The organism is Sorangium sp. So ce375 (assembly GCF_051473855.1).
Taxonomy (GTDB): domain Bacteria; phylum Myxococcota_A; class Polyangia; order Polyangiales; family Polyangiaceae; genus Sorangium.
In genome coordinates this window covers 3532501-3993873 of the sequence record NZ_CP150335.1, presented here as the reverse complement: position 1 = coordinate 3993873, position 461373 = coordinate 3532501, and the positions used below count along the sequence as shown (strand labels likewise).

At 71.7% G+C, this 461373-nt stretch carries 315 protein-coding genes, 3 tRNA genes and 2 rRNA genes (1 of these 320 only partly in view); 136 read left to right on the top strand and 184 right to left on the bottom strand.

All coding sequences use genetic code 11. From position 1 onward, the window contains the following. The first annotated feature begins 16 nt into the window (after positions 1–16). The 3 genes from WME90_RS14990 to WME90_RS14980 all read left to right on the top strand — a co-directional run bounded on the left by WME90_RS14990 (position 17) and on the right by WME90_RS14980 (position 3893). Positions 17–1471: a serpin family protein gene (locus WME90_RS14990; RefSeq protein ID WP_437281789.1), complete on the top strand. Its 1455-nt coding sequence runs from the start codon at positions 17–19 to the stop codon at positions 1469–1471. A 151-nt stretch (positions 1472–1622) separates the two neighbouring features. Then, positions 1623–2810: an acyl-CoA dehydrogenase family protein gene (locus WME90_RS14985; protein WP_437281788.1), complete on the top strand. Its 1188-nt coding sequence runs from the start codon at positions 1623–1625 to the stop codon at positions 2808–2810. An 18-nt stretch (positions 2811–2828) separates the two neighbouring features. Next, positions 2829–3893 carry an LNS2 domain-containing protein gene (locus WME90_RS14980; RefSeq protein ID WP_437281787.1) on the top strand — a complete coding sequence of 355 codons (1065 nt, stop codon included), beginning with the start codon at positions 2829–2831 and terminating at the stop codon, positions 3891–3893. Positions 3894–3970: 77 nt separating this feature from the next. Here the strand turns inward: WME90_RS14980 and WME90_RS14975 are convergent, their stop codons facing one another. Further along, complete coding sequence (locus tag WME90_RS14975) at positions 3971–5170, bottom strand: vWA domain-containing protein (protein ID WP_437281786.1); 1200 nt, start codon at positions 5168–5170, stop codon at positions 3971–3973. A gap of 449 nt (positions 5171–5619) precedes the next feature. Between WME90_RS14975 and WME90_RS14970 the strand changes: the two genes are divergently transcribed. Further along, positions 5620–6228 (top strand): HAD-IA family hydrolase, encoded by a 609-nt coding sequence (locus WME90_RS14970; RefSeq protein WP_437281785.1) that lies wholly within the window; start codon positions 5620–5622, stop codon positions 6226–6228. Positions 6229–6255: 27 nt separating this feature from the next. Here the strand turns inward: WME90_RS14970 and WME90_RS14965 are convergent, their stop codons facing one another. Continuing rightward, positions 6256–6924 carry a DUF2293 domain-containing protein gene (locus WME90_RS14965; protein WP_437281784.1) on the bottom strand — a complete coding sequence of 223 codons (669 nt, stop codon included), beginning with the start codon at positions 6922–6924 and terminating at the stop codon, positions 6256–6258. A gap of 201 nt (positions 6925–7125) precedes the next feature. Between WME90_RS14965 and WME90_RS14960 the strand changes: the two genes are divergently transcribed. After that, positions 7126–7710 carry a class I SAM-dependent methyltransferase gene (locus tag WME90_RS14960; protein ID WP_437281783.1) on the top strand — a complete coding sequence of 195 codons (585 nt, stop codon included), beginning with the start codon at positions 7126–7128 and terminating at the stop codon, positions 7708–7710. Between the two features lie 159 nt (positions 7711–7869). Next, entirely contained in the window at positions 7870–8676 is an 807-nt protein-coding gene (locus WME90_RS14955; protein WP_437281782.1) for a fumarylacetoacetate hydrolase family protein, read from the top strand. Here the strand turns inward: WME90_RS14955 and WME90_RS14950 are convergent. Next, positions 8665–9681 (bottom strand): glycoside hydrolase family 11 protein, encoded by a 1017-nt coding sequence (locus WME90_RS14950; protein ID WP_437283614.1) that lies wholly within the window; start codon positions 9679–9681, stop codon positions 8665–8667. The genes WME90_RS14955 and WME90_RS14950 overlap by 12 nt on opposite strands. Positions 9682–10057: 376 nt before the next feature. On the opposite strand from WME90_RS14950, the gene WME90_RS14945 reads away from it, so the two are divergent. The 3 genes from WME90_RS14945 to WME90_RS14935 are packed head-to-tail and all read left to right on the top strand — an operon-like array spanning position 10058 to position 14560. Continuing rightward, on the top strand, positions 10058–11359 hold the full coding sequence (locus tag WME90_RS14945) for a PEGA domain-containing protein (RefSeq protein ID WP_437281781.1): 1302 nt from the start codon (positions 10058–10060) through the stop codon (positions 11357–11359). A 20-nt stretch (positions 11360–11379) separates the two neighbouring features. After that, complete coding sequence (locus WME90_RS14940; protein WP_437281780.1) at positions 11380–12996, top strand: hypothetical protein; 1617 nt, start codon at positions 11380–11382, stop codon at positions 12994–12996. A 37-nt stretch (positions 12997–13033) separates the two neighbouring features. Further along, positions 13034–14560 carry a hypothetical protein gene (locus WME90_RS14935; protein WP_437281779.1) on the top strand — a complete coding sequence of 509 codons (1527 nt, stop codon included), beginning with the start codon at positions 13034–13036 and terminating at the stop codon, positions 14558–14560. Between the two features lie 180 nt (positions 14561–14740). Here the strand turns inward: WME90_RS14935 and WME90_RS14930 are convergent, their stop codons facing one another. The 8 genes from WME90_RS14930 to WME90_RS14895 form a co-directional block, all read right to left on the bottom strand. Beyond that, positions 14741–15019 (bottom strand): hypothetical protein, encoded by a 279-nt coding sequence (locus WME90_RS14930; protein ID WP_437281778.1) that lies wholly within the window; start codon positions 15017–15019, stop codon positions 14741–14743. Positions 15020–15400: 381 nt separating this feature from the next. Continuing rightward, the gene (locus WME90_RS14925) at positions 15401–15682 is read right to left on the bottom strand and encodes a DUF6968 family protein (protein WP_437283613.1); all 282 of its coding nucleotides are present in this window, start codon (positions 15680–15682) and stop codon (positions 15401–15403) included. A gap of 323 nt (positions 15683–16005) precedes the next feature. Next, positions 16006–16293 carry a hypothetical protein gene (locus tag WME90_RS14920; RefSeq protein ID WP_437281777.1) on the bottom strand — a complete coding sequence of 96 codons (288 nt, stop codon included), beginning with the start codon at positions 16291–16293 and terminating at the stop codon, positions 16006–16008. 566 nt (positions 16294–16859) lie between these two features. Next, positions 16860–17393: a hypothetical protein gene (locus WME90_RS14915; RefSeq protein WP_437281776.1), complete on the bottom strand. Its 534-nt coding sequence runs from the start codon at positions 17391–17393 to the stop codon at positions 16860–16862. Between the two features lie 1481 nt (positions 17394–18874). Further along, entirely contained in the window at positions 18875–20335 is a 1461-nt protein-coding gene (locus tag WME90_RS14910; RefSeq protein WP_437281775.1) for a serine/threonine-protein kinase, read from the bottom strand. Between the two features lie 79 nt (positions 20336–20414). Further along, a complete protein-coding gene (locus WME90_RS14905) occupies positions 20415–22586 on the bottom strand; it encodes a DUF2169 domain-containing protein (RefSeq protein ID WP_437281774.1) in 2172 nt (723 codons plus the stop codon). Between the two features lie 197 nt (positions 22587–22783). Continuing rightward, positions 22784–23647 (bottom strand): hypothetical protein, encoded by an 864-nt coding sequence (locus WME90_RS14900; RefSeq protein ID WP_437281773.1) that lies wholly within the window; start codon positions 23645–23647, stop codon positions 22784–22786. Positions 23648–23656: 9 nt separating this feature from the next. Continuing rightward, complete coding sequence (locus tag WME90_RS14895; protein ID WP_437281772.1) at positions 23657–25273, bottom strand: hypothetical protein; 1617 nt, start codon at positions 25271–25273, stop codon at positions 23657–23659. Positions 25274–25398: 125 nt separating this feature from the next. Here WME90_RS14895 and argJ point away from each other — a divergent pair, with 125 nt between their 5' ends. The 6 genes from argJ (at position 25399) to WME90_RS14865 (ending at position 30802) form a co-directional block, all read left to right on the top strand. Then, positions 25399–26574 (top strand): bifunctional glutamate N-acetyltransferase/amino-acid acetyltransferase ArgJ, encoded by a 1176-nt coding sequence (gene argJ, locus WME90_RS14890; RefSeq protein ID WP_437281771.1) that lies wholly within the window; start codon positions 25399–25401, stop codon positions 26572–26574. A gap of 307 nt (positions 26575–26881) precedes the next feature. Further along, a complete protein-coding gene (locus tag WME90_RS14885; RefSeq protein ID WP_437281770.1) occupies positions 26882–27745 on the top strand; it encodes a hypothetical protein in 864 nt (287 codons plus the stop codon). A gap of 191 nt (positions 27746–27936) precedes the next feature. Further along, positions 27937–28533 (top strand): OmpH family outer membrane protein, encoded by a 597-nt coding sequence (locus WME90_RS14880; protein ID WP_437281769.1) that lies wholly within the window; start codon positions 27937–27939, stop codon positions 28531–28533. A gap of 41 nt (positions 28534–28574) precedes the next feature. Then, complete coding sequence (gene fabZ / locus WME90_RS14875; RefSeq protein ID WP_437281768.1) at positions 28575–29042, top strand: 3-hydroxyacyl-ACP dehydratase FabZ; 468 nt, start codon at positions 28575–28577, stop codon at positions 29040–29042. Positions 29043–29061: 19 nt separating this feature from the next. Continuing rightward, a complete protein-coding gene (locus tag WME90_RS14870) occupies positions 29062–29673 on the top strand; it encodes a TlpA family protein disulfide reductase (RefSeq protein WP_437281767.1) in 612 nt (203 codons plus the stop codon). A 25-nt stretch (positions 29674–29698) separates the two neighbouring features. Continuing rightward, a complete protein-coding gene (locus tag WME90_RS14865; protein ID WP_437281766.1) occupies positions 29699–30802 on the top strand; it encodes a dipeptide epimerase in 1104 nt (367 codons plus the stop codon). Here the strand turns inward: WME90_RS14865 and WME90_RS14860 are convergent. Continuing rightward, positions 30768–31487, bottom strand: coding sequence for a pseudouridine synthase (locus WME90_RS14860; RefSeq protein ID WP_437281765.1), 720 nt, complete (start codon positions 31485–31487; stop codon positions 30768–30770). The genes WME90_RS14865 and WME90_RS14860 overlap by 35 nt on opposite strands. Before the next feature lie 10 nt (positions 31488–31497). Continuing rightward, positions 31498–32754 (bottom strand): protein phosphatase 2C domain-containing protein, encoded by a 1257-nt coding sequence (locus WME90_RS14855; protein WP_437281764.1) that lies wholly within the window; start codon positions 32752–32754, stop codon positions 31498–31500. A gap of 244 nt (positions 32755–32998) precedes the next feature. Here WME90_RS14855 and WME90_RS14850 point away from each other — a divergent pair, with 244 nt between their 5' ends. Then, positions 32999–33148: a hypothetical protein gene (locus WME90_RS14850; protein ID WP_020735437.1), complete on the top strand. Its 150-nt coding sequence runs from the start codon at positions 32999–33001 to the stop codon at positions 33146–33148. Between the two features lie 259 nt (positions 33149–33407). After that, entirely contained in the window at positions 33408–34373 is a 966-nt protein-coding gene (locus tag WME90_RS14845; protein WP_437281763.1) for an FHA domain-containing protein, read from the top strand. A 48-nt stretch (positions 34374–34421) separates the two neighbouring features. On the opposite strand, the gene WME90_RS14840 is transcribed toward WME90_RS14845, so the two are convergent. The 7 genes from WME90_RS14840 to WME90_RS14810 form a co-directional block, all read right to left on the bottom strand. Beyond that, positions 34422–35561, bottom strand: coding sequence for an acyl-CoA dehydrogenase family protein (locus WME90_RS14840; RefSeq protein ID WP_437281762.1), 1140 nt, complete (start codon positions 35559–35561; stop codon positions 34422–34424). Positions 35562–35640: 79 nt separating this feature from the next. Further along, positions 35641–35784, bottom strand: a complete 144-nt coding sequence (locus WME90_RS14835; RefSeq protein WP_012235483.1) for a hypothetical protein — start codon at positions 35782–35784, stop codon at positions 35641–35643. Continuing rightward, positions 35784–36062, bottom strand: a complete 279-nt coding sequence (locus tag WME90_RS14830) for a CcmD family protein (protein WP_437281761.1) — start codon at positions 36060–36062, stop codon at positions 35784–35786. Before WME90_RS14830 ends, WME90_RS14835 begins: the two co-directional genes overlap by 1 nt. A 4-nt stretch (positions 36063–36066) precedes the next feature. Then, complete coding sequence (locus WME90_RS14825) at positions 36067–36861, bottom strand: cytochrome c biogenesis protein (RefSeq protein WP_437281760.1); 795 nt, start codon at positions 36859–36861, stop codon at positions 36067–36069. A 111-nt stretch (positions 36862–36972) separates the two neighbouring features. After that, positions 36973–38361 carry a TolC family protein gene (locus tag WME90_RS14820; protein WP_437281759.1) on the bottom strand — a complete coding sequence of 463 codons (1389 nt, stop codon included), beginning with the start codon at positions 38359–38361 and terminating at the stop codon, positions 36973–36975. Positions 38362–38429: 68 nt separating this feature from the next. Next, positions 38430–39893, bottom strand: a complete 1464-nt coding sequence (locus WME90_RS14815; protein WP_437281758.1) for a sigma-54-dependent transcriptional regulator — start codon at positions 39891–39893, stop codon at positions 38430–38432. Positions 39894–39915: 22 nt separating this feature from the next. After that, on the bottom strand, positions 39916–41073 hold the full coding sequence (locus WME90_RS14810; protein WP_437281757.1) for a diguanylate cyclase: 1158 nt from the start codon (positions 41071–41073) through the stop codon (positions 39916–39918). A 181-nt stretch (positions 41074–41254) separates the two neighbouring features. On the opposite strand from WME90_RS14810, the gene WME90_RS14805 reads away from it, so the two are divergent. Continuing rightward, the gene (locus WME90_RS14805) at positions 41255–42226 is read left to right on the top strand and encodes a COX15/CtaA family protein (RefSeq protein WP_437281756.1); all 972 of its coding nucleotides are present in this window, start codon (positions 41255–41257) and stop codon (positions 42224–42226) included. Positions 42227–42381: 155 nt separating this feature from the next. Here WME90_RS14805 and WME90_RS14800 read toward each other — a convergent pair whose 3' ends face one another. Then, positions 42382–43059, bottom strand: coding sequence for an AMIN domain-containing protein (locus WME90_RS14800; RefSeq protein ID WP_437281755.1), 678 nt, complete (start codon positions 43057–43059; stop codon positions 42382–42384). Between the two features lie 61 nt (positions 43060–43120). Between WME90_RS14800 and WME90_RS14795 the strand changes: the two genes are divergently transcribed. Next, a complete protein-coding gene (locus WME90_RS14795) occupies positions 43121–43696 on the top strand; it encodes a DUF99 family protein (protein ID WP_437281754.1) in 576 nt (191 codons plus the stop codon). Between the two features lie 33 nt (positions 43697–43729). Here the strand turns inward: WME90_RS14795 and WME90_RS14790 are convergent, their stop codons facing one another. Next, positions 43730–45157 (bottom strand): hypothetical protein, encoded by a 1428-nt coding sequence (locus WME90_RS14790; RefSeq protein ID WP_437281753.1) that lies wholly within the window; start codon positions 45155–45157, stop codon positions 43730–43732. Between the two features lie 242 nt (positions 45158–45399). Here WME90_RS14790 and WME90_RS14785 point away from each other — a divergent pair, with 242 nt between their 5' ends. The 4 genes from WME90_RS14785 to WME90_RS14770 all read left to right on the top strand — a co-directional run bounded on the left by WME90_RS14785 (position 45400) and on the right by WME90_RS14770 (position 54703). Further along, entirely contained in the window at positions 45400–45993 is a 594-nt protein-coding gene (locus WME90_RS14785; protein ID WP_437281752.1) for a bactofilin family protein, read from the top strand. 171 nt (positions 45994–46164) lie between these two features. Continuing rightward, the gene (locus tag WME90_RS14780) at positions 46165–46995 is read left to right on the top strand and encodes a hypothetical protein (protein WP_437281751.1); all 831 of its coding nucleotides are present in this window, start codon (positions 46165–46167) and stop codon (positions 46993–46995) included. 512 nt (positions 46996–47507) lie between these two features. Further along, positions 47508–50654 carry a PD-(D/E)XK nuclease family protein gene (locus WME90_RS14775; RefSeq protein ID WP_437281750.1) on the top strand — a complete coding sequence of 1049 codons (3147 nt, stop codon included), beginning with the start codon at positions 47508–47510 and terminating at the stop codon, positions 50652–50654. After that, positions 50651–54703 carry a UvrD-helicase domain-containing protein gene (locus WME90_RS14770; RefSeq protein ID WP_437281749.1) on the top strand — a complete coding sequence of 1351 codons (4053 nt, stop codon included), beginning with the start codon at positions 50651–50653 and terminating at the stop codon, positions 54701–54703. The genes WME90_RS14775 and WME90_RS14770 overlap by 4 nt, the downstream gene beginning before the upstream one ends. Before the next feature lie 139 nt (positions 54704–54842). Here WME90_RS14770 and lon read toward each other — a convergent pair whose 3' ends face one another. From lon to WME90_RS14750, 4 genes are all read right to left on the bottom strand, one after another. Then, entirely contained in the window at positions 54843–57257 is a 2415-nt protein-coding gene (lon, locus tag WME90_RS14765) for an endopeptidase La (protein ID WP_437281748.1), read from the bottom strand. A 52-nt stretch (positions 57258–57309) separates the two neighbouring features. Then, on the bottom strand, positions 57310–58158 hold the full coding sequence (locus WME90_RS14760; protein ID WP_437281747.1) for a hypothetical protein: 849 nt from the start codon (positions 58156–58158) through the stop codon (positions 57310–57312). Positions 58159–58234: 76 nt separating this feature from the next. Next, on the bottom strand, positions 58235–60193 hold the full coding sequence (locus WME90_RS14755) for a hypothetical protein (RefSeq protein ID WP_437281746.1): 1959 nt from the start codon (positions 60191–60193) through the stop codon (positions 58235–58237). A 5-nt stretch (positions 60194–60198) separates the two neighbouring features. Further along, entirely contained in the window at positions 60199–61263 is a 1065-nt protein-coding gene (locus WME90_RS14750) for a PEGA domain-containing protein (protein WP_437281745.1), read from the bottom strand. 184 nt (positions 61264–61447) lie between these two features. Between WME90_RS14750 and WME90_RS14745 the strand changes: the two genes are divergently transcribed. The 4 genes from WME90_RS14745 (at position 61448) to WME90_RS14730 (ending at position 66012) form a co-directional block, all read left to right on the top strand. Continuing rightward, entirely contained in the window at positions 61448–62887 is a 1440-nt protein-coding gene (locus WME90_RS14745; protein WP_437281744.1) for a thrombospondin type 3 repeat-containing protein, read from the top strand. 55 nt (positions 62888–62942) lie between these two features. Then, on the top strand, positions 62943–65054 hold the full coding sequence (locus tag WME90_RS14740) for a thrombospondin type 3 repeat-containing protein (RefSeq protein WP_437281743.1): 2112 nt from the start codon (positions 62943–62945) through the stop codon (positions 65052–65054). Between the two features lie 135 nt (positions 65055–65189). Further along, the gene (locus WME90_RS14735; protein WP_437281742.1) at positions 65190–65456 is read left to right on the top strand and encodes a hypothetical protein; all 267 of its coding nucleotides are present in this window, start codon (positions 65190–65192) and stop codon (positions 65454–65456) included. A 13-nt stretch (positions 65457–65469) separates the two neighbouring features. Next, complete coding sequence (locus tag WME90_RS14730) at positions 65470–66012, top strand: nucleotidyltransferase (protein WP_437281741.1); 543 nt, start codon at positions 65470–65472, stop codon at positions 66010–66012. A gap of 97 nt (positions 66013–66109) precedes the next feature. Here the strand turns inward: WME90_RS14730 and WME90_RS14725 are convergent, their stop codons facing one another. Next, positions 66110–66958, bottom strand: coding sequence for a hypothetical protein (locus tag WME90_RS14725; RefSeq protein ID WP_437281740.1), 849 nt, complete (start codon positions 66956–66958; stop codon positions 66110–66112). A gap of 531 nt (positions 66959–67489) precedes the next feature. Here WME90_RS14725 and WME90_RS14720 point away from each other — a divergent pair. From WME90_RS14720 to WME90_RS14710, 3 genes are all read left to right on the top strand, one after another. Further along, the gene (locus tag WME90_RS14720) at positions 67490–67825 is read left to right on the top strand and encodes a transcriptional regulator (protein WP_437276428.1); all 336 of its coding nucleotides are present in this window, start codon (positions 67490–67492) and stop codon (positions 67823–67825) included. Continuing rightward, positions 67822–68382: an RNA polymerase sigma factor gene (locus WME90_RS14715; RefSeq protein ID WP_437276427.1), complete on the top strand. Its 561-nt coding sequence runs from the start codon at positions 67822–67824 to the stop codon at positions 68380–68382. The genes WME90_RS14720 and WME90_RS14715 overlap by 4 nt, the downstream gene beginning before the upstream one ends. A gap of 382 nt (positions 68383–68764) precedes the next feature. Then, positions 68765–69571, top strand: coding sequence for a phage antirepressor N-terminal domain-containing protein (locus WME90_RS14710; protein ID WP_437276426.1), 807 nt, complete (start codon positions 68765–68767; stop codon positions 69569–69571). Between the two features lie 69 nt (positions 69572–69640). Here WME90_RS14710 and WME90_RS14705 read toward each other — a convergent pair whose 3' ends face one another. Continuing rightward, positions 69641–70711: an IS1 family transposase gene (locus tag WME90_RS14705; RefSeq protein ID WP_437283612.1), complete on the bottom strand. Its 1071-nt coding sequence runs from the start codon at positions 70709–70711 to the stop codon at positions 69641–69643. Positions 70712–71342: 631 nt separating this feature from the next. On the opposite strand from WME90_RS14705, the gene WME90_RS14700 reads away from it, so the two are divergent. Both WME90_RS14700 and WME90_RS14695 read left to right on the top strand, forming a co-directional pair. Continuing rightward, entirely contained in the window at positions 71343–71675 is a 333-nt protein-coding gene (locus tag WME90_RS14700; protein ID WP_437281739.1) for a transcriptional regulator, read from the top strand. 62 nt (positions 71676–71737) lie between these two features. After that, positions 71738–72232, top strand: coding sequence for an RNA polymerase sigma factor (locus tag WME90_RS14695; RefSeq protein WP_437281738.1), 495 nt, complete (start codon positions 71738–71740; stop codon positions 72230–72232). A 469-nt stretch (positions 72233–72701) separates the two neighbouring features. On the opposite strand, the gene WME90_RS14690 is transcribed toward WME90_RS14695, so the two are convergent. Next, a complete protein-coding gene (locus WME90_RS14690) occupies positions 72702–73013 on the bottom strand; it encodes a hypothetical protein (RefSeq protein ID WP_437281737.1) in 312 nt (103 codons plus the stop codon). A 403-nt stretch (positions 73014–73416) separates the two neighbouring features. Then, positions 73417–74535: an IS1 family transposase gene (locus WME90_RS14685; protein ID WP_437281736.1), complete on the bottom strand. Its 1119-nt coding sequence runs from the start codon at positions 74533–74535 to the stop codon at positions 73417–73419. Positions 74536–74819: 284 nt separating this feature from the next. Here WME90_RS14685 and WME90_RS14680 point away from each other — a divergent pair, with 284 nt between their 5' ends. Beyond that, positions 74820–75152, top strand: a complete 333-nt coding sequence (locus tag WME90_RS14680) for a hypothetical protein (protein ID WP_437281735.1) — start codon at positions 74820–74822, stop codon at positions 75150–75152. A 152-nt stretch (positions 75153–75304) separates the two neighbouring features. Here WME90_RS14680 and WME90_RS14675 read toward each other — a convergent pair whose 3' ends face one another. From WME90_RS14675 to WME90_RS14665, 3 genes are read right to left on the bottom strand one after another with little or no spacing between them, the layout of a single operon-like run. After that, the gene (locus WME90_RS14675) at positions 75305–76228 is read right to left on the bottom strand and encodes a hypothetical protein (RefSeq protein WP_437281734.1); all 924 of its coding nucleotides are present in this window, start codon (positions 76226–76228) and stop codon (positions 75305–75307) included. Further along, complete coding sequence (locus tag WME90_RS14670; RefSeq protein ID WP_437281733.1) at positions 76225–77385, bottom strand: PEGA domain-containing protein; 1161 nt, start codon at positions 77383–77385, stop codon at positions 76225–76227. The genes WME90_RS14675 and WME90_RS14670 overlap by 4 nt, the downstream gene beginning before the upstream one ends. After that, on the bottom strand, positions 77382–78977 hold the full coding sequence (locus WME90_RS14665) for a protein kinase domain-containing protein (protein WP_437281732.1): 1596 nt from the start codon (positions 78975–78977) through the stop codon (positions 77382–77384). The genes WME90_RS14670 and WME90_RS14665 overlap by 4 nt, the downstream gene beginning before the upstream one ends. A gap of 218 nt (positions 78978–79195) precedes the next feature. Here WME90_RS14665 and hisB point away from each other — a divergent pair, with 218 nt between their 5' ends. Beyond that, positions 79196–79783: an imidazoleglycerol-phosphate dehydratase HisB gene (gene hisB, locus WME90_RS14660; protein WP_437281731.1), complete on the top strand. Its 588-nt coding sequence runs from the start codon at positions 79196–79198 to the stop codon at positions 79781–79783. A 3-nt stretch (positions 79784–79786) separates the two neighbouring features. Further along, positions 79787–80467 (top strand): imidazole glycerol phosphate synthase subunit HisH, encoded by a 681-nt coding sequence (gene hisH / locus WME90_RS14655; protein ID WP_437281730.1) that lies wholly within the window; start codon positions 79787–79789, stop codon positions 80465–80467. Positions 80468–80505: 38 nt separating this feature from the next. On the opposite strand, the gene WME90_RS14650 is transcribed toward hisH, so the two are convergent. Beyond that, the gene (locus WME90_RS14650) at positions 80506–81420 is read right to left on the bottom strand and encodes a sensor histidine kinase (RefSeq protein ID WP_437281729.1); all 915 of its coding nucleotides are present in this window, start codon (positions 81418–81420) and stop codon (positions 80506–80508) included. A gap of 377 nt (positions 81421–81797) precedes the next feature. Here WME90_RS14650 and WME90_RS14645 point away from each other — a divergent pair, with 377 nt between their 5' ends. Next, entirely contained in the window at positions 81798–82274 is a 477-nt protein-coding gene (locus tag WME90_RS14645; RefSeq protein ID WP_437281728.1) for a pyridoxamine 5'-phosphate oxidase family protein, read from the top strand. A 24-nt stretch (positions 82275–82298) separates the two neighbouring features. On the opposite strand, the gene WME90_RS14640 is transcribed toward WME90_RS14645, so the two are convergent. The 5 genes from WME90_RS14640 to WME90_RS14620 form a co-directional block, all read right to left on the bottom strand. Further along, positions 82299–84818 (bottom strand): penicillin acylase family protein, encoded by a 2520-nt coding sequence (locus tag WME90_RS14640; protein ID WP_437281727.1) that lies wholly within the window; start codon positions 84816–84818, stop codon positions 82299–82301. 976 nt (positions 84819–85794) lie between these two features. After that, positions 85795–86514, bottom strand: coding sequence for an HAD-IB family phosphatase (locus tag WME90_RS14635; protein ID WP_437281726.1), 720 nt, complete (start codon positions 86512–86514; stop codon positions 85795–85797). Positions 86515–86571: 57 nt separating this feature from the next. Next, positions 86572–87609 carry an aldo/keto reductase gene (locus WME90_RS14630; RefSeq protein ID WP_437281725.1) on the bottom strand — a complete coding sequence of 346 codons (1038 nt, stop codon included), beginning with the start codon at positions 87607–87609 and terminating at the stop codon, positions 86572–86574. Positions 87610–87766: 157 nt separating this feature from the next. Continuing rightward, positions 87767–88309 carry a non-canonical purine NTP pyrophosphatase gene (locus WME90_RS14625; protein ID WP_437281724.1) on the bottom strand — a complete coding sequence of 181 codons (543 nt, stop codon included), beginning with the start codon at positions 88307–88309 and terminating at the stop codon, positions 87767–87769. A gap of 12 nt (positions 88310–88321) precedes the next feature. Then, on the bottom strand, positions 88322–89164 hold the full coding sequence (locus WME90_RS14620; protein WP_437281723.1) for an SIR2 family NAD-dependent protein deacylase: 843 nt from the start codon (positions 89162–89164) through the stop codon (positions 88322–88324). Between the two features lie 273 nt (positions 89165–89437). On the opposite strand from WME90_RS14620, the gene WME90_RS14615 reads away from it, so the two are divergent. The 7 genes from WME90_RS14615 (at position 89438) to WME90_RS14585 (ending at position 96257) form a co-directional block, all read left to right on the top strand. After that, positions 89438–89812, top strand: coding sequence for a formylglycine-generating enzyme family protein (locus WME90_RS14615; protein WP_437281722.1), 375 nt, complete (start codon positions 89438–89440; stop codon positions 89810–89812). 102 nt (positions 89813–89914) lie between these two features. Continuing rightward, positions 89915–91507 (top strand): protein kinase domain-containing protein, encoded by a 1593-nt coding sequence (locus WME90_RS14610; RefSeq protein ID WP_437281721.1) that lies wholly within the window; start codon positions 89915–89917, stop codon positions 91505–91507. A 76-nt stretch (positions 91508–91583) separates the two neighbouring features. Beyond that, entirely contained in the window at positions 91584–92576 is a 993-nt protein-coding gene (locus WME90_RS14605; protein WP_437281720.1) for a hypothetical protein, read from the top strand. Between the two features lie 74 nt (positions 92577–92650). Next, positions 92651–93376, top strand: a complete 726-nt coding sequence (gene hisA / locus WME90_RS14600; protein ID WP_437281719.1) for a 1-(5-phosphoribosyl)-5-[(5-phosphoribosylamino)methylideneamino]imidazole-4-carboxamide isomerase — start codon at positions 92651–92653, stop codon at positions 93374–93376. 37 nt (positions 93377–93413) lie between these two features. Next, on the top strand, positions 93414–95102 hold the full coding sequence (locus tag WME90_RS14595) for a tetratricopeptide repeat protein (protein WP_437281718.1): 1689 nt from the start codon (positions 93414–93416) through the stop codon (positions 95100–95102). Next, complete coding sequence (pgsA, locus tag WME90_RS14590; RefSeq protein WP_437281717.1) at positions 95092–95748, top strand: CDP-diacylglycerol--glycerol-3-phosphate 3-phosphatidyltransferase; 657 nt, start codon at positions 95092–95094, stop codon at positions 95746–95748. Before WME90_RS14595 ends, pgsA begins: the two co-directional genes overlap by 11 nt. A 44-nt stretch (positions 95749–95792) precedes the next feature. Then, complete coding sequence (locus tag WME90_RS14585; protein WP_437281716.1) at positions 95793–96257, top strand: hypothetical protein; 465 nt, start codon at positions 95793–95795, stop codon at positions 96255–96257. Positions 96258–96344: 87 nt separating this feature from the next. Here WME90_RS14585 and WME90_RS14580 read toward each other — a convergent pair whose 3' ends face one another. Next, positions 96345–98432 carry an MYXO-CTERM sorting domain-containing protein gene (locus WME90_RS14580; protein WP_437281715.1) on the bottom strand — a complete coding sequence of 696 codons (2088 nt, stop codon included), beginning with the start codon at positions 98430–98432 and terminating at the stop codon, positions 96345–96347. A 398-nt stretch (positions 98433–98830) separates the two neighbouring features. Between WME90_RS14580 and epmA the strand changes: the two genes are divergently transcribed. Both epmA and WME90_RS14570 read left to right on the top strand, forming a co-directional pair. Then, entirely contained in the window at positions 98831–100144 is a 1314-nt protein-coding gene (gene epmA, locus WME90_RS14575; protein ID WP_437281714.1) for an EF-P lysine aminoacylase EpmA, read from the top strand. Beyond that, complete coding sequence (locus WME90_RS14570) at positions 100141–100692, top strand: hypothetical protein (protein WP_437281713.1); 552 nt, start codon at positions 100141–100143, stop codon at positions 100690–100692. The genes epmA and WME90_RS14570 overlap by 4 nt, the downstream gene beginning before the upstream one ends. A 46-nt stretch (positions 100693–100738) precedes the next feature. On the opposite strand, the gene WME90_RS14565 is transcribed toward WME90_RS14570, so the two are convergent. Then, positions 100739–101719, bottom strand: coding sequence for a hypothetical protein (locus WME90_RS14565; protein WP_437281712.1), 981 nt, complete (start codon positions 101717–101719; stop codon positions 100739–100741). 111 nt (positions 101720–101830) lie between these two features. Between WME90_RS14565 and WME90_RS14560 the strand changes: the two genes are divergently transcribed. Further along, positions 101831–102223 carry a DUF423 domain-containing protein gene (locus tag WME90_RS14560; protein ID WP_437281711.1) on the top strand — a complete coding sequence of 131 codons (393 nt, stop codon included), beginning with the start codon at positions 101831–101833 and terminating at the stop codon, positions 102221–102223. Positions 102224–102250: 27 nt separating this feature from the next. Here WME90_RS14560 and WME90_RS14555 read toward each other — a convergent pair whose 3' ends face one another. The 6 genes from WME90_RS14555 to WME90_RS14530 all read right to left on the bottom strand — a co-directional run bounded on the left by WME90_RS14555 (position 102251) and on the right by WME90_RS14530 (position 115345). After that, a complete protein-coding gene (locus WME90_RS14555; RefSeq protein ID WP_437281710.1) occupies positions 102251–105553 on the bottom strand; it encodes an efflux RND transporter permease subunit in 3303 nt (1100 codons plus the stop codon). A 1-nt stretch (position 105554) separates the two neighbouring features. Then, positions 105555–106823: an efflux RND transporter periplasmic adaptor subunit gene (locus WME90_RS14550; protein WP_437281709.1), complete on the bottom strand. Its 1269-nt coding sequence runs from the start codon at positions 106821–106823 to the stop codon at positions 105555–105557. Positions 106824–107133: 310 nt separating this feature from the next. Next, a complete protein-coding gene (locus WME90_RS14545; RefSeq protein WP_437281708.1) occupies positions 107134–108042 on the bottom strand; it encodes a hypothetical protein in 909 nt (302 codons plus the stop codon). 148 nt (positions 108043–108190) lie between these two features. Beyond that, on the bottom strand, positions 108191–112750 hold the full coding sequence (locus tag WME90_RS14540) for a DEAD/DEAH box helicase (RefSeq protein ID WP_437281707.1): 4560 nt from the start codon (positions 112748–112750) through the stop codon (positions 108191–108193). 64 nt (positions 112751–112814) lie between these two features. Beyond that, positions 112815–113852, bottom strand: coding sequence for a hypothetical protein (locus WME90_RS14535; RefSeq protein WP_437281706.1), 1038 nt, complete (start codon positions 113850–113852; stop codon positions 112815–112817). Positions 113853–114601: 749 nt separating this feature from the next. After that, on the bottom strand, positions 114602–115345 hold the full coding sequence (locus tag WME90_RS14530) for a 2TM domain-containing protein (protein ID WP_437281705.1): 744 nt from the start codon (positions 115343–115345) through the stop codon (positions 114602–114604). Positions 115346–115447: 102 nt separating this feature from the next. On the opposite strand from WME90_RS14530, the gene WME90_RS14525 reads away from it, so the two are divergent. The 3 genes from WME90_RS14525 (at position 115448) to WME90_RS14515 (ending at position 119649) form a co-directional block, all read left to right on the top strand. After that, a complete protein-coding gene (locus WME90_RS14525) occupies positions 115448–116617 on the top strand; it encodes a serine/threonine-protein kinase (RefSeq protein ID WP_437281704.1) in 1170 nt (389 codons plus the stop codon). A gap of 132 nt (positions 116618–116749) precedes the next feature. After that, positions 116750–117508: a CDP-alcohol phosphatidyltransferase family protein gene (locus tag WME90_RS14520; protein ID WP_437281703.1), complete on the top strand. Its 759-nt coding sequence runs from the start codon at positions 116750–116752 to the stop codon at positions 117506–117508. 674 nt (positions 117509–118182) lie between these two features. Then, complete coding sequence (locus WME90_RS14515) at positions 118183–119649, top strand: hypothetical protein (protein WP_437281702.1); 1467 nt, start codon at positions 118183–118185, stop codon at positions 119647–119649. Here WME90_RS14515 and WME90_RS14510 read toward each other — a convergent pair. Next, positions 119594–120346 carry a hypothetical protein gene (locus tag WME90_RS14510; RefSeq protein WP_437281701.1) on the bottom strand — a complete coding sequence of 251 codons (753 nt, stop codon included), beginning with the start codon at positions 120344–120346 and terminating at the stop codon, positions 119594–119596. The two genes, WME90_RS14515 and WME90_RS14510, sit on opposite strands and share 56 nt — an antisense overlap. Continuing rightward, complete coding sequence (locus WME90_RS14505) at positions 120339–121460, bottom strand: AAA family ATPase (RefSeq protein ID WP_437281700.1); 1122 nt, start codon at positions 121458–121460, stop codon at positions 120339–120341. Before WME90_RS14505 ends, WME90_RS14510 begins: the two co-directional genes overlap by 8 nt. 196 nt (positions 121461–121656) lie before the next feature. Here WME90_RS14505 and WME90_RS14500 point away from each other — a divergent pair, with 196 nt between their 5' ends. Together WME90_RS14500 and WME90_RS14495 are read left to right on the top strand one after the other, a co-directional pair. Further along, positions 121657–123345 (top strand): L,D-transpeptidase, encoded by a 1689-nt coding sequence (locus tag WME90_RS14500; RefSeq protein ID WP_437281699.1) that lies wholly within the window; start codon positions 121657–121659, stop codon positions 123343–123345. Positions 123346–123521: 176 nt separating this feature from the next. Then, the gene (locus WME90_RS14495) at positions 123522–124823 is read left to right on the top strand and encodes a UDP-glucose dehydrogenase family protein (protein WP_437281698.1); all 1302 of its coding nucleotides are present in this window, start codon (positions 123522–123524) and stop codon (positions 124821–124823) included. A gap of 76 nt (positions 124824–124899) precedes the next feature. Here the strand turns inward: WME90_RS14495 and WME90_RS14490 are convergent, their stop codons facing one another. The 6 genes from WME90_RS14490 to WME90_RS14465 all read right to left on the bottom strand — a co-directional run bounded on the left by WME90_RS14490 (position 124900) and on the right by WME90_RS14465 (position 134383). Further along, complete coding sequence (locus WME90_RS14490; protein ID WP_437281697.1) at positions 124900–126510, bottom strand: sigma-54-dependent transcriptional regulator; 1611 nt, start codon at positions 126508–126510, stop codon at positions 124900–124902. Continuing rightward, positions 126507–128864: an ATP-binding protein gene (locus WME90_RS14485; protein WP_437281696.1), complete on the bottom strand. Its 2358-nt coding sequence runs from the start codon at positions 128862–128864 to the stop codon at positions 126507–126509. The genes WME90_RS14490 and WME90_RS14485 overlap by 4 nt, the downstream gene beginning before the upstream one ends. Before the next feature lie 210 nt (positions 128865–129074). Beyond that, on the bottom strand, positions 129075–131045 hold the full coding sequence (locus WME90_RS14480; RefSeq protein ID WP_437281695.1) for a S8/S53 family peptidase: 1971 nt from the start codon (positions 131043–131045) through the stop codon (positions 129075–129077). After that, on the bottom strand, positions 131042–132145 hold the full coding sequence (locus WME90_RS14475; RefSeq protein ID WP_437281694.1) for a hypothetical protein: 1104 nt from the start codon (positions 132143–132145) through the stop codon (positions 131042–131044). The genes WME90_RS14480 and WME90_RS14475 overlap by 4 nt, the downstream gene beginning before the upstream one ends. A 156-nt stretch (positions 132146–132301) precedes the next feature. Then, complete coding sequence (locus WME90_RS14470) at positions 132302–132610, bottom strand: hypothetical protein (protein WP_437281693.1); 309 nt, start codon at positions 132608–132610, stop codon at positions 132302–132304. Between the two features lie 309 nt (positions 132611–132919). Continuing rightward, the gene (locus tag WME90_RS14465) at positions 132920–134383 is read right to left on the bottom strand and encodes a DUF4178 domain-containing protein (RefSeq protein WP_437281692.1); all 1464 of its coding nucleotides are present in this window, start codon (positions 134381–134383) and stop codon (positions 132920–132922) included. 192 nt (positions 134384–134575) lie between these two features. Between WME90_RS14465 and WME90_RS14460 the strand changes: the two genes are divergently transcribed. From WME90_RS14460 to WME90_RS14450, 3 genes are all read left to right on the top strand, one after another. Next, on the top strand, positions 134576–136180 hold the full coding sequence (locus WME90_RS14460; RefSeq protein ID WP_437281691.1) for a polyamine aminopropyltransferase: 1605 nt from the start codon (positions 134576–134578) through the stop codon (positions 136178–136180). 4 nt (positions 136181–136184) lie between these two features. Next, complete coding sequence (locus WME90_RS14455) at positions 136185–137822, top strand: FAD-dependent oxidoreductase (RefSeq protein ID WP_437281690.1); 1638 nt, start codon at positions 136185–136187, stop codon at positions 137820–137822. 238 nt (positions 137823–138060) lie between these two features. After that, positions 138061–138879, top strand: a complete 819-nt coding sequence (locus WME90_RS14450; RefSeq protein ID WP_012235416.1) for a PP2C family protein-serine/threonine phosphatase — start codon at positions 138061–138063, stop codon at positions 138877–138879. 245 nt (positions 138880–139124) lie between these two features. Here WME90_RS14450 and WME90_RS14445 read toward each other — a convergent pair whose 3' ends face one another. The 4 genes from WME90_RS14445 to groES form a co-directional block, all read right to left on the bottom strand. Beyond that, a complete protein-coding gene (locus tag WME90_RS14445) occupies positions 139125–139892 on the bottom strand; it encodes an MBL fold metallo-hydrolase (RefSeq protein WP_437281689.1) in 768 nt (255 codons plus the stop codon). A 4-nt stretch (positions 139893–139896) separates the two neighbouring features. Beyond that, positions 139897–140553 carry a Crp/Fnr family transcriptional regulator gene (locus WME90_RS14440; RefSeq protein ID WP_437281688.1) on the bottom strand — a complete coding sequence of 219 codons (657 nt, stop codon included), beginning with the start codon at positions 140551–140553 and terminating at the stop codon, positions 139897–139899. 196 nt (positions 140554–140749) lie between these two features. After that, complete coding sequence (gene groL / locus WME90_RS14435; protein WP_437281687.1) at positions 140750–142447, bottom strand: chaperonin GroEL; 1698 nt, start codon at positions 142445–142447, stop codon at positions 140750–140752. Between the two features lie 68 nt (positions 142448–142515). After that, entirely contained in the window at positions 142516–142815 is a 300-nt protein-coding gene (gene groES / locus WME90_RS14430) for a co-chaperone GroES (RefSeq protein ID WP_437281686.1), read from the bottom strand. Positions 142816–143451: 636 nt separating this feature from the next. On the opposite strand from groES, the gene WME90_RS14425 reads away from it, so the two are divergent. From WME90_RS14425 to WME90_RS14410, 4 genes are all read left to right on the top strand, one after another. Beyond that, positions 143452–143525 (top strand) — tRNA-Gln (locus tag WME90_RS14425). A gap of 39 nt (positions 143526–143564) precedes the next feature. Next, positions 143565–143639, top strand: a tRNA-Glu gene (locus WME90_RS14420). A gap of 153 nt (positions 143640–143792) precedes the next feature. Continuing rightward, positions 143793–144503, top strand: a complete 711-nt coding sequence (locus tag WME90_RS14415; protein WP_437281685.1) for an NUDIX hydrolase — start codon at positions 143793–143795, stop codon at positions 144501–144503. Positions 144504–144601: 98 nt separating this feature from the next. After that, positions 144602–144994 carry a hypothetical protein gene (locus WME90_RS14410; protein ID WP_437281684.1) on the top strand — a complete coding sequence of 131 codons (393 nt, stop codon included), beginning with the start codon at positions 144602–144604 and terminating at the stop codon, positions 144992–144994. Here WME90_RS14410 and WME90_RS14405 read toward each other — a convergent pair. Beyond that, positions 144986–145957 carry a hypothetical protein gene (locus WME90_RS14405; protein ID WP_437281683.1) on the bottom strand — a complete coding sequence of 324 codons (972 nt, stop codon included), beginning with the start codon at positions 145955–145957 and terminating at the stop codon, positions 144986–144988. The two genes, WME90_RS14410 and WME90_RS14405, sit on opposite strands and share 9 nt — an antisense overlap. Positions 145958–146503: 546 nt before the next feature. Here WME90_RS14405 and WME90_RS14400 point away from each other — a divergent pair. Next, entirely contained in the window at positions 146504–147391 is an 888-nt protein-coding gene (locus WME90_RS14400) for a DNA adenine methylase (RefSeq protein ID WP_437281682.1), read from the top strand. A 106-nt stretch (positions 147392–147497) separates the two neighbouring features. Here the strand turns inward: WME90_RS14400 and WME90_RS14395 are convergent, their stop codons facing one another. Continuing rightward, the gene (locus WME90_RS14395) at positions 147498–147764 is read right to left on the bottom strand and encodes a hypothetical protein (RefSeq protein WP_437281681.1); all 267 of its coding nucleotides are present in this window, start codon (positions 147762–147764) and stop codon (positions 147498–147500) included. A 290-nt stretch (positions 147765–148054) separates the two neighbouring features. Between WME90_RS14395 and WME90_RS14390 the strand changes: the two genes are divergently transcribed. The 4 genes from WME90_RS14390 (at position 148055) to WME90_RS14375 (ending at position 156717) form a co-directional block, all read left to right on the top strand. Then, the gene (locus tag WME90_RS14390) at positions 148055–152566 is read left to right on the top strand and encodes a DUF2339 domain-containing protein (protein WP_437281680.1); all 4512 of its coding nucleotides are present in this window, start codon (positions 148055–148057) and stop codon (positions 152564–152566) included. Between the two features lie 76 nt (positions 152567–152642). Next, complete coding sequence (locus WME90_RS14385; RefSeq protein WP_437281679.1) at positions 152643–153881, top strand: choice-of-anchor L domain-containing protein; 1239 nt, start codon at positions 152643–152645, stop codon at positions 153879–153881. 155 nt (positions 153882–154036) lie between these two features. Beyond that, positions 154037–154930: a LysR family transcriptional regulator gene (locus WME90_RS14380; RefSeq protein ID WP_437281678.1), complete on the top strand. Its 894-nt coding sequence runs from the start codon at positions 154037–154039 to the stop codon at positions 154928–154930. 62 nt (positions 154931–154992) lie between these two features. Next, positions 154993–156717: a right-handed parallel beta-helix repeat-containing protein gene (locus WME90_RS14375; RefSeq protein WP_437281677.1), complete on the top strand. Its 1725-nt coding sequence runs from the start codon at positions 154993–154995 to the stop codon at positions 156715–156717. Here the strand turns inward: WME90_RS14375 and WME90_RS14370 are convergent. Continuing rightward, positions 156686–157570, bottom strand: a complete 885-nt coding sequence (locus tag WME90_RS14370) for a helix-turn-helix domain-containing protein (protein ID WP_437281676.1) — start codon at positions 157568–157570, stop codon at positions 156686–156688. The two genes, WME90_RS14375 and WME90_RS14370, sit on opposite strands and share 32 nt — an antisense overlap. A 156-nt stretch (positions 157571–157726) precedes the next feature. On the opposite strand from WME90_RS14370, the gene WME90_RS14365 reads away from it, so the two are divergent. Next, positions 157727–158782 carry an aldo/keto reductase gene (locus WME90_RS14365; RefSeq protein ID WP_437283611.1) on the top strand — a complete coding sequence of 352 codons (1056 nt, stop codon included), beginning with the start codon at positions 157727–157729 and terminating at the stop codon, positions 158780–158782. A 31-nt stretch (positions 158783–158813) separates the two neighbouring features. On the opposite strand, the gene WME90_RS14360 is transcribed toward WME90_RS14365, so the two are convergent. The 3 genes from WME90_RS14360 to WME90_RS14350 all read right to left on the bottom strand — a co-directional run bounded on the left by WME90_RS14360 (position 158814) and on the right by WME90_RS14350 (position 162810). Continuing rightward, positions 158814–159302, bottom strand: coding sequence for a type II toxin-antitoxin system RatA family toxin (locus tag WME90_RS14360; protein WP_437281675.1), 489 nt, complete (start codon positions 159300–159302; stop codon positions 158814–158816). A 597-nt stretch (positions 159303–159899) separates the two neighbouring features. Beyond that, a complete protein-coding gene (locus WME90_RS14355) occupies positions 159900–161447 on the bottom strand; it encodes an aminopeptidase (RefSeq protein ID WP_437281674.1) in 1548 nt (515 codons plus the stop codon). A 250-nt stretch (positions 161448–161697) separates the two neighbouring features. Beyond that, entirely contained in the window at positions 161698–162810 is a 1113-nt protein-coding gene (locus WME90_RS14350; protein WP_437281673.1) for an S-(hydroxymethyl)glutathione dehydrogenase/class III alcohol dehydrogenase, read from the bottom strand. A 445-nt stretch (positions 162811–163255) separates the two neighbouring features. Here WME90_RS14350 and WME90_RS14345 point away from each other — a divergent pair, with 445 nt between their 5' ends. Beyond that, positions 163256–164464, top strand: a complete 1209-nt coding sequence (locus tag WME90_RS14345) for a hypothetical protein (RefSeq protein WP_437281672.1) — start codon at positions 163256–163258, stop codon at positions 164462–164464. 9 nt (positions 164465–164473) lie between these two features. Here the strand turns inward: WME90_RS14345 and WME90_RS14340 are convergent, their stop codons facing one another. Then, a complete protein-coding gene (locus WME90_RS14340) occupies positions 164474–165367 on the bottom strand; it encodes a serine/threonine-protein kinase (RefSeq protein ID WP_437283610.1) in 894 nt (297 codons plus the stop codon). A 715-nt stretch (positions 165368–166082) separates the two neighbouring features. Further along, positions 166083–166505, bottom strand: coding sequence for a tellurite resistance TerB family protein (locus WME90_RS14335; protein WP_437281671.1), 423 nt, complete (start codon positions 166503–166505; stop codon positions 166083–166085). Positions 166506–166658: 153 nt separating this feature from the next. Between WME90_RS14335 and WME90_RS14330 the strand changes: the two genes are divergently transcribed. After that, positions 166659–167702, top strand: a complete 1044-nt coding sequence (locus WME90_RS14330; RefSeq protein WP_437281670.1) for a serine/threonine protein kinase — start codon at positions 166659–166661, stop codon at positions 167700–167702. Positions 167703–167760: 58 nt separating this feature from the next. Here WME90_RS14330 and WME90_RS14325 read toward each other — a convergent pair whose 3' ends face one another. The 11 genes from WME90_RS14325 to WME90_RS14275 all read right to left on the bottom strand — a co-directional run bounded on the left by WME90_RS14325 (position 167761) and on the right by WME90_RS14275 (position 182938). Then, complete coding sequence (locus WME90_RS14325) at positions 167761–169110, bottom strand: GNAT family N-acetyltransferase (RefSeq protein WP_437281669.1); 1350 nt, start codon at positions 169108–169110, stop codon at positions 167761–167763. Further along, entirely contained in the window at positions 169107–170192 is a 1086-nt protein-coding gene (locus WME90_RS14320; RefSeq protein ID WP_437281668.1) for a D-alanine--D-alanine ligase family protein, read from the bottom strand. The genes WME90_RS14325 and WME90_RS14320 overlap by 4 nt, the downstream gene beginning before the upstream one ends. A 570-nt stretch (positions 170193–170762) precedes the next feature. Further along, positions 170763–172499: an ATP-dependent zinc metalloprotease FtsH gene (gene ftsH / locus WME90_RS14315; protein ID WP_437281667.1), complete on the bottom strand. Its 1737-nt coding sequence runs from the start codon at positions 172497–172499 to the stop codon at positions 170763–170765. Positions 172500–172892: 393 nt separating this feature from the next. Further along, a complete protein-coding gene (locus WME90_RS14310; protein ID WP_437281666.1) occupies positions 172893–175787 on the bottom strand; it encodes a PAS domain S-box protein in 2895 nt (964 codons plus the stop codon). A gap of 249 nt (positions 175788–176036) precedes the next feature. Then, entirely contained in the window at positions 176037–176462 is a 426-nt protein-coding gene (locus WME90_RS14305) for a DoxX family protein (protein WP_437281665.1), read from the bottom strand. 131 nt (positions 176463–176593) lie between these two features. Continuing rightward, the gene (locus WME90_RS14300; RefSeq protein ID WP_437281664.1) at positions 176594–177451 is read right to left on the bottom strand and encodes an ABC transporter ATP-binding protein; all 858 of its coding nucleotides are present in this window, start codon (positions 177449–177451) and stop codon (positions 176594–176596) included. Beyond that, positions 177448–178422 carry an ABC transporter permease gene (locus WME90_RS14295; protein WP_437281663.1) on the bottom strand — a complete coding sequence of 325 codons (975 nt, stop codon included), beginning with the start codon at positions 178420–178422 and terminating at the stop codon, positions 177448–177450. The genes WME90_RS14300 and WME90_RS14295 overlap by 4 nt, the downstream gene beginning before the upstream one ends. After that, positions 178419–179858: an ABC transporter substrate-binding protein gene (locus WME90_RS14290; protein WP_437281662.1), complete on the bottom strand. Its 1440-nt coding sequence runs from the start codon at positions 179856–179858 to the stop codon at positions 178419–178421. The genes WME90_RS14295 and WME90_RS14290 overlap by 4 nt, the downstream gene beginning before the upstream one ends. Before the next feature lie 4 nt (positions 179859–179862). Beyond that, positions 179863–180858 carry a HEAT repeat domain-containing protein gene (locus tag WME90_RS14285; protein ID WP_437281661.1) on the bottom strand — a complete coding sequence of 332 codons (996 nt, stop codon included), beginning with the start codon at positions 180856–180858 and terminating at the stop codon, positions 179863–179865. A 21-nt stretch (positions 180859–180879) separates the two neighbouring features. Next, complete coding sequence (locus WME90_RS14280) at positions 180880–181164, bottom strand: 4Fe-4S dicluster domain-containing protein (RefSeq protein ID WP_437281660.1); 285 nt, start codon at positions 181162–181164, stop codon at positions 180880–180882. 40 nt (positions 181165–181204) lie between these two features. After that, positions 181205–182938: a fumarate reductase/succinate dehydrogenase flavoprotein subunit gene (locus WME90_RS14275; protein ID WP_437281659.1), complete on the bottom strand. Its 1734-nt coding sequence runs from the start codon at positions 182936–182938 to the stop codon at positions 181205–181207. Positions 182939–183435: 497 nt separating this feature from the next. Here WME90_RS14275 and WME90_RS14270 point away from each other — a divergent pair, with 497 nt between their 5' ends. Both WME90_RS14270 and WME90_RS14265 read left to right on the top strand, forming a co-directional pair. Continuing rightward, complete coding sequence (locus WME90_RS14270) at positions 183436–187920, top strand: protein kinase domain-containing protein (protein WP_437281658.1); 4485 nt, start codon at positions 183436–183438, stop codon at positions 187918–187920. After that, positions 187917–189203, top strand: coding sequence for a patatin-like phospholipase family protein (locus WME90_RS14265; RefSeq protein ID WP_437281657.1), 1287 nt, complete (start codon positions 187917–187919; stop codon positions 189201–189203). The genes WME90_RS14270 and WME90_RS14265 overlap by 4 nt, the downstream gene beginning before the upstream one ends. 180 nt (positions 189204–189383) lie before the next feature. On the opposite strand, the gene WME90_RS14260 is transcribed toward WME90_RS14265, so the two are convergent. Next, positions 189384–191639: a PilZ domain-containing protein gene (locus tag WME90_RS14260; RefSeq protein WP_437281656.1), complete on the bottom strand. Its 2256-nt coding sequence runs from the start codon at positions 191637–191639 to the stop codon at positions 189384–189386. Positions 191640–192021: 382 nt separating this feature from the next. Here WME90_RS14260 and WME90_RS14255 point away from each other — a divergent pair, with 382 nt between their 5' ends. Next, complete coding sequence (locus WME90_RS14255; protein WP_437281655.1) at positions 192022–192378, top strand: hypothetical protein; 357 nt, start codon at positions 192022–192024, stop codon at positions 192376–192378. 53 nt (positions 192379–192431) lie between these two features. Here WME90_RS14255 and WME90_RS14250 read toward each other — a convergent pair whose 3' ends face one another. Next, on the bottom strand, positions 192432–197573 hold the full coding sequence (locus tag WME90_RS14250) for an AAA family ATPase (RefSeq protein WP_437281654.1): 5142 nt from the start codon (positions 197571–197573) through the stop codon (positions 192432–192434). Between the two features lie 350 nt (positions 197574–197923). Here WME90_RS14250 and WME90_RS14245 point away from each other — a divergent pair, with 350 nt between their 5' ends. Further along, complete coding sequence (locus tag WME90_RS14245) at positions 197924–198565, top strand: RNA polymerase sigma factor (protein ID WP_437281653.1); 642 nt, start codon at positions 197924–197926, stop codon at positions 198563–198565. Next, positions 198558–199946, top strand: coding sequence for a FecR domain-containing protein (locus tag WME90_RS14240; RefSeq protein WP_437281652.1), 1389 nt, complete (start codon positions 198558–198560; stop codon positions 199944–199946). Before WME90_RS14245 ends, WME90_RS14240 begins: the two co-directional genes overlap by 8 nt. Before the next feature lie 343 nt (positions 199947–200289). Here WME90_RS14240 and WME90_RS14235 read toward each other — a convergent pair whose 3' ends face one another. Then, entirely contained in the window at positions 200290–203046 is a 2757-nt protein-coding gene (locus WME90_RS14235; RefSeq protein ID WP_437281651.1) for an RICIN domain-containing protein, read from the bottom strand. Between the two features lie 1042 nt (positions 203047–204088). On the opposite strand from WME90_RS14235, the gene WME90_RS14230 reads away from it, so the two are divergent. The 3 genes from WME90_RS14230 (at position 204089) to WME90_RS14220 (ending at position 208322) form a co-directional block, all read left to right on the top strand. Continuing rightward, positions 204089–205132, top strand: a complete 1044-nt coding sequence (locus tag WME90_RS14230; protein WP_437281650.1) for an MBL fold metallo-hydrolase — start codon at positions 204089–204091, stop codon at positions 205130–205132. A 258-nt stretch (positions 205133–205390) separates the two neighbouring features. Further along, positions 205391–206401: a hypothetical protein gene (locus WME90_RS14225; RefSeq protein ID WP_437281649.1), complete on the top strand. Its 1011-nt coding sequence runs from the start codon at positions 205391–205393 to the stop codon at positions 206399–206401. Between the two features lie 340 nt (positions 206402–206741). Next, the gene (locus WME90_RS14220; protein WP_437281648.1) at positions 206742–208322 is read left to right on the top strand and encodes a hypothetical protein; all 1581 of its coding nucleotides are present in this window, start codon (positions 206742–206744) and stop codon (positions 208320–208322) included. A gap of 15 nt (positions 208323–208337) precedes the next feature. Here WME90_RS14220 and WME90_RS14215 read toward each other — a convergent pair whose 3' ends face one another. Next, the gene (locus WME90_RS14215) at positions 208338–209468 is read right to left on the bottom strand and encodes an STAS domain-containing protein (protein WP_437281647.1); all 1131 of its coding nucleotides are present in this window, start codon (positions 209466–209468) and stop codon (positions 208338–208340) included. A gap of 229 nt (positions 209469–209697) precedes the next feature. On the opposite strand from WME90_RS14215, the gene WME90_RS14210 reads away from it, so the two are divergent. Together WME90_RS14210 and WME90_RS14205 are read left to right on the top strand one after the other, a co-directional pair. Continuing rightward, positions 209698–211260 (top strand): 3' terminal RNA ribose 2'-O-methyltransferase Hen1, encoded by a 1563-nt coding sequence (locus tag WME90_RS14210; RefSeq protein ID WP_437281646.1) that lies wholly within the window; start codon positions 209698–209700, stop codon positions 211258–211260. Next, the gene (locus tag WME90_RS14205) at positions 211257–213824 is read left to right on the top strand and encodes a polynucleotide kinase-phosphatase (protein WP_437281645.1); all 2568 of its coding nucleotides are present in this window, start codon (positions 211257–211259) and stop codon (positions 213822–213824) included. Before WME90_RS14210 ends, WME90_RS14205 begins: the two co-directional genes overlap by 4 nt. 108 nt (positions 213825–213932) lie before the next feature. On the opposite strand, the gene WME90_RS14200 is transcribed toward WME90_RS14205, so the two are convergent. The 13 genes from WME90_RS14200 to WME90_RS14140 form a co-directional block, all read right to left on the bottom strand. Beyond that, on the bottom strand, positions 213933–215003 hold the full coding sequence (locus tag WME90_RS14200; RefSeq protein WP_437281644.1) for a dockerin: 1071 nt from the start codon (positions 215001–215003) through the stop codon (positions 213933–213935). A gap of 211 nt (positions 215004–215214) precedes the next feature. Next, positions 215215–216780, bottom strand: coding sequence for a cellulose binding domain-containing protein (locus tag WME90_RS14195; RefSeq protein ID WP_437281643.1), 1566 nt, complete (start codon positions 216778–216780; stop codon positions 215215–215217). Between the two features lie 1135 nt (positions 216781–217915). Next, positions 217916–219295, bottom strand: a complete 1380-nt coding sequence (locus tag WME90_RS14190; RefSeq protein ID WP_437281642.1) for an MFS transporter — start codon at positions 219293–219295, stop codon at positions 217916–217918. A gap of 433 nt (positions 219296–219728) precedes the next feature. After that, the gene (locus WME90_RS14185) at positions 219729–222776 is read right to left on the bottom strand and encodes an ATP-binding protein (protein ID WP_437281641.1); all 3048 of its coding nucleotides are present in this window, start codon (positions 222774–222776) and stop codon (positions 219729–219731) included. After that, positions 222773–223057, bottom strand: a complete 285-nt coding sequence (locus tag WME90_RS14180) for a hypothetical protein (RefSeq protein WP_437281640.1) — start codon at positions 223055–223057, stop codon at positions 222773–222775. Before WME90_RS14180 ends, WME90_RS14185 begins: the two co-directional genes overlap by 4 nt. Before the next feature lie 105 nt (positions 223058–223162). Continuing rightward, positions 223163–224125, bottom strand: coding sequence for a macrolide 2'-phosphotransferase (locus WME90_RS14175; RefSeq protein ID WP_437281639.1), 963 nt, complete (start codon positions 224123–224125; stop codon positions 223163–223165). Between the two features lie 481 nt (positions 224126–224606). Further along, positions 224607–224954, bottom strand: a complete 348-nt coding sequence (locus tag WME90_RS14170; protein WP_437281638.1) for a hypothetical protein — start codon at positions 224952–224954, stop codon at positions 224607–224609. After that, a complete protein-coding gene (locus WME90_RS14165; protein ID WP_437281637.1) occupies positions 224951–226015 on the bottom strand; it encodes a hypothetical protein in 1065 nt (354 codons plus the stop codon). Before WME90_RS14165 ends, WME90_RS14170 begins: the two co-directional genes overlap by 4 nt. Positions 226016–226034: 19 nt before the next feature. Then, positions 226035–226259, bottom strand: a complete 225-nt coding sequence (locus WME90_RS14160) for a hypothetical protein (protein WP_437281636.1) — start codon at positions 226257–226259, stop codon at positions 226035–226037. Between the two features lie 287 nt (positions 226260–226546). After that, positions 226547–227707 carry a DTW domain-containing protein gene (locus WME90_RS14155; protein ID WP_437281635.1) on the bottom strand — a complete coding sequence of 387 codons (1161 nt, stop codon included), beginning with the start codon at positions 227705–227707 and terminating at the stop codon, positions 226547–226549. A gap of 201 nt (positions 227708–227908) precedes the next feature. Beyond that, the gene (gene meaB, locus WME90_RS14150) at positions 227909–228901 is read right to left on the bottom strand and encodes a methylmalonyl Co-A mutase-associated GTPase MeaB (RefSeq protein ID WP_437281634.1); all 993 of its coding nucleotides are present in this window, start codon (positions 228899–228901) and stop codon (positions 227909–227911) included. A 1-nt stretch (position 228902) separates the two neighbouring features. After that, positions 228903–231551, bottom strand: coding sequence for a methylmalonyl-CoA mutase (scpA, locus tag WME90_RS14145; RefSeq protein ID WP_437281633.1), 2649 nt, complete (start codon positions 231549–231551; stop codon positions 228903–228905). After that, complete coding sequence (locus tag WME90_RS14140) at positions 231544–231996, bottom strand: VOC family protein (protein ID WP_437281632.1); 453 nt, start codon at positions 231994–231996, stop codon at positions 231544–231546. The genes scpA and WME90_RS14140 overlap by 8 nt, the downstream gene beginning before the upstream one ends. A gap of 514 nt (positions 231997–232510) precedes the next feature. Here WME90_RS14140 and WME90_RS14135 point away from each other — a divergent pair. Further along, positions 232511–233374, top strand: coding sequence for an STAS domain-containing protein (locus tag WME90_RS14135; RefSeq protein ID WP_437281631.1), 864 nt, complete (start codon positions 232511–232513; stop codon positions 233372–233374). Positions 233375–233392: 18 nt separating this feature from the next. On the opposite strand, the gene WME90_RS14130 is transcribed toward WME90_RS14135, so the two are convergent. Next, positions 233393–234892 carry a M14 family metallopeptidase gene (locus WME90_RS14130; protein ID WP_437281630.1) on the bottom strand — a complete coding sequence of 500 codons (1500 nt, stop codon included), beginning with the start codon at positions 234890–234892 and terminating at the stop codon, positions 233393–233395. A 500-nt stretch (positions 234893–235392) separates the two neighbouring features. Here WME90_RS14130 and WME90_RS14125 point away from each other — a divergent pair, with 500 nt between their 5' ends. From WME90_RS14125 to WME90_RS14105, 5 genes are all read left to right on the top strand, one after another. Then, on the top strand, positions 235393–235704 hold the full coding sequence (locus WME90_RS14125; RefSeq protein ID WP_437281629.1) for a hypothetical protein: 312 nt from the start codon (positions 235393–235395) through the stop codon (positions 235702–235704). A gap of 126 nt (positions 235705–235830) precedes the next feature. Beyond that, the gene (locus tag WME90_RS14120; protein WP_437281628.1) at positions 235831–236640 is read left to right on the top strand and encodes a class I SAM-dependent methyltransferase; all 810 of its coding nucleotides are present in this window, start codon (positions 235831–235833) and stop codon (positions 236638–236640) included. 188 nt (positions 236641–236828) lie between these two features. Next, positions 236829–237506: a 2-hydroxychromene-2-carboxylate isomerase gene (locus WME90_RS14115; protein WP_437281627.1), complete on the top strand. Its 678-nt coding sequence runs from the start codon at positions 236829–236831 to the stop codon at positions 237504–237506. 7 nt (positions 237507–237513) lie between these two features. After that, entirely contained in the window at positions 237514–238068 is a 555-nt protein-coding gene (locus WME90_RS14110) for a GNAT family N-acetyltransferase (protein WP_437281626.1), read from the top strand. A 161-nt stretch (positions 238069–238229) separates the two neighbouring features. After that, positions 238230–238586: an SLOG family protein gene (locus WME90_RS14105; RefSeq protein WP_437281625.1), complete on the top strand. Its 357-nt coding sequence runs from the start codon at positions 238230–238232 to the stop codon at positions 238584–238586. Between the two features lie 149 nt (positions 238587–238735). Here the strand turns inward: WME90_RS14105 and WME90_RS14100 are convergent, their stop codons facing one another. The 11 genes from WME90_RS14100 to WME90_RS14050 form a co-directional block, all read right to left on the bottom strand. Continuing rightward, positions 238736–239269, bottom strand: a complete 534-nt coding sequence (locus WME90_RS14100) for an LEA type 2 family protein (protein WP_437281624.1) — start codon at positions 239267–239269, stop codon at positions 238736–238738. Positions 239270–239438: 169 nt separating this feature from the next. After that, positions 239439–239864: a hypothetical protein gene (locus WME90_RS14095; protein ID WP_437281623.1), complete on the bottom strand. Its 426-nt coding sequence runs from the start codon at positions 239862–239864 to the stop codon at positions 239439–239441. 55 nt (positions 239865–239919) lie between these two features. Beyond that, positions 239920–240696 (bottom strand): class I SAM-dependent methyltransferase, encoded by a 777-nt coding sequence (locus WME90_RS14090; protein WP_437281622.1) that lies wholly within the window; start codon positions 240694–240696, stop codon positions 239920–239922. A gap of 53 nt (positions 240697–240749) precedes the next feature. Then, the gene (locus WME90_RS14085; protein WP_437281621.1) at positions 240750–241169 is read right to left on the bottom strand and encodes a hypothetical protein; all 420 of its coding nucleotides are present in this window, start codon (positions 241167–241169) and stop codon (positions 240750–240752) included. A gap of 384 nt (positions 241170–241553) precedes the next feature. Further along, positions 241554–242984 (bottom strand): hypothetical protein, encoded by a 1431-nt coding sequence (locus WME90_RS14080; RefSeq protein ID WP_437281620.1) that lies wholly within the window; start codon positions 242982–242984, stop codon positions 241554–241556. A 127-nt stretch (positions 242985–243111) separates the two neighbouring features. Beyond that, positions 243112–244395, bottom strand: coding sequence for an extracellular catalytic domain type 1 short-chain-length polyhydroxyalkanoate depolymerase (locus WME90_RS14075; protein ID WP_437281619.1), 1284 nt, complete (start codon positions 244393–244395; stop codon positions 243112–243114). Between the two features lie 167 nt (positions 244396–244562). Further along, positions 244563–245933, bottom strand: a complete 1371-nt coding sequence (locus WME90_RS14070) for a glycoside hydrolase family 15 protein (RefSeq protein ID WP_437281618.1) — start codon at positions 245931–245933, stop codon at positions 244563–244565. 293 nt (positions 245934–246226) lie between these two features. Next, positions 246227–247720: a sigma 54-interacting transcriptional regulator gene (locus WME90_RS14065; RefSeq protein ID WP_437281617.1), complete on the bottom strand. Its 1494-nt coding sequence runs from the start codon at positions 247718–247720 to the stop codon at positions 246227–246229. Further along, the gene (locus tag WME90_RS14060; RefSeq protein WP_437281616.1) at positions 247717–247962 is read right to left on the bottom strand and encodes a hypothetical protein; all 246 of its coding nucleotides are present in this window, start codon (positions 247960–247962) and stop codon (positions 247717–247719) included. The genes WME90_RS14065 and WME90_RS14060 overlap by 4 nt, the downstream gene beginning before the upstream one ends. 238 nt (positions 247963–248200) lie before the next feature. Then, on the bottom strand, positions 248201–249595 hold the full coding sequence (locus WME90_RS14055) for an SGNH/GDSL hydrolase family protein (protein WP_437281615.1): 1395 nt from the start codon (positions 249593–249595) through the stop codon (positions 248201–248203). A 561-nt stretch (positions 249596–250156) separates the two neighbouring features. Next, positions 250157–251434, bottom strand: coding sequence for a serpin family protein (locus tag WME90_RS14050; RefSeq protein ID WP_437281614.1), 1278 nt, complete (start codon positions 251432–251434; stop codon positions 250157–250159). A gap of 523 nt (positions 251435–251957) precedes the next feature. Between WME90_RS14050 and WME90_RS14045 the strand changes: the two genes are divergently transcribed. The 4 genes from WME90_RS14045 to WME90_RS14030 all read left to right on the top strand — a co-directional run bounded on the left by WME90_RS14045 (position 251958) and on the right by WME90_RS14030 (position 256686). Next, complete coding sequence (locus WME90_RS14045) at positions 251958–252776, top strand: class I SAM-dependent methyltransferase (protein ID WP_437281613.1); 819 nt, start codon at positions 251958–251960, stop codon at positions 252774–252776. Continuing rightward, a complete protein-coding gene (locus tag WME90_RS14040) occupies positions 252769–253428 on the top strand; it encodes a class I SAM-dependent methyltransferase (RefSeq protein WP_437281612.1) in 660 nt (219 codons plus the stop codon). Before WME90_RS14045 ends, WME90_RS14040 begins: the two co-directional genes overlap by 8 nt. Positions 253429–253451: 23 nt before the next feature. Further along, positions 253452–255794, top strand: a complete 2343-nt coding sequence (locus WME90_RS14035) for a hypothetical protein (protein WP_437281611.1) — start codon at positions 253452–253454, stop codon at positions 255792–255794. 313 nt (positions 255795–256107) lie between these two features. After that, positions 256108–256686, top strand: coding sequence for a superoxide dismutase (locus tag WME90_RS14030; RefSeq protein ID WP_437281610.1), 579 nt, complete (start codon positions 256108–256110; stop codon positions 256684–256686). Positions 256687–257103: 417 nt separating this feature from the next. On the opposite strand, the gene WME90_RS14025 is transcribed toward WME90_RS14030, so the two are convergent. Genes WME90_RS14025 through WME90_RS14015 form a run of 3 tightly spaced genes read right to left on the bottom strand, consistent with a single transcriptional unit; the run spans position 257104 to position 260052 of the window. Next, positions 257104–257529: a glucuronyl esterase domain-containing protein gene (locus WME90_RS14025; protein ID WP_437281609.1), complete on the bottom strand. Its 426-nt coding sequence runs from the start codon at positions 257527–257529 to the stop codon at positions 257104–257106. A gap of 5 nt (positions 257530–257534) precedes the next feature. Further along, positions 257535–258317 (bottom strand): hypothetical protein, encoded by a 783-nt coding sequence (locus WME90_RS14020; RefSeq protein WP_437281608.1) that lies wholly within the window; start codon positions 258315–258317, stop codon positions 257535–257537. Positions 258318–258339: 22 nt separating this feature from the next. After that, a complete protein-coding gene (locus WME90_RS14015; protein ID WP_437281607.1) occupies positions 258340–260052 on the bottom strand; it encodes a glycoside hydrolase family 30 protein in 1713 nt (570 codons plus the stop codon). A 624-nt stretch (positions 260053–260676) separates the two neighbouring features. On the opposite strand from WME90_RS14015, the gene WME90_RS14010 reads away from it, so the two are divergent. Next, positions 260677–267801 (top strand): eIF2A-related protein, encoded by a 7125-nt coding sequence (locus WME90_RS14010; RefSeq protein WP_437281606.1) that lies wholly within the window; start codon positions 260677–260679, stop codon positions 267799–267801. Then, on the top strand, positions 267801–269750 hold the full coding sequence (locus WME90_RS14005) for a metallophosphoesterase (protein ID WP_437283609.1): 1950 nt from the start codon (positions 267801–267803) through the stop codon (positions 269748–269750). Before WME90_RS14010 ends, WME90_RS14005 begins: the two co-directional genes overlap by 1 nt. A 137-nt stretch (positions 269751–269887) precedes the next feature. On the opposite strand, the gene WME90_RS14000 is transcribed toward WME90_RS14005, so the two are convergent. From WME90_RS14000 to WME90_RS13985, 4 genes are all read right to left on the bottom strand, one after another. Next, entirely contained in the window at positions 269888–270976 is a 1089-nt protein-coding gene (locus WME90_RS14000) for an AAA family ATPase (RefSeq protein WP_437281605.1), read from the bottom strand. A gap of 267 nt (positions 270977–271243) precedes the next feature. Next, positions 271244–272785, bottom strand: coding sequence for a hypothetical protein (locus WME90_RS13995; protein WP_437281604.1), 1542 nt, complete (start codon positions 272783–272785; stop codon positions 271244–271246). Between the two features lie 37 nt (positions 272786–272822). Next, complete coding sequence (locus WME90_RS13990) at positions 272823–274469, bottom strand: hypothetical protein (protein ID WP_437281603.1); 1647 nt, start codon at positions 274467–274469, stop codon at positions 272823–272825. Between the two features lie 15 nt (positions 274470–274484). After that, a complete protein-coding gene (locus WME90_RS13985; RefSeq protein ID WP_437281602.1) occupies positions 274485–275477 on the bottom strand; it encodes a hypothetical protein in 993 nt (330 codons plus the stop codon). Positions 275478–276326: 849 nt separating this feature from the next. On the opposite strand from WME90_RS13985, the gene WME90_RS13980 reads away from it, so the two are divergent. From WME90_RS13980 to WME90_RS13965, 4 genes are all read left to right on the top strand, one after another. Further along, positions 276327–276836, top strand: coding sequence for a CoA-binding protein (locus WME90_RS13980; protein WP_437281601.1), 510 nt, complete (start codon positions 276327–276329; stop codon positions 276834–276836). Beyond that, complete coding sequence (locus WME90_RS13975; RefSeq protein ID WP_437281600.1) at positions 276833–277615, top strand: formylglycine-generating enzyme family protein; 783 nt, start codon at positions 276833–276835, stop codon at positions 277613–277615. The genes WME90_RS13980 and WME90_RS13975 overlap by 4 nt, the downstream gene beginning before the upstream one ends. Positions 277616–277624: 9 nt before the next feature. Further along, positions 277625–278830 carry a DUF3616 domain-containing protein gene (locus WME90_RS13970; protein ID WP_437281599.1) on the top strand — a complete coding sequence of 402 codons (1206 nt, stop codon included), beginning with the start codon at positions 277625–277627 and terminating at the stop codon, positions 278828–278830. Between the two features lie 538 nt (positions 278831–279368). Continuing rightward, positions 279369–279785: a nuclear transport factor 2 family protein gene (locus tag WME90_RS13965; protein ID WP_061614382.1), complete on the top strand. Its 417-nt coding sequence runs from the start codon at positions 279369–279371 to the stop codon at positions 279783–279785. Positions 279786–279841: 56 nt separating this feature from the next. Here the strand turns inward: WME90_RS13965 and WME90_RS13960 are convergent, their stop codons facing one another. The 4 genes from WME90_RS13960 to WME90_RS13945 all read right to left on the bottom strand — a co-directional run bounded on the left by WME90_RS13960 (position 279842) and on the right by WME90_RS13945 (position 295349). Further along, a complete protein-coding gene (locus WME90_RS13960; protein WP_437281598.1) occupies positions 279842–284032 on the bottom strand; it encodes an ATP-binding protein in 4191 nt (1396 codons plus the stop codon). 146 nt (positions 284033–284178) lie between these two features. Then, positions 284179–284577, bottom strand: coding sequence for a YybH family protein (locus tag WME90_RS13955; protein ID WP_148313982.1), 399 nt, complete (start codon positions 284575–284577; stop codon positions 284179–284181). Positions 284578–284689: 112 nt separating this feature from the next. Beyond that, complete coding sequence (locus WME90_RS13950; RefSeq protein ID WP_437281597.1) at positions 284690–290131, bottom strand: type I polyketide synthase; 5442 nt, start codon at positions 290129–290131, stop codon at positions 284690–284692. Further along, complete coding sequence (locus WME90_RS13945; protein ID WP_437281596.1) at positions 290118–295349, bottom strand: amino acid adenylation domain-containing protein; 5232 nt, start codon at positions 295347–295349, stop codon at positions 290118–290120. Before WME90_RS13945 ends, WME90_RS13950 begins: the two co-directional genes overlap by 14 nt. 689 nt (positions 295350–296038) lie before the next feature. On the opposite strand from WME90_RS13945, the gene WME90_RS13940 reads away from it, so the two are divergent. Together WME90_RS13940 and WME90_RS13935 are read left to right on the top strand one after the other, a co-directional pair. Further along, complete coding sequence (locus WME90_RS13940; protein WP_437281595.1) at positions 296039–297079, top strand: MerR family transcriptional regulator; 1041 nt, start codon at positions 296039–296041, stop codon at positions 297077–297079. A gap of 25 nt (positions 297080–297104) precedes the next feature. After that, the gene (locus tag WME90_RS13935) at positions 297105–298589 is read left to right on the top strand and encodes a carotenoid oxygenase family protein (RefSeq protein WP_437281594.1); all 1485 of its coding nucleotides are present in this window, start codon (positions 297105–297107) and stop codon (positions 298587–298589) included. 29 nt (positions 298590–298618) lie between these two features. Here the strand turns inward: WME90_RS13935 and WME90_RS13930 are convergent, their stop codons facing one another. After that, complete coding sequence (locus WME90_RS13930) at positions 298619–299608, bottom strand: RNA polymerase subunit sigma-70 (protein ID WP_437281593.1); 990 nt, start codon at positions 299606–299608, stop codon at positions 298619–298621. After that, complete coding sequence (locus WME90_RS13925) at positions 299598–300239, bottom strand: glutathione S-transferase family protein (protein WP_437281592.1); 642 nt, start codon at positions 300237–300239, stop codon at positions 299598–299600. Before WME90_RS13925 ends, WME90_RS13930 begins: the two co-directional genes overlap by 11 nt. A 542-nt stretch (positions 300240–300781) precedes the next feature. On the opposite strand from WME90_RS13925, the gene WME90_RS13920 reads away from it, so the two are divergent. Further along, the gene (locus WME90_RS13920) at positions 300782–303571 is read left to right on the top strand and encodes a kelch repeat-containing protein (RefSeq protein ID WP_437281591.1); all 2790 of its coding nucleotides are present in this window, start codon (positions 300782–300784) and stop codon (positions 303569–303571) included. Positions 303572–303668: 97 nt separating this feature from the next. Here the strand turns inward: WME90_RS13920 and WME90_RS13915 are convergent, their stop codons facing one another. Genes WME90_RS13915 through WME90_RS13905 form a run of 3 tightly spaced genes read right to left on the bottom strand, consistent with a single transcriptional unit; the run spans position 303669 to position 306680 of the window. Further along, the gene (locus WME90_RS13915; protein ID WP_437281590.1) at positions 303669–304844 is read right to left on the bottom strand and encodes a WD40/YVTN/BNR-like repeat-containing protein; all 1176 of its coding nucleotides are present in this window, start codon (positions 304842–304844) and stop codon (positions 303669–303671) included. 1 nt (position 304845) lies between these two features. Continuing rightward, positions 304846–305124: a MoaD/ThiS family protein gene (locus WME90_RS13910; RefSeq protein ID WP_437281589.1), complete on the bottom strand. Its 279-nt coding sequence runs from the start codon at positions 305122–305124 to the stop codon at positions 304846–304848. Positions 305125–305162: 38 nt separating this feature from the next. Further along, positions 305163–306680 (bottom strand): FAD-dependent monooxygenase, encoded by a 1518-nt coding sequence (locus WME90_RS13905; protein ID WP_437281588.1) that lies wholly within the window; start codon positions 306678–306680, stop codon positions 305163–305165. A gap of 527 nt (positions 306681–307207) precedes the next feature. Here WME90_RS13905 and WME90_RS13900 point away from each other — a divergent pair. Both WME90_RS13900 and WME90_RS13895 read left to right on the top strand, forming a co-directional pair. Continuing rightward, complete coding sequence (locus tag WME90_RS13900) at positions 307208–309361, top strand: SBBP repeat-containing protein (protein WP_437281587.1); 2154 nt, start codon at positions 307208–307210, stop codon at positions 309359–309361. 184 nt (positions 309362–309545) lie between these two features. Next, positions 309546–310691, top strand: coding sequence for an FAD-binding oxidoreductase (locus WME90_RS13895; protein ID WP_437281586.1), 1146 nt, complete (start codon positions 309546–309548; stop codon positions 310689–310691). A 226-nt stretch (positions 310692–310917) separates the two neighbouring features. Here the strand turns inward: WME90_RS13895 and WME90_RS13890 are convergent, their stop codons facing one another. The 5 genes from WME90_RS13890 to WME90_RS13870 form a co-directional block, all read right to left on the bottom strand. Next, the gene (locus WME90_RS13890) at positions 310918–311973 is read right to left on the bottom strand and encodes a hypothetical protein (RefSeq protein WP_437281585.1); all 1056 of its coding nucleotides are present in this window, start codon (positions 311971–311973) and stop codon (positions 310918–310920) included. Between the two features lie 85 nt (positions 311974–312058). Further along, the gene (locus tag WME90_RS13885; protein ID WP_437281584.1) at positions 312059–312568 is read right to left on the bottom strand and encodes a hypothetical protein; all 510 of its coding nucleotides are present in this window, start codon (positions 312566–312568) and stop codon (positions 312059–312061) included. A gap of 66 nt (positions 312569–312634) precedes the next feature. After that, positions 312635–314410: an FG-GAP repeat domain-containing protein gene (locus WME90_RS13880; RefSeq protein ID WP_437281583.1), complete on the bottom strand. Its 1776-nt coding sequence runs from the start codon at positions 314408–314410 to the stop codon at positions 312635–312637. 92 nt (positions 314411–314502) lie between these two features. Further along, the gene (locus WME90_RS13875) at positions 314503–318489 is read right to left on the bottom strand and encodes a serine/threonine-protein kinase (protein ID WP_437281582.1); all 3987 of its coding nucleotides are present in this window, start codon (positions 318487–318489) and stop codon (positions 314503–314505) included. 407 nt (positions 318490–318896) lie between these two features. Then, a complete protein-coding gene (locus WME90_RS13870; RefSeq protein WP_437281581.1) occupies positions 318897–320972 on the bottom strand; it encodes a hybrid sensor histidine kinase/response regulator in 2076 nt (691 codons plus the stop codon). A 184-nt stretch (positions 320973–321156) separates the two neighbouring features. On the opposite strand from WME90_RS13870, the gene WME90_RS13865 reads away from it, so the two are divergent. Then, the gene (locus WME90_RS13865) at positions 321157–323073 is read left to right on the top strand and encodes a PAS domain S-box protein (RefSeq protein WP_437281580.1); all 1917 of its coding nucleotides are present in this window, start codon (positions 321157–321159) and stop codon (positions 323071–323073) included. Between the two features lie 23 nt (positions 323074–323096). On the opposite strand, the gene WME90_RS13860 is transcribed toward WME90_RS13865, so the two are convergent. The 7 genes from WME90_RS13860 to WME90_RS13830 all read right to left on the bottom strand — a co-directional run bounded on the left by WME90_RS13860 (position 323097) and on the right by WME90_RS13830 (position 337376). Continuing rightward, complete coding sequence (locus WME90_RS13860) at positions 323097–323594, bottom strand: response regulator (protein WP_437281579.1); 498 nt, start codon at positions 323592–323594, stop codon at positions 323097–323099. Between the two features lie 14 nt (positions 323595–323608). Further along, on the bottom strand, positions 323609–329032 hold the full coding sequence (locus WME90_RS13855) for a trifunctional serine/threonine-protein kinase/ATP-binding protein/sensor histidine kinase (RefSeq protein WP_437281578.1): 5424 nt from the start codon (positions 329030–329032) through the stop codon (positions 323609–323611). A gap of 439 nt (positions 329033–329471) precedes the next feature. After that, positions 329472–331157, bottom strand: coding sequence for a reverse transcriptase family protein (locus WME90_RS13850; RefSeq protein ID WP_437281577.1), 1686 nt, complete (start codon positions 331155–331157; stop codon positions 329472–329474). Positions 331158–331443: 286 nt separating this feature from the next. Further along, positions 331444–333576: an SWIM zinc finger family protein gene (locus WME90_RS13845; RefSeq protein ID WP_437281576.1), complete on the bottom strand. Its 2133-nt coding sequence runs from the start codon at positions 333574–333576 to the stop codon at positions 331444–331446. Then, positions 333573–335282 carry a hypothetical protein gene (locus tag WME90_RS13840; protein ID WP_437281575.1) on the bottom strand — a complete coding sequence of 570 codons (1710 nt, stop codon included), beginning with the start codon at positions 335280–335282 and terminating at the stop codon, positions 333573–333575. The genes WME90_RS13845 and WME90_RS13840 overlap by 4 nt, the downstream gene beginning before the upstream one ends. A gap of 117 nt (positions 335283–335399) precedes the next feature. After that, positions 335400–336515 (bottom strand): Kazal-type serine protease inhibitor domain-containing protein, encoded by a 1116-nt coding sequence (locus WME90_RS13835; RefSeq protein ID WP_437281574.1) that lies wholly within the window; start codon positions 336513–336515, stop codon positions 335400–335402. A gap of 141 nt (positions 336516–336656) precedes the next feature. After that, the gene (locus tag WME90_RS13830) at positions 336657–337376 is read right to left on the bottom strand and encodes a hypothetical protein (RefSeq protein ID WP_437281573.1); all 720 of its coding nucleotides are present in this window, start codon (positions 337374–337376) and stop codon (positions 336657–336659) included. A gap of 131 nt (positions 337377–337507) precedes the next feature. Here WME90_RS13830 and WME90_RS13825 point away from each other — a divergent pair, with 131 nt between their 5' ends. From WME90_RS13825 to WME90_RS13815, 3 genes are all read left to right on the top strand, one after another. Continuing rightward, on the top strand, positions 337508–342442 hold the full coding sequence (locus WME90_RS13825; RefSeq protein ID WP_437281572.1) for a sigma 54-interacting transcriptional regulator: 4935 nt from the start codon (positions 337508–337510) through the stop codon (positions 342440–342442). A 367-nt stretch (positions 342443–342809) separates the two neighbouring features. Next, positions 342810–343253, top strand: coding sequence for a BON domain-containing protein (locus WME90_RS13820; protein WP_437281571.1), 444 nt, complete (start codon positions 342810–342812; stop codon positions 343251–343253). 56 nt (positions 343254–343309) lie between these two features. Continuing rightward, a complete protein-coding gene (locus WME90_RS13815) occupies positions 343310–343855 on the top strand; it encodes a DUF3341 domain-containing protein (protein WP_437281570.1) in 546 nt (181 codons plus the stop codon). A 67-nt stretch (positions 343856–343922) separates the two neighbouring features. Here the strand turns inward: WME90_RS13815 and WME90_RS13810 are convergent, their stop codons facing one another. Further along, positions 343923–344522 carry a cysteine hydrolase family protein gene (locus WME90_RS13810; RefSeq protein ID WP_437281569.1) on the bottom strand — a complete coding sequence of 200 codons (600 nt, stop codon included), beginning with the start codon at positions 344520–344522 and terminating at the stop codon, positions 343923–343925. Positions 344523–344779: 257 nt separating this feature from the next. Here WME90_RS13810 and WME90_RS13805 point away from each other — a divergent pair, with 257 nt between their 5' ends. Continuing rightward, a complete protein-coding gene (locus WME90_RS13805; protein ID WP_437281568.1) occupies positions 344780–345715 on the top strand; it encodes a Ku protein in 936 nt (311 codons plus the stop codon). A 74-nt stretch (positions 345716–345789) separates the two neighbouring features. Further along, a complete protein-coding gene (locus tag WME90_RS13800; RefSeq protein WP_437281567.1) occupies positions 345790–346986 on the top strand; it encodes a putative sensor domain DACNV-containing protein in 1197 nt (398 codons plus the stop codon). A gap of 159 nt (positions 346987–347145) precedes the next feature. On the opposite strand, the gene cheB is transcribed toward WME90_RS13800, so the two are convergent. From cheB to WME90_RS13765, 7 genes are read right to left on the bottom strand one after another with little or no spacing between them, the layout of a single operon-like run. Further along, positions 347146–348180 (bottom strand): chemotaxis-specific protein-glutamate methyltransferase CheB, encoded by a 1035-nt coding sequence (cheB, locus tag WME90_RS13795; protein ID WP_437281566.1) that lies wholly within the window; start codon positions 348178–348180, stop codon positions 347146–347148. Next, positions 348177–349007 (bottom strand): CheR family methyltransferase, encoded by an 831-nt coding sequence (locus WME90_RS13790; RefSeq protein WP_437281565.1) that lies wholly within the window; start codon positions 349005–349007, stop codon positions 348177–348179. The genes cheB and WME90_RS13790 overlap by 4 nt, the downstream gene beginning before the upstream one ends. A gap of 10 nt (positions 349008–349017) precedes the next feature. Beyond that, positions 349018–351375, bottom strand: coding sequence for a HEAT repeat domain-containing protein (locus tag WME90_RS13785; RefSeq protein ID WP_437281564.1), 2358 nt, complete (start codon positions 351373–351375; stop codon positions 349018–349020). Continuing rightward, positions 351372–353921: a methyl-accepting chemotaxis protein gene (locus WME90_RS13780; protein WP_437281563.1), complete on the bottom strand. Its 2550-nt coding sequence runs from the start codon at positions 353919–353921 to the stop codon at positions 351372–351374. The genes WME90_RS13785 and WME90_RS13780 overlap by 4 nt, the downstream gene beginning before the upstream one ends. Next, positions 353911–354348 carry a chemotaxis protein CheW gene (locus WME90_RS13775; protein ID WP_437281562.1) on the bottom strand — a complete coding sequence of 146 codons (438 nt, stop codon included), beginning with the start codon at positions 354346–354348 and terminating at the stop codon, positions 353911–353913. Before WME90_RS13775 ends, WME90_RS13780 begins: the two co-directional genes overlap by 11 nt. Beyond that, on the bottom strand, positions 354345–356564 hold the full coding sequence (locus tag WME90_RS13770) for a chemotaxis protein CheA (RefSeq protein WP_437281561.1): 2220 nt from the start codon (positions 356562–356564) through the stop codon (positions 354345–354347). The genes WME90_RS13775 and WME90_RS13770 overlap by 4 nt, the downstream gene beginning before the upstream one ends. A gap of 4 nt (positions 356565–356568) precedes the next feature. Then, positions 356569–356952 (bottom strand): response regulator, encoded by a 384-nt coding sequence (locus tag WME90_RS13765; protein WP_437281560.1) that lies wholly within the window; start codon positions 356950–356952, stop codon positions 356569–356571. Between the two features lie 598 nt (positions 356953–357550). Between WME90_RS13765 and WME90_RS13760 the strand changes: the two genes are divergently transcribed. Then, positions 357551–360085 carry a hybrid sensor histidine kinase/response regulator gene (locus tag WME90_RS13760; protein WP_437281559.1) on the top strand — a complete coding sequence of 845 codons (2535 nt, stop codon included), beginning with the start codon at positions 357551–357553 and terminating at the stop codon, positions 360083–360085. A 214-nt stretch (positions 360086–360299) separates the two neighbouring features. Next, positions 360300–361307 (top strand): chromate resistance protein ChrB domain-containing protein, encoded by a 1008-nt coding sequence (locus WME90_RS13755; protein WP_437281558.1) that lies wholly within the window; start codon positions 360300–360302, stop codon positions 361305–361307. Positions 361308–361401: 94 nt separating this feature from the next. Here the strand turns inward: WME90_RS13755 and WME90_RS13750 are convergent, their stop codons facing one another. Further along, complete coding sequence (locus WME90_RS13750) at positions 361402–362652, bottom strand: MFS transporter (protein ID WP_437281557.1); 1251 nt, start codon at positions 362650–362652, stop codon at positions 361402–361404. Positions 362653–362950: 298 nt separating this feature from the next. Here WME90_RS13750 and WME90_RS13745 point away from each other — a divergent pair, with 298 nt between their 5' ends. Continuing rightward, positions 362951–364057 (top strand): bile acid:sodium symporter family protein, encoded by a 1107-nt coding sequence (locus tag WME90_RS13745; protein ID WP_437281556.1) that lies wholly within the window; start codon positions 362951–362953, stop codon positions 364055–364057. A gap of 173 nt (positions 364058–364230) precedes the next feature. Here WME90_RS13745 and WME90_RS13740 read toward each other — a convergent pair whose 3' ends face one another. From WME90_RS13740 to WME90_RS13705, 8 genes are all read right to left on the bottom strand, one after another. After that, positions 364231–364821 carry a DUF1259 domain-containing protein gene (locus WME90_RS13740; protein WP_437283608.1) on the bottom strand — a complete coding sequence of 197 codons (591 nt, stop codon included), beginning with the start codon at positions 364819–364821 and terminating at the stop codon, positions 364231–364233. Positions 364822–364958: 137 nt separating this feature from the next. Then, complete coding sequence (locus tag WME90_RS13735) at positions 364959–365216, bottom strand: hypothetical protein (RefSeq protein WP_437277927.1); 258 nt, start codon at positions 365214–365216, stop codon at positions 364959–364961. After that, the gene (locus WME90_RS13730; RefSeq protein ID WP_437277926.1) at positions 365213–366028 is read right to left on the bottom strand and encodes an ExeA family protein; all 816 of its coding nucleotides are present in this window, start codon (positions 366026–366028) and stop codon (positions 365213–365215) included. The genes WME90_RS13735 and WME90_RS13730 overlap by 4 nt, the downstream gene beginning before the upstream one ends. Then, positions 366025–367374, bottom strand: a complete 1350-nt coding sequence (locus tag WME90_RS13725; RefSeq protein ID WP_437277925.1) for a helix-turn-helix domain-containing protein — start codon at positions 367372–367374, stop codon at positions 366025–366027. Before WME90_RS13725 ends, WME90_RS13730 begins: the two co-directional genes overlap by 4 nt. 126 nt (positions 367375–367500) lie before the next feature. After that, positions 367501–367932, bottom strand: a complete 432-nt coding sequence (locus tag WME90_RS13720; protein ID WP_437277924.1) for a hypothetical protein — start codon at positions 367930–367932, stop codon at positions 367501–367503. A 577-nt stretch (positions 367933–368509) separates the two neighbouring features. Then, positions 368510–368947 carry a DUF1259 domain-containing protein gene (locus tag WME90_RS13715; protein ID WP_437281555.1) on the bottom strand — a complete coding sequence of 146 codons (438 nt, stop codon included), beginning with the start codon at positions 368945–368947 and terminating at the stop codon, positions 368510–368512. A 457-nt stretch (positions 368948–369404) separates the two neighbouring features. Continuing rightward, entirely contained in the window at positions 369405–369785 is a 381-nt protein-coding gene (locus WME90_RS13710; protein ID WP_437281554.1) for a response regulator, read from the bottom strand. 85 nt (positions 369786–369870) lie between these two features. Continuing rightward, positions 369871–373014 carry an ATP-binding protein gene (locus tag WME90_RS13705; protein WP_437281553.1) on the bottom strand — a complete coding sequence of 1048 codons (3144 nt, stop codon included), beginning with the start codon at positions 373012–373014 and terminating at the stop codon, positions 369871–369873. Between the two features lie 473 nt (positions 373015–373487). Between WME90_RS13705 and WME90_RS13700 the strand changes: the two genes are divergently transcribed. Then, the gene (locus tag WME90_RS13700; protein ID WP_437283607.1) at positions 373488–375386 is read left to right on the top strand and encodes an ABC transporter ATP-binding protein; all 1899 of its coding nucleotides are present in this window, start codon (positions 373488–373490) and stop codon (positions 375384–375386) included. Between the two features lie 22 nt (positions 375387–375408). Here the strand turns inward: WME90_RS13700 and WME90_RS13695 are convergent, their stop codons facing one another. Further along, the gene (locus WME90_RS13695) at positions 375409–376434 is read right to left on the bottom strand and encodes a phosphatase PAP2 family protein (protein WP_437281552.1); all 1026 of its coding nucleotides are present in this window, start codon (positions 376432–376434) and stop codon (positions 375409–375411) included. A 997-nt stretch (positions 376435–377431) separates the two neighbouring features. On the opposite strand from WME90_RS13695, the gene WME90_RS13690 reads away from it, so the two are divergent. Continuing rightward, positions 377432–377818 carry a KGG domain-containing protein gene (locus WME90_RS13690; RefSeq protein ID WP_437281551.1) on the top strand — a complete coding sequence of 129 codons (387 nt, stop codon included), beginning with the start codon at positions 377432–377434 and terminating at the stop codon, positions 377816–377818. Positions 377819–377885: 67 nt separating this feature from the next. Here the strand turns inward: WME90_RS13690 and WME90_RS13685 are convergent, their stop codons facing one another. Further along, positions 377886–379706 carry a PE-PGRS family protein gene (locus WME90_RS13685; RefSeq protein WP_437281550.1) on the bottom strand — a complete coding sequence of 607 codons (1821 nt, stop codon included), beginning with the start codon at positions 379704–379706 and terminating at the stop codon, positions 377886–377888. Positions 379707–380469: 763 nt separating this feature from the next. Here WME90_RS13685 and WME90_RS13680 point away from each other — a divergent pair. The 7 genes from WME90_RS13680 to WME90_RS13650 all read left to right on the top strand — a co-directional run bounded on the left by WME90_RS13680 (position 380470) and on the right by WME90_RS13650 (position 389469). After that, a complete protein-coding gene (locus tag WME90_RS13680; protein ID WP_437281549.1) occupies positions 380470–382134 on the top strand; it encodes an FAD-dependent oxidoreductase in 1665 nt (554 codons plus the stop codon). Positions 382135–382172: 38 nt separating this feature from the next. Then, a complete protein-coding gene (locus WME90_RS13675) occupies positions 382173–382316 on the top strand; it encodes a hypothetical protein (protein WP_437281548.1) in 144 nt (47 codons plus the stop codon). Positions 382317–382388: 72 nt separating this feature from the next. Beyond that, positions 382389–383456, top strand: coding sequence for a hypothetical protein (locus WME90_RS13670; RefSeq protein WP_437281547.1), 1068 nt, complete (start codon positions 382389–382391; stop codon positions 383454–383456). Continuing rightward, positions 383456–384910, top strand: coding sequence for an SBBP repeat-containing protein (locus WME90_RS13665; protein ID WP_437281546.1), 1455 nt, complete (start codon positions 383456–383458; stop codon positions 384908–384910). Before WME90_RS13670 ends, WME90_RS13665 begins: the two co-directional genes overlap by 1 nt. 23 nt (positions 384911–384933) lie before the next feature. Continuing rightward, a complete protein-coding gene (locus WME90_RS13660) occupies positions 384934–386532 on the top strand; it encodes a thrombospondin type 3 repeat-containing protein (protein ID WP_437281545.1) in 1599 nt (532 codons plus the stop codon). A gap of 286 nt (positions 386533–386818) precedes the next feature. After that, positions 386819–387880, top strand: a complete 1062-nt coding sequence (locus WME90_RS13655; RefSeq protein WP_437281544.1) for a hypothetical protein — start codon at positions 386819–386821, stop codon at positions 387878–387880. A gap of 227 nt (positions 387881–388107) precedes the next feature. After that, complete coding sequence (locus tag WME90_RS13650) at positions 388108–389469, top strand: hypothetical protein (RefSeq protein ID WP_437281543.1); 1362 nt, start codon at positions 388108–388110, stop codon at positions 389467–389469. Positions 389470–389502: 33 nt separating this feature from the next. On the opposite strand, the gene WME90_RS13645 is transcribed toward WME90_RS13650, so the two are convergent. Both WME90_RS13645 and WME90_RS13640 read right to left on the bottom strand, forming a co-directional pair. Then, on the bottom strand, positions 389503–393624 hold the full coding sequence (locus WME90_RS13645) for a hypothetical protein (protein WP_437281542.1): 4122 nt from the start codon (positions 393622–393624) through the stop codon (positions 389503–389505). A 317-nt stretch (positions 393625–393941) separates the two neighbouring features. Continuing rightward, the gene (locus tag WME90_RS13640) at positions 393942–394763 is read right to left on the bottom strand and encodes a WHG domain-containing protein (RefSeq protein ID WP_437281541.1); all 822 of its coding nucleotides are present in this window, start codon (positions 394761–394763) and stop codon (positions 393942–393944) included. 281 nt (positions 394764–395044) lie between these two features. On the opposite strand from WME90_RS13640, the gene WME90_RS13635 reads away from it, so the two are divergent. From WME90_RS13635 to mfd, 5 genes are all read left to right on the top strand, one after another. Continuing rightward, a complete protein-coding gene (locus tag WME90_RS13635; protein WP_437281540.1) occupies positions 395045–395317 on the top strand; it encodes a hypothetical protein in 273 nt (90 codons plus the stop codon). Continuing rightward, complete coding sequence (locus WME90_RS13630; RefSeq protein ID WP_437281539.1) at positions 395314–395913, top strand: 6-bladed beta-propeller; 600 nt, start codon at positions 395314–395316, stop codon at positions 395911–395913. The genes WME90_RS13635 and WME90_RS13630 overlap by 4 nt, the downstream gene beginning before the upstream one ends. After that, complete coding sequence (locus tag WME90_RS13625) at positions 395910–396803, top strand: hypothetical protein (protein ID WP_437281538.1); 894 nt, start codon at positions 395910–395912, stop codon at positions 396801–396803. Before WME90_RS13630 ends, WME90_RS13625 begins: the two co-directional genes overlap by 4 nt. Positions 396804–397091: 288 nt before the next feature. Continuing rightward, the gene (locus WME90_RS13620) at positions 397092–398015 is read left to right on the top strand and encodes a transposase (protein WP_437281537.1); all 924 of its coding nucleotides are present in this window, start codon (positions 397092–397094) and stop codon (positions 398013–398015) included. Positions 398016–398566: 551 nt separating this feature from the next. Continuing rightward, positions 398567–402370, top strand: a complete 3804-nt coding sequence (mfd, locus tag WME90_RS13615; RefSeq protein WP_437281536.1) for a transcription-repair coupling factor — start codon at positions 398567–398569, stop codon at positions 402368–402370. Positions 402371–402696: 326 nt separating this feature from the next. Here mfd and WME90_RS13610 read toward each other — a convergent pair whose 3' ends face one another. Beyond that, positions 402697–402963, bottom strand: coding sequence for a hypothetical protein (locus tag WME90_RS13610; protein ID WP_437281535.1), 267 nt, complete (start codon positions 402961–402963; stop codon positions 402697–402699). 287 nt (positions 402964–403250) lie between these two features. Here WME90_RS13610 and WME90_RS13605 point away from each other — a divergent pair, with 287 nt between their 5' ends. Both WME90_RS13605 and WME90_RS13600 read left to right on the top strand, forming a co-directional pair. Beyond that, complete coding sequence (locus WME90_RS13605) at positions 403251–403694, top strand: ferritin-like domain-containing protein (protein WP_437281534.1); 444 nt, start codon at positions 403251–403253, stop codon at positions 403692–403694. 263 nt (positions 403695–403957) lie between these two features. Next, entirely contained in the window at positions 403958–404878 is a 921-nt protein-coding gene (locus WME90_RS13600; RefSeq protein WP_437281533.1) for a hypothetical protein, read from the top strand. Positions 404879–404957: 79 nt separating this feature from the next. Here WME90_RS13600 and WME90_RS13595 read toward each other — a convergent pair whose 3' ends face one another. The 8 genes from WME90_RS13595 to WME90_RS13560 all read right to left on the bottom strand — a co-directional run bounded on the left by WME90_RS13595 (position 404958) and on the right by WME90_RS13560 (position 415986). Further along, positions 404958–405659, bottom strand: coding sequence for a hypothetical protein (locus WME90_RS13595; RefSeq protein ID WP_437281532.1), 702 nt, complete (start codon positions 405657–405659; stop codon positions 404958–404960). A 927-nt stretch (positions 405660–406586) separates the two neighbouring features. Then, complete coding sequence (locus WME90_RS13590) at positions 406587–407075, bottom strand: single-stranded DNA-binding protein (protein ID WP_437281531.1); 489 nt, start codon at positions 407073–407075, stop codon at positions 406587–406589. A 182-nt stretch (positions 407076–407257) separates the two neighbouring features. Beyond that, complete coding sequence (recA, locus tag WME90_RS13585; RefSeq protein WP_437281530.1) at positions 407258–408295, bottom strand: recombinase RecA; 1038 nt, start codon at positions 408293–408295, stop codon at positions 407258–407260. 171 nt (positions 408296–408466) lie between these two features. Next, complete coding sequence (locus WME90_RS13580; protein WP_437281529.1) at positions 408467–410059, bottom strand: YifB family Mg chelatase-like AAA ATPase; 1593 nt, start codon at positions 410057–410059, stop codon at positions 408467–408469. Between the two features lie 134 nt (positions 410060–410193). Beyond that, complete coding sequence (locus tag WME90_RS13575) at positions 410194–412656, bottom strand: SpoIIE family protein phosphatase (protein WP_437281528.1); 2463 nt, start codon at positions 412654–412656, stop codon at positions 410194–410196. Between the two features lie 16 nt (positions 412657–412672). Then, positions 412673–413050, bottom strand: a complete 378-nt coding sequence (locus WME90_RS13570; protein ID WP_437281527.1) for a hypothetical protein — start codon at positions 413048–413050, stop codon at positions 412673–412675. Between the two features lie 279 nt (positions 413051–413329). Further along, positions 413330–413899: a hypothetical protein gene (locus WME90_RS13565; RefSeq protein WP_437281526.1), complete on the bottom strand. Its 570-nt coding sequence runs from the start codon at positions 413897–413899 to the stop codon at positions 413330–413332. A gap of 11 nt (positions 413900–413910) precedes the next feature. Beyond that, positions 413911–415986, bottom strand: a complete 2076-nt coding sequence (locus WME90_RS13560) for a hypothetical protein (RefSeq protein ID WP_437281525.1) — start codon at positions 415984–415986, stop codon at positions 413911–413913. Between the two features lie 484 nt (positions 415987–416470). Here WME90_RS13560 and WME90_RS13555 point away from each other — a divergent pair, with 484 nt between their 5' ends. Beyond that, a complete protein-coding gene (locus WME90_RS13555) occupies positions 416471–419182 on the top strand; it encodes a beta-propeller fold lactonase family protein (protein ID WP_437281524.1) in 2712 nt (903 codons plus the stop codon). A gap of 59 nt (positions 419183–419241) precedes the next feature. Here WME90_RS13555 and WME90_RS13550 read toward each other — a convergent pair whose 3' ends face one another. Beyond that, positions 419242–424188 carry an AAA family ATPase gene (locus WME90_RS13550; protein WP_437281523.1) on the bottom strand — a complete coding sequence of 1649 codons (4947 nt, stop codon included), beginning with the start codon at positions 424186–424188 and terminating at the stop codon, positions 419242–419244. A gap of 295 nt (positions 424189–424483) precedes the next feature. Then, a complete protein-coding gene (locus WME90_RS13545) occupies positions 424484–425026 on the bottom strand; it encodes an SPW repeat domain-containing protein (RefSeq protein WP_437281522.1) in 543 nt (180 codons plus the stop codon). Between the two features lie 177 nt (positions 425027–425203). Between WME90_RS13545 and WME90_RS13540 the strand changes: the two genes are divergently transcribed. Both WME90_RS13540 and WME90_RS13535 read left to right on the top strand, forming a co-directional pair. Next, complete coding sequence (locus tag WME90_RS13540) at positions 425204–426847, top strand: ribonuclease J (protein WP_437281521.1); 1644 nt, start codon at positions 425204–425206, stop codon at positions 426845–426847. A gap of 309 nt (positions 426848–427156) precedes the next feature. Then, on the top strand, positions 427157–428494 hold the full coding sequence (locus WME90_RS13535; protein WP_437281520.1) for an RNA polymerase sigma factor RpoD/SigA: 1338 nt from the start codon (positions 427157–427159) through the stop codon (positions 428492–428494). A gap of 45 nt (positions 428495–428539) precedes the next feature. Here WME90_RS13535 and WME90_RS13530 read toward each other — a convergent pair whose 3' ends face one another. From WME90_RS13530 to WME90_RS13495, 8 genes are all read right to left on the bottom strand, one after another. Continuing rightward, complete coding sequence (locus WME90_RS13530; protein WP_437281519.1) at positions 428540–429535, bottom strand: aldo/keto reductase; 996 nt, start codon at positions 429533–429535, stop codon at positions 428540–428542. 96 nt (positions 429536–429631) lie between these two features. Then, complete coding sequence (locus WME90_RS13525) at positions 429632–430390, bottom strand: SDR family NAD(P)-dependent oxidoreductase (RefSeq protein WP_437281518.1); 759 nt, start codon at positions 430388–430390, stop codon at positions 429632–429634. Between the two features lie 331 nt (positions 430391–430721). Next, on the bottom strand, positions 430722–430997 hold the full coding sequence (locus WME90_RS13520) for a hypothetical protein (RefSeq protein WP_437281517.1): 276 nt from the start codon (positions 430995–430997) through the stop codon (positions 430722–430724). After that, entirely contained in the window at positions 430994–432235 is a 1242-nt protein-coding gene (locus WME90_RS13515; protein ID WP_437281516.1) for a hypothetical protein, read from the bottom strand. Before WME90_RS13515 ends, WME90_RS13520 begins: the two co-directional genes overlap by 4 nt. Before the next feature lie 28 nt (positions 432236–432263). Beyond that, positions 432264–433049 (bottom strand): hypothetical protein, encoded by a 786-nt coding sequence (locus WME90_RS13510; RefSeq protein ID WP_437281515.1) that lies wholly within the window; start codon positions 433047–433049, stop codon positions 432264–432266. Between the two features lie 141 nt (positions 433050–433190). Further along, positions 433191–434042, bottom strand: coding sequence for an SDR family NAD(P)-dependent oxidoreductase (locus WME90_RS13505; protein ID WP_437281514.1), 852 nt, complete (start codon positions 434040–434042; stop codon positions 433191–433193). 159 nt (positions 434043–434201) lie between these two features. Then, the gene (locus WME90_RS13500) at positions 434202–436388 is read right to left on the bottom strand and encodes a glycoside hydrolase family 3 N-terminal domain-containing protein (RefSeq protein WP_437281513.1); all 2187 of its coding nucleotides are present in this window, start codon (positions 436386–436388) and stop codon (positions 434202–434204) included. A 278-nt stretch (positions 436389–436666) separates the two neighbouring features. Further along, a complete protein-coding gene (locus tag WME90_RS13495) occupies positions 436667–437656 on the bottom strand; it encodes a beta-ketoacyl-ACP synthase 3 (RefSeq protein WP_437281512.1) in 990 nt (329 codons plus the stop codon). A gap of 112 nt (positions 437657–437768) precedes the next feature. On the opposite strand from WME90_RS13495, the gene WME90_RS13490 reads away from it, so the two are divergent. Together WME90_RS13490 and WME90_RS13485 are read left to right on the top strand one after the other, a co-directional pair. Next, entirely contained in the window at positions 437769–438500 is a 732-nt protein-coding gene (locus tag WME90_RS13490; protein WP_437281511.1) for a hypothetical protein, read from the top strand. 147 nt (positions 438501–438647) lie between these two features. Continuing rightward, complete coding sequence (locus WME90_RS13485; protein ID WP_437281510.1) at positions 438648–439175, top strand: hypothetical protein; 528 nt, start codon at positions 438648–438650, stop codon at positions 439173–439175. Positions 439176–439344: 169 nt separating this feature from the next. On the opposite strand, the gene WME90_RS13480 is transcribed toward WME90_RS13485, so the two are convergent. Then, complete coding sequence (locus WME90_RS13480; protein WP_437281509.1) at positions 439345–439716, bottom strand: hypothetical protein; 372 nt, start codon at positions 439714–439716, stop codon at positions 439345–439347. A 254-nt stretch (positions 439717–439970) separates the two neighbouring features. Here WME90_RS13480 and WME90_RS13475 point away from each other — a divergent pair, with 254 nt between their 5' ends. The 6 genes from WME90_RS13475 to WME90_RS13450 all read left to right on the top strand — a co-directional run bounded on the left by WME90_RS13475 (position 439971) and on the right by WME90_RS13450 (position 447824). After that, the gene (locus tag WME90_RS13475) at positions 439971–441677 is read left to right on the top strand and encodes a tetratricopeptide repeat protein (protein ID WP_437281508.1); all 1707 of its coding nucleotides are present in this window, start codon (positions 439971–439973) and stop codon (positions 441675–441677) included. An 84-nt stretch (positions 441678–441761) separates the two neighbouring features. Next, on the top strand, positions 441762–443930 hold the full coding sequence (locus WME90_RS13470) for a DUF1565 domain-containing protein (protein ID WP_437281507.1): 2169 nt from the start codon (positions 441762–441764) through the stop codon (positions 443928–443930). Positions 443931–444033: 103 nt separating this feature from the next. Continuing rightward, positions 444034–444867 carry a metallophosphoesterase family protein gene (locus tag WME90_RS13465; RefSeq protein WP_437281506.1) on the top strand — a complete coding sequence of 278 codons (834 nt, stop codon included), beginning with the start codon at positions 444034–444036 and terminating at the stop codon, positions 444865–444867. Between the two features lie 86 nt (positions 444868–444953). Further along, positions 444954–445691 (top strand): AgmX/PglI C-terminal domain-containing protein, encoded by a 738-nt coding sequence (locus WME90_RS13460; RefSeq protein WP_437281505.1) that lies wholly within the window; start codon positions 444954–444956, stop codon positions 445689–445691. Between the two features lie 192 nt (positions 445692–445883). Continuing rightward, positions 445884–446042: a hypothetical protein gene (locus WME90_RS13455; RefSeq protein ID WP_437281504.1), complete on the top strand. Its 159-nt coding sequence runs from the start codon at positions 445884–445886 to the stop codon at positions 446040–446042. Between the two features lie 96 nt (positions 446043–446138). After that, complete coding sequence (locus WME90_RS13450; protein ID WP_437281503.1) at positions 446139–447824, top strand: L,D-transpeptidase family protein; 1686 nt, start codon at positions 446139–446141, stop codon at positions 447822–447824. Here the strand turns inward: WME90_RS13450 and WME90_RS13445 are convergent. The 5 genes from WME90_RS13445 to WME90_RS13425 all read right to left on the bottom strand — a co-directional run bounded on the left by WME90_RS13445 (position 447811) and on the right by WME90_RS13425 (position 455570). Further along, a complete protein-coding gene (locus WME90_RS13445) occupies positions 447811–449079 on the bottom strand; it encodes a pyridoxal phosphate-dependent aminotransferase (RefSeq protein ID WP_437281502.1) in 1269 nt (422 codons plus the stop codon). The genes WME90_RS13450 and WME90_RS13445 overlap by 14 nt on opposite strands. Before the next feature lie 129 nt (positions 449080–449208). Further along, positions 449209–451641 carry a S8 family serine peptidase gene (locus WME90_RS13440; protein WP_437281501.1) on the bottom strand — a complete coding sequence of 811 codons (2433 nt, stop codon included), beginning with the start codon at positions 451639–451641 and terminating at the stop codon, positions 449209–449211. Positions 451642–451767: 126 nt separating this feature from the next. After that, positions 451768–453300, bottom strand: a complete 1533-nt coding sequence (locus WME90_RS13435; RefSeq protein WP_437281500.1) for an acyl-CoA carboxylase subunit beta — start codon at positions 453298–453300, stop codon at positions 451768–451770. A 16-nt stretch (positions 453301–453316) separates the two neighbouring features. Beyond that, positions 453317–454720: a VWA domain-containing protein gene (locus WME90_RS13430; protein WP_437281499.1), complete on the bottom strand. Its 1404-nt coding sequence runs from the start codon at positions 454718–454720 to the stop codon at positions 453317–453319. 40 nt (positions 454721–454760) lie between these two features. Continuing rightward, positions 454761–455570: a redoxin domain-containing protein gene (locus WME90_RS13425; RefSeq protein ID WP_437281498.1), complete on the bottom strand. Its 810-nt coding sequence runs from the start codon at positions 455568–455570 to the stop codon at positions 454761–454763. A gap of 69 nt (positions 455571–455639) precedes the next feature. Between WME90_RS13425 and WME90_RS13420 the strand changes: the two genes are divergently transcribed. From WME90_RS13420 to tadA, 3 genes are all read left to right on the top strand, one after another. Next, positions 455640–456260, top strand: coding sequence for a hypothetical protein (locus WME90_RS13420; protein WP_437281497.1), 621 nt, complete (start codon positions 455640–455642; stop codon positions 456258–456260). A gap of 848 nt (positions 456261–457108) precedes the next feature. After that, positions 457109–457182, top strand: a tRNA-Arg gene (locus tag WME90_RS13415). Positions 457183–457243: 61 nt separating this feature from the next. After that, positions 457244–457750: a tRNA adenosine(34) deaminase TadA gene (gene tadA / locus WME90_RS13410; protein WP_437281496.1), complete on the top strand. Its 507-nt coding sequence runs from the start codon at positions 457244–457246 to the stop codon at positions 457748–457750. 24 nt (positions 457751–457774) lie between these two features. Here tadA and WME90_RS13405 read toward each other — a convergent pair whose 3' ends face one another. From WME90_RS13405 to WME90_RS13395, 3 genes are all read right to left on the bottom strand, one after another. Next, a complete protein-coding gene (locus WME90_RS13405; RefSeq protein ID WP_437281495.1) occupies positions 457775–460018 on the bottom strand; it encodes a biosynthetic peptidoglycan transglycosylase in 2244 nt (747 codons plus the stop codon). Between the two features lie 432 nt (positions 460019–460450). After that, positions 460451–460567: ribosomal RNA gene (gene rrf, locus WME90_RS13400) — 5S ribosomal RNA — on the bottom strand. Between the two features lie 138 nt (positions 460568–460705). Next, positions 460706–461373, bottom strand: a 23S ribosomal RNA gene (locus WME90_RS13395) (it continues 2339 nt past the right edge of the window).

Sequence of the window (461373 nt, the reverse complement as noted above, 5' to 3'; positions counted from 1 at the left end):
CTGGTACCGCAGCGTCATGGCCAGACCGATCTCGTTCTTCACGACCGCGCTGTGCACGTTGCTGGGGCTCGGGTGTCAGGCCCGGGACGGCGTCCCGCCGGCCGCGCCGGCCCCGAGCACGTCCGCGTGCCAGCCCGCCGACTGCGGCCCCCTCGCGATGATCGCCCGCGTCTGCGACGATGGCTCCACCGGCACCCCGCAGTGCACGCGCGCCGAGGGCGGGGCGTGCCGCTGGGAGCACGTCTGTCCCGGCGCGAAGCCAGCCGCCGAGGCGGCGGCCCCTGGGCCGAGCGAGCCCGCGCCACCCGACGCTCGGCAGCCGGATCCGCCGCCGGCGGCGGCGCTCGCCGACGCGAACGCCGCGTTCGCGCAGCGCCTCTACGGCGCGCTCGCCGCCACGAAAGGCAAGCTCTTCTTCTCACCGGCGAGCATCTCGACCGCGCTGGCCATGACCTACGCCGGCGCCCGCGGCGAGACGGCGGCTCAGATGGCGAAGACGCTCGAGTTCACCCTCCCGCCCGAGGCGCTCCACCCCGCGTTCGGCGAGCTCATCAAGGAGCTGGCGCAGGCGACGGGACCCAAGGGGCCCGAGCTCCGGATCGCCAACCGGCTGTGGGGCCAGGCCGCGCTCCCGATCGAGCCCGCGTTCCAGGGCACCACCCAGCAGCACTACGGGGCGGGGATCGAGCTCCTCGACTTCAAGGGCGGCAGCGAGCCGGCGCGGGGGCGCATCAATCAATGGGTCGAGCAACAGACGAACGACAAGATCAAGGACCTGATGCCCGCCGGCAGCATCACCGGCCTCACGCGGCTCGTCCTCACGAACGCTGTCTACTTCAAGGGGAAGTGGGCGACGCCCTTCGACAAGAAGGCCACGAAGAACGAGCCGTTCACGGTCAAGCCAGGGACGGCGCCGGCCGTGCCGATGATGCGCAGGACGCTCCGGGCGGGCTTCGGGCAGGCCGCCGACGCGTCGGTGCTGGAGCTCTCCTACGAGGCGCAGAGCCCCGAGCGCCGGCTGGCCATGGTCGTCGTCCTGCCTGCGCAGGTGGACGGGCTGGCGAAGGTGGAGCAGCACCTGGCAGCGGGGCAGCTCAAGACGTACGTGGAGGCGCTCCGACCGATGCGGGTCGACGTGGCGCTCCCGCGCTTCAAGATGACCGCGGAGTTCGAGCTCTCCGCGGCCCTGAGCGCGCTCGGCATGCCGCTCGCGTTCGACCACGCAAAGGCCGATTTCTCCGGGATCACGAGGGCAGAACCGCTCTTCATCTCCCAGATCCGGCACAAGGCGTTCGTGGAGGTCAACGAGGAAGGGACCGAAGCCGCCGCGGCCACAGGCGTCGTCATGACGACACGGGCGGCCCCGGCGCAGCCCCAGGTGTTCCGGGCCGATCACCCGTTCGTGTTCCTGATCCGCGACGTGGCGACAGGCACCGTGCTGTTCATGGGCCGCGTGACCGACCCGCGATGACGTTCCCCCCCGGGGCGTAGAGGACGAGAGGACGAGAGGACGAGAGGACCAGAGGGCCGAAAGTCCGCGCGGAGCCCTGAAACCGCCGTACGATGAGCCGTTTTGCCGGGCCTCCACAGGCTCCCCCCACCCCGATGTCAAGGAGCGAGCGATGAAGAACGAAGACGCCGCGAAGGTGCTGCATGCCGTCCGTGACCTGGCCCCCACGATCGCCTCACGGAGCGCGGAGATCGAGGAGGCGCGGCGCCTCCCGGCGGACCTGCTCGGCCAGCTCAAGGCGGCGGGTTGCTTCCGGATGTTCCTGCCGAGGAGCCACGGCGGCCACGAGGTCGATCTGCGCACGGGGATGGACGTCCTCGAGGCGCTCGCCCGGGCGGACGGGGCCACCGGCTGGACCGTGATGATCGGCTCGGAGAGCCCGCTCCTCTTCGCGCTCCTGCCGCCCGAGCGCTTCGACGCCATCTACGCCGGCGGGCCGGACGTCATCATCGGCGGCGGCTTCAACGCGCAGGGCGAGGCCCACGCGACGGAGGGCGGCTACCGCGTCACGGGGCGCTGGAGCTTCGCGAGCGGCTGCGAGCACGCGAGCTGGCTGCTCGGGAACTGCGTGATCATGGACGGCGGCCGCCCGCGGATGGCCCCGGCGGGCGAGGCGGGAGAGGTGCGCGAAATGCCAGAGATGCGAGGCATGCTGTTCCCGGCGAGCGAGGCGCGCATCATCGACACCTGGTCCGTGCTCGGCCTGCGGGGCACGGGCAGCCACGATATCGCGCTGGAAGGGGCCTTCTGTCCCGAGGCGCACACCCTCGATATCTTCCGGGGCCAGCCGTCGGTGGCCGGGCCGGGCTTCGTCGCGCCGGTCCTGCACTTCGCGCTCCACATGGGGGCCGTGGGGGTGGGGATCGCCCAGGGGGCGCTCGACGACATCGTGACGCTCGCGAGATCGGGCAAGAAGCGGCTGTATGCGCGCGCTCAGCTGGCGGACTCCCCGCTGTTCCAGGTGAACCTCGGCCGCGCCGAGACGAGCGTCCGCGCCGCCCGCGCCCTGCTGCGCGACCTGGGGGACGAGTTCTGGGCCGCGTGCGTGAACAACCCAGGCGCCACCCTCGCGATAGCGCCGCGGATCTCGGGCGCCCTCGCCTGGGTGGCCGAGGTGACGGCCCGCGCCGTGGACACCTGCTATCAAGCGGGCGGAGGCGGCGTCGCCAGGAACGCCTCCCCCCTGCAACGGCGGTTCCGGGACATCCACACCTTCTCCCAGCACGCCGCCGCCGCAGAGGGGTGGTTCGGCCAGGCCGGCGCCGCGCAGCTCGGGCAGCCGACCGGCTTGTGGACCTGAGGCCTGGCGAGCACCATCGTGGTCGTCTTGCGCCCCGCTTCGCTCGCCCCGCTGGTCCTCGCCGCCCTGTCGTTCGTCGCCTGCGCCGGCGCCTCGCCCGAGGCCGCTGCTCCCGCGCCGCCGCCGGCCAGGGCGGGCGCCTGTCCGGCCCGCCCGGCCTGCGACGCGCCGCCGCCGGCCGCCCTGCCGCGCGGGTTCAGGCACACCCGGTCGCGCCTCGTCGCGACCGGATGGCCGCGCCACCGCGGGCGCGACCTCTTCGCGCGCGCCGACGGGCCCCAGTGGGCCATCGCGAAGTTCGCTTACGGGCCGCAGGACGACGATCTCGAGGACGAGGACGTCGAGGCCTATCTCCTCCGCGGCTGCAGCGGCGCCTGGGAGCGGCTCGGCACCTTCCGGACGAGCGACGACGATCATCCGCACCCGACCACGGAGGGCATCCCGGACACCGGCGGGCGCGTCTACATCGACCTCGCCGCGGGGCGGCGCCTCGAGGTCGGCCGGCACCGAGTCCACCTCGCCGTGGCCGGCGACGCCACGAGCGCGGATCTGCTCATCGAGGTCCTCCCGCCCGGCGCGCGGGTGGCCGTGACCGACGTCGACGGGACGCTCACATCGAGCGAGACGGCGATGATCGGCGAGCTCGTCGGCGGCTCCCCGCCGGAAGCCCACCCGGGCGCGGCCCAGGCGATGCGCGCCCTCGCCGAGAGCGGGATCTACCTCTTCTACGTGACCGCGCGCCCGGAGTGGCTCGTGGGGAACACGAGGGTCTGGCTGCGAGAGCGGGGCTTCCCGCCGGGCATCCTCCACACAACCATCGGCGTCACGGGCGCGTTCGGCCGCGCGGCGGCCGAGTACAAGACGATCGAGCTCGGCTGGCTCAAGGCGCGCACGGGCATCGTGCCCTCGTTCGGCTTCGGCAACATGCCGAGCGACGTGGCGACGTACACGGCCGCCGGGATCCCTCCCTCGCGGAGCTATTATTACAAGCTCGGCGGCGATCTCCGCGGCGGCGTGCCCCACGACGACTACCGGGGCCTCGTCCCGGCGCTCTTCAGCCCACACGCGGCCTGCGCGCCCTGAAGCAGGCGCGCGCGAGGCGAGCCTGCGCGCCCCCACGGCGGGGGCGCGCCCGGCTCAGAGAGCGCCCTTCGCCGCCATCACTGCGGGATCTGGATCACGTCCTCGCAGGTGAAGTCGACGCCCAGGGAGGCCTCGGGATCGGACTGGATCGCGTTGCACACGCTCTCGCAGAGCTCGATCTGCGTCGGGTTCGAGGGGTTGTCGTAGCGCCAGGCGTCGGCGCTCGCGCACTCCTGATCGTACGCGACGGCCATCGGCTCGCCCCCTCCGCTCGTGTACGTCACGCGCACCCGCTGCTTGTCGAACGTCCTCCCGTCGGGGGCCGGCGGGATCGCGACCGTGCACGTCACCGCGGCGCCGCGGATCTGGTCGATGGCCGCCCTGAACGCGGTCGCGGTCGCGTCGGGGTTGCCGGTCTCGATGATGAACGCCTCCCCCGTGCCGCCCGCCACGGCGATCTCGCGCAGGTTGTCGACGTTCCCCGGCTCGTCGTCCGGCGGGTTCGCCACCCCGATCACGTAGGTCGGGACGTTGTCCTGGCGCGCCCCCTCGACGCGCTCGACGACGGCCGCGATGTTGTCCGCCCCCCCGCCGCAGCGCTGCGGGTAGCCGTCGGTCACGAGCACGAGCGCGTACTTCCCGGGGTTCTCCTGGCGCTGCGCCTCGATGAAAGTGACCGTCCCTTCGACAACGAACGCCGTCGGCGTGCTCGTGCCCCAGTCGTCCTCGTTCGCGGGCGTGACGTCGTCGATCGCCTTGCCGAACGCCCCGGAGGGCAGCGGCGTCATCGCGACGTCCGGCGTGCGGTAGGTCCTGGCCTCGCACATCCGCCGCTCGCCGGGGAAGAACGTGAGCGAGGCGGTGAGCCCCGCCGACGCCGGATCCGTGAAGAACTGCTTTGTCGCGGCGACGACGGGATCCCACTTGAGCTCCTTGCTGTGCGAGGGCCTGTCGTTCATCCCCATGCTGCCCGACACGTCGAACGCGACAGCCAGGTACACGGGCTGGAGCCCGGCCTTGGCCGTTTGCGTGGCGCACGCATCCCCGGCGCCGGTCGAAGGGCCCGCGCCGCTGCTGGGGTTGCCCGAGCCGGCGCCGCTGCCCGAGGTCACACCCCCTGAACCGAAGCCGTTGTCGTCGCCTCCGGTCCCGCTGCCCGAGCTGTTCCCGGCGCCCGAGCCGCTCTGAGAGAGATTATCGCCGTCATCGCCGCCGCCGCACGCCGCGCTGGCCACGACGACCGTGAACAAGGCAATGCCCATCGCAGGCAATCTCATGGCCTGACTCCTTTTTAAGTAAGTCCCGGCGCAGCGCGCCGGTAGATAAAGCAGACCACCACATGAGGCCTCAGGAGCCGGCGCATCGCCGGACCACGCTCCTGAGGACTCGCCACCCATGCCCAGTATAGACCATCGCGCACTGCATTGCGAGATGCGCTTTCTCAAAGTTCGTATCAGTTTCGTGTCATCGCGTGGGTTGGCGTCGGTTCGCGTTGGTTCGCGTTGGTTGGCGTCGGTTCGCGTTGGTTCGCGTTGGTTGGCGTCGGTTCGCGCCGGTTGGCGTCGGTTCGCGCCGGTTCGCGCCGGTTCGCATCGGCTCGCATCGGTTGGCGTCGCGTCGGTTCAAGGCACCCTCAGCACAACTGACCCGTGTGGCCGCACGCCTGTGCGCCCGTGTGATCCGCGTGCGCACACACACGCTCGCGCGGTGCTACGGTTCGCGCCTGATGGTCCGCGCAGTGTGCTTCGATCTGATGGATACTGTCCTCTACGACCCGTACCGCGAGGCGCTCGCCGCGGCGATCCGGTGCGCCGCGCCCGCCGCGCCCGCCGAGATCGCGCGGCACCGCGACCCCGCGTGCTGGCCTGCGTTCGAGGCCGGCGAGATCGATGAGGCTGAGTTCGCTCGCCGGTTCTTTCGTGAGGGCGCCGAGGGCGTCTCGTTCGACATCGACGCGTTCAACCGGGTGCGCCGCGCGGGATACCGCTTCTTGCCCGGCGTCCGGGAGATCGTGGCGTCGCTCGAGGGCCGCGCGCTCAGGTTCGTGGCGAGCAATTACCCCGTGTGGGTCGAGGAGGTGCGGGAGTCGTTCGCGCTCGACGTCCTGTTCGAGGGCGTCTATTCGAGCCATCACCTGCGCGTGCGCAAGCCGGCGCGAGAGTTCTTCGATCGGCTCGTGAGCCTGATCGGCGTCGACGCGGGCGAGTGCCTGTTCGTCGACGATCGCGCGGAGAACTGCGACGCCGCGGCCGAGGCGGGGATGCGCGCGCACGTGTTCGACGGGGCCGCGAGGCTGCGCGCCCGGCTGGTCGGCGAGGGGCTGCTCGGCGCGTGAGGCGCTCGCTCCGCCCGATCGGGCGGGTCAGAGCGCCGCGCAGAGCGGGCACGACGCGCCCGCGTGCGGCGCGTCGCCGCGATGGAGATCCAGGATCGCGCGGGAGATCTGCGCGAGCTCGCGCCGCACCTCGCGGCGCATCCCCTTCACGCGCGGGATCGACATCGTGTCGTAGGCCGTGGTCTGGTGCCGCATCCAGGCGATCACGGCCGACTCGGCGCGCTGCGCGACCGGGATCCGCTCCGTGCGGGCGACGGTGCCGCTGCCGACCGGGGTGGCGTGCAGCGCCACCTTTGTCGCGAGCGACCGCGCGAGCGCCGCGTAGCGCGGCGAGAACCGGAGGAACACGGCGACCGCGGCCTCGAACTCGCGCACGTACTCCTCCTGGTCGCGCTCCCGCCGCCGGGCGTCCGCCTCGCGCTTCTTCGCGTACGCCGGCGTGCTCCGCTCGGCCTCGAGCGCGGCGCGGGCGGCCTCGATGGTGGCGGCCGGCGCCCAGAGGCCCTGGGAGAACGTCTTCCTCCCGCGCTTCTCGACCACCATCCAGGACGGGCCCGCGAGCTTCACCCGGCGGGTGAGCCCGGCGTCGCCCGGGGGCAGGCACGCCCAGCCTTCGGGCGGCGAGAGCAGCGCGCCGTCGGGGGCGCGGAAGCGGCGGGGATCCGGGGTCGGGGCCAGGGTCAGGCACTCGGGCATGGCGGGCCGGCGGCGTGGTAGGCCAGGCCGTGCCGCGTGTCCAGCAGCCTCCGTCGGCCGCCGTCACCTCGCGTCGCGCCGGACCGGACCGGCCCGCTGCGCGACGGCGAGCGATGGTACGCTGCGCGCAATCCAGGGGCGAGGTGCGAGGGGCGCTCGCCGGTGTCCGCCCAGGCGCGGCCAGCAGGACAGGAGGACGACGTGTCGGACGACGATCGCACGAGGTGGGACGCCCGCTACCGCGAGGGCAGCGGCGATCCGGGCGAGCCCTCCGCGGTGCTCACGGCCCTCGATCCGCTCCTGCCCCGGCGCGGGCGCGCGCTCGACCTGGCCGGCGGCTCCGGTCGTCATGCCCTCTGGCTCGCGCGGCGCGGGCTCGACGTGACGCTGGCCGACATCTCCGAGGTCGGGCTCGGCGTCGCGCGGAGCGCCGCGGCGAGAGAAGGGCTCGCGCTGCGCACGGTCGCGCTCGACGTGGAGCGCGACCCGCTCCCTGTCGGGCCGTGGGACCTGATCCTGATCTTCTACTTCCTCGAGCGCAGGCTCGCGGCCTGCGCGGCGGAGCTCGCCCCGGGCGGCCACCTCGTCGTCGTGCACCCGACGCGGTCGAACCTGCTGCGGCACGCGCACCCGAGCGCGCGCTGGCTCCTCGACGACGGCGAGCTCCCCGGGCTCCTCGGCGACGCGCTCGAGGTGGTCCGTTACGAGGAAGGGTGGCTGGAGGAAGGGCATCACGAGGCCCGGCTCGTCGCGCGACGTCGGGGCGCCGCGGCGCCTCCTCGGTGACGGCGGCCCGCCGCGACGCCGTGCCGTGACGGCGCATCCGCCCACGACAGCGATCGCCGATCCCGGCGCCGTGCGAGCGCGCGCTCCGTGCGCGACGCCGCGTCATGGAGAGGCGGGCGCGGGCTTGCCGCGACGCGAAGATCGCGCTTTGCTCGCGCCATGCGCTTCGCTCGCCTCGCGCCCCCGGATCAGGATCGCCCGGCCTTCTTCGCCCGCCTCGACGGCGCGGCCGCCCTCGTCTTGGACGCGCCGCCGTGGCTCGGCGGCAAGACAACGGGCGAGGCCGTTGCGTGGACCGACGTCGATCTCGCCTGCCCCGTGCTCCCCACGAAGATCGTGTGTGTGGGGCGCAACTACGCCGCGCACGCGCAGGAGCTGGGCAACGATGTCCCGGTCGAGCCGCTCCTGTTCTTGAAGCCGCCTTCGGCGCTCATCGGTCCTGGCCAGGCCATCGTGCTCCCTCCGGAGAGCCAGCGTGTCGAGCACGAGGCGGAGCTCGGCGTGATCATCGGCCGCCGCGCCAGGGCCGTGCGGCCGGAGGAGGCGCTGGATCACGTGTTCGGTTACGCCTGCCTGGGGGACATCACCGCGCGGGATCTGCAGCGGAAGGACGTGCAGTTCACGCGGGGCAAGGGGTTCGACACGTTCTGCCCGGTGGGGCCGTGGATCGAGACGGAGCTCGATCCCGGGGCGCTCCGCGTGCGGGCCGTCGTGAACTCCCAGGTGCGGCAGGACGGGATGACGGCGCAGATGATCTGGGGAGTGCCCGAGCTGGTGGCGTACATCAGCCGGGTGATGACCCTGGAGCCCGGCGACGTCATCGCGACGGGGACGCCCCAGGGCGTCGGGCCGATCGTGTCCGGCGACGAGCTCGTCATCGACATCGTCGGCGCCACGGCCGAGGCGCGCGGGATCGGCGCGCTGCGGCTGCCCGTGGTCGCGCGGGGAGACGGCTCATCTCATTGAGAAGCTCACGTCAGCCCTCCCGCTGCCCTGATAGCCTTCCACGAACATCGAGACCTCGCTCAGGGTCCCCATGTTCATCCCCAGCTTCTGCCATGCATCGAAGTGGTTGGCGACGGTGATGGTCCCGCTCGTACGCTTCTGCTTACGGACGCTCCAGAACTGATAAGGGGGATTGATGCCAACAGTCCGCCGGGTTTTGTAGATGTCATAGACGCCTCCGTCGCTCGCGACGGTGCCCATGAATCCCGTTGTGCCAGGGGGACGCCAGGCGCCCCAGCTATCGATGATATAGTATTCCACGTCCGGGCTCTTCGTCCACCCATAGGCACCCATGTAGGCATTGCCGTTTGGCTGAAAGTCAGCCTCGTAGGTCACGATCTGGTTCCCCGACCCGGGCTTCAGGCCCTTACGGCCCAGCAATTCATTGATATTGTTCCATTCGACGCTGAAGCCATCCGCGGTGTTGGTCAGGCATCCGGTCCCCTGGTCCATCCAGAGTTGATAGAAGAAGCCGCATTGGCTGCCACTTTGATTGCCGCAGACCGTCTCATCGGGTGTCGTGCACGTGTCGGGTGCGCCGCCTCCCCCACCCTCCCCATCGGCGCCGCCTGCCCCCGAGCTGCTGCTCGACGACGAGCTAGAGCTGCTGCTCGATGACGAGCTAGAGCTGCTGCTCGATGACGAGCTAGAGCTGCTGCTCGACGACGAGCTAGAGCCGCCGCTGCCGGCGACCGATACGAGCGAGGGCTTACCGGAGCCGTTCGCGCAGAACCCGAACGACGTCGAGGTCCCCTTCGCCAGCGCTCCGTTCCAGTTCAGGTTCGAGGCGGTGAGCTGTCCGTTCGATGGGGCGAAGGTCGCGTTCCACTGGTTGGCCACCGTCGTGCCGTTGAGACCGACCACCACGCGCCAGCCGGTGGTGCTCTGCTGGCTCGTGTTCTTGACCGTCACGATCGCGCAGTAGCCACCCTGCCACTGCGACTGAAGAGTGAGATCCGCGGACATCGTGCCGTCCGAGCTGTTCAACTTGGAGTCCAGAGCACCGACGTCCTCTTCCACGATGTGCTCCGCGCTGCACGCCAGCAGGCTGCATGCGACCGCGGCGGATAAGTAGCCAAGCAAGGGAGCGATGCGCATCAAAGGTTTCTCCAGGATGGACCGATTGAGTTGCGGGCTTCTGTTCGAGATGGCAACCATGAGGCGAAAGTCAAGGGTCCTCCCTTTCATTGCAGCCGCTTCGCCGTGCAGGCACCTGGCAAGATACAGTCACGCTGCGCGCGTGGGTTTGGGCTCGTTCATCGACCCCTGATTCGTTCACTCTTCTCGGAAAGCGACGATGTATCGACAATCGCTCAACCCGGCCCCCGGGTGATGAACCCTGGTGCCTGGCGACGTCATCGCGACGGGGATGCCCCACGGCGTGGGGCTGGCAAGGCCCCCTGAACCCTGGATACCAACGACATCATTACGGCCTCGCCTGACATTTTCTCACAAGAACGGGCCAGACCTTGCAGATTCCTCCCGGTTGACGCCGAACGGCGGGCGTCAGTACCGTGCCTGGATGCGTTATATCGCGCATTCGCTCTCTATTTTCCTCACGCTCGGGGCCGCGACAGGCGTCACCAGCTCGGCCAGCGCGAACGGCATCCAGCCGATGACGAAACCGAGCGGCAGTGCGTCGGTGAAGGACCACGTTCGCCGTGGTCAGAGAGCGCGCGCGGCGGGACAGTGGACCGAGGCACACGCTGCCTACAGGGCGGCTTTCGAGGCCGCAGACCCGGCGACCAGCGCCGACCGCGAGCGCGCGGAGATCGCCGGCGAGCTCGGCCTTTGCGAGGTCGCGCTTCACAGGTACCGCGACGCGGCCGAGCACCTCGCCAAGAGCCTCGAACAGCGCGAAGCGCTGCCGGAAGCGCTCCAGCGGCGATTCGAGGCGGGACTGCGCGAGGCAGCGAAGCACGTCGCGACGCTCGTGCTCGCGGCCGATCCGCCCGACGCCGAGGTGCTCATCGACGGCAAGCGCATCGGCCGGACCGCGCGGACCTACACGCTGTTCTTGGAGCCGGGCCAGCACATGGTGCGGGGCCGTGCCCCGGGCTGTCAGGACGCGCTGCACACGTTGCGCGCCGTGGCTGGCGCGGAGCACGAGTTCACGGTGCCGTTGCCATGTGCGGCGGCCAGCAGCGCCAAGGAGGCGAGCCGCGCCAAGGAGGCCGTGTCGACGACGCCGGCGCCCGTGCGTGCTTCGCCCGCTCCGCGCGCGCAGGCCCCCAGCCCTTGGGCATCGTGGCCGGGGACGCTGCGTATCGCGGGCATCGCCGCCGCGACAGGCGCCTTGCTCGGGGGCGGCATCTTCATGATCAGGGCTGACAAGCTTGATGGGGACCTGAGCGAGCGGCGCGACGGGCTGACGCGCGGTTCGACGTCGAGCTCGTCCATGTGCTGGCAAGCGCCGGAGGACTCCCCGTGTGCTGATCTTGTCCGGTTGCGAGACGCGCGCGACCTGTCCGCCGGCGTGGGGACTGGCCTGGTCATCGCGGGGGGTGTGATCGGGGCGCTGACCGCGGCGTCGTTCTTCACCGACTTCTCCTTCCCGGGGCGCACGCCGGCGCAGGGTCGGGTTCACATCGCGCCCGTGGCGACCGGGCGAGAGACCGGCGTGAGCATCGAGGGGCTGTGGTGAGGACATCGGGGGTAGCGGACATGCGTTCGATGAAAGGCCGGCGCGCGGCGATGGCCATCGTCGCCGTCGCGCTCTGCGCGTGCGGCGCGGGCACGCTGGCGGGGTGCGCTTACACCGATCTTTGCAGCGACGTGGCGGCATGCGTCCCCGATCCGGAGCCTCCGCCCGGTCTGTGCGAGGGCGAGCCCGGCACGGCGCCGGCGCTCGACGAGTGCGGCGTGTTCGTCAGCGAGCAGGGCGACGACACGAGCCCCGGCACGAAGGGCGCGCCGGTGAGGACGTTGCAGCACGCGATCGGGCTCGCCGCGCACGGGCGAGGTCGCGGCGAGGCGCCGACCCGGCGCGTGTACGCGTGCAGCGGGGAGTTCGCGGAGAAGATCGCGCTGCCCTCGGGGGTCGACCTCTGGGGCGGGCGCCTGTGTGACGGCGATTGGTCGTACGACGGGTCGTTCGGCGGACCGGATCACCCGACGATCATCGCTCCGCCGGTGGGGATCCCGCTGCGGGTGATCACGGGAGAAGCGGGCGCAACGTCCACGGTCTTCGGCGTGCGCGTCGAGGCGGCGGATGCGTCCGCGGACGATGGCAAGTCGTCGATCGCGATGATCCTGAGCGCCGGCGCCAGGGCGATCGTGCGGCAGAGCGGGATCTTCGCAGGCGACGGCAAGGATGGGGAGCCTGGCGAGGACGCGCCGAGCTTCCGCGCGAGCTCCGGCGTGGTGGGGAACGACGGCGTGGACGCCTGCACCACGGACGTGGCGCCGGGCGCCCTTCCGGTCGTGACCGTGTGCGACGATGGGATCGAGTCGAGGGGTGGCTACGGAGGCGACGGCGGCATCGAGACGGGTGGCGATGCTGCTTCAGGGCTGCCGAAACCGGTCGGGGATCCGCCCAACTTGGGCCTGGGTGGCTTCGGCGCGTCCAGCATGCCGTGCAAGCCAGGGGAGAGGGGCGCAGACGGCTCCCCTGCGGAGCGCGCTGCCGGCGCGCACGGAGCTGGCCTCCTGGACGTCGATGGATGGGTCGGCGTCCGCGGTAAAAACGGGGAGAAGGGCGGCGTCGGCCAGGGCGGCGGCGGGGGTGGCGGCGGCAAGGGGCGCGACGACATGAACGAGTGTCCGGCCGGTCGGCCCCAGGGCGGTGCGGCCGGCGGATCGGGGGGCAGCGGCGGCTGCGGGGGCAAAGGCGGCCAGGGGGGCGACTACGGCGGCGCGAGCATCGCGATCGTGGCACTGCCGGGGAGCGATCTCACGGTCGTGGACGGCAAGGTCCTCGGGGCCAAGGGCGGCGATGGCGGGGTCGGCGGAACGGGCCAGTGGGGAGGCGCTGGCGCCTACGGCGGCCGCGGCGGCAACGGTCTTGTGACCGACACGTCGCGAGGATGCGACGCCGGCGGTGGCGGCCACGGCGGTCGCGGGGGCGATGCCGGCGGCGGTCTCGGGGGCCACTCGCTCGGCATCGGCTCCGTGGGCGCCTCCGTGGCCATCTTGGAGCATGCGACGGTCTTGCCCGGACAAGGCGGCAAGGGAGGGCCCGGCGGCAACGCATCGACGGAAGACACGCTCGGCCAGGCGGACGACGGGATTACGCGGTTCTGGTACCAGTTCGATGCGCCAGACTCGGAGCCGCCTCGATGAACCGCCCTGTGCTGGCGGCACACGTGAGGACACGCCCATGAGGAAAACCACCGCTGCGACCTTCGTCCTCCTGTTGTCGCCGTGGGCGACTGGCTGCGGAACTGTGCCCGACGTGCTCGATGCTGGCGTGGCGCCTTGTGAAGGCACCTCGTGCCAGGACGAGCCGCCCCCGGAGTCGCTCTGCGTCGAGCACGTCGCCGCCGACATCCTCGACGACGGCTGTGGCGTGTTCGTCGCCGCAGAATACGGTGGGGGTGACGACAGGAACCCCGGCACGAAGGCGAAGCCGGTGTTCACGGTCGAGCGCGGCATCGAACTCGCGCGCGCGGGACGAGGGCGCGTGTTCATCTGCAACGACGGGTTCAGGGTGCGTGACGTCCGGGTGCCCTCCGGCGTGGATCTCCTCGGGGGCTTCGACTGCCGGAAATGGGTCCGCAGCGATCTACCCAAGCGGTCCTCGTTTTTTCACGAGCGGGTCCTCACTCCCATGGTGATCGTCGAGCCCGCGGGCCCGGAGGACAGGGGGGCCGCGGACGGGGTGTCGACGCTCGCCGACCTCTACGTCCAGAGCTGGACCCCGGTCGGCGTGCTCGCGCGGTCCAACACGGTAGTCGAGATCCTGCGGAGCGAGATCTCCGCCCGCGGAGGATGGGGAGGCAGCGATGGCGAGCAATGGCCGACCAAGCAACCGGACGCACCGGATGGCATGTTCGGTGGGGACGCGTGCTCGGCGGCCGTCGTCGCCGGCGGCCCTGCGGTCGTGAACCGATGCGAGAACGGGCTCACGAGCGTCGGCGGCAAGGGAGGGGACGGGCTGCCCGACAGCGCCGAGGATGGAGGCGACGGGGAGCCCGCCTACACTTCGCCTTCGCGCGGCGGTATCGGCGAGCGGGACAACCGCAGTTGCTCCATCGGATCCACGGGGGGCCCGGGGGCTCCGGGAACACAGGGCGCACCGGGCAAAGGCATCGGGCGCCTCACCGAGACAGGATGGGAGGGCGACACGGGCGGCGAGGGCACCTGGGGCACGCCGGGCCAGGGCGGCGGCGGCGGCGGCGGTCGCTGGGGTGGGCTCGCCCTGTGCGGCGTGGCATCCAAGGGAGGCCCAGGCGGAGGCTCGGGAGGGGCCGGCGGTTGCGGAGGCCGAGGAGGTCGCGGGGGAGCGAACGGACGTCCATCCATCGGCGTCCTCGCGCTTCACGCCCGGGTGACCGTGCGCGACACCAAGATCACGGCGGACTTTGGCGGCGATGGCGGCGACGGCGGGCCACCCCAGTACGCCGGCCGAGGCGGCAGAGGCGTTCGGGGCGGAGCGCTGGGGGATGGGTTCTACTCCTGTCTCGGCGGCCATGGCGGCGATGGTGGGCCCGGCGGCTATGGCGGCCCCGGGCGCGGCGGCGACTCGATCGGCATCGCCTACCTCGACGAGGACCAGCTCACGCTCGAGGGCGTCACCATCGAGACCGGACAGCCAGGCAAGGGCGGCACCAGCTGGGACCACGATGGCAGCATGACGGTGGGAGAGAGCGGCAACTCCGTCAAGACGCTTCGATTTCCTGAATAGGTGGATTGACGCTTGCCGCGGCGAGCTCTCCGGCTCGGCCCAGGGAGAGTCGCCGCGAGCCAGCACCGCCCGACGCCCGCAGGAAGGGGCAAGCGGACTCCGGCGCGGCCGCCGCGGTCCAGCGGCGCCTCGACGCCGAAGGGCGGCGCGGCGCGAGCTCGGACTCTCGCGGCCCAGACGTCAAGGCGGAAGGAGGAGGGGGGTCATGGTGCCGCCGTAATCCCTGACCTTGCCTCCCGCGAGCTGCCGAATGAAGCCAGCCGCACTCTCTATGGTGTTCAGCCAGTCAGCGCCCTTGAGGCGTACGTGATCATCGGTCTTGAACCCGAGCACGTCCACGGCCACGGACCACAGTCCGTCGGGATCCTCGCGGAGGTCGCCAACGCGGATCGTGATGGTCCGCGGAGCGCCTCCGTCCGAGGGCGTGAACACGGATGTCACCTCTATTGTTGCGTTCATCCATCCTCTCTCTTCATGACACAATCGGTGGCTCAAGCGTGCCGCCCTCATCTTCCGCTCGACCGCGGAGGTACTTGGACGCGAACCGAGCAGCCAGCTCCACAGCATGGAGCGGGTCCGCACCAGCCAGCGGTCGCTCAAATGCGATCTCCGCTCCCCACGCGATCGTTACACTGATGTCCCAAGGCGCGGGGTCGTCGACATCGCGCGCCGGCCTGACATCGGACAATCGCACAGCAACATCCCGAGAAGCATCACCATGAAACCGATATTTCAACTCGATCATGACCACCCGCAATCCCTGTCATGTTCTCGACCAGGCACCGAGCGCCGTGACCCCTCCGATACGCAGCATCCACCGCCGCAAATCTCCGCGCTTCTTCAGGGGGTCGCAGAAGAGGTCCCGAACCCGAGGTCATCCTCGCCAAGCCATCTTAACCTGGCTCCGGCGGGGGCAAGCGTGGCGAGGATGGGCGGTACGATCCAGCATGCTGCGAGAAATGCCTGGAGTTCGTCGACACCGTAAAAGTGACGAGAGTACGGTTCGTCGAATCCACTGATCTCAAGTAGCACACGGAAGTCTCCGCCCGGAAGGGGATCGGCCTCTGGAACCCCGATGCGAACAACGATGTCGTGGACGTCGCTCGATCCTGGCAGCGTCATTTCGAGGGTGCGCACCAGCGCCCTTGCAACCGCATGAGAACTCATTGTTCAGCCCTAGCACTTTTTCACGATTCCTGAGGTAGCGACTGATTCGGGCGCCACGTAGCGCGACGCTGGCGCGCTCCGAGCTCACCAGCGCCCCCGTCGATCCCGCGGCCGCCCCCCGGCATGCTCGACCAAGCCGACGGCGACCTCGATCCGGCCGCGTGCTCGCGAACCTCACCCCGGCCATGCTGAAGAGCTCGCCGGCCACATGGCCGAGCTCGACCACCGCCCCGAGCGCGCGGCACCGAGCATTGGTGTCCACCATCGCGTCCACTCGCTCAAGTTCCCCATGTCGTGTTCCAAATGGGTGGGTCGAGGGTTCCGCCGCCCGCGTTCTCGACCTTGTCGTTGACCCTCCGAGCGATGAACTGGGCACCATCCACGATCGCCTGTGTCCAGTCCACCTGTTTTAGCCGAACCGTGTCATCATCCTTGAACCCGAGAATTTCCACGGCAACAGACCACGAAGCGCCATCGGAATCGAGCCGCACATCACTGATTCGAAGCGTGATGGTCCGCTTCGGACTACCGTCCACTGGGGTAAATATCGTGGTCAGCTCAAGCATTGGACCTCACTTGCAGCTATCCTCGCATCTGCGAAGACACTTGGAATATTCCGCATTACACTTCGCGCGACACGTTGACGCAGGATCGCGTTTTGTGCAGTCCTCATGACAACCGTCGTGAATTGCATCACAGTTCAGCTTGCAGCGCTCCTTGCAATCCCCATTCGCGCCATTCACCCACCGGCACGGGCCGCACGACTGCACTCCCGAGCCGAGGTGCACCCCGTTGGCATATTCACATCGTTCCTTGGCTTCGTCCAGGCTCGCATGGTGGCCCTGGTAGAGCGTGGTGCAGGTACCTGCCTCACCCCTGTTCTTGCACTGAACTGAATCCGCCTTCCACGTCACCGTGCACTCGGCGAGCTCTGAGCCGCCGCTGCACGGATCCTCGTCGTAGCCGGTGTGATTCTGCGGCTGGAGAGGGACATACCCGAAGCCTCCGACCCCGCCCGTGGGGGTGATGATGCTCCCACCGGCCCCCTCCTTTCCATCACCCCGGACGTAGCACTCTCCCATGTCGAAGTTGCACCCCGTGAGACCGAGCACCAGAAGAACGATCCGCCTCTTCATCTTGACTCTCCCCCGAACCTCCAGATGGGCCCAGCCGTGACCATCAAGATCATGCTGCCAGGAAGGACACGGCTGCTCCCGCCAGCCCAGTCCACGTTGACGCTCGTGGAGGCCCCCAGGCGCCCGGCGAAGTACCAGTCGGACTGGGCGCGGCCGCCCGGAGCAACCCCCATCACGCGGTCGCAGATCACGGCGCCGCACACCCGCATCATGTAGATCGACAGCGACGGTCCGAGGCTGACGTTGCCCGTCTTCGTGGTATACCCGAGCGTCACCGCCGTCCGATCGTAGACTCCGAGGCCTGCCCCTGGAACGACGCTGAGCACGTTGTGGACTTCGATCCGGAAGTCGCCCGTCCTGCGCCACAGCCACCCGATGAAGGGGCTCACGGCGAGCTTGGGCTCGGTCCCGACCTGAATCCCACCGACGCTGACACCGCCGCTGAACTCGAGCGCCAGCGCCGGCGCAGGGGCGGCGACGAAAGTACAAGCACAGAGCAGGCCGACCTTGCCGTGGAAGCGCGTCGACATGTGAAGGCTCCTGGCCGAGCCGCGACACGCGGTGTGGGACACCCGCCATTCTTCCCGGTAGGGTTCGGGCGTCAAATAGAAACTCGGCGAGTGATCCGAAGAGACAGGAGTCGACCCGTCCTGGGCGTACGTTGGTATGCTGGCAGTGATGTGATGGGAGTCTTCTTCAGCCGAGTGGTCGGCGAACAGCGAGCGTCCAGAAATCCGCGGCACCGCCGCGATCTCGTTTGACGCTGGCGGCAGTGGATCGCATCGATGGGAGCTCTTCGCGAGCGGCGCTCGCCGGTTGGGCCGGCTCGGGGCCAATCCGGTAGGGATTCGTGACGGGCGAGCTTAGGGCGACTCCTGCGTGTACTCTGCCGCTCCGCGTGACGAGAGAGCCAAGCCCTCCGCGTCGCCCGAAGCTCGCTTCTTCGAGGCCTTCGTGACCTTGGATGACGTGGCCGTGGATGATGCCTTCGGTGCTATGATGGAGATACGCCTCCTTGCTGGGGCCAGCGCCCCTCCGCTTGGGAGGCCAAACGATCGATGAGGGTATCGAGCGACAAAGGCGCTGACCGGGAGAGGTTGCGCAGGGTACGGACGGCGCTGCACAGGGGGCGGCCTTGGCTGCGCAGGAAAGGCAACAATCGTGCGTAAGACGAGGCCGAAACTGCGCAGGACAGCCGGAAGCACCGCTCAGGAGGCGGCAGAGGCTGCGCAGGACAGCCGGAAGCGCCGCTCAGGAGGCGGCAGAGGCTGCGCAGGACAGCCGGAAGCGCCGCTCAGGAAGACGCCGAGGCTGCGCAGGACAGCCGGAAGCGCCGCTCAGGAAGACGCCGAGGCTGCGCAGGACAGCCGCCGGCGCTGCGCAGGAAGGCGCCGAGGCTGCGCAGGAGCGCCGCCGGCGCTGCGCAGGAAGGCGCCGAGGCTGCGCAGGAGCGCCGCCGGCGCTGCGCAGGAAGACGCCGAGGCTGCGCAGGAGCGCCGCCGGCGCTGCGCAGGAAGACGCCGAGGCTCGCAGGAGCGCCGCCGGCGCTGCGCAGGAAGACGCCGAGGCTGCGCAGGAGCGGCCAACGGTGACAAAGGACACAAAAATGGACGCTCAGGAGGGCGCCTGAGCTGCCCAGGAGCCACGCGACCGTGAGCAAGGACACCCGTGCAACGGCGCAGGAGGGTAGCCGAGCCGTCATCAAGCGTCATCGCCCGCCCCCGCCTGAGCGGGCGCGCGCCGACGGCTCACGAGCGCGGCGCCTAGCTCTCTCTTGCTCCGCCCCCACGTGAGGCCCGCGAGGAGGGGGCACGTCGCGCGGGGTGGGCACGGGCAGTTGTTTGAGCCCCGATTACGTCGTGTGTCCGGCGTGCGCAGCACGACGGGCACACGACGTCCCAGGCGAGTTCTGCCCGTGCCTGCCCCGCGCGACGTGCCCCCTCCTCGCGGGCCGGCCACCTCGGCACCCGCTCCCAGGCGACGCGCATTCACGCCTCGCGAGGGAGCTCGCTCAGAGCGCCGGTCCCTCCCGGAGGACGATCGTCACGTGCGACAGCCCGGTCCCGCCGAGGAGCATCGCCTTCACGAGGAACTCGACCATCGTGTCGAGGCACTCGGCAGGAGCGAACCCCGCCCTCCCCGCCCCCAGCAGCGGCAGCGCCATGCTCCGGAGCTTCATCGTGTCCGCGTGATAGAAGCACCCTTCGAGCAGCCGCAGGATGAGGTCGCGCGTCGGCCTGTAGGTCGCCACGTGATCCCAGTCGAGCGTGATCGCGTGGAACACGAACCTCGCGTTCAGCCTGCCGGCGGAGCTGACCACCACGCCGCCGTGACGCACGGGCACGTACTTGCGCGTCTCCATGTGGCACACGCCCCCGCTCGCGTGGTTCAGGGCGAGCGCCACGCCGCCCGACATGGTGAGCTGCCCGTCGTCCGCGCTCACGAGCGCGTCGGCCGACACGCCCGCGATGTTCGCGCGCACGATCGAGAGCGTCCTGTCCCCGTGGAACTGGAAGGCCGTGACCGGCCCCCCAGGGCCGCCCGACAGGAGGTTGGACCGGAAGCGCTTGTACTGCTCCATGTACATGCGGAGCGTCAGGTCGTGCGGATCCCCCCAGCGGGTGCTCTGGGCGCCCATGAGGGCGGTGTCGATCTCCTCGAAGGACTGGAAGCGGTCCTTCGGATCCTTGGCGAGGCAGCGCTCGAGGACGGCCTGCACGTCCTCGTCGAGCTCGGGCCGGAGCGCCCGCGGCCGGGCGGGGATGTCCTGCCGGTGCGCGAGCAGGAGCGGCAAGAGCTCCTGCTCCTCGAACGGCCGCTGCCCCGTGGCCGCGTGGTAGAACGACGCGCCATAGCTGTAGATGTCGGCGCGCGTGTCGCTCTCCTGCGGGCTCCACGCCTGCTCCGGCGCCATGTAGAACGGCGTCCCCAGCACCGTCCCCATCGCCGTGAGGGGCTGCTCGCGCAGCGCCGAGGGCCCCGTCGTGGCGGTCAGGCGCGCGAGGCCGAAGTCCGCGACCTTCAGCTCTCCTGACGGCGCGATAAGCATGTTCGACGGCTTCAGGTCGCGGTGCATCACCCCGAGCTCCGTCGCGGCGGCCATCCCCCGCGCCGCGTGGACCATGTAGCGCCGCAGATCGTCGAGCGGCAGCGGCCCATCCTGGAGCCGCGCGGCCAGCGACGGGCCGCCGACGTACTCCATCACCATGAACGGCGACCGGCTCGAGAGGAAGCCGAAGTCGTAGCAGCCCACCACGTGCGGCGACTTGATGAGCGCCGAGATGCGCGCCTCGCGCAGCATCCGCTCCCCGGCGTTCGGATCCGTGTGCCCGGTGAGCACCTTGATCGCCACGACCCGCGCGAGCGCCAGGTGGCGCGCGCGGAAGACGGCGCCCATCGAGCCCACGCCGAGCAGCCCCTCCACGCTGTACCGGCCCGCGAGCTCCTTGCCCAGCGTCGACGCGTCGATCATGAACGGACCATCGCTTCCACCAGCGATGATGTTCGGAACCCCGCGCGCCGCGGTCAAGGGGCACGGCGGGCAACGGCGATCAGACGGCGTGCGCGGTGGGAACGACGCCCTGCGCGCGCTGGCGCGGCGCCTCGCGGAGCCTCGCGATCTCGGCCTCGACCCGTGCTCTGAGGCGTGGATCTTCGGCGAGCCGCCTGGCCCAGAGCCGCTTCATGCGCGCCCACACGGTGCGTCGGAGCTCGCGCTCGCCGAGCGCCGCGCCGCCGCCGCTGCGCTCGGTCGCCACGATCAGCCGGGCGTAATCGGCCGCGTGCAGCGCGCCGCGGACGGCTTCCCACGCGCCGACATACGCTGCGTCGAACCTGTCGCGGAGCGCCCGCTCGCAGCGCCTGGCCTCCTCCGCCATCGACTCCCGCCATCGCCGCTCGGCCTCTGCCCAGCGCGCCTCCGACAGGCCGTGCGCCCGGAGCACGTCGGCGCGGGGGACCGGCTTCTCGGCGAGCTCCGCCGTGACGATCGCGCACCGCTCGAGGCTCACCTCGTCGCCATCGCCGAGCGGCGAGAGCGGCGCCGAGGGAGATTCGCCCTCGCGGCGGAGGACATGAAAGAAGCGGGACGCGGCCGGTCGCTCGGGCTCGCGCGCGAGGACGCCCGAGGCCGGGGCAGCGCAGGACGAGGCCTCGGCGGGCGGCGGCAGCGCCTCGACCGGCGGCGGCACGATGGCGACTGGCAGCGGCAGCACCTCGGCGGGCGGCGGCGGAGCCTCCTCGAGCGCGAGGGTCGCGAGCCCCGTGGACGGGCCGGGCGCCGGCTCAGCGAGCGCGCCGGACCAGGGCGCGCCGGGGATCGGCGCCCCGAGCTCGAGGCGAGGCCGCGCCGACGGCCTCGGATCGACGAAGAACGGGATCGCTGGCCGCTCGCCGACGAGCACCTCGTCCTCGCTCGACAGGGCGATCGTCGCGCTCGCGGCCGCGTCGACCTGCGGTCGCGCGGGCTCGGGCGGGCGCTCCCTCGCCGAGCCCGGCTCGGGCGCAAACGGAAGCGCCGGCGCGCGCAGCGCCGCCGCGCCCTGCTCCTCGGAGAGCGCGATCGTCTCCTGAGGCGACGGGCGCTGGAGGATGTCGATGATCTCGATCTCGTCGTCCGAGAGGTGGATCGTGCACCCCGGATCCCCGTCCCGCAGGATCGCCGGGCGAAGCGCGTCGGGCACGTCCTCGATGTGCACGGTCCCTTGCGGGCCGATCCGGGGCGCAGGTTGCTCCCCTCCGTCGACGCTGGAGGCTCGCCCGACGCGCAGCTCGGGCCACGCGAGCTCCTCACCGCCGACCGCGACGCCCGCGGCGATCCGCACGGCCGCGAGGGCGTCGTCGTCGGGGACGGGGACGATCTGGCGCCACACGACCGTACAGCGCTGCTCGGCGCCGTCGATGCGCAGCGTGTCGGCGTTGAGCTCGATCACGTCGCCCCCTGCCGCAGGAGGCGTGGGGAGCCCCTGGATCCGCGCCACGCCGCGCGCTCGGGGCAGGCGCATCTCCAGCCGGCGAGCGGCCGGGTGCAGGTTCTCGAGCACGATCCACTCGTCGCCGCGCAGATAATCGATCCGCTGGTCCGGGGGCGCTGCCTGGAAGTACGACCAGTCGAAGCCGGCGGGGATCTCCGCGTTCGGGCCCTCGAGCGTCTCGCGCCGCGTCTTGCCGAGCAGCCGCTTGCGCACCGGCCAGGCGCGCGCGATCGGGCCGAACCCCGCGGGCCTCGTGGGGTCCCGCGGATCGAGGACGCCGGCCTCGCCGTCGCTCGCGTCGACGCCGAAGGGGTTCTCCCACCCGCTCGCGCCGCGCGCCGCCCTCTCGTACACGACGGGCATCCGCTGGAACGGCTTCTTGTCACGGACGAGGAGGCGCTTGTCGAGCGCGCAGCCGCTCGCGCCGAAGACCGCGAGCCGCACCGGCAAGGACGCGACGTAGTCCCCGTCAGGCGCGTGCGCGTCGCCCGTGAAGAGCACGTCGGCGCGGCCCAGGTAGGGCGCGAGGTCGCCGGTGAACCGCACGCTCCGCGCGGGGTTCTTGCCGTGATGGAGCTCGGCGCGGAGGATCTCCTGCGGCTCCGTCCGCCACATGGCCGCGCCGGGCGTGAACGCGAAGCTCGCCTTGACGATGATCGTGATGTAGCGCTGGCCCTGCGTGCGCCACGAGACGGCGGCGGCCTCGGCGCCCGGGAGCGACGCCACGGCGTCGGGGGGGAGCGCGCTCACGGCCGCGCGCTCCGGCAGCTGCTACGGACCAGGCTCGCCTCGTCGTCGCCCATGGCTTCGAGACAAGGAAGTACTCGCTGGTCGTGACGGGCGTGTTGCAACCCGGTGATCCGCGTGTGGATCCGGCGCCCGGGTGGCCTCCGGCCCCGGCCCCGGCAGCGCGCGGCGCGCGGCGGCGCGGGGCCAGGGGACGCCGCTCAGCCGCCGCACGGGTTCGCCCGGCATGCCCGGACGAAGCCTATCTCGCTCTGCCCCGCCTCGATCCGCTCGATCCACCAGTCGAGCCCCGGGTAGGCGGCCCGGATGGACGCCGCCGCCTCCGCGAAGCGCGCCGTGTCTCCCCGCGCGGCGTAGATCTCGGCGCGGAGCGCGTGGGCCTCCGGCTCGTAGACGCCGCGGAGCACGTCGAGGATGGCCGGGTCCACGTCGCCGAGCGGCTGCGGCCCGTACATCAGATAACGCAGGATGCGGTCGAAGCGGAGCGGATCGTCCGGCTCCACGCGGCCCGTGAGCTCCGCGCCGCTGTCCTCCGGAGGGAGGCTCGTCCAGCGGCCCCAGGAGCCCACGCGGGCGGCCTCGGGCGCGAGGCGCCCGAGCTCGCGCTGCTCCTCGGGGCTCGGCGCCGCGAGCTCGATCGGCACCGGCGCGCTCTCCGCGCGGTCCGGCGGCCCGACGTAGACGATCGCCAGCGTGTACCGCCCGGGATCGAGCCCCGCCGGGAGGTACGACGAGACGTCGATCAGCATGCGCCTGCACTCGCCCGGGCACAGGCGGAACACCGGCGTGCCGTGCTCAGGGAGCACGACCGGCGAGGGCTCGGTCCTCGCGACCTCCTCGCCGGTGCCCGCCCGAGCGAGGCGGATGCCGATCGCGCCGGCGTTGCCCGCCCAGCTCGGGCGCGGCAACCGCAGGATGCAGGCCAGAGGGCGGTCAGCGCACAGCGTGATGGCCACGTGCAGGGGAAAGCCGAGCACGTAGCGGCGATCGTGATCGAGCGAGCGGAGCGAGAGCCCAGGCGGACCGACCGGGTCCCCGGCGCTTCGCGCGTGTTCATCGGACATGACAGCCCCTCATCTCCATCGAAGTCCCCTGTTGTTCTCGAGGCGCACGCGTCGAGTCTCCTTCACGTGGCGCCCGCACAGGTCGTTGCCGACCTTCCCGTCGGTCCCAGGGATGAGCTGCTGGTCGGCGTCCACCATCCAGTGGGACCGATAGTTCATGCAACACGTCGTCTGGCGCGGGCTCCGGTAATCGAAATAGCCGCACTTGTGCGGCATCCCGAAGGCGTGCGTGAGCTCGTGGACGATGGTGTGGAGCGTTCCTTGCTCGTAGCCGCGCCGGGGCAGCGCCCGCTCGGGGTCCCACCACGCCCTGTGATGGGTGAACAGGATGGTCCTGCCGGCGAAGTACCTCGCCGGCCCGATGTCGATCGTGGGGCTCATGCCGACGACGTAGGCGCCCCCTGGACCCTGCACGTCGGCCTCGACGCTCTCGGGGATCCCGTAGCCCGGGGGCTCCCACGCCCCGTCCCTGCGGCGGGCCCGAGGGAAGAAGAAGAGGCGATTCTCGTACGCGTGCGCCAGCGACCCGTCGCCCGCGGTGAACTGGCTCTGGATGTCGTGCGGCGCGAGCCAGAGGCGGGTCCGCGGCGGGTCGGCGAGGATGGCCGCGCTCGCGACCCCGAAGCCCATCTGCCAGTCGTCCCAGCGGAACGAGACGTAGCTAGCGTCCGGGTGGGCGCCAGGGATCTCCACGTACTCGCCGCGCCGCTCGCCCTCGCCGCCGTCCAGGATCGTGACGCTCCCGGAGAACAGCACCTCGGCGGGCGCATCGGGCACGGGGTGCGGCTCGAGCGCGGCGATCAGGCAGAACCAGCCCGGATCCCCGGCGTGCTCGAAATGCTCGCTCACGAAGCGCGAGGCCATCTCGCCGAGCGTGCCCGCGTCGAGCGCCATGCGCTGCAGGTCCTCGATCACGCGCGCCTCGGTGAAGTCGAGCTGGGCGAAGACGGGCTCGAAGTGCCTCGGCACCTGCTCCACGGGCAGCGGGAGCGCGCTCTCCATCCGGATGTACTCGACGTCGATCCGGCGCCAGAGCGTCATGATCCCGGTCTCGTCGGCGGCGCCTTCCGCGAGGCCCTCGGCGTGGATCTCGGCGCGGACGATCAGGTTGTCGCCGGCGATATCGGTCATGTGGCGCCGGATCGTGCTCCGCCCCTCCACGATCGCCGTGCTCGCCGTGGTCTCCGTCGCGTCGGACAGCGGGTAACCCTCCACCTCCTCCCAGCCAGGGCTCGTGTCCTCCGTCCCCTCGTTGTCCTCGGCGATCGGCCCCAGGTAGGCTCCTGCAGCGTTGTAATCGTTCTCGTCGAGGGTGGGCGCGGAGGCCGGGTGCACCTCCGGGCGCTCGTTGAACGGGTCGTCAGGATCGCGCGCGCTCCAGCGGATCCGCGCGCCCTGGGGGAGCTCGCCGTCCGGGCTCGTCACCTCCGCCGTGATCTCGATGAGCTGTGTATTCCTCGTCCATCGCCCGTCGAGATCTCGATTGATGTAGACGCGTCCCTGGTTGTCGAGGCTCTTGTATCCTGGGCTGTACCCCGCCGCGCGCGTCGTGCCTGGCGGCGCCGAGCTGTCTGGAGAGCCCGGGGAATACAGCCCTTTGATATCGACAATCCTGACGGCGATCATCGCGACGAAGCATTGCAAATGCCGCGCTCAGCCCGCCCGCCTCCCGACGTGTCACCCGCCGCGGCGCGCGCCCTCAGGTTGTCGCTTTCTCCCGGCGCGCGTTCGTGCGTAGACTCCGCGCCCTCATGAGCTTCGAGCCAGTTGCAGGTTTTCGCTTCGGCGCCGTCAGCGCCGGGATCCGGAAAGATGGGCGCATCGACGTCGCGCTCGCGGTGGCCGATCAGCCGGCGGTCGTGGCCGGCATGTTCACGCGGAATGTGGTGCGCGCGGCGCCCGTGGACATCGCCATGCAGCGCGTCCGGTCGGGGCGCGCCCGCGCCGTCGTCGCCAACAGCGGGTGCGCGAACGCCTGCACGGGCGAGGCGGGCTGGAAGGCCGCCCTCGATACGACGCGCGCCGTCGCCGAGTCCATCGGCGCCTCGGAGGACGAGGTGCTCCCCGCCTCGACCGGCGTCATCGGCGCCGTCCTGCCCGCGCACCGGATCATCGAGCGTGTCCCCGAGCTGACGGCGCGCCTGTCACCGAAGGGCTACCTCGATTTCGCCCAGGCGATCTGCACGACCGACCGGTGGCCGAAGCTCGCGCAGCGCAAGCTCGGCGCCGGCGCGACGCTGCTCGGCATCGGCAAGGGCGCCGGGATGATCCACCCCGACGTGGGCCCGCCCCACGCGACGATGCTCGTCTTCCTGTTCACCGACGCGGTGCTCGATCCCGGCGAAGCGAGCGACGCGCTGGCGGCCTCGTGTGATGTGACGTTCAACGCGTGCAGCGTCGACGGGGACACCAGCACCAACGACACGGTGCTCCTCCTGTCCTCCGGCGCATCGCAGCGCCGCGCCTCGCGCGACGAGCTCTCGGCGGGGCTCACCGAGGTGTGCGGCGAGCTCGCGCGCTCGATGGTGGCCGACGGCGAGGGCAGCACGCACGTCGCCGAGATCCGCGTCCGCGGGCTCTCGACGCGCGACGCGGCGCGCGCCGTGGCGCGCACGGTGGCCACGTCGATGCTCGTGAAGACCGCGCTGTTCGGCAAGGACGCCAACTGGGGGCGGCTGCTGGCCGCCGCGGGGCGCGCCGGCGTGCCGTTCAACCCGAGCGAGGCCCAGATCCTCGTCGGCGGAATCCCGATCGTGCGGAACGGCGCGCCGGTCGGGGCGGAGGCCGAGCTCAAGGCGAACGAGGTGCTCGCGCGCGACACCTACGTCATCGAGCTCGTGCTCGGCAGCGGCCCCGGCGACTTCGCCTACCTCACCAGCGATCTCGGGCACGGCTACGTCGACGTGAACGCCGGGTACCGCTCGTGATCCTCGCGGGGCGACCGGCCGGGCAGCTCGCGACGAGCGCGCCTCTGGCTTCGCCCTGACCGGAAGCGCCTGCCGCGGCGCTCCCCCGGCCCCGAGCCTCGGCCGTCCCCGTCTCACGGCGCGCGACCCCGCGGACGAGTGAACCTCGCGCGACGAGCGCAGGTGAACGCAGGTTCACAACACGAGCGCCTCGCCGGGCTTCCGGGCCGTCCGCTCCGGCCGCCCCGTGGCACGCTGCGTGTTAGTGCGCGGCATGGTAGTCGTGCGGGAAGGCCGCGCCGGTGCCGGCCGCCGCTGGAGGACTTCGATGCTTCTTCATTCCCCCCTTGCGAAGATCCTGGGCCGAGGCGCGCTGTTCCTGATGATCGCCGCGACCGCGACGGGCTGCGGCGGCTGTGGCGATGCTTCGCTCCAGTGCGACCAGGATGGCGAGAACTGCTTCCTCTGCGACGGCTACGGGTGTCGCCCGGTGGAGCCCCACATCGACCCCGGCACCGGGGGTCGGGGCGGCGCGGGTCAGGCGAGCACCGGCGAGGGGGGCGCGGGCCAGGGCGGCGCGGAGGCCGACTGCGACGCTGAGCTCACCACGTGTCCCTGCGACGGCGACAGCGCGTGCGAGGACGGCACGCGGTGCGTCGACGGGCTCTGCATCGCGGCGTGCGAGTTCAGCTACGAGTGCGGCGCGGGCAGGGTGTGCGTGAACGGCGAGTGCGCTGACGGTTGCTCCGACGCCGCGCCCTGCGCCGAGCCCGGCACGCGCTGCGACCGCGGGGTCTGCGTCCCCGACCCCGCGAACCCCGAGTGCAGCGACGCGGCCCCGTGCGAGGGCGGCGCGCTCTGCGTCGACGGCGCCTGCACCACCGGCTGCGCGACGCACGCGGACTGCGCGCCCGGCGAGGTGTGCAACGCGGTCACCGGCGCGTGCATGGACGACCCCTCGCCGCAGCCCGGCTGCGGCGCCACGTCCTGCGCCGCCCAGGGCCAGGAGTGCATGGACGACGGCTACTGCCACTACCCGTGCGAGGCCGCGCGGGCCTGCCAGCTCATCGACAGCCGCTTCGTCCGCTGCGAGGACGGCTTCTGCAAGACGCGGGAGGAGGTCGCTCCGGAGTGCTCGCTCGACGAGCCTTGCCCCGACGGCAAGGACTGCATCTCGGGCGAGTGCCTCTGATCCTCGGGCGGAGGCCGAGCCCGTCCCCTCGCACCGACGCTCCGCCGTGACGGGCGGCAATCAACCGCGACGAACCGCACCAGACGACGTCGCCGGACAGGAACGGGCGAGGGGCCACCCCGCCCCCTCACCTCCCGCGGTCCCGCCCCGCACACCTTGACCGTCCGTCACGTGGCAGGTAATCGCCTCCAATGGTCGCCCGCTCTCCTGTCCATCGGCCCGCGCCGCTCTTCGTCCGGATCGCCCGCGCCGCCGTCGTGTCGCTCGCCCTCGCCCTGCCGAGCGTCGCCGCCGCCGAGACCCGGATCGCCGTCGTCGACGTGCAGCACGCCGTCATGCAGACGGAGGACGGTATCCGGGCGCAGGCCACGCTGAAGAAGCTCTTCGACCGGCGTCAGCAGGAGCTCGACGCGAAGCAGACCGAGCTCCAGCGGGCGCGCGAGGACATCGAGAAGCAGTCGCGCGTGCTCTCGCGCGAGTCGCTCCAGAAGCGGATGGAGGACTGGCAGCGCCAGATGGTCGAGCTCCAGACCGTGTTCGTCGACTACAACAAGGAGCTCCAGAAGAAGCAGGGCGAGCTCACCGGGCCCATCCTCAAGAAGATGATGATCATCGTCGCCCGGATCGCGAAGAAGTCCGGTTACGAGATCATCTTCGACAAGCAGGCGGCCCCGTACGTCCGCGCCGATCTCGATCTGACGGAGCAGGTCATCCAGCTCTACAACACCGGCGGTGGCGAGGACGACGCGAGCGGCGACAAGGCGGAGAAGAAGGACGACGCGAAGTAGCGCGCCGCCCGCGCGTCCCACGCCGCGGAAAGGAGCCGGCCTTGCCTGACCGAACCCAAGCGCCCGTCACGCTCGACATCCATCAGATCCTGTCGATCCTGCCGCACCGCTACCCCCTGGTGATGGTCGACCGCGTGACGGAGATCACCCCCAACAAGAGCATCCGCGGCTACAAGTGCGTCGCTTACAACGAGCCCTGGTTTCAGGGGCACTTCCCCCAGCGGCCGATCATGCCCGGGGTGCTGATCCTGGAGTCGCTCACCCAGCTCGGCGGCATCCTCGCCTATGCGTCCGACCCGTTCGACGCCAAGGCGAACCTCATGTTCTTCCTCGGCCTCGACAAGGCGAAGTTCCGCCACACCGTGACGCCCGGCGATCGGCTCGATCTCTACGCCGAGGTGCTGCACCATCGCTCGAACGTCTGGAAGCTCCGCGGCGAGGCGAGCGTCGATGGGACGCTCTGCGCCGAGGGGGAGATGCTCGCTTCCATCGTCGATCGCGAGCCCTGATCGGAGGGGAGATCCCGTCATGCGCCCGAGCCCGTCGCCGTCGTTCACCCGGTTCCTCGCGGCCCTCTGCGCCTCGCTCGCCCTCTCGCTCGCGGGCGGCTGCGGCGGCGCCGCGCCCGCGGCTCCCCCGGCGCCCGAGACGGGCGGCGGCCTGATCGGCTCGGCGGCGCCCGAGCTCGCGGCCGAGGTCGTGAGCGGCGAGGGGCCGTCCACGCTCAAGGACGCGCGCGGCAAGGTGGCGATCGTCGATTTCTGGGCGACCTACTGCCGCCCCTGCAGAAAATCGTTCCCCAAGTACCAGCAGCTCGTCGACCGGTTCGGCGGCGAGCTCGCCGTGCTCGCCGTCTCCCTCGACGCGCCCGAAGACGTCTCGAAGGAGCAGCTCACGGCGTTCGCGGACGAGGCGGGGGTCAGGTTCAAGATCCTCTGGGACAAGGACCAGAGCGCGGAGAAGGCGTACAAGCCGCGGAGGATGCCGACCGCGTTCGTCGTCGATCGGGGCGGCGTCGTGCGCCATATCCACGCAGGCTACGAGGACGGCGAAGAGGACAAGATCTCCCGGGAGATCGAGGCGCTGCTCGGCCCGGCGGCGGCTCCGCCGCCTGCCGACGGCGGTCGCCGATCCCCTTGAGGTTCCCGAGGAGGCGACGCTCGTCTTGACGACCCCCACCCTGATCCGGCGCGTCTCGGTCGAGGCGCTCGACATCCCGCTGCACGAGCCGTTCGGCATCGCCGGCGGCGCGCAGGAGCGCGCGGCGAACCTCCTCGTCACCGTGGAGCTCGCCGACGGGACGCTCGGCTTCGGCGAGGCGGCGCCGCTGCCCGCCTTCAACGGCGATACGCAGGACGCGTCGCGCGCCGCGGCCCTCTCCCTGCGCGGCGCCGTCGAGGGCTCGGACGCGCGCGCGTGGCGCGCCGTCGCGCGCGCGCTCCGCGAGGCGTCCGGCGGCGGCGCGGGCGCGGCGCGCTGCGCGATCGAGACCGCGATCCTCGACGCGCTCGCGACGCGCGCGGGCATGCCGCTCTGGGCCTTCTTCGGGGGCTCCGGGACGGCGCTCACGACCGACATCACCATCACCACCGGCTCGCCGGAGCGCGCGGAGGAGGCCGCGCGGCGCGCCTCGGCCATGGGCTTCCGCACGCTCAAGGTGAAGGTCGGCGGCCGCCTTGCCGCGTCCGACCCCGCGCGCGTCGAGGCGATCCACGCGGCCGCGCCCGCGGCGGCGCTGATCCTCGACGGCAACGGCGGGCTCACGGCGGGGGAGGCGCTCGCGCTCGTCGCGCACGCGCGCCGGCTCGGCGCGGACGTCGCGCTGCTCGAGCAGCCGGTGCCGCGGGACGACTGGGACGGCATGAAGGAGGTCACGCGGCGCGCCGGCGTCGCCGTGGCCGCCGACGAGAGCGCCGCCTGCGCGGAGGACGTCCTCCGCATCGCCGCGGAGCGCGCGGCGACCGTCGTCAACATCAAGCTGATGAAGGGCGGGATCGCCGAGGCGCTCGACATCGCGGCGGTCGCGCGCGCCGCGGGGCTCGGGCTCATGATCGGCGGGATGGTCGAGTCGGTGCTCGCGATGACGGCGTCGGCGTGCTTCGCGGCCGGCCTCGGCGGGTTCTCGTTCGTCGATCTCGACACGCCCCTGTTCCTCGCCGAGAACCCGTTCGACGGCGGCTTCGACCAGCGAGGCCCGGCGCTCTCCCTCGAGGGGATCCGCGCCGGCCACGGCGTCACCCCGAAGCGCCGCGATCCGCGGGCGGGCTAACGTCGACGGCGTCGACGGCGCCGACGGCGCCGATCCACGCCGGGACGCCCAGCTGCTCGAACGGGCCTCGCAGATCGTCGGGCAGCGGCGCGGCGATGCGCAGCGGCGCGCCCGTCTCGGGGTGGGCGACCGCGAGCTCGGCCGCGTGGAGCGCGAGGCGGTGGAGCGCGTAGCGCTCGCGGAAGAGGCGGTTGTGCTCGCCCTTGCCGTAGTTCACGTCGCCGATGATCGGGTGGCTGATGTGCTTCAGGTGCCTCCGCACCTGGTGGAGGCGGCCCGTGCGCGGGCGCGCCTCGACGACGGCGTAGCGCTCCAGCGCGTGGAGGCGCTCGAAGTCGGTGACGGCCGGGACGCGCGGGCCCCCCTCGCGCCGCGGGATCGGGTGATCGATGCACCCGCGCTCGGGGGGCACGCCGCGGACGAGCGCCAGGTAGCGCTTCTGCGCGAGGCCCTGCTCGAACTGCGCGCAGAGCAGCGCCGCGGCGGCGGCGTCGAGCGCGACGAGCAGCACGCCGCTCGTCGCCCGATCGAGGCGGTGGACGGGGAAGACCTTCCGGCCCAGCGCGCGCTCGGCGAGGTCGACGAACACGACCGGCGCGCTGCCCCAGCCGCGGTGCACGAGCAGCCCGGACGGCTTCGCGAAGGCCGCGGTGCGATCGTCCAGGTGGAGCAGGGAGAGCTGCATCGGGGAGCGCTCAGCCGGTCCCGAGCGCGAGGTACCGCGCGAGCCGCTGGTACAGGGCGGCCGCGAGCTCGGGGTCGTGCTCGCAGACCTCGGAGAAATCGTCCTTGCGGATCCGGATGAGCCGCGTCCGCGCCGCGGCGACGGGCAGGTCGCCCTTGCGCCGCGCGCCCACGAGCGACTCCGGGAAGAGCAGCCCCGAGGACGCGACCCGCCGCCCGTCGGGCAGATCCACGGCCCCGTCGAGCACCAGGTAAGCGACAAGGTCGCTGGCGACGTCGCGCGGGATCCGATCGCCCGCGCAGAGCTCCACCTCCACGCCCGCCGCGAGCGCCCCGAGCACCGCCGCGGGGCTCATCCCTGCGAGGAGCGGGCACGCGGAGAGCACCGAGAGATCGCGCGAGGACGGGCCGGCGTCGTCCGCGCGCTTGACGAAGCGCTCCTTGATGTCGATGACGATCACGCTCGCGTTGTCGAGGCCCCCCCGCTCGCGCGCGTGGCCGAGGAGGCCGGCGGCGACGTCGTCGGGGCTGCCCTTCGAGCAGAAGCGGGAGAGCGCCGCCTCGGTGTCGATCGCGTTGTGTACCCCGTCCGTGCAGAGGAGGATGCGGTCGCCGCGCGAGAGGTCGACGAACACGGTGTCGACCGCGACGGTGCCCGCGAGCCCGATCGCGTTCACGAGCGGGTTCCGTTGCGGCTTCCTCGCCGGGGTCGGGGTGCCTGCCGCGCGGAGCGTATCGTAGAGGGCGTGGTCCTGGGTGAGCTGGACGGTGGTCGTCGGGCGAACCAGGTAGGCGCGGCTGTCGCCCGCGTGCGCGAAGAACGCCCGGCTGTGCGCGAGCACAACGAAATCGAGCGTCGTGCCCATGCCCTGGTAGCTCGGCTCCACGCGGCGCGCCTCCAGGATGGCCGCGTGCGCGGCCTCGGTCACGCGCCGGAGCAGCGCGAACACCTCGCGCCGCGCCTCGATGTTCGGGTCGGCCACGTACGCGTCGAGGATGGCCGCGGCGGGCGGACGGAGCACCTCGTCACGCACCGTGTCCACGGCGATCTGAGCCGCGACCTCCCCCGCGGCGTGGCCGCCCATCCCGTCGGCGATGCCGAAGAGGGCGAGCTCGGGGCAACAGAGGATCCGGTCCTCGTTGCTCGGGCGGACGAGGCCGACATCGGTCGATGCGGCGAACTCGATGCGATAATCGAAGCGCGGGAGGATCCGGGACACCGCGACCAGGATAGACACCGTGCGGGCGGCGTCAAAATGGCGGGGCAAGCGCGCGACGGCTCCACCCCCCCCCGCGCGCCTCGCGCCCGCCAGCGCCTGCCCCCGCCCCTGCCGCGGGAGCGCCCCGCTGCCCCCCGAGGGCGGCGCGCCGCGCGGACGTTGCCGTGGCCCCGCTGACGCGGCCCGGCGCGCCCTGCGCACCGGCCGCGGCGAGCCCGTGCCCCCGGCGGACACACCAGCGTGCAACGCGCACGGATCCACCGTTGGCCCGACTCTCGCGTCTTCCGGGAGCATGCAACTCATCGAGGTGGACGTCGGGCGCTTTCGGCTCGAATTCGGTGGAGGGCTCGGGCTGGAGGTCATCCTCCTGTTCAGCCGCTCGGTGGCCTTCTGGCGCTGGGGTGGCGAGCTCGTTGCGGAGGTCAGCGTCGGCGTGAGCTGAGCCGGACAGCCGTCGTCTCGACCTGAGCCCCGCCGGCCGCAGCAGATTCAGGGCGCGCAGCGAAAGAGCCCCAGACGAAAAATTCCGGTAGGATTCGGCTCGACCGCATGAGGCCTTGCTGCTGTCTGTCATCCACCACGCTCGCTCCTGCCGCGGCTCTGCCGGAGGCCCGCGCAGCGACTCCGCCGTTCACGCTCGAGCTCGGCGGTCCGACGCGGCCCGCGGAGCGCGCGACCTCGCGCCGTTCGTGGAGCGCGCGATGACGGTAGAACCGCGGATCGACGTCGCCACGATGCGGCGCGCCCTCTCCACCGCCGAAGCGGTGATGGCGCTGAACCCCCCCGAATCGCCGATGAGCGAGGGGTATCGGCTGTTCCGCGTGTCGGGCGGTGACGTCGCGTGGCTGGACCTGCCCGCGAGCAGCGGCGCTTATGCGGTCTTCGGCTCGCACCCGCGCTGCGACATGAAGTTCGCCTCGGGCGACGACGTGTGCGTGCGGCACCTGGTCGCCACCTGCTGCAACCTCCCCGACGGCGGCTTCGGCCTGCGGCTCATGGATCTGCAGACCACGATCCCCTTCTTCGTGGACGACGACGTGCCGCGGCGGTCGATCGTGGTCGCCGGCCCGCTGCTCGTGCGCATCGGCAAGCACGTGGTCGGCGGGCTCCCGGTCGGGCCGCGCGCCTCGTCGAGGGCGCTCGAGGTGAGCTCGTGCGGGATGAGCGAGCCGCCGCGCGGCCTCGATAGCATCGCGAACAAGCCCGGCGGCGAGGGCGGCACGCCTCAGGTGGCGACCGAGGGCATCACGACAAGCCATCGCTTCGCCCGCGGAGAGATCTCGCACATCACGTCGGTCCGCCCCGTCTCGCACATCGAGGAGATGGTGGCCCCGCGGGCGAAGAGCGGGTACGTGCGGCTCACGCTGCAGTCGAGCGAGCGCAGCGCCGCGGTCGAGCTGCCCCAGCAAGCGCTCGACGACGGCGTGCTGCTCGGGCGCGCGGACAACTGCCTGGACCGCGGCCTGCGCGCCGTCCTGAGCACGCACATCTCGCGGACCCACCTGCTGCTCCTGCGGGACGGCACGGAGATCATGGCCCTCGATCTCTGCTCGACGAACGGGACGAGGTACGGGGGCCAGAAGGTCCGCCGCGTGATGGTCCCCGCCGAGGGCCTCGCCCTCACGCTCGGCCCCGAGCTGACGCTGATCTGGCACCCGCAGACGTGACGCGCTGGCCGCGCCTCGCGGCCAGCACCACGCTACGCCAGCACCACGCTACGCCAGCAGCTGGCGCGCGATGACGAGGCGCTGGATCTGGCTCGTGCCCTCGTAGATCTGGAGGACCTTCGCGTCGCGCATCATCTTCTCGACGGGGTACTCCTTCACGTAGCCGTTGCCGCCGAACACCTGCACGGCGTCCACGGCCGTCTGCATGGCGCTGTCGGCGCCGTAGGCCTTCGCGAAGCTCGATACGATCGGGTCGCGCACCCCGTGATCGAGGTTCCACGCGGCCTTCTGGTAGAGCAGCCGCGTCCCCTCCACGCGGATGGCCATCTCCGCGAGCATCCACTGGATGAGCTGGTGGTTGCCGATCGGCTGGCCGAAGGTCTTGCGCTCCTTGGCGTAGGCCACGCACTCGTCGACGCAGCGCCGCATCAGGCCGGTCGCGGCCGCGCCGATGTCGGGGCGCGTCTGGTTGAAGGTCTCCATGGCGAGCTTGAAGCCCTGACCCTCGGGCGCGAGCAGGTTCTCCTTCGGCACCTTCACGTCCTCGAGGAACACCTGAGCGGTGTCGCTCGCCCGCTGGCCGAGCTTGTCCTCCTTCTTTCCGACGCGGAGGCCGGGCGTGTCGCGGTCGACGATGAACGCCGCGATCCCCTTGTGCCGCAGCTCCGGGTTCGAGGTCGCGAAGATCACGTAGTAGCGCGCGTAGCTCGCGTTCGTGATCCAGCACTTCTGCCCGTTGAGCACGTAGTCGTCGCCGTGCTTCGTGAACCGGGTCTTGAGCCCCGCGACGTCGCTGCCCGCGTCCGGCTCGCTCGTACAGTAGCTCGCCATGATCGGCTCGGCGGTGAGCATGCCGAGGTACTTCTTCTTCTGATCCTCGTTGCCCGCGAGCTTGATGGGGGTGAGCGCGAGGCCGTTCGCGAGGAAGCTCGTCTGGATGCCGGTGCACCCGTACGAGAGCTCCTCGGCGAGGAGGGCGTTCTCGAGCTCACCCATCCCCGGGCCGCCGTACTCGGCCGGGCACGTCGGGTTGACGAGGCCGATGTTCCAGCCTTCCACGAAGACGTCCATCGGGAAGTACGATTTCTGATCGCACTCGGCCGCGATCGGGAGGATGCGCTCCTTCGTGAAACGACGCGCCGTATCGATGAGAGCCTTGTGCTCTTCGCTCACAGAGAAATCGACCACCTTGTGACCTCCGGCTAGTGGGGCGGGGACGGCGCTCACCGGGCCCGCCAGCTACGCGGGACGAGGGCCTGCGCCCCCGTCACTCCTTCATTCTGCGCCTGCGTCGCTCGAGCTCGGCGCGCACGGCGCGGCTGCCCAGAATGTAGCCGACGATCAACCCAAGCATCAGCACCACGGGGATGTAGAGCGCGTGCTGCGGGGTCATCTCCCCGAGGTTCGGCATCAGCTCGCCCCCTGCCCCGCGCCGGCCCGCGCCTTCTTCAGGGCGGCCTCGAGCGCGTCGATGCGGCGGTCGATCTGCTTCTGCCGGCGCCAGGAGAGGAAGACCAGCGCGAAGAGGATGAGCCAGATCGCGGCGTACGCCTCGACCAGGAGCTTCTCCCCGCTCTGCATCTCGTTCCCGCCCTGAACGGGGCGGAACGCCTGCGCCCGGTCGTCCGACGTGGTGGTCGTCGGCTGCTGCAACGCCGCATGGGAGAACAAGGAATGTTGGGCTTTCATGTTGTCAGTCCTCTCCGATGCCGGCTTCGAGGGCCTCTTGCTCGAGCTCCGCGAGCCGCGCGGACGCGAGATCGACGCGATAGCGCGCCCACACGAGCGCGAGGGTGAGCAGGGTGAACGAGAGAAAGCCGAGGCCGAGCGCCATCTTCATGTCAGGGTGCCCGAGGCCGCCGCCCTTGCCCGTGATGACCGTGGGGTGGTTACCGCCCCACATCTTCACCGAATAATGGATGATCGGCAGGTTGGCCGCTCCGAGGACGCCCAGGGCCGCGGCGAACTTGCGCTCGGCGTCGCTGTCGCCCGTGAAGGTGCGGAGCACGACATAGGCGATGTAGATAAGCACGCTGAGCAGCGACGTCGTGAGGCGCGGATCCCACGTCCAGTACACGCCCCACGCCTTGGCGGCCCACAGCGGACCGGTGACGAGCACGATCAGGCCCATCGCCACGGCGACCTCGGCGCCGGCCTTCGCCAGCGAATCCCAGCGCTGCGTGCCGCGCGCGAGGTAGCCGGCGGAGCCGATGAAGCAGACGGCCGCGCCGATGTACATCGCGTACCCGGCGGGGGCGTGGAAGTAGAAGATCTTCTGCACGATCCCCATCGAGGCCTCGGTCGGCACGACGTAGGCGACGAAGTGGAGAGTGCCGACGATGGCGAGGGCCGACGCGGCGAGCAGGACGTAGAAGGCGATGCTGGAGCCCGCGGAGGCGCCGCGCGGATCGCCGACGGCGCGCAGCGCCGCCCCACCGTTCGCCGCCAAAGCCACCTTGTGCAGCGCCCTCTCGTCGTCGGCTCCCATGCTGGCGCGCCACCGTAGTGCCAAGGACGGTCGCGTTCAAGCCGGGGTGACGCGCGGGGAACGCGGAGCGGAGCGCGGCGGCGCCTCGCTCAGCGCGGCCGCCCCCCTCGCTCAGGTGCCGTCGGGCGCGATCGCGTCCCAGCCGGTCGCCTTCGCGAGGCGCGACATCGCCATGTCGAGATCCATCGTCGCGTTCAGCTGGTTAAATCGGTTCGTGGCATACGCTTTGGCCGGATCGATGAGGTCCTTTTCCGCCATCGTCCCGACATCGATCCCTTGCTGAACCATCACGAGCCAGCGCTTCCCGTACTTGGCCGCCTTCGTGTAGGCGTCGAGCCGCCGCTGGGCCTCCACGACCTCGGCATAGGCGGTCTCGACCTCGGTCGCGACCCCGCCCATGGCGAAGCGCTGCGTCGCGGCCATCTCCTCGAGCTGCGCCTCGGCGAAGCGGATGCGCGCCGATTGCGGCAAGAGGTCGAGCTTCCACTGGAGCGCGAGCGCGGCGCTGTAGTGGAAGTAGTTGCCGGGGTCGCTGGTGAACGGGTTCAGCTGATCCGCGACCTCCGGGGCGGCGCTCACCCCGAGCTGAAGGGCGATGCCGATGTCGGGGAACAGCTGCGCGCGCGCGAGCCGCACCTGCGCGGACCTCGCGTCGAAGCCGGCGCGCGCCTGCGCGAGCTCCGGCCGGTACAGGCGCGCCGCGGTCAGGTAACGGCTGACGTGCCCGAGCCGGTGCTTCGGCGGGCGGATCGGGACGTCGGGGATGTCGAGATCCGCGATGCCCGTGTAGAAGCGCAGCCCCGCCAGCGCGACCGAGATGTACTTGTCGACATCGGCCCCGCGCGCCTCGAGCTCGGCCCCGAAGGTCTGGAGCTTCAGCAGCTCGATCGGGTCGCCCTCCTCGCGCTCGACCTGCTCCTCCAGGCGCCGGAGCGCCTTGTCCATCTCGGCCCGCACGTCGACGAGCAGGCTCCGCGAGTCGCGCGCGAGCTGGAGGCCGAAGTAGGCCTTGCGGACGTCGAGCCGCACCGCGTCCCGCTCCTTCTCGACGCTCGCCTGGTTCACGCGGACGTTCGCCTCGGCGGCATCCCAGAGGTTCGTGATCTTTCCGAACGTCCAGAGCGGCACGACGCCGTCGATGTTCACGCGCCAGCCGACCCCGAGGCTCGAGGTGAGCGAGACGTCGGTGTTCGGGCTGAAGACGTTGTTGCCGCGGACGGTCGGCGCGAGCGCAACGCCGCCTGTCAGCTTGAACTGCGAGAACGGGGCGTACCGGGCCTCGTCGAGCTGCGCGCGCACCTGATCGAGCTTCGCGCGGGCCACGGCGACGTTCGGGTGATTGCGATCGGCGAGCGCGAGGACGCCGGGGAGATCGTGGACGACCGCCGCTCGCCCGGGAGCCCCGCGGGTGTCCGCGGCGGCAGCAGGGAGCGGCGCGAGCCGGACCGCGAGGGAAACGGCGGCGGCAGCAAGGGCACCTCGTGCAGCGCGTCGGGCCATTTTCGGCGCACCCTAGCACGAGCCGGCCGCGCGCTTGCGCGACGTGCGCCTCGCGCCGCCCGCGCGCGTCAGCCCGCGCCGCCCTTGCCCGGCGGTGCCCCGTCGGTCTCCCCCTCTGCCGCCTCGTCTCCCCGCGACGCGACCTTCTTCTTGAGCCTCCGGAAGTTCGAGCGATCCATCCCCGCCTGCCGCGCCGCCTCGCTGAGGTTGTTGCCCGTGCGCTCCAGCAGGCGCCCGACGTAGATCTCATCGAACGCGTCGACGGCCCGCTCCTTGGCCTCCGCGTAGGGGAGCTCGCAGAGCTCGGCCGGCAAGACGAGCGCGTCCTTCGGAGGGCGAAGCGGCGGTCCGGGGCGGCCGGACACCGAGGGCGGCAGATCCGCGGGCAGGATCGCCTCGCCGCGCGCGGAGATCACGGCGTGCTCGATCGCGCTCTCGAGCTCGCGCGCGTTGCCCGGCCAGGTGTGCTCGCGCAGGAGGCGCGCCGCCTCGGGGCCGATCCGGTTCACGTCGCGCCCGTGCCTGCGCGCGCACCGGTTCAGGAAGTGGCTCGCGAGCAGCGCGACGTCCTCCCTGCGCCGGCGGAGCGGCGGCAGCTCGACGACGATGACGCCGAGGCGGTACGCGAGATCGTCCCGGAACTGGCCGGCGGAGGCGAGCTCGCGGAGGTCGGCGCAGGTCGACGCGATGACGCGCACGTCGACGCGTCGCGGCTCGCCGCCCGCGCCCGGGATCTCGCCGTGCGTGAGGACCCGGAGCAGCTTGGCCTGAGCCGGGAGCGGCAGCGCCGAGACCTCGTCGAGGAACAGCGTGCCCTTGTCCGCCGCCTCGATCAGGCCCCCGCGGGCGCGCCCGTCCGGCGGCGCCTCGCGGCCCTCGCCGAAGAGCTCGTCCTCGGCGCGCGACCCCGGCAGCGCGCTGCAGTCGACGGCGACGAACGGCCGCCCGGCGCGCGGACCGCGCCGGTGGACGGCGCGCGCGACGAGCTCCTTGCCCGTCCCGCGCTCGCCCGTCAGCAGGAGGGGCGCGCCGACGGCCGCCACGCCGAGCGCCTTCCGGTAGGCGTCCTGCATCGCGGAGGAGCTCGTGATCACCTCGCCGAGCTGCTCGTGCTCGCCGACGCGCTCCTCGAGGGCCCGCGCGCGGCTCTCGAGCCGCCGGCGCTCGATCGCGCGCTCGATCGCGATCGAGACCGCGGCCTCCGCGTCGACGGGCTTCGTCACGAACCCGTACGCGCCGGCGCGCACGGCCGCGATCGCGGCGTCGAGGTCGGCATGGCCGGCCATCACGACGACCTCGACGTCGGGATACGTCGCCCGGATGCGATCGAGCACCTCGGCGCCGCTCATGCGCGGCATCGCGAGATCGAGCAGCACCGCCTCGACGCGGGTCGTCGCGAGCAGCCCGAGCGCCGCGGGGCCGTCCTCCGCGGTGAGGACGTCGAAGTCGCGCACGAGCGCGCGCGCCAGGCCGCGGCGCAGGGCCGGCTCGTCGTCGACGAGGAGGATGCGGGCGCGATCTGCGGCGTTCACGAGGCGGAGCTGCGGGGCGGTGCTAGAGCGGCTTGCGTGAGGGGAAGCTCGGGAGATCGGCGCCCCGGCGTGTCTGCGGCTCCCTCGGCTCGTCGGTGGCGGCGTGCGTCGCGGCGAACGCGGGATCGCTGGAGCGCCGGAGCTTCCCTGGTGAGGGCGGAGGCTGCGGCTCGCCGGCCGCCGTCGGCGTGTAGATCTGACCGTGCTGCTGGAACACGCAGATCCGGTTGCCCCCCTCGCGCTTCGCCTGGTTGAGCGCGCTCTCCGCGGCGCGGATCAGCGCGTCCTTCGAGCGGACGTCGCGCGAGGGGTAGAGCGAGACGCCGATCGACACGCTGCACGGCCTCATCTCTCCGCCGAACTCGACCGGGTTGCCGGAGGCCTCGCGCCAGATCCGCTCGGCCACCGTCAGCGACCCGGCGAAGTGGGTGCTCGGCAGGACGATGAGGAACTCCTCGCCGCCGTAGCGCGCGACGACGTCCACCTCCCGGACCGAGCGGCGGATCCCGTCGGCCACGCGCCGGATCACGGCGTCGCCGAGCGTGCGCCCCCCGGTGTCGTTCATCGCCTTCAGCCGATCGATGTCGACGAGCACGCAGGCGAACGGCTCGTGGTAGCGCTCCGCGCGCTTGAACTCCTCGTTGAGCCGCGTGAAGAGGTACCTGTAGTTGTAGAGCCCCGTCATCTCGTCGTGGATGGAGAGCTGCTCCAGGTAGGCGCGCTGCGCCGCGACCTGATCGTGCAGCCGCTTGATCCGCAGCATCGCCCCGACCCGCGCGAGGAGCTCCTCCTCCTCGAACGGCTTGCACACGTAGTCGTCGGCGCCGATCTTGAGCCCCTCGACCCGGTTCGCCGTGTCGCTCTTCACGGTGACGAGCACGACGGGGAGGAACGACTCCATGGTCATGCTCTTGAGCAGCCGGCACGCCTCGAGGCCGGTGAGCCGGGGCATCACGATGTCGAGGAGCACGAGATCGACCCCTCCCCGTCCGATCAGCTCGATCGCCTCCTGACCGTCGTCGACCGCCTCGACCTGGAAGCCGGCCTTCTGAAGGATGTTCGCCAGCATCTGCCGCGCGAGGCGGTCGTCGTCCGCGACCACGATCCTGGCCGGTCGACCGCTCTGGAGCTCGATCGGCACGGAGAGCGGAGCGCTTCGGAGTTCCTCGCTGTTCGGCACGGGCACATCCTCCCTTCGGCCGGGGCCGGGCGCAACGAGATCGCGCTGCAGCGGACGCCGCCTCGCCGCCGGTCGCGCGCGCGGCCGCGCCGGAGGTCGCGCCGGAATGGCAGGAGTTGCCCGGGCATCGCCGTTGCGGCGCGGGCTGCCATCGCGCTGGTTTCGCGGTAAGGACCCCCGCATGACTCAGGCGCGGTTCTGGAAGCTCGCGGCGCTCGCGCTGACCTTCACGCTCGGCGTGATCCTGTGGGGCGCGTTCGTGCGCGCGACCGGCTCGGGGGCCGGCTGCGGCAGCCACTGGCCGACGTGCAACGGCGACGTCATCCCACGTTCTCCGAGCGCGGCGACGTTCATCGAGTTCACGCACCGCGCCACCTCGGGCATCGCGTTCTTGCTCGTCGCGCTGCAGCTCGTCTGGGCCTTCGTCGCCTATCCGTCGGGCCACCCGGTGCGCGGCGGAGCGGCCGCGTCGATGCTGTTCATGATCACCGAGGCGGCGGTCGGCGCCGGGATCGTCCTGCTCGAGTACGTCGCCCACGACGCGTCGGCGGCCCGGGCGCTCTGGATGGCCGTGCACCTCATCAACACGTTCCTGCTGGTGGGCGCCATGACCTGCACCCTCTACTGGGCGCGCGGGGGGCAGCGCGTGCGCTTGCGCGGCCAGGGGGTGACGGGCGCGCTGCTCGGCGTCGGGATCGCCGGGGTCCTCGCGGTGGGCGTGACGGGGGCCATCGCCGCGCTCGGCGACACGCTCTTCACGGCGGGCTCGCTCCGCGAGGGCCTCGCGCAGGACTTCTCGCCCGCGGCGCACTTCCTGGTGCAGCTGCGCGTGCTGCACCCGACCGTGGCGGCGGCCGTGGGCGTCTACCTGCTCTTCGCCCGCGGCGCTGTCGCTGCCCGGCGCCCCTCGCCGCTCGTCGCGCGGCTCTCGACGGCGACCGGAGGGCTCGTGCTGCTGCAGATCGGCGCGGGGCTCCTCAACCTGCTCTTGCTCGCGCCGGTGTGGATGCAGCTCGTCCACCTCCTGCTCGCCGATCTCCTGTGGATGGTCCTCGTCACGTTGGCCGCGGCCGCGATGGGCGAGCCGGCCTCGGCGGCGGACCAGGGCCCGCCCGGAGAGCGGGCCCAGCGAGCGGCGGTCGCCCCGCTCTAGAGCGGTTTCCGCCTCTGCTACATGCAGAGCAGAGCGGCGGTCACCCGCACAGGAGACGGGCCCAGATCGGCGTTTTCGGCGCGGAAGCGCACTCCGGTGCGCTGAGCACCGAAAACGTCGAGATGGGCCCGTATCCGACGCGGGTGACCGCCGCTCTAGAGATCCGGGCTGTCCTCGTCGCCCCCGGGCTCTCGCGAGATCGTGCGGCGGTCCGAGCGCTTTCGCGCCGCCTCTGCGGGCGGCGCGGCGCGCTGCTCGGGGACGAACGAGGGGAAGTCGACCTGGAGCACCATCCCCTGATCGGTCTCGATCACGCGGTAGGTCGCGTCGATCTGGGAGCGCAGGTCGATCACCATGTCGAGATCGTTGCCCTGGTCGACGAGCTGCACCTGGGTCACCGGGGTCGCGAAGAACGACGTGACGAGCGGGAAGCGGTTCGTCTGGATCGCCGCTGCGCCCTTCAGCCGGTAGACGAGGCGCCCCGCGGCCTTCGACTCGGCGACGTCGACCTTGCCGCCGTGGATCTGCACGAACACGCGCGAGCCTCCGGCCGGGAGCATCCGGAAGCCGGGAAAGGTGGCGACCGGCCGCCCGGCGAGGCTCTGCTGTGCCTCTTTCTTCTTCGGCTTGCGCGCGCGCTTCCGTGGGGCCTGCGGTGCGCCGGCGCCGCCGCCGGACGGCTGGGTGACCGCCGGCCTCTGCGGGGCGGCCTTCCCCGGCGCCGCCGCCTCCTTGGGGGCCGGCCGGGCGGTGGCGCTCTGCGCGAGGGCGAGCGGCGAGGCGAGGCCGAGGGCCAGCGAGAGGCTCAGCGCGAGATGCCGGGGAGGTCGCACGCGACCAAGTACAGCACGAGCGCCTGGCCTGGAAAAGACGGCAGCGCGTTAAGCTAGGCGCGTGCCGGCTCGCGCTCCCCGATTCTCCCACGTCATCGGCGTCGACGACGCGCCGTTCGCCCGCGATCACCGCGGCGACGTGCAGATCGTCGGGACCGTCTTCGCGGGGCTGCGCCTCGAGGGCGTCCTCTCCGGCCGCGCGAGGCGCGACGGGCGGAACGCCACGCCCGCGATCGCCGCGATGATCCGCGGCTCCCGCTTCTATGCCCAGGCGCAGGTGGTCCTGCTCCAGGGCATCGCGGTGGCGGGCTTCAACGTCGTCGATCTCGCGGCGCTGCGCGACGCCCTCGCCCTGCCGGTCGTTGTGGTGGCTCGGCGCCTCCCGGACCTCGACGCGATCCGCGACGCGCTGCTCTCGCGCGTCCGGGGAGGGCGCCGCAAGTGGGCGCTCATCGAGCGCGCCGGCCCGATGGAGCCGGTAGCGGGCGTGTACGTGCAGCGCGCCGGCATCTCGCTGGACGACGCGAGCGCGCTGATCGCGCGGCTCTCGGTGAACGGCCGCCTCCCCGAGCCCCTGCGCGCCGCGCACCTCATCGCCGGTGGGCTGACCACCGGCGAGAGCCGCGGGCGCGCGTGAGGGTCCCTGGAGAGCCGGGCTGGCTCGCGCGCGTCAGAGCTCCTGCCGGCTCGAAGCGCGCGCGATGCCCGCCTTCTCGGCCTTCTTCCCGCGGCCCGTCACCTTCGAGTAGATGACGTCGAGGTTGGCGGTGATGTCGAGATAGAACTGAGCGTCAGGGCTGTAGAAGAAATTCCTGCGCTCGCCATTGAAGCCGAGCTGCAGGTTGGTGTTGTTGTACCCGAGCGCGAGATCGACGACCTCGTAGACCGGGTAGCTCAAGCTGACATCGAAGGCCGTCTGGGGGATGTACGTGGGCCCCTTGGAGCCCTCGTAAGGAGCGCAGCCGGTCTCGATGTAGGCGCATCCCCCTTCGAACTCGTGCTTGAAGTCGCTGAGCAGCCCGAAGCTCGTCGCCAGGGAGAGGTCTTTGTAGAGCGGCAGGTCGATCGCGAGGCTCGTGGTCAACCGATCCGTGGCCATGGACCTCCCGGTCAGCTGATAATCGAGCGCGACCTCCCCGCTCGGGGCCATCCGGAGTCGCCCGCTGCCGCCCTCCGCCGTGTACGACCCCGCGAACAGGTGAGCGTAGTTCACGCCGAGCGTCGCCGTCACGCTGTTGAGCCCGTCTGCCTTCGATCCGAGCAGCTTGATCTTCTGGGTGACCTGCGGACCGAACGCCAGCGTGAAGTACCTGCCAGAGTTCCAGCTCATCGGCGAGGTCGGCAGGGTCACGCGCAGCCGCATGGCCGCGTCCGTCTTGTACTCGCCTTTGTCCACACCGCCGCTCTGCCAGAGCTCGCGCTTGTACTGGGCGCCGAGCGCCATGTCCTTGAGCTGCGTCTCCCGGTAGTCCGCCGTGGTGTCGCTGTTCGTGAGCTCGACGAGCCAGCCGATCTCGGCAGACAGGGACACCTTGTCCTTGGGGCGATCGAGCACGTAGTAGCTCGGCCGCAGCGTGAAGTCCCAGCCGTAGACCTGCATGTCCGGCGTGTGCTCGCCGCCGACGCCGAAGAGGGTCGTGCTGCCGGCCTGGTTCCAGGTGAACGTCGTCCCGCGCCAGCGCAGGGTCGTCTCCTCGTCCTCCTCCTGCACGGCGTCGGCCGCGGTGGCCTGATTCCACTGCACCACCGGGGAGGCCGCTGCGTCGGGCCGCGGTGTCTCCGCGGCAGGCGGCGGCGCTGCCGGAGGCTCCGGCTGCGCGGGGGGCGCTGGCTCCGCGAGCGGAGCGGCGGCGGGCGCAGCAGCCACGCCCGGTGCAGCGGCGGGAGCGCCGGGAGCCGCGGCGGGAGCGCCGGGCGCGCCGGGCGCAGCAGCGGGAGCGCCGGGGGCGGCCGGCGTCGTGGCGGTCGGTCGCTCGGACGGCTGGAGGGGCGTGGGATCGGCCGGCGGAGCTGGCGGCGGCGCGGGCGGCGTCTGCGCGGACGCCACCGAGATGCTGCCCAGGACACCGGCAGCCACAAGCAACGATCGGAACGTCATCTCCACTCCCTCTCCTGGTCGCTTCGGACCCTCACGCTCCACCTCGCGCTCGGCCAGACCTCCGCCTGCGCCCCGCGCGCCCCCCGGTGGTCAGCCCGCCGGGACACCTGCTCGGTCCGCCCCTCTGCAGAAAACGTACCCCGCCGTAAAATAAACACAAGCAGTGGAAATCGTTGAATATATAAGGCCACCACCGCGCGCCCGTTACGCCGCTGACGCGCACCCCCGTTGCGAATGTGACGATGCCTGAAGTAAGCCAGCAGGCGATGGAGCCGATGTCCTTCCCGGGCGACAGGGATTCGCCCCTCTCGCCGCGATCCCCAGGAAGCCCCCGCGGCGACGACGCGGGGGGCCACCGGCCCACCGAGATCAACGCCCTCCTCGGCCGCGGTACGCACTTCGAAGGCAAGCTCTTCTTCGAGGGCCGCGTGCGCATCGACGGCAGCTTCCGCGGCGAGATCCGCGGCGAGGACGTGCTCGTGATCGGCGAAGGCGCGCTCGTGATCGGGGAGATCCACGTCGTCACGTGCATCGTCACGGGCGGCGAGGTCCAGGCGAGCATCCGCGCCCGCGACGCCATCGAGCTCTACGCTCCCTCCAAGGTGACCGGCGCCCTTCACGCGCCCGCCATCTTCATCGATCGCGGCGTGCAGTTCGACGGCTCCTGCAAGATGGCCCCCCTCGACGAAGAGCCGGGCGAGCGGCCCCTGCGACCGCCCTCGGCCCCGTCCGAGCCCGACGCCGACGCCGCCGGGCAGGCCGTGAATACCGCCGAGGACAGCGGCGGCAGCGCGCAGCGCGGCGTGACCGCGAGGCGCGCCGACGTCGATCGCTGAATTCCGACCTCATCCGAAGAAAGCACAATTTGTGTAGTGAGCAGGCGTGCGGCCGCCTCCTCACGGAGTTACATGTGTCGACGGGGCTGCGGTCTCGCCGCCCGAGGCGCACGTCCGCTGACGCGGGGGGGAGCCCGCGCGCCAACGGATCTCGCTCGCACAGGAGAGTCCATGAAGAAACTGTGGTCCCTGTCCTTGATCGCCTTCTCGCTCGCCGTCCTCGCCCTCTCCCTCTCGCCGCGCGCGGCCCGCGCCGCCGACGCCGAGTCGGAGAAGCTCGCGTCGCTCGGAAAGGCGCTCCGGTACACGCTGAAGACCACCGGGCCAGCCGCCGCGATCGACACCGGGGGCGCAGCGATCCTCGTGAAAGCGCCGCTGACGACGGTCCGGAAGATCGTCACCTCCTACGGCAGCTACAAGACGTTCATCGGCCCCTTCGACCAGAGCCGCGTGCTGGCGAAGCGCAAGGGCACGAGCGAGGTCTATCTCCAGGTGCCGATCCTGAACGGCGCCGCGCACATCTGGACGGTCGCCGACATGTCGCCGCCCACGAAGGACGGCGCCGACGAGGTGATCTCCGGCCGCCACAAGCGCGGCAACGTCGCCGACTTCCGCGCCCGCTGGCGGCTCCGCGCGGTCGATGAGCACCACACGATCCTGAAGCTCGAGCTGTTCGTGGCCCCGACGCTCCCGTTCCCGCCCTCGGTCGTGACGACACAGCTCGTCAAGGCGGCCGACAAGGCGGTGACCGCGGTGCGGAATCGCGCGCAGTCCGAGGCGCCCCCCGGCGCGCGAGCCACCACCGCCGCCGCCGACGGTTCGCCGGGCGCCGCGGCGAGCGCGCCCGCCTCGGCCTCGAACGGCGCCGCTCCCGCCGCGCCGGGCGGCGTCCAGAGCAGCGCGCCGGCGGCTCCCGCCGCCCCGCCGCCAGCGAGCGTGTCGGACCTTGCGCCGGCCGACGACGCCAGCGTCCGCCGCGACACGGACGTGGCGCGCCGCTAGCGCTCCCTCGGCGCTCTCTTCCGCCGACAGCGCGCCTCGCGATGGAGCGCCCAGCCATCGCCCTCCCCTTTCCGTCTTCCCTGCCCCCTCTGCCCCCTCTCGCGCTGCCGAGGCCACTCACGACCCCCATCGTGAACCTCGGTCGCCTCCGACACCGCCCCCACCGCTGAGCCTGTTGAAAACTGTGGAGCGCCCCGGGCGTGCTCCCACGCGCCCTCGCTGCGTGCAGTTCCGCAGGTTTACAGGGGGTTACGGCCCGGACCGTCCGCGGCTCTCAACAGGTTTTTCAACACGCATTCCCATTTGCCCACAAGAATTCCCACATTCCGCGGGACTTTTTCAACAGGGCGGGCGCCCGGCGGAGGTTGCGAGGGGACGGATGCATGAAGTAAAGCCTCTGCCGTGAGGTACCCCTTGCCGGACACGCATTCACACGCGCCGGCGCCCTCTCAGCCTCCTGCCGTGGCGGGCGCCTGCGCTTCCCGGGAGCGGCGCTCGGCCGTCTCGCGGTGGTGAGCGGGACATCGCTCCTCATCGTCCCGAGCGAGCGGCACGTCGAACGCGAGCTCGCCTCTCTCGATCTGCGCGACGCGCGCTCGGCGGGTCAGGAAATCCGCTCGCGGTGGAGCTTCGTCTCCGAGGCGCTCGCCCTGCTCGCGCCGGACGACGCCATAGCGAGCCCTCACACAAGCCGCCTCGCCACCCGGCTCGCCCTCGACGCCCTGCCGCCGGATCGGCTGCGGCAGCCGGCCGAGCCCGCCGCGCGCGTCGCGCTCGCGCACGCCCTCGACCGCGCCCTCGGGAGCTTCCGGCGCGCCGGGACCTCCCCGGCGGATCTTCGGGCGCTCGGGACCCCGTACGCGACCGCCATCGCCGAGGTCCTCGATCGGGCGGACGCCGCCCTGCGGGCAGCGCGCCTCGTGGACCCGCGCTGCGCGGGGTTCCTGCTCGCGCGGGCGCTCCGCTCGGCCAGCGCATCCGCCGCGCTGCCGCTCCCGCGCAAGGTCACGCTCCGCGGCGCCGTCGCGTGGGAGCCGGACGATCTCGCGTGGGTCGAGGCGCTCCACGCCGCCGTCCGCGCCCGGGGCGGCGCGGGCGTCACCGTCGAGCTGCCCGCCCTGGAGGGCGACGCCGCGGCGCCGATCGCCGACGCCCTGGAGCGGCGCTGGGCCTCGCTCGACGATGCGCCCGAGATCGCGTGGGTGCCCGACGCTGGAGCGGAGCCGCTCGCCGCGGTCGCCGCGAAGACCCCGGAGGGCGAGGCGCGCGCCGCCGCCGCCGAGGTGGCCGCCGCGCTCGGCCGCGGCATCCCGCCCGAGCGGATCGCCATCGTCGTGCCGGCGCTCGACGACGCCGCGCTCGAGCCGCTGCGCGCCGCGCTGGCCGACGCGGGCGTCCGCGCCTCGGAGCCGCGCGGCCGCGCCGCAGCGAGCTGCCCCGACGGGCGCGTCGCGCTCGCCATCCTCCGCCTCGCCGTCGGGCCGGTGCGCCGCGAGCAGGCGATCGAGATCCTCCGCGCCCCCGGCGTCCACGCCGGCGCCTGGATGGACCGCACGTCCGCCGCGGAGGCGGAGCGGCGCTCGGCCGACCTGGCCCACCGGCTGCGCGACGTGCCGGTCGAGGTGGATCGCACGGGCCGGCTGCTCATCGACGGCCTCATCTCGGTCGTGGCGGCCCGCCGCGCGGACCGCCGCGCCGGGACGGCGCGCACGCCGCATCCAGGCGCCCCCGGGGCGCTGAGCGAGGCGGAGCTCGATCTGGGCCTGGAGGTGCTGCACGACGCGGGCTTCGGGCGCGGCGCCAACGACGACGACGACGATGAGGCGTGGATGCCGCACGCGCTGGAGCGGCTGCTCGCCAGCGCCCGCTGGATCGGCGAGGCGACGACGCGGCCCGAGATCGTGCGGCGCTTCCTGTCGCTCCTCGACAAGCTGGGCTTCGGCGAGCCAGGGGTCGAGGAGCTCCGCGCCGCGCTGCGCGGCGAGCGGCGGAGCGGCGGCGCGCTCGCGCTCGAGGCGATGGGCGCGATGGGTCAAGGCGCGCGGGCCGCGCGCGCGGTCCGCGAGCAGGCCGAGGCGCTCGCGCGGGCGGCGCGCGACCTCGGCTGCGAGGAGCGCCACGCCACCGCGGCGGAGATCTACGCGGAGCTCGAGCGGGCCGCGGCCGAGCAGGGCGCCGGGCCGCGCGGCGACGCGGGCCGCGCCGGCGCCGTGCGCGTCGACGTCGCCGCCGGCTTCACGGCGCTCGATCACGACGTGGTGGTGGTGACCGGGCTCGACGCGCGCGCCTACGGCGGCAGCACGGGCGCGGACGAGACGCTGCTCGGCGAGCAGCTCCGCGGGAGGCTGCCGGCGCCGAGCCGCCCCGCGTCGGGGCGCGAGCGCCAGGCGGCCCAGCGCGCGGAGCTCGGCTGGGCGCTCGCCGGCGCCCGGAGCGTCGCCCTCTGCTTCACGCGCGGGGACGACAGCGAGCCGAACGAGCCGCACCCGCTCTTCGTCGCGGCCGCCGCCGCCGGCGCTCGCCAGCGGACGGAGCCCGCCTCGCGCGTCGCCCCGGACGCGGCGCCGCTCGGCCCGCGCGACGCGGAGCTCATCGCCCTCGCCGGCGGCGGGCGGCCGGCCGCGGACATCGCGGAGCGGATCCGGATCGAGCGCGCCCGCGCGGATTTCTTCCTCGATCCGCGCGCGCCGATCGACCTCTACACGGGCCGGGTCGCCGTCGACGGCGACCCCGCGCTCGCCGCGCAGCTCAGGGCCGCGATCGGCGGGGCGCACCCCGGCCGGCCGATCGCGGTCACCCACATCGAGCGCGCCGTGGGCTGCGCCTTCGCGGCGTTCGCCCGCCGCGTGCTGAACGTGCGCCGCGTCGACGATCTCGCCGAGTCGGCCGACGCGCGGGAGCGCGGCACGCTGATCCACCGCGCCCTGCAGGCCTCGTTCGAGGCGCTGCGCGAGCTCGGCCCGGACCGCGATCCGGCCGAGCAGCTCGCGGCCGCGCGCGCCGCGGCCGAGGCGGCGCTCGGCGTCTCGGCGCCCATGGCCCCGCTCCGCCGCGAGGCGGTCGAGAAGGCGATCGCGGACGTGCTGGAGGTCGTGGTCCGCACCCTCGACGGCGAGGACGCGTCGCCCGAGCTCCGCTTCTTCCTGGCCGAGCGGCGCTTCGGCGCGGGAGAGCCGCCCCCCTGGCAGCCGCTCGAGCTCCCGCCGCTCTCCGAGGACGAGCGCGCGCCGAGCCTGTGGGTCGACGGCCAGATCGATCGGCTCGATCGATCGACCGATCAGCGGGTCGTCCGGGTCGTCGACTACAAAACCGGCAAGCTCCCCGACGCCAAGGAGCGGCGGCGGGCGCTCCAGCTGCCGCTGTACAGCGCCATCGCGGCGCGCGCGCTGGGCGCGGAGGAGGTGCGGGCCGTCTACATCGGCGTGCGCCAGCGCGGGCTCATCGAGCTGTGGCCGCGCACGGCCGAGGACCAGCGCGCGCTCGCCGAGGGCTGGGCCGAGGCCGCGCGCACGGCGCGGGCGGCGGTCGTCGCGCTCTGGGAGGGCAAGGCCACGCCGCGGCCGGCGCTCTCGACGCTGTGCGCGCGGTGCGACGCGCGCGACGTGTGCCGGCGCCCCGCGGTCGTGCCGAGCGACGAGGCCGCGGAGGAGGTCGCGTGAGCTCCGCGCCGCGCGGCGCGGAGCTCGCCGAGGGCGACGCGCTCATCTACGCCTTCCGCCGCAACGTCGTTGTCGCCGCGAGCGCCGGCACCGGCAAGACCCACCGCCTCACGGCGCTCTACGTGCTGCTCACGCTCGGCCTCACCTCCCTCGGCCTGCCCGACGCGGCCTCCGCCGCGCCGCCCGTGCCGCCGGACCGCATCGTCGCGACGACGTTCTCTCGCGCGGCGGCGCGGGAGATCGCCCACCGCGTCGAGCGATCGCTCCGCGAGATCGCCCGCTGGAACGGCGAGGCGGACATCCCCTTCGCCGACATCCTGCGCGCGCGGCAGGCGGCCGTCGGCGGCCTGCCCGGCGCGGGCGGCGCGCCGCTGCCCGTGGCCGAGCTGCGGAAGCGCGCTGACGAGGCGCTCGCCCGCCTCTCCGCCGCGCGCATCGACACGCTCCACGGCGTCGCCAAGCAGATCGTGGACCGGCACGCGATCGCGATGGGGCTCTCGCCCGCGGCCCGCATCCTCGACGAGGAGGAGGCGCAGGCGCTCAGCGATCTCGCGGTCGACGAGGCGCTGAGCCGCGCGCTCGCCGACGGGGGCGAGCGCGCCGACGCCGCGCGCGCGCTCATCGCCGCGACGGGCGGCGTCGAGGCCGCGCGGAGCGAGGTCACGCGGCTGCTCGACCGGCTCGACGAGGACGGCCTCACGCCGCGCCGGCTGGCCCTGTCCGACCACGCCGCCGAGGCCCGCGACCTCGCGCGGGAGCTCCACCGCCTCGCCGCGGAGAGCGCCGCGCTCGGCAGCGCCGCCTTCCGTGAGCCGGCGGCGTCGCTCGTCGCGGTGCTCGGCCGTGGGGGCGGCGGCGCGACGTTCCCCGCGCGCGAGGCGAGCGCCCCGCTCATCGAGCTCCTCACGCAGCGCAAGCCGCACAAGAGCAAGGTCACGCCGGCCGACGAGGCGCTCATCGCCTTCCGCGAGGCGCTGCCGGGCGAGACCCACCGCGACAAGGCGCAGCAGCTGCTCGGCTTCCTGCGCGACGCCCCGGCGCTGTCGCGCCGCGAGGCGCGGATCGTCGATCTGCTGGAGGAGATCCGCGAGCGGCTCTCGGCCATCCGCCGCACCGAGGGCGGCCTCGGCTTCGGGGATCTCCTGCGCGCCGCCCGCGACGGGCTGCGGGACGATCCGGCGATCGGCGCGGCGGTCCGCGGGTCGGTCGACGTGCTGCTCGTCGACGAGTTCCAGGACACGAGCGCGGTGCAGCGCGATCTCGTGTACCTCCTGCGCGAGCGGGACGACGCGGCCCTCTCGCGCCCCGCGGGCGTCGCCCCGACGGCGGCTGGCCTGTCGGGTCACGGCCTGTTCCTTGTCGGCGACCGCAAGCAATCCATCTACGGCTTCCGCGGGGCCGACGTCTCCATCTTCTGCCGTGTCTGCGCGGAGCTCGCCGGCGCCGCCGCGGGCCGCGCGCTCGAGCTCGCGCCCGCGCTCTGGTCGCCCGATCCGAGCGCCGATTTCGTGGCGCTCCGCGAGAGCCGCCGCTCGACGCCCGAGCTGCTCGCGTTCATCAACGCCTTCTCTGTGCGCGATTTCGCCCAGGATCGCGGCGCGGGCGACGGCGGGCCGGGCGCGCCCGCGGCTTCTCCGCGCGACTTCGAGATCGCCTACAGCGCGGCGGAGCACCTCGTCGCGGCGCCGGGCAGGGCATCGGAGGGCCCGACGGACGTCGTGCTCGTCAGCGACGGCGGCGGCGCTCCCGACGGGGTCGACGCCCTCGTCCGGGACGCGCGTGGCCAGCTGCGCGAGGCGCTGATCGCGGCCGCGTACATCGCGCGGCGCGTCCGCGGCGCGGGCGGCGACGGCGCCGCGGACGGCGATGGCGCCTCGACCGGCGATCTGCGCTTCCGCGACGTCGCCGTGCTCACCCGGCGAAGGAGCACGATCCCGCTCGTCGAGCTGGCGCTCGCGCGCCTCGAGATCCCGTACGTGGTGGCCGGCCGCGCGCTCTTCGACGCGGCCGAGGTCCGCGATCTGGCCGCGATCCTCCGCCTCCTGCTCGATCCGCGCGATCCCCTGGCCATGGCGACCGTCCTTCGCGGCCCGGTGGTGGCGCTCTCCGACACGTCGCTCGCGCTCCTCGCGCCTCCTGGCCGCGGCCTCACGGTCCCGTTGCTCGGCCGCTGGCCCGGCGCCGCTCTGGCGCAGGGGGTCCGGGGGCCCTTCCCGGACGACGCCGAGCTCGACGACGGGCGCCCGCTCCCGGTGCTGGCGCGGCTGCCTCCGGGGGATCGCGAGCGGCTCGAGGCGTTCCGCGCCCGCTACGCCGGGCTGCGCCGCGCGGCGCTCCGCTCGACACCTGGCGAGGCGATCCGCGCCGCGGTCACCGCCTTCGATCTCGACCGCGTCCTCGCGGCGCTCCCTCGCGCCCAGGCCCGCCTCGGCAACGTCGACCGCCTGATCTCCATCGCCCGCCGCCGTGGCGGCTCGCTCGCGAGCTTCGTCCGCTGGCTCGATCGCCGCATCCGCGACGAGGCGGACGAGCCCGAAGCCGCCGTCTTCTCGCCCGAGGACGACGCCGTGCGGCTCACGACGATCCACGCCAGCAAGGGGCTCGATTTCCCGGCCGTCGTGCTCCTGGATCTCAACGCGGAGCCCCGCGCGGACCAGCCCGGCCTGAGCTACGTCCCCGCCGCGGTGGACCGCCCTGCCGCCCTGCTCGTCCGCCACTACGCGCGGGGCGTCGACGGGCGGTCGCGGACCGGCGCGCTCCGCGACGTCGAGGCGTCGGCGCACGGACCGTCGTTGCCCATCAGCACGCCCGCGCTCCAGTCGGCCCGCGCCGAGGTGCGGGCGCGGGAGCGCGCCGAGCGGCAGCGGCTCACCTACGTCGCGATCACCCGCGCCCGCCGCGAGCTCGTGCTCGTCGGCGCCGAGGCGAAGCCGCGGAGCGGCTCGGCGTGGCTCACGCTGAAGGCGGCGGTGGACGCCGAGCCTCGCGCCGCGACCGCCGACCTCGGCGCCGAGCCCCGGCTCACCACGGCGGATCTCGGCGCCGACGCCTCCACGTCGCTCGCCGGCACCCTCGGTGCGACGCTCGACGCCTGCTCGCTGCTCGCCGGGGCGAAGGCGCCCGCGCCTGGCACCGACGCGTACGCGCGCGCCGCGCCGGCCCCCCGGGCGCCGCCGACGGCGGGCCCTGTGCGCGCGCAGACCGTGCTGATTGCGGCGGCGTCCCTCGCGGCGTTCCAGGCGTGCCCGCGCCGCTTCCGGCTACGGCACCTCCTTGGGATCGCCGAGCCCGCTGGAGAGGGCCAGCTCGGCCTCTTCGACGTCGAGGGTCCGCCCGAGCTGCCGGGCGAGGAGCGCGTCGAGCTCGAGGACGGCGCCGACCCTCGCCCTCCCGGCCGCGCCGTTCACCGGGTGCTCCAGCGCTGGCCGCGCCCGCGCTGGGGTGAGCCGACCGAGGCCGCGGAGGCCATCGCCCGGCTCGCCTTCGAGGGGCTCTCGCCGCACGGCCCGGATGCGCTGCGCACCGCGGAGGGCATCGCGCGCTTCCTGGACGGCCCTTACGCGCGCCAGCTGCGCGGCGAGGAGGCGTCGCTCCTCCGGGAGGAGGCGCTCGTGCTCGAGGTCGAGCCCCAGCGCACCGGCCGGCGGCCCGGGGCGAGGCTCGCGCTCTCGCTGGCCATCGATCTCGCCGTCCTGCACCCCGGCGGCCTCATCGACGTCGTCGAGTACAAGCGAGCGCGCCCCCGGGCCGATCTCTCGCCGTACGAGCTCCGCCTTCGCGCGTGCGCGCTCGCGCTCAGGAGGCGCCACCCGGACCGCCCCGTTCGCGCTGGCGTGCTCTTCATCGGCGCCGAGGTCGAGCCCGTGTGGCTCGCGGGCTCGGGCCCCATGGGAGCCATCGCCGACGACGATCACACGCGGTTCGAGCGCGATCTCGCCCGGCTAGCCGACCGCTTCGCCGAGGCGAGGGCCGAAGATCGCTTCGACGGCGTCCCGGTCGAGGCGTGCCGAAAGCTCCGCTGCGGCTTCGTCCGGGCCTGCCACGGCTAGCGGCTCCGCGGCCCCCAGAACCACATCAAAAGAAGGCGGAAAGGCCCTCCTGGAGGGCCCTCGCCGCGCGGGGTTGCGATGGGCTGTTGTTCGAGCCCCGAAAAGAAGGCGGAAAGGCCCTCGTGGAGTGCCCTCCCCGCTACGCCCCCGCCTGCTCCTCGACCTCGTCCTGCGACGCGCTCTGCGCCGGCGACCGCCGCGGCGGCTCCAGCACGAGCGGCAGGATCTCCTCCATCGCCGACACCATCGTGATCTTGATCTGATCCTTGACGTCCTGCGGCACGTCCTCGAGGTCCCGCCGGTTCTTCGCCGGGATGAGCACGTGCCGGATCCCGGCGCGGTGGGCCGCGAGCAGCTTCTCCTTCACGCCGCCGACCGGCATCACCCGCCCGCGCAGCGAGATCTCTCCGGTCATCGCGACGTCGCTGCGCACCGGCGCCCCGAGCAGCAGCGACGCCACCGCCGCGAACATCGTCACGCCCGCGCTCGGCCCGTCCTTCGGCGTGCCGTGCTGCGGGATGTGCACGTGCAGATCGATCTCCTTCAGCCACTCCGGATCGAGGTGCAGCCGATCGGCCTTGCTGCGCACGAAGCTCACCGCCGTGCTCGCCGATTCTTGCATCACGTTCCGCATGTTGCCGGTGAGCACCACGTTGCCCTTGCCCGGCATCTTCGTCGCCTCGATGAAGAGGATCTCCCCGCCCGCCGGCGTCCACGCCAGCCCGGTCGCGACCCCGGGCTGCAGCGTCCGCTCCGCGATCTCGGGGCGGTGCTTGTGCGGGCCGAGCACCTGCTCCACGTGCTCGGGCGTCGCCACCTCGCGCACGTCGTTGCCCTCGGCGACCTTCACCGCCGTCGCGCGGCACACCGCCGCGATCTGCCGCTCCAGCCCGCGCACGCCCGCCTCGCGCGTGTAATGGTCGACGATCGCCTCGATGCCCGGCGGCGTGAACTCCAGGCGCTCGTCCGTGAGCCCGTGCGCCGACAGCTGCTTCGGCACCAGGAACTCCCGCGCGATCCCGAGCTTGTCGGTCCGCGTGTAGCCGGGCACCTCGATGACCTCCATGCGGTCGACGAGCGGCCCCGGGATGCCGTCCCAGTTGTTCGCCGTCGCGAGGAACATCACCTGCGACAGATCGAACGGCAGGTCGAGGTAGTGGTCCTGGAACGTCGAGTTCTGCTCCGGATCGAGCACCTCGAGCAGCGCCGCCGCCGGATCGCCCCGCAGGTCGACGCCCATCTTGTCGACCTCGTCGAGCACGAGCACCGGGTTCTTCGTCCCCGCCTTCTTCAGCGCCTGGAGGATGCGCCCCGGCAGCGCGCCCACGTACGTGCGCCGGTGCCCGCGGATCTCCGCCTCGTCGCGCACGCCGCCGAGCGCGATCCGCTCGTAGCGGCGCCCCATGCTGCGCGCGATCGACTTGCCGAGCGACGTCTTGCCGACGCCGGGCGGCCCGATGAAGAGCAGGATCGGCCCCTTCTTGTCCGTGCGCAGCTGCCGGATCGCCGAGTACTCGACGATCCGCTTCTTCACCTTCTCCAGCCCGAGGTGATCCTCGTCGAGGCAGCGCCGCACGCTCTCGACGCTCAGCTTGTCCACCGTCGTCTTGGACCACGGCAGATCCGCGATCCACTCGAGGTACGTCTTGGTGACGTTGAACTCGGCCGACTGCTGCGCCATCGAGCGCAGCCGGCTGAGCTGCTTCCGCACCACCTTGTCGACCTCCGCCGGCACCTTGGCGCGCCGGATCCGCTCGCGGAGCTCCTCGATCTCGTCGTCGTCGCCGCCCTCGCCGAGCTCCTCCTTGATCGACTTCATCTGCTGCCGGAGGATGTACTCGCGCTGCGACTTGCCCATCTCCTCCTGCACCATGGAGGAGATCTCCTTCTTGACCCGCAGCACCTCGAGCTGGCGGCCGACCATCGCGAGCACGAGGCGGACGCGCGCCTTCACGTCGAACGCCTCGAGGATCTCCTGCTTGTCCCCGACCGAGGCCTGCGCCTGCGGGAAGTTCGAGGCGATGAGATCGGCCAGCGCGCCCGGCTCGCGCACGTTGTCGAGGATGCCGGCGGTGTCGCGCGGCAGGTTCGGCATCAGGCCGAGCACCTCGCGCGTCGCCTCGCGCAGGCCCGCGCCGAGCGCCTCGAGCTCCACGTCGCGCACGAGCGACTCCGGGATGCGCTCGATCCGCGCGCGCATGTACGGCTCCAGCGAGAACGCCGCCTTCACCCGGAAGCGGCCGAGCCCGTTCAGCACGACCGAGTAGTTGTTCGGGCCGAGCCGGATGACCTTCACCACGCGCGCGACGGTCCCGACGGAGTAGAGCTCCTTGAACGTCGGCTCGTCCACGTCCGGCGACCTCTGGCTGATCACGCCGACCAGCGCGCGCTCGCGGCCGAGGAGATCCTCGACGAGGCGCACGCTCCGAGGCCGACCGACGTTGATCGGCACGACCGACATCGGGAACAGCACCGAGTTGCGCAGCGGGAGGATCGGGACGCTATCCGCGTCGGGCGAGGGAGGCGTTCGCGAAGAAGGATCGCCGGTCGGCATGCAGACAACCCTAGTACAGCGCTCTTCTCGAAGCCATGATGCGGGCGGGCCGCTAGAAGTCCTTGATCTTCCAGACCCCGTGCTCGCGCGTGAAAGCGACCGTGCCGCCGGCGCCGTAGGCCATGGACGCGCTGTCCCCCGTCTCCTCGATGGTCGCGGTCGGCAGCGCCGCCTTGATCGCCTGGACGACCCGGTTGATCTGCTCTTTCTGCGGCCCCTCCCACGCGCTCTTCAGCTTCTCGGGCGTGAGCTGCGCCGCCGCAGCCCCGGCCTTGGCCGTCCCGGGCCGACCGTCCGGCTTCTGCGCCGCGTCAGCTCCCGCGCTGCCCGGAGCGGCCCCGGGCGCGGCGGGCTGCGCCTGGGCGTCGCCGCCTCGCGCAGAGCTCGTTTCGCCTGGAGCGCCTGCCTCCTCGGGCGCGCCGCCCGCGGGGTCGACGAGGCCTTCCCTCTCGGCGTCGGGAACGTAGCGCATGATGATGTCGTAGCGCCTCCGCTCGAAGGCCCGCAGGAACCCCACGAGCGCCTGCCGGGGCGTCGCCTGGCCGTAGAGATCGACCGCCGCTGCGTCGAGCCGCCAGCGGCCGCCCTCGAAGACGAGCAGGAGCTCCTCGCCGTTCGGCATGGTGACCGTCGCGGTCACCACCGGATCGGCCGCGGGCCGCGCGATGGCGCGGGCGATCTCGAGCGCGTCGTCCGGGTTGTCCCGCACCGCGCGCCGGAACGCCTCGAGCGACATCGACCGCTTTGCCTCGTCCGAGAGCAGCCGGTAGGCCGCGTCGACGCGCCCTTCCTGGAGCGCCTGCGCGTAGGCCCGGAGCGTGTCGCTCGGGCCCTGCTGTGCGTAGCTCGATCCGCACGCGGGGAGCGCGAGGGCGAACAGGAGAAGCGCCGTGCGTTTCACGGATCGGGCCATAGCACACGCGGCGGCGAGCGCGCAGACGGCGCGGCGCCGCCCGCCGCGCTCGCGGCCGCCCCCGTCACTTCGCGCGCTTCAGGACCGCCCCGTCCTTCACCGGCGCGCCGTCGCTGCCGTCCGGCGAGCCCTCGTTGATCCAGTAGACGGTCGCCTCGTCCACCGCGATGTCGCCCGGCCGCGCCTGCCCCGAGGCCAGCACCTCCTGCGCCCCGCCGCCCTTCGGCATGCGCACGACCGTCCCCGCGTCGCGGCGCGTCCAGTAGACGTGCCCCTCGTCCACCGCGAGCCCGTTCAGCTGGCCCTGCTCCGACGCGATCTCCTCCGGCGCGCCGACCTCCGCGCCGCTCAGGGCCGCCCGGAAGACGCTGCCGCCCTCGAAGCTCGCCCAGTAGACCGCCGCCGCGTTCCCCGCGTCGTCCACGTCGAGCGCGAGCTCCCGCGGGGTGAGCTGCTCGGCGGCGACCGTCACCGAGGCCCCTCCCACGCGGCACGCCACCGCGCCGTCGGTCATGCCCAGGGTGCCCTGGTACGTCCAGCACACGACGTCGCCCGCGCTGGCCACGCGGTACGGCGACGAGAACGCCGTGCCGGGCGGCGAGAGCTCCTCCGGCGCGCCGAGCGCGACCTCCGCGCCGGCGCCGCTCAGCTGCGCCCGGAACACGCCGCCGCCCCAGAGCTCGGTCCACGCGAGCGCGTCGCCAGAGAGCGCGAGCCCCTCGGGCTGCTCCAGATCCGCGAGCAGCACGCGCGGCTCGCCGCCCGCGAGGGGCGCCACCATCAGCGTGCCGTCCTCCGCGTTCGTCCAGAAGGCGACCTGCCGCGCCCCGTCGATCGCGAGATCCCGCGGCGAGGCCTGCGTCGCGCCGAGCGTCAGCGGCTCGCCGCCGTCGACGGGCGCCGTCTTCAGCTCCCCGTCCTGCCGGGCCGCCCCCGCCTCGTCGAACGTGGCGCCCGCGATCCACGCCGCGCCGCCCGCCGAGACCCGCAGCGACACCGGGTGGACCTGCGCCACCGCGACGGGCACGGGCGCCGACGCGTCGGGCTGCGTGGACACGCCGCCGCGCAGCGCCGACCACGGGCCGCACGTCGGCAGGTCCGTGCCCTTCCTGCGGCACGTCCCCTCGCCCGCCGGCGCGATCGCGAGCCCCGCGAGCTTGCCGCTCTGCGCCCGCCGGCACACCTCGACCGGCAGCCGGAGCACGTTGCCCTCCTCCACGCGGAAGCCCGCGTCGCTCTCCGCGTCGAGCGGCACGAAGCACGCGCTCTCGCCGCAGATGCCGCCGCCCTGCGTGAGCAGCGCGACGTTCACCTGGCCGCTCGGCGCGGCGGCGCGGCAGACGGTGCCGTCCGCGGCGAACGCCTCGAGATCGACCGGCGCCGACGCGGCGGCGGCGAAGCACGCCAGGGTGTCGAAGCACAGCCCGTCGCCGTCGCCCAGCCCGCCGCCGAACACGGCCACGGCCTCGTAATCGGGCAGCGAGCGCGAGTCGACCTCGCGCGCCACGCACGAGCCCGCGACGCAGCTCTGGCCCTCGGGGCAGCTGTTCTTGACGAGCACGTTGCCCTCCGCGTCGCGCAGCGCGTTGCCCTGCGCGTCGCGCTCGACCTCGGCCGAGCCGTCGCACAGGAACTGGATGGGCATGTGCAGCGTCGCCGTGCGCCCCTCGGGCACGGTCGTCAGCACCTCGCGGAGCAGGCGCACCCCGTCCTTCCCGCCGCGGCCCGCGATGACGCGCACACGGAGCGCCTGCGACGGGTCGTCGGGCGTGAGGAAGCCGAGCGTCGCCGGCAGCCGGATCGAGCCCTCGCTCCCGAGCCGCTCGAACGTCTCGTCGTAGACGACGGACCCGTCGAGCGTCGCCTCGATCCGGACCGTATCGATGTCCTTCGGCAGCGACATGTCCGTCTGGAAGACGACCATGAGCTGCCCCTTCTCCCCGCCGCACGCCGCCACCCCCGCCGCCGCGAGCGAGAGCAACGCCACCGCCGACACCGATCTCACCCGGTTCGTCCGCTTCATCCGCATCAACGTCTCCCTCCGAAGCCGAGCGGGACCGTGCCCAGGCTGCCCTGCTCCACCGGCGTCCCCGGCTCGAAGAGCAGCGCGCCCGCGAAGATCGCGCCCGCGAAGATCGCCGCGCCGCCGCCGATCCAGAGCCACTTGCTCGCGCCGCCCCGCTCCGCGGCGCGCTCCAGCGACACGTCGATCCGGCGGCGCTCGTCGTCGCGGACAAGGATCTGCGCCTCGTGCGGCGTCATCCCCGGCGCCGTCACCCGCAGCGCGTGGGTCCCGCTCTGCACCGAGCCCTCCCAGCGGCCCTTGCCCACCACCTTGCCGTCGATCGCGATGAGATCGTCCTGCCCCGCCGCGATGGCGAGCCGCCCCCGGTGCACCGCCCTGTCGAGCCGCGCCACGAGCGCGACGGTGTCGCCGCCCACGACCTTCACCTGCCGGACGAAATCGACGAAGCCGGGCTTCGACACGCGGATGCGGCGCTCGCCGATGTCGATCGGCACCGGCGCGGCGAGCGGCGTCGTCCCGACCGGCTCGTCGTCCACGAACACCGCGGCCCCCGGCTCGCTCGCCCTGATATCGAGGAGGGACACGAAGATCCCGGCGGCCTTGAGCAGGCCGGCGATGTCCTCCCTGTCGCGCGCCGACAGCGCGTCGCCCGCCTCGGCCTCCAGCCGGCGCAGCGTCGCGAGCATCGACGCGTAGCGCCGCAGGTTCTTCTGGCAGAGCGCCACCTTCCAGAGCAGGCGGTGATCGCGCGACAGCTCGTAGGCGCGCTCGTACCGCGCGAGCGCGCCCGCGTAGTCGCCGTCGTCGAACAGCGCGGCGCCCGCGCCGTGCTCGGCCCTGGCCATCCCGGTCAGCGACTCCTCGAGCGGCGGCTCCGCGGGCGGCGTCTCCGCGGGCGGCTTCTGCGCAGGCGGCTTCTGCGCAGGCGGCTTCTGCGCAGGCGGCTTCTGCGCGGGCGCCGCGGGCGCCGCGGGCGGCGGCTGGGCGGCCGCGACGCCCGCCGCGAGCCCCACGCCGAGCGCGGCCACGGCGGCGCGCCCCCACTGGCCCAGGTGCTTCCCTCGCATCGATGCTCCTTGCTGGCGGAGGCACACCGCGCGGGCCGTGCTCCGACTGTCCGACTCTCCGGCTCCTCTGACCCGGATTACCGCGATGCTAACCGATGCGCGCGCCTCGCACGCAACAGATGGAAACGTCTCGGACAAATCGGCTTTGCTCGACCTGCGCTGGCGGAGATACCATCCGGCGCCCATGAGAGGCCTCATCACGGTGGGCGCGGCGCTCGCGGGCGCGCTCCTCGGCACCGCCCTCGGCCCGCCATCCGCTCGCGCGGAGGGGCCTGGCGCCGTCGCGCTGAGCCGGTTCGAGCCGACGCCCGCGGGAGATCCGCTCTTCGGCGTGCCGTCGCCGTCCATCGGAGGGCACCTCGTCCCGCGCGGGGTCGCCGTGTTCGACCACGCGGAGGACCCGCTCACGCTGGGAGGCGGCGCATCACCCGAGCGGGTGATCGTCGGCAGCCAGTCGCACCTCCACGTCGGCGGCTCCCTCTCGCTCTGGGATCGGCTGCTCGTCTCGGCCTCGCTGCCGCTCGCGCTCGCCCAGAGCGGCGACGGCGCCGCGGCCGCGGCCGGCGCGGGCGCTCCCGAAGCCCCCTCGTCCCCTGCGCTCGGCGACCTGCACCTCGGCGTGCGCGTCCGTCTGCTCGGCGACGACGGCGACCCCTTCCAGCTCGGCACGAGCGCGGCCCTTCACCTGCCCACGGGCAGCTCGGACGCGTACGTCGGCGAGGGCGCGGTGCGCGTCACGCCGCAGCTCCTGCTCGGCGGGCGGATCGCGCGCGTCGTGTGGAGCGTCGCGGCCGGCGCGGTGATGCGGAGCTCCGAGAACCCCTCGACGCTCGCCTATGGCGGCGGCGCGGCCGTGCTCCTCTGGGACGAGCGGCTGCAGGTCGGCCCGGAGGTGTACGCCGAGACGATGCTCCAGGGCGGCTCGCTGTCGCTGACCCCGCGCGAGCGCGTCGAGGTGGCGAGGACGACGAGCGCCGAGCTCCTGCTCGGCGCCCGTCTCCGCCCGCTCGCTGGCCTCGTGCTCGGCGCGGCCGCCGGGCCGGGCATCGGCGACGCGATCGGCACGCCGTCGTTCCGCGCGATGGGCACGGTGGCGTGGGCTCCCCCGGCGCGGACGCCCGCCGGCGCGGCGCCGAACCCGAGCACCGACGCGAGCGCGGACGACGACGCGGACGGCATCCCCGGCGCGCGGGACGCGTGCCCGTACGCGTACGGCCCGGCCAGCGCCGACGCGGAGAGGAACGGCTGTCCCGTCGAGGACCAGGACGAGGACGGCGTCGCCGATCCGGACGACCTCTGCCCCCTGGATGCCGCGGGCGCCGGGGGCGGCGATCCGGCGCGGCGCGGCTGCCCCGCGGACCAGGACGGCGACGGCTTGCCCGACGCGCTCGACGCGTGCCCCGCGGAGAAGGGCGACCCGGCGGGCGGCCCGGCGCGCCCTGGCTGCCCCATTCCTTCGCCGAGCGTGCCCGCGGACCAGGACGGCGACGGCGTGCCCGACGACGCCGACGCGTGCCCGCGCGAGCAGGGCCCGGCGAGCGGCGACGCGGCCACGCGCGGCTGCCCGGAGCGGCCGCCGGGCGAGAAGAAGCCGGCCGCGGGCGGCGCGGCGCGGCGACGATGACGAGCGCGACCGGGCCACGCGACGCGGCCCCGCGTGGTGAGAGAGGGTGGAGAGGATGAAGCGAACCGTCATGGCCACCGCGCTCGGCGTCACGCTGGCGCTCGCGGCGGCGCCGCGGAGCGCGGCGGCGCAGTGCTCCGCCGCGGGCCCCTTCCAGGACCTCATCGATGGTCTCTCCTTCCGGTGGGACGTCGGGACGGACGGGGTGATCAACGACGGGACCAGCGACGCCTTCGACACCGGCATGGTGCTGCGGGTGGACGGGAGCGTCTTCCCTGCCTCGATCCGGGCCGCGGAGATGGACGGGCGGCAGCTCGTCCACGGGCCGGCGCTCCTCGGCGAGCTCGAGGTCACCCGGAAGATCTACGTGCCGACCGACGAGGGCTGGGCGCGCTTCCTGGAGATCCTCCACAACCCCACCACCAGCGAGCGGGCGGCGATCGTGCGGATCGAGACGAACGTCGGGTCCGACAACAGCACCGTCATCACGCAGTCCTACACCGGCGATCTCGAGTTCACGCCGGCGGATCGATGGCTCGCCACGGACGACTTCGACGTGGGGGGGGATCCGAGCCTCAGCTTCAACTTCTACGGGCCTTCCGCGGCGACCACGCCGAGGAGCGTCGGGATGACCACCTTCGACTGCGCGGCGACGCAGGGGCCCGTCGTCGAGTTCGCCCTGAAGCTGCCGCCCGGGGGGACGCGGATCGTCATGCACTTCGGCGGCCAGCGCGCGAACCAGGCCGATTCCCACGCGAGCGCGGCCCGCCTCGACGCGCTCCCGGCGTCCTCGCTGGCCGGCATGTCGGCGGCCGAGCGGACCTTCGTCGTCAACTGGGCCGCGGACGGCGACAGCGACGACGACGACGACGGCGTGAAGGACCTCGACGACAACTGCCCGTCGGCGCCGAACCCCGATCAGGCCGACGCGGACAGCGACGGCGCGGGCGACGCCTGCGATCCCGACGACGACGGCGACGGCGTGAAGGACGTCGACGACAACTGCCCGCTCGCGCCGAACCCCGATCAGTCGGACCTCGAGGGCGACGGCGCGGGCGACGCCTGCGATCCCGACGACGACGGCGACGGCGTGCCCGACGAGGTCGACAACTGCCCGTCGGTGCCCAACGCAGGGCAGGAGAACAACAGCGAGGAGTCGCCTCCGGACGCGAGCGGCGACGCGTGCGACGACGACGACGACAACGACGCCCTGGGCGACGAGGTCGACAACTGCCCCCTCGCCCCCAACCCCGATCAGGCCGACGCGGACGGGGACGGCCGGGGCGACGCGTGCGACTTGAACGCGCTGGACAGGGACGACGACGGCGTGGAGGACGGCCTCGACAACTGCCTCTCCGTCCCGAACCCCGACCAGGCCGACCTCGACCGCGACGGCGAGGGCGACGCGTGCGACGGCGACGACGACGGCGACGGCGCGCCCGACGACGGCGACAACTGCCCGCTCACGGCGAACCCGAGCCAGGTCGACGGCGACGGCGACGGCTACGGCGACCGGTGCGACGACGACGACGACGGCGACGGCGCGCCCGACGACGGCGACAACTGCCCGTTCCTGTCGAACGAAGGGCAGGAGGACACGAACGGCGACCACGTGGGCGACGCGTGCGACTGCGGCGCGCCGGCGAAGCCCGACGGCGCGCCCTGCGACGACGGCGATCCCTGCACCCGGACCGACGTCTGCGACGGCGGCGTCTGCAAGGGCAGCGATCCGGTCGTGTGCGCGCCCTCCGGGGACGTGTGCACCTCCGCGCGGTGCCACCCGAGGCACGGCGAGTGCGCGCTCTTCCCCAACGAGGGCGCCCGCTGCCCCGGCGGCACCTGCGTGGCCGGCGGCTGCGTGCCCGATGACGCCGGCAGCGGAGGAAGCGGCGACGGCGGCGACGGCGCGGGCGGCGACGACGCGGGTGCGGGCGGCGGCGATGCGGGCTCGGGCGGCGGCGGCGCCGGTGCGGCCGGAGGCGGAGGCCACGGCGGCGAAGACGGCTCGGGCGGCGAGGGCGCCGCCCCCAGGCCCCTGCGCGGCGCCCCGCTGGCGCACGGCAACGGCTGCGGGCTCGCGGCGGGCGCCGACGGCGCGGCTGGCTCGACAGCGGCGTGGCTCGCCGCAGCGGCGCTCCTCGCGCGGTGGCGGCGACGGCGCGGGTGACACGCCCCGCCGCGCCGTCCCACGTGTGATCGGCGGGAGCGCGCACCGCTCGAGCCGCCGGCCCCGCGTGCCTGCGGCCTTCGTGCCGGCCCCGCGGGTACCGCGGGCGCGGCCTGCCGTGGTAGGGTGAGCGCGGTGCGTGACCCTGACGAGCTTCGCCGGTTTGCTCGCCAGGACTGGGCAGCGGCCCAGCGCGACAAGGAGCTCTACTGGCGCGACTGGAAGAAGCAGCACGGCCCCGCCGCTGGAGTCCGGATCGCCGATGAGCTCCGCAAGCAAGTCCTCGCGCAAAGGCCAGCGTGGCCGAGCGACGGAGAGCGCGAAGAAGATCTCGCCACGCACCTCCGCGTCCTCGAGGCGCTCGATCGCCTCCCGCCCCGCGGCCGTCGCGCTTCTCGCTGACTTCGCCGCAGCGATGCGCAGGCGGCGCCTTGACTGGTACGTCTTCGGCGCCCAGGCCGCGGTGGCCTACGGGCGACCCCGCATGACCGCGGACGTCGACGTCACCGTCGCCATCGAGCAGCTGGGCACGCTCACGCTCGTCGACGAGCTCTCGCGTGCCGGGTTCGACCTCCGGGTCGCCCTCGGCGAGGACTTCCTGCGCGAGGCACGCCTGCTGCCGCTTGTGCACCGCACCACCGCCATGCCCGTCGATGTCGTGCTCGCGGGCTCCAGCCTGCACCTCGAGTTCCTCGCGCGCCGAAGGCTCGTCGACATCGGAGGCGTGCGCGTGCCGATGATCAGCCCGGAAGACCTGATCGTCACCAAGGTCCTGGCCGGCCGGCCCAAGGACCTGGAGGACGTGCGCGGGGTGCTGCTCGAGCAGCCCCGCCTCGACCTCGATCGTATCCGTGAGCTGCTCGGCGATCTCGAGGCCGCGCTCGGCGACGACCGGCTAATCCGTCGTTTCGAGCGCCTGCTCCGCCGACCACGCGCGACGCGCGCCCGCGGGAAGTGACCGCAGACCGACCCACGCTCGGGTCCGGCACCGGCTCGCGCTCGGTGCTGGCGCGCGGCCAGCGGCACGCGACGCGCGCCGCCGGCCGCTTCGCGCTTCACCCCACGGGCGCGCGGACGCCGGGCGCGGCGTCGCCGGCGGCGCTCCCCTCCCCCGCCGCGGCGGGCTGGCGGGGCCCTTCGGCGCCGGCGCCCCCGGCCTTGCTGTTGGCGTAGCGCCTGCGGGCGCGCTCGGACGCCTTCTGGATGGGGCCGCGGATCGTCTCGACGGCCTCGGCGGGAGCGCTCGATATCTCCAGGTTGGAGAGCACCGCGGAGACGACGCGGAGCCATTGATTGCGCGCCGCCAGGATCGTCGCGTTCACGACCGGCGCGGTCTTCTCCTTGGCGGCGAGCGCGTCCCGCTTGTGCTCGATCGCCGAGAGCTCCTTGCCCGACGCGATCCACCGCTGCACGGTGTGGAGCAGCGTCGTCTTGCCCGGCCCCGGGATCGCCTTCAGGAGCGCGGCGATCGAGGGCTCCTCGTCGAGGAGCCGAGCGATCCGCGCCGTGTTGCCCGACTCCGCCGTGGGCGACGCCTTGATGATGGCGAGCCCTGTCGGGAACAGCCTGGCCTGCGCCTGGTCGCACGCCTCCGCCCGCCCGACGTCGGGCGGCTCCTCCGCCAGACAGTGCTCTCGGTGCGCGTCGATGCCGTACGAGACCGCCTTGGCCAGGTGATCGTGGCGCTCATCGACCTTCGCGAGCTCGTCGTTCAAGGCCGTCATCCCGGCCGACACGCTCGCCTTGCTCGGGCGGACCGCCAGCACGGCGCCGTGGACCTCGGCCACCTTGTCGTGCAGCCCGGCGATCTCCGGGATCGACAGGAACAGGCGCCTCCGCTGGGCATCCTCGATCCACGGAGCGACGAGGGCGACCATCTCTTCAATCATCAGGTGCTTCAACATGGGAAAGACCTCCACGTGGGGGACAGCGCGTGGGGCCAGCGAAGCGCCGGTCTCGCATCATGTCGATGACAGCCGATTACAGGCGCTGACGCGGAGCGCGCCAGTTGGATCACCACGCCGCACCGCACCGTGACGGCCCACACCGGCGCCCGTCATGGGCCGAGGCGCACGGCAGCCGAGGGAAGGCGGCGCCGATCTGGCGCCCAGCGTAATTTTGAAGGGAAGCCCAGATGCGGACCTGGGCTTCGCGACCCGAGCGAGGTCCTCGGGAGATCGCGACCTTGCCGGCGCGTCGAGCTCGGGCGCTCGGGCAGATCGCGACCTGGGCGAGCGCCTGACGACAGGGGTCGGTTCAGGTCACGTTCTCGACGGTACCCCCGCGCTCAGGTAGTGGTCGCGTTTGACCCCTCCGCCTGATTGAGGTGGTCGCAGTTGGATTCAGGACCGTAGGCTCCGGCCGAAGTAGTGCAGCCCGCGGGTGTCTCACCACCCCGGGCTGCGTGGCCGAACCCCGATTCCGCGAGGTCCGACATGCTGACCGTAGTCCGTTCGCCTTCGGGCGAGCAAGGCGGAGGTGCGCCCGCGCGCCGCCGCCGAACCGCCTCCTGTCTCTCCCTCACCCCCACGCAGCGCAAGCGCCTCCGGGCGGCGCTGAAGAACCTGCGCGTCGCGTACGGGTCGTGGTCCTGCCTCGCCGAGGTCATGGGCGTCTCCGTCGCATGCCTTGAAGGCATCGCCCGCGGGCGTGACCACGGCTCGCCCGGGACCGCGCAGCGCGCCGCGAAGGCGGCAGGCATCACCGTGGAGCAGCTCCTCGGCGGGCTCGCTGCGGCCGACCGCTGCCCGACGTGCGGGAGGAGCGGGTGAAGCGCCCGCGGAAGGTGGCGAAGAGCCAGCCTGCCGCACGACACCCCAGGAAGAAGCCGACGATGGAGGCGATCCTCGCGGAGCGCGGCATCGTCCTGGCGACGCTCGCCGGCATCCCGCGACGCGACCGTCGCGACGTGGAGGCCGAGGTGTTGCTCAACGCCTGGAACGCCGTCCGCCGGGGGATGTACCGGCCCGACCCGCGGGACAAGCCGCGCGACGCGCTCCGCAAGTGGCTCCACGGCATCGCGTGGCGCCTCGCCTCGCACTACGTCCACAGCGCGTGGGCGCGCCGCGCCGTGCTCCATCCGTCGCCGCTCGGGTTGCTGCGCGAGCCCGTCGGCATCGACATGCACGCGCAGATGGAGGCGCGTGAGGTGCTCGACGCGATGGCCGAGCTCCCGGACTGGCAGCGGGACGCGCTCCTCTCCGTGGACGATCCCGAGAGCCTTGCCGCCTACGCCCGACGGCGCCGCATGAACCCGCACACAGCGGCGAGCCGGCTCCGCATCGCCCGCGAGGCGCTCGCCCTCAAGCTCCGCAGGTGGCGACGCTGAGCAGGCCCGAGAAGCGGCATGCGCCTCGCGCCCAAGCTTCCCGGATCGACCAGAAGCGAATGTTGCCAAGCATGACATCTACGTCATGCCTGGCGAAAAAATTTGCGCACCGGGCAAATGTATAGGATGACCTCGTCCGAGCCGGTTCTTCCGAACCGCGTCTCGCTGTGGTGCGCGATGGGCCCTCATGCCGATTCACGACATGGGTGTACAAAAGGAAAAACCCCAGGGCTGGCACCCCCAGGGTCTCCCCCGCCGCGTTACCGCAGCTCGACGGCACACCGCGCCGTCTACACAGGGCACGCCCTATCACAGGGCATTGCCTCGCGCAAGTGGTGTGCCGTCAGTTCACCGTCTCCATGTGGGACAAGGGAACCTGACGATGAGTCGACGAGGATCGAGTAGAGGCCGGAAAGGCGCTGAGAAGCGTCCGGCCGAGCTGATCAAGTTCAACTTCTACGGGGACGAGCTCGACGTATTCCAGGCTGGAACGTCGACGCTCGTGTCTATCCGGCGCATATGTGAAGCCATCGGGCTCGGATACTCGAGCCAGCTCCAGAAGCTGCGGGCTGACGAGTCGGTCTGCGTGACGATGATCGTCACGCAGATGCCGGGGGACGATCAGGCCCGCGAAATCGCATGCGTCGACGTGCGCTCCCTCCCGCTCTGGCTGGCTACCATCCACCCGAGCAAGGTCAGCCATCACATCAAGGACAAGCTCATAGCCTACAAGCGCGAGTGCGCCGAGGTGCTCGCCGACCACTTCCTTGGTCCACGCGGACCGAGGATCGATGAGCGCCTCAAGCGAGCCGAGGCTGAGTGTGAGACCCTCCGGGCTCGGCTCGATCTTTTCGAGTCGCATGGCTCTGGACTGATTGGCAAAGAACGCGCGAATCATCTAATCCTTGCGAACCTCCGCGCGGCGTCGCGGCGTGCCTGCATCACGACGGGCGATACATCTCAGACTACGTTCCAGCGCGAGTTCAAGAAGCGCGAAGATGAGCTCCGGAACCATGTAGGATTCCCGAGGGAGCTCGCGCACTCGTGGGGCAATTTGCCGATCACCAAATGCGGGGATGCCGCGCTCAAGGTGCTCGAAATATTGGAAGCTGATCGCCGCAGAGCAACGCCGGAGATCGATACGCAACTTGACCTCTTTGGGCCATCATATGATGCGCTGCGCGCATAATAGACAGTTGATGCACCGCCATAGAGACGCCTCACATGGTGCTGTGCTGTTCCTGCGCTCGGATCTACGCTAATCGAACAGGCTCAACTGGACCATCCTGCGCGGCCCTGGCGCGGGCGGGGGCTCTGACGGGGGCGGGGGATCAGGCTCCACCGCTGGCTTCGCGACTGGCAGCGGCGTGGCGGGCGGCGGCTCTGGTGCAGCAGGCGCCGCCGCCCCCGGCCCGCCCTTGACCAGCCGGAGCCACCCGGCTCCCGTCTTGACCTGCCGGACCGGCCCGGTCTGCGCGGGTAGGGTGAGCGCCTGCGGGACGGGCGGCGCGGCGGCAGGCTCCGCCAGCGCGGCCCGGATCAGATCCTCGACCGACCAGAGCTCCTCGACGAGCCCAGCAGCCATCCCCGGCGACACGCGCAGCGACGCGTGGATCCTCGTCAGGTTGTAGGCGCAGACCGAGAGCGCCACGGCGGCGCGGTGGCTCCGCTGCGTCTTGCTGAACGACAACGCAAGCCGGCGCTTGCGCCCGTTGATGTGCCGCGCCGTGAGGTGGTACCGCTCCACGCCGGAGGTGCTCATCCGTTTCGGATCGGGCGCGCCGAAGACAGCCGTCTTCCGGATGAAGTGCGCGTCGCGCGCCGGCTCGTACTTGTGGTCCGGGCTCTTGCTGTAACCGTACTGCTTGATGACCTGCGCGTAGTCGGCGCAGCCGCGGAACGACGCGTCCACGGCTGGGATGTACACGGAGAGGCCATCGCTCGTGAGCTGCGGGACGACGAGCACGCGGGCCCGCAGGTCGGCCAGGAACGCGTCGGTCGTCGCCTGGTCGCGCTTCCCCACGGCGAAGGAGATCACGAGCTTCGACCGCCTCGCGAACGCGGTGAAGGTGAAGACGTCGCCGTACTCCGCCGGGTCCTCGGCCGTCACGCGCTTGTCCTTCTTCGCGATGAAGGACCACTGCTCATCGAGCTCGATGTCGGGCTCGCACAGGCCCTGCACGAGGCGGTTGTGCAGGCGCGCGCAGCCCTCGCCGAGTTCCACGGCGAAGCGCAGGATGGTGCTCTTCGCGACGCCGGTCTGGCGTTCGACAGCACGCACGCTCGTCCCCTCGACCAACGCGGACGCGATGCGCACGCGGGTCTCCATCGGAAGCACGTTCGGCACGGCCCCTTGCCTCTCTCCGAACGGGGGCGCATGCTGCACATGCGACGTGCGCAGGGCGGCCCTACCGCTCGGCGTTCCGCAGCCTCCTTCCGGGGTCCAGCCGGAGGGAGGCGCCTTGCTCAGGACCTAAAATAGCATTGCAAGCCTATGTTTCCCGGCTTTTCTGCGAAGCTAGGACACGCGTTGTCATAGCCGCAGTGCTGGATCCATCGGCAAACGTAGGGCTTTCGCGTCGGTCAAGTGGAGCGAGCATTCAGCGTGACGCGGCTCGTCCTCGGGGCGGTCGGGAGCCATGGCGGGCGCCTGGGGATGGCGTGGCGGAGGGGTGCGATGCAGGGGGAGGCGAGGCGCTTACGGCGAAGTGGTCGCAGTTGGCGCGGGGTGGTCGCGTTTCAGGCAAACGCGACCACTACCCGCGCTCAAGCGTCCTCCCAGATCGCGACCTGCCGGAACGCCGAACGACGGGTGGTGCCCTAGTTTCCCTGCCGCTGCCCCAGTTTGACTCCGGGTCTCGCGTGAGCGGCTAAGGTCGGCCGTAAGTAGTGCAGCCCGCGACGACGGCAATCGTCCGGGCTGCGTGGTCCGACCCCGAACGAACCGGAGCCGAACGCCCATGCTTGTAGCTGTACCGCCTCCTGGCGGGCAAGGCGGAGGTGCGCCCGCGCGCAGCCGCCGACCCGCTTCCTGTCTCTCACTCACACCCACCCAGCGCAAGCGCCTCCGGGCGGCGCTGAAGAACCTGCGCGTCGCGTATGGTTCGTGGTCCTGCCTCGCCGAGGTCATGGGCGTCTCCGTCGCGTGCGTCGAGGCCATCGCTGGCGGGCGCGACGCGGGCTCCCCGGCGACCGCGCAGCGCGCCGCGAAGGCGGCGGGCATCACCGTGGAGCAGCTCCTCGGCGGGCTCGCTGCCGCTGACCGCTGCCCAACCTGCGGGAGGAGCGGGTGAAGCCCCGGCGGAAGGGGGCCGGACGCCCGCCTGCCGCTCGACACCCGAAGAAGAAGCCGAGCATGGAGGCGATCCTCGCGGAGCGCGGCATCGTCCTGGCGACGCTCGCCGGCATCCCGAAGCGCGACCGCCGCGACGTGGAAGCCGAGGTGTTGCTCAACGCCTGGAACGCCGTCCGTCGGGGGCTCTACAGACCAGACCCTCGGGACAAGCCCAGGGACGCGCTCCGCAAGTGGCTTCACGGCATCGCCTGGCGCCTCGCCTCGCACTACATCCACAGCGCGTGGGCGCGCCGCGCCGTGCTTCATCCGTCGCCGCTCGGGTTGCTGCGCGAGCCCGTCGGCATCGACATGCACGCACAGATCGAGGCCCGTGAGGTGCTCGACGCCATGGCCAGCCTGCCGGACTGGCAGCGCGAGGCGCTGCTCATCGTCGATGCACCCGAGGCGCTCACCGCGTGGGCGAGGGCCCGCCGCATGAACCCGAGCACGGCGGCGTCCAGGCTCCGCATCGCGCGCGAGGCTCTGGCGCTGAAGCTGAAGAGGTGGCGGCGCTGAGCAACGTCGACCCAACAAAACAGAAGCGGCGCCGCTGGCCGAAACCATGGCGCCGCCGCTGCCGGCCCGAACTAGCGAGCCGTGTTGTTGCTAGAGGTCGCTCCTCCGGATCCGCCGCGGGCACGGCGCAGGATGCGGACGGAAGCGTCCCTCAGACGGGCTCCGGCGCGTGAACGGCGCCGGTGCCACGGGGTTGTGGTTCTGCGACTCGGGAGCCTGCTGCTCCTCGGTCGCGCCTAACAATGCCGAAACGGTGCGTCTGCGCATGCGTGCGCCGACCCTTCTCGCGAAGCCTGTTCGCGAGTGATGGCGCCTTGCGCGCACCCGTTCGAGATGCTACTTCTCGAAGCACGTGAGCGTTCCGATCGGTCCCATCCCAGGGCCGGCGGGTGTGCGCAAGAAGCCTGATTCAATGAATCCGGCCCAGAGCCGTCCAGATGTTCCACCATCTGGACGGCTCGAAATTTTTCTACAGCATGTCCCCCTTCTCCAAAAGAAGAGGGCCGGCTGTGTACGTCATGACGCCAGCGTGATCCCTCTCCGAGGTCAGGAGCAGGTTGCCGTCGATGCCCGACTTGTTCACGTTCTTCGTGACGCCGGCCATCACGCCACTCATCCCGTAGTTGTTCTCCAGGTTCAGGAGATCGCGCAGTTCACTGATCGTGATGACGCCGTGCTCCCTGATCCTGCGCAGCGCCTTCACCTGGAGCGGCTTCTGGATCACCAGCGAGACGAAGGTCGCCCACGCCGTTTCGGCGTCCACCTGAGTCGCGGGAGGCACGACCCGTCCGCGTCCACCTCTGACGGGCGCAGATGGAGCCGCGGGCGGCTCCGGCGCACGCGGACCACTCGCGGGGGTTGTCGCAGGCTGGTTGCCTGCGAGCATCTGCGAAAGGCGGATCGCGTCCTCTAGGGTACCAACCTCGATAGAGCCATTGGGAAGAACTCGGAAAGACATGCGAGCGACCTCTGCGCGAGAGGTGTCTAGCACTCACAAATCTCAGGTCAAGGCACGTGCCAGAACATGCGCCCGACTTACGCGCCGGTGCGCGCTGTATACGCGAATAGATCCAGCAACAACGGATCTTGGCCGCTTCGCACGGGGGCAATCGCACTAACGCACAGAAAAGCACAAACTCACAATTTTTACATTGACATATTTGCTGATGTATGATTGTCCGCCGCTACTTGGCGCCGTCGGGCGGTTCGCCGAAGAGCGACAGCTGCACCATCCTGCGCAGTGCGGGCGGCGGATCTGACGGTGGCGCGGGCTCCGGCTCTGGTGAAGCGCCTGCGAGCGCGGTCGGTGCCACGGGAGGCGGCTGCGGAGCAGAGGGTGCCGACGGAGCGGAGCCGCCCGGGAGAACCCGCAGCCATCCACGCCCGCCGGGGAGCGCCCTGGCGGTGCCATCCGGCTTCGGGATGGCGAGCGGCTGCGGCTCCGGCCTCTCGCCTGCGGGCTCCTCCAGCGCGGCGACCATGAGTTGCTCCAGCGTCCACACGGTGTCCGAGATGCCCGCCGCCATCGCCGGGGTGACCCGCATGTTCCGCGAGATGTGGCAGAAGTTCGTGTAGAAGTAGTGCAGGCTGGTCGCGGCCCGGTGCCGCGTGAGCTTCTTGCTGAAGGCGAGCGTGCGGCGCCGAAGTCGCGCGTTCCACTGCCGCGCGGTGAGGTTCGACCTCTCTATCGCGTAGGTCGTCGCCTTCGCTGGATCCGGCGTCCCGAAGACGACACGCTTCTGGATGAAGTCGACGCCGCGTTCGACGGCGAACTTCTCCGACGTCCCCGGCTTGCCCGGGCGCGCGGTGAAGTTCTTGACCGTCTGCATGTACGGCACGGCGCGCCCGAAGTTCGCCGCGATCGGCTGCGCGTAGAGGCCGAGCCCATCGGTGGTGATCTGCGGCATGACCGTGAGCCGCGCGCGCACATCCTCGACGAGAGCATCGGCGCTCTCCTGGTCGCGCTTCCCGACGTGCCATGCGATGATGAGTTTGCTGGTGCGGCAGATGGCCGCCCACGTCCATTGCTCGCCCACACTCGCCGCGTCGTCCTTCGTCGCGTCGACCTTGTTCTGGCGCTTGCGACACCACGAATGCTGCTCGTCTAGGTCTACGAGCGCGCACGTCAGATCGCGCACCAGCCGGTCATGGAGACGCGCGCAACCCTCGCCGATCGCCTGCCCGAAGCGGCCGATCGTGTCCTGATGGACGCCGGTCATGCGCGACGCGGCGCGGATGCTGGTGCCGTTCACGAGCGCGGCCAACACCTCTAGCCGCCGCTCCAGTGGGAGGACGTTCGCCATGGGCTTGCACCTCTCCGGACGCGTGCCCATGATCGCAGCGCGACGTGCGACGGGTGGGCTGCCATCCGGCGTTTCGCAGCCTCGCCTCGGGTACCAGCCGAGGCGAGGCGCTTTGCCTGTCCCACCAAGGTAGCACCGAAAGCCTATGTTTCCCGGCCTTCCCGCTACGATGGGACAACGCATGTCCTAGCCCGTGTGCGCGTTTGCAGCCTGTTTGAAGGGTCTTTCGCGTGATGGCGCGCAGGCGTCGTCGGGGAGCGCGAAGCCCGTGGTAGGGTCGCCGCATGCGAGCACGGCTCATCCTCGAACACGGCGGGCACGCCATCACGAAGCGCGTCGAACTCCCGGAGGTGCCCGCTGTCGGTGCGGTCGTGCTTGCGGAGCGCGAACGCAGCGTGGTCAGCGTCGAGCACGACGCGGCGCGCGTGGAGACGGACCTCTATCTCCGCGAGGACGCGCTTGATCTGAAGGCGCAGACGATCCCGGAGGCGCACCTCGCCTACATCGACCTGATGAAGGGGGGCGGGTGGGAGGTGGAGGACGATGTCGCGCTGACGACCTTGCTGCGGCATCAGGTCGACCAACAGGACGAGGACGAGCCGATCGAGTTGAACTGAGGGGTCACGCCGTCAAGCGGTCAGCGGGCCGTCTGCCCTAATTAGGGCACCACCGAACGACGACCGTCGAGCCAGGTCACGTCCTTGGCGGCACATGGAGCTCGACCGCTTTCCCAGATCGCGACCTGCCGGAACGCCGGACGACGGGCGTCTCAGGGTTTCTCGGATCCCGACGCCGACCACGGCCCGCACGTCGGCAGGCCCGCGGTCTTCTGGGCGCACGCGGCCGTCACCGGGGACGTCACGACGGCCGCGATCTTGCCGGCCGCCACCTGGTCGCACACGGCAGGCGGCAGCTGGATCCGCCCGTCGTCCTCCACGCGGAAGCCGTCGGCGCCGCCGGCGTCGAGCGCCACCAGGCAACGATCGCCGTCGTCGCAGATCCCGTCGCCCACGCCGTTCTCCGGCGCGGGGGTCTCCAGCGCCACGTTCAGCGGGACCCCGACCTCGCCCGCGATGGAGCACGCCGCGTCGAGCTCCGCAGGCGCCGCGCCCTGGAGGCAGGCCGTCACGTCGAAGCAATCGCCGTCGCCGTCGCCGTCGCCGCCACCGTAGACGCTCCCGGGCGAGTAGTCGGGCAGCGCGCTCGCGTCGATCGCGCTCGGCACACACGCCCCGGCGACGCAGGTGTGCCCTTCCGAGCAGACCGTGTTCACCACATCGCCGCTCCCGTCATCGTGGCCCGATCCGTCGCAGAGGAAGTTGAGCGGCAGCGTCAGCAGCGCGACGCGGTTCTTCGGGATCCTCGTGTTCGCCTCGCGCAGGATGCGCACCGCGCCGAGCTCGCCCTCGATGCGGGCGCTCACCTTGACGTGGATGGCGTCGCCCCCGCCGTTCGAGGAGTAGAAGCCGATCGTCGCCGGCAGGAGCGCGGCGGCGTCGGGCTCGCCAAGCCGCTCGTAGGACGCCGAGAACTTGGGCGTGCCGCCCTCGAACACCTGCACCTGGAGGGCGCTGAAGTCCTTGGGCACGGCGAGATCCGTCGGGACGGCGAGGACGATCTCGTCCGGCGGAGAGCACCCTCCGCACGCGGCCGCGACGAGCGCGGCGAGCGCTGATCGAGCGACGGCGCTCATCGGCCACCCCCGAACGGGATCGTGAAGGTGGCGCCGCCCCGCCGGGACAGGGCGACCGAGCCGGGCGACGTGCGGCCTTCGACCGGCGGCTCCGGCCCGAAGACCCCCGTGGCGACAAGGACCGCGCCCGCGAGCACCAGCGCACCGCCGCCGATCCAGAGCCAGGTCTCGACGTTCCCTCGCTTGGGCTGCGCCACCAGGGTGACCTGCACGCGGCGCGTCTGGTTGTCCTCGATCATCACCTCGGACTGGTGCGTCACCATGCCGGACGCCGTGACGCGGAGCGCGTGACCGCCGCTCGGTACAGGGCCGTCGTAGCCGCCTCGGCCGACCACGCGACCATCGATGGAGACGACGGCGTCCGGCGGCGCCGCGACGATGAGGCGCCCCTGGTGGACCTCTCTCTCCAGCGTGGCCTTGACCGTGACCGCGCCGCCGCCCGGCACCTGCTGGGAGACGTCGACGTCCTTGAAGCCCTTCTTTGTCACCCGGATCTTCCGGGTGCCGACGTCGAGCAGCACGGGCTCGCGCAGCGGCGTCTGGCCGACCTCCTCGCCGTCGACGAAGACCGTGGCCCCCGCCTCGCTGGCCTGGAGATCGAGCTGGCTGACGTAGGCCTTCGTCGCCTCGATGAGCGCCGCGGCGTCCTTGCGATCCTGCTCCGTGAGCTGGGGGCCGGCGTCCCGGAGGAGCTTCTCGACCGTCCCGAGCAGGCGCGCGTAGCGCTTCAGGTTCTTCTGGCAGAGCGCGATGTTCCAGAGCAGCCGCGGGTCGCCCGAGAGCTCGAAGGCGCGCTCGAACTTGATGATGGCGTTGCGATGATCGCCGTCGTTGAAGAGGATCCGCGCGGCCTCGTACTCGGCCTTGGCCTCGCCGGTGAGCGTCGCGGACAGCGGCCCCTGGACAGCCGGAGCGCCCGCGGCAGGCGCCCCCGCGGCAGGCGCCGGCTGCGCCCCCGCCGGCGCGGGCTGCGCCGCGGCCGGGGCCTGCGCCCCCGCCGGCGCGGGCTGCGTCCCCGCCGCGGGCTGCGTCCGCGCTGGCGGTGGCTGCGCGCCCGCGGGCGCGAGCGCCGTCAGCGCGGCGCCGCCGAGCGCGACCGCGGCGCCGATGCGCAGGCTCCTGCTGCTCCACAGCGGGAGCCGTTTGCTTCCTGTCATCTGGGCTTACCTTTGTCGTTCAGCACATCGAAGGGGCTGGGGCTGCCGTTCCCCTGCGGCGCGGCGGTCGCGGGCGGCGCGGCCGCCGGCGCCGTCGGGACCGAGGGCGCCGCCGTGGCCTTCGGCCGAGGCGCCGTGGCGACCGGCGCCGCGCTCGCCCTCGCGGTCGGGAGCGGCGCCGCGGTGACCACCGGCGCCACCGTCGAACGCGGCTCCGCGGTCGCGGACGGCTCCGCGGTCGGCGGCGGCTCCGCGGTCACTTCCGGAGGAGCGACCTGCGGGGGCGGGGCCGTCGTCGCGGGCGGCGAGGGCTCGGCCGAGGCCGCTGCGGCCGAAGGGCCGGCAGCAGGGGCCTCCGCGCCGCCGTGGAACGTGACGAAGCGCAGGATCCCGCCCACCACCACGGCGGCGCCCACCACGGCGAGCGCGAGCACCACGCCGCTCCGCCTGCGCCCCCCTGTCGCGGCGCCTCCGGCCGTCCAGCCAGCCGCGGTGCCCGCCGGGCCGGCCGCGTGGGAGGCCGCGGCGCCCGCCGTCGCGCCGGCTGGCGGCGCGGCGCTCTGCCGCGCCGTCGCCGCGGGGACGGCGCTCGCGCGATCCTGCGCCGTCTGCCACGAGGGCGTGCTCATGCGCTCGCGCACGGAGCTCGCCCGGTCACGGAAGGAGACCGCGGGGACGAGCCCCAGCGTCCGCTCGATCCGCTCCAGCGAGGCCAGCGCGAGCGGAGGGCCGAAATCGACGATGGCGCCCGCGAGCTCGGCGACGGACTTGAAGCGCTTCGCCGTGTCCTTCTCGAGGCAGCGCAAGATCGCGGCCTCGAGGCCCGGCGGCAGGTCGGGCCGGAACGTGCTCGGGGCCGGCGGCGGCTCGGTGTTGATCATCAGGATGAGCTCGGACAGCGAGCTCGCGTCGAAGGGGACGCGCCCCGTGAGCAGCTGGTAGAGGATGGCGCCCAGCGACCAGATGTCCGCGCGCGCGTCGACCGTGCGCGCGGAGCGCATCTGCTCGGGCGCCATGTAGAGCGGCGAGCCGAGCACCATCGCCGTCTTCGTCAGCCCGAGCTCCGGCTCGACCCCGGCCGCCGACGGGTCCGCGAGCGCCTTCGAGATGCCGAAGTCGAGCACCTTCACCATGCCGCTGCCGTCCGCCGCGCGCGTGAGGAAGAGGTTCGCCGGCTTGAGATCGCGGTGGATGATGCCGGCCGCGTGCGCCTCGGCGATGGCCTCGCAGGCCTCGAGCACGTAGCCCACGGCCTCCTCCAGCTCGAGCGGGCCGCGCCGCCGCAGCGTCTCCAGGAGGTCGCTCCCGTCGAGGTATTCCATCACCATGAACGGCGCGCCCGTCTCGAGCGTGCCGACGTCGAGCACCCGCGCGACGTGCTCGCTCTTCAGGCGCACCGCCGCGCGCGCCTCGCGCACGAAGCGCTCGACCATCTCGTCGTTGGCGCCGGGATGGAGCAGCTTGATGGCGACCCGCTGGTGGAGCTGCTCGTGCAACGCGGCGACGACGACGCCCATGCCCCCTTGCCCGAGGATGCGCTCGACCCGGTATTTCCCCGATAGAACTTGACCTTCGGCAACCGGTGCGCTCACGGACGCTCCTGCGCTGGGGCTGCCTCGCGGGCGCCACCACCGCCACGTTATCCAGGGGGCCACCTTATGCCATCCGACGCTGGCATCCAAGGCCATTGCCGGGTCACCCCGTGGGTCTCGTCGGGCATCGCGCGTCGGGCATCGGGTCTGTCATGGGGATCGCTCTGCTCCCCTGGATCGCGCTCGCGTCGCCACCAAGCGCGACTACCCTATGCGCCATGCCCCGCACCGCCAGCGTCGAGCGCAAGACGCGCGAGACCGACATCCGCATCGAGATCGATCTCGACGGCCAAGGCCGCTCGTCGATCAAGACGCCGCTCCCCTTCCTCACGCACATGCTCGATCAGATCGCCCGCCACGGCCTGTTCGATCTCACCATCCACGCCGAGGGCGACGTCGAGATCGACGGCCACCACACGACCGAGGACTGCGGCATCACCCTGGGCACGGCCGTGCAGAAGGCGCTCGGCGACAAGGCGGGGATCGCGCGCTACGGCGAGGCGACGCTCCCCATGGACGAGGCGCTCGCGCAGTGCGCGCTCGACCTCTCCGGGAGGCCGTACTTCGTCTGGCGCGTGCCGCTGCCCAAGGCGAAGCTCGGCACCTGGGACGTCGAGCTCGCCCCGGTGTTCTTCGAGGGCTTCGCGCGCGGCGTCGGCGCGAACCTCCACGTCCGCCTCATCGAGGGGGACAACCTGCACCACATCGTCGAGATCTGCTTCAAGTCGTTCGCCAAGGCGCTGATGAAGGCGACCCGGATCGAGCCGCGCGTCGCCGGCATCCCGTCCACAAAGGGGAGCCTCTGAGCCATGCAAGCCATCGCGCTCGTCGATTTCGGTATGGGCAACCTGCGCTCCGTGGAGCGGGCGCTCCAAAAGGCCGCGGAGGACGGCGGCGTGCCGTGCGCGGTGACGCGCACGGGCGATCCGGAGATCATCGGCCGGGCCGACAAGGTGGTGGTGCCGGGCCAGGGCGCGTTCCGCGACTGCGCCGCGGCGCTGCAGAACGGCATCGGCGAGGCGCTGCGCGCCCAGATCCGGAAGGGGACGCCCTACCTCGGCATCTGCCTCGGCATGCAGGCGCTCTTCGACGCGAGCGAGGAGGCGGAGGGCGCTCGCGGGCTCGGCGTGTTCCCCGGCACCGTCAAGCGCCTCACCCCGCAGCCGAGCGCGGCCGAGCCGGACGCGGCCGCCGGCGCAAAGCCCTGGGTCGGGATCAAGATCCCCCACATGGGCTGGAACCGCATCGCGTTCGCGCGCGAGGTGGAGGGCCCGCTCGGCGTGTTCGCGGGCGAGCGCCCCTTCGTTTACTTCGTTCACAGCTACCACGCCGTCCCGCTCGACCCTGCGCTGGTCGCGGCCACGACGGAGCACGGCCCGCACCGCATCACCGCCGCGATCGAGCGGGACAACGTGACCGCGACGCAGTTCCACCCCGAGAAGAGCCAGGCCACCGGCCTGCGCCTGCTCGCCCGCTTCCTGAGCGGCTGACCTCGCGGCTCCCCGGCCGGGCCTCGCGCGCGAGCGCGTCAGTACGGGCGCAGCAGGCGCTGGTGCACCTGCTTGACCTGCGCGAGCTTGAGGTGCGCGCTCAGGGGGAGCTCGGGCGCGCGCCGGGTGCACCCGCGCTGCGCCCGCGCCGGGCGCGGGCGGGGGATCGACGAGGAGCGCCGCGCCGCCCTCACGCGCTGCGGCCACCGCGCGGCGAGCGGGAGATCGACGATGAACGCCGCGCCGCAGCCGAGCTCGCTCTCGACGCGGATCGCGCCGCCGTGCGCGCGCGCCGCGACGTGAGCGATGTACAGCCCGAGCCCCAGGCCGCCGAAGCGCTCGACGGGGACCGCCCGCTCGAAGCGCGCGAAGATCCGCTCGTGGTCCTCCCGCGCGATCCCCATGCCGTGGTCGCGCACGATGAGCCGCGCCCGCGCGCGCGTCGCGCGCACCTCGATCGAGATCGGCTTGCCCTCGCCGAAGGTGATCGCGTTCTTGATGAGGTGGAAGGCCATGCGCTCGATCTGGGACCGGTCCCACCGGCCGATCACCGCGCCCTCGGCCGCGACCGAGATGGCGCCGCACGCGGGCCGATGCGCGACCGCCGTCGCGACCACCTCGCGGACGAGCGCGACGAGCTCGACCGGCGCGCGGGCCGGGGAGCGGTGATCCGGGCCTCCGTGCCGCGCCTGGAACATGTCGTCGCACAGCCGCGCGAGCCGGCCGAGCTGACGGTCGAAGACGGTCAGCATCGCGGCCGCCCACGCCGGGGTCTTCTCGGGTTCCTGCTCGCTCATCCGCTTCGTCAGCTGGAGCTGCAGGAGGAGCGAGGTAACGGGCGTCCTGATCTCGTGCGCGGCGAGCACGAGGAAGTCCTCCCGGATCCGGGCGGTGTCGTCCCGGATCGGGACGGCGGGGATACGAGGGTCGAGGTTGTCCAAAAACGCGGTCATGGCAGAGCCTGATGGGCGGAGTCGTCTTGTGCCCCCGCGCCTCGCGTTAGCGCGCTAGCACGGAGTGTGCCGTCCATGAGGGCTCGCGGATTGGCACTTCTGGCGGCAGGAGAGGGCCGCATCTGCCGAGCGGACGCGCGTCAAGGCGTCGCATCGCGCCGTCGAGTGCGCACAACCCGGCGAGGTGAGCCGTCTTATCCGCCGGGCTGCGCCTCGGGTCGCGCCGGAGCGCCGCCAGGCTGCGGCGGTACGCGGGTACGGGCATACCCCTGCTTGCGGGCAAGGGGCCACGGAGCAGCTTTGTCCGCATGCAACATCAGAGTGGAGAGCAACACCGGAGTGAAGAGCCTGGAGCCAGGGCTCAGGTCCGCGGATCCATGAGCGAGCTGCACGCGCTCCTCAGGGAGTTCGACACCGCGATGCTCGTCACGATGACCCCCGAGGGGATGCTGCGGGGGCGGCCGATGGAGATCCAGGAGCCGGCCGAGGTGATGGACTGCGATCTCTGGTTCGTGACGCAGGATGAGGCGCCGAAGACCGGCGAGATCACCCGCGAGCACCAGGTGGCGGTCTGCTGCTACAGGCCGCGGGACCGGGCGTACATCTCGATCTCGGCGCGCGCGACGGTCGAGAGGAACGAGGAGAAGATCCGGAGCCTCTGGAAGCCCTCCTGGAGGGCGTGGCTGCCGGACGGCCCCGCCCACCCGCACGCCGCCCTCCTGAAGCTCAACGTCGAGCGCGCCGAGTACTGGGAGCCCGAGGGCGGCCGGCTGCGGATCCTCTATGAGAAGGCCAAGGCGCTCGTCCAGCGCAGATCGGCGGAAGACAAGCTGAACCCGCCGAAGCACATCTGAGCCGCGCCGCGCCCGGCGGTCGGCTCAGGGGATGGCCGCGGACGTGAACGGTATCGGGAAGATCTGCCCCGTCCTCCACGCCTCGGCGTGATCCGCGTAGTGGCACGTGCGCGGATCACCGCTCATCCCGGTGCTCATCACGCCGAGCGAGCCGTCGAGCGGCGCGAGGTTCCAGACGAGCCGCGTCGCGCTGAGCGCATCCTGAGCGAGCGCGGCGCGCAAGCCGCCCGCGTCCTCGAAGTCGCCGGGAGGGAGCGCCAGGTTCCCGATCTTCGCGAACCAACCGCCGACGTTCACCGTCTCCACGTCGCCGGTGGCAGCGAAGGTGCCGATATCGAAGCGCGCGTCCTCGCTCGCGAGGGGGTGGTTGTACGTCAGCTCGTGGATCCCGCCCCAGGTCCAGGCGCTCACGTCCGAGCCCAGCGCTCCGCGGAGCATCTCGTCCGCCTGACCGAGCGCCGCGCGCACCGCCTCGTCGCGCGCGGCCGCCGCGTCCACGCCTTCGGCGATGCCGAAATAGGGAGCGCGCGGGTTCCCGAGCACGTCGAGCAGGCCGTTGAGCTGGTTCGTGAGAAACACGTTGGGCGCGAACGCCGCGTATTCGTCGGGCCCGATCACGTCGGTGACCGTGTTGCGCAGCAGGATGAAGGTGAGCATCTGGTAGACGGCCGCGCCCTGGCTGCTCGCCGCTGTGTTCCCGTCCCACTGCTGCAAGGCCGCCACCGCGGCGGCGGCGCTCGGATCGCCCGCCGGCAGCCCGACGCGCCCGAGCGCCCCTATGTAGATGTCCCGCAGCGGAAGCCCGATGGTGGTCTGGGTGTCGAGCTGGATCGACGCCATGTCCTGCGGCGTGAGCGGCTGAGTCGCCGTGGTCAGCCGGGTCGTGATCCGCTGCGCACGCCACGGCATGTCCCAGTAGTTGGCGAGGTGGACCGGCCGCCCCTGCGGGGCGTAGTCGCGCGGGACCATGCGGTTGTTCGCCGTCACCAGGACGTGCGACGGCGGATCGTACACAGAGGGCAGCTCGGCGTTCGTTGCGTACCCGGTCCACTCGTACCCGCCCGAGCCCGGCACCGGATAGAGCGCGTTCAGCGGGCTCTGGCGCTGCGGCGCGAGCCCCGAGTTCTGGTAGCCGATGTGCCCGTAGGGGCCCGTGTAATCCGCGAAGATGAAGTTCCAGCCGATGCTCTGCTTCAGCGCCGCGGCCTTGAACTGGCCAAAGGTCGTCGCCGCCGGCATCTCGAAATAGCCATCGACCTTCCACTCCGGTTGACCCGCGGTCGACTTGAGCGCGAGGGTGCCAAACGCCTCCAGCCCGTCCAGGCCGTCGTTGATGACAGGACCGTGGGGCGTCGTGCGGAACGTCCGATACACGTTCGGCTCCCCCTTCACGCGGATGGTCTCCACGCGCCGCGTGACCGGCTTCCACTGGCCGTTGATGAGCACCTCCTCGCCTCCTCCGGTCGCCGTGCGGAGCGTCTCCTTGTACAGATCGACGCTGTCGAAGAGCGAGAAGGTCGGCACCCAGGCGATCTTGTCGGTGTGACCGCTGACGAAGCCGGGGAAGCCAGGCACCATCCAGCCTGCCACGTTGTACTGGCCGGTCACCTTGAGCTGAGCGAGGTAGACGGCGGCCGGGGTCGAATGGGGGAAGTGCGGGTCGGTCGCCAGGAGCGGCTTGCCGGTCGAGGTGAGGCGACCGTCGACCGCCCAGGCGTTGCTCGCGCGCCCGCTCGCGGGCGCCATGCGAAGGAGCTGCTGCGTGAGCTGGCGCGGCCCCTCAAGGCACGACGGCGGCGGCGGCGGGTTGACGATGGTCGCGGTCAGCGCGCTCGGGCCAGGCGGCACGAGGAACTGCGAGATGGGTTTCAGGTTGCCCTGCGCGTCGAACATCGACACGTCGTCCCGGGCCTCCTTGATGAGCGTCGTCGCGACGTCCGTGCCCGCGATGGCCGCCACCGCGGCGCGCTCGAGCTTGGTGAACCACGTCAGGGTGTCGAAGGTGACACCCACGTAGATATAGGAGAGGACGCTGTCCTCGGGCGTCCAAGGCTCCGGCTCGTACCCGAGGGCCTGGAACTCGAGGGGGAGGCCGCCGCTCGAGGCCTTGGCCACCGAGATGTACTGGTTCACGCCCGCGGCGCAGCCCTGCAGCGCGCGCTTCGTCCGAGAGGCCGCCGTCGCGTAGCGGGCGGCCGCGAAGGCAGGCAGGTCCTGCGCGCGGGCCAGGAGATCCTGGCCGACGATGCTGTCGTCGTCGCCGGGCCCGTAGATCTCCGCGAGGCGCCCCTGCGCGCTCCGGCGCACCGCGTCCATCTGGAAGAGCCGGTCCCGCGCCATCGCATAACAAAGGCCGGCATAACCGGCCTTCTCGTCCCATGCGGTGACATGGGACATCCCCTGATCATCCACGCTGATATAGGATACGCCGACCCCGCTGATCTCGAGTGCGGACCCCTGTTCCCCGATCCGCTCGTCGAGCCCCACATCGTCCTGGTCGACGCTGCACGCAGCAGCGGACAGCAGGAATGCCACGCCGGTCATTCGCCTGAGCATTGCAGTTCTCCTTCTGCTGGCCCTCTCACGAGAGCCGCAATTTGCAGGTCACGTGCGCCGCGTTCACCCAGCGCCGCGCGCCGCCTTCAACGCGCGCGGGTGAGCGATCGATTATTCAAAATGCCGCTCCAAACAGACACGATGGCTAAGCGAGGGATCGCCGACAAGCAACGACCAGACGAACGGGCGCGCCTCCTCGATTGCATTCAGGTAGATGAGATAAGCGTACAGGAACTGTCCTAATGTGATTCGAAAGTCAAGCACTTCGTCAATTCCACCAGTGGTACAGTGGAACTGTATACCGCTGTTGGTGTCTTTCAGTGGAGTCCGGGTGGCCAGGTGACCTGGTGGCCTGGTCGCCAGGTGGCCTGGTCGCCAGGTGGCCTGGTCGCCAGGTGGCCTGGTCGCCGGGTGGCCTGGTCGCCGGGTGGCGGGATGGCCAGCCTCAGAATGGACTGCCCGTAAAATCCGCAACCTAGCACTCGCCTGGCGTGCGCGCCACGCCGTGCGGAGCACGCTTGGCCGTCGGGTCGTCAGGCGCTAGCGACGCGAACGGCTCGTCGTCTGACATCGTACGACGGCCGCTCACGCCGCTGGCACACGCCATGTTGGGTGCTCGGCGCGCTCGGCGCGTTCGACGCGTACGTTTCAACGTATGGAGCAAGAAGGCTGCCGCCGCCGAGGGATCGTCCGCGGCGTGGACCGGCGCACGAAAGCGTCGCTCGACGCACGAAAACGTCGCCGGTCCAAGAGGTCGTCCCGCAGAGAGCGCTTTGCCCGCAACGTCCTCGGGGACGCCTGACCGGCGCGGCGCCACGACGCGCTCACGAGAGTGCCACTCTCCCGTGATCCCATCGGGCTCGATGGAGGGCAGCAGCGGCTCCAAGGCGGGGTTGCGCCGCGGACGATGCCGAGAGCGCCTCTCAAGACCTCCCGTCGCCAGGAGACCGAGGGCGGGCGCGCATCACCCGCGCCCGGAAGATCGCTCCGCAGCGCCGGCCGCGCCCTGCGGGCGCTCCCCGCGGCTCTCGAGCGCCGCGCAGATCTCGGCGAAGCCGTCGAACGGCGTGCACGGTATCCCGTCGCGAGCGCAGAGCACGTCGAGGGCGCTGCCCCGCACCGCGAACACACGATCGCAGCGTCGCGCCGCGGGGTAGTCCAGCCGGCCGTCGCCGATGTAGACGGTGGAGGTCTCGCAGGTGGCCGCCTTCAGCTGATCGAGCACGCGGATCTTGAAGTCATCGCCGGGACCGAGCGGCACCGCCTCCGGCACGGTCACGCGCCAGCGCCCGTCGAAGTCCGCGTCGAAGCAAGAGAACGCGGTGCCCGGCGGCAGGAACTCGCGGATGTAGAACGGCAGGCCGTGGCTGATCACGTGGAACACCCACCCCCGGCCGGCGCATAGCGCCAGCAGATCCTCGAAGCCCGGCCGGAGCGCGGCGTGCGGCCGCAGCTCGGCCAGGAGCTCGTCGGCCGGGCGATCCACATCGGCGTAGCCGCGGCGGAGGAGCTCGAACGGCGTGATCTCGCCGCCGACAGCGGGCGTGAGCAGCGCCTGCCGCCAGTCATAGCGGAGGTGGGCGTCCCAGATCAGGTTCGTCAGGTCGGCGCAGGTGATGGTCCCGTCGAAGTCGCAGAGGATGAGCACGACCGCTGATTTGCACGCCTCCGCGCCGGACGCCACCGCCGCGCTGCCTCGCCGGCCCTCGCCCCGCGATCGCCGGGCGCCACGCCGCGGCTGTCAGAGCGCGACCGGGAACGGATTGCGCTCGTGGAACCCCGTCTGGTGAAAGTAGGGATACGCGAGCTTCGTCTTGCTCGCGGCATCCAGCTTCGCGACCTGCCCCGGCGTGAGCGCCCAGCCGACGGCCCCGAGGTTCTGCCGGAGCTGCTCCTCGTTTCGAGCGCCGATGATCACGTTCGCGACGCTCGGCCGCTGCAGCAGCCAGTTGATCGCGATCTGCGGGACGGTCTTGCCTGTCTCCTTCGCCACCTCGTCGAGCGCGTCGACCACGCGATAGAGGTACTCGTCGTCGATCGGCGGCCCTCCGTCGACCGACAGCTTGTTCCGAAGCCGGCTGACCTCCGGCAACGGCTGGCCGCGCCGGATCTTCCCCGTCAGCCGCCCCCAGCCCAGCGGGCTCCAGACCACCGCGCCGACCTTCTGATCGAGCGCCAGCGGCATCAGCTCCCACTCGTAGTCGCGCCCCACCAGCGAGTAGTACGCCTGGTGCGCCACGTAGCGAGAGAGGCCGTATTTCTCCGACACCGAGAGCGACTTCATCAGGTGCCAGCCGGAGAAATTCGAGCAGCCGAGGTAGCGGATCTTCCCCGCTCGCACGAGATCGTCCAGCGCGCCGAGCGTCTCCTCGATCGGCGTGAGCGCGTCGAAGCCGTGGAGCTGAAAGAGATCGATGTAATCCGTCTGCAGCCGGCGCAGGCTCCCCTCGATCGAGCGGATCAGGTGGTGCCGCGACGACCCGACGTCGTTCGGGCCCGAGCCCATCCGAAAGGTCGCCTTGGTGGAGACGATGACCTTGTCGCGCCTGCCTTTGATCGCGTGGCCGAGGATCTCCTCGGCGAGCCCGTCAGAGTAGATGTCGGCCGAGTCGAACATGTTCATCCCGGCCTCGAGCGAGACGTCGACCAGCCGAGTCGCCTCGGGCACGCCGCTCGCGCCCCACCCCCGGAAGAACTCGTTGGAACCGCCGAACGTCCCCGTCCCGAGGCTCAGCACCGGTACCTTCAACCCTGACCCGCCGAGCTGCCTGAACTCCATGAACATCCTCCGCGTCAAATGGGGACAACCTCTGAGCGCAGGGGAGATGAGCGCAGGACGTCAGGCCCTCGCCCCCTTGCCGCGGTCGTGGATGGTTAGGAACTCCAAAGCGATCCGGGAGTCAAGCCCCGCCGCGTCCAGCGCGCACGGTCGGCGATCACAGCCCGAGATCGCGCCGGAACGCCCGCAGCGCCTCCGCGCTCGCGGAGCACCGGAGGCGCTCGTCTCGAGGCATCTGCCCGAGCGTCCGGCTGTGCCCGGCCGGGATGAACATCGGCTCCCAGTGGATGCCCTCGTCGCCGCGCCGCTCGCAGGCGATCTCGCCGAGGAGGCTGCCTGTGTAGACGCGGAGCGTCCGGCCGTCGCAATAACACACCTTCTGGACGACGTGCGCGGCGCGGGACTGCCCTGGAGGGATGAGGGCGCAAATCCGGTCTTGCAGCCGCTCCCAGAACGGCTGCACGAGCGGGCCCGGGAAGCCGTTCAGGTGCTCGATGAAGAGCCCGCCGTGCTCGACGAAGAGCGGCACGAGCGAGAGCCGGTAGGCGGCGAGGGCCTTCTCCCGTACCACGGTGTCGAGATCCGACGAGAGGACCTGCGGCACGTCGAGCCGGAGGACGCGGAGGGGCGTCGGGGCGTCCCTCCACACATGCGTCATGTCCGCGAGCTTGCGTTCGTTCGAGGAGACGAAATAGACCATGACCATCGCCCCTCACCCGTCGAGCGCGTCGAGCAGGTCCACCACGCTCCTCGTCTTGTCGTTCGGGTCGAGCTCGATCACGTCGATGTGCCAGTCCTCGAGCAGCGCCGGCTGGACGAGGCCGGCGCCGAAGGTGGCCCAGTAGCCGCGGCGGTTCGACGCGCGCATCGCGAGCCGCGGGCCGCCCTCGATGCGCATCTGCTCCATGCGGTACCAGATGTACCGGATGTCGACGTCGCCGAAGCTGTAGCCGAGGAAGAGGAAGCTGTTGCTGAGCAGATCGGCGCGCAGGCGCTGATCGGGCGCCGCCTCGAGCCGGAGTCGGCTGAAGTACTGGGATTCGGTCAGCACCACCGTCTCGGGCCAGTCGAGATCGCCGTGGAACTTGATGACGTGGCACGCCCCCTGCGCCGGGCACCGCGCGAAGTCGTCGAACCTGGCGAGCGCCACGGCCTCTTTGCCTGCGTCCCGCAGCGCCTCCTCGATGTGGTGCTCGAAGTTGGTCGTGTAGATGGCCGAGAAGTCGCGGCGCGCGAGGGCCTTGTGCTGGCACGAGCCCCTGCGCCGCTCGTCGACCTCCCGCGCGTGGAAGCGCGCGCGCATCTCGGCGATGAAGCTGTCGAGGCCGCCCGCGCACTCCCGGGCGAAGAAGCCGGCGAGCTGCGGGGGGAGCCCGTGCAGCTCGAAGAGCGCCGGCTCGAAGCCGAGCGCGGCGCCCATCCATCCCATCAGCTCCCGCCACATCGGCAGCTGGAGCGGGGCGGAGAAGCCTGCGCCCAGAAAGGGGATGAGGCGTCCTTCCCGGTACGCCTGTCGGAGCGGGATCGCCGCTTGCTCGAGCGTCAGTACGGCCATCTTCAGCGAGCGATGGTATCCGCCCACGGACCTCGTGCAACCCGCGCTCGCCGGGCGGAAACGCTTCGTCCCGAGCGGCGCTCGGCCGCGGCGCCTCGGCGCGGGCACGAGGAGCCGCTGGACGGCTCGCGTCGCGCCCCGAGCCCTGCGTCAGGCGCGCCAGGGGCCGCTGCCGCAGGCCGCCCGGGCCGCGATGATCCAGACAGCAGGCGGGACGATTGCCGTAGGGAGAGTAGAGGTAGAGATGAAGAAGAGCAGGTCTGCGGTGGGGATGTGGACGGCGCATGGTCGGGTACGGAGAGCGCCCCGGAGCCCGACGAGAGCTACGCCGTGTACGGCTGCGGCATCGACGGGTCGTGCGAGATCGCGGATCTCCAGCCGGGAGGGTCGAGGTCGCCGCGGGGAGACGGGCGGTGGGGACAGGCGGATCTGGGAGGAAACGTGTGGGAGTGGGTGCTGGATTCGTTCGCGGCGGACTACCCGCTCGATTGCGAGGACTGCGCCGTCCTCACGCCCGATGCGAACCACATGATCTGGGGCGGCGGCTGGCGCAGCGAGGAGGCGACACTGCTCACGTCGGCCTACCAGGAGCGCCCGCCGGACGGCCACTTCGCCGGCGTAGGGGTGCGGTGCGCACGAGCGCGGTGACCGGCCTGTTCGGGCGTCGCGGCCGCGGTGAGCGCAGCGCGCGCCGCCTCCGCGGGTCCCTGGATCCTTGACGCGACCGCCGCCGCGCGCGACCCTCCCGCCGTGTCGGGCTCGCTCGCGGACGGAACGGTCTTTGCGCACCGCTATCGCGTGGTGCGCCCCCTCGCCGTGGGCGCGATGGGGTCCGTCTACGAGGTTGTGCACCTCGAGACCAACCGCCGCCGGGCGCTGAAGGTCATGCACGCGTACCTCTTCCAGAGCGAGGAGATGCGCAGCCGCTTCAAGCGCGAAGCGCAGATCACGGCGGACATCGAGAGCGAGTACATCGTCGACGTCTTCGACGCGGGCATCGACGAGGCGACCGGGATGCCGTTCCTCGTGATGGATCTGCTCCGCGGCGAGGAGCTCGGCCAGCGCCTCAAGCGCCTCGGCAGGCTTCCGCCTGGCGAGGTCGCGACGTACCTCCAGCAGACCGCGTCGGCCCTCGACAGGACCCACGCGGCATCCATCATCCACCGGGATCTGAAGCCCGAGAACCTGTTCGTCACCCAGCGGGACGACGGGACGCCCCGCATGAAGATCCTCGACTTCGGCGTGGCGAAGCTGCTCGCCGAGGGCGGGACGGCGGCCGGCATCACGCGGAGCCTCGGGACGCCCATCTACATGGCGCCCGAGCAGTTCCGCGTCGACACGAAGCTCACCAGCGCCGTGGACATCTACGCGCTCGGGATGATCGCGTACACGCTGCTCGTGGGGACGCCGTACTGGAGCCCGGAGGCGCTCAGCGCGAGCGACGTGATCGCGTTCGCGCTCGTTGTCGTCCACGGGCCGCAAGAGCCCCCGGTCCACCGCGCGATGTCGCAACGGGTGGTGCTGCCGGCGAGCTTCGATGCGTGGTTCGCTCGGGCCACCGCCGTCGATCCAGCGGCGCGGTTCCGCGTCGCGAGCGAGGCGGCGCAGGCGCTCTCCGAGGTGCTCGGCCTCGCCGCGGCCAGCAGCGGACCTGTGGCCCGCCCGAACACGCCGCCGTGGGCCGTGTCGAGCCCCGCGGCGCACGCGCTCGCCACGCCGACGCCCTCGATCACCGCGCACGCGACGACCGCGCCCGCGGCGCACGCGACGACCGCGCCTTCGATCACGGCGCCCTCGATGACCGCGCCCTCGATGATGCCGCCGGTGGCGACGAGCATCGGCCCCATGGGGCCGGAGCACCCGTCTCGTTCCCCGGTCGCGCCCCTCGCGGCGACCATGGAGACGTCGGTGACGTCCGTGCCCGCAGGGATCACCGCGCCGGCAGCGCCGAGCCGGGCGCCGATCGTCGCCGCCGCGATCGTCCTCGGGCTGGGGGTGCTGGGCCTGGGGAGCTGGCTGCTGATCCGGACCGGTGCCGAGGCCGAGCCTGCGGCGGCCGCGTCGTCGGAGGTGGCTCCGCGGGACGCCAGCTCGACGAGCTCCGCCGCCACCGCGGCGCCGAGCGCGACGCTGTCGGCAGAGGCCCCGGCGCCGCCCCCCAGCGCCTCCGCGTCAGCGCTCGCTGCGGAGCCCACCCAGCCCGCGCCCAGCGCGAGCGCCAGCGCGGGTCCGACGGCGCGCGGGGCGGTGCGCGCTCCCCCGAAGGCGACGCCGAGGCCCGCTTCGACCGAGCGAAGGGGCACCTCCGCTCGCCCCAAAGTCCCCTTGCTCGGGCGGGATTGAGGCCGATGTCCGCCGCGATGCCGGTCCGATCCACGCCAACGCCAGCTGTCCCCTCCCCTTGTGGATGCGCCAGAACATGACACGTCGCCTACGCCGGATCGCTCCTCTCGCTTTCGTCCTGTGCCCGCTCGCCGCCGCGACGCCCGCCGCGGCGCAGGACAGCGCGACGGCGACGGCCCTCTTCGATCGAGGCCTCGCCGACATGGAGGCTGGCCGGTACGAGACCGGCTGCAAGGCGATCGCCGAGAGCCATCGGATCGAGCCCAAGCCGGGAGCGCTCTTCACGCTGGCGATCTGCGAGTCGAGGTGGGGCCACGTCGCGACCGCCTTCGCGCACTTCGGGGACTACCTGGCGCTCCACGAGCAGCTGACGCCGGAGCAGAAAGTCCGGCAGGGAGAGCGGCCCAAGGTGGCCAAGCAGGAGCGCGAGAAGCTCGCCCCGCTCGTGCCGGAGCTCGCGCTCTCCCTCCCGCCGGGGGCCCCCGCAGGGACGGTGGTGAAGCGCGACGGTCGCGTGGTGGACGGCGCGGCGCTGGGCGTGAGCGTGCCGGTGGATCCGGGTGAGCACGTCGTGTCGACCCAGGCGCCGGGAGGGCCCGTCCAGGAGGCGCGGATCCAGCTCGCCCACGGCGAGAAGAAGCGGATGGAGCTGCAGGTGAGCGGCGCCGCGGCGCCGTCCGCCGACGGCACGTCGAGCCGGCGGACGGCCGTGTTCGCGGCCGGCGGCATCGGCGTCGCGGGGCTCGTGCTCGGCGGGGTGACGGGCGCGCTCACGCTCGGCAAGAAGAGCGTCGTCCGCGAGCACTGCGGCAGCCGGATCGGCCTGAGCGACGAGACGGCCTGCGACAAGACGGGCATGGAGGCCGCGGACAGCGCGAGCACGACGGGGCTCGTGAGCACGATCGGCTTCGGCGTCGGGCTGGCCGGGCTCGGGGCGGCGGCGGTGCTCTACCTGACCGAGCCGAAGCAGAGCGACACGACCGCCCACGCGACGTCAAGGGGGATCCGCGCGGGGGTGCTCGCGGCAGGGCCGGACGGGGTCGTGCTCGGGGCGAGCGGGGCGTGGTGACGCAGCGTCGCCACGGACCTTCGCCGCCTTCGCCGCCTCTACCCGCCGGCGCAGAGGCGCGCTAGACCCGCCGCGTGCAGCTCATCCCCGCCATCGATCTCCTCGGAGGCCAGGCCGTGCGCCTCCATCAAGGGCGCTACGATCAAGTCACCGTCTACGACCAGGACCCGGCGGCGCTCGCCGCCCGCCTCCGCCGCGCCTGCGCCCGGCTGCACGTGGTCGACCTCGAAGGGGCCCGCGCCGGACTGCCCGTGCAGGCCGACGCCGTCCGCGCCGTCATCGCGGCGTTCGGCGCGGAGGGGGGCAGCGTGCAGGTGGGCGGCGGCATCCGCTCCGCCGCCGCGGCCGAGAGCTACCTCGCGCTCGGCGCCGATCGCATCGTGCTCGGGACCGCCGCGGTGAACGATCCCGCGCTCGTACGGGACCTCGCCGGCCGCTTCCCGGGGCGCGTCGTGGTCGCCGTCGACGCCAAGGACGGGCGCGTGGCCGTGCAGGGCTGGGAGCAGGTCTCCTCCGTCACCGCCCTCGACGTCGCCCGCGCGCTCGCAGGCGCCCCCATCGCGGCGCTCCTCTACACCGACGTCTCCCGCGACGGGACGCAGATCGGCCCCAACCTGGAGGCCACCCGTGAGCTCGCCGGCGCGTGCGGCTTCCCCGTGCTCGCTTCCGGCGGAGTCGGATCGCTCGCTCACCTGCGCGCGCTGGCGCAGATCCCCGGCGTCAGCGGCGTCATCGTGGGCCGAGCGCTCTACGAGGGGGCCTTCACGCTCGCCGAGGCGATCGAGGCGGCGACCGCCTGACGGCGTGTGTGCGTTTTCGTGTACGATCCATCCGACGATGCACGAGCGCGACGACCCACGGCCCTCCACACGCGAAGTCGCGGCGGAGGAGTTCCTGTTCCACCTGCACCGGGGCAGCGAGCTCCTGCAGGACAACCGGGTCCACGCCGCGAAGGCGGAGCTCGAGCGCGCCCTGTCGCTCCAGCCGAGCGATCCCAAGGGGCAGGATCTGCTCGGGATCGTCTACTTCCGGCTGGGGCTCTACCCGCGGGCGATCGCGATCTATGAGCGGCTGATCCAGGCCCACCCCGAGGCCGTCGAGCCGCGCATCAACCTCGCGCTCTCGTACCTCAAGACCGGGCAGCCGGCGCAGGCGCGGGCCGAGCTCGAGAAGGCGCTCGAGCAGAACCCGAAGCACCAGCGCGCCTGGGGCTACCTGGGGCTCGCGTTCCAGCGCATGGGCGACTACGAGCGCGCGAGCCACGCGTTCGCGGCGGGCGGCCACGACGCGATGGCCCGCCGCCTGCTCGACATGACGGGAGCCACGGGCAGGTACTCGATCGAGCCGCCCGACACCGAAGATCAGCCGCCGGTCGAGGCGAAGGTCGAGGTGCAGCGCGCCGCGGGCGAGGCGGTGCAGGCGCTCGACCGCGCCGGCGCGGGCTTCCGGCACGACTCGGATCTGCCGCGCATCCCATCCGGGACATGGTCGGCCATCGAGCCTGGCCGCGAGATGATGCCGACCATCCCGGCGCCCCCGTCGTTCAAGAGCCTCGGCGCGGACGGCCGCGCGGCTGGCACGGACAGCCGCGCGCCCGGCGCGAGCAAGGCTCCCGGCCCGAGGGTCGGCGCGGCCCCGACGGTCCCGTCGATGCCGGCGGTGCAGGCGCCGCCGGGAGGGAGCGTTGCCCCGACCGTGCGCCGCACCACGGTGGCGCCCGAGGAGCCCTCCGCGACGGGCCGCTTCGCGATCGCCGTCCCCGCGACGGCGGACGCGGCGGCGGCGAGCAGGAAGGTGGCAGGGCGAGCGTCATCGTCGTCGCTGCCGCCTGCCACGGCGGCGCCCGCCGCGGCGCCGACGGCCGCGCCATCGACGGCCGCGGCGCAGCCGCCGGAGACGCTCTCGGCGCTCGCGCGCGAGCGGCTGCTCGTCTTCCCGCGCGACGCCGCGGTCACGCGGCACGCGACCGGCGTCGTGCTCGTGCAGGCAGCGAAGGGCTTCGTGGCCCGGCTCGACGCGCTGCGCACGATGAGCGTGCACTCCGGGACGGCCACGCACGTGCTGAAGCGGCAAGCGCGCGGGCGCATCTTCGACGAGCCGCTCGGCGGGCCGAGCACACCCTTCATCGAGATCGGCGGTCGCTGCGAGCTCGTGCTCGGCGCGCCGGAGGGGCGGAAGCTCCACCCGGTGACGCTCGGGGAAGAGCCGATCTACCTGCGCGAGGACGTCCTCGTCGGGTTCGATCTGCCGATCGGCTACGAGAACGGCCGCCTGCCGGCCGGCGAGGGCGAGGCGGTCGCGATGGTGCAGCTCCGCGGCCGCGGCCACATCGTCGTGTCGGCGCCCGAGCGCGCCGCGGCGCTGGAGATCACCCCATCGAGGCCGACGTCGATGCGCGCGACCGCGGTGCTCGGGTGGATGGGCCGCCTCCTGCCGCGCACGCTGCCCGCCGCCGAGGCGCCTGGCGGGATGCAGGGCTTCGTGACGTTCGGCGGAGAGGGGATGGTTCTCGTCGATGGCCGCTAGCGCGGGCACGTCTCTGCGGGGCATCAAGGCGCAGCGGCGGCGGACGCTCTGGGAGGACGCACGCAACCTCCCGAACCTGCTCACGTTCGCCCGGATCCTGATGATCCCGGCCGTCCTCTTGCTCCTGTCGCGGGGCGCGCCGCGGGACTGCTTCTGGGCCGCGGGCGTCTACTCGCTCGCGGCGATCACCGACATGCTCGACGGCTACCTGGCGCGGCGGCAGGGCCTCGTGAGCGTGCTCGGCAAGTTCCTCGATCCGCTCGCCGACAAGCTCATCGTCGCCGCCACGCTGGTGTGGCTCGTGCCGATGGGCCGGATCCCGGCCTGGGCGGTGGTGCTGCTCATCTCGCGCGAGATCACGATCACGGCGCTCCGCTCGATCGCCTCGACCGAGGGGCTCGTCATCGCCGCAGGCGACGGCGGGAAGATCAAGACCGCGCTGCAGATGATCGGCATCGTCTGCCTGATCCTCGGCTATCCGTACCGCATCCACCTCGGCGTCGACTTCGGAGAGGTCGACGTGGTGCACGTCGGACGGCTGCTCATCTATCTATCGCTCGTCTTCTCGATCACGAGCGCCGCGCAGTACATGGGCCTGTTCATCGACGCCATCGACGCCAAGAACCGGTCGGCCCCTCCTCAGTAGATGGGCAATAGGCAAGCCCGGCTGGTTCTGCTAGACCAGCGCGCGTGAAAGCCCTGAAGACGTCGCGCAACGCCTTGCGCCCCGCGCTCCTCCTGGCCGCGCTCGCCGCGGCGGTCGTCGCCTCCGCCGCGAGCTGCAGCCGGCAGCAAGAGGGCGAGCCCTGCGAAATCGCGAACGGCAACGACGACTGCGCCAACGGCCTCGAGTGCATGAGCATCGGTCAGCAGCAGCAGCAACATCGTTGCTGCAGGCCTGATGTGGTCACGCAGATCTGCGATCCCAACCAGGATCCGACGACCGGCGGCACGAGCAGCACGAGCGGCGGTGGCACCGGCGGCGAGGGCGGCAACGGTACGGCCGGGGGCGGCGGTACAGGCGAGGGAGGAAGCGGCGAGGGCGGCAACGGTGGTACCGGCGGCTCCGGTGGCACGGGCGGCGGCTCCGGCGGCGCGGGCGGCTCCGGCGGCTCCGGCGGCGCGGGCGGCTCCGGCGGCGCGGGCGGACGCTAGCGCCGCGGAGGCGACCCCGCGTCACGCGGGCACGCGCACACGGCGAGTGTGCGTCGCGCGCCGCGTGATGCCGTCGGCCTCAGGCCGTCATCCCAGCGCGCGGCGCGCCCGCGCACGCCGCCTGAGCACGGCCGCACCGGCGAGCGCGATCCCGGAGAGCGCCGCCCACGGTGCGGCGGGCGCGCTCGGCTCGGCGGCGCGGCAAGCGCACCCCTCCACCGTCGTCTCCGGCCCGTCGTTCGGATCTGTCGGATCCGGCGTGGCGCCGCCGGCGGGGTCCGGCTCCACGGGATCTGCCGGATCGACCGGCGGCGGCTCCACCCCGAGATCTGCGCTCTCCACCGTCACGGTGGAAGACGTGCAGTTCTTGTGACCGATCACCAGGTAGTACGTCTGCGTGGGATCGAACGGCGGATCGGAGGTCTCGTCGATGACGATCTCACCGCGTGTATCCGTGATGGCCTCGACGCTGTAATCGTATTTCGTGGCCTCCGGCAGGAGATCGCCCATCGTGAAGCCGACGTGCCGGCCGACCCTCACGTAGATACTCCACTTCACGTCGTCGCCGCGGTCGGGATCGAGCTGCACCGTGAAGCGGACGCCCTTGGCGGCCCGATCCGGCGTGCTCTTGAAGTGGAAGAGGCTCTGCAGGCTGATCTGCCTGCCGATCTCCTGGCACGACGCCGCGGTGCCCACGACCAGCGAGTCGATCCCGAGCATGTTCGTCGTCCGCGACTTGCCCCCGCTCAGATCGAGCACCTCCTCGCAGTCGTTCAGGCCTCGGCTCTCGATCAGCGCCTCGACGGCGCTGGCGTCCGCGGCCGTGAGCTCCCCGGCGCTCACCCGCTTGTCGGTCGCCCTCTTCAGCGCCTTGGCGAAGTCGCCGAACGAGGCGTTGGGGGTCAGCAGCGTCACCGCACCCCAGACGAGCTTGTCGCCCACCTCGGGCCCGAATTTCTCGCGCAAGGACCACGCGATGCTGCCGATCAGCTCGCCGTCCTCGTGCACCTCGCCCACCAGATCACCGGGGCACGTCTTCGTGGGTTTGGCGAGATCGCGCGCCGCGCCGAAGGGCGCGAGCGTCGCCTCGCCCAGCGTGGAGTCGCCGTTCACGGTGCAGGCGAAATAGTCCGCGATGCCCTCATCGATGCTGCCGGCCCAGGGGGAGAGCCCGTACTCGTTCATCGCGAACTGGCCCCCATTGTAGCCGACCGCGTTGGCCGAGACGTAATGGGTGAACTCGTGGAGGAACACGTCGGAGTCGTCCGAGAAGTCGAAGAACGACCCCTGGCCGATCGCGATGAGGTTCGGCGCGCGGAAGGGCTCGCCCACGCCCTCTGCCGAGAAGAACGCGTTGTCCATCGGCCGGCCCGCCTCCAGCATGTTGGCGACGGCGACGAGCTTCCACCCAGGCGCCGCCATGTCGATCCCGTGGGCCTTCGTGAAGTAATCGCGCATCCGGGTGAGGTGGTAATAGATGCCGACCTGCGCGAACTGGTCGTGCGCGTCGTCCGCGCTCGTGGGCGGATCGTAGAGAAAGTCCTCTCCCGCGTTCGGCCCGACGCTCTGCTCCACGGTGAGCGGGACGTTGGAGGTGAGGTCGCCATCCACGTAGTTCACCACCTTGAAGTTGCCGTTCCAGCCGCTCAAGGTCTGGGGATCCGCCGCGTCGAGGCTGCTGAGCTCGAGATCCTGGACCTCGGGCGTCACCGCCGAGCTGATGGGGTAGACGCGCCCTCGCGCGTGGACGGCCAGCGAGCGCCGGTGGACGAGCTTTCCGGTGTGCGCGTCCACGAGGTAGCGCTCCCCTCCACGATCCGACCGGACATCGACGGTCCAGACGAGCCTGCCGCCCGTCTCTGCTTCGGGGAACACGGCGAGCGCGGCGCTCGGCCGCTCCGCCAGCGTCATCCCGTAAGCCGCCTCGACCACGCGGCGCGCGGCCTCCTCTCCGTACGTCGGCGACGTCGCGACCGAGAGGTCCCGCGCCACGTCGAGCACGGCGACCTCCACGCGGTTCGCCGGAGTGACGTGCATCGCCACCGCGGAGCCGAGCACGGGCAGCCCGGCGTGGAGCTGCGTGAAGCGGACGGTGCGGTGATCGCCATCCACGAGCTCGCTCTGGTAACGCAGCGAGACGCCCTGGAGGCGGAGCTCTGAAGCGGCTTGCTTCAAGGCCGCCTCCGCCGCGCCGCGCGCGCTGTCCGCGCCGCGGAAAGCCAGGTCCGCTGCTGGCGAGCCCTTCAGTACCGTGTGCCACTCGGACGCGGCGGCGGCGGGCCCAGCAGAGGCCAAGGCTGCGAGTGCGGTCAACGGAAGCAAGAGCGGCTGTCGTCTCATGATTCTTCTCTCCGGCTGGATTTCTGCTGGCTTTGTGCAAGCAACGCTCGCGTGAGGCGCGGCAGGGCCGGACCGACGAGCGCAACCAACGTAACGAGTTACGTTGGCTCATCAAGAAGAAGCGACGCGACGTCCTCGCGGAAATCAAGGAGTTGTAGCCGTGGTTGCCTCGTTACCTGACCTCCTTGGTCAACACGCGTGGTATGTCTCCGGCACCTCCGACGCAGGCTCCCGTGGCTCCCTCTGAAACAAACACCTCGATTGGATTCCCGGCGACGTTCGCCCCGAGCGATATCGTCTCCGCCTGTTCCCCGTGTCCCGCCGGCCCCGCCGGTGCGCCGCTGCCCCGCAGCGTTCGCGTCGGCGGCCGCGTGCTCGAGGTCGCGGAGGGCGCGATCGTCCTCGGCGACGCGCTCGGCGCGCTGCGCGTCGCGCTGGGCGGCGCGGACGCGCCGTCGCTCGAGATCGGCGATCTCGCGATCGTCGAGGGGGCGCCGGCGGGCGGCGCGCTCGCCTCCGCGCGGCTCGTCGAGCGGATCGCGCCCCGGAGGCCGCCGCGGGCGCGCGCGGGCGCCGCGGCGCCGCCGTCGAGCGAGACGGAGCGCGCGATCCATCGCGGGCGCGGCGCGGCGCTCGCGCGGCGCGCCGCGGCGCTCGCGGCGGTGCGTGCGCTGTTCGCCGAGCGCGGCTTCCTCGAGGTGGAGACGCCGAGCATGGTCCCCTCCCCCGGGCTCGACCTGCACCTCGACGCGTTCGCGGTGCAGGCGGCGCGCCCGACCTTCCTGATCACGAGCCCAGAGTACCAGATGAAGCGGCTGCTCTCGGGAGGTGTCCCCCGCTGCTTCCAGCTCGCGCGCTGCTTCCGGCGCGGGGAGCTCGGGGACAGGCACAACCCGGAGTTCACGATGCTCGAATGGTACCGCGCCTTCGCCGACGTCGACGAGGTGATGGCCGACACCGAGGCGATCGTGCGGCGCGTCGCGGGCGCGCTCGGCGCGGATGGCACGATCTCGGCGGCCGGCAGGCAGGTACGCCTAGAGCAGCCGTTCCCGCGGATCTCGGTCGGCGAGGCGTTCGCGCGCTGGGCGGGCGTGACCGCGGACGACGCGATCGCGCTCGCGTCGCGCGACGAGGAGCGGTTCTTCCGCCTGCTCGTGGACGCGGTGGAGCCGGCGATCGCGGCGCTGCCCCACCCGGTGTTCCTCGTCGATTTCCCCGCGCCGCTCGCGTCGCTCGCGCGGCTCAAGCCGAGCGATCCGCGGGTCTGCGAGCGGTTCGAGCTGTATGTCGCGGGCGTCGAGCTCTGCAACGGCTTCGGCGAGCTGACCGACCCGATCGAGCAGCGCGCGCGGCTCCTCGCCGATCAGGCGGCGCGGGCCGCCCAGGGCAAGCCGGTCTACCCGATCGACGAGCGCTTCCTCGACGCGCTCGAGGAGGGGATGCCCCCCGCGGCCGGCAACGCGCTCGGGGTCGATCGCCTCGTCGCGCTGTGCCTCGGCGCCGCGTCGATCGGCGACGTCCTCGCGTTCCCCCACGGCTGGCTGTGACCGGCGCGGAGGCCCCCGACGGCGGCGCGCGCCTCTCGCCGGAGGTCCTGTCGCAGCTCGCCCGCAAGTACCTCACGCTCGCGGAGCTCAGGCGCGCGCGGGCGGCCGGGGAGCCGATCCCCGGCAAGGAGGTGTTCCGCGCGCTCGCGGCGGAGTTCCCCGGCGCGCTGAACGAGCTCGACAACCTCCCCTTCGACGAGGTCGCGCGGCGCCGCGACGCCCTCTCTCGGGCCCTCGCCGGGGGCCCGGAGGAGCGCTGGATGGCGTGGATGCACGGCTACCACGCGCTGATGCGGGCCGCGCTCTACGTGAAGATCCGCGTCGCGCGGCGGGAGGAGCTGACCGACGTCGCGGCGGCGGCGCTCGCGGAGCGGGCGGCGAGGCACGCCGGCACGCCGGTCGACGCCGCGTTCGTGATCGCGGTCAAGGCGCCGCCGGACGGCCGGCTGAACCGCCTCGTCCTCGGCCGGCTCGCGGCGACGTTCGGCGCATCGATGGCGGAGATCCGGGCGACGCTCTTCCCGCGGCGGCGGGCGGAGGGCGGTTGACGCGCCGCGCGCACGGCCGAGCGCGCGGTGATCGCCCGCTGGACCGTCACGATGCCGTGGCGGTGAGCCACATCGACAGATCGTCTGCGGAGAGGTCGAGCACCACGTCGCCCACCTTTTCCGGGCCTTCCGCGTGCATGCGCTCGGAGAGCCGGCGTCGCTCTTCTGCCGTGAGCTGGCGCCCCAGCCGCCGCTCGATCTGGTGCGCGAGCAGCGCGAGGCCCTTCTCCAGCCCCTTCTCCAGCCCTTCCTTGAGCCCGGCCGCCTTGCCTTCCCTGTAAATCGAGTTCTGCATAACGACCTCCCGCGGCAGCAACGACTTTATCACGTCCGCGAGACCCCGCTCACGCGCATCCGCTTCGGCCAGGGCCACCATCGCTGCTCCGAGCTCCTCGAACTGACGCTCGCCGGAGCAGGCCCGGAGCGTCTCGATTACGTGGGTCAGCTTCCTGCCATCCGCATCCGCTGCCAGGGGCGCAAAGATCAGCCAGAACGGGCTTCCCCGCGCAGCGAGCTCGGCCACCGTCCGCTGATAGACCGCCTCGATACGGAACTGCACACCGGAGAACGGCTCGTCCCGCGACGATGTCCGATATGCGCTGTGCGCTGGCCACGGCTCTTCCCGGCCAGAGAGGACCACCACCACGCTGTCGATCGGCGTGGGCTGCCTCGCCGGCGCCCCCTCCCTCGCCCGCGCCTCGTCCGCCACCGCCAGCGCCGTCAGGCAGTGGTACTCGAACACACGGAACGGCATCTCGTCGCTCATCGCCAGCGTCCACTCGGCGTGGAGCAGCCGCTCTTCGCCGCCCACCTTCACGGCGAGCGCCCGATCGAGCCGCCGCTGGCGACCGGTAACCTGCGTATCCACCCAGCCCAGCGGCTCGATGGGCTCGGCCGCGCCGAGCAGGGCGCGCGCCACATCGCGCGGGAACTGCCGCGATACGTGGCGGAGGATCAGATCGACGTCGTCCTGCTCGTCGTTCGGCGTCGTCTTCGCCGTACGGCGCGTGCGGCCTCGCTTGCCCATGTCGACGGACCGTCCTCCTGCGCGTCGATCATCGACCCGAGCCCGCCGCAGTTGCGCATACGCCGAGCGCCCCCGTGACGAGCTCCGGCCATGGGCTAAGCTCCGCGCCCGATGGAACGTCTCTTCTTCCTGCTCTCGGGCATCTACGGGTTCCTCGCGGTGGCGCTCGGCGCCTTCGGCGCCCACGGGCTCAAGGAGATGCTCGACACGAAGGCGGACGGCGCGCTGCGCCTCTCCTGGTGGCAAACGGGCGCCCAGTACCACCTCGCCCACGCGCTCGCGCTCGCGCTCGCCGCCCACCTCGCCGCGCGCACCGGCGGCGCGGCGGCGACGGTCGCCGGCTTCTGCTTCGCGGGCGGCGTGCTCCTCTTCTCCGGCAGCCTCTACGCGATGACCCTGACCGGCGTCCGCGTCCTCGGCATGGTCACGCCGCTCGGCGGGCTGCTCATGCTCGCGGGCTGGGGCGCGGTGGTCGTGGCCGCGCTCGGGATCGCGAAGGGCTGAGGCGCCCGGCCCAGGGCGCCGCCTCGCCTACGTCGTCCTGCGCGCGAAGAGCCGGCCGAACCGCGCCGACGCCCGCTCGCGGAGGGCGGCCACGCGGGACCGGACACGCCCCCACCGCTCGCTGCGCGCGAGATCGTCGAGCAGCGAGTACGACACCGGCGTGACGATGAGGGTCAGCAGCAGGCTCAGCGACTGACCGCCGATGACCACCACGGCGATCGTCTGGCGCTCCTCGGCCCCGGGCCCCGTGCCCAGCCAGAGCGGGAGCATGCCCGCGACGAGGGCCAGCGTGGTCATCAGGATCGGCCGGAGCCGATCGCGGTTCGCCTGGAGGATCGCCTCCTCGCGCGGCATGCCCTCGCTCCTGAGCTTGTTCATGTGGTCGACCTGGAGGATCGAGTTCTTCTTCACCACGCCGAACAGCACGAGGAAGCCGAGCGCCGAGTACAGGTTCAGGGTGTTCCCGGTCGCCCACAGGCTGAGCAGCGCGAACGGCACCGACAGCGGGAGCGAGAGCAGGATCGTCACCGGGTGGACCAGGCTCTCGAACTGCGACGCCAGGATCATGTACATGAGCACGATCGACAGGAGGAACGCCCAGATGAACTCGCCGAACGTGCGCTCGAGCTCCGCGCCGCGGCCGCGCACGCTGGTCGTGTACGCCGCGGGCATGTCCATCTCTCGCGCGGCGCCGCGCAGCGCCTCCAGCCGGTCGGCCAGCGCGTAGCCGGGGGCGACGCCGGCCCGCAGGCTCGAGACCCTCTGGCGATCGAGCCGGTCGATGCGCGACGGGCTCCTCGCCTCCTCGATGCGCACAAGGTTGTCGAGGCGCACGAGATCGCCCCGGAGCAGCGGCGTCCCGACCGCGGGCGCCGTCGCGCCGCCCGGCGACGGCGCGGCCGACGCGCGCACCGTCCGGGGCACGTACAGGCGGCGGACGGCCGCCACCCGATCGCGATCCTCCTCGATGAGGCGCAGCTGCACGTCGTAGTTCTCGTTCTCGGCCTCGTCCCGGAAGCGCGAGACCGCCTGATCCCCTCCCACCATCAGGCGCAGCGCGGTCGCGATGTCCTGCGTCCGGACGCCGAGCTGCGCCGCGCGGTCGCGCTCGATGAGCACCCGGAGCTCCGGCCGGTCGATCTTCAGCGTCACGTCGGCGTCCACGATGCCGCCGAGCTGCGCGGAGCGCTCGCGGAGCTCGTTCGCATAACGCTCTAGCTGCTCGATGTCGGGCCCCTGAATGGCGAAGTCGATCTCGAAGTTCCCGCCGCCGATGTTGAACGACGGCACGTTGCGCACCGAGATCCGGAGATCGGAGTACTTTCGCAGCTTGCGCCGCACCTCCTGCATCACGTCCTTCTGCGAATAGTTGTCCTTGAAGGCGCGCCATGGATGGCCGGAGACCGTCTCCCGGAGCAGCCGCGTCAGCGAGAACGTGCGCTCGTCGTGCGGCGCGATCTTCACGAAGGCCTCCCCCGCGCTGACGCCGCCTACGAAGCCGCCGCCCGCCGTGGCGAGCACGCTCCGCACCCCGCGCACCCCGCGGACGTCGTCGTTGATCCGCCGCATCACGTCGTCCATCGCGCCGAGGCTCGCGCTGAGCGGGGCCGTGACGCGGATCTCGAACTCCGCGTCGTCCGCGCCGGAGGGGATGTACTCCTGCTTCACGAGCCCGTAGAGCGGCGCGGCCGACGCCATCACCAGCGCGGCCGAGACGGCGACGAGCGCGCGGTTCCGCATCGCGAACGCGAGGGCGCGCGTGTACCTGGCCTCGAGCCTCCCGTAGAAGCCCTCTCGCGTCGCCGCCTCGCCCCCGCCGCCCGCCTCGCCCGACGCGTGCGCGCGGGCGCCCTCCTCGCGGAGCAGGCGCGCGCTCATCATCGGGGTCAGCGTGAAGCTGACGAGCAGGCTCACGAGGATCGCGACCGTGGCCGTGATCCCGAACTGGAACAGGAACCTCCCCGAGATCGACGACATGAACGACACGGGGACGAAGATGACGACGAGCGACAGCGTCGTCGCGAGCACGGCGAGCCCGATCTCCTGCGTCGCGGCCCTGGCCGCCTCGAAGGAGTCCATCTTCTTCTCCTCGACGAAGCGGAAGATGTTCTCGAGCACGACGATGGCGTCGTCGATGACGATGCCCACCATCAGCACGAGCGCCAGCATCGTCACGCTGTTCAGCGTGAAGTCGAGCAGCCACATCATGCCGAACGTCGCCACGACCGACGTCGGGATCGCGACGCCCGCGATGATCGTGGACCGCCACGACCGCATGAAGAGCAGCACGACCGCGCACGCCAGGATGCTCCCGAGGACGAGGTGCACGTTGATCTCGTGCAGCGCCGTGTAGATGTAGCCCGACTGATCGCGGATCACCTCGAGCCGCACGTCCTCGGGCATCTGCTCGGAGAGCTTCGCCAGGTTGGCCTTCACGGCCTCGATCACCGCGACGGTGTTCGCGCCCGACTGCCGCACGACGTCGAGGACGACGGTGGGCTTGCCGTCGAGCCGGGCCAGCGAGCGCTGCTCGTAGGTGCCGTCCTCGGCGCGGCCGATGTCGCGCACCCGGACGGGCCGCCCGTCGACCGTGGCGACGACGAGGTCGTTGAACGCGCCCGCGTCCTCCAGGCGGCCCATCGTGCGCAGCGTCCGCTCCTCCTCCTTCCCCGTGACGTTACCCGCGGGGATGTTCGCGTTCTGCTGCACGATCGCGTCGCGGATCGCGGTGATCGGGAGGCCGTACGCGGCGAGGCGATCGGCGTTCAGCCAGATCTTGATGGCGCGCTCCTGCCCCCCCACGACGCGCACCTCGCCGACGCCCGACGCGCGCTCGAGCTGCACCCGCACGAGCTTGTCCGCCAGCTCGGTGAGCTCCCGGATCGATCGATCGGCCGAGAGGGCGATCGACATCACCGGGGTCGAGTCGTTGTCCTGCTTCGCGATGACGGGCGGGTCGGTGCCCGCGGGGAGCCGGCGCAGCGCCGCCTGCACCCGATCGCGCACGTCCTGAGCCGCCGAGTCGATGTCCCGGTTGAGGTTGAAGGTCGCGACGACGACGGAGGTGCCGCTCGTCGAGATCGAGCGGAGCTCGGTGATCCCCTCGACGGTGTTGACCGCCTCCTCGATCTCCTCGGAGATCTCCGACTCGACGTCCTCGGGCGCCCCGCCGGGGAGCGTGGTGCGGACCGAGACCGTCGGCAGGTCCACGGCGGGGAAGCGATCCACGCCCAGCTTGAAGTACGCCACGGCGCCGACCACCACGAGGGCGAGCGTCAGCATGGCGGCGAACACGGGCCGCTGGATGCAGATCCTGGCGAGCGCTTGCACCCTAACCCCCCTCCACCACGCGCACCGGCTGCCCTTGCTGGAGCGATCCCGGCTTGGCGACGACCGACTCGCCCACCGCGACGCCGGACACGATCTCGACCCGATCCCCCGACGTCCTTCCGGTGGTGACCTGCTTCTCCTTCGCCTTGCCCTCCTCGACCGTGATGACCTTCGCGAGGCCGGCGAACCGGACGACGGCCGTCGCCGGCACGGTCGGCACAGGCCTCGAGCTCACGACGATCTGCGCGCTGACGAGGCTGCCCGGCCGCAGGTGGCCGGGGTTCTTGATGTCGCTCTCCACGAGCAGGGTGCGGCTCTGCGGGTCGAGCGCGGGCGCGAGGCGCGCGACCGTCCCCGGATAGGTGGCGCCGTCTCCCTGGAGGGTCACGCGCACGGGCTGGCCCGCGCGCACGCCGGCCGCCTCGAGCTCGGGGATGGCCACGCGCAGCCGCAGCGGGTCGATCCGGACGACATCCACGATCGGCGCCCCTGCGGCGAGGTACTGGCCGACGCTGGCTCTCCGCGCCTGGACGACGCCATCGAGCGGCGATCGCACCATCGTGTCGGCGAGCTGCTGCCGCGCCATGCGCAGCTCGGAGCGCCGCTGGCGTACCGCGGCCTCGCGGATGCGCACCTCCTCCCGCGCCGACTGCACGGCGGTCTCCGCGCGGACCGCCGCCGCCTCGGCCGCGTCGAGGTCCATGCCCGACATCAGCCCGTCCTTGGCGAGGCCCCGGGCCCGGATCTGGTTGGCCTGCGCTTCCTTCAGCGTGGCGAGGGCCTGCCTCACGATCGCCGTGCCCTCGATATCGAGCTCTCCGTCGGGCCCGTCCGGAGGCAAGCCGAGCTGGGCGCGGCTCTGCGCCAGCGCCGCCGTGGCCTGCTCGATGCGCAGCTCGTAGTCGCGCGCCTCGAGCTGAGCGATGACCTGATCTCGCTGGACCGGGCTCGCCAGGTCGACCGAGATCGAGGCGAGGCGTCCGGCCACCTTGGCCCCGAGCGTCACCTGCTCGTCGGCGTCGAGGGTCCCCGAGATGTCGATGGCCTGTTCCATGACGAGCTCCGTCACGGGGGCGAGCGTCACCTCCTTGGCGCTGGCCGCAGGCTTCTCCGCCTTCCCGCCGCCGGGCTGAGATGCTCCCTGGTTACACGCGAGGCACTGCAGAGCGGCCGCGAGCGCGGCCGTCAATGTCCAGAACACCCGTGGTGGGCCGAAGGCGCGGTGACGGGAGTCGGCGGGCTGGCGATGCTCGGTAGGGACAGTCCACATGGTGGCGGCCTCAGATGACCAGGAACGCCCCCCCGAGCGCGTGTTCGCCGCAGGATATTGACGCATCAAGCTAGGAGCGCAACGTGCGCTCGGGCACGCCGCAGCGATATCCGCTTCACGTAAATGGCTCGGATCGGGCTCTCGACGTGTCGGATCGCTCTGCCGTCATCTTGGATTGGGCTCCAGGCATCTCGGATCGCTCTGCCATCACATTGGATTGGGCTCCGGCATGTCGGATCGGCCTCTCGGCATGTCGGATCGGCTTCCGGCATGTCGGATCGGCCTCCCGGCATGTCGGATCGCGATGTCGTCAGGTCGATTCCGGCACGTGCGCTGCCGGTGTCGCGTTCGAGTCAGTCGTCGCGGGCTCCACCCGCTTCACCGTGCGCTGACGCGCGCGGGCTCGCGCACCGGAAGCGCGGAAGAGCGCGAGCACCTTGCGCTCGTCGCGGTAAACATAGCGGCCAGCGTCGCGGATCTCGTCCATGGCCTCGCGCAACCACCAGAAGGCGCGGTTGCGGAGCGCCATCACCGCGCCGCCCTCGGGATCGACGGCGCGCTCCGCCAGACCGCTGCCGAGCGCTTCGGCGAGCTCGCGGGCGCGCTTCGGGGCGTTCTTCGGAAGATCGGCCCTGGCCAGCTGCGCGCGGTGCTGCTCGAGGAGCTCGCCGAGCTGGTTCAGATCGCTCACCAGGTCGGCGACGCCGGTGCCGAGGACGATCGCGTCGACGCGCCGCTCGACGTCCTCATCCCCTGCGAGGAAGTAGCGGAGCGCGGCGATGGCGTCGCGCTTGAGAGCCTCCGCGTCCTTGCGCTGCGCGCGGAGGTCCGAGGAGAGCGGGAGCGTGCGGACCGCGGTCCAGGCGGACTCGGCGGCGTCGAGCAGGGCGCGCCGCGCCGGGAGCGAGGCCGCGACATCCTTCGAGAGCCTGCTCTTCTTGTACAGCTCCTTGCCCAGCTTGCTCAGGGCGGCCTCGAGCTCCCGCGCCTCCTGCAACGTAGTGGCGACGGGGTGGTCGATCGGCGCCTCGTAGGCGGGATCCAGCTCGAGCAGCTCCTGTCGCTGGGCAGCCGTGAGCGCCGATTTCTTCTTGCCGCCGCGCGGCGGCTCGGCAGCGGGCGTCTCGCTCGGCGCGTCCGTGGCCGAGGCGGTCTCGGTTCGTGATTTCTTCTTCTTCTCGCTGGCCATCGGGGGCGAGAGTACGGCAGCTCGCGTCATGCGGTCGAGCGTCAAGGAACCAAAGCAACATGCGCGCAATCCCAACGACACGATGAACAGCGGACGATGCATGGAGGGTGCGGAACGCTTCCGCCAATGGCCAGTCCACCCCAGACGTCCTTGGCCGAGATAGAGAAGCCTGGGCGGCTCACCCTCCCATTGCTGCTCCCGGTGCAGCGGCCATGGCCTGTCCCAGCCCGCCCGGCGCGGCCGCGGCCACCGGCAGGAGCGGCACGCCGTCGCGGTAGATGACCACGTTCCCCAGGACGGCCGGCACCCGGGGCCCCGGCGTGACGATGCCGACGAGGTTCAGCGGATCGCAGGCCGAGAGCTGCACGATCTCGCCGGACAGGGGCTCTCGCCGGACGGCGCGGAGCGCGTCGAGCGCCTCGGGCAGCGCGAAGTGCTCGCCCACGAAGCCGGCGACGAGGTGCCCGCCCCGGAGCTGACCCGCCATCTCGAGCCGCCGGTAGACCCGGAGGAGGTCGCGCCACGCGGGCGGCCGAGGCTCGCGCGCGAGCAGCTCGCGGCAGACCACGCCGTAGCGGCGGAGGTACTGGTGCGCGAGCGCCTCGACCACGTCGGCGGCCTCGCCGGCGTCGCCAGCGGCGAGCGCGAGCGCGTCCGGGCGCGACCGCAACAGCGACCAACGGCCCGACGCGACGGGGCCGCCCCGCCGCGCCACGCCCCGCAGGCGGCCGGCGCCCAGCGCGACGGCCGCGCCGCCGCCGCCGCCGAGCAGCGAGCGCAGCGCAGCGAAGCCGTCGCCGGTCACGAGCCCCGCGGCGACGAGCTCCCAGAGCGCCTCTTCGACCTCGTCCCGGGAGCGGCCCGCGCCGACGGCGATGTCATCGAAGAAGGACGCGCCCGCGCGCGTCAGGAACGAGAGCACGCCCTGCGCCGCCTCGGAGAGCGACGCCGGCGGCGGGGCGCCCTCGGCCTCCCGCGGCGCGAGGAGCCACGGGAGATCGCGGCGCAGCGCCAGCGTGATCGGCGCCGCGCGCGTGGGCGCCGCCGCGTCGCGCGGGACCACGCGGCCCCACGCCACCTCGCCGGACAGGCAGAGCGCGTCGAGCAACCCCCCGTCGTAGCCGGCCACACGCGCGGGCAGCACCGCCTGCTCCCACGCCCCGGCGGCGAGCTCGAAGCCCTGCAGCTGCTCTATCACCCGCCCGAGGCCCCCCGGCCCGCGCGCCTGCGTGCCCGGACGCACGCCCTGCCACGCAAGGAGGAACCGGAGGAGCTCCGCCGCGGTCGCGGGCTGGATCGCCTTGCGAAGACCGGTGACGGTGCGGCGATGGATGCGGGCGAGGAGATGACGATCGCACCACTCGATCGACAGATCGCCCGCGCCCGGCGGCGCCGCGTCCCCTGCGCCCGGCTGCGCCGCGTCCCCTGCGCCCGGCGGCGCCGCGTCCCCTGCGCCCGGCGGCGCCGCGTCCCCTGCGCCCGGCGGCGCCGCGCCGCCCGCGGCGGCTTGCGCCGGTCGCGCCGGCGGGACCGGCAGGAAGCGCCCGCGCAGCGCGCCGCCCGCGAGCTCGATCCGCGCGAGCGCGGACAGCGCCTCGTACGCGGGCACGTCCAGCCGCGACGCGAGCTGCTCTGTCGAGATCGGCCCCGCGGCGCTCAGGAAGCCGCGCACGAGGGCCGTGATCGCGGCGCCGCGATCGACCTCCCCGGCGGCCCCGCGGACGGCGGGCGGCACGGCGACGTCGGGCGCGAACACCGCCTCCGGCCAGATCGCCTCGACAAGCGGCCGCCGCTCGGTCGCCACCCAGCGCGGCGCGCGCGGCACGCCGGCGCCCGCGCCGGGACCAGCGCTCACCTCCGCCGCCCTCCCGGCGGCGCAGAGCGCCTCGAAGTGCCGCGCGAGGCCGCTCCGGCTCCCCTCCTCCGCGGTCAGCGCGACCCGGTCGAGCAGGAGCTCGTGCAGCTCGTCGGCGTCACGCACGTCCGGCCGCGCCTCGGCGACCACCTCGGCGACCACCTCCGGATCGAGCCCGCCCAGCCGCTCGACGACCTCCGCCGGGAGCCCGCGCCGCACCCGCACGGCCCTCGCGCGGCGCTCCTCCAGCGGGGCGTCGTCGAGGAACGCGTAGGGGTTCGCGTTCAGGATCTCGTGCGAGAAGACGCTCGGCTCCGGCGTGTCGAGCGCGACGACCCGGATCGCCCCGCTGCGCAGGCCGACGAGCAGCGCGCGCAGCCCCTCGACGTCCATGAGCTCGGTCAGGCAGTCGCGCAGCGCCTCGCGGACGAGCGGGTGATCCGGCGGATCGACGTGCGCGAAGAGCCCGTGGTTGTCCTGGCAGCCCTGCTGCTCGGGGAAGATCGAGAGCAGGAGATCGTCGGCGCGCATGCGCTGGAGCGCCGGCGGCACCCGCCGGCCCCCGCGGAACCGGAGCAGCGCGAGCGCGCGCGACGCGGCCCAGCGGAAGCGCGTGCGGAACATCGGGCCCTGGAGCGCCGCCTGGACGAGCACCTCCTCGAGGCCCTCGGGGCGGACGAGATCGAGCACCTCGTCGATCGGCAGCCCGTGCTCCGCCGAGAGCGAGAGCAGCACGCCGTCGTCGGTCGCGGCCGCCTGGAGCTCGAAGTCGAACGAGCGGCAGAAGCGCTTGCGCAGCGCGAGCCCGAGCGCGCGGTTCACGCGGCCGCCGAGCGGCGTGTGGACGACGATCTGCTGGCCCCCGGCCTCGTCGAAGAAGCGCTCGACGACGACGGTCGCGCCGCCCGGGACCGCGCCGAGCGCCGCGCGCCCCGCCTCGATGTAGTCGCGCGCGAGCAGCGCGCCGCGCGCGTCGAGCGCGCACTCCGCCATGAGCCAGCGCGCCGCGCTCGACCGGGCCAAGCGCGCCGCCCTCGCCTCCTCGCCGCCCTGGCCGCGCTCGGCCGCCGGCCTCGCGCCCTCGGCCCGCTCCTCGTCGAGGCGCGCGGCGATCTCGGCGCGGAGCGACGCGACCTCGGCCGAGAGCTCCGGCGTGCGCGCCGGCGCCTCCCCGAGCCAGAACGGCACCGTCGGCGCCGCGCCGTGGGCGTCCTCGACCCACATCTGCCCGCCCTCCAGCCGGAGCACCCGCCAGGAGGTGTTGCCGAGCAGGAACACGTCGCCCCCGGACGACTCGATCGCGAAATCCTCGTCGAGCGTGCCGACCTTGGTGCCGTCGGGCTGGAGCACCACGTCGACGGCCGCGATGTCCGGGATCGCCCCGCCCGACGTGAGCGCCGCGAGCCGCGCGCCGCGCCGCCCCCGCAGCCGGCCGCCGATGGCGTCGCGGTAGACGAGCGATCCGGCCCGCTGCCGCGCGCCCCGCGCGGCGGACGCGCCCTCGTCCGCCCCGCCCAAGGCGCCGCCCGAGACCATGGCCACGACCGCGTCGAAGTCGCGGCGCGACAGATCGGCGTAAGGCGCGGCCCGGCGGACGAGCGCGTAGAGCCCCTCCTCGTCCCGCTCCTCGCACGCGCACGCCGCGACGATCTGCTGCGCCAGCACGTCGAGCGGCCCCTCGCGCGACGTCATCCGATCGAGCTCGCCGCGCCGCGCCGCGCGCACGATCGCCGCGCACTCGACGAGCTGGTCGCGCGTCAGCGGGAAGAGCCGCCCGCGCGGGGTCGCGGAGAGCGCGTGGCCCGAGCGGCCGATGCGCTGGAGCGCGACGTTGATCGACCGCGGCGAGCCGACGAGGCAGGCGAGGTCGACGGCGCCGACGTCGATGCCGAGCTCGAGCGACGCGGTAGCGACGACGACGCGGAGCTCCCCGGCCTTGAGCCGCCGCTCCGCCGAGAGCCGGCGGGCCCGCGAGAGGCTGCCGTGGTGGGCCGCCACGACGTCCTCGCCGAGCCGCGCGCCGAGCGCGTGCGCGACCCGCTCGACGAGGCGGCGGGTGTTGACGAACACGAGCGTCGACCGCGCCCCCTCCGCGAGCGCCGCGATGCGGTCGTAGATCTCGGTCCACTGCTCGTGCGTGCAGACCGCGCCGAGCTCGTCGCGGGGCACCTCGATGGCGAGGTCGAGGTCCCGCCGCTGCCCGACGTCGACGATCTGGGGCAGCTCGCGCGCGCCGGCGACGAGCCGGGCGGCGATCTCGATGGGGCGGACCGTGGCGCTGAGGCCCACGCGCTGCGGCCGGGCGCCGCCCTGGCCGACCACGAGGTCCTCGAGCCGCTCGAGCGAGAGCGCGAGGTGGGCGCCGCGCTTGTCGCCGGCGATCGCGTGGACCTCGTCGAGGATCACCGTGCGCACCGCGGAGAGCGCGCGCCGCCCCGACGCGCTGGTCAGCAGGATGAAGGCCGACTCCGGCGTGGTGACGAGCACGTGCGGCGGCCGGGCCGCCATGGCGCGCCGCTCCTGGGCGGGGCTGTCGCCCGTCCGCACGACGGCCCGGATGCCCGGCGCGGGCAGGCCCGCTGCCTCCATGGCCGCCGCGATCTCGGCGATCGGCTGCTCGAGGTTGCGGTGGACGTCGTGGGAGAGCGCCTTCAGCGGCGAGATGTAGAGGACGTCCGTGCGGTCCTCGAGGGCGCCTCGCGCCGCGTCGCGGACGAGCCGGTCGAGGCAGAAGAGGAAGGCCGCGAGCGTCTTGCCGGCGCCGGTGGGCGCGCTGATCAGCGCGTCGCGGCCGGCCGCGATGACCGGCCAGGCGCGCTCCTGCGCGGGGGCGGGGGCTCCGAAACGGCCACGGAACCACCGGTCGACGACAGGGTGAAACATCCCGTCCAGCGTAGCCGGCCGGGGGGAGAGGCGGAAGCGAGCCGGAGGTGCGCCGTCGCGTCCGTCAGCGGATGTCGAGGGGCTCGTCCGACTCGCAGCAGAAGGATGCCTGGCCGCTCGGGAGCACCTCCCCCGTGGCGAATCCGCCGTTCGGAGCGCACTGGCCTGGTTCGTTCTCGACCCACTGGGCATCCATGCTCGCGAATCGCAAGTGCGGCCCCGTGATGCACTTCGGTTCCCCGAGCGTCACCGATACCGTGCTGAGGATGCGTTCGCAGCTGCCGTCCTGGTAGGCCGATACAAGCGTGGAGCACGCGCTCCCCTCGACCGGGCCGCACGCGCACGCCGAGCAGCCGCGCGTGTCCTCGAAGCCCTGGAAGAACGTGTGCAGATCGGGGTACTCCACCGGGCACTTCGGGGTGCCCTGGTGGAGATAGCGGATGCACATCCTGAAGGGCAAAAGCCGCGGCATCGGGGACGCGACGCACATCCTGTCGGCGTCGCTGCAGCGGTCCTTCCCCGCCGGCACGGAGCCGGCGCAGCCCCGCGCGCGCCGGCTCCAGGGCGCGGGCAGCTCGGGCGACGCTCCTGGGCCCTCGACCGCCGGCTCGCAGGCGCTCACCGTCGGCGCCGGGATGAGGAGCGAGCCGATCTCGTCAGCGATCTCTGCGGCCGGCGCCGCGCACGCGCCATCCCAGCCCGCGGGCGCGTCGAAGGCCGTGGAGTCCTCGTCGCAGCCGGCGCCAGCGCTCGCCCGCAGGGCCGGCGGCAGCTCGCACGACGGCTGGGTGCAACGGCAGGAGGGACAGTCGTGCGCGCCGTCGAAACCAGCGTAGCCATCGAACGCGCGGCGCGGCGCCTCCGGCGGGCAGTCCGGCACGGACGCCTCGTCGCCCGTCTCGCCGATCCAGAGGAGGAAGGGATCGTCGAACCCGGCGGGCGGAATCGTGACGCACCCGCCCGAGCACACTTTGCACGGGTTGTCGCAGAGGACGCACCGATCGTCACACGTGTTCACGGTGACAGTTCCGCCCGTCCAGCAGCCAACGACGCTCCCGAACAGGGTGATGACGAGCGCTGCCGAAACTCGACGCTTCTTCATGATCACGCCTCTTATCGTCTTCGATCCGCGCTCTCGCACGGCGTCTGTGCGCGGCGCCGATCCCGAGGCACCGCACCGGAAGCTCTCCACTCGTTCAGGCCTGTTGAGAAGCGCTCGGACCCGGCGCCGCTCCAGGGCGACATCGATCCAGCACACCACCATCATCCTATTGGATTCGCCGAGAAGTCCAATACGCGTCATGCGCGCAGGGTGGAGCGAGCGCAGCGCTTTCCGGTCAGGCTGGCAGAATTATCAAGCCACGAAGAAGTGCCGCGACGGCCCCGGTTTTCGGCCGAGGATCGCGCCGCGCCCCCCGCGAGCTCGGCGGTGAGTTGTGCCTGGGACTGAAAAGAGGAGTGGTCACGTCACGCGCGGGATAACTATCGAACGCGCATGCATCAAGCTTTGCTTCGACGAGGCAATATTTCTCACGCTGGGTCGGGAGCCGTCTCCTGCTCCCCGAGCTGACGCAGGGGCTCGGCGATATCCGGGCGACTCGTCGCGTTCGACATGAACAAGCTCGCAAAATCGGCCGGGCTGGACGTGGCAATCCGCCTGGAGGAGCTGAGCTTCCAGAGAGAGATGCTTTGCGGGCAGTTCACCGTCCGCGAGCGCGCCTGAGCCGGTTGCGCCGCTCCTCGTTACATAACTCGTCCCGGAGTCGCCTTGGCTCGGGGGCGCTCGTACTGCTGAGTCACCCACGCATCGACGATTCTCGTGCTGAGGTCGCCATCGCGACCCCGCACCCGTCAGCGCCCGCCGCGGCCTCGCCGGGCAGCGCGATCCGCCTCTTCCTCGCCGAGCGCCTCGGACTCATCCTCGTCCTCCTCGAGCGGCGCGATCCGCGACCTCTTCGACACGCCTTCGCCCGGCGGCGGCGACGGCGGCGGCGGCGGCGCGCTGCCGCGGATCTCCTGCGCGATCCGCGAGAGCAGCGTCGCGACGCCCTCCTCGACCGCGTGCCCGAAGTCCTCCGCGCTCCGCTCGAGGCGCTGCTGGCGCTCGAGGCGCTCGGCACGGCGCTGCGCCTTCAACCGCCGGCCCTGCTCCTTCCGCGCCTGCGCGGCGCCGCGCTCGAGCTCCCGGTGGATCTGCCGCGGGGACACGTCGCTGGAGAGCGCGCCGAGCGCATGGAAGGCGAGCCCCAGGCCCCACCCGAGCAGCGGCCAGAAGAACCACCACGGCCCGTCCGTGAGCGCGTTCACCGCGAAGAGGAACGCGTTCACGAGGAGGAACGAGAACAGGTGCGAGCGGAAGCCCTTGCGCCGGTGCGCGAGGATGGCCGCGCGCGCCGCCTCCTCGCCCCGGACGTGCTCGATGTCGCGCGACGCGGCCTCGATCGCCCCCCGCGAGATGCCGATCTCCTCGGCCGCCGCGACCAGCTCGTCATGGCTCACCTCGCGCGTCTGCGCGTCCCGGAGGGCGCGCTCCAGGATGGCCCGCACCTCGGCCTCGGTATACTGCCTCCCGCTCTGCTTGCCCGGTTTTGTCATCGCTCTCCTCGCGACCGCGCGGAGCATACGCTTGACCGCGTGCGGCCGCGCCGCTTCCATGAGCGCAAGGACGCCGTGAGCAGCGAAACCGCCTTACAACGCGTGGGGACCACGGTCCGCAACAAGTGGAAGCTGGAGCGGCTGCTGGGCGCCGGCGGCATGGCCGCGGTCTACGTGGGCGTCCACCGCATCGGCCGCCGGGACGCGCTCAAGATCCTGCACCCGCAGGCCGCGCAGTCGAAGGAGATCTGCGACCGGTTCGAGCGCGAGGCGCAGGCCGCGAACCGCTTCCGCCACCCGGGCGCCGTCGAGATCCGTGACATCGACGTCTCCGAGGACGGGGCGCCGTTCCTGGTGATGGAGCTGCTCGAGGGCGAGTCGCTCGCGGAGCGCGAGCGCCGCCTCGGCGGCCTCCCGCTGGCCGAGGTGCTCCGCTTCATGGCGCAGGTGCTCGACACGCTCGCCGCGGCGCACGAGCAGGGGATCATCCACCGCGATATCAAGCCGCCCAACCTGTACGTCGTCGGCGATGGCGCGGGGGACGCGCCGTCGCCCGGCGGCGGCCCGCGCATCAAGGTCCTCGATTTCGGGCTCGCGCGGATCCGCCAGGACTCCAGCCTCCAGGGGGAGCTCACGCGGATGGGCCTCGTGCTCGGCACGACGCCGTACATGCCGCCGGAGCAGGCCAAGGGCCGCGACATCGACGCCCGCGCCGACCTGTTCGCGGTCGGCGCCACCATGTTCCGGCTGATCGCCGGCCGCCACGTCCACGAGGCGAGCACCGACTTCGACCTCCTGCTGAAGATGGGCAGGGAGCCGGCGCCGCCGCTCGCGCAGCGCGCGCCGCACGCGCCGCGCGACGTGTGCCTCGTCGTCGATCGGGCGCTCGCGTTCGACCGCGATCAGCGCTACCCCGACGCGCGCCAGATGCTGGAGGACGTGCGCGCCCTCCTCCGCAGCGAGCCGCCGCCGCGCGCGTCGCGGTTCGCGCACGCGCTCGCTCCGGACGCGATCACGCTGCGAGAGCAGCCGTCGCCCCGAGGCTCCGCGGACGAGAACGGGCCCCCCACGATCCCGGTGCACCCCGCGAGCGCCTCGACCGCCATCGACGTCATCGCCGTCGACTGGAGCGACGAGCCGCCCGTGAGCGGCGGCTCCATCACCAAAGAGTGGGTGCGCCCCGAGGCCGCGAAGGAGGACTCGATCGCCGTCGACTGGAGCGACGAGCCGCTGGACGCGACCGCGCCCGCCTCGCGCCCGGCGCGGCGCTGACCTGGCGGCGCCCGGCGCGGCGCTGACCTGGCGGCGCCCGGCGCGGCGCTGACCTGGCGGCGGCCCGTCGGGCAGGGCGAAGGCGCCGCCGCCCGAGCACGACGGGAGCCGCTCGGCTAGGATGCGCCGGCCATGCTCGGCGAAGCGAAGCGGATCTACCTGGCCACGCGGAAAAAGCACGACCAGCTCTTCAACACGTACCTGATGCGCCCGCTCGCCGGCGGCGTGGTCGCGCTGCTCGCGCGGACCTCGATCACGCCGAACCAGGTCACGTTGCTCAACCTCGCCGTGTTCGTGGTCGCGGCGGCGCTGCTCGTCGCGCTCCCCACGACGGCGGGGGGTCTCGTCGCCATCGCCGTCCTCGAGCTGAGCTACCTCCTCGACTGCGCCGACGGGATGCTGGCGCGCCACAAGCAGCTCGCGTCGAAGGAGGGCCACCTCTTCGACTTCTTCACGGACGAGCTCAAGGCGGTGCTCCTCTCGGGCGCCCTCTCGATGCGCCTCTTCAGCGCCGGCGGCCTCGGGCTCGACGGCGGCCGCTGGCCCGGGGGGGACCCGCGCTTCCTGCTCGCCGGCGTCGTCGGGGTCGCGGTGATCGCCTCGGCGATCTCGCTGACGAACTTCGTCCGCCGCCCCGAGATCAGCGGCAAGGAGACGTCGGTCTCCGCGTATTACGAGACCGCCTCCGAGGAGCGCCCCCGGTCGCCCGCCGCCAAGGCGGCGGCGCTCGTGATGACGTTCCTGCGCTTCTTGAACCACTACCCGAGCCATATCTGGGCGTTCGCGCTCGCGGACCGGCTCGACGTGTTCTTCTGGATGTATGTGCTGATCAACCTCCTTTACCTGGCGAAGGGCTGGCTCGGACTGCTGCTCAGGTTCGGCCGGTCCTAAGAGCACCCGAGAGGGCCGGGCTCGGAGCTGCCCCGGCGCGCTACCGCGGGCGAAGGCGACGCGTGTATGCTCGCTCGCAAAGGCGAGCGCGGAGGCGTGGGCCGAGAATCCGCCAGCGGCCTCGCTCGGCGCGCTCCTCGCGCCGTAGCCGCCCACCCCACCCCTGAGCCACGCGCGGTCTCCGATCGAAATCGGAGGCCCCGAAGCCCGCGCCAGCACGTCGCGACCTCCGCGCACCCCCTCCCCGGGGGGTCTGGTCGATCCGAAACCGAAACCGGAGGCCCTCGAAGCCCGCTCCGGCACGTCGCGACCTCCCCGCAGCCCCTCCCGAGGGGGTCTGGTCGATCCGAAACCGACCCGGAGGGCCTCCCAAGCCCGCTCCGGCACGTCGCGACCTCCCCGCACCCCCTTCCGAGGGGGGTGCGGTCGATCCGAAACCCCGCCGGAGGCCCTCCGAAGCCCGCGCCGACACATCGCGACCTGCCCGCCCCCCTTCCGAGCGGGTCAGGTCGATCCGAAACCGAACCCGAGGGCCTCCCAAGCCCGCTCCGGCACGTCGCGACCTTCCCGCGCCCCCTTCCGATGTAAGCCGGCTTCATAAGCTCTGAAGCTTCTCCAAAACACCTGCAGCCGATCCTTGCGGGCTCCTCCGAGGCTCGGTTAAAGCGCCTTCGATGCGGAGATCCCTTCCCTGGCTGGCTTGCCTCACCCTCGGCCTCACGCCTGTCGGCTGCGGTACAGATAGCGATGACACGACCACGGCCACACCCGAGGAGTACAAGCACCCTTTGCCCGAAGGCGAGAGCATCTGTGGGCGAGCCGACTTCGAGGAGATGTTTCCTTTCTCCGTTCGATCCGCGACGCTCCCCGTGCTCGTCCACCACTACAAGGCGGAAGAGCGCGACACCGCGCTCCAGGTCCTCGCGTTCGTCGAGGAGGGCTGGGACTATCATGTGAGCCAGATCGGCATGCGCCCGCCCCTCGGGGATGGTGGAGAGTGCGGGCCGGACGGCGCGTTCGACGTGTTCGTGTGGAAAGGCCACCGCAGCTGTCTCGTCGACACCCTCGGAGGCGAGCCGTCGACCTCATGGGACGACCGGCACCCTTACATGATCGTCGATCCGTGGGGGCCTTACGGCGGCCCCGCTCTCGAGGAGACCGTCGTGCACGAGATGGCGCACGCCTCGCAGGCCGCCGACGACTGGAGCGAGAGCCCCGTCGTCTTCGAGATGTCGGCGCTGTTCCTCGACCAGGTCCGCGCGGACAGCTACGCGGGCGAGGCCCTGGCCGATTTCCAGAGGCACCCGGACTGGGCGATCGACCACAACGACCATTACGAGACGTGGTCGATGTACGGCGCCTCCATGGTGCTGCTCTACCTCAACGCTCGGTACTTCGACGGCGATCCGCGGTTCGTCTCACGCATGTGGCTCGGGTCGCGCGACGCTGCGGGCCCGGGCGGCGGCGCGCAGCCCAACGAGCCTGATTTCGTCGATGCGCTCGACGAGATGCTCCTGGAAGCGGCGGGCACAAGCTATGTCGAGACCGTCCCCGAGCTGGCGCGCTGGCGCTGGTACACCGGCGATCACATCGACGACCGCCATTTCCGGCACCTCGCGGGCGGCCTTGAGAACCTCGCGGCGGCGAAGCTCTGGCTGGCGGCCCAGGTCGAGGCCAGGCCGGGCAGGATCGACATCCGCGAGCGCGCGCCGATGTTGCTCGGCACGAGCTATATCGAGCTGTCGGCAGGCGCGGACACGCCGCGATCGCTCCGGGTGTCGCTCGAGGCGCCCGACGACCCGAGGCGGCGCTTCGTCGTCCAGGCCGTCCCCGGGCTGACGCCTGGCTCGGACGGCGAGATCCTGGACCTGTCGTCCGGCCCCGCGGAGCTGGAGCTCGCAGCGGACCGGAAGCGAACGCTCGTCGTGACCGCCCTGCCCACCGGGGACTACGATCCCGATTCGAGAGGTGAAGAGCGGTATCCGTTCACCCTGATCCTCCACGACGGCGCGGCCACCAATCCCGGCGCGGAGGCGCGGCGCGAGCCCCGCAGAGCCGGCCCAGGGAGCCGGGGAAGCTCGATGGTCAGCGCTTCGCGACCGGATCGAACAGAGGCACGAGGCGCGCTTCGATCTCCTTGAGGTAGTCCATGAGCCCGGTCGCGGCGCCTCGCTGCTTCAGGACGGTCAAGGGGGCGTCTTTCACGCACGCTTCCTCCCGCTCCGGATCCCCTCCCGTGAGCGCATGGAGCACCCGCTTGGCATCGCGCTTCGCGCCGTCTTCGCTCGCCGTCAGCCGCTCGGCGCCCACGCGGGGGTCGAAACCGAGATCCTTGCGCTCGCGCTCGAGGAGCGCTCTCTCGGCATCGTCGCGAGGCTCGTAGCCTGCGAGGATCCAGCACTCTCGCTTGGTATTGGCGACGCCGATGACGACCGCGAAGGGCCAGGGCTGTGAATCCCGCGCCTGCTCGAAGCCCTCGCGACGCCGGCTCAGCTTGTCCGCGTCACGCGTGAGGATCACGGCGTCTGGAGGAGAGTCCAGCGTGGCGAGGAGCTTCAGGGCCTGCTCGGCCATCGCCGCGTCCGGCTCGCGCGGTCTTCCGCGGGAGAACCCGTGCGCGACGACGTGCCGCTCTCTCGCCATCCCCTTCATGTTCGTCCACTTCAGGAGAGAATCCTGACGGCAGATGCCATGATAACTGCGAAAGAAATCGATCGTCTCCAAGCCAATCCAGTCAACGTTTTCGCAGAGCACTCGATCGGTCAGCACGCAGGCCGTGCGCCGGTCGGCGTCGGCTTCACATACGATCGCGATCGAGTAGGCCGCCTGCTCAGGCATGGGGCTGCGCGCCTCGATCGCGGACCCATTCCTCGCCGACCATGCTCCAGATCTCCCCCGGGCTCATGAACTCCTTCCAGCGCTCAAATTGCGGATGATCGTTCAACCGGGCCCACCTCACCGCGCCGGTCTCGTCGGCGCTCATCAGTCGAACCTCCTCAGGCTCGAGATGATCGATGAGGTAGGGGGAGTGGCTCGTCGCGACGATCTGCAGATCAGGAAGCGCGTCGAGGAGCTTGCGGATCTGCGCGACCAGATCGGCGATGGCCCTCGGGTGGATCGCACGCTCAAGGTCGTCGATGAGGAGCAAGTGCGCGCTTTTACGGCCTAGGATCGCCGTCAAGATACCGAGCACGATGAGCGTCCCCTCGCTCGCGGCATGGGCTGGGAGATTGGCCGCACCCCGCATGTCCAGCACGACCCGATGGCCAACGTACTCGCGCTCTACGGTGCTCGTCGTCGTCTGGCCGTTGATGGTCACCCGCTGGATCTCGGGCCGCCTTACCGCGGACCGCTCCAGACGGATCCTCTCCACAGACGGAATGACCGCGCGCAGCGCCTCCTCCACGCGTCGGAAGTCGTCCGCGCGCGAGATGAGCATCTCGGCGAGCACGGAGGCCAGGCCATCGCCGTCCGGCTCGATTCGCGGCACGAGCGAGGCGCTGTAGGACGGCTGGGCAAGCTTGGTCGCGTCGAGCCTGAGCAAGTCCGCCGGAGGGCGAACAGCATCTATCGCAGCTCGAGCTTCATCTGAGAGCTGAGAGCCACCCATCTGATCCGTGATCACGCGATCACCATGGTGAACGGTCACGGACCTTCCCCAGTGCATTTCGTCGTATTCCTCTGCACGAAGCTCGATCGAGCCCGCCGTGCCCCTCCAGATGCCCGTGCATCGAACCTCGATCGGTCCGCTGGTGCCGTGAGAGCGGACCACGGACGGGTGTCGCTCGCCTTCCAGGAGTGACCACGGGTCTTCCGCGTGGAGAGTTGCCAGCCCTTGAAGCACGCTCGTCTTCCCAGAGGCGTTCGGCCCCACCAGCACCGTGAACCGATCGAGCGGAAGACAGATGTCCCGCAGCGCCTTGAAATTCTTGAAGCTGACGGTCTCGATCATGGGCGTGCACCGGAGCCCTCCGCGGGCCCCGGGAGCCTAGACGACCCCGTCCATCCCGGCTACCTCGCCCGCCTGACCTGTTCGCCCTCTGGCTTCCTCCAGCAACCAGATCGCCCGGCCTTTCGCTGCGCGGAGAATCAAGCCGCCGCCAAAAACTGGCCCTCCTCCCCCTCCTGTGCACTACGGTCGGCGCGCCATGGACACGCCGCCTCGAACGCGCGCCGCAGCCACGCTCGCGGCGAGCCGCCATGCGCTCGCGCTTCTAGCGCTCGCCGCGTCCCTCTCGGGCTGCGGCCGCTCCGGGACCGCCGCCGACGCGACGACCGAGCCCCCCGGCGCCGCCGGAGCCCAGAAGGCCCAGGGCGCCTCCGTCGCCGCGCTCGCCTCCCCCGCGGCCGTCGCCTCCGCCCCGGCCGAGGACGAGCCGCCTCCCGGCCAGCCCCAGGGCCCGCCCATCGTCTCGCTCGGCGGCGTCGCCACGCCGCCGCCGCCGATCCCCGAGGGCCGCCCGCGGCTCGCCAGCACCGCGATGATCACGCGCGTCTATGCGCGGCCCAGCAGCGACGCCAAGCCCGTCGGCTTCCTGCGCGCCGGCGCGATCGTGGAGGTGGATCCGGAGCCCGCCGGCACGGCCGGCTGCCCCGGCGGTTTCCGCAAGATCAAGCCGTTCGGCTACGTGTGCGTCGGCCCCGATGCGACGCTCGACGTCGATCACGAGATCGTCCGCGCCGCGGCCCGCCGCCCCGACGTCACCCACAAGCTCCCGTACATGTACGGCACCGTCACGCGCGGCGGCCCCGCCTACGCGCGCATCCCCACCGAGGACGACCTCGCGCGCTTCGAGCCGAACCTCAAGAAGCACCTCGATCGCTGGGCCAAGGATGAAGAGAGCGGCGCGACCTACGGCCTCGACGTCTGGCTCAAATGGCGCGCCGAGCCCGCCCCGACCGCGCTCGACGCCCTCGCGCAGCGCATCACCGATCGCGAGATCCCCTGGTTCCTGCGCGACGGCCGGCGCGCCCCCAACCTCTCCGGCCTCATCAAGACCGAGGACGCCGTGAAGATCGACGAGGTCTCGCGGCGCAACGGGATGGCGTTCATCGAGTCGTTCCTCCACGAGGGCCGGCGCTACAACGTCACAACCGATCTGCGCGTCGTCCCGGCCGACAGGTTCCGCCCCATCCGCGGCTCGGAGTTCCACGGCGTCGAGATCGGCAAGGACGTCGACTTCCCGTTCGCGCTCGTGCGCCGCGCCGGGGGCAAGCGGTGGCGCGTCGCGGGCAAGAAGCTCGTCGAGGGCGGAGAGCTCGAGTGGCGCTCCGCGGTGCCCCTCACCGGCAAGCAGCAGTTCTTCGGCGGCAAGCTGCACTACGAGACAAAGGACGGCGACTGGGTCGACGATCGCCACGCCGGCCGCATCGACCCTGCCAAGAAGATGCCCGCCTGGGGCAAGAACGGCGAGAAGTGGCTCGACGTCAACATCACGAAGCAGGTGCTCGTCGCCTACGAGGGCACGAAGCCCGTCTATGCCACGCTCATCTCGAGCGGCGAGGCGGGGCTCGCTGATCACGAGTCCAGCACCGCGACAAAGCGCGGGATCTTCCGTATCCATACGAAGTTCGTCACCAGCACCATGGACTCGGACACCGTCGGCGAGGAGTTCGAGCTGCGCGACGTGCCTTATGTGCAGTACTTCGAGGAGGGGTATGCGCTGCACGGCGCGTACTGGCACGACAAGTTCGGCCGGCCCAAGAGCCACGGCTGCATCAACCTGTCGCCAGAGGACGCCCGCCGCCTGTTCTTCTGGACCGAGCCGGCCGTCCCGCCGGGGTGGCACGGCGCAGCGCGCTCGCTGACCGGCACTGTGGTGTTCGTCCACCCCTGAGCCGCGCGGCGCCTAGGCCATCGCGCGCCCGGCAGCGCTCGGTCCAGAGCTGTCGAGGGCAGCACGAACGCTCGGCGCGCGCGCCCACGCGAGAGGAGCGGGACAGATCGATCGGGGGTCACACTCCGTGCGACTGCCGGCTCGAACGACGCCGGGGTCGTGGTAGCGTCCCGCCCATGCAGCTTGCCGTCGTGGGAACAGGGTATGTCGGCCTCGTTGCCGGCGCGGGGTTCGCGGATTTCGGGAACGACGTGGCGTGCGTCGACGTGTCCGCTGCCAAGATCGAGATGCTGAAGCGCGGAGAGGTGCCGATCTACGAGCCGGGCCTCGATGTGCTCATCGCGAAGAACACGCGCGACGGCAGGCTCCGGTTCTCCACCGACGTCGCCGGCGCCATCCGCGACGCCGAGATCGTCTTCATCGCCGTCGGGACGCCGCAGGCCGACGACGGCTCCGCCGACCTCTCCGCCGTCGAGGCCGTCGGCGAGACGATCGGAAAGAACCTGAACAATTTCAAGGTGATCGCGACGAAGAGCACGGTCCCCGTCGGGACGGCGGACCGGCTCCGGCAGATCATCGGCGCGAACGCCACCCAGCCGTTCGCCGTCGCGTCGAACCCGGAGTTCCTCAAGGAGGGTGACGCGGTGAGCGACTTCATGAAGCCCGACCGCGTGATCATCGGCTCGGACGATCCGAAGGCCCGCGAGATCCTGCGCCACCTCTACAACCCGTTCGTGCGGGCGAGCGACCGCATCCAGCTCATGGACGCGCGCTCGGCCGAGCTCACAAAGTACGCCGCCAACGCGCTGCTCGCGTCGCGCATCTCGTTCATGAACGACCTGGCCGTGCTCGCGGAGAAGGTCGGCGCGGACATCGAGCTCGTACGCAAGGGCGTCGGGGCCGACCCCCGCATCGGCACGAAGTTCCTCTTCGCCGGCCCGGGGTTCGGCGGGTCGTGCTTCCCCAAGGACCTCTCGGCCATCCTCTATACCGCGGGATCGGTGGGGCACGATCTGGAGATCGTCCGGGCGACCGAGCGGATCAACGCGCGGCAGAAGCGGCTGCTCGCGAGCAAGGTGAGCGCGCACTTCGACGGCGCGCTGAAGGGGAAGACGATCGCGGTCTGGGGGCTCGCGTTCAAGCCGCAGACGGACGACATCCGCGAGGCGCCGGCGCTCACGCTCATCGACGCGCTGCTCGAGGCGGGCGCGACGGTCCAGGCGCACGATCCGCAGGCGATGCCGAACGTGCGCGCCATCTACGGGAACCGCATCCTCCTGAGCGACGGCATGTACGGCGCGGCCGAGGGCGCGGACGCGCTTGTCGTCGTCACCGAGTGGCACGAGTACCGGCGGCCGGACTTCCACAGGCTCAAGCGCATCCTGAGCTCCCCGACGCTCTTCGACGGGCGCAACATCTGGGAGCCGGACGAGCTCCGCGGCATGGGGTTCGTCTACACGGGCATCGGCAGGAAGTAGCGCGCCCCGGGTGAGCGGCGCGGCCGCTCGGGTGCCGCGCGCCTGAGCGGCGCACCGCTCGGGTGCCGCGCGCCGCTCAGGCGTCGTCCTGGTCCGGCGGCAGCACCTGGCGGCGGGTGGTCGGCGCCTCCTCACCGACGTACCGCGGCAAGCTCACGGGCGTGTGGTGCCGGCTGCTCGCCAGCTCCTCGCCGAGGTGCCGCGTCCCGTTCGCGGGCGTGTGCCGCCGGCTGCTCGGCGGCTCCTCGCCGAGGTGCCGCGCGGCTGTCGGCGTCGGCGGCGACATCCGCCGGCTGCTCGGCGGCTCCTCGCCGGTGTGCCGGTCCCAGCGCCGCTCCAGCATCTTCCGATCGACGCCGATGAGCCGCGCCGCGGCCGCCTTGTTGCCGCCGCAGCTCTCGATCGCGTGGTGCAGCACGGCGCGCTCGATCACGCGCAGCTTCGACCCGAGCCGCTCGGGCAACGCGAGCAGGGCGCGCGCCAGCCGGTCGATCTCGGCGGTGGCGTCCACGACCGGCCGCTCGCGCGCGAGCTCCTCGAGCGTGGGGACGTCGATGAGATCGTCGTCGGCGAGCAGCCCCAGCCGCTCGACGACGTTCCGGAGCTCCCGCACGTTGCCGGGCCAGGGCCGCCGGACGAGCCACGCGATCGCGTCGTCGGTGTAGCGGAGCTTGCGCGGGAGCTCCGCGCTGAACGCGAGCAGGAGCTCGATGAGATCGGCGTCGCGCTCGGCGAGCGACGGGACGTGCACCGTGACGACGTTGAGCCGGTAGAACAGGTCCTCGCGGAAGCGCCCCTCGCTGATGCGCTTCTCCAGGTCGACGTGGGTCGCGGCGAGGACGCGGGCGCGCAGCGGGATCTCCGACTCGGCGCCGAGGGGGCGGAAGCGGCGATCCTCGACGACGCGGAGGAGCTTCGCCTGGAGCTCGCCGGGCATCTCGGCGATCTCGTCGAGCAGGATGGTGCCCGCACCCGCGAGCTCGAGCTGGCCGCGCATGCGCTTCTCGGCGCCGGTGAACGCGCCGCGCTCGTGCCCGAAGATGAGCGACTCGATGAGCGTCCCCGGCAGCGCCGAGCAGTTGACCGCGATGAACGGCTCGCCGCGGCGCGAGCTCATCTCGTGCAGGGCGCGGGCGACCATCTCCTTGCCGCTGCCGGTCTCGCCGCGGATGAGCACCGTCTTGCTCGACTCGGCGACCCGCTCGATGATCCGGCGCACGCGCTCCATCCCCGCGGACGAGCCGAGGAGCGCCTTCGTGCCGAACGTGCGGTCGACCCGCTCGCGGAGCCGCACGACCTCGCCCTTCAGGAGCAAGCGCTCGCGCTGCCCCTCGATGATCGGCAGGAGCATCTCCGGGCAGAGCTCGTCCTTCAGCACGTAGTCCTGGGCGCCGAGCCGCATCGCCTCCCGGATCTCGGAGAGCTCGCTGACCGACGTGACCATCACCGCCGGCGTGCTCCGACCCGAGGCCCGCACGCGCCGCAGGATCTCCAGGCCGCCGCGGTCGCGCGGGTCGTCCGACAGGCGCACGTCGAGGAGCAGGAGGTCCGGCGCGCTCCGCTCCACGGCCGCCATCGCGTCGTCCAGGCCGACCGCCTCGAGCACCTCGACCTCGTCGAGCGCGGCGAGGATCTGCCGGAGCGTGCGGCGGCCGCTCCGCTGATCATCGACGATCAGGATCTTCACGCGACCTCTTCCTCCGCGGTCGTGGAGACGTCGGCGGCCGGGATGGTGATCACGAACCGCGTCGTGCCCTCGCGCCGCTCCGGCTCGATCAACCACCCGTGGGCGCGGACGATGCGGTGCGTGATGGCGAGCCCGAGCCCGGTCCCACGCGGCTTCGTCGTGTACCAGGGCGCGAAGATCCGAGACGCGTCCCCCGAGATGCCCGGCCCCGTGTCCCACACGACGAGCTCGGCGCCGTTCTCGGTGGGCCCCCAAGTGACGCCGATCGTGCCCTTGTCGCCGGCCGCGTCGAGGCCGTTCGAGAGCAGGTTGACGAGCACCTGCGTGGCCTGATCGGGGTCGCAGCGGAGCTTCGAGCCCGCGCTCACGCGCGCCTCGATCCGCCGCTTGCCGAGCTGATCGCGCAGGAGCATCTCCGCCCGGCTCACGAGCTCCTCGACCGCGAGGCGGCGGCGCTCGAGCTTCCTGTGCGTCACCCGGCGCAGCCCCATCACGAGGCGCTCGAGGCGCTCGACCTCCTCGCAGCCGATGTCGACCTCCTCGGCGTCCAGGCTCTGGTTCTTCGATCCCCGCGTGAACACCGAGCGGAAGAAGTTGATCGGGTAGCGCACCTCGTGGGTGATCTCGGCCGCGAGCGTCTCGATGAGCGCCGCGCGCTCGTCGCGCCACGCGGCCGCCTGCTCGCGCCGCCGCCGCTCCAGCTCCGCGTAGCTGTGGGCGTGCGCCAGCGCGAGCGCGGCCTGGTTGCCGATCGTGCGGAGCAGGTCGAGATCCTCGCTCGTGAACAGGGCGCCGCCGCGCTTCTTGCCGACCTCGAGGACGCCGAGCAGCCGGCCGCGGAACATGACCGTCAGCGAGAGCTCGCTCGCGCTCTCGCCGGGGGGCTCGACCTCGATGACCCGCTCGCCGCTCGACTCGTCGGTCCGAGGCGCCTGCTCTTCGGCCGGGGCGCCGGACTGGGCCGCGCTCGCGCCGTCGACCGCGTCGACCGCGATGCGCCGGAAGGTGACCGACTCGCAGCAGAGCCAGCGCGCCACCGTGCGCTCGACCGCGAAGGCGACCTCGTCGGGATCGGCGACGAGCGTCAGCTCCTCGCTGAGCTGCTCGACGGTGGGCTTGTACTCCGCGCGCGCCGGGAAGAGCTTCCGATCGCCGGCGCCGAGCGCGAACACGACGAGCGCCGCGCTGACGACGGCGGCCGGCGCCGCGACCTTGATCGCGCCGAGCAGCGGGAGGCCGGCGTACCCCGCGCAGGCGGAGCAGAGGATCACCGTCAGCGCGACCATCATGCCGGCGATGATGGCGCGCGTGAGCGGGCGTGACAGGAGCGCGCGGCTCCCCCAGAGGTCGTAACGGATGAACGCGACGACGCTCGAGACGGGCGTGAGGGCGAGCGCGGGGATCGCGAACCACGCGAGCGTCGACGCCGAGGCGCCGAGCATGGCCAGCATGAAGCCGAGGGCGATCACCACGTGCGGCGGGGCCATGGCGAGCAGCAGCGCGCGCAGCGTACGGCGGCGATCGCCCTCCGCCGCGGCGAAGCGGAGGATCAGCGTGGTCGCCAAGAAGAAGAACGACGCGACGAAGAGGATGGCGCAGACGCTCCGGAGCCCGACGGTGGTCCAGCCCATGGCGTGCGACGCGAGCAGGGCGGCGGCGAGCAGGCCGCCGAGCCCGTGCGCGATCCGCGCGAAGACGGGGTAACGGGCGATGAGCGGGACGTCGTCGGGCAGCCGCAGCGCCAGGGTGAAGAAGCTCATCGGGACGAGCGCGTAGGCGACGTGGAAGAACGGGACGAGGTGGCGCGAGCTGTGGTAGTCGAACAGCGCGAACTGGAAGAGCGCGGCGAACAGCGCGGCGCTCGCGAAGGCGCGGGCGAGCTTGCCGTGCGGGCTCGCGCTGAGGGCGATGAGCGCGGCGCCCACGTAGAGCGAGGCGACGACCATCAGCCCGCCGGCGTAGAACCACCAGGCGAGCGCGTCGAACGGGACGAGGGAGAGCTCGACGTCGCGCGGCCCCTCCGCGGTCTCGACGCGGGCGCGCACCGAGCGCTGCCCTTCGCGCGCCGCCCGCTCGACGGCGGCGTCCCAGGCGCTGGCGCGGTAGCGCCCCGAGGTGCTCTCGAGGCGCCAGCCGTCGACCTCCACGACGCGATCGGGGTACCGGAGACCCTTCTGGAAGCCCTCCCAGGACGGCAGGCCCACGCTCGATACGACGCCGTCCGGATCGATGAGGACGCCAGGGAACGGGCGCTCGTACCAGCTCAGAGCGCTCCTCATCCCCGAGCCGCCCAGCACGAGCGCCGCGAGGACGACCACCGCGAGGAGCCAACGCCGATTCTCGATAGCTGGCATCGGGAGAGCCGACGGCGCGCAAATTGCGCCGCGAGCCACTCACGATACGCTGGAACCCCTGGTGAACCAACGGGGCTCACGCGCCGAACGAGGCGCGGCGCGCCCGACACCCGCGATCCCGGCCCCCCAGCGGCGCTGTTACGCGAGTTTCATTACGTTTTCCCGCGAGGATGAGGGCGGGACCACGCCACGGCAGGGCGGGGAGCGCGCTCAGGCGGCGCCCTCGTGTGCGTCGCCGTCCGTGGCGTCCGCGAACACGACGTCGGCCAGCGCTCCGAAGCGCGACTCGACGGCGGCGACGGCGGCGGCGTCGGTGGCCGATCGCTCGAGCCGATCGAGCACAGCGGTGATTTCGTCCCGCACGCGCGGCGAGGGCGGCGGCACCACCCGGCTCCCAGCGAGGGCGCGGACGAAGAGCGAGAGCTGCCGCAGCACGGCGCCGGCGCCATGGGCGCGCTGGCGCCGAGGGTCGCCCGCGGTGAGGCGGGCGTGGCGCGCGAGGGCGCAGACGCCGTGGCAGAGGCTCGGGTCGGCGAGCAGCGCGCGGACCGCCCAGCGCGCGAGGCGGCGCGAGTACAGGCGGCGGACGAGCGGGCCCTCGGCGCGGGCGTCGTGCCAGGCGCGGGCGGCGCCGTCCTCGCCGATGAGCACCAGCGCGAACGCGATGGGATCGCCGGCGGCGAGGCAGGCTCGACCCGCGTCGATGCGGCCATAGCCGTGCTTTGCGTTGTGGCCGTCGCGATCGCGCCCGTCGGGGAGCACGTCCCACGCGTCGGCGATCGGCTCGGCCGACGCGGGCGCCGCGGGGGGCACCGGGGCGAGCGTGCGCATCACGAGGGCGTCGAGCTCGGGCAGGCGGAGCGACGGGTTCTGCGACAGGACGAGGAGCAGGGCGCCCGCGGCGAGGGCCGAAGCCCCGCTCGACTCGGCGTGGCAGAGCCGCTCGAGCGCGGGGGACGCGCTGGACGTGGAGGGGAGCGGGCAAGCGATGTCGTCCCCTGGCGCGAGCCACCGCACCGCCGGGCCGCGGTTGGCGAAGGGGCGGCTGCGCCCCCGGCGATCCCGCCAGAGGAACCACCCGTCGCCGCGGGCGCCCGGGCCGACGCAGAACACCCGCGGGTCGCTCGCGGGCTCGCCGAACCCGAGCGAGAAGCTCGCGTGCAGCGACTCGGGAGGGCTCGAGGCCTCGCGGCCGGTGGGAAACACGACGGGGCAGCCGCGGCCGCGGCGTCCGAGGCGGGCGGCGAACTCGAGCGCGTCGTCGAGCATGGGCGTCGTCGAGCCCTCGACGTACGCCGCGCACACCACGACGTCGGCGCCGTCGCTGACCGCCCGGACGATCGCGACCGGCAGGGCGAGGACACACGCCCCCGGCTTCGGGATCAGGTAGAGCCGGGGCGACGCGTCCGGCGCGACGCCGCGGAAGCCGCCGGGGCGACGCACCCCGACGGCCCACGCGACCATGAACGCGCCGTGCGCCTGGCTGCGCGGCGGCTGCTCGATCATGACGAGCACCTCGCGGTCGAGGCCGAGCTCGTCGGCCGCCCAGGCATCGTCGTCGATGACCCCGAGGCGCATGCCGGCGCCGCCCCCGCAGTGGCGGCGATCGACGCCGATCCCGCCCCCCTCGCCGCGCAGGAACCAGCGGCCGGGGGTGACGGGCTCGTCCTCGACGGACACGCTGCGCGCGGTCCACCCCTCGGGGCGGGCCGCGGCGCCGGCGGCCGCGTCGAAGCGCGGCGCGACGGCGGCGCTCGGCCGCCGGGCCGACGCGACGTAGCGCACCGGCAGCGCCGCGGCCGAGAGCGCCGCGGCGACGTCGGCGCGCCGCCCGCGGTCGGGGGATCGGACGCGGAGCCAGAAGAGGGGCGTCCGCTCGATGACGCGCTCGACCGCGATCCCGGACCAGCGCGCCCCGAGCGCCGCGGCGACGGCGTCGGGGGCGACGGGGCACCGCGAGGCGACGACGACGTCGAGGGGACCGCCGTCGTCGTCGCCGGCAGCGGTGGGGACCGGCGCATAGCCGAAGTCCCACGGCGGGCGCCGCGGGCGCGTCCTGGGCGATGCGGTCGACGCGGGGGGCGGCGCGCTCTTGCGGCCGCGCGCCGGGCGTGCGGACGCGGGCGCACGCCCCGGAGAGCCCGCCCCCCCTCGCGCGGCCGCGCCGCGGCCGCGGCTCATGCCAGCACGGCCTTGGCCCAGGCGGTGAGCGCGTGGGCGCGGTTGGCGAAGCCTGGGCTCTCGGCCTCGCACCGCGCGAGCTCCTGCGCTTGCGCCTCCCTCCCCTCCGCCCACGCCGCGACCCGGCGGGCGCCGAGCGCGGCGGCGCGCCGCCGCGCGGCGCGGAAGCACCGGCGCTCACCGTCGAGCATCGCCGCGAGGACGCCGGACTCGAGGACCATCCGACGGACGGGGAGCAGGGACGAGGGCGCGTCGGGGGTCGGCGGGTCGCTCTGCGCCTTCGGCGTGGCGGCGATCCCCCACGGGGGCGTGCCGAGCGGTCCGTACGCGACGGCGCCGCGGTGGTGCGGCTCGGAGGCGCGCTCCCGATCGCGCGCCTCGGCCCCGGGCTCTCCGTGCGCTCGCGAGCGGAGCTCCGAGGCCAGGACGACGGCCCAGGCGCCGCCTCGCTGGTAGTCGTCCTGCCAGTCCATGACGTCGTCGTGGAGCTGCAGCCCGAGCCAGACCGACGACAGCAGCCGCGCGAGCACCTCGCGCCGCTCGGCCGTCCAGCCTGCGGCGTGCGCGAGGGCGATCGACGCCGGGAAGCCGACGCTCTGCTTGCCGAGGGACAGCGCGTAATACTGGCTGAAGCCGGCGGGCCCGCCGCTCGCGAGGAGGCCGCGCTCGGCGTCGATGGCGAGCAGCGTCGCGTCGTCGGCGCGGGCGAAGTCGATGGCCGGGTCGTCGACGCCGGGCGCGACGCGGCGGAGCGCCTCGTCGCGCGCCCGCCGGGCGTGCGCCAGGACGGCCTCGAGCTGCCAGGTCGGGCGGACCTGGTTGTCCTTGATGCGATCGGTCCCGAACGCCTCGATGACCGCGAGGAGGTGCGCGAGGAGCGCGTCCTGCACGGTGGCCCCGCGGACGCCCGGCATCGCCTCCGCGAGCAGCGCGGGCGCCGCCAGGGTGATCTCGTTGCTGAACACCGCGCTCCAGGGCACGTCGCGCGACGGGGACAGGCCGAGCGTGTAGGCCAGCCCCTGCGCGTCGGCGTGCAGCATCCCGGGGAGGGTCCGCCAGAACGCCTTGTAGAGCTCGTCCACCCAGAGGGCGTCATCCATGCGCGGGCACCTCCGTCGCCCGGCGCGGCGCGCCGGGCCCGGCGCTCGCGGTGCACGGCGCGCTCCGGGCGCCGGTAGATGGCACCGGCGCAGAGCCGCGCCGGTGAGACGTACGCCGATGGCGGGATAGCCCCGCCTGTCGCCTGCGCCGCAGCATCAATAGACGTTCGACTCCTTCCAGGGCGACAGGCACACGTTGAAGCGCTCCTCGACCACGATCGCGCGCCACTGGAGCACCTGGGAGGCGCTCAGCCCATCGAAGAAGCCGCCGATCCAGGAGCGGATGCGGCTGTTGAGCTGCGAGCGGATCCTGGCCGCGTCCACCGGCTCCTCGTCTGCCTCGGGCGCGACGACGTAGAGGGCGAGCAGCTGCTTGAACTCGTCGAAGTGCTCCTGGTTCCGGAGCAGGGAGATGTACAGCGCGCGCAGCTGTGCGTGCGGGTCGATCGAATTCACGGTTTGCATGGGCCTCCGACCACCGGTCCACGCCGGCGTCGGGCGGCACATTGCACGTCACGGGCCGCCGTGGGCCAGCGTGTAAGCCATTGAAATCACTTGAACGCCAGCGGCATCCGGCGGAGGCCGATACCCGAAACCGACCATCATCTGCCCGAATCCGACCGCTCCGCGCGACGCGATGTCGCCTCTCCACGGAGGTGGACATAGACATGTCCAGCGCGACACGTTCCCGACTCGACACCAGCCGGGATCGCAAACGACGCACGGCGCCAGCCGATCATTTCATATGCAGCCGAATCGAGCAGTGGAGCTGGATCACTTCCCGCCGCCGAAGCTCGGGGTGCCACCCCCGCTCGGAATGAAGATGACGCCGCCGCCGCCCCCTCCGCAGTCGCCGAGCGCCATGAGGATGAGGAGGACGACGATGAGCACGATGACGACCACGACGATGCGGGAGCTCGTCCCGTCGCCCGCCGAGGGGCTCGGCGGGGGCGGCAGGTTGAAGGCGGCGGCGAGCTCCTTCCCCGGCAGCGGCGAGCAGAACGACACGCTGACCTCGGTCGGGGCCTGCTCGATGCTGACCTTGCCGCCTTGGCCCTGGTACTCGGTGGCCTGCACCGCCTCGCCGATCTCCACCTTCCAGTAGAACTCGCCGATGACGTACTCCACCTCGGCGTGGACGCTCTGTTTGAGCGCGTACGTCCGCCCTTGATAGCTCGCGGTCGAGCCCATCGGCTGGACCTCGCCGGGCGAGAGCGGCGTCACGAGCTGCCACGCGCCGTCCTCTTCCATGAGCCACAGGTAGCCGACGCTCGGCCCGCCGTAGAGCAGGTACTCCCGCCAGCGGTAGCGCTCGCCCTCCACGGTGCAGCCCCGGATGACGAAGCCGATGCAGAGCACACGCATGCCGCGGAGCTGGCCCTCGGCGCCGAGCGGGACGTACGGCTCCACGGGCGGTCGGGGGACCTGGCCGAGCGCCACGAGCGCGCCCTTCGTGAGGTCGCTCGCCGTACCGCAGTACCGGCAGACGATGCGCTCCGTCGTGCCGGGCGCGGCGAGCGGCAGGTTGCCGCCGCAGTTCGGGCACGCGACGGCCGACACCTGCGCCGTGGGCTGGTCCACGGGGACGCCGGTGTCGAGCTTCATGATGGCCGGGTCGATCTGCCGGCCCAGGTAGAGCTTGGGCGGGATGGTCCGCCCGTCGCCGTAGTCGAGCGTCCCGAACTCGCCCCTCGGCCCCGCGATGTCGACGAAGCCCGTCACCACGCCCGGCGCGGCGACGTAGGGCATCTCGCCTTCGGCCGAGATCACGCGCCGGCGGCCGACCTCGACCACGGTGAACATGCCGTGCCCCTCGAGGTGGACGCGGCCCCCCGGCTGGAGGGAGCTCCACTGGGGCAGGCCGTTCAGCGGGAGCGGCGCCTCGCTCGTCGCGTACCAGCGCCCCTGGGCGAAGGCGACCCACGTCCAGCGGCCGGTGGCCGGGAACGCGATGAAGATCTCCTGCCAGGGCGCGCCCGGCGCGCTCTCCCGATCGATCTGGACGCGGCCGTCGACCACGAACGGCTCGTTGCCCCAGCGCCCCGTGACCCCGAGCTGGAGGGGCGTGGGAATCTCGACAAGGTCGGCGACGCGCCCCACGGCGCGGAGGTCCCGATCGGTGCGGGCGACGACGAACTTGCAGTGCTTGCACACCTGCGCCATCGCGCCCGCGAAGCGAAACGTGATCGGCGCGCCGCAAGACGGGCACGCGGCTGCTCGGTCGAAGGGCGTGCTCACGCGAGCACCATACTAGAAGCCTCGACCACGGAAGCGGAAGCGTTTCGGGTGCGCGGCTTAACGTGGCGCGCGTGCCGCACGTGCCCCGGGGTCACGCCGCGCGCCGCGCACGAAGGCGGGGTCGCTCGTCAGCGCGCGACGGCGAGCCCGAACCGGCTGTGGTCCAGCGCGAGCGGTGCTAGGACCGCGCCGATGCCGGCCACCGAGGAGAGCTCTGCGGGAGCTCGGGGCGCCCCTCCCGGGGACGCCCCGGCGCACTTTCCAGCGGCGCAGCCGCTGCCCCGGCTCGTGCACCCGGCGCTCCTCGCGAGCGTGTTCGTCATCGCCACGTCGGGGCTCGTCTACGAGCTCATCACCGGCACGCTCGCGAGCTACGTCCTCGGCGACTCGGTGACCCAGTTCAGCTTCGTCATCGGGCTCTACCTGTTCGCGATGGGGATCGGCTCGTACCTCTCCCAGTACATCGAGAGCCGGCTCCTCGAGCGCTTCGTCGAGATCGAGCTCGGCCTGGCGCTCGTCGGCGGGCTCTCCGCGCCGATGCTCTTCCGGGTCTACACCGCGCTGGGATCGTTCCGCGCGCTGCTCTACTCGCTCGTGCTGCTCATCGGGATGCTCGTGGGGCTCGAGATCCCGCTGCTCATCCGGCTGCTCAACTTCTCGCTCGATCTCAAGCGGCTCGTCGCGCGCGTGCTCACGCTCGACTACATCGGCGCGCTCGCCGCGAGCTTGCTCTTCCCCTCGCTCCTCCTGCCGCGCCTCGGGATCCACCAGACGAGCCTGTTCTTCGGCATGCTCAACGCGGCGGTCGCGCTCACGAGCACGTTCCTCTTCCCGCTCGACCGCGCCGTCGTCGTCCGGCTGCGGGCGCTCTGCCTGATCGTGCTCGCGGCGCTCGGGGTCGCCTTCGCGCTCGTCTCGCGGTTCGTCGAGCGCTCGGAGGCGCTCTATTTCGGGGCGCCGATCGTCTACTCGGCGCAGTCGCCGTACCAGCGCATCGTCGTCACGAGGAGCCCGCGCACGACGCGCCTGTTCTTGAACGGCAACCTCCAGTTCTCGTCGGACGACGAGCACCGGTACCACGAGGTGCTCGTGCACCCGGCCGTCGCCGCGCTGGGGCGCGAGCCGCGGCGCGCGCTGATCCTCGGCGGCGGCGACGGGCTCGCCGCGCGCGAGCTGCTCCGCTACCCCTCGGTCGAGCACGTCCTGCTCGTCGACCTCGACGACGCGGTCACCAGCGCCTTCCGCGATCTTCCGCTCGCCGCGGACCTGAACCAGGGCTCGCTCCGCGACCCGCGCGTCGTCGTCCGCAACGAGGACGCGTTCAAGTACCTCGAGGAGTCGACCGAGTCGTTCGATCTCGCGATCGTCGATTTCCCCGATCCGGGCAACTACGCCGTCGGCAAGCTCTACACGGACGCCTTCTATCACCTGCTCCGCCAGCGCCTCTCCGTGCGCGGGCTCGCCGTCGTCCAGGCGACGTCGCCCCACTACGCGCGCGAGTCGTACTGGTGCGTCGTGACGACGCTCGAGGCGGCCGGCTTCAAGACCGCGCCGCTCCACGTCTACGTGCCGAGCTTCGGCGAGTGGGGCTTCATCCTGGCGGGCGGCGAGGGGCTCTCCGCGCCCGGCACGCTCCGGATCGATCCGTCGAGGCTCCGCTACCTCGACTCGGGCGGCCTGCCGGAGCTCTTCCGGTTCCCGCGCGATCTCGGCCGCGTCGAGGCGCCGATCAACCGGCTGAACGACCAGAAGCTCGTCTCCGTGTACACGCGCGAGTGGGCCGAGTGGACGCGGTGATCCGGTGAACCGCCGCGGCTTCTTGAGCTCCGTGGCCGCGGGCTGGCTCGTGCACACCGCCGCGCCGGGGCGCGCGCCGATCGCCGGCGAGATCGTGGGCGCGGCGCACGGCGCGGGCCACCTGCTCCGCGTCGGCCCGCGGCGAGCGGCGAGCGGCCCCGCCGAGCGCGCGGACGTCGTGATCGTCGGCGGCGGGGTGAGCGGGCTGTCGGCCGCGTGGCGGCTCGCCGGCGCCGGGCTCGATCTGCGGGTCCTCGAGCTCGAGCCGAGGCCGGGCGGCACGAGCGCGTGGGGCGACGACGGCGTCGTGCCGTACCCGTGGGGCGCGCACTACCTCGCCGCGCCGAACGTCGAGGCGCGCGCGACGCTGCGGCTGCTCGAGCAGATGGGCGTCGTCACCGGCTGGGACGCGGCGGGGCGCCCCACGTTCGATCCGCGGAGGCTGTGCCACGCGCCGGGCGAGCGGATCTTCTACGAGGGCGCGTGGCACAGCGGCCTCGCGCCGGTCGACGCGCTCTCGAGGGAGGCGCTGGACGAGCTCGAGAGGTTCCACGCGCTCGAGGAGGAGCTCACGGAGCTCACCGGCGCCGACGGGCGCCCGGCGTTCCAGATCCCGATCGAGCGCTCGTCGCGCGACCCCGAGCTCCTCGAGCTCGACCGGATGAGCATGGCGGCGTGGCTCGACCGCGAGGGGTATCGCACGCCGTTTTTGCGCTGGTATGTCGGCTACGCGATGCTCGACGACTTCGGCGGCGCGCCCGAGGAGATCTCGGCGTGGGCCGGGCTGCACTACTTCGCGGGGCGCAAGGCGCGCACGCCGGAGCTCGCGGGCAGCCGCTTCCTCGTCTGGCCCGAGGGCAACGGCCGGCTCGTGAAGGCGCTGCTGGAGCGCGCGGCGCCGCGCGTGTCGCTCGGCGCGCTCGTCACGTCGGTGCGCCCGCGGGCGGACGGCCGCGTCGAGGTCGACTACGTCGACGTGCAGCGCGGCGAAGCGCGCCGCGTCGAGGCCCGCGCGGCGATCCTCGCGGCGCCGGCGTTCGTCGTGCGCCGGATCCTCGCGGGGGGCTCGGCGGACGAGCTGCCGCAGCGGGTCGCGTCGGCGTGGCTCGTGGCAAACCTGCACGTCGAGCGGCCCATCGATCCCAACCACGCCTGGGATTCCGTCCTCTACGGCGCAGAAGGGCTCGGCTACGTCGACGCGCGCCACCAGCTCACCGATCTCGCGGCGGCGACGGCGCAGCGGTCGCGCCTCGCGACGCCGGTGCAGCGCACCGTGCTGACGTACTACCGCGCGTTCGGCGGGCCGGACGTCGCCGCCGCGCGCGCGGCGCTGCTCCGCGCGCCGTGGGAGTCGCTCGCCGACGGCGTGCTGCGCGATCTCGCGCCGGCGCACCCGCACCTGCGCGACGATGTCGAGCGGATGGACGTCATGATCTGGGGTCACGCGATGCCGCGCCCGCGCCCGGGCTTCCTCGGCCCGCGGCCGTTCGAGCCGCGCTGCGCGCTGGCCGAGCGCGTCGCGTGGGCTCACGTCGACCAGCCGGGGATGGCGCTCTTCGAGGAGGCGCAGGCCTGCGGCGTGCGCGCCGCCGAGGCGATCGCGGCCTCGGCGGGCATCGCGATCGGCGAGAGCTGGCTCTGAGCTCGCGCGCCCGTCGCCTCGACGACCGGCGCGCGGCGGGGAACCCCACGTCCTCTCGCATCTTTCAAGAGCAAAGTGCGCCCAGCGAGCAGGCGCCTCCAGAAGGGTCGGTCACCCCCGCCGCCGGCCGCTTCCAGCGGCCATGGAGCGGCCGCTGTGGGAGATCCGGCCCAGGATTTCAGCTTTGCCCTCGCCTTGAACTTGCGCTGCCCCCCTGCTCCGCGTCTACTCTCTGCCCATGTTGCGGACCCGGTTTGCCGGGATGACGGATACCGGGCTCCTCCGGGACCACAATGAGGACAACCTCCTCGTCAGCGAGGAGTACCGTGTCGTGGCCGTGGCGGATGGAATGGGCGGACACCGCTCAGGCGACGTCGCGAGCCAGCTTGCTGTGAGCACCCTCTCGGACTTCCTGTCCGTGACGGTGGGGAGGGACGCCACCTGGCCCTTCCCTGCCGATCCGAACCTGACCGAGGAGGAGAACTACGTCGTCACCGGCCTCAGGCTGGCGAACCGGCGCATCTTCGATCGCTCGCTCAAGACGCTCGCCGACTTCGGCATGGGCACGACGATCGTGGCGGCGATGTTCTCCAAGGACGCCGAGCACGTGACGGTCGGCCACGTCGGGGACAGCCGCTGCTATCGCCTGCGCGACAGCCAGATCACGCAGCTCACCCGCGACCACTCGCTCGTCAGCGACGCGGCGCACATGGCGCCGTGGATGACCGAGGAGGAGGTCCGGCAGCTGCCGGCCAACGTCATCACGCGCGCGCTCGGCATCCGCGAGGACGTCCTCGTCGATCTCGTGACGGACGAGACACGCCACGGTGACGTGTACCTCCTCTGCTCGGACGGCCTGTCCGGGCTCGTGAGCGACGATCAGATCCTCGAGCTCGTGATGTCCAGCGGCTCGCTGGACGCGGCGTGCAAGGCGCTCATCGATCGGGCGAACTACTTCGGCGGCACCGACAACATCACGGTCGTCCTCGCCCGCGTCGAAGAGGTGCCCGACGGCAAGCGCCCCTTCAACGACGAGCCCACCCAGGAAAGCCGCTAGCTCGCACCGCCGGGCCTCTCCCGGTCGCGCGCGAGCTACCGCCGCCGCGCAGGGGTTCGATCCCCGCGCGAGCCGCGCTCTCTCGGCGCGGCGACACGCCCGAGGGGCAGCTCGGCGACACGATCTCGGGCGACGCTGCGCCGCCGTGCGGCGACAGGGCCGAGGGGGCAGCTCGGCGACACGATCTCGGGCGGCGCTGCGCCGTCATGAACCGCGCTCGCGCACACCCGCCGCGAAGGCGCCGGTTACAGGACGAAGTGATCCATGAGCTGAAGGACCTCCAGGTTCAGCCCCTTCAGCGCGGCGCACTCCCGCTCCACCTCGGCCTGGAAGACGGGCTTGATGTGGTAGAGCATCGTGGGCAGGTCCCTCGGCGCGCGGTATTTCTGGAGCTCGACGGCGAGCGTCTGCGGCGTGTGGTGGCCGCTCACGGTGGCGAGCCGCTGCTCCCGGTTGGGGAAGCTGACCTCCATCAGCAGCGCGCGGAGGTCCTGCTGTTGGTTCAGCACCTCCCACAGCCGCTCCGTGGGCCCGGTGTCGCCGCTGTACGCGATCGCACCTCCGTCCCCTTCGATCACGAACGCCGACGCGTCGATCGTGTGCGACACGTGCACCGCGCGCACGAGCCGCCCTGCGACCGGCGTGGGGCGCTCCGGCTTGAGCTCGAGGTACTGGATGGTCGGCTGCCCGGCGCTCGGGATCATCGCGAAATCGGGCCAGAGGACGTTGTTGAAGAAGTGCTTCTTGAGCGTGCGCAGCGTCTCGCGCGTCCCCGCGATCACGAGCGGCGGGCACCCGAGCTGGCAGCGGTTGTCCGCGATCGTGGCCAGGTCGCGGATGTGATCGAGGTGCGCGTGGCTCACGAGGCACGCCTCGATCCGCGCTTGGTCCTTCACCTCGAGCCCGCTCGTGAGAGAGCCGGCGTCGATCGCGAGGACCTCGTCCACGACGAACGCGCACGTGCGATGCCTGGGGGTCTCGCCGCCGTGGCAGCCGATGACACGCAGCTCCACTGGCTCAGCTCTCTCCGCCGAACTTCTGCGGCATGTCCAGGAACTCGATGAAGTCCCGGAACCTGCGCATGTCGGTCACCAGGATCGCCGCGGGCGCATGAGGCCCGTACGCGAGGAGCTTCAACCGTCGGAGCCGCGCCATCACCTCGTCCACCGTCTCTTGTTCGACGTCGACCTCGCGCGCGATGTCCGCGGGAGAGGAGCGGAGGCGTATCCCCTCCGGCGTCTCTTCCCCGAACGCCTCGGCGTGACGCGCGAGCGCGAGCATCACCCGCGCCTTCGGGTCCCGGTGCATGAGGATCTCGACGAGCGAGTTCGCCGCGTCGAGCCGCTTCGCCAGCTTCTTGAGGAGCCGGAGCGCGATCTCGGCGTCGCGCTGCAGCATGGTCCCGAGCTTCCGCGCGTCGATCACGAGGCAGCGGGACGGCTCGCTCACCGTGGCCGTCGCGTTCCGGGGCTTGCCGTTCAAGATCGCCATCTCGCCTACGAATTCGCCGGGGCCGAGCACGGCGAGCACCTTGTCCTCACCGGCGACCGATTTCGTGATCCGCACGGCGCCCGACTGGATGACGAACATGATGTCGCCGGAGTCGCCCTCACGGAAGAGCACGTCGCCCCGCGCGTACTCCCGGCCATAGCGGGCAAACGACGACTCCGACATTGCCCGGGAGTCTAGCGCCCCACGTGACCGTGGGTCAAAAACCCGGTCGACAGCGCTGGCCCTCACAAAGCGCGAGGGGCCCTCCAAGCCAGCATGCTTTGGAGGACCCCTCGGCCCGCTTCGTCGGAAGCGGCGCGCTCAGCGGGCCGGCGCCGCGCGGAGGCAGCGGCAGCCCGCGAGCGGCGCGGACAGGCGCTCAACCCATGTCGAAGTCGCCCATGCCGCCCATGCCGCCCATACCGCCCATGCCGCCCATGCCGCCCATACCCCCCATGCCGCCCATGCCGCCGGGAGCGCCGCCGGCCGCGGCCTTCTCCTTCTTGGGCTTCTCGGCGACGAGGGCCTCGGTCGTGAGCATCAGCCCGGCGACGCTGGACGCGTTCAGGAGCGCGTGCCGAACGACCTTGGCCGGATCGATGACGCCGCCGGCGAGCAGATCCTCGTAGGTGTCGGTCGCGGCGTTGTAGCCGAACGTGGGCGCGCCCGTCCGGACCTTCTCCGCGACAACCGTCCCCTCGATCCCCGCGTTCTGGGCGATCTGACGGAGCGGCGCCTCCACGGCGCGGCGCACGAGCCGCACGCCGGCGTCGCGCTCGTCGTTGAACTTGAGCGAATCGAGCGAGGCGGCCGCCCGGAAGAGGGCCACGCCGCCGCCGACCACGATGCCTTCCTCGACGGCCGCGCGGGTCGCGTGCAGCGCGTCCTCGACGCGCGCCTTCTTCTCCTTCATCTCGGTCTCTGTCGCCGCGCCGACCTTCACCACCGCGACGCCGCCGGCGAGCTTCGCGAGCCGCTCCTGGAGCTTCTCGCGATCGTAGTCGCTCGCCGTGTCCGCGATCTGCTTGCGGATCGTCTCGATGCGGCCCTTGATGGCGACCTTGTCGCCCTGGCCGTCGACGATGACCGTGTTGTCCTTGTCGATCTCGACCCGCTTGGCCGTCCCGAGATCGCGCACCGTGGCGCTCTCGAGCTTCTGGCCGAGGTCCTCCATGAACGCCGTCGCGCCCGTGAGGATCGCGATGTCCTTCAGCATGTCCTTGCGGCGATCGCCGAAGCCGGGCGCCTTCACGGCGGCGACCTTGATCGTGCCGCGCAGCTTGTTCACGACGAGGGTGGCGAGCGCCTCGCCCTCGACGTCCTCGGAGAGGATGAGCAGCTCGCGCCCCTGCTTCACCACCTGCTCGAGCAGCGGCAGGAGGTCGGCCATGGCCGAGATCTTCTTCTCGTGCACGAGGATGAGCGGGTTGTTGAGCACCGCGGTCATCTTCTCGGGGTCGGTCACGAAGTAGGGCGAGAGGTAGCCGCGGTCGAACTGCATGCCGTCGACGGTCTCGAGCTCCGTCGTCATGCGCTTGTTCTCCTCGACCGTGATCACGCCCTCCTTGCCGACCTTCTCCATGGCGTCGGCGAGGATCTGGCCGATCTCCTTGTCGCCGTTGGCGCTGACCGTGGCGACCTGGGCGATCTGGTCCTTGTCCTTGGTCGGCTTGGCGGCCTTCTGCACGGCCTCGATGACCTTGGCGACCGCGGCGTCGATGCCGCGCTTCAGATCCATCGGGTTGTGGCCGGCCTCGACGAGCTTGAGGCCCTCGCCGTAGATCGCCTGCGCCAGCACCGTCGCCGTCGTCGTGCCGTCGCCCGCCTTGTCGCTGGTCTTCGAGGCGACCTCGCGCACCATCTGGGCGCCCATGTTCTCGAGCTTGCCGGCGAGCTCGACCTCCTTGGCGACCGTGACGCCATCCTTCGTCACGACCGGGGAGCCCCAGCTCTTCTCGATGACGACGTTCCGCCCCTTCGGCCCGAGGGTCACCTTGACCGCATCGGCGAGCGTGTTGACGCCCTTCAGGATCGCGGCGCGGGCGCCGCGGCTATAAACGATCTGCTTCGCAGCCATCTCTCAATCCCCTCGCGGCCGCGTGGCCGCATCAGCTAACGCTTGCGTTCGGTTGCCTCAGGCCTGGTTCACGTCGCGGCGGACTCGGTGACCGCGAGCACGTCGTCCTCGCGGATGAGCACGTGCTCCTCGCCGTCGATCTTCACCTCGGTGCCGCTGTACTTGCCGAACAGCACCTTGTCGCCGACCTTCACCTCCAGCGGGCGAACCTTGCCGTCCTTCAGGACCTTGCCGTTGCCCACCGCGACGACGCGCCCCTCGATCGGCTTCTCCTTCGCGGCGTCGGGGATGATGATGCCTCCCTTGGTCTTCGTCTCGCTCTCGACGCGCTTGACGACAATCCGATCCTGCAGCGGCCTGATTTTCATGCTGGCTCCTCGTCCTCGGCTATTTGACTGACCATCGGCTCGCCGGAGGTCCCGTTCGCCCCCCCGCTGGGGCGTTCCGCCCGCGCGACGAGAGCCAAGTGCCCGAGATCACTGTCACTTGGCACTCTCCTAGGCCGGTGGCTAAACCGCGGCCGAAAGTAAATCAGTCGCCCGGCGCGTCAAGGGCGCCCAGCAGAGAGCCGCGACTTTTCCGATGGCCGGAAGCCCCGCGGGGCGAAGCCTAAGCTGTGGAGGGCGGCAGCAAGGAGGGCGCCACCGCGACGTCCGCGGAACCGCTTCGGGGTCTTTGGCTTCGACAGCATGGACGCAACGTGGACGGATCAGACCGGCAGGACGGCGATGCGCGACGACGTGGACGGGGTGCGGACGGGGCGCGGAGGGGCGCGGAGGGGTAACTGACGGCGTGCAGCGGGGGCGGAGCGACGACGCCAGGGATGCCCATCGTCGCCAGCGTCTGACAGGACCCGCCGCAGAGCGCGCTAAATACGCGAAATAATGCTGGTTTTCTGCGGAGAGAATTTTTCTTGGTCGGGTCCGATTTTGATCGCTTGACAACCAGGGCAGTCCGAGTAGATTCCGCGGCCCGTGGCGCTGATGAACACGGCGCTGACCCCTTGGGGGATCGTCTAACGGCAGGACGCAAGATTCTGGCTCTTGCTATCAAGGTTCGAATCCTTGTCCCCCAGCCAGGCCGTTCAGCTCTGCTGTCGGTCTTCTCCACAGAACAAGGTCCCATCGTCTAGCGGTTAGGACATCGGCCTCTCACGCCGGTAACGCGGGTTCGATTCCCGCTGGGATCGCCACTTCAACCTCTCGCCTCGCTCCACGTCTGCGGCTTTGCCTTGATGGTCGTGTTCGACCACGGCGCGAAGCGCAGCGTCATGTGACGAGGCGCGAGCACGCTGGTCCGCGAAGGCATCCTCCTCCGCCGTTCGCGTTGCGCTACCCTCGGGTGCATGGCGGCGCAGGACGGAGAGGAGCTCTTCGACATCCTCGATCGCAGCGGCCGGCCGCTCGGCGTGCGCAAGGCGCGCAGGCTCGTCCACCGCGACGGCGACTGGCACCGGAGCGTCCACGTGTGGGTGATCCTCGAGCGGGAGCCCGAGGGCCTCGATCGCGGCGGCCGCCAGCGCGCCGCGGAGCCCTGGGTGCTCTTCCAGCAGCGCAGCCCGGACAAGGACACCTGGCCCGGCGCGCTCGAGGTCGCCGTGTCGGGGCACTACCGCGCCGGCGAGGATCTCGCGGGGGCGCTGCGCGAGGCGGAAGAGGAGATCGGCCTGCCGCTCTCGCCGCGCGATGTGGTCCGGCTCGGCGCGCGCCTCAGCCTCGACGACCACGCGCCCGGCATCCTCGATCGCGAGGTGCAGGACGTTCTGCTCGCGACGACCCGCCGCGCCATCGAGGCGCTGCGTCCGGACCCGCAGGAGGTCACCGCGCTGCTGGCGCTCCCGCTCGACGCGGCGCTGCGCCTTGTCCGAGGCGAGGTGCCTCACGCGAGCGGGCTCGTGCGGCGAGCGCCTGACGCCGCGGGCGCCGTGAAGGTCGAGCCGCGCGACGTGCGGCTCGATGAGTTCGTGGTCGCGCGCGACGGCTACTTCGAGCGCGCGCTCGATACGATCCGCCGGCGCGTCGCCGGCGAGGCGCCGGACCCCTGGACCCTCGGCTAGGGCGCCGGCGCTCTCCGCTTTCCAGGCGCTGGCGCTCGGGAGCCGATTTCTTGGGCGTCCGCGCCGGGCCGGGCAGAGTCGCGGCCGGAGGCACCCTGATGAAGCAACCGAAGACTCCGGGCGATGTCCATCGAGATGCCGTGGGGCGCTACCTGGCAGAGGCCACGCACGGGAGCGGCGTGCGCGCCGTCGCCCTCGCCGGCGAGGAGGGGTCGCTGCTCGGCGGCGCGCGATGCGCGGACGTCGCGGGGAACGACGACGATCTCGCGCTGCTCGCCGCGCTGGGCGCAGGCTGCGCCGACAAGATCGCCGGCTACGCCGAGCTCGATGAGCTCGTCGATTCGGTCTCGGGCGGAGACGACTTTTACGCGACGCGACTCACGGTGTGCGAGCGGACCGTCTATCTCGCCTCGATCGGCGCGCGTGTCCCGCAGCAGAAGAAGGTGGCCGCAGAGCTCGGCAAGATCCTCGCGCCGATGCTGTCAGCCTGAGCCGCGGCGCCCATCCGCCGGCCGCCGGGGCTTGTCCGGAGGCGCCGCCGACGCGACGAGGAACCCTTCGGCCCGGTGCGGGGCGAGCCCGCAACGCGCGTTCATGCGCTTCGCGATCTCGTCGCCGGCCCTGACGAGCGCGTAGAACCACCGGATCCCGAAGCGATCGTGCCCTTCCCGGAGCGCCGCCGCCTGGAGGGGAGCCCCGAGCCCCCGGCCGCGGTGGTCCTCGCGCAGGCAGGTGCAGATCGGCATGGCCGTCCACGAGGGCGCCTCGCCCACATCGGAGATCCAGAGCGGCGGGGCGCCCAGCAGCCCGAGCTGGGCGAGCGCCTCGCGCCCGCCGACCTCGGCGGGGTGCGGCCGCGTCACGACGCACAGGGTGGTGCAGCCGATCAGCGCGCCGGCGCCGTCGCGCAGCGCGAGCGTCAAGGAGCGCCCCTCGCCGCCGCGCAGGTACCAGCCCGGGAGCGGTGCGTGGCCGCTCTCGGCCTGGAGCTCCTGGATGGAGCGGATCGCGGCCTCGTCGTCGTCCGGCGACACCCTGGACAGGCGCAGGCCCGCCGGGAAGGAGCGAAATCGGCCGAGCCCCTGCACGGCGGCGCGCACCTCGCCGGCCGGGGCGCCCATCACCGAGAGGTCCTCGTCCACGGAGAGGCCCGCCTGGCGCAGCGACGCCGAAAGCGCGGCGAGCTCCGGCCGGGGGGCGTGCAGGAGCACCCGCTCGAAGCAGCGCACGAGCGCCTCGCGCCGCTCCGGCGGCGTCCGCTGGGCGTGCAGCAGGATCAGCGAGCGCCCGTCGGTGGTGATGCCGTCCTGCTCGCCGATCCAGCCACGCGCGGCGTACAGGATCCGCTGAGCACGGTAGTCCGCAGCTTCACCGAAACAACCCGCTCCGTCCGCCGGGGCGGGGCCGCGCTGCTGCGGGGCGTCGTCGCGATCAAGGTCGAAGGCAAGCATCATGGCGGCATCCCTCCTGTCGAGAAGCAACGGCGGCTCCCAAGAACGGCGGCCCCCCGAGGAGCCGCCGCCCGGCACGGGGCGCCCACGCTCAGCGCCCGAGCGAGCCCCTGCCGCGCCGCGCAGGTCCACCAGCGAGATGGCCTGACGCGGCGGTGCGCGAATGCGGGAGAACTCCGCTCCACCGGCGGCTGTTCAGCCCGCGTGTCGAGACTTCAACTTATCCCTCCTCGGCGATCGCGCAAGCGGCGACATGCCATGATCCGGGCAGCGCTCCAGCCGGGACACGCGCGCTCACATGCGCTTAGAAGCAATCGTAATCATTGATGAATCAAGCCAACATCCACCGTCTTCCACAAGACATCTCGCCGCGCGGCGGGGCCGCGGCGTGGACATAGAACGACCTAGCCTGGAGCGACCCGTGGCTCCGGGCACCCGCGCGTCGGGGGCGGACCGGCGAGCGCCTCGGAGCCGGGAGATCGCCCGCGGTGGCCGTCGACGGTTGAGGACGATCGCGCGCCCTGGTAGGTTGCCGTCCAGTATTGCGCGATGACCACCGCACTTGTCACCGAACCCGACAACGCCGCGCCCCTCGTGCCGCGTCCGTTCCTCAAATGGGCGGGCGGCAAGGGCCAGCTCCTCCGACAGTTCCAGCCGCTCCTCCCCGCGTCGTTCGGGCGCTACTTCGAGCCCTTCGTGGGGGGAGCCGCGCTCTTCTTCTGCCTGCAGCCGAAGCGCGCAACGCTGACGGACGTCAACGCCGAGCTCATCGACTGCTACCGCGCGGTGCGCGACAGGGTCGAGGAGGTGATCGCCGCGCTGGGCGGCCACGCCTACGAGGAGACGCACTATTACAAGGTTCGTGACGTCGATCCGGCCTCGCTCACGCTGCCCGAGCGCGCCGCGCGGACCATCTTCCTGAACAAGACGGGGTTCAACGGGCTCTACCGGGTCAACAGCGCCGGCCGCTTCAACGTGCCTTTCGGCCGCTACGTCAACCCGTCCATCTGCAACCCGGCCCAGCTGCGGGCCTGCTCGGCGGCGCTCCAGGGCGTCGAGCTCGAGGTCCGCGACTTCGAGCGCGTGCTCGACCACGCCCAGGCAGGCGATTTCGTCTACCTGGACCCGCCGTACTCACCCGTCTCGTCGACCGCGAACTTCACGTCCTACAGCGCGGGCGGCTTCGGCTTCCGCGACCAGGAGCGCCTCGCCGCCCTCTTCGCGGCGCTCGATGGACGAGGCGTCCAGGTGATGCTCTCGAACTCCGATGTTCCCGAGATCCCGCCGCTCTACAAGCGGTTCAAGATCGATCACGTCGCAGCGCTCCGGAGCATCAACGCGAAGAGCGACGCCAGGGGCCGCGTGGGGGAGATCGTGATCCGGAACTACGGGGCCAAGCGGGGCCGCAGGGCCGCGCCGGCGGACAAGGAGGGCTGAGCGCCCGCCCCGCCACGGCTCCCGTCACCAGCGGCCGACGTAGGCGCCCCGCGGCGTCGTTCCTCGTCGCTCTACTCCCGCCGCTCGCCGCTCGCCGCCGCGCGGCTCAATCGACGGTCTTCCCCTCGTGCTTCTTCGGATCGGGGGCCGCGCACTCCTCGGCGTACGCCATCGCCACCTCGATCTCCTCGTGGATCTCGTGCGAGGTGAGCTTGTTTCCCGAGGGATCGACGGCCTCCCACCTGAAGCCCCGGACCTCGCCCGGACGCTCGGGGATCCAACGGACCCGCAAGGTCCAGCCGTTCAGCTCGGCCGTATAACCACCTTCCTCGTGATCCCGCTGCCACGCAGAGACGGTAGGATGCTTCAGCATCGCGAGGTCTCCGGAGCAGAAGGTCGAGAGGACAGAAGAACTGTTCCCGAATGGCCGCGCTCCCCCCCCGAGCAACGCCGCCGTCCGGGAACACGGGGAAGATAGCAGGCGCCCGGCGCGCGGCGATCAGGCAGGCGTGTGTTCCTCATGCGGATGCACCTTACCCCAGTCCCAGCGCGCGCCGAAAGGTCCTCGCCGTCCGATGGGGCCCACGAGCAGCGTGAACAGCACAGGCGCGATCGCGCGGACGGGCGGCGCCTGCGACGTGCGCCCCATGCTACGAAGCATGCATGGGGGCAGGAATCGTCGTCTTCTTCGGGCTCGCGCTCGTCGGCTATCTCCTGGTTGCCCCGCTCGTCGCCTTCGTGTTCGCCGTCCGGGCCAACCGGCGCAACGAGGACCTGCTGCTGCGGATCCACGCGCTCGAGCACCGGGTGGCCGAGCTCTCGGGGAAGCGCGACCGCGCAGGGCTGACCGCAGCGACAGAGAGCCAGCGAAGCGCGCACGGCCTGGAGCCAGAGCGGATTGCCCAGGGCGCGATCCCGCCCCCAGCGGCCACACCGCCCGCGCTCGACGCGGAGACCGCCGTCGCGCCGCCCGCGCTCGACGCGGGAACCTCAGGCGCGCCGGCCGCGCTCGACGCGGGAACCTCAGGCGCGCCGCCCGCGCTCGACGAGGGGACCGCCAGCGCGCCGCCCGCGCTCGACGCGGGCATCTCAGGCGGGCCTCTCGGCGTTGCGCACCCGATCGCAGCCGCGGCAGCAGCCGCGCCCCCAGCCGTCGCGTTCCCTGGCCCCGTCGCCCCTCCGGCGCCTCGCCTCGCAGCGACGCTCGACGCGAGCGCCGCGTCGCCAGCGCACCGCGAAGCCCCGGAGCGACAATCCATCGAGGAGCGGCTCGGCCTCACCTGGCTCACCCGCGCAGGCGCGGCCACCTTCCTGCTCGGCGCGCTCTTCTTCTTCAAGTACGCCTCAGACAACGCCTGGATCGGGCCGTTCGGGCGCGTCGCGATCGGCGCTGCGACCGGCGCCGCGCTCCTCGCGATCGCGGAAGCGCTCCGCGGGGGCGCGCGGCGTCGCTTCATCCACGCGCTCGTCGGCCTCGGGCTCGCGGTCCTGATCGCGTCGGTGTGGGCGAGCGCCGTGCTGTACGAGCTCGTCCCGATCTCCACCGCATTCGCGGCGGAGACGGTGCTCCTCCTGCTCGGCGCCGGCCTCGCGCTCCGCCACCGAGGCGAGGCCATCCTGATCCTCTCCCTCGTCGCCGGCTTCCTCAACCCCGTCGTGCTGTCGACGGGGCAGGACCGGCCGCTCGTCCTGTTCGGCTACCTCCTGCTCATGACGAGCGTCGCCCACGCCGTCGCGGCGAGGCTCGGCTTCCGCGTCGCGCCGTGGCTCGCGCTCGCGGGCCACACGGCGCTGTTCTGGGGCTGGTACGCCAGGCACTTCGACGCGAGCGCCGCGCCGGCCGGCGGAGACCCGGACGCGGCGCCCTGGCTCGGCGCGCCGGCGCCCGCGCTCCCGGGGCCCTACCTCCCGCTCGCCGCGCGCGCGGTGCCCCTCGCGTTCGTCGCGCTCGCCGCCGCGCAGGGCCTCCTGCGCGCGATGTGGCTGCGCCGCGCGCCCGCCCCGAGCGCCGACCGAGGCGCCGCGCCGTCCGGCCTCGCGCCGATCGGCGACCTCCGCGGAGCGGCGCGCGCGGAGGCCACGGCGTTCAGCGTCGCGGCGCTCGTGCTCGCGCACGCGGGCGCGACCGCGCTGCTCTTCGACGCGCCGCGCGCGCTCGCCGCCGCCGCGATCGCGCTCGCGATCGCGGCGGTGATCGCCCTGCGCGCGCCCGACGATGGCGCCTGGCTGCTCGCGCCGATGGGCTCCGGCTTCCTCGCGTTCGCCGCGACGTTCGCGGACGCGCCGGCCGCGCACCGGACGACGGTCGCCGCGCTGGTCGCGGCCTGGACGCTCGTCTACCTCGCGGGGTGGCTCCGCGGCGCCGGGCTCGCCCGTCGGCTCGATCGGAAGATCGCCATCGCGTGCTCCGCCGGAGCGGCGCTGTTCGCCTGCACGGCGGGCATGCTGCTGATCGAGGCCGACGCGGCGCTCTTCGCGATCGCGCTCGCAGGCGCCGCCGCCCTCGCGGCGTGGATGGCCGCGCGCGCCGAGCTCCCCGCCCTGCTCCTCGCCGCGGCGATCGTCTCGGCAGGCGCGCTGGCGGCGGCGGCGCGCTTCGCGATCGCGCCGGCGGACGTCGATGCCGTCAACGCCGTCAACGCCGTCAACGCAAGCTTCCTCGGCGCGTCGGCGCTCGTCATGCTGGTGTTCCTCGGCGCCGCAGGCGCCTCCGCGCGGCGCCCGCGCGAGCCCGGCGCGCCGACGCTCTCCTGGTCCGACGCGCTCGCCGCCTGCGTGGCGACGCTCGGGTTCGTCGCGGCCGCGCTCGGCGCGACGCCGGAGGACACGCCGACGCTCCGCGCGCTGCTCACCGCGGGCGCCGGCGCCCTGGACCTCGCGCTCGGCGCCGCGCTCCTCCGCGCCGGCGTGACCCGCGCCGCGCCCCCGGCCGATCGCGTCGCCCTGCTCCTCGGGCAGGCGCTCGCCCTGTTCGCCGCGGCCATCGCGTTCGGGCTCGGCGGGGCGACGGTCACCGTGGTCTGGAGCATCCTCGCGGCGGTGGCGGCCGCGATCGCGGCGCGCACCGGCGAGCGCGCGTGGCTCGCCGTCACCCTGCTGCTCTTCGTCGCCACCTTCGCGCGGGCGCTCGTCGTCGATCGGGCCGAGGCCGAGGCGCTCGTGACGACCTGGTTCGCGACGCACGGCCGCGACGGGCTCATGGCCGTTCCCGTCCTGTTCAACGCGAGGACCTACGCGTTCGCGGGCGCGAGCGCCGCCCTGCTCGCCGCGGGGCGTCTGCTGTCGCGCGCTGCGCTTGCGCGCGACGTAGGCGCCGCGCGCGACGTGGACGCCGCGCGCGCCCCGGACGCCGGACGCGCCGAGCTGCGCGGCGCCGGGGTCGCGGCGCTCGGCGCCGGGTATGCCCTGATCATCACGACCGTCGTCCTCGAGGTCCGAGGCGCGATCACCACGCTCCCCGCCGCCCCCCCTGCCCCGCTCGACGCGGCCGAGTTCGCCGAGCTCGCCGTGCAGCACCGCGCCGCCCTCGAGGGCCAGCAAGGCGGCATCGCGATGGCGACCACGCTCGTGCTCGCCCTCGCGGCGATCGCGCTGCTCACCGCGGGGTTCGCGGCGCGCGACGCCTTCCATCGCTACGCCGGGCTGTCCCTGTTCGCCGTCACCATCGCGAAGCTCGTGGCCTGGGACGTCTGGCACGTCGAGCGCATCTACCAGATCGCGCTCTTCACGGGCGTCGGGGCGCTGCTCGTCGGCGGAGGGTTCCTCTACGCGCGGTTCGGCCGTCGCCTCGTGACGCTCCTGCGGGCCGGATCGCGGGGCGCGGTCGGGCTGCTCGCGCTGCTCGCGGCGACGAGCCTCGCGCGCCCCTCCGAGGCGCAGACCGGCGCGCCGCTCCCGACCGAGAAGCACGCGCTCGTCCGGCCCATCGACGGCGTGGACGCCGCCGGCGACCACCGCGTCGACGTCGATCTCGATCTCTACCGCGAGAGCCGCGCAGAAGAGCTGCTCGCCGACGTCCGCATCGCCGGCCCCGACGGCGCGGAGGTGCCCTACGTGCTCCGCGAGCCAGGCGCCGCGCCCCCCTCCGGGCGGATCGCCGCCACGATGCTCGATCCAGGCGTCGACGCCGCCGGCGTGGCGCAGGCGACCTGGGCGCTCGACGCGCCCGGCACGCGCCACTGCCGCGTCGAGCTCAGCGTCGTCGGCAGCAGCTTCCTCCGCGAGGCGCGGGTCGACACCGGCACGGACCCGAGATCGCTCAGCGAGGTGGCGCGCGGCGCCTACGTGTACCGCATCCCCCAGGGCGCGGAGGCCGTCGAGCACCTGTCGGTCCGCTATCCCCTCTCCCGGGCCGCGCTGATCCGGATCCGCCTCGTCCCCGAGGGCGCCCCGGCGCGCGACGCGGCCGCGGACGTCCGGATCACGGGCGGCACCGTCTCGTGCGAGCCGCCGGCCACCGCCGAGCCCCCCGCGCTGCTGCCGCTCGCGATCGTCGAGACGCAGCGGGACAGCGACGCGAAGACGACCCTCGTCACGCTCGACGCCGGCACCGACGGCGCGCCGCTGGAGGCCCTCCTCCTCGACGTCGCCACGCCGGAGTTCAGCCGCCGGGTCGAGGTCGCCTCGACCACCTACCGCGCGGTCTGGCCACCCGTGGGGAGCGGCATGATCCATCGGATCCGCCCGCGCGGCGAGGCGGGGCCCTCGCTCGCGTCGACGCGGATCCCGCTGAGCCCCACCCGGAAGCGCTTTCTCCGGCTCGCGATCCACGACGGCGACTCGGCGCCGCTCTCCCTCTCGGGCGCGCAAGGCGAGGTGCGAGCGCGCGAGATCGTGTTCCGCGCCGCGCAGCCGGGCCCGCACCGCCTCTACGTCGGCGACGCGCTCGGCAAGCGCCCCAGCTACGATCTGGCCGACCTCCTCGACCACACCGTGCGCGAGCGTCCCCCGGCCGCGAGGCTCGGCGCCGCACGAGCAAACCCCGCGCTCGGCGCCGTCCCGGTCGCGCGCGACCTTCCGTTCACCGAGCGGCACCGCACGCCGATCGGGGGCGCGCTGGCCGTCGGGCTGCTCGCGCTCTCGCTGTGGGCCGCGCGGCTCCTGAGGCGAGGGGCGCCGCCGGATGAGCCCGCTTCGCCCCGGAAGCGAGCGGAAGACAGCGAGCCCGGGCCGTGATGTGCTCGCAGGTTGCGATGGGTCGCCAGGGGCGGGCGCGCCGAGGGCCCCGAACAACCATCGAGGTGGATGCACGATGAGCGGCGGGCGCTTCGTCTACTTGGGTCTCTGCGCGAGCGTCGGGGCGGCGCTCTGGTCGTCCGGCGCGTGCTCCGCGACGGCGCGCGTCCAGCAGGCGCCCGGCGAGGGCGTCGGCGGGGGCGCGGCCAGCGCCACGACGGCGGAGACGGGCGCCGGCGGAGGCCGCGAGACGACGAGCTCCTGGGCCGATTTCGGCGACGGCGGCGCGCCGACCGACGGCGCATCGCCCGACGAGGACGGCGATGGGTTCACCGTCGAGGACGGGGACTGCAACGACGGCGACACGAACGTCAACCCGGGCGCCGTCGAGGTCGTGATCACGGAGCCCGACCAGAGCGGCACGGTTCCCGAGCCGGCCGACGAGGACTGCGATGGCGTGATCGACGACGCGGCGCCGGCGTGCGACAGGAACATCGCTCCCGCCGATTTCGACGCCATCCACGGGGCCCACGCGATCGACCTCTGCGCCAAGGCGTCGCCCGGCGACAGGAAGTGGGGCGTGCTGAGCGCGGAGTACGTGCGCGGCGACGGCTCGCCCGCGGAGCCCTCGCTCGCGGTGGGCGTGCTCGACTCCTTCGGCCCCAACGTGCACCCGCAGGGCGGGACCCGCCTGCTCGCCCTGTCGACGGGCCACGCGCGGATCGCCCGCTGGCCGGGCGCGTGCAACATGCCGAGCTGCAGGACCTACGGGCCGGGCGAGGCGCCGCCCGGCTTCCCGCAGGACAACCCCGCGTGCCCGCCCTCGGCGAACATCAACGACGACATCGGCCTCGAGCTCGTCATCCGCACGCCGACGAACGCGACCGGCTACGAGTTCGCATTCAAGTTCTACACGTTCGAATATCCCGAGTTCGTCTGCGACAACTTCAACGACCAGTTCCTCGCGCTGGCGACGCCGAGGCCGCCAGGGTCGCTCAACGGCAATCTCTCGTTCGATAGCCTGGGCAACCCCGTCAGCGTCAACATCAGCTTCTTCGAGGTCTGCGAAGGGTGTCCGCTCGGGCCGGACGAGCTCGAGGGCACCGGCTTCGGGCTCTGGAACGACGCCGGCGCGACAGGCTGGCTACGCACGCAAGCCCCGGTGAACGGCGGCGAGGAGCTCAAGCTGCGGTTCATGATCTTCGACACCGGCGACGAGAAGCTCGACTCGACCGCCCTCGTCGACGGCTTCAAGTGGGTCGCGAACGGCGGCACCGTCGCGCTCGAGACCGCGCCCGTCGAGGATCCCCGGTAGCGCCCCCGCCCTGGCCGCCGGCCACGGGCCCTCGATCCCTCCGGACCGCGCGCGCCGGTCGCGCCGGCACGCCACGCGGCGCCGCGGCTGCCAGCGCCTCGTGGAATCCAGTATTTCACGGTCGGGATTGTTGCGCTGGACGATACAATCCAGCGATGCTGCTCCCTTCCTTGGAGAACCTCGCCTGCTTCGAGGCCGCGGCGCGGACGCTGAACTTCCGGACCGCCGCGCGCGCCGTCGCGCTCAGCCCCGCCGCGTTCGGCCAGCGCATCCGGCAGATCGAGGAGCAGATCGGAGCGCCGCTGTTCGAGCGCACCACGCGCCGGGTGCAGCTGACGCCGCGCGGGCTCGCCTTGCTGCCGCGCGCCCGCCAGTGCCTGGCGCTCGCCGAGGACTGCCTCCGCAGCGCGATGGGCCCCGCGCCCGCTCCGGTCGAGCTGACGCTCGGCACGCGGTTCGAGCTCGGGATGTCGTGGATCGTCCCCCAGCTCGGCGCGCTGACGCGGCGGCGCCCCGAGCTGACGCTCCACCTCTACTTCGGCGCGTCCGACGACCTGCTGAGGCGCCTCTACGACCGCAGCGTCGATTGCGTCGTCACAAGCGCCCGCTGGAGCGCCGCGAGCCTCGCGGCGGAGACGCTGCACGAGGAGCGCTACGCGTTCGTCGCCGCCCCCAAGCTGCTCCAGCGCGCGCCGTTCTCCCGCCCGGAGCACGCCTCGCGGCACTGCCTGCTCGACATCGACCCGACCATGCCGCTGTTCCGGTACGTCGCGGATCAGGCGGGCGGCGTGGGCCGGTTCGCGTTCGCGCGCCATCGCTGGGTGGGGCTCGGCGCCGCCATCAAGGCGCTGGTGCTCGCCGGCGAGGGCGTCGCCGTGCTGCCGCGCCACATGGTCGCCGCCGAGCTCCGCGGCGGCAAGCTGAAGCGGCTCCTCCCGTCCGCGGCCCTCGCGCGCGATCACTTCCGGCTCGTCTACCGGCGCGACGACCCGCGGAGCTCGCTCTACGCGAAGCTCGCCGAGTCGCTGCGCTCGGTGCCGATCCAGTGAGGCTCGCGCTGACGAGCGCCGCGCGGCGCGGACCGACTGGCGTAGACTCTCGACCGAGGACCATGAGCGAGCTTCCCGGCGCCAGCGCGCGCCGCCCCGCGACGCCGATCACGGCGCAGGACATCAACGGCGGACCGGACCCCGAGCGCCGCGTCCCCTTCGTCATCACGGCACCCGGCGTGTACGCCCTCGTGGAAGACGTCGACTGGGTGGCGCAGGACGCGAACGCGCGGGCCATCACGATCGCGAGCGACGACGTGACCCTCGACCTGTGCGGCAGGACGCTGCGGCAGATCGACCCTCCCGCGCCCATCGTCGCCCCCGACCCGAGCGCGAGGCCGTGCCGGGGCGAGGTCGTTTCCGGGAACGTGGGCGTCTTCGCCGAGGGGAGGACGCGGCTCGTCATCAGGAACGGCAGCGTGCTCGGGATCCAGGGGGTGGGGATCGTCGCCAAGGCGTGCAGCCACGTGGATCTGCGCGAGCTGTCGATCAGGCGGTGCGGCGGCGACGGGGTGTTCGACACGGGGTTCCTGTGCCGCAACGGCGGGATCTTCGTGCTGGGCGCCCGGGGCGCCGACGACGACATCGCCTTCGCGAACGACATCCGGATGATCGACTGCGTGTGCTCGGAGAACACGAGCCGGCTCGACTTCGTCGTGACGCTGGGCGCGCTCGCGCTGTTCTGCGACAACGTGCAGGTCCAGCGGTCCGTGTTCAACCACACGGCGAACACCAGCGCCCAGCCGAGCGGGGTGCAGTTCAACGTCGTCGGCATCGACTTCGTCATCTGCCGCAACGTGCTCGTGGAGGACTGCGAGGCGCACGACAACACGTCGGGCGGAGAGCCGGCCGGCTTCTTCGCGTGGGGCGAGAACTACAAATTCCTGCGCTGCCGGGCGAACCGGAACTTCACGCTCACCGGCAACCGCGCCTGCGGATTCAACATCTCGACCACGAGCAACCTGGAGATGGTCGACTGCGAGGCGGACGGAAACTACAACGCGAACCCGGCCGCGTCCTCCGATGCCGTCAAGGACTTCTCCGCGCTCGGCTTTCGCATCGGCAGGGCGGTGTACCGCGCGCTCATCGAGGGCTGCCGCGCGATCGGCAACCACGGCGCGAGCGCGGGCGCGCCCGCCGGCGGCTTCGCGCTCCACTCGACCCGCCACGTGGTGCTGAGGCGCTGCGTGGCCGTGGGGAACAGGAACGCGAGCGGGACCACCGAGAACGACGGGCTCGCGGCCGGGTTCATCGCCTCCGCGCCGCTCCCGGATCCGGAGGGCGGCCTCGTGGGCGGCGAGGGCAACGCGTTCATCGACTGCATCGCGGACGGCAACACCGTCCACCGCACTCCCCTGTTCGTGCAGCCGCCGGCCCCCCCGGTCGACGCCGGTCCATCGCGCGGCGACCCGCAGAAGGGAGCGGGGTTCCTGCTCGAGAGGCAGACGGACGCGAGGATCACCGGCTGCCAGTCCGCGAACAACGACGGCAAAGGGATCTGGCTGAGGGCCTGCGCGCGCGCGCTGGTCGAGGGAAACACGCTGTCGAGGAACACCCTTTATGGCATCCAGGACGAGGATCCCGCAGGGCTCAGCGCCTTCACCGGCAACCGGGCGCACCTGAACGGGTCTCGCCACCGACACAACTACGTCGGCCTGCCCGCCGGGACGCCGGTCCGCAAATGGACGCTCGGCTCCCGTCCCCTCGACGGCTCATCGGACGGGATAGACAACCTCAGCATCCGGCTGCCGACGCTCACCGGCCACGGGCGAACGCGCCCGGGGTGATCCCGAACCTCCGCTTGAAGAGCCGTGTCAGGTGGCTCTGATCGGCGAAGCCGAGCGCGCGCGCGAGCTCGCCTATCGGGCGGTCGCCGGCGAGCAGCGCCTCGCGGGCGCGGTCCAGCCGCCGCCGCGTCACGTAGGCGAGCGGCGGCTCGCCCAGCGCCCGCTTGAACTCCCGCGCCATGTGCGCGGGGCTCAGGCCGGCCACGCCAGAGAGCGCCTCCAGCCCGAAATCGTCGCCGAGGTGCGCCTCGATGTAGTCGAGCAGGCGCCGCAGCGTCGCAGGGGAGAGCCCTCCCCTGACCGGCCGCTCCGGCCGGGCGGCATGGTGGGCGCCGAGGCGCGCCGCGAGCCCGGAGAGCATCGCGTCCACGAAGAGCGCGCCCGTGGCGCCGCCCCGCGAGACCTCGACGAGGAGCGCGCGGAGCACGTGCTCGATCTGGGCGTCCACGAGCCCCACGCGGGGCTCGAGCTCTAGCTCTCGCACCCCTGCGAGCCGCGCGAGCCGCGCGGGATCGAGCACGAGCGCGCCATAGATCGTGGGATCGCTCACGCGGTGCGAGAACGGGACCTCCGCGGGCTGGATCCAGAGGCTGCCGGGCGCCATCTCCACGCGCTCGAAGCCGCGCTGGCCCTTGCGCTCGAAGCGCAGCGGCGCGTCCGCGAGGTTGATGGCCAGGTAGTGGCCTGCGACGGCGAGGTGGTCCGTCTCCCAGGACGGGTTCACGCCGAGCTCGGCCACCGCGCCGGTCCAGCGCAGCGAGCGGCTCGAGGCGCGGATCTCGGCCTGCCGGAGCGCCTCGATGGGCTCGCGGGTACCGGCGGCGACGAACGGGATGGCGCTCCGGGAGACCATCGGGAGTCGACCCCAGCATGCGCCGGACGGGCTGGGCCGGTCAACGCAGCAGCCCGGTTCCAGGGAGCGCAGCGGCGTTCTATAGCGCCCTTCACGCCCGCCCTAGGATGCCGCTCGCCGGGCGGCGACTGCGCCCGAGGAGGGACGACCATGGAGATGCGTTACAAGCTGCTCGGCGGCAGCGGGCTCAAGGTCTCGGAGATCAGCCTTGGCACCATGACCTTTGGCGAGGACTGGGGCTTCGGCGCCTCGGCCGAGGCGTGCCGCGGCATCCTCGAGGCGTACCGCGCCCGCGGCGGCAACTTCATCGACACAGCCAACAAGTACACGAACGGCAGCTCCGAGCGGATCGTCGGGGAGCTCGTCCGCGGCGACCGCGGCGCGTGGGTCATCGCGACGAAATACTCGCTCTCCATGAACGACGCCGATCCGAGCGCGAGCGGCAATGGCAGGAAGAACCTTGTCCAGTCCGTCGAGGCGAGCCTCAAGCGCCTGGGGACGGACTACATCGATCTGCTCTGGGTCCACGCGTGGGACTGGACGACGCCGGAGGCCGAGCTCATGCGCGCGCTCGACGACGTGGTGCGCGCCGGCAAGGTGCTCTATGTCGGCATGTCCGACGCGCCTGCCTGGGTCGTCTCCCGGGCGAACGCGATCGCCGAGCTCCGGGGCTGGTCGCGGTTCATCGGCATCGAGATCGAATACAGCCTGATCGAGCGCACGGTGGAGCGGGAGCTCGTTCCGATGGCGTCCCGGCTCGGCCTGGGCGTGCTCGCGTGGGCGCCGATGGCCGGCGGGGTGCTCACGGGCAAGTACACGCGGGGCAGCGGCAACGACGCCGCGCGCGCCGCGATGAACCAGGGTCGCCTGGACGAGCGGGGCCTGCGCATCGCGCGCGCGGTAGACGCGGTGGCCGAGGAGCTCGGGTGTTCCTCGGCGCAGGTGGCGCTCGCGTGGCTCAGGTCGCGCCCGGCGCAGGTGATCCCCATCATCGGCGCCCGGAAGCCCGAGCAGATGCAGGATTGCCTGGGCTGCCTGGATATCGTCTTGCCCGACGCGGCTGTCGACCGGCTCAACGCGGTGAGCCGCGTGCCGCTCGGCTTTCCGTACGAGTTCCTCGGCGATCCCGGCACCGAACGGGTCGTCTACGGCGCAACGGCGGCGAGGCTCGATGTGCAGAGCCCCGTCCGGCGGCTCGCATCGGGCGGGTGACGCCGGCCTCTCCGCCTCGCTCCGGCGCGCGTCAGCGGTTCGGGTCCTGTGCCTGTTCGACGCGTGTCCGTACGGCCGCGACGGCGCGCGCCGAGCCGTCCAGGTTCTCCGCGTTGAGGAGGCTCTTCGGCAGCGGCAGCTTCGGTCGGAGGAAGACCTCGAGGGACAGGCGCGTCGTCTGGGTGTCGATCTTCTCGAGCCGCCAGGTGGCCTGGAGATCTTGCACATTGCCGGAGACGAAGCGGGACGCGTAGGTCTCGACGCCATCCTCCACGACCGGCTTCTGGATCTCGATGCGCGCCCACATCGTGACCGCGCCCTGAAGGGCCGAGACCTCCATGTAGATATCCCACCCGCCCGAGGGCGTGCGCCCGAGCACGCGGCACTTCTTGTAGTGCGGCATGAACTCCGGATAGCGCTCGAACGAGAGCACCGCGGCGCGCACGCGCTCCAGCGGAGCCTTCACGACCACCGTGGACCGTCCACGCGAGAAGCCGGTGTTTCCGATCGGGACTGCCACGCTCGCAATCCCTGTCAAATCGGGCGAAGGCTGCGCGGACTCGGCCCGCTCGCCGTCGTTCGTGGCCGCAGGGAGGACATCACCCCTGTCGCGCTGCGCCGGCAGGCGCGGTACATCCAGGTTGATCCCCGGTTCCCCCGTGCTGCACGCGGTGGCTACGAGGGCGAGTCCACCGGCGAGCGCGCGCGGGATCTGGTCACGATGTCCGGTCGTGGTCGAGCGAGTTCTCCCCATGACGGCCCAGCTTGCCAGCAACGTGCCGTCCGCTCCCTCGCCACGCTGATACCGTGCAACACATCCGCCCTCGGGCCGCCCCCCACCCGCCACCAGGAACGGATCTCCCGCGCATCGAGCGCGGAAAACGCGAGCTCCCTCCCGATTCTCCACGAGAGCTCGGAAGTCCCGCCGAGCCGAGTTTCAAGGAGCGCGCGACAAGCAACTCTTCTCTCTTCTCTCCCCCCGACCCACCGTCAGCGGGGCTCACCCGCACAGGAGACGGGCCCAGATCGGCGTTTTCGGCGCGGAAGCGTACTCTTGTACGCTGAGCACCGAAAACGTCGAGATGGGCCCGTATCCGAAGCGGGTGAGCCCCCAAGATTAGGATTCGCCGGAGAGATAGGCTGTCAGGCTTGGAATCGGGACGCCTGTGGGGCGGCCGAACTGCCAGTCCGCCGACTCGACCCCGACGCCGCCGATGTCGAGGTGGATGAACGGCAGCGCCCCCCCCTTGAGCCCCGAGGCGATGTCGAGGAACGCGAAGGGGAACTGGTGCCCGCGCGGCGTGTTCACCGAGGCGAGGCGGTTCGAGGAGACCACGTCCTCGGCGCTCGACCGGGGCGCCACGAACGCGTAGTCCTCGCGCCGCGGCCGCACGCGCTCCATCGGCTCGCCCCAGCGCTCCGCGAGCACGTCGAGCCGGTCGAGCTCCTGCCGCGCGGCGGAGTTGCCGATCGCGCCGGTATACGGCCCGTGAGCGCGGTAGACGTGGCCGGTCAGCGTCGCGACCGAGAACACGATCGGGTCCGCCGCGCCGCTCATGGCGAGCTCCCGCGAGAGCGCGAGCAGGTCGGCCAGGATGAGGCGCCCCTCGGCGTCGGTGTTGCCAATCCGCACGCGCACGCCAGCGCGGCTGCGGATGATCTCGTCGCTCACATAGGACTCCTCGCCGATGCTGTTGCGCACGAGCCCGAGCAGCCCGACGATGCGCACGCCCTCCAGGCCGAGCGCCGCCGCCGCGCGCACGAGGCCGGCGACCGCGCCGGCGCCGCCCTTGTCGCGGGACATCCCGGCCATGTGCCCGTCGGTCTTCAGGTCGACGCCGCCGGTGTCGTAGGTGACGCCCTTGCCCGCGAGCAGCACCGTGCGCCGGATCTCCCCGCGAGGCCTGTAGTCGAGGCGCACGACGCACGGCCGGTGCCGCTCGACGACCCGCGACGCCCGCGAGACCGCGCTGATGAGCGGGTAGTCATCGACATTGCGCTCTATCTTGACGAGCACCCCCGTCCTGGCGAACGCCGCCTCGCACATCTCGGCGACGCGGCGGGGCGCCATCCGCTCGGGCTCGGTGCCCGTGATGTCGCGGCAGAGCGCCCGGCCGACCTCGATCGCCGCGATCTCGCGGGCGCGCGCCTCCGACAACCCCAGCACCGCGAGCGACTCGGCCGTGCGCGGGGCCATCTCCGCCTCCCGCGCCTCGAGCGGCGTCCACTGGCTCCCGAGCGCGGCGAGCGCGCCCACCTCCACCGCCCGAGCGAACCGCGGCGCAGCGCCCACCGGAGCGCGCACGACGAGCAGCGGCCGGCTCGCCCCCGCGTCCACCGCCCGAGCGAAGCCGGCCGCCGCAGCCTCCGCGACCGAGCGGACATCGTCCACCTCCTCCGAGAGCGGCCCCATCGGCGCCAGCACAAGGCGCCCGCCAGGCACCCCCGGCGCCGGCAGGACGAGCGGAGCACACTTGCCCTCGAGCGCGGAGTCGACGCGCGCCACAGCCTCGACCACCGCGCCCACGGCGGACCCGAGCCCCCCCGCGTACTTCGCGATGGGCGATGGCGCGACGAGGACGACAGCATCGCAGGCCGCGACCGCCGCGGTCGACTCCGCGAGGGCGTTGGCGGGCAGCCCCGCCAGGGAGGTGACATGGACCATGGCGGCGAATGATGTCACAGCGGTCAGTACTTTTGCAGCACCCGTCGCCGCCGACATGGCACCGACACGTCCCCCGAGGAGCGAGCCATGCGTGCCCGAGGAGCGGACCAGGCGCGCCGCGGCCTGCGCGCGGCGGGGCGCGAGCGGCCTAGTGCGCTCATCCGCCCCTGCGGTCACGCGCGAGGCGAGCGGGACGAACGAGGGGGGCTGGCGCGCGCTCTGCGCGCCCGACGCGGCCGAGAGGCGCGCTTCAGGAGAAGAGCACGACGCTGCGGATCGACTCCCCTTCATGCATGAGGTCGAAGGAGCGGTTGATGTCGTCGAGCGGCATCGTGTGGGTGATGAGCTCGTCGATCTTGATCTTCCCCTCCATGTACCAGTCGACGATCCTGGGAACGTCTGTGCGCCCCTTGGCGCCGCCGAACGCGGTGCCCTTCCAGACGCGCCCGGTGACGAGCTGGAAGGGGCGCGTGGCGATCTCCTCGCCGGCCCCGGCGACCCCGATGATGATGCTCGTCCCCCAGCCCTTGTGACAGCACTCGAGCGCCTGGCGCATCACCTTCACGTTGCCGATGCACTCGAAGCTGAAATCCGCGCCGCCCCGGGTCAGATCGACGAGGTACGGCACGAGATCCCCCGCCACCTCGGTCGGGTTGACGAAGTGGGTCATGCCGAACTTCTCGGCCAGCTCGCGGCGCTTCGGGTTGATGTCGACGCCGACGATGAGGTCGGCGCCGGCCATCCGCGCGCCCTGGATCACGTTCAGCCCGATGCCGCCGAGACCGAAGACGACGACGTTGTCGCCGGGCTTCACCTGGGCGGTGTTGATGACGGCGCCGATACCCGTCGTCACACCGCAGCCGATGTAACAGACCTTGTCGAACGGCGCGTCCTCGCGGATCTTGGCGACGGCGATCTCGGGCAGGACGGTGAAGCTCGAGAAGGTCGACGTGCCCATGTAGTGGTGAATCCGCTCCTTGCCGATCGAGAATCGGCTCGTTCCGTCCGGCATGAGCCCGCGACCCTGCGTGGCGCGGATGGCCTGGCACAGGTTCGTTTTTCCGCTCGTGCAATAAGAGCACTGCCGGCACTCGGGCGTGTAGAGGGGGATCACGTGATCGCCCTTCTTGAGGCTCTTCACGGACGGCCCGACGTCGACGACGACGCCGGCGCCCTCGTGGCCGAGGATCGCGGGGAAGAGGCCTTCCGGATCCTTGCCTGAGAGCGTGTAAGCGTCGGTGTGACAGACGCCCGTGGCCTTGATCTCGATGAGGACCTCGCCTTCGCGAGGGCCCTCCACCTGGACGTCCTCGACCGTGAGCTTCTCGCCGGCCTTGTGGGCGACGGCTGCGCGCGCTTTCATGATCGGTGGTTCTCCTCCCGCAAGCGGGGCGTTCGGGGCCCGAGCGGCCCCGAGCCCCTCCAATAGCCGGGCGGGGAAGCAGGTTTCAAGGGGGGACCCTGCCGACGCCGCCCCGCGCGGCCCGCCGTCCAGTCTGCCCGCATTGCGCCACCCGCCGACGCGGCCCGCTCGCTGCTCGCGCGCCGACCGCCCGCGACCCCGCCCCCGCGCGAGGCGCCGTCCCTCTCACTCCACCCCACAGACACAACGCGCCCCACCCCACAGGCGACGCGCGACGGCCGACACGCGCTGATGATCGTTGGGCAGACAACCTGTGTTGCGGGGGCATAGCGAGAGCGCGTTCTCGCGACATCGCGAACCTCGCGAGACGCTGTTCTCGACCGGCGCGACAGTGAATCCGATGGCGCTCGCGCAACAGCACGCGTACCATCACCCCGTTATCCTCATGAACGCACCCCGTTGTCCACTCGGTCGCCGCGCGCTCATCGCAGCCGCCGCGCTCGTCGTCGCCGCCTGCTCTGGCGCGAGCCCGCCTGCCGACGACGCTGCCAGCAAGGGCGGCGGCGGCGCCGGCGGAGAGAGCGTCCCCTCCGACGGTGGCCAAGGAGGACAGGGAGGCCGCGAGGCCGACATCATGGAGTGTGTCGACGAGTGCCCCGCTGAGAGCGGTGGTATCACGATCGGCTGCAAGAAGCGCTTCATGTTCGGAATGAACTATGCGTGGCACAACTTCGCCGGCGACTTCGGCGGTATCGCCGCGTGGGGCAGGCGCGGCGTCGCGGCCGAGGCAGACATCCACGCGAAGAACCTCGCCGACATCCGTGCTCACGGGGCGAGCTTCGTGCGGTGGTGGATGCTGCCGGAGCTCCGCGGCGAGAGCGTCGTCTTCGACGCGAACGACGAGCCAGCCAGCCTCGGCGCGACGACGCGGCGCGACGTCCAGAAGGCGCTGGAGCTCGCCGAGCAGGCGGACGTCAACCTGGTGTTCTGCCTGTTCTCCTTCGACAACTTCCACCCGACCCGGCTCGACACCGACGTGAAGACCGTCGGCATCGGCCCCATCGTGACGGACGCAAAGCGGCGCGCGAAGCTGATAGACAAGGTCGTCAGGCCGATCGCCCGCGCCGTGGCGCAGAGCCCTTACCAGCACCGGATGGTCGCGTGGGACGTGATCAACGAGCCCGAGCTGGCCATGACCGGATCAAGCCCGGACAAGGGACCGAATTACGAACCCGACCCCCAGGTGGAGCCGATCGAGCACGCGCAGATGCAGGCCTTCCTCCGCGACACCATCAAGGCGCTGCGCGCGGAGAGCAGGGCGCTCGTCACGATCGGCTCGGCGTCGATGAAGTGGGCGCGGTCCTGGAGAGACACCGACGTCGATTTCTACACCTTTCATATCAACGACCGGGTCAACCTGTACTGGCCTTACAACCAGTCGCCCGCGGACTACGGCATCACCGACAAGCCCGTTGTCATGGGAGATTTCCCCATCGCCGGCCTGGCGACGGCCACCTTGCCGACGCTCCTGGAGAGCTGGTACAGCCAGGGTTACGCGGGCGCGATCAGCTGGGCCTACAGCGACGCGACCACGACCGAGCTCGAGGCGATCAAGGCCTTCGCGGACGCGAAGGGCTGCGACGTGCGGTACTGAGAGCACCTCTCAAGAGAGCCAGTAATCGACGAGGGATGCGCCCGTCACGTCGTGGGCGACCCCGCTCGCGATCGCCCACTGGGCCAGCGCGCGGCCGAGCGCCGCCATGGTGGGAAAGCGCAGGTCCGGGTCCTTGGCCAGGCCTCGCTCGAGGATCTCCCAGAGCCGCGGGTGCAGCTCGAGCGCCTCCGGGCGCGGCGGATCGGCGCGCAGCACGTCGTGCACGATCGAGATGCTGCCCGGCCCGCCGAACGGGCGCCGGCCGCTCACGAGCTCATAGAGCACGACACACACGCTCCACACATCGGCGCGCACGTCCGACTCTTCCCCGCCGCGGACCTGCTCGGGCGCCATGTAGGCCGGGCTCCCGACCAGCGCCTCCCCCGGCTCGTCGCCCGCCGCGCGCGCCGCCGTGGAGGCGATCCCGAAGTCGATCAGCTTGGGGACGGTACGGCGGCCCTCGCGCACCAGGACGATGTTCGCCGGCTTCACGTCCCGGTGCACGACGCCCGCGCCGTGCGCCGCGCCGAGCGCGCCGATCACGGGAAGGAGCAGCTGGACGCCGGAGGCGGGCGACATCGTGCCCGCCTCGGCGAGCACCAGGGCGAGCGACCTGCCCTGGAGGAGCTCCATCACCGCGAACGGCTCTCCCTCCTCCGTGAAGCAGAGATCGAAGATCCGCACCGCGGCGCGGTGCGACACCCGCGCAGTCGCGCGCGCCTCCCGGAGCAGCCGCGAGGCGGCCTCCGGGACGGCGCAGTCGCGACGGATGAGCTTCAGCGCGACATCGAGGTGGAGCGCGAGATTCCGCGCCTTCCACACGGCGCCCATGCTGCCCTCTCCGAGGAGCTCCGTGAGGCGATAGCGTCCCCCGAGGACGTCGCCAGGGGCGTAGCGCCGCAGCCCGACGGGTCGCGGGTCGATCCGGGAGACGGTCAGGGCGGCAGCGGGCGGCGAGCCGGCCAGGCCGGTCCGCAGCGTGGCAGGCGGCGCGCTCGCCGGGGTGGCCGGAGCGTCGCTCGCCGGCTCCAGGGGCCCGACGTCCGCGCCAGGGAGAAAGACCGAGCCAGACGGCCGCGACAGCCGGCCCGGGGGCCGGAGGTCGACAGGGTCGAACGGAGGTCGGGGAGCCGAAGACCGGCGCGGAGAGCGCGGCGAGCGGTGCGCACGCTGAGAAGGTCGGCCCCCACTCGGAGGGCGGGATCGATGCGACGCGGGATCCATCGACGCACCATGTGGCGTCGTGGAGCTGTCAGTTCGGTGGCTGTCCATGTCCTTTGCTCACGGGTGGTGCAAGGAGCAGGCCGACAGAGATCACCGCCAATTCGCCTCTTTATCGCCCGTGACGGCCCCCGAGGTGCGGTGCAGAGGCATCAGATCCGGCGCCCGTCGGCATCGGCTCTCCCGGGGACGCGGCGCGTCGCCCGCCGGCGCGCGTCCGGACGAGCGCCGGACCGATCCGCCGGCGCAACGGTCGTCGCACGACGCATTCCGTGCGCGCAGCGCCGACGCTCACCGAGCACATCAGCGGCGGAGGTAGGTCCCCCTCGTCCTATGGCCAACGAGATCACCCGGGGGCCGCGCCGGGGTCGCGCGCGGCGCGGCCCGCTCGCGCCGCTCAGCGGGCCGAGCCGGGCTCGACGCGCCCCTTGAATGCGATCGGCACTTCGAGGGCCCTGGCCGCCTCGACGAGCAGGGCATGCTCGCTCTCGTGGATCACGCCGTCGGCGGCCACGAGCCGGACCGCCAGCTCGATCGCGGCCTCGCGCATCCGCACGTCGGGCAGGCGCGCGCGCAGCGCGGCGAAGCGGCCGCTCCTGCCTTCGTCGCGCACCGAGCGCTCGATGATGGAGATGAGCGACGCGACGATGTCGGCCCCGAGGCGCCCCTCGCTCATGGCGGCCACGTGCCCCGCGAGCTCGGCGCGCTCGGCCTCGTTGATGGATCCGTCAGCGTATGCGGCGAGGAACATGATCTCGACCATCGCCTCGAGCCTGCTGATCTCGAGGTGACGAAACGAAAGCTGCGTTTCTTCCATCATCAGGTCCTCAGGATAGCGTATTGCGGTCGCGCACGACACGGCGCTCCTGGGCCCGTCCGGCGCGCCGCGCGGGCAACGCCGTGCGTCCTGGAGCAGCGCGGGGCGAAAGTTCTCATCGAGCGCGCCGCCGGTCGGTGCTCAACTCTCCCCACCATGAGCACCACCACCCCGACCGACCTCTTCCTGTCGCTGACCCCGCACAAGGTGATCGAGGCCGTCGAGGCCGCGGGCATCCCCTGCAACCGCGTCTGCTACCCGCTGAATTCGTTCGAGAACCGCGTCTACGAGGTCGAGCGCGAGGACCGCACCCGCGTCATCGCCAAGTTCTACCGGCCGGGGCGCTGGACGCGGGAGCAGATCCTCGAGGAGCACCGGTTCCTCGCGGAGCTCGCGGACGCCGAGATCCCCGTTTGCCCGACGCGCCCGTTCCCCGACGGCGAGACGCTCAAGCAGATCGATCACATCCCATACTGCCTCTTCGAGCGCATGGGCGGCCGCGCCCCCGACGAGCTCGGTGACGAGCTGTTCGTGCGCCTCGGCAGGCTCGCCGCCCGCATCCACAACGTGGGCGCGTCCGGCGCCGCCGAGCACCGCGTCCGGCTCTCCGCCGACACCTACGCGCGCGAGGACCTCGGCTGGCTCGTCGAGCGGAAGCTCATCCCCGCGGCCGTCGAGCGGCGGTACCTCGAGGCCGCCCGCGCCGTCGCGGACACGGCCGAGGAGCGCCTGCGCGGCGTCGACGTGCACCGCATCCACGGCGATCTGCACCCGGGCAACCTGCTCCTGCGCGACGGCGCGCTCCGCGTGCTCGACTTCGACGACATGGTCGTCGGCCCCGCCGTGCAGGACCTGTGGCTCCTCCTCCCCGGCCGCGACGCGACCGCCCGGCAACAGCGCGAGCTCTTCATCGAGGGCTACGAGGAGCTCCGCCGCTTCGATCGCTCGACCCTCGCGCTGATCGAGCCGCTCCGAGGGCTCCGCATGATCCACTACGCCGCGTGGATCGCGCGGCGGTGGCACGACCCGATTTTCCCGAGGACTTTTCCGCACTTCGGCACGGAAGCGTACTGGCGCGACGAGGCGAGCTCGCTCGAGGAGGTGCTCCAGTCGACGCGCGCCGGGGACGCGGGCGGCGCCGGTGGAGGCGCCGACGAGCCACCGCCGAGCGGGGGCAAGTACTTCTGGGACATGAACTGACCGCGCGAGGGTGGCGGGGCGCTTTGGCCGAACACCCGCGCGCGGCGCCAGCCGGCGATCAGAGGCGCTTCAGCACCAGGATCAGCCGCCACGCCGCGGCGTGCTCGAACGGGACGTCGACGTTGAAGTCGCCGAGCGTCGCCACCAGCGAGAGCTCCGGCACCCGCTCCGCGACGCGCCGCCAGCCGGCGAGATCCGGGACGTACCACGTCGCCTCCTGCCGGATCGACGAGAGCTCCCTCGGCGCGCCGCCGTTGCGCCGGACCGAGCACACCACCTCGAGGGTCACGGGCACCACGCGATCGGGCGTCGACCGCTCGTGGTAGATGCGAAACCGCGCGTCGATCGACTGCTCGCCGCGCAGCTCGGTCCACTCGGTCCGGTTCACGCCGGACGGCGTGAGATCGGCCGGGTGGGTCGCCTCGATGACGTGGACGCCGCCCGGCAACAGCAGCGAGGCGGCGAGCCGGAGGTGGCGCTCCAGCGCCGCCGGCGTGGCCAGCTGGTGGATCGCCGAGAGCGGCACGAACGAGAGATCGACCGGCGCGACGTCCGGTCGCTCGTCGAGCTCCGCGCACGAGAAGCGGATGCCCCCACCAGCGCCGCGGGCGCACGCGGCGCGCTCCGCGTAGGCGATCATCGCCGCCGAGCCGTCCGCGCCGGCGCAGCGGACGCCGAGCTCCGCGAAGGCCTCCAGGTGCCGCGCGGGCCCGCAGGCCCACGAGAGGACGCGCTGCACCGGCCGGGCGCCGAAGCGGCGCGCGCACGCGAGCAGGAAGTCGCGCTCGGCGGCGTAGTCGCGGTAGCTGAAGGCCGCGTCGTAGAGCGCAGGCTCGCCCGGCGCGAACGTGTCGCCGCGCGCGCCCGCCGCCTCACCGGCCGCGGGCGCCGCCGACGCGCGCGCCGGGGCGACGCGCTTCGTGTAGATCATGAGATCGTCGCCTGGCGCGTAGAAGTCGGCGATGACCGCCGCCCGCGTGAACTGCACCGCGTCGTAGAAGCGCACCGCCGCGCCGTGGCCCTCCCGGCTGCCCGTCTCCACGCGCACGAGGCCGCCGCCCTCACGCGCGATCTCGCTCTCCATCGTCGACACGAGCCCGCGCGCCACGCCCGACCGGGCGAAATCAGGGGAGGTCGCGATCCAGTACAGGTCGTACGTGGATTGCGTCATCGGCGTGCGGCCGTAGCAGAGGTAGCCGAGCAGCCGCGGCGCCCCGTCGCCGCCCGGAGCGCCCTGGAAGCTCAGCACGAACCGGTAGCCGTAGGCGTCCGAAGGGGGCTGGCTGAGCTGCACGTCGACGAGCTCCAGCGCCACCGCGCGCTCGTCGTCGGTGAACGCCGGGACCGACTCGAGCAGCGCCGCGATGAGCGGCCGATCTTCCGGCCGGAGGCCGCACTGGGTGATCACGGCGCCTCGGGCGCGGCGGCGAGGGCGCCGCGGGCAGCGGAGCGCATCGCGGCGCGGCCGCGCGCCGGCGCACGGCCGCGCGCGCGGAGCAGATCGTCGTGGCGCCCGCCGCGGGCGAGCGCCGCGCGGAGGATCTCCCAGACGACGTCGGCATACGACAGGCCGGCGCGCGCCGCCGCCCGCGCGAAGCCGGCGTCCGGCGAGAGATCGCAGTTCGGGTTGACGTCGATGACGTACGGCGTGCCGCGCTCGTCGAGCCGCACGTCGACGCGGCCGTAATCGCGGAGCCCGAGCACCTCGAACGCGCGGCGGCCCACCGCGACGACCCGGCGCAGCTCGAGCGGCCGCAGCACCGCCGCCGAGGAGGGCGTCCCGATCGACGCGGCGGTCTCCGGGCGCCACTTCGACTCGTACGTGACCACGTGAGGGTGCCCCTCGGGCAGGCCCTGGAAGGTGATCTCGCCGGGCGGCAGGACACGCGGCGTCGGCCACCCGAGCAGCGGCACCGAGATCTCCCGCCCGTGCACGTAGCGCTGCACCACCACGGGCTGGCGGCACTGCGCGACGACCGCGGCGACCTGGTCGCGGAGCGCCTTGCGATCGTGGACGACCGAGCCCCGATCGATCCCGGTCGATCCATCCTCGCGCTCCGGCTTGACGATGACCGGGAAGGCGACCTCCGGGATGCGATCCGGCCCCTCGACCCGCACCGTCGCCGGCACGCGCACGCCGGCGCGCGCGAGGATCCAATTCGCCTCGGCCTTGTGCAGGCAGCTCCGGAGCGCGACGTGATCGCTGCCCGTGAAGCGGAGATCGAGCCCCGCGAGCAGCCACGCGCACATGACCTCGTGGCGGCTGTCGCCGTCGAGCGCCTCGCACAGGTTGAAGATCACGTCCGGGCGATGGTCGCCGATGGCCGCGAGCACCTCGCTCGGCCGGAGCACCGGCCGGTGCGCCACGCGCACGCCCGGGGCCGCGGCCAGGGTCGCGAGCACGCTCTCCGCGACCACCGCGCTGCCGTCCTCGCGGCCGAGCCGGAGCCGGCCGCTCCCCACCCGCTGTGCGAGTGGCGGCTCGTCCACGCCTTCCTCCGGATCTCTGTTGGACAGGATCAGTATCCGGGGCTCAGGCACCGCACGCCTCCGGGCCGCTGCGCCGCGCGCCCGCGCGAGGCGGAAGAGCCCGCGGCAGCCGCGCCGAGCTCAGGGAGCGACCGTCGAGAGGCCTGACCCTGGGAGAACGCGGAGAGGGTGCGCTGTCGAGAGACATGCGAACGAGACGGAATCCATGCATGCAAGTGGCCACACTTCACCAGCTTGCCCGGCAATCGCAAGGGGAGATTTGCCCTCTTTGGACGGAAAGGAAGGCGCGACGCGCCGCGGCTCAATGCCTCGCGCCGGAGCGGCTCGGGCGCGCGCAGTCGGAAAGCGAGCTTTCCGAGCACAACGTATCTCGGGCAACAGGCGCTTCACACGCCGGCCACACGCGCGGGAGCGTCGGAGACGATGAGGGGACGGCTGAGCTGCAGGGGATGGGTCGAGTCGGGCGTCGAGAGGGGAGAGCGCCGGGCGCGCTCGTGGCGGGCGGGGCGGTCTGCCGCCGAGGGCGCCAGAAAAGGACTTCCCTTTCCTGCGCCCTCGAGCCTCCGCCGCTCAGGCGGCCTGATCTTCGGGGCGCGGCCTGCGATCGGCCGGGAAACAGGCCTGGATCTCGTCCATGCCGAGCGTCTCCCTCTCGAGGAGCGCCTTGACGAGCGCCTCGATCTCGCCGCGCCGGGACCTCACGATCTCGATGGCGCGCGAGAGCTGGGCCTCCGTGAGCGCGCGCGCCGTCTCGTCGACCCGGTCGAGCAGCGCAGGGCTCCGCGAGGGGTGCCCGTCGCCGACGCAGATGGGGCCGAGGTGACTCATGCCGAGCTCCGCGACCATCTTCCAGGCGATCGTCGAGGCGCGCTGGATGTCGTCCGAGGCGCCGGCCGTCATCGTCCCGAGGACGACCATCTCGGCGGCGCGGCCGCCCATCAGCATGCAGATCTGATCTTCGAGGTACTCTTTCCGGTACATCAGCCGATCCTTCTCGGGCAGCGCCTGGGTCACGCCGAGCGCGCGGCCCCGCGGCAGGATCGACACCTTGTGCACCGGATCGCAGCTCGGCGCGAGGAGCCCGACCGCGACGTGCCCGGCCTCGTGGACGGCGGTCGCGTAGCGCTCTTCCTCGTCGACCAGCACGCCCTTGCGCTCGAGCCCCATGAGCACCCGGTCGCGCGCGCGGTCGATGTGCGTCGGGTCCACCGCGTCGGCGCCCTCGCGGGCCGCGAGGATGGCCGCCTCGTTCAGGAGGTTGGCCAGATCGGCGCCCGAGAAGCCCGGCGTGCCGCGGGCGATGTAGCCGAGATCGACCTCCCCCTGGAGCGGGATCGGCCCGGCGTGGACGTTGAGGATCTCCTCGCGGCCGCGCACGTCGGGGAGCGGCACGGTGACCTTGCGGTCGAAGCGCCCCGGCCGGAGCAGCGCCGGGTCGAGCATGTCGGCGCGGTTTGTCGACGCGATCACCACGATGCCGGTCTCGTGGTCGAACCCGTCCATCTCGACGAGCAGCTGGTTCAGCGTCTGATCGTGCTCGGCGGAGGCGGAGTCGCCGTGCCCCTTCGCGCGGGCCCGCCCCACGGCGTCGATCTCGTCGATGAAGACGATGCACGGCGCGGCCTTGCGCGCCTCGGCGAAGAGCGCGCGGACGCGGGAGGCGCCGACGCCGACGAACATCTCCTGGAAGCTCGACCCCGACGCCGAGAGGAACCGGACGCCCGCCTCGCACGCGACGGCGCGCGCGAGCAGCGTCTTGCCCGTCCCGGGCTCGCCCGTCAGCAGCACGCCGCGCGGCGGGCGGCCGCCGAGGCGCGCGAAGCGATCAGGGCTCTTCAGGAACTCGACCGTCTCGGCGAGCTCCTGCTTGACCTCGTGCATCCCCGCGACGTCGGCGAAGCGCACGGGCGCCCGCGCGACCCCGGCCTTGACGTCGGAGAAGACCTTCGGGCTGCGCCGCCGGCTCACCGAGAAGAGCGCGAAGCCGACCGCGGCCAGGACGACCACCGGGAGCACCGCGGACGCGGCGCGCGACGGATCCTCGCGAGAGGCGAAGTCGACCGAGGCGCCGGCGCCCGCGAACCGAGAGACCAGCTCCTGCCGGAGCGTCGGCTCGTCGACGACGGCCGTCACCGTGGCGCCGCCCGCCTGGTGCACGAGGAAGCGATCCCCGTTCACCTCGACCGAGGTCGCCTGCCCCGCCTGCGCGATCTGGAGGAGCTCGGTGTACGTCGCCGCGCGCTGCTCGGACGACGCGCGCGCCGCGCGCAGCGCGAGCCCGAGCGTGACCGCAAGCACCACCCCCATGAACCCAAGCACCCAAAGCCGGCGCCCCGCGGGCCCCAACCGCTTACTCACCTGCAAGAACCAGGAATTCACTGCTGCGCCACCTCACTGCTCCGGCGTCGGGCCGAAGCGGACCTCAGGTGTAGCAAGGATACGAGCCTCAGGAAGTTCCTTCTGCGATCATTCTGACGATCTGAGCCGTAGAAACCTGCGAAAGAATGGCAGCACCGCAAAACGGAATATGGACAACGGACAGCGACGGAATAAAAGCCCTTCGATCCCGGGAAGACCTTGAAAAGCCGATTGACGAGCCCGCCGCCCGGCGATTGACGAGCTCGCCTGAGAGTCTCGGGATGGTGTCGCAGGACAGGTGGCGCAGGTGGCGCAGGTGGCAGGAGAGGGGCTGTCGTAGCGCTACGCCCCGGCGGCTCGCGCGGCAGCGGGCGCGAGCGGCAGCGAGAAGCGGAATGTCGTCGCGCCGCCGGGGCAGCTCTCGACGGAGATGCTGCCCCCGTGGGCCTCCACGAGGCCCTTCGTGATGTAGAGGCCGAGACCGACGCCGCGCACGCTGCGCGGCACCGCGTCGGGCGCGCGCGAGAAGCGCTTGAACAGGTGCGGCAGGGACGCCTCCGGGATACCGTCGCCCCAGTTGGTCACCGCGATGTGCGCGCGGGCCCGCCCGGCGTCGACCGCGACCACGATGTCGCCCTCCGGTCGACCGTACTTGGCCGCATTGGAGAGCAGGTTGGTGACGATCTGCTCGAGCCGCCCTGGGTCCACCAGGACGGCGGGCACGTCGCCCTGCACCGCGAGGCGCACCGAGTGGCCCGCGGTCACATCGGCCGATTTCTCGAGGATCTCGCCGAGCTGCGCGCGGAGATCGACCGGCGAACGATCCAGCGTGAGCTGCCGCGCCTCGATGCGCGAGGCGTCGAGGAGGTCGTCGATCATGCGGCGCAGCCGCTCGATGGACGAGGCGATCCTGTCGAGCAGCTTGTGGCCGTCCGCGCCGGGCGGCTCGCCTCCCTTTCGGCCCAGGAGCTGGCTCGCGGTCGCGATCACCTGGATGGGCTGGCGGAGATCGTGAGCGATGACGCCGATCCACTCCTGGCGCTGCCGTTCCATCTCCTTGAGCGCCGAGATGTCCTGGAAGACCGCGACCGCGCCCTGGAGCTCGCCGTCGTCCGAGTGCACCGGTGCGGCGTTGACCAGCACCGGGACGAAGCCCGCGTCGTCGCGCCACAGGAGCCCTTCTGCGCCCGTCACGACCTCTTCGCGCAGAAGGGCCCGGATCAGCGGGCGCTCGTCCCAGACGAGGGGCCTGCCCGCCGGCGTCCTGTGCTCGAAGCGCACCGGGTTGCCCCACGGATCGGGATCGCCCCCCGCGCTCGACGCGTACTGGAGTGCGACCCTGTTGCACTTGATGAGCCGCCCGTTGGCGTCGACGAGGATCGCCGCCTCAGGCAGCTGCTCGACGACCGCCTCGAGCCGCTTTCGCTCGTTCGCCTCGGCCCGGTACAGGTGCGCCATCTGGAGGACGCCGCAAGTCCGGTCGGCGAGCAGCTTCGCGACGCGCTCGTCGTCCTCGGTGAACGGCGGGCGGCCGGGGCGCTTTGCGAGGTACAGGTTGCCCATGCTCCGGCCGTGAAACCGGATCGGAACGCCCAGGAACGCCTCGATCGGGTGGTGGTGCGGCGGCAGACCGATGAAGTCGGGGTGCGCGCGGACGTCGGCGAGCCGGAGCGTTCGGCCCTCGCGGACCACCGCGCCGAGGACGCCCACAGGCCGCGGTATCGCGCCGATTTGCGCGATCCGCTCCGCGCTGACGCCGCTCGGGACCCAGGCGTCGAACGGCCGCTGGCCGTCCTCTCCGATGCCGAGCGCCGCGAAGTCGGCGCCCGAGATCTCCTTCGCGTGCCGCGTGAGGACCTCGAGCACGGAGCGCAGCCCCGACTCGGAGCGCGGCAGGTTCGCCAGCGCCTCCGAGACGGCAGCGCTCGCGGTGCCGATGGCCTCGATCTGCGCGCGGAGGCGCCGCTCCGCCTCGTGGGCGCTCGCGATCTCGGCCTCCATCGCCTTGCGGCGCCCGATGTCGCGGCAGATCGTCGAGACGCCGGTGACGCGGCCCGACGTGTCCACGATCGACGACACCGTGACCTCGATGTCGATGCTCCTCCCCGTCTTGGTGCGGCTCACGGTCTCGAAGCGCTCGACGCGCTCGCCGCGGCGCAGGCGCGCGAGGACGGCCTCCGCCTCGCCGGCGCGCTCCGGCGAGCCCAGGACGGGCAGCTTCTTCCCGATCACCTCGCAGGCGCCGTAGCCGTAGAGGCGCTCTGCGGCCGGGTTCCAGCTCAGGATGGTCCCGTCGAGGGCGGTGCCGATCACGGCGTCATCCGAGGACTGCGCGACGGTCGCGAGGAAGGCGCGCGCCTCCTCGGCGCGCTGCCGCGCCTCGTCGAGGAGGTTCATGCGGGCCGCGCTGACCCAGAGCACGGCCCCGAGCAGGAGCGTCGTGATGGCAGAGGCGAACGAGAACGACGCCGCGATGGGGTAGGCGCCGAGATCCGCGCCGACCAGGAAGAGACGGCCGATCACGAGCGGAGTGAGGATGACGTAAGGAAGGAGGCGTCGCAGCAGGATCCCTCCCGGCCCCTTGGCCGTCAGCGTGGTGAGCGCCGTGCACTCGGGCCGCGCCATGAGGAGCCCGGCGCAGAAGACCAGAAAGGCGATCGCGGTGTGGAGCGCCATGCCGGTGAACGGGAACAGCGGCGGAAGCCCGTAGAAGTAGCCGACGCCGAACACGTAGCCGGTCAACGCCGTGAGCGCGAGCGCCGCGGCCAGGAGCGCGCTCCACTCCGAGAGCAGGCACATCCGCCGCGTCTTCACGCGCAGCGAGAGGAGCGAAATGCCGATCAGGAGGAAGCAGAGCGCGGTGTTCGGCGAGGGCCTGCCGGGGAACTTGCTCGGGAAATCCACGCGACCCGCGAGCAGCAGGCGATCGAGGCCGAGATCCCACGTGAAGGCGTACTCCGCGAGGATCGCTAGGCCGTTCGCGACGACAATGGCGGCGCACGCCTGTCCCAGCCAGCGGACCGGCGCCGGAGGCTCTCGCGCGCCCAGCGCCCAGAGCGACGCGCTCGACAGGATGAGGGACACCGCGGTGTTGGGCACCATGCTCGGCAGACCGTCGGTGATGGCGACGAGGGCGGTCGACCCGATCCACCAGCCGAGGACGGTCACGCACCCGAAGGCGAACGAGCAGCCTGCCGCGATGACGATCCCGCGCCGCGCGCCGCTCGAAGGCGTCATCGCCCCGGCATCTCTCATCGGGTCCTCCCGACGGGAGCATAGTGCCGGGCCACCGGGACGGCGCGGCTTCACCCGCGCAATTCAAGCGTGGAAACCGGCCGGCACACGCGCTGTCCGACCCAGATGAATCCGGCGTGTGCCGACCTCTTCCGCCCGGCCGAGCGGGGCCGCGCAGCGAGGCTCGGATCTACCGCACGGGCTCGAGCGGCGACGCCCTCGCACGGGTCGGGCGAGGGCGCGCGAGAGAGCTCAGCGCTTCGTCCCGAAGACCGCCGCGTCGACGGAGAGCCGCCCTGGCCCGACGAGGAGGAGCGCGAGGGAGATGCCGAGGTAGACCGCCGCGCTCTCGTAGGCGGGTCCGCCCATCGCGAAGAACGGATCGCCGTTCGACGCGTGCATCGCGACCGCGACGGCCATCGTGACGGCGATGCCCAGCGACGCGAGCGGCGTCAGGAGGCCGAGGATCCAGGCAAGGCCGCCGCCGAACTCCGAGAGCGCGGCCAGCGCCTGCAAGACCCCTGGAACGGGCGCGCCGGCGGGCATCCAGCTGAAGGGGTGCTGGATCTTCCCCCAGCCGTGAAACATGAACGCGACGCCGATGACGACGCGAAGCGCGAGCAGCCCGACCGAAGCCGCGAACGGCACGTCGGTCACCCGCAGGAATCTCTTGAGCATCGAGAACACTCCTCTCCGCTCGGTAGTAAGGAGGAACGCCCTGGACATCAAGGACGTACGAACGGGCCGGAGCCGCCGGGACGCGAGGGGCCGCGTCCCCGCGGCCCGGGCCCGCCGCGCCGGCCCGCGCCTCACGCGCTGGTCTGGGCTTCTCCGTCGTGGCGGTGGGCGGCGGCCGCGGCGGCCGCACGCTCGTCGTGGAGGGCCTCGAAGCACCGCCGCTTGATCGCCGCGAACTCGCCGGAGCCCACGATCGCCGCGGGCCTCGGCCTCCCGAACGGCACCGCGATCTCCTCGCCGACGCGGCAGGGGCGGCGCGTCATGAGGGCGATACGGTCGGACAGGAAGATGGCCTCGTCGATGTCGTGCGTGACGAACAGCACCGTCGTGCGCACCTGCCGGAAAACGTCGAGCAAGAGCTCCTGCATCGAGAGCCTCGTCTGCGCGTCCAGCGCGCTGAACGGCTCGTCCATCAGCACGACGCGCGGCTCCGTGATCAGCACGCGCGCGATCTCCACGCGCTGCCGCATGCCGCCGGAGAGCTGCGCCGGATAGGCGTCCTCGAACCCTGACAGCCCGACCAGCGCGAGGAGGCGCCGGGACGCCTCCCTGCGCTCGCGCTCGGGCACGCCGCGCATCTTGAGCCCGAAGCCGACGTTGTTCAGCACCGTCTTCCAGGGGAGCAGCGAGCTTTGCTGGAACACCATGCCGCGCTCCGGCCCCGGCGCCTCGACCCGCTCGCCGCCGACCACGATGCTGCCGCGCTCCGGCGCGACGTACCCGGCGACGGCGTTCAGGATCGTCGACTTCCCGCACCCGGACGGGCCGAGCAGGCTCACGAGCTCGCCGCCCTCGACCCGGAGCTCGAGATCCCGCACCGCCTCGACGCGGCGGGCGCCCGTCCCCAGGGCCACGGACAGGCCGCGGATCTCCACGGCGCCCCCCGGGCTCTCCCGGCGCGCCGCCGCGGCGTGGGCTACGGCCGTCATCGGTCCTTCTCCTGCGGCTGCTGCCACGGGGTGAGCCACGCGCCGACCCGCAGGACGAGCGCGCTGCTGAGCATGCCGAGCAGGCCGATGAGCAGCATGCCCAGGACGATGTCCGGATAGCGCTGCAAGTTGTACGACTCCCAGGTGAAGTAGCCGATGCCGTACTGCCCCCCGATCATCTCGGCGGTCACGAGGCAGAACCAGGACGTCCCCATGCCGATGCTCATCCCCGTGACGATGCTGGGGAGCGCGCCCGGCAGGACCACCTCGAGGAACAGGCGGAGCGGGCGCGCGCCGAGGCTGCGGGAGCTCGCGATGAGCCGCGGATCCAGGGCGCCCACGCCGTGGATCGTCGCGATGAGGATCGGGAACAGCGCCCCCATGGTCGTGATGAAGATCATGCTCAGCTCGGCCGACGGGAACATCAGGATCGCGAGCGGGAGCCAGGCGACGCCGGGGATGGGGCGCAGGATCTCGAGCGGCGGCAGGAGGGTGTCCTCGGCGAGCCGCGACCTGCCGATGAGGAGCCCGAGAACGACCCCCGTGGCGCCCGCGGCGGCGAAGCCCGCGAGGACGCGGAACACGCTGTTGCCGAGGTGCTGCCAGAGCTTCGGCGAGGCGAAGAGCTCCCGGGCCGCGGCGAGGACGTCGGTCGGCGCGGGCACGTTGATGAACGTGACGACGCCGAGATCCGCGCGTGACACCGACGCCCACTGCCAGAGGGCGACGCACGCCGCCACGGACAGGGCGCGCAGGAAGGCGCGGCGGAGGTCGCGGCGCGGGCGCCCCTCGCGGGCCACGCCGCCCAGCGCGGTGGACGCGCGCCGCCGGGACGTGCTCGCCGGGGCGGGCGCGAAGGCCGCGCTCGCCGGAGCGGGCGCGAAGGCCGCGCTCGTCGGGGTGGGCGCGAAGGCCGCGCCGCTGGCGAGCTCCGCCCCGGCCGGCGCGCTGCGCTCGGAGATCATCGTCATGGCGCCGCCGCCGTGAGCTTCGTGTGCTCGCGCCGCAGGGTCGCGAAGTCGACGACCGCCGCGCCGTTCTCCGCGGCCCACCGCTCCGCGTCCTCCTTCGCGAGGAACGCCGACAGGCCCCCGTCGGGGCGCCTCGCGTACCACGCACGATCGGCCAGGAGCTTCACCCCGCTCGCGCGATCGTGCACGAAGACCGCGCGGATCTCCTTGCCCTCGGCCGTCAGCTGCCCGAGCGCGGCGAGCGCCGTGCCCGGGCTCGCGTACGCGCGCACCTTCGGCTCGCCCGCGACCCAGATCTGCGCGACGAGCGTCGGCTCGCCGAGCGGCTCGCCGGACAGCGCGTCCTTCCCGGACACCGGGAGCTTCGCGTAGCTCGCGAGCCGCGCCTCGTAGTCGAGCCCGAGCTCCGCCGCCGCGCGCCGGATGTACCGGTCGTCCACGAACGTGCCCACGTCGAGGGTCGTGTCCGTGCGCTTGAGCAGCGTGAGCGTGTCCACCGCCACCTGGAGGGCGCGGCGGGCCTCGGGCTTGATCGTGAAGTCCCGCGTCTGGATGCCGAGCGGGCCGTGGAACATGTAGGCGACCTCGGCGTCCACCCCGGTCACCTTCTCGATGAGCTCGCTGTACTTCTCGGGCTCCTCCGCGAACAGGCGATCTGCCTCGAGCGCCGCCTTGAGGAAGGCCACGACGATCTCCGGGTATTTCTCCGCGTACGCCTCGCGCACCAGCACGCCGTGCACCGTCGGCACCTTCACGCTGGAGCCGTCGTAGATCTTCCGGGCGAAGCCGCGGAAGGGGAACAGCTCGGCGAACGGGACGAAATCCGCGTGCGCGTCGATCTTGTTCGCCTTGAGCGACGAGCCGCCCACCTCCGGCGACTGCGAGACGAGCGTCACGTCCTTGTCCGGGTCCCAGCCGAGATCGCGGATCGCCCGGAGCAGCATGCCGTGGGCGGACGACCCGAACGGCACCGAGATCTGCTTGCCCTTGAGGTCCTTGAGGCCCTGTGCCGGGGAGCCGCTCGGCACGACGATGCCGTTGCCGCTCCCCAGCGTGCTGCCGGAGAGCGTGGCGATGAAGCGGCTGCGGCTCCCCTGCTTCTGGAACGCCACGCCGTTCAGCACGCCCGGGAAGTCGGCCATCGCGCCGATATCGAGCTTCTCGGCTACCATCTCCGTCGTCAGGGGCGGCCCGGAGGTGAAGTCCTTCCACTCGATCTCGTAGGTGACGTCCTTGAACTTGCCGTCCCTCGGCAGGTGCTTCTCGAGCAGCTTGAGCTCCCGGATGAGCAGCCCGCCGGTGGCGCAATTGATGGTCGTGTCCTGCGTCCCGATCGCGATGCGGATCGTCTGCTTCGCCTCCGGCTTGCACGACAGTCCGGCGAGGACCGCGGCCAGCAACGTGAGGAAGACGAGCGCGCGAAGTGCCTTGGTCATCGGTTCAACCCCTCGCAACGGTCTCATGTCGTTCGTTTCCTCGTCCGATCCCCGCCCGGATGGCCTCGAGCGCGCGGCCCGCCGCCTTCCGCACCTCGACGTCGGCGTCGCCGAGCAGCCGGCGGAGCGGCGCCTCCGCGGCCGCCGCCTCGATCTCGCCGAGCGCCTGCGCGGCCGCCTTGCGCAGATCCGCGAGCTCGCTCCCGAGTAGCCCGACGAGGTCCGGCGTGGCCGAGGCGGCCCGGAGCCGCCCGAGCGCGAGCGCGGCCTCCTTCCGGACCTGCCAGGCGCCGTCGTCGAGCGCGCTCCTGAGGTGCGGCGCCGCGAGGCCGTGCGCCGAGCGGCCGAGCACGATGGCGGCCTCGGCGCGGACCCGCCAGTCCGGATCGGAGAGCAGCCCGAAGAGGTCCTGGACGAACGCGCGTTCGCCCGGCGCGCCGAGCGCCTCGAGCGCGCCGATCGCGACCTGCCGCACCCGCGCGTCCGCGTCGCGCAGGCTCGGGCGGAGCGCCGGCGCCGACTCGGGCCGCCGCAGGTAGGCCAGGGAGAGGACCGCCTCGCGCCGAACCTCGGGATCCGGGTCGCGGAGCGCCGCTTCGAGGCGCGGCAGCGCCCGCGGGTCGCGGATCTCGCGGAGCGCCACGATTACCGACGTGCGGACGAACGGGCTCGGGTGGCCCAGCGCCTCGATGAGGTGCGTCGCGGCGTCCGCCCCGCGGATCTCGCGGAGCGCCGTGGCGGCCGCCTCCCGCACGTGGGCGTCCTCGTCGTCGAGCGCCCCGAGGACGGCGGGCACCGCGCGGGCGTCGCCGAGATCCTCGAGGTGCCCGAGCGCGAGCGCCCGCACCGTCGGATCCTCGTCGCGGACGGCCGCGACTAGGGGGTGGATGATCTCCGGATCCGAGAGATCCTCTATCTGCGTCAGCGCGAGCTGGCGCGCGCCGGGGTCGGGATCCCCGAGGGCGCTCTCGAGATCCTGTGCGAGCGAAGTCTGTGTCATGTCGTATCCGCCCTCGGGTCGTTACCGGATAAGGAAAGGGATCTTCACGGTGATGGCCTCTTTGGGGCAATCGATCTCGCAGGCGAGGCAATACCAGCACTCGTCGTAGGCCATGTGGGCCTTGTTCGTCTCCGGGTTGACCGCGAGGCAATCGACCGGGCACGAGTCGATGCAGATGCGGCAACCCTTGATGCACGACGCCTCGTCGACGACGACCGGCAGATCGAGCCGCACGACGGCCTCGGCGTGTCCCACGGACCTGGCGCGCTGCGCCTTGACGGATTCGCGATTGAGAAGGTGACCCATCGGTTGATTGACCTCGTGTTCTCGTGTCCTCGCTGACTCGTCAGACCAGAGCGCGCTGCTCTTCGGCCGGGATGCGCAGCCGGTGGTAGGCCCCGCGCTCGCCGTCGTCGATCGGGAAGAGATAAGGCTCCACGGGCCTCTTGAACGCGACCATCTCGCCGCGATCGTCCTTCTTCAGGTTCACGTGCGTGAACCAGCGGCGGTCGTCCATCTCGGGGTAATCGAGCCGGTAGTGGTAGAGACCCCAGCGGCTCTCGGTCCGGAACAGCGACGCGCGCGCCGCCATCTCCGCGCAGTCGCGGATGAAGTGGCACTCCATCACCCGCATGAGCTCGTGGGGGCTCTCCGCGCTCACCTGCTCGAGCTCTTCCTGCGCTCGCATGAAGTACTCGAGCCCGAGCGTCATCTTGTTCCCCGTCTTGGGCGGCTGCAGATAATCGTTCACCAGGCGCCGCACCTTGTATTCGTACTGGTGCGGAGCCACCCCGCCCCGCCGCGAGAGCGGGGCGAGGATGCGCTCTCGCTCGGCGTCGACCGCGGCGGCGAGCGGCTCGACCGCGGGCGCGCGCTCGAGGTAACCGAGCGCGCTCTGGGCGCAGATCTTCCCGTAGGTGAGCGCGCCGAGCAGGTAGTTGTGCGGCACGCACGCCATGTCGCCGGCGGCGTAGAGCCCGGGCACGGTGGTCTCGCCCTTCTCGTTGACCCAGACGCCCGACGCGCTGTGCCCGCTGCACAGGCCGATCTCGGAGATGTGCATCTCGACGAGATCGCTCGCATAGCTGTGCCCCCTCCCCTCGTGGAAGCGCCCGCGGCTCGGCCGCTCCGTGTGGTGGAGGACCCGCTCGACCTCGGTGATCGTCTCCGGGGCGAGGTGGGTGAGCTTCAGGTACACAGGGCCGTTCGCGGAGTGGAGCTCCCGGTAGAACTCCAGCATCATCTGCCCGCTCCAGTAATCGCTCTCGATGAAGCGGTGCCCCCGCGCGTTCACCGTGTGCCCGCCGAGCGGGCCCGTCACGTACGCGCACGCCGGACCGTTGTAGTCCTTGATGAGCGGGTTCACCTGGAAGCACTCGATGCCCGAGAGCTCGGCGCCCGCGTGGTACGCCATCGAGTAGCCGTCTCCCGCGTTCGACGGGTTCTCGTACGTCCCGTGGAGGTAGCCCGACGCCGGCAGCCCGAGCCGCCCGGAGGCGCCGCAGCACAGGATGACCGCCCTCGCCTTGATGATCTCGATATGCCCTTCCCGGGTATCGAACCCGATCACCCCGGCCACGTGGCCATCGGTCACGAGGATCCGCGTCGCCATGACCCGGTTGACGACCCGCACGCCGGCGCGCTTGACCATGCGCGTCAGGATCTTCTTGAGATCGTAGCCCTCGGGCATCGGGAGGACATAACTCCCATTGTGGTGGACCTTCTTGACGTCGAAATCGCCCGATCGCGTCTTCTGGAACTTCACGCCCCAGGAGTCGAGCTCCTGGAGCATCGCGAAGCTGTTCCGCGCGTATTCATAGACGGCGCGCTGGTTCACGATGCCGTCGTTGGCCACCGTGATCTCCTTCACGTACTGCTCCGGCGTCGCGTGCCCTGGTATGATGGCGTTGTTCAGGCCATCCATGCCTATCGCGATCGCGCCGCTCCGCTTGATATGCGCCTTCTCGAGGAGGACCACCCTCCCCCGCGGCAATCGCTGTTGCGCCTCCACCGCTGCAGTGGAGCCTGCGCTGCCGCCGCCCACGACGACGACGTCCGCCTCTGTCACGCGAATGTCCATTACAAGCCCTCAAGGTTTCAGGCGCGCGCACACGACAACCACCCACCACCTCTCAGCCCAGTGGCCAACGGCCAGCGGCAGGGGTCGGACGCCCGGCGTCTCTCATCGCAGACGCACATCCGTTTTAACAGACGACCTCTGCTTCGGCAACCGCTTTGTTGCTGCTGGCGCAGCAGCGGCCGGGGCCGGGCGTCGTGGGTGGGCGCCTTGTAAGCGAAAGCTCAGGGCCGGCGCCCGACGCATCCGCCATCGCGGATGCCCGGCGCGTGGAACCGGCGCGGGCTCACCGCCGGCGGGGAACCCCGAGCCATTCAGAAAGATTCGCCTTTCCACCCGGGTTGTCTCCCCGGAGACGCGGGCGGGACGCTACCATGCGGGTCAACCCGTAGTCCTCCCATGGATCGGGGGAACCGAGCGCGGACGTCTTTCATCACCGGTCACCCGATCCACCGCGCCCGGCGCCTCCCAGCCACGGCGCCCGCGCGCCGCTTCGCTGCATGGCCAAGCACCCGTCCCAGCTAGCCGACCTAGAGATCCAGCGCCGCCTCGGCGCTGGCGGCATGGCGGAGGTCTTCCTCGCCAAGAAGCGCGGCGCCGAGGGGACGTACAAGCTCCTCGTCGTCAAGCGCATCCTCCCCGCGCACGGGGCCTCGCGGCGCTTCCGCGCGATGTTCGTCGAGGAGGCCCACCTCGCGACGCGCCTGAACCACCCGAACATCGTCCAGGTCTACGAGTTCTCCGACCACGGCGAGGACGGGCTGCTCCTCTCGATGGAGTACGTCGAGGGCTACGACCTCGGCAAGCTGATGCGGGCCGCGCAGCAGAAGGAGTCGCGGATCCCCCCGCTCGTGTCGGCGTTCATCGTCTCCGAGGCGGCGAAGGGGCTGCACTACGCCCACGAGCGCAAGGACGAGGGCGGCATGCCGCTCGCCATCGTCCACCGCGACGTCTCGCCGCAGAACATCCTGCTCTCGCTCGAGGGCGTCGTGAAGATCGCCGACTTCGGCATCGCCAGCGCCAACCTCTTCCGCGAGGAGGCCGGCGTGCTCAAGGGCAAGTTCGGGTACATGTCGCCCGAGCAGGCGCGCGGCGAGCGCGTCGACCGGCGGAGCGACATCTATGCCCTCGGCGTCGTGCTCTACGAGATGCTCGCCATGCGCTCGCCGTACGGCAAGCTCGACGACGAGGCGCTGCTCCAGGCCGTGAAGGAGGGCCGCTTCGACCCCCCGTCGGCGCACGCGCGCGACATCCCGGCGGAGCTCGAGGCGATCGTGATGCGCGCCATGGAGCACGCGCCCGAGGCCCGCTTCCAGACCGCCCGCGACCTCGCGGGGGCGATCGCGCGCGCCCTGCTCGCGAGGCAGGAGCTCGTCGACAACGCCTCGGTCGAGCAGACCGTGGCCCAGCTGCTCGGCCGCGACCGCGCGGAGGAGGCGCGCGAGGGCGCCGCGCGCCGCGTTGAGGGCGCGGAGGGCGCGGAGGAGCAGCCCGCGGACGACGGCTCCGTGGCGCAGCCGCAGACGCTCGCGGCGGTGCCGGCGGCGCGCACGGGCGGCGACGGCGAGGGCACCGGGGCGCCGCGGGCGGTGCGCGAGGTGCGCCACGTCGCCGTGGTCACGCTGCGCATCGAGGGCGTCGACGCGCTGCTCGGGGCGCAGGGGCGGCTCGCGGGCAAGCGCAGCGGGCGCTCGATCCGCACGACCCTCGACGCGATCGCCTTCAAGCACGGCGCTATCTGGTCGTGGGAGTCGCACGCGAGCGCGCGCGCGGTGGTCGGGCTGCTCGCGAACCCCTCGCGCGCCGCGGCCGACGCCGCCTCGCTGGCGGTCGACGTGCACGAGGCGCTCGCGGGCGCGTCGGAGGACCTGCCCGTCGAGCTCCGCGCCGCGATCGGCATCGTCCGCGGCATCGCGTACGGCGAGCGCGACGAGCAGGGGCACCTCATCAACCACGCGCTCAAGGAGCCCGCGAACTTCCTCGCCGAGCGCATCGGCAGCCGCACCCCGTTCGGCAAGACCTGGGTCGCGGGCGGCGTCTACCGCCTCGTCCGCCGCGACTTCCGCTGGGGCGACGCGCCGTCGCTCGACCTCGACGACGCGCGCGGATACCCCGTCCCGCACCAGATGCGGCTCTACGCGCTGCAGCGCCCGCTCACCCGCGAGGAGCGGATGGCGGAGATCGCGCTCTCGCCGAACGACCTCATGGGGCGCGACGCGGAGCGGGCCGACCTGCACGCGGCCTACCACCGCGCGATCTCCCCGCCCGTGAAGGGCAACGTCGAGCCGCCCGCGCGCTTCAGCGAGAGCGAGCCGCCGGGGAGCCGGAAGAGCAAGCCCCCGAGCAGGCCGAGCAAGCCCCCGAGCCCGCCGCTGGGCGCGCTCCGCGGCCAGTCCGTCGCGCGCGTCATCGTCGGCGAGATGGGCATCGGCAAGAGCGCGCTCATCTCCACGTTCCTCTCGGAGCTCCCGGGCGACGCGCGCGTGCTCCACGTCGAGTGCTCGCCCGTGAAGAGCGAGCTGCCGCTCGCCACGGTCTGCGACGTGCTCCGCGACGTCACCGGGATGGGGCTCGACCACGCGATCGACGACGCCGCGCACGTGATCCGCGCCCTGCTCGGGCCCATCGCCCGCTCGCCGCTCGGCGCGCGCATCGTCACGCGGCTCGCCGAGCTCGTCACGGGCAAGCAGCTCGAGCACCCCGAGGACGACGCGAGCGCCTACGGCCGCGACGTGGTGGTGCGGGGCGTGAAATACCTGCTCGGCTCGCTGGCGCGCCACCAGCCGCTCGTCGTCGTCATCGACGGCCTCCAGTGGGCCGACCGGCCGAGCCTGGAGCTCCTCTCCGAGCTGCTGAAGCAGCGCGCGGAGCGGCTCCCTGTCCTCGTGCTGCTCCTCACGCGCCCCGAGGAGCGCGTGACCCCGTTCATCGAGGGGCTCGTGCGGATCGAGCTCCGCGGCCTCAGCGCCGAGGAGCAGATGCGCCTCGTGGAGGCCCGCCTCGGCGTGCGCGACGGCGTGGCGGCCATCTGCGGCGAGCTCGTGCCGCGCGTCGCCGGCAACCCGTTCTTCCTGCTCGAGATGATCGACGCGCTCCTCGAGCGGGGCACGCTGGAGATCGTCGAGCACCCCGGCGGGCGGCACGAGCTCGTGCGCCACGACCGGACGGGGGATCGCGGCGAGCCGCTGCCCTCGACGCTGGAGCAGCTCATCGGCGACCGCCTGCGCGAGCTGCCGCCCGCGGAGCACGACGTCGTGAACTGGCTGGCGGTCGCGGGGGGCCCGCTGCTCAAGGACGACATCCTGAACCTGACGCGGCTCGCCGACGACGAGGCCGTGACGCGCCTCTGCGCCCGCGGCCTCTGCGATCGCCGCGCGGGGGCGGTGGACTTCCGGCACCCGCTCGTGCGCGACGTGGCCTACCTCGCGCTCGACGGCGCGAGCCGCGTGCGCATGCACCGGCGGCTCGGCGAGCACCTCTCGACGACGCCGCTCTCGCAGGGGCTCTCGGCGGCGATCGTGGCGCAGCACCTGGCGCGGGGCGAGGCGCCCGGGCCGGCGGCGGAGCTCTACCTCGACGCCGCGCGGGCCGCGCGGGCGGCGCACCAGGCGCAGCTGTCGCGGCGGTACTACGAGCGCGCGCTGTCGCTCCTGCCGACCGGCGACACGCGCCGGATGATCGCGCACGAGGCGCTGGAGGCGATCTTCCGGCACCTCGGCCGCCGGCGCGATCGGCGGCGGCACCTCGTCGCGCTCCGCCAGCTCGCGAAGGAGAGCGGCCAGGCGCGCTGGGCGGCGCTCGCGCTGGTGCGCACCGCGCGGCTCGACCTCGACGACGGCTACCTCGCCCGCGGCCTGCCGGTGGCGCAGCGCGCGGCCGAGATCGCGCGCATCGCGCGCCGCCCCGCGCTCGAGGTCGAGGCGCTCACGATCCTGTCGGAGGTGCTGCGCGAGCTCGGCGACGTCCAGGGGGCGATCAGCGCGGCCGATCGGGCCCTCCGGGTGACGCAGGCGGGCGGGCTGACGCCGCGGGCGCGCGCCGAGGTGCTGCGCACGAAGGGGGTGCTCCTGCGCCGGGTCGGCCGCGTGCAGGAGGCTGTGGAGGCCTACGCCGAGGCGATCGCGGTGTTCCGCGCGGTGGGGGCGCGCCGCAGCGAGGCGCGGGCGAAGAACTCGCTCGCGGTGGCGATGTTCGTGCTCGAGCGCTTCGAGGACGCCATCGCGGTCGGGCTCTCGTCGATCTCCATCGATCTCGCGATCGGCGGCCGGTTCCAGATCGCGAAGACGCTGAGCAACATCGGCCACGCGTTCGCGAAGCTCGGGGACCTGCCGCGGAGCCTCGCGTACATGAAGCGGGCGCGCGAGGCCCACGAGCGCTATGACGATCAGGACGCGCGGGCCGACACGCTCCTCTGCTCGGCGGGGATCCTCCTCGAGGCGGGCGATGTGGACGCCGCGCACACGCTCTGCGCCGATGCGGGCGCGCTCATCGCGGTGACCGGCAGCGTCTACGACATGATCCACGAGCGCAACGTGCGCGGCCTCCTCGCGAGGGCGCGGGGCGACATCCAGGGCGCGATCGCGAACGCCTCCGAGGCGCGGCAGCTCGCGGAGTCCCAGGGGCTGATGAGCTACCACGCGCACGCGACGGCGATCGAGGCGGCGTCGCGGGTGGACGCGGGCGAGGTCCACTCCGGGGTGCTGCTCGCGCGGACGGCGCTCGGCGCGGTCGAGGCGGGCAGCTCGGAGTACGGCATCGAGGTGCGCGACCTCTGCTGCGAGGCGCTGCAGAAGGGCGCGCCGGCGAGCTCGACGGACGCGTACCACCGCGCCGCGGCGCACGTGCGGAGGGTGGCGGGGTACATCCGCGACGCGCGGCTCAGGGCGCTGTTCCTGGAGCGCACCGTGGTGCGGCGGGTCCTCGCCGCGGAGGCAGACGGTCCGGCGGTGGGGCACGACCCGCTCCGCCGCGGGGAGATGGCATGACGGGTACGGGCGCGAGGACAGCGGCGAAGCCGCGGCGCAAGGTGGCGGTGATCCTCTCGGGCGGCGGCGCGCGGGGCGCGTACGAGGTCGGCGTGTTGTCGTACGTCCTCGACGCGTTCGCCCGCCTCCGCGGGGCGGCGCCGCGCATCGACATCCTGTGCGGGACGTCGGTGGGGGCGGTGAACGCGTGCTACCTGGCGGCTCACCTCGACGATCCGACGCTGGGGGTGCGGCGCCTCGTCAACCTCTGGACGCAGCTGAAGCTGGAGACGGTGCTCGGCTTCGGGGTCCGGCAGGCGATCTCGATGCCGAAGCTGCTGTTCGGCGGCGGGTCGGAGGGGGTGGGCCTGTTCGACGTGTCGCCGATGCAGCGGCTGGTCGAGCGGGAGATCCCGTGGCGGGCGATCGCGCGCACGCTGCGCCACGGCTACCTCTCGGCGGTGAGCGTGTCGACGACGGAGATCGGGACGGGCCGCACGGTGATCTTCATGCAGACGGGGCCGGACGGCGCGCTGCCGACGACGGCGCCGCCGCGGACGATCATCCGGGGGGCGCTCATCGGCCCGCAGCACGCGCTCGCGTCGGCGGCGATCCCGATCCTGTTCCCTCCGGTGCGGATCGGCCGTGATCTGTACATGGACGGGGGCGTGCGGCAGAACACGCCGATCGCGCCGGCGCTCCGGCTGGGCGCGACGCACGTCCTGGCGATCGGGCTGTCGCGCGAGGTGCGGAGCATCGACGCGGGGGACGCCGGCAAGCCGCCGGGGATGGCGCTCGTGCTCGGCAAGGTGCTGAACGCGTTCCTGCTCGACCACATCCAGACCGATTTCGAGGTGCTGACGCGCGTGAACCACATGATCGAGGACGGCGAGCAGGCGTTCGGGCCGGATTTCCTGCAATCGATCAACGCGGCCGCGGGGCTGCGCGGGGCGCTGCCGTACCGGCGCGTGGAGACGCTGGTGGTGCGGCCGAGCGCGGATCTCGGGCGCCTGGCGGCGGAGCACGTGAGGGCGGGCAAGCTGCAGGGCGGGCCGGCGATGATGCGGCGGCTGCTCTCGCTGGTGGACGTCGGCGCGGAGAACGACGCGGATCTCGCGAGCTACCTCCTGTTCGACGGCTCGTTCACGCGGAAGCTGATCGAGCTCGGGCGCGCGGACGCGGAGGCGAGGCGGCACGACGTCGCGGATTTCTTCGGGAGCGCGGCGGAGGAAGCGGAGCCTAGGCTGTCGGACAGCGCGGAGTGGTCGATCCCGCCGCCGGTGGGGCCGGGGCGATCCGTGTAGCGGCGGGGCGGCTGGGCTTTTCGGTGGGGGCGGGAGAGGGAGCGGAGCTGCCCGGCCGCCGTGGAGGGTGCTCGTCGCGCGCGGACGACGCGCCGCGCGAATCAGCGTTCGTCGAACGGCGCGGTACCAGCAACAGGCTCGGTTCGTTGCGAGCCGCCGGCCATCTCGGCCGAGCGCCCCTCAGCGCTCCTTGTTCTTCTTGTCGCTGCCCTTCTTCTTGGCGTCGTCGGCCTTCTTCTTCTCGTGCTTCTTCTCTTGCTTCGACTTCGACGCCACCTTCTTCGGCTCGCCTCGGCCGAGCGCAATCTCCAGGCGATCGCCGCGCGCCTTCGCCTTGTAGGCGGGTACGCCGTCCTTGAACTGCAGCGTGACCTCCGCGCCGTGCGCCGTGTTGACCACGCGCACCGACGCGATGCGCTTGTCCTTGCGGGCAAGGCCGCTGCCCGACGAGAGCGCGCGCCGATCGGGCAGCGACACCGTGAAGCCCATCGCGCCCGCGGCGCCGTTCAGCTCCTCGATCGGGCCGTCCATCTTCAGCTTCAGCACGATGGGGTTCCTCACCGACCCCTGCCCCCACTCCCGCGACCCCGCCTGGTCGCCGTCGTCCGCTTCTTCCGCCTCGTTTTCCTCGCCCGGGCCGCCCGGGACCGCCGCGCCCGGCGCGAGCGCATCGCCGGCCAGCGCGCTCGGCTCCGCCGGCAGCGTCGGCGGCACCGGCTCGGTCGTGGACAGCGGCGTCGCGCCGAACAGCGGGACGTTCGCCGTCAGCGCGCCGCCCGGCGCGGCAGCCGCCGTCCCCCCGGCGGCCGTCCCCGCGGCCGCCGCGAGGGCAGGCGCGCCAGATGACGCCGACGCCGGCAGCGCCGGTACGCCCGCGGCCGCCTCGGCCCCGGTCGAGGGCGCGTCGCCGCCCCGCAGGCCGAAGAAGCGCGCCGCCCCGAACACCACGAGCACCGCCGCAAGCCCAAGGAAGCTGCCGACCGCGGCCGCCTTCTTGTTGAAGCGCGGCGGCTCCGCCCCCTCGCCCGCCGCCTCCTCGGGCTCCTCGCGCACGAGCCGGCGACCGCCGGACTTGAGCGCGCCGGCCGGCGGAGGCGCCGTCTTGCGGCGCGGGCCGCCGTCCTTGCCCGACCCGTCGCCCTCGCCCGCGGCACGCCGCGCCTTGATCCTCGCCACGATGCCCGCCATCGCGGTGGCCGCGCGCGCCCCGGCGCCAGCGAGCGCGGGCGCGATCCTGCCCGCCACCGCCTTGCCCGCCATCGCAGCCTTCTCGCCGACATCGCGCAGCCGGCCCCCCGGCTCCGCGTCGGCAGCCGCCTCGGCGCCCGCCTCCTCGGCCTCGCTCGGCGCCGAGGACGGCGCCGCGTCGTCTGCGCAGGGCAGGGTCGCCGCGGCGCCCGCGCGCGCCTCCCGGGCCGAGAGCGCCGGCGACGCGTCGGCGTCGTGATCGTCGTCCGCCTGGGCCGCCGCGCCGCCGCTCCCGCCCGAGGGGGCGCGCTCACCCCGGGGCTCGGCCGCCGGCGCCGAGGAAGGCCGCGCCAGCGCCCGCTCGCCCTGTTCGCGCGACGGGCCGGGCGCCGACGACGCCCGCGCAGGCGCACGCTCGCCTTGCGGCGGCGAAGAGGGCCGCGCCGGGGCGGCCTCGCCCCGCGCCGGGGCGCCCTCGCCTCGCGGCGGCGCCGAGGACGCCCGCGCAGGCGCGCCGGCGTCGTGCGAAGGTCGCGCCGAGGGGAGCGCCTCGGGCGACGAGGGCCGCGGCCGCGGCGCCTTGGCCGCTCGGGGCGCTTCGTAGCGCAGCGTGACCACGAGCTGGGGCACGCTCGTCGCCGGATCGACCTCGACCTTCACGTGGTCGATGTACGCCTCGCGGCGCATGCCCTGATCGACCTCCTCCAGCTCCAGGGAGCGGCCCACCTTGAGGAACTCCAGGTTGGAGCCGACCTCGAGATCGTCGAGCCCGCCGGCGCGCACGCGCGCCTTCATGGGCGAGCCCAGCCCGTCGATGTGGAGGCGCACGCGGGCGCCCCGCTGCGCGGTCCCGAGCGACGCGGCGCCAGCCGGGACGGCGAGCGCCGGCGCGGGGACCGCGGCGCCCGCGTCGATCGACGAGCACATCGCGCGCACCGCCTCCTCCGCCTCGGCGTCGAGGCCAGTGAAGCGCAGCCCGAACTCGCCGCCGCGCGCCTGCTCGGCGCGCCAGCAGACCTCGCCCTCGACGACGAGCTCCTTGCCGAGCCCGTCGAACCGGCAGATCAGGGCGTCGCCGATCCGAGGCAGGTACGCCGTGCGCAGGCGCATCCCCTCGGGGGACATGTCGATCGACTCGGCCTCGAAGCCGCCGCCCGAGGTCTCGCCGACCGCGACGAGCGCCTCGATGCGGACCCGCTGCCCGGCGCCAGCGCGCCGCTCGCCGCCGCCCTCGCGCTCTCTGTCCAAGGATTCCGGCGCCTTGCGAACGCCCTCTCCCTCTGCGCCTCGACCGTTCATACGCCCATTCCTCCGCCGCGAAGCCGCGTCCGCCATCGCGGGCCCTCCGCGGTGCGCAGAAGGCCCATTGGCCGGCAGTACGGCGTAAGTCCCACGCTGGCCAAGTTTTGGAGGCCTCGTGCGAGCCGGCGCGCACCACCGCGACGCACGGCGTTCAGGGCAACCGCCGCGACGCGCAGCGTTGCGGCGCGGGGTTGGCGGGGACGGCGAGCGGCGGCGGGGGCTAGGGGGATGAGCGAGGAGCGGAGGGCGATGGGCAATGGGCGACAGACGCGGATCAACCGCTCGCTTCACCTGGCGCACCGGGGGGCAAACGTGGGAAACTCTCACGATGGGCAAGGACGAGCCCCCGCAGAACCAGGACACGCCCGCGCCCGCCGCGAATCAGGATGTCGTCTTCATCCATAGCCCCGTCGAGCAGGGGGAGGGCTTCCGGGTGATCCGGAGCCGGGAAGACCGGATCGAGATCGGCGAGCTGCGGCCCACCGAGCACGGGCGCCCGCTGAACGGAGAGCTCGTGAAGCTGACGCAGCGGTCCGAGCACGCGCGGCTCTTCGACGTGGAGGTGCTCCTCCCAGCGTCGCGCGAGTCGTCCCGCTCGGGCCCCGCGCAGGTCGCGACCGACGCCTACCGCTCGAACTGGGAGGCGATCTTCGGCCCGCGAGAGGCGAACAAGCTCGCCAACTGAGCGCGCGCCTCGGCCCGGGTGGTGCGGCCGGCGATCCCCCGGCGCAGACCCCCTCAGCGAGAGGCCCCGGCGGCGAGCTGACGCGCCTGGCCGGTCTTCCGGAGCGCGTACGCGATCCCGCGCTGGAGCGTCCCCTGGACGACGGTCTCGCGGAGGTCGATCCCGAGGCTGACCAGCGTCTGCGACACGTGGCCTCGGATCCCGGTGATCACCGCCTCTGCGCCGAGCAGCCGAAGCGCGGTCGCGGCCCGGACGAGCGTCGCGGCGACGCTGCTGTCCACGCCCTTCACGCCCGTGATGTCCAGGATGACGACCTGCGCCGACGTGTCCGCCACGCCGCGCAGCGCCGTCTCGAGCGCCTCGTCCGCCCGCTCCGCGTCCATGGTCCCGATGAGCGGCATGACCATGATCCGGTCGGTGATCGGGATGAGCGGCGTCGACAGCTCGGCGAGCCGCTCGCGCTGCACGCGGATGAGGTCCTCCTGGAGGGCGGCGCGCGCCCGCTCGGCGCTCTCCCGCTCGACGAGCTCCGCCTCCAGCTGCACCTTCGCCGCGGAGAGCTCCGCGGTGCGGGCGGCGACGGCCGCCTCGAGCGCGTCGTTGGCCCTGCGGAGCTCGTCGCTCGCCGCATGGACCCGCGCGTAGAGCAGCGCGTTCCTCACGGCGACGGCGGCCTGCGCGGCGACGAGCTCGAGCACGTCGAGGCGGGCAGGAGAGAAGATGTCGGGCGCGGCGTTGTTCTCCAGATAGAGGACCCCCGAGAGCTCCCCCTGGCTCGCCATGGGCAACACCAGCACGGACCGCGGCCTTCGCGCCGCGACGTAGGGATCGCCGGAGAACCGCGCGTCCTGCGCGGCGTCCCCCACGACGACGGAGCTCCCGGTGCTCATCGCGAGCTCGATCACGGAGGCGGCCGCCGCGCCGCTCTCGTGGACGGGCAGCGACGGGCCGACGCGCACCTCGCCCTCGCCCTCGACGACGGCCTCCACGCGCGGCCCGGCCTCGTGCGCCAGGATCAGCGCGGCCCGCTGGGCGCCGACGCTCTCGGTGGCGAGCCGGAGCAGCCGCGTCATGACGCGGCCTAGGTCGACCTCGCGCGCCACCGCCTGCGCAGCCCGGATCACCGCCGCCGCGTCGAGCAGCGCCACGCGCCGCGCGACCGACTCCGTGGTCGCCGAGACCACCGAGGTCAGGCTGAACAGCACGTTCGCGGGCGCGGGCTGCGACGCCCCCACGCGGGGCAGCAGCTCCACGTACGCCTCCTCCATCTGCCGCAGCTTGGCCGTGGCGCCCCAGCGCGTGTACGCCTGGTACGCGTCGACGAGGCACGACCGCGCGAGCCACTGCATGCGCCTCGAGGCCAGGAACCTGCCGCAGAGCTCGCTGGCGAGCGCGCGGTAGCGCACGTACCCCGCCTGGTCGGCCGCGTCGATCGCTTCCTGGTAGAGGGCGAGGACCGGCTCGAGCCCCTCGCCGGCGACGCGCGCGCGCTCCGCCCGGACGAGCAGCTCCAGGTGCCGGAGCTCGGGGCAGTTCCGCGCGAGCACGGCGAGCTTGTCGTGGTTCGAGGCGAGCAGCTCGGCCAGCGCGCCGCCCTCCTCCTCGCTCGCCCGAGGGCCGAGCGCCAGGACGGTGAGGCAGGTGTAGAGCGGGAGATCGACGATGCCGATGTACTGGCCCGTGAGGGCGCGGGCCCGCTCGTGCGCGCGGCGCGCCATCCGGAGCGCGCCCTCGTGATCACCGTAGAGGTACGCGAGCGCGAGCTTGTTCGTGTAGTAGAAGCCGGCGACGAGCGCGAAGCCCATCCCATCGAGCCTCGGCACGAGGGCTTCCTCGTCGAAGTCGGCGTCGCTCAGCGTGCCGCGGTCCAGCGTACGCCCCTCGAGGTTGTGGATCACCTGCCGTGCGACGGTCTGGACCGCCGTCGACAGCGCGTCCTTCGTGCGAGAGGTGAAGCGCAGGAACCCGCCGACGTCCTCGCGCGCGCGCCGGAGCTCGCCTTCCAGGCTGAGCTTCATCTGGGCGACGATGTTGGAGGCCGCCGACGCGAACATGAAGTCGCCGGTCTCCATCCCGGCGACGCGCGCCCGCTGGAGGACCTCGAGCGCCTCTCGCTGCGGCCTCGAGTGGTTCATGACGACCCCGTAGTTGAAGTCGACCTTCGCCCTGATGGCATCGACCCGGTACCTGTCGTTCAGGGCGACGCCCATCTGCACGATCCTGTAGCCCTCGTGCGGCTGGCCCCAGAACGCGGCCAGGTAGAAGCCGTGGAGCGCGTACGCCACGCTGGCCATCGGCGAGATCCCGTGCCGGAGCGACAGGTTCGTCATCCTGACGGCGAGGAGCTGGGCCAGCGGCGGGTTGAGGAAATACGCCGATGGCGAGCCGTAGCCGAGCAGCTCGACCACGGCCCTGACGCGCGGATCGGCGAGCTCCGGGCCCGCGCCGACGTCCTCGTCCCGCCGGGCGGCGAAGCCGCGCTCGGCTTCGGCGATCTCCGCGCGGAGCGCGGCGGCGAGCGCCTCGCCCTCGGTGGGCACCTCCACGCCGAAGAGGCGCAGGCCCTGGAGCGCCAGCGCGAGCGTGTCCGCCCAGCGGTGCTGCGCGTTGTAGAGGACCATCCGCGTGCAGTACACGCGCGCGCGCTGGACGTCCGAGGCGGCGCGCGCGAGGAGGGCGTCGAAGAGCGCCTCCGCGTCGTCGCAGCGGCCGCTCAGGTACGCGCACTCGGCCTTCGCGACATGGATGTCGAAGATGTCGAGGATGTCGAAGGCGAGACGGGGCTCGCCGGCCCATGGATCCGAGCCGAGCGCGGACGTCGCGGCGCTCAGGTAGCCGAACGCGGCGTCGTACGCGGTCGCCGCCTGCGCGCGCCGCCCCGCGGCCACGTTGAGCCGCGCGAGCTCGCCGCGCTCGGCCGGATCCTCGACAAGGGCCGCGGCGACGTTCAGGTGGCCGACGACGACGAACAGCTCCTCGTCGCTCGGGTCCTCGCCGAGGCCCGCCGCGAGCAGCCGGCCGATGCGGTGGTGCAGCCGCCTCCGCTCCGGCTCGTCGATGAGCGCGTACGCCGCCTGCTGGACGCGATCGTGCAGGAACCGGTACGAGACGCGGAACGAGGGGTCCTCGAGCAGCCTGCCCGCGACCGCCGCGTCGCCGGCGTGGACGAAGCGGTACTCGGGATCGAGGGGCACGACGAGGCCCGCCCGCAGGGCCTCCCAGAGGGCCGCGGCCACCTCGCCCGGGGGCTGCTCGGCGACGAGCGCGAGCGTCCGGAGGTCGAAGCGGTGGCCCACGCAGGCGGCGAGCCGGAGGGCGCGCTGCGCGCCGGGCGCGAGCCGCCGGATCTTCGCGGCCATCAGCTCGACGACGCCCTCCGCGCCCTCCGCGCTCCGGGCGCGCTCTAGGCTCCACGCCCACGCCCCCGCGGCCGGATCGAAGCGCACGATCCCCTCGCCGGCGAGGGCGTGCAGGAGCTGGTGGATGAAGAACGGGTTGCCCGCGGTCCGCTCCAGGATGAGCGCCGCGAAGGCGTCCGTGTCCTCGAGGCGACAGCGCAGGGCGTCGGCGAGGAGCCGACGGATGTCCTCGATCTCGAGCGGCCCGAGCCACACCTCGGAGGCGGACGCGCCCGCCGCCCGCAGGCCGTCGACGAGCCTCGCCAGCGGGTGGGCGTCGTCGACTTCCTGGTCGCGGTAGGCGCCGATCACGAGCATCCCGCGGGCGTCGGGATCGGTCATGAGGAGCTCGAGGAGCTTCAGCGAGGCCGGGTCGGCCCACTGGAGGTCGTCGATGAAGAGCGCGAGGAGGTGCTCCTCCGTGATGGCGCGGACGAAGGTCTGGAACGCCAGGCTGAAGCGGTTCTTCGACTCGCTCGGCCCGAGCGGCTGCACGGGGGGCTGGAGTCCGACGACGCGCTCGAGCTCGGGGATCACGTCGACGACGACCTGCCCGATCGAGCCGAGCGCGGCGCTCAGCCGGGCCCTCCAGCGCGCCACGGACGCCTCGCCCTCCGACAGGATGCGCTCGCACAGCTCGCCGAACGCCCGCGCGATGGCCGCGTAGGGGGTGCGCTGCTTGAGCTGGCCGAACTTCCCCGAGACGAAGTACCCGGGCCGCCGCGCGAGCACCTTGTAGACCTCGCGGACGAGGGCGGACTTGCCGACGCCGGCGTGGCCGGAGATGAGGAACAGCTCGACGGCGCCGGCCGCCGCGCGCTCGCACGCGGCCACGATCGCCTGCGCCTCGGCCTCGCGCCCGTAGAGCTTCTCCGGCAGCCAGAGCCGGCCGCCCGCGTCGCGCTCGCCGAGCGGGAAAGGATCGACGCGGCCGTCGGCCTCGTACCTCCGGAGGCACTCCTCGAGATCGGCTCTCAGCGCCTCGGCGCACGGATAACGATCCTCCGCCGCCTTGGAGAGGAGCTTCATGACGAGATCGGAGACGACGCGCGGAATCTCGGCCGACGCGGCGTGCGGCGGCATCGGCGTCCTGGCCAGGTGGCAGTGCACGAGCTCCATGGCGCTCGGCGCGGTGAACGGGGGCGCGCCCGTGAGCAGCTCGTAGAGGGTGGCGCCCAGGGAGTAGAGGTCCGTCCGGCAGTCGAGGCTGCGGTTCATCCAGCCCGTCTGCTCGGGTGACATGTACGCAAGGGTCCCCTCCACGGCGCCCGGGTTCTCCGCCCTCGGCGCCTCCTGCGACAGGCGCGTCGCGATCCCGAAGTCGGAGAGCTTGACCACCAGCGGATCGAGGCGGACGAGGATGTTGTGCGGCTTGACGTCCTTGTGAATGATGCCCGCGTGGTGCAGCGACGCGAGGGCGTCCGCGACGTGGATGCCGATGCGCAGGCTCTCCGCCAGGGTGAGCGGCTTGCTCCGGAGGAGGATGTCGAGCGACGTGCCGCCGAAGTCCTCCAAGACGAGCACGGGCACGCCCTCGCGCTCCTCCACGTCGAGGATGCGGACGACGCCAGGGTGCGCGATCTCCCTCGTGATCGCCTGCTCGTGGCGGAGCCTCACGATCGCGCGCGGAAAGGCCCGCCCGGGGGTGAGTCCCTTCAGCACCACCGGCGCTCCGTCCGAGGCGCGGTGCGCGCGGCGGACGATGACCTCACGCCCCTGGTGGAGTGTGTCGCCCGCGACATAACCTTGCAGCGGGCTCTCAGCGCCGGCGTCGGCGGCCACACGGGGGTTCGTCATGAACGCATCCTACAGCCACCGCAGTACCTGCTGGGCCGTCGTTCGGTATCGCACCGACGACCACTGTGGAGCATAGAGCAGCAGCACCACACACCACGCGCCCGTCGTTCGCCGGGAATTCGTCGCGCGAGCTGGGTGGCGGGCTCCCTCGCGCCGGCGCCCGACGGGGTGTCGAAGCGCGGCCGTGCGCGACCGGAGCGGCCCCGGCGTCAGCGGCGGAGCCGCTCCGATCACGCTCCGAATCTTGAGCCGCGGAGGCCCCCTGAGGAACACTGCTGGGCGTGGTCCAGACGCGCCGGTCGACCGTCCCGCCCTTGACAGCGGTCGCGCCCTTCACGCAAACGCGGGGCGTGCAGGCGCTACCTCTGACAGCGACCGACGACGAGGCGCTCGCGCGCGCCGCCGCGCAGGGACACCCGGGCGCGGCGCCGATCCTCTGGCAGCGGTTCGCGCCGCTCGTGCGCCGGATCCTGACGCGCACCCTCGGGCCCGGAGACGAGGTCGACGATCATGTGCAGGACACGTTCCTGCGCTTCTTCCGCGTGGCCAAGGACCTCAGGGACCCTTCGCTGCTCTCGAGCTTCATCGTCGGCATCGCGGTGCGCGTCGCGCGCGCAGAGCTGCGGCGCCGGCGCGTGCGCCGCTGGCTCCAGCTGTCGCCCTCGGGCGAGCTCCCGGACATGGGGGGCGAGCAGCAGGACCCGCAGGGGCGCGCGGCGCTCGCGCGGCTCTACCGCATCCTCGACCAGGTCGACGACAGGTCCCGGACGCTCTTCGTCCTGCGGTTCATCGAGGGGCTCGAGCTCACCGAGATCGCCGCCGCGCTCGGCTGCTCCCTCGCCACGACGAAGCGCCACCTCGCGCGCGCGTCCCACCGGATCCTCACCGCCGCGGAGCGCGATCCCGCGCTCTCGGCCTACTTCACGAAAGCCCCGCAGGACCTCGATCGGCCCGGGATCCTCCCCGCCGGCGGAGGAGAGCGCGATGAATGAAGCGGAGAAGCTGAGCCGGCTCGCGGACCTCGTGCGGAGCGGCGTCCCCGCGGACGTCGACGCGGCGCACGACGCCGCCGAGCGCGCCCGCTTCGTGGAAGCGGTGAGCCGCGGGACGGGCCACGCTGGAGCGCTGGACCGCGCGCGCTCGTGGCTGCGCTCCTCGTCCCTGTGGAGCGCGCTCTCGGGGCGGCCGCGGTGGACCTTCGCGCTCGCCGGCGCGGCGGCGCTCGCGCTGGCGCTCATCGCGCTCTGGCCGGCGCGGCCGCTCGACTACGCCGTCGAGGGCGCGCCCGGCGCCGCGGGCCGATACATCGCCGCGGCGGCGGGCGAGGCGCGGCTCCGCTTCACGGACGGCACCTCCGTCGCGCTCTCGCCGGGCAGCGCGATGCGCGTTGTGGACGTCGACGCGGCCGGGGCGCGCATGCTTCTCGAGGACGGCCGGGCGTCGTTGCGCGTCACGCCGCGGCCGAAGGCGCGCTGGTCCGTCGAGGCGGGGCCGTTCGCGGTGCTGGTCACCGGCACGGAGTTCGACGTCTCCTGGAGCCGCGGCGACGGCACCCTGCGCGTCGATCTGCACCAGGGGAGCGTGACCGTGCGCGGGCCGCTCGCGCCCGAAGGGCTGCCGCTCCGCGCCGGGCAGCGGCTCGTGGCCCGGATGCGCGAGGGCGACGTCCAGATCTCGAGCCTCGACGCCGCGAGCGCGGCCAAGGGCGCTGCGAGCGCGGCGGACCCGGCGCAGCAGGCGCTGCCGCCCGCGGACGCGGCGGCGACACCCGGGGGGGAGAAGACCATCGGACCTGGCGGCGCCGCGGACGGCGACGCCGGGGCCGTGCGTCCGGAGGGCTCGCGGGCAGAGGGGGCGCCCGCGAGCCCTCCGACGGACGGTGTGGGGCCGGCGGCGCCCGCCGGCGCGCCGGCGGCGAGCTGGGCCCAGCGCGTGGCAGCGGGGGATTTCCGGGCGGTCCTGGCCGAGGCGGAGCAGCGCGGCCTCGGGGGCGTGCTCGAGCGGGGCTCGCTGGACGACCTTGTCGCCCTCGGGGACGCGGCGCGGTACGCGCGGCGCGGCGACGTGGCGCAGCGCGCGCTCTCCGCGACGCGCAAGCGGTTCCCGGGGACGAGCCATGGCAAGGCCGCGGCCTTCCTGCTCGGCCGCTTAATCGACGACGGCGGCTCGCCCGGGGCGGCCATCGCCTGGTACGACACGTACCTCGCCGAGTCGCCGGGCGGCCCGTTCGCGGCCGAGGCGCTTGGCCGCAAGATGGTGGCGGTCGAGCGGACGGGCGGCCGAGCGGCGGCGCGCCCCATCGCGGAGCTCTACGTGAAGCGCCACCCGCGCGGCGCGCACGAGACCGTGGCGCGCGATCTCCTCACGCCGTGACGCCCGGCGGGTGACTCACGCCGTGACGCCCAGCCGGTGACTCACGCCGTGACGCCCGGCCGGTGACTCACGCCGTTCTGGCGCCCATCGTTCGATCTGATGGTTGGCCTTGTTAGCGAGAAATTGAACAGGTAGGCGGGGAGATTGGGGGATTTTACTCCCCGTCTCCCCGCCTACCTGTGAATCTTCCCGAAGAACTCGAGGGGAGGCTTCAGCTGGAAAGGCGGAGGCCCGAGGGGGCGATTCGGCACGCCCTCTCGCGCGTCGATCTGCCCGCCTCGGGCCGCTCAGCTCGCCGCGCCCTGTCGCGCGGCGAGCACGGCTGACCTCGCGTGAGGAGGCGCTAGTTCGAGCGGCTCAGCGGGTACTTGTAGAAGTTCTGCGCCCACTCGATGGTCCAGATCGTCGGCTCGACGTACACGTTCTTGTCCGCGCCGAGGATCATCGCCCGCTTGATCTTCGCCATCGCCGTCAGGAAGACCTTGCGATCGTCCTCCATCCGCGGCCGCATCACGGTCGACGGCGGATAGAGCTCCTTGACCTGAGCCACCGTCGCCGCGTCGTTGATCCACCCGTCGACCCCGTGCTCGCCCTTCGGGAGGCGCGAGCCGCCGGCGTCCAGCCAGTCGCGAAGATCGTTGTTGCCTCGGTTCATGCCGTCGGCGTGGCAGCCGATGCACGAGCTGCCGGTGTTCAGCCGGCGGTCCTGGGTGGCGAAGCCGACCGTGCTGTTGATCTGCGCGTCCGAGGCGGTCTTCTGGAGGCGCGGATCGCGCACGATGTTGACGAAGGCGTCGACGCGGCGCTGGTTGATACCGCCCCAGAGGGAGTACCCCTGCAGGCCGTTCGGCAGATCCCAGATCACCTCTTCCGCGGACTGCTGGAGCCCGTCGGTCCCGGTGTAGTAGCGGCAGTTCAGGTAGCTTCCGCCGGCGTAGCTCGGCTGCCCGTCGCACCCCTCCGGCTCCGCGCCGTTCGGCTGAGCCAGCGTCGCGATGAAGCTGTAGTTGCTCGCCGAGCCGCCGGCCCCGCTGATGAACTTCGGGATCGGGTGCGCCCAGAAGGGGAACCGGATCTGACCCGTCTCGTACGCCTGCTCGATGGTGGTCACGCCAGCGTCGAGCTGCCCGGAGAAGACGTCCCACGTCTTCCAGTAGTAGCCGCCGCTCTTCGTCCTGGCCCTGAAGTACATGCGGGAATCGACGGTGATGGCCTGCTTCGTGAGCATGTACTCGTACGACTTCATCCCCGCGTCCTTGATGACGCCGAGCTCGGCCTCGAGATCCTGCGCGTACCAGGGGATCGCCATGATGGCGTTGTAGACGTCCGGGCGCGTCAGCGTGTAGACGAGCTGGCTCGCCTCGATGTAATCGGTCTTGAAGCCGTTGACGTTCGGCGGCAGCACCTGGCTGTCCGTGGCGCCCTCCACGTTGCCGGCGAGGACGCGCCCCCAGACGAGCCTGGCGAAGCTCGGATCCACCTGGACCGTCGAGGTGTACCTGTACCGCTCCTTGAACGTGACGTCGGAGCCGACCGGCTCACCCAGGTAGTTGACGGAGGTCCTCCCGAAGAAGACGTCGTCGTCCGATCCGCCGAAGTGGAGCTTCGTAACCCCCTTGTTGTAGCCCCAGTAGTTGCGGGTATCGAAGCGGTAGACGATGCCCTTGCCGTTGATGTCCACCGGGTTGACGATCGTGGGGGCCCAGCGCGCGGTCGAGTTCAGGGCCTTCGACAGCCCCACGCGGGCCACGTTGAGCTCCTCAGCGCTGATTCCCGCGTTGTGGAGCTCGTGCAGCGAGGCGTACTTGATGAACTCCGCGTCCGCCGCGGCGACGGTGGCCTTGTCCGTCGCGATCCACGCCTTGACCTGGTCCTCGGTGACCTTCTCGCCGGCAGCGACGGGGCGCGGGGTCGCCGGCAGCGTCGGCGCGACGGCGTTCGCCCACGCCGTGACGGCGTTGAGCATCTGCGTGTTCGCGTCCTTGCAGCTCGATCCGAAGCAGTTGTGCCGGTCGATGCCCATCCGGACCACGAGCTTGGAGTCCGCCGGCTTCTTGAAGTTGACGCGCGTGAGCGCGTACTCGTGGGCCAGCGCCGGATCGACGTCGGAGTGCATGGGCGCCTGGCCCTTGCCCGTCGAGCTGTGGCAGCCAGAGCAGTTGGCGGTCAAGAGCGGGTAGACCGTCGTCTTGAAGGCCTCCAGCGACGCCGCCATGTTGAAGTTCATCTCCTTCGGAAGGCAGACGGCCTCGACGTTCTTGCCGCCCTTGCCATCCGGGATCTGGCTGTAGCCGTTCGCGCAACCCGACGCCGGGTTGACCCCCGTGTCCGCGTCGCCGCCGCCGGAGCCGCCGGAGCCGCCGGAGCCGCCCGCACCGCCCGAACCGCCGCCGCCGGTGCTCGCGCTGCTTGAGCTTGTCGAGCTGCTGGAGCTGCTGCTCGCGCTGCTGGAGCTGGTTGCGCCGCCAGAGCCGCCCGCGCCGCCCGAACCACCGACGCCTGTGCTCGCGCTGCTCGAGGTTGTCGAGCTGCTGCTTGAGCTGCCCCCCACGACCTTGAACGTGAACTTCTGGTTGTCGCCGTTCGCCCAGCTGTACTGCTGGAGGCCGGCGCCATCAGCCGTCGACCGCCCGATGACGTCAAGCGCCTTGTTGCTGTTTCTGGCCATGATCCGCTGGGCGTTGTTGCCGACGTCCACGAACGAAAATTGATGGCTCGTGGCGCTGCCGCAGCTGGACTGGACGACGGTGGCACCGTTCGCCGTCGATCCACCGTTGATCCCGAGGCAGAGGTTGCTGTTCACGTTCCGCAGCCGGAAGGTTCCACTCCCCGCGGACTCCGCCCGGAACTGCTGTCGCGTGGCGCCGTTGCACGTGGCGATCTGCGCAGCCGCCGAGCTCGCCGTGCTGCCCCCGCGTATCTCGACGCACTTGTTGCTCTGCACGCCGACGAGCGTGTAGACCGCGTTCGGGTCGATCGTGAGGCTCTCCTCGAGCGCGTCGCCTTGCTCGCTGCCGGTGTCGTCCAGACCAGCGATGCATGAGACGGCGAGAAGGCTCGTCGCGGAGGCAAGCAATGCGCTCCTTGATGCGAATCTCATGTTATTCTCCTCTGTCAAGTAAGAAGTACGGTCTATCTACAGCTCGACGCTGCCCTTGCGCTGGTCAGGGGCTCTCGACACGCAATGCGCGATGGAGGCTCCGGAGGGACGACCGCGGTGGTCATCGGTCATCGTCCCGCCAGGGGATCTCGATCACGAGGTGCGGAGCTGGAGGACTCGTTCGACAGGCGGTCAGGCACCGCTAAGAGGATTACTCTTGTCCCTTATCGGGTTGCGAGTCAAGCCAATCATGCGTCCCGCCGCGTCATTTGTAGGATCATTTGCGTGATTATTTGCATGATCGTGCATGATCATTTGCGTGAACGTTCACATGATCATTCATGTGTTCGCTCGCGTGTCGCTCGCGTGAACGTTCACATGATCCCTCGGGTGGTCGCTTGCATGGTCGTTTATAAATCCTCGAAATCACGCATAAATTTGCGCATCTCTGCGCCGGTCTACCGCCGTCGATCCTCTTCATTTTACCGCGCATCTGTCCGTCTCGTTCAATTTGCCGGCATTTATGAACGACTATTTACGAAGCCACGACAACGGCAGTTGCTGGCGACGACCTGTGCCGCAACGTCCTACATCGACCGAGACATTTGGCTTCTCGCGCCCTCTTCGCCCGTGTCACTGAACGGGTCGAGTCTCGCCTGAACGAGAGTTGCCGCGGCACCCTTGGATCACCGGATGACCAGGGATTCGCCGTGCGTTGATTCCTGCACAAATCCAGGCAGGTCGCTCCCCCGAGGCGGTGCCCGGAGGGGCACGGGGCGAATCGCCGAGGGGCCAGGGCGAGGAGCGAGCGTCAGGCGATGGTCAACATTGACAAGTTCAGAACAATTTGTCAAGTTCAGGCCTTGACGGTCTGCGCGCCGATCGCAAAGCTCGTCCGGTGCGCGAGCGAGCCACCCTGGCCGAGCTCGCGCTCCACGCAGGCGGAGCCCACGCCTCCTCCGGCGCAGGGTCGCGCAATGGTCGCCTTCACGGTCGTGTTCTGTTTCGCCAGGCACCGCGCCTGGCAGGAGATCGTCCCCTCATGAACGATTCCCGGCGTCGCAAGGGGCTGCGGCTCGAACGGGCGCGCGCTTCTGCCCAGTTCAAGGACGGCAAGTTCCAGAACCCTTCGGGCGCCGGCCCCGCCATGACCAAGGGCTCGACGCTTCCCGTGCTCGGCGAGTTCTTCTTCCGCCGCGGCCGACGTGAGCCCTCTGGGCCGCTCCCCGTCGTGCGGCCCCACGAGACCTGGGCTCGGCGCAGCGACACCGGCTTTCGGGTCACCTGGCTCGGCCACAGCACCGTTCTCCTCGAGATCGACGGCCGCCGGGTGCTCACCGATCCGGTGTTCGGCGAGCGCGCCTCGCCGGTCTCCTTCGCCGGCCCGCAGCGCTTCCACCCCCTCCCGGCCGCGCTCGACGAGCTGCCGCCGCTCGACGCTGTCCTGCTCTCCCACGACCACTTCGATCACCTGTGCGCTCCGACGATCGAGGCGCTGGCCCGCACGGGCGTCCCCATCGTCACGCCCCTCGGCGTGGGCGTGCACCTCGAGGCGCTCGGCGTCGACCCGGCGCGGATCACCGAGCTCGACTGGCACGAGCGCGCGGAGATCGGCGGCGTCCGCTTCACCGCGACGCCTTCTCAGCACTTCTCGGGCCGCGGGCCGATCAGCCGCAACGCGACGCTGTGGGCGTCATGGGTCATCGAGGCGGAGCGGCGCAAGGTCTTCTTCTCGGGCGACACGGGGCTGTTCCCCGAGCTCGCGGACATCGGCCGGCGACACGGCCCCTTCGACCTGGTGATGCTCGAGGTCGGCGCGTATCACCCGGCATGGGGGACCATCCACCTCGGCCCCGAGAACGCGCTGACCGCGTTCGAGATGCTCGGCGGCGGCACGCTCCTGCCCGTCCACTGGGGCACCTTCAACCTCGCCCTCCACGACTGGGACGAGCCCGCCGAGACGCTGCTCTCCCTGGCGACCGAGCGCCGCGCGCGCGTCGTGACCCCCAGGATCGGCGCGGCGTTCGAGCCGGAGCGCGTCGACACGCCGACCCCATGGTGGCGAGAGGTCGCGGACCCGCGGTGACGGACGACGGGTGGCCCGCCGGGACGGACTCTCCCGGATCGGTGCTCGGCTCCTCGGAACCACCATCGGGTCTCCTGCCCCTTCCGTTCACCGCGATGCTCCTCCACCGCCGCCCGCGATCTGGTAGAGCCGTGGCGCGTGCTTTCCCGTGCCCTCCTGACCTGCGTTTTTCTTCTCGCGCCAGCGCTTTTCGCGGCGCGGGTCGGCGCGGCGCCTCCTGGCGCGGCCTCACCGAAGGCGGAGGCGGCCGCGTCGCGCGTGGCGCTCGTCGAGGCCGGCGCGGACGACGCGCTGGTCCGTGAGGCGGCCACGCGGCTGCAGGCCGAGCTCGGCGCGGCGGGGTTCGAGGTGGTGCGCGTCGTGCGGGCGCCCGAGGGCGACGTGCGCGCGGAGCTCGAGCGCGCCGCGAAGGAGACGGGCGCGTTCGCGGCCGCGACGATCGTCCGCTCGCGGACTGGCGCGACCGCAGACCTCTGGATCGTGGACCGGGTGACGCAGAAGACGGTGGTGCGCGCCGTCGAGGCGGCCGGCGCGGCGGCGCCCTCGGTGATGGCCGTGCGCGCGGTCGAGCTCCTGCAAGCGAGCCTGCTGGAGGCGAGCCTGCGTGAGCCGCAAGGGCGCGCGGCGGGCGACGGCGGCGCCGCCGTTCCCGACGACGTTCACCGCTGGATGGCGCCGGTCCAGAGGAAGGCCGGGATGACGCCAGCGCCGGTGCGGGTCGGGATGCTCGCGGGCGTCGGCCTGGAAGCCGGCTTCGGGGCGCTCCTTAGCGCGGACGGCATCGGGCCGGCGGTGGGGCCCGCGCTGCGGCTGTCGTACGGCGGCGGCGCGGACGGCCGCGGAGGCGCGCTGCCCGCAGGGCTCGCGGCGCGGCTGACGTTCGCCGGGCCGACGCTGGGGCCCGCGCTCGACAGCGAGCTCGGCACGGTGTCCGTCCGTCAGGAAATGGCCTTTCTGGAGGCGGTGTGGGCGCTGGACACGGGCGGCGCGCTCTCGCCCGTGCTCTCGGCCGGCGTGGGCGGGCTCCACCTGTTCGTCAGCGGCGATCCCCGGCCTCCGCTGCGGAGCGCGACGGGCGAGGTCTGGTCGGTCGGGGCGATCGTCGGTGGGGGCGCCGGGCTGCAGCTGACCGAGCGCGCGACCCTCCTGGCGGATTTGCACGCGATCTTCGCCGAGCCCCGCGCCGTCGTGACGCTCGGCGGCGAGCGGCTCGGCACCGCGGGGCGACCGACGTTCGCCGGGTTTCTGGGGCTTCTCATGCGGCTCTGAGGCGGGGTCGCGCTCAGGAACTCGGTGTAGGGGAGTTCCCCTACCCTGCCGGAACGATGGAACCGCCAAGGCGCCATAAGACGCCAGGATTGTTGTGCTTTTCTTGGCATCCTCGGCGCCCTTGGCTGTTCAAAAGCCCCCACCCCCCGGCATTCTGACGCTGCTCGTACCGCTCCGACGCGTGGGTCGCGCCTGGGTGGGCTCGCAGGGCGGACGGCAGCCACCGACGAGATGCGATTTGCCGATGTTGGAGCGGCACCGATTCCGCTACCGTCAGGGAATCAGTCGAAGGCGTGCCCGATGGGGGCACGACCTCCTGGTTCGGGTGATATCGATGAGAGTGCGAAGAATTTCGGCGATTTTTCTCGCCGCATTCGCCGTTTCGACGGGACTCCTCGGTTGCTCTGACGATTCGCCCGAAAGCGCGGTAGCGACGTCGGCGAGCACGGGCTCCGCTTCGGGGAGCCCTGGCCCTGGCGGAACCGGCAGCTCCGGCGACGGCGGCTCCAGCGCCAACGGCGGCGACGGCGGCGGCTCCAGCGCCAGCGCCAGCGGCGGTGCCGGGAGCGGCGACGGCGGCTCCGGCTCCAGCGCCAACGGCGGCTCCGGCGGCGGCGACAGCGGCGCTGGCGGCGGCGACGGCGGCTCCGACGCCCGGGGGCGGCTCGGCGCCCGGTGCGAGAAGGACTCGGACTGCGGACGGAGAGGCGTCTGCTTCAGGGAGTCCGGCGACGAGTTCCTGGGCGGAGGCCCGGCGGGCGGGTACTGCTCGGCCTTGTGCGAATCAGACGCCGACTGCGAAGGCGAAGGCAGCGCGTGCTTCGACGGCCTCTGCCTTCTGGGCTGCACCTCGGGCGAGCCCCTGCTCGAGTACCTCGACGACCCGCTCGATCCGGCGAAGTGCCACGGCCGCGAGGATCTGCGCTGCGAGGACGTCGACGACGTGTCCGTGTGCATGCCGAGCTGCGGCTCGGACAGCCAGTGCGGCGGCAGGGCGTGCGACCCCCGGGCGAACGTCTGCGTCGACGAGCCCACGCAAGGGCTGCCTACAGGCGCGCGGTGCTCGCTTACGGCCGACCCGGACCCCTGCGCGGGGTGGTGCGTCAACTTCGGCAACGGCCTCGGCGTGTGCGCCGGGCTGTGCGTGCTCGGCGGGGACTTTGCCAACGAGGACTGCGGAGGACAGGAGAACGGCCTGTGCGCCTATGCTCTGGCGGAGGAGGCCGGGGCGGGCGACATCGGTATCTGCTCCAACGCGTGCACGAGCCACAGCGACTGCCTGCTTCCCAACTCCTCGTGCGTGTTCGCGGGGCTCGAGACCAACGGATTCTGCCTCGTCGGCGTGACGAAGTGCCCGAGGGGTCAGTCGGCCTGCGCCGACGGCGAGGTCTGCACCGCGACGCCGAAGAATGGCCGGTTGTGCCTCGACGAGCACTACCCCTTGCAGGATCCGGTCGAAGGCGGTACGGGCGGCGCCGGAGGCGGCAGTGTCACAACCGGCGGCAGTGTCACAACCGGCGGCAGTGTCACGACCGGCGGCAGTGTCACGACCGGCGGCAGTGTCACGACCGGCGGCAGTGTCACGACCGGCGGTAATGCCACAGGCGGCGCTGACGCCGCAGGCGGGGCCGATGCCGCAGGCGGCGCCGATGCCACAGGCGGGGCCGATGCCGCAGGCGGCGCCGATGCCGCAGGCGGCGCCGATGCCGCAGGCGGCGCCAATGCCGCAGGCGGCGCAGACGGCGCTGGCGGCGCCGATGCCGCAGGCGGCGCCAATGCCGCAGGTGGCGCAGACGGCGCTGGCGGCGCCAATGCCGCAGGTGGCGCAGACGGCACTAGCGGCGCCGATTCCGCAGGTGGCTCCAATGCCGCTGGCGGCGCAGACGGCGCTGGCGGCTTCCTCGGGGGGGCCGCCGGCTAGCCGCCGGGATACCCGCTACCTCCCGCCAACTTCACCGCCAGCGGGCGCGTCCGACAGCGATCGGATGCACATCCGCAGCCCCTCGCGGAGGTTCCGCAGCGTGGTTACGGCGGCCAGATCGAGACCCAGCGACGTGATCAGCGCGGCCACCGCGGGGCGCACGCCAGTGATGACCCCCTTGGCGCCGAGCAGCTCGACCGCACGGATAATCCGGATCACGTGATCGGCCGTCTCGCCATCGATGCTGTCCACTCCCGTCATGTCGAGGATCGCATAGCGGGAGCCGGTCCTGACGATGGCGTCGAGCAGCTCCTCCGTGATCACCCCGGCCCTCACGCCGTCGATCGTGCCTATCAGCGGGAGCGTCAGCACGCCGTCCCACACCTGGATGATCGGGGTGGCGAGCGCGCGGAGCTCGTGCTGCTGCCGCTCGATCAACGACAGCTTCTCGCGGAGCTCGTGCTCGGTCCGCTGGAGCTCCTCGGCGATGCGGGCGCGCTCCTCGACCTCGCGCTTGAGCTTGTGCAGCGCGATCGCCAGATCCGTCTTCGTCGCCCGCTCCTCGTCGAGCAGGCGCTGCAGCCGCTCCTCCAGGCTGGTCGTGGCGGGGCGCACCGTAAACTCGTCGTGGGCATCGCCCCGGGCAGCGAACGACGTCTGCTCGACATCACACTCCTGCCCGAAGAGCCTCGTGCAGTACCCGGCCAGCTTGCCCGCCATCATGCTGCTGCCCCAGCAGACATCCAGCTCCCTCTGGTAAAGCGACTCCCACCCGTTCGCCACGCGGAAGCGAGCCTCCTTGCGCTCGCGATCCAGGGAGATCACCTGCCACACGCCCCAGCCCGCCGTGGCGGCGCCGAGGCCGAGCGCCTTGAAGCCCTCCTCGAACGTCGGATAACCGGAGAGATAGGTCCAGTCGTCGTCGATGCTGAGCCGCCCCCCGCTCTCCACGGCGAGGTTGAAGCGCTCGGTCCCCGCCATCCGCTGGAAGCCGGACATCAGGCCGACCACGCTGCTCGGCAGGAACATCGACACCGAGGGCACGCCGGCCCAGGTGCACTGCCCGCTGTCGAGATCCCACTCGACCGCCATGCCCTCGACGACGACGCGTATCTTCTTGTCCGAAGACGGAGAGCTCGTGTCCATGGATGCTCCGAGTTCGCGAGCTCGGGTGCTCGCCTGAAAGATTGTACCGGCTCGGCGTCCGGCAGTGCACTGCGCGTCGCCTGCCGACAGCCGCAGATCGGCTCTGGACATCGCATCGTTGCGACGGACACTGCGCCCCACGATCGGAGCAGGAGCGGAGCTCGCCGCGCCAGGCACGCGCAACCGAGCGTGCAATGCGTCGTCTCGCTCGCGTAGACTCGGGCCTCCGATGCTCCTCACGCTCACCACCACCCACCGGCCGGCCACCGATCTCGGCTACTTGCTCGTCAAGAACCCCGCGTACACGCAGTCGTTCCCGCTGTCGTTCGGCAAGGCGCACGTGTTCTATCCGGAGGCGACCGAGGAGCGCTGCACCGCCGCGCTCCTGCTCGACGTCGACCCCGTGGACCTCGTGCGCGGGCGCGGCGCGGGCGAGCCCGGGACGCTCGCGCAGTACGTGAACGACCGGCCCTACGTCGCCTCGTCGTTCCTGTCCGTGGCGATAGCGCAGGTCTTCGGCTCGGCGCTCGGCGGCAAGTGCCGCGACCGCCCGGAGCTCGCCGACGCGCCGATCCCCCTCTCCGCCACGGTCGAGGCCCTGCCGTGCCGCGGCGGCGAGGCGCTGCTCCGGCGGCTCTTCGAGCCGCTCGGGTACGAGGTCGCGGCGGAGCGCCTCCCGCTCGACGAGGCGTTCCCGGAGTGGGGCCAGAGCTCCTACCTGCGCGTCTCGCTCACGAGGACGTGCCGGCTCAGGGAGCTGCTCGCGCACCTCTACGTGCTCGTGCCCGTGCTCGACGACAAGAAGCACTACTACGTGGGCGACGCGGAGGTCGACAACCTCCTCGCGAAGGGCAAGGGGTGGCTCGCGGACCACCCCGAGCGCGAGGCGATCGCGCTCCGCTACCTGAAGCACAGCCGGCCGCTCTTCCGCGCCGCGCTCGCGCGGCTCGTGGCCGACGACGAGGCGAGCCCCGAGGAGGCCGAGGACGAGAAGGCCGCGCCCGAGGACCGGGGCGAGGCGCGGATGAGCCTCGACGAGGCGCGGCGCGAGGCCGTCGTCGCTGCGCTCCGCCGGGCCGAGGCGAGGAGCGTGCTCGACCTCGGCTGCGGCGAGGGCAAGCTGCTGAAGCGCCTCGTCGACGAGCGCGTCTTCGAGCGCGTCGCGGGCGCCGACGTCTCCATGCGCAGCCTCGAGATCGCCAAGAACCGGCTCCGCCTCGACGACCTGCCCGACAAGCAGCGGCGGCGCATCCAGCTCTTCCAGGCGTCGGTCACCTACCGCGACGCGCGCTTCTCGGGCCACGACGCGGTGACCCTCGTCGAGGTCATCGAGCACGTGGACCTCTCGCGGCTCGGCGCGCTCAGGCGCAGCGTCTTCGAGCACGCGCGGCCGCGCGTCGTCGTCGTGACCACCCCGAACGCCGAGTACAACGAGCGGTTCGAGGGGCTGCCGCGCGGCGCGCTCCGCCACGGCGACCACCGCTTCGAGTGGACGCGCGCCGAGTTCCACGCCTTCTGCGAGGGGGTCGCGAGCGCGCACGGCTACGCCGTCGAGCACCTGCCCATCGGCCCGATGGATCCCTCGCTCGGCGCGCCGACGCAAATGGCCGTCTTCACCCGCGAGGGCGCCGCGAACGGCGCGAACGGCGCGGGCGGCACGAACGGCACGAACGGCACGAACGGCACGAACGGCGCGGGCGGCACGAGCAGCGCGGGCGGCGGGAGCGGCCCAGAGGCCCAGGAGGGCGGCGCTGGCGGCGGCGCGGCGCACGCGACGGAGGCGGCGTCATGAGCCAGCAGGCCCCCCTCATCGTCCCTTCCCTCTCGCTCGTCGTGCTCGTCGGCGCGTCCGGCTCCGGCAAGAGCACGTTCGCGAGGGCGCACTTCAAGCCGACCGAGATCCTCTCGTCCGACCACTACCGCGGCGTCGTGTCCGACGACGAGAACGATCAGGCCGCCAGCGCGGCCGCCTTCGAGGTCCTGCACTTCATCGCGGGCAAGCGGCTCGCGTCGGGGCGGCTCGCCGTCGTCGACGCGACCAACGTGCAGGCGGACGCGCGCAGGCCGCTCGTCGCGCTCGCGCGCGAGCACCACGTGCTGCCGGTGGCCATCGTGCTCGACATGCCGGAGAAGCTCTGCCACGCGCGCAACGCGGGCCGATCGGACCGGCAGTTCGGCCCGCACGTCGTGCGGGGCCAGAGCCGCGAGCTGCGCCGCTCGCTCAAGGAGCTCCGGCGCGAGGGCTTCCGCTACGTGCACGTGCTCTCCTCGCCCGAGGAGGTGGAGGCGGCCACGATCGAGCGGCAGCGCCTGTGGACCGATCGCCGCGACGAGCGCGGCCCGTTCGACATCATCGGCGACGTCCACGGCTGCTTCGACGAGCTTGTCGAGCTGCTCGAGGCGCTCGGCTACAAGCTGGAGGGCCTGCCCGACGCGCCGCGCGCGTCGCACCCGGAGGGCCGGCGCGCGATCTTCCTCGGCGATCTCGTGGACCGCGGCCCGCGCTCGCCCGACGTGCTGCGCCTCGCGATGGCGATGGTCGAGGCGGGCGCCGCGCTCTGCGTGCCCGGCAACCACGACGTGAAGCTGCTCAAGAAGCTGCGCGGGCGCGACGTGCGGGCGACGCACGGGCTCGAGCGGACGCTCGAGCAGCTCGAGGCGGAGACGGACGCGTTCAAGGCGAAGGCCGCCGACTTCATCGACGGGCTCGTCAGCCACTACGTGCTCGACGACGGCAACCTCGCGGTCGCGCACGCGGGCGTGAAGGAGGCGTTCCAGGGCCGCGGCTCCGGGGCGGTGCGCGAGTTCTGCCTGTACGGCGAGACCACGGGCGAGACCGACGAGTACGGCCTGCCCGTGCGGTACAACTGGGCCTCGGAGTACCGCGGCAGGGCGATGGTGGTCTATGGCCACACGCCGACGACGGTGGCCGAGTGGGAGAACCGCACGATCTGCATCGACACGGGGTGCGTGTTCGGCGGCGCGCTCACGGCGCTCCGCTACCCGGAGCGCGAGCTCGTCGAGGTCAAGGCGCGCCGCGTGTACTACGAGCCGGCGAAGCCGCTCGCGCCTCTCGCGGGCGAGCCGAGGGCCGGATCGCGCGGGCAGGCCGACGACGTGCTCGACATCGACGACGTGCGGGGCCGGCGCGCGATCCGGACGCGGGTGCACGGCATGGTGACGATCCGCGAGGAGAACGCGGCGGCGGCGCTCGAGGCGATGAGCCGCTTCGCCGTGGATCCGCGGTGGCTCATCTACCTGCCGCCGACGATGTCGCCGAGCGAGACGTCGAAGGACGGGGGCCTGCTCGAGCACCCGCGCGAGGCGTTCGCGTACTTCCGGCAGAACGGCGTGGGGCGCGTCGTCTGCGAGGAGAAGCACATGGGGTCGCGCGCGGTGCTGGTCGTGTGCCGCGACGAGGCCGCGCGGCGGCGGAGGTTCCGCCTCGACGAGGGGCCGCTCGGCGTGTGCACGACGCGCACGGGCAGGCCGTTCTTCTCGGACGAGGCGCGGAGCCGGGAGCTCATCGACCGGGTGCGGGCGGCGATGGATCGGGCGGATCTGTGGGCCGAGCTGCGCACGGACTGGGTCTGCCTCGACGCGGAGCTCCTGCCCTGGTCGGCGAAGGCGCAGGATCTCCTGCGCGGGCAGTACGCCGCGGTGGGCTCGTCCGGCCGCGCGTCGCTCGACGCGGCGGTGCGGGCGCTGGAGATGGCCGCCGCGCGCGACGAGAGCGCGCGGGTGCTGCTCGAGCGGCACGCGGCCCGGAAGGCGGCGATGGACGGGTACGTGGCGGCCTACCGTCGCTACTGCTGGCCGGTGCGCTCGCTCTCGGACATCCGGCTGGCGCCCTTCCACCTGCTGGCGAGCGAGGGCGCGGTGCACGCGGCGCGGGACCACGGCTTCCACCTGCGGCAGCTCGCGCGCCTCTGCGAGGTGGATCCGGGGTTCTTCGTGCCGACCCCTCACCGCGTGGTCGACCTCTCGGACCCGGAGAGCGAGGCGCAGGCGGTGGCCTTCTGGACGGAGATGGTCGAGCGCGGCGGCGAAGGGATGGTGGTGAAGTCGTGGGAGTGGGTGGTCCGCGGCCCGCGCGGGCTCGTCCAGCCGGCGATCAAGTGCCGTGGGCCGGAGTACCTGCGCATCATCTACGGGCCGGAGTACCTGATGCCGCAGCACCTCGCGCGGCTGCGGAGCCGCAGCGTGTCGTCGAAGCGCGCGCTCGCGCTGCGGGAGTACGCGCTCGGCCTGGAGGCGCTCCAACGCTTCGTCGAGGGCGAGCCGCTCCATCGCGTGCACGAGTGTGTGTTCGGGGTGCTCGCGCTGGAGAGCGAGCCGGTCGATCCGCGGCTGTGATGGGAGACTGAGAATCGCCGTGGCCAGACGTCCAGCTGTCCATGGCCGGACGTCTGGCTGTCGAGCCAGGCCGCGCAAATCCCGAGGGACGCGCCGCGCCGGTGAGGCTCAGGGCACGGCCATCTCGAACGCCACCGCGTAGTTCGGCTGCGCGGTCCCCGTCATCGAGCCGACGAAGGGATCCGAGTCGCGCAGCTGGCCCGAGCGCCATGTCCGGCCCGAGAACGCCGTGCCGTCGCTGGTCATGGCGTAGCCGACCCAGACGCCCGTCGCGGGGAGATCGTTGCCGACCGTGATGCGCACCGTGTCGCCCGAGATCGCGACGGAGCTGATCGGGATCCTGGTGCTCGCCGTGCGGACCTCGAAGCCGCGCCCCTGCGCCCACTCGGTGAGCGTGCTCTGGTGCGGCGCGGGGAGCGAGCTGTCCCAGGCGAGCGGCGGCACGGGCACGTGGAAGTGCACCGTGATCACGCGACCGCTGCGCTCGACCCGCGTCGGCTGCAGCGGCTGCCAGTCACGGCCCAGCACGACCTTCTCGTTGTAGATCTGCCCGAGCTTCTCGCCGAGCCGCTCGTAGCCGATCGCCGTCATGTGGATGTTGTCGCTCGCGTACGGGTACTGGTACTTCGGCCCGGAGCAGATGATGTCGCCCGGGCGGTCGATCCCGGCCTGCCACTGCGCGAGCGTGGCCGCCGACCGCTGGTTCGAGCCGCTCGGATAGGCGTGCTGCTGCGACACGAACATCGGGATCGACCGGGTCTGCCCGGTCAGCGGCTTGAGATCGGCGTTGTAATCCGACCAGAGCTTGATGAGGTCGTTCTTGTAGCTCGAGCTGCCGGCGTCGGACTCGCCGTGGGTGATCACGATCGCGCCGACGCCGTACGTCTTGCCCGCCGCGCCGGCGAGGCGAGCGATCGCGGCGGCCTCGAAGAGCGACGCCGCGTAGGCCCGACCCGTCGTTCCGGTGTCGGTGGCGCCCTTCCGGATGACCGACATGGCCTGTCCGCTCTCGCCGACGACCGTATGAACGCTGATGTAATCGCCGCCCGTCGCGGCCTGCACCAGCGCCGTGATCTGGTCCCCCATGGCCGTGTGCGGCGACTCCCCGTAGATGTTACGCGGATACGCGCTCGGGTAGCCCGTGGCCAGCGCGCGGATGGGCTCGACGAGCGGCACCATGGAGAAAAAGCCCCCACCTTCGGCCAAAGTCCCCCCACCCCATCGCGCTCTCGTCCGTGCCCTCTGTGCCCCTCTGATTCCTTCTCTCACGAGGCCAGGAACGCGCTGCCGCAACTCGGCGACAGCGCGCTCCACGGCTGACTCGGGCCCGGGTGGCTCGGGCAGCGCGCGTCGCGGCGGGAGGCGGCCCGCGGGGAGCGGGCCCGCTTCATCACGGCGAGAGCGTGACGGACTTCGCGTCGAGCGCCACTTCGTAGTAGCCGTGCGGATCCCAGCTCAGCGGAACGCCGTTCTGCTTGAGCGTGCCCCCGGTGACCGTCACGCGCACGTACTTGCCAGGCGGGAAGTGATCGGGGAGCTGCCACGTGTAGGTCGTCGCGCCGCCGGACGTCGAGGGGGTGGCGGAGGAGACGGCCTTCTGACCGCGCCAGTAAGCGCCGACGTTGACCACGCTGTCGAGCCACATGTCGCCGAACGCCTTGGAGTGCTTGACGTGATCGATGAAGGCCTGGAGCTGCACGGGCTGATAGGCGCCGTCGGTGCCGCCGGTAAAGCCGTGAACAAGGACGGTGCGCCACTTCTTGGCGTCCCGCGCGCTCGTGACCTGCTGATCCATCGTCGCCGTGGAAGCGCCGGCCGGGGGGATGTAGCAGGGCAGCGTGAACGGATCGGTCGAGTCGTTCGGGCCGATGAGGTTGTTGGCCACGCCCCGGTTGATGAGGAAGCGCGTCCTGGCGATGTTCGTGTACACGGACGAGCCGTTCGGCGCCGCCATCGTCCACACCTTGGTGCCGAACCTGCTCTCGATGAACTGCGTCGCGGCGTCCGTATCGGCGCCGCTGTCGTTGCTCGAGTGGCTCTTCGTGTGGTTGCCGAGCTCGTGCCCGTCGCTCAGCGCCCTTTGCCACACGGCATTTGTCGACTCGCTCTTGCCGGTCTGAAGGTAGAAGGTGAACGGAACGTCGAGCGCGTTCAGCGTGTCGTAGTTCTGGATCTGGCTCGAGTTCGAGTCGTCGAACGTGTACGACACGGCGCCCGTGAAGCCGGCCCAGTTGATGACCCTGAACCCACCGGCCGCGCCGGACGGCTTCGCCACGTTGCTGGGGCCTGGCGGCGTCGGAAGGCCGGAGTTGACCACCGGGCCTCCACCGCCGCCGCCCGAGCCTCCGCCGCCGCCCGAGCCCCCGCCGCCGCCCGAGCCTCCGCTGCCGCCCGAGCCTCCGCTGCCGCCCGAGCCTCCGCTGCCGCCCGAGCCTCCGCTGCCGCCCGCGCCGCCTCCGCCGGAGCTGGCCGACGTGCTGCTGCTGGAGCTGCTCGAGGCGCTGCTGCTGGAGCTCGCCGACGTCGAGCCTCCGTTCCCGTTGCCGTTGACCGACGTGATCGAGGGCCTCCCCGTGCCGTTCGCGCAGAACCCCCAGGTCGTCGACGCCCCTGCTCCCAGCGACCCGTTGTAGCTCTCGTTGGTGGCGTTCAGCTGGCCGTTCGACTGCGTGACGCGCGCGTTCCACGAGTTGGCCAGCGTGGCGCCGTTGAGCGCGATCGCGAGGCCCCAGGAGGTGCTGGGCTTCGAGCTCGCGTTCTTCACGGTCACGTTGGCGCAGTACCCCGTCGGCCACTGCGACTGGTACGACAGCTCCGCTGACATCGTGGAGTCCGGGCTGAGCAGCTCGCCCTCCAGCGACAGGATCTCTTCGTCGTCCGGAGACGCGGCGATGCAGGCAGCCAGGCAGCAAGCGATCGAAACCGAGCCGAGGCTCAGCAGGCTAGCAAAGCGCATAAATTTTCTCCCAGGAGCGGCCGGACGGGCCGCAAGCAAGTTCCGTAAGGTGCCACGCCGACGTGCCGCGCGCAAAGCACATGACACGGAGCGCTCAATCAATCTCTCTCAGTTCCCGATTCCCAGCCGGTGACCCTTCGATCACACGACGTGCTGAGTCAAGCACAATTGTCCTCTCAAGCCAGCGACGCGTCAAATACCATGCTGTAGTTCAGTGTAACGAAGAAACACGGGGCACATCGGAGAGCCCGCAGCTCATCAGTGACAACGAAACTATTCATCAGTGTAATTCGCCGACATCGCGTCTCTCATGGCCATCCCCGGTTCCTTCATGAGAAGCTATTTCAACCATAGACGCACGGAGGACACCGAGGCCCCGCTGTGCCTCGCTGCCGCTGTGGTTCCTGCTCTCACGAGACCAGGGCTGCGCTTGAACGGTGCGGTAACGGAGCGCCCCTCCGCAGAATCGGACGAGGCCCTCGTCGACCGGGCTCATCCCGTGCCAGCGCTTGCGGTAGGCCCCCGTGGAGGGAGCTCGTCGCGCGGGGCGGCGACAGGCTGTTGTCTGAGCCCAAATGACGTGCTGTGTCCGGCGTGCGCAGCACGTCGGGCACAGCACGTCCAAGGCGAGTTCAGCCTGTCGCTGCCCCGCGCGACGAGCACCCTCCACGGGGGCCGGTCCGATCGTCGAGGCCTTACGCCCAACCAGGGACGAACCTGACCGACAACGTACTGACGCTGCACGGACCTCGCGCGCCGGCGCGCCCGGAAGGGCGCCCAAATCGCCGCGCGCGCCGGCTCGACTGCCGGGATGACGAGGGATGTTACGGCGACAAGGTCAGCGTGCCGCCATCCACCGTCACACGGAGGGACTTCCCCGCCGGGCGATGGGCGTCAATCGCGCGACGAACGCGATGCCATGGATCTCGATAGGTACGTTGGTGTCCTGCCGCGCGGGAGCTCGATCCGTGTCAGCGGAGCACACCGTCGTGCTCTACGGGCTCATCCGCGTCATCGGGCTCGCCGCTGCGTACTTTCTCTCGCGCCGGACGGCTGAGCCCGTATCCCAAGAATCTTCAGGGGCAGGAGGCGGCGACGGCGCGCGAGCGGCGCGCCGTCCGCCGGGAGATCGGCGTCAAGCCGCGCGATCGAGCTCGTCCCAGAGGCGCACGTCGCTCCGCTCTTTCAGGAAGATCCCGCCGACGACGACCGTGATGAGCGCCACCCCGATCGGATAGGCGAGCCCCGCGTAGATGTTGCCGGTCGCGACCGTCACCGACGAGGCGATGAGCGGCAAGAGCCCGCCGAACACGCCGTTGCCGACGTGGTACGGGATCGACAGCGACGTGTAACGCACCTTCGCGGGGAAGGCCTCGACCAGGTAGGCCGCGATGGGGCCGTAGACCATCGTGACGAACAGCACGAGCACGAACACGAGCGCGGTGAGCACGGCCGGGCTCTCCGCGTTCTGCTTCATCGCGTAGAACACCGGGTAGAAGCCGATCGCGCCGCACAGGTTGCCCGCGAGCATGATCTTCTTCCGGCCGATGCGATCCGAGAGCGCGCCGAAGAACACGAAGAACGGCATGCCGAGGGCGAGCGCGGTGGCGACGATGATCGTGGCCGTGACGAAGGGGACCTTCAGCGTGTTCTGCAGGAAGTAGAGCGCGTAGAACTGCCCCGTGTACCAGACCACACCCTGACCGGCCGTGGCGCCGAAGAGGGCGACCAGGATGACCTTCCAGTTGCGCTTGTTGCCGAGGCTGTCCTTGATGGGCGCGGTCGACGTCTTCCCCTCGGCCTTGAGCTTGGCGAAGATCGGCGACTCCTTGAGGCGGGTACGCACGTAGAAGGACACGGCGACGAGGAGCACCGACAGGAGGAACGGGATGCGCCAGCCCCAGTCCTTGAACGTGTCCTCGCCCACGATAAGGCGGGTCCCGAGGATCACCGCCAGCGAGACGAACAGGCCGAGCGTCGCCGTGATCTGGATGAACGAGGTGTAGAAGCCGCGCTTCTCGTCGGGCGAGTGCTCGGCGACGTACACCGCCGCCCCGCCGTACTCGCCGCCGAGCGCGAGGCCCTGAATGAGGCGGATCAGGACGAGCGCGAGCGGGGCGAAGAGCCCAATCTTCTCATACGTGGGGAGGAGACCGATCACCGCCGTCGCGCCGCCCATGAGCAGCAGCGTGACGAGGAACGCGTACTTCCGGCCGACGATATCGCCGACGCGCCCGAACACGAGCGCGCCGAACGGGCGGACGACGAAGCCCGTGGCGAAGGTGCCCAGCGTCAGCAGGAAGCTCGCGGTCGGGTTGTCCTTCGGGAAGAAGTGGGTCGAGATGATCGCGGCGAGACTCCCGAAGATATAGAAGTCGTACCACTCGATCATCGTGCCGCCAGCGGACGCGAAGATGACCTTCCAGAGCGTGGAGCTGCTGACGACCTCACGCCCGGCCGCGGGTGCGTGGCTCCCGGGAGCCACGGCAAAGGTTTGGGGAGACGTCTGTGCCATGGGAACGGTTCCTCGGAGGAGCTCCAGCGCTCTTCGAGAGGGCCGGAGACGGGCTTACAGGCGCGCCGAGCGGTAAAGAGGCAGCCAGGGTGTTGTTCATGGCTCCTCCTCCCCCGCACGCGAGGGAGGAGGAGGGGCCGGGCAGCGCGTGGCTCGATGCCCTGTCACCCCCGGCTCGCCGAATGCTGCTCTCTTTGATCTGAATACCACGCAAGCAGCCTTGAGAATACCCGTTCGTCCACGGGGCAAGCACGTGGGCGGCCTCGCTCGGCGACATCTCGTTACGATCGGTAACACCCGACGTCGCACAGCCACCGTTGAACCTTGCACCTCATCCTCATCCGCCTGCCCCACCCCGCCTCGACGACGCGGTGCGCGCGGCAGGCAGGCGGCAGGGCGCCGCCCCGAGGACGCCCGCGGCCTGGACGCGGGCTCACGGCTCCGCCTCGGGCCTCCGCCTCGCCTCGCTCGCGCCCGCGAGCGGCAGCCGGACGACGACCGTCGTCCCCCGCCCCACCGCGCTCCGCAGCGCCAGGGTCCCGCCGTGATCCTCGACGATCGAGCGAGAGAGGGGCAAGCCGAGCCCCGTGCCGCTCGGGTCGCGCTTCGTCGTCACGAACGGCTCCAGCACCGCGGCGAGGAGCTCCTCGGGGATGCCGCTGCCGTGGTCCTCGACCTCGACAACGATCTGGCCGGCCTCGATCCACCCCCGGACGGTGATGAGCGCGCCGGCCTCGGAGGCGTCGCGGGCGTTCGCGAGCAGGTTGACGAAGACCTGAACGAGCTCGCGCCGGTCGCCGATGACGACGAGCGACTCGGGGCAGGCCTGCTCCACCCCGACGTGGGGCGCCGCGCGGTCGAGCCGGATGAGCCGCACCGCCTCGGCGACCACCTCGGCGAGCGCCACGCGCCCGACCCGCGCGCGCGCGCCCTCGCCTGGCTTCGGCACGGCGCCGGTGCGGCTGTGGTCGAGCAGCGAGCGCAGGATGGCCTCGATGCGCGCCGCCTCGCCGAGGATGAGGCCCGCCCGCGCGCGGATCTCGTCGCTGTCGGACTCGGCGCGGAGGTTCTGCGCGAGGCAGGCGATGCCGGTGAGCGGGTTGCCGACCTCGTGGGCCACGCCGGCGGCGAGGCGGCCGAGCTGGGCGAGGCGATCGCGGTGGGCGAGCTGCGCCTCGAGCGCGCGCTGCTCGGTGCGGTCCTCCACGAGGAGGACCACGCCCCCGGAGGCGGCGCGCGCGTCGAGCGGGTCGAGCGCGGCGCGGTGGACGCGCAGCGAGCGCGCGCGGCCGGCCACGTGCGCCTCGATCTCGTCCGCGCCGCCCTCCCCCGCGGAGGCGGCGCGCGCGGCGCGCGCGAACAGCTCCGCGAACGGGGCCGGCAGCCGGTCGAGCGGCGCCCCGACGAGGTCGCGCTCCTCGACGCCGACGAGCGCCTCGAGGCGCCGGTTCACGAGGCTGATCGCGCCGTCGGACCCCACGGCACAGACGCCGAGGGGGAGCTGCGCGAGCACCGAGCGGAGCCATCGCCGCAGGAGATCGAGCTCCTTCGCCGCGCCGACGAACGTCGTCGTGGCCTCCCCGCGCGCGAGGCGCCGCTCCAGCCACCGGAGCTCCTCGGTGAGCGCGCCGCTCGCCGCCCTGCTGCCCAGCGCCGCGGGGGCGGCCTGCGCGTCCGCCTCCGCGGCCGTCCTCGCGAGCACCGGGCCGACGAGCGGCGACAGGTTGCGGTGCAGGCGCTCCTGGAGCGCGTGGAGCTCGGTGGCCCGCGTCTCGTCGCGCGGGATGTCGAGCTCGATCCGCGCGCGCGTGACCTCGAGGGCGGCCGCCTCGCGGCCGAGCAGCCGGGCGAGCCGCTCCTCCAGCGCGCCCACGCTCGAGGCCACGGTCGCGCGCTCGACCGACGGGCCTATCTCGCGGCGCGTGCACAGGCGCGCCGCCTCGCGCTCCTCCTCGGCCGGGGGGCGCAGGAGCGAGACGAGCCCGAGCGTGGCGCCGTTGACGGCGAGGGACACGAACGTGGGCAGCGACCAGGTGTCGATGGCCGCCGCGCGCGCCGCGTGCGCCGCGGGGTCGGCGAAGCCCGCGCCCTCGCGCAGGAGGTTGAGCCACCCGGGATCGAGCCCGGACAGCTCGGGCAGGAGCGGCGCGAGGCAGGTGGCCGTCCAGGTGAAGATGCCGGCCACGAGCCCGGCGAGGAAGCCCGCGCGCGTCGCGCGCTCCCAGAAGAGCGCGGCGAGGACCCCCGGAAGGAACTGCGCGAAGGCGACGAACGACACGATGCCGCTCTCGACGAGCAGCCCCCGGTGCGGCTGCGCGCGGTGAAAGAGCCACCCGCCGGCGAGGATGGCGGTCAGGAGGCCGCGGCGGAGCCACAGCACGCGCGCGTAGACGTTGCGGCGCAGCGTCCTCCGGGCGAGCGGCAGGAGCAGGTGCGTCGCGCTGGCGCTCGCGAGGGAGACGGCCGTGACCATGACCATCGCGCTCGCCGCGGAGATGCCGCCGATGAACGCGGCGAGCGCGAGCCAGCCCTGGCCGAGCAGCTGCGGCACGAGCAGCACGTAGCTGTCGGCGGGCTCGGCCGGCGCGAGGCGGGTCCCCGCCCAGAGGACGGGCAGGACGGGCAGGTTGAGCGCGAGCAGGAAGAGCGGGAAGGCCCAGGCCGCCCTGGAGAGCGCGCGGTCGCCTGCGCCGCTGGCGAACGCCATGTGCCACTGCCTCGGCAGCAGGAAGGCCGCGGCGAAGCTGATGACGAGCATCGAGGTCCAGCCGCTGTCCTCGCGCACGGGGCGCCCGAGCGCCTCGACCTCGGCCGCGTGGTCGCCGAGCCAGTCCGCGAGCCCGCCCGCCCCGCCGAACGCCCCGAGCACCGCGACGAGGCCCACGGCCGCGAGCACGGCGAGCTTCGCCGCCGACTCGAACGCGACCGCCGCCGCGAGGCCGTCCTCGCGCCCCTGCTCGGCGGCCGGGCGGGCGCCGAAGAACGCCGTGAAGAGCGTCAGCAGCGCCCAGAAGACGGCGCCGACGGCGTCCTCGTGCCCGGGCCCGGAGAGCACGCGGACCGACTGCTCTGTCGCGCGGAACTGCTGCGCGATGTAGGGCACGCTGGCGACGAGGGAGAAGGCCGCGACGAGCGCCCCGGCGGCGGGGCTCTGGAAGCGGAAGGCGAAGAGGTCGGCGAGCGAGGAGAGGCGCTGCTCGCGCGTGATGCGCAGGACGCGCGACCAGAGGAGCGGGGTGGCGATGCACGCGAGCGTCGGGCCCAGGTAGACCGCGAGGAAGACGAGGCCGTGGCGCTGCGCGAAGCCGACGCCGCCGTAGTAGGTCCACGACGAGGCGTAGACGCCGAGCGAGAGGGCGAGGACGAGCGGGTGGCGCGCGAGCGCGCGGGGGATCCGCTCGCGCTGCGCGGCGAGCGCGATCGCGGCGAGCACCGCCAGCCAGGCCACCGTGGCGAACAGCAGGACGCCGACGTCGATCACGGCGGCCCTCGATCACCGGGCGCGGGATCGCCGCGATCGCGCTCGCGCTCGCCGGGGGCGGGCTCGCCGCGCTCGGGGTCGACGCGGTCGACGCGGTCGGCGCGCGTCGCGAGCACGGCGAGCGCGATCAGCGCGGCCCACACCGCGAAGACCGCGGCCACCGCGAGCAGGCCGCGGGCCCAGAGCAGCCGCGCCGGCGACACGAGGAGCACCGTGCCCAGCAGCATGAGCACGAGCGCGCGATCCGCCGCACCGGCATCCGCGCCGTGTCCTCCGCTCATGCGGAGAGGCTACCCAGGGCCGCGGCGGCTGAACATGCGCGGGCTCACAACGCGACGCGTTATTTCAATCACCGGTGGGGCGCTGCGCGGCGCGCGCGCCTGCGCTCACCCGCTCTCGGCCGCGATCCCGGCGAGCAGGTTGCGCGCGTGCGCGATCACGCCCTCGTCGCCGGACTCGACGCCCCACTTCGCCGCGAGCGCGGGGAACGCCGCCCAGCGCTCGCTGGCGTGGACCGCGAGGCTGGGCCAGGTGGTCCCGCCGGCCGCCTCGAAGCGCGCGATGCACGCGTCGAGCGCGGCCTTGCCGAAGGCGCCGACGAAGAGCGCGAAGTCGACCGAGGGATCGCCGAGGTGGGCCTCGGTCCAGTCGAGGATCCCCGTGAGCCGGCCGCCCTCGTCGAGGAGCATGTGGCCGGGGTGGAGATCGCCGTGCACGAGGGCGAGGTGCCGCGGCCAGACCGCGTCGTTCTCGAGCCAGCGCTGCCACCGGGCCCACAGCGCCTCCGGCGGCGCCAGCACGGCGCGCGTCGCGTCCATGGCCCGCGCGTGGAGCGCGCGCGTGTCGTCGATGGACTTCACGGGGACGCCCGCCGAGAGCGCCTCCGCCGCGTCCACGCGCTGCAGCGCCGCGAGCGCCTCGGCCACCGACGCGACGAACGCGCCCGACGGCGCCGCCGGATCGACGCGGCTCCAGCGCGCGCCCGCCTCGGGATCGAAGGAGACCGCGGGCACGTCGCCGAGGCGCGGGTAGGCGATCACGTGGTCGGTGTGCACGCGCCAGTCGGGCACGGCCACCGGCAAGCGCGAGCGCACCAGGGCCAGGACGCGCGCCTCGACGCGGGCCGACGCGACCTCGGCGAGGCGGCGCGGCGTGCGCACGACCCACGGGACGCCGTCCTCGTCGTGGGCGTGCACGACGAGGAAGGCGAGCCCGCTCCGGTCGAAGTCGGCGTGGGACGTGGCGAGCCGGAGCCCCTCGCGGCGCGCCGCATCCAGGAGCGCGCCGGCGGAGTCGATGGGCGTGAAGGACGAAGGAGACGTGGACGGGGTGCTGGTACGTTCGGTCATGATCGCGAGCCTCTTCGCGCGCCGCCGCGACGGGCGGCGCGCGTGGATGGGGGGAAGACTCGCGGCGCGAGCTCACGACCGGCCGGGCGTGCGTGGCGTTCTCCTTCCGGGCTGCCGGGCGTGAGGCTCCGCACCCCGGCCTTCCCCGTTGCGGGAGGAGACAGGGCACGGACAGGCACCCGCGCGCTCGCCGCGTCGACCCGGCCGCGCCGGGGCTACGGGGAGGACGAGGATGCCGAGCTCAGCGCAGCCGGGAAAATGCCACGGCCGGAGCATCTCATGCGGAGCCCCGCGTCGCAACGGCGTTCAGGGCGCTCGGCCCCCTGCCGAACGCGAACGCAGCCATCGCCCGCTCCGCAATTGCGCTCGTCCTGCACTGGGCGCGCAGCACGTCTCCACCGCGTCGAGTCGCTCGGCACGCATTGCGCACCTCGCCATAAGGACGCTCTCGACGAGAGGGTTCCCCAGACCGCCCGCCATCTCAAGGCCAGCCCACGCGGCTCCGCAGCGCAAGGCCGAGCCCTACGCTCAGCGCGTTCGCGCAGAGCGCCCAACGGAATGCGCGGCGTAGGCCGAAGAGGCCGAGATAGCAACCTTCGGCCGCGACGGCGAACCCCTCGGCCGCCGCGAACATGGTCCAGTAGCCCTGGCGCGACAGGAGGCGCGGGAAGATGAACCAGACGATCGGGTGTGTGAGCGCGCTCGCGCCGAAGGCGGCGCAGAAGCGCACGGCGCGCCGTGCATCGAAGCGCTGCCGGCGCATCGCGGCGAGGTACACGGGCACCTCGACGATCTGCGTGAAGGCGAAGGCGACCGCCCAGCGCATCATGCGTACGACGGCGCGAGCGCCGTGGCTCGAGGGCTCGGCGAGCGCCGCTGTTGCCCCGGGTCGCCGGCGCCGACCATCCAGCGCCGCTCGATGAAGAGCCATGTGGCGGCCGCGAGCTCGAGGTGCCCGTGGAATACCGCGAATCGAAGGTAGCCGGCGCGCGCAGCCACGAGATCGAAGCAGGCCCATGCGATCAACGCGAGCGCGGCGGACGCCGTGAGCCAGAGGAACGGGCGCCCGAGATCGTCCGCGAGCGCTCTCCAGCTGCTCACGAATCCGCGCGGAGCGGGGCGGGGGCGATCGTCCTCGGGGACGAGCCTCAGCCACACCGCATAATGCACCGACTGAGCGAAGGCGTAGAGCAGGACGAGGCGGACGCCGAGGTCGCCCGGCGCGCGCGGCGCGAGGTCGCGCACGTGGGAGTAGATCGGCGCTCCGAGCCCGGGCAGCGCCGCGACCGCGGCGCGCCACAGCGGATCGAGGAGGCCTGTCGCGAGCGCGACCGACGACCCGAGGAACAGCGCGAGGGGCACGAGGTGCCAGCGTGTCCGCCGCGGCCGCCAGGCGCACCATAGCCCGACGGCGATGGCATTGTGGGCGTGCGCGAACACCAGCTCGGACCAGCCGCGGAAGGCCACGGCCACGGAGACGAGCGGCGCCAGGCAGGCAATCGCAATGGCGCGGCGGCAGCGCGTGCCCCTCGCGACAAAGGCCGCCACAACCGCCGCCAGGAGCCCGCACGCGAGGCGGCACGTCACCGCGCCCGCGGCGAGCGGCGCGGCCACCGCGAGCGCCGCGAGCCCGCGCCGATGGAGGCCCGGGCGCGCGACGAGGTAACGGACGTCCGCGAGCACGTGAGGGACGCCGAGCGCGATGGGACCGAGCGCCAACAGCCATGTCGGCGCCAGCAACGCGCCCGAGAGCGCCCACACGACGGCGATGGTCCCCAGCACCGACACACGGACGTCCCGGCGAGCGACCCAGGTGCCCACGTGGCGGCCCAGGAGGCGGAAGCAGGCGCGTCGCAGGCGGTCGAGCGGCGAGAGAATGACGTCCATCATGACGGGCGCTCGCGCTGCGTCACCCGAAGGCTTGGCTATGTCGCCGCCGGAGCGCGAGGGGCACCCCCACGAGTCCGGCGATGGCCAGGAAGCTCATCACGTAAGCGGCCACCGGCGTCGCCAGGGCGGCGGGGCCACCTCCGCCGCTGGCGGGGGGAATGACGTCCGCGTACGCCAGGCTGGTAGCGCCGAGCCATCCGGATACCACGGCCGCCGCCGAGATGAGACGATGTGCAGATTTCATAGTGTTCAGTCCTTCAGATTCGGGTTGTTGCTTGTTGCAGTCGAGCCAAGAAGCGCCTTCTCTGGCCCAGCAACGACTCGTTGAATGCACCCCTCATGCCCCGCTGCGCCCTCGGCCTTCGCTCGATGGGAGCTCGCCGGCTTTTGCTCGCTCGCGCAAGACGTTGCTTCAACGAGCAAAGCCGCGGCGCTCGTGCCGCTCGGGCTCGTCATGAACCGTGAATCCCCGGCGCCGGAGGAGACGCGGGCTATCCACGAGCGCGCCCGCTGGCTCGCTGCGGCGGGCGCTCATCCTCCCGGAAGCGCCGCGCCGTGGTCCTCTCCCGCGAGATCGAGCAGGCGCGCGAGGACGACCTCGAGCCACCCCACCGTGCGCCCGCACCGGCCGGCGCCCCGCGGCGCCGGCTCCCCCGCGTGGAGCGCCCGCGCCCCGCCGGCGATGCCGCCGGGCCGCCGGCGCATGTGGCGCGCGCAGAGCTCGCGAAGATCGAGGCACGGCGGGCGCCAGAGGCCCTCCTGCGCGAGCAGGTCCACCGTGAAGGCGCCCCAGGTCCCCAGCACGCCGCGGTCGCCGACGAACGCGCGGAACCGGCCCAGGGCGGCGCCCGCGTCCTCGCCGTCGCGCAGGCGGGCCTCGGGCACCTCGAGCTGGTGCGCGACGCTCGGGCCGAGCGGGCGCCGCGGGCGGAGGAACGCCTCGAAGCGCTCGCCCGACGCGCGGCAGGCCACCAGGTGCACGAGCTCGGACCTGGGCTCGGCCGCGCCGTCCGCTGCCGGCCAGCCGGCGTTGGCGCCGCCGTCGACGAGGACCAGCCTCGCCGGATCCGCGAGGTAGGGGCGCAGCGGCGCGAGCGGCGGGGGCGCCGGCGCGCGCCGCCGCCGCGGGGCGGTGCTCCGCGCCTGGTGCTCGATCTGCCGGTCGACCATGAACTCGAAGGCCCGCAGCATCGCGTCGAAGCGCGCGGGCTCGCCCTCGATCGCGCCGAGCGCGCTGGCCACCGCCTCGATCGTGGCGAGGCACTCGGGCCGCGGCTCCTTGCGGATGCGGTAGTTGCCCGGCGACCGGGGCGTTATGCCGATGCGGCGCACCGCCGCGAGGCGGGGGTTCAGCGCGAGCATCTTCCTCGCCTGCCACCACGTGCCGTCGACCACGATGAGCGAGCGCACGGGCGGCCCGTCCGCCGGGTGCGCGTCGCCTCCGGGATAGAGCACGGCCGTCGTCCGATCGCCGGCGAGGGCGGCGATCCTGGCGTCGTCCTCGAAGACCACCCCCTCGTGCAGCTCGGAGTTGGGCAGCGACAGGTGCGTCATTCGCGCCGTGCCGATGCCCACCCGCCGCTCGCGCGGGTGCTGGAGCAGCACGACCCGGGTCCTCGTCGGCAAGGAGGGCAGGAGCGCGCAATAGCAGACCGGACGGGGGCGCCGGCAGCGCCAGCAGACGTCGCGCATGGAGGCACCCTAGGCCGCGCTGGCCGCGAGGTCCATGACCTGCGGCTCCCGGCGCTCGTGCCGCGCGAGCCATGGTGAGAAGAGGAGAAGAAACGCAAAGACGCAAAGGCGCAAAGAGAAGGGATGAGCTCCATCCCTCTCCCTTGCGCCTTTGCGCCTTTGCGTTTCTTCTCCCTCTCGAGCTCTCGCAGCGCTCTCCCCTCAGCCCTTGCTGGCCGGCTCCCAGGCCTCCAGCAGCTGCCGCGCCGCGCGCAGCGGGCTGAGCGAGCCCGCCTCGACGAGGGCCTCCACGCCAGGCAGGCGCTCGCGCACGCCGGCGCTGCGCAGGAACACCTCCCGCAAATGCCCCTCGATGAGCTCGAAGAGCCAGCGGCGCGCCTGCGCGGCGCGGCGGCGCAAAAGCCAGCCGCTCTCCAGCATGTGCGCGCGGTGGCGCAGCACGATCTCCCACGCTTCGCGGACGCCGCGGCCCTCCTGGGCCGAGCACACGGAGACCACGGGCGCCCAGCCGTGAGGCGCCGGCGGGAACAGGTGCAGAGCGCTCTCGTAGTCTCGGCGCGCTCGCGCGACCCGGTCTTCGTTCCCGCCGTCGGCCTTGTTGATGATCACGAGATCGACGAGCTCCATGATACCCCGCTTCACGCCTTGCAGCTCGTCGCCGGCCCCGGGCAGCATGAGGAGCAGGAAGCAATCCGTCATGCCGGCGACCGCGACCTCGGATTGCCCGACACCGACGGTCTCGACAAGGATGTTGCGGTACCCGGCCGCCTCGCAGAGCAGGATGGCCTGGCGCGTGGCCCGCGCCACGCCGCCGAGCGAGCCGCCCGACGGCGAGGGGCGAATGAAGGCCCGCGGATCGCTGGCCAGCCGCGGCATCCGGGTCTTGTCGCCGAGGATGCTCCCGCCGTGGACAGGGCTGCTCGGGTCGACCGCGAGCACGGCGACGGTCTCCTCCCGATCGCGCACGAGGTGGACGCCGAGCGCGTCGACGAACGTGCTCTTGCCGACGCCAGGCACGCCGGTGATGCCGAGGCGCGTGGCGCGGCCGCCGTGGGGCAGGCAGAGCTCCAGGACCTCCTCGGCGAGCTCCTGGTGGCGGGGGAGCGAGCTCTCGGCCAGCGTGATGGCGCGCGCGAGCGCCGCGCGGTCGCCCGTGAGGAGACCGTCGACGAGCTGCCTCGGGCTCGGCTTCAACCTAGCGAGCCTCCTGCAAGGAGAGGCTCTTAAGGAGGGTCCGGACGATCCGCGCCGCGGCCTCGGGGATGACCGTCCCGGGCCCGAAGACGCCGGCGACGCCGCGCTCCTCGAGATAGCGGTAGTCCTGCGGCGGGATCACGCCGCCCGCCACCACGAGGATATCGCCGCGGCCGGCCTCCCCGAGCGCCTCGATGAGCCGGGGCACCAGGGTCTTGTGGCCGCCGGCGAGCGAGGAGATCCCGACCACGTGGACGTCGTTCTCGACGGCGTGGCGGGCCACCTCGTCCGGGGTCTGGAAGAGAGGGCCGATATCGACGTCGAACCCGAGATCAGCAAAGGCGGTGGCGATGACCTTCATGCCCCGGTCGTGCCCGTCTTGACCCATCTTGGCGACAAGGATGCGCGGGCGGCGGCCCTCGAGGGCGGCGAACTCGCGCACGAGCGCCTCCACCTCGCGGCCAGCGCCCGCGTCCCGCATCTCCGCGCCGTACACGCCGCTCACCGTGCGCACCGGGGCTTCATAGCGGCCGAAGGCGCGCTCGAGCGCGTCGGAGATCTCGCCGAGCGTCGCGCGGCGCCGCGCGGCGTCGACGGCGAGCGCCAGCAGGTTCCCCTCGCCCGTCTCGGCAGAGCGGGTGAGCGCGGCGAGCGACTCGCCCACCGCGGCCTCCGCGCGCGCGGCCTTCACCTCGCGCAGCCGCGCGAGCTGCTTCTCGCGAACCGCTGTGTTGTCCACCTCGCGGAGCTCGATCGGCGCCTCCCTCTCCAGCCGATACGCGTTGACCCCGACGATGATGTCGCGGCCCGCGTCGATGCGGGCCTGCTTGCGGGCCGCCGCCTCCTCGATGCGCAGCTTGGGCAGGCCGTTCTCGATGGCCTTGACCATGCCGCCCAGGGACTCCACCTCCTGGATGAACTGCCACGCTCTCCTGGCGAGCCGGTCCGTCAGGCGCTCGACGTGGTGGGAGCCGCCCCACGGGTCGATGACCCGGCAGATATCGGTCTCCCGTTGCAAGAACAGCTGGGTGTCTCGCGCGACCTTGGCCGAGAAATCCGAGGGGAGCGCCAGCGCCTCGTCCAGGGCGTTCGTGTGCAGCGACTGCGTACCCCCGAGCACGGCCGCGAGCGCCTCGATGGCCGTCCGCGTGATGTTGTTGAACGGGTCCTGCTCGGTGAGGCTCCAGCCCGACGTCTGGCAGTGGGTCCGCAGCGCCAGGGACTTCTGGTTCTTCGGGTGGAAGCCCTTCACGATCTTCGCCCACAGGAGCCGCGCCGCCCGCAGCTTGGCGATCTCGGTGAAATGGTCCATCCCGATGCCGAAGAAGAACGAGAACCGCCCGGCGAAATCGTCGATATCCATGCCCGACGCGATCCCGGTGCGCAGGTACTCGAGGCCGTCGGCGAGCGTGTACGCGAGCTCCAGCTCGGCGGTCGCGCCGGCTTCCTGCATGTGATAGCCGCTGATGCTGATCGAGTTGAACCTGGGTGTCTTCTCGGCGGTGTAACGGAAGATGTCTGCGACGATCCTCATCGACGGCGCCGGCGGGTAGATATAGGTGTTCCGGACCATGAACTCCTTGAGGATGTCGTTCTGGATGGTCCCGGAGAGGAGCTCGGGGCGCACGCCCTGCTCCTCGGCGGCGACGAGGTAAAACGCCATGATGGGGAGCACGGCGCCGTTCATCGTCATCGACACGCTCATCGTATCGAGCGGGATCTGATCGAAGAGGATCTTCATATCCTCGACGGTGTCGATGGCCACGCCGGCCTTCCCCACGTCGCCGACCACGCGCGGGTGATCCGAGTCGTAGCCGCGGTGGGTCGCGAGGTCGAAGGCGACCGAGAGCCCGGTCTGCCCTGCGGCCAGGTTGCGCCGGTAGAACGCGTTCGACTCCTCGGCCGTCGAATACCCGGCGTACTGGCGGACGGTCCACGGGCGGACCACGTACATGCTTGTATACGGCCCGCGCAGGAACGGCGGCGTGCCGGCGGAGAAGCCGAGGTGCTCGAGCGACGCGACGTCCGGCGGGGCCGCGCTCGGCTCGGGGATCTCCATCGTGTCGTCGATCTGCCGCACCGCCGCTCGCGCGAGGCTGTGCGCGAGCTGCTCGATGTACCAGGAGCCGGCCGCAGGGCTGTCTCCGGCGTCGAAGCGCGCCTCCTCGCGGAGGATGACCCGCGCGTTGCCGAGCAGGCGCTCGGGCGGGATGACGACGATGTCGTCCGCGCCGCCCGCGATGGCCGCCATCATCCCGACGATACCGCGGAGGAGGTTCTTGTGGTCCTCGTCGCCGGGGACCGCGGCGGACGGGACGGAGGCGGTGATCGTGGCGCCCGGCCGCAGGCGCGCGGCCAGGAGGCGCGCGGCGCGGAGGCGGGCTATCTCGAAGAAATAGCTGCACCCCATCGTGAAGCGCAGCTCCGGCGCGCCGCTCCGGAGCTCGGCCACGAGGGAGGCCACGAGCGGGCCGCCGGTGGCCGGCGGCAGCGGGGGGCTATCCGGCGCGAAGATCGGCGGCACGAGGAGCCCCTCGGCGCTCGCCCAGGAGAGATCGTCCGCCGTCTTGCCCTTGAGATCCCGCTGGAGCGCCTGCTTCCAGGTCGCGAGCGCGACCGGCGCGAACTCGGCGAAGAGCTTGTCATCCATGAGACTGCACGACCTCGATGAGGTGACCGAACGGCGCGTCCTCGCGCGATCTGGGGTGCACGAAGAAGATCGTCGTGCCCCGGGAGCCCGGCCGGGGCGCCGCGTCGATGACGCGGAAGCCGCGCGCCTTGAGCTCGTCGAAGGCGACCTGAACGTCGCTGACCCGGTAGGCGACGTGGGCGAAGCCCCCGCGACCGCCGTTCTTGTCGATGAGCTTCTGCACGGGAGACTCGGGAGACAGCGGCTCGAGGAGCTGAACGTGGTTGTCGCTGTCGCCGATACGGAGCATCACCTCGCGGACCTGATCCGTGCCCCGCACCTCCTCCCGGTGGACCTCGCGGAAGCCGAGCATCTCGTACGCCTTCACCTGCGCGTCGAGCTGCCCGGCGGGCACCGCCATGGCGATGTGGTCGATGAACAGAAACCCGGGAATCTGGTCCTTCATGGGCTCTCCTTGGATCGGGATCGCGCGGCGGTGGCGCTGGCGCGGCGGCCGGCCGCATCCGGGGCAGCTCGCCCGGAACGAGGAGCGCGCCAGGGTGCCCAAGAACGCCGTGCCAGTTCCCCAAATTCCGCTAACGACATCCTTGACGCCCTGTGCTCATGGCCTGCCTCGTCCGAGCGCCGCACCAGCGCGGATCGGCAGTGTTGGGAAAGCAGAATGTCTCGGAAATGCCAAGCTGGAGCTGCTGCGGCCGGCGTGGCGACGATGTAGGTGTCCGCCCTCTCCTCTTGAAAAGCCAGCGAAAGCGGCGGGGTAGGCCGTGCCGAGACGACGCGCCATGCGCGCAGCTTGCGTCGCGGAGCGGGGCGGCGGCAAGGGCAGCGCGCGGCCGCTGGCCCGCATGGCCGCCCTTGGCGAGCGATGGGCTGCGTGCGTGGGCCGGCGTTATTATAGACTCGCACGGACGCGCGCGACGCGGCATGAGCGCGCTCGGGCAACATGGGGGGCGTGTGACATGCAGGGACGGGATCACGACGAGCTCGTCGCGGAGATCGAGCGGCTGCGCCTGCGCGTGAGCGAGCTCGAGAAGGACAAGATCCGTCGCGACGAAGGGATGAGACGGATAGAGGATTATGTACGTCTCCTTACCAGCTACACGCCGGCGGCAGTAGCGCTGTTCGACCGCGACATGCGCTACCTGCTGACGAGCAAGCGCTGGCTCGAAGACTACGGCGTTCTGCACCCGGACATCATCGGTCTCTCGCACTACGAGGTCTTCCCCGAGGTCCCGCAGCGGTGGAAGGAAATCCATCAGCGCTGTCTCTCGGGCGCGAGCGAGCGGCACGAGGAGGACCCGTTCGTGCGGGCCGACGGGCGCATCGACTGGGTGCGCTGGCAGGTCTTCCCGTGGCACGACGAGACCGGCGAGATCGGTGGCCTCATGATGTTCACCGAGGTCATCACCAAGCACAAGGAGCTCCAGGAGCGGCTGCGAGCGCAGTCCGCCACCCTTCGGGAGCTGTCGACGCCGATCATCCCGATCTGCGACGAGGTGCTGGTCCTGCCGCTCATCGGCGCGCTGGACGAGCAGCGCTCGCAGGAGCTGACGGAGGCGCTCCTCCGCAAGATCTCCGAGAAGGGAGCGCAGATATGCATCGTCGACGTCACGGGGGTCCCCGCCGTCGATACGCAGGCAGCGGGCGCGCTCGCGCGCATCGCCCAGACGGTGCGGCTGCTCGGCGCCGAGGTGGTGTTGACGGGCATCCGGCCCGAGGTTGCTCAGGCGCTTGTCGGCCTGGAGATGGAGCTCGGCGGCATCGTCACGCGCCGCGATCTGTCCCGCGGAATCGCGTTCGCGATGGCGGCCAGGAGGCTCTGACGCGCTGCCCCTCCGGGCTCATCGGACCCGCCACGCCGGGTGCTCGTCCCCGATGGCGGGCACCTCCACCAGGCCGTTCTCGACCGCCCCGTCGTCGCTCTCCGGCTCACACAGGTACACGGCTATCGCGCCGAGCGGCTGTTCGGTGTCGACCCGGGACCAGCCCTCGGGGGCCCGCCGGGCCTCTTCGCGCCACTGCACCGACACCTCGCCGACCCGGGCCGCCTCCAGGATCGCGCGGCCGCCCTCTTCGCCGAGCGACGCCACCCGGGCGACCTCGACGTCGTACACGCCCCCGGCCGGCTCGACGCGGAGCCCGTGCCGGCGCAGGGCCTCGGCGATCGCGGGAGGCACCAGGTAGGCCCGCGGTCGATCCACCACCGCGGTCCCGACGAACCGCGCGTGGTGCGGGATCCGCAGCGTGACCGGCTCGCCGTCGAACGCCCGCGGGCTGCGTGTCAGGACGTCGATCGGCGTCCCGGTCGGCTCCAGGCGGTACCGGACCGCGACGCGCTCCGGCGGCCGGGCGCTCGCGGCCACCACCTCGCGGACCGCGTCGGCGTGGGCGGCGACCCAGGAGAGGGCCTCGATCTGCCACGCCGAGGCGGTCTGGACGCGCTCCTCGAACGGGAGGTAGCTGTAGCACTCCAGCAGCAGGTCGAGGCGCCCCGTCAGCCCGCGGTAGTTCGAGCCGAACCGCGGATGGTGCGGGTACGTCATCCAGCCGAGGCCCACGGGCGCCGCCGGGTCGACCTCGCCGTCCGCGTCGAGCACGCGCTCGTCCTCGACGAAGTTGCCGTACCAGCCGCTCTCGAAGCCGCGCCGCCGGACCGCGGCGATCACGTCGGGGATCAGGCGGTCGCGCACCATCGCGATCGGCTCGGCGCGGCCGGACTCGACGGTGTGCGGCACGTCGACCGTCATTTGGAACCGGTGCACCGACCCGTTTGTCGCGTGGTTGTCGATCGTGAGATCGGGCGCCCAGGGGATGCACACGCCCTGCTGGAGCAGGCGCATCTCGGGCGCGGCCTGGCGGAGGTAGTCGCGGTTCAGGTTGATGCCCTGGCTCTGGGTGCGGGTGCCGACGACGGGACCAGGCTGCCCGGCGAGCTTCTTCAGGTCGAGGCGGCGGTTCTGCGGATCGAGCGCGTCGTTGCCATCCGCGTTGAACAGCGGCACGACGAGGAGCACGAGCGCGTCGAGCCAGTCGGGGTGGCGGCCGTCGAGCAGATCGCGGACGAGCGCGAGGCTGGCTTCCTTGCCCTCCACCTCGCCGGGATGGATCCCGTCGAGCATCAGCACCACCGGGCGTCCGGCGCGGCGGGCGTCGTCCGGGGATCGCACGCCGTCCTTGGACAGCACGAGCAGCGGCAGCTCCCGCCCACCCGGGCTGGTCCCGAAGGTGGTCACGTGCAGGCGCGGGTCGCTGCGGGCTTCGAGCCCCCGGACGAACCGCATCACGTCGGCGTGCAGGGAGGTCTCCCGGAATCCGGTGGCTTCGGCGCGGGTTAGCAGCATGGGCCCCATCTCTACCCCACCCCGCCGCCCGCAGCAGGGGGCAGCGATCGGCGACGACGACTCGCCCCGCAGGAAGAGCCCGCGCGTGCGCCACGTGTGCCGCGTGTTCGTGTGGTGGAGCGGTGGGTGTGGTGGACGAAGCGACAGGCACCTCGTCCAGCCGGGTCAGCCGGGTCAGATCGACAGGAAAGGACGCGACCCGAAAACATGGCCCGAAAACATGGAAGGCTCGGCAACCGCGTCCGTCGCGCGTTGTCTTCCCTGCACCACCGTCGCCGGCGCACGCGCTCGCGGAGCGCTCACAGAACGGATTGTCATTTTGGCAGGATGAGCCATTGTACAGGTGGCGGACGTGTCAGCTTTGGCAGAGCGGCGCCAGAAGCCCCGCGATCCATGCGCTGGTTCCAGCGGATGGCTGCTGGCACGACGCTCGCATTCGCAGGAGATGTCACAGAGACGCTGGCAGCGAGCGGGCGCTCGCGAACGAGGCAGGTAGCACCATGTTGAAGATCTTCCGGAAGTTGAATGAAGGGAGCCTCCTCCAGCGCACAATGATGCATATCGCGGTGCTCGTCGCCGGATCTGCGAGCGTCGTCGCTCTGACCAGCGTACTGCTCGTGTCGACCGCGAAGACCGTGCTGCCGCCCCACGGCGCGACCGAGGCCGGCGCCGACAAGGCGGATGACGAGCAGAGCGCGGACTCGGATGCTGATGCGAGCTCGCCTGAAGCGGCGGCGGGCGCGAGAGGCGCGCCGAAGGCGCTGGCGCAGGCGCGCGTTGCGAACCGACGCGAGGGCGCGATCGCGCGGTAATCACCGCATCACCGCATCGCAACATCACCGCATCGCCCCGCGGGCGTGAGCGCCGGCCACGGGAGCGCCGCGCCGGGGCGCACGCGGCTGGATCCGCGCGGCGCACCCGTGATAGCACCTCTGCCGATGACCCAGCCCCCGAGCCCCCTCGCCACCCCCGCCGCGTGGAATCTGGTCGCCGGCGATTACGCGACCGACGTCCTCCCGCTCTTCGAGAGATACTCCGCCGACGCGCTCCGGCTCGCCGGCCTCGCCCCGGGCGCGCGCGTGCTCGACGTGGCCGCCGGGCCAGGCACGCTGTCCCTCCTCGCCGCCGGGCAGGCGCGCGTGACCGCGGTCGATTTCGCCGCCGCGATGATCGAGCAGCTGCGCGAGCGCGCCGCGCGCGCGGGGCTCGCGGTGGACGCCCGCGTCGGCGACGGCATGGCGCTGCCCTTCGAGGACGGCTCCTTCGACGCCGCCTTCTCGATGTTCGGGCTGATCTTCTTCCCCGACCGCGACCGCGGCCTCCGCGAGCTCCTCCGGGTGCTGCGCCCCGGAGGCCGCGCCGTCGTCGCGAGCTGGACGCCGATGGACACGACACCCATCCTGGGCGAGCTCTTCGCCGCCATCCGCGCCGAGCTGCCCGGCCTGCCGTTCGGCGAGGGCAAAGCGCCGCTCGGGGATCCAGGCGAGTTCCGCGCCGAGATGGAGGCCGCGGGGTTTCGGGGGGTCTCGGTACACGAGGTGGAGCACGCCCAGGATGTGCCCTCGACCGAGGAGTTCTGGCGCACGGTCTGCCGGAGCAACGCGCCGCTGGTGCTCCTGCGGGACAAGCTCGGCGCCGAGCGCTGGGAGGCGCTCGGCGACGCGATCCTCGGCAAGCTGCGCGCGCGGTTCGGCGACGGCCCTCAGCACCTCTCGAGGACCGCCCTCCTGGGCGTCGGCTCTCGCTAGCACCAACGATGAGGCAGCCTTCCGCTGCCATAACGCCCTTCCGCAGCGCGTGGCAGCACAGGCCGAGCGTCTGATGGCGGCTGGCCGCTGGCGACGACCACCATGGTACGATCCCCTGCGCCGCGCCTGGGCTCCTCCGAGGGCCCGCGGCGCAGCGCGCAGTCCAACGAGCACCTGAGGATCCCGCGATGGCCGGCCGCGTCGACTTCTACTTCGATTACATCTCGGGCTACGCCTACTTCGCCTGGCTCAGCATCCAGGAGATCTGCGACCGCCGCGGCGCGGAGCTCGGCGTGCACCCCGTGCTCTTCGCCGGCCTGCTCGACCACTGGGGCCAGCTCGGGCCCGCCGAGATCCCGCCCAAGCGCGAGTGGGCCTACAAGGACGCCTTCCGCCACGCGCGGCTCCACGGCATCGAGCTCGCCTGTCCCAAGGTCCACCCCTTCAACCCGCTGCTCGCCCTGCGGCTGTCGCTGCGCGAGGTCGCCGGCGCGGAGCAGCGCCGGCTCGTCTCGGCCATCTTCCGGGCCGGCTGGGGGCAAGGCATCGACCTCGGCTCGCGCGACGAGCTCGCGGCCGCGCTCGATCGCGAGGGGCTCGATAGCCGCGCGCTCATCGAGCGGGCATCGGCGCCGGCCGCCAAGGAGGCGCTCCGGGAGAGCACCGCGCGCGCGGTCGGCCGGGGCGTGTTCGGCGTGCCGACGATCTTCGTGGGCGACGAGCTCTTCTGGGGGAGCGACCGCATGGATCACGTCGAGCTCGTCCTCGACGGCCGCGACCCGCTCGACCACGCCCGCGTGCGCGAGGCGCTCGATCGCCCCCGCGGGGCCGACCGGCGAAAGGTGCGCTCCGAAGGCACATGTTGAGGAAGAGATGAACATCTCCATCATTGACGCATGGCGCACCCGGGAAGCGCGTAATTTCTTCCGAAACGTCTGGCCAATGTATGTCCACGAGATCTCCGGCTTCGACACGGACTTCTACGTTCTGGACGAGGCCGGTCGATGGCAACCGGACATCGTCGACGATTGGATCTCGAGCGTGACGCCGCCCGGCAACCTGCGAGCTCCGCGGTCGGAGCAGGACCCAGCGCAGCCGTTCCAGCGAGCGCACGTCATTACAAGCGACGCCCGACCGGTCGGGTTCGCATGTGTCGGCCTGCGACCGTTCCGATACATGCCGGACGACGTCGACCTCAGCATCGCGGAGTTCTTCTTGATCCACGGGAGTCGTGGCACCGGCGCGGGCCGGCATGCGCTCCAGCTGCTGTTCCATCGGTATCCAGGGCGGTGGCACCTCAGCGCGATACACGACAACTCTCGGGCAATTCGATTCTGGACCAAGACGCTGCCTCTCCTTGGAGTGCGAGATCTCGAAACCCGGCACGAGAGCGGCGATGTCACCTGGCGGTTCGTGGCAGAGGGTTGAAGCGCGCTGGGCTGCGGCGCTCTCGAACGAACGCGACGATGCTTCGCGTCGCGGGTGATCCGATCGTTCGGCGGGCGGGCCCTGTGCCGGGAAGGCCGGGCGGGGGTGCGTACATCCTGATCTTCCGGCTCCGCGCGCTTCGAGGGTAGGATGGTGGGACGATGCGTGTGATCGTCGCCGGCGCCGTGGCGTGGACCAACATGGACGCGATCCGGCGCGAGCTGGCGAAGCTCCCGGTGGGGGCGACCGTGATCCACGGTGACTCGCCGGGCGCGGACGCCCTCGCCGGACGCGTCGCAGCCGAGCTAGGGCTCGCCGTGGAGCCGATGGCGAAGAACAAGGCGGACTATGCGAAGTACAAGCGTGGCGCCTGGAAGGGCCTCAACGAGCGGATGCTGGCGAGCGGGATAGTGCGGGTGCTTGTGTTTCATGCGGCGTTCGAAAAGAGCCGCGGGTCGGGGCACCTCGTCGGGCTGGCGAAGGCGGCTGGTGTCGAGGTGAGCGTCTTCGCGGAGTGAGGCGCGCGGAGGGCGCGCTCAGGCGATCACCGCAATTGTAGGATTAACAGTGCGCCTTCGATGGGTGCCGTGCGTAGCCCGGCCGAGGCGCGGGCCCAGCTCGCGGCAGCAGACCTCCGCCTCCCGCCGGTCCCCGGGCGTCGCGGGTGTTACCGCATGACGCCGAGGGCGGCCTCGATCTGGTTGCGGGCGACGACGCCGTGATCGTCGACCGAGTAATCGTCTGCCTCGAGCCGGAAGGTGCGCGTCGCGGTGACGTCCGCCCGGCCGCTGAAGCGGTACGGGATGACGGGAGACGAGAACGACTCGCGGAGCAGCTGGAGGCCGAGATCGACGGGGACGCTGACGGGGACGCGGACCTGGGTCGTGCGGTCGGAGGGGAGCCATACGCCGTCGCCGTCGGCGCGGAAGTCGACCGCCAGCGGGTAGCGGCCGGCGAGCACGACCTGACCGCGGACCGCGCGCACCGCGACGTCGTACGAGTTCGGGTTGTGGACGTTGACCACGATGGTCATGAGGATGCCGAGGCTCGGCGGGAAGGCGATGCGGATCCCTGTGATCTCGGCGTGGTCGAGCTGCATCGTCGGCTTGCTGACGCAGCCAGCGCCGGCGATCACCGTCAGCGCTGCGAGCGCGAGCGCGGGCAGGCGGCGCAGGGGGTTGGTCTTCCGGGGGCACGGCACGAGCGCGAGCTTAGCCGCGCTCGGGCGCGCCGTCACCTCGCCGCGTGGCGTGGCGAGCGCGGCGGCCTCCGGCGCGCTCGCGGCGGGCTGGGGCGCTCCGCTCGCGTCGGCGAGGAACGACGGCGCGCCGCGCGCCGGACGCGCGTTCGGCGGAGCGGTCGGCCGTCGGTCAGGATGAGCGCGCGGAGGAGCCGGCGGAGACGCTGTCGTGCAGCACCTCGCGTGTCCCGGCGCCGGCGAGGAGGAGCCATGTTCGGAGCGTCTTCAGGTCGTGCGTGGCCTCCACGGCGGACCGCAGCGCCGGCGGCATGAGGCCGAACCGGGTCTCATAGAGCTCGATCGTCGCCTGTGCCATCGCCAGCGCCATCCCCTCGGCGTGCCCCTGCTCGATGAACTGCTCGACGCGTTCCTTCATGGACATCACGGACTCCCCTTCCTCCCACGTCGCCGGCCCGTGCTCGGCGACCTCCGCTCGGGAGCGTAGCAGCGGATCGAGCGCGATGTCGCGCTCCGGCTTCACCTCCAGCGGCCGCCGGAGATCGTCATCGCCAGTCGGAGCGCACGTCCGCCGCCCATCGGCCGGAAAATCGCTCATGGATCGAGCGAAGCGGGCCGCTCCGAGCAACGCCGCCCGTGAGCGTACGGCCCGGTCAGCCGCCGCGTCCCCACGAGTGCACCGGGGCGAGCCGCGCTTCGAACCAGCAGAACGTCTCGCGCACCCGGAACGCACCGCCGTCGCCGTGCTGCTCGGCGAACCGCGAGAGCGCCGCGGGCTCCACGGCCTGCGGGTCGAACCGGCCGTGCGTCGTCGCCTGCCACCACGTCAGCAGCGCGTCCAGCGTGGGATAGACGTGAATTCCATGCTGCTCCTCCAGGAGGAGCAGCTGCAGGCCGGCGCCCTCGACGTGGTGCGCGAGCGCCGCGGCGTCCTCGAAGGCGAAGCCCTGCAAGATCTTCTCCCCCGTAGGGTCCGCGAGCCGCGAGAGCTCCCCGACGAGCGCGGGGAGCGACGATACGCACTGGACGAGGATGCGCCCCGCGGGGCGGAGCAGGCCGCACAACGCGCGGAGGACCGCCTGTTTGTCGCGGATCCAGTGGAACACGAAGTTCGAGAAGACGAGATCGAAGCGGCGGTCCCGGGCGACCTCGCCGAGGGCCTCGGCCGCGCCCACCTGGAACTCCAGGTTGGGCGCGCCGGCGGTGCGGCGGGCGAGCGCGATCCGCGCCTCGTCCGGATCGATCCCAAGGACGCGCCCGTCGGGGCCCACGAGCTCGGCGATCCGCTGCGTGAGGCCGCCGGTGCCGCAGCCGACGTCGAGCACGATCTCGCCCCGCCTCACGCCCGCGAACGCGATGAGGCGCTCGCCGCGCCCCTTCTGCCAGAGGCTCCCTCTCCGGTAGGCCTGCGCGACGCTGGGCGTCGTCATGGCTGGCATCGTCGCCTCGGGGTCACCGTCGACGTTCCAGGAAAGGTCGCGTGTCATCTCGCCCCCGCGTGATCGAGGCGCACGGTGACGAGGTAGCCAGAGCCGCAGACCACGTTCGCGGAGTGCGGGACGCCCGGCGGGATCCAGACGCTCGTGCTCTCGGTGAGATGGTGGACGCTGGAGCCGAGCTCGAGGCGGTACTCGAGGCCTGTGAGGTCGGGGAGGATCAGGTTGATCTCCGGGACGTCGTGCGTGTGCAGCTCGGTGTAGTCCCGGCGCGCCGCCTCGGCGCCGTCCACGCGGTGCACCGCCAGGTGCACCGGGAACCCCGCGGCGAAGAACCTACGGATACAGTCGACGTCCTGGTGGAAAGCGACCGCGGACAGCGGGCTCGGCACGTTGGCGCAGACGACCCCCTCGTCGAGCCGCTCCTCAGCAGAGATGGCCCCCGCAAGGAGGTGCCTTGTCGTCATCGGTATCGGCGCAAACATCATGATGGTCCGCTCCGTAGGACGGCGCGGCCGCGCCGCGCGCACGTGGTGGGTTGTCGCGAGCCAGCGGGCTATCAAGCAACACACGTGCCGCGTGGCGCGCCCTCGGCTGCGTGACATCCATGGACGCAGAGCAAGCGCAGAGTGGCGGGAAATCCGGCCGAATGGCGCGTGCCGCGGCGCGCCCTGGGCCGGGGGTCCGACCGCCGCGCCTGAGGAGACGCCGTGACATGTCACGCTCGAGTGCGTGACATGTCACGGTCCGACCGTGACATCGCGCGCCGCCGCGAGCGGCTCACGCCCAGCGCGGCGCCGGCCGGAGCGACGCCGCCGCCTCTCGTGCCGCCGCGGGCCGCTGGGTTCACCCTACGGAGCTGCGGCCCACTCGATCAACACACGGCCGACGCGCTCGAGATAACCCCTCTCGCGAACGACCTCTTGGTATCCCGGCACCGCGCCGACCCACTCGCGCATACGAACGTTCGGCGCATCGGTGAGATACATCGTGGGAAGCCCCATGAGCGCGGGGCCATCCATGCCGGCGGTCGTGACGCCGAGCTGGCCGGCGAGCCCGTGCGTTCGCTTCAGGTGCTCGAAGAACTGCAGCTGCGCCCGGCGCGCGTCGAGCTGCCGGAAGGTGGGGTCCTTCCAGAAGAGCGTCATGTCGACCGCGCCCTCGGGGACCCGTTCGGCTCGAAGGGCGTCGCCCGTCAACACAGGCACGAGCCCCGTGCGCCGCACGAGGTCCGTCAGCTCCAGGAGCTCGGCGAGCGTCGTGTTTCGGTGCGGGTGATGGATCCCCTCGCGGATCCAGACCAGCACCTTCTTCGGGCATGGCTCTCCCGCGCGCGCTTCCGCGAGCCTGCGATCGATCCAGCCGGTCACCGATTCCGGAATCGGCGCCTCCCCGAGAAACGCCTCGCGGAGCCTCTGCTGGGCGGAGGACGGCTCGGCCTTGAAGGCGCGTGCGACGATCTCCGTCGTCTGCTTCACAGCGCGCGGGCGCGAGCGGTACGCCTGGAGGCGATGGCTCAGGCGCGCATCGCGAAGAAACGCCTCGGCTTGCGGCGTTCCGGGCTTGCCTGGCTCTACCTGGATGGCCGCGCCTGCGAGGACGGCGGCCGCGGCGACGTACCACCCCTCGCCGAACGAGAAGCCGTTGTCCGTATGGAACGTGTACGCGTGGTTTCGCTCTTCGATGATCCTGCGCGCGGCGCGGGCGGCGGCCTCGGCCTTGTGAGCTGCCGCGCGCGCCGCGCGCGCGACCCTCGATCTCGGCGCGCCGGCCTCGAGCTCCGAGGCGTGGATCGCCGCCTCGCGGGCCGAGGCCTCGGCGCCGGTCACGATCGCTTCGACGCGCCGCCAGCCGTCGTCGCAAGCTTCGCGCGTCGGCGCGCGCTGCGCGCTCAACGAGAGCTGGCCCGCTCCGTGGAGCGCGTCTTCCGCGCGCGCCGCGTGGGCCCTCGCCAACGTCGAACGGGCGCCCATGCTCGTCGCGAGGAGCCGTTCCCTGCCAGCAGCCGGTTCATGTTCCTGGAGGGCGGCGCGCTCCTGCTCGGCGGCGGCCAGCGCGCCGTCCGCCTGCTCGATCGCGCGCTCGAGCAGGCGCCGGTGGCGCTCGCGCTGCCCCGGCGTGTGCAGCGTTGTCGCCAGGGCGAGCGCGGCGTCGAGGCTGCTTTCGGCGTCGCGCTCGAGGTGCTGCGCCGCGAGCGTCCCGGGGACGGCCACCCCCGCGCACGCCGGCCCGGGTGGCTCGGCCATCTTGGGGACCAGCGGGGTCGACGGTGCGGACGTCACGGCGTGGCCAGGATGCCCTTCCCCCCTGGGGAGCTTCAAGCCCCGCGATCGCGTGCTCGACGGGGCGAAGGCCCGGGTGCCGAGAGCGATGCCCGGCGACGCCGCCGGGGGACTCGACCTTGCCAGCTCAGGCGCGCCTGTTGCGACGCCGGCGGAGGAGCGCGACCGCGCCGAGCGCGGCAGCCGCCAGGGCTCCGAACGATCCGGAGCGAGCGCCGGCGAAGCTGCAGCCGGAGGACTCCTCGCTGTCTCCGTCTCCGGTATCGGAGCCGCCCGTCGCGACCGTGCTGCCGCCCGTCGCGGCCGCGCTGCCGCTCGAGCCCGAGGTGCCGGTCGCCCCGCTGGATGCGACCGTGGAGCCGCCGGTTGTCGCGGCCGCCGCGCCGCCCGCTCCGGGTTCGCCCGCGCCGTCACCTCCGCTGCCGGCCGTCGCTTCACCGCCGCCGTTGCCGGCGCCTCCCGCTCCACCGGTGCCTGCCGCTCCCGCTCCGCCGGTGCCCGCCGCGCTCGTGGTGGCGGGGGCGTCCTGATCGAGCGCGAAGAAGCGAACGATGTCGCCGTAGAAGCCCTGTCCGGTCAGATCGTGCCCTACCCCTTGGCCGATGTTCACCTCGAGGACGACGTCTCCCGCGTCGTTCTTGTAGGAGGTGCGGTTCCAGCCGCTCTTCGGCTTGCCGGTCTCCATGGTGCCGTCGCCCTGATCCAGGCCGAGCACGTTCGTCCATTGCTCGACCTCTTCGGCGAGGTAGCCGTAGTTCAGGGTGTTGTCGGCGGTGCCGTGAAAGAGCTGGACCTTGGGCCTCGTGCCGGTGAAGGCGAACGCGTTGCGCACGATGTCGCCCCACGCCTGAGGCGTCTTGTTCGCGGCGGCCTGATTGCAGATCCCACACTGGTTGCCGCCCATCCACGCCCCCGCCGGGACACCGGCGAGCAGCGCGCCGCCGGCGAACACGTCCGGATACGCGGCGAGCAGCACGTTGGTCATGCAAGCGCCCGAAGACGCCCCCGCGGCGAAGACGCGGGCCCGGTCGGCACCCTCCTTGTCGATTGCGTAGTTGACCATCTGAACGATGGCCGCTCGCTCCCCCGACCGCTGGGGAGTCGCGTCCCAGCAGTTCTTGCCACCGCCGACGCTCGGCGAGATGACGATGAAGCCGTGCTGGTCGGCCAGGGACTGGAACCAGCCGTGCGTCGCTCCGGAGTTGCCGCTGCAATAGTGCAGCGCGACGACGATACCCGGCGAAGCATCGACGGCGTCGGGCACATACAGATCCATGGTCGGCCCGCTGCCGCCATAGCTCACGTTGTTCTGCCACTGTGCGGCGAACGACGGGGAGACGGCGAGCAGCGTGGTCGCCAGGCTGAGGGAAGCGGAGACACTGCGGCGGTTGATGAAGAGGGGGAATTGCACGGCGCAATGATTCCCGCATCGCAGGGCTTTGATCATGCGTCGACGCACGTTTTCAGCCTGGGAAGACTTTGACGCTGAGCCTGATATCGGGAGGCGAGCACGGCGATCCGAGACGACGGATCGGCCATCGCGCGCTCCCCCGGTGAGGAGGGAGCAGGGCCCGCCGGCTACCCGTGGCTGCTTCCAGAATCGCCCACGGCGGCCTCGCGCGCCCTGACCGCGCTCCGGAACGCGGCGTAACTCCAGCTCAGATCGCTCACGCTGCACTCGTACCCGTTGTCGCGATCGAACTGCTCGCTCAGCTCGAGGCGATCGGAGTGGTAGATCACCGCCTCGAGCATCCTGTCGCCCGCGTCGATGAGCTTCGCCGCGATCTCTGGATCTGCGGGGTCGCTCACGCCCACCTGCGCGAAGAACTTCTGCGTCGTGGCGTTCACGACCGCGGTGCCCGTGGAGCTCTTGATCTTCGCCGCGAGCATGAAGTAGAGCTCCGCGAAATTGCACGTCGTGAGCGCCCACGGGTGACCGGCGTCCGGGCCGGAATCCGACAGGTTGCCGTCGTAGGTGTCCTCAGGGTACCGACCGATCAGCGGCCCCCTGCTCCCAGGCAGCTCCCGATCGGCATCGTTGATGCGGTACCGCCGGTCGCCCTCGGCGAACGCCTCGCGCACCAGCGCGGCCGTCGAGAGCAGCACCGGGTCCGTGCAGCTCGTGGATCCGTAGACGGCCGACATGACGATATCCACGTTGAGCGTCGCTCCCCTTCCATCGACGGGCCTCCCGCTCGGCCCGGTGATGGACGCGTAGTACGGCTGGCCGTCGTACGTGCCCTGGTGCGTCGCCATCTGGCTGCCCAGCCACTCCGCGGCCGCCCACATGTCGTTGATGTACGGAGAGAGCCCGAGCTCGTCGGCGCGGCTGATCAGCGAGAGGAACGCCTTTCGCTGCACGGAGCGGGCATAGAAGCTGAACCCGGCCGTCTCCTCCCAGAGGTTGTGCGTCTGCTCCTTGTAGGCCGAGAGGAGGTACCGGGTGTCCTTCTCGATGATCGACCTGGCCGTGGCGAGCGCCTGCAGCGAGAGCCGATCCTCGATGGTGAGGAGCGACAGGATGCGGTGCGCCGGACCATCCGTCTGCGAGGTCCAGTTGTCACGCACGGTGCCGTCGATGTGGAAGCACGCCAGCGCGAACCTGCTCGCTCGCTCGGCGTTCTCCTGGCACAGCGCCGAGAACGTCGTGTAATCCTCGCAGAGGCTCCGGGCGGTGAAGACCGGGTTGTCGAGCGCCTCCGGGATGCAGATCGCCGCGTCCCGGATCCAGTGGTGCACGTAGTCCTGGTCGGTCTGCCCCCTGTCGTCCGGCAGGGACGGCGACGCGAGCACACACCCCTTGATGGACCGCATCGCGCCCTTGCTGAACACCCAGGTCCCCGTCGCGAAGTTCCGCAGGAGGAGCACCTGCATGTACTTGCTGATCGCGTCGAACGACACGGACGAGACGTCGACGCTCGTGCTCAGGTAACCAAATGCATTGGCCATGAGACCCCCTCTCTCTCAGATCATTTCTAGCCCAGCACACGCGTGCGTGGGAAGCCCCTCGAGCGACGGCGGCGATCCGGTGTGGTAGGCCCTGCTCGAACGCCGTTTTGCTGCTCTGACCTTGGCACGGGCGACGAAGGCTCGCGGCCGCGTCGCCGCGCGCGGCTGCCCCCTCTGCGCGGAGTTCCCGTCGACCCCGCCCATCGACCCCGCTCCCAGGAGCCGCGCGCCGCCATCCACGGGGCCGCGCCCCTCCACGAGCGACCCCTGCGCGCGCTTCCGTCGACGGCGGCTCAGGAGCGCGGCCGAGGGATCCCGAGCCGCTGTCGCCGCTCCCACAGGGCCTTGCGGCTGATGCCGAGTCGGCGGGCGATCTCGGTCTCCGTCAGCTCGTGCTGGTGCTCGAGGACGAAGCGGCGGAAATAGCCCTCCAGAGAGTCGGACGGGGGCTCCCCCTCGTGCGCGTCCGCGGGGGGCGCGGGCGGAGGCGGCTCTGCAGGGGCGTCGAGCCCGAGCAGCTCCAGCCCGATCTCGTTCGTGTCGGCGAGCACCGTCGCGCGGTGAACGGCGTTCTCCAGCTCCCTCACATTGCCAGGCCAGGGGGCCGCCGCGATGGCGGCGCGCGCCTCCGGCGTGAGCGTGAGCGGCGCGCGGCCCATCGCCCACGCGCGCCGCCGGAGCAGCGACTCCGCGAGGCGCACCGCGTCGCCCGGCCGCTCGCGCAGCGGAGGGAGGCGGATCTCGAGGACCCGCAGCCGGAAGTAGAGGTCGCTCATGAACGACCCGTCGCGCACCATCGCCACGAGATCCCGGCGCGTCGCCGCGATGAGGCGCACGTCGACGCGCCGGGCGCGGGTCGCGCCCACGCGCCGCACCTCGCCGGTCTGGAGGAAGCGGAGGAGCCGCGCCTGGACCTTCGGCGGCAGCTCGCCGATCTCGTCGAGCAGCAGCGTCCCGCCCTCCGCGGCCTCGCAGAGCCCCGCGCGCGCCGAGATCGCGCCGGGGACGGCGCCGCGCTCGTATCCGAAGAGCTCGCCCTCGATCTGCCCCTCGGGGATGGCCGCGCAGTGGACCGGCACGAACGAGAGCTGCCGGCGCGGGCTCAGCCGGTGCACGGCGCGGGCGAGCGTCTCCTTGCCCGTGCCGCTCTCGCCGAGGACGAGCAGCGTCGCCTCGCTCGGCGCGACCTTGCGCACGCGCGCGAACACCTCCCGCATGGCCGCCGAGCCGCCGACCATGCCCTCGAGCTCGTCGTCTTCGGACGTGGGCGGCGCGGACGGCGCGGGCTCCGACGCGCGAGGCGCGGGCTCCGACGCGCGAGGCGCGGGCTCCGACGCGCGAGGCGCGGGCTCCGACGCGCGCGGCGCGGGCTCCGACACGCGCGGCGCGGGATCCGACGCGCGCGGCGCGGCGTCGGGGAGCGCGCTCCGCTCCGGCCGCGCGCCGGGGAGGTGGTGATCGACGATGGCCATGAGCTCGGCATGGTCGAACGGCTTCGAGAGGTAATCCGCGGCGCCGCGCTTCACGGCGTCCACCGCGGCCTTCACCGTGGCGTAGCTCGTCATGAGCACGACCGGCGCGCCGCCGCACCGCCCGACGAGCGCCGTGCCCGACGCGCCCGGCAGGCGCACGTCGGCCAGCACCAGATCGAACGCGCGCAGATCGTGCTCCGCCGAGGCGTCCTCGACCGACCCCGCCTCGACGACGTCGTGCCCATGTCGGGCGAGCAACCGACGGAGCTCCGCCCGGATGACGACCTCGTCCTCGACGAGCAGGATCCGGCTCACGGCGCTACCTCGATCCCTCGCCTCGCCCCGATCGCGCCCGCGTGGACGCGGCGGCGCAGCGCCTCCCGGGCGAGCAGCACGAGTTCGCGCGCCGCGCCGACGCCCTCGAGGACGGCGGCCGCGACCGTGGCCACGGCGCTCGCCGCGGAGGTGCCGCCGATGGACGGAACGAGCGTGCCCGCCACCACGAGCACGGGTGTGCAATCCGTCGCGCCGGCCTCCGCGTCGTCTCCTCCGCACATGGGACAAGGCTACTCAGGAGCGTTGCAGCTGAATACGTGAGGACGCATAGCGCAACGCGTTAACGCAAAACGACTCAGTTGTCTAGGTTACCGTTCTCGGCGCCACGCGAGGGCCGAGGCGTTTCTTCCGCCGAGGAGCGGATGGTCTTCACGGGGGGAGCGGGTGGTCTTCGCGGGGCGCGCAGGAGCTCGGAGCTCCACGCGCCCGATCGTGCTCCCCCTGCGATCGGCCTCCCCTTTATTTGGGGACGAACAGCAAGAGGTCGACGGCATTCGCGATCGCCTCCAGGCCAGTCGGGTTGAAGTGCAGCCCGTCATCCTGGAAGTCGATGTCAGCTTTCACCTTGGTAGGATCCTGGGGGTCGACGACCGCCGGCTCCACATCGATGACCGCGTCGAACTTGCCGCTGTTGCGGATCCAGGTGTTGACCGTCTGACGGGTGGCCTCGTGCGCGGCGGAGTAGTACCCGTTGCCACCGAACGGCGTGATGGGCATTCCGTAAACGGTCATCCCCTTGGCTTTGGCCTTGGTGATGAAATCGGTATAGGCCGCGATCAGACCGTCGGCGACGGGCGGCGCGCTGTCGGTGCCGATGTCGTTCACGCCGATGAAAACGACCAGCCACTTCGCGCCGCGTTGATCCAGGACGTCACGCTGGAAGCGGTCCTTTGCGGTCGGCCCGAGCCCGCCGGTCAGCACGTTGCCCCCGCCGATACCCAGGTTCAGCACGGCGACGTTCTGGGTCCCCTGATTGGACCGCAGCCGGCGAGACAGGAAGTCCGGCCAGCGGGTGTTCCCATCCGTGTCCGAGCCACGGCCATCGGTGATCGAATCACCCAGGATGACGACCGCCGCCGCCTCGGGGGCCGCCGCGACGTCGAGGCCCGTGATGTAGTACCAGTGAGCCGTGCTCACCGGCGAGGTCAGGTTCGCCGCCGAGACCCCGTTGCCCGTCTGGATATACGAGTTGGTCCGCGAGCCCGGGTGCCCGGTGATCCCGGCCGGCACGGCGCCGAACTTGATGGTCACCGCCATCTTGGTGAGGGGCTTGACGGCGAGCTTGAGAGGATCGGAGAAGACCGTCTTGCCCACCGGGATGGTCACCGAATCGGCGCCCGCAAACTTCAGGGCCTGGTCGGTCTTCACGTCGATGCCGTCAGCGGTCGTCGACTCCGCGATGTGGACCGACTCCATGGTCACCGGCCCGTCGCCGAACTCGTTCGACAGCAGCAGCCGCACCTGGCTACCGCCGATCGAGGTATAGACCACCTGGCGCAGCGTGTTGTTGGTCAGGCCCGGCGCGGGCGGGATGTTGCCGGGCTCGGTCAGCTGCGGACCGGTCGTCCACGTCCCGACCCAGTGCGCCTCCTCCGGGGCGCCGCCGCCGCCGCCGTCGCCACCCCCCACGCCCGTGGCCCCGCCGCCGCCCGTGGCCCCGCCGCCGCCCGTGGCGCCAGTTCCGCCCTCTCCGGTGCCGCCGCCGCCACCCGAGGCGTCATCCCCGCCGGCGCTCGTCGTCGAGCCGCTCGAGCTGGACGTCGTTGTGGACGAGCCGCTCGTCGTTGTGGAGTCGGTGTCATCGCCGCAGCCGGTGACAGCCAGAAACAGAAGAGCACAAAGTATTCTTCGCATGGTCCTCGACGCTCGAAAGATTGCTTGGTTCGCGATCGTTCGAATTGCCCTTCGGCGCACCGCCCCCGATCGGCAGCGCCTTGAGCGCATTCGAACTTTCGAATTTCCTTAATTTCAGCCGAGAGCGCGCCGGTTCGCTCCTGTACGCAGCGGCGCCCGGATCGAGCTCCGGATCGATCAAAGAGCACATCTGGCTCGTTGCGCTGCCCGCAGGCGGTGCCCGGAGGCGCGCGCGAGAGCGCGGGCCGATGCCATGCCCCTCACACGCGCCGTCCAGTGTGTCACACGGGGACTCGGTATACTACTCGGTTCATCGCCGGGAGAGCGCCCGAGTACCCTCGTCCGGCGACATGGCGTTACGTTTGGTAACGCCTTGATGCGCGCCCGTTACGTTCGGTAACATCCGGCGCTACGCGTCGTCGAGGTGCTTCGACCCGCGACCCGATGCCGCCGTGGGTCGCGCCGCTCGCGAGCCGGTCAGCCCGGCGCCGGCGCGTCGCTGGTCTCGGGGCCGCGAGCGCCTTCCGGTGAGCGCCCCGCGCCGCGGCGGGCCTGGAGGCCTTACTTCGACGGATCGACCACGCGACCCGCAAAGAGGATCGTGCGCTCCATCTCGTTCCGGATGAAGAAGACGAACGGTCGATCGACGCGGATCTCCGCGGGCTCGGGCGCCGCGCTCTCGCCCAGGACCACCGCGGTCGCCGCCGCGGCCTCCGTGCCGGCCTCGTTCACGTCGACGAACGCCTGGTGGACCAGGGCGCTGATGGACAGGTCTCGCGTCCCGTCGATCCCCGAGAAATCCGCGCTGGTGAACGGGGCGGTCATCCCGAGCTCCTGGAGGGGCGGGATGAGATCGAACCGGGACTCCACCCTGAATTTCGGCAGCGTGATGGTGACGTTGCGCGTCTCCCGGAAGACCAGGAGCTCGCTGAGGAGCGACGCATCGAGGCCTGCCTCGAGCTCCCCGAGGTCCGGCGGCAGGGCGAGCACCATCGTCAGGCGGCCTTCGTCGTAGGGAATCTCGACCACCTGTACCCCCTCGTTCTCGGCATATCGCATCTGCGCCGTGGTGGTCATCATCGGCACGGACACCTTGGAGCCGTCCGCCAGCGTGAAGTCGCCCGGAGCCGTGGCGCGCTCATCGAAGGGGAACATCCACGCCGCCTTGAAATAGATGGCGTTCGTCAGCACGAGCCGCGTGGTGCTCTGGAGATCGCCCTTCTGAAGAAGGTCCTTGATCCGGTCCTCGGTGCGCTCGGCCACCCAGCCGTTGATGACCTTCCGTGCGTCCTCGGTCGCGCCGGCGAAGTCGACGAGGTGCATCCCAGCCCCGTAATTCTCCGCGAGCACGTCGAGGAACGAAGGCAGGAACCGATGATCGATCTGCCCCCAGAGCGAGTTGGCGATGTTGAGCTGGAACCCCCCGCCGTCCGCCCCGTCCGCCGCCGGAACGTGGCTCGCGAGCCGCCCATTCAACCTGTTGAACGCCGGGTGCAGCCGCTCCTGCGGCAGCGTGAAGTGCAGCGTGCGCGCCATCTGGTCCTCCGTCTCCGTGCGCGCTCCCGCAAACGTCATCGCCAGCGCGCTCGACACGCTGTACGGCGAGTAGAAGAGGTTGCCTGGCTCGGCGCTGAGCTCGCGGTAGAGGTCGATCGCAAACCTCGTGTTGCCCCAGGCGAGATCATCGTGCTCGACGTCCGATACCTGCGGGTCGGAGATCCGCTGCTTCTCGGAGGCGGCGACGCACGGCGGGGCGCCTGGCTTGCTGCACCCGGACGAGGGCGGCCCTGGCTCAGGATCGGAGCCGGTGACGATGCAGCCGGCGAGTGTCAGGGACAATGGAAGGAGGGCTGAAAGGACCTGGAGTTTGCGCATGCAGCCCGGCAGAGCAGGCGATGTGCCAGCGTGGGGCGAAGGCCGTCGCCGCCCGTGGGCGCCGACTCTCCCGCTGGCCCCGGAGCACCTGGGGATGGCGACGCTCCGCTGATCAGGAGCGCCGCGGGGCGGCGGCCGCGATCGACGATGCAGAGCTGGCCCACTGTGGCGCAGCGGTGTCGGGGCAGTCGCCAGTGCCGCTGCGGGCGCAGGCGGAGAAGACCGAGAGGACGGCCGCGGACGCGGGCACCTCGGGACGACGACGCGGACGCGGAGAGCGACGGGAGAGCGACAGCGTCTTGCGCGGCCGCCGCGCCCGCCGCCCCGGGGAGCGCCGCCCCGATGTTAGGATGGGGCGCATGACCCTGCCGCACATCGACCTCGGAGCGCTCACGGCCGTCGTCGCATCGATGGACGAGCCGCGCCCGACGGAAGCGGTCCGCGCGTACCGGCGCTCCTTGCGCCTTCACGGGGGATGAGCGCTCGCATGGAACGAGAGTGGCCGCTCGACGCGGAGGACTTCTCCGCCTACTACGCCTTCGCGCCCGCGGCGCTCGCCATCCGCGAGTGCGTGCGGCTGCGCGCCGTGCGCGAGCTCGACCTGCCGGAGCCGCTGCTCGACGTCGGCTGCGGCGACGGGCTGTTCGCGCGCCTCGCCTACCCGGACAAGCAGGCGTGGGGCATCGACATCAACCCGACCGAGGTGCAGCGCGCGCAGCGGACCGCGTCGTACCGCACGCTCATCTGCGGCAACATCGTGAACGTCCACCTGCCCGAGGGGTTCTTCGGCAGCGCCATCGCCAACTGCAGCCTCGAGCACGTGCCCGATCTCCACGGGGCCCTCGTGAACATCCGGCGGGCGCTCAAGCCCGGGGCGCGGTTCGTGCTCATCGTGCCCACGCCCGACTGGACGTACCAGCTCGCCCTGCCCGAGGCGCTCCGCTCCGTGGGCCTGGTCGGCCTCTCGCGGGCGTACGGCGACGCGCTCGATCGGGTCTTCTCGCACGTCCACCTCTACGACGAGGCGGGCTGGCGCGATCACCTCGCGCGCGCGGGCTTCGACCTCGCGGAGACGCGCCCCATCGCGGGGCGGCCGACCTCGTGGGCGTTCGACTTCATGCTGTACCCGAGCTTGCTCGGCTACGTGATGCGCAAGCTCACCGGCCGGTGGGTCGCGATGCCAGCGCTCCGCCCGCTCACCGTCGACCTGGCGCGCACGGTGGTCAACGCGCTCGGGCGCCTCGCCCCGGGCGGCGACGCGGCCGCCGAGTACCTGCTCGTGGCGCAGGCGCGGCCCGATGGCTGAGCCGGCGCCGCCGCCCGGCGACTACTTCTCGAACCACCGCCGCCGCGAGCGGTTCCCGTGGTCGCTCTACCACGGCGCGCTCACCCGTCCCCTCGCGCGCGCCATCGCCGCGCGCGGCCCGCGCCCGCGCGTGCTCCTCGTCGGGTGCGGCCTCGAAGGGGAGATCCCCGGCGCGCCGCCCGCGACAGAGCTCTATGGCTGCGATCTCGACGCGCGCGCCATCGAGGCGTGCCGGCGGCTCTACCCGACCCGCGCGGCGCGCTTCGCCGTCTGTCCAGGGCCCTACGAGCTCCCGGCGGGCGGCGGCTTCGACGGCCCGTTCGATGTCGTCCTCGCGAAGGAGGTCGTCGAGCACACCCTCGATCCGTCGCGCTGGGCGCGCGGGCTCTCGGCGCGCCTCGCGCCGGGCGGCGCGCTGCTGCTCACGACCCCGAACTATGGCCGGCTGTCCACGCTGCCGCTCCTCGAGGCCACGGTGCTCGAGTGGATCGCGCGCCGCGACGGCTTCTCGCGCGAGCACATCCACCCGAGCAAGTTCGACGCGCGGCGCCTCGCGGCGCTCGACGTCGGGGAGCGGATGCGGCTCGTGTCGGTGCGGCGCACGCTCACCGGCTGGTCGCTGCTCGGCACCTGGCGACGCGCCCCGGGCTGACGCGGCGCCGGCGAGCTCTGTCCATGCTCCTCCTCCTGCTCGCGCTCGGCGTCCTCGTCCTCCGGCTGGCCGAGCTTCGCGCTGGCGCGGCCGCCGGCCCACCTGCGCCTGCACCCGCCGGGCCCGCGTCCGCCGGGCCCGCGCCGGCCGCGCCTGCCACGCCCGCGCCGGCCGGACGTACGCCGCGCATCACCTGGCTCGCCGCCGCCGCGGTGGTGGCGGCGGCGCTCCTGCCCGCGCTGCGCGACGCCCGCGCGCTCGCCGGGCCCGGCGCCGCGCTGTGGAAGGACGCGAGCTCGCACCTCGCCATCGCCTACGACATCGCGACGAGCGGCCTGCCGCACGGGTGGATCGCCACGAACAACGGCGGCTTCCCGGTCGCGCTTCACTACCCGCCGGTCGGCTGGCTGCTCACGGCGGCGCTGATCCGCCTCGGCGCCGCGCCGGTTGTCGCGCTGAAGGGGCTCGGCCTCGCCGCCTTCGTCGGGGCCCCGCTGGTCGTCCTCGCCGCGGCCCGCGCGGGCGGCGCGCGGCCCGCGTCGGCCGCCGCCGGCGCGGTGGCGCTCGCGTGGGTCGCGCCGTACGTGCAGTTCGCCGGCGGGTGGCCGTCGTTCTTCCTCCTCGGGCTGCTCTCCCAGATCCTGGTGATCCCCCTCGTCGTCGCCTGGGCCGCCGCGGTGATCCGCCCCGCCCGCTTCGAGCTCGGGCCGGCGCTCGCCGCGGCCTGCGCGGCGACGCACCCGCAGGTCTTCACGGTGAGCGCAGCCGTCCTCGCCGCCGCCGCCGTCGCCGCGTGGGATCGGCGGCTGTGCATGCGGGTGCTCCGCTCGCTCGCCGGCGGCGGCCTGCTCGCGCTCGCGCTCTACGGCCCCGGCGTCGCGTCGATGGCCGCGCCCTTCGGCTGGCCTGCCGGCCTCGGCTGGCGGCACATCGGCTTCGGGCCCGAGCGCGTGCTGCCGTGGGCGCTCGACGGCGACCTGCTCGACTACGAGCACGCCCCGGTGATCGGCTCGGCGTGGATCGCCGCCTGCCTCCTGCACGCGACGCGCCTCCGCGCCCCGGCGTCGCGGGCCGTCCTCGCGGCGTCGGCGGTCGCGCTGCTCCTCTCGATGAGCGGCGGCTGGATCATCGGCGCGGGCCCGCTCGGCCGGGCGCTGCTCTCCGTGTTCCAGCCGATGCGCGCCCTCGCCCTCCTGCCGCTCGTCGCGGCCGCGGCCATCGTCACCGCGCTCGACGTCGCGGCCGCGGCGCTCGCGCGCATCGGCGCCGCGCTCGCGGCGCGCGGCGTGCGCCGCCCCCGGCCCGCGCTCGCGGCGCTCCTGCCCGCCGCGCTCGCCGCGCTCGTGCCGGCCGCGCTCGCGCTCGTCGCGGCCTTCGAGATCACCGCCCGCGCGGCCGATCTCCACCTCCTTGCAGAGAACCAGGCCTCCCTCATCGCGTCGCGCGGCTGCCGGCCGCCCGTCGAGGGCTTCGATCCCGATCTCATCGCCCGCTGGCTCGCCGAGGCGCCCCACGGCCGCGCGAGCTACGGCGCCGAGGACACGCTCGCGACCTGCGCGATGGTGTACGCCGCCGATCTCCGCGGCGCGGCCCCGATGGCGTTCTCGACGGGCGCGGGCGCGCACGTGGGCGTCCATGCCGCCGCCTTCCTCAAGGTGGCGCCCGAGCGCCCCGGGAGCGCCGCGCGCGCGGAGGCGCTCGGCGTCCGCACGCTGATCCACCTGACCGAGCAACGGCCGGGCCCGCCCGAGGCGTGGACGCTCGTGGACAGGAGCGGGCAGGTCGAGCTGTCGCGACGGGTGGGCGGCACGGACTACGTGGGGCTCGGGTGCGTGCGCGAGGTGTGGCGCGGCCGCGAGGCCGATCTGCTCGCGGCGCTCTTCGAGCACCTGGAGCAGCCGCGCACCGTGCTCGACACGCCCGGCGAGCTCGTGGCGCTGGAGGCAGGCCGCGGCCCGCTCGAGCGCGTGACGGTGGCCGACGACGGCTGCGACGCGGCCCGCGCCAGCGTGCGCGAGGTGCCGCGCGAGCCGGGCGCGTACGAGGCGACCGTCGAGGCCGAGGCGCCGGTCGACGTCGTGTTCCGCGCCACCGCGTACAGCGGCTGGCGCGTGCGCGACGGCGGCGCCGAGCTGGTCCCGCGGCGCGTCGCCCCGGGGTTCTTCGCGGTGCGCGTCGGCCCCGGCCGGCACCACCTCGAGGCGGTGGTGGCGCTGCCCGGGTATTACCTGCAAGCGCTCGCGCTCGCCTGCGGGGCCGCCCTCGCGCTGGGCGCCCCGCGCTTCCGGCGGCTGCTCTTCCGCCGAGGCCGGCTCCCTTCGCGCCGCGCCGAGGGGCGTGTGCACCTCGGCGGGAGCCAGGATTAGGACTGCGTTTCCCTGAGTTCAAGTTTCGCAACTGCGGCGCGCAGAGCGACCGGCCTCATCACCACTGAACCGCTGGCCGGGGGGCCGTCTCTCCAAATGGATGGAAACCTGCCAACTCATTGGCAAGGCGCCCCGCGCCCCCACCGGGGTTGCTACGCTGCCGCGGGACCCGGCGACGTGGAGCGGCCGCTTGGCCGCGAAGCGCGGACGTTCGATCCGTGGCCGGAGCGCCACCCGAAGGTCTTCGCCGAGCACCTCACAACGGGCTGCGACGAGCGCGTGGCCGTCGACAAGCAACACGAGGAACAGAACCATGACCTTCACTCTCCCCGAGCTCCCCTACTCCAGAGACGCACTGGTTCCCCACATCTCTGCCGAGACGCTCGATTTCCACCACGGCAAGCACCACAACGCCTACGTCACGAAGCTGAACGAGCTCGTGGCGGCGGACGCGGCGCTCGCGGGCAAGAGCCTCGAGGATCTCGTCCGCACGACGTCCGGCGCGGTCTTCAACCAGGCAGCCCAGGTCTGGAATCACACGTTCTACTGGCACAGCATGAAGCCGCAGGGCGGCGGTGAGCCTTCCGCCGCGCTCCGTGCGGCGATCGAGGAGGCGTTCGGGAGCGTGTCGTCGTTCAAGGAGAAGTTCAGCGCCGCGGCCGTCGGTCAGTTCGGCTCCGGCTGGGCCTGGCTGGTGAAGAACAGCTCCGGCAAGCTGGAAATCGTGCAGACGAGCAACGCCGGGTGCCCGCTCACGGAGGGCAAGACGCCGCTGCTCACGTGCGACGTGTGGGAGCACGCGTATTACATCGACTACCGCAATGCCCGGCCGAAGTACGTCGAGGCATGGTGGAACCTGGTGAACTGGGACCACGCCGCCTCCAAGCTGTGACCCGCGCGCTCCCGCGAGGGCGGCGTCGAGGCTGCTAGAGCGACAAGCGGGTTGAAGCTGCCAGAAGAGAGCAGAATTCGAGCCGCCAAGGCACCAAGGCCACCAAGAAAACCACAAAATCTTGGCATCTTATGGTGCCTTGGCGGTTCAGCTCTCGCTCGATCGACGCGATCGATGTTCTACCGCGCCGAACAGGTTGAAAGTTGTCTGAATTCAACAAGCTGCGGAGTTCAACCGTTCTGCCGGGAAGCAAGCTCCAACGCCAAGGAATGCGGGGAGGAGAGCAACCGCAAGGGCGCAAGGGGCGCAAGGGACCAGAGACGAGGCATTTTCTTGCCTTCCCCTTGCGCGCCTCGCGCCCTTGCGGTTGCCCTTCCCTTCTGTTGATTTCCTCGTGGCTCCAGCGTATTCGGTGCTCTAGGGAGTATCCCTGCGCGGCGGAATGACGTCGAAGCGTCGGGCGCCCGGCTTTCCCAAGAGATATTGATCTGCAAAGTCGAAGATAGCGTTCCAGTCTTCCTCGGTGGCGCCGTGCCCACCGGGCCGGAAGCTCAGCCCCAGGTGCTCGGGAACGCCGAGGAAGTCGTATACAGGCTGAGCGCCGAGATACGACTGCACGGCCGCGTACGCCCTTCCGTACTGATCCTTGAGCGAGTTGCACATGATGAAGAGCCGCGGCGCGGTGAGGGCGGGCAGCCAGTGCTGGCCCGAGGGGAGGCGCTCCGTCCGGTTCCTGAACTCCGGAAGGAGCGGCCCGAACCAGTAGGTGTTCTGATCGACGATCTCGGTGATGCCCTGCCCGAGCCCATCGCCCATCTCGGCGCCCGAGAACCGAAAGGCCATGCCCCCTAGCCTCGCGCGAGCGCGCCGGCCGCTCCCCCCAGGCTGTTTTCGCCGGAGCTGAAGGAGAGCGAGATCAAGATGGGACGAGCCTCGGACTCACCCTCCGGAGCCGCCTTGGCCTTCGGGAAGAAGAGGCCCAGGTCGAAGCCGAGCTCCCCGCCTGGCCCGAAGCTCAGGTGGAGCTTGCGGTAGAGGGCGTCCACGCCCGAGGCCGCGATCTCCGAGGGCTCCGAGAGCGGCACGGCCGTCACGTTGCCCGGCGGCGGCGGCATGTGCCCGTAGGTGTAGTCCTCCAGGATCCGCATCATCTCCTTGCGGCGAGCCCGCCACTGTTCCGCCGTGCTGACCTTGGTCCCGTCGACCATGGTGAGCGGATCGGGCATCTCGGGGATGACGGGGAGCTCGTCGACCGGGGTCGGGGGGGAGTCGTCGACCGGCGAGCTCCCGCCGCTCGGATAGGGATCGCTCGGAGCGCCCAGCCAGCAGCACCGCTCGCTCGGGACACCGCAGCTGCCCTCCACCTCCAGCGCTCCGAGAGCCGGACAGTCGTCGTGACAGGTGAAGGTGCACGGCGCGCTGGGCGCGCCACCGCCGCTGCCGCCTCCGGCTCCCTGTCCACCTCCACCGGCGAGGGGCGGCGCATCGGTCCCGCCGCTGCCGCTCACCGGCGCCATGCCGGAAGCGGCCGCGTCCTCCACCGCGGGGCCACGCTCGGAGCAGCCCAGGAGCGCCCCGCACAACGCGCCGATACACAGGCTCGTGAAGCGGATGGCTCGATGCTCGACCATGGATGCCGCTCCAGGGGGAAAATCAGGGCATCGGGATCACGAGGGTGGTGATCGACATCGCCGGGACCGTGACCACCAGGCGATAGTCTTCGATCGCCGTGTCGGGGAGCTGCGCGAGGTCCTCTGTGCGCGAGGTGCGGTGCGCCTCCGCGGCCGGACCGACCGTGGGGAGCCGGGTGAGATCGAACGTGTAGCCCCGGCTCGCTGTGCGGTCGCCGTTGCGAACCACGATCGTGAGAGCGCTCCCATCGGCGCCGACCGCGGCCACCATGTCCTGGCTATTGACGTCGACGAAGGTCGCGCCGGGCCGGATGTAGCGGCTGAAGCCGGCGTGCATGTAAAAGCGCTTGATGGGCGTGTAGGACTGCTGGCTGTCGTTCAGCGTGAAGCTCGCCCAGCTGCGCGAAGGGTCGCCCGACTGCCAGTCCACCCAGGCCTCCGGCTCCAGCTCGCGCAGGTCCTTGATGATGCGCTCCGCCATGAACAGGGCCGCGTCCGTGTCGTCGCTGATGCTCTGCCCGAGCGGCCCCGACTCCGATTGCCACAGCCGTTTGCCGAGCTCTGTCGCAAGCTGCCGGAGCTCTTTGCGCTTGCTGCCGGCGTAGGAGTGGACGTTGAGCTGCTGGAAAGCAGCGTTCGTCTCCGAGCCGAAGGCGCCGATGTTCCGGACGGCATCATCCATGCTGTTCTCGTCCGATGCGCTGACCACCGTCCCGGTGAGGCCCTTCTTTGTGAGCTGTCCAGCCACCTCTCGGATGATCTTCTCCTGGCTCGCCCGGTCGAAGTGGCAGCCCTCCTGGGAGCCGTTCGATTTCCACCAGTTGGCGTAAGGCTCGTTCAACGGCTCCAGCGTGCGAAAGGTGATCCCGTGCTCGTCCCTGTAGTGACGGACGACCTCCGTGAGGTAGTGGGCGAAGTCGTCGTAGGAGTCGGCTTTGAGGTTGTCTCCGCCGCCGTCGCTGCCCGAGGCGCAGCGGCTGTTCGTCATCCAGTAGGGCGGAGAATTGGAGAACGCCTCGAAGATCAGATCCTTCCCGCGCTCCGCGATGCGCAGGAGGACGGCGCGCTGATTGGCGTCGTTCTCCCACGTGAAGGTCCCGTCGGCGCTCTGGAACCCCGGCATCTCGCGGTGCTCCTTCATGTGCTCGTGGGAGGGGTTCTCGCCGCCGCCGATGTTGTAGCGGAAGACGTTGTAGCCGAGGCCTTTCACCGGATCGACGACCGCTTCGACAACGGCATTGCGCTTGGCTTCCGCCCACCCTCCCACCTGATCCGCCCACCAGCACAAGCTCGTGCCCCATCCCTCGAAGCGCTGGTGCAGCACGCTCGTGTCGATCGTGACGAGCTCCGTGCCCGGAGCGGCGGTCACCGTGGGGCGAGGCTCGCTCGGCGAGCCCCCGCTCCCGTCCATCCCGCCGCCGCTGCTCGACGCCGTGGTGCCTCCGGCGCTCGCCGTCCCTACCCCACCGGATCCCGACAGCGCGCCTCCCGAGCCCGCCCCTCCCGAGCCCGCCCCTCCTCCGGCTCCGGTCGAGAGCGCGCCGCTGCTCGCACCGGTGGACGTGGCCTCGTCCGAGGGAGCTGCCGAGTCACCGCTGCAGCCCGAGAGGAGGACCACGGCGATCGCGACGATGGGCGAGGTCCTGAACGCGCCCATCGTAAAAGCACCCTTGCCGTTACGAAAGCAACCGGTCACGCTGAGCTTGCTCGCGTCGGTATCTCGTTCCTCGCTCATGAGCCGCTCTCCTCAGGGGGTCGATGGCCTGTCCGTCCGGCTGGACGAAACGCCGAACAGGTAGCATCTGCCCAGGAGCCGCAACAGTAGAGCATGGCGGCGCGGAGCGTGGAAGATGGGACCCGAGCCGATCCTATCTTCCCGCCCTCGTGTAGTTATCCTGCGCTGTTTCACGCGATTCAGGGTGTCGGGGATCCAGGGCGACGGGGCTTGAGCGCCATCCTGGATCCACGTGCGCGGGAGCGGGGGAAGAAAAGGCGAGACGACTCGAGCATGTCGAGGGCGAATCGCCACGCTCACCTCGGGTGACAATTCCGCATCAGGTGATCGCTTCGGGGCATCGAAGTCGAGGAAGTTGGCCTGGTTCAGACTTGCAGGTTCGCGGGGCGCTCGGGGTAAGGGAATTGCCGAGGGCGAGCCGGCTCCTCACCACGGCCAGACGCGCTGCTTTCGCTTCCACACGCCGCGCTCGCGCGATAGCCTCGCGGATCGAGGCGCGGACAAGGGAGCACCGGATGGCGGGCAAGACGGCGAAAGCGTCGGGTGCAGCAGGGAGGCGGCCGCCGCGCTCCTCGGCGAAGTAGCGGGCAGCGGCGGAGAGCGGGAGGAGCAGCGAGCGAGCGGATGCAGAAGGCGGCGAAGGGGTCGACGTACACGCGGGTTGCGGTCGTGCAGCTCGCCTATCATCCGGCGATCGTCGTGGATCGGAGATCGCCGCTCGAGGATCCGCTGTTCGATCCGAGGGGGGCGTCGGACTCGCTCCTGCCGTCGCGGGGCGAGGTGCCGGAAGCGATCAAGCCGAAGCTCGACGCGCTCCGGAAGCGCATCCGGGAGGCGTACGACGCGCAGCTCCTCGCGCGGGTGAGGGCGGTGCTCGCCTCGTGCCGGGAGTACGGCGCGAGGATCGCGGTGCTCCCTGAGTACAGCGTTCCGTGGGAGCTCCTCGATGGCGTCGCCGAGGCCGCGGGAGACATGGTCGTCGTGGCCGGGACGCACACGGTGGATCGGGCGGCGCGGCGCTCCGGGGTGTACGAGCGGCTCGGCGCGACCTCGGTCCCGACGATCGGACAGTCGGTGTGCCCGGTGCTCCACGGCGGGAAGCTGCTCAGCTTGCAGGCGAAGCTGAACCCGGCGATCCCTGAGCGGAGCTCGATGCGGCCTGGCGAGGCATGGGCACCCGTCGACATGCCGGACGGCATCCCAGGGCCCATGGGCGTGCTGGTCTGTCTCGACTTCCTGTTTCGAGAGAGCGAGTCGTACCGGAGGCTCGTGGCCGGGCGCCTCAGGGACTGTCGATTCCTGGCTGTGCCGAGCCTGACACCGCACCACACGCTGCCCGAGTTCGCCGGCAAGGCGTGGGAGGAGGCGCGCCGGTACGGGCGGCCGGTGCTCTATTGCGACGGCGCGGAGGGCGGCGGCACATCGGTGGTTGTCGACGAGGGGCAGGCGCATGATCTGCGGCGGTTCCCGGATCGCGCGGGCTACCTCGAGCCAGGTGATGAAGGGGTGATCGTCGCGGACGTCGACCTCGGTTACGAGCGAGCGGGGAGCTCGACGCGGTATGAGGCGCCTAGACCGGTGGTGCCGATCGCCGAAGCAACCCTCGTGTACCGCGGGCATCCGGCCGGCGAGGCGTACGCGCAGTGGCTCGACGGGGTTCGAGCGCTGCTTGCGCGGGACGACGACGACGCGCTGGAGGCGATCGTCGCGCGGCTCGAGCAGGCGCGCGACGTGCTGCTGAACGCAGGTGCGCTGTCCGGGGCCGCGGCGCGGGGGAGGCGGCTCAGGCGGCTGTATGGCGAGCTGGACAGGGTGACGAGCGTCGAGGAGATACGGCAGTTCACGCGGGAGGTGGTGGTCCCGGCCGAGGTGCTGCCGCTCGATGCGCTGAGGGCGGCGATGGCAGGGGCGGCCGCGGACGCGGTGTTCGCGTGGATGGCCCAGCGGGAAGCGCGGGAGGCCGGGTTCGCCGAGGTCGAGGCGCGGCTCCGGAAGGCGGTCGACGCGAAGCGGGGGGCCGGCGAGTGGACGAGCGAGGGGGTGGCAGCGCTCGGGGCCGTGGCGCAGGCGGTGCGCGGCGCGCCGGAGGTCGACGAGGACGGGCGGGACAAGAGGCCGGCCCCCGAGGTGCGGGTGGTGCTGCCGAGAGGGCTCGACCCGGCGGCGCTCGGAACGAAGGGAGTCGGGGGGTGGATTCTCGCGTTTCAGAGGCGACCCGCTGACCTGATCGAGGTCGTCAAGGATCGCCTCCGGCGCGTGGCGGCGGCTGACGCTGAAGCGCGACGGCCCGTCGAGGAGCTGGACGAGCACGGGCACGTCACGCGGTTCTCCGAGCAACAGATCAACGCGGCAGAGGACCTTCGCCTGCTCGCGGTGGCAGAGGGGAGACAGCGTATCGCGACCGTCGGTGTCTCGTCCGAGGGCCAGAACGTTCCGCCCACGATCCTGATCGCATCTTCGCGAGACGAGGGGTGGGTCCTGTGGACCGACGGCGGCGAGGGATCCATCGGTGGTCGCTCGGAGGGACTGCTCGCCGCGCTCGCCGAGACCGGCCTTGCGGGCGCCTCGTGCGACGAGGTCCCGTCGGACGCGCGGCGGGACCGGATCGCGAGCCTCTTGCCCCGCTTCGGCGGCGCGCGCGCCGTAATCGAGGCGGTCCGCGACCAGCGGCTGCGCGAGGTCGACGGCAGGTTCGTGGAGCCCGACGCCCGTGTCGACGGCGGAGAGCCCACACCGATGCTCGGCGCCCTCGACGCATGGCTGTCGTCGGGCGAGCCGACGGCCCTCGTTCTCGGCGAGTTCGGGCTGGGGAAATCGACCGCGCTCGCCGTGTGGGCCGACAGGCGCTGGGAATCCGGGGCCACGCCGCTGCCGCTGCTCGTGAACCTCGCAGGCGCGTCCCCGTCGGCGAGCGCAGAGCAGCTCCTGCTCCAGGCCGCCCGGCTCGAGGATGCTCCCGAGAACCGCGCCGCCGTGCGCCTCCTCACCCGGTATCGTCTGCTCGTCCCCTGCTTCGACGGCTTCGACGAGATGGCGACGCGCCTCGAGGCAGCGGGACTCGCAGGCCGGCTCTCCGGGCTGCTCGAGATCGCGGCGGGCGGAGGAAAGGTGCTCGTCTCCTCGCGGGACAACTACTTCCCCAGCCAGGCGCACCTCACGACGACGACCGAGAGCGCGCTTTCGCAGGCGCTCGGCGCGCCGGCGGGGATCCGGCGCGTCGTGGTCCAGCCGTTCACCGACGATCACGTGCGCGATCTCGTGCGGCAGATCCGCGGCGAGGGCGGCGCCGCGGCGGCGCTCTCGCGCATCGCCGGGATCTACGACCTCAAGGACCTGGTGCACCGGCCACTGCTGCTCGGGATGGTGCTGGCCACGCTGGACGACCTCTCCCCCGGCGCGCAGGTCGGCCGGGCGGACCTCTACGAGGCGTACCTGAAGCGATGGCTCGACAACACGCGGAAGGACGACCCGGAGTGCTTCACGGACGAGCAGAAAAAGGAGTTCGCAGAGGCGCTGGCCGAGCAGCTCTGGCGGTCTGGAAAGGCGACCTGCACGTGGCAGGAGCTCCAAGGCTCGGTCCGCGCCCGCCTCTTCCCGCTCCTGCCCGAGGGGATGCCGCCGGGCGCTGCGTTTCTGGAGATCCAGGGCGGAGCGTTCTTCGTCCACGAGAGCGAGGACGGGTATCGCTTCGCGCACAAGTCGTTCCTCGAGTACTTCCTCGCCCGCTCGCTGGTCGCGACGCTGCCTGAGCGGCCGGAAGAGGCGCTCCGGACAAGGCCGATCACGCAGGAGGTCGCGGCTTTCGTCGGAGAGATCCTGAGGGCGGACGGGGAGCCGAGGCGCGCGAGCGCGGTCCGCGCGGTCCAGTCGTTCCTGGCAGAGGGTCGGCGGCCGTTCCAACGACCCAGTGAGGCCGCCGAGAACGCCCTGCGGCTGCTGCTCGGCCTCTCTCGATGGGCAGGCGATGCGGCAGACTGGATCCCGGGCGGCGCGGATCTCCGCGGGGCGCAGCTCGCCGGCGAGGATCTTCGCGGGGCGCGCCTCCTCGGCGCGAAGCTGGAGAACGCGAACCTTGCGGGCGCCGATCTCTCTGGTGCGGACCTGACGGGTGCCGTGCTGAGCGAAGCCACGATGTCGGGTGCGAAGCTCGACGGCACGACTCTGAGGAGCGTGCTCGCGCATCGAGCAGACTTCACCCAGGTCGAGGCAAACGGCGCTGGGATCGAGGCGGCAGAGCTCACGGGCGCCATCTTCCGGCAGTCGACCTGGACAGGATGCTTCTGGCAGGGCGCGCGGGCCGACGGCGCTGACGTAAGCGCATGGATGACCGCGGGAGAAAACGAGCTCCTCGAGCGCGGGCGCAGCCTTGCTCCGGTACCGCCACAGGTCCAGGCGGAGCTCGTCTCGGGACACACCGACATCATCAACGTGATTGCCTGGGCGCCTGACGGCAAGCGTTTGGTGAGCGCCGGAAGAGATACGATGGTGCACCTCTGGGACGCGGACACCGGCAACGAGCTCGCTTGCCTCGAAGGACATTCGCAAGGGGTTTTTGCGGTGGCCTGGCGCCCCGACAGCAAACGCCTGGCGACTGCGGGATACGATGGAACGGTACGCCTCTGGGACGCGGACACCGGCAACGAGCTCGCTTGCCTCGAAGGACATTCGCGCTGGTTTTTTGCCGTAGCTTGGCACCCCGACGGCACGCGCCTTGCGAGCGCAGGAGGTGACAAGACGGTGAGCATATGGGATGCGCGCACCGGCAGCAAGTTCGCTCGCCGTAAGGGACATTCGGCTTCGGTCACGGCCATCGCCTGGCACCCCGACGGCAAGCGCCTGGCGACCGCCGGACACTACAGGTCGGTGCGCCTCTGGGACGCGGACACCGGAAAGGAGCTCGCTCGCCTCGAGGGACATTCGGCTTCGGTCACGGCCATCGCCTGGCAGCCCGACGGCAAGCGCCTGGCGACCGCCGGACGCGATGGAACGGTGCGCCTCTGGGACGCGGACACCGGAAAGGAGCTCGCTCGCCTCGAGGGACATTCGGCTTCGGTCACGGCCATCGCCTGGCACCCCGACGGCAAGCGCCTGGCGACCGCCGGATACGACAGGTCGGTGTGCCTCTGGGACGCGGACACCGGAAAGGAGCTCGCTCGCCTCGAGGGACATTCGGCTTCGGTCACGGCCATCGCCTGGCACCCCGACGGCAAGCGCCTGGCGACCGCCGGAGACGATGGAACGGTGCGCCTCTGGGACGCGGACACCGGAAAGGAGCTCGCTCGCCTCGAGGGACATCAGCGTGAGATCAGTGCAGTCGCGTGGCACCCAGGCGGCAAGCGTCTGGCGAGCGCCGGATACGATACGGCGGTCCACCTCTGGGACGCGGATACCGACAACGACCTTGCTCGCCTTGGGGGGTATTCGGCTTCGGTCAGGGCCGTCGCCTGGCACCCCGACGGCAAGCGCCTGGCGACCGCCGGATACGATGGAACGGTGCGCCTCTGGAGCGCGGACACCGGAAAGACGCTCGCTCGCCTCGATGGACATTCGGCTTCGGTCAGGGCCGTCGCCTGGCACCCCGACGGCAAGCGCCTGGCGACCGCCGGACACGATGGAACGGTGCGCCTCTGGGACGCGGACACCGGAAACGAGCTCGCTCGCCTCGAGGGACATTCGGTTTCGGTCAGGGCCGTCGCCTGGCACCCCGACGGCAAGTGCCTGGCGAGCGCCGGAGATGACACGATGGTGCGCCTCTGGGACGCGGACACCGGAGAGGAGCTCGCTCGCCTCGAGGGACATTCGGCTTCGGTCAGGGCCGTCGCCTGGCACCCCGACGGCAAGTGCCTGGCGACCGCCGGATACGATGGAACGGTGCGCCTCTGGGGCGCGGACACCGGAAAGACGCTCGTTCGCTCCATGGGACATTCGGCGTCCTTCAGGGCCGTCGCCTGGCACCCCGACGGCAAGTGCCTGGCGACCGCCGTACACGCTGGAACGGTGCACGTCTGGGACGCGGACACCGGAAACGAACTCGCTCGCGCCGTGGGTCATTCGCATTCGGTCAGGACCCTCGCCTGGCACCCCGACGGAAAGCGCCTCGCGAGCGCCGGAGACGACAGGACGGTGCGACTCTGGGCCCCGGACACAGGAAACGAGCTCGCTCGCCTCGAAGGTCACTCCTCCCGAATCTGGGCGATTGCCTGGCACCCCGACGGAAAGCGCCTCGCGAGCGCCGGGGACCACTCAGTACGGATCTGGAACGCCTTCGACGGCAAGCTCCTCGCCTCGTTCGAGTCCGTGGGCTTCGCCACCCTCGCCCGCACCGCCGGTGGCTTCTGCTCGTTCGGTGACCTCCACCCCGACCGCGCCCGCCTCGCCCTCCGGCGCCCCGACGCGACGACCACGCTTTACCTTCCCCTCGCCGGCTTCCGCGACGTCCTCCACCGCCCCGACAAGGTGAAGGCTGCGCTCTCCGGAGATCTCAGCGGCGACGACCTCGGTGAGGAGCTCGCCAGGCACGGATACGCGGGCGGCGTCCCCTGGGATGGCGAAGCGCACATCATCAAGGCTGGCCCCGCGGCCCTCGGCCCCACCGCCGCTGTCCCCGCGACGGCCGGCCCTGCGCCAGCGCCCACCGCTCCTGCGCTCGCCGCCGCTGCCCCCGCAGCCGCCGCTCTCGCCCCCGCGCCCACTCACGCGCCCGCCATCCGCGAGCTCTCTCTCGAATCGCTCTCCCTCCCCGCCGGCCCCCTCCCCAACCCCTTCCGCCCCGGCCCCGCCCTCACCGATGCTTCCGCCCTCCCCGGCCGCGCCCCCGTCCTCGCCGAGCTGCTCGCCCTCATCGACAGCCGCAGCCCCGCGGTCCTCCGCGGCCCGCGCCGCTCGGGCAAGACCTCCATTCTCCACCACCTCGCCGCGCGTCTCTCCCCTACCCGCGCGGTCCACCACCGCTCTCTCGAGGGCCGCGCCTCTCCCCTCCGCACCGCCGACGATCTCGCCGTCTTCCTCGAGCCGTCTCTCCAGTCCGACGCCACCCCCGCGCTCACCTTGCGCAACCGCCTCTCCAGCGCCGGCAACGCCGTCCTGCTCCTCGACGAGGTCGCCAATCTCCACCAGGCCGACGCCACCGTCTTCGCCTGGCTCCGCGCCGTTGGCCAAGAGAGGACCAGCGTGGTCCTCGTCGGCTCGCACTGGGACTGGGTCACCATCGTCGAGCACGCCTTCGCCGCCGCCCCGGGCTCCTCGTTCGGCAACGACGTCACCCCGGTCAACCTCGGTCCGCTCGCCGAGTCGGACGCGATCCGCTTCCTCGTCGACACCGCCCCTCCCGACGTCCCGGTGGAGGCCGAGCGCACCGCCCGCTGGATCGTCGAGCTCTGCGGCCCATGGCCCTTCTACCTCCAGGTCATGGGCTACGCCCTTGTCCAGGCCGTCCGCGCCGGCCAGCGCCGCGCCCTGGTCGAGCGCGCCGGCGTGCGCGAGCTCTACGAGCAGCGCCTGCTCCTCGACCGCGACGCCGCCTTCTTCGGCGCGCGCTGGGCCGAGCTGCCCGAGCGCGCGCGCGCCGTCCTCCGCGCCCTCCGCAGCGCCCCCGACGCGGCGCTCCCCGAGGTGCGCAGGCTGCCTTCCGAGGACTTCGCCCTCCTCTGCGACGCGGGCCTCTGCGATGCGCTCGGCGCATGGCTCGCCGATCCGCCGTTCTTCGATTGGATTCGACGGGTGGCCAGGGAACCAAGGAGAGAGCCGTGATGCGCGCGTTCGACGTGAGGAGACCCTACTCGCCGGAGCGCGACGTCCGCGATCACGGCCACCTCCTGGATCGCTTGATGTCCCTGCCCGCGAACGGCGTGCTCTGGCCGCTCGTAGGCGCGCGCAGGGCCGGCAAGACGTGGACGCTCAAGGCGCTCGAGCACCACCTCGGCCTCGCCGACAAGACGAGCGTGCGCTACCTCGACCTCCGCAGGGTCGGCCCGGCGCTTCCCAGCGTGCCGCCGGGGATAACTCTCCTCCTGGATGAGCCGCAGCTCGCCGGCCAAGGCGGCACCCCGCGCGACGCGAGCGCCTTCCTGCGCTGGTGCCGCGATCTCTACAGCGACAACACAAGGATCCTCCTGGCGATGAGCCCCGCCGAGTGGATAGCGCTCGAGCGCGCGGCCGCCGGAGACGCCGGGCTGCTCTCCTCGCGGGACATGCGGTTCCTCGATCCGCTCACGCCCGACGAGACGCTCAAGCTCGCCCGCACCGACGCGTCGAGGGCGCTCCTCCCCGAGCTGCCCGAGATCTGGCGCCGGAATCCCTTCCTGATCGAGTTCGTCTTCGAGCTCGCCGAGAAATCTCCCGATCTGGCGAACACCCCATGGACGCTCCAGTGGATGGCGCGCGTGCGCAGCGAGCTCCGGGAGTTTGCCTATCACCGCGCCGTGTTCGACGACGGGCTGACCGAAGCGCAGCGGGGCGTGCTCCGCGAGATCGCGCGCGGAGGATCGCCCCGCGGCGGGAACGTCGACCTGCTCGAGCGCTGCGGCCTCGTGGAGCAGCGCGGCGGGCGTCTCGCGCTCGCCGATCCGATCCTCGAAGCGAACCTGTGCCCGCTGCGGATCCACCATGTCTCCGACATCCACTTCGGCCCGAAATCCGCCGAGCGCGTCGACGTGAAGGAGAGAAACCCGCACGGCAACACGATGAAAGGCGGGCTGGGCCCCCCGCGCGTCTGCGATCACTACGTCGAGCACGTCGCCGAGCTCGCCGCGGCCGGCCGCGCGCCGCACCTGCTCGTCGTCTCCGGCGATGTCGCCGAGCAGGCCAGCGACGCCGAGTACGCCGAGGCCCGTCTCTGGATCGAGCGGCTCTCCAGGCACCTCGCGAATCACCCTCGCCTGCCGCCCGACGAGCCCAACGTGCTGCTCGTGGGCGGCAATCACGACGTCGACTGGCGGCAGGCGGCGGGGCCCGCGCAGGCCGGGACGCAGGCGCGCCACGAGCCTTTCGCGAGGGCGCTCGGCGATCACCCGCGCTGCGCGCGGCCGCCGCTCGAGGAGCCGCCGGCGACGCGGCCGCTCGCGGTGGCGCGGTATGCGGATCTCGGGGTGGAGTTCGCCCTGCTCGGATCGGCGGAGTTCGGCGGCCAGGAAGAGAAGGATCCGGTCCGCGACGAGCTCCTCTCGCTCATCGGCCGCCTGCGGCAAGGCGCCATGGACGAGCCGGACGCCGAGCGCGCCGCGGCGCTGCGCGACCACGTGGCGCGCATCGATCCCGGCCTGGTCCACGACGCGGACCTCCAGCGCCTGCGCACGGCGCAGTGGCACGCGCCTATCCGGATCGCGGTCCTGCATCACCCGGTGTCCCCGCTGCCGTCCACCGAGCTCGCCCGCTTCGGCGGCCTGATCAACGCAGGTGAGGTGAAGGACGCGCTGCTCTCCAACAAGTTCTGCCTGGTGCTCCACGGCCACAGCCACACGGGCTGGTTCGGCAACGAGCAATGGCCGGAGCGGCACGAGGACTGGACGATCCGGATCGCCGCGGCGCCGTCGCTGTCGAGCCGCGAGGTGCAGGAGCACAACGGCTACAACGAGATCGAGATAGCGCGCGACGGCGTCGGCGGCGAGGTCGGCTATCAGATCCACGTGAGGCGCATGGTGAGAGAGGGCGCGACCTGGACGCGGCGAGCGTCGATGGGGCCGTTCGCGCCGGGGAAGTAGCGCCGCGGCCGGGGGCGCGCGCCCACAGCAGGGAGCGCGCGAATTCGAGCTCGGCCACGTCGCTGCCCTCCGCTCGACCAGGAGAAGAGCTCCCCCCCGCGCCGGCTCCGCTCGCAGCGCTCACGCGGTGGCGGACGTCATTCCTCCTCCACGGCGCCGCCCGCCAGCACCGTCTCTCCACCTCTCTTGCCAAGCTCGATGAGCCGGCACGGCGTCGCCTTCCGGATCCGCTCTGCCAGCGGCCGGGAGTGCGTGGTGATCCACAGCTGACTCCGGGATGCCGCGTGGACAAGGAGATCCCCGAGCGGCCCGAGCAGATCCGGGTGCAGGCTCGTCTCCGGCTCGTTCAGCGCCAGCAGCAGCGGAGGCCTCGGGCTCAGCAGCGCCGCCAGGAGGCAGAGATAACGCGCCGTTCCGTCCGAGAACTCGCGGGCGTCGAGCGGCCGCGCCATCCCTGGCAACCCGAGCTCCACGCGGAACCGCCCCTGCGTCGAGGAGACCTCGAGCGACGCGCCAGGGAACGCGCTGGAGACGGCATCCTTCAAGGCGCTCCTGTCGCCGATATCGATGATCGTCGCCAGCGCCGCGGCCAGATCGTGGCCATCGGTGCTGAGCACCGGCGTCCGCACCCCGACCTGCTCGACCCGCAACGGCGCGCCGGAGTCGGTGCGGAAGTGGTGATAGAACCGGAAGTTCATCAGCTTTTGCCGCACCACCGAGAGCAACGGAAAGCGGTGCGGCTCCACCACCTGCGCCAGCACCGACTCCGAGCCCCAGAGCGAGAAGGGAAAGGTCACGCGATGGCCGTCCGCGTCGCGCACGAAGGCCGAGCCCGCGGCCCGCTCCAGCATCGGCAGACGGCGGCGCTTGTCGAGCAGCCAGAGGTTCTCTTCCTTGATGTCCGGGTCCAGCTCGAAGGGCCCTCCGGGCGGCGGCGTCAGCCCGCACTGGAGCTCGTAGACGAGCTGATCCAGCCGCACCCGCAGCGTCATCCGCACCGGGCCTTTGCTGCGCTGGCCGGCCCAGAGCACCGACGGCATCCCCCCCTCCTCGGCCAGGGTGCGCGCAAAGCTCCCGCTCGCCGCGGCGCCGAGCAGCACCATGGTGCGATAGAGGTTGGTCTTGCCGACGCCGTTCGGTCCGACGATGACATTGACCTGCGCGAGGGGGAGGGTCAGCTCGCGGATCGAGCGATATCCCGCGACGTGGAGCTCCTGGACCGTCATCCCGCCCAGGATAGCCTACCGTGGCCACCCGCCAACCGCGCCGCGAGCCGGCGTCGCGAACCGGCGCCGCGACAGCAACGGGACAAGAACCGTCGCTAAGAGCTGGTCCCTGGGTTTTTAGGTGTTCCGCGGCCGCGCCGAGGTCGCCCGCGAGCCCCCTCGTCACCGGCAACCCCCAAGCGAACGGCGGCCGCACCGAGCTCGCCTCCCCTTCGCCTCCCCTGACGCCGGCCCTTGGCAAAGGCGGAGCGGCCGCGGGCGGCACCCTTATTCAGGAAACCGCAGCATCTCGACGGAAATGCCGCTCTCTCCCTCCGTCGTGCTGCCATCGTGGTTCCAGCTGATGCCACCCTTGCCCGGCTGTCCGATGTCGAAGATGACGCCCTCGAGCGTGAGCTGGTCCTCATCCAGGTAGACGACGCCGATCGAGTCGCCGCCGCGCCCGGGGCCCCCGTAGCCGCCGCGCCCTCCTTGGCCGCCGCTGCCGCCCATGCAGCCCTGAATGGCGTCCACATCGGCGGCGCCCTGTATGCCTCGGCCGCCTCGGCCGCCTTCCTGGGGGGGGCCGCCGTCGCCGCCAGGGCCGCCGTAGGACGTCGTGATCACGCTGTCGCGCACGGTCACACGGGTGTGGAGCGCGAGGATGCCGATGGTCGGATGTCCGTTCCCCCCACCGCGGCCCCCCCGGCCTCCGCAACCGCCGGCCCCGCCCGAGCCTCCTCCCCCGCCTCCCTTGGAAGCCGCGCCGCACACGGCCAGCCCGCCCCGGCGACCGCCGCCGCCGCCGCCGCCCTGGCCCGGCGTGCCCCACGTCCCCTCGCCCCCCGTGTCGCCCACCCACCCGGCCTCGGTGAGGCGTCCGATGCCTTCGCCGGGCGCGCCCTGCGTCCCCGGAGCCCCCGGGCCGCCGTCGGATCCGCTGTGGCAGAGGGCGTTGTCCTGCTCCCCGGTACCACCGCCCCCTGAGGCCGAAGGGTCCCGCGACGGAGCGGGCTCACCATCGCCGCCATCCTCGGCGCTGTCGGGCAGCCCGTCACCTCCCTTGCCGCCGCTGGTCCTGTGCCCGCTCTCGCACAGGTTCACGGGCGCAGGCCCGCCGGTGACGACGGCCGCCGAGCACCCTTCCGCAGCGAACATGCCGTTCGGCCCATCCGGCGGGCTGTAATGAGGCCACTTCTCGCCATCTTTGCCCCCGAACGTGCCGCCTGCGCCGATCTCGCTCCGCAGGATCTCCACTGCCGTGTTGGACTGAGCGAACAAGCCGACCGGGCCCCACGAGGTGAAGTGGAGGTCGGCGAGCGTCGACACCCCGTCCGCGGCGCCGCTGTCCTCGGGTCCCGCGGGCTCGACGGTCACCATGGGGCCGTCGGCCCGCAGGGCATTGAACAGGGTCCACGGGCGCAGGGGGTCACGCACCCATTTCAGGCAGTGGAAGCCCCCGCGGAGATCCACGCCGGAAGGCACCCTGAACTGACTCACGATGAATCCCTCGTTGCAGAGGAACACGCGCCCTCGTCCAGCGCGCGCGAGCTCGATGGCGCGCTCGATGGTGTACACCGGCTTCGCCTTCGTGCCTGGGTTCCTGTCGTCTCCGCGACCGACGTTTCCGGCGAGGAACACGCCGCAGCCGTCGTCGAGGATGTCGGCGGCGACGTGCTCCACGCAGACCGACTCCGGGGGCGGCTCGCCCTCGCACGAGGTACCTTCACAAGGCGTCACGCCAGGGTCGTTGCCGTCGGGCACGGTCCCGCAGCCGGTCGCGCACGGGGACAGCAGAAGAACCAGGGCAGCCGCAGTGCTCTTTCTCATGTGCATCTCCTGATGGGGGCCGCCAGCACGGGGCGGCTCACTGAGGCGGTTGCGGATCTGGTGCATCGAACCTGTACCAGAACAGCTCGATCCCATTCGCCCCGTTGCCGAACGTGGTTTTCGGGGATGCATTGCCGCCAAGCCCCCCCTCGCCGGCTTGTCCGGGCGAGACCGTCGCCGTCTCCAAGATGGCCACGGAGGCGCCCACCGAACCGATGCCGAGCGAATGGCCCCCGAGCCCGCCGCCGGCGTCGCCCCCGCGACCGCCGTCACCGCCAAAGCCGCCGTCGCACCCTCGCGACGTGTCGGTCACAGAACCGCGACCACCCTTGCCGCCGTCCCAGCCAAAGCCTCCCCACTGGCCCGTCCCGCCGACCCCGCCGTCGCCGCCCTGGGCCCCGAGGACCGTGCTGGCATCGACGGTGAGGTCGCTCCCCTTCAAGGCCATGATGGCGATGCTCGCGCCGCCGTAGTCGCCGCCCTTGCCCCCCTTGCCCCCGCACCCGCCGCTGCCGCCGCTGCCGCCGGCCGCACCGCCCTGGGGCCGATCCGCCGGACACGCGTTCGCGGGGACGTGCATGGGGTCGCGCCCTTTGCCGCCGCCACCCCCTCCGCCGCCCTGGCCGACGCCGCCCGGCTTCCCGTCCTCGCCGCGGACGCCGATCCATCGGTCGATGCCCAGGAAGCCAGGGCCGGCCGCTCCGGCAGCGCGCTCTGCATCGGCACCGTCCGCTCCCTTCTGCCCTTGCGTGCACCGCATGCTGGACGCGCCGATGCCAGCCAGGCCGTGCTCGTCCGGAGCCCCGACCAGCTCCGGCAGCCCTGACGTCCCGCCGCGCCCCTTCTCGAGGCCGCCATCGCCCCCCTGGCCACCCGTCGACTCGATCCCGTCGTCGCACACGGTCACGACCGGAAGCGCGCCCGTCGCCACGTCCTCCGTGCAGGCGTCCACGCCGTTGTTCCCCAGCACGCCGGCGTTCGCGCGGAAGCTCGGCGCGTCCTCGCCCGGCTCTCCATCCTTGCCGTCGCCTGCGAGGATCCCGCTCGCCCGCACGATCGCCCTGGCCCCGGGGCTCAGGAGCATCGCGATCGACGACTTGCCGTCGCTCGCGGAGGCGTTGGCCGCCACGGCGCGCACGCCGAAGATCACCGACGTCGCGTCGTCCCCCGCGATGACCGCGCCCTCCCGCCCGAGGACCCGCACCGGGATCCCCACGGGCGGCGCGATGACGGTCAACGCGTTCTGCCCGTCGAGCGGCCCCCCGTACGACCAGTCACTGGCACACAGACGGCCGCCCCAGAGGTCGACTCCCTGGGGGAGCGAGATCGCCTCCTCGAACACCCCGCCGCAGGCGTACACGCGCCGGGTTGGCGCCTCGCCGCCGCCGCGACCGCTCGCGGCGAGCCGGATCGCACGCTGCAAGGTCTTCACCGGCGCGTCCTTCGTGCCGGCGCTCCCGTCATCGCCCTGCTCGCCGACGAACACGCCGCACGTATCGAGCGCCATCGCCGACGCCGGATCCCCATCACAAGGAGACGGCTCCGGCTCGCACAGGTAGAAGTCCGCGCAGCTGTCCGAGTAACACCCCGCGTTGCCGGCCGCGCCGGCGAGACCGAGCGCGACGGACGCCACCGAGCGGAGGCCCCCTCGACAGCGACCCACGGATCTAGCTCTGACGCGCATGACCTCGCCCCCGCCTCACCATGCTCCCTCGACGAGCACTTCCGCCCGTTCGCTCGTCGTCACGGGTACGATGCGGAGGCCCGAGGCCTTCGGTCCGGCGTCGAAGACGGCGAGCTCCGTGAAAAACGAGGCCGCCGTCGCCACGCCGAACACGGCGCTCGTCACCAGCGACACCTTGCCGAGGGTGGCGAACAGGTTGCGCTCGTTCACCTGGTCGTGAATGTCGGCGCACGCCGCGGGGGCGCCCGCATCCCGGCAGGTGTGCGACGTCCATCCGTGCGCGCGGCGCGCGACGTCTGCCTCACGCAGGTCGCCGTGGACCACGTGAGCGCGCAGGAGAAAGACCGCACCGGCCGCTGCCGTCGCCGTCGTCACCGCGATGCCGCCGATCCGCGCCGTCCCCGGCCAGGAAGCCCACGGGCTGGGGCGCTCCGTGTGCGGAGCCGCCGGAGAGCTCACGGCTCGCGGCGTTTCGTTCGGTGACACCGGCGCGCCCTCCTCGGCGTCGCACGTCGGCTTGTGCGGCAAATGCATCACGATCTCGTGCTCCGCGCCGGCCACGGCGCCGACGACATGGAACGCGTCTTCGCGGCCCGGCGCTCGGGCCCGCACCGTGTGTCGGCCCGGCTCCACGAAGAGCTGGTAGGCGCGATCAGGCCGAGGGATGGCCTTGCCGTCGATGAACACCTCGGCGTCCTGCGGATCCACGGCCAGACGGAGCTCTGCCACGACGAACGCGGCCTTGTGTCGTCCGATCTCGAACCTTCGCTTCATCGGCAAAGGAAGCGCCACGAGCTGCGAAAGGCTCCAGGTCAGGTGCTCGGCCGCGTCACGGTGCCTGTTCAGCTCGAGCTCGCACAGCCCGAGCTCCCCGGCGATCTCTGCGCGCTCCAACCCCGTGCTGGATGCCGGGTCTGCCGCCTCGAAGGCCGTCTTGTAGGCGGCATACGCCGCCATCCACTGCCCGGCATCGCGCGCCCTCTGACCACGGCGGACATGGGCCCTCACCGTCGATCCGTCACCCGCTCCCGCCTTCGGCTGGGCACCGCCTGCGCTGGCCGAGCTCGCGAAGCTTGTCGCTACCCCGAGCGTGAGAAGGACCGAGCACAGATGCGCCATGACACGCATGGGGTCACCGTACTCACGCTCATCGCGCCGCGTCAATCAGCAGGAGTCCTCGCGTCTTTGCCCTCTTCACGAGAAGATATCGTCTGAAACCGCGATGTCCCCATGGCTCCCGGTCGTTCAGCCCTGGCGGCGTCCTGCGCGCCCCCGGCGGCCCTGCTGCGCGCCCCGGCGGCCGTCCTGCGCGGCCCTGGCGGCGTGCTGCGCGCCCCCGGCGGCCCTGCAGCGTGGCCCCGGCGGCCGTCCTGCGCGGCCCTGGCGGCCCTGCTGCGTGGCCCCGGCGGCCGTCCTGCGCAGCCTCGGCGCGCCCCTGCGCAGCTCCAGCGGCCCTCCTGCGCATCCATTTTTGTGCCCTAACGTACAAAATGACGGTTCCTACGCAGCCCCCGGCCCCCTCCTATGCACCCCGGTCGGTGTCCTATCGTACAATTTCGTGGCTCCTACGCGGCCCCCGCGCCCTCCCAACGCAGCCGGGGCACCCTCCTGCGCAGCCGATGCCTCTCTCCCAAGCAGCCCCGACCCCCTCTTGCGCGCCCCGATGGATGCCCTGCACGACCGTGGCTCGATGCCTGCGCCTGCTCGTCGCCCCTTCGCTCGGCGGGGTGGTGGGGGAGCTCCCCCACCCTGCCGGAATGATGGAACCGCCACGACACCATAAGACGCCAAGATTTTCGCTTCTGGCGTCTTGCGCGCGCTTGGCGTGATCGTCACGCGTGACCCACGAAATCGCGCGTGGTAAATCTTCTCCGCGGCGCAAAACATGCTCGATGTCCCTCTGCTCGGCACCGTGGACATGGAACGGACGCTCAGGAATGCGCGCACGATCTCCGTGCTGGGCATCAAGCCGGAGAGCCGCCGGGACCTCGATGCACACCAGATCCCGCTTTACCTCCAGAAGGTCGGTACCACATCCTCCCCGTCCCGACCCGCTATCCGGAGGCGACCCTGATCCTCGGCGTGCCCGTCCGCCGCCGCCTGATCGAGCTTCCCTCGCCGATCGACGTGCTGAACGTCTTCTGCAAGCCGGAGGATATCGTACTCCACGTCGAGGATGCGCTCGCGCTGCGCCCGTCGGTGGTGTGGTTCCAATCCGGGCTGCTCGAGCGCTCGGCGGCGCGCAGGCTGCTCGACGCCGGGATTCCGGTCGCGGAGGATTGCGTCGGCTGCCGGCGCGCGTCGATGTGGCCTTCCTTCGAGCCATTCGAGGCACAACGCTCGGCGGCGGGGTCGCGGTCGCCGTGAGAGCAGGCCCACGCTCGACGCCTCCCGGGCTCGTGTGGATCCCCGGCGGCACCTTCACGATGGGCCAGGAGCCACTCTTCGAATCCGAGGCGCCAAACCCACCCCATCGCGTCGAGCTGTCGCCTTTCTGGATCGGCGCGCACCCGGTCACCCGCGCCGAATACAACGTCTTCGTCGAGGCGACGGGCGCCGCGGCGCCGCCCTCCGCGGGCCGCGCGGAGCTCGACGCGCCCGATCGGCCCGTGGTGAACGTGAGTCACGCGGAAGCCCTGCGATACTGCGCCTGGGCCGGGGGGACGTTGCCCACCGAGGCGCAATGGGAGCTCGCCGCGCGCGGGTTCGATGGGCGGCGGTATCCCTGGGGAGACGATCCTCCGGACGAACGACGCGCCTCGTTCGCCGAGGACTGGAATCGCGGCGGGCCGAGCCCCGTGGGCGCGCACCCGGACGGCGCGAGCCCTTTTGGATGTCACGATATGGCCGGCAATGTCTGGGGCTGGTGCCTGGACGCGTTTCGCGCGGACGCGCACCTCGAACGGACGCGCCTCGGCCGCGATTCGTGCGTGGGCGGAGCGACACGGGTGCGCCCGCTGCGAGGCGGGTGCTGGCGCAGCATCGATACCAAGCTCCAGTCGGCGTACCGCAACTGGAGCCACGAGGTCGCGCGACACACCACCATAGGCTGTCGCATCTGCGTATTGACGGTTGACGGGCACACCACGAGGAGCCCGCGTGAGACGGACCTCCAGGTGCTCGGCGCAGGCGCTGTCCATCGGTAAGGAGCATTCATGCGCAGGGTAGAACATCGCTTTCGAAAGATCGGGGCGGCCGCGGTGGTCCTCGGCGTGATGAGCGCGGCGATCGCGGCGCTCTCGTGCGCCGCCGCCGGCGTCGCTCCCTCGGAGCCGGTGGCCACGAAGGCCTTTGCGCTCGGAGCGAACAGCGCGTCGTTCCAGGACGGCGTGTTGCCGGCGTCGAGCTACGCCGGCGCGCCCGACTCGGGCAGGAGCGCTGGGTCCGGGCTCGTGCAGACGCCTGGGACCTACCGGGGCAAGTGCGACGGCTCGGCCGCCGTGTCCATCGACGGCACGCACTTCCTCAACTTCAACGACGAGAATCAGCAGATCCAGGTCTACACGCAGGGGGCGAACGCGACTCCGCTCCAGCAGCTGGACGTGAGCGGCGGCATCGGGCTGTCCTCTTCCGACGAGGCCGACATCGAGGGCGCCGCCCGCGTCGGCAACCGCGTGTACGTCATCACCTCGCACGCGCGCGACAAGAAGGGCAATCTCGAGAGGCCGCGTTACAAATTTTTCGCCATCGACCTCGCCGGCTCGGTGCCGAGCCTCTCGATGACCGTCGCCGGGGTCTACTCGAACCTGCTCGCCGACATGCTCGACGCGTCGAACTGGGCGTCGCCGAACGCGTCGGTCATCTCCCTCCTGAACAGCAGGTCGCAGCTCTCGACGGGCACCGTCGCGAGCCTCGCGCCGAAGCGACAAGGGACGAACATCGAGGGGCTCGCGGCGCTGCCCGTCGGCGGGCGCGCAGGGCGCCTCGTCATCGGCTTCCGCAACCCGCAGTCGAGCGCCCAGGCGATCCTCGTCACGCTGCTCAACCCCGACGCGGTGATCGGCGGCGCAAAGGCCCAGCTCGGCGAGGCCTACCTGCTCGATCTCGGCGGCAAGGGCGTCCGCGACCTCGCGTGGTCGGCCGCGCACAACGCGCTCCTCGTGCTCAGCGGCCCGCACGACGAGACGAACGGGCCGTTCGCGCTCTGGAAGTGGAGCGGCGCCCCGGCGAGCGCGCCCGTGAAGGTGCAGGACCTCACCGCGCCAGCGAATGCTGGCCCCGAGTCCATCATCCCCTACAGCGGCACGAACGACGTTCAGGTCCTCTTCGACATGGGCTCGTTCCAGATCGGCGGGAAAGACTGCAAGGACGCCTCGACGTCGAGCCAGTATTTCACCGACGTCATCGTTCACGTCGATTGATCCCGTGCGCCAGAAAGCCCGCCAGGGATTTCTGCGACAGCGAGAAGGGGCCGGAAGATAGCTCGGCATTTCCAACACTTTCCGTCTGTCTTTCCGCCGAGCGGGGCTCGGCCGTGGCCCAACGCGGCGGTCGCGGCGGTCGCGGTGGAGCGCGCCGATCTCCCGCTGTTCTGCGCGGCGGTCTGCGGCGTCGGTCTGCAAGGCGCGTTCGTGCAGGGATGTCGATCGCGCAGCTGCAGGGCGTGGGGCTGCTGTTCCTGCTCGTGGGGTTTCTGGTCAGCTGGGTTCCGGGGTTCGAGGGGGTACCTGGTCGGCTGGCGCTGGTCGGGGTCGTGTGGTGTTACGTGTTCGTGACCGCGACGACCCTTGTCGCGCGCAGCCGCCCGGGCTCCGAGCGCTTTCGCGCGCAGGGCGTCGCGCGTCGCCTCCGGGGTGCTGTATGCTCGGCCGAGATCAGGCTCGGATCGGTACGGGAGCAGCGGAGCGCATGGAGTCCTCGGAGAGAAAGCCGGCAAGTCCAGAAGATTCGGTTCGCCAGATGCTCGTCGAGTTCGCGCGCGCCTTCGAGCGAGGAGACGTGGACGCGTTATGCGACATGTTCGTACGTGACGATGCCCTGATCTTCTACGGCACACACGACAAGCTGCACTTCACGCGCTGGGCCGAGATCGAGGCCTCGTTCCGGCGGCAGAGCGAGATCCTGAAGGACCTCGTGTGCAGGATCACCGGCGATGTCCAGGTGCGTCTGCTGGCCGGGGGAGCGGCCGCCTGCGCCGGGACGGCCGGCTTCGGTATCCACGCCACCATGGGCGGCGTGCGCTTCGACCTGCCCGCGCTCCGACTGACCTGCACGGTGGAGCGCCACGGGGATCACTGGCGGTTCGTGCAGCTCCACCTCTCCGTGTCGGACAGGCCGTTCCTCGACAGCGTGGGCCACGTGCTCGAGAGCGCCTGAGAGCGCCTGAACGCCGCGCCGCCACACCACGCCGGTGCGGCGGCGCGGCCCGCGCCTCACGTGGGGACGTCGCTCGACTCCGCCAGATCCCGGAGCGCCCTCTCGCTCCTGCGCAGCGCCTCCTCGGTCCGCTGGACCTTCAGCGCCTCCTGCTCCAGCTCGCCGCGGAGCACGGTGTTCTGCAGCGACAGCGCGGCCAGGAACTCGAGGAGCGGCAGCCGGCGCAGGATGAACGCGCCGTGGACCAGCCGGTTCTCCAGGTAGAGGAGGCCGCCCACCTCGCCGGGGTTCTTCATGAGCGGCATGCACAGCACCGACTTCGGCCGCTCGCGCACGAGGTACTCGTCCCCGGCGAAGGCGCCGCTCGCCCCGACGTCGCTGAGCACCACCCGCTCCCGCGTCCGCTCGACATAGTTGACGATCGACGCCGGGACGCGGGTCGCGAGCGGCGCCGTGCTCCGCTCGTACACGCGGATGCTGATGCCGTCGCGGTCCACCACGGCCTCGGCGGCGAGCCGCAGGCCGTCCCCGGTGAGCAGGAGACAGCACCGCTCCGCCCCCTCGTGCTCGACGACGAGCCGCATGAGCGACTCCATCATCTCCTTCGGTGTCATGTCGCTCGAGAGCGACCGCGAGACCTTCACCGCGGTCTGCGCGTCGATGGCCTCCGCCGCCATCGTCATGACGCCGCTGCTCGTCGCGCGGCGCTGCTCCTGGTTCAGGACGAGCGCATACCGCTGCTCGAGCTGCCTCACCTTCTCGCTCGCGCCCCAGCGCGAGTACGACGCCACCGCCTCCCGCAGGTAGAGCCCCGGCAGGCCGCTGTAGCCGCGATCCAGGTAGAACCGGGCGGCGAGCTCGCTCGCGAGCGCCTCCTGGTGGATGAACCGGGACTCGCGGAAGGCCACGATCGCCTTATCGTAGAGCGCCGCGGCCTCGTCGTGCCTGCCGTCGACGCGCGCGCGCTCCGCCGCTACGAGCGCGTGTTTGCCGGCGAAGTTGTCGGGGCAACTCTCGGCCCAGACGCGCAGCTGCTCCTCGTGGCCGGCGAGCGACCGCCGGAGCCCGGCCTGCTCCTCGGCCGGGGCCCCGGAGAAGCGGGCCGCCCGGGCGAGGGCGCCGAAGTAGTGGTACTCGGCCGAGAACAACATCCCGTTGCCCCCCGAGATGTTGCGCTCCGCCTTCCCCGCGGCCAGGGCCGCCTCGTCGGGGTTGGAGGCCAGGAGGTGCTGCGCGGTCTTCATCACGTAATGGACGAGCCGCACGCTCGGGAAGCTCTCCTTCTCGAGGCGGTCCTCGAACGCCTGCTCGTCGAAGTCGTCCGCGCTCATCGTGCCGAGGTGGCGCGTGGCGCCCCTCATCGCCTGGACCAGGCGCAGCATGCTCGTCACGGCGTCCGCGGCGAACGTGATCTTCGCCTTCGTCGCGTAGTCGAGCGCGCTCACCGCGCACTTGTACGCCTCCTCGATCGGGTCGCCCCGCACGATCACGTTCAGGGTGAGCTGGATGTTGCTGAAGCTCCCCCACGTCAGGTTCCCGACCTCGTTCGCGGCCTGGATGCTCACGCGCTGGCAGGCGATCCCGGTGTCGATGTGGCGCGTCCAGACCGAGATCAGACAGCCATAGAGGTTGGCCACCTCGGGCTTGTAGACGAGCGCGTTCATCTTCTCGGTCAGCTCGTAGCCCACCCTGCCGATCCGGTCGCCGTCCTGGTACGCGCCGAGCTTCTGGCAGAGCGCCTTGCCGAGGCACGTGTACCCGATGCCGGTCGGCTCCGCGTTGCCGTGGAGCAGGCTGAGCCGGACCATCTGGCAGACCAGGAGGTCGTTGAGGTTCGGATCGGTGTAGAAGGTCGAGGCGTACATCACGGCCATCACGCCCATCGCCGCGAGCATCGGCGGCGCCGTCATCCTCGGCTGGCCGAGGATCTCGTCGGCCGTGCGATCGCGGAGCGCGTCGCGCAGCGCCGTGATCTCCGCGACAACCTCCTCGTCGGCCGGCTGCCTCCCGAGCTTGATGCCGAGCAGCGCGAGGCACTCCAGCCCGACGCCGATGCACGCGTCGTGCTCGGACCGGGCCATGTGGTTCTGCATCAGGACGCGGTAGGCCGCCGCCTTGTCGAGCTGCGTGCGCGCGCGCCCGAGGAGCACCGAGCAGAGGTCGATGGACCGATCGAACTCCCCGTTCACGCACGCGCTCTCGGCGAGATCGAGGTGCAGCGCGAAGGCGAGCAGATCGTCGGCTCCCGCCCAGTCGTCCTCCCCGATCAGCGCGCAGCCCGCGGCGAAGTAGGCCACCGCGGAGCCGTAGGCCCCGGAGGCCCTCGCCTTCCTGCCGGCGCGGAGGTTCAGCTCGGCCGTCCTGCGCCGCTCGCCCGGATCGGTGATGAAGGAGGCGCCGATGTTCAGCTGGTTCGTGATCTCGAACAGCCGGTCCTCCAGCGCCTCCTCCGGCGTCTGGACGAGCAGCAGGCGCCCGATGCGCAGGTGCGTCGAGGCGTGGTTGCCCTCGCGGATGAGCAGGTACGCGGCCTGCTGCACGCGGTCGTGGAGGAACTTGTACGTGCTGCCTCGGCGCGCCACGAGCCCCTCGCGGATGGCCGGGGAGATGGCGGCGTGCGTCGTCTCGGTCGACTCGCCGTACATGGCCGAGAGGACCTCGGCGTCGAAGCGGGCGCCGAGGCACGCGGCGAGGGAGAGGACCCGCTGCGTCTCGCCGTCCAGCCGCCTGAGGCGGCCCAGCACCAGGTCGACGACGTTGTCGGTCAGGTTCTGCGCGGCGATGGCCTCGATGTTCCAGCACCAGACGGCGCGCACGGGATCGACCAAGACCAGCTTCTGGCGATAGAGCTCCGTCAGGAACTGGCCCACGAAGAACGGGTTGCCGCCCGTCCTCTGGACGAGGAGCCTGGTGAGCTGAGCCCCCAGCTCGTCCTCGCAGCGGAAGGTGTCCACGACGAGCTCGAGGACGTTCTCGTGCGGGAGCGGGTCGAGGCTGAGCGTCGAGACGCGCGCGCCCGTGGCGTGGATCTGCCGGAGCACCTCCATGAGCGGGTGCGACGGGGTCACCTCGTTGTCGCGGTACGCCCCGATCACGAGCAGGTGCCGCTTCTCGGGCGCCGCGACGACGTCGCGGATGAGCCTCAGGCTGGCGGGATCTGCCCACTGCAGGTCGTCCACGAACAGCACGAGCGGGTGCCGCTTGCGCGCGACCACGCCGAGGAACGCATGGAACACGCGGACGAAGCGGCTGCGCGCCTCGTTCGGCGCGAGCGGCGGCACCGGCGGCTGCTCGCCGAGGATCAGCGAGAGCTGCGGGATGATGTCGATGATGACCCGCCCCTCCTCGCCGAGCGCGTCGCTCAACCGGTGCTTCCACCCCGCGAGCGACTGCGGGCTCTCCGTCAGGATCTGCCGGACGAGCTCCCCGAACGCCTGGGCGATCGTGCGGTAGGGGATGTCGCGCTGGAGCTGATCGAACTTCCCGGAGATGAACGCCCCGCGCTCGCGGACGATGGGCGCCTGCACCTCCTTCACGAGCGAGGTCTTCCCGACGCCCGAGTACCCGGCGACGAGCACGAGCTCGGCCGTGCCCGTGGCGACCACACGCTCGAACGCCTCGAGCAGGATCGCGCGCTCGCGCCTCCTGCCGTAGATCTTCGTCGGGAGCTGCAGCCGGTCCGGGATGTCGGCCGTCCCGAGCGGGAACGAGTCGATCATCCCGAGCTCCTCCAGCTCGGTCTGGCACATGAGGAGATCCGACCAGAGCCCGCGGGCGGTCTGATAACGCTCCTCCGGAGACTTCGCGAGGAGCTTCATCACGATCTCGGAGACGATCCGGGGCACGTCATGCACCAGCTCCGCGAGCGGCACAGGGGCCCTCGCGATGTGGGCGTGCGCCCACGCGGGCGCGTCCTCGGCGTCGAGCGGCAGCTTGCCGGAGAGCAGCTCGTACAGCGTGACGCCGAGCGAGTAGAGATCGGCGCGCTCGTCGATCGGCCAGTCGACGCGGCCCGTCCGCTCCGGCGCGATGTAGGGCAGCGACTCCGGGTTGATCTTCGTCTCGTCGGAGAGGCCGAGATCGCCGCGCACCACGGCCAGCCCACCGTCGAGCGACACCTCCCCGCTCTCCGGGTGCACGGAGAGGTTCGCCGGGCGGATGTCCAGGTGAAGGGTGCCTGACTTATGAAGTTTCGACAGCGCAGATGCGATCTGCACCGCGTGCGTGAGGAACCGGCGAAGATCCATGAGAGCCCTGGTGATCGTCGGTAGGACGATCCGGAGTGTACGGTACTCGAAGCAGGATCCCTGTCAACGTTTCCTCCGGCCTCGCCGGCGAGGCGCCGGCCGCCGGAGCGCTTCGACGCGGTCGACGCGGTCGGCGCGGACGTCGATCACGACGCGTCAGGGATCCTCGTCGTGTGGTGCACGAGGGCTTTCCATTCACCGCCCTTGAGCTCCCAGACCGCGGTGAAGGCGATGGTGTTATCGAGCTTGACGCCGCCCTTGAGCTCGGCGCGCGAGCGGTAGACGCCGCTCACGATAGCGACGTCCCCGCCGACGATACGCACGTCGCACTGCCGGAGCTCCTGCGTGTACGTCAACATGCTGTCGACGAGCTTCAGGTACTCGTCCTTGCCGCGCTGCACTCCGTTGTAATCGACGTACCGCCAGCCTTCGGCCAGGTGGCGATCGAGGAAGCCGTAGTCCTTGACGGCCCCCACCGCCTTCGTCCACGCCTTGAGGAGCGCGACGTGCTCCTCTCTCGCCTGCTCCGCGGTGATCTTCGACATTCTCCACCTCCGCCGCGCGCCCTGGCCGCACTCGAGCCCGCGCGACCGCGCGGGGGCGTCGCCGTCGCCGCTCCACACCCATGGTAAAGAGCCCGCCGGCCGGGCGTCAACATCAGCCCTGATGTCCCGCCGCCTCGAGGGCCGCGCGCAGATGATCGGCCATGACTTGCACGTTCGGCGGCAAATTCATGGTGATGTGATTGCCAGGGACCTCGTGGACAGTGAGCTGGCCCTGGATCAAATCGAGCCATCCCCGCGCCGGGTTGTTCACGGTCATGGCGTCGCGCTCGCTCGCCTCGAAGAAGAGCACGTCACCCGGGTAGGGGCGGGGGACATAGCGCAGCATCGCCTGCAGGTTGGCGGTGACGATCTTGCGGAACGTGGCGAGCTCCTGGAGCGCCAGCTTCGGGAACATCCGGGAGACACCCTTCTTGCGCTGGAGCACGTGGAGCAGCTGCTCGTCCGGGGAGAGGTGCCGGATCTCCTCCGCGGGGACGGGGAGACTCGCATCGCCGCTGATCAGGTAGGCGAGGCGCTCGGGGGTGTCGAGATCCTCGGGGAACACCGCCGAGGGCGCGGGCGTGTCGATCATCATGAGAAGCGCGACGCGCTCGCCCCCGGAGATGAGCTGGTGCGCCATCTCGAAGGCGACGACCCCGCCGAAGGACGACCCGCCGAGCACGTAGGGGCCCTCCGGCTGGATGTGCCGCCGTACCGCCTCGAGGTAGCGCGCGGCCATCTCCTCGACGCGGGTCAAGGGCGGCGCCTTGCCTTCGATGCCCTGCGCCTGCAGCCCGTACACGGGCTGCGCCGGGTCCAGGCAGGTGGCGAGATCGTGGTAGAAGTAAACGTGCCCTCCGACCGGGTGCATCAGGAAGAGCGGCCGCCCGGTGCCGGGCTTGATCCGCACGAGCGACGCGGGCAAGAGGCGCGCGGGAGAGCGCCTCGACAGCGAGGTGGATGAGGGCGAGTCGGACTGCGCGATGAGCTCGGCCAGGGCCGCCACGGTCGGCGCGTTGAGCAGGCTGTGGCCGGGGAGATCCATGTTCACGACGCTGCGCAGCCGGGAGATGAGCTGGACGGCGAGCAGCGAGTCGCCGCCGAGCGCGAAGAAGTCGTCGTGGACGCCGATCCGCTCGATGCCGAACAGCTTCTCCCACGCCTCGGCGACGGCGCGCTCCAGCGGATCGCGCGGCGCCACGTAGGCCGTGCCGAGGTCGGGCCGCGGGTGGACCGATCTCGGGATGCCCTCGGACTCGACGTCCCGCGAGGGCGGCGCGATCGAGCTGGCCGAGGGGCGCTGCTTGGCCTGCGCTTCCCGCTTCAGGACCAGGACGTGGGGCGTGGGGCTCGTGAGGACGCGCATCCAGGCGTCGAGCGCCTCGTCGCGCGAGATCCCCTCCTCCGCGGCGGCCGCGCCGCCCTCGCTCGAGTCGGCCGCGGGCTCGGGATCCTTGCCGCGCGAGGCGTCCTGCCGCTGCCACGGGTCCCACTCGATCGCGATCGTGAGCGGGCCGTCACCGGCGGCCCGCCGCTGCGCGAAGGCGCCGAGGAAGGCGGTCGCGGCGCACTGGCCCGCGAGGCCCGCCCCGCGGGCGCCCGCGGTCCGCGCGGCGCACAGCGCGACGAAATCGGGCCGGAGGCCCCGGAGCGACTCGTCGAGGACGAGCGCGCCGTCGAGCTTCGGGGCGAGGAGCGCCTCGCCCTCCTCGCGCGTCATGCGCTGGAGGGGCACGGCGCGGCGGGCGCCCGCCGCGTGGATCACGCCGTCGATCCGCCCGAAGCGCTGGAGCCCCTCGGCCACCGCGCGCTGCATGTCGTCGAGCCGCGTGACGTCGGCCGTCACGAGCAGCACCTCGGCGCCCAGCCGCTCCATCTCGAGCACCGCGCCGATCTTGCGGCGTAGCGCGTCGAAGGCGCTCGCGCCGGCGAGGCCGTCCCAGGCCTCCCGGGGCGGGAGCGCCGTCCGGCCCACGAGCACGAGCTTCGCGCGCGCGACCTTCGCGAGGTGCTCCGCGAGGGCGGAGCCGACGGCCCCGAGCCCGCCGGCGATCAGGTAGACGCCGCCCTCCCGGAGGCGCGGCGGCAGGCCCTCGGCGCGGTCCATGCGCGCGGGCTCGAAGATCCGGACCCAGCGCTCGCCGTTCCGGTAGGCGATGACGGGCTCGGTCTGCTCCAGCGTGACCTCGGCGAGGAGCTGGTCGATGAGCCTCGCCTCCTGCAGCGTCCGCGGCTCCGGCAGGTCGATGTCGACGCTGATGCACGAGACGTTCGGGTACGCCCTGGGGATGGCCTCGCACGGGCCGAGCAGCGTGGCCTTCTCGGGGCAGAGCACGGCCGCGTCGGTCACCTTCTGCATGTGGCTCGTCACGACGCCGAGCCGCACCTCGTCGCGAATCCCCGCGTCGCCGATCCCCTGGGCCAGCGCGACGAGGCTGGCGAACCCGAGCCGCTGGGCCTCCGCGAGGCGGCCGGCGTCGAGCGGCGCGCGCGCGGGCTTGGTCACGCCCCACAGGAACATGATGCGCGAGGGGGACACGCCCGCCGCGCGCAGCGCGCCGAAGAGGGACGCGTGGTCCGCGCGGCTCGCGGGGGCGACGGTGAACTCGCCCTCGCCCGTCTCGGCGAAGCCCTCGCCCGGCCGCACGGTGATGACCTTGTAGCCGTCCCGGCGGAGCCGCATCTCCATCCGGGCGCCCAGCCCGTAGCTGTCGGCAAAGACGACGCAGCACTGCGCCCTGGCCGGCCGGGCCGACGCCTTCATCGACCCCGACAGCACCGAGCGCTTCCAGGCCAGGAGGTGGAGCAGGCCGGCCGGCTCCGGCGCGCTGCGCGCCGGCCGGCGCGCGGCGCTCGAGGCGGCGGGCGCGGGCGGGTCGATCCAGTACCGCTTCCGCTCGAACGGGTAGGTCGGCAGGGGCGCGCGCCGGCGGGGCTCGTGGGTGTAGAAGCCCGACCAGTCGACGCGGACGCCGGAGAGCCAGAGCTGGCCCAGCGTCTCCAGCAGGAACCCGATGTCGGACTGGCGGTGGTGGACGTGCCGGATCGACGAGAGCATCACCCGGCGGGCGCCCCGCGCGGGGTGCTGCTTGGCCAGGGTCGCGAGCACCCGGCCCGGGCCGACCTCGAGCAGGGCGCGCGTCGGATCGGCGAGCACCTCGCCGAGCCCCGCCATGAAGCGCACCGGCTCGCGCACGTGCCTCGCCCAGTACCCGGGGTCCTGCGCGTCGGCCGCGGACAGCCAGGTGCCGGTGACGTTCGACGCGATCGGGATCTTCGGGGCGCTCGGGCGCGCGCGGGCCACGATCGCGGTGAACGACGCGAGCATCGGCTCCATCATCCGGGAGTGGAACGCGTGCGACGTCTGGAGGCGCGTGCACTCCAGCTCGCGCTCGGCGAAGAGCCGGTCGGAGAGCGCCTCGACGGCGTCCTCGGGCCCGGCCACGACGCAGGCGGCCGGCCCGTTGACGGCCGCGAGCGAGAGCGCGCCGCCCCCCTCGTCGAGCAGCGGCTGCACCTCGGCCTCGGGCAGCGGGACCGCGAGCATCGCGCCCGGCGGCATCTCCTGCATCAGCTTGCCCCGCCGGGCGACGATCTTCAGCGCGTCCTCCAGCGAGAAGACGCCCGCGAGGCAGGCCGCGACGTACTCGCCGAGGCTGTGGCCGATCATCGCCGCGGGCCGGATGCCCCACTCCATCCAGAGCGTGGCGAGCGCGTACTCGATCACGAAGAGCGCGGGCTGGGCGAAGCGCGTCTGCTTGAGCAGCTCCGCGGCCGCCGCCTCCCGCCCCGGGGGCGGGTAGATCACCTCGCGGAGATCGAACCCGAGCTCGGGCTGGAGCATGGCCGCGCAGAGATCGACGCCGGCGCAGAACGTGGGCTCCCGCTCGTACAGCTCCCGCGCCATGCCGGCGTACTGCGTGCCCTGCCCCGGGAACATGAGGACGACCGGGCGATCGATGGCCTCCTCGACGTGCGCGAGGACCCGCCGCTCCCCGAGCGTCGACAGCAGGCTCACCGCCTCGTCTGCGTCGTTGCAGACGAGCATGCGCCGGTGCGGGAACGTCTTGCGGCCGACCTGGAGCGTGAACGTGACGTCCGGCAGGCTGACGTCCGGGTGCGCCTTGAGGTACCCGACGAGGTTCTCGGTGATCGTGTCGAGCGCGGTCCTCGTGCGGGCGGAGAGCAGGAGGAGCTGCCAGGACCGCCCGCCGGGCGCCGCCGCCGCGTGGGGCGCCTCCTCGAGGATGGCGTGGGCGTTGGTGCCGCCGATGCCGAACGAGCTCACGCCGGCGCGGCGGGGCCCGTCGCCGGGCTCCCAGTCCGCGAGCGCCGCGTTGACGTAGAACGGGCTGCTCGCGAAGTCGATCTCCGGGTTCGGCGTCTTGAAGTGCAGGCTGGCCGGGATCTGCCGGTGGCGGAGCGCCTGCACGACCTTGATCACGCCGGTGATGCCGGCGGCGACGTCGAGGTGCCCGACGTTCGGCTTGACCGAGCCGAGCGCGCACCAGCCCTTGCGCTGGCCGCGGGACCGGGCGCGGAACGCCCGGGTGAGCGCCGCGACCTCGATGGGATCCCCGAGGCGCGTGCCGGTGCCGTGGGCCTCCACGTAGCTGATCGTCTCGGGATCGGTGTTCGCCATCGCCAGGGCCTGCGCGATGACCTGCGCCTGCCCCTCCACGCCCGGCGCGGTGAACCCGATCTTGCCCGAGCCGTCGTTGTTGACGGCCGAGCCCCGGATCACCGCCTCGACGTGATCGCCGCTGTCGAGGGCGTCCTCGAGCCGGCGCAGCACGATGACGCCCGCGCCGTTGCCGACCACCGTCCCCTGCGCCTCGGCGTCGAACGCGCGGCAGCGCCCGTCGGGCGAGAGGATCATGCCGTGCCGGTACAGGTAACCCGACCGCGTGGGGACGTTGATGGCCACGCCGCCGGCCAGCGCCATGTCGCACTGGTAGGTGAGCAGCGCCTGGCAGGCCATGTGGACGGCCACGAGCGAGGTGGAACAGGCGGTCTGGACCGCGACGCTCGGCCCGCGGAGGTTCAGCTTGTACGAGGTCCGCGTGGGCAGGAAGTCCTTGTCGTTGGCGACGTAGACTTGATAGTCCATCGCCTTCCTGAGCTCGTGGTTCGGGTAAAGGTTGCTCAGGAAATACGTGTCGTGGCCGCTCGCGCCCGCGTAGACGCCGATGGTCCCCTTGAACGCCTCGGGGTTGTACCCGGCGTGCTCGAGCGCCTCCCACGCGCACTCCAGGAAGAAGCGGTGCTGCGGATCCAGGATCTCGGCCTCTCGCGGGGTCATCCCGAAGAAGGCCGCGTCGAACCACTCCACCTCGTCGAGCACGGCCCGCGCGCGGACGTAGCTCGGGTCCGAGGCCACCTCCGGGGGCACGCCCGCCGCGGCGAGATCCTGATCCGAGAGCGCCGCGATCGACTCGACCCCATCGCGCAGGTTCTGCCAGAAGGCGTCGACGCTCCTCGCGCCCGGGAAGCGGCCGGCCATCCCGATGATCGCGATTTGGTCCTCCGGGACGGGTTGATCAAGCGGATCCATTCTGTCTGCTCTTGGCTGCCTGCTTCTTTCGTTTCAGGATCTCTCGCTGCTTCAGCGCCCGGGCGTCGGCCTCCGAGAGGTCGCTCCCGCCGCCGCTGCCGCTCGCGAGGAACGCGGCGAGATCGGTGACCGTCGGGCGCGCGAACAGATCGACGATGGAGAGATCGCTGCCGAACGACTCCCGGACGCGCTCGTGGAGGCGCATCAGGAGCAGCGAGTGGCCGCCCAGATCGAAGAAGTTGTCCTGCACGCTCACGCGCTCGATGCCGAGGACGTCCTGCCATATCGCGGTGAGCCGCTCCTCGAGCGAGCTCCGCGGCGCCACCATGGGCGCTCTCTCGGGGCGGAGCTCGACGGGGGCCGGCAGGGCGCGGCGGTCCACCTTGCCGTTGCCCGTGAGGGGCAGCGCGTCGAGCAGCACGATGGCCGAGGGGTGCATGTAGTCGGGCAGCCGCCGCTGCGCGTGATCGCGGATCGCACGCTCGAGCCCGCCGGTCGGATCCGCCATGAACGGGCGCGCGCGGGCCCCGGCTTGCGCGGGCGGCGCCGCGGCCCTGCCGCCGTGCGGGACGACGTACGCCACGAGGCGCCGGTCGCCCGAGCGCGCCGGCTGCGCCACCACGACCACCTCGCGCACGGCCGGGTGCTCGCCGAGGACCACCTCGATCTCGCCGAGCTCGATCCGGTAACCGCGGACCTTGACCTGCTGATCCATGCGGCCGAGGAACTCGAGCTGCCCGTCCGGCATCAGGCGGACGCGATCGCCGGTCCGGTACAGCCGCCCTCCCGGCTCGCCGCCGATGGGATCGTGGATGAACCGCTCCGCGGTGAGCTCCGGCAGATCGAGGTAGCCGCGCGCGAGGCCCTCTCCGCCGATGCAGAGCTCCCCGGGGACGCCGGCCGGGACCTCGTTGAGATCCCGGTCGAGCACGTGCACCCTCGTGCCGGGGATCGGGCTTCCGATGGGCACCGTGTGGCCGACCGGGCGCTCCACCGCGGCGCAGCAGGCGAACGTCGCGGCCTCCGTGGGCCCGTAGCCGTTGATCATCCGGCACCCCGGGAGCTCGGCGAGGACCCGGTTGACGTGCTGCGGGGACAGGACGTCCCCCCCGGCCACGATCTGGCGCAGGCCGCGCAGCGCCGTGATCCGCTCGTCCACGAGGAGGTGGAAGACGCCGGCGGTGAGCCACACCGTGGTCACCCCGTGCTGCCGGATCACGCGATCCAGGTCGTCGAGCGACGCGGGCGCGGGGGGCATGACGACCAGCCGGCCGCCGTTGAGGAGCGCGCCCCAGATCTCGAACTGCGACGTGTCGAAGGAGATCGACGCGAGCTGCAGGAAGACCTCGTCCGGCGCGAAGCGCGCGTACGTCGTGCCCTTGACGAGCCGGGCCACGCCCCGGTGCGGCACGGCCACGCCCTTGGGCCGGCCGGTGGAGCCCGACGTGTACATGACATAGGCGAGCTGGTCCGGCGTCGCCAGCTCCGTCGGGTTGTCGTCGCGCGCCCGGCCGATCTCCTCGGGATCCGCGTCCAGGCAGAGGACGCGCGCGCGGCACCCCGGCAGCACCGCGCCGACGCGCACCTGGGTGAGCATCACGCGGACCCGGGCCTGCTCCAGCATGAACGCGAGGCGCTCGGTGGGGTAGGTCGGATCCAGGGGCACGAAGGCGAGGCCCGCCTTCAGCACGCCGAGGAGCGCGACGATCATCTCGATCGACCGGTACATGCACACGGCCACGCGGTCTTCGGGCGCGAGGGCGCCCTCGTCGGTGCGCGCGAGGGCCCCCTCGTCGGGGCCGGGCGCGGCTTCGGGCCCCGGCGCCCCCGGCGCCCCCGGCGCGCGGAGGCCGAGCAGGGTGTGCGCGAGCTGGTTGGCCCGCCGGTTCAGCTCCCGGTAGGTGAGCGACGTGACGTTGCCCGCGCCGTCGTCGAAGACGACCGCGACGGCCTCGGGAGAGCGCTCGACCTGGGCCTCGAAGAGGCGGTGAATGCACGCGTCCGACCCGGGGCCGGCCGGGGCGGTGCCCCACGCGCGGAGCGCGCTCCGCTCCTCGGGCGTGAGCAGCGGCAGCGCCGAGAGGCGCAGATCGACGTCGCGCGACGCGCCCTCGAGCAGGGCCTCGTAGTGGCCCGCCATCCGCTCGATGGTGCGGGCGTCGAACAGCGCGGTGCTGTACTCGATGCGCCCGATGATGCCGTCCTCGCGCTCGTCGAGCTCCAGCATCAGGTCGAACTTGGACGCGCCCGTGTCCACGTCGAGCTGGCTCAGGGTCCAGCCCGGATCGAGCGCCGGCACGGGCGGCTCCAGCACGAAGGCGACCTGGAACAGCGGGTTCTGGCCGGGGACCCGCTTCGGCTGGAGCGCCTGCACGACGCTGGCGAACGGCACGTCCTGGTGCGAGAGCGCGGCCTGGCTCACCGCCCGCACGCGCCCGAGCAGCTGCCGGAACGTCGGGTCGCCGCGCAGGTCGGTGCGCAGCACGAGCGTGTTCAGGAAGAAGCCGAGGAGGTCCTCGGTCTCCGGCGGGTGGCGGCACGACGCGGACGTGCCCACGACGACCTCGTCCTGCCGCGCGTACCGGTAGAGCATCGCCTTGAAGGCCGAGAGCAGGACCACGAAGAGCGTGACGCCCTGCTCCCTGGCCAGCGCCTTCAGCCGGAGCGTGAGCTCCCCCGACAGGGCGACGCAGTGGCGGGCCCCCGCGAGGCTCGGGGCGGCCGGGCGCGGCCTGTCGGTCGGCAGCTCCAGGGTGGGCAGGTCGGCGAGCTGTCGCCTCCAGTAATCGAGCTGCGGCTGGAGGGCGCCGCTCAGCTGCTGCTCCCGCTGCCAGACCGCGTAATCGGCGTAGTGGATCGCGCGCTCGGGCAGCGACGACGGCCTGCCCGCGGCGAACGCCTGGTAGAGCGCGTGGAGCTCCCTCGGGAGCGCGTCGAAGATGGAGACTCCATCCATCAGGATGTGGTGCACCACCACGAACAGCACGTGGTCGGCCTCGTCGAGCCGGACCAGCGTGGCCCGGAGCAGCGGGCCGCGGGCGAGATCGAACGGGCGCCGGGCCTCGTCTGTGGCGAGCGCGACGGCGCGCCCCCACCGCGCCTCGGCCGGCAGCGCGGTCAGCTCGACGACCGGCAGATCGAGCGGCGCCGGGGGCAGGATCTGCTGCACGGGCTCGCCGCCGACGACCGCGACGACGCTCCTCAGGATCTCGTGGCGCCTGAGGAGCTCGTCGAGGGCGCGCCCCAGGACCGGGACGTCGAGGGGCCCGCGGAGGCGCAGGGAGAACGGCTCGTTGTAGAACAGCGCGCCCGGGTGGAGCGAGGCGTGGAGCCAGATCTGCCGCTGCCCGTGCGAGAGGGGGATGGGCCGGTCGCGCGGCGCAGGCCGGATGGCCGCGGCGGCCGGGCGCTGCTTCGGCCGGGGGAGCGACTCCACGAGCTCGGCCAGCGCGGCGACCGTGGGGGCGTCGCACAGGCTCTGCAGGGAGAGCTCGACGCCGAGCGCGCGGCGCAGCCGCGACAGCACCCGCGCGGCGAGCAGCGAGTGCGCCCCGAGGTCGAAGACGTCGTCGTGGACGCCGAGGTGCTCGATCCCGAGCGCCTCGGCCCACGCCGCGGCGATCGCCGCCTCGATCTGGTTGCGCGGCGCGAGGGGCTCGCCGTCGCCGCGATCGGGCCGGGCGGCGTCCGGCGGCGGCAGGGCCGCGCGGTCCACCTTCCCGCTGGGGCCGAGCGGCAGCGCGTCGAGCAGCACGAACGTCGACGGGATCATGACCTCGGGGAGGCTCTCGCGGAGGAAGCTGCGCAGCGCGGGCACGACGGCCCGGGGGGCGGCCGGGGGCGCGTCCGGCGCGTCCGGGCGCGCGACGACGTAGGCGACGAGGCGGCCCTCGCTGGCGACGGCCACCGCCGCGCGGACGGCGGGGTGGCGCCCAAGCGCGGCCTCGACCTCGCCGAGCTCGACGCGGTGGCCGCGGATCTTCACCTGCTGGTCGACGCGCCCGAGGAAGGCGAGATCGCCGCCGGGCAGGCGGCGCACCACGTCCCCCGTGCGGTAGAGCCGGGCCTCCGCGGTGGAGCTGAACGGATCGGGGACGAACCGCGCCGCCGTGAGCTCGGGCCGTCCCAGGTAGCTCCTGGCCAGCCCGGGTCCACCGAGGTAGAGCTCGCCGGCCTCGCCGTCCGGGACCGGGCGCATGGCATGGTCGAGCACGTAGCAGCGCGCGTTCCTGATCGGCCGGCCGATGGAGAGGGGCTCGCCGGGGTCCCGAACCGGGTCGAGCCCGTCGGCCATCGTGGCGCACACGGTGAACTCGGTGGGACCGTAGGCGTTGATGAACGTGCGCCCCTGCGCCCAGCGCGCGGCGAGGTCGGCCGGGCAGGTCTCGCCGGCGACGATGAGGGTCCGGAGCGCGGGCAGCGAGCGCTCCGCGCCCTCGGGGAAGGCGGCGAGCGCGGAGGGGGGGAAGGTCGCGATCGACACCTCCTCCGCGCGCATCCGACCGAGCAGCGCGGGCCCGGGGATCATCTCGGCCTGCGCCCCCATCACCAGGGTGCCTCCCCGGGCGAGCGTCATCGCGATCTCCCAGACCGACGCATCGAAGCTGAGGGACGCGAACTGGAGCACGCGGCAGCCCGGCGCCACGTCGAATCGCTCGGCCAGCGCGCGGGTGAGGTTGGTGAGGCCGCGGTGCGTCAGCAGCGTGCCCTTGGGCCTGCCGGTCGAGCCCGACGTGTAGATGACGTAGGCGAGGTCGTCGGGGCCCGTGGTGTCCGGCGGGTCCTCGCCGCTGAAGCCCGCGGTCAGATCGCGATCGCCGTCCAGGAGGACCACGCGCGCCCCGTGGCGCGGCAGCGACGGGAGCAGCCGCGCCTGGGTGAGCAGGACGGGCGCCCCGGCGTCCTCGAGCATGAAGGCGACCCGCTCCCGCGGGTACGCGGGGTCGACAGGGACATAGGCGCCGCCGGCCTTGAGCGCCGCGAGCAGCCCGATGAGCGCCTCCAGGGAGCGCTCGGCGCAGAGCGCGACGAGGACGTCGCGGCCGACGCCCAGGCTCCTCAGGTGGTGCGCGAGCTGGTTCGCGCGGCGATTCAGCTCCTGATAGGTGAGCCGGTCAGGGCCGAAGGATGCGGCCACGACGCCGGGCGTGCGCCCGGCCTGGAGCTCGAACGAGCGGTGAATGCTGGCGTCCTCGGAGCTGAAGTCGTGATAGGTCATGTCGTGTGTGGTGGTAGTAGTCTCTTCAGGGGCAGAACATCAGCCGCCGTGTGCGAGCCCGAGCAGCGACGCGAGGGCGTCACGCATGTCGTTCAGAACCGTCCCAGGAGCACCGGAGTGAGCTCCAGGGCGGCAGCCGGTGACACGGGCGCGCCCCGACGTTTCAGGGGCGCGGTCGGCACGGATACCATGCTGCATCACGCTGGTACTCACGCTTCGATGGGCGAGTCCATCGACGCCGTGGCAGGGTGACGGTCCATAATTCAAGGCTATTCGCAGCGCAGCCGATTACACACAACCGCGGAATGAAGGTCAAGCGGGACGTACGGCTTTTTCGGCGTGGAGGGGCATGTGGTCGCGGCGCTGCGTCATGAGGCGATCGCTCCCGGCCGGCAGTCGTGGCCCGCGTGGCCCGCGACGACCGCGCCGGGCTCGCACACCGCGACGGAGCCCGCCGCGAACGAGGCGTCGGGAGCACTCGTAATCAGGTGGTGATCGACGATGTCCCGATTGCCGATCGTACGGGTTTCATGAATCGAACATCGCCGATGCGCGCTTCGCCAGCAGGCAGCGCCTGCTGGCCGGTCCCGTCGTGGGCCTGAACGACGACGAGCGCCGACCCCGGAGAAACCCGCTTGACCCTCTCGTAGCGGCAGGGTCTACGATGCCTTCAACTCGAGAGCGAACGCATGTTTCTGAAGATTGGCGAGCTTGCCCGGCGCACCGGGCTGACCGTGCGCGCCTTGCGGCACTACGACGAGATTGGCCTGCTGGTGCCGTCCGGAAGGTCCATGGGTGGCTACCGCCTGTACGACCGGAAGGACGTCGCCCGGCTGTACCGCATCCAGGCGCTGCGGCGCCTCGACCTGTCGCTGGCCGACATACAAGGCTTGCTCGACAACGCGCCCGGCGGGCTTTCGGAGGTGGTGGCCCGGCAGGTGGCGCAACTCGACCGCGAAATCCTGAGAGCGTCCGCGTTGCGCACCCACCTGCTCGCCGTGCAGGGTCAACTGCAGGCCAACGAAGAGCGCGGCATCGACGACTTGCTCGTGGCGCTCGAGAGCATGGTCGCGGGCTCGAAGTACTTCAGCGACGACGAACAGCGCACGCTCAAAGCGCAGCGCGAAGGTCTCACCAACGCCGTGGCGCCCGAGCGCGCCGGATTGTCGGCGTGGCTGCACAAGCTGATCGCGGCCGGCACACCGCCCGAGAGCCCGCAGGCACAGGCGCTTGCGCGACGTTGGATCGAGCTGCTGCTCGAAGAAGCCGGGGGCGACGAAGGCCTGCTGATGAAGCTCTACGCCATGCACTGGAACGAGCCGGCGCTCCACGCGCTGACCGGCGTGGACCGCGCCGGCATCCGGTACATATCGCATGCGATGGCCTTCGCGCGTCTTCAGCTCTACGCGCCCCACTGCAGCGCCGGCGACATGGCCACGCTGCGCCAGCACTACGTTGCGCAGACCGACGCATGGCCGCCGCTCATCGCCGAGCTTCGGCGACAGATGGCGGCAGGCGCGCCAGCCGACGGCGCAGCCGTGCGCGCTCTCGCGCTGCGTTGGCAGGCGCTGTCGCTGGCCAAGGCCGGCGGCGACGCCGCGCTGGACGCGAAGCTGCGAGCCGCGTTCCACCACGACCCGGCCCTGCGCGCAGGCTCGGGCATCGACGCGGCGCTGGCCGACTATGTCGGGCGAGCCATCGCGCGACTCGACGCCGCCTCGACTCCCTGAATGAATTGAAGCCAGAAGGCCTCACGTGAACGCAAAAACGCAGACGAATCCTCATTTCTTCACCGGCAACTACGCACCGCTCCGCGAGGAGCACGACATCGCGGCGCTCGAGATCGAGGGCACCCTGCCGCTCGAGCTGGAAGGAAGCCTGTACCGTGTCGGCCCGAACCCGCAGTACACGCCGCGCGACGACGACTATCACTGGTTCTCCGGCGACGGCATGGTGCATGCGTTCCACATCGGCGCCGGCAAGGTGTCGTACCGCAACCGCTGGGCGCGCACGCCGAAGTGGCAGATCGAGCACGAAGCCGGGCGCGCGCTCTTCGGCACCTTCGGAAACCCCGCCACCAGCGACCCGCTGGCGCAGGGCCGCAACGGCGGCACGGCCAACACAAGCATGCTCTGGCACGGCGGTCGGCTGTTCGCGCTCGAGGAGTCGCATCAGCCCTTCGAGCTGGACCCCTGCACGCTGGCTTCCAAGGGGCACCAGAGCTTCGGCGACCGCGTGACCTCGCGCTGCACCGCGCACCCCAAGATCGACCCCGAGAGCGGCGAGCTGCACTTCTTCGCGTACTCGCCCGACGGCCCCTGCTCGCCGAGCATGCTCTATGGCGTGATGGACACGCGCTGCGAGGTCACGCAGCTTCGGTCGTTCACAGCGCCGTATGCCAGCATGGTGCACGACTTCATGGTGACGCGCGGGCATGTGCTCTTTCCCGTCACGCCGCTGACGCTCAGCGTGGAACGCGCCATGCGCGGCAAGCCGCTGCTGGCGTGGGATGCAAAGTTGCGGACCCACGTCGGCGTGATGCAGCGCGGGAACGCGGCCGACACGCTGCGCTGGTTCCACACCGACGCCTGCCACATGTTCCATGTGATGAATGCCTGGGACGACGGCGACACCATCGTGGCCTACGTCATGCAGTCGGAGACCGCGCCCGGCCTGCCCGACGCCGAGGGCCGCCCCGGCGACCCCGAGGCGATGGCCGCGCGCCTGTGCCGCTGGACCTTCGACCTGGCGGATGCAGGCACCGGGTTCCGGCGTGACTACCTCGACGATCTCGTGGCGGAGTTTCCACGTATCGACGAGCGCTACACAGGGCGGCGCAACCGCTACGGCTTCTACACCTGCCATGCGACCTCGCGCGCACGAGGCGACTCGGAGAGCGTGCTCTACAACAGCCTCGCCCGATTCGACTTCGACACCGGCGAACGCAGCATTCACACGCTGCCGCACGGCGACGTGGTGTCCGAACCGGTGTTCGTGCCGCGCGCGGAGGACGCGGCCGAGGGCGACGGCTGGCTGCTCGCCGTGGCCTGGCGTGAACAGGAGAAGCGCAGCGACTTGCTGGTGTTCGACGCCATGGGCCTCCCCGCCGGACCCGTCGCGGTCGCCCGCTTGCCGCACCGCGTGCCATTCGGGTTCCACGGCAGTTGGCGGCCCGACGATCGTCGTCAATCGAGATCTGCCCTGCGGTGTCGCGGCGACAAAAGCTCGAAATTACCGTGATTTCGGCGCTCTTGGCGGCATGGACTCGCTCATGAGGCGGGCAGCTCCGACGGCGCGCCGAACAGCGGGTACACCTCGGGCAGCATGAAATGGTCGACGGTCGCGATCGCGCCGTCGCGCGTGGTGACGAGCTGAATCGCCGACAGGGTGTGTGGCGCGCCAGGGGCTCGGGGACGATAGAAGGCCAATGCCGGCTGTCCGTTCGCGGCGATGCGCAAGTGCAGGAATTGCCGAGGGACGATGCTGCCGAACATCAGCCGGTAGAAGCGCTCGTTGGCGGCGCGCCCGGAGATCCAGGTCGGCGCCGGCGGCATGGTGGTGCGCATGTCTTCGTGGAACAACGCGACAAGGGCGTCCAGGTTCGCCTCCTCGAAGGCGCGCACGTACTGTTCGAGCAAACGCGGATCCACTTGCGTGGTCGCCGCGACGTCGGCCGGCTCCGCCCCGCCGAGCTTGCTGCCGATCGCGCTGCGGGCGCGGAACAACGCGCTGTTCGCGGCCTCCACGCTCGTAGCGAGCGCCTGCGCCGTCTCCGCCGCCGACAGCCCGACAACGTCGCGGAGCAGCAGCGTCGCGCGCTGCAGCGGCGACAGACATTGCAGGGTCGCCACGAAGGCCAAGGCGACGCTCTCCTTGAGCGCGTAGCGCGCCTGGGGGTCGCGCTCCTCGACGCCTTCCAGCCAGGCGCTGGGCATCGGCTCCAGCCAGACGGGCTCTTCGATGCGCGGCAGCGGGGGCTTTGCGTCCTCCGTCGCGGGGAACGCGTCCGTCGGAAACAAGCGCCGCGGCCGGCGCTTCAGCTCGTCCAGGCAGACGTTTGTCGCGATGCGGTAGAGCCACGGCTTGACCAGCGCCTCGTCCTCCAGCGAATCCTTGGCGCGCCAGGCGCGCAGCCAGGTCTCCTGCACCACGTCGTCGCCGTCGTGCGCGGAGCCGAGCATGCGGTAGCCATGCAGGCGGATCGCGCCGCGCAGGGGCTCGACCGATCGCAAGAACGCGGCGTCGTCTTTAGGCGGCATGGGATCTCATGGCGGCTTGGGCGTCGGCGAGGGCGCGGCGCATGCTATCGCGGGAGAGCACGCGCGTGAGCCACGTCTCGAGGCGCGGAAACTCGGCCAGCGAGAGCCCGCACAGGGGCGCCAGGCTGTAGTGCGACGCGAGCGCGAAATCCGCGAGCGAGAGCGATCCGGCCAGGTATTCGCGTCCGGACAGCGCCGCATCGAGCACCTTGCTGAGGTGCGCGAAGTCGGCGCTGCCGGCGGCGATGACCGCCTCGTTGGGCGCCCCCTGGCCGGTCAGGCGCTTCACGATGCGCTCGAACGCGACCGCCGTCATGGCCGGTCCGAGGTGCGCGAGCTGCCAGGCCAGCCAGCGATCCAGCTCGGCCTGGGCGCGCGCCGTGGCCGGCACCAGGCCACCGCCGCTTATCGCGCTCAGGTAACGCATGATGGCGGTCGACTCCCAGAGCACCAGGTCGTCGTCCACCAGCACCGGGACGCGCCCGTTCGGGTTCAGCTCAAGGAACTCGGGCGCGCGGGAAGCTCGTTGAAACAGGTCGATGTGGACCGGCTCGAACGAGACGCCGAGCTCGTAGGCGACGGCGCGGACCTTGCGGCAGTTGGGAGAAAACGCGAAGTCGTACAGTTTCATGGTAACCTTGGCCTCTCCCATCCAAGACTGCCGCCAGGTCCGAAACTGTTCGGGGGCCCCGAAGTTTTTTCAACCGCGGCCGGCCGAGGCGCCCGCGGCCGGCCTGTTCTTCCGCAAGCCAACGGCCGTACCGGTGACGCTCGGCGTGGCGTGACCGCACCCGCTGTATCCGCGAACCTCCTGTTCCCGTACCGAGGGACAGCACACCGCAGGAGACAGATCGGGCGGAGTGACATGTCACGTGACATGTCACGCTGACTCCGTGACATGTCACGTGACATGCCCCTGAAGCGGCGTGACATCGCTCTGTCGTCTCGGCAAAGATCGCCGCGGAACCGTGGCTCTGCCCTGAAGTAGCCTTGTTCCGCGGCGCCCGCTGCGGTCGCGGCGCTCGTCCAGGCTCGGCGCCGCTCCGCAGACGAACACCCCGATGCGCCGCCGCTGGTACGCCCGTTGCCTTGTCCTTTCAGCGACGCCGTCCGTCTGAAGCGTCACCCAAACTGCAAGAGGCCAACACAACGGATGCGAAGAGAGGCTCCTTGATGCATTCCCATTCCCTATTTCGACGCTGGCTGTTCATCCTATCTTCCTTGATCTTTGGCGGAGCGCTCTCGGCAGGCGGCGTGGGTTGCGCGCTCGGCCCCGAGCCGCCGGCAGGCGACGAGCTGCGGCGTCAATTCCCCGAGCAGGCGCCGCAGGTCCTCGAGACAAGCGAGGCCTTCGTTGCGGTCGACGGGGGCTTCGCGCGTGCCAGCGCCGGCGACCTGAGCCGCGGGATCGACGTCGAGACCTTGTTGCCCCGGGGTCGCGGCGCGCTGGAGGCCACGATGCCCGCGCTCGGCGAGGAAGCGATCCGCCTTCGCCTGCCCGACGGCTTCGAGGCGCGCGTGCGGGAGGTCGGCGCCGAGGGCGAGGGCGCCGTGGTCGAGCGCGCGGTGGCCTATCCGCGCAAGGGCGGCACGTCGTTCTGGGCCGCGCGCGACGACGGGTACGAAGAGTGGCTGATGCTCGAGGCGGGCGTGGCGCACGCAGGCGCGCCCGTGGCGGCGTGGGAGGTCGAGGGCGCGACGCTGAGGCAGCAGGGCGATGCGGTCGAGGTCGTCGACGACACCGGCACCGCGCGGCTGCGCGTGACGGCGCCTGCCGCGTTCGCGCTCGGCGGACGTCCGATCGCCGCGCGCCTCACGGCGCGCGGGGCGACGCTCGAGCTGTGGGCCGACGCGGGCGGCGAGCCCGCGCTGATCGACCCGCTGTGGGCACCGGCAGGCACGCTGAGCGCGGCGCGACACTCGCACACCGCGACGCAACTCCAGAGCGGCAAGGTGCTCGTCGCGGGGGGAGCCAACAGCACTGCTATCGTGGCGAGCGCCGAGCTCTACGATCCGGTGGCGAACAGCTGGTCGGCGGCCGGATCGCTCGCCACCGGCCGCCGCAACCACGCGGCGGTGACGCTGAGCACTGGCAAGGTGCTCGTCATGGGTGGAAGGAGCTTCTCGGGCGGTTCGGTCTACGCGAGCGCCGAGCTCTACGATCCGGCGACGGACACCTGGTCCCCGGCCGCGCCGATGACCACGAGCCGCTACGGGCACACCGCGACGCTGCTCCCGAACGACCGGGTGCTCGTGACCGGCGGCTCCGACGGCCCCGCCTACTTGACGAGCGCCGAGCTCTACGATCCGGCGACGAACACCTGGTCCCCGGCCGCGCCGATGACCACGAGCCGCCTCGCGCACACCGCGACGCTGCTCCTGGACGGCCGGGTGCTCGTGACCGGCGGGAGAAACAGCTCGTACCCGACGAACGCCGCCCTTTACCACTGGCAGACGAACTCGTGGTCGTCGGCCGGGGACATGGACGCCGGCCGCTACAATCACACCGCGACGCGGCTCCTGGACGGCCGGGTGCTCGTGACGGGCGGTTACAACATCGTTTCTCTCGAGCTGTCGAGCGCCGAGATCTTCAACCCGTCCACCCTGACCTGGACGGCGGCCCATCGAATGAACGTCCGTCGCAACCTGCACGCCGCGGCGCTGCTCCCGAACGGCCAGGTGCTCGTGACCGGCGGGACCGTCTCGAACAGCTTGCTCGTTTCGACCGCGAACGTCGAGCTCTACAGTCCGAGTATCAACACATGGACCGAGTGCCAGTCCATGATCGACCAGCGCACCCTGCACACCGCGACCGTGCTGGCCAGCGGCAAGGTGTTGCTCACGGGCGGCCTCCAGTACAGCGGCTCCACGGCCGTGGACCTCGCGAGCGCCGAGGTCTTCGACCGCGCGGCCACTCCGTGGGTGTTGACGCCGCCGATGGCCCACGCTCACAGGGGGTTCTTCGCAACACGGTTCTATGACGGCCGGGTGCTGGCTGCGGGCGGCGACATCGGGTCGGGGAGCAAGGCCGCCGACGTGTACGATCCGAACACGAACACCTGGACATCGGTCGCGCCGACGGCAGAAGTCCACGAGTGGGCCACCATCACGGGATTCGTGAACAACAAGGTGCTGGTCGCGGGAGGTACCGCCTCGACCACGGCGAAGAACGCCGAGCTATACGACCCAGCGACGAATACGTGGTCGTCCGTGGGCACGGGGTCCCTCGCCCGGGAGAATCATACCGCGACGCTGCTCTACAATGGGAAGGCGCTGATCGTTGGGGGGTGGAGCACCAGCATCAACAACACCGTCCTGGCGAACACCAGGCTGTTCGATCCGGCGGGCAACAGCTGGACCGCAACGGCATCGATGGGCATCGCTCGCTACGGCCATACCGCGACGCTGCTCGCGAACGGCAAGGTGCTGGTCACGGGAGGTAGCAGCACCGGCGGTTATCAGGCGACCGCCGAGATCTACGATCCGGCGACGAATACCTGGTCGCCCGTGCCCTCGATGGGCCAGCCGCGCATCTATCATACGGCGACGCTGATGGGCGACGGCAACGTGCTGGTCGTCGGCGGAGATAACGACGACGAGTATTCCCTGGTGAGCACCGAGATCTATCGACCTTCGTCCAACGACTGGGTATACGGCGCAAACATCAGCGTCGGCCGCTCCTCGCACACCGCGACGGCGCTCAATGACGGCCGGGTGCTGGTGGCAGGCGGCTGGACGTTCAACCCTCTCCCTCCGAACGGCCTCTTCAAGCAGGCGTCAGCCTCGATCTACGATCCCGTCTCGAACACCTGGACCGCGGTCGGCCCCATGCGCGACCATCGTGTATTCCACTCCGCGGTCCTGCTCGGGGACGGCAGCGTGCTGATCGCGAGCGGCACCGGACCCAGCGCGCTGCCGGGGACCGCCACCGCGCTGACGACCGCCGAGATCTTCTCGCCCTGAACCCCACGGGACCGTAGCGCCCGCTCGCCGGACGGAGCGCGCTCTCCGCGGAGCGGCGCGCTTACGTCAACTGCCGATCACTGGCGGGGAATTCTCGTCACGCGAAGCGTACTGAATAGATCGGCGGCAGGTTGTTGGCGACGGTCGTCCAACCCTCTCCGCCGTCATCGCTGACGTACAGGTTGCCCGTGGTGGTGCCGAAAGCCACGGCGCCGTCTTTGTTGGCGAGCGCGTGGCGGTAGATGACGTCGTAGGCTTGCTCTTGGGGCAAACCGCGGCGGAGCTGCTCCCAGGTCTCACCGCCGTCCGTCGTGCGAGCCACGAAGAGCGCGCCGTCGACGGTGATTCGCTGCATGTCCGACTTGCCGGGCACGACCCACGCCGTGCGCCCGTCCTTCGCGTCTGCGGTGATGGGGAAGCCGAAGTGCACGCCTTGCTCCGGGCGGCTCACCTTGCGCCAGCTCTTTGCGCCGTCGCTGCTGTAGTAAATACCAACGTGATTCTGCTGCCAGACATGCTCGGGATCGCCCTCGCACTGCTCGATGTAGTGCGTATCGTGGCCCCACTCGGCGTCTGGTTCGGGCGTGTGATCGAGCCGCATGCCCTTGTTGCGCGGTTGCCAGGTCTCGCCGCCGTCCGCTGTTTCGATGACGCCGGCCGTGGACACGGCGACGAGCACTCGCTTCGGGTTACGCGGGTCCACCACGATGGAGTGAATGCCCGGGGCGAACTCGCCCCCCTCGGAGGCCGGCGTTCCAAACCATTTCGTCTCGCCTTTGCCCTCGCCGGTGAACAGGTCGCCGCCGCGTGATTCGTGGTTCCAGAGCGGCCGGTTGAGCTCGAAGGAGCCGCCGCCGTCGCGGCTGACGAACAAGCCACCTGGGATGGTGCCCACGTAGACCGCGCCACCCGGGCCGAAGCCGATGATCCAGAGCTTTTGTACCGTGGCCGGGCGCGTGACGATCTTGATGCCGACGCCGAAATCGCTGCCGGCGTCCTCGTACATGTCCTGGCCGATGTAGCGAGCGCCCTCGGGATACTTGATCTGGGCGGGGTTATCATTCCATGTCTCACCGTCGTCCGTGGAGACGGACAGCTTGGCTCCCCAGTGGCCGAAGCCGAGCAGCGCCCAGAGTTTGCCCGTGTAGGGATCGCGCGCGACATAGTTGACGCCGCCGCCGGCGTGGCCCGCGAGGCGCGGCTTCCACGAGCCGTTCTGCTTTTCGACAATAAACGTGCCTTTGCGCGTGCCTACCAGGATACGGGTCGCCATTTCAACCTCCGCTCAACGCTTGCAGGATGTGGACCTCGTCGTCGGCAGCGACTGCGTCCGTGAGCCCCTTACGGTCGCGGATCATCTGCTTGCCGACGAAGATGTTGACGTGCGTCCGCAGGCGGCCGCGCTCGTCGCAGATGTAGAAGCCGATGCCAGGCGCGAGCCTCTCCAGGGCCGCCACGACCTCACCTGCTGTCGACGCCTCGACGATGATCTGTTGCCCTTCGAGGTGCGGGAAGAAGGTGAAGAGATGGCGCGTCAGGTGGACAGACGGCATGGTGTTCTTGCCGTACTCCCGACGTCGCCGCGTGTCAACTACCGGTCGTTGGCGGGAAATTCTTGGGCAGCGGGCGGTCCGAACCACGTGGTCAGCGCGCCGCGAAGTCCCTGGTCTGTCCCATCTCCGACCCACGCGACGTACCCGTCGGGTCGAATCAGGACGGCAGCGGGCGCGGTGACCGCGCCGAGCACCGGCAGCTCCCACGTGCCAGCATATCGAGCGGCGATGTGCCGGACCCGAGCCGTCCAGGGGGTGATGTCGAGGGCGCCGGGGTCACCGAGGTCCAGCAATACCGGTCGAGCCTCATGCAAGAGCGCGAACACGCGCCGCGGGCCGCCGTCGGTGAGCACGTCGAGATCGGGCATGCGGCGACCGAGCAGGGGGTGACCGTCGCCGAGGTCGTAGTGAACTTCGAGGCCCGACATCATCGCGGCGTACCGCTTGCGCGGCTCGTCCATCCGCAGAAGATCGGCCACGGTCTCGCTCAAGGCCGCCGTGCGCGCGTCGGCGCGGCTGAGCGCGGTTTGCGCCATGGTGGCGCGGAGCACGCGCGCGCCGACCGGGTGCCGCTCGGCGTGATAGGTATCCAGGAGGCTCTCTGGCGACGTTCCGTGGATCACCTGGGCGAGCTTCCAGGCCAGGTTCACGGCGTCCTGGACGCCGATGTTGAGCCCCTGACCGCCGTGCGGCGAGTGCACGTGCGCCGCGTCACCTGCCAACAGGACCCGCCGGTCTCGGTAGGACGCGGCCTGCCGGGTCATGTCGGTGAACCTGGAGAGCCAGGTCGGGTTTCGAACGCCGAAGTCCGTTCCGTAGAGCGCGACAAGCGTCGCGCGGAGGTCGTCGAGGGTCGGCTCGTCGCCTTGGTGGACCTTTTCTTCTCGCAGCACGGCGCGCACCCGCTTCCCATCATCCAGCTTGCCAAGGGCGTAGGTGCCCTTGTCATCATGGCGAACGCCCCAGGCGGGCTCCTCGGCCATCTCGACCTCGGCGATCAAGTAGCTGACGGATGGGTCCCACCCCGGAAACGCGATCCCCGCCTTCTTCCGGATCAGGCTACGTCCGCCATCACACCCGACGAGGTACTTCGCCCGCAACCCTCGACCGTCGGACAGCTCGATATCCACGCCCGTGACGTCCTGCGAAAACCCCGTCACCGCTCGCCCCCGATAGATGGGCACCCCGAGCTCGGCGACCCAGTCAGCCAGGATGCGCTCGATGCGATTCTGCCAGAGCGCCAGCCCGTAGTTGTGACGCGTCGGGAAGTCGCTGATATCGAGCGGGTTGTGCGCAAAACCGGTGACCTGAGCGGCTTGCCCTTGCGAAAGAAAGCGCTCGGCGATCCCCCGCTGATCGAGCACCTCGATCGTGCGCGCATGCAGGCCACCCGCGCGAGAGCCAGCGAGCTCCTGGCTCTCACGCCGCTCGACGATCGCGACGTCCACGCGCGCCAGCGCCAGCTCACCCGCCAACATCAGCCCCGTCGGCCCTCCACCGCCGATGACCACCGCATGCTCTTGCACGCCCACGCTGCGTCCGGATTCCTCGTGCATCTCGTTCCTCCTTCGTGGCGCTTATCGCCCGGGGCCGAGGAATGTGCGGCATGACCCGGGGCTTGTGGCAAGCCCCCACCTGTGGCATACATTCAGAGTGGGAAGGGGCGGGGCGCCCGCAGCGCTCCGAGCTGAGCCGGTACTCTCGCGAACGAGAGTGCGCGCGAATTTTCGGCTGAGCGTCGTCGCGCTCGCCGAGGCCGCGCTGTACGCCTCCGCCGTCTCCTGACGAGAGCCGCGCGCCGGACCGCAATGGCCCCGTGGGCTCTTGCCACTGTCACCGAGCGTGCTCGCCTACGACAAGCTGCTGTGCGCCTCGATGGATGGCGTCACCTTGCATACGGCGACACGCGCCGGCGCTCACCATGCGTCGGGTGCTTCATCCGGTAGACCGTCCGCAAGGCAAACCCGCGCCGGGGAGCTGGCGCCTGGCGTTCCCTAAGTCGGGTCGTATCCTTCATGCTCGCCTCTCCAGACGGCGATCGTGCGGCGGACGACGGGAAGGGGGAACGTTGATGACGGTCCTGATGCCTGCATTGCTTCTCGGTGTGGTGCTCGGCCTCTCGTCCTGCGATCGCGCGGGGCCAGGACGCGTGGACGACAGTGCGCCCTCCGCTCTGGACGACGGTGCTGCCGGGCCTGAAGCGACCCTCGTCGGAGCGTCGCTGCATTTCATTGAGAGCCGAGATCCTGCGGGCGCTGCGTCGGGCTATCACGTCCAGGGGCGAGACAAGGCCGTTCACTTCGGCCCCGATGGCATCACGTTCGTCCTGGCCGGCACCCCGGAGGCCGCGCTCCCCAGCTGGGCGGTGAGGCTCGAGTTCGAGGGCCATCGAGCGGGCGCCGTACCCGAGGGGAAGGATCCCACCGGCGCGGTGGTCAGCTATTTCACGGGCCCGCGCGAGCGGTGGAGGACCGGGCTCGCGACCTATGCCACGGTGATTTACGAGGACCTCTGGCCCGGCGTCGATCTCGAGATCTCGGGCACGGCCCGCGCGCTGAAATACCAGCTCGTCGTCGCGCCAGGGGCCGATCCGGCGCAGATCCGGCTCACCTACCGGGGCGCGAGCGCGGTGCGCCTGACCGAGGGCGGGCAGATCGAGGTCTCCACGCCGGCGGGCGGCTTCACCGACGACGCGCCGCTGTCCTTCCAGGATACGCCGGGCGGCCGCGTGACGGTCCCGAGCGCGTACGCCCTCGAGACGGCCGCGCCGGATGGATCGCAGACCTATGGGCTCCGCCTGGGCGGCTACGATCCGACGCTGCCGCTGGTGATCGATCCCGCCGTGTTGATCTACTGCGGCTTCATCGGCGGATCCGGGTCGGACGACGGCGAGGACATCGCGGTGGACCTCGCCGGCAACGCGTATATCACCGGCTCGACCAGCTCCACCCAGGCGACCTTCCCGGACAAGGGCGGCCCCGATCCCACGTACAACGGTGACACCGACGCCTTCGTCGCCAAGCTGAACCCCCATGGCGCCCTCGTCTACGCGGGTTATATCGGCGGATCCGGGGCCGAGCTCGGCAGGGGCATCGCGGTGGACTGGGCGGGCCACGCCCACGTGACAGGCATCACGCAGTCGGAGGATTTCCCCGTCGAGATCGGCCCGGATTTGACCTACAACGGCCAATCCGACGCGTTCATCGTGAAGCTCGACGCCTCCGGCAAGGATCTCGCCTACGCCGGCTACATCGGCGGCGCCGAGACCGATCTCGGATTCGACGTCGCCGTGGACAGCTGCGGTGACGCCTACGTGACCGGGAGGGCTGACTCCGACGCATGCACGTTCCCCGCTCAGGTGGGCCCCGATATCACGCAGAACGGCGGCGCCGACGCCTTCGTCGCCAAGGTCGACGCCTCCGGCGCAGGCTTCGTCTATGTCGGTTACATCGGCGGCAGCGAGCAGGACGAGGCGTTCTCCATCGCCGTGGACTGGACCGGCGCCGCCTACGTCACCGGCTGGACCTTCTCCGGCGCGGACACCTTCCCTGTCCGCGTCGGCCCGGATCTCTCCCAGAACGACGACGGCGCCTTCGGCGACGCCTTCGTCGCCAAGGTGAACCCCGCGGGCACGGCGCTCGAGTACGCCGGCTACATCGGCGGCGCCCGCTACGACGTCGGCCAGGGCATCGACGTGGATCTCGCTGGCAGCGCCTACGTCTCCGGAAACACCGCATCCGACGAGCTGAGCTTTCCGGTCAAGATCGGACCGAGCCTGATCTACAGCGGCGCCGAGGACGCATTCGTGGCGAAGGTCAGCCCGTCGGGCGACAAGCTCATCTACGCCGGCTATGTCGGCGGCACGAGCCTTGACGGCAGCACCGGGGTCGCGGTCGACCTCGTTGGCCATGCCTACCTGACGGGCGCGACGTCCTCCGCTGATTTTCCCGCCGTCGGGGGGCCCGATCTCACCCACAACGGAGACTTCGACGCCTTCGTGACAAAGGTCGAGGCCTCCGGCGCGGGCCTCGTCTATTCGGGGTTCATCGGCGGATCGAGCACGGACGCCGGCCGAGATATCGCTGTGCACTGGCGCGGTGACGCGTTCGTCGCCGGGTTCACCGCGTCGACGGAGGCGACCTTCCCGACCGTGGGCGGCCCCGATCCCACCTACAACGGAGACGTCGACGCCTTCGTAGCGAGGATCAGGCAGACGCGCTTCCTCGCCTCGCCCTGAGGCTCCGTGGCCAGACGTCTGGCCACGGACGCTAACAGCCGAAACGGTCGTCCAGGCCCGTTTCAATGCAAAGGCCCAAGGACGCGAGGGCGACAACAACAGTCGCCCCTCAATGCGACGACCGGCACCGCTGCGCCGGCTCGTGTCTTTGCGCCGGATTCCATCCACGTGATAGCCTCGCGCCGTGCAGCGCCCGCAGCAGCTCCGTGAGCTCTTCTCCGCGTTCGCCCCGCGCGTGATCTCCGGATCGATATCCCACTACGGTGGTTTGCGGCAGAGCGCGGAGACCTTTTGCGAGATCGCGCCCGCCTCCTCTGCCGAGCTCGCGGACGTTATCGGGACGGCCCACCGTCACGGCGTCCCGGTGCGGATCCGCGGCCAGGGGCACGGCCTGAACGGGGCCTCGCTGCCCGGCGCGCATGAGCTCCTCCTCCGCACGGAGCGGCTCGGTGACGTCCGCTTCGAGGCAGAAGGCACCGTGACCGCCGGCGCGGGCGCCGTCCTCTGGGACGTGCGCAACGTCGTGGAGCGCCATGGCTTCACCGTGCCCGTCGTGAACGACGGCCATGCAGGGCCCTCCGTCGCCGGCTTCGTCGCCGCGGGCGGATTCGGGCCGGGCTCCCGCCTTCACGGGGGCTTCTGGGAGAACGTCGCGGCGGTAACGCTCGTCGACGGCGCTGGCCAGCTCCGCCGCGTCGACAGGGACGATGCGCTCTTTCCGTGGCTTTTCGGCGCCATGGGCCAGCTCGGCATCGTCGCCGAGGCGACGCTCGAGCTCATCCCGCTCGACAGCGCGGATCCCCCGCCCTACCCGATGGGCGCCGGCGCCACCCGGGAGCTCATCGCGGCCTCGCCAGAGCTGAAAGGGCCCGGCCCGGACGAGAGCGAGCGCGACGAGCAGCTCCTTTGGTTCACGCTGTTCACCCCGGGAAAGCGGCTCGCCGTGGCGCAAGCGCGGCTCGCGGCCCTCGAGGCGTCGCACGCTGGCCTCCTCGACTACCGCCGGCGCTACGTGTACCCGATCCGCCAGCGGCGCCCCGTGCCGCCGCTCATCTACCCGCGCGACGAGCCGTTCTTCGCGATCGGCTCCTGGGGCGCCCTGAGCCTATCCCCCGGCGCCGCGGCGGACCCGCTGCGCGCCTACGCCGAGGAGCTCACGAGGCACGCCGTCGAGCTCGGCTGTCGCCGGTACATCCAGTCCGAGGCGACCTGGGACGTCGACGCGTACCGCGCGTGCTTCGGCGACGAGACCTACGAGGCGCTCCGCAACCTCAAGGCGCAGCAGGATCCAGCGCGCATCCTGAACCGCGGTGCGGTCTTCGATCCATGAGATGGCAAATCGCGGCGCCGCCTCACGCCATTCACACCATGAAGCCGGCGGACTGCGGCGCCCGGTTCGCCAGGCAAATCCCTCATTTTGTTGGCATCTTTAGAGAGAGAGAATAAAAGAAATTAAACAGGGAGGCGGGGAGGCGGGGAGTTCGGAATGATTCTTCTCCCCGCCTTGTTTAATTTTCTCGAATAACTCGAGGCAGTGCTTCGGCCAATTCACCCGATCACCCGAACAGCGCCACATAAGGTGTGATCCCGAGATAGGCCTTCGCCTCCAGCGGCGCGCCGGGCCGGTAGACCAGCTTGAGCATGACGCCCTGCCGGAGACGCGCCTGCCACCCCCGGCCCGGCCAGCTCCGCGCCTCCGCCGGCCAGCCCAGGACCGCATCGCGCTTCTCCGGCAAACACGCGCCCAGCGCGACCAGCCGGTCGAGCACCGCCGCCCAGCGGAGATCGACGACCGGATACGAGATCTCCAGTCCCAGCATGGGCTGCACCTCCGCGTCGACGTCGAGGTGGAAGCTGACATGGCTCGTGAACGGGACAACGCCCTCGAGCAGCTCATCGATGTCCGCGATCGCCCCGGGCCAGTCGATCCGCGCCAGATACGCGGCGACATCGGCCTTCGCCATGGCCACCACCAGCCGGACCGCAGCGCTCCCCCGCGCGGCGAGCGGCGCGACGTGCATCGCTCGCCCGCCCGGAGGCAGCCGCGCGATGCACCGGAGCAATGCGCCGTCGACCGCCGGCGGCATGGGCTCGCCCAGCAGGAGCGCGAGCGCCCGCCGGATCACGCTCGCCTGCTCCGGGAGCGCAGCGCCGGCCGCCACGGCGGGACTCGCCGGCAGCGCACCGCCGCCCACGAGCCCGGGCTCGACACAGGGGAACGGGTACGGCGCCGGCACGGATCCAGCCAGCGCACCGACGTCGGGGAGGTCGAGCTCGAGCCAGAGCAGCGGGACACCCCGGTGCAACGGCGATCTGGCGTCCGCCCACTCGGCGCAGAACTCGACGACCCTCGCCCACGCCGGCGTCGAGAGCAGGTCGAGCCCGGCGCGCCGGCGCACGAGCTCGCGGTGGCCGCCCTCCGCCGCGATCAAACAGACTAGCAGATCGACGCGCTCCGATCCCCCGAGGCGGCACTCGACCGCCACGCTGGACGCCGCCGCGGGCAAACCCCCCGCCACCGCCGCGAGGCGCGCGCTCGCCGCCGGAGAGACAAGCGCCGGCGGGAGCAGCGCCGCCTCCGGCGCCATCAACGCATGAAGCGGGACGATCAAGACGCCCCTCCCCGCGCAGCGACGCCGCCCCGCGCAGCGACGCCGCCCCGCGCAGCGACGCCGCCCCGCGCGCAGGGCGGGCCGCTCATTGAATGCGAGCGCGCTTCACCTCGAACGCCCTCGGCAGCGTGCTCTCGGCCTTCCGCGTCCTCGCCTGCACGCCATACCAGCCGAGGGGCGCGCCGCCGAGGTTGAACTGCACATCCATCTTCGAGTTCGGCCCGCTGACCACGTTCGAGACCACCCCTTGAATGACCGTCTGCCCCTGGATCAGCGAGCACCGCATGGTGCTCTCGAAATACGTGCCATACACGACCACCTTGACCACCTGCCCCACCACGCCCTCGCGCGGGTCGACGGCCGTGACATGGAGCACCGGGCCGATCCAGTTGACCACCGGGTCCACCGACTTCACCGGCAGCCCCTCGACCTCCCGCGCGACCTCCGCGGCGATCTGCTTCGAATCGCGCGTCCGCAGCACCGTCTTCTGAGCGTCGGAGAGGCCGGCCGCGTCCATGGCGCGCTCCGGATCCTCGGCGAAAGCGGCCTGAAGGTTGGGATCGCGGGCGAGATCGGCGATGAAGAACAGCAACATGGGACCGCTCCACGGTAGGGGTGATGGACGCGACGACAGCCTCGCGCCCGCGTCGCCGCGCGGCGTTCACCGGGGCGGCGCGTAATAATAGATGTAGCTCGATGTATCGCAGTTCGATACGACGATGTCCAGCTCCGCCGAGTACGTGTAACGCACCTGCACCTCGTCGCCGGGCATGAGGCGCTTGGCGAAGGAGATCCAGCTCCCGCCAGGGAGCGAGGCGACGTCGCGCAGCGAGACGGGCGCGCCGTTCCGGCGGATCTCGTCGATCTGCTCGATGACCTGGCGAGAGAGGGTGACGACCGCTTGCTCGCGCTGGATGCGGAACGTCTCGGTCGCCGTCCGCAACGCCTCGCGGCCCAGGTCGGCAAGCGCGATGGTCTCCTGTATGGAGCTCGTCGCCGATACCCAGGCGGGCTCCAGGGCGAACCCGCCGCCCTGGCCGAGGTAGATCTGCATCGGCGCGCCCAGCGATTTCGGCGGCGGAGCCGGGCCCCAGCGGCCCGCTATCAGATCCAACACGCCATCACCGCTCACGTCGGCCAGCGCGACGCCTGCCCCCCAGCCCGTGCTCGCCGACCGCCACGTCGGACTCGGCTTGAGCCGAGGCGCGTAGGCCGCGAAGCGCGTCGAGCTCACCCCCGCAGCCACCGCGCCGGCCGCGCCTGCGCCCTCCGCACCCGCGCCGGCCGCGCCTGAACCCCCTGCGCCGGCCCCCGCCACGCCCGCCGCCCCCGCGCCCGTCGCATCTGCACCGGCCACACCCGCGCCCGTCGCATCTGCACCGGCCGCACCTGCACCGGCCGCACCTGCACCCGCCGCCCAGAGCGCGGCGGACGCGCTCGGCGCGCGCGCGCCGCCCGACTGGCCGACGCCTTCACCATAGTCGTTGTACGAGACGACGAGCCCCATGGAGGCGCCGAGTCGCCCCGCGTCGAGGAACATCGGGTATCGGATCGACTCGCTCGCCGTCCAGCCCGGCTCTCGCGGCAGCGAGACGACGCCGCGATCGCGCAGCACCGCGCGGAAGATCGGTACGCCCGGCATCGCGACGGCGAGATCCAGCAGGCCGTCCTGATCGAGGTCGGCGAACTCCATGCCGAAGCTGTGGTCGACCCTGGCGCTCTTCCAGACCGGCCGCGAGGACAGCACGCCGCCGACGTTCTCGTAGATGCGCGCGGGGCCCGGCGCGACCCCCTCCTCGAACGCGACGGAGGCCGCGAGATCCAGATCCCCGTCGCCATCCATGTCGCCCAGCGCGCAGCCGACGCTCGAGTAGCTGTCGCCGCTGCGGTAGCTCGGCGACGGCTCCAGCGCCCCGCCGCGATTGCGATACACCTTGACGTGCCCCTGCTTCACATGAGGAGGCATCGGGCCGACGCTCACCGCGACGTCGATCCGGCCGTCGCGATCGATGTCCCCCAACGCCAATCCGGTGTTGTAATCGAGATCCTGCGACGACCAGCTGGGGCGCTCCGGGAACCGCCCGGTCCCGTCGTTGTAGTAAACGACGACGGGCTTCTTCCCGAGGTCGTTGCCGTTCGCAAGCACGATGTCCTTGAAGCCGTCACCGTTGATGTCGGCCAGCCCCATCCCCATCGAGTACGCGTCCTGGTCGGCGGACCGCCAGCCGGGCACCGTCCGATAAGGAAGGCGCCTCGGCGCGACGACCGTCACCTCCTGCGCGAGCGACTGCGTCGGCTCCGGCGGCGGCGCGACGCCGCCTCCCGTGGCGCAGCCCGACGTCGCGAAGACCCCGAGCCACAGGGCCGCGGCCGAGCTCTCACGCGCCCAAGCGGCGCGCCGGATGCGCGATTCACCCGATGCGTGCGAGACACGCAATGCACGCAATGCACGCGAGACATGCAAAGCGCGCGGCGCGCGGGAGATAGACAGTTTGCCCGGACCCGTCGCTGTCGTCGATGTCATCACCCTCAAGCCTGGTTCACCGTGCCGCCGAAGCCCGGCAGATAGAGCGAGGTCCATCGATCGGGGCGACGGACGCCCTGCCGGGCCATCACCTCGTCGGCCTGCGCGATGAGCGCGCGGCCGACGTCGCCGCCGAGCAGCTCCCCCCGCCCGCGGCGGGCGCACGCGCCGTGGAGCGCCATCTCCGCGGCGTCGAAGCCGCGCGCGGCCTCGCCGAGGTGCGCGAGCGCCTCGCTCGGCCGGTCACGGAGCCGGGCGACCCCCGCCCGGAGAAGCGCCGCGAGGGGCGCGCCGTCGCGCCGGACCTCGCGCTCGAGGCGGGCCGCGTCCGCCTCGGCCTCCCGGAGGAGCGGCTCCCGGCCGGAGCGCCGCGCAGAGGCCGCCGCGACCGCCGTCCGGCCGCGCAGGAGGAGCATGTCCATGCGCGCCGGCTGGACCCGCAGCTGCTGCGAGCGCTCGATGCGGCCCCACTCGGCCATGAGCCGCGCCCGCGCCGCGTCGGCCGCACCGTCGTACAGATCGGCCTGGACCTCGAGGCGGAGCGCGTACATGTGCTGCACGTGGAGCGCGCCCCGGGTCCACCGGGCGACCACCTCGCGCACGCACCGGCGCGCCTCGCCCGCGTCGTCCGCCGCGAGCAGCGGCACCGCCGACGCGATGGTCGCGGACACCGACGCGAACAGGTTGCCCACCGCGGCCGCGCCACGGCGCCAGGTCGCCGTGCGCTCCGCGAGCTCGCCGAGCCGCCCGAGCGCCTCCAGCGCCACGATCGCGCCGGCCTGCGTCAGGTTGCGCTCCATCTCGACGCCGACGCAGTGCTCCTCGAGCTGGCGGCGGGTCACGTCGTAGTGCTCGAGCGCCTCCCGCCACTGCCCGCGCACCAGGAACGCGGTGCCGGTGTAGATCCGGATCACGCTGCGCAGCTGCCGATCGGCGAGCCGCTCCGCGATCGCCTCGCCGCGGGCGAGCAGCGTCGACCCCTGCGCGATCGCCTGCGGCGTGCCCTGGAACGCCGAGATGAGCCCGAACGCGGCGAGGCCCACGGCGACGCGGGACGGCTCGCCCGCGTCGAGCGACAAGAGCAAGCTCCGGAACAGGAACACCGTCGAGCGCAGCGGATCGACGTCGGTCAGCGCCTTGCTGACCGAGAGGCAGAGATCGATCCGCGTGAGGACCTCGGGCGGCAGCTCGGCCGCGGCGCGCTCCCGGAACTGCTGGCCGCGCAGCCGGATTCGGCCGTAGAGCGCGGCCACGGTCAGCACGGCCCGCGCGGTCGCCACCGGATAGGCGAGGCCCACCTCGGCGAGGAGGGGGACGAGGACGCGGGTGCCCTCCTCGATGTGGCCGCCGACGAGGAACTGCTCGGTGGCGCGCCGGCGCAGCTCGAGCGCCTCGGCGGGCGGCGCGCCCGTCGCGGCGTCGAGGAAGAGCGGCGCCGCCTCGCCGCAGCGCCCGGCGTTCGCGAGCGCGGTCGCGCGCCGGACCTGGAGCTCGCGCCGCGCGGCGGGCGTGTCGAGGGGGCCGCCGCGCCCCCACGCGAGCGCCTGCGCGATGAGCTCGGCCGCGCGGTCGAAGGCGAGCGCGGCGCTCGCCATGTCGGCCGCGGCGACCGCGTGCCGCGCCGCCGCGAGGAGCTCTCCGGCGCCGTGGAAATGGACCATGAGCGCCTGCGGGTCGGCGCGCCCCGTCGCCTCGAAGGCGCGCGCCAGCCGCGCATGGCAGGCGGCGAGCGCCACCGGGTCGAGGCCGGCGACGACCGCCTCGCGGATGCGATCGTGGGACGTCTCCAGGCACGGGGCGCCGCGCGCGTCCGTGATCCGCAGCAGGTTGGCGGCGCGGAGCGGGGTGAGGCACGAGAGCGCGTCGTCGCCGAGCTCCGCGGCCGCAAAGGCGATCTCCTGCTCGATCGGGCAACCGGCGACCGCGACGACCTCCATGAGGCGCCGCGCGCGCTCGGGCATCTCGTCGATCCTGTTCATGATCACACGCCGGAGGCTGATGTCGCCTCCCCCCCCAGACGGTGCGACCTCGCCCCCGTCGCGGTTCCACAAATACTGGATGAGCTCGCTCACCGACAAGGGGCTTCCCTCGGATTCGCGGGCGATGTCCTGCGCGCGATCGAGGCCCAGGCGCGCGCCGGCGCCGGGCCCGAGCCGATCGAGGGCGAGCCGCAGCGACTGATCGTACGAGAGGGGCTCGACCGGCACCTCGCGGACCTCGACGCCTTCGCGGGCGCCGCACCCGGCCGAGAGCCGCCGCAGCTCGCCGACGAGCGCGCAGGGCTCCGCGGCGTCGCTCCGGTAGCAGACGATGAGCAGGAGCCGCGGCGCGTCCGGGGGCGAGAGCAGCTCGACGAGCAGGCGCGCGCTGTCGGCGTCGCCCCACTGCAGATCGTCGATGCAGACGGCGAGCGGCCGGCGCGCCCCGAGGCGGCGGAAGAGCTCCTTGAGCGCCTGGAACGCCCGCCAGCGCGCCTGCCGCAGGTCCGGCGCCGCGGCGGCGGGCACGGCCGCGGCCTCCGCGCCGGCGACGGCGCGGAGCACCGGGAACAGCCGGGCGAGGGCGTGGATGTCCTCGGGGAGGACGCTGGCCGACTCCGCGGGGGGCATCCGCCGGAGGTGCTCGCAGAGCGCGTCGATGAGGCTGTCGAGCGCCTTGTACGGCACGGACTCGCGCTCGTGGCAGCGCCCGAGGAGCACGGTGGCGGCGCCGCGGTCGTGGAGCGACTGCAGGAAGCTCGACGCGAGCGCGCTCTTGCCCATCCCGGACGGGCCGGCGACCAGCATGACCAGCGTGCGCCCGGCGGCGCTCTCGCGGAACCCGTCCTCCAGCGCGCCGAGCTCCCGCTCGCGGCCCACCAGCCGGAAGCGGCCCGGCGAGGGCAGGAGGAACGCGCTGACCGGGTGCGCCGCGCGCTCGCCGCGCAGCCGCTGCACGATCTCGGCGCCCGACGGGCGCGCGGCCGGGTCGCGCTGCAACAGGCCGGCGCAGAGGTCGTCGAGATCGCGCGGGATGCCGTCGACGGCGAGCGAGGGCGGCAGGGGCGTGGTCCACAGCTTGGCGGAGATCACGTCGAGCACCGATCCCGAGAACGGCAGCGCTCCGGTGAGCGCCTCGTAGAGCATCACGCCGACGCTGTACCAGTCGCTGGCCGCCGTCTCGGGCGCCGAGGCGAGCCGCTCCGGCGGCATGTACGCCGGCGTTCCGACGAGATCCTCGCGCTCCGCGGCGCCTTCGGGCTGCCTGGGCCTGAGCTCCTTGGCGATCCCGAAATCGAGCAGCACGACCCTGCCCTCCCGCGTGACGAGCACGTTCGAGGGCTTGAGATCGCGGTGGAGGATGTTGGCGGCGTGGAGCGCGCAGACCCCCTGCACGAGCTGCGAGAAGCCGGCGCGGAGCCGCTGCGGATCGAGCAACAGGGCCCGCCTCGGGGCGCCGTGCGGCGCGGGCTCGCGCTCTGGCCGATCGCCGGCCCGCCGCGATGACGGGGACGCGGAGCTCGCCGGCGTCGCGCGCGTCACGTCGTCCGGGCCCGCGCGGGCGCCGTCGGCCGCGGCGAGCGCCTCGGTGCCCTCGTCCGACCGGGGGATGCGCTCGGTGCTCGGCTCGGGCGGCGCGCCGTCCTCGAGCGGGTCGAGCTCGGCGGAGAGCGTCTCCGACCCCGCGTGCGCGCCGGGGGCGAACCGCGGGACGCGGACGAAGCTGAGGAAGTCGACGCCGTCGATGAGCTCCATGGTGAAGCACCACGCCCCGCCGTCGGAGAGCAGCTCGTGCAAGGTGACCAGGTTCGGGTGCACGAGGTCGGCGAGGTGCCGGAACTCCTGCTTGAAGCGGAGCAGCGCGGTCGGCTCGGACTGGTAAAGGGCCTTGAGCGCGATCACGCAGCCGTAGCGCCGATCGAGGGCCTCATAGACGACGCCGAACCCGCCGGCGCCGAGCTGGCGCCGGATCACGAAGCGCCCGCTGCTATCGAACGCGCGCAGGGGTTTCATGCCTTCCGCCCGAGGAGGAGAGCCGCCCTCCGGCCGGCGCGGCGCGCGCGGCCCACGTGGCCCACGTGGATCGAGCGCCGGCAGGGCGGGAGCCGCGCTGCCGCGCCGGGAGAGGGCCCGGAGGGCGGAGGGCGCGAGGCGCGCGCTCCGCGCCGGCGCAGGTCGAAGATCGAGCCTTCGCGGTCCGTGAGCAGGCGTTCAAAGCTCGGGCTCTTCCGCGCCACAGAGCGGAGGATATATCAACAGCGTCGGCTCCATCACGCCACAGTCGCGCCACGGGAGCGTTTGCGGGCGCGACGCGCGCCCTGTGTCCCGGGTGCAGCGAGCGCGCGGGTGAAATGGCGCACACAGATCACGGCGCTGCCTGCCACGGCGAGCGCCGGCGCAGCGCTGCGCGGGGCCGCGGGTCAGCGCGGGAGCGGGCTCGCCGTGCTGCGCATCTCGCGGCGCCCCGCCGACAGGGCTTCCATCAGCGCGGTGTCCTCGGCCGGCTTGACGAGGTGCTTGTCGAAGCCCGCCTCTCGCGATCTCCGCCGATCCTCGTCCTGACCATAACCGCTCAAGGCGACGAGGCGCGTCGACGCGAGGGACGGCTCGGCGCGGATGGCTCGGGCCACGTCGTACCCATCCATCCCGCCCGGCAAGCCGAGATCGCACAGGACCACATCCGGAGGGCGCTTCCGGGCCGCCGTCAGGCCGGTCGGGCCGTCGAACGCCGTCTCCACCTCGTAGCCGCTCAGGGTCAAGAGCATCTCGAGGCTCTCGGCCGCGTCGTGGTTGTCCTCGATCACGAGGACGCGCACCCCGTGGCGACTGGCCTCGTCCCGATCCGAGGCGGCCGACTGGTCCCGGGCGATCGGCGCCGCGAGCGGCAGCCTCAGGGTGAACATCGAGCCGCGGCCGGGCCCGTCGCTGTGGGCCGCCACCGTCCCGCCGTGGAGCTCGACAAGCCCCCTCACCAGCGCAAGGCCGAGCCCGAGCCCGCCCTTGCTCCGCGCCAGCCCCTGCTCCGCCTGGCTGAACGGATCGAAGAGGCGCGATAGCAGCGCCGGATCCATCCCGACGCCGCTGTCTTCGACCGTGATGACGGCCTGTCCAAACACGCCCCCGTCGCGCCCGGGCCCCGGGAGGCCCGCCTCGACGCGCACGCTCACGCGTCCGCCCGCGTCGGTGAACTTGCCGGCGTTCTGCAGCAGATTGCCCAGCATCTGCGCCAGCCGGGTGTCGTCGCCCTCGACCCAGAGCGGCTCGTCCGGCGCGATCACGCTCAGCGCCACGCCGGCGACCTCGAGGTTGGCCCGGTAATCCTCGGCGGTCTGGCGGACGATGCGGACGAGATCGCAGCGCTCCTTGTGGAGCTGGATCCTGCCGCGGGCGATGCGAGAGATGTCGAGAAGATCGTCGATCAGCCGGGCCATGTGCGTGACCTGGCGATCGATCACCTCCCGGGCTCGCCGCTGCACGGGATCCGCCGATCCGACCCGCCGCAGCATCGCGGCGGCCGTGCGGACGGGGGCGAGGGGGTTGCGCAGCTCGTGGGCGAGCATGGCCAGGAACTCGTCCTTCCGGCGGTCCGCGTCCCGCAGCGCCTGCTCTGCCAGCTTGAGATCGTGGATGTTGATCGCGATCCCGAACCAGCGGACGATCCGGTTCGAGGCGTCGCGGATGGGCCGCCCGCGCACCTTGAACCACTGGTATCCGCCGTCGCGCCGCCGGACGCGGTACTCCAGGTCGTACGGGGCGAGCCCCCCGACCGCGGCGCGCCAGGCGGCGAAGACCCGCTCCCGATCGTCCGGGTGCAGGACATCGATCCACAGATCGCCGAACTGCTGCTCGGCGGGCAAGCCGGTGAACTCGACCCATTGCTCGCTGAGGAACTCGCAATAACCGTCGGGCCGGGTCGCGAACACCATGCCCGGGATCGATTCGAGCGTCTGCCGGTGAAAGAGCTCGCTCTCGCGGAGGGCGGCCTCGGCCCGGTGGCGCTCGGTCAGGTCGAGCATCGAGCCGATCATGCGGGTGGCCACGCCGCTCGCGCTCCGGCCGATGTACCCGCGGTCGAGGACGGGCGCGTACGAGCCGTCGCTCTTGCGAAAGCGGTACTCGTCGGTCCAGCACTCGCAGCCGCCGTCGATCGCCGCGTGGACCCCTCCGATCACCCGATCCTTGTCCTCCGGGTGGATGCGGTCGTACCAGCCCTCGGGGCCGTCGCCGAGCTCCTCCGGCGTGCAGCCGAAGTGCTGGATGACCGCTCCGTTCCAGTAGACCCGGTTCGTCTCCAGATCCCAGTCCCAGATGACGTCGTTCGTGGCGCGGTTGACGAGGCGATACTGCTCTTCGCTCCGCCGGACGGCCGCCTCGGCCTCCAGCCGTGCGGCCTCGGCGCTGGCCGCGCGATCGCGGGCCTCGCTCTCCCGCAACGCCGGCTCGGCCTGCCCGCGCGCGGTGGTGCCCTCGCTGCGCTGGCAGGCAGTCCCGTTCACCCGTGTGCTCCGCATCGTCCTCGCCCGAGGTTTGCGTAATGGCGCGCACGGCGTTTCGCCACCCGCCGAGCGCTCGGCGCGCCGAGAAACAACGCCGGAGACCGCAGAGACCGCGGCCGCGCCGGCCGGTGGCGAGCCCGTCTGCGCGGTTGCGCGCGCGAGCTCTGGTAACAATGCATAGGGCGTGGCTGCGCTGGGGAAATCCACGGATGAAGGCGCCGCCGACGCGCTCAAGCGACAGCTGGCCGAGCTCGGCGGGGCCGAGGCGCTGCTGCAGGCGATCCTGGACAGCGCGTCCGATTGCATCCTTGTGCTCTCCCCGGACGGCACGATCCTGCTCTCTGGCCGCGCGCTGCCGAGGGCGAGCTCGACGAGCCTGCTGCGGACGAGCGTCTACGAGCACATTTCCCCGGAGACGCGAGAGGCGGCCCGCTCCTGCGTCGAGCGGGTGGTGCGGTCGGGGGCGTCCGACTGGTGCGAGTGCGCCATCGCCTGCAAGCACGGTCAGGTCGCGCTCTGCGAGGCGCGGATCAGCCCTATCCTGCGCGGCGGCCGCATCGCCACCCTGCTCATGATCTGCACCGACGTCACGGAGCGGCGGGCGACGGAAGCGGCGCTCCGGAGGAGCGAGGAGCGCTATCGTTCGGTGATCGCCGCCCTCGACGAGGGGATCGTCCTCCAGGACGCGGGCGGGACGATCGAGGCGTGCAACGCGAGCGCCGAGCGCATCCTCGGGCTCACGTCCGCGGAGATGGCGGGCCGGGAGAGCCGCGATCCCCGCTGGAGGGCCGTCCACGAGGACGGCGCTCCGTTCAACGGCGAGAGCCACCCGGCCATCGTGACGCTCCGCACGGGGGCGCCGCAGAAGAACGTGATCATGGGGGTCCACCGGCCGGAGGGCGAGATGGCGTGGATCTCCATCAACTCGCAGCCGCTGCTCCGCGCGGGCGAGGTCATCCCCTACGCGGTGGTCACCTCGTTCCATGACATCACGGAGCGCAAGCGGTCCGTGGAGGAGCTGAGGAGGAGCGAGGAGCGCTATCGCGCCACCTTCGACCAGGCCGCGGTCGGCATCGGCCAGGTGTCGGTCGAGGGCCGATGGCTCCGGCTGAACCAGAAATTCTGCGATCTCGTCGGTTACTCCCCCGCGGAGATGACCGATCTCACGTTCCAGCAGATCACGTATCCGCCGGATCTGCCCGCCGATCTCGAGAACCTGCGCCGCATCTTGTCGGGGGAGGTCCAGACGGCATCGCGGGAGAAGCGTTATGTCCGGAAGGGCGGCGAGCTGATCTGGGCGAAGGTCACGGTCTCGCTGGTCCGTCACGATTCCGGGGGGCCTGCCTACTTCATCGTCATCGCGGAGGACATCACGGACCGGAAGCACGTCGAGGAGACGCGCCACGAGTTCTTGACCATCGCGTCGCACGAGCTGAAGACGCCGCTCACGCCGGTGATGCTCCGGGTCCAGGCGCTCCTTCGCACGTACCGGAGGGCCGAGGGGCAGCCGCCGGCCGCCGAGGAGGTGATCCCGAAGCTCGAGGCCGTGGAGGCGCTGCTCGACAGGCTGCGCCGCCTGGTCGAGGAGCTGCTCGACATCTCGCAGATCACCGCGGGGCCGATGACGATCGCGCCGAAGGAGATCGACCTCAGCGCGCTCCTCCGCGACATCCTGGGCGGGAGACAGGCGGAGCTGCTCCGGCGCGCCGCGTGTCCGCTCACCGTCGACGCGCCGAGCGCCCTCAGCGGGTGCTGGGACCCGCTGCGGATCGAGCAGATCATCATGAACCTGCTCTCCAACGCGTCCAAGTACGGCGGCGGCAAGCCCATCGACGTCGCGCTCGAGGCGTCCGGCGACATGGCGCGCCTCACCGTCCGCGACCGCGGGATCGGCATCGCGGCGGCCGATCACGAGCGGATCTTCGGCTGCTTTCAGCGGGCGACGACGTCGCGCCATTACAGCGGGTTCGGGCTGGGGCTGTGGATCGTGCGCGAGGCGGCGGAGGCGATGGGCGGGGCGGTCCGCGTGGAGAGCCGCCTTGGCGAGGGCGCGAGGTTCACTGTCGAGCTGCCGCGCGCGCCGCGGCGCGCCGGGCGCTGAGCGATGCTGTCGCCACCGCGCCGTCAGCTCGCGTCCGGGGGCCTGATCCCGCGCACCAGCTTCTGCGCGCTCGCCATGCTCGAGACAAGGCTATGGTGCTGGACGGCCTTCTCTACCGCCGCCATGAGCCCCGACACGTCGCCATTCTTGTCGAAATAGCCAAACGCCTTGTGGGTCGAGAGCAAGTCTTGCTTCTCGAGGATGTCCTGGAACGCGGTGTAGAAGATGATCGGCACCTTCGGGAACAGCGCCTTGATCTTCAGGTAGGCAGTGAGCCCGTCGATTCCCGGCATGCGGATATCCAGGATGACCAGGCTGACCATCTCCGACATGGCGGCGATGCCCTCCTGCGCGGTCGCGAACAGGCGCACGTCGTAATCGCGCCGCAGCGTGAACGCGAGCGCAGACCGCATCCGCGGGTCGTCGTCGATCACGACCACGATCGGCCGCTCCTTGTTGGGCTCCTCCGGCCCCTCGTCCGAAGCCTCGCGGAAGCGCCTGGTGAATTTCGCCGATGTCATCTTGGCGCCTTCATTCAATTCCCGGAGAGGTTGAGGCCGATCCAGCCGGCAGACGTGCCGGCCGGCTGCGGCTGTTCGTGGGGCGCCGCGCGCGGGAGCCGGACGACGAACGTCGTGCCCCGCGCCGCGTCGCTCTCGACGTCGATCGTCCCGCGGTACATCGCGACGAGGCGGGAGACGAAGCTGAGACCCAGGCCCACGCCGGTGGTCGGCTTCGTCGAGAAGAACGGCTGGAAGATCTTCGAGAGGTCCTCGGACGAGATCCCGTCAGCGTTGTCGCTGATGGTGAGGACCTGGAGCTCCCCGTCGTCGACCGTCTCGACGCGCATCCGCCGGCCGCGGCCATCGCCGACCAGGAGCAGCGCGTCGCGCGCGTTCAGGACGATGTTGCTCACGATGGAGTCGAAGTGCGACTCGTACCCGACGACCGCCGCGCCGCCCCGGAGATCGAGCTCGACCGACACGCCCTGGCGCGCGAACTCGTCGCGGTGCCGCGCCGCGACGGACTCGATGACGCGGCGGAGGCTCACGACCTCGTTGCCGGCGAGCGCGACGCCGAGCTTCGAGTACTCCAGGATCCTGTTCGTGACGCTCAGCGCGCGCCCCGTGCAGTCGCGCACCATGCGGAGCACGCTGTCGAGCGTCTCCTCGGCCTCCTCGACGTCGCCCAGATGGGCGATGGCCGCCTTGAGCTTGCCCTGCGGGATGTCGTCCTTGAGCAGGTCGAAGAGCTCGCCGAGCCGGGCCGCGTTCCTCGCGCACAGCGTCTCGCCGTCCTGGGTCACGGACTCGAGCACCATGGCGGCCCCCGAGAGGGCGTTGCGCATCTCGTGCGCGAAGCCGCCCGCCATCTGGTTCTCGACCGCCTCCCGCTCCAGGCGGACGATCGTCGCGTGGGCCTCCTCGAGCTCCGCCGTGCGCTCACGGACCTTCTGCTCCACGCCCGTGTAGAGCCTCGCGTTCTCGATGGAGATCGCCATCTGCGAGGACAGCATGGAAAGGAGCTCCAGCCGATCCTGGGTGAACATCCCGGTCGCCGTGTTGTTCTCGAGGTAGATGGCCCCGTAAAGGCCGTTATGGTGGATGATGGGCGTGCACAGGACGGACCTCGGGCAGCGCTGCGCGACGTAGTCATCGCGCTGGAACTGCCGGTCTGTCGAGGCGTCGGAGAGGACGACGCACTGGCCCGTCCGCGCGACGTACTGCACGATCGCGGCCCAGACGAGCGGGCGATCGCGCGCCGCGGCCTGGTCGAGGGGCAGCCCCGGGAAGCGCGCGTCGTCGCGGCCGTCCGTCCAGTCGACCACGGCCTCGATCCGCAGGCCGTCGCTGTCCCGGAGGACGAGGCAGCCGCGCTGGGCGCCGGCGTTCTCCATGGCGACCGACATGAGCTTGGCGAGGAGCCTGTCGAGCACGATCTCCCCGGAGATCGCCTGCGCCGCCTTCAAGACCGTCCTCAGGTCGAGGCGCGATGCGCCGAGCGAGGTCGTCGTGACGAACGTCCGCGAGGGCGCGATCTCCGATGATCGCGGAGAGAGCGCCTCGCGCGCGGCGAGCTGCGGATACCGCTCCTGGAGGTCCTGCGCCTTGCGGACGGCGCCCCAGAGGTTGTAGTGGTAACTCGCGTCCGCGAGGTACACGCGCGCGAGCTTCTCTTTCCCCTGCGCGAGCCAGAACCGCCCCGCCAGCTCGCAGGCCACCGCGGCCTCGTTCACGTAACCGTGCTCCGAGGCGGACGCGATGGCGCGGTCGTACAGGTCCAGGGCCTCGACCGCGCGGCCGTCGAGCCGCGCGAGCTCGGCCTCCACGAGCAGGTACCGGTGCAGGAAGTTGCTGGCGCACGTCCCGGACAGCGCCTTGAGCTTCCCCTGGTTCTCCGCCAGCTTCGCGCGGTAGCGCGCCTTGTCCTCCGGCGAGGCCGCCGGGTAGAGCGCGGTCATGGCAAGGGAGTAATAGAAGGTGTGCAGCGGCGTGAACACCTTGCCCGTGCTCGCGCCGAGGGTCGGCTCCGTCTCGGCAGCGTGCCTGTAAGCGAGCTCGTATTCGCCGAACACGAAATAGAGCATGGCCTGCGCCGTATGAATATAATTGACGGTATTGAAGTTCCTTGTCGCGTAGAGGCCGGGGAGCGCCTGCTCGGCGTCGAAGAACTCTCCCTTGATCCTCGCCGCGAGCTCGGACCTGCCGGTGAGGTTCCGGATGACCTGCCGCCACACGCTGAGCTGGTTGATGACCTGCTCCTGCTTGAACCTGAAGACCTCCTCGATGTACCTGTCGAACATCGACTCGAGCTCCAGGAGGTTCTGCCCGGAGACGGCGCCGCAGACGAAGGCGTTGATGAGGCAGTAGGCGGCGCTCTCGGCGTCGCCGTTCTCGGCGTAGCTCAGGTATCCTTCGATGAGCGGCGCCTGGCTCTCTCGGGCCGGGCGGTAGAAGTGCCGCGAGAGCCCGTAATAGAAGTTGTAGACGCTCGCCTTGTAGAGCGGCTCGTCCCGGCGCCGGTGCACCGCGATCGCCAGCTCACCGAACTGGGATCCCGTCGCGGTGTCGCCCACGCCGGCGTTGACGAGCACGCTGAACGCCGCGAGCGCATAGGACGAGAGCGGCGACTCGCCGTGATCCATCGTCAGATCGAGCGCGCGGCAGATGAAGAGCCCGAGCATCTCCGGCGCGGCGAAGTAAGATGCATGGATCGCGCGCCGGAGGATCACGAGCGCCGCTTGCTTCGAGGAATCCGTCATCGGGGCGAGCTGGCCGAGGCGCTCGAGGCCGATCTCGGCGACCTGCTTCGTCGTCTTCGTGTAGGCGTCGAGGAAATCCTGCATGCCGGGGCTCGCCGGGAACGTCTCTCCGAGCTGCGCGAGCGCCTCCACGGCGATGTCCACGGCCCTCCGGAACTCCGCCTGGGTGTGGTGATAGAGGATCAGGAGCTCGTAGAGCTTGCTCCTGTTCATGACGTCGCGGATCTCGCGCAGGGCCGCGTCCACGAGCTGCTTCATCGCGCCCCAGTCGGCGCTCATGCACGCCGCCTCCGCCGCGCCGACGTGGAGCGCGCTCATCAGCGCATGATCGCCCTGCCAGGCGCTCGCGGGCAGGAGCGAGAGGCCTCGGGCGAAGTAGCCGCGCGCCGCGTCGAACGCGGCGGAGAGCAGCGCGCGCCGGCCCGCGAGGAGGTTCAGCTCCGCGAGGCGCCGCTGCTCCGCGGCGTCGCTCAGCAGGTCGGCGCCGCGGTTCAGGTGGTAGACGACGTCGAAGACCTTCTCCTCGGGGGCGCGCCCGCCCAGGCTCCGCAGGAGGAGCCGGCCGATGTCGGCGTGGAGGCCGCCGCGCTCGCCGTCCTCGATCATGGCGTACGCGGCCTGCTGGACGCGATCGTGGAGGAACCTGTAGTCCGGGAAGACGAGCGGCGCGGCGAGATCGTCGGGAGCCGCGGGCTCCATCGGGGAGAGCGGGACGATGAGGCCCTCGTGCAGCGCGGGCACGAGGTGCCGGTAGGCGTCGCCGCGCGTCTCCTCGCGGATGACCGCGAGCCTGCCCAGGTCGAAGCGGTTTCCGAGGCACGACGCCGACATGAGCGCTCGCTGCGTGTCCTCGGGGAGCTCCCGGAGCTTGCCGATCATCAGGTCGACGACGTTGTCCGTGATGTTCCTGGACTCGATGTGCTCGACGTCCCACGTCCAGGCCGCGAGCCCGGCGTCGTACCGCAGGCACCCGGTGTGGTGCAGCGTGCGGAGGAACTCGTTGACGAAGAACGGGTTGCCGCCCGTCTTCCGCGTGACCAGCGCGGCGAGCGGCATGACCGCCGCGGCGTCCGCGCGCAGCGCGTCCGCGAGCATCCGGCAGACCATCTCGGTGCCGAGCGGCCCCGGAGAGATCTCGCGCACCCGACCGACCGCCCCTTCCCGTCGCAGCGCGGCGATCGAGGCCGAGAGCGGGTGCGCGGCCCCCACCTCGTTGTCGCGGTAGGCGCCGATCACGAGCAGACCGCGCAGCTCCGCGTCCGTCATCAGGAGCTCGATGACCCTGAGGGACGCCGCGTCGGCCCACTGCAGGTCGTCGAGGAAGATGGCGAGCGGGCGCTCGGCGTCGCAGAACACGCGGACGAAGTTCTGGAGGACGCGGACGAAGCGGTTCTGGGACTCGGCGAGCCCCAGCGCCTGGACGGGCGGCTGGTCGCCCACGATGCGCTCGATCTCCGGGATCACATCGACGAGGACCTGCCCGTTCACCCCGAGCGCGGCCTTGATCTTCGAGCGCCACAGCGCGAATTGCGCCTCGGGCTCGGCGACGATCTGCCGCACCAGGTCGCGGAACGCGCTGGTGATCGCGGTGTACGGGGTGCTTCGCTGGAGCTGGTCGTACTTGCCTGCGACGAAGTACCCGCGCGCCTCGGTGATGGGCTTGTACAGCTCGTGCGCCAGCGCGGACTTGCCAACCCCCGAGTACCCGGCGATGAGCATCAGCTCGGCGCGGCCCCGCGCTGCGCGATCGAACGCCTCGAGCAGCGCCTGCACCTCGCTCTGGCGCCCGTAGAGCTGCTGCGGGATGCGAAGCTCGCCGGAGGCATCGGCGCGGCCCAGCGGGAACGAGGCGATCTCGCCCGTGGCCCCGAGGCGCCGCTCGCACTCCTCCAGATCGTGAAGGAGGCCGTCCGCGCTCCGGTAACGGCCCTCGGCCGCCTTCGCCATGAGCTTCATCACGAGGTCCGACAGGGCCTCCGGCACGCTCGGGCATCGCGCGCGCGGCGCGACGGGCTCGCGCGCGACATGGCAGTGAACGAGCTCCATGGCGTCCGTCGCGCTGAAGGGCGGCGCGCCCGTGAGGAGCTCGTAGAAGGTGGCGCCGAGCGAGTAGAAATCGGTGCGATGATCGAGGGACCGGTTCATGCGACCGGTCTGCTCGGGAGAGATGTAGGCGAGGGTCCCCTCGAGCACCGCGGGGCTCTTGATCGAGAGCTCTTCCCGTGAAAGCCGCGTCGAGATGCCGAAGTCGATGATCTTGGCGACACCCGTCTCGCGGTTGAATACAACGTTGGATGGATTGATATCCTTGTGTATAATTCCGTTTCTGTGGACTTCTTGAAGGGCGCGCGCGATCTGGATCGCAAGCGGGATGAAGGCCGCGGCGTCGAACGGGCGGCCCTGGAGGTGGTGGAGGTGGTGCGCCAGCGAGCGGCCGCCGAGATCCTCGAGGACGAGGAGGAGCCCGTTCTCGTGCCTGCACAGGTCGAGCGCCCGGACGACGCCCGGCACATCCAGGTTGCAGAGCACCGCGTATTCATGCCGGTAGCGCGTGAGCTCCGCCTGGCTGGGATAGTCCGAGCGCAGCAGCTTGAGAATCACGGCGCGCCCGTCTCCGGTGCGCTGGCCCCGGTAGACGCGCGAGCTGCCGCTCTCGTAGATCTTGTCGGTCGCTTGATAACCCGAGATCGTCAGCATCACTCCCCTTGACGTCAGACGTGCTCTGGTGCTGTCAGGCACGGTCGACAGCCCACGTCGTGGCATGGCCGCACCACGAATGTGTCCTGGATGGTAACACGAAGACGCTTCGCGGCTGGACGAATCTCGCTGCGCGGCGTGGGTGGATATCCGCCGTTGATACCTGTTCTGGTTCAAGGTGCCACTTTGGGAGCCGAGCCTGCGATGTTCTCCAGCTCGCCGCTCGCGCACGATTCGACGTCCTGGCGGTTGCTCCAGAGGATGGCGCGGGACACTCGTCGAGGAGCTCCGGCAGGCTGCGCGCAGGGCACGGGCTGGGGGGAGCGCTCGCCGACGAGGCCTGCCGAGCACTAGGCAGGCGAGTGAGACCTACGAAAGTACGCCGCGGCGAGCCGAACAACGCCGCTGAGCCCGTAGCGCACGAAGGTGCGCCCCGCGATCACCCCGTGAGGGCGTCGAGGGCCGAGAGCAGCGGCGCGGCCCGCTCGCGGTCGATCATCTGCACATAGGCGATCCTGCCGCGCAGGTGCGCCTCGAAGTCCGGCACGCCCTGGCGGTTCTGGGCGGCGAGGCCGGTCTTCTTCGCCGCGTGGAGGATCGCGCGCAGGCGGCGCACCTCCTCGCGCGGGGCAGAGGGCTTGTCGTTCACCACGACGCCCGTCACCACCTGACGCCCGCCGGCGCGCTGGATACGGCCCTTGTCCGGGTTGATGGCGAAGCCCTCCTCCTCGACGATGTGGCGGACACGGGCGAGCAGCATCGCGATGTCGCCGCGCTTGCCCGGAGGCGCCGAGAAGGTGAGGTCGTCCGCATAACGCGTGTAGGTGAAGCCCGCGCGGGCGCACATGCCGGTGAGGCGGCGATCGAGCTTCCGCGCGACCTGGTTGGAGATGGCCGGGCTCGTGCAAGCGCCCTGCGGCAGCGCGCGGTCGCCGACCGCGACCCAGTAGCGCTGCCCGTCGTACTCGACCGGCCGCCGCGGCGGCTCGGTGCAGAGCAGCGCGAGGAGCGTGGCCACCGCCGGGGAGTAGCCGAGCCGGCGGAAGAGGCCGCGCACCCGCGGGAACGTGATGGTCGGGAAGAAGTCGGACAGGTCGAGGTTGACGACCACATCGCGGCGCGTGTGCGGGCGCGCGTTGGTGACCGTGGAGCGCCCCTTCACGAAGCCGTGCGCGGGCTCCTCGACGGGCAGCTTCTCTAGGATCTCGCGCAGGACCCACGCCTGCGCCGCGGCCAGCGAGGCGTGGGGCGCCGCGAGCATCCTCGTCCCGCCCGAGCGCTTCGGGACGTCGAAGTACACGTAGTGAGGGCGCTCGACGGCCTCGCCGTGAAAGCAGAGCCAGCGCAGGCGTGGGACGGCGACGCCGAGGGCCGCGGCCAGATCGGCCGGCGTGGACAGCACGGGCAGCCCGCGCTCGACGAGCGACTCGACGTGAGAGCGCCGGTCCGCGAGGCCCGCGGAGACGTCGGGGCCGAGGTACACGATGTCCTCGGCCCGGCGGCGCGCCACCGCCTCGGCGCGCTGCCGCTTGCGCTCGGCGCTCTGGCGCCGCTTCTCCTCCTTGCGGGCGAGCTTCTCGCGCTTGAGCCGCTCGATCGCCTCGTCGGCCGAGCGCGCCGCGATGGTGCCGGCGAGCGCCGCGGCGTCCTTGTGCCTGAGCCATAGATCCCCGATGCGGTGGATCTCGGCGATCTGCGCCTCGGTGAGCAGGCCGCGCAGGATGAGGCCCCGATCGATGAGGGCGGTGCGCTCGTCGCTCTGCGGCGGGATCGTGTCCACGCGGCCGATCCACGCCGTCATGCGCGGGTTGATCTTGAGCGCGCGCTTGCGCAGCTCGTCCGCGGAGAGGCCGAGGATCCCGCCGGCGTCGTAGGGGTCCGCGGGGCGCGGCTTCGCGCTCGCTGCCCCGGCGCGGGGCTGCCCGGCGCGGGCGGCTGGCTGCGCGGCGGCCGCTGGCCCTGCCTGCGCCGATCGGGCCTGCGCCGGCCTTGCCGGGGCCTGCGCCCCCTTCCCCGGCGCCGGCGGCGCCTGGCCAGGCGCCGCGCCGGCGCCTCCGCCGTCAGCCTGCTCCGCCTCGGCCCCGCCCAGGCCGAGCATCGACTTCAGCTTGTCCCAGAAGCCCATTCGACCGTTCCGCTGGCCCGCAACCGGTCCAGCCCTCCAAGGAGACCCGCCCGCCCGACTACTCGCTCGTGACCACGCCCGATCACCCAGGCGCCTGGCAGCTGTGCGGTTCCAGGACCGTCAGGTCCCTCTGAGTGGAACCGCACAGCTGCTAAAGGCGCCCAAAGAACATCGGGGGTGGGGATGCATGGAAGAACAACCTCCACCGCGGCGGAGCGCCGCAGCATGTTGGGCTCGAGCGGACGGATCTCCTTGCAGGGCTGGACTCTCCGATCTGGGGTGAACCTCACTTCGTCGATCGCCTGGCGACGAGCCACGCGAGGCCCACCAACGCGGCGGGGCTCGCCTTGAACTGGTCGGCGACGCGCCGGATCTCGACAAGCACGTCCGCGTGGACCGCGAGCGTCCTGACGACCGGCGCGCGGAGCTCGCGCGCGCTGAGCGCCCGCTCCGCCTCCGGCCCGCCGAGCGCGAGGGCCTCGGCCCACGAGCGGCAGCCCTGGATGCGCTCGAACGCGAGGTCCCACGACGCCTCGACGATCTCCGCGAGCCCCGCCCGCCCGGCGGCCGCGGCGCGCTCGATCTCGCCGAGGAGCTCCGCGGGGAACGGCACCGCCTCGCCGTGTGGTGCGGCCGTCGCCGCCCGCGGGCCGTGCGAGCCGACCTCCGCCTGCCGCGGCGAGGACGCAGCGTCACCGCGGCCGGACAGGTGGAGCTTGACCGCGAGCAGGTGCCGGCACGGGCCGGCGCGCAGCCGGTTCTTGTAGAAGTACGAGCAGCTGCACTTCGCCTTCTTGATCGCGCCGTCGGCGTCGAGGAGCAGCTCGCAGCTCGTCGCCTTGGCCCTCGCCAGGACGACGCGGCGGCCGCCGGAGAGGGCCTCCTCCCGCGCGATCTCCACGCCGCCCTGGGCGATGCGCCGGCCCTCCGCGAGCTCCGGGGGCTCGGGGCCGAGCAGCACGTCGGAGAGGGCGACCGGCATCACCGGGCGGCAGCGATAACACTCCGCGGCGTGGTCGTAAACCACCTGCCCCTGCTTCGCGGCGAGGTGCAGCGCGCTGCGGAGCGCGTCGTCCGGCGCGCCCATCGACACGGCGAGCTCGCCGTAGGACGCGCGCCGGACCATCTCGAGGTGGCGCACGATCCGGTCCGAGAGCTGCGCGTCCGGGGTGAAGGCGTCCGCCATGACGTCGAGGTGAGAGCCCGAGGTCCAGTCGTTCGCCGTCCAGCCCGAGAGCGCGAGGGTGAAGCGCATCTCGCCCATGAAGACGATCCACAGGCTCGGGAGCCCGGAGCCGAGCAGCCTCACCTCGATGCGGTCGGCGAGCGGCAGGAGCCGCGCGAGCACGGACAGGCGGCGCCTCCCCCACACCTTGATCTCCTCGGTCGCCTCCGCCGCCGGCGCGCTCCTCGGCGCCCCGGAGCGGTACGGGCCGAGCCCACCCGCGCCCTGCCCGGGCCCCGCGGCCACGGGGCCATCGTCGCAGGTGACGCCGCGGCACGGGATGGAGACACCCCAGGGGTCGAGCACGAGGACAGGCGCTTTGCCCGGCGTGAGCTGGAAGCGCAGGCTGCGCGGGCCCGTGCGCTCGCGGTGCCGATCGAGGTGCGCGAGGAGCGAGTAGACCGCCTCCACGGGGAGGTCGACCCTGCGGCACGGGAGGCACATCGCCGCCTGGAGCTGGCCGAAGCCGCGCAGCCACGAGGGCGGGAGCTCGATCTTCTCCTCGCGGTAGTCGCCGCGGCCCTCGACAGCGACCTCGAAGCCGGTCGGATCGACGAGGAGCCGCGTCGGCCGGTAGCTGCGGAGCGTCTGGAAGTGGTCGTAGAGCGCGAGCGAATAGTCGACGTTCGTCGTGCCGAGGCCGGCGTCCTGCGCGCCGCGGAAGGCGTCGCGATCGACAGAGAGGCAGCCGTAGCTCGACTCGTCCTTGGAGAAGCACTCGAAGAAGACGACGTCGGGCGCGACGGTCACGACCGGATCGCAGGGGACGAGGTGGCGGAAGAGCTGCGGGTCGCTCTTCGCGAGCTCGTTCGCCCAGCGGACGCGCGCGCCCCAGTAGAGCTTGTGCATCTTCCGGAAGTCGGCCTCGAGGTTCGGCGGGAGCGGCGCGTTCCCGAGGCGCGCGAGCTCGGCCTTCATGGCGTCGCCGTGGATCTCCCTCCGGAGCCGCGCCTCGCGCTCGGCCTCCTGCTGCTTCCACGCCTCGTGGGCGGCGCGATCCTTCGGCTTCTGCCGCAGATCGCCCACGACGACGTCGTGGAGCGCGCTGATCGCCTCGCGGAAGCGCACCGGCCGCGCGAGCTCGCCGTCGAAGAAGACCCTGGGGCGCGCGAGGTTGGGCGCGAAGCTGAGGGCGGCGCCGCCGCCGAGCTCCTTGACGCCGCTCTTGCCGAGGTAGCGGAGGTCGAAGCTCACGCCGCGTCCTCCCCCTCGAACAGCCGGAGCTCGGGGAGCCTGCGCGCGATGGCGTCGCGGAGCGCGGGGGCGCGGAACGCGGCGCGGGCGAGGGCGCCGAGGGCGGCGCGCCGCTCGGGCGCGCGAACGCTGCGGAGCGCGACGCCGAGCAGCGGCAGGAGCGCGTCGGCCTCGCCGGGCCGGGCGACAACGCGGTCCGCGATCTGCCGGACGACCGCGCGCTTGTCGCGCGCGCCGCCGTGGACGGCGAGCAGCGCCGTCGCCCAGACGTGCCGCAGCGCCTCGGGCGAGAACGCCGCCTTGCGCGCGGTGAGGTGCCGGATCAGGAAGGCGCGGGTGTCGGCATGGGGCGTCTCGGCCAGCGCGGCCCACAGACCGGTGTCGTCGCGGAAGCGCGCGTCGGCCTCGAAGACCTCGAGCGCGCGGGCGCGGACGTCCTCGTGGCGAGAGTCCAGGAGATCGCGCACATGCTCGGCCCGGCCGTGGGGCGAGCGCCCGAGCACCTCGACGAGCCACGCGACCGCCTCCTCCCGGACCCGGGGCGCGACCGCGGTCGCGAGGCGCGCGATCGTGTCGAGATCTGCGGCGGTCTCGACGGGCTTCGCCTTCGCCCAGCGCAGGCCGAGCTCCGCGACCGGCGCGGCGCGCGCGCGGGCGAGCTCCACGCACTCGGCGAGCGAGAGCCGCGCCGGCGAGACGTGCTCGACCACCGCCTCGCAGAGAAAGGCGAGCGCCGCGGCGTTCTCTGTCTGGAGCAGCGAGAGCCAGTCCGCGATCGGCAAGCTCCCGAGGCCCGGGATCTGCCGGAGCAGGCCGGCGGCGAAGGTCTGCACCTCGTCGTGCGGGCTCTCGAGGAGCGCGCGCACGCGGGCGAGCGGCAGGCCGCGGAGCTCGGCGGCGTAGTCGCGCTCGAGGAGCCCGACGGCGAACGCCCGGACGGTGCGGCTCCTCGCGGCCGTGACAAGGCCGAGCACGTCGTCGAAGGCGCCCTGCCAGGCCGCGGGGTAGATCGGCGCGGGCTCGAGATCGGCGAGGGCGGCGCCCGCCGCGAGGCGGACGCCGCGCGGGAGGCGCTCGATGGCGGGCGAGCCCCAGTAGAGCGCGTGGAGCAGCCCCCACGCGTCGAGCAGGCGCTCGGGCCTGTCGAGGTGCTCGTCGCGGTAGAGCGCGAGCGCGGCGCGGATCGCGCGGCCGTAGCGCGCGGCGTCGCGCCGGCCGAGCCGGCGGAAGTAGCGGAACGCGCGGCGCCGCAGGTAGTGGCGCGTCTTCATCGAGAAGCGCGGCGACTCGACGTCGCCCTGGGGGAGGCGGACGGGCGCGCCTGTGTCGCTGACGAGGCAGGGCTCGTCGCTGGAGGTCCTCGTCACCCAGTCGTAGCGGGTCACCTTGACGAGCTTGCGGCGGACGAGGCGGTCGAAGGCGACCATGAAGCGGCCGACGACCTCGTCGTCCCCCGCCTGCTCGGCGAGTTTGTAAAGGACCTTGACGAGGCCGCGGTGGTGCGGCCGGTCGCAGCCGTCGTCGATGTAGCGGAGGAGCGCGCGCCGCGCGAACGGGCGCCGGTCCGCGTACCAGCGCGGGGCGAGCGCCTTCAGCTTCCGGCCCGCCTCCGAGGCGAGCACCTCGTCCACGAACCGGTCGTCGCCCGCCTCGAAGTGCTCGTCGAGGAGGAGCGTCGACGCTGTCTGGGATCGCGCGGCGCTCATTCGCCGCGCGATGCTACGGAACCGGCGCGGAGCCGGTCAAGCGCGGCGCCGCCGCGCCAGCGTCGCGCGACGCATGTCACGCGACGCGCGGCGCGGCCGGCGCCTGCGGCGTCGCCCTTACCGGCGGCACTCGCCGCGCGACACGACCGACACGCCCGCCGCGTGCGCGAAGCACTCGTTGCCGTACGTGGTGTCGTCGCAGCCGCAGACCGGATCGTACTGCTCCGTACACGCCTCCGGGATGGTCTCGCAGGTGCCCGTCATGTCGCCCGCGCCGCACATGGCCTCGAGGCTGTAGTTGCAGAACTCGCCCTTGTCGCACGCGAAGCCCGCCAGGCCGCCGCAGATCTTCCCCGGAGCAGGCTCGCACTCGCCCTTCGACGCGACCGACACGCCGGCCGAGGCCGCGGCGCACGCGTTTCCGTACGTCTGGCCGTCACAGCCGCAGACCGGATCGTACTGGAACGTACACGCCTCCGGGATGGGCGTGCAGATCCCCGGCCCGTCCCACGCGCCGCACTCGACCTCGGGCGGGAAATTGCAGAACTCGCCCTTCTCGCACGTCCAGCCGCCGCGGGTGCCGCAGGCCTTGCCCTCCGAAGGCGGCGGCGCACACTCGCCCTCCGACGCGACCGACACGCCCGCCGCGTTCGCCGTGCACGCGTTGCCGTACGTGTTGCCGTCACAGCCGCAGACCGGGTTGTACTCCCTGGTGCACGCGCCCGGCGTGGGCTCGCAGGTGCCCGTCATGTCGCCCGCGCCGCACTGGGCGTCAGGCGCGAAGTCGCAGAAATAGCCCTCCTTGCAGGAGAGGCCGAGGAGGCCGCCGCAGACCTCCCCTGGAGGAGGCGCGCACTCGCCGCTCGACGACACCGACGTGCCCGCCGCGTTCGCCATGCACTCGTTGCCGTACGTGTTGCCGTCACAGCCGCAGACCGGGTTGTACTCCTTCGTGCACGCCTGGGGGACGCGCTGGCAGGTGCCCGTCTGATCGGCCGCGCCGCACATGGCCTCGAGCTCGTAGTCGCAGAAATAGCCCTTCTTGCAGGAGAGGCCGAGGAGGCCGCCGCAGGCCTTGCCCTGTTGCCCGCCGCCCTTCACCTCCGAGGCGTCGGACGCGGTGCTGTCGTCGGCGATCTCCACCTGACAGCCCGCGGCGAGCGGGAGCATCGACAGCGCGAGCCAGAGAAAGGATCCGATACGGCTGCTCTTGATACGATTCTGGACGTTCATGTGTTCCTCCAACAGGGCCCCGCCGTAGCCGGCGAGGCGATAGACATGCACGAGCCCCTCCCCTCCAGAGGAAGGGCGCCTCGCGCCGCGCGCAGTACGTCGCGCGCGGCGCGCGAGTTCGATGTTCGTCTCCCCGACCGCTCAGTCGGGGAGCGTCAGCGTCAGGACGCGGCGCCCAGGCTCGGGCGCCGTGACCTCGAGGAAGAGCACGTCCTCGCGCTCCACCCCTTCACCGTCCGCGCGCACCGTGACGACGGCGGACTCGCCCGCCGGCACCACGAACGCCTCCGCCGGGCTGATCCCGAACGGCCCCGCGCCGCGGCGCAAGCGCGGCGCGCCGAAGGCCACATCCTCAGCGCACGTGTTGCGGACGACCACGTCGCTCTCGCCGGCCTCGACCGAGACCCACGCGGCGGGCTCGGTCGCGAGGCAAGGCAGGTGCGCCAGCATCGTCCGCGTCGCGTCGATGGGCTCCCCCGTGAGCTGCAGATCCACCGGCTCCGACCGGCGCTCGCCCTGCTTCACCTGGATCCGCAGGACCTGCTCCGTCGACGCGTCCAGCGCGGCCACGAAGCTGCCGTCGTCGTTGATCTCCGCGACCACGGGCGCGTCCGCGCTGTCGAGGTTCGTCACCACGACCACGCCCTCCGCCGGCTCGACCGCGCCAGGCTCGCCCTTGAGGACGACCTGTTGCCGCAAGATCATGGGGTCGCCCGACACGCCGACGAGCCCCGCATCCAGGAACGGATCGTGGACCGGCGGGCTCGGCTGCGGGCTCACGACACAGCCGCCAAGCAGCACCCCGAGGAGCGTCGCGACGCGCGCGCCCCGCCGTCCTCGGTGTCCAGATGTCGTCCGCATCGCCATGCCCGCCATTAGAGCAAACCTGGTGCCGAATGAAAAAGGACGGAAATCATCGTGAAATCCAAGGCACAACTGTCTCATCAAGTGTCTCACTGTCTCAGATGGCACATTCATGAGACACTGTGCGGATGATCCCAGCCGAGGGGACCGTGCTCGCCCGCCGCTACCGCCTGATCCGCCCCCTGGGGCGCGGGGGTCTGGCCACGGCCTGGCTCGCGCGCGACGAGGCGCTCGGCCGCGATCTGTGCCTCAAGCTGCTGGGCCACGCGCGCACGGCGGAGCGGGCGGCGTTCCGCGGCGAGTTCAGGATGCTGGCGGGGCTCTTCCATCCGCACCTCGTCCGGGTGCTCGACTTCGGCATGCTCCGGGAGACCGGAGAGCCGCGCTTCTACTTCACGTCCGAGGCGGTGCTGGGCGCGCCGCTCGACGAGTACGTGACAGGCCGGCGCTTCGAGGAGGCGCGGGCCGCGATCGTGGACGTGCTCGACGCGCTGCGCTTCCTCCACCGGGCGCGCATCCGCCACGGCGACGTGAAGCCGGCCAACATCCTCGTCGGGCCCTCGGGGCGCGCGGTCCTGATCGACCTGTCCTGCGCGGCGCGGCTCGGCGGGAGGCCCGACGACAGCGTCTCCGGCACCCACGGCTACCTCGCGCCCGAGGTGATCCGCGGCGAGCCGGCCGACGGGCGCGCGGACCTGTTCTCGCTCGGCCGCACGCTCGACGCGATCGCGCCGCTGCTCGCGGAGCCGCTGCCGGAGGCGATCGGCGCGCTCGTCGAGCGCCTCGTGCGGATCGAGGCGCGCGACCGCCCCGCCGACGCGGGCGAGGTGCTCGACTGGGTGGGGGCCGCGCCGCGCGCGCTGGCCCCGCCCCCGCCGGAGCCGCCCCACCTCGTCGGCCGCGACGCGGAGGTGCGCGCGGTCGCCGAGGCGATCGCCGCGCTCGAGCGCGGCGAGAGCGGGCCGCGCCTGTGCGTCATCGCGGGGGAGCCAGGCTGCGGGAAGAGCCGCCTCCTCCGCGAGGTGAAGTGGAGCGCCGAGCTCCGGCTGGAGGCCGTGGAGGGCTTCGCCAGGGCCGGCGCGCCGGTGACGTCGATGCTGGGCCGCGCGACCGGCGAGGAGGCGCTCCCCTCCGGGGCGCTGGGCGCCCTGCGCGCGCACGAGCGCCTGACGCGGGCGCGGATGGACGCGGAGGCGAGGACGGGGGCCGGGCCGCTCTTGCTCGTGCTCGACGACGCCGACGAGGTGAGCGGGGCGGACCGGGAGATGCTCGAGGCGCTGGTCCGCCTGCTCGGCCCCGAGGATCCCGTCCTGCTCCTCGCCGCCGAGCGCATCCCGCACGGCGGCGGCCGGGCGCCGCTCGCCGCCGTGGCCGCCGAGGCGGGCCGGAGCGTGCGCGAGGTCGCGCTGCCTCCGCTCGGGCGCGAGGCGGTGCAGCGCTGGATGGACGACATCGGCCTGGGCGACGCGACGGAGGTCGTGCTGCGGGCGAGCGCGGGGTGGCCCGCCGACCTTGTGGTGATCGCGGGGCGGCTCGCCGAGAGCGGGGACGTGGCGGGGCTCGACGCGACGACGCCCGGGGCGAGCGCGCGCTACGCGCTGCGGCTGCGAGGCCTCGGGCGGCCGCTGCGCGACGCTGTGGCGACGCTGGCCGTGCAGGGCGGCGCGGTCGCGGACGAGGAGCTGCCGTCGCTCGGGCTCCCGGTCGCGCACCTGGCCGAGCTCGCCGCCCGCGGCGTCGCCGCCCGCACCGCGGGGGGGTGGACGCTGACGCGCGCCGGGCCGATCGCCGCCCTCCTCTCGGCCCTCAGCGGCGAGGCGGTCCGCGCGGCGCACGCGCGGGCGGCCGCCGCCCTCCCGGCGCGCGCCGAGCAGCAGGTGCTGCACCTCGCGCTGTCGGGCGACGCGGCGGCCGCGGAGCGCCTGTTCCTCGCGCGCCGCGCCGAGCGCGAGGCCGATCCGCGGCCGTGGGCCGTGACCGCCGAGGCGCTGCTCGAGGCGGCGACGTCGGCGGAGGCGCGGCTCGAGATCGCGTCCACCCTCCAGCGCGGCGGCCGCGCGGCCCGGGCACGCGAGGTGCTGGAGCAGCTGCTCGCGAGCGACAAGGCCGAGGGGCTCGGCGCGCGGCGCGCGCGCGCGCTCGTCCGGCTCGGCGCGTGCCTGCTGGAGCTGGGCGACCCCACGGCGGCGCTCGCGCGGCTCGACGAGGCCGAGCGGATCGAGCAGGCCGGCGGGGAGAGCGCGTCGATCACGCCGCGCGAGCGCGCGGAGCTCGCCGATCTCGCGAGCCGGGCGCTGCTGCGGCTCGGATCCCACGCCGAGGCGCGGGCCCGCGCCGAGCCGGCGCTCGCCTGGTGCGACGAGCCGGAGGCGCTGGCGAGCCTCCACGAGGACGTCGGCGTCGCGGCGAGCTACCTCGGCGAGCGCCGCCTCGCGGGGTTGCACCTGGGGCTCGCCGCCGGGCTGCACCGCGATCGGCGCGCGCCGAGGGCGCTCGTGCGCGCGCTCTCGTACCAGGCGATCGACGCCTTCCGGGCGGGGGAGGTCGAGGCGGCGCTCGTCGGCTACCGGCAGGCGCTGGCGACCGCGGAGGAGCACGGGCTCGGCGACCTCGTCGCGCGCTGCAGCCTCAACGTGGGCACGGCGTGCCACCAGTCGGGCGAGCTCGGGGAGGCCCTCGCCGCCTACGAGCGCGGGGCCCGGCTCGCCTCCGCCCTGGGCCAGGCGGACCTGGTCCTCGTGCTCGATTTCGATCTGGCGAAGCTCTGGGCGGACGCGGGGGCGTTCGAGCGGGCCGCCCGCGTCGCCTCGCGGGTGGAGGCGGAGGCCGCGCGGCGGGGCGCGCCGTTCTTCGCGGCGGCCGCGGCCTCGGTCCTCGGGGACTGCGCGCTCGCGGCCGGCGACGCCGAGGAGGCGGCGCGCTGCTTCGAGCGGTCGCGGCGCGGCTTCGAGGCGCAGGGGGCGCAGCGCGAGGTGGTAGAGGAGGAGCTGGAGCTCTGCCGGGCCCACCTCGCGCGGGGCGCGGCGGGCGACGCGCGCGCCGCGCTGTGCCGGGCGCGCGAGCACGACGCCGCCCGGGAGGCGCCCGACCTCGGGGCGCGCGCCGCGCTGCTGGAGGGGCGGCTCGCGCTGCTCGACGGCGAGGGCGACGGCGACCCCGGTCAGGACCTCGCTGCCGCCCAGGAGCGGCTCGAGCGCGCGCTCGGGCTCGCCGAGCGCGCGGCGCAGCCCGACCTCGCCGCGGACATCCGCCTCGCGCTGGCCGAGGCCCACGAGCTCGCGGGCGAGCCCGAGGCCGCCGCGGCGCAGCGGGAGCGCGCGGCCGCCGCCTGGTCCGCCATGGCGCGCTCGCTGCCGGAGGCGCTGCAGCACGCCTTCTGGACGCACCCCCGCCGCCGCGCGGCGCAGCCGGCGCGCGCGCCCGCGCCGGCCCAGGCCGCCGCGCAGCCGGCGGCGGAGCGCGCGGCCAAGCTCGAGCGCCTCCTCGCGGTATTCCGCAAGCTGAACTCCTCCGTCGAGATCGCCGACATCCTCGCGATGGCGATGGACGCCGCGATCGACCTCACGGCCGCGGAGCGCGGGTTCCTGCTGATCGAGCAGACGGGCGGCGAGCTGCGCGTGGCGGTCGCGCGCAACGTCGATCGGGAGAAGGTCGGCAGGAGCCACCTCAAGTTCAGCTACGGCATCGCCGAGCGCGCGATCGCGACGCAGGAGCCCGTGGTCACCGTCGACGCCCAGGAGGACCCGCGCTTTCACGCGCACGCGTCCGTGCACGCGATGCGGCTGAGATCCGTGATCGCCGTGCCGATCCGCTCGCCGGACGGCGTGCTCGGCGCGCTCTACCTCGACAACCGCTTCCGGCGCGCGCGCTTCGCGCCCGAGGACGTCGACCTGCTCCTCGCGTTCGCCGACCAGGTCGCGCTCGCGCTGCGCAACGCGCGGCTCGTCGACGACCTGCGCCGCCGCACCGTGGAGCTCGAGGCCGAGCGGCGCCGCGTCGAGGAGCTCCTGCGCGGCCAGGCCGCGGAGATCGACCGGCTGCAGGAGCAGGTGCTCGTCCGCCAGCAGGCCCTGGAGCACCGCTACGACTACGGCGCCATCGTGGGGCGGGGCCCCGCGCTCCGCGCGGTGTTCGCGACGCTCGACCGCGTGGTCGAGGCGCCGGTCAACGTGCTCGTGACGGGCGAGAGCGGCACCGGCAAGGAGCTCGTCGCGCGCGCCATCCACTTCGCCGGCCCGCGGAAGGGCGGCCCGTTCATGGGGATCAACTGCGCCGCGCTCCCCGCCGCGCTGCTCGAGTCGGAGCTCTTCGGGCACGTCCGCGGCGCGTTCACGGGGGCGGACCGGGACCGGACCGGCCTCGTGGTCGCGGCGCGCGGCGGCACGCTCTTCCTCGACGAGCTGGGCGAGATGCCGCTCGAGGTGCAGGCGAAGCTGCTCCGGGTGCTCCAGGAGAGGGAGGTGCGCCCGGTGGGCAGCGCCGAGGCCGTGCGCGTGGACTTCCGCCTCGTCTGCGCGACGAACCGCGATCTCCTGGCCGAAGCCGCGCGCGGGCGCTTCCGGGAGGACCTCTACTACCGCGTCGCGGTGGTGCAGATCCGGCTGCCGGCGCTGCGCGATCGCCTGGAGGACTTACCGGAGCTCGCGCTCCACTTCGTGCGCCGCGCCGCCGAGCAGCTGGGCCGCCCCGCGCCGCAGCTGTCCCACGAGGCGCTGCGGCGGCTCGGCCAGCACGGCTGGCCTGGGAACGTGCGCGAGCTGGAGAACGTGATCACGAAGGCGGTCGTGCTCTGCGACGGCCGGAGGATCGGGCTCGACGACGTGGACCTGCCGCGCGCGCGGGAAGGCGCCGGCCGCGGCGCGGCGCGGCCGCCGCACGACGAGCGCGCCGCGCTGCTCGCCGCGCTCGAGCGCACCGGCTGGAACGCGCTGCAGGCAGCGCGCGAGGCGGGGATGTCGAGGGCGACGTTCTACCGGAAGCTGCGGGCGCTCGGGATCCAACGGCCGATCGAACGGCCCGCTGAACGCCCGAGCGAACGACCGAGGGATCCCCACGGCGACTGAGCTCTTCCTCGAGCGCGCCAAGCAGAAGCGCGGGCCCGAGGGGGCGCCGGCGACTGGCGCTCTCGATGGAGTCCGTCACAGGCGTACGCACGTTTCATCGTCCGTCCGAGAGCGCAAAATCTCCCATTCTGACGCGGTCGGCACGTGGCGGTTCGCCCCACTTGGGGCAGTCCGGCCTCCATCCACTCATGAGCTTGCCAGCCGCGCAGCGTCGCGCCCCGACGCACGGAAGAGCCACGCACGAGTCGGCGTGGGAAAAGGCACCGCTCGTCCGGTGTGACGGGGGCGTGCGCCGCGATGGGCCGCGGCCATTCACCGACAGGCGCTCTCCGCCGGCGATGGCCCGGGCCTTGCGAGGGCGCCGGGCATGAACACAGCGAAACTCTTCCTGCTGATGTCTCTCTCGATCGCCGCCGCGGCCGGCTGCGATCGAGCGGAAGGCACGACTCGCTCGAACGGCAATCCCGCGGTGCCGGGCGAGATCGCGCAGCGGGCGAACAACCCCACGCCGACGGCCGCCGACAACACGGACAAGAACGATCGCGATCGCGATCCCGCCGCGCTGACCCCGGGCGACCAGGGTGAGAACGAGGCCGATCGCACGATCACCCAGAAGATCCGTCAGGCGGTGATCGCCAACGACACGCTCTCGATGAGCGCGAAGAACGTCAAGATCATCACGGTGGGGCAGGTCGTCACGCTGCGCGGCCCGGTGAAGAGCGACAAGGAGAAGGCCGACATCGCCGCGCTCGCCCTCGGGATCCCGGGTGTGCAGAGGGTCGATAACCAGCTCGAAGTCGACGTTGACTGAACCGACACGAATCGACGTTGACTGAACCGAACCAAACGGTCCGAAAGGAAGACACCATGGCAACGAAGAAAGCGGTCCTTGGCCTCGTGAGCACGCTCGCTCAGGCAGACATCATCGTCGGCGATCTACAGCGCGCCGGCTTCATGACCGGCGACATCTCGGCGCTGTTCCCCGACAAGCACGGGACGCGGGACTTCGCGCACGAGAAGCACACAAAGGCGCCCGAGGGCGCGACGGCGGGCGTCAGCGCGGGCGGCGCGGTCGGCGGGACCATCGGCTTGCTCGCCGGCATCGGCGCCCTCGCCATCCCGGGGCTCGGGCCGTTCATCGCGGCCGGACCGATCATGGCCGCGCTGAGCGGCGCCGCGGCCGGCGCCGCGCTCGGCGGCGTGACCGGCGCCCTGATCGGGCTCGGCATCCCCGAGGTCGAGGCGAAGCAGTACGAGGGGAAGATCAAGGGCGGCAACATCCTCATCTCCGTCCACGTCAACGACAGCAACGAGCGCGCGCTCGCCAAGCAGATCCTGGAGCGCGGCGGCGCGACGGACATCGCGGTCCTCACCGAAGAGGGGATCTCGGCGAAGCACAAGGCCGTCGCCTGAGCGTGGCGCCCTCTCGTGACACGTGACCTCGGGCGGCTGCCCGCTGGACGCAGGCCGATGCGCGGCGTCAGGCGGGCAGCTGTCCGAGGTCGAGCTCGTCCGACGGCGTGATGTCGGCCTTGAGGAAGCGCTCCATCTGGCGGAGCGCATGGGCGTTGTCCTCCTCGGTCTCGGACGCCACGCAGTCCGACGGGACGAACAGCCGGTAATCGCGCATGTAGGCGTCGTTCGCCGTGAACAGGACGCAGATGTTCCCCGCCATGCCGGTGAGGAGGAGCGTCTGCGCTCCGAGCGACTCGAGCAGGATCTCCAGCGTGGTGCCGTAGAAGCCGGAGTGCTTGGGCTTGAGCACGAAATAATCGTCCTCTCCAGGCCGCAGCAGCGCCGCGATCTCGCGGCCGCGGACGCCCTCTTCCAGGCAGTGCTCGATCTGACGGTGGAAGTTGGATTGCCACCGGCCGAAGTTGTCGTTCACGTAGACCGCCGGGATGCCGGCGTCGCGGCACCGCTGCTTCAGCGCCCGGATGCGGTGCGCCATCGGGAGCGCGTGGGCGAGCAGCCGGTCGCCTGCCGGGAAATCCATATCGTTGATGACGTCGATGAGGAGCAGCGCTGTCCGGCTCTCGTCCGGGGCGGCGCCGTGAAGGTCGTGGGAACGCCGAGGCATGTCGCCCGCGGGTTATACCGCGGGCGAAGGCGCCCGTGGCAGCGATCGCCACCCGCCCGGTCCGACGTGGCGAAATGCGACCTCGGCCTTGGCAGCGCGCGTCACGCGGCGAGATCACCCCATGGCCCCCGAGCGGCCGGGACGGGCGCGCGGCTCCGGGATCCGCGATGACACGCCGTCGGCCGCCGGCTTGCATCGCTGGCCCCGACGGACCTGGCGCGGGCCCTCGAGTTGCCTTCCGGGTCGAAGGAGCGCACATGCCTCGCAGCATCTGGAAAGGGAGTATCAGCTTCGGGCTCGTGCAGATCCCGGTGGCCCTCTACACCGCCGAGGAGCCCGACGAGCTCCACTTCACGCAGCTCGACAAGCGCACCATGGCGCCGATCCGCTACGAGCGCGTGAACCGGGAGACAGGCGAGCCGGTGAGCTGGGACGATATCGTCCGCGGATATCCCTACGAGAAGGACGAGTACGTCGTGCTGTCCGACGAGGACCTGCGCCGCGCGAACGTGGAGGCGACGCAGACCGTGGACATCCTCGATTTCGTCGACGCCTCGGAGATCGACCCGAACTACTATGACAAGCCATATTTCCTCGCCCCCGCATCCCAGAGCGGCAAGAAGAAATCGCCGGTGACGGCGTATGTCCTCCTGCGCGAGGCCCTGCGGAAGACGGGCAAGGTCGGTATCGCGAAGGTCGTGATCCGGACGCGCGAGCACATCGCCGCGGTGAGGCCGCACGGCCGGGCGCTCGTGCTGAACCTCCTCCGGTTCGCGCACGAGCTCCGATCCGAGGAGGAGCTCGACCTGCCCGAGATGGAAGCGGAGGGAAAGGGGCTCGGCAAGCGAGAGCTGGAGATGGCGGAGCGGCTGGTGGCCGAGATGGCCACCGCGTGGGAGCCGGAGAAATACAAGGACGAATACCGCGACGACGTGATGAAGCTCATCGAGAAGAAGGTGAAATCCGGCCAGATGACGACGCCCGCGGAGCCTGTCGAGGAAGAGCACCACCGCGCCACCGGCACGGTGGACCTCATCGCGCTGCTCAAGAAGAGCCTCGGACAGAAGGGCGGAAAGGTCGCGAACGACGACGCGGGCGACGCCAGGAGAGCGCCTGAAACAGGGGGCAAATCCAGGGCGCGGAAGGCAGAGACCCCGAAGCGGAAGGGCGGCGGCTCGCGTCGGGCCGCGTAGCGAGCGATGGCGAAGCGGTCCACGCGCCGCCCGCCGGGCTGACCGGGGGCGCGGGGGGAGGAAATACCGAGCTCATGCGCCCCAAGTATCCGGCGGACGTCACGGCGGCATTTCTCGAGCTAGAGGGGCAGCCGCCGCTCGCGGCGCAGCGGCTGGCGCCTGGCTCCCGGATCGCCCCAGACGAGGCGCCGCCCTCCTTCGCCGCGATCCTGACCCAGCTGATCGAGACGCTGTTCTTCGCGTCCATGGCGACGGAGGAGGGGCGGCTCAACCCGATCGGCGTGGTGTTCGCCGAGCGCCTCGCGAACTTCGAGTCTGGAGAGCCCGCGTGGGATCTCGTGCGGTTCGGAGCCCCGGTGGCGTTCGACGCGGAGCACCTGGCCAACCTGGCCCCTGCGAGCGCGTGGCCGCGCTCCTTCCTCGCCGTGGTGCCGGTCGAGGGGTCGCTCGTCATCGCCGGCATCGCGGGGGCGCACGGCCATTCGTCGCTCGCGCTCGATCAGCTCGTGCGCGTCGTCGCCCCGAAGCCCGGCGTCGTGGCCGTGTACCGCGGCGACTGGGAGGTCGTCCGTTACGAGCGCGGCGCCGTGCGGACGTGGATGCCCAAGAACCGGCCGCAGCTCGACTCCATCGAGCGGACCGTCGCGCGGGATCAAGCGAGCTCGCTCGTCCGCAACGCGCGCAGCTATCTCCTGCGCATCGTCGAGGGAATGGTCGAGCTAGGTCGCGGAGGGCTCCTCGTCATCCTGGGGCCAGGCGAGGGCCTGCCGCAGCTCTTCGGTGAAGAGGGCAATCAGCTCGACACCGAGGTCAAGCGGCTGGACCCTGCCCTGGGCCTCGGGTCGGCCATCGTCGACCTCGCCGGCGCGCGCGAGGCTCACCCGCCGGACGAGCAGAGGAAGTCGCCCGGGGCGGCGGCGCGCGACTCGGAGCAGGTGCTGCAGAGGTCCGAGCGCGTCAACCAGGTGCTCGATCTGATCGTCCGCCTGACGACCGTCGACGGCGCGGTCGTGATGAGCCACGCCCTCGACGTGCTCGCGTTCGGCGCGAAGCTGCCTCCTCCGAGGGCGATCATCTCCGAGGTCTTCGCCGCCACCCCCGACCAGCGGATGGACGCGAGCTTGAGCCTCGACGCGCGAGGCACCCGCCACCGCGCGGCGGCGGCGTTCGTGGCGGGGTATCCCGAGCGGATCGCCTTCATCGTCTCCCAGGACGGAAACGCGGCGACGTTCCAGGAGATCGACGGAAAGGTCGTCTACTGGCCGCTGTGACGAGGCGGGAGGCGCGATAGGCGACGTGCGGCGTGCGGCGTGCGGCGTGCGGCGTGCGGCGTGCGGCGTGCGGCGTGCGGCGTGCGGCGTGCGGCGTGCGGCGTGCGGCGTGCGGCGTGCGGCGTGCGGCGTGCGGCGTGCGGCGTGCGGCGTGCGGCGTCAAAGATGCCGCAGGATGGCCGCGGGCATCTGGTCGATCGGCGCCGCGGCCGCGGCGAGCCCGGCCTCCAGCACGCGGCGGGGCATACCGTAAACGACGCAGGACGACTCGGCCTCGACGAGGATCCTCCCGCCCGCCGCGCGGATCGCCCTGGAGCCCTCGAGGCCGTCGTCCCCCATGCCCGTCAGCACGACCCCGAGGGCGCCCGGCCCGAACCCGGCCGCGGCGCTCGCGAACAGCAGATCCACAGACGGGCAGTAGAGAGACGCGCTGGCCGTCGCCGCGAAGTGGACGCTGGCGCGCGCCAGGTCGCGCCGGACCTCGAGGTGCGTCCCCCCGCGCGCGAGGACGACGAGGCCGGGCCGGAGCTCGAGCCCGTCCGACGCCTCGACGATCGAGAGCGCGCTCGCGTCGTCGAGCCGGCGCGCCAGCGATTCCGTGTAGCCAGGGGGGATGTGCAGCGCGACGACGATGGGGGCCGGGAACCCGGCGGGCATCGCCGCGAGCAGCCGCGTCAGCGCCATAGGTCCGCCGGTCGACGCGCCGACCACGACGAGCCGCGTGCGCGAGGGCGCAGGGGTCGCGCCGGGCGCGGGCGGCGGCGCGGGAGGTGGCTCCACGCGAGGGACCTTCGCCTCGGCGGCGGCCATCACCTTGCGGACCAGCTCGTCAGCGACCTCGAAGAGACGATCGGTCGCGAGCGCCGTCGGCTTCTCGACGAGGTCGGTCGCGCCTTGCTGGAGCGCCATGACGCCGACGTCGCTGTCCGCGTCGGCGCTGCTGACCACGATCACCCGCGGCGCGCCCTCGCGCGGCAACGACGCGAGCACGCCGAGGCCGTCGAGGTTCGGCATCGTGAGATCCAGCGTGACGACATCCGGCTTGTAGCGCGCGATCTTCTCCAGCGCGTCCAGGCCGTCCATGGCCGTGTCGACGACCTCGATCGAGGAGCTCGCGCCGAGGACCTGCCGCAGCACCTTGCGCACGAAGGCCGAGTCGTCGACAACGAGCACGCGGACCGCGGGCCGCTTCATGGCTCCGCGTTCCGGTAGAGGAACACGCCGCCCCGCTCCTCGCACGAGAGCGCGGTGCCGAGCCTGAAGAGCGACTCGGAGACCCCGACCAGGAGGATCCCGCCCGCGGAGAGCGTCCCCGCGAGGTTCTTGACCACCCACCGCGCCGTGTTGTCGTGGAAGTAGATGAGCACGTTGCGGCAGATCACGACGTCGAGCCGCCCCAGCGACGCGACCTCGGACGCGTCGAGCAGGTTGATCCGCCGCCAGTCGATCGCCCGCCTCAGATCGGCGCTCACGACCACACGGTCGGGCGTCACCTGCAACCACCGCTCGGCGAACGGGGGCGGCGGGGCGTTGCTCCGAAGCGAGCGCGGGCCTAGCACGCCGGCCCGGGCCCGCGAGAGCGCCCGCGCGCTGATGTCGCTCGCGATGAGGTCGACCTTGTCGAGCAGGCCCCGCTCGGCGAGGAGCATCGCGAGCGTGAACGGCTCCTCGCCGCTCGAGCAGGCCGCCGACCAGATCCGCGGACGGCCGCCCGCGGCCACGCGCGGCGCGACGAACTCCGAGACCGCCACCTCGAGCTGCGCGAGCTCGCGGAAGAAGTACGTCTCGCCCACGACCAGCGCGTCGATCAGCGCGTCCATCTCGGCCGCGCCCGCCGGGTCGTAGCGGAGGAAGTAATAGTAATCGAGCAGCGAGTCGAAGCCGGCGTCGAGGGCGCGCACCGACAGCTTGTCGCCGAGCAGCTCGCGATCGCCCGCGTCGTAGTGGAAGCCGATCTTCTCGGCGACGAGCGCGCTGAAGATCGCGAAGACCTGCGGAGAGATGGGGAGGCGGCTCGTCATGCCCACGGCTTCAGGCCCACTGTGCGAGGACGGACGCGGACACGCGCCGCACCTCCGGATCGGGATCGGTCCGCGACGCGCGCTCGACCGCCGCGAAGCCCTCGCGCGTGGCCACCGCAGCGAGCGTCGTGGCCGCCGCCTTCCGCGCCGGCGCGCGCGGCAGCTGGAGCGCCTCGAGGAGCGCGGCGTGCGCCCCGGGGAGCCGCATCCGCGCGAGCGCCGCGGTCAGGAGCGGCGAGAGCTCGTCGTCCGCCGTCGCCAGCGCGTCGAGGATGCCCTCGATGCGGCCCGGGACGGGCGTGGACAGCGCGGTGAGGAGCGGGCCCTGCGCCCGCGACGCGACGAGCAACGCGACAAGGCTCCTCGTCGCCTCGGCGCCGGGCCGCCCCGCGATGAAGCTGGTGGCGGCCGCCCGCACGCTCTCGTCGGGGTCGCCCGCCGCCCGCACGAGCGCCGGCAGGACCTCGGGCGACGAGAAGCCGGAGATCGCCGAGACCGCGACAAGCCGGGTCGCCACGTCCGGCGACGAGAGCGCGTCGAGCAACGTCGGCAGCGACGCCTCCCGCCCGGCGATGCCGAGCCCGATGAGCGCCGACCGCCGCATGTCCGTGTCGCCGTCGCGGGCCGCCTGCTCCAGCGCCGCGAGCGCGAGGTCGCCCTTGATCCCCGACAGCGCCTCGATCGCCGCCACGCGCACCTGGCCGCTCTCGTCCCGGAGCCGCTCGGCGATGACCCCGGCCGCCGCCTCCCACCCGAGCTTTCCCAGCGACTGGCAGGCGTAGTAGCGGACCCACGCGTCGTCGTCGCGGAGCCCCGCGAGGAGCGCGTCGATCACGCGAGGATCCCGGCGCGACTGCCCGAGGGCCCGCATCGCCACGGCCCGGATCCGCGCCGCGGGATCGGCCGCGACCGCGACGAGCGCCTCGAGCGCGGCCGGCGCCGCGAGGGACGCGAGGCCATGGATCGCCTGCTCGCGCGCCCGCACGTCGGTGTCGCGGAGGCCATCGAGGAAGACCGGCAGCGCCGACGGAGACGCGAGGTGGCCGAGGATCCGGAGCGCCGTCCGCCGCGCGGCCGGGGCCCCGTCGCGGGCCGCGGCGAGCGCGAGCGCCTCGACGTCCGGGCCGCCGAGGCCCTGGATCGCGGCCGTCGCGGCGTGGACCACGCGGGGGCTCGGGTCGTCGAGGAGCTGGAACAGCGCGCGCGCAGACCCCGGCTCCGCGATGCGCGCGAGCGCGTCGCACGCCGCCGCGCGGACCTCCGCGTCCGGATCGGCGAGGCAGCGCTCCACGTCGCTCGCCGCCGCGCCCCCCCGGACGAGCGGGAGGAGCAGGAGCCTGCGCGGGCTATCGCCGTCGCGCAGCGCCGCGAGCACCCGGGGGTCCGCGCTCCGCGAGAGCTGGCCGAGCGCCTCCGCCGCGGCGCTCGCGACGGGGGGATCGGCGTCGAGCAGGCGCGTCAGCTCGAGCAGGGCGTCGTCGCCCCCGATCGCGCCGAGCACGCAGCAGAGGGCGGCCTGCTCGGCCGGATCCGCGCCCGCGATGCTCTGGGAGAGCCGCCGCGCCGCGCCCGGCCCCGGCGCCTCGCCCTGGAGCGCCTCGTCGATCGGCGCGGCCGTCCCGTAGCGCTCGCGGTACCGCTCGCGCAGCTCGGCGAGCGCCGCCGCGGCGACGCGCACGACGGCGTCGCTCGGGCGCCCGAGGAGGCGCACCAGCGGCGTCACGGCGCCGCGGCTGCCGGTGCGGCCGAGCGCCCGCGCCGCCTCGAGCAGGTAGCGCGGATCGTCGAGGAGGACCGCCAGCGGGCCGGTCGCGCGCGGGTCGCCGCTCCGCCCCAGCACGTCGATCGCCGGGAAGACACGGAAGAAATTGCCGCTGGAGACGGATTCCACGAGCGAGTCGACCGCGGACCTGCCGCCGACCCGGCCGAGCGCCTCGATCGCGGCGACCGCGACGTTGTCGTCGGGGTGCGACGTGAGCTCTGCGAGCCTCGAGACGGCCGTCGCGCAGCCGCGTCGGCCGAGGATCTGCGCCGCGTCGGCGACGATCGCGGGGCGAGGCTCCAGGGTCAGCGCGAGCACGGCGGCGTCGACGTCGCCCAGCGACGCGACGAGCGCGTCGACCGCGGCGGCGATGCGCGCCTCGCTGTCGCGCCGGGTGGAGAGGCACACGCACAGGGGCTGGACCGCCGCGTCGCCGAGCGCGGCGAGCGACGCGATGACGGCCCGCCGCACGGTCCAGCTCGGATCCGCCAGCATCTCGATGAGCGCGGGCACCCCCGGCGGCCCGGAGGCGGCGAGCCGCTCCACCTGCTCGACGCGCTGCCGCTCCGCGTCCGATACGGCGAGCGCGGGCCGCCGGCCGATCATGCCGTCTCCGGCGGTGTGAGGGGCCGTGTCCCGTTCGCCTTGATGTGCGCGATGACGTGGGCGATCGTGGCGACGACGCCCGCGACCGCGTCCGCGTGCTCCGCGCTGGCGCTCCGGATCCTGCCGATCTGCTCGAGCACGTGGCCTGCGTCGATCGCGATCGCGCCGGCGTCCCTCGCGTGCCTTGCCGCGGAGGCGAGCAGCTCCCGGATCGGGTCGCGCAGCCGCGAGAGCAAGGCGGCGTGCTGCTCGCTCCGGGTCGAGAGCTCGCCGGCCCCCTTCTCGGCGGCCTGGAGCGACGACACGTGCCGGTTCGCGCCCGACGCGAGGGCGGCGACCGCCTCCGCCTGATCGGCGACGGCCCGCGCCGTCTGCCTGGCGATGCGGCGCACGGCCTCCCCCTCCTTCGCGAGGGCCGCCGTCGCCCTGCCCTGGTCCGCCGTGGCCGCGGTCACCGCCGCCGCGAGCCGCGCGACCTGGCGGGCGGACGCCTCGATCTGCTTCGCGGTCCGCGCCTGCTCGCCGATCCCCCGCGCCGACTGGACCGACAGCCGCCGGATGTCGTCCATCGCGCGCGCGATCTCGGTCGCGCCGCCCGCCTGCTCGGCGAGGCCGGCGACCATGCGCTGCGACGCGCCCGAGACCTCCTGCGTGAGCGCCGTGATCCCGGCCAGGGTGCGGTTCTGCTCGGCCATGGCGGAGCTGGTCTGCTGCGTCAGCGCGCGCATCTGCGCGGCGACCTTGGCGAGCTGCGACGCCCCCGTCGCCTGCTCGTCCATCGCCCGCGACACGCGCTCGGCGGTGGACGTGAGCTGCGCGTTGGCCTTCACGGCGTCCCGCAGCGCGCGCGCCTGCTCGGCGGTCGCGTCCTTCGTCTGCCGGGCCATGCGCCTCATCTCGGCGCTGCCCTGAGCGAGCGCCTGGACCGCCTTGGTCTGCTCGGCCGCGGAGCGCGCGACCGCCCTGCCCTCGTCGCTCATGCGCGACGCCGTCTGCGTCAGGGACGCCACCGCCTGCACCTGATCCGCGTTCGCCCGGTCGATGTCGCGGATCGAGCGGCCGAGCTCCTCGACCCCCTGCAGGATGGACGCGAGCGCCCGGTCGGCGTCGCCCGCGAGCCGGGTCCCCTCGTCCGCGACCTTCACGCCCTCGCTCGAGGCGGCCACCGCCTCCCGTGCGCTCGCCTGGAGCGCGCGGACGATCTTGGCGATCTCGGCGCTCGAGACGGCGGCCCGATCGGCGAGGTTGCGGATCTCCTCGGCGACGACGGCGAAGCCGCGGCCGTGCTCCCCCGCGCGCGCGGCCTCGATGCTGGCGTTGAGCGAGAGGAGGTTGGTGCGGTCGGCGATCAGGTTGATCGTCTGGACGATGTCGCCGATCTCCTCGGCCCGCCTGCCCATCTCCTTCATGACCGACGCGGAGTCGGCCATCGCCTGCCGGATGCTCCCGAGCCCGGCGATGGATCTGCCGACCGTCGCCGCGCCCTGGCGCGCGGTCGCGATCCCCTGCTCGGCGGTCGAGCGCGCGGTCTCGACGATGGCGACGATCCGCCGCGTCGAGGCCTCGACCTGCGACGACGTGGAGGCGTTGCTGGCCGCGAGCCCGCTGATCTGCTCGGCGCTCTGCGCGACCTGCTGCGCGGTCCGCGCGAGCTCCTCGGCGGCGACCGCGTTCGCCTCGATGGACGCGGCGTTCTTCTCGGCGGTGACCGCGACCTCCTCGACCGAGCTCGCGATCTCCGTGATCGTGCTCGCGGTGGTCGACGCGCTCCCGTCGAGCGCCTTCGCGCTCTCCGCCACCCCGCGGATCGACCGCGCCATCTGCTCGGCGGTCGCGGCGGTCTCCTCGACCGCGCTCGCCATCTCGGTCGCGTCCCTCGCGACGCGATCGAGGGAGCCGCTCACGCCCACGATCTCCCCCGCCATGGTCGAGATCTGCGACCCGACCCCCTTGGCGTCGGCCGAGAGGCGCGCGACGCCCTTCGACATCTCCTCGATGGTGGCCCCGATCTGCTCGATCGCCGCGGCGTTGCTCTCGCCGCGGACGGCCGCCTCGTCGGCGGATCCGCTGCTCACGGAGACCGAGCCGAGGAGCTCCTCGCTGGAGGACGCGAGCTCCTCGGCGCTGGCGCTCACAGCCTTCACCGAGCGGGCGATCTCCTCGAGCGCCGCCGCGGTCGTGTCCGCCGAGGCGGCGAGCGTGTCGGCGTCGCCCCTCACGCTGGCGAGCGCGGGGGCGAGCGCGCCGATGCCGGCCGCCATCCCCTCGGTCCCCCTCACGATCTCGACGACGGCCTCGCCGACCCGCTGCCCGGAGCGGGCGAGCGCCTGCGCGGCCGCCCCTGCCTCGTCGAGCTCGCCCGCGAGCGTCCCCGCCATGGCCCCCTGCTCTCTGCCGGCGGCGGCCTGCTCGGCGCCGAGGGCGGCGAGCCGCGCGGCCGCCTGCTCGACGCCGGCGACGGCCGTGACCGCCTGACGGAGCGCGCGCTCGGTCTGCTCCGCCCGCGCGAGCGCGCCGTCGATGTCCGCGATTGCATCAGCTGCCATGATCCTGCTCCTCACCGATGATCCTGCCGACGTCGACGAGCATGACGAGGCGCTCCCCGAGCTTTGCGACGGCCCTGACGAACCCGGCGCTCTCCTCCGCCATGACCTCGGGAGGCGGCTTCAGCTCGCCTTCGGCGATGTTGACGACCTCGCGCGCGCTGTCCACCAGGAGGCCCACGGTGCGGCCGCCGCGCTGGACGACGATGACACGCGAGTCCAGCGTCGGCTCCGCGCTGCGAAACCCGAAGCGGACGCGCAGATCCACGACCGGGACCACGCGGCCCCGGATCTGCACCAGGCCGCCGACGTAAGGTCGCGTCCCCGGCACCCGGGTCGCTCCGACGAACGACTCCATGTGGAGGACGTCTGCCGCCGAGATGACATACTCGGTGTCCGCCACCTTCAAGATCACGTGCAGATCGCTCACGAGGCCACCCGGACGAGCGCGCCGCGACCGCCGCGGCCGCCCCGGCCCGCCGAGATCCTGCCGCTGAGGGTCATGAGGTCGACGACGAGCGTGGGGCGCCCATCGCCGAGATCCGTCGAGCCGGACACGCCCGGCACCCTGACGAGCGGGTCCTCGAGCGGTCGCACGACCACCTCCTGCTGGCCGAGCACGCGGGTCACACCGAACGCGAAGGGCGCGCCGTGGCGCCGGACGACGAGCGCCCTGCGCGCGGGCGCGGCCCCGAGCTCGAAAAGGGCGCCGAGGTCGACGAGCGGCACGACCTCGCCGCGGCGCTCGATCAACATTGTACCGCCCCGGCCTTCGCCCAGAGCTGGCAGCACCGTCCCGCCCCGGCCTTCGCCCAGAGCTGGCAGCACCGTCCCACCCCGGCCTTCGCCCAGAGCTGGCAGCACCGTCCCGCCCCGGCCTTCGCCCAGAGCTGGCAGCACCGTCCCGCCCCGGCCTTCGCCCAGAGCTGGCAGCACCGTCCCGCCCCGCGTTTCGCTCGGGGCCGGGCCGCGAACGATGCGCGCGGCGTCGATGTCCACGACCTCCTCGACGCCCGCGACGGGCGTCACGAACAGCTGATCACCACACAGGAAGGAGAAGGCGTCCACGATGGTCAACGTGAGCGGGATCCGGAGCGTGAAGGTGGTGCCGGCGCCGGGCGACGTGCTCACCGAGAGCTCGCCGCCGAGCTGCTCCACGGCGATGCGGCGCACGATATCCATCCCGAGCCCGCGGCCGCTGGTCTTCGTGGCCTGATCGAGCGTCGACAGCCCGGGCAGCGTGATGAGGTCGAGCAGCGCCGCGTCGCTCTCGGGCTCAGGGCGGCCCGCCCTCCTCGCCACCAGCGAACGATCGATGCCGCGGCCGTCGTCGGCGACGCTGAGCTCGAGCTGGGTGCTGGAGCGCTCGAAGCACGAGACCCGGACGACGCCCTCGTCGGGCTTGCCGAGGCGCCGCCGCTCGGCGGGCGGCTCGATCGCGTGATCGACCGCGTTGCGGAGCAGGTGCACGATCGCCGGGAAGACGCGCTCCGCGACCGCCTTGTCGAGCTCGGCCTTGCCGGCGTCGATCTCGAGCCGGACCTGCTTTCCCGTCGCGCGGCCGAGGCCGCGGACGACGAGCGGCACGCGCTCGAGCAGCTCGGCCACGGAGATCATGCGCGCGCGCATGATGGCGCCGCGGAGGTCGCGCAGCGTCCGGTCGTGCTCGCGCAGGATCTCCGACAGATCGCGGGTGTCCACCCCGCGGGCACGCAGCTCGGCGGCCGCCCGGGCGAGCCGGAACCGCGTGACGACGAGCGCCGACAGCTTGTCGAGCGCGTCGTCGAGGCGCGCCACCTGGACGCGCACGACGCCGCGCAGCTGGGGCTCCCGGTCCGCCGGCTCGTCCGGCTCGCGCTCCGCCAGGGCCGCGACGGCCGGGGGGACGGGGGGCTCCACGGTGAGCGCGCGGACGCCCTCCGCCGCCGCCGCGCGCGCGAGCTCCTCGTCGGACGCGTTCGTCAGGACGAGGAGCGCGAAGGCGATGCCGCCCGGCGCCCCGTCGCTGGCCGGGACCGAGAGCGGGATGACCTTGACGATCTCGGCGACCTTGCCGACGCGCTCGCGGACGGTCGTGATGTTCACGCCCTCGGCGGTGCGCGCCGGCGACGGGACGAAGTCGACCCGCAGCGCCCGCCGCCCGCCGGCCACGCCCTGCGCGAGCTGCACCCGCTCGCCTGGCCCGAGCTTGGCGAGGATCTCGGGATCGGCGCCGATGGTCGGCACGGGGGGCGATGGCGCGGCGGCGAGATCGAGCGCGGCGAGCGCGGCGAGGAGCGCGGGCGCCGCGGGCAGCACCGGCTGGCCGTCGGCGAGGGCCCGGGCCCGCTCCTCGATCGCCCTGAGCCCGCGCAGCAGCACCTCGATCGACGAGGCGGAGAGGCTCCCGGCCGCCCGGTCCGCCGCCCGGAGCACGGTTTCCATCGCGTGGGCGAGATCCACGATGGGCTCCACGCCGACCATGGCGGAGAGGCCCTTGATTGTGTGAAGCGCGCGGAAGAGCTCCCGGATCGCCCTGGGGCTCGACTCGCCGGTGCGGAGGGCGGCCTCGACGGCGAGGAGGTTGGCCATCGACGCGGAGAGGTGCTCTTCCACCTCGACGAGGTAACCGGCGACGAACTCCTTCACATCGAGCGCGTTGCTCATCCAGTCATCTGGCGCCCGCGCCGCTGTCCTGCAGGAGCGCTCGCACGCTCGCCAGGATGGCGTCGGGAGTGAAGGGCTTCGTCATGAACTCGGACGCCCCCGCGGCGAGCGTGCGGGCCCGGGACTCCTCATCACCCCGGGTCGTCACCACCAGGATCGGCAGGCTCCGCAGCCGGTCCTGACCCCGGATGAACTCGATCACCTCGAGTCCCCCGATATCAGGCATATTCAGGTCGAGCACCACGAGATCGAACGGCCTGAGCGAGAGCGTCTCAATCGCCTCGAGCCCGCTCGCCGCGTGCGCGAACCCATGCTGCTCTGCCCGCAGGCAGGCCACGACCATCTCGCGCATCACCCGGCTGTCATCAACGACGAGGATCTCTGCCACAGCGGTGCTCGGCCGAGGGAATAGCCGGCCCAGGCGCTGGGTGTCAATCGCGCCTGTGCGTCCTTGCGAGAATCAGGGAAATCCCGTCGGACCACCCCCGAGATCCGAGCCCGAGGCTCAGGTGAGCAGCGCGCGCCGCGGCCGTGCGCTGCGCGCCGGGCCGGCGCCGTCGATCGAGCGCGGCTCCTCGCGGAGCGTGTTGCGCTCGCTGCCCGTGTTCGCTCCGCTCGCAATGAGTCCGGGCTCCGCCGATGAATGTGAGCGCGTCTGAGCGCGTCAGCGAGCGGCGACGGATGGTGGAGCGCGGACGTCATAACCCACGTCGATGGCCCCAGGCGAGCGCAACGTGATGCGTGGCGCAATGACCAGGGGCGACCAGAAGCAGCCAGAAGCAGCCAGAACCAACCAGACGCAGACGGACAGAAGTGGGCGCCAGGGCACGTCCCAGCGTATTGGGCTTGCGTTGTTGCGGGCTCTCGCTCAGATGAGACTGGGCGGTAACGATGCTTGCGGAATCAACGCCTCTCCGCGCCCGGACCCACCCGAGAGGCGGCCCTCAGGCGACACGCCTCGCAGCCCCTGCTGTCCCTGGAGAACCATGAATCGGCCAACAACGATGGACTTCGTGCTCGCCGACGCCACGCACGATGCGAACCGCCCGCCCCGGCGCCCGGCGCTGGCCGCGGGGCGAGGCGCCCGGGAGGGGAGCACGGAGCCTCCGACGAGCGAGCGCGCGCCGCGCGGGGTGGTGTGGATCCTCGACGACTCGCCGCTGGAGGCCGACATGGCGGCGCGCTCCCTCGCGCAAGGGTACGAGGTGCAGGTCTTCACGGACGCCGCCGCGATGCTCGAGCGCGTGGCGGGGAGCGATCTTCCGGACGTCCTCGTGCTCGACCAGGTGATGCCGGGCATGTCCGGCACCGAGATCTGTGGCCTCTTGCGGTCGCGCGCCGCCACGGTCGGGCTCCCGATCCTCATCTTGACCGTGGCCGGGCAGGAGCAGGACCTCGTCGAGGGGCTGACGGCGGGCGCCGACGACTACGTGATCAAGCCCTGCCCCGCGGCCGCGCTGTCGGCGCGCGTCGGAGCGCTCCTTCGCTCGAAGCGGCTCCGCGAGCGGGCCGAACGGGCCGAGCGGATAGCAGCGGTGGAGCGCGATCTGCTGCGCGCGCTCATCGAGCAGAGCGGCGACGGCATCATGGCCGCGGACACGCGCGGGGCGCTCCGCATTTGCAACGGCGAGGCCCAGCGGCAGCACGGCGTCTACGAGCGCGACGCGAGCGCCGCGCTCGAGGCGCTGCGGGGCCGCGGGCTGCTCGCGCTGGACGGCCGGCCCCTTCGCCCCGACGAGGACCCGCTCCTCCGCGCGATCCAGGGCGAGAAGGTCGAGAACGCGCGCTGGCTCGTGACGCGCCCGGACGGGTCGATCCGCGCGCTCGCCGGAACGGCGTCCCCGCTGCGGCAAGCCGACGGCTCACCCGCGGGGGCGGTGCTGATCACGCGCGACGAGACCGACGCGATCGAGGCGGATCGGGCGCTCCGGGACAGCGAAGAGCGCCATCGCGTGATCATCAGCGCGCTCGAGGAGGGCATCACGCTCCAGGACGAGCGCGGCGTCATCCGCACCGCGAACGCGAGCGCCGAGCGGATCCTGGGCCTGCCGATGGCCCAGCTCGTCGGGTCCACGATGCTGGGCCCGTCGTGCAGGCTCGTCCGCGAGGATGGCTCGCCGTTCCCTTCCGAGATGTACCCTTCGCAGATCGCGCTCCGGACCGGCGCGCCCCAGTCGGGCGTCGTGCTCGGGCTGGAGCGGCAGGACGGCTCGGTCGCGTGGCTCTCGGTGAACGCGCAGCCGCTCCGCCGCTCGGACGGCTCGGTGGCCGGCGTCGTCTCCTCGTTCTTCGACATCACGGCGCGGAAGCGCGCGGAGGAGGAGCGGCAAGCCCTGCTCGCCGCGGCGCAGGCGGCCCGGCAGGAAGCCGAGGCCGCGAGCCACCTGAAGGACGAGTTCCTTGCGACGATGAGCCACGAGCTCCGCACGCCGCTCACGGCCGTCCTCGGCTGGATCCGGATGCTGCGCACCGGCAAGCTCGCGGAGGACCGACGCGACAAGGTGCTGGAGACGGTGGAGCGCAACGCCCGGGCGCAGGCGCAGCTGATCGACGATCTGCTCGACATCTCGCGCATCATGGCCGGCAAGCTCCGGCTGGACGTCCAGCCGATCGACCTCGTGTCCGTGCTCGACGCCTCCCTCGAGGTCGTGCGGCCGGCCGCCGATGCCAAGGGCGTGCGGCTCGAGCCGCTCCTGGAGCCCGGCGTGGGCGCCGTCGCGGGCGACGCGGGCCGGCTGCAGCAGGTCGTCTGGAACCTGCTCAGCAACGCGGTGAAGTTCACGCCGCGCGGCGGGACGGTGTGCGTCCGGCTCGATCGCGCCGACGCGTCCGCCGAGATCACCGTGTCCGACACCGGCCAGGGCATCGAGCCCGCGTTCCTGCCTTACGTGTTCGAGCAGTTCCGGCAGGCCGAGACCGGCACGACCCGCAAGCACGGCGGCCTGGGCCTCGGGCTCACGATCGTGAAGAGCCTTGTGGAGATGCACGGCGGCACGACCCACGCGCTGAGCGACGGGGAGGGGCGGGGCGCCACGTTCATCGTCCGGCTGCCGCTCGCGGCGCCGCCGAGCCACGCCCGGGGGCGCCGGCTGGCGCCGCTGCCGGACATCCCTGCCGGGAGCGACCGTCCGGCAGAGCTCGCGGCGTTGAACGTGCTCGTGGTGGATGACGAGGACGACACGCGCGAGCTCGTCGTCACGATGCTCGAGCAGTGCGGCGCGAACGTGACGGCCGTGGCGTCCGCGGCCGAGGCGCTGCTCGCGGTGAAGGCGCTGCAGCCCGACGTGCTCGTGTCCGACATCGCGATGCCCGGCGAAGACGGCTACGTGCTCATCCGCAGGATCCGCGCGCTCCCGGCGGCGAGCGGGGGGCGGACTCCGGCGGTCGCGCTCACCGCGTATGCGCGCACGGAGGATCGCATGCGCGCATTGCGGGCAGGGTTCAACACCCATGTCCCGAAGCCCATCGAGCCGGCGGAGCTGCTCACGGTGCTCGCGAACATGTGTGGTTCGCGGGTGTGATCCCGGCTCGACGCGGCGGACGACCCGCAGCAGACCGACAGCCCGCGCCATCTCGTGTCACACCAGCCAGGATGGCTCTCTATGTTGACACGTGAGCACGTTGACATGTGAGCAGCGCATCGAAAGACTGCCGTGCTGAATGCCGCCCTCCCGCGCATCACGCCGCCCGGCTGCCGCCCGACGCAACAGGCCCAAGGGCTCGCCGGGCGAGCACGTGCGCGCTCTTCCGGCGGCAGCGCCCCCGGAAGACCCGCGCGCCGGGCGATGGCTGCTCCTCATCCATCAGCTCCCGCCCAAGCCGGCGTACCTCCGCGTGAAGATCGGGCGCCATCTGCAACGTCTGGGCGCCGTCGCGATCAAGAACTCGGTCTACGCGCTCCCGGTTACCGACTCGGCGCGCGAGGATTTCGCCTGGGTGCACCGCGAGATCCTCGACGGCGGCGGCGAGGCGTCGGTGTGCGAAGCCCGGTTCTTCGCGGGGCTCTCGGATGCGCAGATCGAGGCGCTCTTCGACGCAGCCCGGAACGCCGACTACGAGGCTCTCGCCGAGGAGGTGCGCGCCGTTCAGGGGGGTCTCCCCCGACGCGGCCGCATCCCCGAAGAGCGCCGCGCCGAGGTCGCGGGCGAGCTCGCGCGCTTCAAGAAGCAGCTCGGCGATATCGCGGCGGTCGATTTCTTCGCGTCCACCGGGCGGGTCGCGGTCGAGGGGCTCGTGCGTGAGCTCGAAGCGCGCCTCGAAGGCGGCGCGAGCGGATCGTCGACGAAGCGTCAGCCGGCCGTGCTGGCCGCCGACGTGCGTGGCCGTACCTGGGTCACCCGCAAGAACGTCCACGTCGACCGCATCGCGAGCGCGTGGCTTATCGGGCGCTTCCTCGATCCGGAGGCGTGCTTCAAGCTCGTGAGCGGCAAGGGGTATACACCGGAGCCGGGCGAGCTGCGCTTCGACATGTTCGAGGCCGAGTTCACCCACGAAGGCGACCGCTGCACGTTCGAGGTGCTCCTCGACCGGTTCGCGCTCGCGGATCCGGCGCTGCGCCTCATCGCCGAGATCGTCCACGACATCGATCTCAAGGACGCCAAGTTCAACCGGCCCGAGCGGCCGGGCGTGGAGTGTCTCGTGAACGGGCTCGCCATGGTCGAGCGAGACGACGAGGCGCGGCTCGCCCGGGGAGCGGCGCTCTTCGGCGATCTGTACGAATCGCTCGCGCGCAAGGCAGATTGAGGAGCGTCACGCGCCGCTCTGACGTGCGGCCGACCCCGACCCTGCCGGTAGCGACGGTCGCCGGGTGGTCACCGTGAGGGCGCGGCGGCGTGGCTCACGGTGAGCTCCGGGGTCGCGTCGCTGCCGCGGCCCCGTCTGCAGTCTCCTCCGGCGGCTTGACGGCGCCGAACTGGATGAGGAGGAGTACGTCGTAGATCGTCTTGGCGACGCCGCCGCACAGGAGCGGCCAGCCAAAGCTCGATCGGCTGAGCATCGCGCCCGCGAGGAGCGGCGCGATAGCTGCGGCGAGGCTGCGCGGTACATTCGTGACGCTCGCGGCGGCCGGGCGCTCCTCCGGCGGGACCACCGCCATCACGTACGACTGCCGCGCGGGCACGTCCATCTGCGAGAGGCACATGCGCAGAAGGAGGAACCCGACAGCGAGCGGCGCGGTGGGCATGAGCGCGGCCAGGATCAGGAGCACATTCGACGGCAGGTGGGTATAGACCATGGTGTTGATGAGCCCGATCTTCGCTGCGAGCCGTGCAGAGACGAGCTGCGAGAAGCCCGCGGCGATGCCCGCGGCGAAGAAGACCGCGCCCGCCGTCTCCACGGAGAGGGCGAAGCGACGGAAGAGCCACAGCGCGAGCAGCGACTGAACGATGAACCCGCCGCCGAACGAATCGAGGCTGAACAGCGCCGCGAGCCGGAAGACGATCCGGCGCGACCGCAGGAGAGGCGCTGCCTTCGCGGTCCGCGTGTGCTGCTCGAGCGCGGGCGAGAGCTCGCGGTAGAGAATGCCCACTGCGACCGCGACGGCCGCATACAGCGCGAACCCTGAGCGCTCTGCCGCCGCCCGATCCCAGCCGAACCAGCGCGCAGCGGCCACGGGCAGCCCGCTCGCCAGCGCGCCGAGCGCACCGGCGAGGTTGCCCGAGAGATTGTAGCGGGCGAACATCCCCGTGCGGTCGCGGCTCTCAACCGTCGCGCTGAGGGCGGCCTGCTCGGCAGGCAGAAAGACGCTGACATCGCCTGCCGAGGGATTGAGCGTTCCAGCGACAGCGACGACGAGCAGCGGCCAGAACTCCGTGACCCCTAAGAAACCGAGCCCTGTCGCGAGCATCAGCGCCGAGGCGCCGAGGAGGAGCTGCCGAAAGCCGAGCCCACGCCCCAGGAGCCCGACAGCCAGCGTGAGCATCGCCGAGCCCAGCAGCGTGCCGGCGATGATGGCCCCAATCTGGAGCGGGCGCAGGCCGATCGACGAGAGATAGTCGGCGAGGAGCACGCTGACGAAGCCGTCGGCGAAGCCGCGCAGCGCCCGGGTGACGAGGAGCCTCTGCGCGTCGGCCGTTGCGCTCGGGGGCATCAGGGCGAGGGTGGCGCGCTGCCTCGAGCCAGAGCCCTTCCGGGCGGCCGCGTCGGGGTCCGTCGCAGGGGCTACGTTCGATGGACGGCCGTCGTTCTGGATCAACTGATCTATTGGTAGAACAATTGCATCATCGAGGCAAGTGTACGCGGCGGCGTCCCCTGGCCTCGACGCCAGCTGCGCGCATCAGCTGGCTTGCAGCGTCCTCGGCGCCGCGCTGGCGCAGAGAGCAGGCTCGGCGAGGACGGCGAGCTCCCAGGATCGAAGGTGACCTGCCAGGCGCCGGTGCGAGGATCTCATGAACCAGATCGTCCAGAAGGCTCTAGAGTGGATGCAGCGCCGCCTGCTGTGGCTGCTCCTCTGCTCTTACGCGCTGGCGTGGCTGGTGTCCGGGCCAGGTCTACGTTTGCGCGACCTGTCTGCCGGGTCGCTCCCCTGGGTGCGCGGCGGCCGCGTCGAGCTCTCGCTGCCGTTGCTCCTGCTGGCCTTCCTCTTGGCAAACGCGGGTTTCGGCGCTCGCGTACAGCAGCTCAGGCATCTGCCCAAGTACCTTGGGCTCCTCGGCGTCGGGCTCGCGGCCAGCACCGTTCTACCAATCCTCTTCGCGCTCGCCGTCTCGCTTCTGGCCGTGCCACGACATGACGAGGAGTTACAGAACATCCTGGTCGGGTTGGCGCTCATAGGATCCATGCCTGTTTCCGGGTCTTCTACGGCGTGGTCACAAAACGCCGGGGGCAATCCCGTTCTGAGCTTGGGCCTGGTACTGCTATCGACGCTCTCGAGCCCGCTCATCACACCGGTGGGGCTGCACCTCGTCGGCTACATGGCACGCGGCGATTACGCCCAGGATCTGCACGAGCTAGCATCCCAGGGGAGCAGCGGATTTCTCATCGTGGCGGTCGTCCTGCCATCCCTGATGGGCATGCTTCTGCAGCGCGCGCTGGGATCAAGAGCGCGGAAGCTGGTATCGCCGGCCTTGAAGCTGCTCAATTTGGTAGACCTGCTGGTGCTAAACTACTCCAACGCATCGAGCGCCTTGCCTCAGGCGTTCAACCACCCCGACTGGGATCTGCTGTTCATCATCGCCTTGATCACCACGACGTTGTGCGTTCTCAGCTTCGGTCTCGGTGGATTCCTCGCGCGCTGCATGCGGGTGGACGCGGCCGATAGACTCGCGCTGATGTTTGGCCTGGGCATGACCAACAATGGGACAGGGCTGGTACTGGCATCCGTCGCACTTCCGGATCACCCGGAGGTGATGCTGCCGATCATCTTTTACAACCTGGTTCAGCAGATCGTGGCGGGCGTCGTCGACGTGCGCAGCCGACGCTCGGCGCCGCGGCAGATTGCTCGGCCGCCGTCGTCAGGACGAGGGCTCTTTTCACGATGGCGGCGAGGAGCGTGACATCCGCTGGACCAGCGCCGCTCTCGATGAGGTCGCGCTGCATGTAGCCGGCGAGGGCGATGGGGCCGCCGAAGCCGAGCGCGCCGGGCCGCAGGAAGTAACTGCAGAGCTTCCCGAGGGTGCAGGAGACCGTCTCGCCCGCCTTCGCCGAGCTCGCGCCGGGGTTCGCGCCGTCAGTCGCTGGTCTTCGTCAGGTCGACCGCCTTCTTCACGTTGGCAGCGAGGGTCGCGACCGGGCCGCGACCCCAGTAGTGCAGGAAGAGGATCCTCGGCTGCTCGCCGACCATGTGGTTGTGGATGGCCACCACGTGGATGCCGCTCCCGCGCAGGGACTTCAGCACCGGCTGGAGCTCGTCCTCTGTCACCGCGAAGTCACCGTCGACAACGGCGTTGTCGTCGGTGCCCGCAAAGGCGGCCCACGTGTTCACGCCCATCGCCTTGCCGACCTCGCACCCGCACTCGGCGTGGGTCGCGGCGCGGCCGATCGTGACCTTCACCATGCCGTCTTTGACGGCGCCCTTGTGGCCGAAGGCGCCTTCGACCTTGGCAGGATCGATGGCGCTCTTCGCCGGGATCGGCGGCCCGAAGCGATCCTTCGGCTGCGCCGACTTCGCGCGCACAGCCTTCATCGCGTCGAGCGCGCTCTTGATGCCCTTGCCGAGCGCGTCGACCGCCCCCTCGCCCGCGATGTGCATGAAGTAGATGTGGGGCTTGTCGAAGAAGAAGTGGTTGTGGAGCGCCGTCACCGCGAGCCCGTTGTTCAGGGTGTTACCGAGCAGGCTGTTTGATGGCCGGAAGATCCGGCTCTGTGATGGCCATCATCGAGCTGGATCTCCGCTCACCGCGATTGCAGCGAGGCGATGCGTCGGGTGACTGCGGCGGTCGCAGAGCGCCGGCGCTCTCAGTCGATGCGGAGGGGGAGGCGGTCATCGCCGTCGAGGACGGCGTGATAGCGAGCGAGAGCGTCGTCGAGCCGATCGAGGTAGTGGAGCACGACGTCGACGGCGTAGAGGCGAGGGCAAAGCGGATCCGGGTCGCCCGGGTAGCGCGCGGTGAGCGCGTCGCGGGCGAGCGCGAGGGCCGCGACGAGGGCGGCGGCTGCGCTGCCCGCGGCGTCGCCGCGCCGCGTGTCCCCCTCGGCCAAGGGGACGGGGTTCATCCGGCCTCCTCTGCGTCCAGCTGCAGGATGCGGCTCAGGATGTCGCGCTCGACGAGCTTGCGCTTCTTGCGCGCAGCGGCGCGGAGCGCGGCGGTGGTGAGTCGATCGGTGTCGCGCAGGCTGCCAGCGGCCGCCTCGTGCAGCATCGCGATCGCGTCCGAGGTGAAGAGCTCTTTCGTGCAGCCGACTCGGCCGAGACGTACACGCAGATAGTCGGCCGTATCGTCCGGCGTGAGCGGGTCGATGGTCAATCGGTAATGGAGGCGTGAATACAGGGATCGATTGCGGCGCACGCGGAGCCGCTCGCCGAGCTCGGGCAAGCCAAGCAACACGAGCGAAAGCAATGCGCGGCTATCCCAGGCGTAATTAAGGAGTATGTGAAGATGATCGAGTGTGTCCTGATGAAGTAGATGGGCCTCATCGAGGACGAAAACCGGAAATACGCGCTCCTTCGCGAGTTCCTCGACGTGCGTGCTGACCGCGTAGAAGACGTCTCCAGCGGTGCTGCAGCGCGCGAGACCGAGGGCCAGACAGAGCTGGCGATAGAAGTCCCGGCGTCCAAGGGTCACGTTGGCGCAGTAGGTCAAGCGAAACGTCTGCGGCGAAAGGGCATGACGGAGCGCGCGGAGCAGACACGTCTTGCCGACGCCGGGGTCACCGGCGAGCAGCACGCTCTTTCTGGCGTGCACCGCCTCGATGAGCGTCTCGAGGAGCATCTGCTTGGACGGGGGGAGCCAAAGCTCGCCGTCTTCGACCTCCTTGGAAAATGGCTCTGCGGTGAAGCTGAAGTAGCTGCAGAAGTCCATGGTCATCCCTCCTCGTCACCGCGAGGCGTCCGTCCGAGAGCCTTGTCCAGGAGCGTTTTCGGCGGGTCGAAGGGGACGCGCGCCTCGTGAGCGACATCGAGGTTGCAGGCCGGTCGCGGCCGCTGGGCGTTCTTCACCGGATCTACCCGGTGCAGGGCGAAGCGTTTGCCCTCGTGTTCGATCCAGGGCGGCTCGTTCGGCGTGACGAGGCACCTCGACACTGTGACGAGGTGGCCGGCGAGGAAGCCGAGATCGGTCTCCCAGTCCTCCCCATCCATCGAGAGCGTGCTGTCACGCCGCACGCGCCGGCGGGCCTGGGTCGTGAGCGCGTCGCGCAGCTTCCGCTCGTCGAGGTCGTCGGTGACGTGGGGATACTTCTCGTAGACCTGCGCGGGGCACTTGCCGAAGAGCGCCGCGTGCGGTGTGCGGTGGTAGTGCTCGTCGATCCATGCGTAGAGCCGGACGTTGAGGTCGTGGAGCGACCCGAGCGCTCCGATGAAGTCCAGGCACCTCCCGCGCAACGTCCTCCAGAAGCGCTCCATCTTGCCGCGCGCGGGGGCGTCGTACGGGCGGGCGTGGATCAGGGTGGTGCCGAGTCGCTCGCACGCAAGGTGCAAGGTGTGCCCGCGGTAGGTCGAGCCGTTGTCCAGGTAGAGGGCGTCGGGAGCGCCGTGCTTGCGCAGCGCCCGGATGAAGAGCGCCAGCATGTCGACCTCCCGCTCGGCGCTCATCGCCTCGATCGCGAGGATGTACCGGGAGGCGTCGTCGAGCAGCGCGTGGATCCGCACCGGCGCCGGGCTGCCGTTAACGAGGATCGGCGATGCGTGACACACATCGCCGTGCCACAGGGCGCCGGGGTGCTCGGCCTGCCAGCGCAGCCGCACCTTGCCGCCCGTGCGATCGCGCAGCGCGATGCGATCGAGGCTGTGTTCGGCGTACAGCCGTCGCACCGTGGTGGCGGAGATGGCGTCTTTGTCGAGCCGGCCCGCCGCGATCAGGGTGTCGAGGATGAGCGAGACCGAGGCGCTCGGGTGCTCCTCTCGGATATCGAGCAGCATCCGTCGTTGCTCGGGGGTGAGCTCACGCGCCCGGCCTTTGTCCCTACGGGGCTTGGGGCGCAACCCTTCGAGGCCTTCCGCCTTGTACGCGTAATACCAGCGCTCGAGCGTGGGGACGGAGTATGTGCGCGGAGAATGGGCGCGCGGTGGGCGAAACCGCTGCTTGCTCAGGTCGGCGAGCGCTTCGGCGAGCTCTCCGCGGTCGAGCTCGCGGTGCATGAGCGAGCCGATGATCTCGCTGCGATAGAGCGCTACCGCTTCCGATTGGTCCTTCGGCTGGAGGGGGTCTTGCACGTCGTGTCCTTTCCGCGCCGGTGACACCGCACCGGCCGCACAGCCATCCAAGCGCAAGGCGCTCCGCCGACCGAGGATCCAACCGGGTGGGGTCCGACATGAGCCCGGCGAGCGGGCCTGTTGCCATCACGCAGCCCGCGCGGCGCCCGCCATGACGGCGGCCTCGGGGACCTCGGCCGCAAAAGGCGCCATCGCGACGAGCGTCATCGCGGCCCGCTCGGCCCGCTGCCGCAGCGATGAAGCGAGGGGACTGGGGCGGACCGCCGCAAAGAGGTGCCCCTGGTCGATGGCGCGTAGCCAGCGCCGCACGGTCACCCAGCTGTCAGCATCGAAGCTGGCGGACCAAGGGCTGACGCGCCGCCGCACATCGATGAGCGCTGCACCGGCGACGCCGACGAGCAGCAGGGCCAGACCGATCGCCGTCGCGGCGAAGTGCCGTCGCGGCGCGACGCCCCGCGGAACGACCGTGATCGCGGCGCTGCAATGGCGGCATCGATAGCGGCGCGCCTCGATCGTGACGAGCCCGCCGCGCTCGCCGGCAGCCAGCGGCCCGCGCACCTGCCGCGACCGCGTTCCGTGACCCCACAGCCCCAACCCGCCCCCCAGCGGGCACCCCGCCGCGCCGCAACGGGGGCAGCGGGCTGGCCGCGCGCGCTCTACGGTGGGCGGGGAACCGAGCCAGCCTTTGACATCGAGGTCCAAATGGACGATCTGTTGAGGGCTCCGCTCTTTCAAGCGATTCGGAGCACGACGGGAGGGGGCACGCGGCCAAACGAGCTCCTCCCGTCGCCTATTTTGTGGCCGGCGCCGCGCCGATGCTCCGCTCCTGCCGCTGACCTACTCCGTTCGTTGCGCCGACGGACGAGGAGTCGTGCTGGTAATTTTCGAGAGGCGAACGGAATGCGCGCTCCCTCTTTTCCTGTGCTCCTGGATTCGACCAACGCGAGCATGCTCAGGAGTAGCTACGCTGAGAATTTTATCGGACTCGGCGCAATGCATGGCCGGGGAGCCCCCTGGCAGCTTGCTGCCCTCGGACACCCCCGTCATCGCACCTGATCCGCCTCGGTGATGGTGTTCTCCGGTGGGTCGAGCACCCTGCCATCAAAGAGCTGGATCGACAGGCGCACCATCGGCATCAACGACGGTGCTCAGTAACATTCAGGGCCGCGCTCATCACGTCGCTCACCTCGTCCTCGAAGAGCACGAGGTCGCCCATCACCATCGCCTCGACCCCCGGCTTGTGGCCCGGGGTGAAGCCCGCCCACGACGTGAGACCCATGAAAGGCGGCATGGCCCAGCCGTCAACCTCGACCTTCACGTCATTGCGTGGGTACGAGACCTTGGCCACTCCATCGGAGACCTCCGGCTTGATGCCGGTGGCCGCCGCGACCTTTGCAGGATCGATGCCCTGATCTTTCGAGGAAGACTTGGGCGCCGCGCTCGCTCCCGATGCATCGGAGCCCGCGGCCGTGAGCGGCACGGTCGAGGGTGGCTCTGCCGAGGGAGTCGATCGCGTGCCCTCGCAACCGACCAGCGCCATGCACATGCAGTAGGTCATCGCCGTGATCCTCATGGTCGGTTTCTCCTTCATAGCGGCATCGCACTGAGGTCGTCGAAGTACGTCACCGAGTGGGCCTTGGTCCAAACGCCGACCTTCCCCGCGTCCGGGAGGTCGCTCCAGCATGCGCCCACAACAGCGAGGACGGCGAACGCGGTCAACCGCTCGGTCGTGGTCGCTCCGAAGGTGCCCCGGTGGTGGGCCGAAGGCTCGCCGCGAGAGCATCGTCTCGGATGTTGTAGATCAACTGGATCATAATTATAGCAGATGTATCATCATCGCAAGATGGGTAAGAGCCGGCCCACACAAGGGGGCAAGCGCGGCTGTGGACGGAAGAGGATGCCCGCCGCGGACGGCCTACTCGTTCTGCCTGCCCGCGATGGCGGCCGGCCGGCGCTGCTGCCCTGCCCCCGGCCCCGTACGCTCCAACATCGCCCCGCCCCTCTGCACTACACGACCGCGCGCCGCCGGCTCACTCCCTCCGGCAGCTCCGCTCGATGGTGTCCATCAGCTTCAGCACATCGAACGGCTTGCTGAGGATCGCGTCCGCGTCGATGCCGGCGCGCTCCGTCGCGCCGCGCGCGGTCATCACCACGGTGGGCGTAGCGGCGAGCGTCGGGTCGCGCTTCTGCTCGGCGCGAAACTGGAACCCATCCATGACCGGCATCATCAGGTCGAGCAGGACCAGCGAGATGGACGAAGGATCGTCCCGCAGGTACGCCAGCGCCTCGCGCCCGTTTGCGGCGCAGGCGACCGCATACCCCTCCTCTTCCAGGAGCTCGCTCAACGTCCGGCGGATCGCGGCGTCGTCATCGACGATCAGGATGCGCTTGCAGGGACGGCTCATCGTCATGCGCGCTCGCTCCCTCGCAGGGTGACAGAGACCCGTCCGCCACGACCTCGAGCGGACCCGCGGAGCCCCCCTCGCCCCGGGCGCATCAGGCGCTCTCGGAGCAGGGCAGACCCCGCCGCTCCGAGGCCCGGGGGCCGGCGAGCGGCAAGGTCACCTTGAAGGTCGAGCCCTCCCCCACGACGGAGCTCACCTCGATCGAACCATCGAGCGCTTCGACCACCTGCCTCGAGATGTAGAGCCCCATGCCCAGACCGCCGTAGTGCCGCGCCGACACGGCGCGCTCGAACCGCCCGAAGATCCGGCCGATGTGCTCCGGCGCGATCCCGATGCCGTGATCCGCGATCATCAACGTGGCCAACGAGCCCATCGAGGCGACGGCGATCTCGATCGGCTTTCCCTGACCATACTTGAGCGCGTTCGAGATGAGGTTTTCGACGACCTGCTCGAGCCGCACCCGATCCCAGCTCCCGGCGGCGTCGTCCGCCGCGCTCACCGTGACCCGCGAGCCCGACTCCGCGATCTCGCCGCCCTCCTGGAAGCGAGACACCACCTGCCGGACGATCTCCGACAGCCGGACAGGCTCGAGGTCCAGGGCGAGCCGCCCGGCGGAGATGCGGGAGATGTCGAGGAGGTTCTCGACGAGCCGCCTCAGCCGCTCGCTCTGCCGGCGGACGAGCCCGAGCCGGTCCATGAGCCACGGAAGGCGCTCCCTGTCAGGGCACAGCTCGGGCGCGCGGCGCATCAGGGTCTGAATCTGCAGCGCGAGCGGGGTGAGCGGCGTCTTCAGCTCGTGGGAGGCGATCGAGAGGAACTCGTCCCGGAGCGCGATCGCGCTCTGCGCGTCCCTGTACAGGCGCGCGTTGTCCACCGCGAGCGCGCAGCGGCGCCCGAGCTCCTCCGCGGCCGCGAGGTCCGACCGGCTGTACCGCCGCTCGGATCGCACGACGATGAAGGTGAGCGTCCCGAAGAGCCGCCCCCGCCGCGCCAGCGGGACGCACATGAACGAGTGCCCCCCGATGGCCCGGATCACCCGGAGGTGGTCGTCGTCCTGCGCGATGGCGCGCATCTGCTCGTCCGTGAAGTGCTCGACGATCATCGACTCCCGCTCGATGAGCACCTTGGTGGGCGGGTGCTCGCGGTTGCCGTCGAGCCTGGGCGCGAAGCGCTTCGCCTCCTCGGCCACGGCAGCGAGCGAGGGGTCCGAGTACCCCACGCCTACCCGCCGGAAGTCGTCGTCCTCCTCGTCGAGCACGTCGACGAGGCAGAAGTCGGCGAGGACGGGCACCGCGAGCTGCGCGACCCGCCCGAGCGTCGTGGAATAGTCGAGAGACTCCGCCAGCACCACGCTCGCCGCGTCCAGGAAGCGGGGCAGCTCCTGCGCGCGCTCCCGCTCCGCGGCCTCGACGGCGCGCCGCCGCATGCGCGCCATCTCGATCTGCGTCCGGACGCGGGCGAGGAGCTCGCGCGGCGAGAACGGCTTCACCAGGTAATCGTCCGCCCCGGTGTCGAGGCCCTCGACGACCGCGTCCTCTCCCGCCCGAGCGGAGACGAGCACCACAGGGACCATGCTCGTCCTCGGGTCCGCGCGGAGCTCCCGGAGGAGCGAGACGCCGTCGAGCTCGGGCATCATCACGTCGCTCACCACGAGGTCGGGCGGGCGCGCGAGCGCGGCCTCGAGGGCCGCCCGCCCGTCCGAGGCCACCTCCACCCTCCACCGCGGCGTGAGGAGGTGGACGAGGTACTCGCGCATGTCCGCGTTGTCGTCGGCGACGAGGATCCGCCCCTCTCCGTCCTCCCGGGGGCGCTGCCCGGGCGCGGCCGCGCGCGCCTCCGGGCCCCCCGGCGCCTCTCCACCGCGCCCCTGCGAGGACCACTGGGACGCCTCGATCACGTGGAGGTGCGCGCTCGCCGCCGAGGGCGCCTGCGCCGCGGCGGAGGCGATGCGCTCCTGGGCCAGGTGCGCGCGGCCCCTCGGGAGCGTCACGGTGAACGTGCTCCCCTGCCCCACCACGCTCGAGGCGCGCAGCGAGCCGCCCTGCGCTCTGACGAGCTCCTGGACGAGGGAGAGCCCGATCCCGGTGCCCTCGATGCTCCGGCTGCGCGCGCCGTGCACGCGGTGGAACCGCTCGAAGATGCGCGGGAGCTCGTCTGCCGGGATCCCCGTGCCCGTGTCGCGCACGGCCAGCTCGACGTGGTCCGGATAAGCGCGCAGCGAGACCGCGATCTCCCCCTCGAACGTGAACTTGAAGGCGTTCGAGAGGAGGTTCATGACGACCTTCTCCCATTGCGCCGCGTCGACGTAGACGGGCTCGGGCAGCGGCGGGCAGTCGACGACGAACGACAGGCCCGCGCCCTCGATCAGCGAGCGGAAGGAGCTCGCGAGCTCCGCGGTGAGCCGCGCGAGATCGGTGGGCGCGAACGACGTCTGGAGGCGACCCGCCTCGATGCGGGAGAAATCGAGCAGCGTGTTCACGAGCCGGAGGAGCCGCAGGGTGCTCCGGTGGACCGCGGCGAGGCCGTCGCCCGCGAGCGACCTCCCCGGGCTCGCCAGCGCGTCCTCGACGCGCCCCAGGATCAGGGTGAGCGGGGTGCGGAACTCGTGGCTCACGTTGGCCACGAACTCCGTCTTGAGGCGGTCGAGCGTCGCGAGCTCGTCCCGGTGCTGCGCGACCTCGCGCTCGAGCCGCCGCTGCTCGGTGACGTCCCGCCCCTCGGCGATCATGAAGACGACCTTGCCCTGCCGATCCTTGACCGGGTTCAGGTTGAAATCGATGGTGATGCGCCGCTCACCTTCGTTCCCCCCGAGGACCTCCACGTCGTACCTGACGAACTCGCCGCGCGCAGCGCGCCGCACCGCGTCCTTCAGGCGCTCCTGGACGTCCGGCGAGCCCTGCCACCAGCGGCACTCCCAGAAGGGCACGCCGTGCACCTCCCTCCGCTCCACGCCGGCGCTGCGGGTCGAGGTATGGTTCGACTCCCAGCTCGTACCGTGGGCGTCGAGCAGCCCGAAGAACTGGAAGGCGCCGTTCATCGCGACCCGCGCCGCGAGGAGCCGCATCAGCCCCGACTCGCGGCCAGGGCTCGCGCGGGCGAGCTCTTGCTTCAAGAGCTCGGTATCCCAGAGGAGATGATCTTCGGAGTCGTCCACAGGCCTCACGATCGCGAGGTCTTCCAGGCCTTCGATGAAGTCGCGCTCTTCTGCACGTTCCTCACTCGACCGCTGTTTCATCCCTTCGGTCATCACGCTTGCGGCTGCTCGCGGCAGGGAACAGCACATCCTGAACCGCTTAGTGGAGATCGCCGACCACGCAAGGGCCCCGCTCCTGCGTGTGCCGCAGCAGCCGATCACCATCGCCTGCTGCTGAGGCAGCAGCCGCCCCCCCACCGCTCCTCCACGGCGACGGTCGAGGCAGAGCTGGCCCGGTTAGTGCTTTTCAATGTACGGCGATGAACGTACGGAGACGCAATGCGGCCCGTCCGGCGGCTCGCGCTGGCGACCTGCGGCCGCGCCCCCGACGATGAGCCCCCCGCGACGCCGTCCCTTCCCGCCGCATCCGAAACCGCCCCTGCGCCGGCGCCCTCCCCCCGCGCGGGGTGAACGCCGCTCGGGGGCAACGACCGTCAGCTCATGAGGGCGCGCAGGGCGCCCAGGACATCTCGGTGGAACCCAATACCTCTCTGCAGCGCGCCCCTGGCGCTCCGATGCTCCCGGACACGCCCTTCCGGTTCATCCTTCACTTCGTCGGCCGTTACCGCGCCTGGTATCTGGCGATGTTCGTGTTCGAGTCGGCCCACGCCGCGTGCGGGATCATGATCCCGTACGCCATCGGGCAGGTCATCCAGGGGGTGACGCAGGCGTCGAGCGCCGGCCGGGCCGTGCTGAGCGGACGGCTGCGCGACGCGCTCGCGCTGTTCGTCGCGCTCATCGCGGGCGAGTTCCTGTTCAGCCGCGTCGCCGGCTTTTGCCAGATCCTCGTCGGGCCGTGGCAGCGCCAGAACGTGACCCGCAATCTGTACGCCTACCTCCAGCACCACTCCCATCGTTATTTCAGCAACAACTTCGCCGGCGCGCTCGCCCACCGCATCAGCGAGACGTCGATGGGGGTCTCCCAGACCCTGTGGGCGATCCTGTTCGACTTCTGGCCCATCGCCATCGTCTTCTCGGTCTCGATCGGGCTGCTCCACCGCGCTCACCCGGAGCTCGCCGCGCTCGTCTCGGCCTGGGCCGTGCTGTTCGTCGGCATCTCCTACTGGCTCGCGACCCGGTGTCAGCCGCACGCGGTGCGCGCCGCGTCCGCGCGGAGCGAGACCACCGGCAAGCTCGTCGACTCGGTCACGAACCTCACGAGCGCGCGGCTCTTCGCCCGCTTCGGCTTCGAGCGCGAGTACCTGGACGAGCAGCTCAAAGGGGAGCTCCGCGCGGTGCGCAGGTCGAACTGGTACTCCGAGCGCGTGCGCTGGTTCCAGTTCGCGTCGGCCGCGCTGCTCAAGGTGGGCACGCTCTACCAAGCGCTCAGGCTCTGGGAGCGCGGCGACATCGGCGTCGCCGAGTTCGTCATGGCGACGAGCCTGTCGCTCCTCATCATCAACGAGGCGCGCAACCTCAGCCGCCGCTTCCTCGAGTTCTTCGAGTTCGTCGGCAACGTCGCGAACGGGGTGAACACCATCGTCCGCTCCCACGAGCTCGTCGACCGCCCCGAGGCCGTGGCCCCGACGCTGGAGCGCGGCCGGATCGAGCTCCGGAACGTGACCTTCGGGTACACGCCCGGTCAGCCGATCTTCGAGCGCCTGAACGTGACGATCCCGCGCGGCCAGCGCGTCGGGCTCGTCGGCTTCTCCGGCTCCGGCAAATCGACCTTCGTCAGCCTCATCCTGCGCCTCTACGACATCGACTCCGGTCACATCCTGATCGACGGCGTGGACATCCGAGACATGACGCAGGACGCGCTGCACGCGCAGCTCAGCCTGATCCCGCAGGACCCGAGCCTCTTCCACCGGACGCTCCTCGAGAACATCCGCTATGGGCGCCTGAACGCGACCGACGACGAGGTGGTCGAGGCCGCGCGGAAGGCGCACGCGCACGAGTTCATCGTAGGGATGAAGGACCAGTATCGCTCCATGGTCGGCGAGCGGGGCGTGAAGCTCTCCGGCGGCGAGCGCCAGCGCATCGCCATCGCGCGGGTCATCCTGAAGGACGCGCCGATCCTCCTCCTCGACGAGGCGACGTCGAGCCTCGACTCGATCACCGAGAAGGCCATCCAGGACACGCTGGACGACGTCATGAAGGGGAAGACGGTCCTCGTCGTCGCCCATCGCCTCTCGACGGTGGTCCACCTCGATCGCATCCTGGTGTTCGAGAACGGCCGGATCATCGAGGACGGCCCCCACGCCGAGCTGCTCGCGCGAAACGGGGCCTACAAGCGGCTCTGGAGCAAGCAGTCGGACGGATTCCTGCCGGAGAGCGCCGCCGAGGAGCCTGCGGCGGCGGAGGCGCCGCAGGTCCGCGTCCGCGAAGCACCGCGGCTGCAGCCGGCGGCCGACCGCGCCGACGAGCTCCCGCTCGGTACGCCGCTGAAGGCGTGGGAGGCGCCGCTCGCCTGAGCGCCGCCAGATCGCGTCGCGCTTACCGGAAGCTCCACGGCTGCGGCTGGCCCATGCGGGCGCGGAGGCCCTCCTCCCAGCGGACGAGCCGCGGCGTGAGCCATGCCGTACCCACGGCCAAGAAGGCGCCGGCGACCACGTCGACCGCGTAGTGCCAGCGGAGGAGCATGGTGGAGACGATGATGTTCATGGAGAAGAACGCCGCCACCACGGCCAGCCAGAACAGGCGCCGGTCGGTGCGGGCGCGGTGGAACGTGTACAGGGCGAACCAGAGCGGCGCGGCCGTGTGCAACGAGGGAAAGACGTCCTTCATCGCGCCGCCGGCCTGCACGACGCTGCTCACGCAGCCCCAGAAGAAGCCGCCATCGAGCGGCCCCTGATAAAGATGGCTCAGCGCCCGGATGGGACCGTACGCAGGGACCGCCATGTAGCCGAGCTGGCCAACACAGTAGACGATCGTGGAGCCGACCGCGTATTCCGTGGTCCCCCGACCGGGGCGGGCGACCCAGACCGCCAGCACCATCGAGAGGAAACAGATCAAGAAGTAGCTGAAGTAGAAGAAGGAGAACCACTCCACGATCGGGCGTGTGTTGAAGCGCTCCATCCAGAGCGCCGGCTCGACGCCGAAGAAGAGGAGGTCGACGCGGAGGAGCTCCGCGTCGACGCTGTCGCTCCGTACCGCCGGCAGGAGGGTCCGGAGCGACAGGTAGTTGAGGAGGAAGGCGCCGACGAGCGAGAGCCGGTAAAGGACGCTTCGCAGCAGGGGTGCCAGGAACGTGGCGCGGCGCACGAGCACGCAGACGGACACCAGGGCGGCGATGCCTGCCAGATTGCGGTTCACGGACTGCGCTCGCAGCTCCGTCGGCGGCGCGCCGAACAGGAAGATCGTCGTCAAGGCGAGATAGCCGATGAGGATCGCGTCGTGGAGGGCGAACACGCCGACCAGGCTGCGCAGCGCGTCCTTCAAGAGCGCGCCTTCGCGCTCGACGTCGACGAGCGCGCCGCGGCCGGCGACCTCATCACAGTCCGTTGTAAGCCTCTCTTGCATTCGGGAGCGTTCCAGGGATGGCATGGTGCGCATGGGCTGCTGACGTCGGGCCGCTCTGTATCACGTGTTCGCGTGTGGCGTCACCGTGACATCGGTGGCGCTCCGGCGACCGGGAGGCAACGGGTGGAGCAACTCGGAGGCCACACGGATGTCGAGTTTTTGACGGGCGGCTTCCCGGCCCATGACAGCGGCAGGCGCCTCCCCGCTTCCGGCGCGCCGCTCCCACGACAGCCCCACCGCCGCCTCGACAGGCCGCTCGCGTGCGAACGCGGCGACGCAGCGGCGCAGCGTCTACGCGTCGCCAGGACATCGCCGCGACCCGAGGGAGCGCCGCCGATCCCGCGGACGCGCAGAATCTGCGCGACGCCGTCGTCTCCTCCGGGCCCGCGCGCTGGCTGCGCCCGAGGCGCCGTCGAGGGCTCGACGAGGGAGCGGGGAACGTGCGCTGTCAAGCACACTGGGCAGCGGAGCTCGATCCTCGTCGGCGTGATGTCGGCGACATCGCGAGCGCCGGAGTCGTCCACACGCGAGAGCGCGGAGTCCGGACGCATCCGCTCACCGTGAATCTCGGCCGCGCACCGAAGGACGAGGCGCGATGGCCCCGCGCGCCCACGACCGGTGAGGCAGTCTGCCGCGCGGCGCGTACGCCGCTGGAACACCGGTCTCGGCCGGGCTGAGCAGCGCAGGACGCCGCTCGACGCCGACGGAGCTGCGCACCTCGGCGCAAGAACCGCGTTTTCCCGCGGGCGCGCGCGGTGGAGCACCAGTGCGTCACCCCGCTGGGACACACCGTGGACGCTCTCGATCTCTCACGAGATCTGCGTCAGCCCCCGTTGGATCGACGCCGATGACGCGGAGTCTCCGGGGCCGCGCTCCATGGCACCTACGTTGCAGTCCCCTGAGGAGCCGACATCGTTCAGCGACGATCCCACAGGGCACACCTGGGTCGCCCGTGAGGGTGCTGAAGCGATGCGCCCAGACACCAAGGAGACGACGCATGGCACAGCAGCAAGGTCAGAGCAGCAGTCGTGGGTTCGCGGCGATGGATCAGAAGCAGCAACGTGCGATCGCGAGCATGGGCGGCAAGGCCGCGCACGAGAAGGGCACGGCCCACGAGTTCAGCTCCGAGGAGGCCCGCGCTGCCGGCCGCAAGGGCGGCGCGACCGTGAGCCAGAACCGCGAGCACATGGCCGCCATCGGCCGCAAGGGCGGCGCGGCAGTGAGCCAGAACCGCGGACACATGGCGCAGATCGGCCGCAAGGGCGGCGAGTCGCGGGGCGACGGATCGACCGACGTGCAGGGCGAGAGCGGGCGCGAGGGCGAGCAGGGCGACAGCGCCGTGCAGCAGCCGGACGCCGGCCAGCTGCGCCGCGAGACCAACTGAGCGGCGCTGCGCCACGGGGCCGTCGGTGATCGGGAGCGCGGGCGTGCGCCGCGCTCCCGATCTGCCGTCACGGCGAGAGGGTGACGAGGAAGACGTCGCCGTTGCTGAGGTCGCCCGCAGGTGTGCTGTGCTCGACGGCGGGGAGGCCGCCGCCGAGCTCGAGCCGCTCGCCGTAGAAGAGGCCCGCAGCGACGGTGTTGCCGCTGCCGGTGACGGCCTGAGCCGTGGCGAAGCAGAAGACTCCATCGCGGTAGACGTCGGACCAGAGCTCCTCGGAGAAGCTCTGGCTGAGCTTCGCGACGAACGCATCGCCCGACGCGGGCGGTGCGACCTCCACGGGCGGGCCGCCGAGCTGGAGGCTCCCCGTGAAGTAACCGCTCAGCACGTGGTTGCCCCACGGGTCCTGCGAGAAGCCCCAGACGAACTCGTCGCCGTCGGAGGGGAGCCCGCGAGCGGCGAGCGGCTCGCCCGTCTCTGCGTCGAGCTGGGCGAGGTAGAGGTCGTAATTCCCGACGGCGGCGTGCTCGATGTCCGTGGACCCGACTCGGAACGGTGCGCCGTAATTGCCAAGGACGACCGGCTGGCCGTCGCGCCCGAGGCTGACGAACTTGGCATACTGCTCACCTGCGGCGCCCAGCGAACGAGCCCAGACGAGGCTGCCCGAGGCCAGATCCAGACGCAAGACGAGCCCGTCGATGCCGTGGATCGGTTCGTCGCCGCGCGAGCCGTCGACGGCGCTCTCGACGACGTGGCCGTCGATCTCGAGCGCTCCGCCGAACGCGCCGGCCGCATAAAGGGCCGACTCGTCGAGCGCGACGCTCCGGAAGCGCTGCCAGCTCTCTGCGGAGCCGAATCGCCGGCTCCAGAGGTGGCCGCCGCCGGCATCGAGCTTCGCGACGACGACGTCTTGGCCGCCGCTCCCCTCGAGCGCGGTCCCTGGAGCCTCGCCGAAATCGACGCTGCCGTCGACCATGCCGAGGACGACGATCTCGTCCTCCGCGGTGACGGCCACCGCCGTGGCGCCCTGGTCGAGCTCGTCGCCGAAGCGCTTGCTGAAGAGGTGGTTGCCGTCGGCGTCGAGCTTGGCGACGAAGAGGTCCTTGCCGCCGGCGCTCACGAGCTCCGTGCCCGCGTCCGCGCCGAAGTTGAGGGTCCCCTCGAACTCGCCGGCGACGACGACGTTGCCGCTCGAATCCGTGGCCACCGCAAACGCAAGCTGCTCGGACTTGTCGCCGAAACGCCTGCTCCAGACGTGGTGCCCCGCCGGGTCGAGCTTCACGACGAAGAGATCGTGTTGGCCCGCGCTCGCGAGCACGTCCGGCTCGCCACCGAAGTTGATCGCCGTCTCGAAGCCACCGACCAGGATGACGTTCTCGTGTGGATCCGCCGCAATCGCCTCAATCCGATCGTTCTTCGCCTCGCCAGCGCCGAACCCCCACAATGCCTCTCCGAGGTACGCAGCAGGCTCGCCGCCGCCTTCGCCGCCAGCGCCGCCGGCGCCTCCGACTCCGCTGCCCCCGACTTCGCCGCTGCTGCCGCTGCCGCCGACTCCGCCGCTGCCGCCGACTCCGCCGCTGCCCCCGGCTCCGCCGCTGCCCCCGGCTCCGCCGCTGCCCCCGGCTCCGCCGGCGCCTCCGACGCCGCTGCCGCCAGCACCCCCGGCTCCGCCGGCGCCTCCGACGCCGATGCCGCCAGCACCCCCGTCACCGCCTTGCCCGCCTCCGGCCCCGCCCTGCCCGGCGACGCCTCCTTCGCCACCTTGCCCGCCAGCGCCGCCGACGCCGCTCGCCGACGACGTGACGCCGCCCCCATTCTCCGGGTCGCAGCCGTCGCAGCCCAGGGGGAGACCCATGCTCGTCAGAAGAGCAATGTGAGCCACTTTCGTCATGACGCGCGCTTTCATCAATCCTCCATGTCTCGACGAAGAGCCCGAGCCGCGGGCGCTCGGTAAAGCCACGGCTGGTTCGACCCCCCTCGCTGTGGGCTGTCGAACGCCCTCAATCTGCTGTGTCGTAGACGTCCAGTACGCGTGTGCGCGGATCGAATCAAGCAGGTCTCTCTGCGAAATTCGGGGCAACGATCAGCGACCCATGGATCCGCCTGCAGGACGCGTCCCGCCTGGACGGCACGCGTCGCCCGGACGGCGCGCCTCGCTGACCCGCCGTTCTCGTGCCACCACGTGCGGGATGCTCCGACGCGCGCCGCGCGCAGTACATATTTGTCTCATTGTGGCGCAATGCCTCACCGTGAGGCCTGCGGCGGCTCCGATCGTGCGTGGCGCGACAGGCAGCGGGCGCGGTACGCGATCTGCATCGCGGTCTACCCGATGCGGGTGGGTTGGCTCCGGAGCGCCACGACGTTTTGTGCGCTCGCGTGCAGCTCACCCGCTTGTCGCCCGCCCGCTTCAACCGCGTCTCCGCCAACCGGCGGAGGGGACCTGACGAGCTCGCCCGAGCGTGCATTCGCGCGCGAACGAAGAACGCCGCCGGCGCGCGTCCCCCCGCGCGCGCCGGCGGCGCGGCGGCGGTGGAGACCGCCGCCGGGGCGCGCAGCGCGGCGAACCACCTCGCCTTCCGGGCGGCGGACGACACAACCGATCACCGAGCCGGAGCGCCGGGCCGAAGCCCTCGGCGACCACGAGCGGAGAGCCTATGACGGAACGAGCCTACGATAAGAACACCGCCTGGACCCACGCCGTCATCCCTCCGATGACCCCCCTCGCGACCGACCATGAGGCGGACGTGTGCGTGGTGGGCGCCGGGATCGCCGGGCTGACGACGGCGTATCTCCTCGCAAAGGCGGGCAAGCGCGTCGTCGTCCTCGACAACGGCGCCATCGGCGGGGGCGAGTCGGGGCTCACCACCGCCCACATCACGCACGCGCTCGATCGACGCTGGGCCTCGCTCGCGAAGCTCCACAGCGGAAGCAGCCTGCGCCTCGCCGCAAGGAGCCACACGACGGCCATCGAGACCATCGAGCGGCTCGTCAAGGACGAGGCGATCGACTGCGACTTCCGGCGCGTACACGGCTATCTCTTCGCGGCCCCGGGGTCGCCCCCGGCCACCCTCCGGGACGAGATCGAGGCCGCGCACCGCGCCGGGCTCGGCTCGACCCATTACGTCGACCGCGCGCCGCTTGTCGATTTCGATACGGGGCCCGCGGTCCGTTTCCCCGATCAGGCGCAGTTTCATATCCGCAGGTACCTCGCGGGCCTCGCGCGGGCGCTCGAGCGTGACGGCGGCAGGCTCTATACCCTGGCGCACGTGGTCGACGTCGACGAGGATTCCGTGCCTCACCAGGTCGTCGTCAGGACGGCGCGCGGGCACCGGGTGGTCGCCGGCGAGGCCGTGCTCGCCACGAACTCGCCCTTCATTCCGCGCATCGCCGTGCACCTGAAGCAGGCCGGTTACCGGACCTACGTCATCGGCCTGCGTATCCCCCGGGGCGCCGTCCCGCCGGGGCTCTACTGGGACACGGCCGAACCGTTCCATTATGTCCGCCTGGCCGACATCGATGGCCCGAATGGCCCCGACGAGGTGCTCCTCGTGGGAGGAGAGGACCACAAGACCGGCCAGGCCAGCGACGCGGATCAGCGCCACGCGCGGCTCGAGGCGTGGGCGAGAGAGCGCTTCACGCAGGTCGGCGAGGTGGTGCACCGCTGGTCCGGCGAGGTGATGGAGACGGCCGACGGGCTCGCGTACATCGGTCGCGTCAGGAAGGGATCGAGGATCCTCATCTCCACGGGCGACTGTGGCAACGGCATGACCCACGGGACGATCGCCGGCCTCGTGATCTCGGACCTCGTGCAGGGCCGCGAGAACCGGATGGCGTCGCTGTTCGATCCCACCCGCGTCAACCTGAGGCTGGCCGCCCTGTCCGAGGTTGCGAAGGAGAACCTCAATGTCGCGTGCCAGTACGCCTCATGGCTCGGCAAGGGCGATGTCCGCGACGCGGCGGAGATCGCGCCCGGCACCGGCGCCGTCGTACGAAGAGGCCTGAAGAAGCTCGCCATCTACCGCGATCCCCAAGGGCAGCTCCACGAGATGTCGGCCATGTGTACCCACCTCGGCGGCGTCGTCTCGTGGAACTCCGCGGAGCGCAGCTGGGACTGCCGCTGTCACGGCGCCCGGTTCGACGCCATGGGCCGCGTCCTCCGCGGGCCTGCGACGGCGGATCTCACGCCGATCGCGCCGAGCGAGGCGCCTCTCAGCGTCGGAGGATCGGTTTCACCGCCAAGGGAGCAGGAGGGGGTCGCCCGCCCGGCGCCGGCCGCTCCCATGCCCGTGCCCGTGCCCGAGAGTCGCCCGGCCACGTGAACGGCGCGAGTCGTGAACGCCAACATACGGTGAGCGCAATGGACGCGTTCGACGCAATGGACGCGTTCGACGCGTTCGACGCGTTCGGTGCAAACGACGCGAACGACGCGCTCGACACGATGCGCGCCATTCGCGTGCGCGCGCCACGGCCCCATGAGCACGATGCGCGCGCGCTGGCGTAGTTGACCCCCGCGCGAGCGGCGTGCGATCATGATCGGGTGGTCCGGGACAGTCCCGGGCAGCTTGGTGATGAGATGAATTTGTTGCGCCCCCGTGCCTCCCGCGCCGTAGGCATAGCCCTGGCTGTCCTTTCGGTCACCGGGGCGCTCCCGGCGCGCGCCGAGCCCTCGGCGGCCGATCGTCAGACCGCGCGAACGCTCCTCATCGAGGGTCGCAAGAAGCGCGACGCGGGGGACGTCGCCGGCGCCCGCGAGGATTTCCAGGCGGCCCACGCGCTCGTGCGCGCCCCCACGACGGGGCTCGATCTCGCGCGCGCCGACGAGGCGCTCGGTCGCCTGATCGAGGCCCGGGAGACGGCGTACGAGGTCGTCCACCTGCCCCTCGGGAGCGACGAGCCGTCGGCGTTCACGCAGGCGCGGGCGACCGCCGCGGCGATGGTCGAGCAGCTCGAGGCGCGCATCCCGTCGCTCCTGCTGCGGGTCGAGGGCGCGGCGCCGGACCAGCTCGAGGCGCGCGTGGACGGCCAGCCGATCCCCCGCGCGGCGCTCCCCTACCCGCGCAAGCTCAACCCCGGTCGCCACGAGGTGGTGGTGACGGCGCCCGGCTTCCAGACGGCGCGGCGCGAGGTCACGCTGAAGCAGGCCGAGCGCGCGCCGGTGGAGGTCCGGATCCTCCTTGTGCCGGGGCGCTCGATCGAGCCGAAGGCAGGCGTGGGCACAGGTGGGAACGTGGGCACAGACGTGGGCGAAGGACAGCTGCCGCCCGCGGACACGCCGGCGGAGCCCCGCGCGCCCGTGCCGGTGTGGGCATGGACGGCGGGAGGCGTGGGGCTCGCAGCGCTCGCGGGGGGCGTGGTGTTCGCTGTCGATCACGCGGCCGCGCGGGCGCAGGTCGAGGAGGAGTGCCCCGGCACCGTGTGTGTTCGGGGCGTCCACGACTTCGAGAGCATGGAGGCGCTGCGCGCGCGGTGGAACCGGAGCCTGGGGCTGTCGGTGACCCTCGGCGCGGTCGGCCTCGCGGGCGTGGGTGTGGCGCTCGGCGGCATCCTCCTGCGGCCAGGGGCGGGCGGCGAGCGGGCGGCGTCGATCGTGCCGGTCGTGACTCCCACCGCGCGGGGCGTGGTGTGGCAGGGGGTGTTCTGATGAAGGCGCAGCGGTTCTATCCGGCGACAGCCGGCGCGGCGCTCGGCGTCGTGATGGTCGGCGCTGCGGCGCTTGGCGGCGCGGCGGTCGGCTGCGCGCCCGATCTCAGCCTGGCGGCCCCTCTGGGCGCCGGAGGCGAGGGTGGCGGCGCGCCACCGCCGTCGGGTGGCGACGTGCAGTGGGCGCGTGCGCTCGGTGGCGACGGGGAGCGCGCAGGGACGAGCGTGGCCGTCGCCGACGACCGTACCGCGGCGCTCCTCGGCAGGCTCACGAAGGCGGAGGACGTGGCCCTCGACGACGAGAGCGTGACCCCGATCGGCGAGGAGAACGTCTTCTGGGCGCGGCTCTCGGCGAGCGACGGGTCGGGGCTCGGGCTGAAGCGCTTCGGCGCGTTCGATCCGCAAACGGTGAACGCGCTCGCGCCGGACGGGAACGAGGGCCTCCTTGTCGCGGGGGAGTTCTCCGGCACGCTGGAGTTCGGCGGCGAGCCGCGGACGAGCGCTGGCGGACGGGACGGCTACGTCGCGAGGCTCGACGCCGAGGGGCAGGAGCTGTGGCTGCAGCCGCTCGGGGGCATCGGCTTCCAGGCGGCGACCAGCGTGGCCGCGACCGAGGACGGGCTCCTCGTCGTCGCCGGCCGCTTCTCGGGCGCGCTTCACGTCGGCAAGGACCGGCTCGAGAGCGCCGGAGGCAGCGACGTGTTCGTGGCGAGCTTCAACGCCGACGGGGCGCTGCTCTGGAGCGAGCGGTTCGGCGACGGCTTCGATCAGCAGGCCCGCGCCGTGGCGATGGACGAGCACGGCAACGCGATCGTGGTCGGAGATTTCGCCGGCACGCTCGATCTCGGGGGCGATCCGCTGCAGAGCGCCGGGGATTTCGATGTCTTCGTGGCGAGCTTCGACAAGCTCGGGAAGCACCGCTGGAGCAAGCGGTTCGGCGACGCGGGGCCGCAGCGGGCCAAGGCGGTCGCGGTGGACGGGGCGGGCAACGTGATCGTCGGCGGGGAGTTCGGCGCGACGATCGATCTGGGCGGGGGCCCTCGGACGGCCGGAGAGCACACGGCGGTGTTCGTGGCCAAGCTCGATTCCAAGGGCGAGCACATCTACAGCCGGGTCATCGGCGAGCACGGCGCGTCGCTGGGGCAGCTGCTCGTCGACGGCGCCGGGGACGTGGTCGTCGCGGGCGGCTTCCGCGGAGAGGCGGAGCTCGCGGACGGCGCGGTGACGAGCGCGGGGGACGACGACGTGTTCGTGGCGAAGCTCGATCCGGAGGGTGGCTTTCGGTGGAGCCACCGCTTCGGCGGCGCCGGCGCGGACCGGGCGACGGGCGTGGCCATCGACCGCGACAGGCAGGTCTACGTGACCGGCGCGTTCACCGGGAGGGTGACGTTCGGGGAGAAGCAGATCGAAGGCGGTGAGGGCACCGACGTGTTCGTGACGAAGCTGTCGCCATGAAGGCCATAAAGGATGGAGGCGCGATGAAACGTGCGGGGACGAGGGGCGTGCGGTCGCGCGGGCGACGGTTCTCGGTGGGGCTCGTGGCGGGCCTGTTCGGGCTGATCCTGCCGGCCGCGGGGTGGGCGGAGGACGCCGATACCGACGGCGACACGGTCGTGGATCCCGTGGACAACTGCCAGCAAGCACCGAACCCGGATCAGCAGGATACGGACGGCGATGCGCTCGGCGATGCCTGCGACAACTGCCTGTCCGAGCCCAATCGGGATCAGCGGGATTCGGACTCCGACGGCGTCGGCGACGCTTGCGACAACTGTCCTGTCGCGATGAACCCGGACCAGTCGGATGCGGAGGCGGACGGCACCGGCGACGCCTGCGACGACGATGACGACAACGACGGTGTCCTGGACGCCGACGACAACTGTCCTGTCACGGCGAACGCCGATCAGGTCGACTCCGATGGAGACGGCACCGGAGACGTCTGCGAGGCCGGCGACGACGACGGCGACGGCATCGACAACGACGCCGACAACTGTCGCGACGTCCCGAACCCGCTCCAGCAGGACAGAGACGACGACAAGCACGGCGATCTCTGCGACAACTGCCCCGCCACGCGCAATCCGAACCAGGAGGACAGCGACGGCGACGGCATCGGCGACTTCTGCGAGCCCGACATCGACGCAGACGGCGACGGGCTGCGCAACGCAGAGGACAACTGCCCTGCGGATCAGAACCCCGGCCAGGAGAACGCGGACGGGGACAGCCTCGGCGACGCCTGCGATCCGGACAGCGACGACGACGGCGTGGTCGACGTGGAGGACAACTGCGCTGTCGTCTCCAATCTCTTCCAGGAAGATACGGACGGCGACGGCACCGGCGATGCCTGCGAGGACGACGACGACAACGACGGGGTCGTGGACGACAGCGACAACTGCCCACACGTGCTCAACCAGGATCAGACCGACGGCGACGGCGACGGCCGCGGCGACGCGTGCGACCTCGGGGCCGACGTCGACGGCGATCACGACGGCATACCGAACGAGACGGACAACTGCCCGGACGTGCCAAACCCCGATCAGACGGACGCCGACGACAACGGCGTTGGCAACGCTTGCGAGGACGTGGACGGAGATGGCCTGACCGACGCGGCGGACAACTGCGACGAGGAGTACAACGTCGATCAGGCCGACAGCGACGGCGACGGCCAGGGTGACGCCTGCGAGGAAGACGACGATAACGACGGCGTGCCGGACGAGCAGGACAACTGCCCGTCGGTCCCCAACGCGGATCAGGCCGACAACGACGAGGACTACCAGGGTGACGCCTGCGACGTCGACGATGCGGACGACGACAACGACGGCGTCCCGGACGTCGACGACAATTGCCCGCTCGCGGCCAACCCGGATCAGGTGGACGGCAACGCCGACGGGGTCGGCGACGCCTGCGATGGGAGCAACGGCGCGGGCAGCAGCGGCGGCGAGACCACGGGGCCGGAGGTCTCCTCCGGGCTGGTCTGCGCGATCCAGCGAGGCGAGCGCGGCGGCACGCTCGTCGGCCTCGTGGGCCTCCTCGCAGGCGCGCTGGGCCTGGGCGCCCGGCGGCGGCGCGACCGCGCGGCGTGACCGCCGCTGCGCGCGGCCGCGGCGCGCAGCGATGACACAGTGACACAGTAAGAGGTTGCCCGCTCGGTCGCCGCCTGGAAGAGAAGAGGAGACCGCGAGCACAACGTGGGTTATCTCCCCACGACCACACGCCGGTTTCGCGGTGGCTCCGCGTTTTTTTCGCGATCCGCAATTTTTCTGAGCCGTGGCCAGGCCGCGGCGGAACTGCTCCGGATGAACGCGCCGGTATACCCGCTCCGCAGCTCGCGCTGCGGACGGGAGCGCCTGAGCCACCTCTGGAGACACCATGCGTCTAGCTCTCCCTCTCTCTCTTTCGTTGTTGACCGCCCTGTTTGGACTCACCCTCAGCGCCGGCTGTAGCGACAGCACCGTTGACGGCGCCGCCCCGTCCGGCGGCGCAGGCGGCGGCGACACCGCGAGCGGCGGCGGCAGCGCGAGCGGCGGCGGCAGCGCGAGCGGCGGCGGCAGCGCGAGCGGCGGAGGGGCCGGCACCGGCGCTGCGGGCGGAGGCATGGCGGTCCCGACGAGCATCGTCGAGTGCCAGGGCCACACGTATCAGTGCGGGGATCTCATCGACAACGACAACGACGGGCTCCTCGACTCGCAGGATCCAGACTGCCTAGGCCCGTGCGACAACACCGAGGACAGCTTCTACGGGGGGATCTCCGGTCAGGCTGGGCCGGCGTGCACCGTCGATTGTTATTTCGACCAGGACTCTGGCTCCGGCAACGACGATTGCCACTGGAACCACCAGTGCGATCCGAACGAGGTCGCGCCCGGGTTTCACCCCGAGTCCCTCAACGGGACGATGTGCGCCTATGACAGCGGGGCCTCGACGCCGGGCGCCGCCGGCCAGAGCTGCAGCGATCTCAACCGCGAGCAGTCCGATACCTGCCACAGGATCTGCGGTCCGCTCACGCCGAACGGCTGCGACTGCTTCGGCTGCTGCGAGCTGCCGGCCGGCAGCGGCAGCTACGTCTGGCTCGGCTCCGACGCCGACGGCAACCGCGAAGGCTCCTGCGCGCGCGGCCTCGAGTCCGACCCGACCCGCTGCGAGCCCTGCACGCCCGTGGACGCTTGCCTGAACGACTGCGGCCACTGCGAGCTGTGCCTTGGCAAGGACACGCTGCCAGACGACTGCTTCGAGAGCGGCACCGGCGGAGGGGGCGTCGGCGAAGGTGGAGGCAGCGGAGCCGCAACAGGCGGCGGCGGAGGCACGACCGGCAGCGGCGGCGGGGCCACAGGCCAGTGCGCGGCGGACGTCCAGCCGTGCGGGCTCGCCGGTCAGGCGCCTTGTGACGCTGGCTACTACTGTATCACCGGCTGCTGCCAGGCCATCGTGAACTAGCGTCGCGCTGGCCCGGGTTCTCCCTGGATTCGAGGCCAGGGATTGAACCATGAAAAACCCAGAAGAACCGGGGTGGTTGTGTTCCCCCTGCTCCGTGGCCGCCGCGCCTCGTGATTCACTGTCCCTGCTCGAAGCGGCGACAGGATCGCAGGTCGCGGCGCAGGCCGCTCACGGGCTGAGGAGCTGTGCCCGCGGCCATTGGACATGGTTTGAAAGGAGACGAGTCGATGGTGATGCGCTCGATATCTGTTGGGATGCTGTGCGCCTTGATGGGGATGGGGTGCGGCGGTGACGACGAGGATAAGCCGCAGAGCTGCTCGGTGACCGCGCAGACAGGGTGCACCGCCCCGCAGGTGTGCGAGGAGGTGGAGGGCGCCGAGCCCGCTTGCTTCGAGCCGGTGACCCTGAAGGGGCGCGTCTACGACTCGCTCGACGACAAGGCCATCGCGGGCGCGCGCGTGCTCGCCCGGGACCCGAGCGACGCGGTGATCTCCCGGGTTGCGGTCACCGGGGCCGATGGGACCTATGAGCTCGCCGTGCCTGCGCGGCGCGACGCGAGCGGCGCGCCGATCGAGGCCAACATCACGCTGCGCGCCGACGCGCAGGCGTACGAGACGTTCCCGAGGGCGCCGCGGGTCGCGCTGCCCATCGACCTCTCGACCGCGACGGGCAAGCCGCTCTCCATCGCGTCGGCGGCCACGGAGATCGCGCTGCTGCCGCTCTCGGACGGCGAGGGGCTCGGTTCCCTCTCCGGGGTCGTCCACGCCGATCAGCCCGGCGGGACGCTGCTGGTCGCGGGCGGCGCCACCGGCGCGGCGGATCTCGACGGCAGCTACACGATCTACAACGTGGCTCCCGGCGACGTCACGGTGAAGGGCTATGCCGCCGGCCTCGCGCTCGACACGGCGAGCGCGACCGTCAGCGCGGGCAAGGAGACGACGGGCGTGGATCTGCACGCGACCGGCGACGCCACGGCGGTGGTGAGCGGCAAGGTCGAGATCGTGAATGCCACCGGGGGGAGCGAGACCTCGGTCATCCTCGTCGTGGCCGACACCTTCGACGAGGCGACCGCGCGCGGTGAGGCCCCGCGAGGGCTCCGGCAAGGCAACGTCACCGGCGATTTCTCGATCGCCGGGGTGCCCGACGGCGATTACGTGGTCCTCGCCGCGTTCGAGGACGACGCGCTGGTGCGGGATCCTGACACGTCCATTGGAGGGACCGAGATCGTGCGCATCACGGTCTCCGGCCAGGACCTGCCCGTCCAGGAGTCGTTCAAGGTGACGGGCGCGATCGGCGTGATCTCGCCTGGCGCGAGCACGCTGGAGGAGGTGAGCGGGACACCGATGTTCGTCTTCGAGGACGACTCCAGCGAAGATCTGTATGAGGTGAGGTTGTTCGACGCGCTCGGCGCGAAGATCTGGGAGGACTTGGAGGTGCCCAGGGTTACGGGGAACGAGAGCGTCTCTGTCGAATATGACGGTCCCGCGTTAATCCCCGGGATGATCTACCAGTTCAGGGCCACCTCGAAGAAGGACGGCACGCCCATCTCACAGACCGAGGACCTGAAGGGCACCTTCGTCTACAGGTGATCGCAAGGCGGGCGCGGCGCGCGGGCGCCAGCGTCAGCAGCGACGGCGGCGGGCGCGGCGCGCGCTGCGGAGCGCCACGAGGATGCCGCACAGCGCGAGCGCGCGGGCCGCTCCTGGCGCAGGCCCTGTCTCACCGCCCATGGCGGCATACGCGCAGTTGACGCTCAAACAGCAGCAATGGTCCGGGGGCGCTCCTCCTTCGGATTGGCCCCCTCCCCCTGCCCCGCCCGTCGCATCTCGGCCACCGCCGACCCCTGTGCCGCCCGCTCCGCTGGCGTCGTCGGAGCAATCTCCGCCGGCGCCGTCATCCCTGCCTCCAGCGCCCTCAGCTGGCGCTCCGGCGCCGCCGCTGCTGCCCGCGCCGCCGCTGCCGCCCACGCCGCCGCTGCCGCCCACGCCGCCGCTGCTGCCCGTGCCGCCGCTGCTGCCCGTGCCGCCGCTGCCGTCCGCGCCGCCGCCGGCGCCCACGCCGCCGCTGCCGCCCGCGCCGCCGCTGCCTACGACCCCGTCCGGCGGGGTGGTGATCGGCGTGTTCCGGCAGCCGAAGAAGTAATGACACTCGTCCGTGGTCGTCGGATCTCCGTCGTCGCAGTCGAGCGGGATGTCGCTCAGACAGATTCCCTGGAAGCAGAACTCGGTGCCATTGCAGATATCGAAATCATCGCAGCTGGCGCCGTCCGGCAAGATGACGTCGGCGGGACAGCTCCCTGCGCCGTCGCAGTACTCCGCGGGATCGCACAGCGAGGTCGCGATGCGGCAGATCGTGGTCGGCGGCTCGGCGGTGCACAGATCTGAGCAGCAATCCCCGTTGCGGAGGTTGCCATCGTCGCACTCCTCGCCCAGGCCGAGCTCGCCGTCGCCGCAGATCGCGGGCCTCACCGTGAACACCGTCGGATCGGCCGCGCCGGCGAACAGCGGCTCGTCGGTCATCACGCTCGACTCGTTGACGCCGTCCGAGTCGGCGTCGAAGAAGAGCGTGGCCTGGTTCGTCACGACGAGCCCGTCGGTGCGGGGAAGGACGAGCGCTTCCATCGTGAGCACCACCCACTCGTCCGGCTCGATCTCGCCGTTCCAGCCCACCGTGTTGGTGGTTGGATCGGCCGAGACCGCACCTTTGTCCGCGACCGCACCTTCCAGCCGGAGCTCGGGAGGGAGCACGTCCACGAACTCGAACCCTGGGTTGTCGGGCTGCACGCGCCCACCCGTGTTGGTGATGAGCGCCGTGTAGGCGAGATCCTCGCCGGCGATGCGCTCGCCGATGACGGTGAGATACCCGATGAGGCGCGCTGGCAGGGAGACCTCGATACTCTCCTTGCTCTCGTTGTTCTCCGGCGCTGGATCGTACTCGCTCGAGCTCACCTTCGCCGTGCTCTCGATGTCCTCGTCGACCGCGGGCGGCGTGAGGGTGGGCGCGACCATGGTGACAACGATCGACGAGCTCTCCCGTGCGGCGAGCGACGCGCGCCGGCACACGAGCTCTTCGTCGTCCAGGTCGCATGTCCAGCCTGTCCCGGAGGCGCTGACGAGGCTCGCCCCGACGGGCAGCACGGACGTCACGACGACTTCGCTGGCGTCGCCTGGCCCCTCGTTGGCGACGTCGATCGTCGTGCTGAACTGCGCGCCGGGCGACACAGGATCCGGCGCCGCCGACTGGGTGATGGCCAGATCCGCCCCGCAGGCCCCTGCCACGACCGGCACCGCCGCGAGCACGACGTTGTCGATGGCGACACCGCACGGCCCGGGGCGCCCGACATCCGTGCAAACCTGGCTGTCATCCTGCGTGTAGTCGAAGCGGAGCCTCACGGTCCGCCCGCGCAGCCCCGCGCCAGGGAAGCGGATCGACACACGCTTGTTCCCGCCGGAGCTGCCGGACCATACCGAATGATCCTCGAGGTAGTCCGGATCGTCCCGGGCTGGAAGGTGCTTGGGGAAATGTCGGCTCGCGCCGGTGACGATCCGCTCGGCGAACGCCTCCGCGAGGACCGCCCGCTGCGCGGCGCCGGCCGTCAGATCTTCCACGTGCAGCGTCAGACCGTCGAACGCCTGGATGAGCTTTTGAGGATCGTCCTCCAGCTCGTAGGTGAGATCGAAGTCGAGCGTGACATAGGAATTTCCGGAGCTCTCCGGGATGGACACGGAGGGTGATACCAGCGCGACGGTCGACGTCGCCGGCTCCTCGTCGTGAAACGCCGCGTTGTTGCCGGGCGTGAGCGTCTGCGCGACGGTCCACGGCGAGGCGGCGGCCGTCCCACCGGCGCGCACCGACTGCCAGCCGGAGGGCAGCGCGGGCGCGCTCGCAGCGTCGAAGTCCTCGCGGAGGAGGACGTCCGTGGCGCCGGGCGAGCCCGTCTCGAGCTGGATCGGCAGCTCGACCGTACCCTGCGCCGAGCTCACCGTGAGCGTCAAATCGATCGGCGCTCCCGGAACGAAGCCGCGGGCCGTCTTGAGGAGGAACGGAGCGTCGCTGGCGACGGTGCGGAGGGGCTCGATATCGGGGTAGAGCGCGCTCGCCCTCACGACGGTCACGGAGGGTGTCTCGGTGGACAGCGTGGCTGTGATCCGTGAGACTACCGTCCTGCCAGAGACAGGGTTGGCGAGGTAGTTCTCGAGGTAGACGCCGAGCTCGACGAGCTCACCGGGATCGATGCGCTCGTTCGCGAGGGCGCCGCAGGCCGCGTCCGAGATCCGGGTGCCGGCGGCGCGCAGCGGCGGGACGCGCTCGAGCTCGTCGAGGATGTCGAGGTGAACGTTCGGCGCGATCAGGGAGGTCGACGTCGGCTGCCCCTCGTCGAACCGCGGCGGGGTGGCCGTCATGCTGAAGACGCTGTAGAGCTCGCCGGCGAGCGCGACGCCCCCGATGCGGTCGCCCAGGTTCTGCCGGGAGTCGTCGTTGCCGTGGCCCGCGTGAAAGGGGTGGTCCGAGATCGGCGCAGTCGGGCTGAAGGACGCGCCTTGATCGCTCGACGCGGTGTGGACGATCTCGGTCATATCGCCCGAGCTCTCTATATCCTGATCGTAGTAGACGATGTGCGCTGTGCCGGTCGTTCGGTCGACGGCCACGAAGGGGAAGAACTGGGCCCGATCGCGGCCTGGATTGCTGTTGACGAGGACGGCGCGGCCTGCGGTGCACTGACCCGTGAAGGAGCGCAGGGCGATATCCCCGGTCCCACGGGCGTCGCTCCGCTGATAGGCGACGTAGACCTTTCGCGTGGCCTGGTCGACGTCGATCGAGGGGGCGCTCCTTCCGGAGTCGACGCCGAGGATCTGGTCTTCCGGGGGGTAGCTTGTCTCGTCGAGGAGGGTGAGCGGTTCCCAGGTGACGCCTCCGTTGACCGAGCGGCGGCAACCGATGTTGCGCAGCGACGTCCCCGGCTCGATCGTGCGAAAGACGGCATAGACGACCGAGTCCCGGTTGGACGCCCCGGGGAGGATGCGCGCGCTCGGCCCGTCGACCTCGCCGCCGGCGGGGACCTGCGCGATGGTGGACACGGGCGACCAGGTCTGGCCGAGATCGTCGGAGTGGCTGTAGAGGATCCTCGGAGACGCTGCGCCGCGCTGAACCCAGGTGACGGAGAGGCGCCCGGTCGCCGCGTTGACGTCGATGGCGGCCTGCTCGGCGCTCTCCCCTGCGATGAACGCGGGGGCCACCTCGACCGGCGCGGACCAGGAGGAGCCGGCCGTACTGCCGGGGTTCGAGACATGGATGCAGAGGCCCTGGAGGCCGTCGGTGGGGCGGACGAAGGTGGAGGAGCTGACGAACATATCGCGGCTCGGGTCGTGGATGACGCGGGGGGCGCCGAGCACCTGGCCGCCGGCGACCGAGGGCAGCGCGCCCATGCCGTTCGGGCCGAGGACCTCGGCGAAGGTTCTCCCGCCGTCGGCGGAGCGCGCAACGCCGGACAGGCTGCTCGGATTTGCGAGGGCGCCGCGCGGATCCGTGTAGGTAGCGACGAGGATGCTCGCGTCCGCGTTGGCAGCGATCGCGGCCTGATGCTGGGCGCCGTGCGCATCGGGCGCATGCACGGTGCGGTCGGCGCTCGCGGCGGCCGCGAGCCGCGCTGCGCCGAGCGCCTCCGGTTCGTCGCTGCCACAACCTGGGCCAGCGATGAGGAGCCCCCCGCTGAGCAACCAAGCGACCGTGCGTCGCGCGCGCATAAGCACCTCCAATTGGAGATAGATGCCGCGAACTCGCACGACGTGCCGATTTCCCTGAACATACAAGGCCTGTCCGACGGAGAGGCGCCGTGTGCTGGGGTCGGTCTCGCGCAGCAGCAATGCAAGCCCCGCGCCGGCGCGATAGATGCGCCAGGCGCGGAGGTCGGCGCCAACCTTCTTTCCCTTTCTTCCTGGCCGGCGAGCCGAATGCCAGGAGTCGGTGCGTCGGGCGCGGATGGTCCCGCGAATGCTCGGGCAGCGGCAGGCGCCTGGGCGGACGGCTCAGGTGCGGTATCGTTGGCCGCCGCGGTGACGGCTCACCTGCGAGGCGCGCGGCTCGGGGGACACGCGGAGAGCACGAGGTCCGCGAGACGGCGCGCCGCGGCGAAGGCGGCCCCTGCGTCTGGGACGGCGCCTTCACCCGGGGCGGGGCCCTCACCCGGGTTGGCTGGGGCCCCCGGGGCGGGGCCCTCACCCGGGTTGGCTGGGGCCCCCGGGGCGGGGCCCTCACCGGCGCCCTGACCCGGGTTGCGTTTTTCACCCGGGTTGGCTGGGGCTCCAGCCGGGTTGGAGGAAGCCTCAGCTGAGGAGCGGGATCCACCAGGAATAGAAAAATTCGCCATGGGAGAAACTTCCGACGCAGCACCACCCAGGTTGGCGCGCCCGCTCAGAGCGAGCATCGCGATGCCATGGAGGCCCGCAAAGAGCACATAGGTATCCTCTTCCGGACGCCTGCTACCGTGTTGGCGCAAGAGTTCGACGAAGGAGCTCCAAAGAGGGGGAGCGAGCCGCAGGCGCCCCTGCTCGCGCAGGCGGGCCCGGTCGAAGCGGCGCTCGGCCATCAGCCAGTACAGGTCCGGATGGCGTAGCGCAAACTCGACGTAACCGACGGCGAGCGACCGCGCGTCGGCGCCAGCGCGCGCCCGCGCGTCGAGGAGCTCCACCAGCCATCGCCACCCGAGGCCGTCGACGCAAATGAGGAATCCGTCGAGCGAGCCGAAGTGGTGATACAGCACCATCGTCGTCTGGCCCAGGAACGCCGCAAGCTTGCGGGCCGTCAGGTCGTCGCGCGTCAGCCGCCCCTCGCAGAGCGCCACGAACACGCGCTCCACCGGCTCATCAGCATTCATCACACCCATGGCCACCATCCTGACACGTCCGCATCTCCGCCGTTGACACCGGAAGCATAACATTGTTATTCTCGACGGTCATGGGATGGCTGAGCAACGAAACATCGGCCGCCGGGGCGCAGCGCGGGGACCGCCGCTGGTCGGTATGGTTGGCGCTCGCAGGGAGCGCGCTCGCAGGAGCGTGCATCTCGCGACCGCCGGCGACGGACGACACACCTACGGGGCCCTACACGGTCGTCGACGGGTGGCCGCGTGTCCCTGACGGGTTGGTGTTCGGCCCGGCGCTTGACGTGGCGGTCGACGCGCGGGGCCGCGTGCTGGTCAGCCATGCGGCCGGGCGCACGTCAGGGAACGACACGCCTATCAGCGAGCCCACCATCTTGGTCTTCGATCCCGAGACGGGCGAGCTGCTCGACGCGTGGGGAGAAGGGCTGTTCGTCTATCCACATGGGATCGAGGTGGATCGGAACGGCTTCGTGTGGGTGACGGATTCCGAGCAGAACCTGGTGTTCAAGCTGACGGCGGAGGGAGATGTGATCATGACCCTCGGCGAAGCGCCATGAAGGGCTGCAGCGCGTGGATCCTCGTATCGCTCGCGGGCATCGGGTGCGTTGAGAGCCCGGAGCAGCTCGACCGGCCCACGAACGTGGCCTTCGGCCTGGACGGCGACGTCTACGTGGCGGACGGCTACAACCATGCGCGCATCGCGCGCTTCTCCGAAAAGGGGGAGTTCGTGATGGAGTGGGGTGAAAAGGGCTTCGGGCGAGGCCAATTCGACACACCCCACGGCATCGCCACCGACGACGAGGGGCGCGTTTACGTGGCGGACCGGGAGAACGCGCGTGTTCAGGTCTTCAGCGCGGACGGTCACTACCTCGCGCAGTGGAAGAGCGCAGCGCTGGGGCGCCCATGGGCGATCGCCTTCGGACCCGATCGGCACATCTACGTTGTCGACGGAGGCGATCAAGACGAGGAGCGGCCGCGAGGACATGTGCTGCGGATGGATCTCGACGGGAAGATCGTGGAGCGGTGGAGCACGTGGGGGGACGATCCCGGGGAGATCGACTGGGGGCACGGGATCGCAGTGGGGCAAGACGGCAGCGTCTACGTCACCAGCCTGAGGGGTCGCGGCGTGCAGAAGTTCCGGAGGACGAAGTGAGGGGGAGAGAGAGCTCGCTCGCGCCGACCATCGCGCTCGCGTTCACCGTGGTTGCCTCGGCCGGGGCGCTCGCGGCGGCGCCGTGCTGGGCACAGACAACGGGGGACGTCCCGTCGCGACCGGGAAGCCGCGGCTATGTTGCACTGTACGGTATCTTCACAACCTCGCCGCAAGGCCGGGAGCTGGCTACGATCCACGTCGCGCCGCAGGTGGCGGCGGGAGTTCGCCTGAACAGCTGGCTGCGCGCAACCACGGACGTCACGTCGGCCTGGACTACGTTTCGGATCGAGGGCGAGGCTCGACGCTCGTCGTTTCGCTTCGGGAATCCGTTCGTGACCGTCCAGGCAGCGCTGATCGAGGAGCGAAGCCGCTCGATTTACGCCGGGGTCGGCGTTGCACCGCCGGTGACGACGTTCCCTGGCACCATCCCGGAGAATACGGAGGTCGAATACAACTACGCCGTAGCTACGGCCGCGCGCGGATTCGCGGATTACTGGATGTGGGCGCCGAACGCGATCCCGATCGCGCTATTGTTCCGGAGCCGGGCGGAGCTGTCCATGCCGGTGGTCGTCGGCGCTGAGCTGGATCCGGCCGTGCTCGTTTCCGTGAACTCCAATCCGTCTCGGCTGGCGGTTGTGGCCGCCGCGCATGCGGGCTTGCGGATAGGTCTACTGACCCCCGGGCTGCGAGTGCAGATGTTCGCGCAGTCAGCGCCGCTCGCAAGGCGAGATTTCTCCCAGTGGGCGGCGATCTTGTATGCGAACGTGGAATTCCAGTCGGTGTTCGTACGCTCCCAGGTTGTCGTCAACCTGGATGCGCCGTCTGGGCTGACCGGGCTGCGAGGGGCGACCAGATGGGGGACATCGCTAGGAGGCGGGGTCCACCTGTAGTTCCGTTACCCGACCCAGGTTGCGTTAACGGCGACCGTTTTACCCGACCCAGGTTGCGCTACCGGTCGTAATCTGCCCCACACTTCATCCATCACGTGCACAGCACACGCTGCGTACCGAACTATATTGCAACGTCGCGCTGCTGCGCGCTGCTTTGCCCCCCCGACCTGCCACCTTGGGTGGCGCAAGTGGCGGAGGCGATGGCGGCCGCCACCCGTTCGGGCGCCAACGTCCTTAAACATTAGCGGATTTCACGCTTGGCATGGCGCTTGACACACTCGTCCATAAATGAGCCAACCTCGCGCGATTGTCCCCGGCGCTACATATCTTCTCACTCGTCGCGTGCTGCGAAGACATTTCCTCTTCCGACCTGATTCCGCGATCACCCAGCTCGTAATCTATACTCTAGCGGTCTCGGCCCATCGTTATGGTATCCTGGTACACGCGCTCTGCGTGATGTCCACGCACATTCACATCGTTGTCACCGACACAAACGGCGAACTTCCCAAATTTCTTCAGCGATTCCATCGACTTGTCGCACTCGGAACCAAGATCCTGCGCGCATGGGAGGGGCCGGTGTGGGACGATAGAGCAACAAGCGTGGTACGGCTAGCGACACGCGAAGCTCTGGTGGAGAAGATCGCTTACACGCTCGCCAATCCAGTCGCGGCTGGCCTCGTACAGCATGCGTGCGAGTGGCCAGGAGCGAAGGTGAGCGTCGGCGACATCGGCCGCGGCCTGCTGCGCGCCCAACGCCCTGAGACATACTTCAATCCACAGAACCCTGAATGGCCGACCGAGGCAGAAATTGCGATCGAGCTACCACCGTCAATCAATGACTGCGACGCCCACAAATTTCGCAGTGAGATCAATGCAATGATCGATCGTCACGAGAGGCAGGCTCGTACCACCCTGCAACGACAGGGACTTAGTTTCCTTGGGGCCGCGCGCGCGAGAAAGATTTCCCCTTACAAGCGCGCGACGAGCATCGAGCCACTTCGCCAGCTCAATCCAACGTTCGCCGTTGGCCGTGAACGAAGAGACGCCCAGCGCGCCGCCATCACTGCCATACACGCCTTTCGCGTCGCATATCGCCAATCGCTCAACCAATGGCGCGCAGGCATACGCAGCACAACCTTCCCCGCGGGGACGTGGTGGATGCGCGTATTCCACGGGGTCGCCGTTAACGAAGGTGAGCTCGCGGCCGCATAGGCGCAGGGCCAGCATACATTGACATCGAAGCGGCTTATGTGCCGCCATGAGGGATGAGCGCGTCCGCCATACAACAATACCGACGCCTGGTTGCCGTGTTTGTTGTGGATGGCGTACCGAGCACGTCTTCGCTCCACCTCAGGCTCGACGTAACGTATGCTCAACCACGGCGATTCAACCGACCGGCGCGCCGGTCCGGGTTGGCTCATGGCTGCCGGCCTGGCGTGAACAGGGTTGGTCCGGTCGAGACGTCGACGTAGCAAGAGTCGACGTTACCGCTGCAACGAGAGACGAGTCAGGACCGGGGCCGCTCTGCGGTACGCCTCGTGTAGCGCTCCACGTCTACGACGTCCTGTCGGGTTGTGCCCTCCGCCTTAGAACGGTCGGGCTGCACCCCGTGCGCTCCGTGCGCCTACGCCGCGCGAACCAGGAACAGGCCGCGAACGCGCGAACCACGGTTGGGTTTCAAGGTCGCGCGGTCGGGTTGCAGAGGGTCGCGACGGTCGGGTTGCACGGTCGCGACGACAACGACGGGTCGAATCGCGCCGCCCATGCTAGACCGCGCTGCCCCCATGCCCTCCGAGCGCTCCCTCCCCTCCACCTCGAGCTCGCCACTCACCGCCACGATGGGCGAGCTCTCAGGCCATGTCGACGACAGCGCCTCGAACGACACCGCAGCCAGCAGCCCGCCCGCCTCCACGCCGGCAGACTGCGATGCGCTCCCATCGTTTGACCTCCCGGCGGACCGCCGGGTCGTCACGCCCCGCGAGCTCGCCGCAGAGCTCGCCGCAGCGCCACCTGGCGCGCGTCACGTCACCGGCTCCGCCGGTTCGGCCGGTGCTCTCGTCATCCGTCGCCTCGTCGCAGCGGCCGCCGGGCGCCGGATCATCGCCCTCACGCCCGACGTCGACAGCGCCCGCGCTCTGGCAGCGGATACCTCGTTCCTGCTCGTCGATCGGGATGCCGATGATGCCGAGGCCGCCGGCTCGACGGCGTTCGGCCGCGTCCTTCTCTACCTGCCGAACGAGGCCAGCCCTTACGCCGATGTCAACCCAGATCGCCGGGGCGCACAGACCCGCCTCGCGACGCTCTTCCACCTCGGCATGGACCTTCCGTGGTTGGTCCTCGTCTGCCCCATCACCGCGCTCGCCCGCAAGGTGGTACCCAGGGACGAGATCACCGAACACGCCGAGCTCGTCATCGCCGAGCAGGAGATGGATCGCGACGCTCTTTCCGCGCGCCTCGGTGCATCCGGCTACGTCCGCAGCCCGCTGGTAGAAGATCCCGGGACCTTCGCCGTCCGCGGCGCCCTCCTCGATGTCTGGGCGCCCTCCGCCGAGCTGCCGGTGCGCATCGACTTCTACGGAGACATCATCGCATCGATCAAGACCTTCAATCCAGATGACCAGCGCACGGTCGCCGACGTGAAGGAGGTCTGGATCCCCCCGGCGCGCGAGGCGATCCTCACCGCCGAAAATGTCGAGCGGGCCCGCCAGCGGGTCCGCGCCGCGTGCGACGTCATCGACTTCCCCTCAACCAAGGCGCGTGCCTTGGTCGATGATGTTGCGAGCGGCCGCGCCTTCTTCGGGGCCGAGGGCTACTTGCCTGCCTATATCGACCTGCACTCCTTCACCTCGTACCTACCGAACGACGCGCTCATCGTCCTTGAGGACCCAGCCTCTGTCACCGCCGCTGTGCGCGACGAGCTCGGTCGCGCTGCTGCCGATCGGAGCCACAAGGACCGTGAACCGCACTTCCCGCTCACCGCCTTCTACGAGGACGAGGCACACATTGCCACATGGCTCAGCGCGCGTACCGTGCTGGCCCTGCACCGCACCGGGGTTGAGGGTGCAGTGGAAAACCAGAACTCGCTGGAGCGCTTCGAGGTCGTTCCCGAGGACGTCCCGTCGCTCGCGATGCGCGACCAGTCGGACCTCGAGCGCGCCATCAAGACCGCACGCGCGTCACGCGGCAAGCACGGTGCCCTCGATCCGCTCGTTCGTCGCGTGGTCGCATGGCAAGAAGCGGGCCTGCGAGTTCTTATCGCCGCGCGCGCACAGACCCAGGTTGAGCGCCTCGTCGCCCTGCTCCGCCATCGAGACGTGCCGGTAAAGGCCAACCTCGGTCCGTTCGACCCCGCGTTTTTCGATGGCAGCTCCTCGTCTGCGCGCGATACGGCCCTCGTCGTCACGGGCTCCCTTGCGCGCGGCGTCATCGCTCCGGCGGAGGGGCTCGCGCTGGTCACAGAAGAGGAAATTTTCGGGGCCCGCGCTCACCGCCGCGCCGCACGCGCCGCCGCCTCCTCCACGAAGCCATCGCAGGCCTTCCTTGAGGATCTCCGCAACCTCGGTGTCGGGGACTACGTCGTCCACGTAGAGCACGGCATCGGGCGGTACCTTGGCCTCGTCCACAAGCAGGTCGGCTCAACCACGGTCGATCTCATCGCCGTCGAGTACGCCGGGGGCGACAAGCTCTACCTCCCGGTCTATCGCCTGAACCAGATCCAGAAATTCAGCGGCGGCGAGGGCGCCCCCAAGCTCGACCGGCTCGGCGGGCAGACGTTCGCCAAGACGAAGGCGCGGGTCGAGAAGAGCGTCCGCAAGATGGCCGACGAGCTCCTCCGCCTCTACGCCGAGCGCCGCGCGGCCACGGCGCAGCCCGTTCCGCCGCCGGACGACGATTACCGCGCCTTCGAGGCGACCTTCCCCTTCGACGAGACGCCCGACCAGGCCCGAGCGATCACCGAGGTTGCGGCCGACCTCGAATCCGGCCGCCCGATGGACCGCCTCGTCTGCGGCGATGTCGGGTTCGGAAAGACCGAGGTTGCCATTCGCGCCGCCTTCCGCGCCGCCAACGCCGGCAGACAGGTCGCCGTCCTCTGCCCAACCACGGTCCTTGCGCAGCAGCACTACCTCAGCTTCCGGTCGCGGATGGCCTCCTATCCCATCGAGGTCCGCGTCATGTCCCGCTTCCAGACCAAGCAGGAGCAGGACGAGGTCTCCCGCGGCCTCCGCGACGGCAGCGTCGACGTCGTGATCGGTACCCACCGCCTCCTCTCCAAGGACGTCCACTTCAAGCGCCTCGGCCTCCTGGTCGTCGACGAGGAGCAGCGCTTCGGCGTCACCCACAAGGAGCGCATCAAGGCCCTCAAGACAAACGTCGACGTCCTCACGCTCTCGGCCACCCCCATCCCCCGCACCCTCCAGATGGCGGTCACCGGCCTCCGCGACATGTCGATCATCACGACCCCCCCGGTCGATCGCCGCGCCATCCGCACCGTGGTTACCCGCCACGACGAGGCGGTCCTCCGCGAGGCGGTCCTCCGGGAGCTCGGCCGCGGTGGCCAGGTGTTCTACGTCTACAACCGCGTCGAAGGCCTCTACGAGCGCGCCGCCCGCCTCGCCGAGCTCGTCCCGAGCGCCCGCATCTGCGTCGCCCACGGCCAGATGAGCGAGCAGAACCTCGAGCAAGCCATGCTCGACTTCGTCGAGGGGCGCTACGACGTCCTCTGCGCCACCGCCATCATCGAGAGCGGCCTCGACATCCCGCGCGCCAACACCATTCTCATCGACCGCGCCGACATGTTCGGCCTCTCCCAGCTCTATCAGCTGCGCGGCCGCGTAGGCCGCTCCAAGGAGCGCGCTTACTGCTACCTCATCGTCCCGCCCCCGAACGCCATGACCGACGAGGCCCGCGCCCGGATCGAGGCCCTCGAGCGCCACACCGAGCTCGGCTCAGGCTTCCAGATCGCCTCGCTCGACCTGGAGCTGCGCGGCTCCGGCGACCTCCTCGGCGCCGAGCAGAGCGGCACCGTCGCCCAGGTTGGCTTCGAGCTCTTCTGCCAGATGCTCGATGAGGCCGTCCACGAGCTGCGCGGCGAGCCCGTGGTGCACGACGTCGACACCGAGCTCTCCTTCGATACCGATGCGCTTCTTCCCGAAGAATACATTTCCGATGTAGGCGTACGACTCTCCCTCTACAAGCGGCTTGCCGGTTCCGGCTCAACCGAGGACGTGCAGGACCTCGCGGTCGAGATGGAGGATCGTTTCGGCCCGCCTCCGATCGAGGCGCGCCAGTTCGTGCACCTCATGCGGCTCAAGACCGAGCTGCGCCGGCTGAAGGCGCTCGCGTGCGAGGCGAGCTCCAAAGGTGTCACGCTGCACCTGCGCGAGGACACCCCGCTCGATCATGCCAAGGTGCTCAAGCTGGTCCAGCCGAAGAGCTCGCCCTATCGGCTCTCACCCGACATGCGGCTCACCCGCCGCGTCAAGGAAGGCGAGGTCTTCACGAGCGGGCTGGAGGCGGCCGACAAGCTCCTCAGCGAGCTCGCCGGCTGCCTCAAAGATGGCGGGTGATCTCGGGCTAGCGCCGGAGTCGCTCCCCGCCGCGGTCGCCGCGGCGGGAGCTGGCGCGACCGAGCCATAGCGGAGTAGCCCTGGCGATCGTTCCCGCTGCATGAGGCAGTTCGCCTCACTCGTGACATTCTGCCGTTGCGCTGGAACGCGCAGCCGCATTCGGGCGATCGGCTCGGGCTCGACCGCAACCACGGTCGACAACCACGGTCGACTGCAACCACGGTCGACCGCGGAAGCGCCGGAAGCGCGGCTTGTGCGTCGAGCTCGTGCGAGCTCCTGCTCGTCCGGAGGACTCTGGGCGGTCCTCGCTGGCGAGCCGGCCGCAATCAGGGCGACGCGGCGGCGTTGGGCAGCGTCGGCGGAGCGACCTTCGGACAGGTCTCGCGGTGCTCCCCGGGGGGCGAGAGCGGGTCGGGGCCTTCCCTCGGGCAGGAGCGTGGGCCGTTCGCGATGGCGTCCTGGTCGAGGTCGTCCGAGGTCCATTCGCGGTTGATGCCGGGTGCGTTCGCAAACCCCTCGGCGCAGGCCGCTGAGCCAGCGGCGAGGAGCAGCGCGAACGCGGCGCGGATAGAGCAGCCAAGAGATCGTTTCATAGGCACATCCACTCTCCCCGCGGAGCCGGCGCTGGCGGCGCCGGTCCACGGAAGCCATCAGGGTTTCCCGACGGACTTCACGGTCCATGCCAGGTCGAGGCTGCCGGGCCGATCCGCATGCCGGGCCGCCCATCGCGGCCTCGAGCGGCGGCCCAGCCGAGCGCGGCAACGTCGGCCGCACGCTTTTTGTCTGCAACCAGCGCATGGCTTGCGCCCCCGCGCAAATGCCCCAGGTGGTGGGCGGGGGTGGGTCCGTGCGGGACGCGATCCCGGAAGGAGTGTCGATCATGGCGAGCGACGTCATCGAGGTGTTCAACGACCTCATCCAGCTAGATCGCGACGCGATCGTCGCTTACGACCGGGCCATCGAGGCGTGCGAGCACGCTCATATCAGGGAGCGGCTCGCGAGCTTCAGGGACGATCACGCGCGCCACGTCGTGGATCTGAGCGCGCATGTGACGTCGCTCGGCGGCATCGCGGCGCGGACCCGCGACCTCAAGGGCAAGCTGATCGAAGGGTTCACGGCGGTCACGAGCATGGGAGACCAGAGCGCGCTCCTCGCCATGCGCGGCAACGAGGAGCTCACGAACCGGCAGTACGAGGCGGCGCTTGACGAGTCGCTCACGAGCGAGGCGCGGGCCATCGTCGAGCGGAACTACGCCGATGAGCAGCGGCACCTCGCGTGGATCAAGGACGCGCTGTCGAGGAAGGTCTGGGAGCAAGCCGCCTAGCTCCGCGCGCCAGAAATTCCCGTCAGGGGTTTCAGGGGTTGCTGACGTGCAGAGCTAGGGCCTCCGGAAAGCGGACGTCGGGTGCGGAGCGGGGCGGAGCCCCGGAGAATCAAAGCTAGGTCCGCCCGCTCGAGGCCGCCGCGAAGCGACGCAAGAGTCTGGCCCTACATGGCCGGACTTCTGGCGGGCGGAGCTAGTGGGCGGTCGGCCCGCGGCGGTGGTGAGTACTATCGGAAGCAGGTTCTTTCCAACGTGGGGGTAATATGAAGTCGAATCGGTCCATCCAACTCGCGCTCGCCATCGGAGCGCTCGCGGTCGTACCGGCGCTCGCAGCCGCTCAGACGGGCGACACGAGCTCGCAGAAGCAGCGCGAACCGGGCGCGTCGGGAGCGGCGCAAGGCGGCGCGCAGCACCAGGGCAACAAACCCGGCGCGAGCGGCGAACAGCGCGGGCAGCAGCACGGCAATAAGCCTGGCTCGAGCGGCGGACAGCGGGCTCAGCAGCAGGGGCAGAGCCAGAAGAAGCAGGCGCTGAAGCTCCAGGAGGAGATCTCGTTCCCGGTCGAGGAAGGGTGCACCTACACGGCCTCCGTGAAGGGCCGGATCGAGCCCGTCGCCGCGGGCAAGTCGCAGCAGCCTTCGGGCAGCCAGAGCGGCGGTGCCAACCTGGGACGCGGCGGCGCGGGTGTGCAGGGCCAGACCGGCGGCGCCGCGCAAGGGCCGGCCGGCGGCAGCGGCGAGGCCCACGCCCACGCCGGCGCCGCTCAGGAACGCGCCCGCGACGCCAGCGGCAGCCAGGCCGGTGGCGCTCAGGCCGGTGGCGCTCAGGCCGGCATCCAGCCCCACGAAGGTGCCCAGGCCGGCAAAGCTCAAGGCGGCGGTCAGGCAGGGCAAGTTGCTGGCTATGAGGAGAAGGTGAAGCCCAACCTCGCCGTCTCCGCCAGCGTGAGCTGCCCGAACGCGCCCGAGCTCCGGGTCACGGACACGCTGAAGTCGGACACCTCCGTCAGCCGCTCGGAGCTCCAGGAGATGATCTCGCGTCGCACGAGCATCGCGACCGAGAAGGGCGGCCGCTTCTGCATGTACGTGCCGCAGTTCGAGCTGACGCGCGAGAAGCTGAGCGGCACGGGTATCGCGCAGCTCTGCCGCGTGCCCGCGGCCGCCGAGAAGGGTGGAATGCCGTAAACGCCGAAGGCGGGAGAAGGCGATCCTGAGGGCGCGCGCCCTCAGGATCGCCCGGCGCCCGCGCCGCGGGCGCGCCGGCTCAGGGCGTCGGCGTCGGCAGCGGGCAGGACGTCAGCCTGCCGACCACGAAGGGCCGCGCCCCGGTCCCCGTGAACCAGTATACGGTGCTGCCCGCAGTGACGCTCCAGCTGTGGCCCATCAAGTTACCCGAGAGATCGGTATAGAGGCGAATGTACCCCGTCCCGGGCCCCGAGGTGAAATTGGTGCACGTCCCCGACCATCGGCTGTCCTTGTAGATATTGCTGCAACCATGGACCGAAGTGGTCGAGTCGGCGATCGGCAACGCCCACTGCAACTTGGTCGAGTCGGTCGGGGTCAGGGGCGTCGTGAGCTGCACCGCCGGGCCGGTGGCGATCATGGTGTGCCCGCCGTACGACGACGTCTTGTTGACGACGAGCACGTCGCCCGCAGCGATGCTGCCCGCGTTCGAGACCAGCGAGATGAGGGTCGACCCGGGCTTGGTGAACTCGGCATAGTACTTCTCCGAGCTCGGGCTCGTCGAACCCCAGTAGAAGGCGATGTTGTTCGCGTCGTTCACCGCGTCAACCGCCGGATCTGGATCGGACCAGAACTCCTGTTTCTGAATCTCCGTGAAGAACACGGCTCCGGTCCCCGCTGGCGCGCCGGAAGCGATGAAATCGAGCGCTCCGGCGGAGATCAGGGAGCACGCGTCGGCCGGCGCGGAGCCGAGCGCGACGAGAGAAGCCGCAGCAGATACCATCAGAAAGCGAACCGCATTGCTGAGCATGAAGTACCTCGGTTGACGGTTACCACGTTGCCGTTCCGCAGGCCGAGCAGATTCGGTTGAGGAGGTCAATCGTTCACAGCCAGAGAGTCGCACCTGGTCGGGTCGAGCCTAGCATCCAGTGTTTACTTCCAAAACACGGCATTCGTCAACACACTTCGAGCATATTCTCCATCCATTCAATCATTTTTCTGTGCTCATGTAGGACACGAGAGTTCTTCAGACGGCACCGCCGGATACTGTCCACCGCATGATGGTGACCTGGAGTCATCGAATCAGCCATCTTGCGGCTGACGCTGCGCGCCAGCGCTCGTGAGGGATGACCTCGCGAAGCATCGTCCCGGAAGCCGCTTTCAGTGGAATCCAGCAACACGCCAATTGCTGAGCGCTGGCGCTCAGTGGGGAGCACGTCGAGGGGCGACGATGGCGGTAGGGGCGAACCATCGGCGCGCTGTCGCGTCTGGCGCGCGCGGGCGCGGGCGCGGGCGCGGGCGCGCAGATGAGGCTCTCCTTGGACCGATGGGGCAGCGGCGGGGCGAGCTCGACGCCGGGGCGCACCCTCGGGCGAAGGCGCCGAGTTCACGCCCGGAGCGATCCGTCGTCACGCCGCGCAGCGCGGCGCGGCGCGGCGGTGCTCGAGCCCCTCCACGCCGACGTCGGGGACGTCCTTGATGTGCACGAGAACGACCTCGGAGCGGCATGGCGACAAGAGCGCCGCCGTCCCCCGGGCATCGACAACGCAGGTGCTGTGAGGGAGCGTCCGGCTGGCGTCCACCCTTCCGTGCGCCGTTCAGAGCGCGGCACGACCGCACAAGGGCATGTCGCCGACCGGGTGAGACAGGGCATGCTGGGAGCGCCGCGAGGCGGCTTCACCCAGCCGCCTCGCTCGCGCCTCGTCCTCTCTCAGTACGGCAGCTCATCCAGCACAGGCACCTCTGGCGGCCGCCCCCGCGCGCCGCTCTTCCCGTTCCCGAGCCGCGCGGCCGCGGTGGTCGGCACCTCCGCCCCGGGCTGCGTCGCCTCGCCATCGTCCTCCGAACCGGGCGGCGGCTGCGCGATGGACCGGCGCCCCGTGAAGCGGAGGTCCCGCGCGATCACCTCGGTGCGGTAGCGCCGTATCCCATCCTTCTCATAGCTCGACGTCCGCAGCCCGCCCTCGATGAGCACGCCGTCGCCCCTGGTCAGCACCTTCGCGAGCGCCTCGGCGCGCGGTCCCCAGAGCACGATGTTGTGCCACTCGGTGCGCTCCTTGGGCTCCTTGTTCTTGTCGACGAACGATTCGTTCGTCGCCATGCGCATCTGGAGCACCGGTGTACCGTTACCGGTGTAGCGGAGCTCCGGATCCGCTCCGAGATTGCCCATGAGAATCACCTTGTTCAGTCCGTCAGTCATGATGAGCTCCAGTTCGTCACGTTGTTGTCGTGTGTCGTCGTTCATCGTCGCTCGATCGCATCGATAGCCGTTCAACCCGGCATCTGCGGCCGCCTCGTCTCCACCCTTGCTACGCCGTGTCGTCCCGAGGGTCGTTCAGGAGGACAAGCAGGGCCCGGCGGCGACGGGCCGCCCGCGCGGGCTCATGAATCCATCGCCGGGGCGCCGTTACTGCCGTTAGCGCGCGCCGGCGCCGCCGCGTCGACCGCGGCCCGCAGCGAGGTGGCGAGCGTCGGCTTGCCGAGCAGCGCCTCGCGGGCCCGCTCCCTCCCCTGCCCGATGTGCTCGCCCGCGAACGACAGGTGAGCGCCGCTCTTCTCCACGACCCCGAGCTGGCACGCGAAGTCGATGAGGTCCGCCGCGCCGTCGATGCCCGCTCCCCACCGGATGTCGAACTCGGCCTCTCGGAAGGGCGGAGCCATCTTGTTCTTCACCACCTTGACGCGCGTCCTGCTGCCGATGGCCTCATCGCTCACCTTCACGGGGCCCACCCGGCGCACGTCGAGCCGCACGCTCGCGTAGAACTTGAGCGCGTTGCCGCCCGTCGTCACCTCGGGATTGCCGAAGACGACGCCGATCTTCTGCCGGAGCTGGTTGATGAAGATGAGCGTGGTGTCGGTGCGGTGGCATATGCCCGTGAGCTTCCGCAGCGCCTGGCTCATCAGCCGCGCCTGGAGGCCCATGTGCGAATCGCCCATGTCCCCCTCGATCTCGGCCTTGGGCGTGAGCGCGGCCACCGAGTCGACGACGATGACGTCGACCGCGCTCGAGCGCGCGAGCATCTCGACGATCTCGAGCGCCTGCTCGCCGTTGTCCGGCTGCGAGACGAGCAGCCTGTCGATGTCGACGCCGACCGAGCGCGCGTACGAGACGTCGAACGCGTGCTCGGCGTCGATGAACGCGGCGACGCCGCCGACCCGCTGCGCCTCCCGCATCGCGTGCAGCGTGAGCGTGGTCTTCCCCGACGACTCCGGGCCGTAGATCTCCACGATGCGCCCGCGCGGATAGCCGCCGATCCCGAGCGCCGCGTCGAGCGACAGCGATCCGGTCCGGATCAGGCCCATGTCCCTGGTCTCGTTCTCGTCGCTCAATGACATGATCGCTCCCTTCCCGAACTGCTTCTCGATGGTGCCGACGACGGTCTTCACGGTGCGGAGCTTCTCGGCGATCTCGGTCATCATCTTGGTCTCTCCCTTTTCGACGTGCGTTCGTTGCGAGTTGCGTGTTGCGTGTTGCGTGGTGAACGTGCGCGCCCCCGAGCGCGCGGACAGCTGATTCAGCGCGGCCGTCGGGGCGGCCGCGATCGCGCCGGCGTCGCTGCGGGCGCGAAGGTCCTTGGCCCGGCGGCGAGCTCAGGCGCCCGCGGCGGCGGTGGCGGGCGCCGGCCCGGAGGCGGCCTCGCGATCGAACAGCCGCGCGCCGATGGCCTCGGCCACGTGCGCCGCGCGCACGGCAGAGCTCCTGTCCATGTCGGCGAGCGTGCGCGCGACCCGGAGCACCTTTGTGTACGCCCGCGCCGAGAGGCCGAGTCGCTCCACGGCCGACGCGAGCACGCGCGCGCCCGCGACGTCCGGCATCGCGACGCGCGCGAGATCGCGCGGGCCGAGCTCGGCGTTGTGCGTGGCCGCGACCTCGCCCGCCTCGAAGCGCGCGCGCTGCGCGGCCCGGGCCTCGACCACGCGCGCCCGCACCGCCGCCGAGCTCTCGGGCGCGTCGAGCGATGATCGGCCGCCGGCCAGCGGCGCGCACAGGTGAGCGACATCGACGGGCGGAAGGGAGATGTGAAGATCGATGCGATCGAGCAGCGGTCCGCTCAGACGCGCACGGTACGCGCGGACGCGATCGAGGGAGCAGGCGCAGCGATTGCCGCGATCGCCATGGAAGCCGCACGGACAGGGGTTGATGGCGGCCACCAGGATCGGACGCGCCGGGAAGACGACGCGGGCGCGAGCGCGGCAGAGGGCGACCGTGCCCTCTTCGAGCGGCTCGCGGAGCGCCTCGAGGACGCCGCGGCGGAACTCGAGCAGCTCGTCGAGGAACAGGCACCCATGATGGGCCAAGGAGACCTCGCCAGGGCGGATGGGATCCCCGCCGCCGACGAGGCCCGCGGCGCTCACCGTGTGGTGCGGGGCGCGGAAGGGGCGGACCGTGACGAGGCCCCTGTCCGGCGAGAGCAGCCCGGCGACGGAGTGGATCGCGGTGATGTCGAGCGCCTCATCGTAGGACATGGGGGGCAATACCGTGGGCAGGCGCCGAGCGATCATCGTCTTTCCGCTGCCTGGCGGGCCCATCATGATCAGGTTGTGTCCGCCGGAAGCCGCTATCTCGAGGGCGCGGCGCGCCCCGTGCTGTCCGCGGACCTCGGCCAGATCCGCCGCTGCGGCGCTCGGCTCGGCGGCGATCGTGGCCATGGCGCCCGCCCCCGGAAGGGGCTTGTTGCCGCGGAGGTGCGCGACGACCTGGCCGAGGTGCTCCGCGATGAGGACGTCGATACCAGCCACGCTCGCCGCTTCGCGCGCGTTGCCCTGGGGCACGATCGCGCGCGTGACCCCCTGCGCCGCCGCGCCGCGCAGCGCCGGCAGGACGCCGCGCACGGGGCGGACCGCGCCGCTCAACGAGAGCTCGCCGAGCAGGCCAATCCGATCGAGCCCCTCGGCGGGCACCTTGCCGAGAGCGGCGAGCGCGGCGATCGCGATGGCGAGGTCGTACGCGCCGCCGCTCTTCTTGAGGTCTGCCGGAGCGAGGTTCACGGTGATCACATATTCGTCGAGCTCGACGCCCAGTTGCTGGAGCGCGGCGCGGACGCGCACGCGGCTCTCGCGGACGCTCGCCTCGGCGAGGCCCACCATCTGGAAGAACGACGGACCGCGGCCCGAGTCGACCTCCACCCGGATGGGGTGCGCGTCGAGCCCGAGCAGAGAGAACGTGAGCGCCGTGGCCTGCATGCCGGAGCCCTTTCGCGAAAGGCGTGCCAGGCGAAGAAGGCGGCGAACTCAGGGAAATTCGCGGCGGGAGGGGTGGCGGACGCGGCGGAAAGGGTGGCGGCCGCCAGGGGGAGTCACCAGCCGCCCTGCCCTGGCTACTCGGGCGCGCGATACCTCGCCACGACGATCGTGATGTCGTCGTCCGGGCTCGGGCACCACCCCTCGACCTCCTCGAGGATCCGGTCGCGGATCACGCCGACAGGCTCCGTCTGAACAGCCTCGATGACGGCGCAGAGCCGCTCCAGCCCGAACTGCTCGTGATGTGCGTTGCGCGACTCGGTCACGCCATCGCTATAGAGCACGAGCACGTCCCCGTCCCCCAGGTAGAGCTCGGCGTCCCGCGTCAGCGCGCCGATCTCGGGCAGCGCACCGATCCAGACGCCGGTGCTCGGAATGCATGTGCAGCGCCGCGTCCGCGCCGAACACACGATCATGTCATCGTGCGCGCCCGCGAACGTCACACGCCCGTTGCGCTCGTAACGGAGCAAGAGGAGCGTCGCGTGCTCGTCGCGCTCCAGGCGATCACGGACGTTCTTGTAGATCGCCTTGTTGAGCGCCGTGACGATCTTCGCCGGGCTCGCCGCCGAGTCGTTGCACGTCAGCGCCGACACCATGCTCTGGATCATCAGCATGATGAGGCCCGCCGCGAGCCCGTGCCCCGCGACGTCGCCGATCCCCAGCCACCCGCCATCGCTCGCCGGGATCACATCGTAGTAATCGCCGCCGACCTCGGCCGCAGGCTTCATGACCGCGCAGAGGTCGAGCCCGTCGATCGACAGCTGCTTCGGCACCAGCGTGGTCTGGATGCGCGCCGCGACCTGGCTCTCCTGACGGACCCGCTCCTGCTCCAGCCGCTCGCGCAGCTCCACCTCCCGCACGACCTGCCGGTGCAGCGCCGCGGCCTTGACCGCGGAGCCGAGCTGGATGCGCAGCACGTCGTACATCATCCCGCTGGCGCGGTTGTCGAGCACCGCGACGCCGAACCGCTCCTCCTCTCCAAACGCGACCGGGAGCACGATCCTGCTGATGCGCTCCTCGGCGTCCAGGAACCCCGGGGGCGCCAGGCGGTGCGCCGGGAAGCTCACGGCCGGCACCTCCACCTCGCGGCCGTCCTCCATCAGGAACAGCGGCTTCATCGTGGCGCGCTGGGCGTCGTCGTACAGCGACACGGCCACGTCCGCGAAGTGCATCCTCGGCAGCTCCGACGCCAGCAAGCCCTTCAGCACGGGCAGGCTCAAGCACGCGGAGAAGCCCCGCGCGCCGTAGGTCACATCGGTCGCGGCGAGCTCCACGTTCAGCCGCTGCTCCCCCTCGACGTGCACCGACTCGCTCCCGATCAGGATGCGCGCGGCGTGCCAGAGCTGCTCCAGCGCCGCCGCGTCGCCGCCCGCGGGCGAGCCCTGTACCCGCGAGCGCAGGAGCGATATCACGGCCTGGAACTGCTCGAGGAGCACGCCCACGCGCCTCGCCCGGTCGAGGAGCGCCTGGAGCGCGCGGAGGAAGCGGCCGCCGTCGCCCGCGAGGTCCGCCTCGAGCGCGGCGAGCAGGTCGCCCGCCCAGCCGTCGAGGGCGCCGCTCGGGATGGCCACGCTGCTCGCGATCGCGCGCTCCAGCGACGCCCGCTGGTCCGCGATGGGGCGCGGAAAGCCGCGCACGGACGGGACCGGCGCAAGGAACGTGTCACCCGCGCGGTACCCGCAGCCGCAGGACTCGCGCTGCGTGAGCTCGACCTGCGCGAGCTGCAGCGCCTCGACGGGCTCGCCGTCGATCATGCGGAGGACGGTGCTCACGGCCATCCCCCCGAGCCGCTCGATGGGCTGGCGGACCGTCGTCAACGACGGCTTCGTGAAGCGCGCGATGCCGACGTCATCGAACCCGCACACGAGGACGTCCTCCGGGATGCGGCGCCCCTCCGCCTTGAGCACCTCGATCGCCCCGAGCGCCATCCTGTCGTTCGCCGCCACCACCGCGTCGAACTCCACCCCGCGCGCCAGGATCTCGCGCATCGCCGCGCGTCCCGTCGGTATCGTGAACCCGCCGAACACGACGAGGCGCTCGTCGTAAGGGAGCGCCCGCGCCGCGAGCGCCCTCTGGTACCCGGCGGTGCGCAGCACGGCCTCCTCGCTGCGGATGGGGCCGCTGATGTACGCGATGCGTCGGCACCCGTGCTCGTCGGCCATGTGCCCGACCGAGATCTCGCTCCCGAGGGCGTTGTCGACCATGAGGCTCGGCACACCGTCGATCGCGGTCCCGATGCTGCACAATGGCAGCGGCGCGAAGGACCGGCAGAACGACCGCAGGACCTCCGCGCCACCGTGGGGGGAGAGCGTCGATGAGGCGACGATGACGCCGTCGGCCGTCTCCGGGCCGATGAGGTGATAGAAGGTGCCCCGATCGGCCTCCTCCGGCCGGAGGATGGTGGACGGGTCGCCGAACGCCGTCAGCAGGCAGACGTCGTGCGCCGTGGCGGCGCGCTCGATCCCGGCGCGCAGCTCCGACTGATAGTCGCCAACGACATTGTCGATCAGAAACGCGAGCGTCCGCCGCTTCCTCGTCATGGCCTCGAGCTCTCGATCATGCGTCCGCGATCGAGACCAGCTCCGGGCACATGCGATCCAGGGGCTTCAGGCTCCGACGCTGCCATGTCCGCCGCGCGTCCGTGACAAACCGTATCCTGCATTTCAGACCATGACCCACAAGGCCGCAGATGAAGCTGACGAACGCCTTGAGGCAGCTCGAGCTCATGAAACACAGGCCGCGCACGTCGAACTCGACGGTGCTCACCGAGAGGCGCAGCACCTCGGCCTCCAGCGCCTTGACGTACCTGCTGAGCGGCGTAGACGCCGCCATGTCCCCCGTGCCGGTGAGCTTGACGCTGAGGGTGTCGTCCCTCAAGGCCGGCTCGATCCCGAAGCTGTCGGTGACGACAGGATCCACGCTCAAGCAGCTCATCTCTTCTCCATCTCTCGACCGGCGCGCGCGATGACCGCCGGCTCGTCCCCCTGGATGCTGCATGGCCGGTGTGATGGTCGATACGAGCTATTCACGCTACGACGTTCTCGCGCTGGATCCAATCCCTTCCCGCACGCCGCGCCCGCGCCCTCGACGCGCTCGGCTTGGCGGCAGGTGGGAGGCGCGGGACGCAGCGTCCCGCAGTGAGCACCGCAACGTTTCGGAGAGGCTCTCCGCGGAGCTCCGCGTCATCCCGGCCGGTCACGCCGCCGGCAGGGCTCAGAGCACGCTGACGAGCGGCCCGGCGTCGCCCTCGAGCCATTGCTCGGAGATCACGAAGCTCGTCGAGAGCCCGGCGCGGAAGCGGTACCCTTCCTCGAACGACAGGATCTCGATGACCCTCCTGTCGCCCAGCCGGACGGGGAAGATCACCGACACGCTCGACGGGAAAGTGCCATCCTCGTCGTTCTTGTGCTCGCCGACCGAGACGGACTCTCCTCCGGCCCCGGCGCCGAGCGACCTCACGACGACCACCGACGGCACGCTGCAGTCGATCCGCAGCCACTCGCGCTGCCGGCGCGCCTTGCACGCGCCGCCCCTCGCGGCGCGCGCGAGCGACACCTGCTCCGCGGCCTCCCACTCGGCCGCTGCCGGCCGCGCCGTCCGCTCGGGCGGCGGCGCCGCCGCCTCGATCGCGCGTCGCTGCGGCGGCTCCGCGCCTCCTCCCGCGTCCGCCGGGTCTCCCCCGGCCCCCGCCTGCAGCCCGGCCGCGGCGCCTCCCGCCGTGGCGAGCACCGACTCCGCGGCCTGCGCTGGCGCGAGCGCGCCGAGCAGGACCAACCCGATCACGGCTCTCTTCTTCATAACGTCCTCAAGAAGGCGGCGAGCGCCGCCTTGTCGTTCCTCGACATGTGGCTCGTGCGACCCATCCGGTCCTGGTTGGCCTCGATGAGCTCTTCCAGCGTCCTCGCAGATCCATCGTGGTAATAGGGCGCCGTCCCTCCGACGAAGCGCAGCGAGGGCGTCTTGAACACCTGGCCCGCCTTCTCCTCCGCGAACCCCGGCCGCGCGGCGAGGCCCGGCATCGGGTAGCCCATGCGGTCGGTGTGCTCGGTCTCGGGCACGTGGCACCGAGCGCACTGCGCCGAGTCGCTCATGAAGAGGGCGCGGCCGTGCTCCTCCTGCGGCGTGAGCTTCCGCCCCTCCCTGGGCGGCGGCACGAGGCCCGTGCGCAGAAACGCGGCCAGGTGGCGCGCCCTCAGCGCGAGCTCGCCGCCGCCCATGCCGCCCGGCCCCCACCGGTGAAGGCCGAACCCTTCGCGGAGGCGCTCCGCCAGGTTCTCGCTCTGCGCGTTCCAGCCATAAGGCCCCTCGGCCGACACGCGCCCAGCGAGCATGGGAGTCTGCCGAGGCACGCCGCCGCGCGGCTCCGCGTCGGCCGGCTGGTTCTCGGCAGATCCGAGGAAATTGACGCTCTCGCCGCCGGTGTCCATCACGCGGGCCTCGTGCCACACATGGCCGTCGTCGCGCCCATCCGGGTGGCAGCCGGCGCACCCGAGGCCGCCGCTCGTGCCCCAGTCGACCGCGTTGTAGAAGAGCTTCCGGCCCAGGACGGCCTGCTGTGGGACCGGCGCCGCGGCCAGCGCGATGTACGGCACCGGCCCTTGCTCGAACGGCGCGCCGTCGCCGTGCTCGTCGAGGCGGACGATCGCGAGGGCGTCCGTCGAGCGGCAATACACCCACGCCATGGCCTCGTCCGCCGACAGCGCGACCCCGCTGGGCGCGCCGCACAGGGTCGCGACATAGACGTCGGGCCCCGCGTGGCGGCCGAGCTCGTAGGTGTGGAGCGGCCTGAGCGTCGGATCGACCGCGAGCGCGTCGAGCTCCACGAGCGCGTCGGTGCCCTCGCTGGCGACCAGCAAGGTGCGGGTGCTCTTGCGGTACACGAGCGCGCGCGGCTGGACGAACGGGGCGAGCGAGGTGTTGGGGAGCTCGAGCTCCGCGTCGTCGAACGGCACATCGTCGATCTCGCCCGCCTTCCAGAGCGGCGCGCCCTGGCGGCGCCGGGGCGCGAGGGGCGCATCGTCGCTCGTCATGAGCACGTCGACCGTGGACGCGCCGAACCACGCCTGCTCGCCCAGCGCGCCGAGCGCGTGGCGCGCGACGAAGAGGCGGCGGCCGTCCGGTGAGAGCGCGGCCGCGTAGCCGAGCGACGCGGAGAGCGACTTGCCGTGAGGAGCCCGGAAAGGCGACGGAGGGAGCGCCACCGGCCTGGCCTCCGGAGCGCCGCGCAGCGCGATGCGGGTGAGCGCAGCGGACGTGAGGTGCGTGACGTAGGCGGCCGCGCCGTCCTCGCGGATCACGACGCCGCGGGGCTCGCGCGGGACATCGATGGACCATGTCGCGGTCGCGGTCGTGAGGTCCACCGCGGAGACCTTGCCCGCCCACGCGCTGGTGACGATCGCCGTGCGCTCGTCCGGCGTCACCGCGAGCCCCCACGCGTCGGCCGGCAAGGGCACGCGGGCGACCTCCACGAGCCCCGCCGCCGGATCGGGCCGCAGCATGAGCAGCAGCCCGGGATCCCGGATCGTGACGAGCACGCGATCGGCGAGCGCGAGGACCTGCGCCGGTCGCCCCGGCATGGCGATCTCGACCGGCGGCGTGCTCACGTCGACGGGCAGCGGGATACGCCGCAGGACGGCGTGGTCCTCGTCGGCCAGATAGAGCGCGTCGTCCTGCGGCGCGCGCACGAGCGCGCCAGAGGCCCGCGTGACGGCCGAGAGCTTCGGGGGCGAAGGCGGAGAGGCCGGCGGAGACGGCGCCGCCGTCCCGGCGACTCCCGCGCTGGGCTCGACGGCCGGCGCCTCCCTGGAAGGGCGCGAGCAGGCCGCGGCGAAGAGCGCGGCCACGAGGAGGGTTGATGGTCGGGGCTTCATCGGTCGCCCATGCCAACGACGGCGCCGGGGGTCCGTATTCCTCGACACCCGAGGTCCCGCTCCTCCCTGCCTCGGCCCCCGTTCGGCCGAGACGCGTCGGGGCACCTGCGACTCGCGCGGTGTGCGCGGCGCGCGACTAACGCGTTGGCGAGCGAGGGTGCCTCTGCGCCTCCCGTCCCACACGGGCGACCAGCCGCGATGACGCGCTGTGCGCGTCAAAGGCAAAGACGCGTCACCGACGCCTACATCCGCGGCCCCTATGGCAGATGAGGAGTCGCGCACTTGGCAGAAAATCGCACCACGCCTCAGTGCACACTTGAACATTTTTTTCATTTCACCTTACAGTCTTGGATTGTCGTCGCGTGGCTGGGGGCCACTCGACCGCACGGAGGGACCCATGAATCGATTGCCCGGCTCACGGTGGGCGACGTTAGGCGCTCTCGTCGCATCCCTGACTGCAGTATCGCTCTCCAGCGCGCCGGCCATGGGCGCGCCTTCGTTCACCGCCTTCGAGAGCGGGCAGGTCCGCCCGCTGGCCATCTCACCCGATCGGAAGCTGCTGTTCGCCGTCAACACGCCGGACAACCGCCTCGAGGTGTTCCGCATCTTGAGCGGCGGCGGCCTGGAGCGCCGCGCCTCCATATCGGTGGGGTTGGAGCCGGTGGCCGTCGCCGTGCGCAGCGACAACGAGGTCTGGGTCGTAAACCACCTGTCGGACAGCGTGAGCGTCGTCCAGCTGGGCCTCGGCGGCACCACCGGGCGCGTCGTGCGCACGCTCCTCGTGGGCGATGAGCCGCGCGACATCGTGTTCGCCGGCCCGGGCCGACGGCGCGCCTTCATCACGACAGCCCACCGCGGCCAGAACAACCCCAACGACCCACAGCTCACGACGCCCGGTATCGGCCGCGCTGACGTCTGGGTCTTCGACGCGAACCAGCTCGGCACGTCCCTCGGTGGGACTCCGATCAACGTCATCACCCTCTTCAACGACACCCCGCGCGCGCTGGCCGTGACCCCGGACGGCAAGCGCGTGTACGCGGCGGCGTTCCACTCGGGCAACCGCACCGCCACGGTCAACGAGGCGCTGGTCCCCGACGGCTTCGGGCCTGACGGCGTGCCCGGCCCGAGCACCAACTTCGAAGGCGTGCCGGCGCCCGAGGTCGCCATCATCGTGAAGTACGATGGCGGACACTGGTACGACGAGCTGGGCCGCACCTGGGACGACCAGATGAGGTTCTCGCTGCCCGACAAGGACGTCTTCGTCATCGACGCCATGGCGAGCCCGCCCGCGTGGATCAGCGGCTCAGCGGGCTCCTTCTCCGGCGTCGGGACGGTCCTTTTCAACATGACCGTCAACCCGGTGAACGGGAAGGTCTACGTCGCCAACACCGAGGCTTTCAACGAGAAGAGCTTCGAGGGGCCCGGCATCTTCGCCGGAGAGACAGTGCGCGGCCACCTGCACGAGAGCCGGATCACCGTCCTCAGCCCGGGGAGCGTCGCGCCGAGGCACCTCAACAAGCACATCGACTACAGCGCGTGCTGCGCGCCGATCCCCAACGCAGAGAACGCGAAGAGCCTCGCCTTCCCGCAGGAGATGGTCGTGACGAGCAACGGCTCGACGCTGTACGTCGCCGCGCTCGGCTCGAGCAAGATCGGCGTCTTCAGCACCGCCGCGCTCGAGAACGACACCTTCGTGCCAAACACCGCGAACCAGATCCCGGTGAGCGGCGGCGGGCCGACGGGCATGGTCCTTGATGAGAGCAAGAGTCGCCTCTACGTGCTGACGCGCTTCGACAACTCCATCTCGATCATCAACACCTCATCGAAGACGGAGGTGGGCCACGTCGCGATGTACAACCCCGAGCCGCCCAGCATCGTAAACGGCCGCCGGTTCCTGTACGACGCGTCGTTCTCGTCGAGCCACGGGGACTCGGCCTGCGCGAGCTGCCACGTCTTCGGAGATCTCGACGACCTGGCCTGGAACCTCGGCAACCCGGACGCCCCCGTCGTGACGGACCCGGGCCCCTTCCCGTTCGGCCTCTTCAACGTCATCACCCAGACGCCCATCACGGACCCCATCTTCCACCCCATGAAAGGACCGATGGTGACGCAGAGCCTTCGAGGCCTCGCCAACCACGGGCCGATGCACTGGCGCGGCGACCGCACCGGGGGCAATGACGAGCCGTCCGCCCAGCCGGACGACGGGGCGTTCGACGAGCGGGAGGCGTTCAGGCAGTTCCAGGCGGCGTACCCGGGGCTGCTCGGACGCAGCGACTTCATACCGGCCGAGGACATGGAGGCGTTCACCGACTTCATGCTCCAGGTCACCTACCCGCCCAACCCGATCAGGGCGCTCGACAACTCGCTCACGCCCGATCAACAGGCAGGCAAGGACTTCTTCAACGGCCCCGTGGTCAACTCGATCTCGAGCTGCGGCGGGTGCCACGTGGTCGACCCCGACGCCAACCCGGGCGACGACTTCCCCGGCCTCTTCGGGACGAGCGGCAACTCCGTCTTCGATTTCCAGACGCAGCTCTTCAAGATCCCGCAGCTGCGCAACGTCTACACAAAGGTCGGCGCCTTCGGCCTGCCGGACATCCCGTTCGTCTTCCTCGCGCGGGACAACGATCACATGGGCGACCAGATCCGCGGCATCGGCATCCTGAACAACGGCACGGTCGACACGATGTTCCGCTTCTTCTCGGCGTTCGGGTTCTCCGACCAGTTCACGAACAACCCCACGGGCATCCCCTTCACCCCGGCAGGCGACGTGATCCGCCGGCAGCTCGAGGCCTACGTGCTCGCGATCGAGAGCAACCAGGCCCCGATCGTGGGTCAGCAGGTGACGCTCAGCCACACGAACGGCCCGGCCGCCGCGCCGCGCATCGATCTCCTCATGGACCGCGCGGAGGCCGGGGAGTGCGACCTCGTGGCGAAGACCCAGGGGTTCCTGCACGAGATCGGGTTCCTCTACGTCGGCGGCGGCTTGTTCCTCTCCGATCGGCAGGCCTTGCCGCCCATGAGCGACACAGTGCTCCGGCTGCTGGCCACCCAGACCCACCACGATCTGACGTACACGTGCATGCCGCCCGGCTCCGGCGCCCGCGCAGGCATCGATCGCGACAGCGATGGCTACCTCGACGGGGACGAGCAGGACGCTGGCAGCGACCCCGCCGATCCGAGCAGCACGCCCTGACCCGGCCCACCGCCGCTGCTGCGCGCGTCACACGACCGCGCGCAGCAGCGTTGCGCGGGTCAGGCCGGCCGCGTCACCCCTGCGCGCCGCCCGACCGACCCCGGCAGGCCGCGCGGCCCCAGCGCATACGCGATGCTGCTCTGCAGGGTGCCCATCGTCACGACCGAGCCGAGGAAGACGTTCTGCTCTACCAGCGCGCGGGCCACCTCGGGCCGGACCCCGGAGAGCACCGTCTTCGCCCCGAGCAGCTGCAGCGCCTTGGCCGTCTTGATCAGCGCCTCCGCCACCGCGGCGTCGACCCGCGCCACGCCGGTGATGTCCAGGATCACCACCTTGGCTTGCCTCGACTGGAACCCTTCCAGCGCCGTCTCGAGCACCTGCTGGGCGCGGTCGCCGTCCATCGCGCCGACGATCGGCATCACCAGCACGTCGTCCGTGATGGGGATGAGCGGCGTCTGCCGGCGCAGCATCTCCTGCTGCAAGAGCTCCCGCTCCGCCTCCGACGCCTCGCGCAGCGCGAGCTCCCGCTGCAGCTGCTCGTTCGAGCGCTGCAGCGCCTCGGTGCCCGCGCGGATGCTCGCGATGAGCAGCGCGTTCTCCAGCGCGATGGCCGCCTGCGAGGCCAGGAGCCCGCAGACCTCGACCCGCCCCGGCGTGAACGCCCTCGGCGCCACGTTGTTCTCCAGATACAGGAGCCCCGCCGAGCGCCCCTGGTGCGCCATCGCCAGGCACAGGATCGAGCGCGGCCTCCGCTCCATGACGTACGGATCCGCCGCGAAGCGGCTGTCCTGCCGCGCGTCGTTCAGCACCACCGGCTCCCGCGTCCTCGCGACCAGCTGGACGACGCCCGCCGCGAGCTCCTTGCTCTCGAGCGCCGGCTGCGACAGCCCCGTCTCCACCACGTCGGGGTCGACGCGCATGGTGGCCACGATCGCGAGCTTGCCGTCGCGCTCCAGGATCAGCGCGCCGCGCTGCGCCCCCGCGTTCGCGACCACGCTCCGCATCAGCCGGTCGAGGAGCCGGTCGAGCACGGTCTCGCTCGCGACCGCTTGCATGGCCTTGACCACCGTCGCGACGTCGAACGACTCGGTGCTCCCCCGGCGCGTCACCGTCGTGCCGACGACCCTGGTCTGCTGCGCGCCGCCGATGGACGCCGCGTCGAGCAGCTGCTCGTGCTGCTTCGCGAGGTGCTCCGCCTTGCCCGTCGCGCCCCACCGCACGTACGCCCTGTGCGCGTCGGTCAGGTGCCACCGCGCGATCCTCTCGCGCCCCCGCTGCAGGTAGAACCGCGCGCACAGCTCGTTCGCGAGCCCCTCCTGGTGCGTGAACCCGGCCTGCCGCGCCCCCTCGATGGCCTGATCGTAGAGCTCCGCCGCCTCCGCGTCCTTCCCGACGACGCGCGCCATCTCGGCCCCGATGAGCCGCTCCTTGTGCGCGTAGCTCTCCGGGGCGTGCTGCGCCCAGCCCGCGATCTTCGCCCGGTGCTCCGCCGCGGAGGCGAGGTGCCGCGCCCGCTCCTCCTCCGTCGCCGTCGCGCACAGCGCGAGCAGCGAGAGGCTCACGTAGAACGGGATGTCGTTCGCCAGGAACAGGCCCATCGCGCTCGCGCTGTGCTTCTCCGCCCGCGCCGCCATCAGCAGCGCGCCCGCGTGATCGCCGTACAGCACCGCGAGCACGAGCATGTTCACGAAGTACCAGCACCTCGGCAGCTCCTGCGCGGGCACGAGCCCCGAGAGGAACGCGCCCTCGTCGAACGCCGCGTCGGTCAGGGTCTGCCGCCCGCTCGTCCGGCCCTCCAGGCACGCGATCATCTGCTGCGCGACGGCGAGCACCGGCGTGGCGAGCGGATCCTTCGTCCGCTGCAGGAACCGCATGTACCCGGTCAGCTCCTCGCGGAGCGCGCCGAGCTCATGGCCGGACGACAGCTGGATCGTCACGATGTTCAGGCAGGCGTAGGCCCCGAAGCTGAAGTCGCCCGAGCTCAGCCCCGCCTGGTACGCCTTGGTGAGGCACGCGACCGAGGCGCGGACCGGCTCGAAGAGGTGCGACGGGGCGCCGCACATGAGGTACGCCTTGCACTGGAGCTCGACCCCCTCGGACCGCTCGCAGAGGGCGATCGAGACGGCCTGGAACTGCCGCGCCTCCTCGTACCTCCCCATCAACCCCGCGAGGAGCAGGCAGTAGAGGCCGTACGCGCACGCCGCCGCGGGCGAGTTGCCGTGCCGGAGCGAGAGGTTCACCTGGGTGACCGCGATGAGCGCGAGCAGCGCCGGGTTCAGCGTGTACGCCCCCGGGATCATCGCCGCCAGGAGCCGCAGCGCGGCCAGCTGCTCCTCGTCGCCGACCCACGGCGCGTACGCGAGCTCCTCGATCCGGCGCCCCGCGAGGTGGACGGGCACCTCCGCGAGCGCGGCCCCGAACGCCGCGTGGATCGCCTCCATCGGCTCCGGCAGCTCGATCCCGAAGAGCGCCACGCCCTCCCGGCCGACCCGCAGCACCTCGGCGAACTCCCCGCGCATCGTGTGCACGAGGATGCGGAGGTTGTAGACCTCGGCGCGCTCCCTGCGCGAGCGCGCGTGCTCGAGGAGATCGCGGATCAGGGCCTCGGCCTGCGCCTCGCTCCCGCTCAGCCACGCGCACTCCGCCCGCTCGCGGTGCAGCGCGAAGCAGAGATCGTACTCCTCCTGCCACGCCCCCGGCCCGAGCAGCGACAGCCCCACCTTGAAGTGCTCGGCCGCCGCCGCGTGCGCCATGGAGGCCTTGGCCCGCTTCCCGACGGTCAGGTTGAGCCGCGCGAGATCCAGCCGCTCCGCCCGCTCCTCGATCAGCGCGGCGCCGAGGTTCGCGTGGCTCACGACCTTGAACAGGTCCTCGTCGCGCGGCTCCCCGTCGAGCTGCGCCCGCATGAGCCGGCCGATCCGGAGGTGGACCTCCTGCTTCTGCGCGTCCTCGATCAGGCTGTAGGCCGCCTGCTGCCCGCGATCGTGCAGGAACCGGTACCGCACCGACAGGGGCTGCCCCGACTGCGCGCCGTCGGACGTGTGGAGCAGCCGGTAGTCGGAGTCCAGCGGCAGCACGAGCCCCTCGCGCAGCGCCTCCCAGAGATCCGCCGCGACCTCCGCCGGCGGCCGCTCGCGCACGGTCGACAGCGTCTTCAGGTCGAACTGGTGACCGATGCACGCCGCGAGCTGGAGCACGCGCTGCGTCGCGGGCGAGAGCCGCTGCATCTTGTCCACGAGCAGATCGTGCACGTTCACGGCGGCCCAGCGCTGACGGACGGCCTCGAGATCCCACGCCCACTGACCGGCCCCCGGGTCGAACGACACGAGCCCCGCCGCGTACAGCTCCTTGAGCAGCTGGCTCAGGAAGAAGGGGTTGCCCTTGCTCGTCGCGTAGAGCACCTCGGCGAGCGCCTGCACCTGCTCTCCGCGCGCGCCCAGCGCGTCCGCGAGCAGCTGGCGCACGTCGAGGAGCGCGAGCGGCGGGAGCAGCAGCTCGCGCCGCGCGGCGCCCGCCGCCCGCAGCTCCCCGAGCCAGATCGCGAGCGGCTGCCCCGCGATCGCCTCCTGGTCCCGGTAGGCGCCGATGATGAGCAGGTAGGCCCCGGCCGGATCGGTCACGACGAGCTGCAAGAGCTTCAGCGACGCCGGGTCGGCCCACTGGAGATCGTCGAGGAAGAGCACCACCGGGTGCTCGGCCGTGGCGATGACGCGCAGGAAGTCCTGGAACACGAGGTTGAAGCGGTTCTGCGACTCGCTCGGCCCGAGCTCCGGCACCGCCGGCTGCGGCCCGACGATGAGCTCGAGCTCCGGGATGAGCTCCACGAGGATCCGCGCGTTCTTCCCCGCGGCGTGGAGCAGCTTGTCCTTCCAGTGCCGGAGCGACTCGGCCGGCTCGGTCAGGACCTGGCGGACGCGCTGGCGTAGCGCCCCCGCCACGGGCGCGTACGGCATGTTCCGGCTCAGCTGATCGAACTTCCCCTCGATGAAGTGCCCGCGCCGCTGCGCGACCTCCTTCTGGATCTCGTTCACGAGCGCCGATTTCCCGATGCCCGCGCCCCCCGCGATGAGCAGGAGCTCGCCCCTGCCCCCGCGCGCCCGCTCGAAGGCGGCGAGCAGCTCGGCCATCTGCTGGTCGCGGCCATAGAGCCGTTGCGGGAGCCTGAGCTCGCTCGATATGTCGCGAGACCCGAGCTCGAACGGCTCTATCCGCCCGGTCGCCTCGAGGGCCGACAGGCACGCATCGAGATCGGCCTTGAGGCCTGTACCGCTCTGATACCGCTCCTCGGCGACCTTGGACATCAGCTTCTGCACAATGTCCGACACCGCTCTCGGGATCTCCCGCGATCGCTCGCAGAGCGGCGTCGCGACCCGCGCGATGTGGCTGTGCATGAGATCCACCGGGTCGGTCGCCTGGAACGGGAGCACCCCCGCGAAGAGCTCGTAAAGCGTCACTCCCAGAGAGTAGAGATCGGTCCGGTAGTCGATGACGCGGTTCATCCTGCCGGTCTGCTCCGGGGACATGTAGGCCAGCGTCCCTTCCAAGAGGTCCGGGCTCTCCGCTGCCAGCGCCTCCTCCGAGAGCCGCGTCGAGCTCCCGAGATCCGTCAGCTTGACCTGGCCCGTCTGCGGGTTGACGAGGATGTTCTGCGGCTTGATGTCCTTGTGGATGACGTGCTTTCCGTGCACCTCCGCCAGCGTCCCGGCCAGCGACGACGCGATACGCAGCTTCGCCTTCAGGTCGAGCGGGGTCGAGCGCGCGAGCTTGTCGAGCGGCAGACCTCCGAAGTACTCCATCACGAGCGCGGCCCCGCCGGGGATCGTCTCCAGGCGCTCGGCGCGAATGACGCTCTCGAGCTCCAGGTGGCGTGAGATCTCGAGCTCGTGCCGGAGCTGCGCGACGTACCGCTGACCGGGGCGCTCACCCTTCAGCACCTTGATCGTCGCGGGGACCCCATCGGCGTCGCGCTGCGCGCGGTAGAGGACGGTATCCGCCGTTTCATACATCAGCTCAACCAGTGTGAAGGGCAGATCACCGATCCTGGTCTGGCGCATAGGGCTTCGATGGTTGCATGGGGAGAACGACTGTGGCAAGTGCGTAGAGCGCTTCTCGGGCTCGCTCCGGCAAGGTGTGTGATGTGCGCGCTGGTGTGGTGATCGCGTGAGGGCATCGCGAGTCCCGTGGGCGGGACTCAGCGGCTCGCGAGGAGCGCTTTTGGGCTCTCGGGACCGAGCGGGCGGGGCGACTCGGCACCACGGGAAGGTGCGGGCGCGCGCGCGCCTACCGCCGGCGCGTACTCGGCTACGCCCGCCTCGGCCGGCGCCCGGCGCCCCTCACCGCGCGGTAGTCGGTGAACAGCGAGCCCAGGATGGTGGCCACCCCCGTGGCGACGTGGATGAGCGCGGCGAGCGGCGAGCGCTTCGCGTAGCCGAGCGCGAACGGCGCCGCGATCGCCGACACACCGAAGGCGTGGTCGATGGCCTCGTGCGCCTCGATCGGTATCAGCTTCGCCAGGCTCAGCCGGTAGTCGGTGAGCAGGGAGACCGACACGACCGATGCGCCGAGCACCACGCCGGCGATCTTTGCCGACCTCGTCCGTGCGGAGAGCCCGGCCAGCGCGACGACGAGGCCGTTCGAGTAATCGATGACGGAGTGCACGTCCTGGGGGACGACCCGCGCCAGGGGCAGGACGCCGAGGAGCGGCCTCGAGGGGATCGTCGTGGCCCGCTGCGCCTCCCGCGCGCTCGGGCTGAGCGCGGCGAGCTCAGCAGTCGGCATGTCGGCCGACGGCAGGTAGGCGGTCGGCAGCTCGTATGCGCCCAGCGAAACGTTGGATTGTGCCATGAGGTCCTCCCGCTCTGTACAGAGGCAATCCGCAGACCGGGGACAGGCCTCCTGCGCAGCGCAGGGGGCCCAGCTCTCTTGAGCTCGGCCCCCCCGAGCCCCTCGCGGAAGCCTGTCCGCGCACGGCGCCCTCTGACGGAGGCCTGTTCGCGCGATCGGCGATGCTAGGCTGCGCCCATGGGAGTCCGGATTATTCCTCTCGGCGGCCTCGGCGAGGTCGGCATGAACGCGATGCTGATCGAGGAGGAAGGCCGCCGCGTGCTCGTCGACTGCGGCGTCATGTTCCCCAACGACCAGGTGCTCGGCGTCGAGGTCGCGATCCCCGACCTCAGCTATGTGCGCGAGGCGGGCGGGGTCGACGCGGTGCTGGTCACGCACGGCCACGAGGATCACATCGGCGGGCTGCCGTCGCTGCTGCGCGAGTTCCCCGTCCCCGTGTACGGCACGCGCTTCACGCTCCGGCTGGTGCGCGAGCGCCTGGCCGAGCACGGCATCGACGTGCCGCTCCGCGAGGTCGAGCCGCAACAGCACTTCGTGGCAGGCCCGTTCCGCGCCGAGCCCCTCCGCGTGACCCACTCCATCCCCGACGCGGTCGGCTACGCCATCGAGACGGGCGAGGGAATCCTCATCCACACCGGCGATTACAAGATCGATCTCACCCCCGTGGCCGGCGACCGGCTCGACCTCGGCCGCTTCGCCGAATACGGCCGCGCCGGCGTGGCGGCCCTGCTGTCGGACTCCACCAACTCGGAGCGCGACGGCTGGTCGGTCAGCGAGACCGCGGTGGCCGAGGGGTTCACCCGGCGGTTTCGCGAGGCGAAGGGGCGCATCCTCGTCGCGCTGTTCGCCTCGAACGTCCACCGGGTCCAGAGCGTGCTCGATATCGCCGCCCAGCTCGGCCGCAAGGTGGTGCTCGCCGGGCGCAGCCTCGCGACAAACACGCGGATCGCCGAGGAGATCGGCATCCTGAGCGTCCCCCCCGGCGTGCTCGTCGACGACGCCACGGCGGCCTCGCTCCCGCCCGAGCGCCTCCTCGTGCTCGCGTCGGGCGCGCAGGGCGAGCCGAACAGCGCCCTCGCGCGCATGGCCATGGGCGACCACCACCGGCTGCGGGTCGATCCGGGCGACACGGTGATCTTCTCGTCCCGCGCGATCCCCGGCAACGAGATCGCCGTCAGCCAGCTCGCCAACCGTTTGGCGAAGCGCGGCGCCGTGGTGCTCGATCGCGGCCTCGACCCCATCCATGCGAGCGGCCACGCGCAGGCCGAGGAGCAGAAGATCCTCCTCGACGCGGTCCGGCCGGAGCACTTCGTCCCCATCCACGGCGAGTACCGGATGCTGCTCGCCCACGCGCGCACGGCGCTCCGGATGGGCGTGCCGTCGTCGGGGGTCTTCGTCGTCGAGGACGGCGACTCGCTGGTCATCGAGAACGGCCGGATGCGCCTCGGCGAGACGGTGAAGAGCGGGCGGGTGTGGCTCGACGCGCGCGGCGGGCTCGATGTGTCCGAGATCGTCTTGCGCGAGCGCGAGCAGATCTCCGATCAGGGGCTCGTGATGGTGCTGGTGGTGGCGGACCGCAGGACGGGAGAGATCTTGCGCGGCCCCGATCTCCTGGGGCGCGGCGTGGCGCACTTCGAGGAGGGCGGTCCGCTGTACGGCGCCGCGCTCGACAGCGCGCGCGACGCGCTCGCCGCGCTGTCCCCCGCGGCGCGCACGCTGGCGCCGGCGCTGGAAGACGCGCTCAGCCGCGGGGTACGGCGGGTGTTCCGGCGCGAGGCCTCGCGGCGCCCCGCCGTGCTCCCGCTGGCCGTGCTGCTGTGAGTCCGGCGGCGGCGCCGCCAGGCGGACCGGGCGGGCAGCGGCCCTTTCGCCTCGCTGCGCCGCCAGGCGATCTGGAGCGCGCGCGGCCGTCGCGCGCTCCAGATGGCGTGAACCGGGGGAGCCCCTTTGTTCTCTGCAGCGGCATGACCGGGGTCGCTTTGCGGTCCATCCTGGGGGGTTGTCGTGAGGGCGCGTGTCCCGGCGAGCGCCCGGGCGGTTCACCGCGCGACGCGGCACCATGGCGGAGCAGGCGAGATGAAGGAGAGGCCCACGAGCCCGCGCCTTTCAGGCGAGGCTGAGACGACGAGGATGGATGACAGGAGCGTTGACGCCGAGGCGCAGGCGGCGGCGCCGATCGACGTCGACACCCGCCCTCCCCCGTCGTCGCGACGGGGGACGCCCGCCAGCCGGCGGTCTGCGCCGCTGGCGCGGCCGAGCGAGGATGTCGCCGCGGTCTATTTTCAGGAGATCTCGGGCAACCCGCCCCTCAGCCGCGAGCTCGAAGTGGAGCTCGGCCGTCGCATCGAGTCGGCCGAGCGCGCGATGATCGAGGCCTGGGTCGCGTCGCCCGTCGCGCTGCGGGAGCTCGCGGCGCTCTCCGACGATCTGCGGGCGGGGCGCGTGGAGTTGAGCGATCTGCTGCTGAACACGGACGCCGACGACGCGCTGGGCGACCCGACGTCCGTGAGGATGGCGCGGCTGCTCGGGCTCGCGCGGTCCTTGGTGGAGCCCGGCCGGACGGAGACGAGCGGGCAGCGATGCCGCGCCGCGCTCTCTGCCGGGCTCGCCGACGTGCGCCTGGGCCCCGCGGTGGAGGCGCGGATCGAGCGCGCGCTGGGCGGGGCGCTCTCCGAGGTCGATGGGCCCAGGCGCGAGGCGATCGAGGGGACGCTCTCGGCGATGCGCGTCGCCCGCAGGGCGGCGGCGGAGGCGAGGGCCGAGATGGTCCGCGCGAACCTGCGGCTCGTGGCAGCGGCGGCCCGGCAGCTCCGGCACCGCGGCGTACCGCTGCTCGACCTCATCCAGGAGGGCAATCTCGGCCTGATCCGCGCGGCGGAGAAGTTCGATTACCGGCGCGGCTATCGGTTCAGCACGTATGCGATGTGGTGGATCAAGCAGGCGCTCTCTCGCGCCCTGCTCTATCAGGGCCAGGTCATCCGGGTGCCGGTCCACCTCGCCGAGACCCGGCGCCGGGCTCTGCAGGCGCGGCGGGAGCTGGAGCAGGAGCACGCGCGCGAGGCGGCGCCGGAGGAGGTCGCCGAGCGGAGCGGGCTATCGATGGAGAAGCTCCAGACCGTTCGGGAGATGGCGCTGCCGCCGGTGTACCTCGACGCGCCGGTGGGAGACGACGACGGCGCGCGCCAGGGCGACTTCTTCGCGAGCGAGGGCGCCGCGCCGGACGAGCTCCTGGTCCACCGCCGCTTGCACGCGCAGGTCTCCGCGCTGCTCGAGTCGCTCACGCCGCGCGAGCGCGACGTGCTCCGGCTCCGGTTCGGCCTCGACGGCGGGCAGCCGCACACGCTCGCCGAGATCGGGGGCATGTTCTCGGTAAGCCGCGAGCGCGTCCGGCAGATCGAGGAGAGCGCGCTGAGCAAGCTGCGGATGCTGTCGCGGAGGCAGGCGCTGGAGACGCCGCTCGGGCGCTGACCGGCGCTGCCGTTGCGCCCGCGCGTCGACGCGTCGCCCCCCGGTTCAGCGCGGCGAGTCGCCGCGCCGGTACTCCGCTGTCGCCTCGTCGAGCCGGGCCTTGAGCTGCGGATCGAGCGTGAGCTCGGCCGCAGCGAGCGTGGCGTCGAGCTGGTCGGGCCGGCTGGCGCCGATGATGGCCGACGTGACGGCCGGGTTGGCGAGCACCCACGCCACGGCGACGGTCGTGAGCGACTGGCCAGCTTCGGCGACGATGCCCGAGAGCGCCTCGACGGTCGCGAACGCGCGCTCGTTCCAGTAGCGCTGCTGGTAGATGGACGCCGCCGCGCCGAGCGTGAAGCGGGTGCCCGACGTGGGGTCACCGCGGCGGTGCTTGCCGGTGAGGAACCCGCCGGCGAGCGGGTTGTACGGGATGACGCCGAGGCCCTCCTCCTGCGCCAGCGGGAGCAGCTCGCGCTCGATCTCCCGGAACAGCAGGGCATAACGCGGCTGCACGGACACGAAGCGCGCGAGCCCGCGCGCTTCGGCGCGGCCGAGCGCGCGCGCCAGGCGATACGCCAGGTAGTTGGATACGCCGATGTACCGCGCCTTGCCGGAGCGAACCACGATATCGAGCGCCTCCAGCGTCTCGTCGATCGGGGTGTCACGGTCGTCGGAGTGGAGCTGATAGAGATCCACGTAATCGGTGCCGAGCCGGCGGAGGGACGCGTCGATGGCGTCCAGGATGTGCTTGCGGGAGGCGCCCTGATCCCACGCGTTCGGGCCGACGCGGCCGACGCACTTTGTCGCGAGGATGAAGCGGTCGCGCTTGCCCTTGAGCCAGCGGCCGACGATCTCCTCGGTGCGCCCGACGGTCGGCAATCCACCGCCCAGCGGATAGACGTCGGCCGTGTCGAGGAAGTTGACGCCGGCGCCGGCGGCCTTGTCGAGGATGAGGCGGGAGGTCTCCTCGTCCGTCTGGAAACCGAACGTCATCGTGCCGAGGCACAGGCGAGAGACGGTGAGGCCGGTACGGCCGAGGCGGGTGGTCGGGATGCTCATGGTCTTCCGTTGGTGCTTTGGAGGTGTTGCCTCGTGGTGTCGATCGGAGCGGTCGTCTTCCGCTCCCGCGCGAGGCGGGGCCCGCTGGTTCAGGGCTCAATAATAGATCGGCCCGACGCTGCCGCCGCCGGCCACGACGGCATCGCCGTTGATCGCGACGCTCCTCGGCGAGGCGAGGAACGCGACCACCCACGCGACCTCGCGGGCGTCGACGATGCGGCCGATGCTCACCGAGGCGGCGAGGTCCTTCTCAGGCTCGGGCCGGACGCGCTCGGTGCGCGTCGCGCCGGGGTGCACGACGGTGACGTTGATCCCCTTCGGGCCCAGCTCGTCCGCCAGGTTCTTCGTGATCGCCGCCACGCCGACGTTGCGCAGGGTGGCGACCGGGCGGCCGGCCTTGCGCACGGCCAGCCCGCCGATGTTGATGATGCGGCCCCAGCCGTTCGCGACGAGGTGGGGCGCGACGGCGCGCGCCGTCCGCAGGTAGCCCACGACCTTGATGTTGATGTCCTCGATCACCTGCGCGTCGACGATCTGGTCGAGGCGCGTGGCGGTCGAGATCCCCCCCGGCACGGCGGCGTTGTTGACCAGGATGTCCACGCCGCCCAGCGCGGTGACGGCGCGCTCGACGAGCGCGTTGACCGAGGTCTCGTTGCCGGTGTCGACCACCAGCGGGACGATGCGGCGGCCCGTCTCCGCCGAGAGCTCGGCGGCGGTCGCCTCCAGCTTGTCCTTGCCGCGCGCGGCGATCACGACGTCGGCGCCCTCGCGCGCCAGCTCCCGCGCGATGGCCTTTCCGATGCCGCGGCTGCCGCCGGTGACGATGGCTCGCTTGCCGGTGAGTTCGAGATCCAAGATCAGCTCCTTCCATCGGCCGACACGACGTCCGTGTCTCCTTGCGCCGAGCGAGCCGCGCCAGAGCACGTCTCATTCCACGCAGATCTCACCGCCTCTTCGCCGAGGCGATGACGCTCGCCGGCGCGCGCATCGCCCTGCCCTGCGCCGGGCGCGACCATCGGGCGGCGCCGCGCGCGCCGTCGCGCCGGGCGGCCTGCCTGCTTCGCAGGCAGCAGGCTGCTGGCGCCGTGCTGCGGGCGGAGCAGCTCGCCCATCGCCGAGGCGCGCGGCGCGAGCGCGGGGGCGCGAGGGCTCCTGCGCGGGCCGCCCGGAGCAGCGAGGTCGCCGCTCAGCCGGGCGGCGGAGCCGGCCGAGGAGGCGCGGGGCGCCGTGATCGGAGCCGGTCCAACGCCGCGAGCACGCCCGCCGCGATCGCGAGGATCGGCGCGAAGACCACGGCGCCGAACCACGCCAGCGCGTACGCGACACCGAGCAAGGGGTCGCCCCCGCCAGCGGGCGGGGGCGTGCCGCTCAGCACGGACACGTGCTCGCGCAGGCCGAGCAGGTGGCAGACGACGAAGGCCGCGACGAGCAGCGCGGCGCCGAGGGCGAAGTCTCGGCTCACGGGGCACCTCCCGCGCCGGTGATCCGCTCCCACAGCGGGCCGAAGCTCAGCGCATAGAGCAGCGCCGCGTCGCCGACCTGGTTGCTGGCGGCGTACCGCAGCCGGTCGCCCTCGCGGATCGGGAACGCGGCGAGGTCGAGCGAGGTGAGCAGCGCCCCGAGGTACGGCGCGTCCCCGAAGGCCGTCGCGCCGAGCAGCGCGAAGCCGCTCGATCCGGCGCTCGCCCCGACGAGCGGCACGATCGGGCCCGAGTCCACGTCCTCCGGGCCGGCCCACGAGCGCGGCCACTCGCGCGCCCAGCCGAAGCCGAAGAGCTCCGCGCCGAGCTCGCGGCGCGCCCGCGCGTACTGATCGCGCGCGAAATCAGGGTCGATCAGGAGCAGCGCGTGCGCGACCAGCCAGAGGGACGATCCCTCGGGGCCGTCCAGGATCCTGCCGTCGTGGGTGTAGCTCGACACGAGCAGCCCCGTCTTCGGGTCGAGGAGCCGGGCGCGCGCCCCCGCGACCCAGCGGCGGCCCAGCTCGAGGCCGCGGCGCTCCCCGTGCAGCGCGTCGGCCATGCGCATCGCCGAGAGGGCGAGCGTGTTGCAGAAGGTCCAGCACTCGTCGGGGTAGCTCTCGGCCGACAGCGCTGGGCTCCGCTCCATGCGGGACCGCATCTCGGCGACGCGCGCGTCGAGCTCGGCCTCGTGATCGGCGCGGCGCGCGACCAGCGCGCGCGCCCCCAGCATGAGCGCGATCTCGCCGTCCACGAAGAGGCTGCGCGCGGGCTGCTGCACGAACGGCCGCCGCGTGGCGTAGGGCATCATGAAGTGCAGCATCCCCCGCTCGCGCTCGATCGCGAGCGTCTCGTCGACGATCCGGTCGATGACGGCGAGGTGGCGCGGCTCGGAGCCCGGATCCCGCAGCGCGGCGTTGGCGAGGCCGAGGACGAGGAAGGTCCGTCCCATGAAATCCCACTCGGCGTTCGCGGCCCGCATCCGCGCGAGCGTCGCGCCCTGCGCGGCGCTGCCCTCCTCCCAGAGCGAGCGCTGATACGCGAGCAGCGCCTGGCCGCGCGGCGAGAGCGCGCCTGCAGCGCGGTGCTCATCCGGCGCGTGCCGGAAGAAGAGGTGGAGACACGGAAGCCAGACGGCCGCCGCGACGAGCAGCGACAGCGCGGCGACGCCGAGCCGGCGCAGCCGGCCAGCCTCTTCAGGTCGGGTCCGAACGCCGGTGGTGGAGGAGAGGTCGGTCATGGGACGGAGCGAGGTACGCCTTGGACCGCTATCGCTGCGCGGGCGGTGGAGCGACGGGGGGGTCCCGGCGGAAGAGCCTCGTCATGACGGCGCGGGTCATGGCGAGGAGGTTATCGCCCGTGAAGCGGAACCAGAAGCCGGCGTAGCAGCCGTTCGTCCGAAAGCCGGGGTTCGCCGCGGCGTAGCGCAGCGCGGCCGGGCGCTCGAAATAGCGCGGCGGATACCGGCTCACCGTCTCGTCGGTCATGAAGATATTGACGCGGAAGAGGCCGGTCTCGTCATCGACGTGGTAATTGCTCTCCCTGGCGAGCCTGAGGAACGCCTCCCGCACCGCCTCGTCCTCCGCGGCGCCCCGGCGCTTCGGATCGAACAGCTGGTAACGCGCGAGCGCCTCGGTGATGGAGACGAACCCGAAGAGGCTGGCGATCGAGAGCCGGTAGAAGCGGGTCCGCGGCGCGCGGCGCTTTGTCTCGAGCAAGAACAAGAGGCCGGAGGCGAGGTGCAGCCCGCGGGTCCGGAAGTCCGGTGAGATCCTGAGCTTCCCACCGACGATGGCCCGGCTGCGGGGCAAACCGAGCGGCGCGGTCTTCCAGAACTGGAATCCGACGATCGCTCCCGTGTCGGCGCGGCGGAAGACATGGACGACGTCGTTGGTCCTCGCGTGGACGCAGAAGTGCCCGAACTCCTCGGCCATGAGCGCGTTCGAGAGGGCGTGGAGCTCGCGCAGCCGCGGCTCGGTGAAGTCGCGCCGCTCGACGGTCTCCAGGCGGACGGCGGGGCGCAGCGGGGAGAGGTGGAGGAGGAGGTTCAGCATGGAGGGCTCCGAGAGCGCCGAGATGGCCTCGTATCCGCAGCGGGTGAGCGCCGCACGAGGGAGGCGCCCTTCAGCAGGCTAGCTCTACGGCGGTGAGTCGGGGCGACGAAGCGAACCGCCATGACGCCAGGCGCGCCAACGCTAGCCCCCGTACCTGGCGCGCATCGCCCGCGCGGCCTCGTCCGCGGCGGCGTTCACCGGCTCGACCAGGGCCGCGTCCCCGCCGAACGTCGTGCGCAGCGGCCTTTGGCCGTGCGGCATCTCGAGGAGCTTCAGCAGCGCGCCCGCGATCTCTTCCGCGGGGAGCCCCGTCATGGTCTTGGCCACATCGAGCCCGGCGCGCGCCACGCCGCTGAGCGCCCCGTACTCGGCGGCGCGCGCCGTGTCGTCGTCCAGCCAGATGTTGTCGAGGATCTTCGTCTGGACCAGCCCCGGCTCCAGGATCACGACGTCGATCCCGAACGAGTCGAGCTCGCGCTTGTAGCCCTCGGCGATCGCCTCCATCGCGGCCTTGGCCGCGGAGTAGTGCGTCATGGTCGGCATGACGACTCGCCCGCCGAGGCTGGACGTGAAGGCGAGCACCCCGGTCTTTCGCCGGCGCATGTGCGGCAGCGCGGCGCGACAGACGCGCTGCGTCCCGAAGACGTGCGTGTCGAAGAGCTGCCGCAGCTGATCGACGCTGCTGCACTCGGTCAGCCCCATCATGCAGTTGCCCGCGTTGTTCAGGAGCACATCGATCTTCCCCGTCTTCTCCACCACCGTCGCGACCGCCGAGGCCACCGAGGCGTCGTCCGTCACGTCGAGCGCGACCGCCTCGATCGGGATCCCCGCGGCCGAGAGGCTGGCCACCTCGTCGCGCGCCGCCCGGTTCTTGCCGCCGGGATCGCGCATGCCCGCGAAGGCCACATACCCGTTCCGGGCGAGCGTCTCCGCCGCGCTCCGGCCGATCCCCGTGCTCGCCCCCGTCACCAGCGCCACTTTCTTCGCCGTCATCGCTCGTTCCCTCCTCGAGCGCCGGAGCGTCCCCCGGCGCTCGTCGCGCGATCGACGGTATCACGCGGCCCGGCGGATATTGAGATTCAGCCTGGAGGCTGTCGGACGCCTCCGTTCAGACGAAAAACCCAAACCGGAGGCTGCCGCCGCCGTCGTCGCCTATGCCACGGTGAAGCCGGCAGAGAGCAGGTCCTGCGGGCGGGACGACGCGCCGATGTGGACGCGGAACTCCCCCGGCTCGACCACGCGGCGCCCCTCGGCGTCGACCATGGACAGCTCCGAGGCGGGGACGTCGAAGCGCACCTTGCGCGCCTCCCCCGCGGCCAGGCTCACGCGGCGGAACGCCTTGAGCTCCTTCTGCGCCCACGTGGACGACGTCACAAGATCTTCGATATAGAGCTGGACGATCTCGACGCCTTCGCGGCCGCCATCGTTGGTGATCGTCACCTCGAACGAGGCCGCTCCGCCTCGCCCCACGATCGGTGTCAGGACCTTCAGATCTCCGTAGGTGAAGCGCGTGTAGCTCAGGCCGAAGCCGAACGCGAACGCCGGCTCCTGCGTCAGGTCGGCGTAGCGATTCCCGTGCTGACCGCGGGCCTGGTTGTAGAATACCGGCTGTTGCCCCACGTGGTAGGGGAACGAGATCGTCAGCTTGCCAGAGGGGTTGATCGCCCCGAACACCGCCTCTGCCACGGCCTGCCCGCCCATCATCCCCGGGTTGAACGCCTCGAGGATCGCCGCCGCGCCGAGCGCCGAGCGCGGCATCACCAGCGGCTTGCTGTTGACGAGGACCACGACCGTCGGCACACCCGTCCTGGCGATCGCGTCCGAAAGGGCCTTCTGGCCACCCATGAGCTCCAGCGTCGCCGTGCTCTTCGTCTCGCCGATGAGCTCGATCCGGTCCCCCAGGACCAGGACCACCACGTCGGCGCCCTGGGCCAGCTCGACCGCCGCAGCGACGCCGGACTCGTCCTCGCTGACGACCGAGCAGCCCGCGGCATGAACCACCTCGCACCCCGGGGGCGCGAGCGCCCGTATCCCATCCACGATGGTGACGATGCTCGATCGGGGGTGCTGCGGCCCGTTGCCGCCGCTCATCTGCCCCGACCCGAGCGACCAGTCGCCCAGCTGGGCGATCGGGTCGTCCGCGTTGGGGCCGATCACCGCGATCCGCCGCAGGGGCCTCGACGCCGCCGCGCCCGCGAGCGGCAGGAGGCCTTCGTTCTTGAGCAGCACGAGCGACGCCCGCGCGACCTCCAGGTTGAGGTCCCGGTGCGCCGCGCACCCGATGATCTCCTTGATCCGCTGCTCGCTGCTGTACCCCGGGTCCTCGAACAGCCCGAGGGCGAACTTGAGCGAGAGGACGCGCCGCACCACCGCGTCGATCTCGGCTTCGGCCAGGAGCCCGCGGCGCACCGCCTCCTGGGCCCCCTCGTAGAACTGAGGTGTCGCCATCATCAGGTCGTTGCCGCTCCGGACCGCCACCGTGGCCGCCTCGGCCATGTCCTTGCAGACCTTCTGATCGAGCACGAGATTGCCCACGTTGTTCCAGTCGGTCACGAGGATCCCCTCGAACCCCCACTCCTCCTTGAGGACCTCCGTCAGGAGCCAGCGGTTGGCGGTGGCGGGGATCCCGTCCATCGACTGATATCCTGTCATGAAGGCCATACAGCCGCTCTTCGCGGCCCGCTCGAAGGGCGGCAGGAAATACGAGCGCAGGTAGCGCCGCGAGATGTTCGCCTCCGATGCGTCACGGCCGCCCAGCGTCTCCGAGTATCCCGCGTAGTGCTTGGCCGTCGCCAGCACCGCGTCCGGATCGTCGAGGCCCTTGCCCTGATAGCCCTTGATCATCGCGCAGGCGAGCTCGCCGATGAGGTAGGGATCCTCGCCGAAGGTCTCCCCCACCCTGCCCCAGCGGAGATCGCGCGTCAGGCACAGGACGGGAGAGAACGTCCATTTGAGCCCCGTCGCGCGCATCTCGGCGGCGGTCACCCGCGCGGCCTGCTCCAGGAGCCCCGTGTCCCAGCTGCAGGCCATGGCGAGCTGCGTGGGGAAGATCGTGGCTCCCGCCCAGAAGGAATGGCCATGGATCCCGTCGTCGGCCATCAGCACAGGGATCCCGAGGCGGGTGCCCAGCGCGCGCCGTATCGCCGCGTCAGCGTCCTTCCCGTTGCAGTGCAGGAGGCTGCCGACCTTCATCCGCCCGATCGCGTCCTCCAGATCTCCCTGGGCGTCCAGCTGCATGAGCTGCCCCACCTTCTCGTCCAGGGTCATCCGACTCAGGAGGTCTTCCACCCGCTTTCCCACGGGTTGCTTGGCATCTTTGTAGAGGGGAGCGTCGTTCATGGGTTCTCCTGATCACGATGGGGAGCACACGAGAACAAGTCCACCGTCGCGCTCGTCGCGAGCACGACGCCGCGCGCGCTGCTGCGGCGCAGCGACGCGCGGCGCGCAGGGCGGGGAGGTACGTTGGCCGAAGGTGGGGTCTTTTGAACCGCCAAGCGCACCAAGAAAAACACAAAGTTTTGGCGTCTTATGGCGCCTCGGCGGTTCCATCATTCCGGCGTGGTGGGGTAAGTACCCCACCACGAAGCGCAGCGCCCGCCGGCTCCCTCGACGTCGGCTCAGACGCGGATCACCGCGCTGCCCCACGTGAGCCCGCCGCCGAGCGCACACAGCAGCACGTGGTTTCCGGGAAGGATCCGGCCGTCGCGGAGCGCCTCGTCGAGCGCCATGGCGACCGAGCCCGCGCTGGCGCCCTCGACCGCGCCGAGGACGCGCTCCCGCGGGCACCCGAGGCGCTCTGCGAGGAGGACGGCGATGTGCGGGTCGCCGTGGTGCGGGATCACCCAGTCGACCTCCGCGGGCGCGAGCCCGGCGGCCGCGACCGACGAGAGGGCGTGCGCCCCGAGGCGCTCCTCCGCGGCCTGCCGCAGCTCGGGCTGCTTCACACGCAGGTATTGCCGGCGGTCGGCGAGCCGCTCCACGGTGAGCGGCTCCGCGGAGCCGCCGCCGGGCACCTGGAGCACGTCGGCCTTCTTCCCGTCGGCGCGCAGGCCGACGCTCAGGATCCCACGCCCGTCTCCGGTCGCCGGCCCGATCACCACCGCGCCGGCGCCGTCGCCGAACAGCTGGGCCGAGGCCCTGTCGCGCGGATCCATGCGGCGGGAGAGCAGATCGGCGCCGATCACGAGGATGTGCTTCATGGTCCCCGCCGCCACGAACTGGTTCGCGACCGACAGCCCGTAGAGGAAGCCCGTCAGCGACGCGGAGAGGTCGAACGACGGGATGAGCTCGGCCCCGAGCTTCTGCTGCACGTACACCGCCGTCGCCGGCATCGGCGCGTCGCCGCTCGAGGTGGCGAGGATGATCATCTCGAGCTCGCGCGGCCCGACGCCGGCCGCGTCGAGGGCCGCCTTCGCCGCCCGCACCGCCAGGTCGCTCGTCGTCTCGACGGGCGCGGCGCGGCGCCGCTCGTCGCTCGCGCCCGGGTCGCCCGCGGCGCCGTCCGCCGGCGGCGCGCCCGCCTGCGCCTCGCTCGTCGGGGCGGCGAGCGGCAGGGAGCGGCCTGTGCCGAGGATGCGCGCGCGTGGATTTCTGGCATCGGACGTCATCGGGAGCGCAGCCTACCTCATGGGCTGCTGGTTGGAACGGGCGATCGTGCCCTGCCGCTCGGTCCACGGAATGCTTGAGTCGCGGGCGCGCTCCGGTACATAAAGCGCCCCGATGGCTACGAGCTCCGAAGACAGAGACCGCCCCGACACGGACGAAGCGCCTCCCGGCGAGGCCGACGCGCAGGACACCCGCAGCGAGGAGGACGGCGAGGGCAGCGCCGCTCCCGACGCCGCGGCGCCCGCTCGGGCCTCGCGCCCTGCAAAACAGGCTGGCGCCGCGCGGCGCCCGGCGGGCAAAAAGCCCGGCGTGCGGCCTCGCGCGGCCGCCCAGCCGCAGGGCGGGTCGCTCGGCAAGAGCATGATCCTGTTCCTCATCATCATCGGCGGCCTGGCCGCGGCCTTCGCCTATTTCGGGCGTGAGCCTGCGGCTGGCTCGGCCGGCCCCAAATGGAAACCCGGGGACAAGTCCCAGGTCGAGGTCACCCTCGTGTCCACGGACATCAAGGATCTCGCCTGCTGGTCGGCCGAGGAGATCAACGGCCGGCACTGCGCGTTCGAATCGCCCACCAAGGGCTGGTCCAAGGGGGACGCAGACGACAAAAAGCTGCTCCGCCCTTACACGACCACGGATCGCGTCCAGTTCCTCGCTGCCGGCCTCTGGAGCGAGTCCGCGCTCACCGCAGGCAAGCTGCCGTCCGCACGGTTCGCGGTGAAGTGCACCTACACCGTCGAAGGCAAGATGAAGCGGCCCGGCATCCGTTGGTCCAGCGAGGGCGCATGGCTCGACAGGACGGACGACTGGTACACGGGGGTCCTGTCGGACTGCAAGCTCATCACCCCCTGATGTCGCAGCCGTCGCCACGCTCACCGGCGTGACGCGCGGGCCTCGGCGTACGACGCAGCGCGTGTAACCGGCGCGGCGTCGTACGCCATGTCCTCTCGTGTGACCGCGACCGGCCGTGGTAGTGTGATTTTCGGCTTGGAGGTGCTCATGCCCTGTCATCGGGTGATTGCATTGCTGTCGTGGGTCGCATTGTTCGCCGTCGCTGGATGTGAAGCTGACCCGGGCACCGTGGACCTTCTGCCGACCTACGTCACCGTATCGAGCTCGTCCGCCGGGGGCGCGGGCGGCGAGGGCGGCGCGACGACCACCACCGTCGCGACGACGACCAGCGCGGGCGGCGAGGGCGGCGCGGGCGGCGAGGGCGGCGCGGCGTGCACGTGCGAGGCCGGGCTCTCGTGCTGCGGATCGGAGTGCGTCAACCTGGCCGGCGATCCGCACAATTGCGGGACGTGCGGCACGACCTGCGCCGAGAATCAGGCCTGCATCCAGGGCGTGTGCGCGAACGCGTGCGCCCCCGGCTTCGGGTGCGAAGAAGGCCTCTGCTGCGGCGTGCGATGCTGCGGCGCCGGTGAGCTTTGCTGCGACTACGGCGAGAGCGCCGATGCGCCCGACCTCCACTGTCAGGCGACGGTCAACGGGACCTGCCCCCTCGCCTGCAGCGGCTGCGAGAACTGACGGACATCGATAGCGACGCGGCGGCGCGTGGCGCACCACGCACCGCCGCGCGCCAGCGCATTGCTCGCGGCGCCTCCTCCGCGCGACGCGTGCGCGTACCACGCAGCGCCGCGCGCCGGCACATTGCGCGCGGCGCTCCTCCTCCGCGCGCCGCGCGCGCCAGGTCGGCTCACGCCTTGTCGAAGATCTTGCCCGGGTACTTTCGCTCGAAGTGCCCCACCACGCCCCGGCCGATCGCCTCGATGGTGAGCCCTGCGATGCCCATCTTGATGGCCGGCCCGATCAAGGGGACGAAGCCGACCGCCCGCGTGGCCAGGAACTTCAAGCCCTGCCCGAGGATCGCGAAGCTCCCGCCGGCGGCGGTCGTCACCACGGATCCCACGTTCTCGCCGTAGATCTCGCCGACCATCGTCATCATGTGGGTCTCGATCGCAACGAGCCCGGTGGAGGTCGAGATCGGAAGCGGAAGCGCGGCGAACGCCGCCCCGCCGATCGCGTAGCGGTGAACCCAGCGGAGAGCTTCTTCCCTGCACGTCGTCATGTCTCGAGGTTGCCGCAAGTCTCGCCTTCCGTCCATCGAGCACCGCGCTGACGGAGCGAGCGCGTCGCTCAACCCGGGCGCACCCCGGGCTTCTGTGCGCTGCCTTCCCGCGCTGCGGGAACCGCGCGTGCATGGCCCTCGCTCGGCTCGACCTCCACGCTCGCGCTGGAGGGCGGTGGCCGAGGCAAAGCGACCCCGCGAGGAAAAGTTGGACCGTCGGAGCCCGCGGAGATCGGGGCCCGAGCGAGGTGCTCATGACAGCTCGACGCGCGCTCTTCAGCCTGCCCCTCCTCTGGTCCTGCGCCGCCCTCGCGGCGTGCGGCGCGGAGCCCCACCCCTCCTCGCCCGGAGCGGAGCCGCCGACCGGCCCTGGGCCGGCGGAGGCGCCCGACGCCGAGCGCGTCCCGCTGCTCGAGGACATCGGCGCTCTCCATCACCCCGTGACGACGTCATCGCAGCTCGCGCAACGCTATTTCGATCAGGGGTTGCGGCTCGTCTACGCGTTCAACCACGACGAGGCGAGGCAGGCATTTCAGGAGGCCGCCCGCCTCGATCCAGGCCTCGCCATGGCCCGCTGGGGCATCGCGCTCACGCTCGGCTCGAACATCAACCAGCGGGCCGACACGGCGCGGGAGCGGGCCGCGTTCGAGGCCGTGGAGGAAGCGCGCGCGCTCGCTGCGTCCGCGAGCGCGCGCGAGCGCGCGTACATCGACGCGCTGGCGGAGCGCCACGCTTCAACGCCGGGACACACGTCGGGCCGCGACCGCGCGGCCCTCGACCGCGCCTACGCGAACGCGATGCGCGAGCTCGCCCGTCGCTTCCCCGACGACCTCGACGCCAGCGTCCTTTTCGCCGAGGCGCTCATGGATCTGCGCCCGTGGGATCTCTGGACGCTGGACGGCCAGCCGCAGCCCGAGACCGACGAGATCGTCTCCACCCTGGAGGGCGTCCTCCGGCGAGATCCGGAGCACGTCGGCGCGAATCACTATTACATCCACGCGGTCGAGGCGTCGCGCGTGCCGGAGCGGGCGTTGCCGAGCGCCGAGCGGCTCGGCGGTCTGGCCCCTGGCGCTGGGCACCTCGTGCACATGCCGTCGCACATCTTCATGCGTGTCGGTCGCTATGCGGACGCCTCCGACGCGAACGAGCAGGCGGTGCTGGCCGATCGACGGTACATCCGCGAGCGTCGGCCGGAGGGCATCTATCCGATGATGTACTTCCCTCACAACCTCCAATTCCTCTCGGGCTCGGCGAGCATGGAGGGGCGCAGCGCCGTCGCCGTGCGCGCCGCGCGAGAGCTGGCCGCGGCGGTGCCCGACCACAACGTCCGGCACATGCCGATGCTCGAGATGTTCCGCCCCGCGCTGCTGTTCGCGCTCGTCCGGTTCGGACGGTGGGACGACGTCCTCACGCAGCCGGCGCCGCCGCCCGAGGAGCGGTACACCACGGGGATATGGCGTTATGCGCGAGGCCGCGCGCTCGCCTCGAAGGGGCGCCCTGATGACGCCGCGCGCGAGGCGGCGACGCTCCGGGCGATAGCGTCCGAGAGCTCGGACGACGCGACGATCGGCAGGAACCGCGCGAAGGACCTGCTCGAGATCGCCTCGCTCATGGTGGAGAGCCAGATCGCGTCGGAGCGCGGCGACACCAGCGCCGCCGTTCGCACGCTCGAGGACGCCGTGATCATCGAGGACGGCCTGCGCTATTTCGAGCCGCCGGACTGGCCCGAGCCGGTCCGCCACACGCTCGGAGCGGTGCTCCTCAAGGCGGGTCGCGCGCGCGATGCAGAGGCGACGTACCGGGACGACCTCCGCAAAAACCCCGAGAATGGCTGGTCGCTCTGCGGGCTCGAGCAGAGCCTGCGCGCACAGGGCAGGGAAGATGACGCCAACGCCGCACACGAACGCTTCAAGCGCGCCTGGGCGCGAGCCGACGTGCGGCTGTCCGGGTCACGCCCCTGAATGTCCGGTCTCGAGCGGCTGGAGGCGACGAGGAAAGGCACGCATTGCCGGCATGCGTGTCGGTGCATCTGCTAGGTTGGTGGGGTGTTGCGCGCAAAGCTTGTACACTCGGCGCTCTGGTGTCTTTTCTCCCTCACTTCCAGCCTGTGCGCGGTGTCGCTCTTCGGCTGCGACAGCACCTATCAGCCGTCGTATACCAGCCTGCCGGGGGACGGCGCCGGCGGCTCGGCGTGTGCGCTTGGGCAGATCCGCGGCACGGATGGATGTGCGCAGGTGGGCATTCAGGGCTGCGCCGACGACTTCGTCGATGAGGACGGCTTCTGTCGTCCCGCGCTCGAGAAGTGCTCGCCCGGAACGATCCCGAAGCACGACGAGGGCTGTGTTGAAGTCGGGATCCCCGGCTGTGCGCCAGAGTTCGTGGAGGACGGCGCCTGTCACCCCACCATGACCAAGTGCCCCGAGGGGACGTTCGCGGTCCCGCAGAAGGGCTGTGTTTCCATCGACGGCCCGGACGGCTGCGGCGAGGCGCCATGGGGCCAGATCGCCGAGGTGCCCGGCGATGTCTACGTCGATCCGGGCTACGTGGGTGGGGACGGCGACGGGTCGCGGGAGAGGCCGTTCACGACGCTGGCGGAGGCGCTGGCGGGCGTGCAGGCGGGCGGGCGTGTCGTCCTGGCCGAGGGCGAGTACGACGAGCCGATCCAGCTCACGAAGCCCATCGAGATCGTCGGGCGGTGCGCCTCCCGCGTCGTGCTCCGTGGAGAGCAGGAAGATGACATGGGCAACGTCAGCGCGGTCTGGATCCACGACGTCGATGGCGCCGGCGTGCGCGGCGTGAGCGTGATCAGCGCCGCGATCGGGATGTTCATCCAGGCAGCGGCGGTCTCCGTGCGCGACGTCCGGGTGACGGCCGGGAGCGACTATGGGCTCGTGGTCTCGTTCCCCGGCGCGAGCCTCGATATGTCTCACAGCCTCGTCGAATCGTCGTGGACAGGCGAGGACACGGGCGACGCCTGGACGAACGTGCTCGTCGTCTCGGGGGCCGAGGCGCGGCTCACGGAGAACGCGCTGGTCGGCGGCATCGTCAACCTGCGGATCAACTCCGAGGCGGCGGAGGTGGTCGCGAACGGCAACCTGCTGGAGGCCACCGGGATGCGGGCGGCGACGAGCGAGGATGTCGGCGTGCGCCTCGAGCAGGGCACGCTCCGGCTCGACGCGAACGCGCTCGTCCACCACCGCCTGGGCGCGCTCGTGACCGGCGCCGGCGCGGCGCTCGTGGCGGCGCGCAGCCTCATCTCCGCCCCGGCGGCGGGGGCGCCGGAGGCCGGCGGCCTGGCCGTGGAGCAGGGCGCCCGCGCGTCGATCGCGTCCAGCGTGCTGTCCGGCGCGTGCGACGCGCTGCTCCTCGTGACGGACGCCGGTACGGAGGTCGAGGCGTCGGGGAGCCTCTTCGACGGCGCGACCGCCTCGGAGAGCGATCACCTCGGCGTTGCCCTCGAGCAGCGCGGCGGAGCGCTCTCGCTGTCATCGAGCCTCGTGCGCCAGGCCGGCGACGCCGGGCTGCTCGTCTCGGGGGGGACGCTCTCGGCGAGCGGCCTGGTCATCGAGGGCACGCGCGCGAGCCCGCTTCACCGGCATCGCGCCGCCGGCGTGCTCGTGCAAGGCGGGCGCGCCACGCTCGCGTCGACGTATGTCCTGGAGGCCCACGTCGCGGGCGTGTCCGTGTCCCAAGACGCGACCCTCGAGGTCGCGGACAGCCTCATCGAGCGCTCGCTGCCGGAGGAGCGCGACGGCACGGGCGGCGTCGGCCTGCTCAGCGCGGGGACGGCGGGTGTCCGCGTCCAGAGGTCTGCGGTGCTGGAGAGCCGCGTGGCAGGCCTGCTGCTCGCCTCGCCGAGCACGGTGGAGGACACGGTCATCCTCGGCGTCGAGGGCGGCACGTTCTCGACCCTGAGCGCCGGTGGGCAGACGGAATCGGTCCCGGACCTGGGCGACGGCCTCGTCGTCCTCCGCTCGACCACGCAGGTGACCTCGGTGCAGGTGGCGGGCTGCGCGCGCGCAGGCTTGCTCTTCAACGACAGCCACGGCGCGCTCGATCGCTCCCAGTCCACCGGCAACCGCTTCGGGCTCGTCGTGCAGGGCGCGCAGGCGCCATCGGTGTCGCAGGACAACAGCTTCGAGGGCAATCAGGAGAGCGATCAGCTCGCCGAAGGCGATCTCCCCGTCCCGAGCAGCGCCACGCCCGCCCCGTGATTCTCGCTCTCCGAACGGCGCGGGCGCGCAGCGACGGAGGCGTCGCCGAGAGCTTGCGTCGATGTCGCGAGAACGACGTCGGTCAGGGCTCACGATCGCGCCGATGACGACGATCGCGCACCTCACGGACTTCCATCTCCTCGAGGCGGATCACGACCGGCGCCGCGGCGCCGAGCGGTGGCGGCTTCGTTACCTGAGCTTCGGCCGCCCCATCGACGCGGCGCAACGCCGCCGTCGCACGCTGGCCGCGCTCGTCGAGGCGTGGCGGAGCGGGGCGGATCATCTGGTGCTCACCGGCGATCTCACGGAAGACGGGACACCTGCCCAGTTCGAGGTGCTCGCCGCCGTGCTGGCGGAGAGCGGCTGGGACCCGGCCCGCGTCACGTTGGTGCCTGGCAACCACGACGCATATACCGGAGGCGCGTGGGAGCGTGCCCTGGAAGGCTGCCTCCGCCCCTTCGCGGCGACGAGCGGACAAGGGACGGCCGTCGCCCTTCCTGGGGCCGTCGTGGCCGCGGTGTCGACGGCGATGATGCAGCCGGTGACCCGCTCGGCGGGCGCGATCGCCGCCCGCGAGCTCGCGTGGATCGCCTCTCTCGCCGCCGAGACGCGCCGCTCGGGCGACGCGCTCGTGCTCGCCCAGCACCACCCGCCGCTCCGCCATCCGATCGGAGCGATGCAGTGGCTGGACGGGCTCGTCAACAGCGCTGAGCTCATGGCACTGCTCCACGAGCACGATCACCTTCACGTGATCCACGGCCATACCCACCGAGAGCACGACGCGCCGGTGCGCTCCGGCGCGCCGGCTCGCATCTTCTGCGCTCAGGCGCTCGTGGACGGACCTTCACCGCTGCGCCTCTACCGTGTGCGTTGCGGGCGCCTCCTGTCCGAGAGGGCGCGCGTTCGGAGCGGCGCGTCGGCGTTCGCGTTGGCGTAGAATCTCTCACACCCACTGCAGCGCGCGTTCCCCTCACCGCGCTCTTTTCGCCCAAGACGCGGCTCGTATAGAGTCCTCGTCCGATCATGAAATTTACTCGCTTCCTCAGGGGTACGATCACCGTCGTTGCTGTCTCGACGCTCGCGGCCCTGCTGGGCTGCGGCGGCGCCGAGCCCACGCCCGTGGCGCCGGTGATGGTCGACGCCGAGCCTGTCGAGACGTCGGGCTCGACGAAGATGAGCTCGCGGTCCGACATCGGCGGCATGAACGAAGAGAAGGTGCAAGCGGCGTTCGAGCGCGCCTCGCCTCGGCTCTCGCGCTGCTATCAGAAGGGCGTGCAGCGGATCCCCTACCTCGGGGGCGAGATCCGCTTCAAGGTCCGGGTGACCGAGGAGGGCACGGCGCGCTGGGCGTTCGTGAAGGACTCGAACCTGGGAGATCGCGAGACCGAGGCGTGCATGCTGAGCGTCCTGAAGGCGACGAGGTGGCCAAAGCCGGTCGGCGGAGAGGGCTTGGCGGAAAACAGCTTCACCTTCGAGCCGAGCAGCGACGAGCGCACGCCGGTGCCTTGGACGCCCGATCAGCTCGGGACACCGTACAAGAAGGCGAGGCGGGCGCTCGCGTCGTGCCGGAGCCAGGCGGGCGCCAGCCAGCTGAAGGCGACGCTCTACATCGACACCGACGGCAAGGCGCTCGGCGTGGGCGTGTCCAGCGCCGACGAACGAGGCGAGGAGGCGGCCGAGTGTGTCGCCGGCGCGCTGCGCGAGATCACCTTCCCCTCTCCTGGCAGCTATGCATCGAAGGTGAGCGTCGACATCGAGTGACGTGACGCCGCGCCCCCACGCCGTGGCCGTCTGCGCGCCGAGCCGGCGGCTCGCGGGGTGGCCGGTGAGTGTGCGCCTGCGCGCTGCGTCCGGCCCTGTCCGACGCGGGGTCGTCGCGGGCTGGTACACTGGGCGCGAAATCTCCCGCCCTCGCTGGCGGCGCGCGCCGCGGGACTGCGCTACGCTCTCGTCGTGGGCAAGGTCCTCCGGCAGATCCTGGTGCTCTTGTGGAAGGTGGTTCGCCTCGTCCTGTGGAAGTGGCTAAGGCCGCGCCTGATGAGGTTCGCGATGATCGCGGCGGCGCTCGTCGGGGTCATCCTGCTCGTGGTGGCCGTGCTCGGCAGGCTTTAGCAGCGAGCGCGGCTCGCTGGCTCTGGCACACGCGGGCGGCGCGGGTGTCGTTCGCTTGTCCGCGTCCGCTTCCGGCAACTAGTCTCTCTCGCTTGCATGGCTGACTCACCGCCTTCCTTGCTCCTCGCGGCCCTGACGTGCGCGATCGCGTCGGGGGGCGCCGCCGCTTGCTCCGAAGAGAGCCCCGCCGTGGCGGCGCCGGCGTCGCTCGAGGCGCCCCTGCAGACGCCCCCCGAGGCGGACGCGCCGCGCGTGTCCCCAGGAGCCGCCGCGCCGCGCGCCGCGATCGTCGAGGCGGCGCACGTCACCCAGGCGCCGGCCCCGGACCAAGCGGAAGCCGAAGCGCCGCCCTCGACGAGCGCGGCGGCAGCGACGGCGGAGGCCCGGGCGGAGGCGGAGGGCGCGCGCATCTACTCCAAGGCGCGGTTCGCGTGGATCAGCCCTGGCGCTTACCCGACGCGGGGCTGGAGCGGCTACCTGGGGCTCGGCGGCTCCGTCGCGCTGCGCGGCGGCAGCGTCGCGGCCGCGCGGACGCCGGGCGAGGGGTGCGATGCGTGGTACGCCATCGAGCCGCGCGGCTACGTCTGCGCTGGCGCCAGCGCCACGGTCGACCCGAACGACCCGGTCGTGGCCGCGCTGCGGCCGCACGCGCCCAGGGTCGACTCCCCGTGGCCCTATGACTACGCGGAGTCGACCGGCGCGCCGCGCTACCCTCAGCTCCCTAGCGCGAAGGAGCAGCGGCGCGCGGAGTGGGACATCGAGGAGCACCTCGCGAACATCGCGAAGGTGCGCGCCGCGGAGGGCGCTGGCGAGGAGGCCATCCGCGAGATCGATGAGGCCCTCGTAGGGGTCGACCTGAAGCCCGCGGGGGTCGCCGCCCCGGCGCTGTTTCCTTTCGGCGGCCTCGTGCGCGAGGCGCGCGACCGGATCGTGAACGGCTCGACGGTCGCGTTCACCCACGCGTTCGACGCGCAGGATCGGACCTGGGTGGTGACCTCGGACCAGGCGTACATGCCGAAGGATCGCCTGAAGCCCTATCCGCGCTCGAGCTTCCAGGGCGTCTGGCTGAAGGACGGGCGCTCGCTCCCGCTCGCGTTCTTCCGCAAGAGCGAGCGGCCGAAGTACCTGCGGGGCGCCGGCGGCCGCTTCGAGCCGACCGGCGCGTCGTTCGCCCGGCTCGCCTCGGTCGGGCTCACCGGTCGCGCCGAGGTCGAGGACGGAGAGCGGTTCCTCGAGACGCAGGAGCCGGGGGTCTACGTGCGCGCGGACGACGCCGTCGTGATCGAGGCGGCGGCGAGCTCGCCGCTCGAGGGCGAGGCCGAGCCGTCGTCGCCGCCGCGCAAGTGGATCGAGGTGAGCGTGCTCGGAGGCTGGTTCGTCGCCTACGAGGAGCTCACCCCGGTCTTCGCGACGCTGATCTCACCGGGGCGCGGCGGCGTCCCGAGGAAGGGCGTCCCCGCCATCGAGACCGCGGCGACGCCGACCGGGCGCTTCCGCATCGACGGGAAGTTCGTGACGGCGACGATGGTGTCGAGCACGAACGACAAGATCGTCCACTCCGAGGTGCAGTTCGTGCAGAACTTCAGCGGACCTCACGCGCTGCACGGCGCGTACTGGCACGACGCCTGGGGCGAGCCGAAGAGCGGCGGCTGCGTCAACCTCTCCCCCATCGACGCGAAGCAGATGTTCGCCTGGACCGACCCGCCGGTGCCGGAGGGGTGGCACGGCCTGCGGGCCTCCCGCGACGCCGGCCGCTCCACGGTGGTCCTCATTCACCGTTGATGGCGCGCGCGATCCGGCCCACGAGGCGCAGCGCGGCCTCCGCGAACACGTCCGGATCGAGCAGCAGGCCGACCACGAGGAAGCCGTCGCGCGGCATGTCGAAGAAGTAGCCGGGGTGGACGATGATCCCCTCGTCGCGCACGAGGAGCTCGACCCAGCCGTCCTCGTCGTGCACGCGAGGGACCTCCAGCGTCGCGTACCAGCCGCCGTCGATCGGGAGCCGCCGGACGGCGCCCCCGGCGCGCGCCGCGATCGCCGCGTCGAGCGCCGCCAGGTTGGCCTTTACGCGCGACAGGATGGCGCGCTGGACGGGCACCCGCGAGGCGAGGATCTCCGGCAGCGCGAGCTGCACCGGCGTGCCGACCGAGAGGTAGGTGTCGGCGATGATCTCGAGCCGCTCCAGCGCCGCGGCGGCGAGCTCCGGCGGCCCCGAGACCGCGATCCAGCCGAGCTTGAGCTGCGGCAGCGCCATCACCTTGGAGAGCCCGCTCAGCACGAAGGTCAGCGCCTGCCGCGCGCCGGCGAAGCTCGGCAAGCGGTCCGGGGCGAGGTCCCCGTGCGCGTAGTCGCCGAAGACCTCGTCGACGATCAGCGCGAGCCCGCGCTCCCGGGCGCACGCCTCGAGCGCCGCGGCGTCGTCGCGGCGCACGAAGGAGCCGGTCGGGTTGTTCGGGTGGACGAGCACCACCGCCCGCGTCCGCTCTCCGGCCGCGCGCTCGAGCGCGCCGAGATCGATGCGCCATCCTTCCTCCCTGAGGAGCGGGTAGGGCGTGAGCGCGACGTCCTCGAGGCAGGCCAGGTATTCGAGCAGCGGGTACGACGGCACGGGCACGAGCACGTCGTCGCCGCGCTCGGCGAGCAGCTTGAGCAGCCAGCCGTACGCCTCGCTGGTGCTGGCCGTCAGCACGACGCTCGCCGGATCCACGTCGAGACCGCGCTCTTTGTAGTAGCGCGACACCGCGGCGCGCGCCTCTGGATCGCCGAGGGGCAGCGGCGCGTACCGCTCGCCGCGCGGCTCGCCGAGCGGCGCGATGAGGTGAGCCGCCTCGACGATCCCGCAGCGCGTCGGGTTCGACTCGGTGAAGTCGACGAGCGCGCGCCCTGCCCGGCGCGCCTCGGCGAGCACGGACGCGAGCGGGTTGCCCGAGAGATCCCAGCCGGTGCGCGCCGCGAACCGCAGCGGCCGCGGCGCGCGCGCGTGCCCCGCGTCCACCTCTGCCGCGGGAGGTCGATCCAGGCTCACCCGTTTCTCCATGCGTCCCTGATCCATCGCTGTCGTGCTCTCCCCTGCCCCGCCGCTCGGCCACCGTGACACGGACGGCGCCGGACGGCAGCCGGGCGCGCCCCCGCGCGGCCGGCGGGGCGCGCTGGGCGGCGTAGGCGCTCAGCCGCGGCGCCGGCGCGCCGCGGACGCGGCCACGACGAGGCCCGCGAGCCCCCAGGCGGCGCTGCTCGACGGCGGCGCGCGACCCGGGCCCGCCGCGGCCCAGGTGCACGCGCCGCTCGTCGCCTCGAGATCTCCGTTCGCCATCCACACGTCGCTCCCGACCGGGAGCTCGCGCGCGCCGAGCGAGACGCCGTCGTAGAGCACGTCGACCGCCAGCGTCGCCCCGCCGGAGCCGCGCGGCGCTGCGACAGCGAACTGCCACAGCCCGCGGCGCACCTCCCGGAGCGGCGTGTGCATCACCCCGCCGCGGAGCGCGACCGTGAGCTTCTCCTCGACGCCCCTCGCCGGGGCTCCGTCCGAGCGTCGCAGCTCGATCGTGCCCCAGACCGGCCATGACGGGTCGGGCCTCGCGTAGGTGCTCGACAGGACGTACCAGCTCTTGTCGAGCGCCGGCGCGTTGTCGCCGGTCTCGGCGGCTTCGAGCGCGAGGCGCGCGCCTTCTAGATCGAGCACGCCAGGGCCGAGCTGCGCGTCGAGCGGCACGGCGCCCCTCGGGTGCCGCGCGCCTGCCTGGAGCGCCTCGGTGACCTCCGCCTGGCTCAGGTTCGGGTTGACCTGGAAGAGGAGCGCGATCGCTCCTGCGACCTGCGGCGCCGACATGGACGACCCCGACGCGATCGCGTGGTAATCGTCGACGACGAAGCAGGGCTCGTCGCCGGGGCACCCGGGCGTATCGAACAGCCCTCCGGGGTCGTGGCGCGGATCGACGCCGCTGGCCATGGCGGCCGCGACCAGGCCGCCGGGCGCGCTGATCTCAGGCTTGGCCACCCCGAACGGCGTGGGGCCAGCCGCGCTGAAGTAGCAGGCGCTGTCCTCCTCGATATCCACGCCGTCGAGGCTCGTGAGGCGCACGCTCGTGGAGCTCCCCTGCGGCTGCCAGCGGACGCGGTTGATGGTGCACCCCACGGCGAGCAGCCCGGGGTGGCTCGCGGGCACGTTGATCGTCCCTTGCTTGATGGCGCGCGTGAACAGGAGCCCGAGATCGTGCGACGGCGAGACGTCGCCGAGCCCGGTCACCCAGAGCTGCGCGTCCCCGCGGCCTCTCAGGCGGATGGCGAACTCGCCCGCCTTCCACGCCCCGCTGAAGGCCACGACGGCGCTGTTCGTCGCTGCGGTGATGGGCGACTTCCCGTTCGCGAGCCGGTTGATGACGGCGCCGGTCGTCTCGCCGTCGTCGCCGGTGTAGCCGGCGTCATTTCCCGGCTCGACCAGGTCGATCCACGCCTCGCCGCCTGGCCCGTCGAGGCCGACCGACACCTCGTCCCCGGGCCGGAAGGTGATCCAGACGTAGCCGTCGCCGCGCTCCGCGCTCGGCGTGCGGATCGGCACGCGCGTCTCGGCGTGCGCCGACACGTGGGCCTCGGTGTGGATCCCGAGCGGGCCCTCGCCGTCGATCTCGTACAGCGCGCCGCTGTTGCCGGCGGCGACGACGATCGCGCGCCCCGGATGAGCGCTGCCCACCATCGCGGCGAGCCCCGCCTCGAGCGGGCTCGTCCCGTCGTGGGGCCCGAAGTCGCTCCCGACGCTCAGGTTGACGACCGCCGGCATGTTCAGCTCCTCGGCGCGGTCGAAGATGAACTGCACCGCCTTGAGGATGTCCGGATCCTCGAAGCCTTCGCCGGGCCGCGCGGGCGCGGCGATGACCAGCGTCGCGGCGGGCGCCACCCCGACGTACCGCGGCCGCTCCGACACCATCGGCCCGCCGTTGCCCGCAGCGATGGAAGCGACGTGCGTGCCGTGCCCCGCGATGTCGCGGAGGATACCGGGCTTGCCCTTCGCGAGCATGGCGTCGATGTCGGCACCGGAGAAGATCGCGCACGTCGACTGGTCCGGATCATCGCACCCGTAGGTGTGCTCGAGCGCCGCGTGCAGCCCCTTCGGGCTTCCGGCCTGCAGCATCCATCGGATCCGCGTCTTGCCGTCCTTGTCTCGAAAATCCGGGTGGGTCACGTCGAGGCCGGTGTCGACGACGCCGACGACCACCCCGTTGCCGTCCGCGCCGGTGACCTTCCGGTACGCCTCGACCCGGATCCACCCCTTGGACCGATCCAGCAGGGGCTGCCGCGGCGGCCCTGTGAGCAGCCTGAGCTCCGGGTGCGCGGACGAGAACGCGCCGACGTCGCCGGGCGCGAGCCGGATGGTCCCGAAGCCCGGCGCGACCGGCAGCAGCCCGAGCGATCGCGCGTCGGCGCCGGCGGGCAGCGGCACCAGCACGGGGATGCGCCCGCGCGGATCGGCGAGCGGGTGGCGGCCCAGGCGCGAGCTGAGCAGGCGCGCCACCACCGGGGCCGGGACGTCGGCGCGCGCTTCCCCCGTCGCGAGAGCGAGGCCGAGCAGCGCGATGGAGAGCGAAAACCTGCGAGCGAGCACGCCGCGAGTCTACACCACGTCCGCGCGTGTCCGAGGCTTCGAAGCGCGCCGCCCTCGCCGCGCGCCCTCCCGATCGCGCCGCGAGGCGACGCGCGGCGCGCCCTCCCGATCGCGCCGCGGGCCCGCTCACACCGGCGGCACGAGGTGCTTCTTGCGCGGTCTCTCCTCGACCTTGCCGGCGTACCGCTCGAAGCGGCGGGCCACCTCGCGGCGGAGGTTCGCCGTCGGGACGATCGCGTCGATCACGAGCTCGCTCGCGAGCTTCTCCAGGTCGACGTCGGCCCGGTACTCGTCGCGCAGCTTCTGGACGAGCGCTTCGCGCTCGGGCCCCGCCGGGATCGCCTGGATCTTGTTGAAGTAGACCGCGTTCACCGCGGCGCTCGGCCCCATCACCGCGATCGACGCCGACGGCAGGGCGATGCACTCGTCCGGCGCGAACGCCGGCCCGCACATCGCGTAGAGCCCTGCGCCGTACGCCTTGCGCACGACGACGGACAGCTTCGGCACGCTCGCCTCGCTCACCGCGGCGATCATCTTCGCCCCGGCCCGGATGATCCCCTGCCTCTCGACGACGGTCCCGATCATGAAGCCGGGCACGTCGGCGAGGTAGAGGAGCGGGATGTTGAAGGCGTCGCACAGCCAGATGAACCGCGCCGCCTTGTCGGCCGAGTCCACGAACAGCACGCCGCCCTTGTATTTCGGCTGGTTCGCGACGATCCCGACCGCGCGTCCCTCGACGCGCGCGAGCCCCGTGATGATCTCTCGCGCGTAGAGCTTCTTGATCTCGACGAAGCTGCCCTCGTCGATGATCGCGTCGATCACGGCCATGATGTCGAACGGCTTGTTCTCGTCGGCGGGGATCACGTCCTCGAGCGGCCGCTGCCCTGGCTTCTCCGGCCTCGGCTCGACGCGGGGCGCGGTCTCGGCGGAGCTCTGCGGCATCAGCGCGAGGTAGCGCTTCGCGAACGCGATCGCCTCCTCCTCGGTCTTCACGAGCACGTCCCCGCACCCCGAGACCGAGCAGTGCATGCGCGCGCCGCCGAGCTCTTCGAGCGTGACCTTCTCGCCGATCACCATCTCCGCCATCCGCGGAGACCCCAGGTACATGCTCGCGTTGCTCTCGACCATGCACACGACGTCGCAGAACGCCGGGATGTAGGCGCCCCCCGCCGCGGACGGGCCGAACAGCAGGCAGATCTGCGGGACGAGGCCGCTCAGCTCGACCTGGTTGTAGAAGATCCGACCCGCGCCGCGCCGGCCGGGGAACATCTCGATCTGGTCGGTGATGCGCGCCCCCGCGGAGTCGACGAGGTAGAGCAGCGGGCACCGGAGGCGGCGCGCGGTCTCCTGCACGCGCAGGATCTTCTCGACGGTGCGGCGCCCCCACGAGCCGGCCTTCACCGTCGAGTCGTTCGCCATCACGCACACGGGGCGCCCGCCCACGGTCCCGGTGCCCGTGATGACACCGTCGGCAGGCAGCTCGGGATCCAGCGCGTTGGCGAGCGCCGCGTCCTCGATGAAGCTGCCTTCGTCGACGAGCAGCGCGACGCGTTGCCGCGCGAACAGCTTGCCCTGCTCCGCGTTCTTGTCGTGGTACTTCTGCGCGCCTCCCCTCTCGATGCGCGCCGTGAGCTCCCGCAGCTTCTGATCGAGCGACATGGCGCGACCCATAGCCCTAAGCGCGCCGGGCGACCACCTCCCGCGCCGCGGATTCGAGCTCCCGCGCGGTCCGGGCGACCAGCACCTTGGTCGACGCGGCCGCGTAGCGCAGCATCGCGCTGTCTCCCGTCCCCCAGGCGCCCGGCCCCTCGGGGCACAGCCAGAGGAGCGCCCGCGCGCGGTCGCGGAGCCGCCTCACGACCTCCGCCTCGTCCGCGAAGTAGTTCGTGCGTCCGTCGCCCAGGATCACCAGGGTCACCCGCCGGTCCACGTCACGCCCGTACCGCTCCTCGAAGGCCTGCAGGGCGCGCCCGTAGTTCGAGTTGTGCGCCCGGCTCACCACCTCGCCGCGCTGGATCCGATCGAGCGCCGAGCTCGCCGGCAATGCCTCGAAGAGCCCGGTCGTCTCGGCGAGTTCGCTCACGAAGACGAACGATCGTGTCCGATCGAAGAGATCCTGCGCCGCGCAGACGAACTCGAGCATGAACCGCGCGGCGACGCGGACCGAGTCCGACACATCGCACAGGATCATCAGGCGCGGCTTGTCGCGCCGGCGCGCCCGCCGGGCCGGCTGGAAGGGCACGCCGCCGGTCTGAAGGCTGCGCCGCAGCGTCCGGTGGGGATCGATCCTCCCGCGCCGCGCGCGGCGCCTGCGGAGCCGCTCCGCGCCACGGAGCCGCTCGGACAGCGCCCTCACGGCGCGGCGCACCTCCTCCATCTCGCCCTCGCCGAGCGAGGCGAACGGCACATCCATGCGGCCCAGGGCCGCGGGCTCTTCGCCCTCGAAGCGCCGGAGCGAAAGCGTCACGTGCTCGCGCACGCGGTGCCGCATCCGCTCCAGCTCGGCGGCGAGCGCCTCCGCGAGGGCCCTCCCCCGCTCCTCGCCGAGCGCCTCCTCGAGGGCGCCCCGGATCCGCCGCAGCGCGCTGGCGACGGCCGGCACCCCGAGCTGATCCATCACCCGCTGCGCGAAGAACCCGACCTGGAGCGAGCTCGTCATCGGCGCGAGCACGCGCGCGATCCCGGCCGCCTGGAGCGCTCGGTCGAGCTCCCCTGCGGTCCCTGCGAGCGCCTGGAACGCGATCGCGTCGCCGGAGGCGCCGCTCCGCTCCGCCGCCGCGGTCAGCAGATCGCGGAGGGCGGACAGCTCCCCGTCCGAAAACCCGCGCTCCCGAAGGCGCCCCCACAGATCGCCGACGTGCGCGCCCTCGGGGGAGAAGAATCGGTCGAAGCAGGCGCGGTACCGGCGGAGATCGGCGGCGCGCTCGACGACCACCGCGCCGATGGCGTCGCGCAGCGTCCCGCGGTCGCCGAACCCGACGAGGGCGCATGCGCGCGTCACATCGATGGCCTGCGCCGTCGAGACGGCGAAGCCGTCACGCCGCAGCGCCCACAGGAACTCGTCGATGGAGAGGAGCATGGAGAGCCTACCGGACCAGCCCGCGCGCCCCCGGCGGCGGCTACGGCGCCGGCGCGGGCTCCGCGAGCAGCGCCTTGAGGAGCTTCTCGACCTCGGCGTGCCGGGTCGGGTCGTACCCGACCACCACGTCGCGGATGACGCCCTTCTTGTCGATCACGAACATCGTGGGGAGCGCCTTGACGCCATACGCCGCGGAGGTCGACTCCGAGGCGTCCGACGCGACCGCGTAGCGCATCGACAGGGCCTGCGCCGTCTTCGTCGCGACGCCCACGTCGTCGCTCGTCACGCCCACGACCCGCAGGCCCTGCGCCGCGTACGTCGCGTGCCACGCCGAGAGCCGCGGGGCCATCAAGCGGCAAGGCGCGCACCAGGTCGCCCAGAAATCGAGCAGCACCACGTTTCCGCGCAGGGTCCCGATGTTCGCCGGGATGGTCCCTCCCACCGTGGTGAGCGACCTCCAGGCTGGCGCGAACGTGCCGATCTTGTCGAGGCGAAGGATCTGATCGTGCCCGGGGAACGGCACCAGCGTCGGCGCGACGTCTCGTTCACGACCGCCCCGTCGGATCCGGAGGTTCACCACGTTCCCTGGCCCCGCGAGCGCGACGCGCGCCACGAGCTGCTTTGGCTCGTCGAGCTGAACGCCGTCCGCCGCCACGACCTGGTCCCCGTCCACGATGCCCGCCTTGGCCGCCGGCGAGCTGGTGACGACGTGCTTCGCGACCACTCCCCCGGACGGCCCAGGCTCCAGCTCCACGCCCAGCCAGGCGCGGCGGGATGCCTCCTCGGCGGCTGCCTGGGAGGCGCCGCCCATCAGCGCGGCGCCCGACAGCGACACCGACGTGGCGGCCAAGAGGGCGCGCCATGCGCGGCCTCGCCTGGAAGAGGCCAGGAGCATCCTGGCAGTGTAGCATCTCGACCGGTGCGATCCCGAACCCGCCTCTCTGCGTGGTGCGCGCTCGCTGCGGTGTCGCTCGCCTCGATGACGCTCTCGACGGAGGCGCGGTTCTGCACCGGGTGGGCGCCCTTGCCGCTCGGCTGTGCGCCGCCCCCGTCCCGGTCTCCCATCGCGGGAACCACGGAATGGATCGAACGTGGCTCCAGCTCCAACCCCGAGGCGCGCGCGCCGGACGCGGCGCCCGCTGCACCTCCGACCGCGGAGCCCTCGGCCTGGGAGCTCGCCGGGCAGCTCGCGGGCTTCCGGCCCGTCACGGGTCGAGCTCGCTCCCAGCATTTCACCGGCGAGATGGAGGCGGACGTGAGGATCAACGCGGCGGCCGCGCCGTACCCGGAGCTCGGTCCGGATCGCGTTCTCGCGCCTGGCGCGGCCGTCGTCGAGTTCCACTACCGGGCGGGCTCGTCGGACCCCGCCACGCTGCTGGCCATGGTGAAACGACCGGCTGGCTACGACCCTGACGGCGGCGACTGGGAGTACCTCGTGCTCACACCGCAGGGCACGTCCACTCACCGTGGCGCGCTGCCGCTTTGCAAGCGCTGCCATGCCGACGCTCCACACGACCGACTCTTCGGTGGCCCTCGCTAGTCGCTTGGCGAGTCCCGATGGCGCTTCGCGTCACAGCTCGCCGGAGGCCGGCGCTCTCAGTCCGCAAAGATTGCGACGCCTGGCGCCCAGCGCGACATCGCTGCCCGGCACCTCGTCGAAACTGGGGTCCGTGACTGTCGAAGAAACCGCGGCGAAACGTGAATATTCCGGTGGACGTATGCGCGCCGAGACCGCGGCTGGGATGGCGCGGCGAGATGGCACAAAGGCTGCTCCAGGCGGAATCGACCGCGTTCTTCGCTGTGGGCTGCAGCGTCGATCGGTCCTCCTCCCTCGTAACGGGCCTCACTAGCTTGCGCTTGGTCGTTCAGCTGACGCCATTCGCCTCGTCCGTGGCGCGGCTGCTGCTTGGCTTACGACTTCTTCCGTTTCGTCGGCTTGGCCTGCTCGTCTCGTGGTGCTCTTTCAGAGCTTCCTTGCCCTTCGAGAGCGTGTGAAAGCGCGCGGCCATTCCGAGTAGGAGTCGCCGCGCGCCCTGTTTTTGTGCGGAGCTCGCCGCCCCATGGTCGGCTCCGTACGTGTCGCTGACGCGGGCCGCGCGGCTCGCTCGCTCAGCCCTGCGCCAGCTCGGCCGTGTGGACGGGCTGAACCTTTTCGGGCGCGGAGGCTCGTCCATTCGAAGCGAATCGCGAGCACACGAGGAAGGAGCGAGCTCTGGAGCAACCTTGGCCGCCAAACGCCGGCCATCCGAGCAGACGCTCTCAGGCCTCGATCACTTTTCCTTTGACAGCTCGCCCGGGGGCGTATAAACGCCGGCACTCACTTCGCGCAACCGAGCGCGACGCAGGAGTGCGGTGGCGTAGCCACGTCTTGCAGCTGTCTTCACCAGAGCGCCCATAGCTCAGCTGGATAGAGCATCGGCCTACGAAGCCGGGGGTCGGAAGTTCGAATCTTCCTGGGCGCGCCTGATCGATTCTGTAAAAGATCCTGAGCCCCTCATGGATGTCGTGGATGACGGAGCGGAGGTGCTCCTCTCCCCAGCGGCACAGCCGGAGGATGCAGCCAGCGTCGACGTGCTGTGGATGCGTGAGGCGCTCGCGGAGGCCGAGGCTGCCGCATGCGCCGGTGATGTCCCGGTGGGCGCTGTCATCGTCGATTCGGGTGGGGCCGTGCTGGCGCGCGGTCGAAACCGTCGCGAGATCGATCAGGATCCGACCGGCCACGCCGAGGTGGATGCGCTGCGGGCGGCGGCCAGGCGGCTTGGTCACTGGCGGCTCGAAGGGGCGACGGTTTACGCGACACTGGAGCCGTGTCCCATGTGCGCGGGCGCGCTCGTCAATGCCAGGATTGCGCGGCTCGTCTACGGCTGCCCGGACCCGAAGGCAGGAGCGGTCGATACGCTCTTCACGATCGGGCGCGACAACCGGCTCAACCATCGCTTTGCGGTGACGTCGGGCGTGCTCGCGGACGAGTGCGCCGCCTCGCTTCGCGCGTTCTTCGCGAAGCTCCGGACCGCTGCGTCGAAGCGCTGACAGCCGAGCCCGCGCGGGCGCGCGTCAGGGCGCTGACCAGGCGCCGCCCTGGTCCTCCTCCGATCTCTCCTCGCCGGCCTCGCCGCCGTCCTCGGCGGGTGGCCGTGGCGCCAGATGAGGCGCAGGGGAGCCTCGCACCACGACCTCCTGAAGCCCCTTCTCCAGCTCCTCGTCGGAGATCCGATGGCGCTTGTGCGCGATCTGCATGAGCTTGCGCAGGTACCCGCTCCAAGCAGGCGTCACTTCGCCGTTCGCATCGAAGTGCTGCACGCTCGGGTTTGGCAGGATCGACGCGATGTAGAGCGCCTGTCCGAGCGAGAGCTGCGCCGCCGACGCGTTGAAGTAGTGCCGCGCGGCCGCGCCGATGCCGTAGACAAGCGGCCCGAACTCCACCGCGTTCAGGTAGAGCTCCATGATCTGCTCCTTGGTGAGCTCCTGCTCGAGGTACATCGTGAGCAAGGTCTCCTGGAGCTTGCGCGCCACGCTCTTGGTCCGCTCGAGGTAGAGGTTCTTGGCGAGCTGCATGCTGACGGTGCTCGCCCCCCGCACGAACCTCTTCTTCCGGAGGTTCTCGCGGATCGAGTTCTTGATGGCCTCCTCGTCGAACCCGTGGTGCCGATGGAAAGCGCCGTCCTCCGTGGTCAGCACGGCGACCTCCATGAAGCGGGAAATGTCTTCGTAGGGGACCCACTCCGGGGTCCCTGGCCCGGACTCGATGTCGACGCGCTTGCCGCCGGGCCCGTAGACGAGGCGACGGAACGCGCGCTTGAAGCGGTCGACGCTGAGCTCCGGCGGCATCTCCGTCACGCGGCAGGTGTTGGAGACGCCCCAGTCAAGCAAGAAATTGCGGTCGAGGCTCGCGGTATCGAACCGGAGCTTCCCTTCGATCCCGAACGAGCCGGCGAGCCTCATGCCATGGAGCTTCGCCACGATCCCTTTGGGCACCGAATCGAGCATCGACTGGCAGGCTGTGAGGGGCACCTCGAAGCTGCCTCGGACCCGGTGCGAGCTTCCGGCGTGCTCGTACTCGCCGCGGGCGATCAGCCTCAGCGCGCCGAGATCGATCTCGGCGTCCTCGGCGACGAGCTTGGACCCGTCGAGCTTGCCGTTCGCCTTCGCTCGCCACGCCAGGTCGAGACCGGCGATGGGCTCGTCTGCCAGGGCCGCGCTCCGGAGGGAGAGGTTTTTTAGTCTTCCCTCGCCGTCGACGCCGAGCGTCTGGCCGTCTGCCGAGAGGACGACCCGCGCACGGCTGACGATCGACGTCCGGGCCACATCGAACAGCCCCATGTCCTCTTCATGGACGCCGAGCGTGGAGAGCCAGATGGGTCCGCCCTGCACGTCGGCGACGATCTCCTGCGGGGTGTCCTTTGCGTCGCTGATCGGCACCCGAAGCCGGAAGGTGAGCGCCTGCTGGGCGTCCGCGCCAGCGGTCGCGATCGCCGCCTCTCCCGGCGAGAGCTCCACCACGAGCGAGCCTGCCTCGCGCCGCACCGCGAGGCGGCCCGGTCCCAGGTTGAGATGATCGGCCTCGCGCCGGAGCCGCGCGGTGACGCCCGCGACGTCGACCTTGGCCTCCTTGCCGAGCGCCAGGTCGATGCCCTGCGCCGCCCGCAGGAGGGCTTCTCGAACCGCAGGCCCACGATTCCGCCCTGCCTCGGCCCCTTCGCTGGGTTCGGCTGTCCTCATGAGCTGCACCGGACGCGTGTTCGCACCCAGCTCAGGCGCCACCTGGGATTCAGGATTCACCTTCGGGAGCGCCACGTCGGCGTCGATAGCTTCGGCCGAGAGCTCGCTCACCTGGTACCTTCCCTGCTCCCGGGTCAGCACCAGCCGCCCCTGTCGAACCGAGAATGCGGCGCGTCCCAGCGATAAGATCGCTTCCCCCGCCGCGATGGCTGTCCGTCCTCCGGCGCGCGACAGGTGTACGCTGTCAGCCGATAGGCGCTCGCCGGGCGAGTCGGCGCGATCGGTCCACACGAGCCTCAACCCCTCCAGCTCGGTGCTTCCGCCACCTTCGCTCGCGGCGGCGTCCGTACGTCCTGCCGGCTGCCCAGCCCGCCACGTCTCCAGCTCTTGGAGGATGGTCTCGCGCGGGCCGACCGCGGCAACCGTCCCCCCGCGCATCGTGACGCGCCGTCCGGAGAAGCCCAGCTCCACGGCGATCTCGTCGAGGCGGATGGAGACGCTCGGCATCCCGCGCAGCCGGACGTCCACCCCCTTCAGGGAGACGCCGCCCCAGGTGGGCCGCACCTGCTCGATCGACACCGATGCCCCGTACCCGTCAGCAGCCTGCGCGGCCCGGTAGCGCACAAAAGGGGCAAATCCGACGATGAGCCCGCAACAGAGGGCACCACCGGTTACCGCGGCGAGTCTCCTGTGCTTGGATCCCAAGGTTCCCCTAGGGTAGCAACGCCTGGCGGCAGGAAGATACTCGCAGCGTCATCTCGCGAAGCCCTCCCCTGCTGGAACCCGCGCACCTGCTTGCGCCGGCTCTGTTTCCTCGCAGCGCTCGCCGGCGAGGCCGCCGTGGCCCAGCTCCAAAAAAAGCAAGCTAGACAACACGAAGGCCCTCAGCAGGCCACCGGCATACGCCGAGCCGGAACATCCCCCGGCCGCAACCGCGCCGCGTTCCGAAGGAACAGCATGAACAAAAAAAAACCTGCGCACGGCTCTCACCGTGCGCAGGTTCGAAGAAAATCCCGGCGGCGTCCTACTCTCCCACCAGGTTGCCCTGGCAGTACCATCGGCTCCAAGAAGCTTAACTTCCGAGTTCGGTATGGGATCGGGTGTGACCTTCTCGATATCACCACCGGAAACTTGTGGGTGCGTCCAATCGGAACCTAGCGGAGCCCGCTCCTCGCGGTGCTCTATTACTTTTACGCCAGGCCAGCTGTGTCACGCTGCTCGTCACCCGAACTCCGGGCGCGACGCTTCGATGTTTGCCTTAGAAGTATGGTCAAGCCGCACGACCTATTAGTACCGGTTAGCTCCGCCGATTGCTCGGCTTCCACACCCGGCCTATCAACCTCGTGGTCTACGAGGGGTCTTTAGGGGCCTTACGGCCCGGGACACCTAGTCTTGAGGCCGGCTTCCCGCTTAGATGCTTTCAGCGGTTATCCGTTCCGTACATGGCTACCCGGCTATGCCCTTGGCAGGACAACCGGAACACCAGAGGTACGTCCACCCAGGTCCTCTCGTACTATGGGCAGCTCCTCTCAAGTGTCCTACGCCCACGGCAGATAGGGACCAAACTGTCTCACGACGTTTTAAACCCAGCTCGCGTACCGCTTTAATCGGCGAACAGCCGAACCCTTGGGACCTGCTCCAGCCCCAGGATGCGATGGGCCGACATCGAGGTGCCAAACCGCGCCGCCGATATGAACTCTCAGGCGCGATCAGCCTGTTATCCCCAGAGTACCTTTTATCCGATGAGCGATGGCCCTTCCATACAGAACCACCGGATCACTAACGCCTGCTTTCGCACCTGTTCGACCTGTCGGTCTCACAGTTAAGCTCCCTTGTGCGTTTGCACTCTACGCCTGGTTTCCAATCAGGCTGAGGGAACCTTCGCACGCCTCCGTTACTTTTTAGGAGGCGACCGCCCCAGTCAAACTGCCCAC

What these genes read in the sequence shown, in the direction of transcription:
- WME90_RS14990 (WP_437281789.1), top strand. Translation starts at nt 17, where the DNA reads ATGGCCAGACCGATCTCGTTCTTCACGACCGCGCTGTGCACGTTGCTG.
- WME90_RS14985 (WP_437281788.1), top strand. Translation starts at nt 1,623, where the DNA reads ATGAAGAACGAAGACGCCGCGAAGGTGCTGCATGCCGTCCGTGACCTG.
- WME90_RS14975 (WP_437281786.1), bottom strand. Translation starts at nt 5,170, where the DNA reads ATGAGATTGCCTGCGATGGGCATTGCCTTGTTCACGGTCGTCGTGGCC.
- WME90_RS14970 (WP_437281785.1), top strand. Translation starts at nt 5,620, where the DNA reads ATGGTCCGCGCAGTGTGCTTCGATCTGATGGATACTGTCCTCTACGAC.
- WME90_RS14965 (WP_437281784.1), bottom strand. Translation starts at nt 6,924, where the DNA reads ATGCCCGAGTGCCTGACCCTGGCCCCGACCCCGGATCCCCGCCGCTTC.
- WME90_RS14955 (WP_437281782.1), top strand. Translation starts at nt 7,870, where the DNA reads ATGCGCTTCGCTCGCCTCGCGCCCCCGGATCAGGATCGCCCGGCCTTC.
- WME90_RS14950 (WP_437283614.1), bottom strand. Translation starts at nt 9,681, where the DNA reads ATGTCCGCGGATCTCACTCTTCAGTCGCAGTGGCAGGGTGGCTACTGC.
- WME90_RS14940 (WP_437281780.1), top strand. Translation starts at nt 11,380, where the DNA reads ATGCGTTCGATGAAAGGCCGGCGCGCGGCGATGGCCATCGTCGCCGTC.
- WME90_RS14935 (WP_437281779.1), top strand. Translation starts at nt 13,034, where the DNA reads ATGAGGAAAACCACCGCTGCGACCTTCGTCCTCCTGTTGTCGCCGTGG.
- WME90_RS14930 (WP_437281778.1), bottom strand. Translation starts at nt 15,019, where the DNA reads ATGAACGCAACAATAGAGGTGACATCCGTGTTCACGCCCTCGGACGGA.
- WME90_RS14925 (WP_437283613.1), bottom strand. Translation starts at nt 15,682, where the DNA reads ATGACGCTGCCAGGATCGAGCGACGTCCACGACATCGTTGTTCGCATC.
- WME90_RS14920 (WP_437281777.1), bottom strand. Translation starts at nt 16,293, where the DNA reads ATGCTTGAGCTGACCACGATATTTACCCCAGTGGACGGTAGTCCGAAG.
- WME90_RS14915 (WP_437281776.1), bottom strand. Translation starts at nt 17,393, where the DNA reads ATGTCGACGCGCTTCCACGGCAAGGTCGGCCTGCTCTGTGCTTGTACT.
- WME90_RS14910 (WP_437281775.1), bottom strand. Translation starts at nt 20,335, where the DNA reads ATGATCGACGCGTCGACGCTGGGCAAGGAGCTCGCGGGCCGGTACAGC.
- WME90_RS14900 (WP_437281773.1), bottom strand. Translation starts at nt 23,647, where the DNA reads ATGTCCGATGAACACGCGCGAAGCGCCGGGGACCCGGTCGGTCCGCCT.
- WME90_RS14895 (WP_437281772.1), bottom strand. Translation starts at nt 25,273, where the DNA reads ATGATCGCCGTCAGGATTGTCGATATCAAAGGGCTGTATTCCCCGGGC.
- argJ (WP_437281771.1), top strand. Translation starts at nt 25,399, where the DNA reads ATGAGCTTCGAGCCAGTTGCAGGTTTTCGCTTCGGCGCCGTCAGCGCC.
- WME90_RS14885 (WP_437281770.1), top strand. Translation starts at nt 26,882, where the DNA reads ATGCTTCTTCATTCCCCCCTTGCGAAGATCCTGGGCCGAGGCGCGCTG.
- WME90_RS14880 (WP_437281769.1), top strand. Translation starts at nt 27,937, where the DNA reads ATGGTCGCCCGCTCTCCTGTCCATCGGCCCGCGCCGCTCTTCGTCCGG.
- WME90_RS14870 (WP_437281767.1), top strand. Translation starts at nt 29,062, where the DNA reads ATGCGCCCGAGCCCGTCGCCGTCGTTCACCCGGTTCCTCGCGGCCCTC.
- WME90_RS14860 (WP_437281765.1), bottom strand. Translation starts at nt 31,487, where the DNA reads ATGCAGCTCTCCCTGCTCCACCTGGACGATCGCACCGCGGCCTTCGCG.
- WME90_RS14850 (WP_020735437.1), top strand. Translation starts at nt 32,999, where the DNA reads ATGCAACTCATCGAGGTGGACGTCGGGCGCTTTCGGCTCGAATTCGGT.
- WME90_RS14845 (WP_437281763.1), top strand. Translation starts at nt 33,408, where the DNA reads ATGACGGTAGAACCGCGGATCGACGTCGCCACGATGCGGCGCGCCCTC.
- WME90_RS14835 (WP_012235483.1), bottom strand. Translation starts at nt 35,784, where the DNA reads ATGCCGAACCTCGGGGAGATGACCCCGCAGCACGCGCTCTACATCCCC.
- WME90_RS14830 (WP_437281761.1), bottom strand. Translation starts at nt 36,062, where the DNA reads ATGAAAGCCCAACATTCCTTGTTCTCCCATGCGGCGTTGCAGCAGCCG.
- WME90_RS14825 (WP_437281760.1), bottom strand. Translation starts at nt 36,861, where the DNA reads ATGGGAGCCGACGACGAGAGGGCGCTGCACAAGGTGGCTTTGGCGGCG.
- WME90_RS14820 (WP_437281759.1), bottom strand. Translation starts at nt 38,361, where the DNA reads ATGGCCCGACGCGCTGCACGAGGTGCCCTTGCTGCCGCCGCCGTTTCC.
- WME90_RS14805 (WP_437281756.1), top strand. Translation starts at nt 41,255, where the DNA reads ATGACTCAGGCGCGGTTCTGGAAGCTCGCGGCGCTCGCGCTGACCTTC.
- WME90_RS14790 (WP_437281753.1), bottom strand. Translation starts at nt 45,157, where the DNA reads ATGACGTTCCGATCGTTGCTTGTGGCTGCCGGTGTCCTGGGCAGCATC.
- WME90_RS14785 (WP_437281752.1), top strand. Translation starts at nt 45,400, where the DNA reads ATGCCTGAAGTAAGCCAGCAGGCGATGGAGCCGATGTCCTTCCCGGGC.
- WME90_RS14780 (WP_437281751.1), top strand. Translation starts at nt 46,165, where the DNA reads ATGAAGAAACTGTGGTCCCTGTCCTTGATCGCCTTCTCGCTCGCCGTC.
- lon (WP_437281748.1), bottom strand. Translation starts at nt 57,257, where the DNA reads ATGCCGACCGGCGATCCTTCTTCGCGAACGCCTCCCTCGCCCGACGCG.
- WME90_RS14755 (WP_437281746.1), bottom strand. Translation starts at nt 60,193, where the DNA reads ATGAAGCGGACGAACCGGGTGAGATCGGTGTCGGCGGTGGCGTTGCTC.
- WME90_RS14750 (WP_437281745.1), bottom strand. Translation starts at nt 61,263, where the DNA reads ATGCGAGGGAAGCACCTGGGCCAGTGGGGGCGCGCCGCCGTGGCCGCG.
- WME90_RS14745 (WP_437281744.1), top strand. Translation starts at nt 61,448, where the DNA reads ATGAGAGGCCTCATCACGGTGGGCGCGGCGCTCGCGGGCGCGCTCCTC.
- WME90_RS14740 (WP_437281743.1), top strand. Translation starts at nt 62,943, where the DNA reads ATGAAGCGAACCGTCATGGCCACCGCGCTCGGCGTCACGCTGGCGCTC.
- WME90_RS14730 (WP_437281741.1), top strand. Translation starts at nt 65,470, where the DNA reads ATGCGCAGGCGGCGCCTTGACTGGTACGTCTTCGGCGCCCAGGCCGCG.
- WME90_RS14725 (WP_437281740.1), bottom strand. Translation starts at nt 66,958, where the DNA reads ATGTTGAAGCACCTGATGATTGAAGAGATGGTCGCCCTCGTCGCTCCG.
- WME90_RS14720 (WP_437276428.1), top strand. Translation starts at nt 67,490, where the DNA reads ATGCTGACCGTAGTCCGTTCGCCTTCGGGCGAGCAAGGCGGAGGTGCG.
- WME90_RS14710 (WP_437276426.1), top strand. Translation starts at nt 68,765, where the DNA reads ATGAGTCGACGAGGATCGAGTAGAGGCCGGAAAGGCGCTGAGAAGCGT.
- WME90_RS14705 (WP_437283612.1), bottom strand. Translation starts at nt 70,711, where the DNA reads ATGGAGACCCGCGTGCGCATCGCGTCCGCGTTGGTCGAGGGGACGAGC.
- WME90_RS14700 (WP_437281739.1), top strand. Translation starts at nt 71,343, where the DNA reads ATGCTTGTAGCTGTACCGCCTCCTGGCGGGCAAGGCGGAGGTGCGCCC.
- WME90_RS14695 (WP_437281738.1), top strand. Translation starts at nt 71,738, where the DNA reads ATGGAGGCGATCCTCGCGGAGCGCGGCATCGTCCTGGCGACGCTCGCC.
- WME90_RS14685 (WP_437281736.1), bottom strand. Translation starts at nt 74,535, where the DNA reads ATGGCGAACGTCCTCCCACTGGAGCGGCGGCTAGAGGTGTTGGCCGCG.
- WME90_RS14680 (WP_437281735.1), top strand. Translation starts at nt 74,820, where the DNA reads ATGCGAGCACGGCTCATCCTCGAACACGGCGGGCACGCCATCACGAAG.
- WME90_RS14675 (WP_437281734.1), bottom strand. Translation starts at nt 76,228, where the DNA reads ATGAGCGCCGTCGCTCGATCAGCGCTCGCCGCGCTCGTCGCGGCCGCG.
- WME90_RS14670 (WP_437281733.1), bottom strand. Translation starts at nt 77,385, where the DNA reads ATGACAGGAAGCAAACGGCTCCCGCTGTGGAGCAGCAGGAGCCTGCGC.
- hisB (WP_437281731.1), top strand. Translation starts at nt 79,196, where the DNA reads ATGCCCCGCACCGCCAGCGTCGAGCGCAAGACGCGCGAGACCGACATC.
- hisH (WP_437281730.1), top strand. Translation starts at nt 79,787, where the DNA reads ATGCAAGCCATCGCGCTCGTCGATTTCGGTATGGGCAACCTGCGCTCC.
- WME90_RS14650 (WP_437281729.1), bottom strand. Translation starts at nt 81,420, where the DNA reads ATGACCGCGTTTTTGGACAACCTCGACCCTCGTATCCCCGCCGTCCCG.
- WME90_RS14645 (WP_437281728.1), top strand. Translation starts at nt 81,798, where the DNA reads ATGAGCGAGCTGCACGCGCTCCTCAGGGAGTTCGACACCGCGATGCTC.
- WME90_RS14640 (WP_437281727.1), bottom strand. Translation starts at nt 84,818, where the DNA reads ATGACCGGCGTGGCATTCCTGCTGTCCGCTGCTGCGTGCAGCGTCGAC.
- WME90_RS14630 (WP_437281725.1), bottom strand. Translation starts at nt 87,609, where the DNA reads ATGGAGTTCAGGCAGCTCGGCGGGTCAGGGTTGAAGGTACCGGTGCTG.
- WME90_RS14625 (WP_437281724.1), bottom strand. Translation starts at nt 88,309, where the DNA reads ATGGTCTATTTCGTCTCCTCGAACGAACGCAAGCTCGCGGACATGACG.
- WME90_RS14620 (WP_437281723.1), bottom strand. Translation starts at nt 89,164, where the DNA reads ATGGCCGTACTGACGCTCGAGCAAGCGGCGATCCCGCTCCGACAGGCG.
- WME90_RS14605 (WP_437281720.1), top strand. Translation starts at nt 91,584, where the DNA reads ATGACACGTCGCCTACGCCGGATCGCTCCTCTCGCTTTCGTCCTGTGC.
- WME90_RS14595 (WP_437281718.1), top strand. Translation starts at nt 93,414, where the DNA reads ATGCACGAGCGCGACGACCCACGGCCCTCCACACGCGAAGTCGCGGCG.
- pgsA (WP_437281717.1), top strand. Translation starts at nt 95,092, where the DNA reads ATGGCCGCTAGCGCGGGCACGTCTCTGCGGGGCATCAAGGCGCAGCGG.
- WME90_RS14565 (WP_437281712.1), bottom strand. Translation starts at nt 101,719, where the DNA reads ATGGGCAAGCGAGGCCGCACGCGCCGTACGGCGAAGACGACGCCGAAC.
- WME90_RS14560 (WP_437281711.1), top strand. Translation starts at nt 101,831, where the DNA reads ATGGAACGTCTCTTCTTCCTGCTCTCGGGCATCTACGGGTTCCTCGCG.
- WME90_RS14550 (WP_437281709.1), bottom strand. Translation starts at nt 106,823, where the DNA reads ATGTGGACTGTCCCTACCGAGCATCGCCAGCCCGCCGACTCCCGTCAC.
- WME90_RS14545 (WP_437281708.1), bottom strand. Translation starts at nt 108,042, where the DNA reads ATGACGCGAGCTGCCGTACTCTCGCCCCCGATGGCCAGCGAGAAGAAG.
- WME90_RS14540 (WP_437281707.1), bottom strand. Translation starts at nt 112,750, where the DNA reads ATGTTTCACCCTGTCGTCGACCGGTGGTTCCGTGGCCGTTTCGGAGCC.
- WME90_RS14535 (WP_437281706.1), bottom strand. Translation starts at nt 113,852, where the DNA reads ATGAAGAAGCGTCGAGTTTCGGCAGCGCTCGTCATCACCCTGTTCGGG.
- WME90_RS14530 (WP_437281705.1), bottom strand. Translation starts at nt 115,345, where the DNA reads ATGACAAAACCGGGCAAGCAGAGCGGGAGGCAGTATACCGAGGCCGAG.
- WME90_RS14520 (WP_437281703.1), top strand. Translation starts at nt 116,750, where the DNA reads ATGCTCGGCGAAGCGAAGCGGATCTACCTGGCCACGCGGAAAAAGCAC.
- WME90_RS14515 (WP_437281702.1), top strand. Translation starts at nt 118,183, where the DNA reads ATGCGGAGATCCCTTCCCTGGCTGGCTTGCCTCACCCTCGGCCTCACG.
- WME90_RS14510 (WP_437281701.1), bottom strand. Translation starts at nt 120,346, where the DNA reads ATGCCTGAGCAGGCGGCCTACTCGATCGCGATCGTATGTGAAGCCGAC.
- WME90_RS14505 (WP_437281700.1), bottom strand. Translation starts at nt 121,460, where the DNA reads ATGATCGAGACCGTCAGCTTCAAGAATTTCAAGGCGCTGCGGGACATC.
- WME90_RS14500 (WP_437281699.1), top strand. Translation starts at nt 121,657, where the DNA reads ATGGACACGCCGCCTCGAACGCGCGCCGCAGCCACGCTCGCGGCGAGC.
- WME90_RS14495 (WP_437281698.1), top strand. Translation starts at nt 123,522, where the DNA reads ATGCAGCTTGCCGTCGTGGGAACAGGGTATGTCGGCCTCGTTGCCGGC.
- WME90_RS14485 (WP_437281696.1), bottom strand. Translation starts at nt 128,864, where the DNA reads ATGCCAGCTATCGAGAATCGGCGTTGGCTCCTCGCGGTGGTCGTCCTC.
- WME90_RS14480 (WP_437281695.1), bottom strand. Translation starts at nt 131,045, where the DNA reads ATGAGCCGCGGCCGCGGCGCGGCCGCGCGAGGGGGGGCGGGCTCTCCG.
- WME90_RS14475 (WP_437281694.1), bottom strand. Translation starts at nt 132,145, where the DNA reads ATGGATGACGCCCTCTGGGTGGACGAGCTCTACAAGGCGTTCTGGCGG.
- WME90_RS14470 (WP_437281693.1), bottom strand. Translation starts at nt 132,610, where the DNA reads ATGCAAACCGTGAATTCGATCGACCCGCACGCACAGCTGCGCGCGCTG.
- WME90_RS14460 (WP_437281691.1), top strand. Translation starts at nt 134,576, where the DNA reads ATGCCGGCCACCGAGGAGAGCTCTGCGGGAGCTCGGGGCGCCCCTCCC.
- WME90_RS14450 (WP_012235416.1), top strand. Translation starts at nt 138,061, where the DNA reads ATGTTGCGGACCCGGTTTGCCGGGATGACGGATACCGGGCTCCTCCGG.
- WME90_RS14440 (WP_437281688.1), bottom strand. Translation starts at nt 140,553, where the DNA reads ATGTCGGAGTCGTCGTTTGCCCGCTATGGCCGGGAGTACGCGCGGGGC.
- groL (WP_437281687.1), bottom strand. Translation starts at nt 142,447, where the DNA reads ATGGCTGCGAAGCAGATCGTTTATAGCCGCGGCGCCCGCGCCGCGATC.
- groES (WP_437281686.1), bottom strand. Translation starts at nt 142,815, where the DNA reads ATGAAAATCAGGCCGCTGCAGGATCGGATTGTCGTCAAGCGCGTCGAG.
- WME90_RS14415 (WP_437281685.1), top strand. Translation starts at nt 143,793, where the DNA reads ATGGCGGCGCAGGACGGAGAGGAGCTCTTCGACATCCTCGATCGCAGC.
- WME90_RS14410 (WP_437281684.1), top strand. Translation starts at nt 144,602, where the DNA reads ATGAAGCAACCGAAGACTCCGGGCGATGTCCATCGAGATGCCGTGGGG.
- WME90_RS14405 (WP_437281683.1), bottom strand. Translation starts at nt 145,957, where the DNA reads ATGATGCTTGCCTTCGACCTTGATCGCGACGACGCCCCGCAGCAGCGC.
- WME90_RS14400 (WP_437281682.1), top strand. Translation starts at nt 146,504, where the DNA reads ATGACCACCGCACTTGTCACCGAACCCGACAACGCCGCGCCCCTCGTG.
- WME90_RS14395 (WP_437281681.1), bottom strand. Translation starts at nt 147,764, where the DNA reads ATGCTGAAGCATCCTACCGTCTCTGCGTGGCAGCGGGATCACGAGGAA.
- WME90_RS14390 (WP_437281680.1), top strand. Translation starts at nt 148,055, where the DNA reads ATGGGGGCAGGAATCGTCGTCTTCTTCGGGCTCGCGCTCGTCGGCTAT.
- WME90_RS14385 (WP_437281679.1), top strand. Translation starts at nt 152,643, where the DNA reads ATGAGCGGCGGGCGCTTCGTCTACTTGGGTCTCTGCGCGAGCGTCGGG.
- WME90_RS14380 (WP_437281678.1), top strand. Translation starts at nt 154,037, where the DNA reads ATGCTGCTCCCTTCCTTGGAGAACCTCGCCTGCTTCGAGGCCGCGGCG.
- WME90_RS14375 (WP_437281677.1), top strand. Translation starts at nt 154,993, where the DNA reads ATGAGCGAGCTTCCCGGCGCCAGCGCGCGCCGCCCCGCGACGCCGATC.
- WME90_RS14370 (WP_437281676.1), bottom strand. Translation starts at nt 157,570, where the DNA reads ATGGTCTCCCGGAGCGCCATCCCGTTCGTCGCCGCCGGTACCCGCGAG.
- WME90_RS14365 (WP_437283611.1), top strand. Translation starts at nt 157,727, where the DNA reads ATGCGTTACAAGCTGCTCGGCGGCAGCGGGCTCAAGGTCTCGGAGATC.
- WME90_RS14355 (WP_437281674.1), bottom strand. Translation starts at nt 161,447, where the DNA reads ATGGTCCATGTCACCTCCCTGGCGGGGCTGCCCGCCAACGCCCTCGCG.
- WME90_RS14350 (WP_437281673.1), bottom strand. Translation starts at nt 162,810, where the DNA reads ATGAAAGCGCGCGCAGCCGTCGCCCACAAGGCCGGCGAGAAGCTCACG.
- WME90_RS14345 (WP_437281672.1), top strand. Translation starts at nt 163,256, where the DNA reads ATGAACGCACCCCGTTGTCCACTCGGTCGCCGCGCGCTCATCGCAGCC.
- WME90_RS14335 (WP_437281671.1), bottom strand. Translation starts at nt 166,505, where the DNA reads ATGATGGAAGAAACGCAGCTTTCGTTTCGTCACCTCGAGATCAGCAGG.
- WME90_RS14330 (WP_437281670.1), top strand. Translation starts at nt 166,659, where the DNA reads ATGAGCACCACCACCCCGACCGACCTCTTCCTGTCGCTGACCCCGCAC.
- ftsH (WP_437281667.1), bottom strand. Translation starts at nt 172,499, where the DNA reads ATGGGGGTGGTGCTTGCGGTCACGCTCGGGCTCGCGCTGCGCGCGGCG.
- WME90_RS14310 (WP_437281666.1), bottom strand. Translation starts at nt 175,787, where the DNA reads ATGACGCCTTCGAGCGGCGCGCGGCGCGGGATCGTCATCGCGGCAGGC.
- WME90_RS14305 (WP_437281665.1), bottom strand. Translation starts at nt 176,462, where the DNA reads ATGCTCAAGAGATTCCTGCGGGTGACCGACGTGCCGTTCGCGGCTTCG.
- WME90_RS14300 (WP_437281664.1), bottom strand. Translation starts at nt 177,451, where the DNA reads ATGACGGCCGTAGCCCACGCCGCGGCGGCGCGCCGGGAGAGCCCGGGG.
- WME90_RS14295 (WP_437281663.1), bottom strand. Translation starts at nt 178,422, where the DNA reads ATGACGATGATCTCCGAGCGCAGCGCGCCGGCCGGGGCGGAGCTCGCC.
- WME90_RS14290 (WP_437281662.1), bottom strand. Translation starts at nt 179,858, where the DNA reads ATGACCAAGGCACTTCGCGCGCTCGTCTTCCTCACGTTGCTGGCCGCG.
- WME90_RS14285 (WP_437281661.1), bottom strand. Translation starts at nt 180,858, where the DNA reads ATGACACAGACTTCGCTCGCACAGGATCTCGAGAGCGCCCTCGGGGAT.
- WME90_RS14280 (WP_437281660.1), bottom strand. Translation starts at nt 181,164, where the DNA reads ATGGGTCACCTTCTCAATCGCGAATCCGTCAAGGCGCAGCGCGCCAGG.
- WME90_RS14275 (WP_437281659.1), bottom strand. Translation starts at nt 182,938, where the DNA reads ATGGACATTCGCGTGACAGAGGCGGACGTCGTCGTCGTGGGCGGCGGC.
- WME90_RS14270 (WP_437281658.1), top strand. Translation starts at nt 183,436, where the DNA reads ATGGCCAAGCACCCGTCCCAGCTAGCCGACCTAGAGATCCAGCGCCGC.
- WME90_RS14265 (WP_437281657.1), top strand. Translation starts at nt 187,917, where the DNA reads ATGACGGGTACGGGCGCGAGGACAGCGGCGAAGCCGCGGCGCAAGGTG.
- WME90_RS14255 (WP_437281655.1), top strand. Translation starts at nt 192,022, where the DNA reads ATGGGCAAGGACGAGCCCCCGCAGAACCAGGACACGCCCGCGCCCGCC.
- WME90_RS14250 (WP_437281654.1), bottom strand. Translation starts at nt 197,573, where the DNA reads ATGACGAACCCCCGTGTGGCCGCCGACGCCGGCGCTGAGAGCCCGCTG.
- WME90_RS14240 (WP_437281652.1), top strand. Translation starts at nt 198,558, where the DNA reads ATGAATGAAGCGGAGAAGCTGAGCCGGCTCGCGGACCTCGTGCGGAGC.
- WME90_RS14235 (WP_437281651.1), bottom strand. Translation starts at nt 203,046, where the DNA reads ATGAGATTCGCATCAAGGAGCGCATTGCTTGCCTCCGCGACGAGCCTT.
- WME90_RS14230 (WP_437281650.1), top strand. Translation starts at nt 204,089, where the DNA reads ATGAACGATTCCCGGCGTCGCAAGGGGCTGCGGCTCGAACGGGCGCGC.
- WME90_RS14215 (WP_437281647.1), bottom strand. Translation starts at nt 209,468, where the DNA reads ATGGACACGAGCTCTCCGTCTTCGGACAAGAAGATACGCGTCGTCGTC.
- WME90_RS14210 (WP_437281646.1), top strand. Translation starts at nt 209,698, where the DNA reads ATGCTCCTCACGCTCACCACCACCCACCGGCCGGCCACCGATCTCGGC.
- WME90_RS14205 (WP_437281645.1), top strand. Translation starts at nt 211,257, where the DNA reads ATGAGCCAGCAGGCCCCCCTCATCGTCCCTTCCCTCTCGCTCGTCGTG.
- WME90_RS14200 (WP_437281644.1), bottom strand. Translation starts at nt 215,003, where the DNA reads ATGGTGCCGCTCGTCGAGCCCATCCGCGCGCTGGCCACGGGCTACCCG.
- WME90_RS14195 (WP_437281643.1), bottom strand. Translation starts at nt 216,780, where the DNA reads ATGCGCTTTGCTAGCCTGCTGAGCCTCGGCTCGGTTTCGATCGCTTGC.
- WME90_RS14190 (WP_437281642.1), bottom strand. Translation starts at nt 219,295, where the DNA reads ATGGCACAGACGTCTCCCCAAACCTTTGCCGTGGCTCCCGGGAGCCAC.
- WME90_RS14180 (WP_437281640.1), bottom strand. Translation starts at nt 223,057, where the DNA reads ATGAGCGGAGGACACGGCGCGGATGCCGGTGCGGCGGATCGCGCGCTC.
- WME90_RS14175 (WP_437281639.1), bottom strand. Translation starts at nt 224,125, where the DNA reads ATGACCGAACGTACCAGCACCCCGTCCACGTCTCCTTCGTCCTTCACG.
- WME90_RS14170 (WP_437281638.1), bottom strand. Translation starts at nt 224,954, where the DNA reads ATGATGCGCTGGGCGGTCGCCTTCGCCTTCACGCAGATCGTCGAGGTG.
- WME90_RS14165 (WP_437281637.1), bottom strand. Translation starts at nt 226,015, where the DNA reads ATGATGGACGTCATTCTCTCGCCGCTCGACCGCCTGCGACGCGCCTGC.
- WME90_RS14160 (WP_437281636.1), bottom strand. Translation starts at nt 226,259, where the DNA reads ATGAAATCTGCACATCGTCTCATCTCGGCGGCGGCCGTGGTATCCGGA.
- WME90_RS14155 (WP_437281635.1), bottom strand. Translation starts at nt 227,707, where the DNA reads ATGCGCGACGTCTGCTGGCGCTGCCGGCGCCCCCGTCCGGTCTGCTAT.
- scpA (WP_437281633.1), bottom strand. Translation starts at nt 231,551, where the DNA reads ATGGATGACAAGCTCTTCGCCGAGTTCGCGCCGGTCGCGCTCGCGACC.
- WME90_RS14140 (WP_437281632.1), bottom strand. Translation starts at nt 231,996, where the DNA reads ATGAAGGACCAGATTCCCGGGTTTCTGTTCATCGACCACATCGCCATG.
- WME90_RS14135 (WP_437281631.1), top strand. Translation starts at nt 232,511, where the DNA reads ATGCAGGGACGGGATCACGACGAGCTCGTCGCGGAGATCGAGCGGCTG.
- WME90_RS14130 (WP_437281630.1), bottom strand. Translation starts at nt 234,892, where the DNA reads ATGCTGCTAACCCGCGCCGAAGCCACCGGATTCCGGGAGACCTCCCTG.
- WME90_RS14125 (WP_437281629.1), top strand. Translation starts at nt 235,393, where the DNA reads ATGTTGAAGATCTTCCGGAAGTTGAATGAAGGGAGCCTCCTCCAGCGC.
- WME90_RS14120 (WP_437281628.1), top strand. Translation starts at nt 235,831, where the DNA reads ATGACCCAGCCCCCGAGCCCCCTCGCCACCCCCGCCGCGTGGAATCTG.
- WME90_RS14115 (WP_437281627.1), top strand. Translation starts at nt 236,829, where the DNA reads ATGGCCGGCCGCGTCGACTTCTACTTCGATTACATCTCGGGCTACGCC.
- WME90_RS14110 (WP_437281626.1), top strand. Translation starts at nt 237,514, where the DNA reads ATGAACATCTCCATCATTGACGCATGGCGCACCCGGGAAGCGCGTAAT.
- WME90_RS14105 (WP_437281625.1), top strand. Translation starts at nt 238,230, where the DNA reads ATGCGTGTGATCGTCGCCGGCGCCGTGGCGTGGACCAACATGGACGCG.
- WME90_RS14095 (WP_437281623.1), bottom strand. Translation starts at nt 239,864, where the DNA reads ATGAGCGATTTTCCGGCCGATGGGCGGCGGACGTGCGCTCCGACTGGC.
- WME90_RS14090 (WP_437281622.1), bottom strand. Translation starts at nt 240,696, where the DNA reads ATGACGACGCCCAGCGTCGCGCAGGCCTACCGGAGAGGGAGCCTCTGG.
- WME90_RS14085 (WP_437281621.1), bottom strand. Translation starts at nt 241,169, where the DNA reads ATGACGACAAGGCACCTCCTTGCGGGGGCCATCTCTGCTGAGGAGCGG.
- WME90_RS14070 (WP_437281618.1), bottom strand. Translation starts at nt 245,933, where the DNA reads ATGGCCAATGCATTTGGTTACCTGAGCACGAGCGTCGACGTCTCGTCC.
- WME90_RS14060 (WP_437281616.1), bottom strand. Translation starts at nt 247,962, where the DNA reads ATGTGCGGAGGAGACGACGCGGAGGCCGGCGCGACGGATTGCACACCC.
- WME90_RS14055 (WP_437281615.1), bottom strand. Translation starts at nt 249,595, where the DNA reads ATGCGAAGAATACTTTGTGCTCTTCTGTTTCTGGCTGTCACCGGCTGC.
- WME90_RS14045 (WP_437281613.1), top strand. Translation starts at nt 251,958, where the DNA reads ATGGAACGAGAGTGGCCGCTCGACGCGGAGGACTTCTCCGCCTACTAC.
- WME90_RS14040 (WP_437281612.1), top strand. Translation starts at nt 252,769, where the DNA reads ATGGCTGAGCCGGCGCCGCCGCCCGGCGACTACTTCTCGAACCACCGC.
- WME90_RS14035 (WP_437281611.1), top strand. Translation starts at nt 253,452, where the DNA reads ATGCTCCTCCTCCTGCTCGCGCTCGGCGTCCTCGTCCTCCGGCTGGCC.
- WME90_RS14030 (WP_437281610.1), top strand. Translation starts at nt 256,108, where the DNA reads ATGACCTTCACTCTCCCCGAGCTCCCCTACTCCAGAGACGCACTGGTT.
- WME90_RS14025 (WP_437281609.1), bottom strand. Translation starts at nt 257,529, where the DNA reads ATGGCCTTTCGGTTCTCGGGCGCCGAGATGGGCGATGGGCTCGGGCAG.
- WME90_RS14020 (WP_437281608.1), bottom strand. Translation starts at nt 258,317, where the DNA reads ATGGTCGAGCATCGAGCCATCCGCTTCACGAGCCTGTGTATCGGCGCG.
- WME90_RS14015 (WP_437281607.1), bottom strand. Translation starts at nt 260,052, where the DNA reads ATGAGCGAGGAACGAGATACCGACGCGAGCAAGCTCAGCGTGACCGGT.
- WME90_RS14010 (WP_437281606.1), top strand. Translation starts at nt 260,677, where the DNA reads ATGCAGAAGGCGGCGAAGGGGTCGACGTACACGCGGGTTGCGGTCGTG.
- WME90_RS14005 (WP_437283609.1), top strand. Translation starts at nt 267,801, where the DNA reads ATGCGCGCGTTCGACGTGAGGAGACCCTACTCGCCGGAGCGCGACGTC.
- WME90_RS14000 (WP_437281605.1), bottom strand. Translation starts at nt 270,976, where the DNA reads ATGACGGTCCAGGAGCTCCACGTCGCGGGATATCGCTCGATCCGCGAG.
- WME90_RS13995 (WP_437281604.1), bottom strand. Translation starts at nt 272,785, where the DNA reads ATGAGAAAGAGCACTGCGGCTGCCCTGGTTCTTCTGCTGTCCCCGTGC.
- WME90_RS13990 (WP_437281603.1), bottom strand. Translation starts at nt 274,469, where the DNA reads ATGCGCGTCAGAGCTAGATCCGTGGGTCGCTGTCGAGGGGGCCTCCGC.
- WME90_RS13970 (WP_437281599.1), top strand. Translation starts at nt 277,625, where the DNA reads ATGCGCAGGGTAGAACATCGCTTTCGAAAGATCGGGGCGGCCGCGGTG.
- WME90_RS13965 (WP_061614382.1), top strand. Translation starts at nt 279,369, where the DNA reads ATGCTCGTCGAGTTCGCGCGCGCCTTCGAGCGAGGAGACGTGGACGCG.
- WME90_RS13960 (WP_437281598.1), bottom strand. Translation starts at nt 284,032, where the DNA reads ATGGATCTTCGCCGGTTCCTCACGCACGCGGTGCAGATCGCATCTGCG.
- WME90_RS13955 (WP_148313982.1), bottom strand. Translation starts at nt 284,577, where the DNA reads ATGTCGAAGATCACCGCGGAGCAGGCGAGAGAGGAGCACGTCGCGCTC.
- WME90_RS13950 (WP_437281597.1), bottom strand. Translation starts at nt 290,131, where the DNA reads ATGGATCCGCTTGATCAACCCGTCCCGGAGGACCAAATCGCGATCATC.
- WME90_RS13945 (WP_437281596.1), bottom strand. Translation starts at nt 295,349, where the DNA reads ATGACCTATCACGACTTCAGCTCCGAGGACGCCAGCATTCACCGCTCG.
- WME90_RS13940 (WP_437281595.1), top strand. Translation starts at nt 296,039, where the DNA reads ATGTTTCTGAAGATTGGCGAGCTTGCCCGGCGCACCGGGCTGACCGTG.
- WME90_RS13930 (WP_437281593.1), bottom strand. Translation starts at nt 299,608, where the DNA reads ATGCCGCCTAAAGACGACGCCGCGTTCTTGCGATCGGTCGAGCCCCTG.
- WME90_RS13925 (WP_437281592.1), bottom strand. Translation starts at nt 300,239, where the DNA reads ATGAAACTGTACGACTTCGCGTTTTCTCCCAACTGCCGCAAGGTCCGC.
- WME90_RS13920 (WP_437281591.1), top strand. Translation starts at nt 300,782, where the DNA reads ATGCATTCCCATTCCCTATTTCGACGCTGGCTGTTCATCCTATCTTCC.
- WME90_RS13915 (WP_437281590.1), bottom strand. Translation starts at nt 304,844, where the DNA reads ATGGCGACCCGTATCCTGGTAGGCACGCGCAAAGGCACGTTTATTGTC.
- WME90_RS13910 (WP_437281589.1), bottom strand. Translation starts at nt 305,124, where the DNA reads ATGCCGTCTGTCCACCTGACGCGCCATCTCTTCACCTTCTTCCCGCAC.
- WME90_RS13905 (WP_437281588.1), bottom strand. Translation starts at nt 306,680, where the DNA reads ATGCACGAGGAATCCGGACGCAGCGTGGGCGTGCAAGAGCATGCGGTG.
- WME90_RS13900 (WP_437281587.1), top strand. Translation starts at nt 307,208, where the DNA reads ATGCCTGCATTGCTTCTCGGTGTGGTGCTCGGCCTCTCGTCCTGCGAT.
- WME90_RS13885 (WP_437281584.1), bottom strand. Translation starts at nt 312,568, where the DNA reads ATGTTGCTGTTCTTCATCGCCGATCTCGCCCGCGATCCCAACCTTCAG.
- WME90_RS13875 (WP_437281582.1), bottom strand. Translation starts at nt 318,489, where the DNA reads ATGAAACCCCTGCGCGCGTTCGATAGCAGCGGGCGCTTCGTGATCCGG.
- WME90_RS13860 (WP_437281579.1), bottom strand. Translation starts at nt 323,594, where the DNA reads ATGACATCGGCGAAATTCACCAGGCGCTTCCGCGAGGCTTCGGACGAG.
- WME90_RS13855 (WP_437281578.1), bottom strand. Translation starts at nt 329,032, where the DNA reads ATGCTGACGATCTCGGGTTATCAAGCGACCGACAAGATCTACGAGAGC.
- WME90_RS13850 (WP_437281577.1), bottom strand. Translation starts at nt 331,157, where the DNA reads ATGGGCTTCTGGGACAAGCTGAAGTCGATGCTCGGCCTGGGCGGGGCC.
- WME90_RS13840 (WP_437281575.1), bottom strand. Translation starts at nt 335,282, where the DNA reads ATGAGCGCCGCGCGATCCCAGACAGCGTCGACGCTCCTCCTCGACGAG.
- WME90_RS13835 (WP_437281574.1), bottom strand. Translation starts at nt 336,515, where the DNA reads ATGAACGTCCAGAATCGTATCAAGAGCAGCCGTATCGGATCCTTTCTC.
- WME90_RS13830 (WP_437281573.1), bottom strand. Translation starts at nt 337,376, where the DNA reads ATGCGGACGACATCTGGACACCGAGGACGGCGGGGCGCGCGCGTCGCG.
- WME90_RS13825 (WP_437281572.1), top strand. Translation starts at nt 337,508, where the DNA reads ATGATCCCAGCCGAGGGGACCGTGCTCGCCCGCCGCTACCGCCTGATC.
- WME90_RS13820 (WP_437281571.1), top strand. Translation starts at nt 342,810, where the DNA reads ATGAACACAGCGAAACTCTTCCTGCTGATGTCTCTCTCGATCGCCGCC.
- WME90_RS13815 (WP_437281570.1), top strand. Translation starts at nt 343,310, where the DNA reads ATGGCAACGAAGAAAGCGGTCCTTGGCCTCGTGAGCACGCTCGCTCAG.
- WME90_RS13810 (WP_437281569.1), bottom strand. Translation starts at nt 344,522, where the DNA reads ATGCCTCGGCGTTCCCACGACCTTCACGGCGCCGCCCCGGACGAGAGC.
- WME90_RS13805 (WP_437281568.1), top strand. Translation starts at nt 344,780, where the DNA reads ATGCCTCGCAGCATCTGGAAAGGGAGTATCAGCTTCGGGCTCGTGCAG.
- WME90_RS13800 (WP_437281567.1), top strand. Translation starts at nt 345,790, where the DNA reads ATGCGCCCCAAGTATCCGGCGGACGTCACGGCGGCATTTCTCGAGCTA.
- cheB (WP_437281566.1), bottom strand. Translation starts at nt 348,180, where the DNA reads ATGAAGCGGCCCGCGGTCCGCGTGCTCGTTGTCGACGACTCGGCCTTC.
- WME90_RS13790 (WP_437281565.1), bottom strand. Translation starts at nt 349,007, where the DNA reads ATGACGAGCCGCCTCCCCATCTCTCCGCAGGTCTTCGCGATCTTCAGC.
- WME90_RS13785 (WP_437281564.1), bottom strand. Translation starts at nt 351,375, where the DNA reads ATGATCGGCCGGCGGCCCGCGCTCGCCGTATCGGACGCGGAGCGGCAG.
- WME90_RS13780 (WP_437281563.1), bottom strand. Translation starts at nt 353,921, where the DNA reads ATGGCAGCTGATGCAATCGCGGACATCGACGGCGCGCTCGCGCGGGCG.
- WME90_RS13770 (WP_437281561.1), bottom strand. Translation starts at nt 356,564, where the DNA reads ATGAGCAACGCGCTCGATGTGAAGGAGTTCGTCGCCGGTTACCTCGTC.
- WME90_RS13760 (WP_437281559.1), top strand. Translation starts at nt 357,551, where the DNA reads ATGAATCGGCCAACAACGATGGACTTCGTGCTCGCCGACGCCACGCAC.
- WME90_RS13750 (WP_437281557.1), bottom strand. Translation starts at nt 362,652, where the DNA reads ATGCCCCCGAGCGCAACGGCCGACGCGCAGAGGCTCCTCGTCACCCGG.
- WME90_RS13745 (WP_437281556.1), top strand. Translation starts at nt 362,951, where the DNA reads ATGAACCAGATCGTCCAGAAGGCTCTAGAGTGGATGCAGCGCCGCCTG.
- WME90_RS13735 (WP_437277927.1), bottom strand. Translation starts at nt 365,216, where the DNA reads ATGAACCCCGTCCCCTTGGCCGAGGGGGACACGCGGCGCGGCGACGCC.
- WME90_RS13730 (WP_437277926.1), bottom strand. Translation starts at nt 366,028, where the DNA reads ATGACCATGGACTTCTGCAGCTACTTCAGCTTCACCGCAGAGCCATTT.
- WME90_RS13715 (WP_437281555.1), bottom strand. Translation starts at nt 368,947, where the DNA reads ATGAGGATCACGGCGATGACCTACTGCATGTGCATGGCGCTGGTCGGT.
- WME90_RS13710 (WP_437281554.1), bottom strand. Translation starts at nt 369,785, where the DNA reads ATGACGATGAGCCGTCCCTGCAAGCGCATCCTGATCGTCGATGACGAC.
- WME90_RS13705 (WP_437281553.1), bottom strand. Translation starts at nt 373,014, where the DNA reads ATGAAACAGCGGTCGAGTGAGGAACGTGCAGAAGAGCGCGACTTCATC.
- WME90_RS13700 (WP_437283607.1), top strand. Translation starts at nt 373,488, where the DNA reads ATGCTCCCGGACACGCCCTTCCGGTTCATCCTTCACTTCGTCGGCCGT.
- WME90_RS13695 (WP_437281552.1), bottom strand. Translation starts at nt 376,434, where the DNA reads ATGCAAGAGAGGCTTACAACGGACTGTGATGAGGTCGCCGGCCGCGGC.
- WME90_RS13690 (WP_437281551.1), top strand. Translation starts at nt 377,432, where the DNA reads ATGGCACAGCAGCAAGGTCAGAGCAGCAGTCGTGGGTTCGCGGCGATG.
- WME90_RS13685 (WP_437281550.1), bottom strand. Translation starts at nt 379,706, where the DNA reads ATGACGAAAGTGGCTCACATTGCTCTTCTGACGAGCATGGGTCTCCCC.
- WME90_RS13680 (WP_437281549.1), top strand. Translation starts at nt 380,470, where the DNA reads ATGACGGAACGAGCCTACGATAAGAACACCGCCTGGACCCACGCCGTC.
- WME90_RS13675 (WP_437281548.1), top strand. Translation starts at nt 382,173, where the DNA reads ATGGACGCGTTCGACGCAATGGACGCGTTCGACGCGTTCGACGCGTTC.
- WME90_RS13670 (WP_437281547.1), top strand. Translation starts at nt 382,389, where the DNA reads ATGAATTTGTTGCGCCCCCGTGCCTCCCGCGCCGTAGGCATAGCCCTG.
- WME90_RS13665 (WP_437281546.1), top strand. Translation starts at nt 383,456, where the DNA reads ATGAAGGCGCAGCGGTTCTATCCGGCGACAGCCGGCGCGGCGCTCGGC.
- WME90_RS13660 (WP_437281545.1), top strand. Translation starts at nt 384,934, where the DNA reads ATGAAACGTGCGGGGACGAGGGGCGTGCGGTCGCGCGGGCGACGGTTC.
- WME90_RS13655 (WP_437281544.1), top strand. Translation starts at nt 386,819, where the DNA reads ATGCGTCTAGCTCTCCCTCTCTCTCTTTCGTTGTTGACCGCCCTGTTT.
- WME90_RS13650 (WP_437281543.1), top strand. Translation starts at nt 388,108, where the DNA reads ATGGTGATGCGCTCGATATCTGTTGGGATGCTGTGCGCCTTGATGGGG.
- WME90_RS13645 (WP_437281542.1), bottom strand. Translation starts at nt 393,624, where the DNA reads ATGCGCGCGCGACGCACGGTCGCTTGGTTGCTCAGCGGGGGGCTCCTC.
- WME90_RS13640 (WP_437281541.1), bottom strand. Translation starts at nt 394,763, where the DNA reads ATGGGTGTGATGAATGCTGATGAGCCGGTGGAGCGCGTGTTCGTGGCG.
- WME90_RS13630 (WP_437281539.1), top strand. Translation starts at nt 395,314, where the DNA reads ATGAAGGGCTGCAGCGCGTGGATCCTCGTATCGCTCGCGGGCATCGGG.
- WME90_RS13620 (WP_437281537.1), top strand. Translation starts at nt 397,092, where the DNA reads ATGAGCCAACCTCGCGCGATTGTCCCCGGCGCTACATATCTTCTCACT.
- mfd (WP_437281536.1), top strand. Translation starts at nt 398,567, where the DNA reads ATGCTAGACCGCGCTGCCCCCATGCCCTCCGAGCGCTCCCTCCCCTCC.
- WME90_RS13610 (WP_437281535.1), bottom strand. Translation starts at nt 402,963, where the DNA reads ATGAAACGATCTCTTGGCTGCTCTATCCGCGCCGCGTTCGCGCTGCTC.
- WME90_RS13605 (WP_437281534.1), top strand. Translation starts at nt 403,251, where the DNA reads ATGGCGAGCGACGTCATCGAGGTGTTCAACGACCTCATCCAGCTAGAT.
- WME90_RS13600 (WP_437281533.1), top strand. Translation starts at nt 403,958, where the DNA reads ATGAAGTCGAATCGGTCCATCCAACTCGCGCTCGCCATCGGAGCGCTC.
- WME90_RS13595 (WP_437281532.1), bottom strand. Translation starts at nt 405,659, where the DNA reads ATGGTATCTGCTGCGGCTTCTCTCGTCGCGCTCGGCTCCGCGCCGGCC.
- WME90_RS13590 (WP_437281531.1), bottom strand. Translation starts at nt 407,075, where the DNA reads ATGACTGACGGACTGAACAAGGTGATTCTCATGGGCAATCTCGGAGCG.
- recA (WP_437281530.1), bottom strand. Translation starts at nt 408,295, where the DNA reads ATGATGACCGAGATCGCCGAGAAGCTCCGCACCGTGAAGACCGTCGTC.
- WME90_RS13580 (WP_437281529.1), bottom strand. Translation starts at nt 410,059, where the DNA reads ATGCAGGCCACGGCGCTCACGTTCTCTCTGCTCGGGCTCGACGCGCAC.
- WME90_RS13575 (WP_437281528.1), bottom strand. Translation starts at nt 412,656, where the DNA reads ATGACGAGGAAGCGGCGGACGCTCGCGTTTCTGATCGACAATGTCGTT.
- WME90_RS13570 (WP_437281527.1), bottom strand. Translation starts at nt 413,050, where the DNA reads ATGAGCTGCTTGAGCGTGGATCCTGTCGTCACCGACAGCTTCGGGATC.
- WME90_RS13560 (WP_437281525.1), bottom strand. Translation starts at nt 415,986, where the DNA reads ATGAAGCCCCGACCATCAACCCTCCTCGTGGCCGCGCTCTTCGCCGCG.
- WME90_RS13555 (WP_437281524.1), top strand. Translation starts at nt 416,471, where the DNA reads ATGGGCGCGCCTTCGTTCACCGCCTTCGAGAGCGGGCAGGTCCGCCCG.
- WME90_RS13550 (WP_437281523.1), bottom strand. Translation starts at nt 424,188, where the DNA reads ATGTATGAAACGGCGGATACCGTCCTCTACCGCGCGCAGCGCGACGCC.
- WME90_RS13545 (WP_437281522.1), bottom strand. Translation starts at nt 425,026, where the DNA reads ATGGCACAATCCAACGTTTCGCTGGGCGCATACGAGCTGCCGACCGCC.
- WME90_RS13540 (WP_437281521.1), top strand. Translation starts at nt 425,204, where the DNA reads ATGGGAGTCCGGATTATTCCTCTCGGCGGCCTCGGCGAGGTCGGCATG.
- WME90_RS13535 (WP_437281520.1), top strand. Translation starts at nt 427,157, where the DNA reads ATGGATGACAGGAGCGTTGACGCCGAGGCGCAGGCGGCGGCGCCGATC.
- WME90_RS13530 (WP_437281519.1), bottom strand. Translation starts at nt 429,535, where the DNA reads ATGAGCATCCCGACCACCCGCCTCGGCCGTACCGGCCTCACCGTCTCT.
- WME90_RS13515 (WP_437281516.1), bottom strand. Translation starts at nt 432,235, where the DNA reads ATGACCGACCTCTCCTCCACCACCGGCGTTCGGACCCGACCTGAAGAG.
- WME90_RS13510 (WP_437281515.1), bottom strand. Translation starts at nt 433,049, where the DNA reads ATGCTGAACCTCCTCCTCCACCTCTCCCCGCTGCGCCCCGCCGTCCGC.
- WME90_RS13505 (WP_437281514.1), bottom strand. Translation starts at nt 434,042, where the DNA reads ATGACGGCGAAGAAAGTGGCGCTGGTGACGGGGGCGAGCACGGGGATC.
- WME90_RS13500 (WP_437281513.1), bottom strand. Translation starts at nt 436,388, where the DNA reads ATGAACGACGCTCCCCTCTACAAAGATGCCAAGCAACCCGTGGGAAAG.
- WME90_RS13495 (WP_437281512.1), bottom strand. Translation starts at nt 437,656, where the DNA reads ATGACGTCCGATGCCAGAAATCCACGCGCGCGCATCCTCGGCACAGGC.
- WME90_RS13490 (WP_437281511.1), top strand. Translation starts at nt 437,769, where the DNA reads ATGGCTACGAGCTCCGAAGACAGAGACCGCCCCGACACGGACGAAGCG.
- WME90_RS13485 (WP_437281510.1), top strand. Translation starts at nt 438,648, where the DNA reads ATGCCCTGTCATCGGGTGATTGCATTGCTGTCGTGGGTCGCATTGTTC.
- WME90_RS13480 (WP_437281509.1), bottom strand. Translation starts at nt 439,716, where the DNA reads ATGACGACGTGCAGGGAAGAAGCTCTCCGCTGGGTTCACCGCTACGCG.
- WME90_RS13475 (WP_437281508.1), top strand. Translation starts at nt 439,971, where the DNA reads ATGACAGCTCGACGCGCGCTCTTCAGCCTGCCCCTCCTCTGGTCCTGC.
- WME90_RS13465 (WP_437281506.1), top strand. Translation starts at nt 444,034, where the DNA reads ATGACGACGATCGCGCACCTCACGGACTTCCATCTCCTCGAGGCGGAT.
- WME90_RS13460 (WP_437281505.1), top strand. Translation starts at nt 444,954, where the DNA reads ATGAAATTTACTCGCTTCCTCAGGGGTACGATCACCGTCGTTGCTGTC.
- WME90_RS13450 (WP_437281503.1), top strand. Translation starts at nt 446,139, where the DNA reads ATGGCTGACTCACCGCCTTCCTTGCTCCTCGCGGCCCTGACGTGCGCG.
- WME90_RS13445 (WP_437281502.1), bottom strand. Translation starts at nt 449,079, where the DNA reads ATGGAGAAACGGGTGAGCCTGGATCGACCTCCCGCGGCAGAGGTGGAC.
- WME90_RS13435 (WP_437281500.1), bottom strand. Translation starts at nt 453,300, where the DNA reads ATGTCGCTCGATCAGAAGCTGCGGGAGCTCACGGCGCGCATCGAGAGG.
- WME90_RS13430 (WP_437281499.1), bottom strand. Translation starts at nt 454,720, where the DNA reads ATGCTCCTCTCCATCGACGAGTTCCTGTGGGCGCTGCGGCGTGACGGC.